We start from the raw sequence: 461373 nt of genomic DNA on the forward strand, positions 1-461373 counted from the left end.
GTGTCAGTGGAACTTTGGCAGCAGTGCGTGGAGCTTTTGCGCGATGAGCTGCCTGCCCAACAATTCAACACTTGGATCCGTCCACTACAGGTCGAAGCCGAAGGCGACGAGCTGCGTGTCTACGCACCGAATCGTTTTGTTCTCGACTGGGTCAATGAAAAGTACCTGGGCCGCGTCCTTGAACTGCTGGATGAGCATGGCAATGGCATGGCGCCGGCGCTTTCCTTATTAATAGGCAGCAAACGCAGTTCGGCACCGCGGGCAGCACCCAATGCTCCGTTGGCCGCTGCGGCGTCCCAAGCTCAGGCTGCTACCACACCGGTCAGCGCTCCAGCCCCTGCTCCGGCGGCGGCACCGACCAAGCGTTCGACACAAAAAGTCGCCGAGGTCAGTGAAGAGCCGTCCCGCGACAGCTTCGACCCAATGGCCGGCGCCAGTTCGCAACAGGCCCCGGTTCGTTCCGAACAACGCACGGTGCAGGTCGAAGGCGCGCTCAAGCACACCAGCTACCTGAACCGCACTTTCACCTTCGAGAACTTCGTCGAAGGCAAGTCCAACCAACTGGCCCGAGCTGCGGCTTGGCAGGTGGCGGACAACCCGAAGCACGGTTACAACCCGCTCTTCCTTTATGGTGGCGTCGGCTTGGGTAAAACCCACTTGATGCACGCTGTGGGTAACCACCTGTTAAAGAAGAATCCGAATGCCAAGGTCGTGTACCTGCATTCCGAGCGTTTCGTCGCGGACATGGTCAAGGCCTTGCAGCTGAATGCGATCAACGAGTTCAAGCGCTTCTACCGCTCGGTGGATGCGTTGCTGATCGATGACATTCAGTTCTTCGCCCGCAAGGAACGTTCCCAGGAAGAGTTTTTCCACACTTTCAACGCCCTGCTCGAAGGTGGCCAGCAGGTCATTCTCACCAGTGACCGCTATCCGAAAGAAATCGAAGGCCTTGAAGAACGCCTAAAATCCCGCTTTGGCTGGGGCCTGACGGTTGCCGTCGAGCCGCCGGAGTTGGAAACCCGCGTAGCGATCCTGATGAAAAAGGCCGACCAGGCCAAAGTCGATCTGCCACACGACGCGGCATTCTTCATCGCCCAGCGTATTCGCTCCAACGTCCGCGAGCTGGAAGGCGCGCTCAAACGCGTGATCGCCCACTCGCACTTCATGGGCCGCGACATCACCATCGAGCTGATCCGCGAATCCTTGAAAGACTTGTTGGCGCTGCAAGACAAACTGGTCTCTGTGGATAACATTCAGCGCACCGTCGCCGAGTATTACAAGATCAAAATCTCCGACCTGCTGTCCAAGCGTCGTTCACGCTCGGTAGCACGTCCGCGTCAGGTCGCCATGGCGTTGTCCAAGGAATTGACCAACCACAGCCTGCCGGAAATCGGCGATGTGTTTGGCGGCCGCGACCACACGACTGTTTTGCACGCCTGCCGCAAGATCAACGAGCTTAAGGAATCCGACGCGGACATCCGCGAGGACTATAAGAACCTGCTGCGTACACTGACCACTTGATGAACACCAGCGCAGCTTATTAAGGCAAGGGACTAGACCATGCATTTCACCATTCAACGCGAAGCCCTGTTGAAACCCCTGCAACTGGTCGCAGGCGTCGTCGAGCGCCGACAGACCTTGCCGGTACTCTCCAACGTGCTGCTGGTTGTCGAAGGCCAGCAACTGTCGCTGACCGGTACCGACCTGGAAGTCGAGCTGGTCGGTCGTGTGCAACTCGAAGAGCCTGCGGACCCGGGTTCCATCACTGTGCCTGCGCGCAAGCTGATGGACATCTGCAAGAGCTTGCCGAACGATGCGCTGATCGACATCAAGGTCGACGAGCAGAAACTCGTGGTGAAGGCTGGCCGTAGCCGCTTCACCCTGTCGACCCTGCCGGCCAACGACTTCCCGACGGTAGAAGAAGGCCCGGGTTCGCTGACCTGCAGCCTTGAGCAAAGCAAACTGCGTCGTCTGATCGAACGCACCAGCTTCGCCATGGCCCAGCAGGACGTGCGTTATTACCTCAACGGCATGCTGCTGGAAGTCTCGGCAGGTATCATTCGCGCCGTGGCGACCGACGGTCACCGCCTGGCCATGTGCTCGATGCAGGCCGATATCGGTCAGCCGGATCGTCATCAAGTGATCGTGCCACGCAAAGGTATTCTGGAACTGGCGCGTCTGCTGACCGAACCGGACGGCAACGTCAGCATTGTGCTGGGCCAGCACCACATCCGTGCCACCACTGGCGAGTTCACCTTCACCTCGAAACTGGTCGACGGTAAATTCCCTGACTACGAACGTGTTCTGCCTAAAGGCGGCGACAAGCTGGTGCTCGGCGATCGCCAGGCCCTGCGTGAAGCGTTCAGCCGTACCGCGATTCTGTCCAACGAGAAGTACCGCGGCATCCGTCTGCAACTGGCTAATGGTCAGCTGAAGATCCAGGCGAACAACCCGGAGCAGGAAGAAGCGGAAGAAGAAGTGGGCGTTGAGTACAACGGCGGCTCCCTGGAAATCGGCTTCAACGTGAGCTATTTGCTCGACGTATTGGGCGTGATGACCACCGAGCAGGTTCGTCTGATCCTGTCCGACTCCAACAGCAGTGCGCTGGTGCAGGAGTCCGACAACGACGACTCGGCCTACGTTGTCATGCCGATGCGTCTGTAATCATGCTCAGCAGAAGCTAGATGTCCTTAAGTCGCGTCTCGGTCACCGCGGTGCGCAATCTGCACCCGGTGACCTTCTCCCCCTCCCCCCGAATCAATATTCTTTACGGCGCCAACGGCAGCGGCAAAACCAGTGTTCTGGAAGCCATTCATCTGCTGGGGCTTGCCCGTTCGTTTCGTAGCAGCCGTCTGTTGCCCGTTATTCAGTACGAGCAATTGGCGTGTACGGTGTTTGGCCAGGTCGAACTGGCCGAGGGCGGGCACAGCGCATTGGGGATATCTCGCGACCGCCAAGGTGAGTTCCAGATTCGCATTGACGGGCAGAACGCCCGTAGCGCGGCGCAACTGGCGGAGATCCTGCCGTTACAGCTGATCAACCCGGACAGCTTCCGCTTGCTGGAAGGCGCACCGAAGATTCGCCGGCAGTTTCTCGATTGGGGTGTGTTCCACGTGGAACCGCGATTCATGTCCACGTGGCAGCGCTTGCAGAAGGCCTTGCGCCAGAGAAACTCTTGGCTGCGGCATGGTACACTTGACGCCGTTTCGCAAGCGGTTTGGGACAGGGAACTGTGCCAGGCCAGCGCTGAAATAGATGAATACCGCCGCGCTTACATCAAAGCCTTGAAACCAGTCTTTGAACAGACCTTGAGCGAACTGGTTGAGCTTGAGGGCTTAACCCTCAGCTATTACCGAGGTTGGGACAAAGACCGGGAGTTGAGTGCAGTGCTCGCCGGGTCCCTTCAGCGGGATCAGCAAATGGGTCATACCCAGGCCGGACCACAACGCGCTGATTTGCGTCTCAGATTGGGCGCACATAACGCCGCGGACATCTTGTCCCGTGGTCAGCAGAAGTTGGTGGTCTGCGCATTGCGGATTGCCCAGGGGCACTTGGTTAGTCAGGCCCGACGCGGTCAGTGTATTTATCTGGTGGATGACCTGCCGTCCGAACTGGACGAGCACCACCGTCGCGCGCTTTGCCGCTTGCTGGAAGACTTACGCTGCCAGGTCTTTATCACCTGTGTAGATCACGAATTATTGAGGGAAGGCTGGCAGACGGAAACGCCAGTCGCTCTGTTCCACGTGGAACAGGGCCGTATCACCCAGACCCACGACCATCGGGAGTGAAGGCATTGAGCGAAGAAAATACGTACGACTCAACGAGCATTAAAGTGCTGAAAGGCCTGGATGCCGTACGCAAACGTCCCGGTATGTACATTGGTGACACCGACGATGGCAGCGGTCTGCACCACATGGTGTTCGAGGTGGTCGATAACTCGATCGACGAAGCTTTGGCCGGCCACTGCGACGACATCAGCATCATCATCCACCCGGATGAATCCATCACCGTTCGCGACAACGGTCGTGGTATCCCGGTAGACGTGCACAAAGAAGAAGGCGTCTCGGCGGCCGAGGTCATCATGACCGTGCTGCACGCCGGTGGTAAGTTCGACGACAACTCCTACAAGGTCTCCGGCGGTCTGCACGGTGTAGGTGTCTCGGTTGTGAATGCCCTGTCCGAAGAACTGATTCTGACCGTTCGCCGCAGCGGCAAGATCTGGGAACAGACTTACGTCCACGGTGTTCCGCAAGAGCCGATGAAAATCGTTGGCGACAGCGAATCCACCGGTACCCAGATTCACTTCAAGCCTTCGGCTGACACCTTCAAGAACATCCACTTCAGCTGGGACATCCTGGCCAAGCGGATTCGCGAACTGTCCTTCCTCAACTCTGGTGTCGGCATCGTCCTCAAGGACGAGCGCAGCGGCAAGGAAGAGTTGTTCAAGTACGAAGGTGGTCTGCGTGCGTTCGTTGAATACCTGAATACCAACAAGACTGCGGTCAACCAGGTGTTCCATTTCAACATCCAGCGTGAAGACGGCATCGGCGTGGAAATCGCCTTGCAGTGGAACGACAGCTTCAACGAGAACCTGTTGTGCTTCACCAACAACATTCCACAGCGCGACGGCGGCACTCACCTGGTGGGTTTCCGTTCGGCACTGACGCGTAACCTGAACACCTACATCGAAGCTGAAGGTCTGGCGAAGAAGCACAAAGTCGCCACCACCGGTGACGATGCTCGCGAAGGTCTGACGGCGATTATTTCGGTGAAGGTGCCGGATCCGAAGTTCAGCTCCCAGACCAAAGACAAGCTGGTGTCTTCCGAAGTGAAGACCGCGGTCGAACAGGAAATGGGCAAGTACTTCTCCGACTTCCTGCTGGAAAACCCAAACGAAGCCAAATTGGTCGTCGGCAAGATGATCGATGCCGCGCGTGCCCGTGAAGCAGCACGTAAGGCTCGTGAGATGACCCGCCGCAAAGGCGCGCTGGACATCGCCGGCCTGCCGGGCAAACTGGCTGACTGCCAGGAAAAAGACCCTGCCCTCTCCGAACTGTATCTCGTGGAAGGTGACTCTGCTGGCGGCTCCGCCAAGCAGGGACGTAACCGCAAGACCCAGGCCATCCTGCCGCTGAAGGGCAAGATCCTGAACGTCGAGAAGGCGCGCTTCGACAAGATGATCTCTTCGCAAGAAGTGGGCACCTTGATCACCGCGCTAGGCTGCGGCATCGGTCGCGACGAGTACAACATCGAGAAACTGCGTTACCACAACATCATCATCATGACCGATGCTGACGTCGACGGTTCGCACATCCGCACCCTGCTGCTGACCTTCTTCTTCCGTCAGTTGCCGGAGCTGATCGAGCGTGGCTACATCTACATCGCTCAGCCACCGCTGTACAAGGTCAAGAAAGGCAAGCAAGAGCAATACATCAAAGACGACGACGCCATGGAAGAGTACATGACGCAGTCGGCCCTGGAAGATGCGAGCTTGCACTTGAACGAGGAAGCCCCGGGTATCTCCGGTGAGGCCCTCGAGCGTCTGGTGAATGACTTCCGTCTGGTGATGAAGACTCTCAAGCGCCTGTCGCGCCTGTACCCACAGGAACTGACCGAGCACTTCATCTACCTGCCGGCCGTCAGCATGGAGCAACTGTCCGATCACGCAGCGATGCAGAATTGGCTGGCTCAGTACGAAGTTCGCCTGCGTACCGTCGAGAAGTCCGGTCTGGTTTACAAAGCCAGCCTGCGTGAAGACCGTGAGCGTAACGTCTGGCTGCCAGAGGTCGAACTGATCTCCCACGGCCTGTCGAACTACGTCACCTTCAACCGCGACTTCTTCGGCAGCAACGATTACAAGACAGTCGTCTCCCTGGGCGCTCAACTGAGCACCTTGCTGGACGATGGCGCTTATATTCAACGCGGCGAGCGCAAGAAAGCCGTCACCGAGTTCAAGGAAGCCCTTGAATGGTTGATGGCCGAAAGCACCAAGCGTCATACCATCCAGCGATACAAAGGTCTGGGTGAGATGAACCCGGATCAGCTGTGGGAAACCACCATGGACCCAGGTTCGCGCCGCATGCTCAAAGTGACCATCGAAGACGCCATTGGCGCAGACCAGATCTTCAACACCCTGATGGGTGATGCGGTCGAACCTCGCCGTGACTTCATCGAAAGCAACGCTCTGGCGGTGTCCAACCTGGACTTCTGATCCGGCTGTAGGTTCACATTTTAGTTGATCATTTTCACAAATAGATGATCGACGGACTCAGATACAAAAAGGCCAATTCACTGAATTGGCCTTTTTTATTGTCGCGAAAATTCGATTTCTGCCCTGCTGCTTGTTGGCGCTGATTGAAAACACCCACCCTGCCGATTGACAATTGACCCAGGGCGGATTGCTGTTTTTTGTCCCAGCAATTGTGAATAAGCTTAGCAGCAGTGTCCCGGTTGAACGGTCATCAAGCCCCACCGCATAAAGGCATGCGGCAGGGTGTTTATGGTGCAGATCAAAACGGTTCATCGTCCTCGATACCATCTTCGTCCTTGCGCTTTCGTTCACGTGATTTGATCTTTGTTTGCGCGGCCAGCGTGCTGTGTTGCAGGCGGTAGGACTCGTTGCCCGTTTCGACGATGTGGCAATGGTGTGTCAACCGATCCAGCAACGCTGTGGTCATCTTGGCGTCGCCGAACACACTCGACCATTCCGAGAAGCTGAGGTTGGTCGTGATCACAATGCTGGTGTGCTCGTACAGCTTGGGCAGCAGGTGAAATAACAGCGCGCCGCCGCTCTGGCTGAAGGACAAATACCCCAGTTCATCGAGTATCACCAGGCCTGTCCGAAGCAGCCCTTGAGAGATTCGGCCACTCTTGCGGTCGTGCTTTTCACGCTCCAGCAGATTGACCAGATCCACTGTGGAAAAGAAGCGCACGAGTTTGTTATGGGTCGTGATTCCGGACACGGCCAGGGCGCTGGCCAAATGTGTTTTGCCGGTTCCGGGCCCGCCGATGAACACCACATTCTGCGCGGTCTCTGTGAACTCCAAGCTCGACAGATCTTTGACCAGACGGGCATCTGCGCTGGAGGCGCTAAAGTCGAAGCCAGCCAAGTCACGATGCATGGGTAGTTTGGCCATGCTCATCTGATGGTTAACCGAGCGTACGGCGCGATCTGCTTGTTCTTGTTGGAGCAGATGTTCGAGCAGCCATTTCGACGACGCCGTCGAGGCTTCTCCTTGAGAAGCCAGCTCTTCCCAAGCGCTGGCCATGCCATGCAGACGCAGCTCTTTGAGTTCCGTCAACCCGCTCCAGCTCCAAGACCTCTGCCACCGTCAGCCCGTTGTACTGCGGATGCACCAGCTCGCTCCAAAGTGCACGACATCGTTGGCCGAGCCAGGCATTCAATTCTTCGAAGGTGTGAAACATGCAGTCTTGAGCGTCGAGCCAGATGCGTCGTCTGCTGTCTTGCACGTTCTTTTCAACGATACCTTTTCCCCAGCCCGAGGCGACATTGCAGAAGTCCGGATCGAACAGGTAGTGCGCGCGCATCACGGAAAGCCGGGCATTGACCGTGCGGCCTTTGCCCTTGTTAACCTTGTCGACAGCCGTTTTCATGTTGTCGTAGATGCCGCGACGTGGCACCCCACCTAACGCACCGAACGAGCGCGTATGGGCATCGAACAGCATCTCGTGGCCATGGCTGGGATACGCAACCAACCAGAACGCGTGACTGGCGCACAGCTTCATGTGGGAGACCTGAATGCGTCGGAACAGGCCGCCGATCAGCAGACCTTCTTCGCTCCAGTCAAATTGAGAAATCTCACCAAGTGCAAACGTCAGCAGTACAAAGGCACGTAACGATTTGCCGGGTCAGTTTTCGGTCAGCGGCAACATGATTCCTTGCGAGTCGAAAAAGTGGCGTTTTGCTACTGTGCGCAAGAAGTTGCGCAGTACCCCCGTAAATAATGACTCCTAAAACCTCCAGATGCCTTACAGAGCGCGGCCTGTAGCCAAGTGCGCAACTTCTTGCGCAGTACTGCGCAAGAAGTTGCGCACTTTTCAAAGGAATTCATCAAGTTCGGTGCTCTCAAACACTCAAGATCAATATAAACCACTGATTTACATGTGTTTTATTCTATCTGGCACGTTCCTTGATAACAGGCAGGCACCCACCGGGCGATTTCGCCTCCGGGGCACCCTAAATTTATCCGCAAGGAGAGCATCCCATGGCAACACCAGCGTACATGTCGGTTACCGGCGAAAAACAAGGCCTGATCACTGCCGGCGCCTTCACCGCCGACTCCGTGGGCAACACCTACCAGGAAGGCCACGAAGACCAGGTTATGGTTCAGGCGTTCAGCCACGACGTGATCATCCCGCGTGACCCGCAATCCGGTCAGCCAACCGGTCAGCGCGTTCACAAGCCAGTTGTGATCACCAAGGTCTACGACAAGGCTTCGCCTCTGCTGCAAGCTGCTCTGACCTCCGGCGAGCGCATGAGCGAAATCGTTATCCAGTGGTACCGTACTTCTGCTCAAGGTACTCAAGAGCACTACTACACCACCAAGCTGGAAGACGCGATCATCGTCGCCATCAACAACAAGATGCACAACTGCCAGGATCCAGGCAACTCGCACTTCACCCACCTGGAAGAAGTGCAGTTCACCTACCGAAAAATCACCTGGACCCACGAAGTATCCGGTACTTCGGGTTCCGATGACTGGCGTGCTCCAGTCGTTTAATCTCGGCTGACCGTTACAAACATCGGCCAGCTCTGCTGGCCGATGCGATTTATGCCTTGCAGAGTTGATGTGCGGACTCTCTTTCTCACCTGACCAAGGAACAGTTAAATGCGTCAAAGGGATTTGAAGTTCACGTTTTCCGTGTTGTCAGGGCAGATGGAGTTCGAGGTCGTAGAGTTCACGCTGGAGGAGGCCATCTGTGAGCCTTTTCGACTCACGATCGAGTTGGCCAGCCACAACCCGAACATTGATTTCGGCAAGGTGCTCGATCAGCCCTCATTACTCACGATCTGGCAAGGCGGCAAGGCTGTGCGTCATGTCCACGGGCTGGTGTCCAGTTTCACTCAATGTAAAACCGGCTTCCGCCGGACACGTTATCGCGCGGTGGTTGAACCGCAACTCGCCCGACTGGCCTTGAGTTCCAACTGGCGTATTTTTCAGCAGAAAAACGTGCCGGACATCATCAAGTCAGTGTTGAGCGAGCACGGCATACTCGACTATCAGCAACACATCAACAGCGAACATTTGCCGCGCGAATACTGTACGCAGGTCGGCGACACGGACCTCTACCTGTTCGATCGGCTGTCCAGTGAAGAAGGCTTGTTCTATTTCTTCAAATGCAACGAAAGCACTCACACGCTGATCCAGGGTGACAAACTCTATGTACAGGAGCGTATTCAAGGTGCTCCGGTGCTGTACACCACTGAACCAGCAGCGGATGCCACGCAGCCCGTGCTCTATGCGTTCAGTTACACCGAAAATGTCCGCACGGCCAAGCAGACGCAACGCGATTACACCTTCAAACGCCCTACTTTCGACCAGCAGCAGAACTTCGCCGGCGATGACTTGCAACATCAGACTCCGAACTATGAACGCTACGATTATCCGGGTCGCTACAAGGCCGCTGCTGCCGGTAAACCCTTCACCCAGAATCGCTTGCTGGGGCGCCGTGGCGACGCGCGAATCGCCGTTGTCGAAGGCGACGATCCGCGTCTGATCCCGGGTTTCTCTTTCCAGCTCACCGGCCATCCCCGGGAAGATTTCAATCGTTGGTGGCGATCGCTGAGGATTACTCATAAGGGCATCCAGCACGCCAGTCAGGAGGAAGAATCCGCCGGTGCCGATGTCGGCGTGAGCTATGACTTTGTCGCCGAGATCGTTTCCGAAGAAACCGAATGGCGCACCCCGCCGCAGCCCAAACCGATTGTTGACGGGCCGCAGATTGCGACGGTGACCGGGCCAGACGGGGAAGAGATTTACACGGATGAATTTGGCCGGGTAAAAGTCCAGTTCCCATGGGACAGAGAAGGAAAAAACAACGAATTCAGTTCCTGCTGGGTGCGCGTGGCGCAGAACTGGGCGGGCGCGAACTGGGGCCATATGGCGATTCCGCGGATTGGCCAGGAGGTCATCGTCGATTACCTCGACGGCGATTGCGATCAGCCGATCATCACAGGCCGCACGTACCGGGCGACGAACATGCCGCCTTACCAACTGCCCAATCACAAAATTCTCAGCACCATCAAAAGCAAGGAATACAAGGGCACTCGGGCCAACGAACTGCGCATTGATGACACCACCAAGCAGATCAGTGCCGCGTTGATGAGTGATCACGGCAGCACCGCATTGCATCTGGGTTACCTGACGCATCCACGGCCGAGCGGCGGTGAACCGCGTGGCGAAGGTTTTGAGTTGCGCACCGATGAACACGGCGCGTTGCGAGCAGCCAAAGGCCTGCTGCTGAGTACCGAGGAGCAAATGAACGCCAGCGGCGGTCACCTCAATCGCGCCTCTGTCGTACAGGTACTGGAAGCGGCGTTGAAGCTAGCCAAGGACTTGGGCGATTACGCCCAGGACAACCAGGGTGTAGGCCATGACAAGGCGCCGCAGAAGACGCTCAGCGATGCGGTTCGCGACCTGGGCAACGGCGCGAACGACGAATCGGGCAAGGGCAATGGTGGCAATCCGGCGATTGCCGTGAGCGGTGAAGCCGGTATTGCCGCGGCGTCGCCCAAGAGCATCACGGTGGCGGCGGGTGAGCACATCGACACCATTGCCCAGCAGAATCAGCAACAGACCTCGGGGCAAAAGTTTGTGCTCAATGCCGGGACCGACCTGGGGATGTTTGCCCACAGCGGCGAAATGCGCCAGATCACCCATCAGGGCCCGATGCTGTTGCAGGCGCAGAAGAACAACATTCGCCTGGAAGCGGATCAGAGTGTGGAAGTCAGCGCGAGCAACCAGCATGTGCTGGTGTCGGCCAAAGAGCACATCACTCTGATGTGTGGCGGGGCCTACATCACCATCAAGGGCGGCAATATCGAACTGGGCATGCCCGGCAACCTGATCGTCAAAGCGGCCAAACACAGCCTGCTCGGCGCCACTAGCCTGGAAGCGGAACTGCCCAAATTCAAAGTCGGCGCTACCCAGCGACGCTTTATGCTCAAGCAGATTGACGGGACGTCGGCGATGCCCAACATGCCGTACAAAATCACCCTGTCCAATGGCGAAGTGGTCGAAGGAGTGACCGATGCTCAGGGCGCCACGCAGTTGTTGCAGAAAGATGTGATGAGCATTGCCAACGTGGCCATGCTAAAGCCGCCCTCCCCCGCAGCCGCGGGTGCAGCGGCAGGCGGTGCGGGGGCTGCTGCCAGTGTTGCCAGTGCCGATGATGAGGCGGAGGAAATTGTGCAGTTCTTTGAATTCAAGGATGACAAAGGTGGACCCGCGCCGCACCACTTCAAGGTGATGTCCGCCGGGGAAGTCGTGGCCGAGGGTTCCGGTGAGCGCACGCCGGAATTCCCTTCCGACATGGAGCTGGAACTGGAATCGTGGCCGGTGAAGGAGAAACAAAATGCCTGAAGTCCTGACAGCGCAGGTGCGCAAGCTCGCGGCCATCGGATACGGTGAAGCCTCGACGGACAACAACCCGCAGGAAGTCCGCGCTATTTGCTTTACGGTGACCAACCGCATGCGCGCGTGGGAGCTTGCCGACGTCGACAGCCTGCTCAAGGAGGCCGGCGCCGGCTACGTCGTCGCCACGAAGGGCAACAATGTCCGTTACAACCAATTGATGGCGGCTTCGGAAGCGGCCATCAATGCCGATCCGAACATGCGCTCGGCGGTAGAGAGTGCACGGGACGCGCTTGCCCAGCGTGGCAATGATCCCTCCAACGGGGCGTATTGGTGGGATGGTGTCGATATCAAGGAGTCGACCAACCCCCGACACTCTTCCGGGTTCCACTACGGCTCCCCCTCGCACAACATCTTTGGTGTTGCGCAAGTCTCGAAGCCGGAGAAAATCACCTATTGGACGCAGTTCAACAAAAAGACCAACACAATGGTAAATACCCGCGAGCGGGGTCGTTATACCTACAAATACCAATCCACTGCCGCCATCGGCAAAACGATCTTCTGGACCACCAATCCGGAGTACATCAAGGCATCCGGCGCCAAGGGGCATCGATGAGAAAAGTCACCCGTTGTCTGAGCCTGTTTCTCGGTGCGGGCCTGCCCTTTCTGGCGCAGGCAGCCCCGGTACAGTTCACCGATTACCGTGCTTTCTATCAGTCGTTGGGCGACAACCTGTTTGCAGGGCCCGGCACCGAACTCACCATGCCCTGCTCGGAATCGCCAAGGCATTGCCTGTGGGTCAACGCCATGCGCCCGGCGTTTGAACGTTTTGAAGATGCGCAATGGAGCGCTCCCGACGGGCTGAATCTCGAACCGCCCAAAGGCACGCCCGAGATTGTCTTCGATGGCGAAGCCCTGACGATTGGCAAACAACGTTGGCCACTGCGCGATGCGGTCAACTTCGCCTCGCCGCAGTGGCCCGTCGGTGACCCCATCGACCCGGAAAACCTCGCGACCGCCACGGCCTGGCGCCAAGGCACCTCAACGTGCCTGGAGATGCAGTACGTCAGCAGTGGCTACGGTGATCGATACACCCAAGTGTTGCTGGTACACGGTCAGCATTTGTACGCGTTACCGCCACTGTTCGCTTCTTGCTCGGCCATTCGCAAGGCGCCCGGCAATCAGTTCAGCTATCCGGAAAACGCCTACCTGGGGGCGGAGCTGGAAAACAATCCGACCGGGCTGAAAGTGGATTACCGGGTACCCAATGCCAAAAAACCAGTGGCGCAGTATCTGTTGCACTTCCCGAATCAGGGAGACCCCTTCGTATTTGAGGCGCAGCGCCAATAGGCATCAGCGGACAAATCCGTCATGACCTTGCCGCGTGCAAGGGTCATCATCCGAGGGGAACAAAATGAAGGTCAGAGACTCACTACGTCTGCTCGTCACGACACCGGCCCACCTGCGTCGGGGAGCAGCCGCCAACCCGGCCAGGCGCTCGACCCCACGCGTCGAGACCAATGGGGTATTTTTCAAGGAGGAAATGGGCGATGACTGATGCTACCCAGCCGAAAAAAATCTGTTCCAGCCAATCGATCACCATGCCCAGCGGTGGCGACATCCACCTGATTCCGCCGCCACCGAAGCCCTGTGTGACGATCCTCGTGCACGGCGTCAACGACCTGGCGGGTTGCTACGCACGTATTGAGCAGGGTCTGTGCGAGGGGCTGAACGAACGCCTCGATATGCCACGTACCTTCCCCAACGGCGCGAACAACCCGGGATACCTGTTGCCGGCCAGCTACACCGCTCCCGCCGATGATGACAGCGAAGCCAAGAATCCTGATGCCGTGTACTTCCGCCGCAAGGCCGGAGCATCCAGCAACGGCTGCCAGCCACGCAGCGTGGTGGTGCCGTTCTATTGGGGGTTTCGCGAGGAAGAGGCGTTCATTCAGAAAACCGAAGCGCACGGTCAGTGGCTGGACCGAGACGGCAACCGCCTGGACAAGGCCGGCACCAAGGAAGGCGGCCAGTTCGCCAACGCCACCACCAACCTGCCGGATATGTGGGGCAACGGTTTCAACGGCATGCTGCTCGGCTTCATCTCGCTGAACAAAATCGGCGGCACCATGACCCACCCGTTGTTTTCAGCCGCGGGTCGGCGCTACATGGTGCTGGCTGCCATGCGCCTGGCCATGTTGATCAAGATCATTCACAAACGTCATCCGAACGATACGATCAATGTGGTTGGCCACAGTCAGGGCACGCTGCTCACGCTGCTGGCCCATGCATTCCTCAAAGAAGACGGTGCCAAACCCGCCGATGGCGTGGTCATGCTCAACTCACCCTACAGCCTGTTTCAGCCCAATATGGATAAAGTCCAGAAATTGGGCGGTCAGCAAACGACCGGCGCGCGCATCGCCACGCTCAACGGCATCTTGCAATTCATCGCGGGCAGCCCTAATCCGGTGCCGGCCCTGTCGGGCGTCGCCCTGAAAAACAAGCAGGGTTACGGAGCGATTGGCGGGCCTGGCTGGACGGGCACGGCCGCGTGTCAAACCACGATCCGCGGAGAAAAGATCACCTTCAACGAGCGTGACAACCGCGGCTGCACCTTTCTCTATTTCACGCCTCAGGATCAGACGGTTGGCCTCAAGAACGTCCAGGGTATCGGCTGGCAGGGGATCGGCGAAGAGGTCGATGGCCAGCCTGCGCGCAAGATCCTTCCACAACGTTTCCACCAACGCGTATTTACCGTGCGCAAGCGCAACGGCGAGAAAGAACCCGTCGGCAAACACGTTCCTCCCTACGTCTACCTGTTGCGCCAGGACAGCGAGCAACCCTGGGAAGACACCGGCCTGGGCTTCATGGACCGAATACCCGTCGGCAGCCTGGACAAGGGCGCCAGCGTGGTCTTGACCGCGCCTCAATTGCCAGTGCCGGGCGACGTGAACTTTGCCAACGACGGCGTTATCACAGCCCCGGGAGAAGGCTCCAAAAGCGGGGTGTACCAGATGAAGGACAAACTGGACCCTGTCGATGCCTCGATCGGCGTGGCCAATGGCGGCTGGGAGCCGAAAAACCCACGCTACGCCCAGCAGGAGACCCTGGACGAAGCCCTGGCTTTCAAATATGGACAAGACATCCAAAGCGTCGAAAAGGCCCGCAACGAGGGCAAGGAAGCCTCGGAATGCGCCCATGTGTTTGTCGCTCGGGCTCAAGGTAACGGCAAGGTCCTCATCACTCGCGGGGAAACACCTTACGACGCGCGTATACGTCTGCAAGGCGAGAAATACTCGGAAGCTCTGTCTTTCCACTCATCCATTCCCAACAACCCTGAACACAGCCGACAAGTGCTGGCCTATGACGTGGCGATTGGTGCGGGTGAGAGCGTTGATGATGCGACCTTTTATGCGTATCTGTGTCGTGTTGCGGATTGGCGGCTGGATTGTGGGAGCACCCGCGCCAAAGGCAGGGCCCAGGCTGACGCGGAATTACAGAGTGACGGACCGGATGATGATGTGGAGGCGCTTTATCTTCAGGATGAAAACAAACCGCTGATCGACGCCACGGCGATCTATCGAAAGAGTGGCAAGCTGCCTGACGCTGTGAAGGATCAAATGCCCGCATTGGTGGCCACGCAGACCCGGACTGAACTAAAGAATGGCGAGCCCATTCGTTTTGGTGGTGTCCCTTGATGCGCGAGCTATTTACGTACCTGTCTTTCACCAGCCTTCTGCTGACCAGTCATCTGGCTCAATCGGCTGAACATTTATTGACGGCTAGCCGTTGCTTTGCCAGCCCGGCTTCGCCCGTGGCTTCCTATACTTCGGCCAAGGAGGCCGCCGCCATGCCTGCTGATACTCGTTACCGCGCCCCTGCCACTTCGCCTCGCCTGGAAACACTCGATGTGCTCAGCATCGGAATGAGCCTTGACGTTTACCGCCAAGGCCAGGCCTGGCAAGCCCTGCAAGCACAAAATGCCAAACAATCCGAAGCCCTGCACGTCGGCAGCATCCTGCCCATGGACCCGAAGAAGTACCCGGTAACCGCCGATGACAAGGATGCCGCCTCTGAGAAGAGGGAGGCAGATGCCTTGGAGTTGGGCTTGCGCGATTTCCTGGAGAAATGGCCCATTCCGACCGTGACCGTGGTTCGTGGCTGGAAACCCGATACACCGAATCTGCGCTTTACGCCTGAAAGAACCCAGAAAAGCCTGTCGGTGATGGTCAATGACCTGCGCGGCCCCGCCGGGTTGCACTGGCATCGCATTCGTAATGTGCAGGACGGGATTGTCTGCAGTGATACCCCCGAAGATTTACTGGAGACGTTGTTCCAGACCTTCGAGCACAATCCCGATCTGCCGGCACTGCTGGTCTACGCCAATGAAGGCTTCAACATGGCCTTGGCGTTGAGCGCGAAAGGTAATAAACCCATCGGTCTCGGCACCGGGCCACGACAACCCGGCGAACTCACCGACTCAATGGTCGCCTTGGTCGTCGGCCGTCCCGAGCGCGTCGAATGGCTGCGTTATTACGCCCAGTTCGCGAAGGTGAACGATAACAAGATCGACCCGGAATTCTCCGGTTGGGGCGCACGTAAACCAACGGTGGAGTTCCAACCGTCGGAGTTCATTCCTCAACCATGGACTCAACGCGCTTTCGAGCAATGGGACGCGCTGCCAGTGTTGGCCAAACTGCATCGACCAGTCACCGTGTCGCTGCTACGGCCAGACAACGGAGAACGCCTCAAGCGCGAAGCCTTGACCGTCAAACTGGCCGCAGGCTGGAAAAGCGCTACTGACGGGCTCCCTCAAAAACCGTCTCGAGTGTTTTTTGATGGTGGCTTGAACACCACACCTCTGGCTGAACTGCTGCCGGCGCTCACCGCCGCGCACAGTCCGCTAGACCTGCTCGATTCGCGCGAGAGCTACGATTTGACCCAGCGCTTGGGCGACACTGGCTCGGCGTCTCCGTTTGTCGGCCTCACCCTGGCAACGATGGCCAGTTATCTGAACGCGGACACCAGCGTGGTCATTCCGATGCGCCGCCCGGAGCAGGCAACGATCATTGCCGTGACCTCGCCAACGCCCGGCAAAAAGCCCTCAGGCAATGATCATTTCGGCGTCAACCTGATGCCTCAAACCGCCAGTACCGAGGAACCGCCAGCCGTGCCTTCAGCGCATTCGGCGCCAAAAATGCCGGTCATCGAGCAGGATCACACGCTGGAAGAATTCCTCGCCGACCAGAAACCGAAAACCAACTGGATGGACGATCTCTAAGAGGCCTGCTGACATGGACATCATTCGGCTCGGCGACTCCACCAGTCATGGTGGCACCGTTCTTGAAGCTTTCAACCAGACGGACCTGAACGGTAAACCCATGTCCGGTGTTGGCCATAAGGTGGTTTGCCCGCTGTGCAAAGGGGTTTTCCCTATTACGCAGGGCAGCGCCCTGCTGGATGTCGGCGGCATCGCGGTGGCGCTTCATGGGATGAAAACCGCGTGCGGCGCCAGCCTGATTGCCAGCAATCCCAAGGGTGAAGCTGCAAGTTAAAAACGTGGGGCGCTCTTTGCGCCAGCGGTGCTGCCCGGGAAGCAGGCTGGATCAACGGTTCTTGTTCATCCCCGACCAGAGCAGCGAGGGCAGCGTCCGTGAGTCCAGCAACGCGTCATCCGCCGTCACCAGACGCGGGAGAACATGCCAGGGATGGTTGGCACTGCGGTGATGATGCAGGTGCAGATTGATGTGATAAGGCCAAATGAAAAACCGCCCTGCGCACCCGACTTTCCAGGCATATGTCCATTCCCGCCAACCGGGGGTGACGTCAGGTCCGCCACTGTGCTCGGCAATGCTGCGGATTTTCTGCAGAAGGGTGCCCAGCGTGGCCAGTGGCACAAACCAGAAAAACACCATCAGCAAGAGCGTCTGGACGGATGTTTTCCAAGCAATGAAAGATAAAAGGACCAGCCAGATCACACCGGCAGCCAATGCCGGCCGGGTCATCTTCGGTGATGCTCCGCCCGCCGCCTTATAGGCGCGCAGGTTGCGCAGCGTGTTGATCAAGAAAAGATCCCCGAGTAATTGCCGCAGCAACAACTTCCCGCTCAGCGGGCGGAAATCCCAAGGCTGCCGGTGATACAGAAAACGCCGCTCCGGGTCGTTCGCGGTTCCGGTCTGTTGATGATGTTCGAGGTGCAGGGGCCGATAGAATTCCACCGGGACCATTCCTGGCACCCCGATCGCCAGGTTGATCAGAAAGTCGTTGAGCGTGCGATGACGAGTCAAGTGATAGTGCGTCGCGTCGTGGTACAGAATGAACAGCGCATGTTGGCGCGCGGCAATCACCACGAAGGCCACGCCATACAGTCGCCAGTCCCCCACGTACAGCGCAATGCGTAACGTCACGACGATGCACAGCCATTCCAGCAGGATCGCTGCCATGGTGCGCAGATCCACCTTCAGCCGCTTCAACATGACGGTGATCAGGCCCGCTACCCCGCCAATCGCAGCGCCATACACCACGTCGAGCAACACGTGCTGACCAGTCGTCAACACGGTAATCCCCAGCACCACGCTCCACAGACTGAAGAGCCATGCCGCACGGACGCGCAGATAACCGAGGACAACGCTGATGGCCACCGGCAATGCGATATGCCCGCTGGGCGAGGCGGCCAACGGTGAGTCGATCCGGTAAAACCAGTTGAGCCACTGCGACGTGCTGTCCGCACGCTCGATTATAGTCGGCCAGAACAAGTGGCTCAGCAGGCAGGTTCCGGAAGCCACGGCCGCCGCAAAAAAGGCCGGCAACAGCCATTCGCGCCGCCGCCCCAGCAGCACCAGCGCCGGCATGATCAATACATAGCTTAGGTACAGCGGCAAGGTGTAAGGCAGTCGAGCAATGTGCGCATCAAACCCCGTCGGTTGAATCACCCGTACCGCGCCCATCGGGAAGTGTGTGACGAGAAAGTACAGTGCGCCCGTCACGACGGTGTAGATCACCAGCCAACTGAAGGGCCGCGTCACGATCGAGGTATCAAGGTGGTGACTGACAAACGTGGATGACATGAATAAGGCGCCTGATGGGTCAGAACAAACTCAATTTTCCATACCGCCATGAACGGCGATTTCTGCTCGGTTATTCAAGGTTTGCACCGTCAGAAAATGGCAGCGACGAAAGGAAGTCTACGTTGCATTGACCCTTTCAACTCGCCAAACTCCAAACGTCTTGCTTGCGATGCCGAGGATCTCCATGCGTTTGAGCGCTACGTCCGTTGAATGCCGCGATCTGCATCCACATGAAATCGATCGGATGTTCGAGATTTATTCCGCATCCTACTGCGATACCTCCCGTCCGCGATTCGATCAGGATTTCCAGGACAAGACGCACTGCATCGTATTGCGTTGCGCAGATGAGACCATCGTCGGTTTCACCACCCTCAAACGGTATGAGCGCACCTGGTCAGGCCAACCGATCAGGGTGATTTTTTCCGGCGACACCATCATTGACCGCGAACACTGGGGCAGCCAGCAACTGGCATTCGCGTGGATGCGCCTGGCCGGTGAGATCTGGCAGGAGCAGCCGGACGTGCCGTTGTACTGGTTTCTGATCTGCAAGGGTCACCGCACCTACCGTTATCTGGGCGCCATGGCGTTGAATTACGCCCCCCGCGCCGGCGTGGTGACGGATCCTGCGGTGCAGGCGTTGGCGGATTATCTTGCAGTGGAACGTTTCGGCGAGGCCTATGATCCGGCAACGGGCGTGCTGTCTTTCAAAGTGCCTCAAGGTCGGTTGACGACGGAACTGGCACAAGTCCCTGCCCCTCACCTGCGTCTGGAAAACGTCGCCTATTTTCTGCAGAAAAATCCTCATTACGCGTCGGGCGATGAGCTGGTCTGTCTGTGTGAATTGCACCCCGACAACCTGCGGCCGATGGCGCTGCGTCTGTTTGCCGCGGCGCAACCATGCTGATCCGCCGAGCCAGCGCTGCAGACAATCGGCAACTGCTCGACTTTCAGGCACTGCGGGCCATGCAGGGCGGCTTGCCAATGCGTTTTGATCGAGGACCTGACTATTTTGCGCTGCACCATTGTCATGCCTTGGACCATCGCACCTGGCTCGCCGAGAACGAGGTCGGTGATCTGAAGGGCATTGCCAGCCTGGTGGTGCGCGAGGGTTATCTTCAGGGTGACATTCAGCCCGTGGCCTATCTGGGGGATCTGCGGCTGGTGCCTGATAGGCGTCTGTCGGTGTCGTGGATGGCCGAGGTCAAAGTCCGGCTCGAAGCACTGGCCGATGAAACGGGTGTCCAGCACGCCTATTGCTGTGTCATCCGCGACAACCGTCTCGCCACGCAGTCGCTGCTGGGCGGGCGCGCCAATCTGCTCAAGCTTGCGCACTGGCGGGGCTACAGCAACGTAGCCGTGTATGCCCAGCGTGGGTGGCGAAGCACTCCGCGAACGCTGGACAACGTGCGTATCGTACAAGCGCAGCCGTGCCACGCTGATGCGCTGCGCGCATTTCTCGACCGCGAATCGGCAGGTCAGCCCTTCGGCAGCGTTTTCAGTGAAGCGCAGTTTGCACGGCGCCTGGACACCTGGCCGGACTTCGGCCTCTCGTCATTTCTGCTTGCACTGGACGCCCAAGACAATCTGCTGGGCTGTGTCGCGCCTTGGGATGCCGGGCGGATCAAACGGGTGGTGCTTGAAACATTGCCCTTGGCGCACCAGGCCCTTCGCCTCGCGTTCAATACCTGCGCGCCGCTGTTGGGGCGCCCTGCCATTGCCGCGCCCGGCGAGGCATTGCGCGACGTTTACTTGACCCACTTGCACGTACGACAGCGCGACCCGCAGGTCTTTGCAGCACTGCTGGATGCGGCGTGGATGCGCGTTCGCGGTCAGTACGCGTTGATGCAATTGTGTCTGTATGACCATGACCCGCTCTGGATGGCCATGACGCGCTATCGCGTCGTGTCCATTCCAATGGACCTGTACACGGCACCCTGTGTGGGGAGTGCCGCAGCGTTGACGGCGCAAGACGCCGAGTGCATCCCGGGCTTTGAAATCTATCTCGTCTGAGCGCGTCCGTGCACGACAGCCAATAGCGTCAGCCAGAAGCGTGTGGCGTCAAAGCCACCGCTGCCCAGCACCGGTTGACCATGATCGAGCCGGGGCAGACAGATCTGCGGCATACCCTCAATGCGTTGATGATCGAGGTAAAACTGCCCGTCATGAGCCCAACCGGGTCGCCGGGCATTGAGGCGGGCATGATGGGTATCGAGGCGCGAACTGGGGGCAGCGCTCCAACTGACGACGTGCACGCACTGCACGGCGGCGGGCAGGTGTTTGAGCAGGTGGGTAATGCGCGGGTCGCGCAGACTGCTGATATCCCGCGCGCCATCGGCCACCCAAGGGGTTTTCGCCAGCACGCGGCGAACGCGATCGAACGGGTAGTTGATGCTCGACTGCCCTGCGCTACCAGCCAACACGTCATCCATGACCGTCGACGGACCTGTCGGCGGTTGCACCAGCGCCACGCCATCACATGCCTCGCTCAATGCCTTGTTCTGTGCCAATGCCGCGAGCGCGTCGAGACCACCCTTGCTGTGCGCCAATACGACAAATCGTTGCCCTTGCCTGAGTTCGGCCATCAGCACCTTACTGATATGCCGCCCCTGCGTCATGACGCCCCGAGATGAACGCACAGGCATGCGCAGAACCGGATAGCCCAGGCGCCGCAACGTCCGCGCACAATCCTGAAAACAGCCGGGCAACCATTCGGAAAACAGTCCCGCAACCAGTACCACCAACGTGCCTGGGGGAAGGCTGGGCATGGGCTTGTGCCAGGACGCGATAAATTGTTCCGTCCAGTTCAGCCGTGCCTCGGGCGCTGCGAATTCGGTTGCCGGAAAATGCAGTGGCCAGTCGTCAAACCCCTTCGGCGTCCAGGCTTGTGTTGTCGCCGAAAGTCGCTTCATAGTGTGCGCCCAGCATTTTCGTCCAGCGTTTGCCGCGCCGCTTCCAGCGCTTCACGGGTGTCGAGGTGGTTGGGATGAAACCCCGGAATGAACCAGGCCAGCCATCTCGGAAACACACGGGTCAGCGGACCGGGACTTACGAATAACCAGCCGAGCAAACGCAGCCACTCGCGCCCGTTGCGGCGTTGCCCGTCATTACCGGAAAGTCGATAAATGAAGTACATGACATCGACTGCAAAGTAGCCGGTCATGATCAGCATGACCCCGCATCGCATCAGGTATCGCCAGAGCGGATTGCTAACCACCACGCCCAGCACATCGTAGGCGACGGCCTTGTGTTCGGTTTCTTCGATCGCATGCCAGCGCCATAGCATGGCCATCTTTCCATCGGCACCTTTGAGGACCGCGGGATTGCGCAGGAGTTGATCGGAGAGAATCGCGGTGAAATGCTCCAGGCTGGCCGTCATGGCCAGACGCATCGCCGGTGAAAATTTGTTGCCCACCTCCTGACGGCGCAAGAGCAGTTGTTCGAGGGCATCGATAGGTGCGCCTTGTGCCGCGAGTAGCTGGTTATACGAACGATGCTCGCGAATATGCGACGCTTCCTGATAAACGAACGCGTCAACGGCTTCGGCCAGCGCCGGGTCATTTTCGATCGCTTTTCGAAAGTGCACGACACTGTCGATGAAGAGTTTTTCGCCGAGTGGAAACATGATCGACAGGCCATCGAAAAAGCGCGTCACGTGCGGCCAGTCACGATACCAATAGCGAGGAATCTGCTCATCGAGTGCAAAACGCAGGTTGCGCCGGGGGATGTGGGCGCCGCCGGATATTGCCGCCGAGCGTCTGGTTAAAAGGCGTTTTAGATACGACATAACGTTTTCTGCGGTTCCTCGTTGCCCCGACGCCTCAGCAATTGATCGTTGGCGAAGTGGTCAGGGCGGTATACTTTTTTGACTCGACCTTTCTCAAGGAGCCCATATGCGCAGTTCCAGTGACATTTCGCAAACGCGTCGTTTCGACGTGGGCAATCTGTGTGTTCTGGCGCTGCAGACGCTATTTTGGGGCACAACCCTGACGTGGCTTTCCCACACTGATGCGGGTTGGCTCAAATGGCTGGTGCTCGTTCCGTTCTGCCTGGTCATGCAAGGTGTCTTCTCGATGATGCACGAGTCCTTTCATGGCTTGGCGCACAGTCGCAAATCACTCAACTACTTCGTCATGTGGTGGGCTTCTACCCTTTTTGGCGCCTCGGCCACGCTGATCCATATCAACCATCTGGGGCATCATGTACGCAATCGCACACGCGCAGAGCTAGCCGACTTCGCGGTCGCGGATGAGTCGCTGTGGCGCAAGCGTATCGAGTACTATTTTGCGGTGCTCGGCGGTATCTGGCTGGCGGCGTTTGTCGGCAGCCTTTTATTGCCGGTGCTGCCGGCCCGCATCACGGACAAGTGGTCGCAAACCGCAGAGGTCAACACTTATGCCGCGGCCTTCAAGGATTTCTCCAGCGCCGACTTCAAACGCATCCGCCTGGAAGTCATTGCCGGCGTCGCCGCGTGGTTATCGATCGGACTCTTGCTGGGATGGACGTGGCATGTTGTGCTCATCGCCTACCTCGCTTTTGCATTTTCCTGGTCGTCGCTGCAGTGGGTGTACCACATGCGCACGCCGCTGGATGTCGTCGAGGGCGCCTATAACATGCGGGCCCCGCGTCTGGTGCGCTGGGCGTTTTTGAACTTCAACTACAACCTGACCCATCATCGCCACTCGGCCATGCATTGGCAGCAGATGCATGAAGCCTCCAACCTGAAAGAAACGCGGCCGCTCTGGTATGGCTGGCTGCAGGTTTTTCTGCCGCCCCAGCGGTTACCCGATGACTTGACGCAACTGGATAAGACTTACTTCTGATGAGCGCCCACATGGATGTCAAGCGCGCGCTATGGCAGACCTTTCTGGAACGCGCCAAGCCCACGCTCGATCAATGGCACGCGCAACTTGAGCAACCGCAATCGACGCAAGAGCGGGCATTGCAGCGACTGCTCGAAGCCAATCGTGATTGCGCATTCGGCCGCGCCCACCACTTTGCTCGGCTGCGTGACTCGACGCAGTTTCGCGACAACGTCCCGATCCACACTTACATGCAACTGCAGCTCTGGATCGAGCGCGCGCAAAATGAATCCGAAGCGATTCTGACCACCTCCCCGCCGCTGTTCTTCGAGCGTACGAGCGGAAACAGCGCGCTGCATAAAGCGATTCCCTATACGCGCGCCTTCCTCGCAGAAATGCACAGCGCGCTGACCGTGTGGCTCGCCGACATGCATCGTCAGGTGCCCGGAATCAGCCACGGATCAAGCTACTGGTCGATGTCGCCGCCCTTGCAAATGCCAGTGGCGGGACCCAATGGCATTTGCATCGGGTCGGCCAGTGATCTGGAGTATTTGCACGGCAGTCATCTGGCCGGTCTGGCAGGGACTTTGTTGATTCCCGAGTTCAGCGGTGCGTTGTCGCAATGGCGCCGACAGACCCTCCTCGCTTTGCTGGCCGATGCCGATCTGAGCTTTATCAGTGTGTGGAGCCCGACCTTCCTGACCAGCCTGTTGCAGCCACTGTTCGACGGCGAAACGCCCGAACATGCGCAGACGTTTGCATGGCTGGAGGCCGCGCTTCCCGCGTCGCGCCAGTCAGCATTGCGCCGAGCGAGATCCCAAGGAGTATGCACCGAATTATGGCCACGACTGGCCGCCGTCAGTTGTTGGATGGAGGGCCCCAGCCGCCACTACTTCATGCAATTGGCCGTGCGTTTTCCGCAAACGCAGTGGCTCCCGAAAAGTCTTTTTGCCACCGAAGGCGTCGTGAGCATTCCATTCGGCGACGGGCCTGGATGCCCGTTGGCGATCGGCAGCCATTATCTGGAATTTCTCTGCGAGGACGGCGTCCTGCGCCATGCTCATTCGTTACGCCTGGGGGAAACGGCGCAGGTCCTGCTGACCACCGGTGGCGGCTTGTACCGCTATGCATTGGGCGATCGGGTCCGCGTCGTCGGCATGTCGGGGGCCACGCCACGGGTCGAGTTCGTGGGACGTGCCACGGGAACCAGTGATCTGGTCGGAGAAAAACTCGATGAGCAAATCGTGCAGAACCTGTTCGACCGATGCCTGGCCACAAAAGGCGCCGTCTGCCTGATCCCCAATGCCTACGCGTCGCCACCGCATTACACGGCGCTGGTTGCGACATCCCGCCACCTTGATGCCAGTGCCTTGGTGCTGACGATCGAGGCGGCACTGTCCGACGCCTTTCATTACTGCCAGGCACGCCGACTCGGGCAACTGGGACCTGTGCAGGTGCGCCTGCTCGACGGCGGTGCTGATCAGCTCGCGCATGTATTGCAGCAGGCGGCGGAGTTGAGCGGCATCCGTGCGGGCGACTTCAAGCCGCGTTCACTTATCAATCGGCTGGAGACAGCCGAAGCCCTTCTCGCTCTTACGGAAAGCTCATGTCGGCACCTTTGAACAATCTTCTTGAGACGCCGGACGATGGCACCCTCGAACAATGGTATGTGGCGTGTGCACAGAAAGAACTGCGCAAAAACAAACCTTACCGGGCGAAGATTCTGGGCCTGAACCTGGTGCTTTTTCGCCAGCGTGACGGCCGGGCAGCGGCGTTGCTCGACCAGTGCGTGCACCGCGGAACGCGCTTATCGGCGGGCAAGATTGCCGACGATTGCCTGGTGTGCCCTTACCACGGCTGGCGCTACGACGCTCAGGGGCAAGTGATGCATATCCCCAGCGTCGGCGATCTGCCGTGTTCCTCGACTTCGCCTGCGTATCGATACCGCCAGCGTCACTTTGCGGTGCAAGAACAGGACGGACTGGTCTGGGTCTACACCGGCACGGGCAACCCGCAGAAAAAACCTGTGTTCAAGCTACCGGTCTACGGCGAAAAACCCTGGCAGTCCTATTTCATGATCAACACGTTCGAGGCCGATGTCGGCAGCCTCGTGCAGAACTTCATGGACGTACCGCACACTGTGTTTGTGCACGAAGGCATCTTCAGATCCAGCACTGGGCGAACAATGGAGGCCACGCTCGCGTGTAAAGCGCAGAGCATTGAAGTGACATATCACGATGACGGCGACAAGATCGGTTTCCTGAACTGGCTCAGTAATCCCGACGGCGAGCCATTGGTGCACACGGATCGTTTTTTCGCGCCCAACGTCACGCGCTGCGACTACCGCTGGGGCGACTGTTCGGCGTTCTTCATCATCAGCCAGATCACACCCATGGATTCACGACAGTCGCGCGTCTATACCTACATCGCCTACCGCTTCCGGTTACCCCGCTGGGTACTACGCCTGTTGCGTCCGTTCATTCATCTGTACACCCGTATCGTTATTCGTCAGGACGTGAAGATCATTCAGGCGCACCGGCAAGGTCTCGATAATGTAGCGAATTTCAAGCCGTCCAACGTGCAAGCCGATGCCGTGCATATCGGGGTCGATCAGCTACTGGCCGCCGTGAGACGGGGAGAAGCGTTACCTCCGGCACAACGCCGTGAATCCCGGATACGATTTGCGCTCTGAGGGAACCTGATCTATTGGCGCTGATGAGGAGTTGACCCAGCTGCCGAGAAATCGTTGACCTAGGTAGCCTTCAAGGCTATGGCCCTCTGTGCTGGGTATTTACTTATTTAAGTTGGGGCAGTCTTGCCCCAGCAGGTGGGGAAATTCCACATCAGCGCCTACAGGTGGCGAAGTTCGCTGACCACTTGCCGCTGTACCGGCAGGAGAAAATCCTTGGCCGCGCCGGGCTGGCGAGCATGCGCGTGACTTCCTCGGCTCCTGGAACGGCAAGTTGGTGTGCGACGACTTTGCTGGCTACAAAGCCGGGTTCGAGCAAGGCATGACCGAAATCGGCTGCATGGCTCACGCCCGCCGCAAGTTTTTCGATCTGCACGTGGCGAATACGCCAGGAAAAGGCAGCGCCGATAATCAAAACGCTACATGACTGGATGTTGGCCCAGCGCGATCTGGTGCCCAATGGATCTGCAACGGCAAAAGCCTTGGATTGTTGGCGCCGATGCCGAGTTGACCCAGTTACCGAGATTTCACTGACCCAGTCTGACTCCTCGTGAATCATTGTCTGTGCTCGATTGTTGCAGTTTTGGAGAGGGGGCAGTCTTGCGTCGGCAATTGGGTCAATCCGGGGTCAGCATCAACACGACAATCCTGTCGGACCGAGAGAGCATCTATCTTGTGAGTCCAGTAGGCTTTTCTCATCTTTTCTGTGATTTTCGCGCTTCACACTCACAGAAAAAATGATTTTCTCCCAGCGTTTGCTGGGCCTCCAGAATCATCTATTTTGTGAACCTACACCGGCAGAACCGCTAAAACAAAAAAGGCCAACGCTCAGCGTTGGCCTTTTTTATTGATCGTCGAAACGTCGTCATTCGCTAGCAGTCACTACGTTCTCCAGCCGATACCCATACCCGTAAATCGTCAGCAGTTGCCAACCGCGATCAGCCGTCAGGCCCAGCTTGTTGCGCAGGCGATAAATATGAGTATCTAACGGGCGAGAGGACACTATTTCTTCATGGGTCCAAAAGCGTTCATACAAATATTCACGGGACAAAGGTCGGCCCAGATTGGCGAACAGGCAGCGGGCAAGACGGTATTCCCGTTCGGTCAGGCTGATAGGGGTGGAGGCGCGGGTGACGGTTAATTCGGCATCGTCGAATTCTAGGTCATTGAATGTCAGTATTTCGGTGGCTGCCGTGCGTTGCAGTCCATGCCGACGAAGCACCGCGCTGACCCGAGCCATCAGCTCGTTGGGGCGAAACGGTTTGCTCACGTAATCGTCGGCTCCGGCGTTTAAGGCCTGGACGATATCGCTTTCGGTATCGCGACTGGTGAGCATGATCGCGGCCGGTGGTGCGTCCATGTGTTCACGGGTCCAGCGCAACAACGACAGGCCGCTGATATCGGGCAGTTGCCAGTCGAGGATCAGCAAGTCGAAGGTTTCCCGTCGAAGTTGTCGTAGCAAGTCCTCTCCCCGCTCGAAGCTGTGCAACGTCCACGCCTGCTCTCCCGTTACGGGGATCTGCCGCAGTGTCTGTTCTACACGGCGGAGTTCAGCGGGTTCGTCATCCAGTATTGCGACACGCATGCCGAGTGTTTCCTTCATCTCGTAAGTGCAAAGTTTAAGAAAATTCCCACGGGAGTTTAGGCTGATTGATTGAATCTGAACAATTGTGGTGAGTTGCGGCGAGTTTCCCAAGGACGGCTACGCTGATTTCGCTTCGCCGCGCTGACATTTACTCAGCACAACAACGTTGGGTTTAGCCCTCGGCCAATTCTGAACAAATATTGAGAATTACCTCGCAAGGCTCTCTAGCCGGTAGATTCGATCTCGCTGAGCGGCACAGGGGCATTGGGATGTGCCCCGACGCAGGGAGCGTCAACGCCAACCTGGCAGGACCGTCGATCGCCGGTTTTCGACGGTCTGCAGTTCAGGGGGAAATACACGGAGTGCCTGCTCGGCGCCGACACAGGGATGTGTCATCTCATGTCCGTTGCGCCTATGGCTATCTGCCAGAGCGTCCGGTCAGGTATCGTGCGTCAAGCGCGCGCGTTTACCCGGCATGATTTCCAAAAGAGCATAAAAAGCCAATCCATGAATCCCATGACCTTATTGCTCCCACGCCGTTCTGGTGTCTGTTTTTTACTGGTTGCCGGCCTGATGGGATTGCTCACCCAGATTGCATCGGCGCCTGCCGCTTCGGCAAAACCTCTGCCTTATATCGATGAAAACCAGCAATGCCGTGGTCAACCGCTGCCCGCGACTGTCGAGCATCTGACCGGCGAAGCCTGGAAGCTGGACGTCAAAGGCAAGCAGACGCCACTGCAGGAAGGTATGTCGATCGACGAGCAGGAAGGCGTCAAGACCTCACCCTCGGCGTTTGTCAGCCTGTCCCTGGGTGAAGGCTCGCGGGTGGTGCTACCTTCCAGCTCCCACATCACGCTGCACTTCAACGCCAAACGCCCTGAGGGCGCTGAAGCTGACGAGGTCCAGGTCATGGCTCGTCAGGGGGGGCGTATTCAGAAACAAGGCACGTTGACGCCAATCGACTTGTTACCCGCCCCGCGTCTGTTGGGGCAGTCCGGCCAAACGGATAATGTGCCTGTCTGGCAGTTGATCATGAAGCCCATTGAAGGGGCCACGGGTTATCGGGCGCAAGTTGCCACCGATGCAGCCTTTCTGGACATCAAGCAAGAGCAGTTTTCCAGCACGCCAGAGGTAAAGTTCAGCGGGTTGAAAGCGTTTTTCTACCATGTTCGCCTGTCGGCGTATGACGCTCAGGGGTTAGAGGGAGAGGCCGGGGTGTATGACATTTTCTATTACCCCAGGACCACGCATGTCCAATAGCACCCCGGACGACGAGCGATGAAGGGTCGGCCAAGGAAGGACGATCGCGAGCCGACCCAGGCTCAGCGGCTGTTTCGGCGAATGGTCCGCGAGTGGCTGTGGGTCAGTCTGATCCTGCTGCCCCTGACGGCGATGCTATCCATGACTCAGGGCCTGATCTTGAGCAATTTGCTGTACGACAATCTGCGCCGGCTGAGCCCGCTGCCGGTCGACCCGCGAATACTCATCGTCACGATCGACGACTACAGCTTGCAGCAGCTTGGCCAATGGCCGTGGTCGCGGGCCATGCATGCGCAGTTGCTTGATCGGCTCAGCGCCGCGCACGTCAAAGGTGTTCTGTTCGATGTGATCTTCAGCGAGCCCGATAGCCATCCCGGCAACGATCAGCTTCTGGCCCAGGCGGCCTGCCGGGCCGGAAATGTCTTCGTGCCGCTGTTGCGCGAAGGTGTCGCGCGTTATGGGCAGCCTTTGGGGGAAATTGAACCGGTGGCTTCGCTGAGCCATTGCGTCAAAGGCGTCGGCCACATCAATGCCGAAGCGGATACCGACGGGATCGTGCGCAGCGTGTATTTAAGCGAAGGACCGGCGCAAAAAGCACGCCCGCAACTGGCCTGGCTGCTGTACGAAGAGACGCTTGCCGACAAGGGAAATGTCCCGATGCCCGATACCCCTGCCCCGCCATCGGTGCAAGGCTGGCAGCGAGCCCACGAAATAAGGATTCCTCTCATCCATTCCGACGCGGGCTTTCCCAGCGTGCCCTACGTCAGCGTATTGCGCGGCGAAGTCCCGCCTGAGTTGCTGCGTGATCGCTTGATCCTGATCGGGTCGACCGCGCCTGGCCTGGGGGACCGTTATGTGACGCCGCAATCGGTCAGGATTGGCACCACACCGGGCATCGAGATTCAGGCGAACATCCTCAACGGGCTGTTGCAACAGCGCAACATCGTGGTTCTCGATCAGCGCCAGGCGGCGTTGCTATCAGTGGTGATTGTCGGTGAGTTGCTGGGCCTGCTGCTGGTGCGTCCGCGTCGTGCCCTGTGGCTGACCCTGGGGGCAATGGCGGCCGCTCTGCTGGGTTCGAGCTTGTTGTTGCGCCTTGGCTGGTGGTGGTCGCCGGCTGCGAGCCTGCTGGGTATGTTGCTGGGTTACCTGATCTGGAATTGGCGAAGGTTGAACGCGGTGCTCGCCTATTTCGGCTGGGAACTGGCGCGCCTGGATAGCGAGCCGAAAGTCTTTCCCGAACGTCGCCGCACCCAGGCTCCGGCCGGCGATGTGCTGCAAGGGCAAATCGTCGCGTTGGAGCAGGCCATGAGCCGAACCCGCGATACCCGACGTTTCATTTCCGATGGCCTTGAATACCTGCCGGTGGCGACGCTGATCAGCGATCCGAACGGGCGCATTCTACTGGCCAACCGTAAGGCTCGAGAGGTGTTTTGCCGTGGCCTGGTGGGTGAGGACATGCTCAAGCAACTGAGCGACCTGGGTTACCCGGTGCCGTCCGCCGGAACGCCTCCTGCGTTGTCGACCCTGGAGCCGCTGGAGTTTCGTGACACCCAGGCACGCAGCCTGCGTCTGGACCTGGAACCGCTGCTGCCGGCCGAAGGCGACTCTGTGATTGGCTGGTTACTGAGCCTTACTGACCTGAGCATCGAGCGAGATGCCGAGGAGCAGCGTGCCGTGTTGCTGCGCTTTTTATCCCATGACCTTAGGGCCCCCCACTCGGCGATTCTGGCCTTGCTCGACGTTCAGCGGCATCAGGTGTCCGGCGACACGCAAGTGTTCAGCCAGATCGAGTTACAGGTGCGCAAGGCGCTGAACCTCACCGAAGCTTTTGTGCAGTTGGCAAAGGCTGAGTCCGAGGCTTACCAGTTTCAGCCGAGCATGTTCGCGATGTTGCTGCTCGACACCTTCGACCAGGCTTCGAGCATCGCTCATCTGAAGAACATTCAATTGCAACATGACCTCGACGAAGACGCTGAAGCGCTGGTTCTGGCCGATCAGTCGCTACTGACACGGGCCCTGTTCAACCTCCTGGAAAACGCTATCAAGTACAGTCCGGCGGGTTCGCGGATTTCCGTGCGGGTGAGTTGTGCCGAGGGCTGGTTGATGTGCGAGATCGCCGATCAGGGCCGAGGGATTGCCGTCGAAGAACTTCCCGAGTTGTTCAGTCAGTATCGGCGTTTTACCTCGGCTCACGGCAGTGATGGCCTGGGGCTGGGTTTGTCCATGGTCAAGGCTGTGGTGGATCGTCACGGCGGGCGTATTTTCTGTCATAGCGTAGTGGGGCAAGGCACTACGTTCAGTGTCCAGTTACCGCTATTGAGCGAGTGAGCCAGATGCTTTCAACGGGCATAAAAAAACCGGCTATATCAGCCGGTTTTTTTAGTCCGAAATAAACTTATGCACCTTTTTCGACGTTTTATTTACTTAAGAAATATGTATGTAAATCATAAGCTTAAAAACTAAAAACGACGTTTTTCAACAAAACGGTACACAGGTTATCCACAGAATCTCAGACAGTCACTTGATCGGTGGCATTGGGTGCCGCCGGGGCTGCTGGCAGCGAGCCCATCTCGCGCTGCATCTGTTCGTTCCAGGCCTGCACCCGGTCATTCAGGTCGGCAATGGCTCGTGGCCCGCTGCCCTCGGCGTACATCGGCGCGCCGATGATCACGGTGATCACGCCTTGCTGTTTGGCCCAACCGGTTTTCGGCCAGAACTTGCCGGCATTGTGCGCAATCGGCAGCACGGGTAATGACGCATTGACCGCCAACGCGGTGCCACCACGGGAGAACTTGCCGATGGTGCCGTAGGGAACACGAGTCCCTTCCGGGAAGATCAGTACCCAGACATTGTCCTTGAGCAGCTCATCGCCCTTCTTCGCCACATGCTTGAGCGCCGCTTTTGGGTTGCCACGGTCGATGGCGATCGGCCGCAGCATGGCCATGGCCCAGCCGAAGAACGGAACGTAGAGCAGTTCGCGCTTGAGCACCTGGCTCAGAGGCGAGAAATAGGCCGAGAGAAAGAACGTCTCCCAAGTGCTCTGGTGGTTCGACTGAATCACGCAGGGCCTGTCAGGAACGTTCTCGGCACCTTTAACTTCGTAGCGAATACCCAGAAAGACTTTGCTCAGCCACAAGGCGCAGCGGCACCAATACACGTTGATAAAGCGATAGCGCGCCTTGAACGGCAGAAACGGTGCGATAAAAAAGCTCAGGCTGCACCAGAGCAAAGAGCTGGTGCCCAGCAGCAGGTAAAAGAGGAAAGATCTGATGGCCTGCAGTATCGACATGGCGACATTTACCGTTGCGGGCATTGCCCGCCTATTCAAGCGCACTCCCGATCAGTCCTTGGCCAGGATGTCAGAAGAGCCTTAGTTGTGGATAAGTTCTGCGGCAATCGCCGCCAGATCGTCAAAAATCAAGGTGCCCGCGGGTAGGGTCTTACCCAGGGTCTTTTCGCCTTTCCCGGTCTTTACCAAAACTGGCTGAGAGTCGACGGCTCTGGCGGCTTCCAGGTCACCGAGAGTATCGCCGACGAACCATAGATCCGTCAGCGAAACGTTGTAATGCGCGGCGATGGTTTTCAACATCCCGGGTTTTGGCTTGCGGCAATCGCAGCCATCATCTGGCCCGTGCGGGCAATAGACGATCAGCCCGACTTCGCCGCCCTGCTCCGCCACCAACTCGCGCAAGCGAGCGTGCATGGCATTCAGGGTGGCGATGTCGTAATAGCCGCGAGCGATGCCCGACTGGTTGGTAGCGACCGCTACCGTCCAGCCAGCCTTGCTCAACTGCGCGATGGCTTCGATCGAACCGGGGAGCGGAATCCACTCCTCCACCGACTTGATGTACGCGTCGGAGTCGTAATTGATCACTCCGTCCCGATCGAGAATCAGCAGTTTCAACAGCAGCCCCTCAGCCCAGCAGCGAAATGTCAGCGACGCCCAGGAACAACCCACGCAGACGCGCCAGCAGCGCATAGCGGTTGGCTCGCACCTTGGCGTCTTCAGCGTTGACCATCACGGCTTCGAAGAACGCATCCACCGGCTCGCGCAAGGCGGCCAGACGTGCCAGCGATTCGCTGTACTGACGGGCCGCCGCCATTGGCTGCACAGCCTGGTCAGCCTGCTGGATCGCCGAATACAGCGAGAACTCGTTGGCGTTGTCGAAGTACTTGGCTTCAACGACCGACGGAACGCTGCCTTCGATCTTGCTCAGCAAGTTCGAAACGCGTTTGTTCACGGCGGCCAGGGCTGCAGCTTCCGGCAGTTTGCGGAAGGCTTCCACAGCTTGTACGCGCTGATCGAAGTCCAGTGCCGAACCCGGCTTCAGGGCACGGACCGACAGGTAAGTCCCGACGTCAACGCCTTCGTCTTCATAACGGGCACGCAGACGGTCGAAGATGAATTCCAGCACCGAGTCATTCAGGCCGGCGGCCTTGATCTTGGTACCGAACGCATTCACGGCAAACGCCACGGCGTCGTTCAGATCGAGGTCGAGCTTCTTGTCGATCAGGATCCGCAGTACACCCAACGCAGCACGGCGCAGGGCATACGGGTCTTTGCTACCGGTCGGCAGCATGCCGATACCGAAAATGCCCACCAGCGTGTCGAGCTTGTCGGCGATAGCAACTGCCGCACCGGTCAGGGTGGTCGGCAGTTCAGCGCCGGCACCGCGCGGCATGTACTGCTCGTTCAGCGCCAAGGCGACTTCTTCAGGCTCGCCGTCGTTGAGGGCGTAGTAGTAACCAGCGACACCTTGCATCTCCGGGAACTCGCCGACCATCTCGGTCGCCAGGTCGCACTTGGACAGAAGGCCTGCACGGGAAGCCCACGCAGCGTTGCCACCAATGCGTTGAGCGATGAACGCAGCGAGTTTGGAAACGCGTTCGGCCTTGTCGTAGACGCTGCCGAGTTTTTCCTGGAACACCACGTTCTGCAGACGCAGGTTGAAGTCTTCGAGTTTTTGCTTCTTGTCTTGCTTGAAGAAGAACTCGGCGTCGGTCAGGCGTGGGCGAACCACTTTCTCGTTACCGGCGATGATCTGCTGTGGATCCTTGCTTTCGATGTTGGCCACGGTGATGAAACGAGGCAGCAACTTGCCGTCGGCATCCAGCAGGCAGAAGTACTTCTGGTTGTCCTGCATGGTGGTGATCAGGGCTTCTTGCGGCACGTCGAGGAAACGCTCTTCGAACGAGCACACCAGCGGCACCGGCCATTCAACCAGCGCGGTCACTTCGTCGAGCAAGGCTGGAGGAACGATCGCCGTACCTTCCTGCATTGTCGCCAGTTCTTCGGTGCGCTTGCTGATCAGCTCGCGACGCTCGTTGGCGTCGGCCAGTACATAGGCAGCACGCAGATCGCTCAGGTAGTTGGCCGGCGAGGTGATGCGCACGCTTTCCGGATGGTGGAAGCGGTGACCACGGGAATCGCGGCCGGCCTTTTGGGCGAGGATCGTGCAGTCGATGACATGGTCACCGAGCAGCATCACCAGCCATTGGGTCGGGCGAACGAATTCTTCCTTGCGAGCACCCCAGCGCATACGCTTGGGGATCGGCAGGTCGTTCAGGGAATCTTCGACGATGGTCGGCAGCAGGCTCGCGGTCGGCTTGCCGGCGATGCTTTGGCTGTAGCGCAGCTTCGGGCCGCTCTGATCGATTTCGCTCAGCTCGACGCCGCACTTCTTGGCGAAGCCCAGGGCCGCTTGAGTCGGGTTGCCTTCGGCATCGAACGCTGCCTGACGCGGTGGGCCGTCGAGGTTGATGCTGCGATCCGGCTGCTGGGTCGCCAGCGCGGTGATCAGCACGGCCAGACGACGTGGCGCGGCGTAGACGGTTTTGGTTTCGTAGTTCAGGCCGGCAGCTTGCAGGCCTTTGTCGATACCGGCCATAAACGCTTCAGCCAGGGTATTCAGGGCTTTGGGTGGCAGTTCTTCGGTGCCCAGTTCAACCAGGAAATCTTGAGCACTCATTGTGCAGCCTCCAGCTTAGCCAACACTTCATCACGCAGATCCGGGGTCGCCATCGGGAAGCCCAGCTTGGCGCGAGCCAGCAAGTAGGCTTGCGCAACGGAACGCGCCAGGGTGCGTACACGCAGAATGTATTGCTGACGCGCGGTCACCGAGATCGCCCGGCGCGCATCCAGCAGGTTGAAGGTGTGGGATGCCTTCAACACCATTTCATAGCTCGGCAACGGCAATGGCTGATCGAGTTCGATCAGGCGCTTGGCTTCGCTTTCATAGAAGTCGAACAACTCGAACAGCTTCTCGACGTTGGCGTGTTCGAAGTTGTAGGTCGACTGCTCCACTTCATTCTGGTGGAACACGTCGCCGTAGGTCACCTTGCCGAACGGACCGTCAGCCCAGACCAGGTCGTAGACCGAGTCCACGCCTTGCAGGTACATGGCCAGACGTTCCAGACCGTAAGTGATCTCCCCGGTCACCGGGTAGCATTCGATGCCGCCCGCTTGCTGGAAGTAAGTGAACTGCGTCACTTCCATACCGTTGAGCCAGACTTCCCAGCCCAGACCCCAGGCGCCCAGCGTTGGCGACTCCCAGTTGTCTTCGACGAAACGGATGTCGTGCACCAGCGGGTCGAGGCCCACGTGCTTGAGGGAGCCCAGGTACAGTTCCTGGAAGTTGTCCGGGTTCGGCTTCAGGACTACCTGGAACTGATAGTAGTGCTGCAAGCGGTTCGGGTTTTCGCCGTAGCGGCCGTCAGTCGGGCGACGACTGGGCTGCACATAAGCGGCGTTCCAGGTTTCCGGGCCGATGGCGCGCAGGAATGTGGCAGTGTGGAAAGTTCCGGCGCCTACTTCCATATCGTAGGGCTGAAGTACCACACAACCTTGCTCGGCCCAGTATTGCTGGAGGGCGAGGATCAAGTCTTGGAAGGTACGCACGGCTGGCGTAGGCTGGCTCACGAAATTCACCTGTTTCTTGGGCTGCGATTTAAAGAGCGGGAGTATACCCGATTCATTGCTGCGCACGCCCCCTGGAGCCTTATGCCACGCTGCTTTTGGTGTACCGAAGATCCGCTGTACATGGCTTATCACGATCAGGAGTGGGGCACGCCGCTACGCGATGCGCAGGGATTGTTCGAGTTGCTTTTGCTCGAAGGGTTCCAGGCCGGGCTTTCCTGGATCACCGTGTTGCGCAAACGAGAGCGTTATCGTGAGGTACTGTTCGGCTTCGACGTACAGCGTGTGGCACAGATGAGCGACGCAGAAATCGATGAATTGATGCTCGATCCGGGGATCATCCGCAATCGCCTCAAACTCGATGCGGCCCGGCGTAATGCCCAGGCCTGGCTGGCGCTGGAGGACCCGGTGGCGTTTCTCTGGTCGTTTGTCGGCGGCACGCCGGTGATCAATCATTTCAAGGATCGCAGTGAAGTACCGGCGGTGACACCGGCCGCCGTCGAGATGAGCAAAGGCCTGAAAAAAGCCGGCTTCACGTTCGTCGGCCCGACCATTTGTTACGCGTTGATGCAGGCTTCGGGCATGGTCATGGACCACACTCGCGATTGCGATCGCTACGCCACCTTGGCGAACGGCGGTTAGAATAGCCGCCTCGCGCACAGCACAAGATCAGGAGTGACCTGTGGATAAGTTGAAAGGCGCCTTGCTGGTAGGCGCTCTGCGGCTGTTTGCCCTGCTGCCGTGGCGGGCAGTGCAGGCAGTGGGTTCGGCAATTGGCTGGATCATGTGGAAAACCCCCAACCGTTCCCGCGACGTGGTACGGATCAACCTCGCCAAGTGCTTTCCGCAGATGGACCCGGCCGACCGCGAGCGTCTGGTGGGCCAGAGCCTGAAAGACATCGGCAAGTCCCTCACCGAAAGCGCCTGTGCATGGATCTGGCCCGCTCAGCGTTCCATTGATCTGGTGCGTGAAGTCGAAGGTCTCGATGTGCTCAAGGACGCCCTGGCCTCCGGCAAAGGCGTGGTCGGCATCACCAGCCACCTGGGCAACTGGGAAGTGTTGAACCACTTCTATTGCAACCAATGCAAACCGATCATTTTCTACCGTCCGCCCAAGCTCAAGGCGGTGGATGAGTTACTGCGCAAACAGCGGGTGCAATTGGGCAATCGGGTGGCCGCTTCCACCAAGGAAGGCATCCTCAGTGTCATCAAGGAAGTGCGCAAAGGTGGTGCAGTGGGCATTCCGGCCGACCCGGAACCGGCCGAATCCGCCGGGATCTTCGTGCCGTTCTTCGCCACCCAGGCCCTGACCAGCAAATTCGTACCGAACATGCTGGCCGGCGGCAAAGCGGTCGGCGTGTTCCTGCATGCCCTACGGCTGCCGGACGGTTCGGGTTACAAAGTGATCCTCGAAGCCGCGCCCGAGGCCATGTACAGCACCGACACCGAGACATCCTGCGCGGCCATGAGCCAGGTGGTGGAGCGTTACGTGCGGGCCTATCCGAGCCAGTACATGTGGAGCATGAAGCGTTTCAAGAAACGTCCGCCCGGTGAGGCTCGCTGGTACTGATGCTGGCACGATCTGTGGATAACCGTAGGAGCTGCCGATGGCTGCGATCTTTTGATCTTGCTTTCAGTTATCCACAACACGTTCATTCAAGGACGCACCAGATGTCCGAACAGCGCCAATCATTTCGCATCAAGATCAGTCACGAAAGCATCGGTGAGTGCCTGGGCCAGACCCGCAACCTGTCGACCACAGGCGTCTACGTCAAGCATCCGGCCTTGGCTGTATTGCCCAAAGGCACGGTGGTTTATGGTCAGGTGCAGGATTTACCCATAGGCGCGCCACAAGTGCGCATGGAAGTGGTGCTGGTGGATGCCGAAGGCATTGGCCTGCGTTACCTCTGATCAGTGCGCCTGACGCTCGAGCTTTTTCAGAAACACCGTCATTTCCTTCTCCGCCTGCTTGTCGCCATGGGCACGGGCGGCTTCCAGGCCCTGTTCCCAGGCCTGATGCGCCGCCGCGTAATCCGCCAGCGCCAGATGGGCCTTGCCCAGCAGTTTCCAGGCCGCCGAATACTTCGGATCGAACTCGATGCAGCGCTGGAAATGTTCTGCAGCCTTGGCGTTTTCCCCAAGATCCAGATAACCCTTGCCCAGGCCGAAGCGCAGCAATGAGTTATCCACACCCTTGGCGAGCATTTTTTCCAGGGATTCGATCACGGTGGATTCCTTATTGAGGTTATTCAGGGATGCCAGTTTGTTATTGAGATTGCTTTCGCGGGCAAGCCCGCTCCCACAGGAGTATCGGTCGTACACAAAATATGTGTTCGCTGCAAAACACTGTGGGAGCGGGCTTGCCCGCGAAGAGGCCCGTCCAGCCACTGCAAATGCCGGATCAGAAAAAGCTCAATCCCACATGGAACAACTTTTCCACATCCCGAATATGCTTTTTATCCACAAGGAACAAAATCACATGATCGCCGGCTTCGATCACCGTGTCGTCGTGGGCGATGATCACCTCTTCGTCGCGGATAATCGCGCCGATGGTGGTGCCCGGCGGCAGGCCGATGTTTTCGATGGCCCTGCCGATAACCTTGCTCGACTTCGCATCACCGTGAGCGATGGCCTCAATGGCTTCCGCCGCACCTCGACGCAATGAATGCACGCTGACGATATCACCGCGCCGCACGTGAGCCAGCAAGGTGCCGATGGTCGCCAGTTGCGGGCTGATGGCGATGTCGATGTCGCCGCCCTGGATCAGGTCGACGTAGGCCGGGTTGTTGATGATCGTCATCACCTTCTTCGCGCCCAGACGCTTGGCGAGCAGCGACGACATGATGTTGGCTTCGTCGTCGTTGGTCAGCGCCAGGAAGATGTCGGCGTCGGCGATGTTCTCTTCCATCAGCAAGTCGCGGTCGGAGGCACTGCCCTGCAACACCACGGTGCTGTCGAGGGTGTCCGAGAGATGGCGGCAGCGGGCCGGGTTCATCTCGATGATCTTCACCTGATAGCGGCTTTCGATGGCCTCGGCCAAACGCTCGCCAATCTGCCCGCCGCCAGCGATGACGATGCGTTTGTAGCTTTCATCGAGGCGGCGCATTTCGCTCATCACTGCGCGAATGTTCGCTTTGGCGGCGATGAAAAATACTTCGTCGTCGGCTTCGATCACCGTATCGCCCTGGGGCAGGATCGGCCGGTCACGACGGAAAATCGCCGCGACACGGGTTTCGACATTCGGCATGTGTTCGCGCAACTGCCGCAGTTGCTGACCTACCAATGGCCCGCCGTAGTAGGCCTTGACCGCCACCAGTTGCGCCTTGCCTTCGGCGAAGTCGATCACCTGCAACGCACCCGGATGCTGGATCAGGCGTTTGATGTAGTTGGTGACGACTTGCTCCGGACTGATCAGCACGTCGACCGGAATCGCTTCGTTATCGAACAGTTCGGCGCGGGTCAGGTACGCGGCTTCGCGGACCCGGGCGATCTTGGTCGGTGTATGGAACAGGGTATGGGCGACCTGACAGGCGACCATGTTGGTTTCGTCACTGTTGGTCACGGCCACCAACATGTCGGCGTCGTCGGCACCGGCCTGACGCAGTACGGTCGGCAGCGACCCACGGCCCTGTACGGTACGGATGTCCAGCCGATCGCCGAGGTCGCGCAGGCGTTCGCCGTCGGTGTCGACCACGGTGATGTCGTTGGCCTCGCTGGCCAAGTGTTCCGCCAGCGAACCGCCGACCTGCCCTGCGCCGAGGATGATGATTTTCATCCGGTCACTCCCTTAAACCCGGTTAACCGCGCGCGGCGGCAATCTTGATCAACTTGGCGTAGTAGAACCCGTCGTGGCCGCCTTCCTGGGCCAGCAATTGGCGGCCATGGGGCTGTTTGATGCCTGCCGCTGTGGCGAGGTCCAGTTCACGGGCGCCCGGCGTGCGGGCGAGGAACGCTTCGATGACTTCGGTGTTTTCGGTCGGCAGCGTGGAGCAGGTGGCGTAAAGCAGAATGCCGCCCACTTCCAGAGTTATCCACATGGCGTCGAGCAGCTCACCCTGAAGCACCGCCAGTGCGGCAATGTCGTCGGGTTGGCGGGTCAGTTTGATGTCTGGGTGACGGCGGATCACCCCGGTGGCCGAGCATGGCGCGTCCAGCAGAATGCGCTGGAATGGTTTGCCATCCCACCACGTCGCGGTGTCGCGACCGTCGGCGGCGATCAGTTCGGCGCTCAGGCCCAGGCGCGCGAGGTTTTCCCGCACCCGCACCAGACGCTTGGCTTCCAGATCCACGGCCACCACGCCGGCCAGTTTGGGCTCGGCCTCAAGGATGTGGCAGGTTTTGCCGCCCGGTGCGCAGCAGGCGTCCAGCACCCGTTGGCCCGGCGCCAGGTCCAGCAGATCGGCGGCCAGTTGCGCGGCTTCGTCCTGCACGCTGATCCAGCCTTCAGCGAACCCCGGCAAGCTGCGCACGTCGGCGGCGGTGTCGAGGATGATGCCGTCGCGACTGTAAACGCACGGCGCGGCAGCGATACCCGCTTCAGTCAACAAGCCGAGGTAGGCATCGCGAGTGTGATGGCGACGGTTGACCCGCAGAATCATCGGCGGGTGCGCATTGTTCGCCGCACAAATGGCTTCCCACTGCTGCGGCCAGAAAGCCTTCAGGGATTTTTGTAGCCAGCGCGGGTGGGCGGTGCGCACCACCGGGTCGTGTTCCAGCTCCGCCAGCAGCGCCTCGCTTTCCCGTTGGGCGCGGCGCAGCACGGCGTTGAGCAAGGCTTTGGCCCACGGTTTTTTCAGTTTGTCGGCGCAACCGACGGTTTCGCCGATGGCGGCGTGAGCCGGGACGCGGGTATAGAGCAGTTGATAAAGCCCCACCAGCAACAGCGCCTCGACATCGGCATCCGCTGCCTTGAATGGCTTTTGCAGCAATTTGGCCGCCAGCGCCGACAAGCGCGGCTGCCAGCGAGCCGTGCCGAACGCCAGGTCCTGGGTGAAACCGCGATCGCGGTCTTCAACCTTGTCCATTTGTGTCGGCAGAGAACTGTTGAGTGAGGCTTTTCCGTTAAGAACTGCAGCAAGTGCCTTGGCGGCGGCCAGACGTGGGTTCATTGAGCGTCTGCCGTTTGACCGAGGACGGTGCCGACGGCGAATTTCTCACGACGGCTGTTGAACAAGTCGCTGAAGTTCAGCGCCTTGCCGCCAGGCAATTGCAGACGGGTCAGGCACAGCGCCTGTTCACCGCAGGCGACGATCAAGCCGTCCTTGCTGGCGCCGAGGATTTCACCCGGGGCGCCCTTCCCTTCAGCCAGGCTTGCGGCCAGCACTTTCAGCGCTTCGCCGTTCAGCGTGCTGTGGCAGATCGGCCATGGATTGAAGGCGCGAACCAGACGCTCCAGCTCAACCGCCGGACGGTTCCAGTCGATGCGCGCTTCGTCCTTGTTCAATTTGTGAGCATAAGTGGCGAGGCTGTCGTCCTGCACTTCGCCTTCCAGAGTGCCCGCAGCCAGGCCGGCAATCGCCTGAATCACGGCCGGCGGGCCCATTTCTGCGAGGCGATCATGGAGGCTGCCGCCGGTGTCTTCGGCGCTGATCGGCGTGGTCACCTTGAGCAGCATCGGCCCGGTATCCAGACCCAGCTCCATACGCATTACGGTCACGCCACTTTCACTGTCGCCCGCTTCAACGGCGCGCTGGATCGGCGCCGCACCGCGCCAGCGAGGCAGCAAGGATGCGTGGCTGTTGATGCAGCCCAGACGCGGAATATCCAGCACCACTTGCGGCAGGATCAGGCCGTAGGCGACCACCACCAGCAAATCGGGTTTCAGCGCGGCCAATTCAGCCTGAGCGTCTTCGTTTCGCAGGGTCGGCGGTTGCAACACCGGAATGTTGTGCTCCAGAGCCAATTGCTTGACCGGGCTCGGCATCAGCTTCTGCCCACGGCCTGCCGGACGGTCCGGTTGGGTGTAGACCGCAACGATCTCATAAGGGCTGTCGAGCAGGGCCTTGAGGTGTTCGGCGGCGAATTCAGGGGTGCCGGCAAAGACAATGCGCAGTGGCTCAGTCATGGAAGCTCTCAATTGCAAAGCATCTTGAAAAGAAAAAGGCTTGCCGCGGCAAGCCTTTGAAAGAAGGGCATCAAGCGTTCTGGCGGTGGAGCTTTTCCAGTTTCTTCTTGATCCGGTCGCGTTTGAGCGTGGACAGGTAATCGACGAACAATTTGCCGTTGAGGTGGTCGCATTCATGCTGGATGCACACGGCGAGCAGGTCTTCGGCGATCAATTCATACGGTTGACCGTCGCGGTCCAGGGCCTTGATCTTGACCTTTTGCGGGCGATCGACGTTTTCGTAGAAGCCTGGCACCGAAAGGCAGCCTTCCTGGTACTGGCCCATCTCGTCGGTCAGGGTTTCGAACTCGGGGTTGATGAACACCCGTGGTTCGCTGCGGTCTTCGGAGAGGTCCATCACGACGATACGTTTGTGCACGTTGACCTGGGTCGCGGCGAGGCCGATGCCTGGCGCTTCATACATTGTTTCAAACATGTCATCGACCAACTGACGCACTTCGTCGTCCACTACGGCCACTGGTTTGGCGATAGTGCGCAGGCGCGAATCGGGGAATTCGAGGATGTCTAAAATGGCCATAAGCTCAATTGCTGCACGTGTGAGGTAAAGTCGGGTCGATGGCCTGGCGAGTCCGAGGATGCAGGCTACCGTTGTGAACGTAGCTTCCGGCTTTTCAATAATGAGCTGGAAGCGAGCCACGAGGGCTCTGACGTTTCACGCGAACGTACATAATAAAGGGATTCACCGCATGAGGAAATCACTACTCGCCTTGCTCCTTCTGGCCTCGGCCGGTTTTGCGCATGGGCAAGTGCAACTCAGGGAAGGTTTCCCACAGCAATACACCGTGGTGGCAGGGGACACACTCTGGGACATTTCCGGCAAATACCTGCGTGAGCCGTGGCAGTGGCCGCAGCTTTGGCAGGCCAATCCACAGATCGAAAACCCCAATCTCATCTACCCCGGCGATACGCTGTCGCTGGTCTACGTCAACGGTCAGCCACGCCTGACCCTCAATCGCGGCGCTTCCCGGGGCACCATCAAGCTTTCGCCACGCATTCGCAGTTCGCCGATGGCCGATGCCATTCCGAGCATTCCGCTGAAATCGATCAACAGCTTTCTGCTGAGCAATCGCATCGTCGACAAGGCCGAGGATTTCGACAAGGCGCCGTACATCGTTGCCGGCGATGCCGAACGGGTGCTCAGCGGCACCGGTGATCGAATATTCGCGCGCGGCCATTTCGACCCGGCACAACCGGTGTACGGCATCTTCCGCCAGGGCAAGGTCTACACCGACCCGCAGAGCAAGGAGTTTCTGGGGATCAACGCCGACGACATCGGCGGTGGCGAGATCATTGCCACTGAAGGCGATGTCGCTACCCTGGCCTTGCAACGTACCACCCAGGAAGTGCGACTTGGCGACCGGCTGTTCAGCGGCGAAGAACGCTCGATCAATTCGACCTTCATGCCCAGTGCGCCAACAACCGAAATCGACGGCTTGATCATCGATGTGCCACGCGGGGTTACCCAGATTGGTGCGTTGGACGTCGTCACGCTGAACAAAGGACAACGCGACGGCCTGGCCGAAGGCAATGTGCTGGCGGTAATGAAAACCGGTGAAACCGTGCGTGACCGGATTACCGGTCAACCATTGAAAATCCCCGATGAGCGGGCGGGTCTGCTGATGGTTTTCCGCACCTACGACAAGCTCAGCTACGGACTGGTCCTTAACGCATCGCGTTCTTTGGCGGTGATGGACAAGGTGCGAAATCCTTAAGCCTGCTCCACAAGTTACCAACAGAGTTATCCACAGCTTATTCCCGATTCGATGGGACTTTATAACGATCAAGGATGATCCATGTCGCTGTCTGCCTGTATGCCGGTTTCCCCTGCGGAACTGGAAGCCCGTTTACGCCTGCACCGTTTGCCGGAACTCGGTCCGGCACGTTTCAAGAAGTTGCTTGAGGCCTTTGGTTCTGCCTCCAAAGCCATCAGCGCACCGGCCAGCGCGTGGCGTGCACTGGGCCTGCCCCTCGCCTGCGCAGAAGCTCGGCGCTCCAGTGAAATCCGTGATGGCGCCAGTCACGCATTGGCCTGGTTAGCGCGTCCGGGCCAGCATTTACTGATGTGGGACCAACCAGACTACCCTGCGCTGCTGGCGCAAATCAGTGATGCGCCGCCGCTGTTATTCGTTGCAGGCGATCCTGGCATTCTGGAAAAACCGCAATTGGCGATGGTTGGCAGTCGTCGCGCTTCGCGACCGGGCATGGACACTGCTGCCGCGTTTTCCCGCAGTCTGGCCGGTGCCGGTTTTGTCATTAATAGCGGTCTGGCCCTGGGCATCGATGCCGCCGCGCATCAGGCGGCTCTGGACGTTGGCGGACAAACGGTCGGTGTGCTTGGCACGGGGCTTGAAAATTTTTATCCACAGCGCAATCGTCGACTGGCGGACGCCATGATCGCTTCCGGAAGCGCGGTACTTTCAGAGTTCCCGCTGGACGCTGGCCCTTCCCCCAGCAATTTTCCCCGGCGCAATCGAATCATCAGTGGTTTGTCCCTTGGGGTACTGGTGGTCGAGGCGAGCGTTGCCAGCGGTTCGTTGATCACGGCGAGGCTGGCGGCGGAACAGGGGCGCGAGGTGTATGCGATTCCTGGGTCGATCCACCACCCCGGCGCAAAGGGTTGTCATCAGTTGATCCGCGATGGTGCGGTGCTGGTGGAGACCATCGAGCATATCCTCGAAGCCTTGCGCGGCTGGCAACGGCTGCCGTTATCCACAGAAGCGCCGACGGTGACCCATCCGCTGCTCCTGTTGCTCCACGCGGCGCCCCATACCAGCGAAGCCTTGGCGATCACCAGTGGCTGGGCGTTGTCGAAAGTGCTGGCCGCGCTGACTGAACTGGAAATGGATGGCCGTGCGGTCTGCGAAAGCGGTCGATGGTTTGCGCGGGTAAACTAGGTTTTACATGGAAGATCGGTAAACTGCGCAGAGCCTTATTCCGGAGAGTCTTTCATGGTTAACAGTTGGCGTGTGCAACAAGCCGCACGAGAAATTCGCGCCGGGGCGGTCATTGCCTACCCAACCGAAGCTGTCTGGGGCTTGGGTTGCGACCCGTGGGATGAAGAGGCGGTGGATCGTTTGCTGCTGATCAAGGGACGGTCTGTGGATAAAGGCCTGATTCTGGTGGCCGACAACATTCGTCAGTTCGATTTTCTCTTCGAAGACTTCCCGGAATTGTGGATGGACCGCATGGCCAGCACCTGGCCGGGTCCCAACACCTGGCTGGTGCCCCATCAGAATCTGTTGCCCCAGTGGATTACCGGTGTGCATGAAACGGTAGCGTTGCGGGTTAGCGATCACCCATTGGTGCGGGATTTGTGTGCGCTGGTCGGGCCGCTGGTGTCGACCTCGGCTAACCCTCAGGGGCGGCCGGCGGCGCGGACGCGGATACGCGTGGAGCAGTATTTCCGTGGGCAGGTTGATTGGGTGTTGGGTGGCAATCTGGGTGGGCGCAAGAATCCGAGCGTGATTCGCGATCTGGCGACCGGCCACGTGGTGCGCCCGGATTAGACCGCAGCGCTGCCAATCGCGAGCAGGCTCGCTCCCACATTAGGTCTCCACTGGACATGGATCTTGTGTTCAACAAAGATCCACTGTGGGAGCGAGCCCTGCTCGCGAAGGCGTCCGTCAAGGCAACAAAACGGTCGAGCCCGTGGTGCGCCGCGCTGACAATTCGGTCTGCGCTTTCGCCGCTTCAGCCAATGGATAGCGCTGACTGATGTCCACCTTCAGCTTGCCGCTGATGATCATCTCGAACAGCGCATCGGCCATGCGTTGCAGGTTTTGCGCGTTGTTGGCGTAGGTCGCCAGGGTCGGCCGGGTCACGTACAGCGAGCCCTTCGCCGCGAGAATCCCCAGATTCACGCCATCGACTGCGCCTGAAGCATTGCCAAAACTCACCACCAGCCCCCGAGGCGCGACGCTGTCGAGCGACGTCAGCCAGGTATCTTTGCCTACACCGTCGTACACCACCGGGACTTTTTTACCGTCAGTCAATTCCAGCACCCGTTGTGCGACGTTTTCATGGCTGTAATCGATGGTCGCCCAGGCACCATTGGCTTTCGCCAGGGCGGCTTTCTCCGCTGAGCTGACCGTGCCGATCACCTTCACACCCAAGGCCTTGGCCCATTGGCAGGCCAGGGAACCGACGCCTCCGGCTGCTGCGTGGAACAGGATGGTTTCGCCACCCTTGAGTTCATACGTTTGACGCAGCAGATACTGCACGGTCAGGCCCTTGAGCATCACGCCGGCGGCCTGTTCGAAGCTGATGGCGTCCGGCAAGTGCACCAGGTTGTCTTGCGGCAATACATGAACATCGCTGTAGGCGCCCAACGGGCCGCTGCCGTAGGCCACGCGATCACCAACCTTGAAGCGGGTGACTTCGCTACCGACCGCTTCGACTACGCCCGCACCCTCTGCGCCCAGGCCCGATGGCAGGGCTGGCGGCGCATACAGGCCACTGCGGTAATAGGTGTCGATGAAGTTCAAGCCGATGGCCTTGTTGGTCACGCGTACCTGTTGCGGGCCGGGCTCGGCGGGTTGGTAGTCCACGTATTCGAGCACTTCGGGGCCGCCATGGGCGCGGAACTGGATACGCTTTGCCATTTGCACTCTCCTTAGGTCTTGGCTTCTAGAGTTGTAGCGTCAAGCGCCCTATCGAACTCCCAAGCTTGACCTTCGTCAACTGCGGCACGCTCGCCTGCGATGTTATGCTACGGGCCCATTTGCGCCGGCCCCCCGCTCCGATGGAGCGCCGCGTAGCTTTGCCCGATTCAAGGTGATGACATGACGACCCGCACCGAGGCCGTAAAAGCCTACCTGCTCGACCTGCAAGACCGCATTTGCGCTGCCCTGGAAGCTGAAGACGGCGGCGCGGACTTCGTCGAAGACGCCTGGACCCGCCCTGCCGGTGGTGGCGGTCGCACCCGGGTGATCGAAAACGGCGCGGTCATCGAAAAGGGCGGCGTCAACTTCTCCCACGTCTTTGGTAGCGGTCTCCCACCCTCCGCCAGTGCTCATCGGCCAGAACTGGCCGGCCGAGGCTTCGAAGCCTTGGGCGTGTCTTTGGTGATTCACCCGCACAACCCGCATGTACCGACGTCCCACGCCAATGTGCGTTTTTTCATCGCCGAAAAAGAAGGTGAAGAGCCGGTCTGGTGGTTCGGTGGCGGCTTTGACCTGACCCCTTATTACGGCAATGAAGAAGACTGCGTGCACTGGCACCGCGTCGCCGAACAGGCCTGCGCGCCGTTCGGCCCGGACGTCTACCCACGCTACAAGGCCTGGTGCGACAGCTATTTCCACATCAAGCATCGCCACGAGCCACGGGGCATCGGTGGCCTGTTTTTCGATGACTTGAACGAGTGGGATTTCGACACCAGCTTCGCCTTCATGCGTGCCATTGGCGATGCGTTCATCGACGCGTACCTACCGATCGTGCAACGCCGCAAAAACGATGCGTTCACCGCCAAACAGCGTGAATTCCAGGAATTTCGCCGTGGCCGTTACGTTGAGTTCAACCTGGTCTACGACCGTGGCACGCTGTTCGGCCTGCAATCGGGCGGGCGTACAGAATCGATCCTGATGTCGCTGCCACCGCAGGTGCGCTGGGCCTACGACTGGAAGGCCGAGCCGGGCAGTGAAGAAGCGCGCCTGACCGAGTACTTCCTGCAAGACCGCGATTGGTTGGCCAAGGCCTGAACGAGGAATTCTGATGGACCGTTACGTCGTATTCGGTAACCCGATTGGCCACAGCAAGTCGCCACTGATCCACCGTTTGTTCGCCGAGCAGACGGGGCAAAAACTGGACTACAGCACTTTGCTGGCGCCCCTGGATGATTTTTCCGGCTGTGCCCAGGCATTTTTCCGCGAAGGGCGTGGGGCGAATGTGACGGTGCCGTTCAAGGAAGACGCCTATCGTTTGGCGAACAGTTTGACCAAGCGGGCGCAGCGAGCCGGCGCGGTGAATACCCTGAGCAAGCTGGCCGATGGCAGTCTGCTGGGTGACAACACCGATGGCGCCGGTCTGGTGCGGGACCTGACGGTCAACGCCGGATTCAGCCTTGCGGGAAAACGCATCCTGCTGCTCGGGGCCGGCGGTGCGGTGCGCGGTGCGCTGGAGCCATTGCTGGCAGAGCAACCGGCGTCAGTGATCATCGCCAACCGTACGGTGGAAAAAGCCGAATTGCTGGCGGAGTTGTTCGCTGACCTGGGGCCGGTGTCGGCCAGTGGTTTCGATTGGCTGCAGGAACCGGTGGACCTGATTATCAACGCCACGTCCGCCAGTCTGTCAGGCGATGTACCGCCGATTGCCAGCAGTTTGATCGAACCGGGCAAGACGGTTTGCTACGACATGATGTACGGCAAAGACCCGACCTCGTTCTGCCGCTGGGCAAGCGAGCACGGCGCGGCGGTGGCGATGGATGGCTTGGGCATGTTGGCCGAGCAGGCGGCAGAAGCTTTCTATCTGTGGCGCGGTGTGCGCCCGGACACAGCGCCAGTGCTGGCCGAACTCCGCCGCCAGCTCGCGCTCTAGCTTTTGTGGCGAGGGAGCTTGCTCCCGCTCGGGTGCGAAGCGCCCGCAGATTTTAGGGCTGCTTCGCAACCCAGCGGGAGCAAGCTCCCTCGCCACAGGTTATGCCGTTGCCTCAACGCCGGTGTTTCAATCTTCGAACCGAATCGGGCATTTCTCCGCGCCTTCGAGCTTCCTCAATTCCTCCACCACCTGCGGTCGTGCCCGTCGCAGGGTCAGGCTGCGATTCTGGCGCAGCAGCCGTCGCGCCTCTTGATGCAGCATTTCCACCCCTGAATAATCGATGAAGTTGATCTGCTGCGCCTCGATCACTACCCGCGCGCCGTGCATCCGTTGCAAACGCACTTGCAGGTAATGGCTGGCGCCGAAAAAGATCGAACCGCCGACTCTCAGAATGTCTTCGTCGCCCTCACGCCAGTGTTGTACCCGTGGCTGCGAGGTGCGTTTGAGGTAGAAGAACAGCGAGGCGAGCACCCCGGCGTAGATCGCCGTTTGCAACTCCAGCAACAGCGTGGCGACACAGGTCAGGGCCATGACCAAAAACTCGGCACGGCTGACCCGCAACAAGGCGCGAATGCCGCGATGGTCCACCAGTCCCCAGGCGATCAACAAAATACTGCCGGCCATGGCCGGGATCGGAATGTGGGCGATCAACACTGCACCGAAGATAGCGAACAGTGCCACCCACAACGCCGAAAAAACGCCCGCCAGCGGTGAACAGGCACCGGCGTCGTAGCTCAGGCCTGAGCGGGTGAAGGAACCGGCTGACAGCGAACCGGAAAAAAACGCCCCGACCATGTTCGAGAAACCCTGGGCCCGGACTTCCTGATTGGCGTCGAGCAGCTGCTGAGAACGCGCCGACAAGGAGCGGGCAATCGACAGGCTCGTTACCAGCCCGAGCATGCCGACCGCCACCGCGCTGGGCAGCAGGCGCAACACCAGGTCCAGATCCAGCGGCAGCGGGCTGAAGGGCGGTAGCCGCCCGACAAATGCGCTGACCAACTTCACATGACCGAACATCGCTGGCCACAGCCATACCAGCAATCCGCTCAGGGCCAGAGCGATCAACAGCGTCGGCCAGCGTGGCAATAGCAGTTTCAGCGCGACGCCTATCACTACGGTTGCCAGGCCCAGCAGTAGCGAAGGCTTATCCACCTCGCTGAGATGATTGAACAACATCATCAAACTGTTCAGCGCCGTAGCCTGGTTGGGCACATCCAGCCCCAGCAGGTTTGGCAGTTGCCCAATGGCAATCACCACCGCCGCGCCGAGGGTGAAGCCCAGCACCACCGAGTGAGAGACGAAATTCACCAAGGCGCCGAAACGCAGCAAACCCAGTAACCACTGGAAAATGCCCGCAAGGAGGGTCAGAAGCAGGATCAGCGTGACATAGTCCTGCGACGCGGGAACGGCCAGAGGACTGACGCTGGCGTACAGGACGATGGAAATGGCCGCCGTAGGGCCGCAGATCAAATGCCACGACGAACCCCAGAGGCAAGCGATCAGCACCGGAATGATTGCCGCATACAAACCGTATTCCGGTGGGAGACCGGCGATCAGGGCGTAGGCAATCGATTGTGGCAGCGCGAGAATCGCGCCGCTCAGGCCCACGATCAGGTCACGTCCGACGCTGGCGCGGGTTTGCCGGGGCAACCAGGTCAGGAAGGGAAAGAGTGAATGGCGGCTGGGGAAGGCCATGGGTCCTCTCGGGCAGGGTTTTACGCAAGGGTATCAGGACCGACGCCTGTGGGAGCGAGCCTGCTCGCGATAGCGGCGTGTCATTCAACATTAATGTGACTGACAGGGCCTCATCGCGAGCAGGCTCGCTCCCACAGGGTTTAGAGCTTGGCTTTCACGGCCGGCAACGCATCCTTCCCGTCCACCGTCTTCACCCCGTCCAGCCACTTAGCCAGCACCGCCGGATTGGCCTTGATCCATGCCTTGGCCGCCTCGGCATTGCTGACCTTCTTGTTCACCACCTCGGCCATGATGCTGTTCTCCATTTCCTGGGTAAAACTCAGGTTGGTGAGCAACTTGCCGACGTTCGGGCAGGCCTGTGCATAACCTTTGCGGGTCAGTGTATAAACGCTGCCTGTGTCACCAAAGTATTTCTCGCCGCCCTTCAGATAATGCATTTTCAGCTGCACGTTCATCGGATGCGGTGTCCAGCCGAGGAAGGTCACGAACTTCTGTTTCTTCACCGCGCGGGACACTTCGGCCAGCATCGCCTGCTCGCTGGATTCGACCAGCTTCCATTGACCCATATCGAAGTCGTTCTTCTTGATGATCTCTTGCAGCGAAATGTTCGCCGGGGCGCCGGAGCCGATGCCATAGATCTTCTTGTCGACTTCTTTTGGGTGTAGCTCGGCGTACTTGTTCAAGTCGTTAAAGTTATGCACACCCGCGTCCCAAACGTAATCCGGGACCGCCAGCGTGAACTCGGTGCCGTCGAGGTTCTTCGCCAGTTGAGTCACGTCGCCGTTGGCCACGAACTTGTCGTAGAAGCCTTGTTGCGCCGGCATCCAGTTACCCAGGAACACGTCCACCTGGCCATCCTTCAGACCGCCAAAGGTGATTGGCACCGCCAGCGTGTCGACCTTGGCTTTGTAGCCCATGCCGTCCAGCAGAAACCCGGTGATGGCATTGGTTGCAGCGATGTCGCTCCAGCCAGGGTCGGCCATTTTCACCGTCTCGCAGCTTTGCTCGGCATAGGCCGAGGCACTGCCCAGAGCCAGAAGCCCGACCGTCAGTACTGTGGATAACCTTTGCATGGACTTCCCCTTAACATTATTGGTTTTGGCAGGGTTGTGGATAACGTGCTTTACGTTCCAGATCGTCGAGGTCGATGTGGTTGCGCATGTACTGCTGGCTGGCGTCCACCAGTGGCTGGTGATCCCAGCTCTTCAGCTTGCCGATGGTCAGGGCGTCGGCGACGAAACGCCGGCGTCGCTGACTGGCGAGCACCTGTTGGTGGATTGCCTGGATATCCCATTTGGCCCGCGCTTCGGCGAGAAAATCATCGAAAAGCTGCCGATATTGCGGCGAATGGCTGAGTTCTTCTTTTTCACGCGGGTCGTTATGTACGTCGAAGAGTAGGCAAGGGTCGTCTTCGCTGTAGATGAATTTGTAGGCGCCACGGCGAATCATCATCAATGGGCTGATGGTGCCTTCGGCCATGTACTCACCGAGAACTTCATCGTGACCGCCCTGCCCTTGCAGGTGCGAAACCAGCGAGCGACCGTCCAGCGGCAGCCCCGGCTCCAGTGAGCCGCCGGCCAATTCCACAAAGGTCGGCAGCAGGTCGGCGGTGGACACCGCCGCGCTGACCCGGCCAGCCCCAAATTGCCCTGGTGCACTGATTAGCAGCGGTACACGGGCAGCCATTTCGTACCAGTGCATTTTGTACCAGAGGCCGCGCTCGCCGAGCATGTCGCCGTGGTCACCGGAGAATACGATGATGGTGTCGCCGATCAGCCCGGTTTCCTCGAGTGTTTGCAGAAGTTTGCCGACGTTGCTGTCGATATAGCTGCACGCACCGAAATAGGCCCGGCGCGCATCGCGAATCTTATCCACAGGCAGCGGCTTGTCCCACAGGTCATAGACTTTGAGCAAGCGCTGGGAGTGAGGGTCGAGTTCATCCTGTGCGGGTGTTTCGGGCAAAGGGATGTCGGCGTCGTCGTACATATCCCAGAATGTTTTGGGAATCGTGTACGGATCGTGTGGGTGAGTCATCGACACGGTCAGGCAGAACGGCTGATCGCCATCCTCGCGGATGTGATCGAACAGGTATTGCTGGGCCTTGAACACCACCTCTTCGTCGAAATCCAGTTGATTGGTGCGCACGCAGGGCCCGGCTTGCAGGACCGACGACATGTTGTGGTACCAGGTCGGCCGCATGTCCGGCTCGTCCCAGTTCACGGCCCAACCGTAGTCGGCCGGGTAGATGTCGCTGGTCAGGCGTTCTTCATAGCCGTGCAACTGGTCCGGGCCGCAGAAATGCATCTTGCCTGACAGCGCGGTGCGATAACCGAGGCGCCGCAGGTAATGGGCATAGGTCGGAACATCGGCGGGGAAATCGGCCGCGTTGTCGTAGGCGCCGATCTTGCTCGGCAACTGACCGCTGACCAGGGTGAAACGTGACGGCGCGCAGAGCGGGCTGTTGCAGTACGCGGCGTCGAACACCACGCCTTCGGCGGCGAGGCGGCTGAGATTCGGCAGTTTGATGGGCGAAGGGCCGTAGAACGGCAACATTGGCGCGGCCATTTGATCGGCCATGATGAAAAGAATATTTTTGCGCTTCATGTGATCACGGCATTCCATAGTGGATATTTATGCGAGAGTGCTGTGATCGAGCATGGAGTCCATAATTCTTGTGGTAAAGCCCATGCCAGGCAATGACTAGGATAAGCACAGCTTATGTATGACGCCCTCGGTGATTTGTCCCTGGACCTGCTTCGCGCCTTCGAAGCCGCGGCCCGGCAACGCAGCTTCACCGCCGCCGCAGTGGAGCTTGGCACCACGCAACCGGCCATCAGTCAGCAGATCAAACGATTGGAAGAACAGCTCGCGACACGGTTGTTCGATCGCATCTATCGCGGTATCGAACTGACCGAGGCCGGGACGATTCTTTTCGAGCAGGTTCAGCTCGGTTTGCAGAATATCGATGCAGGATTGAACGCGATCAGTGCACAGCAACAACACGAAGTGTTGCAGGTGGCCACCGACTTCGCCTTCGCCGCCTACTGGCTGATGCCGCGCCTGCACCGCTTCCATGCCGCCAATCCCCAAGTGGACGTCAGCCTGGTCACCAGCGAACGCAGTCACAACATGCTGCGCACTGATATCGATGTAGCCGTGCTATTCGGCGATGGCCGGTTCAAGCAGGGCGAAAGCCACTGGTTGTTCAGCGAAGAAGTGTTCCCGGTGTGCAGCCCGCTGCTATTGAAGGACCGTCCCCTGCCCTTGCCGGCTCGGGCATTGCTGGAGTTTCCGCTGCTGCACCTGCGAGGCGAACACAGCAGCAACTGGTTTGACTGGAGCGGCGTGTTTCGCGAGTTGGGAATCACCTCGGCCCCAGTGCCGGGGCAACTGCGCTTCGACAACTACACCCTGCTGATTCAGGCGGCGATTGGCGGCCAAGGCGTTGCGATCGGATGGCGGCACCTTGTGGATAACTTGTTGGCGCAAGGTCTGTTGTGTCGCCCGATTGCCGACACGGTGATTTCCCGGCTGGGCTATTACGTGGTTCTGCCCCAGCGCAAACGGCGTGGGGCGTTGATTCAGCTGTTTGTAGATTGGTTGATGGCGGAACAGGCCAGCAGCGCGCAATCGCTCAATGGCCTTCCTTTGCCTTCGATTGCGGTATAAAGCGAAAAGATCGCAGCCTTCGGCAGCGCCCACAGGCGCGTAGGAGCTGCCGCAGGCTGCGATCTTTTTACGATTGCGAAGTCGCAACAAAACTCACATGCTGACCGACATGCAAGTTAAGCCATAACTCATCGGCAATCCCGACGGCAACGCGGTTCAATTGTTCCAGCGGTTCGGCCAGGCCGGTGCTGACGTGACTGAAATGCTCAAGGGTCAGCCCGGGTGCACCGCGTGGTGCATTCACCAGGGTCCAGTGCAATGGGCTGCTTTGCAGGGCCTCACGGATTTCTTCGGCGGCGTGGCGTTGCAATGGGTCTTCTATCTCCGGATCGTCCAGCACCTGGAAATCACCCACCAGAAACAGCCGGGTAATGCCCGCGGCCTGCATGCCGTCGATCAGTGCATCCACCGCCAGCACCTGCTCGACCGGGCCGGGCACAATGGTTTTTTCGATATGTTCACTGTTCATCGGCAACCCTGGCGCATCGAGCAGGCAGATCACCGCCGAACAGCCGGCCACGCTCTGCTTGACCCGCTTGGCATCGAACAGGTCGCCGGACTTGGTGCGCAATCCCGGGCGTGGCGCGAGTGCCGTCAGGTCATCGAGAATCGCGATCACTTCATGCTGGCGCCGCAGCATCTCAGCCATCAGCGCACTGCCCAGGCTACTCATGGCACCATAAAGCACTACCTTCACTACCGGGGTTTCGGCATTTTTCATGGCTGTGCTCCGAACTTCCTGCCTATATAACGTGTGACCTGCGGAGAGCGGTGTGGGTTCGACCAGGTTAAAAGGGGTTTCAGATGCAACAGATCAAGGGCTACCACGCCCATGTCTATTTCGACGCCAGCACCCTCCCGCAGGCACGGGCCTTGTGTGAGCAGGCAGAGCAATTGTTTCCACTGAAGATGGGTCGCGTGCACGAGCGCCCGGTCGGTCCCCATCCGGACTGGAGTTGCCAATTGTCTTTTGAGCCGCAATACATTGGCGAGGTGTTGCCGTGGCTGGCGCTTAACCGCAAGGGGTTGGTGGTATTCCTGCATCCGAACACAGGCGACGATCTGCTCGACCACACCGAGCATGCGATCTGGATGGGCGCGATCCGGCCGCTGAATCTGTCTGTGTTCTGATCAGAGTTGTTCCTCGGCCTCGCCGGGCAAATGTTCGTCCAGATGCAGCCAGGGCAAACGACTGTCGGTCCAGATATGCCGCTCGGCCGGCGCCTGCTCGGGATGGTCGAGGGTGGCGATGGTCACGTCGATGCTCTCGGGACTGAGCTTTGTCGTCAGCGCCAGTTGCGCCCCGCAGTTGGGGCAGAAATACCGCGTGCAAGTGGATGATGAGTCATATCGGGATGGCGTACCTGCCACCCAGGCAAATACTGAGGCGGGGACGGTGATCCAGGTGGTCACGATCCCGCCGCTGACCCGCCGGCAAATCGAGCAATGGCAGTGAGCGATATCCTGCAACGGTCCGCTGAATTGATAGCTAATTTGTCCGCAGTGGCAACCGCCGGTGTGAAGTTCGCCCATGTTTTTTCCTCCTGACCCCGTGTTTACGGGCTCTAAACTCGGCCGACGAGCGGTTGCACATTCGGTCAATGCTTTCATCCGCGAAAGCTGGCTGAAAGCTTCCCCTATTAGGATCGCCCCACTGCCGGCAACAGACCGGTTGGCCAATGCGAGTGTTTTATCGCCCGCCTGGCCCATTTAACAACAACAATGGTGATTCTGATGTCCACTCCTATCCGCCTTTTCGCTGCAACTCCGCCCGTACGTCTCGTGCTTCCCGTTCTGCGCTGACCATCCGGTTCGCCCATTTACTAGCCGCGCTACGCCTGGAGTATTCCTATGCTGACTTTCCTTGGCTTTGCCATGGTCATCACGTTCATGTTCCTGATCATGACCAAGCGCCTGTCCGCGCTGATCGCTCTGATCATCATCCCGATCATCTTCGCCCTGTTCGGCGGTTTCTCGCCGAAGATCGGCCCGATGATGCTCGAAGGCATCACCAAGCTCGCGCCGACCGGTGTGATGCTGATGTTCGCCATTCTCTACTTCGCCCTGATGATCGACTCCGGCCTGTTCGACCCGGCCGTGCGCAAGATCCTCAAACTGGTCAAGGGCGACCCGCTGAAGGTTTCGGTCGGTACCGCCGTACTGGCGCTGATCGTGTCCATGGACGGTGATGGTGCCACCACTTACATGATCTGCGTGGCCGCCATGCTGCCGCTCTACAGCCGTATCGGCATGAGCCCGCGGATCATGGCCGGCCTGATCATCCTCGCCGGTGGTGTGATGAACATGACGCCATGGGGTGGCCCGACCGCTCGTGCGGCCAGTGCGCTGCATGTGGACCCGTCCGCGATCTTCGTGCCGATGATTCCGGCGATGCTGGCTGGCGTGGTGGCGATTCTGGCGATTGCCTACGTCTACGGTAAACGCGAGCGTGCGCGTCTGGGTGAACTGCATCTGGTCGGTGATGAAATCGACCACAGCGAAATCAGCGTTTCGCAGTTCCCGGACGCCCGTCGTCCAAAGCTGATCTGGTTCAACGGCGCGCTGACCCTGGCGTTGATGGGCACCTTGATCGCCGGCCTGTTGCCGCTGCCGGTACTGTTCATGGTGGCGTTCAGTATCGCGATGATCGTCAACTATCCGTGCCTGCAACAGCAGAAGGATCGCGTTGCGGCCCACGCCGGTAGCGTGCTGGCGGTGGTCGGTTTGATCTTTGCCGCGGGCATCTTCACCGGTATCCTGACGGGCACTGGCATGGTCGACGCCATGTCGAAAAGCTTGCTGGCGGTCATCCCGGATTTCCTCGGCCCATACCTGGCCGTGATCACCGCGCTGGTGAGCATGCCGTTCACGTTCTTCATGTCGAACGATGCTTTTTATTACGGCGTATTACCGGTGCTTGCCGAAGCCGCCAGCCATTACGGTATTACCGCGGTGGAAATGGCACGTGCCTCGATCGTCGGTCAGCCCGTCCACTTGCTGAGCCCGCTGGTACCATCGACCTACCTGTTGGTGGCCCTGGCCGGTATCGAATTCGGTGACCATCAGCGGTTCACCTTGAAGTGGGCAGTGCTGGTTTGCCTGTGCATACTGGTCGCTGCTTTGCTGATGGGGATTTTCCCGCTGTTCAGCACTCTATAAGCCCAAGACTCACCATGAAGGGTCCAGGCTTTGCTGTTTGAAGCCCGGGCCCTTCGTGGTTTAACACATCCTCAAAGGAATACACATGGAATGGCTGACCAACCCTGAAATCTGGGTTGCCTTCTTCACCCTGACTGCCCTGGAGATCGTTCTGGGCATCGACAACATCATCATGATTTCGATCCTGGTCAGCCGCATGCCCAAGCACATGCAGGCACGCACCCGGATTTTCGGCCTGGCGCTGGCCATGGTCACGCGGATCCTGTTGCTGCTGTCGATTACCTGGGTCATGCGCCTCACCGCCGACCTGTTCGAAGTGTTTGGCCAGGGTATTTCCGGGCGTGACCTGATCCTGTTCTTCGGTGGTCTGTTCTTGCTGTGGAAGAGCTCGCAAGAGATGTACCACGCGCTGGAAGGTGAAGACGAAGGCGGCGACGAGCCTTCGGGCAAGGGCGGCAATTTCCTGTACACCATCATCCAGATCGCGATCATCGACATCGTGTTCTCGCTGGATTCGGTGATCACGGCGGTGGGCATGGTGTCCCACGTACCGGTCATGGTCGCGGCGATTATCGTTGCTGTGCTAGTGATGATGTGGGCTTCTGGCACCATCAGCGAGTTCATCGACAAGCACCCATCGCTGAAGATGCTGGCGCTGTCGTTCCTGCTGTTGGTCGGTACCGTGCTGATTGCCGAATCGCTCGACGTGCACTTGCCAAAAGGCTACGTCTACTTTGCCATGGCGTTCTCTCTGGCGGTAGAAGCGATCAACATCAAGATGCGCACCGCGATGGCGAGAAAGCGCAAACAGCAGGAGCCGGTGAAACTGCGCAAGGATGTTCCGGGTCAGTAACCCGAACACCCTGCGATGACAAAGGGGCCTTCGGGCCCCTTTGTCATGTCTGCATCAAACTGTTTTCATGACAGTTTTGTTTCAATCCCTTCTTTAGCTATGCGATGCTGGCGTCCAGACCGTTAGCCAACTACAGCTTAAGTACAGAACGTAGAAAAACGCGCGGCACCGTCAACTTGCCCCACTGGGGCGCTACCACCACAGGGGGCCCTTATGCTCACCCTGCTCAATTTGTTATCGGCCGTGGCCCTGTTGATCTGGGGCACGCACATCGTCCGAACCGGCATCCTGCGGGTTTATGGTTCCAACTTGCGCCATGTGATTGCCCAGAACATGTCCAGGCGCTGGCTGGCGTTTATCGCCGGGATCATGGTGACCGCCATGGTCCAGAGCAGCAACGCCACCGCCATGCTCGTCACCTCGTTTGTCGGTCAGGGCCTGATGGCGTTGACCCCGGCCCTGGCGACCATGCTCGGTGCCGACGTCGGTACCGCACTGATGGCGCGGGTATTGACCCTCGATCTGTCGTGGCTCTCGCCGCTGCTGATCTTCCTCGGGGTGATTTTCTTCCTGTCGCGCAAGCAGACCCGGGTCGGGCAGATGGGCCGGGTCAGTATCGGTCTGGGGCTGATCATTCTGGCGCTGCAACTGATCGTCGAGGCTGCCACGCCGATCACTCATGCTCAGGGCGTGAAGGTTATTTTTGCCTCACTGACCGGCGACATCCTGCTCGATGCGTTGGTCGGCGCGCTGTTCGCGATGATTTCCTACTCCAGCCTGGCCGCCGTCCTGCTGACCGCGACCCTCGCCGGTGCCAGCGTGATCAGTTTGCCAGTGGCCATTGGCCTGGTGATCGGCGCCAACATCGGCAGCGGCATTCTTGCTTTTCTCAGCACCAGCATGCAGAACGCGGCCGGCCGTCAGGTGGCGCTGGGCAGCCTGTTGTACAAACTGATCGGCCTGTTGCTGATCATTCCAGTGCTCGATCCGCTGGTGCACTGGATCGACAGTTTCGACTTCAGCGCTCAGGAAATGGTCATCGGCTTCCACCTGCTCTACAACACCGTGCGCTGCCTGATCCTGTTGCCCAGTGTCGGGCTGATGGCCAGGCTTTGTGCGTGGTTGCTGCCGGAGCGGCCGGACGTCAACGGCACGGCCAAACCACGGCATCTTGACCCGACGGCGTTGGTGACCCCCAGCCTGGCGCTGGCCAATGCTGCCCGGGAAACCCTGCGCATCGGCGATCTGATCGACAACATGCTCGAAGCCATGCTCGCCGTGCTGCGCGGCAAACAGACTGCCGTCACCCAGGAAATACGGCGCCTGACCGATGATGTCGAAGCGCTCTACAGCGCTATCAAACTCTATCTGGCGCAAATGCCCCGGGAAGATCTCAGCGAACAGGACAGCCGGCGCTGGGCGGAAATCATCGAGCTGGCGATCAACCTGAAACTTGCCAGCGACCTGATCGAACGCATGCTGCGCAAGGTTCAGCAACAGAAAACCTCGCAACGCCGGTCTTTTTCCGAGGTCGGTCTGGAGGAGTTGGCGGGGCTGCACAGCCAGCTGATTGCCAACCTGCGTCTGGGGTTGTCGGTGTTCCTCAGTGCCGACCCGGAAAGTGCCCGCCAGTTGCTGCGTGAGAAACGTCGCTTTCGTGCACAGGAACGCCGCCTGGCCCATGCTCACGTCAGCCGTTTGCAACGTAAGGTCGTGCAAAGTATCGAGACCAGTTCGCTGCACCTGGAGCTGATCGCCGACATGAGACGCTTGAATTCGCTGTTTTGCAGCAGTGCCTATGTGGTGTTGGGCACTTCGGATACTGGCGCTCTGGCGGTCGACGATATGGCTGACATCACTCATTCACCCTGAACGTCCACAGTTACTTGAAGTCTGTTGTACTTACGCTGGTCGTACGGAAACTCGTTATGCGTTGTCTGCTGTTCGCTTGTCTGTTGCTCGGCGCCCTGCCTTCATTTGCCCTGGATCGCTTTCAGGTCGAGGGCTATACGCTGCCCAACGGCCTGCAATTGGTCCTCAAACCGGGCACCGAGCGCGGGCATGTGGCGATTCGGCTGGTGGTCGGTGTCGGGCTGGATGATTTCAGCTGCGCCGACAAGGAGCTGCCGCACCTGCTCGAACACTTGCTGTTCAGCGGCATCGACGCCACCGGCGAAGGTGGTCTGGAAGAGCGCATGCAGGCCCTGGGTGGTGAGTGGAACGCTTACACCAGCAACGCCGACACCACGTTCGTCATCGAAGTACCGGCGAAAAACCAGCGTCAGGCCCTCGATCTGTTGTTGGCGCTGCTGACCCAGACCCGTATCGACGACAACGCTATCAACGTCGCCAAGCAGGTGGTCGAGCGCGAAGACGGTGGCCATTATTCGCACCTGCAACGCTGGCTGGATCGCCAGGACCTGGGCCACACCGCCAGCAATCAGTTGGCGGTGGAGCTGGGCCTCAAATGCCCCGAGCGTGCCGAAGTCGATCACCTGACCCGCAAGCAACTGGAGAAGGTGCGCAAGGCCTGGTACGCGCCCAATAACATGACCCTGATCGTGGTCGGCGAGCTCGACCGCCTGCTGCCGGCCTATCTGGAGCGGGCGTATGGCGCGCTCGTAGCCGTTGAGCCTGCCGATCACCTGCCCTTGCCGGCAATCCAGGCCAGCGCGGCCCACGAGCGCACTCTGAACCACGGTTTTGTCGGTGGCGGCGCCAAGTTGCACTGGCTGGTGCCGGAGCCGGTGCAGGAAGACCAGCACGACGAAACGTTCGATTTGCTCAAGGATTATCTGGACTGGGCGCTCTATCGCCAACTGCGTCTGGTCCATGGGTTGTCCTATGGGCCCTCGGCCGAGCGTGAGGTGTTTGGCGGAGTGGGCTTCATGAGCCTGAACGCCGACCTTGAACGTGGCGACGTGCCGGCAGCTGAACAGGTGCTGGATGAGCTCAAAGCCGACTTGCTCAAGAACGGTCTCGACGCCACCACCTTCGCCCGCCTCAAGCAGGCCGCCATCGCCCGTCAGGCCTGGGCCGTGCAAGGCAACAGTGCCCTGGCGGATTACTACTGGAGCGCCCTTGGGGACTACGAGGACGGCCATTTCACCAACCCGGCCAAGGCGCTGCAAGAAGTGACGCTGGCCGAGGCGAACAAGGCGATGCGTGAGTTGCTGATGCAGCCGGGGTATTTGCGGATCGAGAAGCCGTTGATGAGTTATGACCAGGTGATGTGGGCGATCGCCGGGGGATTTGGATTGATGGTGCTCGGAATATTGGGGTGGCGTGTTCACCGCAGAAAGCAATAATTTCCCTGTGGCGAGGGAGCTTGCTCCCGTTGGGCTGCGAAGCGGCCCTGAAAACGGCACCCCGGTTTATCAGACACACCGCATATAACCGATACTGCGACTGCTGCGCAGCCGAGCGGGAGCAAGCTCCCTCGCCACAGGGTTTTCGGTTCGGTCAACGTGACCGGAACCCTCGCCACACAGCCCCTCGGACGGTACCCTGTCGGGGTTTTTCCCCACGACTATTGTGAACCGCCGAATGCCGACTCTGACCCTGTACGTACAGCGCCTCCTGGAATTGATGAAGCGCTATCCCGGGGTCATTGCGCTTGGCGGTTTCATTTCCGGGGTCGGCAGTTTCATGCTGGTGGATCGCCAACAAGGTCTGGCGTCCTGGATCACCACCATCATGCTGGTCAGCTGGGTCTGGCTGATGCTGGAAAACAGCCTCACCAAGCTGTTCGCCAGGGTCTTCAAGCGCGAAATACCCCAGCCGCTGCTGCGCTACGCGACGCAGATGATCCATCAGGAAAGCCTGTTCTTCGTCCTGCCGTTCTTTTTCATCACCACCACCTGGAACAGCGGCCAGCTGTTCTTCACGGGGTTGTTGGGCATGGCGGCGCTGGTTTCGATCATCGACCCGCTCTACTACAAATGGCTGGCGCCGCGCCGTTGGGCGTTCCTGGCGCTGCACACCCTGACCTTGTTCGCCGCCCTGCTGACCGCCCTGCCCGTCATCCTGCACCTGACCACCGCCCAGAGCTTCAAACTGGCGCTGGGCATTGCCATGGTGCTGTCGTTCCCGAGCCTGGCGTCGATCTTCCCGATTCGGACCGTGCGCAACGCGTTGGCGATCCTCAGCATCACCGTCGGTATCGGCGCCGTCGGCTGGCTGCTGCGCTCCTGGGTTCCGCCGGCCACCCTGTGGATGACCGATGTGGCGATCAGCACCCAAATGCAGGACCGCACCCCTGGCAAGAGTCTGGAAGAAGTCAGCGCTGAACAGATTCGTGGCGACGGTTTGTACGCCTACACCGCGATCAACGCTCCGCGTGGTCTGGACGAGCGGATTTATCACGTCTGGATGTTCAACGGTAAAGAGGTCGACCGCATTCCTCTGGATATCCACGGTGGGCGCAAGGAAGGCTACCGTGCCTGGACTCATAAGCAGAACTTTCCCGGCAACCCCGCAGGCAAATGGCAGGTCCGGGTACTCACTGAAGACGGCCAGCTGATCGGCGTGCTGCGCTTTAAGGTCATGGACAGCACACCCACCAAAGAAAAGTAACGCGGTTCGTGCTATTAGTCTGGTCTGCGTAATCGCCGAACAAGCACGGAGCTTATGACCAGTAGCGCAACGCCCGGCAGTGCCCGGCTGGACACCTCGCATATCCCGGCTCTGCTGCGGGTCACGGGTGACTGGACGCTCGCCCATTACGCCGATCTCAAACGCCTGAGCGAGAAGCTCCACGGCCAATACGACGACAGCACCCCTGTCGATCTCAATGGTCTCGGCGCGCTTGATACGGCGGGTGCGTCATTGCTGGTGGAGCTGCTGGGTTCTGAGCGCTTGGGTAAATCTGCCGAACACCCCGATTGCACCCTTTCCTCCGCTGATCGCGCCTTGTTGCAGACGGTGTACTGCTCGCTGACCGATTTTTGCGTGCCGATCAAAGAGCCGGAAATCAGCGTCGGCATTCAACTGCTGACCCGCATCGGCCGGGCGGTCGACGCGGTCTGGCAGGACACCCTGCAGCTGCTGGGTTTCGTCGGCCTGATCCTGGAAACCATCGCGCGCGAGCTGTTTCGCCCCAAGCGCTGGCGCCTTACGCCGATGGTCGCCCACATCGAACAGACCGGTCTCGACGCTGCCCCCATCGTCGCTCTGCTGACCTTTCTGGTGGGCGCCGTGGTAGCGTTTCTCGGGGCGACAGTGCTGGCGAGTTTCGGCGCGAGTATCTTCACCGTCGATCTCGTCGCGTTTTCTTTTCTACGGGAGTTCGGTGTGTTGCTGACCGCGATCCTGATGGCCGGCCGCACTGCCAGTGCGTTCACCGCGCAGATCGGCTCGATGAAGGCCAACGAAGAAATCGACGCGATCCGCACCCTCGGCCTCGATCCGATGGAGCTGCTGGTGGTGCCGCGGGTATTGGCATTGCTGGTGGCGCTGCCGATGCTGACCTTTCTGGCGATGTTGTCGGGGATTGTCGGCGGTGGCGTGGTGTGTGCGCTGTCGCTGGATATCTCGCCGGCGATGTTCCTGTCGCTGCTGCAATCGGACATTGGCGTGCAGCACTTCCTGGTGGGGATCGTCAAAGCGCCGATTTTTGCGTTCCTGATCGCCGCCATCGGCTGCCTCGAAGGCTTCAAGGTCAGCGGCAGCGCCGAGTCTGTTGGCGCGCACACCACTTCCAGCGTGGTGCAATCAATCTTCGTGGTGATCGTGCTTGACGCCGTGGCTGCGCTGTTTTTCATGGAGATGGGCTGGTGAGTCGTCTACCCCGAGCGCCTTCCGAGGCGGTGATCGAAGTCCGTGGGCTGTGCAATCGTTTCGGCCGCCAGAGCGTGCACGAGAACCTCGACCTGGATTTGTACAAAGGCGAAATCCTCGCGGTGGTCGGAGGTTCCGGCAGTGGCAAATCGGTGCTGTTGCGCAGCATCGTCGGCTTGCGCCAACCCAGCGAGGGGCTGGTGAAGGTCTTCGGCAAGAACTTGCCGAGCCTGTCGGAGCACGAGCGCTCGCTGGTCGAACGGCGGTTCGGTGTGCTGTTCCAGAAAGGCGCCCTGTTCTCTTCGCTCACCGTGACCGAGAACGTCGCCCTGCCCCTGATCGAACACGCCGGCCTGAGCCGTGCCGACGCCGAGCACCTGGCGGCAGTGAAAATGGCGTTGGCCGGGCTGCCGTTGTCGGCGGCTGACAAGTACCCCGCGTCGCTGTCCGGTGGCATGATCAAGCGCGCTGCCCTGGCTCGGGCGCTGGCGCTGGACCCGGACATCCTGTTTCTCGACGAGCCCACCGCCGGTCTCGATCCGATTGGCGCGGCGGCGTTCGATCAGTTAATTCTGACCCTGCGCGATGCGTTGGGTTTGAGCGTGTTTCTGGTGACCCATGACCTCGACACGCTCTACACCATCACCGACCGGGTGGCGGTGCTGGCGCAGAAGAAAGTGCTGGTGGCGGATGCCATCGACAAGGTTGCGCAAGCCGACGACGCGTGGATTCACGAATACTTCCATGGCCCTCGCGGCCGCGCGGCGCTGACGGCCGCTAACCAGCTCAACGAGGTCTGACATGGAAACCCGAGCCCATCACGTATTGATCGGCCTGTTCACCGTCATAGTGGTGGCAGGCGCCCTGCTCTTCGGTCTGTGGCTGGCCAAGTCCAGCGTTGATACCGAATTCAAGGATTACGAAATCGTCTTCAACGAGGCGGTCAGCGGTTTGTCCAAGGGCAGCGCGGTGCAGTACAGCGGGATCAAGGTCGGCGACGTGGTGACGCTGCGTCTGGACCCGAACGATCCGCGCCGGGTGTTGGCACGGATTCGTCTGGGCGGTGACACCCCGATCAAGGTAGACACTCAGGCCAAACTGGCGCTGACCGGGATCACCGGGACTTCGATCATCCAGCTCAGCGGCGGTACACCACAAAGTCCGACTCTCAAGGGCAAGGACGGCAATTTGCCGACAATCGTTGCATCGCCCTCGCCCATTGCCCGATTGATGAACGACAGTAACGATCTGATGGCGGGCGTAAACGTGTTGATGCACAACGCCAATCAGTTGTTTTCCTCGGAGAACGTCGCGCTTATCAGCAGTACCCTGGAGCACCTGGAGCAAACCACCGGCACCATCGCCGATCAGCGCGGCGACATCCGTCAGGCGATGCAGCAACTGGCTTCGGTTGGCAAGCAGGCCAGCGCCACCCTGGAACAGACCACCGCGTTGATGCGCAACGCCAACGGCCTGCTCAACGATCAGGGCAAGCAGATGTTCGGCAGTGCCGAGCAAGCGATGAAGTCCTTGGAACAAAGCAGCGCGACTATCAACACATTGCTCTCCGCCAATCAGGATTCCCTCAACAGCGGCATGCAGGGCCTCAATGGCCTGGCGCCGGCGGTGCGCGAGCTGCGCGATACCTTGAGTTCGTTGCGGAGCATTTCCCAGCGGCTTGAAGCCAACCCCAGCGGTTACCTGCTGGGCAATGACAAGAACAAGGAGTTCACGCCATGAAGCTGGCTCATCTCGCCCTCCTCGCCGGTTTTGCGTTGGTCGCTTCCTGTTCGATTTTCCCCAAGGCCGAGCCGTCCGATGTCTACCGACTGCCGTCGGCACCGCGCGACGCATCGGCCCAACACGGCACGCCGCAGCACTGGTCGTTGCGGCTGGCCAAGCCTCAGACCAGCGAAGCCTTGAACAACCCGAAAATCGCCGTAATCCCTCAGGGTGACCTGATCAGCAGCTACAAGGCTTCACGCTGGAGCGATCCGGCACCGGTGCTGTTGCGCAATCGTCTGCTCGATGGTTTCCAGCGTGACGGTCGCGTGCCGTTGCTCAGCACTGATGACAGTAATTTCCAGGCAGATCTGGAACTGGGCGGCAACCTGCAAGCGTTCCAGACCGAGTACCAAGGCACGGCGGCGAGCGTGGTCGTGCGCCTGGATGCGTTGTTGGTGCGTGGGTATGACCAGCGAATCCTCGCCAGCCGGCGCTTTGAAGTGCGTCAGCCGTTGAGCGATGTGAAGGTGCCGGCGGTTGTCGCCGGGTTTGGCCTGGCCAGCGACCAGTTGACGGCGCAGGTGGTGGCCTGGACGGTGGAACAAGGTCAGAAGGTTGCGCCACCGCTGAGGCCTTGAAGACCTACACACTTCAATGTGGGAGCGAGCCTGCTCGCGATGGCGGTTTAACAGCCAACAGAATTGTTGAATGTGCCGACCTCATCGCGAGCAGGCTCGCTCCCACAGGGTTCTTGGTTTAGCCGAAGAACCAGTAGCAAACCCCGATGGCCCCCAGCACCCCCGCCAATTCCGCCAGCAACGCACAGCCCACCGCATGCCGTGCACGCTGAATGCCCACCGCGCCGAAGTACACCGCCAACACATAGAAGGTCGTTTCGGTGCTGCCCTGGACCGTCGCGGCGACTAGCGCCGGAAAGCTGTCTACCCCGGAGGTCTTCATGGTTTCGATCAGCATTGCCCTGGCGGCGCTGCCGGAGAAAGGTTTGACCATGGCCGTCGGCAGCGCGTCGACGAAGCGCGTGTCCCAACCGGCCCACGCCACCAGGTGACGAATCCCGTCCAGGCCGAAGTCCAGCGCTCCGGACGCCCGCAGGACCCCCACGGCGCAGAGCATCGCCACCAGATACGGCAGCAGGTTCTTGGCGACGTCGAAGCCTTCTTTCGCGCCTTCGACGAACGCTTCGTAGACCTTCACCTTGCGTAACGCGCCGATGATCAGAAACAGCATGATCAAGCCGAACAGCGTCACGTTGCCGAGGATCGATGACAGGCTCGCCAGCGCGGTTGCCGAGAGCGTTGCCAGCAGTGCCATGAAGCCACCGAGGGCGAGGGCACCGGGAATCAGATACGCCAGCACCACCGGGTCCCAGATGCGCAGTCGTTGCATGAACGCTACGGACAGAAAGCCGACGATGGTCGAGCAACTGGTGGCGAGCAGAATCGGCAGGAACACCAGCGTCGGATCGGGCGCACCTTGTTGGGCGCGGTACATGAAGATCGTCACTGGCAGCAGGGTCAGGGAGGAGGCGTTGAGCACCAGGAAGAGGATCTGCGCGTTGCTGGCGATCGTCGCACTGGGGTTGAGCTCTTGCAGCGCCTTCATGGCTTTGAGGCCGATCGGTGTGGCGGCATTGTCCAGGCCCAGGCCGTTGGCGGCGAAGTTCAGGGTGATCAAGCCGATGGCGGGATGACCGGCCGGCACTTCCGGCATCAGGCGCAGGAACAACGGGCCCAGCGCCTTGGCCAGCCACTCGACGATCCCGGCCTTCTCGGCAATCCGCAGAAAGCCCAGCCAAAGGGTGAGGGTGCCGAACAACAGGACCATGACCTCAACCGACAATTTGGCCATGGCGAAGATGCTTTCCACCATTGCCGCAAAGATCCCGGCATTGCCGCCGATCAGCCACTGCGCCAGCGCCGATACGGCTGCCACGATGAAGAAGCCAAGCCACAGGCCATTAAGCATCAGTCAAATCCCCCGGAAGATGCGGCGAATGATAGCGGGGCAGGCAGAAACGACAAACCCCGGATTTCTCCGGGGTTTGTTTGGGGCTCTTGTGGGAGCGCTGTGGCGAGGGGGCTTGCCCCCGTTGGGCCGCGCAGCGGACCCAAGACCTACGAGCGCTGCGCACTCGAATGGGGGCAAGCCCCCTCACCACACAAGCCCGGTCCCACAGGGTTATGCATTAGTTGCTGGAAATTTCGCCAACCGGCAGCTTTTCCTTGCTGCGCCAGTGCGGCAGGGAGTTCCAGTAGCGCTGGCCCTTGGCGTCGTCGTACATGCCTTCCCAGCGAGCGATGACCAATACGGCCAAGGCATTGCCGATCACGTTCAGCGCAGTACGGGCCATGTCCATGATGCGGTCGACACCGGCGATGAATGCCAGGCCTTCCAGCGGAATACCAACACTGCCCAGAGTGGCCAGCAGCACCACGAAGGACACACCCGGTACGCCGGCGATGCCTTTGGAGGTGACCATCAGCGTCAATACCAGCAGCAATTGCTGGCTGATGGACAGGTCGATGCCGTAGAGCTGGGCAATGAAGATCGCCGCGATGCTCTGGTACAGGGTCGAACCGTCGAGGTTGAACGAATAGCCGGTCGGCACCACGAAGCTGCAAATGGCTTTCGGCGCGCCGTAGGCTTCCATCTTCTCGATCACGCGCGGCAGCACGGTTTCGGAACTGGCGGTGGAGTAGGCCAGCACCAGCTCATCCTTGAAGATGCGCATCAGCTTGATCACCGAGAAGCCGAACAGGCGGGCGATCAGGCCCAACACTACAAAGGCGAAGAAGGCGACGGCGAAGTAAACCAGGACGACCAGTTTGGCCAGCGGCAGCAGGGAGGCGAAACCGAAGTTGGCCACGGTCACCGCGATCAGTGCGAACACGCCGATCGGGGCGTAGTTCATGATCATGTGGGTGACCTTGAACATGCTTTCCGACACGCCCTGGAACATCTTCACCAGCGGTTCGCGCAGGTCCGATTGCAGGCTCGACAGACCGAGACCGAACAACACGGAGAAGAAGATGATCGGCAGCATCTCGCCGCGGACCATGGCCCCAAAGATGTTCGACGGGATCAGGTTGAGGATGGTCTGAACGAACGCGTGTTCATGCTGAACCTCGGCGGCGGTGGCCTGGTACTTGGAAATATCCACGGTACCCAGGGTGCTCATGTCGATGCCGCTGCCCGGATGGACCACGTTGGCCAGCACCAGACCGACCAGAATGGCGATGGTGGTGACGATCTCGAAGTAAAGAATGGTCTTCAGACCGATACGCCCGAGTTTTTTCGCATCCCCTACGCCAGCGATGCCGACGATCAGCGAGGAAATCACGATCGGGATCACGATCATCTTGATCAGACGGATAAAGATATCGCCTGCCGGTTGCAGAATATTGGTGATCCACCAGGCTTTTTCGGCACTGAAATGGTTGAGTACTGCACCGATTGCTATCCCCAGAACCAGACCGATGAGGATCTGCCAGGCGAGGCTAAGCTTTGCCTTCTTCATATCTTTACCCTTACTTGCGTTTGACTCAGGCTGATGCACGAACTGAAACGCTCAATGGCGAAGAAGTTTTGCATCGGCCCCCGTATAAGGTCCCCGCGAGCGAGCATTTACAGCTCTCAGGCAGCGAAAAAGGCGCAACTATTCCGATGCCGGGAAGCGCCGTCTAATGCCGTAAGCGCCTACCCTATGCCGAATCGGCATGAGATCTTTTAACTCAAACCCGCGTCCCAACCGGTTCGAATACGACATTTGGGCGGGCATAAGTGCCGTGAGCCGGCCATTTCAGCGCAGGTTGATGTTTTTTGAACAGGCGGAAAACTGGGAAAAAGCCTACGTTTGGCTGCGAATTTTCTTCGCGTGAAAGTTTGGGCTTTCTCGATATACGGTCACGAAGAAACACCGCGAAACGGTTTTGCGGGGAATATGCAGTAAAGCGAGATGAGCTGACTGCTCTAGATCAACGTTTTGCACGTTGAAGCTCTCCGCAAGTCCGTCGAGCCACTCTGGCCCCGGCGAACTTGCGTCGCAGCTTTACCTGACCCGGCCCTTGCGCAGGCACTCCCTGTATCCGTAGGTCACTCCGACCCTGAAGCAGTCAGAACGTCCCGACCCCTTGGTCATGCGTCTACCGTCCTCGGGTAGCGCAGTGGAAAGAAGCGCCAAGGCCTCTTTCGTATTTCGTCTGTTGCGTTTCGCAGAACGGCCCCGACCCGGTACTTGTCGCGAGTGTCTTCGAAACGCTGATACTCAGCCTCGACCGCGACGGCCAAAGAAGAAAGAAGCAATAAACATCACCAGGAATACGACAAAGAGAATCTTGGCGATACCCGTGGCGGTGCCCGCGATACCACCGAAGCCCAGTACTGCGGCGATGATGGCAATGATCAGGAATGTGATTGCCCAGCTCAACATGGCGATTCTCCTTACACTTCTGTTTAAAGGTGTTGCTTGTGGTGCCTTTCCCGGCGCATCAGGCGCGCCAAGTTCATTTGCTTAAAACACCCAACGTTCCTGCGGGGACGTTTCATCCACAGGCCGGGCCTGGTCGACGCTCATCATTCGCATCGAGGCGCTGTCTGCCTGGTCGCTGCTGATGGCGCTGAAGTGGGTTTGGGGTGCGTGTGGAATCGACAGCTGCGGCGCCTCTGGCTGCTGGCTCTGCTCCCAACGCAAGAACTGCTGACCGACAATCAAAGTGATCAACAGCGCCAGCAGGGCAAACAAGCCTTGCTGGACATGCAGTGGCGAGATACGCAATTGGGCGGCACGTTGGTGATTCATCCTGAAGTCCTCCCACACGGGTGGTGATCTGGTGACGGGCACGGGTCCTTGCCCTGACTACTCAGACAATTGCAGCCTGCATGCCAGCTTTTTATCAGAATAAATATTATTAAAATCAATAGGTTAAATGATTTGTGGAAATCGTTTTGGACGCATCCTGCACGATGGCTCTTCTGAGGTCGTGCGTAATGCACGATGAGCTCACCGAAACTTTCAATATTTTTGGAATTGAGGGAAGGGCGCAGATGTCAGAAAGGGACGCAGGCAATCGCCGAAAAAATGATCAATTAATAAAAAACCAAATAAATCAGTTGGTTAGCTAGGTGCTGAGCAGATAGCTGCCCTGTTGTGGCTGGAATCGACCAGAATCAACCATGCAACTTGCCCGATTTTTCCGGGCCTAACCAAGATCATCAACCAAAGGAGCGTAGGAACATGGAATCAGCCACTGAGCATCAAGGCCGTATTCTGCTGGTGGATGATGAATCCGCCATCCTTCGAACCTTTCGCTATTGCCTCGAAGACGAAGGCTACAGCGTGGCCACCGCGACCAGCGCTGCCCAGGCCGAAGCCTTGTTGCAGCGTCAGGTTTTCGATTTGTGCTTCCTCGATTTGCGCCTTGGCGAAGATAACGGGCTCGATGTGCTGGCCCAGATGCGTATCCAGGCGCCCTGGATGCGGGTGGTGATCGTCACTGCCCACTCGGCCGTGGACACTGCCGTGGACTCGATTCAGGCCGGTGCCGCCGACTATCTGGTCAAACCTTGCAGTCCCGACCAGTTGCGTCTGGCCACCGCCAAGCAACTGGAAGTGCGGCAGCTCTCGGCGCGCCTGGAAGCCCTCGAAGGTGAGGTGCGTAAACCCAAGGAGGGTCTGGATTCACACAGCCCGGCCATGAAGGTGGTGCTTGAAACCGCACGCCAGGTCGCCAGTACGGACGCCAACATCCTTATTCTCGGCGAGTCAGGCACCGGTAAAGGTGAATTGTCACAGGCCATTCACGGCTGGAGCAAACGCCAGAAGAAATCTTGCGTCACCATCAACTGCCCGTCTCTTACGGCAGAGTTAATGGACAGTGAACTCTTCGGCCACAGCCGTGGGGCGTTCACCGGAGCCAGCGAAAGCACTCTGGGTCGTGTCAATCAGGCCGACGGAGGAACGTTGTTTCTCGACGAGATCGGCGATTTTCCTCTGACTTTGCAACCAAAGTTGCTGCGTTTCATTCAGGACAAGGAATACGAGCGCGTGGGCGATCCGGTGACCCGTCGTGCCGACGTGCGAATCCTTGCCGCCACCAACCTCAATCTGGAAGACATGGTCCGCGACGGCCGTTTTCGTGAAGACTTGCTCTATCGGCTGAATGTCATCACCTTGCACCTGCCGCCGCTTCGCGAACGCAGGGAAGACATTCTGACCTTGGCTGAGCGTTTCCTGGCGCGCTTCGTCAAGGAGTACTCGCGTCCGGCCCGGTGTTTCAGCGACGAGGCCCGTGAAGCGCTGCTCAGCTACCGATGGCCGGGTAATATCCGTGAGCTGCGCAACGTGGTGGAGCGCGCGAGCATAATTTGTCCGCAGGAACGAGTCGAACTCAGCCACCTGGGCATGGCCGAGACCCCGGTCAACAATGCGCCGCGAATTGGTGCTGCGTTAAGCCTGGATGAGTTGGAGAAAGCCCACATCGGCGCGGTCCTGGCCACGGCCGACACGCTGGATCAGGCGGCCAAGACTTTGGGTATCGATGCCTCGACCCTGTACCGCAAACGCAAGCAGTACAACCTGTGAGCCGTACCTGATGAAACTGGCGATGACGTTGCGCACTCGGCTGTTTCTGAGTATTTCCGCTCTGATCACGGTGGCGCTGCTCGGGCTCCTGCTCGGGCTGGTCAGTGTGATGCAGATGGCCGGGACTCAGGAGGCGCTGATCCGTGACAATTTCGTCAGACTGGACCTGGGGTTGAAACTGCGTCAGACCCTGGGCGACCAACTGATCATGATGCTTGGCGAGACCCCTGATCCTGCGGCGTTCGAGGCATCCAGGCAGCGTTCCCTCGAATTGCTTGACGAAGGCATTGCCCATGAGCCGCCCAGCGAGGGAGCCCAGTCCGGCTTCAAAAAGGCCAAGGCTGATTATCAGAGCTTATTGCAGGCCGTCGATCTTTCCCGCGCTCCGGTACAGGTACTCAGTGGCAGCGGGGATCTCACGGAAAAATTCAACGTGCTGCGCAACGGTTTGATCTCCGAACAGAAGCGCGCACTTGACAACATCAATGAGACCGAACGCCAGGCCCGGGAACGGGCGTTGCTGATTGCCGGCCTGCTTGGGCTGGTCGGGGTGGCGGTGCTGTTCATCGGGTTCATTACCGCCCATGGGATCGCCCAGCGTTTCGGGGCCCCGATCGAGGCCCTGGCGGCGGCGGCTGACAACATTGGCCAAGGCAATTTCGAAGTGACCCTGCCGATTTCCTCGGCGGTGGAAATGAGCCAGCTGACCCGACGTTTCGGGATCATGGCCGAGGCCCTGCGAGAGCATCAGGCGACCAATATCGACGAGCTGCTCGCCGGCCAGCAACGCTTGCAGGCGGTGCTCGACAGCATCGACGACGGGTTGTTGATGATCGATCGCCAAGGGCATCTCGAGCACCTCAATCCGGTGGCTCAGCGCCAGTTAGGCTGGGACACCGATCGTCTCGGCCAAGGGCTGGGCACGGCGCTTGAGCGTCCCGAACTGGATGAGCAACTGCAACTGGTGCTGCGCGGCGGCACTCTGGAGCGAGCGCCGGACGACTTGAGCATCGAGGTCGATGGTGAGTCACGAATGCTGACGTATAGCCTGACGCCGGTCAGCCATACCCAGGGTCATATTCTCGGCGCGGTGATGGTGCTGCATGACGTCACGGAACAGCGTGCCTTCGAACGGGTGCGCAGCGAGTTCGTTTTGCGTGCTTCTCATGAATTGCGCACGCCCGTCACCGGGATGCACATGGCATTCGGCCTGTTCCGCGAGCGGACGCATTTTGCCGAAGACTCCCGCGAAGCCGACCTGCTGGATACTGTGAATGAAGAAATGCAGCGCTTGATGCAGTTGATCAACGACCTGCTGAATTTCTCTCGCTATCAGAACGGCCTGCAAAAACTCACGCTGGCGCCATGCTCCATTGAGGATTTGCTGGATCAGGCCCAGGCACGTTTTTCCGGCCCGGCGCGGGAAAAAGGCATTGAGCTGCTGGTGGAAGTGCAAGGGCCGTTGCCGCGACTGCAAGCCGATCAGGCGCAACTGGAGCGGGTGCTCGACAACCTGATCGACAACGCCTTGCGCCATACCTCCCGCGACGGGCTGATACGTTTGCAGGCCCGGCGCCATGGTGAGCGGGTGATTATCAGTGTCGAGGACAACGGCGAAGGCATTGCCTACGGCCAACAGGGACGGATCTTCGAGCCCTTTGTTCAGGTCGGCCGCAAGAAGGGCGGCGCCGGGCTCGGGCTGGCACTGTGCAAGGAAATCGTGCAGCTGCACGGTGGGCGGATGGGTGTTTATTCGCGGCCGGGGCAGGGTTCGCAGTTCTACATGGCGCTGGCGGTATAAGCCTGAGCCATTTCAGGCTTCGTCATCCAGACGTCGCGCGGTCAGTCGGCGGCCACGGGTAATCAGTTCGATGAACTGCACAGCGCTCAAGGCATGTGCGAACAGCCAGCCCTGACCGAACTTCACTCCTTCGCTGCTCAGAAACACCGCTTGGGCTTCATGTTCGATGCCTTCTGCAATCACCTTGAGTTGCAGGGCCTGGGCCATGCGAATGATGTGCGGCGCCACGCCGCTACTGGCGGCGTCATGGCCCAGCGCGTCGATAAACGCCTTGTCGATTTTCAGGCAGTCCACCGGCAGGGTTTGCAGGTAGGCGAGGCTGCAATAGCCGGTACCAAAGTCATCGATCAGCACCTGATGCCCGACATCGCGCAAGGCTTGCAGGTTTTCTCTGGCCACCACGACATCCACCAGTCCGCGCTCGGTCACCTCGAAGGCAATCTGCCTGGCGGCTACCCGGTGCAAGGTCAGCAAGCGCGCGATGACCTCGCCGATACGCGGCACCATGACGTCGCAGGCCGCCAGGTTGACCGAGATGTACAGCTGCGGATTGGCGCGCAACAGTTGCCCGAGCTGTTCCAGCAGGCGCTGCAATACGAAGTCGGTCATCTGGCGGATCTGGCCGGTGTTCTCTGCCATCGGAATGAACAGATCGGGGCTGGTCAGCGTACCGTCCGGTCTTCGCCAGCGCAGCAAGGCTTCGGCGCCGACGCAGTTGCGGCTGTCGAGGTCGAAGATCGGTTGATACAGCACCTGCAACTCGCCTCGCCGTATGGCGCCTTGCAGTTCGGCATCCAGTGACTGACGCTGGCGCACCAGCAGAAACACCAGAATGCCTACAGAAGCACTCAGCGCGAGGCTGGCCGGCAGCAGCCACCACCATACCGCCGGTACATGCATCCCGGTGCGCGGAGTGATCAGTACCAGTTGGTACTCAGGGGTGTTGGTTGGCATTCGATAAATCAGGCGGGTAGGGGTGATTTGCAGTGCATCATGGCTTTTGGGGGGCCAGGGCTCTGTCGGGGGCCAGACCTGCGCGACACCGAGTACCGGAATGGCGCGGGTGTCGTGGTCGAGTACCACCAGCAGGCTGCTCCCCGGAGACAGATCAACCATGTCGGTCAAATGCCCGCGGGACGTCGCAACCCGGAAATTGCCACGCCCAAGCATCAGCGCGGCGCGGTTCTCATCGGGTTCGGTGGTGGTGTTTAGCCAATAGCTGTAGGTGGGGCCCTTGATGTCCGGCGGTCGGATCAGCGACAGCCCTTCCTGGCGGGGGCGGTTGGAGCAGATTCGCGAAGCGTCCATATAAGCAGCTTCGTAAACGAAGCGGTAATTGAAGCTGACTTGCTGCAAGGTAGCGATCATTTCGTCATCGCAGCCTCGCAGCGGTTGGGCTTCCAGGTCATCGAGACTTTCGCGCAGCTGCCCAAATAGCTGCTCCAGGCGGGCCAGGAAGCGCTCCCCCTGGGCATTCATTTCCTGGCTTTCGTTCTGCTCGACCTGATTCATCGCCACGAAAAGACTGCCGGTCATCAATAGCGTTGCGCTCAAGGCAGTAGCCAGCATCGCCAGAAACCAAGGGCGATAAAACCAGCTATGCAGTCTCTCTCGAGCAGCAGGCATCATGGAATATCCGAAGAATTACCAATGAGTTATAGCTGCTGATTGAGAAAAAGCCCTTACCGTCGGGCGGGCGTCATTATTTTGTCTGGTTCAACACCTGCAGCAGCGCCGCGGTTTGCGCGTCCGGCGTGCCGTCGAAACGGGACGGGCGGAAATGCAGTTGAAAGGCCGCCAGCACATTGCGTGTTGCGTCATCCAGTTCGCCGGTTTGCGGCGTGGCGTAGCCCAGGCGGGCAAGCTGTTCCTGAAACCAGCTGATGCTTGGCAGCTGTACGGCGAACTGCGCTTGCTGACGCGCCACGGCCTGCTCGTTCGGCCAGATTCCCAGGCCTTCGGCAGCCAGGCGCTTCCAGGGAAACAGCGGGCCGGGATCGAGCTTGCGCATGGGGGCGATGTCGCTATGGCCGATGATATGGCGGGGGGTGATGCCATGGCGTTTGCTGATGTCCTTGAGCAGGAAGATCATCGACTGAACCTGGGCTTCGCTGTAGGGATACCAGAGGCGCCCGGTCGGGGTGTCCTGGAAGCCTGGATTGACGATTTCGATGCCAATGGAACTGGAGTTCAGCCAGGTCCGGCCTTGCCATTCGCTTTCACCCGCGTGCCAGGCCCGAAGATTTTCATCCATCAGCTTATAAATGGTGGCGTGCTCGTCGTCGCCGATCAGGTAATGGCTGCTGACCTCGCCATGAGTCAGCAATTGCAGCGAGTTCTCCAGAGATGCGGAGGTGTAATGCATCACCACGAACTGAATACGGCTGTCGTGATTGGCTGAAGGGTGGCTGGTGTCAATCCGGGGGCCGCTGGCACAACCGGCTAATAGAAGCAGCGACGCGATAAGAGCAAGACATTTCATGGCGGGAGGCAATACACGCAAGACAATAATGCAACAGTGTAACGTATTGCCTTGCGGCGCCGACGGCAAAAGCGCTCTTTTAAACAAAATGGAACAATTGACCGTCAGCCAAGTTCTATCCGGTTGCGGCCAGTATTTTTCGCACGATATAGCGCCTGATCGGCTCTTTTAAGTACAAGATCGCTATGTTCGCCCGGTTTGAATGCGGTCAGCCCCATGGAGATGGTAATGGTGACTCGCTCACCCTTGAAGTGGAACGGGCAGGCTTCAATCGATGCGCGCAAGGTTTCCAGCAATTTCGCGCCGACCATCGGCGCCGTGGCAGGCATCAACAGCACAAACTCCTCACCGCCGAACCTGGCAATGAAGTCCGTTCCGCGCAGGCGCTTGCGTAGCACGCTGGCGATGATTTTCAGTACCTTGTCGCCCGCCAGATGGCCGTAGTTGTCGTTGATGCGTTTGAAATGGTCGAGGTCGAGCATCGCCAGCAACAGGGTGTTGCCGTGTTGTTGCCATTGACCGATTTCGTGGTCCAGTCGTTCGCTCCATGCCGCCCGATTCGGCAGGCCGGTCAATGGATCGATCAAAGCCTTCTGGCGCTGTTCTTCGAGATGCTCGCGGTAGCCCAGCGCTTCCTGCTCCATGTGGGCAACCCTTTCGGCCAGGCTTTGCAGGCGGGCTGCGACTTCCTGCTCGCGCTCGTCGCGCTGCTTCTGGTGCTGGTCCATGGTGCCGAGCAGGCCTTCGAGATGGTTTTCCAGCACCAGTTTTAGATCATCAAGGTCCGCCGCTTCCTGCATGCTGCTCTGCAAGCCGTCGACTTGCTCGCGAATCTGCGTGTCCATCTCCCGCGCGGCAGAGCGGTTGTCGGCGTGGCCTTCGCTCGCGGCTTGCAGGTTGCTCTGGAAAGACTCGAGGCGTTCGTTGAGTCGCTGCAAATACGCTTCGAATTCGTGCTGGCCGCTGTCGGTGATTGCCAGCATCAATGTTGCCAGATCGTCGAGGATGGGTAGCAGTTCGTACCAATTCAAACCGTTTTGAAGACGATTACGCATCGCCTCGGCTTGCGGTCGATGGCGCTCGGGTAGCGTCAGGTCGTCGAGGAGGCCCAGCAGCGTGTCTTCGATATGCTTGGCGACAGAGCTGTAGGACGGTTCCGGTGAGTCCGGCAGGGCATACAGAATGTCGTGTTCTGACGGTTCTGGATCGACGGCCTCAGGCGTCAGCTCATCTGGGTTGATTGCCAGCGGAGCTTGAGTGGCCGACACGGCGATAGATGGAGCCGGCTCTTGCGGCTGTTCGATGTTCGGCTGGGTTTGTGGCTCTGGAGCCTGGCTGTTCGTAGCCTCAGGCTCGAGGATGGGCGGCACAAACGCCACGACTTCAGCAGCAGGTGCCGCTGTTGGCGCCTGAATTTCCAGTGGCTCAGGGGATGCAGCAGTGGGCGAGGGGGCTTCTACGGCTGGCAACACCACTTGCGGCTTATCGGTGGCTGGCGCGAGATTGACCGTCGCTTGTGGGGGCTCGGCCAGCGGTGCTGCAACCGTTTCGAGCGTTTGCCGGGCAGGCAGTTGCAATTCGGGGGCGGCGATCTGTGGCGCGGTCTCATCCGCTTCCCGGCTACCGAACAGGCGCTGCAGCAAACCCGGGCGGCCAGCCTCTGTGGGGTTCTCCAGCAGGCTCAAGGCTTTGCCTTGCAGGCCACTCAGTTCGCTGAGCAATAAGGGTATTTCTCGGGCCTGACCTACGCGTCCGTCCAGTTGCTTGGCGAAACGCTTCAGTGGCCGGCTCACTTCCCGGGGCAACGGCAATGCTTGCAGCTGAGAGACCAGTGCCGTCAGTGCAGCGCTGACTTGATCGACCCGGGTTTCCCGGCGCTGCTCGGAGTCGAGCACGGCTTTTTCCAGGCGCGGCAGCAAGGCGGCCAGGCCGGCGTCCATGTCGTCGGTTCGTACGACTTCGCGCATTTCCTTCATGCATTGGTCAACGGCGCGATCGGTACCTTCCGCGGCCAGGGTGCTGCGCACCAGCCCGCGACGCAGCAGGTCGAGCCGGGCGTCCCATCGACGTTCGAGCTTTTCCTGTAGTTCGATGCTTTTGAGGTATTTCTCTTTCCAGCGCTGTGCTTCGTCGCTCATTCAGGCAGGACTCAACGCGGGGAGTGCATCGGCCGTGAGCGAGCCCGGCAGACGTATCTCTACCGCGACCGGCAGGTGATCGGAAATGGGTTGTGCCAGCACCTCGACCTTTTCAAGGGTCAGGGTGGGGCTCAGCAGAATATGGTCCAGGCAACGCTGTGGGCGCCAGCTGGGGAAGGTCGCTTCCAGTTGCGGCGCGAGCAGGCCTAAATCACGCAACGGGGAATGTTGCAGCAAGTCACTGGCATGGGTGTTCATATCGCCCATCAGCACCTGATGTTTATAACCGCCGATCAACTCGCGGATGTAAGCCAGTTGCATGCTACGGGCGCGAGCGCCCAGCGCCAGGTGCATCATCACCACCACAAGCGCCTCCGGACCTTCGCCGAAGCGCACCAGAATGGCCCCGCGACCCTTGGGCCCCGGCAGCGGATGATCTTCAATCGCCCACGGGCGCAGGCGGCTGAGTACGCCATTGCTGTGCTGGCCGAGATGACCGAGATTGCGATTGAGTTGCTGATACCAGTAGGGGAAGGCGCCGAGCTGCGCCAGATGTTCGACCTGATTGACGTAGCCTGATCGCAGGCTGCCGCCATCGACTTCCTGCAAGGCAACCAGGTCGAAGTCGCCCAGCAGATTACCGATTTTTTGCAGGTTGTCGGCACGCCCGGTATGCGGCAACAGATGCTGCCAGCCGCGGGTCAGATAGTGCCGATAACGCTCGGTACTGATGCCGACCTGGATATTGAAACTGAGCAAACGCAGACGGCTGTCCACGGGCAACCCCGTCGATTCCAGGTGATGCTCGTTGACCCGCGGGTCATGCAGGCCAACGATGCGTTCAGTTCCCCAGCGGCGCATGGCAGGTGCCGCGCTTAGTTGGCGACGGCCTTGGTTGCCGCTCGCTCTTTGGCGACCAGTTGGTCGGCCAGTTTCAGCGCTTGTTCGGCACCGCCGGCAGAGCCGATGTCAAAGCGATACTTGCCGTTGACGATCATGGTAGGCACGCCGGTGATTTCATATTTCTTTGCAAGCTCTTTGGCTTTGTTGATCTGGCCCTTGATGGCGAAGGAGTCGAAGGTGGCCAGGAATTTTTCCTTGTCTACACCTTGGGTCGCCAGGAATTCCGCCATGTCTTCTTTGTCAGTCAGCTTCTTGTGTTCTTTCTGAATTGCGTTGAACACGGCAGCGTGAACCTTGCTCTCGACACCCATGGCTTCAAGGGTCAGGAACATCTGGCCGTGTGCATCCCAAGGGCCGCCAAACATGGCCGGGATACGCACGAAATTCACGTCGGAAGGCAGCTTTTCAACCCATGGGTTAATGACGGGTTCGAAGGCATAGCAGTGCGGACAGCCGTACCAGAACAGCTCCACGACTTCGATCTTGCCAGGCTCGGCCACCGGGACCGGATTGCTCAGTTCGACATAGGGCGCTTCAGGTTTTTCGGCGGCTTGGGCGGTCATGCCGAACAGGCTGGCAGCGACGAGTGCGGCGCTGATGATCAGATTACGCATGCTTTACTCCTGGACAATTTGGGCGCCTCGCGCGACCTGTTTTCAAACAGATTCCGGCGGGCTTGAGTTCTGTAGTGTAACGGCAGCGGCCACAAAAAAGGGCAGCCAAAGCTACCCTTTTTATGTTTGCATCGACGGATTAATCGAGTGTTAACGTTGCAAGAGATGTACATCACTCACAACGCTCGATCACAGGCCTTAGTGCAAGCCTTGAATATAGCTGGAGACTGCAGCGATATCTTCGTCGCTCAGCTTTTTAGCAATGCTCTGCATCGGTTTGGTATCGCCGTCGTTGGTCCGGCCACCTTCTTCTTTTCTGAAGTCGGCCAGTTGCTTGCCGACGTACTGAGCATGCTGGCCGCCCAGGTGCGGGAAGCCCGCTGCTGCGTTGCCTGCGCCGTTTGGCGAGTGGCAACCGGTACAGGCTGGCAGCCCTTTGGCCAAATCGCCACCACGGAACAGTGCTTCACCGCGAGCCACGACTTTAGGATCGGCTGCGCCGACGCTGCCTTTCTGGCTGGCGAAGTAGGCGGCGATATCGGCCAGGTCCTGATCGCTCAGGTTGGTCAGCAGGCCAGTCATTTCCAGCACCGTACGTTTGCCGGACTTGATGTCGTGCAGCTGCTTGTTCAGATAACGCTCGCCCTGACCTGCCAGTTTCGGAAAGTTAGGTGCCATGCTATTGCCATCCGGGCCATGACAGGCGCCACATACTGCGGCTTTCGCCTGACCAGCAGCCGCATCACCTGCAGCATGGGCAATGCCGGAGATCCCCACGGTCAACAGCAGACTCACGATCAATTTGTTCATCAGCTAATCCAACTACGGCTAAGGGTTAAAGAGTTATGGACCGGGTTTACTCGCTCATCCACTGGATGATGGCTTGGTAATCCTCGGTACTGCAGTCCATGCACAAACCACGCGGCGGCATTGCCTTGAAACCCTGGGTCACGTGTTGCACCAGCGTCTCCATACCTTTCGCCAGCCTCGGCGTCCAGGCTTGCTGATCGCCCTTGCGGGGGGCCATGGGTAGTTGGCCGGAATGACAGGCACCACAAACACGGTTGTACACAGCTTCCGGATCCTGTGTAGCCTGAGCGCTGTAAAGCGGCATCAAGACACCGGCAGCTAGCAGCCATTTCGTCATAAAACGACCTTTTCAGGGTTGAGAGCGTGCTGCGTTCTAGTGCGCATTCAAGGTCAATCGCTCTCGTGAACTTCATCCTACGCTGGGACAAAGCGCACACAAAATCTGCGGCATTATATACTGGCGTCACTGAAACGGAAACGACACTGCTTGCCGCGTCCATTCCCGGCGCCGCCCACATCGGAAATCCCATGCAACTCAAGAACCCCATCCTCGGCCTGTGCCAACAGTCCACCTTTATGCTCAGCGCCGCCAAAGTCGACCAATGCCCCGACGACGAAGGCTTTGAAGTGGCCTTCGCCGGGCGTTCCAACGCCGGCAAGTCCAGCGCGTTGAACACCCTGACGCACGCCAGCCTCGCGCGGACCTCAAAAACGCCAGGTCGCACGCAGCTGTTGAACTTCTTCAAGCTAGACGATGAACGCCGTCTGGTCGACCTGCCGGGTTACGGTTATGCGAAAGTGCCGATCCCGTTGAAGATGCACTGGCAGCGTCACCTGGAGGCCTATCTGGGCGGTCGCGAGAGTTTGAAAGGTTTGATTCTGATGATGGACATCCGTCATCCAATGACCGATTTCGACTTGCTGATGCTCGATTGGGCCGTCGCCAGCGGCATGCCGATGCATATTCTGCTGACCAAGGCAGACAAGCTGACCTACGGCGCGGCGAAAAACACGCTGCTCAAGGTTCAGTCGGAAATTCGCAAGGGTTGGGGCGATACGGTCACTATCCAGCTGTTTTCGGCTCCCAAACGCATGGGCCTGGAAGACGCCTACACCGTGCTGGCAGGCTGGATGGAGTTGGCGGACAAAAGTGCCGAGGTTGCCGAGTAAAGCTCTCGAGACAAATCGGCAGGCAAAAAAAACCCCGGACTTCATATGGGGAGGGAGAAGTTCCGGGGTTCAAGTTCCAGACCGCTAGGGCGGGGTCCAGATATCTGCCAACACTTAACACAACATAGGAGCATCGAAGGGCTTCACCAGCCATTCAGTATCTCTGAGTGGCGGTTCACGGATTTAGTTCAGACTATTTTCAAAAACCATTGGAAATAATCGTCGTCATTTTCCGCTCTATAGCCCTTCGTCATGTGCTGCGGCACCAGGCCGCAGCACACATGTCTTTTCAGGCGGCTCAGTGCGCCTCATCCCAGTTGTTGCCTACGCCTACCTCGACCAGAAGCGGTACGTCCAGTTGTGCGGCGTTGCTCATGTGCACGCGAATCTCCTCCCGTACCTGGTCGATCAGGTCCTCACGCACCTCGAGCACCAATTCATCGTGTACCTGCAGGATGACTTTGGCGTCCAGGCCAGACGATGTCAGCCAGTTGTCCACCGCCACCATGGCTTTCTTGATGATGTCCGCCGCGGTGCCTTGCATCGGGGCGTTGATTGCCGTGCGCTCGGCAGCTTTGCGCAGGGCCTGGTTCTTGGCGTTGATTTCCGGCAAGTACAGACGACGACCGAAGATGGTTTCGACGAAACCTTGTTCGGCGGCCTGGGCGCGCGTGCGCTCCATGTATTCGAGTACCCCGGGATAACGGGCGAAGTAACGGTCGATGTACGCTTGGGACTGTTTGCGATCAACGCCGATCTGTTTGGCCAGGCCAAACGCGCTCATTCCATAGATCAGGCCGAAGTTGATGGCCTTGGCGCTACGACGCTGATCAGTGGTGACATCGGCCAACTCAACCCCGAAGACTTCGGCCGCCGTGGCTTTGTGTACGTCCAGGTCATTGCGGAAGGCGTGCAGCAAGCCTTCGTCCTTGGCCAGGTGAGCCATGATCCGCAGTTCGATCTGCGAGTAGTCCGCTGCCAGCAGCTTGTAGCCTTTGGGGGCGACGAACGCCTGACGAATCCGACGACCTTCGGCGGTGCGTATCGGAATGTTCTGCAGGTTCGGATCGCTGGATGACAAACGCCCGGTTGCCGCCACGGCTTGATGATACGAGGTATGAATCCGCCCGGTGCGCGGGTTGATCTGCTCTGGCAGCCGGTCGGTGTAGGTGCTTTTCAGCTTGCTCATCGAGCGGTACTGCATCAGTACTTTGGGCAGCGGGAAATCCTGCTCGGCCAGTTCCGCCAGCACGGCTTCGGCGGTGGAGGCCTGGCCTTTGGCGGTTTTGTTGAGGATTGGCAAGCCGAGTTTTTCGTACAGGATCACGCCCAGTTGCTTCGGCGACCCGAGGTTGAATTCTTCGCCGGCGATGGCAAACGCCTCACGCTCCAGAGCGACCATTTTCTCGCCCAGCTCCACGCTCTGGATGCCCAGCAGGTTGGCATCGACCAGCGCGCCCTGGCGTTCGATCCGTGCCAGTACCGGCACCAGCGGCATTTCGATTTCGCTCAGGACTTTGCTCAGGCTCGGAATGGCGTTGAGCTTTTCTTGCAATGTTTGGTGCAGGCGCAGAGTGATGTCGGCGTCTTCGGCGGCGTAAGGCCCGGCCAGCTCCAGGGATATCTGATCAAAGGTCAGCTGTTTGGCGCCCTTGCCGGCAATGTCCTGAAAACTGGTGGTGGTGTGACTCAGGTATTTGAGCGCCAGGCTGTCCATGTCGTGGCGGGTCGCGGTGGAATCCAGTACATAGGATTCGAGCATGGTGTCGAAGGCAATGCCCTGGACGGTAATGCCGCAAGCCTGATCGCCACCGATGGCGCAGTTGGCCAGGATGTTCATGTCGAACTTGGCGTGCTGGCCGACTTTGAGCTTGCCTGGGTCTTCCAGAATCGGTTTCAGTGCCCGCAACACGGTGTCGCGATCAAGCTGATCCGGCACGCCCATGTAGGAGTGGGTCAACGGGATGTAGGCCGCTTCGTTGGCTTGTACCGCGAAGGACAGGCCTACCAACTGCGCTTGCTGAGCGTCTATACCGGTAGTTTCGGTGTCGAAGGCAATCAGCTTGGCGTCGTTGAGTTTCTTCAGCCACAGGTCGAAATCCGCCTGGGTGAGGACCGTGGTGTATTTGGGTTCAGTCCCGGCGATGGTTTCTTCGGCGACTGGCGCGGTGACTTCCTGGCCGGAGCGCTTGGCGTCGCGCTGGTTCTCTTCGAACCAGCTCTTGAATTCCAGCAGTGTGTAGAGCTCGGCGAGCTTGTCGTGATCCGGCTTGCCCATTTGCAGGTCATCGAGGCCGATGTCCAGCGGCACGTCGATCTTGATCGTCGCCAGTTGATAGGAGAGAAACGCCATCTCCTTGTGCTCTTCAAGCTTGGCCGGCAGGGTTTTGGCGCCGCGAATCGGCAGGGTCGGGACGATGTCGAGCTGCGCATAGAGCTCGGTCAGGCCACCGTTCACGCCGACCAGCAGGCCGGAAGCGGTCTTGGGACCGATACCCGGAACGCCTGGAATGTTGTCGGACGAATCGCCCATCAGCGCCAGGTAATCGATGATCTGCTCGGGAGCGACGCCGAATTTCTCCTTCACGCCTTCCACGTCCAGCGCGCTACCGGTCATCGTATTGACCAAGGTAATGTGCCCGTCGACCAGTTGCGCCATGTCCTTGTCGCCGGTGGAGATCACCACCGGGCGGTCGGCGGCCGCGCTACTGCGGGCCAGGGTGCCAATCACGTCGTCCGCTTCAACGTTGTCCACGCACAGCAGCGGGAAGCCCAGGGCCTTGACGCTGGCGTGCAGCGGCTCGATCTGGACCCGCATGTCGTCGGGCATGCTTGGGCGATTGGCCTTGTATTCGGCGAACATAGCGTCGCGGAACGTCCCGCCCTTGGCGTCGAATACTACGGCGAACGGGCTGTCCGGGTACTGCTTGCGCAGACTCTTGAGCATGTTCAATACGCCTTTGACCGCACCGGTGGGCAGGCCTTTGGATGTGGTCAGCGGTGGCAACGCGTGAAAAGCGCGGTACAGGTAAGAAGAACCGTCCACCAGGACGAGGGGGGCTTGGCTCATGAGCAGGATCAACCTTTTCGGCGGGTCCGGCGCTAGAATAGCGGGACCGTTGACGACAAAGGGACAAGGTTATCATGCGCACACTAAATCGCTTGTTGCTGGCTGGCTTGTTTGCAATCACTCCATTGGCTGTCATGGCGGCGGATGACAAGCCCTCGGCGGACCCGGAAGTAACGATCCGCACGGAGGGCGATAAAACCATTCAGGAGTACCGCCAGAACGGTTTTGTGTACGCGATCAAGGTCACCCCGAAGGTCGGAAAACCGTACTTTCTGATACGCGCTGATGGCTCGGACGGAAACTACATTCGCTCGGATCAGCCGGATATGCTGATTCCTGCGTGGGAAATCTTTAAGTGGTAAGCCGTTCTTAACTTTAATCGGCGCTGGCTCAACCGCGGCGCCCGTACTGGCAGTTTTAACCATGTCTGTGTTCACCCCCCTGGCTCGGCCCGAGCTGGAAACCTTTCTCGCCTCTTACGGGCTTGGCCGTCTGCTTGATTTCCAGGGGATTGCCGCCGGTAGTGAAAACACCAATTTCTTTATCAGCCTGGAGCAGGGCGAGTTTGTCCTGACCCTGGTCGAGCGTGGTCCGGTGCAGGAGATGCCGTTCTTCATCGAACTGCTCGACGTGCTGCACGACGCCGACCTGCCGGTGCCTTATGCCCTGCGCACCACCGACGGCGTCGCCTTGCGCGAACTGGCCGGCAAGCCTGCGCTGTTGCAGCCACGTCTGGCGGGCAAGCACATCAAGGACGCCAACGCCCAGCATTGCGCTCAGGTCGGCGAGCTGCTGGCTCACCTGCACCTGGCGACCCAGGCCAACATGATCAAACGTAAAACCGATCGCGGCCTGGACTGGATGCTGGAAGAGGGCACCCAGTTTCTTTCGCACCTGAATGCCGAGCAAAGTGATTTGCTGCAACGGGCTCTGGATGAAATCACGCAGCAGAAGACGAAAATTCTGGCGTTGCCGCGGGCGAACATCCATGCAGACCTGTTCCGTGATAACGCGATGTTCGAAGGCACGCACCTGACCGGGTTAATCGATTTCTACAACGCCTGTTCGGGGCCGATGCTCTATGACGTGGCAATTGCCTTGAACGACTGGTGTTCGGACGAGCAAGGGCAGATTGATGGCGCTCGGGCGCGAGCATTGCTGGGGTCTTATGCCGCGCTGCGACCGTTCACCGCCGCCGAAGCCGAGCTGTGGCCGACCATGCTACGCGTGGCGTGCGTGCGGTTCTGGTTGTCGCGTTTGATCGCTGCGGAATCTTTCGCAGGGCAGGACGTGCTGATTCACGATCCGATGGAGTTTCAGCTGCGGTTGGCACAACGGCAGAAGGTCGGCACGCCGCTACCTTTCGCGCTTTAAAGTCAAAAGATCGCAGCCTTCGGCCGCTCCTACAGGGTACACAAAACCTGTAGGAGCGGCCGAAGGCTGCGATCTTTTTCTAGGGTTACAACGATTCCAGGCATCCCGCCAAATCATTCCCCAACTTTTCCAGCACCTGTTCATACCCGTGAGCGGTCGCTGGCGTGTACCCGCCCAACGCATCCAGTTCCGCGAGTTTCACCGGTAAACCGGCCACCAGGGTTTCTGCCAGACGTGGACGCAGCGGTGGTTCGCTGAACACGCAAGTCTTGCCGACTTCCTGCAACCGCGTGCGCATCGCCGCGACGTGCTGGGCACCGGGCTGCACTTCGGCTGCGACACTGAACACGCCGGTGTGCTTGAGGCCATAGGCGTCTTCGAAGTAGTCGAAGGCTTCGTGGAACACGAAGTAAGGCTTGTTCGCAATCCCTGCCAGACGAGCCTTCAGGCGCAGGTCCAAGGCGTCCAGGCGCTCATCGAAGGCTTTGAGGTTGCTCTGATAGCGCGCCGCGTTGGCCGGATCGACAGCACTCAGATCGGCGGCCATTTTGCTGGCGATTACTCGGGCGTTTATCGGTGACAACCACAAGTGCGCATCCAGGCTGCCAGGACGGTGATCGTGGTCATGCTCGTCGGCTTCTTCGGCGTGGGAATGGTTGTCTTCGGCGAAATGTCGCAGTTTCAGGCCAGGCAAATCCTGCACTGCGACGCTGGGAAGCGTACGACCTTTCAGCACGCGAGGCAGGAAACTTTCCATGTCCGGGCCGATCCAGTACACCAGATCCACCGATTGCACTTTCCGTACGTCGGATGGGCGCAAGGCATAGTTATGCGGCGAGGCGCCGGGCGGGAGCAAGACTTCCGGAACCTCAACACCGTCCTGCACCGCCGCGGCGATCAGCTGCAGGGGCTTGATGCTGGTGAGGACTTTGACTTCGGCTTGAGCTGAACCAATCAGCAGAAAACTTGCGACAAATGCGACAAAGATAGAAAAAAGTCGGGACACGATGACCACTCGAAGAGGCGAGAACGGGTAACATAATAACGTCTCTCACAACACTCGTCGCCGCTCATGCCTAAAACACCGATTGCCAGCCGTCCCCACGACCACTCTCATTGCGTGCATAGCGCATTGTCTGAGGCCGATGCCTTGTGCGCACGTCAGGGGCTGCGCCTGACCGCTTTGCGCCGGCGGGTGCTGGAACTGGTGTGGCAAAGCCACAAACCGCTGGGTGCCTATGACATTCTGGCGGTGCTCAGCGAGCAGGACGGCCGCCGCGCCGCGCCGCCGACCGTGTACCGCGCGCTGGATTTCCTGCTGGAAAACGGTCTGGTGCACCGCATCTCCTCGCTGAACGCCTTCGTTGGCTGCAATCACCCGGAACACGCCCACCAGGGCCAGTTCCTGATCTGCCGCGAATGCCATGCCGCCATCGAACTTGAACAGAAATCCATCAGCGACGCGATCATCGGTAGCGCCAAGGATGTCGGATTTGTCGTCGAGGCCCAGACCGTTGAAGTCATCGGTCTCTGCTCGGGTTGCCAGGGGGCTTGATGAGCAATGCGCTGATTCGCCTCGAAAAGGTGGCCGTCACCTTTGCCGGGCAAAACGTGCTGGATAACATCGAGCTGAGCGTCGAGCCGGGGCAGATCGTCACTCTGATCGGCCCCAATGGTGCCGGCAAAACCACATTGGTGCGCGCGGTACTCGGTCTGTTGAAACCGGACAGCGGCAGCGTCTGGCGCAAGCCGAAGTTGCGCGTCGGTTACATGCCGCAAAAACTCCATGTCGATCCGACCCTACCGCTTTCGGTGCTGCGCTTCTTGCGTCTGGTCCCTGGTGTGGACCGCGCTCGGGCCTTGGCGGCCCTCAAGGAAGTCGGCGCCGAACAGGTCATCGACAGCCCGGTGCAAAGTGTTTCCGGTGGTGAGATGCAACGGGTGCTGCTGGCGCGGGCGTTACTGCGTGAGCCGGAGTTGCTGGTGCTTGATGAGCCGGTGCAAGGCGTCGACGTGGCCGGTCAAGCCGAGCTTTACAGTCTGATCACACGACTGCGCGACCGTCATGGTTGCGGCGTATTGATGGTTTCTCACGATCTGCATCTGGTAATGAGCACCACCGACCAGGTGGTGTGCCTGAATCGCCACGTCTGCTGCTCCGGGCATCCCGAGCAGGTCAGTGGCGATCCGGCGTTTGTCGAGTTGTTCGGAAAGAACGCCCAAAGCCTGGCGATTTATCACCACCATCACGACCACGCCCACGACCTGCATGGCTCGGTGGTCAGCGCGACCCCCTCGGCCCCTACCCACGTTCATGGAGATAGCTGCAAGCATGGCTGATTTTCTGTTCTTCGCCCTGCTTGCAGGTCTGGCCCTGGCGCTGGTCGCGGGCCCGCTGGGTTCGTTCGTGGTCTGGCGGCGCATGGCCTATTTCGGCGACACCCTGTCGCACGCCGCACTGCTCGGCGTGGCGCTGGGTTTTCTGCTGGATGTCAGCCCGACCGTGGCCGTCACTGTAGGCTGCCTGTTGCTGGCGGTGTTGCTGGTGACGTTGCAACAACGTCAGCCACTGGCGTCTGACACGCTGTTGGGAATTCTCGCACCGAGCACACTCTCTCTGGGCCTGGTGGTACTAAGCTTCATGCATGAAGTGCGGATCGACCTGATGGCCTATCTGTTCGGCGACCTGCTGGCGATCAGCCCGACCGATCTGGCCTGGATCCTCGGCGGTAGCGCGGCGGTGCTGGTATTGCTGGTCACGCTGTGGCGACCCTTGCTGGCGATCACGGTGCACGAAGAACTCGCCAAGGTGGAAGGTTTGCCGGTGGCGGCGTTGCGCCTGGTCCTGATGTTGCTGATTGCTGTGGTGATCGCGGTGGCGATGAAAATTGTCGGCGTTCTGTTGATTACCTCGTTACTGATTATTCCGGCGGCTGCGGCACAGCGTCACGCCCGCTCGCCGGAGCAGATGGCGCTGGGCGCGAGCCTGCTGGGTATGCTCGCGGTGTGTGGCGGGCTGGCATTGTCCTGGTTCAAGGACACCCCGGCCGGCCCGTCGATTGTGGTGACGGCCGCCGCGCTGTTTCTGCTGAGTTTTGTCCTGCCCCGTCGAGGGGTGTAGACTTGCTCGTTTTTTGCGCAAATAGAGAGTCGCAGGAATGAAGCTGTTCGCCTCCCGTTATCTGCTCCTTGTCGCATTTTCGCTGCTGCTGGGCGCTTGCCAAAGCACGCCACCGGCGGCCACCGAGGCCCCTGATGCGCGGGCTGCAGCCATTGCACAATTGGAACAAAGCTTGGCCAGCAGCGAGCTGGCCACCGCCGAGGACCAATTGGCCGCCTTGCAGGCCGAGTCACCCAACGATCAATCCCTTGAGCAATACCAGCGGCAATTGGCCGAAGCATATTTGCTGCGCAGCCAGATCGTGTTGCAAAAAGGTGATGTGAATGCGGCGGCCACTGCCCTCAGCCGTGCCCGGGTGTTGATGCCCAAGGCGCCAGCACTGACCGGTGGCGTCAACAGCGCTATCGTTCATGCGCGCAAGGCTGAACTGGATAAAGCCGAAGCGGCCCTCAAGGCTGCCGAAGCCAAGCCGCAGGCCAAGGTCATCGACCCGACGGCTGAAAGCACGACGGTGGCGTTGAACCTCACCGATATGAGCAAGCTTCGTCGTCAACTGGATGCCATCGCCGCCGATGTGGTGAATTATCAGTGCGATGTGAGCATTCAGGCTCCTCGCACCCAGGATTACCCATGGCTGGCCACGCTGCTGACCAAGCGGGTGAAGAAGCTGGATTCGGGGTTTGATCTGAAACTGGAGAAGCAGATTCTGCGCAACATCCCGGCGCAGATGGTTTTGAGCCCTCGCAAGCCATAAAGAAAAGATCGCAGCCAGCGGCAGCTCCTACGGACCGTGTAGGCGCTGCCGCAGGCTGCGATCTTTTGCTTTTCTAAATGCATCAGGCCGGAATTGCCTTGGTCCCAGGTACCTTACCTTTGATCGCCTTATTGCCAAAACGCTGGTTGAAAGCGAAATAAATGCTAAGAACCTCTATACGGACAGGCTAAAATGCGCGCCCGGCTAACCGCTGATCCTTTTCTAACGCGCCCCACAAGGTTCGCTACGTGATCGAGTTTCAAAACGTCCACAAAACTTACCGCGTCGCCGGTAAGGATATTCCCGCCCTGCATCCGACCAGTCTGACGATTGAGAACGGTCAGGTCTTTGGCCTGATCGGCCATTCCGGTGCGGGAAAAAGTACCTTGCTGCGTCTGATCAATCGCCTGGAAAACTCCAGTGGCGGCAAGATCATCGTCGATGGCGAAGAAGTCACCGCGCTGGATGCCAATAGTCTGCGGCGCTTCCGTCAGCAGGTCGGGATGATTTTCCAGCACTTCAACCTGCTGGCGTCCAAGACCGTGGCTGACAATGTCGCGTTGCCGCTGACCCTCGCCGGTGAGCTGTCGCGCAGCGAGATTGACCAGCGTGTTGCGCAGTTGCTGGCGCGGGTTGGCCTGGCCGACCATGCGAAAAAATACCCGGCGCAACTGTCTGGCGGTCAGAAACAGCGTGTCGGCATCGCCCGCGCCCTGGCGACCAAGCCGAAAATCCTGCTGTGCGATGAAGCCACCAGTGCCCTGGACCCACAGACCACGGCGTCGGTTCTGCAATTGCTGGCCGAGATCAATCGCGAGTTGAAGCTGACCATCGTGCTGATCACCCACGAGATGGACGTGATTCGTCGGGTCTGCGATCAAGTGGCGGTGATGGATGCCGGCGAGATCGTCGAGCAAGGTTCGGTGGCCGAGGTGTTCCTGCATCCCAAGCACCCGACCACCAAGCGCTTCGTACAGGAAGACGAGCAGATCGACGAAAGCGAACAGCGCGACGACTTCGCTCACGTACCGGGGCGCATCGTGCGCCTGACCTTCCAGGGCGATGCGACCTACGCGCCGTTGCTGGGTACCGTCGCCCGGGAAACGGGCGTGGACTACAGCATCCTGGCCGGTCGTATCGATCGCATCAAAGAAGTCCCGTACGGGCAATTGACCCTGGCCGTCACCGGTGGCGACATGGAAGCGGCGTTTGCTCACTTCACCGCAGCTGATGTCCACATGGAGGTGCTGCGCTGATGGAAGTCCTGATGAGTTTCTTTTCCAATATCGACTGGTATGAAATCTGGCTGGCCACCGGCGACACCCTGCTGATGCTCGGCGGTTCGCTGCTATTCACGGTACTGCTGGGGTTGCCGCTGGGCGTGCTGCTGTTCCTGTGCAGCCCGCGTCAGTTGCTGGAAGCCAAAGGCGTTTACGCGATGCTGTCGCTGGTGGTGAACATTTTGCGTTCGCTGCCGTTCATCATTCTGCTGATCGTGATGATTCCGTTCACCGTGTTGATTACCGGCACTTCCCTCGGTGTCGCCGGTGCGATTCCACCGCTGGTGGTGGGCGCCACGCCGTTCTTCGCGCGACTGGTGGAAACCGCCCTGCGTGAAGTGGATCGCGGCATCATCGAGGCGACCCAGGCCATGGGCGCGACGACCCGTCAGATCATCACCAACGCCTTGCTGCCGGAGGCCCGCCCGGGCATCTTCGCGGCGATTACGGTGACAGCGATTACACTGGTGTCCTACACGGCGATGGCCGGTGTGGTCGGCGCTGGTGGTCTGGGCGACCTGGCGATCCGTTTTGGTTACCAGCGTTTCCAGACCGACGTGATGGTGGTCACCGTGGTGTTGCTGCTGGTGCTGGTTCAAGTGCTGCAAACCGTCGGCGACAAGCTGGTGGTTCATTTCTCCCGCAAATAACGTCACTAAGACATGAGCCGGCCATTCGCTGGCAGGCGCCGAAGACTGGCGTCTCACAAGGAGTTAGCTGAATGAAAAAACTACTCGTCGCGTTCGCTGCCGTTGCAGCCTTTTCCGCACACGCTGCCGACACACTGACCGTCGCGGCCACTCCGGTGCCGCACGCGGAAATCCTCGAATTCGTTAAGCCGGCCCTGGCCAAAGAAGGCGTGGACCTGAAGGTCAAAGTCTTCACCGACTACATCCAGCCGAACGTGCAGGTGGCCGAGAAGCGTCTGGACGCCAACTTCTTCCAGCACCAACCGTACCTGGATGAGTTCAACAAGGCCAAGGGCACCAACCTTATCAGCGTTGCCGGTGTGCACCTGGAGCCGCTGGGCGCTTACTCCAGCAAGTACAAAGCGCTGACCGAGCTGCCAGGCGGCGCCAACGTGGTGATCCCGAACGACGCCACCAACGGCGGTCGTGCGCTGTTGCTGCTGGCGAAGGCTGGCCTGATCAAGTTGAAGGATTCGAACAACATCCTGTCGACCGTCAAGGACATTACCGAGAACACCAAGGACCTGAAATTCCGTGAACTGGAAGCCGCGACCATCCCGCGTGTGCTGACTCAGGTCGACCTGGCGCTGATCAACACCAACTACGCGCTGGAAGCCAAGCTCGATCCGTCCAAGGATGCGCTGGTCATCGAAGGCAGCGACTCGCCGTATGTGAACATTCTCGTTGCCCGTCCAGACGACAAGGACAGCGCGGCGATGCAGAAACTGGTTGCTGCGCTGCACAGCCCGGAAGTGAAAGCCTTCATTCTTGAAAAGTACAAAGGCGCGGTATTGCCGGCGTTCTGATCAGCTGACGTAAACGAAAAAGGGGCGCAATCACTGCGCCCCTTTTTTGTGCCTGTGTCCCGTCCTGAATTGTCCCGTCCTGAATAGGGTTTACACCTCTAATCTATTTTCAGGACTAGACATTGAAACACCGTACCTGTGGGAGCGGGCTTGCCCGCGATGGCGTTGAACCAGTCGACATCAATGTTGAATGATGCTCCGTCATCGCGGGCAAGCCCGCTCCCACAGGGTTTTGTGGTGCTTATTGGCGGCTGAGCATCACCGGCAACTGCGCCACCAGTTTCTGATTGTTCAACGGTGCGCGAATAAACCCACGCTGCGCCCCGTCCGGCCCGATCACCGCCAGGTTGCCGCTGTGGTCGACGGTGTAGTTAGGCTTGCTGGTGTCCGCCGGAATGAACGGAATGCTCACCGCATTCGCCAGTTTCTGAATGTCTTCCACCGATGACGCGGTCAGCCCGATGAACTGCGGATCGAAGTAGCCCAGGTACTGCTTGAGTTGCTTGGGCGTGTCGCGGTTCGGGTCGACGCTGACCAGGATGACCTGCAACTTGTCCACCGCATCCGCCGGCAGTTCGCTCTTGATCTGTCGCAGCTGGGCGAGGGTGGTCGGGCAGATGTCCGGGCAAAAGGTGTAGCCGAAGAACAGCAAACTCCACTTGCCTTTCAGTTCGTTGACCGCCACTGGCTTGCCGTCCTGATCGGTCATCTTCACGTCCGGCAGATTACGGCTTTGGGGCAACAGGATGATCCCCGCATCGATCAGCGCCGTCGGGTCGCCCTGGTTTTTCCCGGTCAGCACTTTATTGACGGTCAGGCCCAGGATCAGCGCGATCAGGGCAACGAGGATGAAGACGGTTTTCTGGGTTCGAGTCATAGGATCAACAGTAAGTAGTGGTCTACGAGCAGCGCGATAAACAGCAGGAACAAGTAGTAAATAGAGTACTTGAACGTGTTGATCGCCGCATGCGGCCGAGTGCCACGGTACAGCACCACGGCCCATTGCAGAAACCTCGCGCCCAGTACGAGGGCACACATCAGGTAAAGCGCGCCGCTCATGTGGATCACGTAGGGCATCAGGCTGACGGCCAGCAACGCACAGGTATAAAGCAGGATGTGGACTTTGGTGTAGTGCTCGCCATGGGTCACCGGCAGCATCGGAATGTCAGCCTTGGCGTATTCCTCCTTGCGGTGAATCGCCAGCGCCCAGAAGTGCGGCGGGGTCCAGGCGAAGATGATCAGCACCAGCAGCAACGGTTCTGCGCCGACATGACCGGTGGCGGCGGTCCAGCCAAGCAGCGGCGGGGCCGCACCGGCGAGGCCGCCGATGACGATGTTCTGCGGCGTCGCGCGTTTCAGAAAACCGGTGTAAACCACGGCGTAACCGAGCAAGGACGCCAGCGTCAGCCACGCCGTCAACGGGTTGGTGAAGGCCAGCAGCAAGGCCTGGCCAAGTACCGCCAGCACCAGGGCGAAGGTCAGCGCCGCGCTCGGAGATACCCGACCTTCGGCCAAGGGCCGTTTGTGGGTCCGGGCCATGACCGCGTCGATGCGCCGGTCCACCACATGGTTGACCGCCGCTGCACCGCCGGCACACAAGGCGATCCCCAGGTTGCCGAACACCAGCACCGTCCATGGCACCCCGGCCCGGGTGGCGAGGAACATGCCGACCAGCGAGGTGATGAGCATCAGCACCACCACTTTCGGCTTGGTCAGCTCCAGGTAATCCCGCCAGATGGCCTGGCTGTGACGTTCGCCGATCAGGGTCGCCATGGCATCTCTCCTTTTATTGTGATGGGCCCGGCCGAATGTTTACGCGGGCTGAGATGCCAACGTACAGGGGGTTGATGCTTGACCCGAACCAGACTGGTTCGCGCGTGATAATTGACCAGCACCATCGTCAGCAACAGCGCAGCACCGCCGGCGTTGTGGGCGACGGCCACCGGCAGCGGCAGGTGGAACACCACGTTGCTGATGCCCAGGGTGATTTGTGCTGCCAGGGCGATCAGCACCATGGTGGCCAAGCGCGTCATGCCGACGACCTTCAATTGCCAGGCCAGGCCAAACAGAACGAGGGTGACCAGCAACGCGCCGATGCGGTGAGTCAGGTGAATCGCGGTGCGGGCATCGCTGTCCAGCTGCCCGCCCAGATAATTCGGGCCGATGTGTTGGGTCAGGTGAAAGCCGTTGGCGAAATCAGCCGGTGGCAACCATTGCCCGTGGCACGTCGGAAAGTCGATGCAGGCTACCGCCGCGTAATTGGAGCTGACCCAGCCGCCGAGGGCGATCTGCCCGATCACCAGCAGCAAGCCGGCGGTCGCCCAGTACTGCAAACGTCGAGGCACAGTCAGTGCCGGCAGCACGCCGGACAGGCGCAAGGTCAGCAGAAATAACAGGCTCAAGGTCGCAAAACCACCGAGCAAATGCCCGGTGACCACTTGCGGCCACAGCTTGAGCGTCACCGTCCACATGCCGAAGGCCGCTTGGGCAATCACCAATGCCAGCAGGAAAAGCGGCAATTTCACCGGCTGCCCCGGATGATGACGATGGACCCAGGCGCGGCCCGCCAGCACTGCGATCAGCAGCCCCAGGGTGCCGGCGAAGTAGCGGTGGACCATCTCGTTCCAGCCCTTGTGGGCTTCCACCGGGGTGTCGGGAAAATGCAGTTCGGCATGGGCCAGTTGGGCTTCGCTCTTCGGCACGCTGATAAAACCGTAGCAGCCGGGCCAGTCCGGGCAGCCGAGGCCGGCGTGGGTCAAGCGCGTGTAGGCGCCGAGCAACACCACAATCAGTGCCAGCAAGGTGGCAAACAGCGCGAGGCGAAATCCAGGTTTGGCCATGACGATGCCCTTATCCGATGTTCGACAGTTTCAGCAGGTGGCGCAGGTCGTTGAGCAGGTCCTTGCCCTTCACGGTCGGGTCGTAGCGCAGTACCAGATTGCCGTGAGGGTCGATGATCCACAGGTGCGGTGTGTCATTGCTCTGCGCGCCTTTGGTGTAGGTCGGCAGGTCCAGTGAATAGCGTTGCAACTGCGGGTACTCGCGTTGAAGTTTAGTCTCGTAATCGCTATTCAGCGGCTGCGCGGCGGCCAGCGCATGGCTGGCGCGAGGGGCATCGCGCCCGAGGCCGATCTGGATCTGCCGCGCCAGATAAACCAGCTGTTGGCAGTCCACCGAGCAGTCCTTGGGCGCCGTCACCAGCAATTGCCAGCGGTCTTCTTGCGCCTGTACGCCGATGTCGGCGCGGGTCTGGCCGTTGCCGATCAGTTCGCCGTGATAACTGCGGCCCTCTGGCACCCAGAACTGCAATTTGTACATGCCGGTGGCGAGGATCATCGGACCGATCACCCCCAATACGATCAGCAACAACTGCAAGCGCCCGCGCCGCCGATTGACCGGCGTTTTCGCCTCAGACATGCCGGGTGGATTCATGGCCACTCCCATTATTGTTCTCCTTTGCGTTGTGCCAGCCGAGATAGAGATAAAGGCCGAACAGTGCGATCGCCATGGCGAACCACTGCACGGCATAACCCAAATGTTTTTCCGGCCCCATGGCCACCACCGGCCAATCGGCCCGGTAAGTCGCGGGACCGCTTTGCGCGCGTAATTCGTAGGCGAAACCGTCACGCTCAAGCGCCGTCCACAGCCTGGCCGGCTCAACGGCGGTGATCAGCTGTGGCCAGGTCGTGGCGTTTGGGTCGGCATGCAATTGGAACGTTGCGCCGGGGGAGACGTAGACCCAGGCGTCGAGGCTCAATGCCTGAGTCGGTGTGGTGAATAGCGGCGGTGTGCGCCGATCCGGCCACGGCAGCCAGCCGCGATTGACCAGCAGCCAGAGCCCGGTTGCCTGATCCTGAAACGGTTGCAGCAGCTCGACTCCGACCTTGCCGTCGCGCTGACGGTTATCCAGCAGCAGGCTGTGCTCGGCATCGAACTGGCCGTGCAGGCGAACCCGGCGGAAGGCCGGATCTTCGGTGTGTTGCAGTTCGGTGCTGGCCATTGGTTCAGCCGCCCGGCGCTCGGCGTAGCTTTGCAGCAGCGCGCTCTTCTCCGCGCCCCGGCTCAACTGCCAGAACCCGAGCGACACCAGCAAGGGCAACAGCGCCGCCACCACGAGGGTCGGCACGAGGCCCGGCCGGAAGCGCTTCATGGCATCGCCAGAAAGTCGGTAGTCGCGATAGCTATACTCAAATGCATCGCCTGTCCCCCGGAGTGTCCCATGCTCAAAACAGCCATCGTCCTGATGCTGATTGCCACGGTTGTCAGCCTGTTCAGCGGCCTGTTTTTTCTGGTCAAGGACGACAGCCACTCCAATCGCCTGGTTATCGCCTTGAGTATTCGTGTTGCGCTGGCCGCCACCACTGTTGGCTTGATCGCCTGGGGCTTTTTCAGCGGCCAGTTGGTGTCTCACGTGCCTTGGTAGTCATGAGCGCCAAGGCTCAGAGCACGTAGACGAAAACGAACAACCCGATCCACACCACGTCCACGAAGTGCCAGTACCAGCTCGCCGCCTCGAAGCCGAATTGATGGTCGGCATCGAAGTGTCCGCGCATGATCCGCATCAGCATCACGAACAGAATGATGGTGCCGATGGTCACGTGGGCGCCGTGGAAACCGGTGAGCATGAAGAACGTCGCGCCGTAGATGCCGGAGCCCAGGGTCAGGCCCAGTTCGTGGTAGGCGTGCATGTATTCTTCGGCTTGAAAGCTGAGGAACGCACAACCGAGCAACACAGTCAGCGCCAGCCATATTTTCAGTGCGCCGCGATGGCCTTTCTTCAAGGCGTGGTGTGCGATGGTCACTGTGACGCTGGAACTCACCAGCAGCACTGTATTGAGCAGCGGCAGGCCCCAGGGGCTGATGACTTCCTTGGGTGGAGGAAAGAGTTTCGAGTCCGGGTTGTTCAGCAGCGGCCAGGTGAATTCGAACGTCGGCCACAGCATGTGGGCGATGCCTTTGGTGCCTTCACCGCCCAGTGCCGGGCCCGCGATGTTGCGCACATAAAACAGTGCACCGAAAAAGGCGATGAAGAACATCACCTCCGAGAAAATGAACCAACTCATACCCCAGCGGAACGAGCGATCGAGTTGTGCACTGTACAACCCCGCGCGACTTTCCTTGATCACCGCGCCGAACCAGCCGAACAGCATGTAGGCCAGCAGCAGTCCGCCGACGAAAAAGATCAACGGGCCGTGGGATTCCGGCCGCGCAGCCTTCAGATCGTTGAACCAGGTGCCCAGGCCGAACACCGTGACCAGCATGCCGACCGTGGCGATAATCGGCCATTTGCTCTGGGCTGGAACGTAATAATGTTCATGAGTTGCCATTTATTGTTCTCCTTATCGGGCACGCTTTAACGCCTAGCCGCCGGTGCTTGCTGCAACAGCCACGGGCGGATGACGTGCGGTGATATCGAACAGCGTGTAGGACAGCGTCAGGTGCTTCACATCCTTGGGCATGTCGCGGTCAATGATGAACCGTACCGGCATTTCGATTCGTTGGCCGGGCTGCAGCACCTGCTGGGTGAAGCAGAAACATTCGGTCTTGTGGAAGTACGCCGCGGCTGCGCTGGGCGCGATGCTCGGAACCGCCTGGGCGCTCATCGGTCGATCGGTCGGGTTATGAGCGATAAAAATCATCTCGTTCACCGCCCCCGGGTGAGCGGTCAGCTCATCCGTCTTGGGATAGAAATCCCAGGTCATGTCAGCGGCGTTGGTCGACAGAAACTGCACGCGAACCTGTCGCGAGGCGTCGACCGTTTGTTCGCCTTCATACTGCCCGGCGGTTTTGCCATTGATGCCGAACACCTTGCACATCACGTCGTAGATCGGCACCAGGGCAAAGCCGAAGACAAACATCGCCGCCACCACCAGCAACAGGCGGGTGACCAGTTTTTTCATCGAAATCGAATCAGCCATGATTTCCAACCTCCACCCACGATCCTGTGGGAGCGGGCTTGCCCGCGATATCGGTGCATCTGGCATCCTGCGTCGGTCGAGCGCGACCCCGGCTCATCGCAGGCAAGCCAGCTCCCACAAGACCGAGGCGTTTCATTTCACTTCCGGCGGTGTGGTGAAGGTGTGATACGGCGCCGGTGACGGGATGCTCCATTCCAGACCTTCGGCGCCATCCCACGGCTTGGCTGGTGCCGGCTCGCCGCCACGAATGGTTTTGATCACGATGAACAGGAAGAAGATCTGCGTGGCCCCAAACATGAACGCACCGATCGACGACACCATGTTGAAGTCGGCGAATTGCAGGTTGTAGTCCGGAATCCGCCGCGGCATGCCCGCCAGGCCCACGAAGTGCATCGGGAAGAACGCCATGTTCATGCCGATGAACGAGAGCCAGAAGTGCAATTTGCCGAGGGTTTCGTCGTACATGTGGCCGGTCCATTTCGGCAGCCAGAAGTAAGCCGAGGCGAAGATCCCGAAGATCGCCCCCGGCACCAGCACGTAGTGGAAATGCGCAACCACGAAGTAGGTGTCCTGGTACTGGAAGTCCGCCGGGGCGATGGCCAGCATCAACCCGGAGAACCCGCCAATGGAAAACAGGATGACGAACGCCACGGCGAACAGCATCGGTGTCTCGAAGGTCAGCGAGCCTTGCCACATGGTGCTGGCCCAGTTGAATACCTTGACCCCGGTGGGCACTGCGATCAGCAGCGTGGCGTACATGAAGAACAACTCGCCCACCAGCGGAATGCCGACCACGAACATGTGGTGCGCCCAGACGATGAATGACAGGAACGCAATACTGGCCGTGGCATAAACCATCGAGGTGTAGCCAAACAGCGGCTTGCGCGAAAAGGCCGGAATGATCGAGCTGACGGCACCGAAGGCCGGCAGGATCATGATGTACACCTCGGGGTGACCGAAGAACCAGAACACATGCTGGAACAGCACCGGGTCTCCGCCACCGGCGGCGCTGAAGAAACTGGTGCCGAAGTGGATGTCCATCAGCATCATGGTCACGCAGCCGGCCAGCACCGGCATCACCGCGATCAGCAGGAACGCGGTGATCAGCCAGGTCCAGACGAACAGCGGCATTTTCATCAACGTCATGCCGGGGGCGCGCAGGTTGAGGATGGTCGCGATCACGTTGATCGCCCCCATGATCGAACTGATCCCCATCAAGTGGATGGCGAAGATGAAGAACGTCACGCTTTCCGGCGCGTAGGTCGTCGACAGGGGGGCATAGAAGGTCCAGCCGAAGTTCGGACCGCCGCCGGGGCTGAACAGGGTCGACACTAGCAGTAGAAACGCTGCCGGCAACAGCCAGAAGCTGAAGTTGTTCATGCGCGGCAGGGCCATGTCCGGCGCGCCGATCATCAACGGGATCATCCAGTTGGCGAGGCCGACGAAGGCCGGCATTACGGCACCGAAGACCATCACCAGACCGTGCATGGTGGTCATCTGGTTGAAGAACTCCGGCTGGACGATTTGCAGTCCCGGCTGGAACAGTTCGGCACGGATTACCATGGCGAACGAGCCGCCCAGCAGGAACATGGTGAACGCAAACCACAGGTACAGCGTGCCGATGTCCTTGTGGTTGGTGGTCAGCACCCAGCGCATCAGGCCTTTGGCGGGGCCGTGGGCGTGGGCGGTGCCGGTATGAACATGGTCATCGACTACAACTGTCATGTCCTGTCTCCTGCAAGCGGATGGGCTGGGCGGGTCGGGGCGTCATGCCCCGAGCAGTTCCTTACGTACGCAATAGACCGGGTCATTTGCTTTCCGCCTGTTTCAGCTCCAGCACTTCTTTAGGGGTGACCATGTCGCCTTTGCTGTTGCCCCAGGCGTTACGCTCGTAGGTCACGACCGCTGCGATATCGACTTCCGAGAGCTGTTTGCCGAACGCCGCCATGGCGGTGCCGGGCTTGCCGTGGAAGACGAGGCTCAGGTGATCCTTGATCGGCCCTGTGGCGATTTTCGAACCCTTGAGTGCCGGGAACATCGGCGGCAGGCCTTGGCCTTCGGCCTGGTGACAGGCCACGCAGGTGGTGTGATAGACCTTGTCGCCGCGCTCCTTGAGTTCGTCGAGGGTCCATTCCTTGCTGGTCAGCTCTTTGAGCTGCGCGGCTTCCGCCTTGCGCTCGCCCAGCCAGGTTTCGTAATCGGCCTTGGTCTTGACCTCGACCACGATCGGCATGAAGCCGTGGTCCTTGCCGCACAGCTCGGCGCATTGACCACGGTAGATGCCGGGTTTGTCGATACGGGTCCAGGATTCATTGACGAAGCCCGGAATCGCATCGCGCTTGACCGCGAAGGCCGGCACCCACCAGGAGTGGATGACGTCGGCGGAGGTCACCAGAAAGCGCACCTTGGCACCGATCGGCAGTACCAGCGGCTTGTCGACCTCCAGCAGGTAATGTTCGCCCTTGGCTTCTTTGTTGTGGATCTGATCGGCGGGGGTGTTCAGGTTGCTGAAAAACTCGACGTCCTGACCCAGGTATTTGTAGTGCCACTTCCACTGATAACCGGTGACCTGGATATCGAGGTCCGACTCAGTGTTGTCGTACATCTTGATCAGCGTGATCGTTGCGGGAACCGCCATCGCCACCAGAATAAGCAGGGGCACGATGGTCCAGAGGATTTCAACGGTAGTGCTTTCATGAAACTTGGCGGCCACCTGCCCGGTCGAGCGGCGGTGGACCATCATCGACCAGAACATGGCGCCGAAGACGATGATGCCGATCACCACACAGATCCAGAAAATGGTCATGTGCAGATCGAATACTGCGTGACTGATCTCAGTCGCTCCAGGCGCCATATTGACAGTCCAGGCCGCTTGCGCCTGACTGAAAATCGACCACAACAGGAGGCCCATCCAGACATGTGGATGTCGCATCATTGCGGGTTCCCCTTATCGTTCTTGTTATCCCGTAGGCGTAACGCCTGCGGCAAGGGAGCGGCTTTTTCAGACCACGAACTTGAATCGCCGAGCCTTGCTGCATATGCAGTCGGGCGTCATCAGCTAACTCCATTCAAAACCGAGTATAGACAGCGACTGCCACCTCGCAACGCGATGGCGTAAATCAACTGAAACAGCCTGGGCTTGCGTTCCAGGTCACGAATGGAGAAGGATGTAGACGGGTGGTGGCAAATCGATATAACGCAGACGTCTCAAGGATGAAATAATTATGACAAATGCGTCTTAGCCTTTTTCGCAACCCAGCTAAGTTATGTCTTCCCTATTTCATTGCCTTTGTTTCCTGGAGTTTTCATGAACACCGCCGCATTGCGCGAGCAGATCCAAAAAGCCCAACAACATGAGGCCGAGACCGGCCTGCTGACTCGTCAGCTGGAAACCCAACTGCCGCACCTTCACTCCGCCATCCAATTGCCGGATGTCGACGCCAACGGCGTGATGACGCGTTTTGTGGCCGCGTATATAGAACAAGTGCCGGACCTGCTGGACGCAGCCAATGAAGTTGCCAGGGAAGCGGGTATCGAATCGCAGATCAAGCCGGTACTGAGGATCGCCGAGCAGTTTTTCCTTCAGCCGCCAGCGATCATGACCGGTCACGTCGGCCTGGACAGCCTGCTGGACGAAGCTTATCTGGCGCATCGGTTGGTCGAAGAGGTCAACGATCTGTACATCAAGCATTTTGGCCAGCCATTGATCCCCTTGGACATGACTGTCGCCAACCTGATTGCCCACCAACTGATCGGCGAAGAATTTGCCAATCAACTGGATGAGGCGGTGCATCACGCTGTGGACGAGATGCTTAACAATGAAAGTTTCGCGCTGGAGTCGGTGGAGGCCTACCGCGAGAAACTCAACAGCCCGGACACCGGCGCCGCGTGGAAGCGCTGGCCGTGCCTGTCGCGCCAATTGGGCGTGGAGCTGGAGCTGGATCAGCCAGCGGCTTGATTATTTAGAATCAACACCATCCCCTGTGGGAGCGAGCCTGCTCGCGATAGCGTTGTATCAGTCGACATCAATGTTGAATGACCCATTGCCATCGCGAGCAGGCTCGCTCCCACAGTGTTATCTATCCGGCTGAACCTACTCCGGTGGTCGTACGCAACCGTCCTTCAAGCCTGCGCTTCAACCCCCGCGCCTCAATCAGCAGCTTCGAACCCTTGGCCGCATTGGCCCGACCCCACTCCTCCAGCAACTCAAGGCACGAGTGATCGATGTAGCTCAGGTTATTGAGCGGCACATGCACCGTTGTGCCCGCCGGAATGGTCCCCAGCACTTGGGTCAATGCCGGCACCTTGAGGAAGGTCGCCGCCCCTACCAGTCGCAGCTCCATCTCGCCGTTCGCCGGCAGATCGATCAGGCTGATTTTCAGGCGCGAAGCCTTCCAGGCCAGTTTGGCCAGCGTCAGGCCAAAGCCGATCAGCACGCCGGTCAGCAGGTCGGTGAAGATGATTGCCAGTGCGGTCGCCGCATAAGTAAACATCGGCATCCGGCCATAACGACCCAGGCCGCGAAAGGCCTTGAGGTCCACCAGTTTGAAACCGGTATAAACCAGGACGCCTGCCAGGCTCGCCACCGGGATGCTTTGCAGCACGCTGGAAAGCAGCAGCACGAAAGCCAGTAACCACAGACCATGGAACACCGTCGACAGTCGGGTGGTGGCGCCGGCCTGCACGTTGGCCGAACTGCGTACGATCACTCCGGTCATCGGTAACGCACCGAGCAACCCGCAGAGCATGTTGCCCACACCTTGCGCCGACAATTCACGGTCGAAGTCCGAGCGCTGGCCGCTGTGCATGCGATCCACGGCGGCGGCCGAGAGCAGGGTTTCGGCGCTGGCGATAAAGGCCACGGCGAAGGCGGCGATCAGCAGAGTCGGGTCTGCCAGATTGAGCAGGTCCGCCGGGCGCAGCCAATCGATGGCTTCTGCCAGGTTGGCCGGGACCTCTACACGTTTGACCTGCAATGCGAGCACGAGGCTGGCGACCGTTGCCAGACCGACCCCAAGCAATGCTCCAGGAACGAAACGCAGGGAGTGCGGACGGAATTTTTCCCACAGCCACATCACGGCAATGGTCGACAGCCCGAGCAAGCCCGCTTGCCAGCCAAACGAAGGCAAAGCCTGAATCACCGCAGCGGGGAAGGCTGCCAGGTTATCCAGCCCCGACGGCTTGGGCACGGCGTCGAGCATCACATGCACCTGTGACAGCACGATCAGTACTCCGATCCCGGCGAGCATGCCATACACCACAGCCGGCGCCGTGACCCGAAACCAGCAACCCAGTTTCAAACGCCCGGCCACCAATTGCAGAAAACCGGCCAGCAGCAGGATCGGCCCAAGCATGGCAATACCATGCTGGCGCACCAGTTCGAACACCAATACCGCCAGACCCGCCGCCGGGCCGCTGACTTGCAGCGGCGACCCGGCAAGCCAACCGACCACCAGGCCACCGATGATACCGGTGATTAGGCCTTTGGACGGTGGCAGTCCCGAGGCGATGGCGATGCCCATGCACAAGGGCAGAGCGACCAGAAACACAACCACCGAAGCCAGTAGCTCCCGTGGCAAAACAGCTTTTAGTTGAGCAGCACGCATGGTGACTCTCCCGAAGTTTTCTTCAGGCATGGCAAAGCAGGCTGCAATATCAGCAGCCTCGGCTAAACCACACGGAGGATTTAGAAGCGCGCTTTAGGCGTCGCCACCGGAATCGGATGACTGCCATCGAGCGGCAGGAAACACCCCTGATCGGCGTCGTAAGCTTTAATTTCGCTGGTTTCGATGTTGTAGACCCAACCATGGATAAACAGCTGACCATTGGCCATGCGCGAGGCCACCGACGGGTGCGTGCGCAAATGCTGCAACTGAGCGATCACATTCTCCTCGGTGAGGATGTGCATGCTCTCGTTTTCATCAGTGCAATGGCAGTTGTCCTGGACCATGGTTTTCGCCACTTCCGCATGGCGCAGCCAGGCTTTGACCGTGGGCATTTTCTCCAGGCTCTGCGGGTTGAGCACCGCGCGCATGGCGCCACAGTCAGAATGCCCGCAGATGATGATGTGCTGCACGCCGAGGGCCAGCACTGCATATTCGATGGCGGTGGAAACACCGCCGTTCATTTGCCCGTAAGGCGGCACGACGTTGCCGACGTTACGGGTCACGAACAAGTCGCCGGGGGCGCTTTGGGTGATCAGTTCGGGAACGATGCGTGAATCGGCGCACGCGATGAACATCGCCCGAGGCCGTTGGGCCGTGGCGAGTTTTTTGAAGAGTTCTTCCTGCTGCGGAAAGATCTCGTGATGAAAATGTAAAAAACCGTCAACGATATGCTGCAGCGCTGCATCGGCGGTTTCCGCCTCGGGTTGGGCTGAAGCCGACACAGCCAACGGCTGTTTATCCTTGTCACTCATGATTCATCCTCTTTGGCGGAGTCAGGGAGTTTTCCCGTTTTGTCCGATGTGAAGCCAGTGGCTGTATAAAAAACATCCAGGTCGAAAAGCCAGACCCGTCAGTCACTCGATGAACAAGGTAGCCGTTGAAACTTAACTCAAACTGAATAAAACGCTCTAGAACGCGTGTTCCAGGTCACAAAAAACGTGACCAGCCTAAACGCGGTGTATCGTTTTCTCTACTCACCATAGGGCCAACTGTCGTTAAATCAACGACATCTGGCGACCCGGCGGACAAAAGGCTGTGCAATCCAGGTTGAAGCCTTCCCGACGATTGAGCCCCAGGCGCTTGATGGTTTTGGCGAAGCGTTGTGCCAACAGATCGGCAAACGGCCCTTCACCGCGCATTCTGGCGCCAAACCGGCTGTCGTAGAGCTCACCACCACGGCTTTGGCGGATCAGGCTCATCACATGAGCTGCGCGCTGGGGATAGTGGGCGGCCAGCCACTCTTCGAACAGTGGAGCCACTTCCAGAGGCAAGCGCAACATCATGTAAGCGGCACTCTGGGCACCCGCCGCATGAGCTTCGGTCAGCAGGCTTTCGAGTTCGCTGTCGTTGATCATCGGAATCATCGGTGAACACAAAACGCCCACGGTAATCCCGGCTTCGCGCATCACCCGGATCGCCCGCAGTCGCGCCTTGGGCGCTGCTGCACGGGGTTCGAGGATGCGTTTGAGTTCATCGTCCAGGGTGGTGAGGCTGATCATCACCGCCACCAGCCTTTGCTCGGCGAGTTCGGCCAGCAGGTCCAGATCGCGCAGAATCAGCGAACCCTTGGTGATGATGGTCACTGGGTGACGGTAGCGCAGCAGCACTTCGAGGGTCTTGCGGGTGATTCTGTGTTCACGCTCGATCGGTTGATAAGGGTCGGTGTTGGAGCCCAGGTTGATCGGTGCGCATTGATAGCCGCGTTTGGACAGTTGTTCTTCCAGCACATCGGCGGCGTTGGTCTTGGCGATCAGCTTGGTTTCGAAATCCAGCCCCGGCGACAGGTCCCAATAGGCGTGGCTTGGCCGCGCATAGCAATAGATGCAGCCATGCTCGCAGCCGCGGTAAGGATTGATCGAACGGTCGAAGGGCAAGTCCGGCGAATTATTGCGGGTAATGATGGATTTTGCCGTCTCGATGCGCACCTCGGTGCCTTGGGTGATCGGTGCTTCCTGATACCAGCCGTCATCCTCGGCCACCGAACGGTTCGGCGCGAAGCGGTTGTACGGGTTGGTGGCGGTGCCGCGACCGCGCGGGGGAAGAGGGGTAGACATGAAAACGCCTCGGTACTGTTTTTATATACAGTATAGGGGCGTCACTCATATGCCTAGTGCCACTGGGCGCTTGGTCGAACCCGGACGATATTCGTTACTTCCCCTATCGCGGATCGGCATATTCACGATTCTTTGACAGGTGGCTCACGGGACTTTGACCGCTCAAGGCTCAATCTGAGTGTCATCCAGCTGTCTCTTCCCATACGGTCGCCTGAGCATGTCCCAATTCCGCCTTTTTCCTGCGATTTGTCTGTCGTTGGTTGCGTTTTTTACTCTTTCACTGGCTTGGGCCGACGATACGCCACTGCCTCGGCCAGCGGATTGGGCTCAATCGGTGGAGGTTCAGTACAACCTCTATCAGATGTCCCCGACCCTCTATCGCAGCGCATTGCCAGACAGCGGGGCGGTGCCGCTGCTGGAAAAACTCAAGGTCGCCACCGTCATCAACTTCCTGCCTGAACCGGACTCAAGCTGGTTGTCCACGTCCGGAATCACCCAGATTCAGCTGCCCTACCGCACCAATCACGTGGACGACAGTGATGTGCTCAAGGCGCTTCGCACGATTCAGACCGCCGAAGCCAAAGGCCCTGTACTTATGCATTGCAAACACGGCTCGGACCGCACGGGCCTGATGGCGGCGATGTACCGGGTGGTGGTGCAGGGCTGGAGCAAGGAAGACGCGCTGAGTGAAATGACCCAGGGTGGTTTTGGCGATAGCACCCACTTCAAGGACGGCATTCGCTACATGATGCAGGCCGATGTAGACAAACTTCGTACGGCGCTGGCCAATGGTGATTGCAGCACCAGTCCGTTTGCCAGTTGCTCGATGAAGAACTGGTTCAAATCGGCTCATGTCGAGTAAGTAACACCTTCCACTGCATTGCGCAGTGGAAGGTGAGTCCCAGCACTCAGTGCTGTTCGTCAGGCTTTTTCTTCAGTTTCGGGTTCGGGAAAAACTGCACAGCCTGAACCTTGGCGTCCGGCACCTTGAGTGCCGAGGTGTTGACCCGGGTGCCCAATTCCTTGGGCACCGACAGGCCTTGTTCATTCAGCGTGTCGGAATAACCGCAGGCCACACACTCGCGATGTGGAACGGTATCTTCGTTCCACATCATCAACTTGTCGGGCTCGCTGCAGGCCGGGCAGACCGCCCCGGCGATAAAGCGTTTTTTGGTAATCACAGGTCCCTCACTCATGCTGCCGCGTCCTCACTCAGGCCGCTGTGGCGCAAGAGTGCGTCAATCGATGGCTCACGGCCACGGAAGTCGACGAACAGCACCATCGGTTCCTGAGATCCACCGCGCGCCAGGATCGCTTCGCGGAAGGCGCGACCGGTCTCGGCATTGAGCACGCCGTCTTCTTCGAACTTGGAGAAGGCATCGGCCGACAACACTTCAGCCCACTTGTAGCTGTAGTAACCCGCCGCGTAACCACCGGCAAAGATGTGGGCGAAGCTGTTGGGGAAACGGTTGTAGGCCGGTGGACGCATGACCGAAACCTCGTCGCGCACGCCTTCGAGCACTTGCAGCACGCTGCGACCGTCGCCATGGGTGGCGTGCAGTTCGAAGTCGAACAGCGAGAATTCCAACTGGCGGACCATCATCAGGCCGGACTGGAAGTTCTTCGCCGCGAGCATTTTTTCCAGCAGGTCTTGAGGCAGTGGCTCGCCGGTTTCGTAGTGACCGGAAATCAGCGCCAGGCCTTCCGGCTCCCAGCACCAGTTTTCCATGAACTGGCTTGGCAGCTCGACCGCATCCCAGGCCACGCCGTTGATGCCGGACACGCCGGCGTGCTCGACGCGGGTCAGCAGGTGATGCAGGCCATGACCGAATTCGTGGAACAGGGTGGTGACTTCGTCGTGGGTCAGCAGGGCTGGTTTACCGCTATCGGCCGGGGTGAAGTTGCACACCAGGTTTGCCACCGGGCTTTGCAGCGCGCCATTGATCGTGCGGCGATGATCGCGGGCGCCGTCCATCCAGGCACCGCCGCGCTTGTTGGCGCGGGCATACAGGTCGAAGAAGAAGCGGCCGACGTGCTGGCCGTTTTCCTTGATTTCGAAAAGGCGAACGTCCGGGTGCCAAGTGTCGAAGCCTTTCAGCTCGGCGATCTCGATGCCGTACAGGCGCTGGACGATGCTGAACAGTCCACCCAAGACCTTGTCGATCGGGAAGTACGCGCGAAGGGTTTCCTGGGCGACGCTGTAGCGCTGCTCGCGGAGTTTTTCACCGTAGAAACCGCTGTCCCAGCTTTGCAGATCCGGGCAACCTTGTTCGGCGGCGTAGGCCTTGAGCTGTTGCAGATCCAGGGCGGCGAAAGGCTTGCTGCGTTTTGCCAGGTCGCGCAGGAAACTCAGCACCTGATCGTTGGACTCGGCCATTTTGGTGGCCAGGCTCAACTCCGAAAAGCTGGCGAAGCCCAACAGTTTTGCCAGCTCCTGACGCAGGTCGAGGATTTCTTCCATGACCGGGCCGTTATCGTTCTGACCGGCATTCGGGCCTTGGTCCGACGCACGGGTGCAGTAGGCGGCGTAGACTTCTTCGCGCAGGGTGCGGTCCTGGGCGTAGGTCATTACCGCGTAGTAACTCGGGAATTCCAGGGTGATCAGCCAGCCGTCCAAGTCTTTGGCTTGCGCGGCGGCGGCCATTTGCGCTTTGGCCGACTCGGTCAGGCCGGCGAGGGCGGCTTCGTCGGTGATGTGTTTGGTCCAGGCCTGAGTGGCGTCGAGCAACTGGTTGGAGAAGTGACTGGCTAGCTCAGACAGTTTGCTCTGCACATCGGCATAACGCTTTTGCTCAGGTGTAGGCAGGTCGATACCCGACAGACGGAAGTCACGCAGGGCGTGCTCCAGGATCGTTTTTTGCGCCACGTCGAAACCGGCAGCCTCTGGGCTGTTGGCCAGCGCTTCATAGGCCTGAAACAGTTCACGGTTCTGACCCAGCTCGGTGGCGTAGGCACTCAGGGCCGGCAGGCAGGACTCGTAAGCCTCGCGCAACTCAGCACTGTTGCACACGGCATTGAGGTGGCTGACCGGGCTCCAGGCGGCGCCCAGACGGTCATTGAGTTCGTCCATCGCCAGCACCAGGCCGGCCCAGGTCGGTTGTTTGCCCTGGGTTTTGAGGATATCGACGATGGCGGCGCGGTTGTCAGCCAGAATCTTTTCAATGGCCGGTTGCACGTGTTCGGCACGGATCGCCGAGAACGGCGGCAGGTCGTAGGACTGCAGAAGAGGGTTGTTCACGCTCACGGTTGGCACCTTGGCTGGAAAACATGCGGGAAGAAACATGGCCCCATCTTAATTACAATCGACGCTCACCGCAGCTATCAGCAAAAGAGAGAGAGCCTATCGTGACCCTTCGCAAGTATCAGAACCACACGCCGCTGCTGGGCAAAGGCGCCTTTGTCGACGGCTCGGCGGTGGTGATCGGCGACGTTGAAATCGGCGAAGACAGCTCCGTCTGGCCGCTGACAGTGATCCGTGGCGACATGCATCGCATCAGAATCGGTGCGCGCACCAGCGTGCAGGATGGCTGCGTGCTGCACATCACTCACGCCGGTCCGTTCAATCCCGATGGCTTCCCATTGCTGATCGGCGACGATGTGACCATCGCACATAAAGTCATGCTGCATGGTTGTGCCGTGGGCAACCGGATTCTGATCGGCATGGGCAGCATCGTCATGGACGGCGCGGTGGTGGAGGACGATGTGATCATCGGTGCCGGCAGCCTGGTACCCCCGGGCAAGCGCCTGGAAAGCGGTTTTCTCTATGTCGGTAGCCCGGTGAAACAGATCCGACCGCTGACAGACAAGGAAAAAGCCTTTTTCACCTACAGCGCGGCGAACTACGTAAAGCTCAAGGACCTGCATCTGGCCGAAGGCTACGATCAGCTCTAAACCTCTTGATAACGGAAAGTGTCTCGCTATTGCTCAGGAATTTTCATGCATTACCAAACCGTACTGTTCGACCTCGATGGCACGCTGACCGACCCGCGTGAAGGCATCACCCGCTCCATCCAGTTCGCCCTGAGCAAACTGGGCATCGATGAGCCGGACCTGAGCAAGCTTGAGCACTTCATCGGCCCGCCGTTGTTGCAGGCGTTCATGCAGTTTTACGACTTCGACGAGCCCAAGGCCTGGGAAGCGGTGAACTTTTATCGTGAACGCTTCAAAGTCACCGGCCTGTATGAAAACCGCGTATTCGACGGGGTTATGCCGCTGCTCGAAACCCTCGGTAGGCAAGGGCGACAGCTGTACATAGCGACCTCCAAGCCATGGGTTTTCGCCCGGGAAATCGCCCGGCACTTCGACTTCGCCAAGCATTTCAAGGTGATTTACGGCAGCGAACTGGATGGCACGCGAACCAACAAGGTCGAGCTGATTGCGCACTTGATGAGCGAAGAGGGTCTGGACCCGGCCAATACCCTGATGATCGGCGACCGTAAGCATGACCTGATCGGTGCTCGCCGCAATGGGCTGGACGCGGCAGCGGTGGGTTATGGGTTTGGCAGCCGGGAAGAATTGAGCGCCGAAGCACCGGCGTATCACTTCGAGACGCTGGATGAGTTGCATCAGGCGTTTTTGCAGAGTTGATCAAAACCATTCGCGAGCAAGCCTGCTCCCACATTAGATCGGTGTGTGCCAGAGTCCTTTGGCCAAACACAATCCTCTGTGGGAGCGGGCTTGCCCGCGAAGAGGCCCGTTCAGCCACCGGAACTCGCTGATCCTGCCAACGCTTTCAATGCCGCCTTACGCTCCCCAACCGGCAACGCGCCCACCTTCTCCACCGCGGCATAAAACCTCACCCAATCCCCATCGACCTGCCTGAACAGTGCGGCAAACGCCGGCACCCATTGGTCATACAAACCAAACGGCAGTAATCGGGCGTTGTTCATCGGGGCGTTGATCCACGCGTCGTAGCGATTGTTGCCAGACCATTGGCTGCCGCGCAGGGTCCAGTACTCACGGCGCAATTGTTCGAACTCTGCCGCTTTTCGCTCACGCATTTGGTCGGCCGGCAGCGGCAGGGCGTAAAGCCGTTCAAGCCGGGTGCGGGTGTCCAGAATCAACTGGATGAACTGGTCGCGTTGGCGTACCAACGCTCCATTATCCGGTGGCATGTCTCGGGATTCGCGCCATTGGCGAGTGCCTTCCTGTTCGACGAACGTGGCGAAGGATTCGTTGAACTCGGTGTCGTCTTTCACATAAAAACGTTGGTGGGCGAGTTCGTGGAATATCAGCGTGGCCAACCGTTCGTCGCCCCAACCCATCATCGAGCTAATGATCGGGTCGTTGAACCAACCGAGCGTCGAATAAGCCTCGACGCCGCCAATCGACACGTCCATACCTTGCAGGCGTTGCAAGGCGGCCTCACCGCGGGCAGCGCTCTGACTGTAATACCCGCGATAGGCGACGCAGCCAGCGACGGGGAAACAATGGTTCTGCGGCTTCAGCGAAAACTCCGGCGTGGCGAAGACATTCCAGACTACAAACGGTCGGCCGATGTCGGCGTACAAACGGTAGCTCTGGTTGTCCGGCAGGTGCAGGTGTTGGCTGGCGAACATTCGGGCCTTTTGTGATTGGGCCAGATGCGCACGCAATTGCTGATCGCGGTCAGGATCGGCAATCACTCTGGCAACCGGCTCCCGAGCCCGCAGCAAGTGCAGCTGACCACTGGCCAATTGGCCGTAATAGCTGACGCTCGCGCAGCCATTGAGCAACAAAAGAAAAACACCCGGAAACAAAATGCGTAAAACGCGATCAAGTAACCCAAGGCTTGGACGCGGCCTGATCAAAATAAAAAATCCCTGGAAAGTCTGCCCGCAAGACTATCCCGCCTATTGGAGCTCCGCTATGCGCAAGTTGATGCTGACGGGAGGCCTGCTGATGCTGGCCGGTTGTGCCGGATTGCCCACCCCTGATCCTTCGCAGGCCTGGATCGATCTGGATCCACGGCAGGAAGACACCGCGCTGCAGGCGCTGGAAGTCGATAACAAGGCTTCCATCGACAAGCGCTATTTCGAGGTGCAACCCGGTAGCCATGAGCTGAAGGTTCGCTATTTGTTCGCGGTCCAGCCGACCAACATTGGCCCCGCCGCCGAGCCGTTGTGGCGTGACTGTCAGTTGAATGTGAAATTCAAGGACTTCAACGCCGGGCAGCGGTATCAGCTGCAAGCGGGGAATATCGGTTTTCGGCCGTGGGCAAAGCTCTACGATCAGCAGCGAAAAGTGATTGGGCAGGGCACACCGGCAGGCTGCCAACGTACCTGATCGGCGCTATGCTGAACGATCAGTCCTTGGGATATTCATCATGCGCAGGTTGTTGCTGTTGCTCGCTGCAGGCGCCTTTGTCGGCTGCGCGAGTCCGTTGCCGGCGGTCGATCCGCAGATGGCCTGGGTCGACTTCGCTACGCCAAGCCCCGGCGGTAAACTGCTGATGGCTGAACGGCTGGACAACCAACGGTTGCGCGATGGTCGTTACTTCCAGGTCACCCCGGGTAGCCATGAGCTGAGCGTGCGTTACGATTTTGAAGTGTATGGCGGTGGCTCGGGCTTGATGAACGCTCCGCTGGAGCGGTTGTGCTACCTGACCATCAACTACGACCATTTCGAGGCCGGCCAGCGTTACCTGCTGGAGGCGCGTTCCATGGCGTTCACCCCCAGCGCCCGGCTGTACAACGCCAAGCGGGAGATCGTCGCTGAAGATCGAGATACCTACTGCCTCATGTGAGACGAATCAGCGATCATTTTTTTGGTAGATGATTTTTTTGGTGCCGTATTCGCATGAGCCAACGACCATGTTCTGATCGTGAACTTCGTCGTTGGTGACGATTTCCAGGGTGTAGGACGAGACGTTGTTGGCCTGGATCTTGGCTTCGATCTCGGCCTTGAGTTCCTCACAGGATTTCGGTGCCGCGAGGGCCGAAGTGGCCAGCGAGCAACAGATAACCGCCAAGGCAAAACGTTTCATGGTTGAAGCTCCCTTGAGGCAGCGCGCACGGTGATGCGCTTAAGCTGCTGTCATTTATTCGACCACAGTTTTGCCAGTCAGGTTTTGTTTCAGGGCAAAAAAGACCGCAACCTGCGATAGGGAACCCGCGAAGGCTGCGATCTTTTACCCGCTAGCGTATCAACCCACTATCAGCTGACCAACGTCGCCTCCAGGCTGATTTTCGCATTCAGCACTTTGGATACCGGGCAGCCTTCTTTGGCCTTGTTGCTCAGTTCCTCGAATTGCGCCTGGGTCGCCCCGGGGATTTTCGCCTTGAGAATCAGTTTGACCGCTGTGATCGCAAAGCCACCGTCTACCTGGTCCAGAGTGACTTCGGCAGTGGTGTCGATGCTGTCGGCCTTAAGGCCGGCCTCACCGAGAATCATTGAAAACGCCATGGAGAAACAGCCCGCGTGAGCCGCGCCGATCAGCTCTTCCGGATTGGTGCCCTTACCTCCCTCGAAACGGGCTTTGAAGCCGTAGGGCGCTTCTTTGAGGACACCGGTTTGCGTGGAAATCGAGCCGATACCGGTCTTCAGATCACCTTCCCAATGAGCCGATGCTTTCTTTGTGATGGCCATGTCTGCCTCCTCAAGGTCCGGCGCGAAGCGTCGCGCCTTCGTGGTTTCGGTTACCAGGGTTCTGAGGATAGACCGTCAGGCAAAGTTCACCTCATCTGATCAGTCTTCTAATTACGCAGGAATTTTGTCTCTCCTATTGAAACTCGGGTATATGCCCTCATTGCAGAGAACACGCTTATAGACTCGGCAGGTTTTCGTTCGTGAAAAAACCTGCTTACCCATTGGAGAAGCAGGTTTATGAAACGATTGTCTGATATCAAGTTTTCGACCCTCGATCTGGTGCCCGTGCGGGAAAACGGCAGTGCGGCGCAGTCCTTGCGCAATTCCCTGGACCTGGCGCAGCACGTCGAAAAATTCGGCTACCACCGCTTCTGGGTTGCTGAACACCACAATATGGACGGGATCGCCAGTTCGGCGACCTCGGTTCTGCTGGGTTATCTGGCCGGCGGCACTTCGACCATTCGTGTCGGTTCGGGCGGCGTGATGCTGCCCAACCACGCGCCGCTGGTGATCGCCGAGCAGTTCGGCACCCTTGAAAGTCTGTATCCAGGCCGGATCGACCTGGGCCTGGGCCGCGCGCCCGGCTCCGATCAGATGACTGCCCGCGCCTTGCGTCGTGAGCGCTCCGGCAGTGCCGACGACTTCCCGGAGGACGTGGCCGAACTGATGCGCTACCTCGGCCCACGCACGCCGGATCAGCGGATCATTGCCATGCCGGGTACCGGCACCAACGTCCCGGTCTGGTTGCTGGGTTCGAGCCTGTTCAGTGCGCAGCTGGCCGGTGAGCGCGGTTTGCCCTACGCCTTCGCTTCACATTTCGCACCGCGCTTCATGCATGAGGCGATTCGCGTCTACCGCAACCACTTCAAGCCTTCAGCGGTTTTGGATAAGCCTTACGTGATGCTTGGTGTGCCGCTGGTGGCGGCAGACACCGATGAGCAGGCCGATTACCTGGCCACTTCGGTGTACCAACGGATTCTCGCGTTAATGCGTGGTCAGAGCCTGGTGCAACGCCCGCCCGTGAAGACCATGGACGGGCTGTGGCTGCCCCATGAGAAAGAAGCGGTCGGTGATTTCCTGGGACTGGCCATGGTCGGCAGCCCGCAGAAAATCCGCGCCAAGCTTGAGGTGCTGATTGAGCAGACCCAGGCGGATGAGCTGATTTTTACCTGTGACCTGTACGAACATGCCGATCGCGTGCACTCCTATGAACTGTTGGCGCAGGTCATGAAGGGCTGACACTTAAACGGTTCCCACAAAAAAGCCGACGCCATTGCGTCGGCTTTTTGTCATTGAGGGAAATCAGCCCTGCTTGTAAACGATTTCCTTGGAGCCCTTTTCACATTTTCCGACGACTTTCCCGCCGGCTGCAGCGCCTTTATCGACGATCTCCAGTGAGTAATTGGAAATGCCCTTGGCGTCCAGTTTCGCTGCGATTTCGGCTTTCAGCTCTTCGCACGGCTTGCCCTCGGCAAAGGCTGTTCCCGCAAGGCTCAACAAACCTACCGCTAAAATAAACTTCTTCATGGGTTGCACTCCCTGGTCGGATCAATAGGGTGAGCGCATCCAGCTATCCGCCGGATTCGCTCACCACTTAGCGCTTTGCCATTCCCTATGGCATTCGGCCAGCGCGCAAGTTCAGAAGACTAGCTCAAACTCAGCTACTGGCAATCCGGAACCCGACTTTGAGTGTCACCTGGAAGTGTGCAGCTTTGCCGTCCTTGATGTGCCCGCGGGTTTCGGTCACTTCAAACCATTCCATGTACTTGAGGCTTTTGTTGGCTTCGGCCAGGGCATTGTTGATGGCGTCTTCAATGCTACTGGTGGACGAACCGACCAGTTCGACTTTCTTGTAGGTATGGTGGTCAGTCATGGCGTTCTCCTTAAGGTGTGAAATACAGCCTAGCAGTGATTTTTCTTATTTCTTCTGTCGACCAATCTGCAGTGACGTTCAGATTTACTGCACTTTCTCGAACCTCTGAAGTCCCAACCAACACACGCTACTCATCAACAATGCAGGAGAGCCACCATGGCCAACACGTCGTTACGCAACGCCTCATTGCAAAGCATGGAAGCCGAGATCGAGAGTTTGCTGAAATCGTTGGAAAGCCTGAAGGACGACGCCTCGGAAGAGTCGCGTAAAACCCTCAAGACGCTGAAAAACAACGCTGAGAACGCGCTGAAACACTCGCGCCATCTGCTCGCCGATGCCTATGAAGAGGTCAAGGTCAAAACCCGTGAAACCGGAATCGCGACACGTGACTACGCTCAGGAACACCCTTGGACTACAGCCGGCGTCGCTGTCGGTGCGTTGGGCCTGCTCGCGGCCTACTTATTGTTCAAACGCGGTCATTAAGGTGTCTGGCGCAGTTCGTTTTTAAGCCACTGCGCCAACTGCCGGGCGCGCCCGTCCGCGGCGCGCTTGGGTAGCCACAACGCCAGTTGCGCCGGGGTTTCACAGAAGCCCCATGGCGCAACGAGGCGACCGGCCTTCAAGTCTTCGGCCACCAGCGGTTCAGGCGCAATGGCCACACCCAGCCCGGCCACTGCCGCTTCCAGCAAATAATACAAGTGCTCGAAACCCTGACCGTATTTCAGCGCCTTGGCGTCGAGGTCGCTTTGCTGCGCCCAGCTTGGCCAGGCTTGCGGCCGTGAGGTGGTGTGCAGCAAGGGTTCGGTCAACAGTGCGCTTGCCGGTGCGTTCTGCAGCCTTTCGTAACCGACGAATCGTGGGCTCATGACCGGGCCGATGCGTTCGCTGGCCAATTCGTAAACTTGCATGTCTGCTGGCCATGGCGGCTCGGCAAACACCAGTAAGGCATCCAGGCCAGGCCGTCGCGGGTCGAGATCGCCTTCCCCGGCCGACAGGTGCAAGCGCAGGTCCGGCAGGTCTGCATTGAGCCGCCCCAAACGCGGAATGAACCAGCGTGCCAGCAGGCTGCCCGAGCAACCGAGCACGAATGGCGCATCGGCGGTGCTTCGGGTCAGCTCGGCGCAAACGTTGCGTAAACGCTCGAAGGCTTCGCCGCTGGCATCGCGCAAACGCACGCCGGCATCTGTGAGTTTAAGGCCGCGTCCATCCTTGATGAACAGACTCACGCCGAGGTGTTCTTCCAGCACCTTGAGTTGCCGGCTGACCGCACCATGAGTGACGTGCAGCTGTTCTGCGGCCTGACTGACGCTGTTCAGGCGGGCAGCGGCCTCAAAGGCGCGAAGAGCGTTCAGCGGGGGGAGGTCATGGCTCATGGGATCTGTGAGTTTTCCTGACAGGTTGCGGCGATCTTATCGGTTTTCAGCGTGGGACGTCAGGGGTAGAGTGAACCCCATCGTCACCTCTCGAATACAACTGGAGCGACCCATGACCCAGACTAATCTGCGCAACGGCCCCGACGCCAACGGCCTGTTCGGCGCGTTCGGTGGCCGCTACGTCGCCGAAACCTTGATGCCGTTGATCCTCGATCTGGCCCGCGAATACGAAGCTGCCAAGGAAGATCCGGCATTCAAAGAAGAATTGGCCTACTTCCAGCGTGATTACGTCGGACGTCCAAGTCCACTGTATTTCGCCGAGCGTCTGACAGAGTTCTGCGGTGGCGCGAAGATTTATCTCAAGCGTGAAGAGTTGAACCACACTGGCGCGCACAAGATCAACAACTGCATCGGTCAGATTCTGCTGGCGCGGCGCATGGGCAAGAAACGCATCATTGCCGAGACCGGCGCCGGTATGCACGGCGTGGCGACCGCCACCGTGGCGGCGCGATTCGGCCTGGAGTGCGTGATCTACATGGGCACCACCGACATCGAACGTCAGCAGGCCAACGTGTTTCGCATGAAGTTGTTGGGCGCCGAAGTGATCCCGGTGGTTGCTGGCACCGGCACCCTCAAAGACGCGATGAACGAAGCCTTGCGTGACTGGGTGACCAACGTCGATAGCACCTTCTACCTGATCGGCACGGTGGCCGGCCCGCACCCGTATCCCGCCATGGTTCGCGACTTCCAGGCTGTGATCGGCAAGGAAACCCGCGAGCAGTTGCAAGCCCAGGAAGGGCGTCTACCCGACAGCCTGGTGGCGTGCATCGGCGGGGGTTCCAATGCCATGGGCCTGTTCCATCCGTTCCTCGATGACAAGAGCGTCGAGATCATCGGCGTCGAAGCCGCCGGTTATGGCATCGAAACCGGCAAGCACGCGGCCAGCCTGAACGGCGGCGTACCGGGCGTGCTGCACGGCAACCGTACGTTCCTGTTGCAGGACGACGACGGCCAGATCATCGACGCCCACTCGATTTCCGCCGGTCTCGACTATCCGGGCATCGGCCCGGAACACGCCTGGTTGCACGACATCGGCCGCGTCCAGTACACCTCGGTGACCGACGACGAAGCCCTCGACGCGTTCCACAAATGCTGTCGCCTGGAAGGGATTATTCCTGCACTGGAAAGCGCCCATGCCCTGGCCGAAGTGTTCAAACGCGCACCGACACTGCCGAAAGATCACCTGATGGTGGTCAACCTGTCCGGCCGTGGCGACAAAGATATGCAGACCGTGATGCACCATATGGAACACTCTCAACAAGAGCAATCCCAGCAGGAGAAACACTGATGAGCCGCCTGCAAACGCGTTTTGCCGAACTCAAGGAACAGAACCGCGCCGCCCTGGTGACCTTTGTGACCGCCGGCGACCCGAGTTACGACACGTCTCTGGCGATTCTCAAAGGCTTGCCGGGAGCGGGTGCCGACGTGATCGAGTTGGGCATGCCCTTCACCGATCCGATGGCCGATGGCCCGGCGATTCAACTGGCCAACATTCGTGCCTTGGGCGCCAAACAGAACCTGGCGAAAACCCTGCAAATGGTTCGCGAGTTCCGTGAAGGCAACAGTCAGACTCCGCTGGTGCTGATGGGCTACTTCAACCCGATTCACATGTACGGCGTGCCGCGTTTCATCGCTGAAGCCAAAGAGGCCGGTGTCGATGGTCTGATCGTGGTCGACATGCCGCCGGAGCATAACGCTGAGTTGTGCGCCCCGGCGCAGGCTGCGGGCCTGGACTTCATCCGTCTGACCACGCCGACCACCGACGATGTGCGTCTGCCGACCGTATTGAATGGTAGTTCCGGTTTTGTTTACTACGTGTCGGTGGCGGGTGTGACCGGTGCGGGCGCGGCGACTCTGGAACATGTCGAAGAAGCCGTCACCCGTCTGCGTCGCCATACCGATCTGCCGATCAGCATCGGCTTCGGTATTCGCACACCGGAACAGGCAGCGGCCATCGCGCGTCTGGCTGATGGTGTGGTGGTGGGGTCGGCGCTGATCGATCACATCGCCAACGCCTCGACCCCGGATCAGGCTGTGGAGGGCGTACTCAGCCTGTGTGCGGCCTTGTCCGACGGCGTGCGTAAAGCGCGGGTCAGCTAAAGGTAAAGTTCCTGATACAGGGGAATTAGCGCCTCGCGGCACAGACTAAACAGCAAGACCTAGGGCTTCAGGACTACGTTCTGAAGCCCTTTTTGCTGCATGTGCCGTGAGGAAAGACCTGATGAAAATGCCGAAACGTCTGATTGCCGGCCTGGGCGTGCTGATGCTCGGTGCGACCCCGTTGCTGCACGCCAGCGCCGATCAGCGTGACGATCACGACCGCGGCGACCCGCAGCAGGGTCATTACGATAACCGCAGTGACAATCGTGGCGACGAGCACCGTGGCCCGCAGGACAATCGTCGCGGCGGTCCGCCACGGGATTTCGGCCCGGTGCGTCAGACCATTCACGACAATCGTGGTTATTTTGTACGCGGTGCGCCGCCACCTCCAGGCATTCATCTGGTCCGTGGCTGGCCGTTGCCTCACGGGTATTACGGCGAGCGCCTGGATAACCGCGCGTTGGGCCGACTGCCGCATTACCCGGGTTACGAGTGGCGTCGTGCGGGCGGCGATATTGTGCTGATCGCCGTAGGCACCGGGATTGTTTATGAGATTCTGGATGGTGTTTTGTATTGACCCACAGCTAAGCAATCAGGCGACCACTGTGGCGAGGGAGCCTGCTCCCGCTGGGGCGCGAAGCGGCCCCAAAATCGACCAGGCACCCTATCGCGTCGGCTTCGCCGTCGAACGGGAGCAAGCTCCCTCGCCACAGAGGATTTTGCTCTCTCGGGGTCTTATGTCTCAGGGCAATTCCAACCCACCCGCAGCCTTGTGCAACTTCCTCAGATGTTCGCCAACCTGCTTCAGGTTGGCTTCGTTGGCGGCCATCTCGGCGGCACGGCTCGGATCGAGCAGCGCTCGCACTTCCTTGTCGAGGTCCCCGGTCAGCGCTTGCAGCTGTTTCTGGCGCAGGCTGCTCTCCGACTCCAGGCGCGTCCACTCGTTCGGCTGCGGCAAACCATAACCACCGGTGCCAAGCAATTCGGCCGGACGGCTGAGGAAGCCGCTATTGGCGAGAATCTGCTGCAAGGTCGCGTTGGCCTTATCCATACCGCCGTTGCTCAATTCTCGAGCGCCCAGGTACCGCTGTTTCACTTCGTCCTGGGCCAGCACCAGCTGCTGACGGAAACTGGCCTGCTCCAGCAGCAGCAATGCCGCGCTGGTGCGCAAGTCTGCCTGGTCAATCCATTTGCGGCGTTCTTCAGCTTTCAATGACAGCCAGTCTTCGACCTTTTCCTGCTTGATCGGCAAATGCTTTTTCAGCACTTCGAACATCGCTTGATAACGCTCGCGGAAGGAATCGAAGCGATAGCCCAGGCGTAACGCTTCGCGAGGATCATCCAGTACGCTGGTGTCCGCCAGTCCGCGGCCTTTGAGCACTTCAAGCAAACCGTTGGGCATGATGCTGTCCAGGCCGACCAGTTGCGCATTGTTGGTGCTGCTGCGCAGTAACTTCAGGCCTTCTACCGCGCAGTTGTTGGACAGGAAAAAATAGTTGCCGTCATAACTCCAGTGCATCTCCGCGGCGTGCTCCACCACGTCTTCGATCTCGCTTCGCGACAGGTTCAGCGGCACCGAGGCCAGGCTGCGCAGTTCAGTCTTGGTGTATTCGTCGATCACCTGAGCCAGGGGCAAGACAAACAGACGCGAAGGGTATTTACCCACCAGCCCATCCCAGCTCGATAGCTGTACGTCACCGACGAAGGCGCGGTAGGACAGCACCAAATGCTGATCCAGATCCAGTCGACAATCCGGCCCGCGCGGCCGACCCGGTGCGCAGATCACCAGTCGCAGCATGCTGTGGCCCCAGCGGCTGACCCAATTCTGGTTGGCTTCGGCCAGCAGATAGTCGACAGCGTAAACCCGCTCCGGATCGACCTGGCCCAGGGGCTGCTTGGCGAAGTCGTTACCCGCATTGAGGAAGGCGAATGATTGGGCGCATTTATCTTTGGCGGCAGGTGCCCAACCGAAATGTTCTTTGTAATAGCGGTACAGCGCAGGGCGACGGCAGGCATAGCTTGGGTCGAGGAGGAAGTACTCCATGTTGACCGCGACGAACTCCTTCGGGCTGCTCGTCTCGTAGATGTCCGGGCTGCGGGCAATCTGCCGGTTGTGCTGTTCACGTTCGCCGCGTCGGCCGACGTATTGCGGCCAGCCGGCGAGGTCGAGCAGGCGAGGGTCGTCGCTGAGGGTCCAGCGTCGTGCGGTCTGCCCGCGGCATTGATCCGGGATGCCGATCAGCCCGGAGCTGCTGTTGCGTTGCGTGCAGCGCTGGATGAGCGTGCGCTCGGCGTCTGGCCACAGGCGCGCGCGGTCATAGATGTGGGTGAGTTCGTGCAACACTGTGGCGAGTATCTCCCGGCGCACGGTGCCGTGGGGACGATACGTCTTTTGGGTCGCAGCGCTGCCGTCGGTGAGACTGGCGAGCAGGTTGCGATTCAGGTCGAGCTCGGACACAAGCGACGCCTGGCCGTAGGCATCGCTCGGCATGTCGTCGGTCCAGCCGACGTCGATACGCCGGTCCAGTTGCTCGATGAAGCGCGGCGGCAACGCCTGCATGGCTTCGTCGAGCAGCGCCTGACTGGCCTGCTGTTGCGCAGGGCTCAGACCGTCGGTCTTGAGTCGTAATTGCAGGCCGGCCTGAGCCGTGTTGCCAAGCAGCAACACGACCCCGGCCAGCAGCCAGGTGCCTAGCGACCTCACAGTGCGAGGATGGCTTCGGCGAGAACCTGATCACTGGCGTCGCGGGCTTCCGGTACGCGGGTGCGCAAGGTGTCGAAGGCCGCTTCCAGGTGTGCGCCACGGATTTCACCGTCGCTGGCGACGAAGCTGGCCGCATCGTCGTGGGCTTCACGGACGATCTTCGAATCGCGGATGGACGTGGTGGTATCGGAAGTGAAATCAAGCGTGCGCTGGGTGGCACGAATGATGATGTTACTGGTGGCAACCAAGGTGTGCGCCTGGGTCACATCGGCCAATAACAGCAAGCCAAGGGTGGCAGCAATCAGCGGGCTACGCATGGAATGACTCCGGAGGAACTGGGGATAACTATTGGACGAGAATTGCCTGCGCCAGTTCAAGGTCACTGGCATGAAGTTTTGGCTGGGTCCGGCGCAGATAGATCAAGGCCGATTCCAGTTGTGCTCCTCGCAGTTGGCCGTCACTGGCGATGAACGCTGCAGCGTCATCCCGGGCGGCGATCAGCAGTTTATGGTCGAAGGGGGCGGAGGTCACCATGCTGGTGGCGTAACCACTGGCTACGGTGCCTTGTGTAGACAGGTTGAAAGCGTCGAAAGCATGGGCCGAACCTGACCAGCAGGCCGCAAGAAAAACCGGAGTGATCAACAGATTTGAAAGAAAACGCATGAGGCTCGATAGCTGAAAGCGAGTCCCAAGGCTAGCGCAATGCCCGGGCTAGAGCCAGCGCCGAAACATTGGGACACCTGTGGGAGATTCTATGGTTGAGGGGAAGCCCTCAACCGGCTTTTGGTTGGTATTCGCTCTGCCCTTTCAGCAGAGCGAATACGATCCGAGCAAGCTTGCGAGCCAGTATCACCAGCGCCTGAGTGGTGCTGAAGCCTCGAGCTCTTTGCTCTTCGTAAAAGCCTTTCCAGGCGGGCGTACGGCTGGCCGACATGGCTGCATTGTGCAAAAGCCGGCGGGCTTCCGGGTCACCTCGCTTGGTCAGACTCCGACGACCATCCTTTTGTCCTGACTTCGACACGCGCAGATCCATTCCCAGGAAGGCAATAAAGGCATCCGCGTTTCTGAAGTCGCCCCGCTGAAACGCCGTGAGCAAGCGGGCTCCGGTCAAAAAACCAATGCCTTCAACTTTCACGCAACGCTTCAACTGACTGAGCAAGCCGGCTTCCTTCAGATGATCATTAATCGTCTTTTCGACCAGCGCCTCAAGCTGCTGCATGGATTTCACTTGCTCGGCGAAAGCTGTCTTCAACAGCGGCTCATTCGCCCAGCTTTGCACCAGGCCGACCCGCGCCTGAACCAAGGCTGCGCGACGACGGAAGAGGCTCAGGAGCTGGCGGTACAGCGGTGATGGCGGGGTCCACGGATGAAGATCATCACCTTCGTTCTTCAGATAGCGAGCGAGCAGCCTGGCATCCAGCGCATCGGTTTTGGCACGGATATTCACCCCTTTGCGGTAATGGCTGAGCTCATAGCCACCCACCATGTAAATCGTGCAGCCGGCCTCATAGGCCAGATCAGCGAACTCCAAGTGATAGATATTGGTCGATTCAATAGCTACCGCGACTGTCCCTGGCAAGGCCTTCAACCACGTCTTGATGGCTGCTTTGTTGTTGGGAATCTCTTCAAGCAGGTCAAGTTCGGCGTGATAGATCACCAGTTCGTTCTTGGCGACATCCACACCTACGATCGGCTGTGTGACAGAAACCGGCATTGCCATTGTATTTCCTCCGGGATATGGTTTTGAACACTTGAAGGGCTCACCCAGAGGCGCAGGCTTGTTCCTATCGTCGGTCTAGCCAGATGCATTCTTTATCGGCGCTTGGGTGAAAGGAGGAGGGGCGAAATCTCCCACGGATCTGTACTGCGTCAACAGTCAGAATCGGGCTTTGTCCCTCCTCCTCCCTTCAAGTCCTACCATACAAGCGGGCTTGCTCGCGAAAGCGGTGTGTCAGGCGACATCAATGTTGGATGTGCTGAGGCCTTCGCGAGCAAGCCCGCTCCCACATGGAATGCGTTTAACTGACCAGCATTAGGGCGCCCGCTTTAGAGCTGTCGCCTAGATCGTCAGGATGGCCTGGGCCAATTGTGCGTCGGTCGCATTCAGTTGAGGAGCCTGTTGGCGGATATGGTCGAGTGCACTTTCCAGCTTCACGCCACGGATGGCACCTTCACTGGCAACGAAGCTGGCGGCGTCGTCACGGGCAGCACGGACAATTTTGTCGTCGCGAAAGGAAGAGGAGACATCCGAAGTCGCGTCGGAGGAAGCCTTCAGTCCACCAACAATGGAATCGGTGGTCACGATAAAGCTGGTGGCGTGGGCATTGGCAGCTATGGCAAGCAGGGCGGCAGCGCTGAGCAGACGAAGGCGGGACATGGGGGATAACTCCTTTGGATGAACCGATTGAGAGGTGGCGCAGGATCAGACGCCTGTCGTCTTAAAGCGTTCGCCACGTTCTGTCTAAATATTAGGCCTGAGCACATCGGTTAGAACAGTCCCGTCTGTGAATGGCAAAGCCTGGCCCCAGAGCGGTTTATCCAATTCATTGAGCCGGTCGGCGTGGCTGATGCCCAGCTCCGAGAGCTGTTGATCGTTGAGTTGGCCCAGCAAACGCCGGGTTCGAGCTCTTTCCAGGCTGTCAGCTAGCGCTCTCAATAAGCGTCGAAGCCTGCCCAGGCGGGGCTTGGTTTGAGGTGTGACGACGGAAATATTTAGCAAGCTATTCATGGGGGGTAGTCCGTGTTGCCAGCTATTTGGGATTCAATGGTGACCCCGTGACGTCTGCGGACACAGACACATCTTGATGAAATTGTACTGGTTAAATTATTACAGTTCATGAACTGTACCTGTTGGTGGCTTTCTCTTCTGCACGACCCAATGAGAAGCCCCAAAACGACAAAACCCGTCGTGATTTCCCACGACGGGTTTTGTTTGTTCAATTCGGGTTGCTGGCGGTGGACCCGGTGGGTCAGAGCCAGCGACGCTAACTTAGCGCCAGAACGGCTTGCTCAGCTCTTCGTAGCGTTGTGCTTCGCTAATCCCGGCGTCAGCCAGCAGACGCGAATCCAGTCGAGCCAGTTGGTGGCGGCTGGTGATGCGGCGCTGCCACAGCATCAGGTTGGCGATAACGCGCAAAGGCAGGGAAGCCTGGGTTTTTGCAGCAGTGTCTTCGAAGAACAGTTCGGAACTGAGTGTACGTTCCATGGTTGACATCCTTCCGCTTGTGGCGGGATTAGGTAGTGGTTTGACTGGTGCCCATGATCCTCTCGTTTGGCCAGTCTCTGTAGATACAGTTCACCTGTATTGTGAGGGACCAGTTAACTGTTAAATGGCAGTGTACTGGTCGAAATTGAGGCAACTGTACCTATGAGCACTAATATGGTGCGTTTTTGGTCGTTCGGCCAGAAAGTGTAGGCAATTACGGTAGGAAAAGACCGATACAGCAGTACAGTTTTTGACAAAATTGGACGTTGCCACAGCGAACTGACGAAACTGTGTTTGCGTCAGCCGCTATCTGTATCAATTACACCGCCAGCATGCGCCCGGTTTCTTCCAGGTTTATGTGCCAACTCAGGGCATCGCGCAGGATGTGTGGGGTGTGCCCGCCGACGGCACAAGCGGCGGTGAAGTAATCATTCAAGGCTGGGCGATAGTCCGGGTGAACACAGTTGTCGATGATGACACGGGCGCGCTCTCGCGGCGCCAGGCCGCGCAGGTCGGCCAAGCCTGTCTCGGTCACGAGAATGTCGACGTCATGTTCTGTGTGGTCGACATGGCTGACCATGGGGACCACGCTGGAAATCGCACCGCCCTTGGCGATCGACTTGGTGACAAAGATCGCCAGGTGCGCATTGCGTGCGAAGTCGCCTGAGCCGCCGATACCGTTCATCATCCGCGTTCCGCAGACGTGGGTGGAGTTGACGTTGCCGTACAGGTCGAATTCCAGCGCAGTGTTGATGCCGATGATGCCCAGGCGCCGCACTACTTCGGGGTGATTGGAGATTTCCTGGGGGCGCAGCACCAGCTTGTCCTTATAGTGCTCCAGATTTCCGAATACATCGGCATTGCGCCGGCTCGACAGGGTGATCGAACTGCCCGAAGCAAAGCTCAACTTGCCGGCGTCGATCAGGTCGAAGGTCGAATCCTGCAGCACTTCGGAGTACATGGTCAGGTCTTCGAAGGGGGAGTCGATCAAGCCGCACATCACCGCGTTGGCAATGCTGCCGATACCGGCTTGCAGCGGGCCGAGTTTGTTGGTCATGCGACCGGCAGCCACTTCTTGCTTGAAGAAGTCGATCAGGTGGTCAGCGATGGCCTGGGTGTCGCTGTCTGGCGGCAACACCGTGGATGGCGAGTCGGACTGGTGGGTGATCACGATAGCGACGATCTTTTCCGGCGGTATCGCAATGGCGGTGCTGCCAATGCGATCGTCGACCTTCACCAGTGGAATAGGCGTGCGGGTCGGCCGGTAGGTGGGGATATAGATGTCGTGAAGGCCTTCAAGATTCGGGTTGTGCGCCAGATTGATCTCGACGATCACATGCTTGGCGAAAATCGCGAAGCTGGCCGAGTTGCCCACCGAGGTGGTCGGCACGATATGGCCCTGCTCGGTGATCGCCACGGCTTCGATCACCGCGATGTCCGGCAGCTTGAGTTGCTGGTTACGCAGTTGCTCTACGGTTTCCGACAGGTGCTGGTCGATGAACATGACCTCGCCGGCATTGATCGCCTTGCGCAGGGTGCTGTCCACCTGGAACGGCATGCGTCGCGACAGTACGCCGGCTTCAGTCAGCTGTTTGTCGAGGTCGTTACCCAGACTGGCGCCGGTCATCAGGCTGATTTTCAGCGGCGTGACCTTGGCGCGTTCGGCCAGTGCATGAGGCACGGCCTTGGCTTCGCCGGCTCGGGTAAAGCCGCTCATGCCGACGGTCATGCCGTCCTGAATCAGAGCGGCAGCGTCGGCGGCGCTCATCACCTTGTCCAACAATGAAGGCAAGCGAATACGGTCACGGTACATGATTGTTATCTCGGGCAACGGAAGCAGAGTGCGCAGTCTAGTGAATTTGATCGCTGCCAGACCCGCGACCAAGGTCGCATTCGAGGTGTCTATTACGGTGCTTTCAGGCAAAACACCTTTACAGTATCTGTAACGTCCACAAACAAAAACGCCCCGACGAGTCGGGGCGTTCAGGTTGCCGAAGGGCTTTACTCGACGGCTTTAACCATGTCTTCGATGACTTTCTTGGCGTCGCCGAAAACCATCATGGTCTTGTCCAGATAGAACAGCTCGTTGTCCAGACCAGCATAGCCGCTGGCCATCGAGCGCTTGTTGACGATGATGGTCTTGGCTTTGAACGCTTCGAGAATCGGCATGCCGGCGATCGGCGATTTCGGATCGTTCTTGGCCGCCGGGTTCACCACGTCGTTAGCGCCGAGCACCAGCACCACATCGGCCTGACCGAACTCGGAGTTGATGTCTTCCATCTCGAACACCTGGTCGTAAGGCACTTCGGCCTCGGCCAGCAACACGTTCATGTGGCCAGGCATGCGGCCGGCAACCGGGTGGATTGCGTACTTAACGGTCACGCCACGGTGGGTCAGCTTCTCGGTCAGCTCTTTTAACGCGTGCTGCGCGCGCGCTACCGCCAGGCCATAGCCTGGAACGATGATCACAGTATCGGCGTTGGTCAGCAGGAAGGTGGCGTCATCAGCCGAGCCGGATTTCACCGGGCGGGCTTCTTTCGAGCCTGCCGGGCCAGCGGCATCTGCTGTGTTGCCGAAACCGCCGAGCAACACATTGAAGAACGAACGGTTCATCGCCTTGCACATGATGTACGAGAGGATCGCACCAGACGAACCTACCAGCGAGCCGGCAATGATCAGCATCGAGTTGTTCAGCGAGAAGCCGATACCCGCTGCGGCCCAGCCAGAGTAGCTGTTGAGCATCGACACCACGACGGGCATGTCGGCGCCGCCGATCGGGATGATGATCAGCACACCCATCACGAAGGCCAGGGCCAGCATCAGAGCAAATGCGCTGAAGTTGCCGGTCAGCATGAAGGTGACGCCCAGAGCCAGCGTGGCCAGGCCCAGCAGCAGGTTCAGTTTGTGCTGACCGCTGAACTGTACCGGTGCGCCCTGAAACAGACGGAACTTGTACTTGCCCGACAGCTTTCCGAACGCGATCACCGAACCGGAGAAGGTGATTGCACCGATGGCCGCGCCGAGGAACAGCTCCAGACGGTTACCCGCCGGAATCGAATCCCCCAGCTGTTTAACGATGCCCAGGGACTGCGGCTCGACCACGGCTGCAATGGCGATGAATACCGCCGCCAGACCGATCATGCTGTGCATGAAGGCGACCAGTTCCGGCATTTTGGTCATTTCAACACGCTTGGCCATGATCGAGCCGGCGGTACCGCCGACCAACAGGCCGACGATGACGTAGCCGATGCCGGCAGTAGCGAGCTCTGCCCCTAGCTTATAAATGAGGCCGACCGTGGTGAGGATCGCCAGGGCCATGCCGAGCATGCCGTAGACATTGCCGCGCCGCGACGTGGTTGGGTGCGACAGGCCTTTGAGGGCCTGGATGAAGCAGATCGACGCGATCAGGTAGAGCGTCGTTACCAGATTCATGCTCATTACTTGGGCGCCTCTTCTTTTACGGCTTTCGGGGCTTTTTTCTTGAACATCTCAAGCATGCGGCGCGTTACCAGAAAACCACCGAACACGTTCACGGCCGCCAGAGCCACCGCCAGGGTGCCCATGGTCTTGCCCAGTGGCGTCACGGTCAAAGCCGCCGCCAGCATGGCGCCGACGATCACGATCGCCGAAATGGCGTTGGTCACCGCCATCAACGGCGTGTGCAGTGCAGGTGTAACGTTCCAGACCACGTGATAACCGACATAAATCGCCAGCACGAAGATGATCAGGTTGTAGATACCGGGGGAGATAAGCTCTTCCATCGTCTGAATCCCTGCTTAGGCGTTTTTGCGGATGACTTGGCCGTCGCGGCACATCAGGCACGCGGCGACGATGTCGTCTTCGAGGTTCACTTCGAACTGACCTTCTTTGTTGAAGACCAGCTTCAGGAAGTCCAGCAGGTTGCGCGCGTACAGCGCTGACGCGTCTGCCGCGACCGCGCCGGCCAGGTTGGTCGGGCCGACAATGGTCACGCCATTCTCGATCACTACCTGGTCCGCTACGGTCAGCGGGCAGTTGCCGCCCTGGGCTGCCGCGAGGTCGATGACCACGGAGCCTGGCTTCATCTGCGCCACGGTTTCGGCGCTCAACAGTGTCGGCGCCTTGCGGCCCGGGATCAGTGCGGTGGTGATGACAATGTCAGCCTGCTTGGCGCGTTCGTGCACGGCCAAGGCCTGGCGCTGCATCCAGCTGGCCGGCATTGGGCGCGCGTAACCGCCGACACCGACGGCGCATTCGCGCTCTTCATCGGTTTCGTACGGCACATCGACGAATTTCGCACCCAGAGATTCGATCTGTTCCTTCACGGCAGGACGCACGTCGGACGCTTCGATCACGGCACCCAGGCGTTTCGCCGTGGCAATCGCCTGCAAACCGGCTACGCCAGCGCCAAGAATCAGCACGCGCGCCGCTTTCACGGTACCCGCCGCCGTCATCAGCATTGGCATGAAGCGTGGATAGTAGTGAGCGGCCAGCAACACGGCCTTATAGCCGGCGATGTTCGCCTGGGAGGACAACACATCCAGGCTCTGAGCACGGGAGGTGCGCGGCGCGGCCTCCAGTGCGAAAGCGGTAATGCCGCACTCAGCCAGCTTGGCAATGGTTTCATTGCTGAACGGATTGAGCATGCCCACCACAACGGTGCCGCTTTTTATCAGCGTCAGTTCGCTGTCGCTGGGGGCGACCACCTTGAGAATCAGCTCTGCGCCAAATGCATCATTGGCACTGCCAATGGTCGCGCCTGCCGCTTCATAAGCACTGTCGACAACGCTGGCGTGAATACCGGCGCCGCTTTGCACAGTGACTTTATGACCCTGGCCGATCAGCTTCTTGATGGTTTCCGGGGTTGCAGCAACCCGTGTTTCACCCGTCTGGGTTTCGAGAGGAACACCAATGTGCACGTCAAATCTCCTGCGTGATCTTATTGAGTAAACCCAGGCACTTCGGATGGTGCGTCTGGGGCGGCCGATCAGCACGATCCCGCCAAATCAGGGCGGGGCGCGGCATTTTGCAGGCGAACTTTGTGCCCTTCAAGGGATTATGACGGGTGACGGAAAATTAACTACAAGTCACCCCGTGACCGAATGTCGCACTGTCCGGTTAAATCCCTTGCAGGCCGTGGCCTGTAAGGATTTTTGCCGAAATTCAAGAATTTACACATCGGCGCGGTGAATGAATCGCCATTGCTTACCAATAGAGGCTCAAAGCCACGTATTCAGTAGCTTGTGGGACGTTTGTGCTGTTTGTCGGTACAGTCTGTCAATATGCGACAAATACGTACATCTGTAGTGCTTTTGTTTTACTGACTACGGGGTCAATTAATGGGTGCAGCCTTTATCCTTCCAGGTTGTAGCTTTGTGCCTGACTCACCAGCCAATCGCGAAATGCCTTTAAAGAGGCTGATTCGACCTTTCGTTCGGGAATCATCAGGTAATAAGCCTTGATGCTCGATAAAGCTTGGGGATTGGCAATCACCAGGCGCCTCTCCGCCAATTCGCGCTGAATCAGGAACGGCGGAATCAAAGCGATCCCCATGTCATGCGTCGCCGCTTGGGCAAGCATGGAGAATAGCTCGTAACGCGGCCCTGTCATGTCTCGCGGGATATTCAGGTTTTGGGCGTTGAACCACTGACGCCAGGCATAAGGGCGTGTGGTTTGTTGCAGCAGGGGCAGTTCGGCGATTTCACTGGGGCTCAAGATCGCTTTTTTGCCCAGTAACGTGGGGCTGCACACTGGCATCGGATTTTCACCCATTAGCCTGTGGGATTCGGTGCCCGGCCAGTCGGCGTCGCCGAAATAGATCGCGGCATCGAAGTCGGTGTCGGCAAAAAGGAAGGGGCGCGTGCGGTTGGTGAGATTGACCGTCACTTCCGGGTGCTTGTGCTGAAAGTCTTTGAGTCGTGGCAGCAGCCATTGCGTGCCGAAGGTTGGAACCACCGCCAGCTCGATCACGTTGGCGCCTTGCTGGCCCATCACTGACAAGGTGTCCCGTTCAACCGCATCGAGTTGGGTGGCTACTCGGCGGCTGTAGGAAAGCCCCGCCTCTGTCAGCTTCACTCCGCGCCGCGAGCGTCGGAACAGTTCGACGTTGAGGAACTCCTCGAGGCTGGCGATCTGTCGGCAAATCGCTCCCTGAGTGAGAGAAAGCTCCTGGGCAGCCTTGGTAAAGCTCTCGTGGCGCGCTGCCGCTTCAAAGCTGATCAAGGCCGTTGTGCTGGGAATCTTCCTGCGCATGTACGTCAACCTCACTAATGCATCGCATAAAGGCTATTTGGCGATGTTTCGAAGTGAGAAATTAGCACAGCAGTATGCAAAATCCTCGTTTGTCGTGGCGCCGAACCCGGCCTAGGATCAACCCACGTTATTTGACCCGATTCGAGAGGACTCACTCATGGGCGGTAAAGCTAGCTTCAACTGGATCGATCCCCTGCTGCTGGATCAACAGCTCACTGAAGAAGAACGCATGATTCGCGACACCGCTCAGCAATTCGCTCAGCAGAAGCTCGCGCCGCGCGTTCTCGAAGCTTTCCGTCATGAGAAGACCGACCCGGCGATCTTCCGCGAGATGGGTGAAGTGGGTCTGTTGGGTGCGACCATTCCTGAGCAATACGGTGGCAGCGGCCTTAACTACGTCAGCTACGGTCTGATTGCCCGTGAGGTCGAGCGTGTCGACTCCGGCTATCGCTCGATGATGAGCGTGCAGTCCTCGCTGGTCATGGTGCCGATCAACGAATTCGGTACCGAAGCACAGAAGCAGAAATACCTGCCGAAGCTAGCCTCGGGTGAATGGATCGGTTGCTTCGGTCTGACCGAGCCTGACCACGGTTCCGACCCGGGCGCGATGATTACTCGTGCGCGCAAAGTTGAAGGCGGCTACAGCCTCACCGGCAGCAAGATGTGGATCACCAACAGCCCGATCGCCGATGTGTTCGTGGTCTGGGCCAAGGACGATGCGGGCGACATTCGTGGCTTTGTGCTGGAGAAGGGCTGGAAAGGCCTGAGCGCTCCGGCGATTCACGGCAAAGTTGGCCTGCGCGCATCCATCACCGGCGAGATCGTCATGGACAGCGTGTTTGTCCCTGAGGAGAACATCTTTCCGGATGTCCGGGGTTTGAAAGGTCCTTTTACCTGCCTTAACTCGGCGCGTTATGGCATCTCCTGGGGTGCACTGGGCGCTGCCGAGTTCTGCTGGCACACCGCTCGCCAATACACTCTGGATCGTCAGCAGTTTGGTCGTCCATTGGCCGCCACTCAGTTGATCCAGAAGAAACTGGCCGACATGCAGACCGAAATCACTCTGGCGCTGCAAGGTTGCCTGCGTCTGGGTCGTATGAAAGATGAGGGTACTGCTGCGGTCGAGATCACTTCGATGATGAAGCGCAACTCCTGTGGCAAGTCCCTCGACATTGCCCGCATGGCGCGCGACATGCTGGGTGGCAACGGTATCTCCGATGAGTTCGGTGTGGCTCGCCACTTGGTCAACCTGGAAGTGGTGAATACCTATGAAGGTACGCATGACGTCCACGCGCTGATCCTCGGTCGCGCGCAGACCGGCATCCAGGCGTTCTATTAATAGGAGAACGGCCATGGGCGCGCTTTCGCATCTACGGGTACTGGATTTATCGCGGGTTCTTGCCGGGCCTTGGGCCGGGCAGATCCTGGCGGACCTTGGCGCTGAAGTCATCAAGGTTGAGCGCCCGGGCAATGGTGATGACACGCGCGCCTGGGGACCTCCGTTCCTTAAAGACGCCTATGGCGAGAGCACCAGTGAGGCGGCCTATTACTTGTCCGCCAACCGCAACAAGCAATCGGTGACCATCGACTTCACGCAGCCAGAGGGGCAGCAGTTGGTGCGTGAGTTGGCGGCGAAGTCGGACATCCTCATCGAGAACTTCAAGGTTGGTGGTCTTGCAGCTTATGGATTGGACTACGAGTCGCTCAGGGTGGCCAATCCGAAGCTGATCTATTGCTCGATCACCGGGTTTGGTCAGACCGGTCCGTATGCCAAGCGTGCGGGTTATGACTTCATGATCCAGGGCTTGGGCGGCCTGATGAGTTTGACTGGTCGCCCCGAAGGAGATGAAGGCGCTGGTCCGGTGAAAGTCGGGGTGGCGTTGACAGATATTTTGACCGGGCTCTATTCAACGGTAGCGATCCTGGCTGCGCTGGCTCACCGGGATCATGGCGGTGGCGGTCAGCATATTGATATGGCGTTGCTGGATGTTCAGGTGGCTTGTCTGGCCAACCAGGCGATGAACTACCTGACTACAGGCAATGCGCCCAAGCGCTTGGGCAACGCTCATCCGAATATCGTGCCTTATCAGGACTTTCCTACGGCGGATGGCGACTTCATCCTCACGGTGGGTAATGACGGGCAGTTCCGCAAGTTTGCGGAAGTGGCTGGTCAGCCGCAGTGGGCGGATGATCCGCGTTTTGCGACCAACAAGTTGCGGGTGGCAAATCGAGGGGTGCTGATTCCGCTGATCCGTCAGGCGACAGTGTTCAAGACTACTGCCGAATGGGTGGCGCAGCTGGAGCAGGCGGGCGTGCCGTGTGGGCCGATTAATGATCTGGCTCAGGTGTTTGCCGATCCTCAGGTTCAGGCGCGTGGGTTGGCTATTGAGCTGCCTCATGCGTTGGCCGGGATGGTGCCGCAGGTTGCGAGCCCGATACGCCTGTCCGAGACGCCGGTGGAATACCGTAGCGCGCCTCCTTTATTAGGCGAGCACACGCTGGAGGTTCTGCAGCGGGTGTTGGGTCTGGATGTCGGCGTCGTTGCTGCACTCAAGGAGGCGGGAGTGCTTTGAGGAGCCTTTCTATATAGAGGGGCGTAGCTTTGCTCTCCTATAAGGTGCTTTTCGCAAGTCATTGATAGAAAAATCAAATTAACGGTTGACGGCAGATTCTGGACGTCTATAATTCGCCCCACTTCCGGCGCAGTCGAAACGGAAAACTCCTTGGTAAACAATGAGTTACGCAGTTTTCGGCAGCGGTTACGCTTCAGTTCATCGAGGCCAGAAGGAGTTGGTGAGGCAGTGTGTTGTCGCCTTATTGACGGTTCGATCTTCTCGGTCGAAAGCGGAGAAAAACAGGTGTTGACAGCAGCGACTAACGCTGTAGAATTCGCCTCCCGCTAACGAGAGATCGGAAGCGCAAGTGGTTGAAGTTGCAAAGGAAACTTTGAAAACTTCTGAAAATAACCGCTTGACAGCAACAGAGGCTGCTGTAGAATGCGCGCCTCGGTTGAGACGAAAGATCTTAACCAACCGCTCTTTAACAACTGAATCAAGCAATTCGTGTGGGTGCTTGTGGAGTCAGACTGATAGTCAACAAGATTATCAGCATCACAAGTTACTCCGCGAGAAATCAAAGATGTAACCAACGATTGCTGAGCCAAGTTTAGGGTTTCTTAAAAACCCAAAGATGTTTGAACTGAAGAGTTTGATCATGGCTCAGATTGAACGCTGGCGGCAGGCCTAACACATGCAAGTCGAGCGGCAGCACGGGTACTTGTACCTGGTGGCGAGCGGCGGACGGGTGAGTAATGCCTAGGAATCTGCCTGGTAGTGGGGGATAACGCTCGGAAACGGACGCTAATACCGCATACGTCCTACGGGAGAAAGCAGGGGACCTTCGGGCCTTGCGCTATCAGATGAGCCTAGGTCGGATTAGCTAGTTGGTGAGGTAATGGCTCACCAAGGCGACGATCCGTAACTGGTCTGAGAGGATGATCAGTCACACTGGAACTGAGACACGGTCCAGACTCCTACGGGAGGCAGCAGTGGGGAATATTGGACAATGGGCGAAAGCCTGATCCAGCCATGCCGCGTGTGTGAAGAAGGTCTTCGGATTGTAAAGCACTTTAAGTTGGGAGGAAGGGCAGTTACCTAATACGTAATTGTTTTGACGTTACCGACAGAATAAGCACCGGCTAACTCTGTGCCAGCAGCCGCGGTAATACAGAGGGTGCAAGCGTTAATCGGAATTACTGGGCGTAAAGCGCGCGTAGGTGGTTCGTTAAGTTGGATGTGAAATCCCCGGGCTCAACCTGGGAACTGCATTCAAAACTGTCGAGCTAGAGTATGGTAGAGGGTGGTGGAATTTCCTGTGTAGCGGTGAAATGCGTAGATATAGGAAGGAACACCAGTGGCGAAGGCGACCACCTGGACTGATACTGACACTGAGGTGCGAAAGCGTGGGGAGCAAACAGGATTAGATACCCTGGTAGTCCACGCCGTAAACGATGTCAACTAGCCGTTGGGAGCCTTGAGCTCTTAGTGGCGCAGCTAACGCATTAAGTTGACCGCCTGGGGAGTACGGCCGCAAGGTTAAAACTCAAATGAATTGACGGGGGCCCGCACAAGCGGTGGAGCATGTGGTTTAATTCGAAGCAACGCGAAGAACCTTACCAGGCCTTGACATCCAATGAACTTTCCAGAGATGGATTGGTGCCTTCGGGAACATTGAGACAGGTGCTGCATGGCTGTCGTCAGCTCGTGTCGTGAGATGTTGGGTTAAGTCCCGTAACGAGCGCAACCCTTGTCCTTAGTTACCAGCACGTAATGGTGGGCACTCTAAGGAGACTGCCGGTGACAAACCGGAGGAAGGTGGGGATGACGTCAAGTCATCATGGCCCTTACGGCCTGGGCTACACACGTGCTACAATGGTCGGTACAGAGGGTTGCCAAGCCGCGAGGTGGAGCTAATCCCATAAAACCGATCGTAGTCCGGATCGCAGTCTGCAACTCGACTGCGTGAAGTCGGAATCGCTAGTAATCGCGAATCAGAATGTCGCGGTGAATACGTTCCCGGGCCTTGTACACACCGCCCGTCACACCATGGGAGTGGGTTGCACCAGAAGTAGCTAGTCTAACCTTCGGGAGGACGGTTACCACGGTGTGATTCATGACTGGGGTGAAGTCGTAACAAGGTAGCCGTAGGGGAACCTGCGGCTGGATCACCTCCTTAATCGACGACATCAGCTGCTCCATAAGTTCCCACACGAATTGCTTGATTCATTGAAGAAGACGATAAGAAGCAGCCCGAAATTGGGTCTGTAGCTCAGTTGGTTAGAGCGCACCCCTGATAAGGGTGAGGTCGGCAGTTCGAATCTGCCCAGACCCACCAATTTTGCTTGTGTGGGAACGCCTGTAGAAATACGGGGCCATAGCTCAGCTGGGAGAGCGCCTGCCTTGCACGCAGGAGGTCAACGGTTCGATCCCGTTTGGCTCCACCACTACTGCTTCTGTTTGTTGAAAGCTTAGAAATGAGCATTCCATCGTGATGATGGTGAATGTTGATTTCTAGTCTTTGGCTAGATCGTTCTTTAAAAATTTGGGTATGTGATAGAAAGATAGACTGAACGTTACTTTCACTGGTAACGGATCAGGCTAAGGTAAAATTTGTGAGTTTAATCGCGAATTTTCGGCGAATGTCGTCTTCACAGTATAACCAGATTGCTTGGGGTTATATGGTCAAGTGAAGAAGCGCATACGGTGGATGCCTTGGCAGTCAGAGGCGATGAAAGACGTGGTAGCCTGCGAAAAGCTTCGGGGAGTCGGCAAACAGACTTTGATCCGGAGATGTCTGAATGGGGGAACCCACCTAACATAAGTTAGGTATCTTAAGCTGAATACATAGGCTTAAGAAGCGAACCAGGGGAACTGAAACATCTAAGTACCCTGAGGAAAAGAAATCAACCGAGATTCCCTTAGTAGTGGCGAGCGAACGGGGACTAGCCCTTAAGTGGCTTTGAGATTAGCGGAACGCTCTGGAAAGTGCGGCCATAGTGGGTGATAGCCCTGTACGCGAAAATCTCTTAGTCATGAAATCGAGTAGGACGGAGCACGAGAAACTTTGTCTGAATATGGGGGGACCATCCTCCAAGGCTAAATACTACTGACTGACCGATAGTGAACTAGTACCGTGAGGGAAAGGCGAAAAGAACCCCGGAGAGGGGAGTGAAATAGATCCTGAAACCGTATGCGTACAAGCAGTGGGAGCCCACTTTGTTGGGTGACTGCGTACCTTTTGTATAATGGGTCAGCGACTTATTTTCAGTGGCGAGCTTAACCGAATAGGGGAGGCGTAGCGAAAGCGAGTCTTAATAGGGCGTCTAGTCGCTGGGAATAGACCCGAAACCGGGCGATCTATCCATGGGCAGGTTGAAGGTTAGGTAACACTGACTGGAGGACCGAACCGACTACCGTTGAAAAGTTAGCGGATGACCTGTGGATCGGAGTGAAAGGCTAATCAAGCTCGGAGATAGCTGGTTCTCCTCGAAAGCTATTTAGGTAGCGCCTCATGTATCACTGTAGGGGGTAGAGCACTGTTTCGGCTAGGGGGTCATCCCGACTTACCAAACCGATGCAAACTCCGAATACCTACAAGTGCCGAGCATGGGAGACACACGGCGGGTGCTAACGTCCGTCGTGAAAAGGGAAACAACCCAGACCGTCAGCTAAGGTCCCAAAGTTATGGTTAAGTGGGAAACGATGTGGGAAGGCTTAGACAGCTAGGAGGTTGGCTTAGAAGCAGCCACCCTTTAAAGAAAGCGTAATAGCTCACTAGTCGAGTCGGCCTGCGCGGAAGATGTAACGGGGCTCAAACCATACACCGAAGCTACGGGTATCACTTAGGTGATGCGGTAGAGGAGCGTTCTGTAAGCCTGTGAAGGTGAGTTGAGAAGCTTGCTGGAGGTATCAGAAGTGCGAATGCTGACATGAGTAACGACAATGGGTGTGAAAAACACCCACGCCGAAAGACCAAGGTTTCCTGCGCAACGTTAATCGACGCAGGGTTAGTCGGTCCCTAAGGCGAGGCTGAAAAGCGTAGTCGATGGAAAACAGGTTAATATTCCTGTACTTCTGGTTATTGCGATGGAGGGACGGAGAAGGCTAGGCCAGCTTGGCGTTGGTTGTCCAAGTTTAAGGTGGTAGGCTGGAATCTTAGGTAAATCCGGGATTCCAAGGCCGAGAGCTGATGACGAGTGTTCTTTTAGAACACGAAGTGGTTGATGCCATGCTTCCAAGAAAAGCTTCTAAGCTTCAGGTAACCAGGAACCGTACCCCAAACCGACACAGGTGGTTGGGTAGAGAATACCAAGGCGCTTGAGAGAACTCGGGTGAAGGAACTAGGCAAAATGGCACCGTAACTTCGGGAGAAGGTGCGCCGGTGAGGGTGAAGGACTTGCTCCGTAAGCCCACGCCGGTCGAAGATACCAGGCCGCTGCGACTGTTTATTAAAAACACAGCACTCTGCAAACACGAAAGTGGACGTATAGGGTGTGACGCCTGCCCGGTGCCGGAAGGTTAATTGATGGGGTTAGCTAACGCGAAGCTCTTGATCGAAGCCCCGGTAAACGGCGGCCGTAACTATAACGGTCCTAAGGTAGCGAAATTCCTTGTCGGGTAAGTTCCGACCTGCACGAATGGCGTAACGATGGCGGCGCTGTCTCCACCCGAGACTCAGTGAAATTGAAATCGCTGTGAAGATGCAGTGTATCCGCGGCTAGACGGAAAGACCCCGTGAACCTTTACTATAGCTTTGCACTGGACTTTGAATTTGCTTGTGTAGGATAGGTGGGAGGCTTTGAAGCGTGGACGCCAGTTCGCGTGGAGCCATCCTTGAAATACCACCCTGGCAACTTTGAGGTTCTAACTCAGGTCCGTTATCCGGATCGAGGACAGTGTATGGTGGGTAGTTTGACTGGGGCGGTCTCCTCCTAAAGAGTAACGGAGGAGTACGAAGGTGCGCTCAGACCGGTCGGAAATCGGTCGTAGAGTATAAAGGCAAAAGCGCGCTTGACTGCGAGACAGACACGTCGAGCAGGTACGAAAGTAGGTCTTAGTGATCCGGTGGTTCTGTATGGAAGGGCCATCGCTCAACGGATAAAAGGTACTCCGGGGATAACAGGCTGATACCGCCCAAGAGTTCATATCGACGGCGGTGTTTGGCACCTCGATGTCGGCTCATCACATCCTGGGGCTGAAGCCGGTCCCAAGGGTATGGCTGTTCGCCATTTAAAGTGGTACGCGAGCTGGGTTTAGAACGTCGTGAGACAGTTCGGTCCCTATCTGCCGTGGACGTTTGAGATTTGAGAGGGGCTGCTCCTAGTACGAGAGGACCGGAGTGGACGAACCTCTGGTGTTCCGGTTGTCACGCCAGTGGCATTGCCGGGTAGCTATGTTCGGAATAGATAACCGCTGAAAGCATCTAAGCGGGAAACTAGCCTCAAGATGAGATCTCACTGGGACCTTGAGTCCCCTGAAGGGCCGTCGAAGACTACGACGTTGATAGGTTGGGTGTGTAAGCGCTGTGAGGCGTTGAGCTAACCAATACTAATTGCCCGTGAGGCTTGACCATATAACACCCAAGCAATTTGCTGACTCGAAAGAGCACCAGATTGCGGTGTGTGAAGACGCAATGAACCGAAAGTTCGAGAAACACACAAACTATCGCATACCCAATTTGCTGAAGCGTCGAAAGACGATTCGGTACCCGAATTTCTTGACGACCATAGAGCATTGGAACCACCTGATCCCATCCCGAACTCAGCAGTGAAACGATGCATCGCCGATGGTAGTGTGGGGTTTCCCCATGTGAGAGTAGGTCATCGTCAAGATTAAATTCCGAAACCCCTATCTGCGTATGCAGGTAGGGGTTTTGTTTTAGTAGAAGTCACCGATTTTGCTGGCACGTTACCGCTGTAACGGGCTGGTCACAGAATTTCTTGACGACCATAGAGCATTGGAACCACCTGATCCCATCCCGAACTCAGCAGTGAAACGATGCATCGCCGATGGTAGTGTGGGGTTTCCCCATGTGAGAGTAGGTCATCGTCAAGATTGAATTCCGAAACCCCTGTCTGCTTATGCAGACAGGGGTTTTGTCTTTCTGGGCTTATAGAAATTCAAGCCCGAAGCAGGTCAGATCCCAAGTCTGCGTGTCTCGCTACTCCGTCGAGCCAGTAACACCAGATATAGACCAACGCCCAGTAATCCGTCCTCTCTAGCACGCCGTTCGGCGGGTATCTGACGGGTTTCGTACAAATCCCTAAGTTTTCTCTCGTTCGTGCCGAAAGAGTGATGAGACATGCGTGCACCAAAGTAGAGCGGCTCCAGTATGCCGTCTGCGCTGTTACATGGAATGTTGCAACCCGGAACGCGTCCCCACTTTTGCATAAGAAGTCCCATGATATGAATCTCAAGTTCAGCCATAAAATTCTGCTGGCCGCTTCAGGCGTCGTGGTGCTGGCTTTTGCGTTGTTCACTTTGTACAACGACTATCTGCAGCGAAACACCATTCGGCAAAACCTCGAGTCCTCCGTTGAACAAGCCGGCGACCTGACCGCCAGCAGCGTACAAAACTGGATGAGCGGTCGCATACTGGTTCTGGAAAACCTCGCGCAGAACGTCGCTCATCAAGGCGCCAATGCCGATTTGCCGGGGCTGGTCGATCAACCCGCCCTCACCTCGAACTTCCAGTTCACCTACGTCGGGCAAGCCAATGGTGTGTTCACCCAGCGCCCTGACGCGAAGATGCCGGACGGCTATGATCCGCGTCAGCGCCCCTGGTACAAACAAGCCGTAGTCGCCGACAAAACCATGCTGACTCCGCCTTATATGGCCGCAGTCGGCGGGCTGGTGGTGACCATCGCCATGCCGGTGAAAAAGAATGGCGAACTGCTGGGCGTGGTCGGCGGTGACCTGAGCCTGGAAACCCTGGTGACGATCATCAACTCGGTGGATTTCGGTGGCATCGGTCACGCGTTCCTCGTCAGCGCCGACGGTCAGGTGATCGTCAGCCCGGACAAGGATCAGGTGATGAAGAACCTGAAAGACATCTATCCGGGTTCCAGCGTCCGCATCGAAAAGGGCAACCAGGAAGTCGAATTGAACAAGCAGGATCGCATCCTCTCATTCACGCCAGTGAGCGGTTTGCCGGGTGCCGAGTGGTACGTCGGTCTGTCGATCGACAAGGCCAAGGCCTACGCGCCACTGCGCCAGTTCCGCACCTCGGCGCTGATCGCGATGTTCATCGCCGTGACCGCCATTGCGGTGCTGCTCAGCTTGCTGATCAACGTGCTGATGCGTCCGCTGACCACGATGGGCCGTGCGATGCAGGACATCGCTCAGGGCGAGGGCGACCTGACCCGTCGTCTGGTTGTAGAAAGCAAAGATGAGTTCGGCGAGTTGGGCGGTTCCTTTAACCAGTTCGTGGAGCGGATTCACGCGTCGATTTCCGAGGTGTCCTCGGCGACCCGCCAGGTTCATGACCTGTCGCAACGGGTGATGGCGTCGTCCAACGCCTCGATCATCGGTTCCGACGAACAAAGCGCCCGCACCAATAGTGTGGCCGCAGCGATCAACCAGTTGGGCGCCGCCACTCAGGAAATCGCCCGCAACGCCGCCGATGCTTCGCAACATGCCAGCGGCGCGAGTGAGCAGGCCGATGACGGTCGTCAGGTGGTGGAGAAAACCATCCTGGCCATGACTGAGCTGTCGCAGAAAATCAGCCTGTCCTGCACGCAGATCGAAACGCTGAATGCGAGCACCGACAACATCGGCCACATTCTGGATGTGATCAAAGGCATCTCCCAGCAGACCAACTTGCTGGCGCTCAACGCGGCCATCGAGGCGGCCCGTGCCGGTGAGGCCGGTCGAGGTTTTGCGGTGGTGGCGGACGAGGTGCGTAACCTCGCTCATCGCACCCAGGAGTCGGCGGAAGAAATCCACAAGATGATCAGCTCGCTGCAGATCGGTTCTCGCGAAGCGGTGACTACGATGAACGCCAGTCAGGTGTCCAGCGAGCAGAGTGTCGAAGTGGCGAACCAGGCCGGCCTGCGACTGGTCAGCGTGACCCAGCGCATCGGCGAAATCGACGGGATGAACCAGTCGGTGGCCGCGGCGACCGAGGAGCAGACTGCCGTGGTGGAAACCCTCAACGTCGACGTCAACCAGATCAACCTGCTGAACCAGCAGAGCGTAGCTAACCTCAATGAAACATTGAAGGATTGCGATGCGCTGTCTCAGCAGGCCAGTCGGTTGAAGCAACTGGTTGATAGTTTCAAGATCTGATTGAGGTCAGTTCTACAGCGTTATCGTTCAATCGCGAGCAGGCTCGCTCCCACATGGGATTTTCAGTGATCACAACATTTGTGAACGACTGAGAACCCTGTGGGAGCGAGCCTGCTCGCGATAGCGGTGCACCAGTCACCGCTGAACCAAAGCCTTACACAAACAGCTTCAACACATTCCCCATCGCATCATCGGCAAACCCCTGAACGAAATCCTTGAACCCCGGCAGGGCCTCGGCGCCACCCTGAGCCGGTTCGGCGATGATGGTCCAGGTCGCCCGTGACTTGCCTGCGCCTAGGGATTCCACACTCATCGCCGCCCACAAATTGGCCACGCCCAGCGTGTTGTAGATGGTGGTCCAGGTCATGTTCAGCGCCTGGTCGTCCCGGGAGTTGAGCTGCTCGACCACCAGGTTGCCGTCCTTGAAGAATTTCTTGCGCAGCGATGACACACCTTCGCCCGTCATCTCGATGTGCGACAGCGCCGGAATGAATCGGTCGAAGCCGGCAAAGTTGCCGACCACCGTCCAGACTTGCGCTGCCTCGGTAGGTACTTCCACCGAAGACACGACGTGGCAGCCGTGAGGGTTTTTGATCAGGGTATCGGGTTGCAGAGTGTTCATGGTTTTTGCTCCGTGCTGGGTTAGGGTGAATCAGATGAAGTTGATTTCTTTGAGGTAGTCGCAGCCGCGGCGTAGCAGCGCCGGGGATTTTTCCGGGTAATGCGCGCCCATCTGCCGTACGCCGGCCTGGGCGTTGTCGTGGCCGATCATTGAGATGTCGCCGATGTCTTCCTCGAAGCCGTTGAGATAGAAACCCAGTACGCCAAACAGCGCGTTATCACTGTCGACCCGGCCCAGTTGTTGCTGCCAGTCGGCGACGCTGACCATGGAGAACTCCCGACCGGCCTCGCGAAAGGACGCCACGTAGGCGTCCCAGCTCAGGGGCTCGGGGTTGTGCAGGTTGAACACGGCTTTTTCGGCCTGGTAACGGCTGGCGTGGAAGGCGATGAAACGGGCGAGGAAGTCCACCGGCATCAGGTCGAAATTCAGCGCGAACTCCGGCACCTGACCGAGCTGGATCGAGCCCTTGAGCATCAGCATCAGACGATTTTTGTGGGGCTGGCAGACACCGGTGAGGCTGTTGAAACTGATGTTGCCAGGGCGATAAAGATTGACCCGCACCCCACGCTCCCGCGCCCGTTCGAGGATCCGCTCGCCGACCCATTTGGACAGGTTGTAGCCGTTCTTGATGTAGATCGGCGGCGTCTGCGCGGCAGGCAATTCCAGGACCCGGCCATCGTCGGAAATCGTGCTGGACGCCGAGAGCGTCGAGACGAAGTTGAAGATCTTCTTGCTGCGCCCTTCACACAAACGCAGGCACTCGAAAATCGGCTCGACGTTATCCCGCGCCAACGACTCGTAATCGAGGACGTGATTGACGTTGGCGGCGTTGTGCACCAGCGCGCCGAACTCGCGATCCAGGTGTTGGTAAACGTCTTCGCCAAGTCCCAGTTGCGGGCGAGTGATGTCCGCCGCGTAAACCTGCACCCGGCTAAGGTCCAGATGCTCCAGACGGTTTTCCCGCAACGCCTGAGCGAAGCGTTGCGCTGCCGACTGCCCGCCGCCATCGCGCACCAGGCATGCCACTTCGCTGGCGCCCCAGGCCAGCAGAGCTTCGACGATATGAACACCGACAAAGCTGTTGGCGCCGGTGACTATCACCTTGTGCACATCGCCCATTCGGCTGACCGGTAACGGCTCTATGTCCAGTTCACGAAAGGCATCGGTCAGGGCTTTTTCACTCAGCACCTCCTCTGTCCCGGAGCCGCGCACCAGGGTCGCCAGTTTCGCAATCGTCGGTAGTTCGATGAAGCGGTTGATCGAAATGCTGCGACCGAACTCCTCACGCAATCGCAGGAGCATGCGCGACAGCAGGATCGAGTGCCCGCCGAGGTTGAAGAAACTTTCGTCGGTGGAAATATCGCTGGCGGGCAGCTCCAGCAGCTCGGCCCAGATTTCCAGCAACTGCGCTTCATCGGCGCTGGTGGGCAAGCGCCGCTGGCTGTTTTCGCTCACGTTGACGGGCAATTCCAGCAGCGCTTTGCGGTCGACCTTGCCGTTGCTGGCGAACGGCATGGTTGCCAGTTCGGTCCAGGCGGTCGGCTGCATGTAGTCCGGCAGACACTGCATCGCGTGGGCTTTCAAGGCTTCGCGAGCGGCACCGGGTTGCTCTTCCTGAGGCTGCGCGAGAAACGCCAGAATCCGTCGATGAGGGTCGATGACCACCGCCATCTGGCGGTATAGCTGACTGTCGCGCAGGCAGCGTTCGATCTCTTCCGGCTCGACCCGAAAGCCGCGAATCTTCACCTGATTGTCTCGTCGTCCGCACAGTTCGATACCGTCGGCGGTCCATTTGGCCATATCGCCGGAGCGGTAGGCTCGCAAGCTTTGGCCGTTCGGCAGGCTCAGGTTTAGATAGCGTTCGGCAGTCTGCAGCGGGTTGTTCAGGTAACCCAGGCACACCCCTGGACCCACGATGTACAACTCACCGACGGTTTGCTCGGTCACCGGTTGGAAGTCTTCATCGAGAATCAGCACCTGACTGTTGGCAATCGGTGCGCCGAGGGTGCGGTTGCTGTCGCCGGTACGCAGTTGCCGCGCGGTGATCAGTACCGTGGCTTCGGTCGGGCCATAAAGGTTGTAGAGATTGCCTTGGCGGGTCAGTTGCTGGATCACGTAGGGTTCGCAAACATCACCCCCGGTCATCACATGATCGAGGACCTGCAACTGATCCAGCGGCAGGATACTCAACAGCGCCGGCGGCAAAAAGGCGTGGCTGAGTCGTTGGTGGCGGATCAGCTCGACCAGTTGCAACGGGTCGCGACGTTGGTCCTCGTTGGGCACGATCAGCTCGGCGCCCTGAAGCAGGGTCGGGAAAATATCGATCAGCGACGAATCAAAACTCAACGATGAAAACTGCAGCACCCGGCTCTGTTCGGTCAGCTGCACGTAGTCGGCGTACCACGCGGTGAAGTGCGCGAGGTTGGCCTGGCTGAGCAACACGCCTTTGGGATGGCCCGTGGTGCCCGAGGTATAGAGCGCCATGCATGGCGCGTCGAGATCGGGGCGTTGGTGCATCAAGGGGTGATCGAGGTTCACGTCGCCGATGTCGATACGGCTGATGTCCAGCCCCGGTATCGTCTCGCTGAGCGGGTGTTCTCCGTCATGCAGCAACAGCACTGCCCCGGCGTTTTCCAGAATGTACTGCTGACGTTGCAGCGGATGGCTTGGTTCCAGCGGCAGGTACACTGCGCCGCTGCCCAGGATTGCCAGAATCCCCGCATACAACGCGCTGCATTTTGGCAGGCAGATCCCGACCACCAAGGGGCCTTGATGCTGATTGAGCAACGGTTGCAAATGCTGTTGGATGGCGCGGCTGTGGGCGTGCAATTGCCGATAGCTCAGAACCGTGCCGGCGACGTTCAGCGCCGGCCGCTCTGCAGACTGAATGAAGCGCTGTTCAAGCCGCTCGATCATCGGGATCTGGCCGAGTTGCAGCAGCCAGGGTTCGGCCGTGGTGTTGAGCCGATGGACGTAGGCCAGGTGCTCCAGAAACAGCAGGTTTTCCACTTGCTCAAAGCGCGCGCAAGCCATCGGTTCGGCCTGCAGGAAATAGTCGACATCCCGGGAGAAACGGCTGACCAGCAGTGCCACGTGATCGACCAGCTCGGCCACTGCTCGCAGGCGCAATGCCTGGCCGTTGCCGGACGACTCTTCGGCGACCGGCACGCGAGTCAGCGGCGTCGAGTTGTACGTGTACAGCAAGTCCAATGCTGGCAGGCCTGAGGCGCCCGGCACGCCGACACCCAGCTGCAGCGTCAGGCGCGGTGCATCGCCGAAGTCCTGAAACGGCAGGCTCGCATCGTCGATCAGCAAATCAAACGTGCTTGGCGGCAGCTCCACCAGATTCGCCAGTCGCGCCAGTGAATGACCGTGCTGTTCGAGTTCCAGCGCCAGGTCGGTAAGGGCCTGGCTTTGCCCAATGAGCAAAATATCGAGACGTCTCATGATGTTCTCCTCGTTAAACCAGGTAATCGCTCAGGCTGCTTTGCACGCACGGTGAATCGAGCAGCGAACTGCTGCGGAAAAACCGCACGATGTTGGCGACCAGCGGGTGATGACGATTGATCGGGAAGGCCAGCCCCGACACTTCGCTCTTGAGTGCCCGCCGCGCCGTGTCGCTGATCTGCAAGGCGTCGATCAAGCGGAAGTCGAAGGACTTCTGGATGTCGTTGGTCAGGTAATGGCCGATGAATACCGGCAGGATGTGCGCGATGCACTGGCGATCGTCTTCGCTTGCGGTGTGCCAGTAGATGCGCACCAACCGCGCCCAGAACCCGGAGTGACGGCCCTCGTCGAGCAAGTGGTCGGCCATCAGGCCCTTGATCGATTGTTTGATCGTGTCGTCCTTGGCGAACGCCGCCACATCGCCGGTCACGGTGTTCTCGGCGATGGCCACGCAGATCAGCTCCACGGCGCTGCGCAGGTGCTCCGGTGCGAGCGCCACGGCTGCTGGAATGGCACGGCTCAGTTCGATTTCATCCGGCAGTCCGATCGGCTCGATGCCGGTCATGGCGACGGTCTGCTGCATGAAATCCATGGCCACCAGGGCGTGGTAATCCTCGTCCACCACCACGGTCATGGCGTCGTAGCGACAGGCGAACGGGAACGCCACGCTGAAGCGGTTTTTGGCGATGCTGCGGGCGGTCTTGTCGACGATCTCGGTTTCGAAAATCACCACGTCGTTGATGAACTTGTAGAGCGTCTGCACCAGGGCAAAGTCCCGTTGTTCCGGGCATTCACGCAGGAAGGTTTCGCTCAGCACCAGCGGTTGACGGCTCAACGGATAGATCAGCTTGTCGTCGTTCTCCAACATGCGCCGGGGACGGGTGCGAATGGTCGCGCGGCTCTCCCAGGCGTCGGCGAAGGATTGGTAGTCGGCGGCGTTCATGCGTTCACCTCCGCAACCGGTTCGCTCATGCTCAGGCGCAAGCCGTCCCACAGGGCGATGCGACTTTCCACGGCGGCGATGGCGCTGGCGTAGACGTCTTCTTCGCGCTGCGGATCGCCGTCGACCAGGCGGGCGAGGAGTTTCTCCGCCGCCGGGCCGTGGTCCTCGGAGTCGACTTCGATGTGCCGTTCCAGGTAGTAGCGGAAGGTCGGTGCCTGTTCGATACCGATGCCCCAGTCGTCGAGAATTCGCTGGAACATCTGCGGAATCACGCTCTCGCGGCCATGCAGGAACGCCGCCGCCACACTGTGCCCCGGCGCATGCAACGCCGTGTGCAAGGTGTGCCGCACGAACTGTGCGGCCGCCGGGTCGACGTCGACGCTTTGCAAGGCCACGTCGTAGCTCACGCCTTCTTTTTGCAGCGCCACGAAGCGTTCGACGGCGACCGTGCTTGCACCGACTTCGCGCATCGCATCCAGGTACAGCTCGAAATGACTGTAGTGACCTTGGGCGGGACGATCATCGGACTCTTCACCGAGCACGATCTCGTTGATCAGCCGCGCCGCCTGCGGATCTTGCGGCGGCAGCCAGGGTAGCTGAACGCAGGTCAATTCCTGTTGCAGGCGCTTGGTCAGCGACATGAAATCCCACACCGCAAACACATGGGTTTCCATGAAGCGTTGAAGGACCGATAACGAATGTATTTCAGAGAAGATCGGGTGCGCACTAAGTTCTGCTTTCTTCTGATTAAGACGGTCTTTAGTTGGTTTCATGAGCGAGCCTATAAGTGATCTGGAATGCCATTGAGGGTGGTGTTGATCAATAAGTGATGGTGGCTTGAAGTTTTCTATTGGCGAACGGGGGCCTCAATTGAATTGATGTTTTTAGGCGTGCGTAATTGCTAAAAAGTGCCTGGTTCACAGTGTTTATGGGCGGCGGAGAAAAACTAATACACGGGCAAAGTTTCCGGCAAGTTATTTTTTAATTAATTTAGAGTTTAACTTTTTTGAGTGCGACAAGTTTCAATAAGACTTTTGTATAAAGTTTTATTTGGGCGTAGTTGCTCCTTTCGGCTTATATAAGCCAAAATTTAAATAAAGAGTGAATGCCTCACTCAAAGCAACTGTCTACTTGGATCGTTAATGTGATCTGAGGGGGGGTGGAAGTTGGCTGGGAGTGACGCCGGTTCTTCCTTTCCCGTGGCAAGACTCCTTCCGTAGGTTCTTGTTGCGGGGGACTGCTCCGCGGGTGCGGTGCGTCGCCCGTCATTATTCGTTGGCAGCACAAGAGTGAGCGTAATTCACTGCGGTCGCTATCACTGACGCATGATCCGATCGGTGCAATTATCGGGCTTGAGGGTGACAGGGGCTTTGGGGGAGGGCAGGAAGTCGCTGCACAACGGTCTGGTGTGAGCGAAAGGAGGTTTTGTAAGCAGATTTGTTCGTCGAGCAACCCAGGTGCGGATCAGCCCGATATCGCGGCAAACGAAAGCGAGCCGCTCAATGGGCTCGCTCGGGGCTGTCGCTGCGGTTTTACTTTGAGGTTTTCCGGCGTTGCGCCTCAGGGCTTTCGAGGTAGCGCGTGATGACTTCGACGCCCCGGTTGAGGTGGTGTTCGAGCAGCGTCACCGAGTGCTCGACGTCCCCCTCTTCGGCGGCTCGCAATAGCGCGCGGTGATCTTCCTGGGACAGTTTGCCCAAGCCCATGGCTTCCAGGTTGAAGCGCAGGAAGCGCTCTTCTTCGTTCAGCCCGTCTTCGACCAGTCTCAGCAGTCGACGGTTGGGGGCCTTGTTGTAAAGCGCCATGTGAAACAGGCGATTGAGCCGGCCTATCTCGGTGTAATCGTGTTCCGTCTCCAGCTCGTCGATATAGCGGGCTGCCTGTTCGAAATCGGCGGCGTCGAGCAGGGGGATCGACCGACGCAGGGCTTCGGACTCCAGCAGGATTCGCAGCTCATAGGTTTCTGCCGCATCGCCCTGAACCAGCGGTGCGACCACCGCGCCTTTATGGGCGACCACGTTGAGCAGCGATTGCGCTTCGAGCTGGCGCAACGCTTCGCGCACTGGCATGCGGCTGACGCCGAACAGGTCGGCGAGGTCTTGCTGACGCAGGGCGGTGCCGCAGGGAATGCGGCCGTCGAGAATGGCTGCGCGCAGGGTTTCTTCGATCACCGAGCGTGCCAGATGAGCGGGAATCGGCCCGTTGACCTTGATGCTGCTGAGAGGGTTGGGCTTCTGTGTCACAACAAACGCACCCTGTTTGGCTGAAGATACTTGGATCCAAATGGACACTAGAGACTGCTTGAGGGGTTGTCAAACAGTCAAAAGATCGCAGCCTTCAGCAGCGCCTGCAAAGCTGCGATCTTTTTATTGCACCCGCAATGCAAAGTTTAGCGTGCCCGCAGTGATCTCACCGTGCCATTGTCTTTTAGTTGGCTACCCTTCACCATCAAGCAGATTTCCATCTGCCTGATCTGGATGCCTCGCATTGGCGGTACGTTTCGCGATCCCTCGGACTTTGCGCTGGCTATGCTGCGCACTGCTGCTGGCCGGCGTCATGCTGGGCGGGCTGCATGCCGACTGGGATTTTTCGCTGATCAGCCGTCGTGCGCAGGCATTGTACGGGCCTTTGGGTGAAGGGCAGCAGCGCATCGATGCCTGGCAGCAGTTGCTGGCCACGCAGAAGCAGATCGGCGAGCTGGAACAGCTCAACGTGGTCAACCGATTCGTCAACAAGCAGATGCGTTACGAAGAAGACATCGACTTGTGGCACGAGGTCGATTATTGGGAAACCCCGATCGAAGCCTTGTGGAAAGGCGCCGGCGATTGTGAAGACTACGCTATCGCCAAGTATTTCAGCCTGCGCCATCTCGGTGTCTCCAGTGACAAGCTGCGCATTACCTACGTCAAGGCTTTGCGCCTGAACCGCGCGCACATGGTCCTGACCTACTACTCAAACCCCGAGGCCATGCCTTTGGTACTCGACAGCCTGATCGATGCGATCAAGCCCGCCAGCCAGCGAACCGATTTGCTGCCGGTCTACTCTTTCAATGCCGAAGGGTTGTGGTTACCGGGTGCCAAGGGCAACAAAAAGGTCGGTGACACCAAACGCCTGTCCCGCTGGCAGGATGTGTTGAAGAAAATGCAGGCCGAAGGATTCCCGGTCGAGACGACTAACTAGGAGCACGCGCTCAGATGTCTTTGTTCAAACAGCTGTTGATCGCTATCTGTCTGTTCCTGGTGGTCGCCTTCACCGGCAGCTTCATGGTCAGTCTGGAAAGCTCGCGCACCCAGTACGTCAACCAGTTGCGCTCCCACGCCCAGGACGCCGCGACGGCGTTGGCGCTGTCTCTGACGCCGAACATCGACGACCCGGCGATGGTCGAGTTGCTGGTCAGTTCGATCTTCGACAGCGGTTATTACGCGAGCATCCGTGTGGTCGACCTGGCCAACGACAAGACCATTGTCGAGCGCAGCGGCATTCCGGCGGTCACCAACGTACCGGACTGGTTCGTCAAACTGATCGGCCTGGAACCGGCCGGTGGCGACGCCCTTGTCAGCCGTGGCTGGGAGCAGGCCGCGCGAGTCGAGGTGGTCAGCCATCCGATGTTCGCGTTGGCCAAACTGTGGCAAAGCGCGTTGGGCAGCCTTGGCTGGTTGTTGATCTGCGGCGCGGTGAGTGCGGTGCTGGGCGCGTTGTTGCTGCGCCGGCAATTGAAACCGCTGGATTACATGGTCAAGCAGTCCCACGCCATTGCTCGCCGGGAATTCCTCAGCCTGCCGGAACTGCCGCGTACCCCGGAACTGCGCCGGGTGGTGCAGGCCATGAACCAGATGGTCGAAAAGCTTAAGGCGCTGTTTCAGGAACAGGCCGAACGCAGCGAAAAGCTGCGGGCCGAATCCTATCAGGACAACCTGACCGGTCTGGCCAACCGGCGCTATTTCGAAATGCAATTGAACGCACGAGTGAGCAACCCGGAGCAGGCCAGCTCCGGTTATCTGTTGCTGTTGCGGGTGAAGGATCTGGCCGGGTTGAACCAGCGGCTGGGTGGTCAGCGTACCGATGAATTGCTCAAGGCTGTGGGCGAGCAATTGTCCCGCGAGTGCGCCAAGTACCCGGAAACCCAAAACCTCGTGACGCGGATTCGTGGCGGTGAATTCGCCGTGCTGGCGCCGGGGCTGGTGCGCGAAGAAGCGCTGCAACTGGCGAGTAACCTCGACAGTGCCTTGGCGAGCTTGCATGCGACGGGTGCCACGGACGTGGCTTCGGTGGCATCGATCGGGCTGGCGCCGTTTGCCCATGGCGACTCGCCGCAAGCGGTGATCGGTCTGGCGGATCAGGCGCTGGCCCAGGCGGAAAGTCAGGGCGAGCCGAGCTGGGCGTGTCTCGATCAGGGCGTGCCGGCCCGGGTTGGTGACGATCACCATGCCTGGCATACCTTGCTGGATGAGGCGTTGGATCAGCAGCGTTTCGAGCTGTACTTCCAGCCGGTGGTGGCCAGTCAGGACACACAGTGCGTGCTGCATTACAAAGTGCTGTCGCGCCTGCTCGACGAGCAGGGCCAGACCATTCCTGCCGGGCGGTTCCTGCCGTGGCTCGAGCGTTTCGGCTGGACCGCGCGGCTGGACCGTTTGATGCTGGAGCGGGTGCTTGAGCAGATGGCCGACCATCAAGAGTCGCTGGCGCTGAACCTGTCTTCGGCGACACTGGCGGATCCGCAGGCGCTGAACACAGTGTTCGACATCCTGCGTCAGCATTCGAGTTTCGGGGAGCGCCTGACCCTGGAAATCGGCGAAGAACAACTGCCCGAGCAGGCGGTGCTGGAACAACTGACGCGGCGTTTGCGCGAGCTTGGGTTCTCGCTGAGTCTGCAGCGTTTTGGTGGGCGCTTCAGCATGATCGGCAACCTGGCGCGGCTGGGGTTGGCGTATCTGAAGATCGACGGCAGTTACATCCGGGCGATTGACCAGGAGAGCGACAAGCGTCTGTTCATCGAGGCGATTCAGCGGGCGGCGCACAGCATTGATTTGCCGTTGATTGCCGAGAGGGTCGAGACCGAAGGGGAGTTGTCGGTGATTCGTGAGATGGGGTTGTATGGGGTTCAGGGGCAACTCTTTGGTGAGCCGAAGCCTTGGCGATGGCGCCCGCGCGGACACCGATTATTCTGGTAGCAAGATCCTAGGAGATTTCCTTCAAGTTGTAGCGGTTTTGGTGAACTTGTTCCGGCCGAAACTCAGGTCTAGTCTGGCTTTGTCACTGAATAATCGGTGACACGGACGTGCAAGTCCGACCAAACTGTTTAGGTAGCGTGCTGCCATTCCCCTCAATGAGCATTTCGATGTTCACTGCTTTATGGCGGCTGCGCGCAGGAGATCCTCGGATCTGCTGGGTGTCCTAAACAGTCCCGGTCTTGCACACCTGCGCACGGCCGCCACCCTATTCGCGTGCAAGCGAACGGTGACGGCTCCAACTTACTGTCTAGGATATTTCTTATGTTCAAAATCGCTGCCGACCTGGCGGATGATGTGGAAGGCTTACGGCGCTCAGTAGCCCTGGCGCTTACCCGAATGGCCGATGGCGTGCAATTGTTGGTGGAGCGGGCGCTGGATCACCTTGAATCGCCGGAAATGATGCAGGCTCGAGCCAAGGTTTAGCAGGTTAGAGCGGTGGTGAGTTGAAGATCGCCTTCGCGGGCAAGCCTCGCTCCTACAGAGTTGCGTTCGTTCACGCGATTGCGGCACGACACAAATCCTGTAGGAGCGAGGCTTGCCCGCGAAGGCGTCAGCACAAACAACAATGAAGGCGGGGCGTTAGATCAACCCCGTCTCATCATCATCGATCAACTGGCTCAACCCGCCCAGCGCCTGGCGGGCCTGGGTTCGGTCCATGAGTTTGGCTTGTGCGGCCGGCGGCAGGTCGGTGACGCGGATCACGCCTTTTTGGGTCAGCACCTGGATCAAGTCGTCGAGCACCCGGATCATTTCCAGGTCGCTCTGCTTGAGCTGTTTGAGGCTGGTCTCCACCACTTCGTTGGCATACCAGGCCTGGATTTCATGGTGGTCGGCCGGCAGCGTTTCCGTGGCCTCGGCGTAGGCCGTGGCTTCCACGCGCACTAACTGGCCTTGCGCATCGCGTTGCACGTAAAACATTGAGCATCCCTCGGAAATGGACCAGCGTCATGCTGTCAGCAGCATAGGCCAACGCAGGCGAGTATGCGGTGTGACGACGAAATCGTCACCCGTGAGGTGTGCGCATACATGACGGCCGCCCGGTTTGGGCGGCCGTCAGCCTGCTGATCAGCTGTTGTTGTGATCGATCTTGATGGTCGGGTCACTGCCGGCGATCAACGAGTTGATGCTGGCGCTGGACCAATTGTTACCTTCCAGTTTGATCGTCACGTCCGGGGTGGCCGCTGCTGCGTCGGCGCCGTTGAACTTGCCGGCGGAGCTGACCTGCAAGGACGACACGCCATCCACGGTGGTGATCTTCAGGAAGTTGTCGATGGTGCTGCCGCTTTCACCCTGCAACAGATCGCGCAGGTCGATGCGGTCGCCTTCGCTGGCCTTGAAGTCCTTGATCACGTCGCTGCCGGTGTCGCCAGCCTTCCAGATGAAGGTGTCGGCACCCGAACCACCAATCAGGATGTCGTTGCCTTGACCGCCGATCAACGAGTCATTGCCGCTGCCGCCGAGCAGGATGTCATTGCCCTTGCCGCCGTCGAGGAGGTCGTTGCCGCCCTGGCCGAAGAGAATGTCGTTGCCTGCGCCACCCAGCAGCGTGTCGTTACCGTCGTGGGCGCCAGACACGTCGAACGCGGTGTAGTGCTCGGTGATGTACTGGTGCACGTTGCTGGTGGTGACTTTGCTGACGTCGACGCCGGTCTGCTGGGCCACGAACGCCTGCATGGCCTGATAACCCTCGCCGGCGATGCCATTGAAGCTCACCAGATCGCCGAACAGAAGATCGTTGCCGTCACCGCCGCTGACCGTGTCGGCACCCGGCATTGTCGCTTCGGTATGGCCGATGATCGAGTTGGTCAGGTCTTTCGGGTCGATGTTGGTTTGTGGCGTTTGATTCGAGTCGTAGGGCTTGAGGTCGGTGAGGGTGACGTCTGTGTTCAGGCCGATCGCTTCCACCGTCGACACGTTGCTTAGCAATGCGAAGCCGCTGGTGGAGTTGTCGATGGCGGTGGAATCGGTGCTGCTGCCGGTGCCATCGCGATAGGACAGTTCGTACGTGCCGTTACCCTCGGCATGGAGGGTGCCCAGTTCAGAACTGCTCCAGCGCCCAGAGTTTTTCAGAGTCTGCAGCGTGACGTTGCCGGCGCTGTCGATGGTCAGGTAGTGAGTGCTGTCCAGATAGCTGGAATAGGTCTGCCCCAACTTGTAATTGGTGGTGGTGATGACGTCATCGAGCTTCACGTTGCCGTACAAGGTCGGGTTGGTCTGCTCACCGCTCTGGTAGTAGGTCGGCTTGCCGTCAGTGATGAAGTACGTGAGGTTCTTCGCACCGGTATTGGCAGTGGCGTCGGCACTCTGGAACCAGTTGGCCGTGGTTTTGAACACGTCCTCGTAGTTGGTGCCACCGCCGGACGACATCGAGTCCAGTACTGACTTGAGCAGGGTCAGTGCGTTCGGGTCATTCAGGTTCACCGACACCGACTTGTTGACCTGGGTATCGAAGTCCACCAGGAAAATCTTCACGGTCCCGGAGTTGCTGCCCAGGCTTTGCTTGAGGGTGTTGAACACCGCCGTCAGCGAATCCTTGGCCGCGCTGATCGAAGAGGCGCTCATGCTGCCCGAGCTGTCGACCATGAACGCGATATTGTAGTTAGTGCCCGGCACCACGGTCAGCCCGCCGATGTCGGCGACCATGATGTCGTTACCATCGGTGCCGGTGATGGTGTCGTCGGCCGCAGTGGCGGTGATGGCGTTGTAAACCGCCGGGTACACCGTGACCGGGATCTGCGCGGTGCTCGGTGCCGAACCGCCATGGGCTTCGGTGGACGTCGAGGTGACGGTCAGGGTGAATTGGCCGTTGTAGTACGACGGCGGTGTGACGGTCAGGGTGCCGAGGTTCCAGCCGGTGACGTTGGCTTCGCCGTTGGTCGCGCTGGCGGTGAAGGTGTGACCTGCGCCATCGGTGAGCACCGAGCCCGCCGGGATGCCGCTGATTTTCACACTCAGGCTTTCGGAGCCGTCAGTGTCGGTCAGTGCTGTCTTGATCGCGGACAAGTGAACGCTGGTGCCTTCGGCGCCTTCGTTGAGTTTGTAGCCGTCGTAGTAGCCTTCGCCATTGGTGCCGTGCAGGTCGGAAACGGTCACGCCAGAAGCGGCCAGATCCGCCACGCCGGTGTACAGCGGCACGCCGGCGCTGCTCAGGTCGACTGCGGCACCGCCGTTGATCGACAGGTTGACGTCATAGTTACCCGGGCCATGCTGGTTGTGGTGGTAGATGTCCAGGGTGTAGTAGCCGCTGGTGGTCGGGGTGAACGAGCCGTTCAGCTTGCCGCCTGCACCCCACGTGGCCGCGGCCACATTCTGGCCACCGATGGTCACCAACAGACTGTCGTCACCGGTACCGCTGAAGGTGTACGTCTTGCCGGCTTCGAGGTAGATCAGGCCGGACGTTTTCGAGGCCGTGCCGACGGCGACGCCGTCGGACTGCACGTTGGTCACGGCGGCGCTGCTGTTCGGGGTACCCGCGCTGTCGATGACCGATTTCAGCGTGCCGGAAGCCGCGCCGCTGCCATCGGTGCCGAGGCCCGACAGACCGGTCCAGACTTCCTTGATCAGGCCGGTGGACTTGACGCTGTTGTCCGCGACGCTCAGGGATGGCGCGTCGGCAACCGGTGTGATGTCGATTTTCACCGTGCCGGTGTTGCCCAGCAGCTGACCGTCGGTTGGCTGGAACTTGATTTGCGCGTAGTCCGCCTGGTTATTGCCCACACCGGTGCCGCCGTAGCCGTCAACGCCTGATTCGTTGGCATCTGGCGTGAAGCGCAGTTTGCCGGCGTCGATGTCGGCTTTAGTGAAGGTCTGGTTGGTCGCCACGTCTTTCCAGGTCGAACCGTCCAGGTACTGCAACTTGCCTTCGCCCGGCAACTGAGTGATTTTCACCCCCAGGTTGGCGGCCGAACTGTCGACATCGCTGACGCCGAAGGTCGACCAGCCGAGGATCAGTGGGGTGTCTTCGGTGCCAGTGACGTTAACCGGTGCGGCGGTCGGCGCATCGTTCACGGCCACCACGTTGACGGTGGTGGTCGCGGTGTTGGAGTAGTTGCTGCCATCGGTCACCGTCACGGTGATGATCCGCGGCACGGTGTTCGGATCTTCACTGCTGTTGGTGAAACTGATGTTTTTGATCTGCTGCATGTAGTCGGCCAGCGTCGCGTTGCCCGACAGGGTCAGGGTGACAGTGCCGTCCTGGCTGTTGGCGTTGATGCTGATGCCGTTGACGCTGTTGCCCAGGTTCAGCGCGTCGCCCGGCTGACGGTTGGTCAGCACGATGGTGGCGCCGGTCAGCATCGTGCTGTCCGGGTCGGTGATCTTCAGGTCGGTGTCGCCGATCGATACGCCCTGGCCGGCGGTGCCTTCGGTGAAGGTCACGTTGTAGTTGGCCCCGGTGGCACCGCTGGAGTTGTTGGCGTCCAGGTCGAGAACCGGCGCGGCATCGTTGTCGGTGATCGAGGTGCTGACGCTGCCGCTGGAAGCGCTGACCGCGAGGTTTTCGAAGTTACCGCCGGTGGCCGAGTCGATCTTGATCACGAAGTTCTCGGTGCCTTCGGTGAGCTTGTCGTCCAGCGTTGCGACGTTGAAGCTCGCGCTGCTGGCGCCAGCCGGGATTTTCACGGTGTACACGCCGGTGAAGTCCGAACCGTCGGCGGCGGTGCCGCTGTAGACGATTTTCAGGGTCACTTCGGTCTGTGCCGGGTGGGTCAGGCTGACGGTGTAGCTGGCGGTCTGGCCTTCGGTCACCGAGGTGCTGCCGCTGATGCTGACTTCGGTTTTGTCGATGGTGTCGGTGACAGTCGTGACCGCAGCGGTGTTGCTGGTGACCAGGTTCTCGAAGTTGCCACCGGTGGCGGTGGAGATGGTCGCCTGAACCGTGCCGGCGTCTTTGTAAACGTCATCGGACGGTGCCGCGACGGTCACGGTGCCGGTGGTTTTACCGGCGTCGATGGTGATCACGGAGCCGTTGCTCAACGTCACGGTGACCGGTGTGCCGGCGGCGTTGGTCAGGGTCGCGGTGTAAGTGATCTGGCCACCTTCGGCGACCGAGTTGGTGGCGCTCAGGCTGAGGGTGGTGGTGTCGACGGTGTCGGTCACGGTGGTGCTGACCGGCGTTTTGTCCGCCACCAGGTTCTCGTAGTTGCCGCCGCTGACGCTGGTGATCGAGTTGGTCAGCGGAGTATGGCCGGCCAACGCGTCGTTCGGCGCGGCGGTGGTCACGGTACCGGTGGTTTTACCGACGTCGATGGTGATCGTCTGGCCGTTGGCCAGGGACACGGTAACCGGGCTGCCAGTCACCGGTGCACCGACGGTCGCGGTGTAGGTGACGGTGCCGCCTTCCGCCGCCGAAGCGGTGGCGTTCAGGGTGACGGTCGAAGTGTCGATAGTGTCGGTGACGCTGGTGACTGCCGGGGCAGTGCTAGGAACCAGGTTCTCGAAGTTGCCACCGGTGGCGGTGGAGATGGTCGCCTGAACGGTGCCGGCGTCTTTGTAAACGTCATCGGATGGCGCCGGGACGGTCACGGTGCCGGTGGTTTTACCGGCGTCGATGGTGATCACGGAGCCGTTGCTCAAGGTCACGGTCACCGGAGTGCCGGCGGCGTTGGTCAGGGTCGCGGTGTAGGTGATCTGGCCACCTTCGGCGACCGAGTTGGTCGCGCTCAGGCTGAGATTGGTGGTGTCGACGGTGTCGGTCACGGTGGTGCTGACCGGCGTTTTGTCCGCCACCAGGTTCTCGTAGTTGCCGCCGCTGACGCTGGTGATCGAGTTGGTCAGCGGAGTATGGCCGGCCAACGCGTCGTTCGGCGCGGCGGTGGTCACGGTACCGGTGGTTTTACCGACCTCGATGGTGATCGTCTGGCCGTTGGCCAGGGACACGGTAACCGGGCTGCCAGTCACCGGTGCACCGACGGTCGCGGTGTAAGTGACGGTGCCGCCTTCCGCCGCCGAAGCGGTGGCGTTCAGGGTGACGGTCGAAGTGTCGATAGTGTCGGTGACGCTGGTGACTGCCGGGGCAGTGCTAGGGACCAGGTTCTCGAAGTTGCCACCGGTGGCGGTGGAGATGGTCGCCTGAACGGTGCCGGCGTCTTTGTAAACGTCATCGGATGGCGCCGCGACGGTCACGGTGCCGGTGGTTTTACCGGCATCGATGGTGATCACGGAGCCGTTGCTCAACGTCACGGTCACCGGAGTGCCGGCGGCGTTGGTCAGGGTCGCGGTGTAGGTGATCTGGCCACCTTCGGCCACTGAGTTGGTGGCGCTCAGGCTGAGATGGGTGGTGTCCGCTGTGTCGGTGATCGAGGTATCAGCCGACTTGCCATCGACTTCTAGCTTCTCGTAGTTACCGCCCTTGGCGTCGTCGATTTTGACGCTCAGGGAGCCACCACCGGTCAGGGCATCGTTCGGCGCGGTGAAGTTGACACTGGCACTGCTCGAGCCGACCGGAATGGTGATGGTCTGGCCGTTGGACAGGGTCACAACGACTGGCGAACCGGTTACTGGCGCGCTGACGGAGGCGGTGTAAACCACCGTGCCGCCTTCGGCGATGGTGGACGTTGCGGTCAGGTTCACCGTCGAAGTATCGATGGTGTCGGTGACGCTGGTGACTGCCGGGGCAGTGCTAGGAACCAGGTTCTCGAAGTTGCCACCGGTGGCGGTGGAGATGGTCGCCTGAACCGTGCCGGCGTCTTTGTAAACGTCATCGGACGGTGCCGCGACGGTCACGGTGCCGGTGGTTTTGCCGGCATCGATAGTGATCACGGCACCGTTGCTCAGCGTCACGGTCACCGGAGTGCCGGCGGCGTTGGTCAGGGTGGCGGTGTAAACGATGGAACCACCTTCGGCGACCGAGTTGGTGGCGCTCAGGCTGAGGTTGGTGGCGTCGACGGTGTCGGTCACGGTGGTGCTGACCGGCGTTTTGTCCGCCATCAGGTTCTCGTAGTTGCCGCCGCTGACGCTGGTGATCGAGTTGGTCAGCGGAGTATGGCCGGCCAACGCGTCGTTCGGCGCGGCGGTGGTCACGGTACCGGTGGTTTTACCGACGTCGATGGTGATCGTCTGGCCGTTGGCCAGGGACACGGTAACCGGGCTGCCAGTCACCGGTGCACCGACGGTCGCGGTGTAGGTGACGGTGCCGCCTTCCGCCGCCGAAGCGGTGGCGTTCAGGGTGACGGTCGAAGTGTCGATAGTGTCGGTGACGCTGGTGACTGCCGGGGCAGTGCTAGGAACCAGGTTCTCGAAGTTGCCACCGGTGGCGGTGGAGATGGTCGCCTGAACGGTGCCGGCGTCTTTGTAAACGTCATCGGACGGTGCCGCGACGGTCACGGTGCCGGTGGTTTTACCGGCGTCGATGGTGATCACGGAGCCGTTGCTCAAGGTCACGGTCACCGGAGTGCCGGCGGCGTTGGTCAGGGTGGCGGTGTAAACGATGGAGCCGCCTTCAGCCACCGAGTCGGTCGCGCTCAGGCTCAGAGTCGTGGTGTCCGAGGTATCAGTCACCGAGGTGTCGGCTGATTTGCCATCGACTTCCAGCTTCTCGTAGTTGCCGCCCTTGGCATCGTCGATTTTTACGCTCAGCGAACCGCCGCCCGACAAAGCGTCGTTTGGCGCGGTGAAGTTGACGCTGGCACTGCTCGAGCCGACCGGGATGGTGATGGTCTGGCCGTTGGACAAGGTCACAACGACTGGCGAACCGGTTACTGGCGCGCTGACGGAGGCGGTGTAAACCACCGTGCCGCCTTCGGCGATGGTGGACGTCGCGGTCAGGTTCACCGTCGAAGTATCGATGGTGTCGGTGACGCTGGTGACTGCCGGGGCAGTGCTAGGAACCAGGTTCTCGAAGTTGCCACCGGTGGCGGTGGAGATGGTCGCCTGAACCGTGCCGGCGTCTTTGTAAACGTCATCGGACGGTGCCGCGACGGTCACGGTGCCGGTGGTTTTGCCGGCATCGATAGTGATCACGGCACCGTTGCTCAGCGTCACGGTCACCGGAGTGCCGGCGGCGTTGGTCAGGGTGGCGGTGTAAACGATGGAACCACCTTCGGCGACCGAGTTGGTGGCGCTCAGGCTGAGATTGGTGGTGTCGACGGTGTCGGTCACGGTGGTGCTGACCGGCGTTTTGTCCGCCACCAGGTTCTCGTAGTTGCCGCCGCTGACACTGGTGATCGAGTTGGTCAGCGGAGTATGGCCGGCCAACGCGTCGTTCGGCGCGGCGGTGGTCACGGTACCGGTGGTTTTACCGACCTCGATGGTGATCGTCTGGCCGTTGGCCAGGGACACGGTAACCGGGCTGCCAGTCACCGGTGCACCGACGGTCGCGGTGTAGGTGACGGTGCCGCCTTCCGCCGCCGAAGCGGTGGCGTTCAGGGTGACGGTCGAAGTGTCGATAGTGTCGGTGACGCTGGTGACTGCCGGGGCAGTGCTAGGGACCAGGTTCTCGAAGTTGCCACCGGTGGCGGTGGAGATGGTCGCCTGAACGGTGCCGGCGTCTTTGTAGACGTCATCGGATGGTGCCGGGACGGTTACGGTGCCGGTGGTTTTACCCGCTTCAATGGTGATGACTGCGCCGTTGCTCAACGTCACGGTCACCGGAGTGCCGGCGGCGTTGGTCAGGGTCGCGGTGTAGGTGATCTGGCCACCTTCGGCCACTGAGTTGGTGGCGCTCAGGCTGAGATTGGTGGCGTCGACGGTGTCGGTGATCGAGGTGTCGGCTGATTTGCCATCGACTTCCAGCTTCTCGTAGTTACCGCCCTTGGCATCGTCGATTTTCACGCTCAGGGAACCGCCGCCGGCCAACGCATCGTTCGGCGCAGTGAAATTCACGCTGGCGCTGCTCGAGCCGACCGGAATGGTGATGGTCTGGCCGTTGGACAGGGTCACAACGACTGGCGAACCGGTTACTGGCGCGCTGACGGAGGCGGTGTACACCACCGTGCCGCCTTCGGCGACGGTGGACGTCGCCGTCAGGTTCACCGTCGAAGTATCGATGGTGTCGGTGACGCTGGTGACTGCCGGGGCAGTGCTAGGAACCAGGTTCTCGAAGTTGCCACCGGTGGCGGTGGAGATGGTCGCCTGAACGGTGCCAGCGTCTTTGTAGACGTCATCGGATGGCGCCGGGACGGTCACGCTGCCGGTGGTTTTACCGGCGTCGATGGTGATCACGGCACCGTTGCTCAGCGTCACGGTCACCGGAGTGCCGGCGGCGTTGGTCAGGGTCGCGGTGTAGGTGATCTGGCCACCTTCGGCGACCGAGTTGGTCGCGCTCAGGCTGAGAGTGGTGGTGTCCGCCGTGTCGGTGATCGAGGTATCAGCCGACTTGCCGTCGACTTCCAGCTTCTCGTAATTGCCGCCCTTGGCATCGTCGATTTTCACGCTCAGCGAACCGCCGCCGGCCAACGCATCGTTCGGCGCGGTGAAGTTGACGCTGGCACTGCTCGAACCGACCGGAATGGTGATGGTCTGGCCGTTGGACAGGGTCACAACGACTGGCGAGCCGGTGACTGGTGAAGTCACGGACGCGGTGTAAACCACCGTGCCGCCTTCGGCGATGGTGGACGTCGCGGTCAGGTTCACGGTCGAAGTGTCGATAGTGTCGGTGACGCTGGTGACTGCCGGGGCAGTGCTAGGAACCAGGTTCTCGAAGTTGCCACCGGTGGCGGTGGAGATGGTCGCCTGAACCGTGCCGGCGTCTTTGTAAACGTCATCGGACGGTGCCGCGACGGTCACGGTGCCGGTGGTTTTGCCGGCATCGATAGTGATCACGGCACCGTTCGACAAGGTCACGGTCACTGGTGTACCGGCCGCATTGCTCAGGGTGGCGGTGTAAACGATGGAGCCGCCTTCAGCCACCGAGTCGGTCGCGCTCAGGCTCAGAGTCGTGGTGTCCGAGGTATCGGTCACCGAGGTGTCGGCTGATTTGCCATCGACTTCCAGCTTCTCGTAGTTGCCGCCCTTGGCATCGTCGATTTTTACGCTCAGCGAACCGCCGCCCGACAAAGCGTCGTTTGGCGCGGTGAAGTTGACGCTGGCACTGCTCGAGCCGACCGGGATGGTGATGGTCTGGCCGTTGGACAAGGTCACAACGACTGGCGAACCGGTTACTGGCGCGCTGACGGAGGCGGTGTATACCACCGTGCCGCCTTCGGTCACAGTGCTGGTCGCGGTGAGGTTGACCGTCGAAGTGTCGACGGTGTCGGTGACGCTGGTGACTGCCGGGGCAGTGCTAGGAACCAGGTTCTCGAAGTTGCCACCGGTGGCGGTGGAGATGGTCGCCTGAACAGTGCCGACGTCTTTGTAAACGTCATCGGACGGTGCCGCGACGGTCACGGTGCCGGTGGTTTTGCCGGCATCGATAGTGATCACGGCACCGTTCGACAAGGTCACGGTCACTGGTGTACCGGCCGCATTGCTCAGGGTGGCGGTGTAAACGATGGAGCCGCCTTCAGCCACCGAGTCGGTCGCGCTCAGGCTCAGAGTCGTGGTGTCCGAGGTATCGGTCACCGAGGTGTCGGCTGATTTGCCATCGACTTCCAGCTTCTCGTAGTTGCCGCCCTTGGCATCGTCGATTTTTACGCTCAGCGAACCGCCGCCCGACAAAGCGTCGTTTGGCGCGGTGAAGTTGACGCTGGCACTGCTCGAGCCGACCGGGATGGTGATGGTCTGGCCGTTGGACAGGGTCACGACCACTGGCGAGCCGGTGACCGGTGCGCTGACGGATGCGGTGTACACCACCGTGCCGCCTTCGGCGACGGTGGACGTCGCGGTCAGGTTCACCGTCGAAGTGTCGACGGTGTCGGTGACTTCGGTAACTGCTGCCGCTGGATTGCTCGCTAGGTTTTCGAAGTTACCGCCGGCCGCGTCTTTGATCGTTGCTTCAACGGTACCGGCGTCTTTGTAGACGTCGTCTTTCGGTGCATCGACGGTCACGGAGCCGGTGGTTGCGCCGGCGGCGATGGTGATCACCGCGCCGTTCGACAGGGTCACGGTGACCGGCGTGCCGGCGGCATTGGTCAGGGTCGCGGTGTAAACGATGGAACCGCCTTCAGCCACGGAGTCGGTCGCACTCAGACTAAGAGTGGTGGTGTCCGAGGTATCGGTCACCGAGGTGTCCGCCGACTTGCCGTCGACTTCCAGCTTCTCGTAGTTACCGCCCGCAGCGCCGTCGATCTTGACGCTCAGTGAGCTGCCACCCGCCAGCGGGCTGTTTGGCGCGACGAAGTTCACGCTGCCAGTGGTTTCGCCGACCGGGATGGTGATGGTTTGGCCATTCGACAGGGTCACGACGACTGGCGAGCCGGTCACTGGCGCGGTAACGGAAGCCGTGTAAACCACGGTGCCGCCTTCGGCAACATTCGCGGTGGCAGTCAGCGAAACGGTGCTGGTATCGAGGGTATCGTTAACAGTGGTGACAGCGGGCGTATCGCTGGTGACCAGGTTCTCGAAATTGCCACCGGTCGCGTCTTTGATCGTCGCTTCGACGGTGCCGGCGTCTTTGTAGACGTCGTCCTTTGGTGCGTCGACGGTCACGGAGCCGCTGGTTGCGCCGGCTGCGATGGTGATCACGGCACCGTTCGACAGTGTCACGGTGACCGGAGTGCCGGCGGCGTTGGTCAGGGTGGCGGTGTAAACGATGGAGCCGCCTTCAGCCACCGAGTCGGTCGCGCTCAGGCTCAGAGTCGTGGTGTCCGAGGTATCGGTCACCGAGGTGTCGGCTGACTTGCCGTCGACTTCCAGTTTCTCGTAGTTACCGCCCTTGGCATCGTCGATTTTCACGCTCAGGGAACCGCCGCCGGCCAACGCATCGTTCGGCGCGGTGAAGTTGACGCTGGCACTGCTGGCGCCGACCGGGATGGTGATGGTCTGGCCGTTCGACAGGGTCACGACGACTGGCGAACCGGTGACTGGAGCGGACACGGACGCGGTATACACCACCGTGCCGCCTTCAGCCACAGCGCTGGTCGCGGTCAGGTTGACGGTCGAAGTGTCGATGGTGTCAGTCACATTGGTGACCGCCGCCGCTGGGTTGGTCGCCAGGTTTTCGAAGTTACCGCCGGCCGCGTCTTTGATCGTTGCTTCAACGGTACCGGCGTCTTTGTAGACGTCGTCCTTCGGTGCATCGACGGTCACGGAGCCGCTGGTGGCGCCGGCGGCGATGGTGATCACGGCACCGTTCGACAGTGTCACGGTGACCGGCGTGCCGGCGGCATTGGTCAGGGTGGCGGTGTAAACGATGGAGCCGCCTTCTGCCACGGAGTCGGTCGCGCTCAGGCTCAGAGTCGTGGTGTCCGCCGTGTCGGTGATCGAGGTGTCGGCTGACTTGCCATCGACTTCCAGCTTCTCGTAGTTGCCGCCCTTGGCATCGTCGATCTTGACGCTCAGGGAGTTGCCGCCAGCCAACGCATCGTTCGGCGCGGTGAAATTGACGCTGGCGCTGCTCGAACCGACCGGGATGGTGATGGTCTGGCCATTCGACAGGGTCACAACCACTGGCGAGCCGGTGACCGGTGCCGAGACGGATGCGGTGTACACCACGGTGCCGCCTTCGGCCACACTCGAAGTCGCGGTCAGGTTCACGGTCGAGGTGTCGATGGTGTCGGTCACATCGGTGACCGCCGCTGCCGGATTGGTGGCCAGATTTTCGAAGTTGCCGCCCGCAGCATCCTTGATGGTCACTTCGACTTGGCCGGCATCTTTGTAGACGTCGTCCTTCGGCGCGTCGACGGTCACGGAGCCGCTGGTGGCGCCGGCGGCGATGGTGATCACCGCGCCGTTCGACAGTGTCACGGTGACCGGGGTGCCGGCGGCGTTGGTCAGGGTGGCGGTGTAAACGATGGAACCGCCTTCAGCCACGGAGTCGGTCGCACTCAGACTAAGAGTGGTGGTGTCTGTCGTGTCAGTCACCGAGGTATCCGCCGACTTGCCGTCGACTTCCAGCTTCTCGTAGTTGCCGCCCTTGGCGTCGTCGATCTTGACGCTCAGGGAACCGCCGCCGGCCAACGCATCATTCGGCGCGGTGAAGTTGACGCTGGCACTGCTCGAGCCGACCGGAATGGTGATGGTCTGGCCGTTGGACAGGGTCACAACGACTGGCGAACCGGTGACTGGCGCGCTGACGGAGGCGGTGTAAACCACCGTGCCGCCTTCGGCGATGGTGGATGTCGCGTTCAGGGTGACGGTCGAAGTATCGATAGTGTCGGTGACGCTGGTGACTGCCGGGGCAGTGCTAGGGACCAGGTTCTCGAAGTTGCCACCGGTGGCGGTGGAGATGGTCGCCTGAACCGTGCCCGCGTCCTTGTAGACGTCATCGGATGGTGCCGGGACGGTCACGGTGCCGGTGGTTTTACCGGCATCGATGGTGATCACGGAGCCGTTGCTCAATGTCACGGTCACCGGAGTGCCGGCGGCGTTGGTCAGGGTCGCGGTGTAGGTGATCTGGCCACCTTCGGTCACCGAGTTGGTGGCGCTCAGGCTGAGATTAGTGGTGTCCGCTGTGTCGGTGATCGAGGTGTCGGCTGACTTGCCGTCGACTTCCAGCTTCTCGTAGTTACCGCCCTTGGCGTCGTCGATTTTGACGCTCAGGGAGCCACCACCGGTCAGGGCATCGTTCGGCGCGGTGAAGTTGACGCTGGCACTGCTCGAACCGACCGGGATGGTGATGGTCTGGCCGTTGGACAAGGTCACAACCACTGGCGAGCCGGTGACCGGTGCCGAGACGGATGCGGTGTAAACCACCGTGCCGCCTTCAGCCACAGTGCTGGTCGCGGTGAGGTTGACCGTCGAAGTGTCGATGGTGTCGGTCACATCGGTGACCGCCGCTGCCGGATTGGTCGCCAGGTTTTCAAAGTTGCCGCCGGCGGCGTCTTTGATGGTCACTTCGACTTGGCCGGCGTCTTTGTAGACGTCGTCCTTCGGTGCATCGACGGTCACGGAGCCGCTGGTGGCGCCGGCGGCGATGGTGATCACGGCACCGTTCGACAGTGTCACGGTGACCGGCGTGCCGGCGGCATTGGTCAGGGTGGCGGTGTAAACGATGGAGCCGCCTTCTGCCACGGAGTCGGTCGCGCTCAGGCTCAGAGTCGTGGTGTCCGAGGTATCGGTCACCGAGGTGTCGGCTGACTTGCCATCGACTTCCAGCTTCTCGTAGTTGCCGCCCTTGGCATCGTCAATCTTGACGCTCAGGGAGCCGTCACCGGCCAACGCATCGTTCGGCGCGGTGAAGTTGACGCTGGCACTGCTGGCGCCGACCGGGATGGTGATGGTCTGGCCATTCGACAGGGTTACGACCACCGGCGAACCGGTGACAGGCGAAGTCACGGACGCGGTGTACACCACGGTGCCGCCTTCGGCCACACTCGAAGTCGCGGTCAGGTTCACGGTCGAGGTGTCGATGGTGTCGGTCACATCGGTGACCGCCGCTGCCGGATTGGTGGCCAGATTTTCGAAGTTGCCGCCAGCAGCGTCCTTGATGGTCACTTCGACTTGGCCGGCGTCTTTATAGACGTCGTCTTTTGGCGCGTCGACGGTCACGGAGCCACTGGTGGCGCCGGCGGCGATGGTGATCACGGCACCGTTCGACAAGGTCACGGTGACCGGTGTGCCGGCGACGTTGGTCAGGGTGGCGGTGTAAACGATGGAGCCGCCCTCAGCCACGGAGTCAGTAGCGCTCAGGCTGAGGGTGGTGGTGTCTGCCGTGTCGGTAACCGAGGTGTCGGCTGACTTGCCATCGACTTCCAGCTTCTCGTAGTTACCGCCCTTGGCATCGTCGATTTTGACGCTCAGGGAGCCACCACCGGTCAGGGCATCGTTCGGCGCGACGAAGTTCACGCTGCCAGTGGTTTCGCCGACCGGGATGGTGATGGTCTGGCCATTCGACAGGGTCACGACCACTGGCGAGCCGGTCACTGGCGCGGTAACGGAAGCCGTGTAAACCACGGTGCCGCCTTCGGCAACATTCGCGGTGGCAGTCAGCGAAACGGTGCTGGTATCGAGGGTGTCGTTAACAGTGGTGACCGCGGGCGTATCGCTGGTGACCAGATTCTCGAAATTTCCACCGGTCGCGTCTTTGATCGTCGCTTCGACGGTGCCGGCATCTTTGTAGACGTCGTCCTTTGGTGCGTCGACGGTCACGGAGCCTGTGGTTTTACCCGCTTCAATGGTGATGACTGCGCCGTTCGACAAGGTCACAGTGACCGGAGTCCCAGCGGCGTTGGTCAAGGTGGCGGTGTAAACGATGGAACCGCCTTCAGCGACCGAGTCGGTTGCGCTCAAGCTGAGGGTGGTGGTGTCCTGGGTGTCAGTGATCGAGGTATTAGCCGACTTGCCATCGACTTCCAGCTTCTCGTAGTTGCCGCCCTTGGCATCGTCGATTTTCACGCTCAGGGAGTTGCCTCCAGCCAACGCATCGTTCGGCGCAGTGAAATTGACGCTGGCGCTGCTCGAACCGACCGGGATGGTGATGGTCTGGCCATTCGACAGGGTCACAACCACTGGCGAGCCGGTGACCGGTGCCGAGACGGATGCGGTGTAAACCACCGTGCCGCCTTCAGCCACAGTGCTGGTCGCGGTGAGGTTGACCGTCGAAGTGTCGATGGTGTCGGTCACATCGGTGACCGCCGCTGCCGGATTGGTCGCCAGATTTTCGAAGTTGCCGCCCGCAGCATCCTTGATGGTCACTTCGACTTGGCCGGCGTCTTTGTAGACGTCGTCTTTCGGCGCGTCGACGGTCACGGAGCCACTGGTGGCGCCGGCGGCGATGGTGATCACCGCGCCGTTGCTCAAGGTCACGGTGACCGGCGTGCCGGCGGCGTTGCTCAGCGTCGCGGTGTAGACGATGGAGCCGCCTTCAGCCACCGAATCGGTTGCGCTCAGGCTGAGGGTGGTGGTGTCCTGGGTATCGGTCACCGAGGTATCCGCCGACTTGCCGTCGACTTCCAGCTTCTCGTAGTTACCGCCCGCAGCGCCGTCGATCTTGACGCTCAGCGAACCGCCACCGGCCAACGCGTCGTTTGGCGCAACGAAGTTAATAGAACCGCTGCTGGCGCCGACCGGGATGGTGATGGTCTGGCCGTTGGACAGGGTCACAACCACTGGCGAACCGGTGACTGGAGCGGACACGGACGCGGTGTAAACCACGGTGCCGCCTTCGGCCACACTCGAAGTCGCGGTCAGGTTCACGGTCGAGGTGTCGATGGTGTCGGTCACATCGGTGACCGCAGCGGCCGGATTGGTCGCCAGGTTTTCAAAGTTGCCGCCGGCGGCGTCTTTGATCGTCACCTCGACTTGGCCGGCGTCTTTGTAGACGTCGTCCTTCGGTGCATCGACGGTCACGGAGCCGCTGGTGGCGCCGGCGGCGATGGTGATCACCGCGCCGTTCGACAAGGTCACAGTGACCGGAGTCCCAGCGGCGTTGGTCAGGGTGGCGGTGTAAACAATGGAGCCGCCTTCAGCGACCGAATCGGTCGCCGACAAGCTGAGAGTCGTGGTGTCCGCAGTATCGGTCACCGAGGTGTCCGCCGACTTGCCGTCGACTTCCAGCTTCTCGTAGTTACCGCCCTTGGCGTCGTCGATTTTGACGCTCAGGGAGCCGTCGCCGGCCAACGCATCGTTCGGCGCGGTGAAGTTGACGCTGGCACTGCTCGAGCCGACCGGGATGGTAATGGTCTGGCCGTTGGACAGGGTCACAACGACTGGCGAACCGGTGACTGGCGCGCTGACGGAGGCGGTGTACACCACCGTGCCGCCTTCAGCCACACTCGAAGTTGCCGTCAGATTGACCGTCGAGGTGTCGATGGTATCGGTGACGTCGGTAACCGCAGCGGCCGGATTGGTCGCCAGGTTTTCAAAGTTGCCGCCGGCGGCGTCTTTGATCGTCACCTCGACTTGGCCGGCGTCTTTGTAGACGTCGTCCTTCGGTGCATCGACGGTCACGGAGCCACTGGTGGCGCCGGCGGCGATGGTAATCACCGCGCCGTTCGACAAGGTCACAGTGACCGGAGTCCCAGCGGCGTTGGTCAGGGTGGCGGTGTAAACGATGGAACCGCCTTCAGCCACGGAGTCGGTCGCACTCAGACTCAGAGTCGTGGTGTCCGAGGTATCGGTCACCGAGGTGTCCGCCGACTTGCCGTCGACTTCCAGCTTCTCGTAGTTACCGCCCGCAGCGCCGTCGATCTTGACGCTCAGTGAGCTGCCACCCGCCAGCGGGCTGTTTGGCGCGACGAAGTTCACGCTGCCAGTGGTTTCGCCGACCGGGATGGTGATGGTCTGGCCATTCGACAGGGTCACAACGACTGGCGAGCCGGTCACTGGCGCGGACACGGACGCGGTGTACACCACGGTGCCGCCTTCAGCCACACTCGCAGTTGCGGTCAGATTGACGGTCGAAGTATCGACAGTGTCGGTGACGTTGGTAACCGCCGCTGCTGGGTTGGTCGCCAGGTTTTCAAAATTGCCACCCGCGGCGTCCTTGATGGTCACTTCGACTTGGCCGGCGTCTTTGTAGACGTCGTCCTTCGGTGCATCGACGGTCACGGAGCCAGAGGTGGCACCGGCGGCGATGGTGATCACGGAGCCGTTGCTCAATGTCACGGTCACCGGAGTGCCGGCGGCGTTGGTCAGGGTCGCGGTGTAGACGATGGAGCCGCCTTCTGCCACGGAGTCGGTCGCCGACAGGCTGAGAGTCGTGGTGTCCGCTGTGTCGGTCACCGAGGTGTCCGCCGACTTGCCGTCGACTTCCAGCTTCTCGTAGTTACCGCCCTTGGCATCGTCGATTTTGACGCTCAGGGAGCCACCACCGGTCAGGGCATCGTTAGGCGCAGTGAAATTCACGCTGGCGCTGCTCGATCCAACCGGAATGGTGATGGTCTGGCCATTCGACAGGGTTACGACCACTGGCGAACCGGTGACAGGCGAAGTCACGGACGCGGTGTACACCACCGTGCCGCCTTCAGCCACAGCGCTGGTCGCGGTAAGGTTGACGGTCGAAGTGTCGATGGTGTCAGTCACATTGGTGACCGCCGCCGCTGGGTTGGTCGCCAGGTTTTCGAAGTTACCGCCGGCCGCGTCTTTGATCGTTGCTTCAACGGTACCGGCGTCTTTGTAGACGTCGTCTTTCGGTGCATCGACGGTCACGGAGCCGGTGGTTGCGCCGGCGGCGATGGTGATCACGGCGCCATTGCTCAGCGTAACGTTCACTGGTGTGCCGGCCGCATTGGTCAGGGTCGCGGTGTAGACGATGGAGCCGCCTTCAGCCACGGAGTCGGTCGCACTCAGACTAAGAGTGGTGGTGTCCGCCGTGTCAGTCACCGAGGTGTCCGCCGACTTGCCATCGACTTCCAGCTTCTCGTAGTTACCGCCCGCAGCGCCGTCGATCTTGACGCTCAGTGAGCTGCCACCCGCCAGCGGGCTGTTTGGCGCGACGAAGTTCACGCTGCCAGTGGTTTCGCCGACCGGGATGGTGATGGTTTGGCCATTCGACAGGGTCACGACGACTGGCGAGCCGGTCACTGGCGCGGTAACGGAAGCCGTGTAAACCACGGTGCCGCCTTCGGCAACATTCGCGGTGGCAGTCAGCGAAACGGTGCTGGTATCGAGGGTGTCGTTAACAGTGGTGACCGCGGGCGTATCGCTGGTGACCAGATTCTCGAAATTTCCACCGGTCGCGTCTTTGATCGTCGCTTCGACGGTGCCGGCGTCTTTGTAGACGTCGTCCTTTGGTGCGTCGACAGTTACGGAGCCGCTGATTTTACCGGCCTCGATGGTGATCACGGCACCGTTCGACAAAGTCACAGTGACCGGAGTCCCAGCGGCGTTGGTCAGGGTCGCCGTGTAGGTAATCTGGCCGCCTTCATCCACAGCGCCGGTGGCGGTCAGCGACAGGCTGGTGGTGTCCTGGGTATCAGTGATCGAGGTGTCGGCTGACTTGCCATCGACTTCCAACTTCTCGTAATTGCCGCCCTTGGCATCGTCGATTTTCACGCTCAGGGAGTTGCCTCCAGCCAACGCATCGTTCGGCGCAGTGAAATTGACGCTGGCGCTGCTCGAACCGACCGGGATGGTGATGGTCTGGCCATTCGACAGGGTCACAACCACTGGCGAGCCGGTGACCGGTGCCGAGACGGATGCGGTGTAAACCACCGTGCCGCCTTCAGCCACAGTGCTGGTCGCGGTGAGGTTGACCGTCGAAGTGTCGATGGTGTCGGTCACATCGGTGACCGCCGCTGCCGGATTGGTCGCCAGATTTTCGAAGTTGCCGCCCGCAGCATCCTTGATGGTCACTTCGACTTGGCCGGCGTCTTTGTAGACGTCGTCTTTCGGCGCGTCGACGGTCACGGAGCCACTGGTGGCGCCGGCGGCGATGGTGATCACCGCGCCGTTGCTCAAGGTCACGGTGACCGGCGTGCCGGCGGCGTTGCTCAGCGTCGCGGTGTAGACGATGGAGCCGCCTTCAGCCACCGAATCGGTTGCGCTCAGGCTGAGAGTCGTGGTGTCCGCAGTATCGGTCACCGAGGTGTCGGCTGACTTGCCGTCGACTTCCAGCTTCTCGTAGTTACCGCCCTTGGCATCGTCGATTTTCACGCTCAGGGAGCCGCCACCGGTCAGGGCATCGTTCGGCGCGGTGAAGTTGACACTGGCACTGCTCGAGCCGACCGGGATGGTGATGGTCTGGCCGTTCGACAGGGTCACAACGACTGGCGAACCGGTGACTGGAGCGGACACGGACGCGGTGTAAACCACCGTGCCGCCTTCGGTCACAGTGCTGGTCGCGGTGAGGTTGACCGTCGAAGTGTCGACGGTGTCGGTGACTTCGGTAACTGCCGCCGCTGGATTGGTGGCCAGATTTTCGAAGTTTCCGCCTGCAGCGTCCTTAATGGTCACTTCGACTTGGCCGGCGTCTTTATAGACGTCGTCTTTCGGCGCGTCGACGGTCACGGAGCCACTGGTTGCGCCGGCGGCGATGGTGATCACCGCGCCGTTCGACAAGGTCACGGTGACCGGAGTCCCAGCGGCGTTGGTCAGGGTGGCGGTGTAAACAATGGAGCCGCCTTCTGCCACCGAATCGGTCGCACTCAGGCTGAGGGTGGTGGTGTCCGCTGTGTCAGTGATCGAGGTGTCCGCCGACTTGCCGTCGACTTCCAGTTTCTCGTAGTTACCGCCCTTGGCATCGTCGATTTTCACGCTCAGGGAACCGCCGCCGGCCAACGCATCGTTCGGCGCGGTGAAGTTGACGCTGGCACTGCTCGAGCCGACCGGGATGGTGATGGTCTGGCCGTTCGACAGGGTCACGACGACTGGCGAACCAGTGACTGGAGCGGACACGGACGCGGTATACACCACCGTGCCGCCTTCGGTCACAGTGCTGGTCGCGGTGAGGTTGACCGTCGAAGTGTCGACGGTGTCGGTGACTTCGGTAACTGCCGCCGCTGGATTGGTGGCCAGATTTTCGAAGTTTCCGCCCGCAGCGTCCTTAATGGTCACTTCAACTTGGCCGGCGTCTTTGTAGACGTCGTCTTTCGGCGCGTCGACGGTCACGGAGCCACTGGTGGCACCGGCGGCGATGGTGATGACGGCACCGTTCGACAAGGTCACGGTCACTGGTGTACCGGCCGCATTGCTCAGGGTCGCGGTGTAAACGATGGAACCGCCTTCAGCCACGGAGTCGGTCGCGCTCAGGCTCAGAGTCGTGGTGTCCGAGGTATCGGTCACCGAGGTGTCGGCTGACTTGCCATCGACTTCCAGCTTCTCGTAGTTGCCGCCCTTGGCATCGTCAATCTTGACGCTCAGGGAGCCGTCACCGGCCAACGCATCGTTCGGCGCGGTGAAGTTGACGCTGGCACTGCTGGCGCCGACCGGGATGGTGATGGTCTGGCCATTCGACAGGGTTACGACCACCGGCGAACCGGTGACAGGCGAAGTCACGGACGCGGTGTACACCACGGTGCCGCCTTCGGTCACAGTGCTGGTCGCGGTGAGGTTGACCGTCGAGGTGTCGACGGTGTCGGTGACTTCGGTAACTGCCGCCGCCGGATTGGTGGCCAGATTTTCGAAATTGCCACCGGTCGCGTCTTTGATCGTTGCTTCGACGGTACCGGCGTCTTTGTAGACGTCGTCTTTCGGCGCATCGACGGTCACGGAGCCTGTGGTTTTACCCGCTTCAATGGTGATGACTGCGCCGTTCGACAAGGTCACAGTGACCGGAGTCCCAGCGGCGTTGGTCAGGGTCGCCGTATAGGTGATCTGGCCGCCTTCATCCACAGCGCCGGTGGCGGTCAGCGACAGGCTGGTGGTGTCCTGGGTATCAGTGATCGAGGTGTCGGCTGATTTGCCATCGACTTCCAGCTTCTCGTAGTTGCCGCCCTTGGCATCGTCGATTTTTACGCTCAGGGAACCGCCGCCCGACAAAGCGTCGTTTGGCGCGGTGAAGTTGACGCTGGCGCTGCTCGAACCGACCGGGATGGTGATGGTCTGGCCGTTCGACAGGGTCACGACGACTGGCGAACCGGTGACTGGAGCGGACACGGACGCGGTGTACACCACGGTGCCGCCTTCAGCCACACTCGCAGTTGCGGTCAGATTGACGGTCGAAGTATCGACAGTGTCGGTGACGTTGGTAACCGCCGCTGCTGGGTTGGTCGCCAGGTTTTCAAAGTTGCCGCCGGCGGCGTCTTTGATGGTCACTTCGACTTGGCCGGCGTCTTTGTAGACGTCGTCCTTCGGTGCATCGACGGTCACGGAGCCACTGGTGGCGCCGGCGGCGATGGTGATCACCGCGCCGTTCGACAAGGTCACAGTGACCGGAGTCCCAGCGGCGTTGGTCAGGGTGGCGGTGTAAACAATGGAGCCGCCTTCTGCCACCGAATCGGTCGCACTCAGGCTGAGGGTGGTGGTGTCCGCTGTGTCAGTGATCGAGGTGTCCGCCGACTTGCCGTCGACTTCCAGTTTCTCGTAGTTACCGCCCTTGGCATCGTCGATTTTCACGCTCAGGGAACCGCCGCCGGCCAACGCATCGTTCGGCGCGGTGAAGTTGACGCTGGCACTGCTCGAGCCGACCGGGATGGTGATGGTCTGGCCGTTCGACAGGGTCACGACGACTGGCGAACCGGTGACTGGAGCGGACACGGACGCGGTATACACCACCGTGCCGCCTTCAGCCACAGCGCTGGTCGCGGTCAGGTTGACGGTCGAAGTGTCGATGGTGTCAGTCACATTGGTGACCGCCGCCGCTGGGTTGGTCGCCAGGTTTTCGAAGTTACCGCCGGCCGCGTCTTTGATCGTTGCTTCAACGGTACCGGCGTCTTTGTAGACGTCGTCCTTCGGTGCGTCGACGGTCACGGAGCCGCTGGTTGCGCCGGCTGCGATGGTGATCACGGCACCGTTCGACAGTGTCACGGTGACCGGAGTGCCGGCGGCGTTGGTCAGGGTGGCGGTGTAAACGATGGAGCCGCCTTCTGTCACGGAGTCAGTAGCGCTCAGGCTGAGGGTGGTGGTGTCCTGGGTGTCAGTGATCGAGGTATCAGCCGACTTGCCATCGACTTCCAGCTTCTCGTAGTTACCGCCCTTGGCATCGTCGATTTTCACGCTCAGGGAGCCGCCGCCGGCCAACGCATCGTTCGGCGCGGTGAAGTTGACGCTGGCACTGCTCGAGCCGACCGGAATGGTGATGGTCTGGCCGTTGGACAGGGTCACAACGACTGGCGAACCGGTGACTGGAGCGGACACGGACGCGGTGTACACCACGGTGCCGCCTTCGGCCACACTCGAAGTCGCGGTCAGGTTCACGGTCGAGGTGTCGATGGTGTCGGTCACATCGGTGACTGCTGCCGCCGGGTCAGTAACCAGGTTCTCAAAGTTGCCGCCCGCGGCGTCCTTGATGGTGACTTCAACCTTGCCGGCATCTTTATAGACATCATCGGCCGGGGCGGCGACGCTCACGCTGCCGGTGGTGGCGCCAGCGGCGATGGTGATCACCGCGCCGTTGCTCAAAGTCACGGTCACTGGTGTGCCGGCCGGATTGGTCAGGGTCGCGGTGTACAGAATCTGACCACCTTCGGCCACTTCGGTGGACGCCGACAGGCTCAGGCCGGTGTCGTCTTTCGAATCGGTAATGGTGGTGAGCGCCGGCTCGGTGCTCGGGGTCAGTTGTTCGAAGTTGCCGCCGGTGGTGCCGGTGATCGTAGTGCTGACGGTGCTGCCATTGTTGTAGACATCGTTGGCCGCGGTATCGACCGTCACGCTGCCGGTGGTCTTGCCCGCTTCGATGGTAATGACCGAGCCGTTGCTCAAGGTCACGGTCATCGGCGTGCCGGCCGGGTTGGTCAGGGTGGCGGTGTAGGTGATCTGGCCGCCTTCGACGACGGTACCGGTGGCGCTGAGGCTCAGGCCGGTGTTGTCGATCGAGTCGGTGATGGTGGTGACGGCCGGCGTGGTGCTCGGCACCAGGTTCTCGAAGTTGCCGCCGGTAGCGCCAGTGATCGTGGTGCTGATGGTGCTGCCGTTGTTGTAGACGTCATTGGCCGGGGTGTCGACGCTCACGGAACCGGTGGTTTTACCGGCTTCGATGGTGATGGTCGAACCGTTGGACAGGGTGACGGTGACCGGCGTCTGCGCCGGGTTGGTCAAGGTCGCGGTGTAGGTGATCTGGCCGCCTTCAGTGACGCTGCCGGTGGCGGTCAGGCTCAGGCCGGTGTTGTCGACCGAATCGGTAATGGTGGTGACCGCCGGGGTCGTGTTCGGCACCAGGTTCTCGAAGTTGCCGCCGGTAGTCCCGGTGATCGTGGTGCTGACGGTGCTGCCATTGTTGTAGACGTCGTTGGCCGGCGTCGGAACGTTCACGCTGCCGGTGGTGTTGCCAGCGGCGATGGTGATGGTCGAACCGTTGGACAGGGTGACGGTGACCGGCGTCTGCGCCGGGTTGGTCAAGGTCGCGGTGTAGGTGATCTGGCCGCCTTCAGTGACGGTCGAACCCGCTGTCAGTGTGACGGTGGTGGTGTCGACCGAATCGGTAATGGTGGTGACCGCCGGGGAAGGATTCGGCACCAGATTCTCGAAGTTGCCGCCGGTAGTCCCGGTGATCGTGGTGCTGACGGTGCTGCCATTGTTGTAGACGTCGTTGGCCGGCGTCGGAACGTTCACGCTGCCGGTGGTGTTGCCAGCGGCGATGGTGATGGTCGAACCGTTGGACAGGGTGACTGTGACTGGCGTCTGCGCCGGGTTGGTCAAGGTCGCGGTGTAGGTGATCTGGCCGCCTTCGTTGACGGTCGAACCGGCCGTCAGTGTGACGGTGGTGGTGTCGACGGTGTCGGTGACCTGGGTCACGGCCGGTGCAGTCGGCGGGGTGACCACGATACCGCTACCGCCCGTGGTGCCGGTGACGGTCACGTCGATCTGGGTCGAATCGTTATAAACAGTGTCGTTCGGTGCCAGCGGAACGTTGACGGTGCCGGTGGTTTGGCCGGCTGCGATCACGATCACCGAGCCGTTGGACAGGGTGATGGTCAGGTCGGTCAGCGGCGCCTGGGTCAGGGTCGCGGTATAAACCAGCACGCCACCGGCTTCGGTGATGGTCGGCGTGGCGCTCAGGCTCAGGGTCGATTCGAGCAGAGTGTTGGCGCTGGTGTTGGCCGTCTGGCTGCCGGTAATGTCTTGTGTTGCCGACGCGGCAGTGGCGAGGCCCGCTGTCTCGAAACCAATGGTCGGGGCAACCCGGGCCGCAGTTGCCTCCAGGTCCACGAAGCTGTGGCCACCACCGGCAGATCCACCCGTGCTCGCAGCAGTAGGGCCGGCTGCGGTGGCTTCAAGAGCAGTGGTCGGGTCGACGCCGGCGGCGATGGCTTGCTGTAATTCGTCAACCGATGGCGCGGCTTGTGCGGTGGCTTGCGCAAGGTCGGTGCTGGAGTCCGGATTGCTGCCGCTCCATTGAGTGTCGCGGCCCAGGTCCAGGGTCCGGCCGTCAGCCAGTTCGAGCGTGATGGCGCCAGCGGCACCAGTGTCTATCTGGTCGCCCACCAACAACCGGTCGCCTTCAACGAGTACGCGGCGGATGCCCTCTGGGGACACCGCGAAAACCTGACCAACAATGCTTTTGACGATGGCAACAACACTGCTCATTGAAGACTCTCCGGGTGTCACGTTCAGTTGACTTCCATGAACCGCTCGGGGGTGTTCACCGAGCGGGGCTGGACGTACTTTCTAAAATATTTGGTGCATAACGTTGATGCGAAATAGTCAATAATTTGACTATATTTTTTCGGAATTAACTTTATGCCAAACTATTGACCTTATGGGATCCATCCTAAACAATCGCCCCATTAATGTCACATTGATATTTAAGCGGCGACCTGTCCTACAGCGTGTGACCCAGTTCCGATTTTTAACTTTCCGACATACGGTCATTCCGGTTGCCATCATCCGATGCAGCGCCACGTTCTGCAGTGATTCAAGACAAGAAGTCCCGGGAAATTCCAACTATGCGTTTGCACCTGTTCAAGGTTCTACCCTTCGCCCTTGCCGCCAGCTTTGTTCAGGCGCAGACCCTTCCGCAGGCGATGCAGCAGGCACTGGACGTCCATCCGGAAATCCAGGCCGGGGTTAACAGTCGGCTGGCCGCGGATTATCAGTTAAAGGCGGCAAAAGGTGGATACTTGCCAAAGGTTGATCTGCTGGGCGGTTATGGTCGCGAAGGCACCGATAGCGTCAGCACCCGTGCCGCTGGCAACAGCAATCACTGGGAAACGCTGAACCGGAGTGAGTCAAGTTTACGTCTGTCGCAGATGGTTTTTGATGGTTTTGCGACGTCCAGCGAAGTGGGGCGTCAACAAGCCACCGTTAATTCCCGCGCTTATTCCTTGCTGGGCACGTCGGAACGCACTGCGCTGACCGTCGCTCAGGTCTATCTCGATGTGCTGACCCGCCGCGAATTCGTGCGTCTGGCCGAAGACAACCTGAAGAACCACGAACGGATTTTTGACCAGATCAAATTGCGCACCCAGCGTGGCGTGGGCAGCGGCGCCGACCTAGATCAGGCTGAAGCGCGCATGGCTCAGGCCCGCAACAACCTGATCACTGAGCAGACCAACCTGGCTGACGCCGAGACCAACTTCCTCAGCGCCGTCGGCCAGATGCCCGATCAACTGGAGCGGCCTGCCGATTTTATGGCGCTGTTGCCGGCCAACCTGAATGAAGCCCGGGCGCAGATGCTGGAAAACAGCCCGATCCTGCGTTCCGCCGAATCCGATATCGCTGCCGCCGAGAAACAGTACGAAGCCGCCAAGTCGAGCTTCTACCCACGCTTCGATGCCGAACTGGGGCGCACCGCCGACAACGATCTCGACGGTCAGAACGGTCACAGCAACGAATGGCAGGCCATGCTGCGCATGCGCTTCAATTTGTTTGCCGGTGGCAGCAACAAGGCTGATCTGGAATCCAAGTCTTATCTATCGAACCAGGCGCTGGATATTCGCAACAATGCCCTGCGTGTGTTGAACGAAGAGCTGGGCCTGGCCTGGAACGCCCTGAACAACGCCAACGCCCAAGTGCCGATCGCCCAGCAATATGTCGATCACAGCGCCAGTGTGCGCGGCGCGTATCAGAAGCAGTTCGGCCTCGGCGAGCGGACGTTGCTCGACTTGCTCGACAGTGAAAACGAGCTATTCAGCGCTTCCCGTCGGCTGGCCGAGATCAAAAACATTCAGTTATTTACTCAATACCGAATCAAGGCGACCATGGGCGAATTGCTCAAAAGCCAGGGCGTGGTCGCACCGTTGGCATCCGTCGTGCAAGACGACGTGAAGCCCAAGGTCCAGCTGCCTGGGATGAATTGAGTCCTGCCCCATTTCAATCGTTAGCCAAGAGTGTCGAGCGTGGAATCAGAAGTCAGTCGAGTTCAACTCATTCATGATCCACGCGCGCTGCACGACGATCCGTTACTGGACGGCCTGCTAGCCCTTTGCACCTTGCACCAGAAGCCGGCCAGCGCGACGATGCTGACCACTGGCCTGCCGTTACCCAAACAACGCCTGAGCGTCGAACTGCTGCCCCGCGCGGCTGCTCGCGCCGGGCTGCAAGGGCGGGTGTTGCAACGCAAACTGGAGCAGATTCCGGCGATTGCCATGCCGGCGCTGTTGCTGCTCAAGGAGGGGCGCAGTGCGGTGCTGCTCGGCTGGCACGGTGAAGATCAGGCCCGCTTGCTGCTCAGCGAAAGCGATGGCGGCGAAGTCTGTGTCAATCGTGAGCTGTTGGCCGACGACTACAGTGGCAAAGTCTTCTTCGCCCAACCCCAGCACAAATTCGACGTTAACCATGGCACGCTGATCCCGCGCGCGCGTTCGTGGTTTCGCGACACCCTCAAGCGTTCGCGCTGGCTTTACGCCGACGCCATCGCCGCCAGTTTACTGATCAACATCATTGCCATGGCCGCGCCGCTGTTCGTGATGAATGTCTACGACCGCGTGGTGCCGAACCAGGCCGAGTCGACCCTTTGGGTCCTGGCCATCGGCATCACCGGCGCTTATATATTCGACCTGATCCTCAAGAGCCTGCGCAGCCTGTGTCTGGACCTGGCCGGCAAGAAAACCGACCTGATCATCTCCGCGACGCTGTTCGAGCGCATCGTCGGCATGGCCATGAAGTTCCGCCCGGCGCGGGTCGGTAGCTTCGCCCAGAATATCCATGAGTTTCAGAGCCTGCGGGACTTTCTCGCGTCGCTGACCCTCACCAGCCTGATCGACCTGCCGTTTACGCTGCTGATCTTCCTGGTCATTGCGATCCTGGGTGGGCATCTGGTGTGGATTCCGGTGCTGGCGTTCCCGATTGCCTTGCTGATTGGTTATGCCTTGCAGAAGCCGCTGGTGGCGACCATGGAGCGAACCATGGCCCTGGGCGCCGAGCGCCAGTCGAGCCTGATCGAAACCCTCGCCGGCCTTGATGCGGTGAAGGTCAACAACGCCGAAAGCGAACGCCAGTATCAGTGGGAGCAGACCATCGGCACCCTCAGCCGCCTCGAGCTGCGGGTGAAAATGCTGTCCGGCCTGGCGATGAACATCACCTTGCTGATTCAGCAACTGGCCGGGGTGATCATGATTGTCTTCGGCGTGTACCAGATCATCGACGGCCACCTGAGCATGGGCGGTTTGATCGCGTGCTACATGCTCAGCGGTCGCGCCCTCAGCCCATTGGCCTCGCTGTCCGGGCTGCTGACCCGCTACCAGCAGGCTCGTGTGACCATGACCTCGGTCGATCAGATGATGGAGCTGCCTCAGGAGCGCAATTTCGACGAGCGCCCGCTGAGCCGCAAGGTGCTGCAAGGCGCCATTGAATGCCGTCAGCTGAGCTTCACCTATCCGAATCAGCAGAACCCCGCGCTGAAGAACATCAATCTGGTCATCAAGCCCGGCGAGAAGATCGGCATTATCGGCCGCAGCGGCTCGGGCAAAAGCTCCCTGGCCAAACTGCTGGTGGGCCTCTATCAGCCGGACGACGGCGCGTTGCTGGTGGATGGTGTGGATATCCGTCAGATCGACGTCAGCGAACTGCGCCACAACATTGGCTACGTGGCTCAGGACATCCAGTTGCTCGCTGGTACGTTACGCGACAACCTGGTGTCGGGCGCGCGCTACGTCGAAGACGAACTGGTGCTGCAAGCCGCGGAACTGGCTGGCGTCCACGAGTTCGCCCGTCTGCATCCGCAAGGCTATGAGCTGCAAGTCGGTGAGCGTGGGCAGAACCTGTCCGGTGGTCAGCGCCAGAATGTGGCCCTGGCTCGAGCACTGCTGCTCAACCCGCCGATTTTGCTGCTGGATGAACCCACTAGCGCCATGGACAACACCGGCGAAGAACGCCTCAAGCAACGCCTCACTGCCGTGGTTGAAAACAAGACCGTGGTGCTGGTGACACACCGGGCCTCGCTGTTGTCGCTGGTGGATCGCCTGTTGGTGATCGACCGTGGGCAGATACTCGCCGATGGTCCGAAAGCCGTCGTGATGGAAGCGTTGAAAAAGGGGCAGATCAGTGTTGCTTAAGTCCGGGATCAAAGAATCCATCCGACGCTACTTCAAAGGTTCCGCGTCGTTGCAAGGCCAGCCCCTTCCCGAGGTCAACAAAGCGCTGATCGAAGACGCCCCGCGCGTGGTGCGGTTGACCATCTGGGCGATCATCGGCTTCTTCGTGTTCCTGATGCTCTGGGCTAACTTTGCAGTGATCGACGAAGTCACCAAGGGCGACGGCAAGGCGATTCCGTCGTCGAAGATCCAGAAAATCCAGAACCTTGAGGGCGGCATCGTTTCCGAGCTGTTCGTCACCGAAGGACAAATCGTCGAGGCTGGCGCGCCGCTGATTCGTCTGGACGACACACGGTTCGCCTCCAACGTTGGTGAGACCGAGGCCGATCGGCTGTCGATGCTGTTGCGTGTGGAGCGCTTGAGTGCCGAGGTCGATGACCGCCCGTTGAATTTCCCCGCCGATGTGCTCAAAGCCGTACCCGGCCAGGCCGCCAGCGAACAGTCGTTGTACATCAGTCGTCGTCAGCAACTGCACGATGAGATCGGTGGCTTGCAGGAGCAGTTGATCCAGAAGCAGCAAGAGCTGCGCGAGTTCACCTCCAAACAGGCCCAGTACCGCAGCGGTCTGTCCTTGCAGCGTCAGGAAATCGCCATGTCCGAGCCGTTGGTGGCTCAGGGCGCGGTGTCCCCGGTTGAGGTTTTGCGACTCAAGCGTGCCGAGGTCGAAACCCGCGGCCAACTGGACGCCACCACCCTGGCGATCCCTCGCGCCGAATCGGCGATCAAGGAAGTGCAGCGCAAGATCGACGAGACTCGCGGCAAATTCCGCAGCGAAGCCCTGACCCAACTCAACGAAGCGCGCACCGATCTGAACAAGGCCCAGGCCACTGGCAAGGCGCTGGAAGACCGGGTCAGCCGGACGCTGGTGACATCGCCGGTGCGCGGTATCGTCAACAAGTTGCTGGTGAACACCATCGGCGGCGTGATCCAGCCGGGCAGCGACCTGGTGGAGATCGTGCCACTGGATGACACCCTGTTGGTGGAAGCCAAAATTCGCCCGCAAGACATCGCGTTCCTGCATCCGGGCCAGGACGCCACGGTGAAGTTCACGGCTTACGACTACACCATTTATGGTGGGCTCAAAGCCAAGCTGGAGCAGATCGGTGCCGACACCATCACCGACGAAGACAAGAAGACCACTTACTACATCATCAAGTTGCGTACCGAACGCAGCCACCTCGGGACGGATGAAAAGCCGTTGCTGATCATTCCGGGGATGGTGGCGTCGGTGGATATCATTACCGGCAAGAAGACTGTGCTCAGTTACTTGCTCAAGCCGATTATTCGGGCTCGGGCCGAGGCGTTGCACGAGCGGTAGTTTTTCGGTGCTGCTGATGGCCTCTTCGCGAGCAAGCCCGCTCCCACAATTGATCTTCAGTGGTCGCGGGTTTTGTGCGCGACAAAGAACCCATGTGGGAGCGGGCTTGCTCGCGAAGAGGCCAGTCCTGTCGCCACCTCATCCAGGGATGTTTGCTAGCATTGCGTCTGAATCAACTCAGATCAGACACGAGTGCTCAGCATGCAACTCCCGGACATGAACCTGTTGGTCGCCCTCGACGCTTTGCTCGATGAAGGCAGCGTGGTGGGCGCTGCGCGGCGGATGAACCTCAGCCCGGCGGCGATGAGCCGAACGCTGACGCGGATTCGCGAGGCCATCGGCGACCCGATTCTGGTGCGCGCCGGCCGTGGGCTGGTGCCGACGCCCAAGGCGCTGGAGTTGCGCGAGCAGGTGCGGGATCTGGTGGAACAGGCCGCATTGCTGTTCCGCTCCGCCGCCGACGTGGACTTGGGCAGTTTGCGCCGGCGGTTCAGCATTCGCGCCAATGATTTCTTTGTAGGCGTCTATGGCGGCAAGCTGTTCGACACGATGGAGCGCCAGGCCCCGCATTGTGAACTGCGCTTCGTCCCTGTAGGTGATGGCGACGACGAAGCCTTGCGCGAAGGACGCATCGATTTGAGCGTCAGCAACAATCGGCCGCTGATGCCGGAAGTGAAAGTGCAGAACCTGTTTTCCACTCACTTTGTCGGGCTGGTGCGTGAAGATCACCCGCTGTTCGATGAAGAAATCACCGCTGAACGGTACGCCGGTTTTTCTCATATCAGCATGTCGCGCCGGGGGATCGCCCGCGGGCCGATCGACACGGCGCTCAACGCCTTGGGGCTGGAGCGGCGGGTGGCGGTGATTGCGCCGAGCTTCCATGCGGCGATGTTCGCTTTGCCGGATTCCGACTTGATTCTGCCGGTACCCGAGGAAGCCTTGCTGAGCGTGCGGCGCCTGGGTTTGAAACTGCGCTCGTTTACCCTGCCGATCCCATTACCGACCCTGATGTTGACCCAGGCCTGGCATCCGCGTTTCGACAAGGACCCGGCGCATCGCTGGATGCGTGAAACCCTCAAGACCTGTTGCGACGAGACCTGGTTGGCCGCACAGCCAACCTAAAGTCGATCCAAATCCCTGTGGGAGCGAGCCTGCTCGCGATAGCAGTGGATCAGTCAACATCGATGTTGAATGTGGTGGCCCTATCGCGAGCAGGCTCGCTCCCACAGGGATCTGTGTTGTTTTCCGGAGTTAATTGCTGCATGAAACACACTTATAAGCTGCCAATAAGTCAATTTTCGTAAGCTTCCACGCTCCCTAAAATGCTTCGGTATTCCCCTCCCGGAGCTTGCAGTACATGACTTCTCTCGCGACCACGGCGCCTCTCGCTGCGGCCAAACCAGCGACCGCCATCACGCCTCCGGTCTTCGGCCCGCGCATCATCATCGGCCTGGTGGGCGTGTTGCTGGCGGTACTGGTGTCGGGTCTGAACGAGATGGTGACCAAGGTCGCCCTGGCCGACATTCGCGGTGCGTTGGCCATCGGTTATGACGAAGGCACCTGGCTGGTCGCCAGTTACACCGCGACCTCGGTGGCCGCCATGGCGTTTGCCCCTTGGTGTTCGGTGACGTTCTCGTTGCGGCGCTTCACCCTGTGCGCCATCAGTGCGTTCACGCTGTTGGGCGTGCTGTGCCCGTTTGCCCCGAATTACGAAAGCCTGCTGGTCTTGCGCACCTTGCAAGGTCTGGCCGGCGGCGCGTTGCCGCCGATGCTGATGACCGTAGCCCTGCGATTCCTGCCGGCCAACGTGAAACTCTACGGCCTGGCCGGTTATGCCCTGACGGCGACCTTCGGCCCCGGTCTCGGCACGCCATTGGCCGGGTTGTGGACCGAGTACGTCGGCTGGCAATGGACCTTCTGGCAAATCATCGTGCCGTGCCTGGTAGCGATGGCGGCAGTGGCTTACGGTTTGCCCCAGGATCCGCTACGGCTGGAACGCTTCAAACAGTTCAACTGGCGCGGTTTGCTGCTGGGGCTTCCGGCGATCTGCATGCTGGTGATCGGCATCCTGCAAGGTAATCGGCTGGACTGGTTCGAGTCGAGCCTGATCTGCGCGCTGCTCGGCGGCGGGATGCTGTTGCTGGTGCTGTTCCTGATCAACGAGTGGTCGCAACCGATTCCATTCTTCAAGTTGCAGATGCTCGGTATCCGCAACCTGTCGTTCGCGCTGTTGACCCTGGCCGGCGTGCTGGTGGTGTTGCTCGCGGTGATCATCATTCCTTCCAGTTACCTGGCTCAGGTCCAGGGTTATCGCCCGCTGCAGACCGCGCCGATCATGCTGCTGGCGGCGCTGCCACAGTTGATCGCACTGCCGTTGGTGGCGGCGCTGTGCAATCTGCGCTGGGTCGATTGCCGCTGGGTGCTGGGGATCGGCCTGGGCATGTTGGCGCTGTCTTGCATCGGCGGTTCGCAGCTGACGTCGGCGTGGATTCGCGATGACTTCTACGCGCTACAACTGCTGCAAATCTTCGGTCAGCCCATGGCCGTGCTGCCGCTGTTGATGCTCTCCACCGGCAGCATCAGCCCGATGGAAGGGCCGTTCGCTTCGGCCTGGTTCAATACCGTGAAAGGCCTGGCGGCGGTGATTGCCACCGGTGTGATCGAAGCGCTGACCACTGCAAGGCTGCATTTCCATTCGACCATGCTGGTGGACAACCTGGGTAATTCGCCTCTGGTTGACGGCACTAGCGCTGGTCTCGCTCACCGACTGCATCAACAAGCCGTGGTGCTGACGTCCTCCGATCTTTATCTGTGCATGGCCGGTATCGCCGTGATGCTGATCCTGATGATTTTCTGGCTGCCGACGCGGATCTATCCACCGCGCGCGCCGACTTGAACGCTTCACTGAAACAGAAGGTTTTTATGACAACTCAATCAAAGCAAAAAGTCGCTGTCGGCGTTGCCGCGGTGATGGCGGTCGGCGTGTTGATTTACCTGCTGGCGCCGGGCTTGTTCGGCAAGCGCACCCAGCAGAACACCAACGACGCTTTCGTCTCGGCGGACTTCACCCTGGTGGCACCGCGCGTGGCGGGGTTCATCAAGGAAGTGCTGGTGGAAGACAATCAGCAGGTAAAGGCAGGACAGCTACTGGCTTTGATCGACGATCGCGATCTGCGTGCTGCCGCAGAGGCTGCCGACGCTGAAACCCTGGTGGCCAGGGCGCAACTTCAGAACGCTCGTTCAACCCTTGAGCGCCAGACATCGGTGATCGCTCAGGCCCAGGCCACGGTGGTTTCGGCGAAAGCGGAAATGGCCTTCGCCGAGCATGAACTTAACCGCTACAACCACCTCGCCGGGGTAGGCGCTGGCACGGTGCAGAATGCTCAGCAAGCGCGCACGCGCATCGACCAGGCCTCCGCTCGCTTGGCCAATGCCACGGCAGTGCTCGCGGCGGAACGCAAGCAGGTAGAGATCCTGACCGCCCAGCGTGACGCGGCCGAAGGTGGGCTGAAACGAGCGCAAGCGGCGCTGGAAATGGCCAGCTATGAGTTGTCCTATACGCGCATCGTCGCGCCCCAGGACGGCATGGTCGGCGAGCGCGCGGTGCGGGTCGGCGCTTATGTCACACCGGGCAGCAAGATTCTGGCCGTGGTGCCGTTGGAGCGGGCCTATGTGGTCGCCAATTTTCAGGAAACCCAACTGACTGACGTACAGCCGGGGCAGAGCGTGCAAGTGCACGTCGACAGCCTCGGCGGCGAAGCCCTGCGCGGTCGCGTCGAGAGCATCGCACCGGCCACTGGCGTGACCTTCGCCTCGGTCAAACCGGACAACGCCACCGGCAACTTCACCAAGGTTGTGCAACGGATTGCGGTGAAAATCGTTCTGGAGCCGGGTCAGGCGTTGGCCGAGCGGTTGCGGGTGGGGATGTCGGTGGAGGCGAGGATTGATACGGCAAGCACTGGCGAACATGAGGTTGCGCAACGATGAAGATCTTCGTTGATAAGGCTGACGTCTTCGCGAGCAGGCTCGCTCCCACATTGGATCTAGGCAAAGCACGGATTTATGGCACAGAAAAAGCCCCCCTGTGGGAGCGAGCCTGCTCGCGAAGAGGCCGGTGGCCCCAACTTACCTTCGGCACTTTGCTGGTCATGAGTCTTTCGGCCTGCACCGTCGGCCCGGACTTCCAGAAGCCTCAGCCACAACAAGTGGCCGAATGGTCGAAACCGGTCAAAGCCGCCGCCAGTGAAGCGATAACAACCGACATGAACGAACGCTGGTGGGAGGTATTCCACGACCCAAAACTCTCGGCCCTGACCCAACGCGCCCTGACCGACAACCTCGACCTGAAACTCGCCAGCAGCCGCTTGCAGCAAAGCCGCGCCGCGTGTCAGGTGGTCACCGCCAATCGCTATCCCAACACCGCCGCCACTGGCAGCTACGGGCGTAAACGCAACAGCGGTGAAGGCCTGAACGATCCGTCGGGCAACAACGGCGACTCGGCGTACAACCTGTGGGATGCAGGCTTTTCCGCCTCCTGGGAACTGGATTTCTGGGGCCGGGTGCGCCGCGAAACCGAAGCCGCCGATGCCACCCTGGAAGTGGCGGAAAACGATCGTCGTGGCGTGCTGCTGTCGGTGCTCGCCGAAACCGCTCAGGACTACATTCAACTGCGCGGTGTGCAAAGCACCCGGGCCGTCACCGAGCAGAACCTCGACGTCGCCCGGCACAGTTTGAAACTCTCGCAACTGCGCCTGGCGGACGGGGTGGCGACGGACCTGGACGTTGCCGAAGCCGCTGCGCAAGTCGCGGCCATCGAATCACGTTTGCCGGCGCTGGAGCAGCGTCAGTCGCAACTGATCAACGCCCTGAGCCTGTTGATGGGCGAACCGCCGCAAGCGCTGTCCGCCGAGTTATCCACAGACGCTCCCGTGCCGCAAACCCCGCGTCAGGTCGCCATCGGCTTGCCGTCGCAATTGGCCGAGCGCCGCCCGGACATCCGTCAGGCCGAAGCCCGTTTGCATGCCGCTACCGCCAGCATCGGCGTGGCCAAGGGTGACTTCTATCCGCGGATCACCCTGTCGGGCAACATCGGTTCACAAGCCCTGCAACTGAGCGATTTCGGCTCCTGGGGCTCACGTTCGTTCGGCATCGGCCCGCAATTGAGCCTGCCGCTGTTCGATGGCGGCCGCCTGCGCGGCATGTTGCACCTGCGCGAAGCACAGCAACAGGAAGCGGCCCTGGCCTACCAGCAAACCGTGCTGCGGGCCTGGCATGAAATCGACGATCAACTCACCGCCTACAACGCCAGTCAGTTGCGTCGCGACAGCCTCGCCGAAGCCGTGCGTCAGAACCAGATCGCCCTGCGCACCGCGCAACAGCAATACGTCGAAGGGGTGGTGGATTTCGTCAATGTCCTCACCGTGCAAGGCGAATTGCTGGCGACCCAGCAGCAGTGGGTCGAGAGCTCGACCGGGGTGTCGTTGGCGATGGTTGGCTTGTATAAGGCGCTGGGTGGGGGATGGGAGTCGGTGTATCCGGTGGCGGAGACGGCGCAGCTCTGATCGGCGAGCACACTCTTTCAACCAATGATGGCCATCCGCTTGACGCGCACCCCGTCTGTCGTAGACTCCGCTCATCCGTCAGGGAGTTACGGTTATGCGGCGTTTTCGTATTTTGGTTATGGGATTGACCTTTGTAACGTGCGCAGTACAGGCGCAAACGCCTGCGCCAGACGATCCGTTGCTGGAAAGCAGCGCGGTCGGCGGTGATGCGTCGGCCAGCAGTGAAGCCCGTGGTGTGCTGCGAGCCCGGGATCAGGCAGTGCTCGCCAGTGAATTGTCGGGGCGGATTGTCGAGTTGCCGTTCAGTGAGGGCGAGTCGTTCAAGAAGGGCGATATCCTGGCGCGGTTTGACTGTTCGGCCTATCAGGCTCAGCTCAACGCGGCCCAGGCCGCCAACCGTGGCGCCGGTGAGGAGCTGGCCCATAACCGGCAACTGGCGGCGTTGAATTCGGTCGGGCGTTTTGAAGTGGCGCGGGCCGAGGCCAAGGTCAGCGAAACCCAGGCGCAATCTCAGGTTTATCAGGTTCAGGTCAAGCGTTGCAGCGTGGTCGCGCCGTTCGATGGTCAGGTCGTCGAACGCAAGGTCAAGCGCTACGAAAGCGTCGCTGCTGGCACACCGCTGCTGGACGTGGTCGATAACCGCACTCTGGAAATTCATCTGTTGGTGCCGTCGCGCTGGATGGGCAAACTCAAGCCCGGCCAGACGTTCAGTTTTGTCCCCGATGAAACCGGTCGGCCTCTGGATGCCACGGTCAAGCGCCTCGGTGCGCGGATCGATGAAGGCAGCCAGACCTTGCTGCTGGTGGCGACATTACCCAACGCCAGCGGTCTGTTGGCCGGCATGAGCGGAACGGCGCGTTTCGCGGAGCTCAAGTGAACGCCCCGGTAACGGGCGGCGCCGAGCAGGTGTTCGCAAGGTTTCTTGACCTCGAACGCCAGACCCGCGCTGCTCGCAATCCTTCGCAACTGGCTTACAGCCTGGTCAATGACGGCCAGGCGCTGTTCGGTTTCCGCCATGCCGCGCTGTTGATCGCCGGCAAGGTGCAGGCGGTGACCGGTGTCAGCGCCGTGGAACCGAATGCGCCGTTCGTGGCGTTTGTCGAGCAAGCGGTCGCGCAGTTGTTCAAGCTTGGCGTGCTGAAACAGGCTCGGGTGATCACACCCGATCTCCTTGGCCAATCCATTCAGGCCGACTGGCAAAGTCTGTCAGCCGCTCAGGTGTTCTGGTTGCCGCTGATCGATCATCGGGGCGAGGTGTTCGGTGGTCTGTGGCTGGCGCGGGATGTGCCGTGGAACCCTTCCGAGCAAGTGCTGCTGTCGCAACTGGGCGACACCTACAGCCACGCCTGGCTGGCGCTCCAGCCACGCAAACCCTGGCGGCTACGCTGGACGCGCAAGCGTCAGGTGGCGCTGGTCGCTGTGTTGTTGCTCGGGTTGCTGATTCCGGTGCGCCAATCGGTGCTGGCACCGGCCGAAGTCGTCCCGCTGGGCGGTCGGGTGGTGGCGGCGCCGCTGGACGGGGTGATCGCCGAGTTCCTGGTCAAACCCAACCAGACGGTGAAAACCGGCGACCTGCTGCTGCGCTTCGAAAGCACCACGCTCAAGGCTCAGGCCGATGTGGCCGAGCGCGCCCTGGGCGTTGCCGAAGCGGAACTCAAGGCCAATTCCCAACGCTCCTTCGCCGATGCCGAATCCAGTTCGAAAATCGATCTGCTGGCGGCCCGCGTCGAGCAAAAGCGCGCCGAGCGGGATTACGCCCGTGAACTGCTCAAACGCAGCGAGGTACGCGCCGAACGGGACGGCATCGCGGTGTTCGCCGACGCTGAGCGTTGGACCGGCAAACCGGTGCAAACCGGCGAGCGGCTGATGGAAATCGCCGACCCGAACCAGGCCGAGTTGCGCATCGAATTGGCCGTGGGCGATGCGATTTCCCTGGCGCCGGGAGCGCAAGTCGCGCTGTTTCTCGACAGCGATCCGTTGCAGCGGCATCTGGCCAAACTCGAACGTTCGGCCTACGAAGCGCAGCCCACCGCTGCCGGGCAACTGGCTTATCGACTGGATGCGACGTTCGACGCCGCACCGCCACGCATCGGCTTGCGTGGCACCGCGAAAGTCTTCGGCGACCGTGCGCCGCTGGCGTTGTACCTGTTGCGTCGACCGCTGGCCGGGTTACGTCAGAGCGTGGGTCTTTAGATGAGCCTGCCGAGCCTGCGGGCAGACCTGCAATTGTCGACGGCGGCCCCGGCCCTCGACGGTTCACCGTGCTGGACCCTGGCCGACCCGGTGCGAGGGCGTTATTTCAAACTTGGTGCGGCGGCGATGCGTCTGTTGCGCCATTGGTCTCTGGGCGATCCCGAGCAAGTGCTGCGTGCCGCCAACCGCGAGCCGGGGCTGGCGCTGGATGGCGCGGCGCTTGAGCAATTGCTGGAATTTTTGCGTGGCCACGACCTGATCAGCGCCCTCGATCCGCCGCAGCGCGCCAGTTACAGCTTGAAGGCCGCGGCTCAGCGCCAGAGCCTGTGGCAAATCCTGTTGCATCAATACCTGTTTTTCCGGATTCCGCTGTGGCGCCCGGACGCTTTTCTCAATCGCGTCTGGCCGTGGCTGGAGCGTTTCGGCCCACGCGCATTGCGCTACGGATTGCCCGCGACGCTGGGGCTTGGGGTGTTTCTGGTGTCGCGGGACTGGCAGCGATTCATCGCCACGTTTCCGCACCTGTTCAGCCTCGGCGGTGCGCTGGCGTTCGCAGTGGCGCTGTTTTTCGCCAAGCTGTGCCACGAGTTCGGCCACGCCTTCATGGCCAAGCGCGCCGGTTGTCGGGTGCAGAGCATGGGCGTGGCGTTCATGGTGCTGCTGCCGATGTTTTACACGGACGTCAGCGACGCCTGGCGCGTCAATGATCGACGTGCACGGTTGCTGATCGGTGCCGGCGGGGTGCTGGCGGAACTGGTGCTGGCGTGTATTGCGCTGCTTGCCTGGTCACTGCTGCCTGACGGCCCCGGACGTACGGCGGCGTTCATGCTCGCCAGTGCGACCTGGATCACCACACTGGTGATCAACCTCAACCCGTTCATGCGTTTCGACGGCTACTTCTTGCTCAGCGATTTCTGGGAAGTGGACAACCTTCAAGGGCGCGCCTTTGCCTTGTGCCGCTGGCGGCTGCGCGAGTTTTTGTTTGGTTACGCTGCCCCGGCGCCGGAGCCGTGGTCGCCGAAGATGCAGCGGCGTCTGCTGATCTGGGGGTATGGCGCGTGGCTGTGGCGCTCGGCGCTGTTTTTCGGGATTGCGCTGGCGGTCTATCACCTGTTCTTCAAGGTATTGGGGATCTTCCTGATGCTGGTGGAACTGGTCTGGTTCATCTTCCTGCCGATCCTGAACGAGTGGCGGCAATGGTGGAGCCGTCGCGAACAGGCGCATGCGCCTCGAGTGCTGCTCAGCGGTTTGACGTTGCTCGGGTTGTTGTTGCTGCTGGCGTTGCCGTGGCGCAGCGCGGTGGAGTTGCCGACGATGCTGGAGGCTGGACGCGCCAGTGCCCTGCACGCGCCGGTGGCGGCGCGGGTCAAAACAGTGAGTGTGCACGACGGCCAGGTCGTCGCTCAGGGTGAGGTGTTGATCGAACTGGAGTCGCCGGACCTGGACTCACGCCAGGCCATCGTCCGTCGCGAGATCCAGATTCAGCAGTTACAGATGCGTCGTCAGGCCGGTCGTAGCGAAACCGCGGCCGATGCTGGAATCGTCGAACAGCGCTTGGCTGAAGCCGTGGCCGAATACCGAGGCCTGGCCGCCCAGCGCGAGCGACTGCTGTTGCGCGCACCCCACGCCGGCAAAGTGCGCGATCTGCTGCCGCAGTTGGTGGTCGGTCGCTGGCTTTCGACCAAAGATCCTTTGGCGCGGGTGGTCGAAGACGGCGCGCGGTTGCGCGGTTATCTGGCCGAAGCCGAACTCTGGCGTGTTGCTCCGGGTGCCAGTGGGCGGTTCATCGCCGATGACCCGATGCACCCTGCGATCGCCGTGCAATTGACCGAAATCGATACCAACGGCGTGGCTTACGTCGATCAGGAAGCACTGACTTCCGATCACCATGGGCCGATTGCCGTACGCCGGGATCAGCATCAGCGCGCCGAGCCGGTACAGGCGCAGTACGGCGCGCGGTTGAGCATCCTCGAAAACACCCCGACACCGGTGCAACCCTTGCGCGGCATTGTGGTGTTGCAGGGCCGCGGCGAGTCGGTGCTGGGCGTTGCCTGGCGGCGCATGGCGGCTCTGGGGGTCAGGGAAAGCGGTTTCTAAGGGAGAACAGCGATGGCGAACAGCGTTTCAGTGGCACCGGACGGTTTGGTGGTCAGGCCTTCGCGGGCCAGCGATGGACCTTTTCTGCACAGCCTTTACCAAGCGGCGCGCCCGGATCTGCAGTGGATCGACGGTGAGCAGGAGGTGGTTGAACAGGTGGTTGCCCAGCAATTCAACGTGCAGGAACAAGGGCTGGGGGAGAATTTCCCCAACGCCATGCATTACGTGATCGAGAAGCTCGACACGGCCATCGGCGCGCTGACCACGGATTTCGGCCCCAATGAAATTCGCGTGCTGTACCTGGCGTTCATCCCCCAGGCCCGAGGCCGGGGTTACGGTCGGACGGTGCTGCAAGGCGTGCAAAAAGCCGCGCAACAAATCCGCTGCCCGGTGGCAACGGTGGTCTGGGCCAACAACCCCCATGCGCGCCAGCATTACCTGGCGCTGGGGTTTCAGGTTGAAGAGCGCAACCCGGCTGCGGAGCGGTTGGTGTGGTATCCGAAGGGTTGAATACATACCGCCCCTTGTGGGAGCGAGCCTGCTCGCGAAAGGACCATCACTTTCAAAATCATTATTGAATGACCCACCGCTATCGCGAGCAGGCTCGCTCCCACATTGAGATCCATGTTCAGTTGAACGCGATGTAGAAGTACCCCAGTTGCGGATCACGCCCCATCGCCGGTACTCGCGAGACAAAAATATTTTCCACCTGACCCAGCTCCGGCAACTCCAGCGCACACAAGCCATCGACAAAGTCAGTGGGTTGCAGGCTGTTGAGCTCGACACTGAACGGCATGCGCTCGCTTTTGGGCATCTGTGAGTGGGGCGTTTCTTTCAGGGCGTCGATATGGATCGGCAGTTCACTGCCATCGGGCAACCGCAGCGTCCCCGTCTTGCCCAGCAGAGCCTGAAAGTGTTGGCTTTGAACCTGTTGCAGCATGGCATCACTCCATCAAGCAAAAGTGGCCGGGGGATTTGCATCCCCCGGCCAGACCCTCAGTTACGCGAAGGGAACAAGCCGTTCAGGGCGATGCTGAAGTTGAGCACCAGGAACGGGTTCATCACCTCCATGGGCAAGCCGTTGCCGGCGGACGAGATTTCCCCCGTCACCGTGCTGGTTACGCCCTTGAGCGGCACGGCTGCGGCACCTTGTTGATCGGAGTAAATACTCGCCGAGCCGGGCCCACCGCCCGAAGCGCCGATGTAGGAGTTGGTCGCGGTCGGGTTGGTGACCGGGTTGCTCGCCGGGCTGGCCAGTTGCAGGGTGGTGGTGGCCGTGAGCCCGGACAAGGCGTGGGTGTGGTTGGGCAGGTTGTTGATGGTCGCGGTGACGTTCTCGGTGCCGGAGAATTCGCCGATGACACGCGGGGTCAGGCCCAGGCCGTTGCCCTGGGCCATCGGCAGACGGCCCTGCAGATTGGGTAACATGAAATTGGTGGTGCCATTGCCTCCATAGTAGGTTCCCAGCAGTGCGAAAACCGTGTTGTATTGCGAGATGCTCAGCGTCTGGCCGTTGCATAGGGCCCAGCCGTTGGGCGCGAAGTTAAAGGCGAAAGACTGGATAGTGCCGATGAATACTTCCATGGTTCCTCATCCCTCAGGTTAGTGTCTGAAGCGTCACGTTGCAGGCCCGGTTATCCGGGTAGATCGCAGTGATCAGCCGACTCCATTCATCTCCGTGGCTGGGTCACGCCACGCCAAAGCGTAGACGCTGATTGGAATGATTGCCGGACGTCGTCCGTCGCAAGGCCAGCATCGACGACGGCCCCGCGCCTGTCCTACAGTGCTCGGGACACTTTGGTATTCATTGGGTTGTAGCTCACCAGGTCGCAAGAAGGGGAGGCAATGGAGGCACGCAGAGAAACACCGCTGGGCGACACTCAGGACCCGCACGCGACGCCGGGGTCATGGGCGGTTGCCCGCCGCTTGCTTCGATGGGCGCGGGAGCACTGGTTGCTGCCGATCCTGGTATTGGCAACGCTGGTGCGTTTATACGACCTGACAGCGGCGGCGATCTGGGGCGACGAAGGTTCCAGCCTGTTGCTGAGCCAGTATTCGCTGGCCGGAATCTGGGAGCACGCGGCCCATGATGTGCATCCGCCGTTGTATTTCATGCTCCTGCACGGCTGGATCGAGTTGTTCGGCGACGGCATTTTTTCGATTCGCAGCCTGAGTGCGCTGCCGGGGATTGCCACCGTGGGGCTCGGCGTCTGGCTGGTGGACCTGCTCGCGACTCGCCGCGCCGCGTTGCTGGCCGGGGTTCTGCTGGCGCTGCTGCCCACGGCGGTGCGTTACAGCCAGGAAGTGCGGATGTATTCGCTGCTGGGGCTGTGGCTGATCGGTGCCACGATCGCCCTGATGTGCTGGATAAGACAGCCGCGACGCACGCGCTATCTGGTGATTTACACCTTGCTGATGAGTGCGGCGTTCTACACCCATTACTTCACCGCGCTGTGCGTGCTGTGTCATTGGCTGTATCTGGGCCTGATCCGCGTGCAGCCAGGGTATCGATTGCGGCACATTCAGCGCTCCGGCTGGTGGCTGGCCAATGTGGCCATTGTGCTGTTGTACCTGCCGTGGGTGCCCAGCCTGATCGATCTGATCCAGCACATGGATCAGCTCAAGGCCAATGGCGATGTGGGCTGGGAGACCCCCGTCACGCTCGGCTCATTGCCGTCGATGATCTGGTCGCTCCTGATCCAGGACGATGGCGAGAACCTGCCCACGCTGATTTTTATCGCGCTGCCACTGGCGCTGGCGGCCCTGGCGGGTGTGGCGCTGGCCCGGGACCGCAGTGTGTTCCGTGGCAGTGCGCTGGCGGTGATCTACTCCGTTGTCCCGTTGTTGCTGGTGTTTTCGGCGTCGTTCATCTCGCCGGTGTTCATCGAGCGTTACCTGACCGCTTATGCCTTGGGCCTGCCGATGTTTGTCGCGCTGGCCGTCGATCGCTTATACGCAGACTTCAAGGTATTGGCGCTGGCCGTGCTGCTGCTGTTTGTCGGCGTTGAGCTGGTGGGTCTGAAGAACAATGCCACGGTGGATACCAACGATCAGATCAGCGTCATGGTCAACTACGTGAACCAGCACTTCACCCCCGGCGACCGAATCGTCACCAGCGACATGCTCTGGTACCTCAGTTATGTCTATTACAACCGGACAGACGCCAAACCGTTGCTGTACACACCGCCCTTGGCCGATGGCAGGTCGAGCAGGCCGAACGCTTACGGTTTCGGCACGCTGGTAAGCAATGACATCTACCTGGATAGCCTCGGCGGCTTGGCCAAAGACACTGGTCGCGTGTGGCTGGTCGGTACCATCGACGGGCCGGATGAGTTCGCCTCCTTGCCCGCGGGTTGGCAAAGCGTCAGCGAAACCCGGGCGGGAGGCGCCTATGCGCGCTTGTATGTGTGGAAGTAATCCCGTGATGGAAGGCTTAAACGATTCATCTTTCAGGCCGTTATATAAATGGCGTTTTCCAGTCGATTTAGCTCCGATTTGATATCAAAACACCACTAGCTGTAAGGCAATTCATGGTCTACGCTCGTCATACAAAAGGACTTTTGGCGGGTGAATGGATGCAGCACTTTCACTTTATTTCCGGTTTGCCGCGCTCAGGCTCGACCCTGCTTTCTGCGATTCTTTTGCAGAACCCACGCTTTCATGCCGGCATGACCAGCCCCGTTGGCGCGCTATTTTCCGGTGTTCTGGAGCAATGCAGCGCCGGCAGCGAATTCGGTGCGGTGATCGATACCGATCTGCGTCGCCGCCTGTTGCGTGGCCTGTTCGATTCCTTCTACGCCGACAAGGCCGACAAACAGGTGGTGTTCGACACGAACCGCCTGTGGAGTTCGCGCCTGCCGGCGATCAGCGATCTGTTTCCTCAAGCCAAGATCATTGCCTGCGTGCGCAATGTCGCCTGGGTCATGGACAGCCTCGAGCGCTTGTACCGCGCCAATCCCTTCGAAAACACCAAGCTGTTCGGTGATGCAGTCGAACGCAACACGGTCTACAGCCGCTGCGAAACCCTGGCCCAGCGCAATCGGCTGGTGGGGTTTTCCTGGGCCGCCCTCAAGGAAGCCTATTACGGCGAACACGCCGACTCGTTGCTGATCATCGATTACGACCTGCTAAGCCAGGCGCCGGAGCGGGTGATGCGGTTGGTCTACGACTTCATCGGCGAACCCTGGTTCGAACATGATTTCGACCATTTGGCCTACGACGCGCCGGAGTTCGACCAGGCCCTCGGCCTCTCGGGGCTGCACAAGGTGAAGGCCAAGGTCCAGTTGCAATCCAGGCGCACAATCCTGCCGCCGGATTTGTTCAAGCAGTACGCCGAGTTGTCCTTTTGGCTCGATGGCTCCGCCAGCGCCGCCAATGTCATTCGTATGAAAGCCGACGCCGCGATCAGTTGATCGCGGCGTTTTCATTGATCCGTCAAAAAGTTCGAGTCCGGGTGAGCAGCATGTGGTGGAGCAAAGGCAAGTCGCGGGTTACCGAAGGCGCACGAGCGCTGGCCTCGCCAATGATTATGTCCCTGGAGCCGCGCATGCTGTTCGACGGCGCGGTGGCCGCCACGGTTGCCGACACCGCCCAGGCTGACAGCCATACCACCGCCGAGGCGATCAAGGCGCCGACTGCCGACCAGCCGGTCGCCAGCAAGGACACCCACGGCCAGGCCGATGCCACGCCCACACCGACCCCCGTTGCGGTGCCGGGGCAGAGCGTGGTGTTTGTCGATTCTCGGGTCAAGGACGCCAACAGCCTGCTTCAGGGCGTCGCGCCCGGCACTCAAGTGGTTCAGTTGGATGCGAGCAAGGACGGCTTGCAGCAGATTGCCGACTACCTCGATCACCATCAGGGCATCAGCTCGGTGCAGATCATTGCCCACGGCAACGCGGGCGATCTGTGGTTGGGCAATAGCTACCTGTCTGCCGACAACGTCGCGGCCCGCAGCGCCGTGCTGGCGGAAATCGGCAAGGACATGAACGTCGGCGGCGATATCCTGATCTACGGCTGCTACACCGCCGAAGGCGAGCGCGGCTTGAGTTTCGTCGACTCCCTGGCGCAACTGACCGGCCGTGATATCGCCGCTTCCAGCAACCGCACCGGGGTGGGTGGCGACTGGAATCTGGAAATCGCTACCGGCAACATCGAAAGCGCCAACGTGCTCTCGACCACGGCCATGAGTGACTATCAGTGGGGGCTGGCCACCTGGACCGCCACCAACAACGCCAACACGGGCGTCGGCTCACTGCGTGCGGCCCTCGCCTCGGCGCAGAACGGCGACATCGTCACCTTTAGCAGCAGCATGACGGTGCAGCTGACCTCCGAACTGCTGATCAACAAGAACATCACCGTTGATGGCGACTTGAACAACGACGGCGCGGCGGATGTGACTCTCGATGGTCAGTACAGGACCCGAGTGATTGAAGTGGCGTCTGGCAGCATCGTGACGCTCGATGGTCTGGTGATCACCCGGGGTCTGGTGTCGGGCACGGGCGGCAACGGTGGCTACGGTGCCTCGGGCGCGATGGCCGGGGGGATTTTCAACGCAGGGATTCTGACCCTGAGCAACGTTACCGTGACCTCCAACGCCGCTTCCGGTGGCGGTGGTGGCGGCGGTGTCACGGGCGCTTTTTACGGCGGTGGCGGTGGCGGTGGCGGCGGTTTGGGCGGCCAGGGCGGCGGGCATGGCGGTTCGGCAGGGCCGGGCACCGGCACGTTGGGCGGCCAGGCGGGCGGCGGTGGCGTCGGTGGTTACGGTGGCGGTTATGACGCCGTCCACATGGGCGGTCGCGGCGGTACCACCACTGGCGGTGCTGGCGGCATAGGCGTTGCCTATTACAGCAACGGCGGTAACGGTTCGACGGCCACCAATGGCACGATTTCCATTGGCGGTGGCGGCGGCGGGGCCGGTTGGGACAAGGTGGGTGGCGCCGGTGGCAACGCGGTGGGGGGGATCTACAACGCCAGCAGCGGCACCATCACCATCGTCGGCACGTCGACCATTAGCAACAACATTGGCGCCGGCGGTGGCGGCGGCGGCGGTGGTGGCTATGGCAGCAATGCCACCAATGGCGGCGCGGGCGGCCGGGGCGTCGGTGCGATCTGGAACAAAGGCACGCTGCTGATCACGGCCGCCAACTTCGCCGCCCTGGCCGGTAATGCCGCGGGCAGTGGTGCCGGTGGTGCCGCGCTGGGCGGAGGTACAACCGGCACCTCGCCGACCTCCGTCGCGACAATCTATAACGACGGTGGTGTACTCAATACCGCGTATTCGCCGCCGCCGACCGCGACCATTGTGGTCGCTGACACCACACTGAGCATCGGCGAAACGTCCTTGGTGACGATCACCTTTTCCGAGGCCGTGACCGGTTTCACCAATGCGGACCTGACCATCGCCAATGGCACCTTGAGTGCCGTAAGCAGCGGCGATGGCGGCATCACCTGGACGGCAACGTTCACGCCGTCCGCCAGTATTTCCGATACGACCAACGTCATCACCCTGGACAACACCGGGGTGATAAACGGCCTGGGCACCGCCGGCGTCGGCACCACCAACTCCAATAACTACACGGTCGACACGGTACGCCCGACCGCCAGCATCGTGTTTGCCGACACGGCACTGAAAGTCGGCGAAACCTCGCTGGTGACCATCACCTTCAACGAAGCGGTCACCGGTCTCACCAACGCCGACCTGACGATTGCCAACGGTACGCTCACAGCGGTGAGCAGCAGTGATGGCGGCATCACCTGGACGGGGACTTTCACCCCGACCGCCAGCATCACCGATTCGACCAACCTGGTCACCCTGGACAACACCGGGGTCAGTGACCTGGCGGGTAATGCCGGGAGCGGCACCACCGATTCGAACAACTACGCCATCGATACCGTGCGCCCGACCGCGACCCTGGTGGTGGCCGATACCAGCCTGAGTATTGGCGAAACGTCGCTGGTGACCATTACGTTCAGCGAAGCGGTCAGCGGGTTCACCAACGCCGACCTGACCATCGCCAACGGTACGCTCACGGCGGTGAGCAGCAGCGATGGCGGTATCACCTGGACGGCGACCTTCACCCCGACGGCCAGCGTCAATGACACGACCAACCTGATCACCCTGAACAACACCGGGGTCAGTGACCTGGCGGGCAACGCCGGTAGCGGCACCACCGATTCGAACAACTATGCGATCGATACGCTCCGTCCGACCGCGACCATCGTGGTGGCGGACAATGCGCTGAAAATCGGCGAAACCTCGCTGGTGACGATCACCTTCAGCGAGGCGGTGACCGGGCTCACCAATGCCGACCTGACCATCGCCAACGGTACACTCACTGCGGTGAGCAGCAGTGACGGCGGCATCACCTGGACGGCGACCTTCACCCCGAGCGCCAGCATCAGCGACACGACCAACCTGATCACCCTGGACAACACCGGGGTCAGCGATGCTGTCGGCAATGCCGGCAGCGGCACCACCGATTCCAACAACTATGCGATCGACACCGTGCGCCCGACAGCCACCATCGTGGTCGCGGACACGGCGCTGAAAATCGGCGAGACCTCGCTGGTGACCATCACCTTCTCCGAGGCGGTGAGCGGTTTTACCAACGCCGACCTGACCATCGCCAACGGTACGCTCACGGCGGTGAGCAGCAGCGATGGCGGTATCACCTGGACGGCGACCTTCACCCCGAGCGCCAGCATCAACGACACGACCAACCTGATCACCCTGGACAACACCGGAGTCAGCGACCTGGCGGGCAACGCCGGTAGCGGCACCACTGATTCGAACAACTACGCCATCGACACGGTGCGCCCGACCGCCACGATTGTGCTGGCTGATACAACCCTGACCGCGGGCGAAACGTCGCTGGTGACCATTACTTTCAGCGAAGCGGTGAGCGGTTTCACCAACGCCGACCTGACGATTGCCAACGGCACGTTAAGCGCGGTGAGCAGCAGCGATGGCGGCATCACCTGGACCGCGACATTTACTCCGACGGCCAGCGTCAATGACTCGACCAACCTGATCACCCTGAACAACACCGGGGTCAGCGATCTGGCGGGCAATGCCGGTAGCGGCACCACCGATTCGAACAACTACGCGATCGACACCGCTCCGCCGACCGCGACGATTGTGGTGGCGGACAACGCACTGAAAATCGGTGAAACCTCACTGGTGACCATCACCTTCGACCAGGCCGTTACCGGTTTCACCAACGCCGACCTGACGATTGCCAACGGCACGTTGACCTCGGTGAGCAGCAGTGACGGCGGCATAACATGGACCGCAACCTTCACCCCGACTGCCAGCATTACCGACGCGACCAACCTGATCACCCTGGACAACACCGGTGTGCAGGCTGCCGCCAGCGGTAACGTGGGCAGCGGCACGACCGACTCCAATAACTACGCCATCGACACGGTGCGCCCGACAGCCACCATCGTGGTCGCGGACACGGCGCTGAGAATCGGCGAAACCTCTCTGGTCACGATCACCTTCAGTGAAGCGGTCAGCGGTTTCACCAACGCCGACCTGACCATCGCCAATGGCACGTTGACTGCGGTCAGCAGCAGCGACGGCGGTATCACCTGGACCGCGACCTTCACACCTTCCGCGAGCATCAACGACACCACTAACCTGATTACCCTGGACAACACCGGGGTCAGCGACCTGGCGGGCAATGCCGGTAGCGGCACCACCGACTCCAACAACTACGCCATCGACACGGTGCGCCCGACCGCGACCATTGTGCTAGCCGACGCGACCCTGAGTGCAGGCGAAACGTCGCTGGTGACCATTACCTTCTCCGAGGCAGTAACGGGTTTCACCAACGCCGACCTGAGCATCGCCAACGGCACCTTGAGCGCGGTCAGCAGCAGCGATGGCGGTATCACCTGGACCGCGACCTTCACCCCGACCGTCGGTGTGAATGACTCGAGCAACGTCATCACCCTGGCCAATACGGGTGTCACCGATGTGGCCGGCAACACTGGCAGCGGCACCACCAACTCCGGCAACTACACCATCGATACCGTGCTGCCGACAGCCACCATCGTGGTGGCTGACAATGCACTGAAAATCGGTGAAACGTCGCTGGTGACCATCACCTTCAGCGAAGCAGTGACCGGTTTCACCAACGCCGACCTGACCATCGCCAACGGCACCTTGACCTCCGTCAGCAGTGGCGATGGTGGTATCACCTGGACCGCCACGTTCACCCCGACGGCCAGCATTACCGACGCAACCAACCTGATCACCCTGGATAACAGCGGTGTGCAAAATGGCTCGGGCAATGCCGGTAGCGGCACCACCGACTCCAACAACTACGCCATCGACACCGTGCGCCCGACAGCCACCATCGTGGTCGCGGACACGGCGCTGAGAATCGGCGAGACCTCTCTGGTCACGATCACCTTCAGTGAAGCGGTGAGCAGTTTCACCAACGCCGACCTGACCATTGCCAACGGCACGCTGAGCGCGGTGAGCAGCAGCGACGGCGGTATCACCTGGACCGCGACGTTCACGCCTTCCGCGAGCATCAACGACACCACCAACCTGATCACCCTGGACAACACCGGGGTCAACGACCTGGCAGGTAACGCCGGCAGCGGCACCACCGATTCCAATAACTACGCCATCGACACGGTGCGCCCGACCGCGACCATTGTGCTAGCCGACGCGACCCTGAGTGCAGGCGAAACGTCGCTGGTGACCATTACCTTCTCCGAGGCAGTAACGGGTTTCACCAACGCCGACCTGAGCATCGCCAACGGCACCTTGAGCGCGGTCAGCAGCAGCGACGGCGGTATTACCTGGACCGCGACCTTCACCCCGACCGTCGGTGTGAATGACTCGAGCAACGTCATCACCCTGAACAATACCGGTGTGACCGACGTGGCCGGAAACACCGGCAGCGGCACCACCAACTCCGGCAACTACACCATCGATACCGTGCTGCCGACGGCCACCATCGTGGTGGCTGACAATGCACTGAAAATCGGTGAAACGTCGCTGGTGACCATCACCTTCAGCGAAGCAGTGACCGGTTTCACCAACGCCGACCTGACGATTGCCAACGGCACCTTGACCTCCGTCAGCAGTGGCGATGGCGGTATCACCTGGACCGCAACCTTCACCCCGACCAGCGCCATCACCGATACCAGTAACGTCATCACCCTGGACAACAGCGGTGTGCAAAATGGCTCGGGCAACGCCGGCAGCGGCACCACTGATTCCAACAACTACGCAATCGACACCGTGCGACCAACGGCAACCATCGTGGTCGCGGACTCGGCACTGGCGGTAGGTCAAACATCGGTGGTGACCATCACGTTCTCCGAGGCAGTGACCGGCTTTACCACGGCCGACCTGACGGTGAGCAACGGTACTCTGAGCAGTCTGAGCACCAGCGATAACATCACCTGGACCGCCACCCTGACGCCGACGGCGAGCATCACCGATTCGACCAACCTGATTACCCTGGACAACACCGGGGTGGCCGATGCGGCCGGCAACGCTGGTAGCGGCACCACCGATTCCAACAACTACGCCATCGATAGCCAACGCCCGACGGCGACCATCGTGTTGAGCGATACGACCCTGAAACCGGGGGAAACCGCCCTGGTCACCATCACCTTCAGCGAAGCGGTGACGGGTTTCGACAACAGTGATTTGAGCGTCGCCAATGGTACGTTGAGTGCGGTGAGCAGCAGCGACGGAGGCATCACCTGGACCGGGACCTTCACCCCGACTGCCGGGATTACCGACGCCAGCAACGTCATCACTCTGAACAATACCGGCGTGACCGACGTAGCCGGCAATACCGGGGCGGGCACCACCAACTCGGGCAACTATGTGGTGGAAACCCAGGTGCCGACCGCCACCATTGTGGTCGCCGACAACGCCCTCAAGGTCGGTGAAACCTCATTGGTCACCATCACCTTCTCTGAGGCGGTCAGCGGTTTCACCAACGCCGACCTGAGCGTTGCCAACGGCACCCTCAGCAGCGTTTCGTCCAGCGATGGCGGCGTCACCTGGACCGCGACGTTCACGCCTACAGCCAGCGTGACGGACACCACTAACCTGATCACCCTGGACAACAGCGGTGTGATCAATGGGTCGGGCAACAGCGGCGTCGGCGTGACCGACTCCAACAACTACGCGATCGACACCGCTCGCCCGACCGCGACCATTGTGGTCGCGGACAATAAACTGGGTATCGGCGAGACCACCACGGTGACCTTTACCTTCAGCGAAGCAGTGTCCGGTTTCGACCTGTCGGACCTCAGCGTGGCCAATGGTGTGCTGTCCAACCTGGTCAGCAACAACGGCGGTTTGACCTGGACCGCCACGCTCACGCCGACCGCGAGCATCAACGATGCCACCAACCTGATCCTGCTCGACACCGGCAATGTGCTCGACGCCGCGGGCAATGCCGGCGCCAGCATCGCCATCTCCAACAACTACGCGCTCGATGCGACCCGCCCGACCGTCACCATCGTGGTTGCCAACCCGGTGCTGGGGATTGGCCAGACGACGCTGGTGACCTTCACGTTCAGCGAGGCGGTGAGCGATTTCGATTTGTCGGACCTGAGCGTCACCAACGGCGAACTGACCAACCTGGCCAGCAGCGACGGTGGCAAGACCTGGACCGGCACCTTCACGCCCACCGCGAACATCACCGACCCGAGCAACTTCATTGCACTGGACACCAGCAATGTGACGGACCTGGCGGGTAACTTGGGGGCCAGCGTCGCGGTATCCAACAACTACACGATCAACACCGTGCCGACGTTTGTGGTCTTACCGCCGGTTACCGTACCCGCTCAGCCCAACGTGCCATTGCAACCGATCATCTTCACCCCACCCACCGGCGATCTCGGCTCGCCGCTGACCTTTGCCCCGCTGTTTGAACAACGGGTGATCGGCAACGGCATTCGGCCTCTGGGCGACATTTTCATGAACCACGGGGCGCTGGCGCCAAGCTTTATCGCCCAGGTATTCAGCAGCAGCGACAACGGTGGTGATGGCTCGGGTCACGGCTTCCTGGGCTTTGGCGGGGGCGATGGCGGAGTTTTCGGCAGCAGCACGCTGTCGAGCCTGTTCAATCAGAACGCCGGTAGCGAGGGGGATTCGCTGAACACCTTTGGTAATCAGTCAATCAGGGCGGGGGATGCTTCCCAAGGGTTGCGCGGCGTGTTTGGCGCACCGACTCTTGGCCAGCAATTACAACAGCTCAAAGACACCGAGCAACGGCAGGTCGACAGCCTGGCCGCTGCTTTGCAACAGGTAGGCATCAGTGAAATGCAGGCCTGAAAAAACCATTAAAGCAGTGCGGCACTGGGGGCAATACAGGGATGAAAAGAAGTCAGAAGTTGTTCGGCGCCAGCTTGCTGGCGCTGGCGATCAGCGGATGTGCAGTCACCAGTCAACCGATCGAGCGCAGCGTCAGCCAACAGCGCGCCAAAAGCGATCTGCAAAGCATGTACAAGGGGCAGGAGCCCCTCAGCGGGCCGCTGACCCTGCACCAGGCCATGGCTCGCGCGGTGAAATACAACCTCGAAGGCCGGCTCAAGATCATGGAAGAGGCCCTGGCCAAGCGCCAACTCGACCTTGCCAGTTTCGACATGTTGCCGCGCATGGCACTGGACGCCGGATACGTGGGACGTAACAACGTCAACGCTTCCAGCAGTCAGAGCGTGGAAACCGGCACCCAGTCCCTGGAACCGTCGACCTCCCAGGACCGCGACCGTGACGTGGCGGACCTGACCATGGTCTGGAACGTGCTCGACTTCGGTGTCAGCTACATCAGCGCCAAGCAGCAAGGCGATCAGCGGCTGATCGTGCAGGAGCGTCGGCGCAAGGTGATCAACACCATCGTCCAGGACGTGCGCTCGGCCTATTGGCGAGCCATGGCCGCCGAACGTTTGCTCAAACAGATCGACAGCCTGATGGCCCGGGTCGAAACCGCCCGCCACAATAGCCAAAGCATGAGCGAGCAGCGCATTGGCGATCCGATTCAGGCATTGGGCTATCAGCGCTCGCTGATTGAAGCCACCCGGCAACTGGAAGAACAACGCCGCGCGCTGTCGCTGGCGAAAACCGAACTGGCGACCCTGATCAACCTGCCACTGAATACCGAGCTGACGCTGGCGACCCAGGACGATTATGTCATTCCGGAACTCAAGGTCGACCTCGCCAGCCTGGAACAGGAAGCCCTGACCAGTCGGCCGGAGTTGCGCGAGCAGGATTACCAGACCCGCATCAGCGCCGCCGAAACCCGCAAAGCCATGCTGCGCCTGTTGCCGGGCCTGGAGTTCTCCGCTGGCGGGCATTACGACAGCAACTCGTTTTTGGTCGAGCAAGGCTGGGCGGATTACGGGGTGAAAGTCACCTGGAACCTGTTCAACGTGATTTCCGCACCCGCCGCGATCGACGTCGCCAAGGCCGGTGAAGAAGTCGCTACGGCGCGCCGTCAGGCGATGTCCATCGCGGTGCTGGCCCAGCTCTACGTGGCCAACGCCAATTACCGCGAAGCATTGCGACAGTTCCAGACCAATCAGCAACTGTCGAACATCGACGGGCAAATCGTCGGCCAACTGCGCAATCGCTATCAGGCGGCCGGGCTGGGCGAACTGGACCTGATCCAGGGCGAACTGAACACATTGCAGGCGGATCTGCGTCGCGACCTGTCCTACGCCGACCTGCGCAACGCTTACGGACAAATCTTCGCCAGCGCCGGCCTCGATCCGCTGCCGGACGAAGTGCAATCGACCGAAGTCCAGTCCATCGCCACGGCGCTGGCCAATCGCGAAGAGGCGTGGGCGGCGGGCAACATCTCAGTACCGCCGGTGGCCCATGCCCCGGCCCGCTAACCTGCTGGCGCCGACGGCGAGCATCAGCCGCGCACAACGGGAGGCCCGCAACGGCCATCGCGGCACGGCGATTCTGCTGACCGGCTTACCGGCGGCGGGCAAGTCGACATTGGCCCAGGCACTGCACGCCGAGCTGTTCGAACACGGTGTGCAGAGTGTGGTGCTCGATGGCGACGGACTGCGGGTCGGGCTCAATCGCGATCTGGGGTTTGCCGACAGCGATCGCCTGGAAAACATCCGCCGCGCCAGCGAACTCGCGGCGCTGTTGGTCGAGAACGGGCAGATTGTCATCCTCGCGATGATTGCGCCCTTGGTGGAGTTGCGCGAAGTGTTCGCCCAACGGTTGGGCGAGGATTACCGCGAAGTCTGGTGCAGCGCCTCTTTGGCGGTGTGTGAACAGCGTGATCCAAAAGGTCATTACGCCCGGGCTCGACGGGGTGAGATGGCGGGGTTTACCGGTGTCTCCGCGCCTTACGAACCCCCGCCGTGCGCGTCGCTGGTGCTCGACACCGGCGCGCAATCGGTCGAGGCTTGTCTCGACCGATTGCTGACCTGGCTCGGCGAATGCGCGGTGCTGGCGAAACGATGAGCCGGCCGGCATTCTCCCGCTTGCCGGTGACGGTGGATTTGCCGTTGCTGTTGCAGGCGCTGGCGGCGATTGGCGAGGACGACTGGCATGGTCATTTCAACAGCGCTTATTACACTGGCGACTGGAGCGGCGTGGCGCTGATTTCCGCAGCCGATGCCTTGACTGAACTGTCGCCCGGTCGCGGCGAGACTCTTTTGCGTGCGCCCTGGCTGCAAGATGTTCGATGGCAGCAAGGGCTGCGGGATCTGCCGCTGGAGATTGTCTGCGCGCGCCTGTTGCGACTCGGCCCGGGCGGGCGCATCCACGAGCATCGCGACTATGACCTGGGCGAACCGGATGCCGACTTGCGCCTGCATATTCCGCTGCTCAGTCCCCCTCAAGTGGACTTCATGCTGGACGGTCGGCGCATGCCGATGACCGCTGGCGAGTGCTGGTATCTCGACCTGGCGCGGCCTCATCGCGTGGACAACCGCGATACCCAGGCACGGATTCATCTGGTGCTCGATTGCCGGCCCGGTGCCTGGCTGGAGCAGGCGATTATCGATGGGTTGGCAACCACGCCGTCGCCGCAAATCTCTGATGGAGCTTTTGCGCAGTTCAAGGCGTTGGTGGCCAGCGATCCGCAGTTATGCAAAACCTTGCAGGGTGTGCAGGACAACGAAGCCTTTATCGCCCGCACCCTGGCGCTGGCCACCGAGTGTGGCCTTGCGTTCACCCGTGAAGAACTGCGCGCGGCGATGCGCGACGGTCGCCGCCAATGGACTGAACAATGGAGCGCCTGAACCTGGAAGGCTGGTTGCCGATTCGCGTGTGGCCAGAGGCCGGGCAATGGCAAGTCGACTGGTGCTGGTTCGGTGACACGCGGCTGCATCAGCCGTTTTTTCGTGATGCGGTGGAAGCCGCGCTGCGGCTGCCGTTCAATCAGGCGTTTCGCCGGAGAACTGCATTGTCGGCCCTCGCTGACTGGCAGGTTTGCAGCCCCGGTCTGACGCCGAGCGCCTTTATCTTTCACGCCTCCCGCTGCGGCTCGACCTTGATCAGCCAGATGCTGGCGCAACTCGACAACCACATCGTCATCAGCGAGCCACCGCCGCTGGATGCGTTGCTGCGCAGTGATTTACCGGCCATCGAGCGGCGTGCCGCCATCAAAGGATTGCTGTCTGCCTACGGACAATGCCGGCTCGGTATGGAACAACGGCTGGTGATCAAACTCGACACCTGGAACATCGGTGAACTGCCGTTGCTGCGCGAGTGCTTTCCCGAAACACCTTGGTTGTTTGTTTATCGCGATCCGCTGGAAATCGCCGTCTCGCATCTGCGTCGCCCGGGCATGCACATGGTGCCGGGGATGATCGGGGCGAGTGTGCTGGATGACGAATTTCCGTTCGGCAGCCGCGAGGATTACATCGCCCGGCGGTTGGGGCGGTTACTGGCGTCGGGGTTGGCGCAATGCCAGGCATTTGGCGGCCTGGCGGTGAATTACAGCGAACTGCCGCAGGCCATGGCGGGGCGGTTGGCAGCGTTCTTTGCGTTGGATATCGAGCAGCGCAGGCAGGTGTTTGCGGCAGTGGGGCAACATGCCAAGCAGCCGTCGCAGGTGTTTGTTGGCGACAGCGATGACAAGCATCGTGAAGCCTCGGCGCTGTTGCGTGAACGAGTGGAGCATTGGGCGCGAGCGTCTTATGAAGCGCTAGTTGCCAAGTGATGTATCGACGGCACTGACGCCATCGCGAGCAGGCTCGCCCCCACATTGAATCTCAGTCGTACACATAGGTTGTGTTCAATGAAGATCAACTGTGGGAACGAGCCTGCTCGCGATGGCGGCGGTCAAATCACCACAAACCTGCCAGGCTAGGCCTTGGCCCGAGCCTGCACCTGCGATGCCTCCCGGTTATCCAGCGCTCGCTCTACGAGCAACTGCACGCCATCGGCCAAGCGGCTGAGCGCCAGGACTACCGAGCGCCGGGTCCCGTCCACATCGTCCGCCAGGTCGGAAGCAATGGCGCTGATGGACAGCAGGTCTTCGGAGGCGTTGGCCAGAAGGGCTTCGGTGTCGATGTCGGGAGAAACGGTAAAGAGGTTGCCTTTGCGGCGTTTGGCCGGTTTTTCGGTGGCCGGGGGAAAGTAGTGGGCGAAGGCGCGGTCGGCGGCTTCTTTGAGTTTTTCGGCTTCGATGGATTCATCGGACGGGGTGCCAGAGTTTTCTGGCGGATTGGGCGTTACTTTGAACATGGGATTACTCGCTTTGATTGCAAGGAGGCTGACCTGATGTTCGCTTGCACGCGAATTAGGGTGGCAGCTATGTGCGGGGTGCAAGACCGAGTAAGCGATCCCAAAAACCTCGGCAGACCCGAAGGTCTCCCGCACACAGCCGCCATAAAGCAATCACAACAGGCATAGAAATGCCTGATGACTAGCCCGAAGCAGTGTTGGGAAATGCTTTTACCCGGACTTGCACGTCCGTGTCACCGATTATTCAGTGACAAAGCCAGACTAGACTTGGGCTAGGGTTGGAACAAGTTCACCAACACCGCTACAACTTGAAGGAAATCTCCGACGGGGCTACCGGACGTTGGTGTCTGTGGGGAAGGTCAAAAGATCGCAGCCTTCGGCAGCTCCTACGGAGCCGGGTTGGCCGCCGTTTCGGGTTGAAACACCGTCTGTAGGAGCTGCCGAAGGCTGCGATCTTTTAGCGCCCTCAAGGCTTGGACGACAAATCCGCCATCCCCTTGAGCAACTCGATCGGCAGCGGGAAGACGATGGTCGAACTCTTGTCCCCGGCAATCGAGCTCAGCGTCTGCATGTAGCGCAACTGCATGGCCCCCGGCTGGCGTCCGAGCATTTCGGCCGCCTGCATGAGTTTTTCCGAAGCCTGCAATTCACCTTCGGCGTGGATCACTTTGGCCCGACGCTCCCGTTCGGCTTCGGCCTGTTTGGCAATGGCGCGGACCATCGATTCGTTGAGGTCCACGTGCTTGATCTCGACGGTGGCCACCTTGATGCCCCAGGCATCAGTTTGAGCATCGAGCACTTGCTGGACGTCGACGTTCAGCCGTTCCCGTTCGGCCAGCAATTCATCGAGTTCATGTTTACCGAGCACCGCCCGCAACGTGGTTTGGGCCAGTTGGCTGGTGGCCATGAGAAAGTCTTCGACCTGAATGATCGCCTTTTGCGGATCGAGCACGCGGAAATACAGCACCGCATTGACCTTGACCGAGACGTTGTCGCGGGTGATCACGTCTTGCGGCGGTATGTCGAGCACCACGGTCCGCAGGTCGACACGAACCATTTGTTGAACCGCCGGAATCAGCAGGATCAGCCCAGGGCCCTTGACCTGCCAGAAGCGTCCGAGCTGGAACACCACGCCGCGTTCGTATTCGCGCAGGATGCGGAAGGTCGACCCCGCCAGTGCAATCAGCAATAACAGGAGCGCGGCAAAACCCAGTTGCAAGCCCATAACTATTCTCCACCCGGCGCCGCGTCAGCCGCAGCCACTTTCAGCAATAGACCCTTGCGCGCCACCACCCGGACCTGTTGTCCCGGTTGCAGCGGTGTGGCGCTCATTACTTGCCATTGTTCGCCTTGCAGGTGCACCCAGCCGACATACGCATTGCCAGCCTGCAACGACGTTATCGGTGTCACGCTGCCCAGCAATTCGGCGTCGCCGCTGAAATTGCGGCGCGGTCGGGTTTTCAAGGCACGGATCAGCAGGAAAATCAGCAGCAGCGCGCTGATCAGCCCCAGGCCGATGATTAAGGGAACAGGCACTTCGGCATCGGTCAGAATCACCGCGCCGATCACGAACATCACAATGCCGCCCAAACCGACCACACCGAAATTGGGCAAGGCCGCTTCGGCGATCATAAACACGATGCCAAAGGTGATCAGCCAGATCCCGATGGGGTCGGGAACCAGCACTACGACGGTGTCCGCCGCGAAAACCGGTCCGCTCAAGGCCAGCAGCAGCGCAATTACACAGCAACGAATGTTCACTTGACCCTCCGGGAGAGTCATCCGTCCGCGAGCCGGTCGTGGCTCTGTGTACAAGTCTAGTTGAGCCTGCGGCTGTATGAATTTTGAGCAGTTGTCGACCGCGTCCGACGGGCGGATTTCCCGCCGGATCCCTCCAGCAGGCCTAGACTTTTAATGGAGAGAAAAAATTCTAACCATCGTCCGCCCTTCGCTGTTGCGGACACCGAGGTGCATCATGCGTATGGCAAGAACCGTGCAGAACAGCCTGGAAAAGGCGCACTGCGAATATGACATCGTTTCCCATCCGCACTCGGCCAGCAGCCTTGAAACGGCTCGGCTCGCAGGCATTCCCGCCGAACGGGTGGCCAAATCGGTGATCCTCGACGATCGCCACGGGCATTACTTGATGGCCGTGCTGCCCGCCAGCCGTCACCTGGACCTGAGCAAAGTACGTGGCAGCAGCGAATGGCAAGTCACCCGGGAAAGCAACCTGCCGCGCCTGTTCGACGATTGCGAACGCGGCGCCGTGCCCGCATTGGGCGAATCCTACGGGCTGGACATGGTCATCGACCCAATGCTGACCCGGCAGCAAGACATCTACCTCGAAGCCGGCAACCACAACAATCTGGTACACATGAGCGTGCCGGAATATTTGAAAATGGTGCCGCATGCCGAAGTGTGCGAGTTGAGTCAAACGGCATAGCATCGACATAACCGCCGTCATCGCGGGCAAGCCCGCTCCCACAGGGAAACGCAGTCAACTGTGGGAGCGAGCCTGCTCGCGATTGACCGCGCAGTGGTCACCCCATTCAGCCATCAAGAAGGAGCCCAACATGGAATCCCCTACCCACAGCCTCTCGTCCTTGTTCAAACAGCTCGGCCTGCCTGACGACGCCGAAAGCATTGATAAATTCATCGCTACCCATTCACCGCTCAAACCCGAACTGCACCTGGCGGACGCGTTCTTCTGGAGCGAGAGCCAGGCGGAGCTGCTGCGTGAGGAGATTCTGGATGATGCGGATTGGGCGGAGGTGGTGGATCAGTTGGATGTGCTATTGAGGAAGGGGCGGGGGGTGTAAAAAAATCTGGAGAAAAATGGCGAAATGTAAAAAAAACTGGTGAGTGGTAAAAAAATCTGAGCTTTAATCGCCAAAGTGAATTTTTTCCATGGAAGCTCGCCATGTCTGTTGTTGGATACGCCTACCTGCGCGATGCGCTGAATCTCAAGGCCTTCGCGCCCAAACGCACGGCGACGATCAAGCCAGTCACTCGTATCACATTGATCGGTGATTGCCTGGCTGTTCCCCAGTCTGTGGCACCCATTCAGGGCTCAATGCTTGAGCATATTCTTTTTGCTCTCAAGCACGAAGGCATCAATCTCTGCATTCTTACCCAGGCGCTTGAAACGGTTTCTGCTGAGCAACTACTGGATGAGTTGGCTAAAGCCCCGAATGGCGTGTTTATCCGCAAGGCCTGTTTCTTGTGGGAGAGCTTCACCGGCCAACAGCTTGAGTATTCGGTACCGGTGCGGGGCAGTGTTGTTACGCTATTTGATCCAAAACTCTACGTAACCGGCCCGGCCGTGCGTAATAGCCGCTGGCGCATTGATTTCAACGGCTTGGGTTCTCTGCGTTACTGCGCCACCGTGGAGCGAACGCCTGAACTCGAAACCCTGCTCAGTCTCGACATACTCGGCCGAGCCAAAGCTTTCATGGCGACGTTGCCCCCCGAAATGATGGACCGCGCCATCAACTGGGCTTACCTCCACGAAACTCGCGATTCCTTCGCCATCGAGAAAGAAGAACCCAGTGAAGAGAAATCTCGTCGTTTTGTTCAACTGCTGCGCCAGGCCCATGAAGGGCGCGAGCTGAGTGAAGACTATCTGGTTGAGCTGCAGAACAGCACCGTTTCCAACCCTTTCGACAAAGCTGTTCTGTTTCGCCACGAACAGAACCACCTGCATAACGGCTTGAGAGGCGCCGCCGGCGTCAGCTACGTCCCGCCCGCGCCGGACCTGTGCCGTGAACTGATGGAAGAACTGATGACCTTTTCCAATCAGTCTTCAAAACAGGTCGACCCATTGGTGGCGGCTGCAGTGACCGCATTTGGTTTCGTCTTCCTTCACCCGTTCATGGATGGCAATGGCCGGCTGTCACGTTTCCTGATCCACCAGACCCTTTGCCATTGCGGCGCGCTGGAAAATGGCCTTTTACTGCCTGTTTCCGTAGCGATGAAACACGAGGAGTCCAACTATCTGGCTGCCCTCAAGGATTTCTCACACCCCGCTCGCGATTTTTGGAATGTCACTTGGCTGGACGCTGATCAAATGGCTTTCGAATTCATTGGCCACCCATCCATTTATCGCTACTGGGACGCCACTCGTTGCGTCGAATTCACCCTGCAAATGGCCCGTCGTGCCTTGGAGGTTGAATTGCGGGAAGAGACCGAGTTTCTCGACCGGTACGACCGTGTAATCAAGGCGGTGAATCAACGTTTTGATGTGCGCGGGAGTGATCTGTCGAAGTTGGTGATGATGTGCCTGGACAATGACGGGAAGGTGTCAAAGCACCGGCGCAAGCAGTTTCAGTACAGCGTGCCGGAGGAGGTTTTTGAGTTTATTGAAGAAGAAGCCGGAAGGTTATTGACTGGTGTCTAGGCGTCAGACGTTCTTTACGGATTAGATTTGTTTCAAAACTTGACCAACTTTCCCCTCCAATGCCATATTGATAGTTAGCAAACTAACAGTGTGTGCAGCCCCTCGTGCCAAAGAACCTCGCCGCTCTCCAGATGACCATCAGCAGCTCCATAGTGGTGGCCGCCAGGCATTGGCGGAAGATCTGCCAGACCACGCTGGTCAACTATGGAATCTCCGAAGCCTGCGCCGTCCCGCTGTTGATGATCGGGCGTTTGGGCGAAGGTGTGCGGCAGGTGACGGTCGCGCAAGCGGCGGGGATGGAGAGTCCGTCTCTGGTGCGTTTGCTGGATCAGCTGTGCCATGCCGGTTACGTCTGCCGTACCGAAGACGTCCATGATCGCCGCGCCAAGTGCCTGAGCCTGACCGAGACCGGTCGCGAGCTGGTGCAGGCGGTCGAAGTCGAATTGGTGCGTTTGCGCCATGAAGTGCTCGAAGGGATCGCCCCGAGTGATCTGGAAGCGGCACTGCGGGTACTGAGAGCTTTCGAAGCGGCCAATCATCCAGCGGTGGCGCACCCTTGAGCGGATTTTTCACCGGCGTCCCCCCCGCGCGGGACTGGTTCTATGGTGTGCGCACGTTCGCCGCATCGATGATCGCGTTGTACATCGCCATGCTCATGCAAATGCCCCGTCCGTACTGGGCGATGGCTACGGTGTACATCGTTTCCAGCCCGTTCGTCGGCCCTACCAGCGCCAAGGCGTTGTACCGCGCCGTTGGCACTTTGCTCGGTGCGGCAGCGGCGGTTTTTTTCGTGCCGATGTTTGTGCAGAGCCCTTATGTGCTGGTGGTGGTCATCGCGCTGTGGACCGGGACTTTGCTGTTCCTGTCCCTGCACCTGCGCACCGCCAACAGCTACGCCTTGATGCTCGCCGGTTACACCTTGCCGCTGATCGCCCTGCCGGTGGTGGATAACCCGCTGGCGGTGTGGGATGTGGCCGAGGCGCGCACCGAAGAGATCTTTCTCGGCATCGCCGTTGCGGCGGTGGTCGGTGCCATGTTCTGGCCGCGACGGCTGGCGCCGGTGTTCAACGACTCGGTGAACAAATGGTTTGCCGATGCCTCGACCTACAGCCTGCGCTTCCTCAGCCGCAGCGTGCAGCCGGACGAAGTCAGCGCCCTGCGTTCATCGATGGTGGCGAGTTTCAACAGCCTGGAATTGATGATCGGTCAGTTGCCCCACGAGGGCGCGCGGCCGCAGACAGTGCGTAATACCAACGAACTGCGCGGGCGAATGATCCATCTGCTGCCGGTGATCGATGCCCTCGACGATGCGCTTTACGCCCTCGAGCGGCGCACGCCGGAGCTTGTGGATAAGTTCGCGCCACTGCTGATCGCGACCACCGAATGGCTCGACCACAAAGACGCTGACCTCGACCGCTGGCAGGCCCTGAAAAACCAACTCGAAGCGCTGCAACCGAGTGCCGAGGCGCTGGATGATCGCAAGCAGTTGTTGTTCTCCAACGCCCTGTATCGCCTCGGCGAATGGATCGATGTGTGGCAAGACTGCCGCAGCCTGCAATATGCCATTCAGTGCGAGAGCCAGGACAGTTGGCGCGCGGTGTATCGGCACTGGCGCCTCGGTCGGCTGTCGCCGTTTCTCGACCGTGGGCTGATGCTCTATTCAGCCGCGTCCACGGTCACTGCCATCATTGTCGCCTCGGTGCTGTGGATTCTGCTCGGCTGGACCGATGGCGGCAGCGCAGTGATCCTGGCGGCGGTGGCGTGCAGTTTTTTCGCTTCGATGGATGACCCGGCACCGCAGATCTACCGGTTCTTTTTCTGGACCGCGATGTCGGTGCTGTTTGCCAGCCTTTATCTGTTTCTGATCCTGCCGAACCTGCATGACTTCCCGATGCTGGTGCTGGCGTTCGCCATCCCGTTCATCTGCGTCGGCACCCTGACGGTGCAGCCGCGTTTCTACCTGGGGATGTTGCTGACCATCGTCAACACGTCGTCTTTCATCAGCATTCAGGGCGCCTACGACGCGGATTTTCTCAGCTTCGCCAACTCCAACCTGGCCGGTCCCATGGGTTTGCTGTTCGCGTTCATCTGGACCTTGATCGCCCGGCCATTCGGCGCGGAACTGGCGGCCAAGCGCCTGACCCGTTTCAGCTGGCGCGACATCGTCAGCCTGACCGAGCCGGCCACGCTGGCCGAACATCGGCACATGGGGGGGCAGATGCTCGATCGCCTGATGCAGCATTTGCCGCGTCTGGCCATGACCGGCCAGGACACCGGCATCGCCCTGCGGGAAGTGCGCGTGGCGCTGAATCTGCTGGACCTGCTTGCCTATTCGCCGCGAGTGCCCGGTGCGCCGCAAGTGCTGCTGCGCCAGGTGGTGGCCGAAGTCGGTGCGTACTTCAAGGCCTGTCTCAAGGCCGGTGAACGTCTGCCGGCTCCCAGTCCGTTGCTGATGACCCTCGACCGTACCCGCCGCGCCCTCGGCGGCCAAGGTGATGACGAAACCCGTCTGCATTTGCTGCACGCCTTGAGCGGCCTGCGTCTGGCGCTGTTGCCGGGGGTCGAATTTGTCGGCGCGGGTGAACTCAAGGAACCGCTTCCCCATGGCATCGATGGAGCGCCTTTATGATCGGTGATCTGGATATCAGCGGGGTGTTCCTGCCCACGCTGCTGGTGCTGATGGGCATTACCTACGTGTTGTTCCTGTTGGTGCACGGGGTGCTGACGCGCCTGCACTTTTACCGTCTGGTCTGGCACCGGGCATTGTTCAACGTGGCTCTCTACGCTGTGCTGCTTGGCGCTGTGGACTCACTCAGTCGATACCTGATGACATGAAAAAACCTTTTTTGACCCTCGGCCGTGTGGTCCTGACGCTGTTGATCGTGACCTTCGCCGTTGTCGTGGTCTGGCGCATGGTCATGTACTACATGTTCGCGCCCTGGACCCGGGACGGCCACATCCGCGCCGACATCGTGCAGATCGCCCCGGACGTGTCGGGGCTGATCCAGCAAGTGGAAGTGCGCGACAACCAATGGGTGAAACGCGGCCAGGTGCTGTTCAGCATCGATCAGGACCGTTTCAAACTGGCCCTGCGTCAGGCCAAAGCCGCTATCGCCGACCGCCAGGAAACCCTGGCCCAGGCTCAGCGCGAAGCCAAGCGTAACCGTGGCCTCGGCAATCTGGTCCCGGCCGAACAACTGGAGGAAAGCCAGTCCCGTGTGGCCCGCGCCGAAGTGGCGTTAATGGAAGCGCAGGTGACGGTGGACAGCGCCCAGCTCAACCTTGACCGCTCGCTGATCCGCAGCCCGGTGGATGGCTACGTCAACGACCGTGCGCCGCGCTCCCAGGAGTTCGTCACCGCCGGGCGACCGGTGTTGTCGGTGGTGGACAGCAACTCGTTCCACATCGATGGTTATTTCGAAGAAACCAAACTGGACGGCATTCATGTCGGCCAAAGGGTTGATATTCGCGTGGTTGGCGATCGCGCTCGGCTGCGCGGGCACGTTGAAAGCATTGTCGCCGGCATCGAAGACCGCGATCGCAGCAGCGGCAGCAACCTGTTGCCCAACGTCAATCCGGCGTTCAGCTGGGTGCGGCTGGCGCAGCGGATTCCGGTGCGGATTGCTTTCGACGAAGTGCCGGAGGATTTCCGCATGATTGCCGGGCGTACAGCCACGGTGTCGATCATCGACGATCAAACCGGGGAGCCGGCGAAATGAGCAGGGCCTCGGGTTTGGCGGTCGCCGGATTAGGCTTGCTGCTGTCGGCCTGTCAGGTGGTCGGGCCGGATTATCACCTGCCGGATGAGGCCGCCGTGCACCGTGAAGACTTTCAGGGCAACCTGGCGGTGAACGGCAAACATGTCGTCTCGGCACCGGTGCCCAGTGATTGGTGGCGGTTGTATCAGGATCCGCGTCTGGACCAATTGGTGCAGCAGGCCATGGCCTCCAACACCGATTTGCGGGTGGCGGCGGCGAATCTTTCGCGGGCTCGTGCTCAGGTCGACGAAGCGCAGGCGGCGGGGGGGTGGAGCGGCGGCGTGAAAGTCGGCGCCCAGCGTTTGCAGGAGTCCGGTGAGGCGTTCTTGCTGGCGGATAAAGTGCCGGTGGCCAACGTCGGCGATATCGGCATCACCACGTCCTATCAGTTCGACTTGTTCGGCACGTTACAGCGCGGCGTCGAAGCGGCCAAAGCCAATGCCGATGCGACTCAGGCGGCAGCGGACACCGCGCGCATCACGTTGGTGGCCGATGTGGTGCGGGCTTATACCCAGGTCTGTGCGGCCAACGAAGAGCGGGAGATTGCTCAGCATTCCCTCGATCTGCAAGCCCAGAGCACCACACTGACCCAGCGCCTGCGCGATGCCGGGCGCGGCGATGAAACCCAGGTCACCCGTTCGCAAACCCAATTCAAATCCTTGCGCGCCGAATTGCCGCGCTATGAAGCGGCGCGTCAGGCTGGACTGTTCCGCCTGTCGATGCTGCTGGCCAAACCCGTCGAACAATTGCCGGCGGGCACTCGTGACTGCGCCGATCTGCCGAAAATTGCCCAGTTGTTGCCGGTGGGCGACGGCGCCACGCTGCTCAAACGCCGGCCCGACGTGCGCCAGGCCGAGCGCCGATTGGCGGCGGCAACCGCTGGCATCGGCATTGCCACCGGCGAGTTGTACCCGGACATCAGCATCGGCGCGACCGTCGGTACCGTCGGCATTTTGGAAAACCTCGGCAAACCGGCGACCAATCGCTGGGGCTTCGGCCCGTTGCTGACCTGGACCGTACCGTCCAACGGCTCCCGCGCGCGAATCCGTGAGGCCGAGGCCGCGACCCAAGGCGCGCTGGCGCATTTCGATGGTGTGGTGCTCAACGCCATCCGCGAGACTCAGACTGGCCTGGCGCAGTATTCCGCGCAGCTTCAGCGCCGCGATGCGTTGGCTGACGCCGAGCAATCGGCGCAACTGGCGGCAGACCAGACCCACCGCTTCTTTCAGGCCGGTCGCGCGTCGTTCCTGGCGGATTTGCAAGCCACCCGCACCTACACCGATGTCCGGGCGCAACTGGCCTCGGCCAACACCCAAGTCGCCATGAGCCAGATCGATTTGTTCCTCGCTTTGGGCGGCGGCTGGGAAAGCGGACGAACGCAAGGCTCACAACCCGGCAAACCCTGAGGCCGTTGCTATGCTTTGAATTGATGGGGACGCGCGGCGAACCCGTCGAGCAAGGCTTGCGTTGGTCATGGGGATCTAATAATGAAAAACCCTTATGCTCCCGGCTTCTGGTGCGCCATTGCGGCATTGGTTTTGCTGTCGGCCACCTATTTCTACGGTGTCATGCTGGCCCACCAGCTCGACAAGGCGCTGATCTTCCTCGACAGCGTGGCGGCGCTGATCGCCGTGATGGCTATCGTGGTGGTCGCCTGGGCCTCGCTCCAGAACCAGCGCATCAAGAGACGACAACTCGAGCAAGGCAAAACCCTGGTACTGATCTGGGACACCAAGGTGGCTTTGCGCCGGGTAGAAACGGTGTTTGACCGGTATTTCTGGGGCAGTTACTGGCAACCGGGGCGCACCTTCCAGGAAGTCATGGGCGAACTCACCGGCACGCCGCTGGAAAAAAGCCTCGAAACCTTGAAGAAACAGTGCCTGGCGCTGGACAAGCAAGTACCCGACGAGGGGTGGCACTGGCTCAACAATGCCCGAGAACTGTCTGATGTCGCCAACGCCATGGCTCGCGAACGTTATCAGCTGGACTTCTGCGACCCGCGGGCGGAAGTGACCGGCGGGGCGGTGATCAATCGGGATTTTGAAGTGCTGGTGTATACGTGGACCGCGCGGTTGAAAAGCTTTGATCATCAGCTTGATGAGATCGAGGTTCAGTATTCCTGATCCGGTGTTGGCGAGACTGACGCCTTCGCGAGCAAGCCCGCTCCCACATGGGGGCGGTGTTTTAACGGCGTCGTTCCAGCGAGTAAACAAACGGCGCAACGATTTCGATGGAGCCGTTGTTCAGCATGTCGGCCGGTGGCTTGGGCAGCGGTTGGGCGCGGCGGATCATTTCCAGGGTGGCCCGGTCCAGATCGGCGTTGCCGGAGCGGCCCACCAGTTCGAACGACAACACGTTACCTTCGGCATCCACTACGAAGCGCAGACGGTTCAAGCCTTCCTTGCCCCGCTGCTGTGCACTGGCCGGGTACTTTTTGTACTTGGCCAGGTGCGCGAGCAGGGTGCCTTGCCAGCTGGCCTTGGCAGCTTGTTGCGCCGGTGATGGGCCGGGTGCCGGCTGAGCGGATTTCTCCGTCGGTGCCTGGGTCGGTTGCGCGTCGCTCGGTTTTTCCTCGGAAGGCTTTTCCTTCGGCGGCTCCGGCTTTTTCTCCACAGGCTTGGGCGGTTGAGGCTTCGGCTTGGGTTTGACCGGCTTGGGCACGGCAATCTCGGCCTTCGGCGCTTCAGCGAGTTTCGGCAGCGGCAGTTCTTCCACCGGGGCCGGTGGCTGCGGTGGCGTGATCACCTTTGGCGGTGCGGGCGGTGGCGGGGCTGGAAGCGGCGCCAGTTCGACCATCATCGCTTGCGGTGGCAGCTCGATCGGCGGGCGCGACGTCCAGTTCAGCGCCAGCGCAATGGCCAGTGCATGGATGCCCAGCACCACGGCCAGGCTCGCGCTGTAACGCGTCAGCTTTTGGCGCATGTTGATCATTTTTTGGCTGCCGTCTCGAGTCCGACCAGGCCGACCTTCAGGTAACCGGCGGCGCGCAGGGCATCCATCACGCTCATCAGGTCGCCGTAGTCCACGCCTTTGTCAGCCTGGAAGAAGATCGTCGTGTCTTTCTTGCCCCGGGTCTTGGCGTCGAGTGTGGCGCCGAGGGCTTCGGCCTTCACTTCGTCTTCGCCGAGGAACAGGCGCTGGTCAGCTTTCACGCTGAGGAACACGGGTTTTTCTGGCCGAGGCGCCGGTTTGGCGGTGGAGGCGGGCAGGTCGACCTTGATGTCCACGGTGGCCAGCGGCGCCGCCACCATGAAGATGATCAACAGCACCAGCATCACGTCGATGAACGGCGTGACATTGATTTCGTGGTTCTCGGCCAGATCGTCGTCTGCGCCTTCTTTCAAATGCAGGCCCATGGCCGATTACCCCACTTTCACCATGTGCGGTTGCGAGATGCGCTCGGGTGGCAGGTGGTCGAGGTCACGGCTGACCAGCAGCAGGACTTCTGCCGAGGCATCGGACACTTGCGCTTTGTAACCGGCGATGGAGCGGGCGAAGACGTTGTAGATGACCACCGCGGGAATCGCTGCTACCAGACCCAGCGCGGTCGCCAACAGGGCTTCGGCGATGCCGGGGGCCACGACGGCGAGGTTGGTGGTCTGGGTTTTGGCGATGCCGATGAAACTGTTCATGATGCCCCACACGGTGCCGAACAGGCCGACGAACGGTGCGGTGGAACCGATGGTGGCGAGCACGCCGGTGCCGCTGCTCATGTTGCGACCGCAGGCGGCAACCAGGCGCTCCAGACGAAAGCTCACACGTTCCTTGATGCCTTCTTTTTCGCGGCTGTTGGCCGACAGGCGCATTTCTTCCAGCGCGTCGTGGACCAGCAGGTTGGCGAGTGTGCCTTCCTTGGCCGCCGTCGCGCTGGCTTCTTTAAGGGTGGCGGCTTTTTTCAGGTGGGCGATTTCAACACGCAGACGACGCTTTGCGCCGATCAACTCGAAGCCCTTGGCGATCCAGATAGTCCAGGTGATGATCGAGGCGATGGCCAGGCCGATCATCACGATCTTCACGATAATGTCGGCGTTCTGGTACATGCCCCACGGCGACAGGTCATGGGCCATGCCCAGCGAGTTGTCGGCTTCGAGGACTTCCGGCACGTCAGCAGCGTCTACGGCCTGAGCCGGGTCGGTCGCGGCAGGTGCGGTTTGAACGGCTGGTGTCTGAGCGGCGGCAGGCTGTGTGGCTGGCGCTTGTGCATCGGCGAATGCGGCGGTCGGCGCCAGCGTCAGGCTGAGCAACAGGGCGGCCACCGCACTCCAGGCGCGAGGTCGTTTGGTTGGCGAAGCGGGGAATTGATTGCGTGTCATGCTGGCCGGACCTGAAAGGAAAAAAACGGTAGATGTTCTTCCAGGCCTCGTGAGGCCGAGAACAAAAGTGACCCGCATTATTGCAAGTAATTCTTGTTAACAAAAGTAATAGAGTATCTTTTTTTCCTTCATTGCTAGCCGCTCGTCCCTTGCCAGCGCTAGTCTGTGGCTTTCCGATAGGAGTTTTCTGATGTCCGCGCCTTCTGTTTTAATCGCCGGCTGCGGTGATGTCGGCAGTCGTCTGGCCACGCAATTGCTGAATTCAGGGTGGGAGGTTCACGGTTTGCGGCGTGACGTCTCACGCTTGCCCCAAGGGGTAATTGGCGTTGCCGGTGACTTGTTCAATAAAGACTGCCCGCCGACCTGGCCAATCGGCGCGGTGGATTACCTGGTGTATTGCGCGGCGGCTACCGATCACGATGAGGCCGGATACCGCGCCGCTTATATCCAGGGTTTGCAACACGTGCTGGAATGGCTGGGGGACTACGGGCAAGTGCCCAATCGGCTGCTATTCGTTTCCAGCAGCAGCGTTTACGGTCAGCAAGAGGGCGAGTGGGTCGACGAGAACTCGCCGACCGTGGCGGCTGGCTATTCAGGGCGTGTGATGCTGGAGGCCGAGCAAGTGGCGCGTGATAGCGGCATTCCGGCCAGCATCGTGCGCCTGACCGGCATTTATGGTCCGGGCCGAGAGTGGCTGCTGACCCAGGTCCGTCGCGGTTATCGCGTGGCGATCGATCCACCGTTGTACGCCAACCGCATTCACGTCGATGACGCTGCGGGGTTGCTGGCGTTTCTGCTTGAGGAGGATCGGCGTGGGGTGACGCTGGATGATGACTATATAGGCGTCGACGATGCGCCCGCGTCATTGGCGGAGGTGGTGGGCTGGTTGCGTGAGTATCTGGGTGTGACCGAATGGGCCGAGGATGCGAGTGTGCGTCGTGCCGGCAGCAAGCGCTGCAGCAATGCCCGGGCGAAGGCGTTGGGTTGGAAACCAAAATATCCGAGTTTCCGCGAAGGCTACGCTGCGATCCTCGAAGGTCGCTGCTGAAATCCGGTTACACACTACAACTGTGGGAGCGGGCTTGCCCGCGATGGCGGTGTAACAGTCAACCTGGATGTTGAATGTTATGGCCTCATCGCGGGCAAGCCCGCTCCCACAGGGTTATCTGTTGGCTTCAGATTCGGGTTACTGCTTTTCCAGCAACCATTTGCGATCACCCGGCGTAAACGAAGGCATCTCGTCCGCCAGTGCGGTATTCACGGTCTGGAAAATCTCCAATTCCTTGCCCTTGCGCGCAAAGATCCAGGTATTGCCCTGGCCGTTCACCTGCAGCCAGATGTTGTCGTGGCCGCCACTCATCGACGCGCAATCGCCTGCCAGGCACAGAGCATAACGATCGGTACCCGGAAGACCGGCAACCTGGCCATCGGCCTGGAACTGCACGGTGTTGCCTTCGCCGGGGCCGCTGAGGATTTTCCAGCTGCCGCCCATATAAGCCGAATACAGCGCCCGCTCGAAACTCGCGCCAATCGGTGCGCCGTCCGGCACCTGGACCGATGCGCGGTCGAAGACTTGCTCCGGCTCGTTGTCGTTGGCGGCCTGGCTCAGTTGCTTGCCGTCACGCTTCAGCTCGCTGGCGGAGCTGCCATAAAAGTCGATTTTCCAGGCGCCGGACTGTTCGCCCAGCAGCTTGCCTTCGACGTTTTCAAAACCATTGGTGTAGCGGGCCTGACCGGCCTTGGTGTTGACGTCCCATTCCAGGTTCGGGCCATAGGCCTGGAGCGCTTCACGCAGGGGGCCGCCTTTGGATGCAGCATCGATCGCCACCTGATTGATCCAGGTGCCGCTGATATCACGGTCGGCAGGGTTGCTGGCACATCCGCCCAAGAGTAGGGCGACCAGCGAGAGAACTAGCGCTTGGCGCATGGTGGAATCCTTTCAGAACCCTTTTTACAAGATCAGTCGGCGCAGCCTCTCAAGGCTGCGCCGCACGTTTACTCGATGACCAGAATGGCATCCATTTCAACCTGCGCACCCTTTGGCAGGGCCGCTACGCCGATGGCGGCGCGGGCCGGGTATGGCTGGTCGAAGTACTTGCCCATGATCTCGTTGACCTTGGCGAAGTGGCTCAGGTCGGTGAGGAAGATGTTCAGTTTGACGATGTCCTTGAACGAACCACCGGCCGCTTCAGCCACGGCTTTGAGGTTCTCGAACACCTGGACGGTCTGGGCTTCGAAGCCTTCGACCAGTTCCATGGTTTTTGGGTCCAGAGGAATCTGACCCGACATGTAAACGGTGTTGCCAGCCTTGATCGCCTGGGAGTAAGTACCGATGGCGGCCGGGGCCTTGTCGCTGTTGATAACGGTCTTGGTCATGTAAGACTCCTTGTGAAGGGTGGGCTACGCGCGCATGCGGGTGATGCGGATCACGCCGGTCAGGGCGCGCAGTTTCTTGATCACGCGGGCCAGGTGCACACGGTCGTGCACACTGACCACCAGTTGGACCACGCTGATACGACCGTCGCGTTCGTCCATGCTGATTTTTTCGATATTGCCGTCGGCCGCGTTGACGCTGCTGGCCAGCAGGGCGATCAGGCCGCGCTGGTGTTCCAGTTCGACGCGCAGCTCGACGTTGAATTCGCCGGTGACATCCTTGGCCCACGAGAGCTGGATGCATTTTTCCGGGTTGTGGCGGATTTCGCTGATGTTGCGGCAGTTGTCCAGGTGCACCACCATCCCTTTGCCGGCGGACAGATGGCCGACAATCGGGTCGCCCGGGATCGGCGTGCAACACTTGGCGTAACTGAGCACCAGACCTTCGGTGCCACGAATCGCCAGCGGACCTTCCGGGCTCGGCAGCTGTTCGCCTTCGCCGAGCAGACGACGGGCGACCACGTAAGCCATGCGATTACCCAGGCCGATGTCTTCGAGCAGGTCTTCGATCAGTTCGAGGCGGTATTCGTGGAGCATCAACTGCACGCGTTCGGCCGGAACTTTTTCCAGGGAACTGTCGAAACCGTTGAGCACCTTGTTCAGCAGGCGTTCGCCGAGGCTGATGGATTCGGAGCGGCGTTGCAGTTTCAGCGCATGGCGGATGTGGGTCCGCGCTTTGCCGGTGACCACGAAGTTGAGCCATGCCGGGTTCGGCCGCGCGCCAGGGGCGCTGACGATCTCGACCGTGGAGCCGCTTTGCAGCGGTTCGGACAGCGGCGCGAGACGACGGTTGATCCGGCAGGCAATGCAGCTGTTGCCCACGTCGGTGTGCACCGCGTAAGCGAAGTCGACCGCCGTGGAGCCTTTGGGCAGCTCCATGATCCGGCCTTTGGGCGTGAACACGTAGACCTCGTCCGGGAACAGGTCGATCTTCACGCTCTCGATGAATTCCAGCGAGTTGCCGGCCCGTTGCTGCATTTCCAGCACGCCTTTGACCCACTGGCGGGCGCGGGCGTGAGTGCCTTTGGGCTGCTCGTCACCGCTGGATTTGTACAGCCAATGGGCAGCGATGCCGTTGTTGGCCATCTCTTCCATTTCACGGGTGCGGATCTGGATTTCGATCGGTACACCGTGCATGCCGAACAGTGTGGTGTGCAGCGACTGATAGCCGTTGGCCTTGGGGATCGCGATGTAATCCTTGAAGCGACCCGGCAACGGTTTGTACAAATTGTGCACGGCACCCAGCACGCGGTAGCAGGTATCGACCTTGTCGACGATGATCCGGAACGCATACACGTCCATGATCTCGTTGAAGGCCCGACGCTTGCCGCGCATTTTCTTGTAGATGCCATAGAGGTGTTTCTGACGACCGCTGACCTCGCCCTGAATGCCGTCGATGGCCAGGCAGTGGCTGAGGGACTCTTCGATCTTGTTGACGATTTCCTTGCGGTTGCCCCGGGCGCGCTTGACCGCCTGGTTGATCCGCGCGGAACGCATCGGGTGCATGGCCTTGAAGCCGAGGTCTTCGAATTCTATGCGGATGGCGTGCATGCCCAGCCGGTTGGCGATGGGCGCATAGATTTCCAGGGTTTCCTTGGCAATCCGCCGGCGTTTTTCGCCGGACAGCACTTCCAGGGTGCGCATGTTGTGCAGGCGGTCGGCCAGCTTGACCAGGATCACGCGAATGTCGCGCGCCATGGCCATGGCCATTTTCTGGAAGTTTTCGGCTTGGGCTTCGGCTTTGGTTTCGAAGTTCATCTGGGTCAGTTTGCTGACCCCGTCGACCAGTTCGGCCACGGTTTCGCCGAACTGCGCTTGCAGCGCTTCCTTGGCAATACCGGTGTCTTCGATCACGTCATGCAGCATCGCAGCCATCAGGCTCTGATGGTCCATGTGCATGTCGGCAAGAATATTCGCAACCGCGAGTGGGTGCGTGACGTACGCCTCACCGCTACGGCGGCGTTGGCCGTCATGGGCTTGTTCGGCGTAGAAGTACGCTCGGCGGACCAGATTGACCTGGTCCTTGCCGAGGTAGGTCGATAAGCGATCGGCGAGGGCGTCTATGCTCGGCATGATAATTCCTGCCGTTTGCTATGACCCCGCGCCGTGCTACGTCGACCAGGCATGACCTTATACTGCCTCGTTGGACTCGTCCTCGAACGCTGCGAACAGCGGTTCGTCTTCGACGATTTCAGCGTTGGCGATGAACTCGTAGCTCATCAGGCCTTCAGCGATTTCACGCAGCGCTACAACAGTAGGCTTGTCGTTTTCCCACTGAACCAGGGGCTCTTTGCCACCGGTGGCCAGTTGACGGGCACGCTTGGTAGAGAGCATGACCAGCTCAAAGCGGTTTTCCACGTGTTCTAGGCAGTCTTCAACGGTTACGCGGGCCATGGTATTCCTCGGAGCGAATGCAATATGCGCGCTGCCCGGTTGGGCGAGCGGACTCAACAGTTTAAAAAATCACCAGCGATTAGGGAAGCGCTGATTTTTTGACCAGGCTCTTCAACGCGCTATAAGTGCCAATGTAAAGCCCTTGCAGCGGTTTTGGGAAGAGCTGTTTAGCCAAGCAATTCAGCCAATAACTTGCCATGACGCTGCTGCTGACGCTTCTGATGCAGCTGATTGGCGCGGAAAATCGCCTTCAGATCGTCCAGTGCGTGGGCAAAATCGTCGTTGATGATCAGGTAGTCATAGTCGACGTAGTGGCTCATCTCGCTGACGGCTTCGCGCATCCGGCCGTCAATGATCTCGTCGCTGTCCTGGCCTCGATTGGTCAGGCGCTGGTGCAAGGCCTCCAGGGACGGCGGTAGAATGAAAATCGAGCGGGCTTGCGGCATCAACTTGCGTACTTGCTCTGCACCCTGCCAGTCGATTTCCAGAATCAGGTCATGGCCCGCGTCCAGTGTCTGCTGCAGGTGGCTTTGCGAAGTGCCATAGAGATTGCCGAACACTTCGGCGCGCTCGAGGAAGTCACCATGCTCGCCCATCTTCACGAACGCTTCACGCGAGACGAAGTGATAGTTCACGCCGTTCACTTCACCTGGGCGCATGGCGCGAGTGGTGTGGGAGACCGAGACGCGGATCGCCGGATCAGTATCGGTCAGGGCTTTGACCAGGCTGCTCTTGCCCGCGCCCGAAGGCGCAGAAATGATGTATAGGGTGCCGGTGCTGTGGGTCATGTCGGGTTTGCCTTACTCAATATTCTGCACTTGTTCGCGCATCTGCTCGATCAACACTTTGAGGTTGACCGCCGCCTGTGTGCTGCGCGGGTCGAAGGCTTTGGAGCCCAGTGTGTTGGCTTCGCGGTTGAGCTCCTGCATCAGGAAGTCCAGGCGCCGACCGGCGGCGCCACCGGATTTGAGTACCCGACGAACTTCGATGATGTGAGTGCTCAGGCGATCCAGTTCTTCGGCGACGTCGCTCTTTTGCGCGAGCATGACCATTTCCTGTTCCAGTCGCTGCGGGTCGAGGTCGGCCTTCATGTCGGTGAAGCGGTCGAGGACTTTCTGGCGCTGAGTGGCAAGCATTTGCGGGACCAGTTCACGCAGGGTCACCACATCTTCCTCGATGGACGTCAGGCGCTCGTTGATCAACCGCGCCAGCTCTGCGCCTTCGCGCTCGCGGCCGGCCTTGAGTTCCTTCAGACCCAGGTTGAACAGCGCCAGGGCTTCGGCATTCAGCGCTTGCGGGTCGGCGGCATCGGCCACCAGCACGCCGGGCCAGGCCAGGACTTCCAGCGGGTTCAGCGCGGCCGGGTTCTTGATCAGGCTGGCGACCGTCTCGGCGGCAGCGACCAGTTGAGCGGCGCGTTCGCGATCCACCTGCAACGGTTTACCGGTGCTTTCTTCGGTAAAGCGCAGGGTGCATTCGAGCTTGCCCCGGGAAATTCCCTGGCGCAGGGCTTCGCGGACCGCGCCCTCGAGGTCGCGGAATGATTCCGGCAGGCGCAGATGGGGTTCCAGGTAGCGGCTGTTGACCGAGCGCAGCTCCCAGCTCAGGGTGCCCTGGACGCCGGCTTTCTCGACGCGGGCGAAGGCGGTCATGCTGTGCACCATGGAGGTACCTCGCAATGCAGGTCGTCGCGTAACCAGAGTTTCGCGGACCCGCTATCTGTGAATTAAAGCCGACAGGCAGCAAAGGCGCAGGATTGTAGCGCAGTGGGGCGGATGCGCCCAAACACACGCTGTGACAAAGAGCTGCAGGCCGTCGGCTACGCTCTATTCAGGGGCTTCAATCGTCGGGCGATTTTTTTAGAAGTGCCCAGTCGCGGCCCACGGCTCTATAATGCTCGGCAGTTTTCCGTCCCCCGTACAGGTAATCCCTATGAAACGTCCAAGTGGTCGCGCTGCCGATCAGCTCCGCTCGATCCGCATTACCCGCAACTACACCAAACACGCCGAGGGTTCTGTGCTGGTCGAGTTCGGTGATACCAAGGTCATCTGCACCGTCAGCGTCGAGAACGGCGTGCCGCGTTTCCTCAAAGGTCAGGGCCAGGGCTGGTTGACCGCTGAATACGGCATGCTGCCGCGCGCCACCGGCGAGCGTAACCAGCGTGAAGCGAGCCGTGGCAAGCAAGGTGGCCGCACTCTGGAAATCCAGCGGTTGATTGGCCGCTCCCTGCGCGCTGCGCTGGACATGTCCAAGCTGGGCGACATCACCCTGTACGTCGACTGCGACGTGATCCAGGCTGACGGCGGTACCCGCACCGCGTCCATCACTGGCGCCATGGTTGCACTGGTCGATGCCTTGAAAGTGATCAAGAAGCGTGGCGGCCTCAAAGGTGGCGACCCGCTCAAGCAAATGATCGCTGCCGTGTCGGTGGGCATGTACCAGGGCGAGCCTGTGCTTGACCTCGACTACCTGGAAGACTCGGCTGCCGAGACTGACCTTAACGTAGTGATGACCAGCACGGGTGGCTTCATCGAAGTTCAGGGCACTGCCGAAGGCGCGCCGTTCCAGCCGGAAGAGCTGAACGCGATGCTGGCACTGGCGAAGAAAGGCATGATCGAGATTTTCGAACTGCAGAAGGCTGCACTGGCCGACTGATTGTTTTGACGTCCGGCAAAGGAGAGCGCCATGAGTGATGAACAGCAGTTGCTTCCCACCCCGAGCCCCGAGGCTCGCCAGTGGGCGATGTTTTGTCACCTCTCGGCGTTTCTCGGAGTCTGGTTTCCGCTCGGTCACCTGATCGGGCCGCTGATACTCTGGCAGTGGAAGCGTGAAACCGATCCGTTCATTGACGCCCAGGGCAAAGAAGCGCTGAACTTTCAGATCACCGTGGCGCTGGTCTCGGGCATCTGTTACCTGCTGATGCTGGTGTTGATCGGCTTTGTGCTGCTGCCGTTGGTGCTGATCGGGGCGATGGTGCTGTGCTTCATTGCCGGGCTCAAGGCCAATGACGGGGTGCCTTACCGCTATCCCTTCACCTGGCGGTTGGTGACATAAATACACCGCTGATCCCCTGTGGGAGCGAGCAAGCCCGCTCCCACAGGGGATCAGCGCGCACAAAAAAGCCGACAGCGATGTCGGCTTTTTTGCATCTGCGAAAAGACGCTTAGATCGTCAGCGTCCAGTCGTAGTCCACGATCAGCGGCGCATGCTGCGAGAACCGTGGCTGACGCGGCAGGCGCGCACTGCGTACGAAGCGGCGCAGGCCCGGGGTCAGCAACTGGTAGTCGAAGCGCCAGCCCAGGTTGAGCATCTCGGCCTGTTCGTTGTCCGGCCACCAGCTGTACTGGTCGCCTTCACGGCTGACTTCCCGCAGGGCATCGACGTAACCCATGTTGCCGACAATCTCGTCCATCCAGGCACGCTCAGGCGCCAGGAAGCCCGGGGATTGCTGGCTGTCGCGCCAGTTCTTGATATCCAGCTTCTGTTGCGCCACGTACAGCGAGCCACAATAAATGTACTCGCGACGTTTGCGCCGCTGTTTATCCAGATAACGGGCGAAGTCGTCCATTAGCTTGAACTTCTGGTTCAAGTCTTCATCGCCGTTCTGCCCCGAAGGGAGCAGCAAGGTCGCGATGCTGACCTTGTCGAAATCGGCTTGCAGGTAACGCCCGTAGCGGTCGGCCGTCTCGAAGCCAAGACCGCTGATGACAGCCTTCGGTTGCAACCGCGAGTACAAAGCCACGCCACCTTGGGCGGGAACTTCGGCTTCGCAGGCATAAAGGAAGTAGCCATCCAGTTGGAAGGCTGGATCGTCCAGTTCAAAGGCGGAGGCACGGGTGTCCTGCAGGCAGATGACGTCGGCATTCTGTGCTTGCAGCCAACTGAGCAAACCACGCTCGACTGCAGCCTGAATACCATTGACGTTCACACTGATGATCCGCATAAGTGGCCCCAAAAATCGCGTGCGGGTATGATACACGGCGTCTACCTAATTAGCTAAATCCGTGGTATTTGGGGTTTTTTTCATGCAAGCGTATCAGCGCGACTTCATTCGTTTTGCCATTGATCGTGGCGTTTTGCGCTTCGGTGAGTTCACCCTGAAGTCTGGACGCACCAGTCCTTACTTCTTCAATGCCGGCCTGTTCAACTCGGGTTCCGCCCTGGCGCAGCTGGGGCGTTTCTATGCGGCAGCCATCGTCGAGAGCGGTATTTCGTTCGACGTGCTGTTCGGCCCGGCCTACAAAGGCATCCCGCTGGCGGCGACCACTGCGGTGGCGCTGGCCGAACATCATGGCCGTGATTTGCCATGGTGCTTCAACCGCAAGGAAGCCAAGGCCCATGGCGAAGGCGGCAGCCTGGTCGGCGCGCCATTGACCGGCGACGTGCTGATCATCGACGACGTGATCACCGCAGGCACCGCCATCCGTGAAGTGATGCAGATCATCGCTTCCCAGGACGGCGCCAAGGCCAAGGGCGTGCTGATCGCCCTGAACCGTCAGGAGCGTGGCAACGGCGAATTGTCGGCCATCCAGGAAGTGGAGCGCGATTTCGGTATTCCGGTGATCAGCATTGTTTCGCTGAACCAGGTGCTCGAGTTCCTGGCGGATGATCCGCAGCTCAAGCAGCATTTGCCGGCGGTTGAAGCCTATCGCGCCCAGTTCGGCGTCTGACCACAATTCCCCCTGTGGTATCGGGCTTGTGTGGCGAGGGAGCTTGCTCCCGCTGGGCTGCGTAGCAGATCCAAGGATTTTGTGAGTGCTGCGCACTCAAGCGGGAGCAAGCTCCCTCGCCACAAAAGGTGAATTACCACAGGAATTGCATACAAAAAAAGACCCCGCTCAGCTTGGCTGAGCGGGGTCTTTTTGTTTGTGTTGCTTAGTGACGCTTGCGGTTGCTGATCAAGGTACCCACACCCGTGTCGGTGAAGATTTCCAGCAGAATCGCATTCGGCACCCGACCATCGATGATCAACGAGCTGCCCACGCCGCCTTGTACCGCTTCCAGCGCGCAACGAATCTTCGGCAGCATGCCGCCGTAGATGGTGCCGTCGGCGATCAGCTCGTCGACTTGCTGGGTGCTCAGGCCGGTCAGGACCTTGCCGGTCTTGTCCATCAGACCGGCGATGTTGGTCAGCAGCATCAGCTTTTCAGCCTTCAGTGCCTCGGCCACTTTACCGGCCACCAGGTCGGCGTTGATGTTGTACGACTCGCCGTTGGCGCCGACGCCGATTGGCGCGATCACCGGGATGAAATCGCCTTTGACCAGCAGGTTCAGCAGGTCGGTGTTGATGCCGACCACTTCGCCCACCTGGCCAATATCAATGATTTCCGGCTGGGTCATTTCCGGCGTTTGACGGGTGACGGTGAGCTTTTTCGCACGAATCAGCTCGGCGTCTTTACCGGTCAGGCCGATGGCGCTGCCGCCATGACGGTTGATCAGGTTGACGATGTCCTTGTTCACCTGGCCGCCGAGGACCATCTCCACCACGTCCATGGTCTGTGCGTCAGTCACGCGCATACCATCGATGAAGTGGCTCTCGATCGACAGACGCTTGAGCAGGTCGCCGATTTGCGGGCCACCGCCGTGAACCACCACCGGGTTGATGCCGACGGCTTTCATCAGCACGATGTCGCGGGCGAAGCCGGTTTTCAGCTCCTCGCTTTCCATCGCGTTGCCGCCGTATTTGATCACCAGCGTCTTGCCGACATAGCGGCGAATGTAAGGCAGCGCTTCGGACAGGACCTTGGCGGTGTTGGCGGCGGCTTCGCGTTCGAGGGTCATTCAGGGCTCCGGGTGCTTCAGAAGATCAAAACGGTAGTTGGAGATCAGGTGCAACGCGTTTCAGCTGGACGTGGAACACATCCTTGATGCGCTGCAATTCAGCCTCGTCATCGGCCTCGAAGCGCAGCACCAGCACCGGTGTGGTGTTGGAGGCGCGAACCAGGCCCCAGCCTTTGGCATAGTCGACTCGCACGCCGTCAATGGTGGTCAGGTCGGCGCCTTCACCCCACTGCGCGTCGTGCAGTGCATCAATGATGCTGAATTTGCTCTCTTCGGTCACATGGATATTGATCTCTGGCGTAGAAATATCGTTCGGGAAGGTCGCAAACAGCTCCTCCGCGGTGGATTTTTCCTTGCTGAGGATCTCCAGCAGTCGCGCGGCGCTGTAAATGCCGTCGTCGAAGCCGAACCAGCGTTCCTTGAAGAAGATATGCCCGCTCATTTCGCCGGCCAACAGGGCGCCGGATTGTTTCATTTTCTTTTTGATCAGCGAGTGACCGGTTTTCCACATCAGCGGCCGACCGCCATATTCCTTGATCAGCGGGATCAGGCGGCGGGTGCATTTGACGTCGAAGATGATTTCCGCGTTCGGGTTGCGCGCCACGACGTCGCGGGCGAACAGCATCAGCAGGCGGTCCGGGTAGACGATGCTGCCGGTGTTGGTCACTACGCCGACGCGGTCGCCGTCGCCGTCGAAGGCCAGGCCGATGTCGGCCTTGGTTTCCTTGACCTTGGCGATCAGGTCCACGAGGTTTTCAGGCTTGCCCGGGTCCGGGTGGTGGTTCGGGAAGTTGCCGTCGACGTCGCAAAACAGCGGGATGACTTCGCAGTTCAGGGCTTCGATCAGCTGCGGGGCGATCACGCCGGCCGCGCCGTTGCCGCAGTCGACCACTACTTTCAGGCGGCGGGCGAGTTTGATGTCCTGGACGATTTCGGTGTTGTAGCGGTCGAGGATCTCGACCTTGGTGATGCTGCCCTTGCCGCTGCTCAGGTTGTTGGTCTTGAGGCGTTCGTGCAGGGCCTGGATCTGTTCGTTGGCCAGGGTGTCGCCGGCAATGACGATCTTGAAGCCGTTGTAGTTCGAGGGGTTGTGGCTGCCGGTGAGCATTACGCCGGATTTGCCGGCCAGTACGTTGGCGGCGTAGTACAGCGCAGGCGTTGGCACCAGGCCCACATCGCTGACGTGGCAACCGCTGTCGGCCAGACCCTGAATCAGTTGTTCCACCAGTTCCGGGCCGGACAGGCGACCGTCGCGGCCGACGGACACGTTGGGTTCGTCCTGGGCCAGGCTCTGGGAGCCGATGGCGCGACCAAGCCAATAAGCGGTTTCAGCGTTCAAGAATTCCGGGACGGTGCCGCGAATGTCGTAGGCACGGAAGATGCTGTCGGGGAACGTGGGTGCGACTTGGGCTGGGGTGCTCATTTCTGGAAATGCTCCATCTCTAAAGTGGCTGGACAAACCGGCGAAAAACTCGCGGGCTGGCTCAAACTGAAGGGTATGACGGCGTTTTCGGCAGAGAGTTCGTGGTGTGCAAAGGCCATGTCACCGGTGTTCGCGAGTGAATGGCCGGCCAATGCCTTGATTTTGGGCGGTAAACCTTTCAGGTGAGGTCTGCGCAATTTTTTCGTCCTTGAATACAAAATGCAGGATTCGGGCCGGGCAGGGTGCCCGGCCTTTGTGATCAGTGGCTGCCGGAGTGGCCGAAACCGCCGGTGCCGCGCTGGGTTTCGACGAACTCTTCGACCATTTCGAAGTGCGCTTGAACCACCGGCACCAGAACCAGCTGGGCAAGACGCTCGCCAACGACGATGTTGAAGTCGGCCTGGCCACGGTTCCAGCACGACACCATCAGCGGGCCCTGGTAATCGGAGTCGATCAGGCCAACCAGGTTGCCCAGCACGATGCCGTGCTTATGGCCCAGGCCTGAGCGCGGAAGAATCAAGGCCGCCAGGCCCGGATCGCCGATGTACACCGACAGGCCAGTAGGGATCAGCAGGGTTTCGCCCGGCTTGATGACGGTATCTTTTTCCAGCATGGCGCGCAGGTCGAGGCCGGCGGAGCCTGGCGTGGCGTACTGCGGCAGCGGGAATTCGGTGCCGATGCGTGGGTCGAGGATCTTGGCTTGCAAAGCGTGCATGTAAATTAAACCTGGTTCAGACGTTCGGCGATAAAAGTGATCAGCTGGCGGGCAATCTTGCCCTTGCTGGTCTGGGCAAAAACAGTGGCGTGCAGCTCCCGATCAATCACGCTGCAGGCGTTTTCTTCGCTGTTGAAGCCAATACTCGGGTTGGCGACGTCGTTGGCGACGATCAGATCGAGATTCTTGTCTTTCAACTTGCGTGCAGCGTAGTCGAGCAAGTGTTCGGTTTCGGCGGCGAAACCGACACTGAACGGACGGTCGGGACGGGTGGCGATGGTGGCCAGGATGTCTGGGTTGCGCACCATCTGTAGTAACAAGCCGTCGCCGCTCGTAGGGTCTTTCTTGAGTTTCTGTGGGGCGACGACCTCCGGGCGGTAGTCCGCGACTGCCGCAGAGGCGATGAACAGGTCGCAGGGGATCGCGGCTTCACAGGCTGCGAGCATGTCGCGGGCGCTGACTACGTCGATGCGCGTGACGCGATCCGGGGTCGGCAGGTGCACCGGGCCTGTGATCAGGGTCACGCGGGCGCCGGCTTCTACCGCGGCTTCGGCCAGGGCGAAGCCCATTTTCCCGGAGCTGTGGTTGGTGATGTAGCGCACCGGGTCGATGTTTTCCTGGGTCGGCCCCGCGGTGATCAGCACGTGCTTGCCAGTCAGTGCCTGATGCTGGAAGCAGTCTGCCGCGCACTGGGCGAGGTCGGTGGCTTCGAGCATGCGGCCCATGCCGACGTCGCCGCAGGCCTGGCTGCCGGAGGCCGGGCCGAAGACTTTGAGGTCGCGGTTTTCGAGGGTTCGCAGGTTCGCCTGGGTCGCCGGGTCGCGCCACATGGCCTGATTCATCGCCGGTGCAACGGCAACGACCGCGTCGGTGGCTAGCACCAGCGTGGTCAGCAGGTCGTCGGCAATGCCTTGGGCCAGGCGGGCAATCAGGTCCGCGGTGGCGGGGGCGATCAGCACCAGGTCGGCCCATTTGGCCAGTTCGATGTGGCCCATGGCGGCTTCGGCCGCCGGGTCCAGCAGGTCCAGATGGACCGGGTGCCCGGACAGCGCCTGCATGGTCAGCGGGGTAATGAATTCGCTCCCGCCACGGGTCATGACCACGCGCACTTCGGCGCCCTGGTCGATCAGGCGGCGAACCAGATCGGCGCTCTTGTAGGCAGCAATGCCGCCGCCGACGCCCAGAACGATGCGTTTCCGATACAGCCGCTGCATAGGTCTGCCTTTCATTTCGTTGATGACTGCGTTGCGATACCCCCTCCCCAGGGGTGAAATCGCCCGCAAAAAAGATGGGCTACGATATCACAGCGACCGCTATGGAACAGCGGCGCCCACAGACATGGAGGTGTTATGAGCATTCGCGATTGGCCGGCGGCGGAACGGCCGCGGGAGAGGTTGCTTGAGTTTGGCTCGGGGAGTCTTTCGGACGCAGAGCTGCTGGCTATTTTTTTAAGAACCGGCGTATCGGGTAAAAGCGCGGTGGATCTGGCGCGACACCTGTTGAATCAGTTTGGCAGTTTGCGCGCACTACTTGAGGCCGATCAGGCGGCGTTCAGCAGGCAGCTGGGTCTCGGGCCGGCAAAATTCGCTCAGTTGCAAGCGGCCCAGGAAATGGGCCGGCGGCATTTGGCCGAACGTGCGCGCCAGAAATCGGCGCTGGAAAATCCGCAGGCGGTTCGTGATTACCTGAAATCGATGTTGCGCCACGAGCCTCACGAGGTGTTCGGCTGTCTGTTTCTGGATTCCAGGCATCAAGTACTGACCTTTGAAGTGCTGTTTCGCGGCTCCATCGACAGCACCAGTGTTTATCCGAGGCAAGTGGTTAAGCGCGCCTTGGTCCACAACGCCGCAGCGTTGATCCTCTGCCACAACCATCCGTCGGGTAACACCAACCCCAGCCAGGCCGACCGCACGCTGACCAAGCGCCTGCAAGAGGCGCTGGACCTGATTGATGTGCGGGTACTCGACCATTTCATCGTCGGCGACGGCGATCCGCTGTCCATGGCCGAGTACGGGTGGATGTGAGCGAGGGATGCGGAACCAAGTGAGTCCATGTGGGAGCGAGCCTGCTCGCGATGGCGTTGTGTCAGTCAACCTGTTCAGTGACTGAAGGGACGCTAACGCGAGCAGGCTCGCTCCCACAGGTTTTGTGGCGACGCTGATTACTTGAGGTTGACCTTGGAGTAGTCCTGGCGACCAAACGGGCTGACTGCATAACCCTCGACGTCTTTACGCGTCAGCGCAAAGGCGGTCGGGTGAGCCAGCGGCAGCCACAATGCCTGTTGCTGGATCTGTGTCTGGGCCTGTTCGTAGAGCTTGGTGCGTACGCCTTGCTCGTCGGTGGTCTTGCCGGCGCTGATCAGCTTGTCCAGATCCTGATTGCAGTAGCGGGCGAAGTTGGTGCCGGATTTGACCGCCGCGCAGGAAAACTGCGGCGTGAGGAAGTTGTCCGGGTCACCGTTGTCGCCGGACCAGCCCATGAACAGAAGGTCGTGCTCGCCGGCCTTGGCACGGCGAATCAGCTCACCCCATTCGATTACGCGGATCTCGGCCTGGATGCCGATTTCCGCCAGGTCGGCCTGCAGCAATTGTGCGCCGAGGCTCGGATTGGGGTTCAGCAGGCTGCCGGAAGGGCGGGTCCAGATGGTGGTCTGGAAACCATTCTTGAGCCCGGCCTTGGCCATCAATGCGCGGGCCTTTTCGACGTCATGCGGGTAGCCCGGCAAGCCTTTGGCGTAGCTCCAGGTATTGGGCGGGTACGGGCCGTTGGCGGCTTCGGCGGTGTCTTCGAACACAGCCTTGATGTAGTTGGCCTTGTCGAATGCTAGGTTGATCGCCTGGCGCACTTCAGGCTTGTCCAGCGGCGGATGTTGGCTGTTGATGCCGACGAACGCGGTCATGAACGCGTCGGTCTTTTCCACTTTCAGGGCCGGCTCTTTCAATGCGGCTTGTACGTCCAGAGGCTTCGGCGACAGGGCGATCTGGCACTCGTTGCGGCGCAATTTCTGCAAGCGCACGTTGGCGTCCGGGGTGATGGCGAAGATCAGTGGGTCAACCGATGGCTTGCCTTGGAAGTAGTCGCGGTTGGCCTTGTAGCGAATCGAGGCGTCTTTCTGGAAGCGCGTGAAAATGAACGGCCCGCTGCCGATCGGCTGGCTGTTGAGCTTTTCCGGCGTGCCGGCCTTCATCAGTTGATCGGCGTATTCGGCCGAATAGATCGAGGCGAAACCCATGCTCAGGGTTGGCAGGAAAGTCGAGTCCGGGTGATCGAGGGTGAAGCGGATGGTGAGCGGGTCCAGTGCGTCAATCTTCTTGATCAGCGCGGGTAACTGCATCGACTGGGCGTGCGGGAAGCCGCTCTGGGCGACTTTGTGCCACGGGTTTGCCGGATCGAGCATGCGGTCGAAGCTGAACTTCACGTCTTCGGCGGTCAGGTCGCGCGTCGGGCTGAAGTATTCGGTGCGATGAAATTTCACCTGCGGGTGCAATTTGAAGACGTAGGTCAGGCCGTCGGGCGTGACTTCCCAACTGTCCGCGAGGCTGGGGACTACTTTGCCGCTGGCGGTGTCGAAGTCCACCAGGCGGTTCATCAGCACGTCGGCCGAGGCGTTGGTGGTGGTCAGCGAGTTGTATTGCACCACATCGAACCCTTCCGGGCTGGCCTCGGTGCAGACGCTCAGGGCGGCGGCATGGGCCAGGGGGCTCAGCAGAAGCGGGGCAAGCAGCAGCGGTAGGGCAGCGAGGCGCATGGTCGGATTCCTTTACAGATCGAAGGCCCATCTGCAAGTGCAGTCTGGAAAAGGCTTACCCTAGTGGGCTCTTTTGCAAATGACTATCCCCTTTTTCATTTTGAGGGGAGTATGGGTGATTGTTTTCGGTGAGTGACGGTTAAGAAAAACCCGGAATGGGCCCGTTGGCCGATTCTCTGCGACGAGCGGTCGTTATCGGGCACAGCCTTTGTCCAAGGCGTTCGGCGCCAGAAAAACAGGGTTTTTATCAACTCAATGCACACCGGTTGTTGTTGCTCTCTGGTCTTTCTGGTATAAAGCAGCGCTCTTTTCTAGGGGCCCGGTTCCTTCACTTGTAGGTGTAGCCGGTAAGACCTCTAAAGAAACGCGGCGCCTGGCGCCAAATGACTGAGAGATTAAGCGGCCAACCCATGCCGGGTTGGGCATGTGGTTTTAGAGGGCTGAGGCATGTCGAGAGTATGTCAAGTTACCGGTAAGGGTCCGGTGACTGGGAATAACATTTCCCACGCAAACAACAAAACCCGTCGTCGTTTCCTGCCGAACCTGCAGCATCACCGCTTCTGGGTTGAAGAAGAGAAACGTTTCGTGCGTCTGCGCGTATCTGCCAAAGGCATGCGTATCATCGACAAGCGTGGCATCACTGTCGTGCTGGCCGAAATTCGCAAAGCTGGCAAGATCTAAGGGAGCTAATCATGCGTGAATTGATTCGTTTGATTTCGAGCGCCGGTACTGGTCACTTCTACACTACCGACAAGAACAAGCGCACTACTCCGGACAAAATCGAGATCAAGAAATTTGATCCGGTTGTTCGTAAGCACGTGATCTACAAAGAAGGCAAAATCAAGTAATTGATTTTTCCCTCTTACGAAAAAGGCCCGTATCGCGAGATACGGGCCTTTTTTGTTGCCTGTGGATTTTGTGTTGTCTGTCAGGGCCCCATCGCGGGCAAGCCCGCTCCCACAGGTATTGTGATCGACACAGATCCCTGTGGGAGCGTGGCTTGCCCGCGATGAGGCCGGCCCAAACAGCACAAATCTTCAGACCTTCTGTTCAAACACCACATAAATCTTGCGGCACGGCTCCAGCACCTCCCAAGTGCCCCTGAAACCGGCCGGAATCACGAAGCGATCGCCCACGCGCAGGGTCTTGGCGTTGCCGTCGTTGTCGCGCAGTACTGAAACCCCCTGCACGATTTCGCAGTACTCGTGTTCGGTGTAGTTCACCCGCCATTGGCCGACTTCGCCTTCCCAAACACCTGCACTCATCTGGCCGCACGGGCTGTTGTAGTGGTTGTACACCGCTTGCTCGGGATCGCCCTTGAGGATTTTTGCCGGGTCTGGCCGATAGCGATCGGGCTGGGTGGTGGCTTGGCTGAAATCGACGATATCCTGAATGCTCATGCGGGTATTCCCCCGTGATTGCGGCCTGGAAAATTGAAAGTCTATGTTTATTAAAATGAACATCGTAAGGCCGTTTACCGGCCTTTTGTCAAATATATTGAAACTTCACCTGCCGCTGGTTTAGGGTAACGGTTGCCTTGAGCCGAAAAGCAGGCTGGCCGGGCAGAATTCCTGACAGCGCCCGCGAAGACCGCGGGGCGCTCGTATTCAATAAGAGGAGGACACTCGTATGACCACCCTGACTCGTGCCGATTGGGAGCAGCGGGCTCGCGATCTGAAGATCGAAGGCCGCGCCTACATCAATGGCGAATACACCGATGCAGTCTCCGGCGAGATGTTCGAGTGCATCAGCCCCGTCGATGGCCGTCTGCTGGGCAAGATTGCCAGCTGTGACGCCGCCGACGCCCAGCGTGCCGTGGAAAACGCCCGCGCCACTTTCAATTCCGGCGTCTGGTCGCGTCTGGCACCGACCAAACGCAAAGCCACCATGATTCGTTTTGCCGGCCTGCTGAAACAGCACGCCGAAGAATTGGCCCTGCTCGAAACCCTGGACATGGGCAAGCCGATCAGCGATTCCCTGTACATCGACGTTCCCGGCGCGGCGCAAGCCCTGAGCTGGAGCGGTGAAGCCATCGACAAGATCTACGACGAAGTCGCCGCCACCCCGCACGATCAGTTGGGTCTGGTGACTCGCGAGCCGGTCGGCGTGGTCGGCGCGATCGTGCCGTGGAACTTCCCGTTGATGATGGCCTGCTGGAAACTCGGCCCGGCGCTGTCCACCGGTAACTCGGTGATCCTCAAACCTTCCGAAAAATCGCCGCTGACGGCCATTCGCATCGCTGCATTGGCGGTTGAGGCTGGTATTCCGAAAGGTGTGCTGAACGTGTTGCCGGGATATGGTCACACCGTTGGCAAGGCCCTGGCCCTGCACAACGACGTCGACACCCTGGTGTTCACCGGCTCGACCAAGATCGCCAAGCAACTGCTGATCTACTCCGGCGAATCGAACATGAAGCGTGTCTGGCTCGAAGCCGGCGGCAAGAGCCCAAACATCGTGTTCGCCGATGCGCCAGACCTGCAAGCCGCCGCCGAATCGGCTGCCAGTGCCATCGCCTTCAACCAGGGCGAGGTCTGCACCGCCGGTTCGCGCCTGCTGGTCGAGCGTTCGATCAAGGACACATTCCTGCCGCTGGTGATCGAAGCCCTCAAGGCCTGGAAACCGGGCAATCCGCTGGATCCGGCGACCAATGTCGGAGCACTGGTGGATACCCAACAGATGAACACCGTGCTGTCCTACATCGAGTCCGGTCACACCGATGGCGCCAAACTGGTGGCTGGCGGCAAGCGCATTCTTCAGGAAACCGGTGGCACCTACGTCGAGCCGACGATTTTCGACGGTGTCAGCAACGCGATGAAAATTGCCCAGGAGGAGATCTTTGGCCCCGTGTTGTCGGTGATTACCTTCGATACCGCCGAAGAAGCCATTGCGATTGCCAACGACACCCCTTACGGCCTCGCGGCTGCGGTATGGACCACGGACATCTCTAAGGCCCACCTCACCGCCAAGGCCTTGCGCGCCGGTAGCGTGTGGGTCAACCAGTACGATGGTGGCGACATGACCGCGCCGTTCGGTGGTTTCAAACAGTCTGGCAACGGTCGTGACAAGTCGCTGCACGCGTTCGACAAGTACACCGAGCTGAAGGCGACCTGGATCAAGTTGTAATAGGTCGCGGGCCCCGGTTCATCGGGGCCCGCTGCAACATAGATCCCTTGTGGGGGCGAGCCTGCTCGCGATAGCGGTATGACAGTCGACGTCTATGTTGAATGTTGCTCCGTCATCGCGAGCAGGCTCGCTCCCACAGTGTTTTGCGCTGCACATAAAATATCCACAGGAGCGTGGAACATGCGTTGGGCGACTTATTTCGCCGTCTTGGCGTCTGTCTTGAGTGTCGGCCTGGCCCTGGGTGTCAGCATGCCGTTGGTATCGCTGCGCCTGGAAGGCTGGGGTTATGGCTCGTTTGCCATTGGTGTGATGGCGGCGATGCCGGCCATTGGCGTATTGCTGGGGGCGAAGATCTCCAGCCACCTCGCGGCCCGTCTCGGCACGGCCAATCTGATGCGCCTGTGCCTGTGGGCCGGGGCGGTATCCATCGGCTTGCTGGCGCTGTGGCCGAGCTACCCGATCTGGCTGGTGCTGCGGTTGATGATCGGGGTGATCCTGACCCTTGTCTTCATCCTCGGCGAAAGCTGGATCAATCAGCTGGTAGTGGAACAATGGCGCGGGCGACTGGTGGCGCTGTATGGCAGTAGCTATGCGCTGAGCCAGCTGGCCGGGCCGTTATTGTTGGGTGCGTTGGGCACCGAGCACGATTATGGCTTCTGGGTCGGCGTCGGTTTGCTGATGACTTCACCGCTCCTGCTGCTGGGCCGCAGCGGCGCACCCACCAGCGAAGCCTGCGGCGTGACCTTGAGCGACCTGCTGAATTTCTGCCGTGGCCTGCCGGCAATTGCCTGGGCGGTGTCGCTGTTCGCCGCGTTCGAAGCGATGATCCTGACCTTGTTGCCGGTCTATTGCCTGCGTCAGGGGTTCACCACGGAAATCGCCCTGGCGATGGTCAGCACCGTGGTGGTGGGTGATGCCTTGCTGCAATTGCCGATTGGCGCACTGGCTGATCGCTTGTCGAGGCGTGCATTGTTCACCGGCTGCGCGATGCTCTTGCTGCTGTCGAGTCTGGCGATTCCGTTGTTGATCGATACGCTGTTGATCTGGCCACTCTGGGTGTTGTTCGGTGCCAGTGCCGGCGGTTTGTTCACCTTGTCGCTGATTCTGATCGGCGAGCGTTACCGCGACGATGCCTTGGTGCGGGCCAATGCCCATATCGCACAGCTATGGGGGGTTGGTTGCCTGATCGGGCCGTTGGCGGCTGGTGCCGGGAGCCAGTGGATCAGCGGGCATGCCTTGCCGTTGCTGATGGCGGCGGGTGCGTTGGGGTTGGTGATTCTGGTGTCGCGGCAAGGGGCGTTTGGCACGGTTGCCGAACCGGCCTGAGCGCTGCACAAGCCCCCTCGCCACAGGGTCTAGAGCATCTTCTCCAGGCCGACCGTACTGCTGAGCCACGAATTGAAGTGTCGCCACCAACTCCCCGGCTCCTCGGTCAATGTGTGCTGTTTGCCGTCATCTTCGGTGACCCAGACCATCTGACCTTTTTCCAGCCGTGCCTGATAACTGAGGGCAGGCGCCATACCCTCCAGTGCCAGTTCGCGCACACGCCCGGCGAGTTCCGGGCTGTCCACCAGCACCCCGACTTCGGTGTTCCACAGCACCGAGCGCGGGTCGAAATTGAATGAGCCGATGAAGGCTTTCTGCCGGTCGAAGATGATCGCCTTGCTGTGCAGGCTGGAACCGGAACCGCGATAAGACTTGCTGTGAAAGAGATGCGGCGCACTGCCGCCTTCACCGGGCTGGCCGCGCAATTCGAATAACTGCACGCCATGCTCCAGCATCGTCTTGCGATACGGCGCGTACCCGCCATGCACCGCCGGTACGTCGGTGGCTTCCAGTGAGTTGGTCAGCATGCTTACCGACACCCCGGCATCGGCGCGCCCGGTCAGGTACACCAGCCCCGGTGGGCCAGGTACGAAGTAGGCCGAGATCATGATCAGCTCTTTGCTGACTCCATTGAGTTCGGGCGCCAACTGGGTGCTCAGCAGCAAGTGCGGATCAGGCTCGCCGTTGGACAGCACCTTGCTCGGTGCGTCCCACAGCGCCTGGTTCCAGGCCCAGATCAGCTCCCGACGCCAGACGTCCAGGCGCGGGTGAGTGGCGTAGGTCATCAACTGTTGATAGAGCGCGTGATTCTGTTTGCGCGTTTCCTCCAGGGACTCGTCCAGTCGGGTCCGGGTATTTTTCAGGTCCCTGGTTGTCGGCTTGCTCGAGAGAAACTGTTCGATCGGCTTGCTCAGGGCGCTGTTCCAGTACTGATCGAAGCTGTGTCCCAGCTGTTCTGCAACCGGGCCGACGCTGAGCATGTCGATGTCGGTGAAATTCAGCTTGGGCTCGGCATCGAAATACTCGTCCCCCAGGTTACGCCCGCCAACGATCGCCGCGCTGTTGTCCGCCAACCACAGTTTGTTGTGCATGCGTCGGTGTTGCAGCGACACGTTGAACAATCGGCCCATGGCTCGCGTGACGCCGGTGCTGCGACCCAGGTGCAGCGGGTTGAACACGCGGATCTGAATCTGTGGATGCGCGGCAAGGGTTGCGATGATCCGGTCCAGGCCATCGCTGGCGGTGTCGTCGAGCAAAATCCGCACCCGCACGCCACGGTCGACGGCTTTGAGCAACTCGCTTACCAGTATCCGTGTGCTGATGCCGTCATGGACGATGTAGTACTGCAAATCGAGGCTGCTTTGGGCGTTGCGAATCAGCTCGGCGCGAGCGGTGAAGGCCTCGGTGCTGTCGGAGAGCAAGCGAAAGCCCGATTGGCCCTGGTGGGGAGCGGCCTGGGCCTGGATCGAACGGCCGAACGCAGAAGTAGCCGCCGGCAGGGCCTGACTTGGTTCGCGAGGGATGTGGGCCGTCGCGCAGCCACCCAGGAACGAGGCGAGGAACAGAAGAGCAAGCAGGGGCTGTCTGATTCTCACGGGTAATGTTCCGGTGGCGGCCGTTGTTAGTATATGGACGCTGGTTCCCGAAGAAAGGTCAGTCGGTCTCCGCCAGCAGCTTGATCGCCGCGGCGCCGACCTTGCGCACGGCTTCTTCGATTTGCGGTGTGGGCTTGGCAGCGTAGTTCATACGCAGGCAATTGCGGTATTTGCCCGAGGCGGAAAAGATACTGCCGACGGCAATCTGTACGCCTTGATCATGCAGCGCACGATTGAGTTTCAGGGTGTCGAAACCCTCTGGCAGTTCGACCCACAGCATGAAGCTGCCTTGCGGACGACTGGCGCGGGTGCCTGTGGGGAAATAGCGGGTGACCCAATCGATCATCAAGTCGCGATTGCGCTGGTATTGCGTACGCATCCGCCGCAAATGCGGTTCGAAAAGCCCTGCCTTGAGAAACTCGGCAATCGCAATTTGCGGTTGCGGCGCAGTGGAGCCGGTGCTGATGTATTTCATGTGCAGCACTCGTTCCAGATAACGGCCCGGTGCGACCCAACCAATGCGCAGGCCTGGTGCCAGGGTCTTGGAAAATGAACTGCACAGCAGGACGCGGCCGTCTTCGTCGAAGGATTTGATCGTGCGCGGGCGTGGGTAGGTGTAGGCCAGTTCGCCATACACATCGTCCTCGATAATCGCCACGTCGAAGCGCTGTGCCAGCGTCAACAACGCACGTTTGCGCGACTCCGGCATGATGTAGCCCAACGGGTTATTGCAGTTGGGGGTCAACTGTATGACTTTGATCGGCCATTGCTCCAACGCCAGTTCCAAAGCATCGAGGCTGATGCCGGTGAGCGGGTCGGTGGGGATTTCCAGGGCTTTCATGCCCAGGCCCTTGAGCGTCTGCATGGCGCCGTGAAAGCTCGGTGAGTCCACGGCCACGATATCCCCCGGCTCGCAGATAGCGCGGATGCTGGTGGACAGCGCTTCGTGGCAACCGGTGGTGATCACCAGATCGTTGGCGCTCAACTGGCAACCGGAATCGAGCAGCAGGCGAGCGATCTGTTCGCGCAGTTCGAGGGTGCCGCAGATGTTGTCGTAATACAGGCCGGGCATGTCCTGTCGACGGCTGATTCGCGCCAGGTTGCGCAGCAGAGGCTTCATGGTCGGCGTGGTGATGTCCGGCATGCCACGGCCCAGTTGCACGACATCCTTGCGTGGCACCGCGCGGATCAGTTCCAGCACCTGATCCCATTGCGAAATATCCACCGGGCGTTGGGCGGGGCGACCAACCACTGGCAGCTCCGGTAGCTCGCGGCCCACGGGCACGAAGTAGCCGGATTTGGGTTTGGGCATCGCCAGGCCCACGTCTTCCAGCACGCGATAGGCCTGCTGCACCGTGCTCAGGCTGACCCCGTGTTCGACACTCAGCGCCCGCACCGACGGTAGCCGGTCGCCGGGGCGATAAAAGCCCTGTTCGATACGTGTGCCGAGCAACTCGGCAAGGTTGACGTATAGGGTCATAGCTCAGTCTCGGTATGGGGGACTCGGTTAACCAGTACAGATTTGGCAAAAATAAGTGATTCAGAGGCCGAAACGGAAAAACTGTATGGAATTAATACAGGCTCTTTGAATCTGTAATGCTTTTATCCGTCCGCGCATCATGAAAGCTCTGGCTACCCAAGTAAACAGGAGCGACGAAAAATGAACGGCTTGAGCGATGTGCGGCTGACGTTACACAGTCAGGAACTGGCGGCAGGGCAAAAGAACGGCGCACGCGAGGCAGTCATGCGCAACGCACCGTCCTTCCTGGGTCGCTGGGGTCTGTTCTGGCATCGTCTGCACACGCGCAAGGCATTGCTGGAGCTGACACCGGCGCAACTCAAGGATGTCGGATTGAGTCTGGAGCAGGCGCGGGAGGAGGGGCTTAAACCCTTTTGGCGGATCTGAGCATTGCTGCGCTCATTAAATCGATTCGCGAGCAAGCCCGCTCCCACACTAAACCGGGTTGTTGGATAGAACGCGGTCAAATGTGGGGCTTGCTCGCGAAGGCGTCGGCACGGGCACCGAAAATCCGTCAGGCCCACTCTTTAAGGCGATGCCAAAGCATCCCCAACGCCAGCAACGGCGAACGCAAATGCTGGCCGCCCGGGAAGGTGATGTGCGGCACTTTGGCAAACAGGTCAAACCCACCGCTCTGTTGGCCGCTGATGGCTTCAGCCAACAACTTGCCCGCCAGGTGTGTGGCGTTTACACCATGACCGGAATAGGCCTGGGCGTAATACACATTCGGCTGCTCCTTGAGCCGACCGATCTGTGGCAGGCGATTGGCGCCGATGCCGATCATCCCGCCCCATTGATAGTCGATCTTCACCCCGGCCAGTTGCGGGAACACCTCCAGCATCTTCGGCCGCATGTACGCGGCGATGTCCTTCGGGTCGCGTCCTGAATAATGGCAGGCGCCGCCGAACAGCAAACGTCGGTCCGCCGAGAGTCGGTAGTAATCCAGCGCCACCCGTTGATCGCAGACCGCCATGTTCTGCGGAAGCAGTGCGTGGGCCTGTCTTTCGCTCAAGGGTTCGGTGGCAATGATGTAACTGCCGGCCGGCAGCACCTTGCCGCTGAGCAGCTGGTTGAGATCGTTGAGGTAGGCGTTGCAGCCCAGCACCAGCGTCTTGGCGCGAACCGTGCCCTGGGCGGTATGGACCTTGACCTCGGGGCCGTAATCGATACGGGTCACCGCCGACTGTTCGAACAGCTTCGCGCCCAATTGCCGGGCGGCGGCGGCTTCGCCCAGTGCCAGGTTCAGTGGGTGCAGATGCCCGGAGCCCATGTCGATCAAGCCGCCGACGTAGCGGTCGGAACCCACCACACTGTGCATTTCGTTGGCTTGCAGCAGACGGGTTTCGTAACGGTAACCGAGGCTGCGCAGCTCGATGGCGTCTTCGGCGAAGCCTTCCAGGTCACGAGCTTTGTTGGCGAGGTCGCAGTAGCCCCAGGTCAGGTCGCAAGGGATCTGAAACTGCTCGATCCGCTGTCGGACGATTTCCACCGCCTCCAGCCCCATCAATTTCATCTGGCGCACACCCTCGACGCCAATCACGTTGGCGAACTGATCGAGGCCATGGCCGACGCCGCGAATCAATTGCCCGCCATTGCGTCCGCTGGCGCCCCAACCGATCTTGTGCGCTTCCAGCAGCACCACGTTGAAACCACGTTCGGCCAGTTCGAGCGCGGTGTTCAGCCCCGAAAACCCACCGCCCACTACACACACGTCCGCGACCCACTCACCTGTGAGCACCGGAAGATCGGGTTGCGGCAGGCTGCTGGCGGCGTAATAAGAGGCCGCGTGCCGGTGGCTCGGGGCAGGTTGCTGAACGGAGGCGTTCATGTGCGTCATCCAGAGGCGTGTGTTTGAAAAAGTTGACGGAGCATAAGCCGCCCCTTCGGACGCGGGCAACATTGGTCGGTTGGCGCTGTCTGGATCGGAGTTTTTACGTCAGAATCCCGGTCTATTCCGCATTCGGTCACGGCTTCGATGAGTTGCAACAGTCAGAAAATTCGTACGCTGCGCCAGCAGATCCCCACGTTCGAGTGCGTGCCCGGCTGTCATGACTGCTGTGGCCCGGTGACCACCTCGCCCGAAGAAATGTCCCGCCTGCCGCGCAAAACCCGGGCCGAGCAGGATGCAGCGATGGACGAGCTCAATTGCGTCCACCTGGGACCCAACGGCTGCACGGTGTATGACGAGCGACCGCTGATCTGTCGGCTGTTCGGTACCACCAATACGTTGCCATGCCCCAACGGGCGGCGGCCGGTGGAGCTGATTCATCCTCGGGTCGAGAAGCAGATTCATGAGTACATGGCCAGCACCCGGCAGGTGTTGGTTTAAAAACAGCGTTACTTCAGCGGGGACCGAGTTGCTTCAATCGCGAGCAGGCTCGCTCCCACAAGAACACCGCTGTACCTGTGGGAGCGAGCCTGCTCGCGATAGCGGTCGCTCAGACAACCCTTCCCTTGTGGCTGAACCTTCAATCCGGGATCGGCAGACTCAAGCTCTCTTTCACTTCTTCCATCACGATATAGCTCTTGGATTCCCGCACATGCGGCAGCTTGAGCAGAATGTCGCCCAGCAGTTTGCGGTACGAAGCCATCTCGGAGATCCGCGCTTTCACCAGATAGTCGAAGTCCCCTGACACCAAATGGCATTCCAAAACGTGGGGCAGTTTCAGCACCGCGCGTCGGAACTCTTCGAAAGTATCGCCGGATTTGTAGTCGAGGCTGATCTCGACGAACACCAGCAGGCTACCCTTGAGGTGTTGCGGGTTCAGGCGGGCGTTGTAGCTCATGATGATCCCTTCGCGCTCCAGTCGCCGTACCCGTTCAGTGCAGGGTGTGGTGGAGAGGCCGACCTTTTCCCCCAGTTCGGTGAACGAGATGCGCCCGTCCGCTTGCAGGATCCGCAGGATGTTGCGGTCGATCTTGTCCAGCTCACGTTTGGTCTGAGTGTTGGTTCGCATAGGGGATGCGCCTCCGTGAAAAGGGTTTTTGCCGAGAATTGTCGCCAAATATAAGCACTTATATAGTGAAAAGCACTGGCTAATCTTTTTTAAACTGCCCACATCTTCGGTCTGCACAATACACGTCAGCGGTAAGCCGCGATGAGGGATATGAAAATGCGCGTTCTGGTCTTGGGTAGCGGCGTCATCGGTACCGCCAGTGCCTATTATCTGGCACGGGCCGGCTTTGAAGTGGTGGTCGTGGACCGTCAGCCAGCAGCGGCCATGGAAACCAGTTTCGCCAACGCCGGGCAGGTTTCGCCGGGTTATGCCTCGCCTTGGGCCGCGCCGGGCGTGCCGCTCAAAGCCATCAAGTGGCTGTTGCAGCGTCACGCACCACTGGCGATCAAGGCCACCGCCGACATCGACCAATACCTGTGGATGGCGCAGATGCTGCGCAACTGCACCGCCAGCCGTTATGCGGTGAACAAGGAGCGCATGGTGCGTCTCTCCGAGTACAGCCGTGACTGCCTCGACGAATTGCGTGCCGAAACCGGCATTGCTTACGAAGGCCGCAGCCTCGGTACTACTCAGCTGTTCCGCACCCAGGCACAGCTCGATGGCGCCGCCAAAGACATCGCCGTGCTGAAAGAATCCGGCGTACCGTTCGAACTGCTCGACCGTGCCGGCATTGCCCGGGTCGAACCGGCCCTGGCCAGTGTCACCGACATCCTCGCCGGTGCCTTGCGCCTGCCGAACGACCAGACTGGCGACTGCCAGATCTTCACCACCCGCCTGGCCGAGATGGCCACGAAACTGGGTGTGGAATTCCGTTTCGGCCAGGACATTCAGCGCCTCGATTTCGCCGGTGATCGCATCAACGGCGTCTGGATCGACGGCAAGCTGGAAACCGCCGACCGTTACGTGCTGGCGCTGGGCAGCTACTCGCCGCAACTGCTCAAGCCGCTGGGCATCAGGGCTCCGGTGTATCCGCTCAAGGGTTACTCGTTGACCGTGCCAATCATCAACCCGGCGATGGCTCCGACGTCGACCATTCTCGACGAAACCTACAAGGTCGCGATCACCCGTTTCGACAACCGCATCCGCGTCGGCGGCATGGCGGAAATCGCCGGTTTTGACCTGTCGTTGAACCCGCGCCGGCGTGAAACCCTGGAGATGATCGTCAACGACCTTTATCCTCAGGGCGGCGATCTGGCCCAGGCGAGTTTCTGGACCGGCCTGCGTCCGACCACTCCGGACGGCACGCCGATTGTCGGCGCTACGCCGTTCAAGAACCTGTTCTTGAACACGGGGCATGGCACGCTCGGCTGGACCATGGCCTGTGGTTCCGGTCGTTTGCTGGCCGACCTGATGGCGAAAAGGACGCCGCAGATCAGCGCCGAAGGCCTCGATATTTCCCGTTATGGCAACAAACTTCAGGAGTCTGCAAAACATGTCAATCCAGCGCCAGCTCACCAATGAGCGTATGAGCCAGATCGTTGTCCACAACAGTACCGTGTATCTGGCAGGGCAGGTCGGCGATGACATGAGCGCCGGGATTGAACAGCAGACCCGTGAAACCCTCGCCAACATCGAGCGTTTGCTGGATCTGGCCGGAACCGACAAGAACCGTCTGCTGTCGGTGACGATTTACCTGAAAGACATAGACGCGCACTTCGAAGGCATGAACGCGGTGTGGGACCAGTGGCTGCCAAAAGGCGTTGCACCGGCCCGCGCGACGGTCGAATCGAAGCTGTGCGAACCGCAAATCCTGGTCGAGCTGTCGGTTGTTGCCGCGCTGCCATAACGCCAAGCCAGAAAGATCCCTCTCCCGGCGCTGTTGGCGGTTCACGCTGTCAGCCAGCGCCGGTTTTTTTTCAAATGACCGACTAGAAGTCTGCCGCCATGCGTCCTGCCCGTGCCCTGATCGACCTTCAAGCCCTGCGTCACAACTACCGGATCGCCCGTGAAGTCACGGGGGCCAAGGCCCTCGCCGTGATCAAGGCCGATGCCTATGGCCATGGCGCGGTGCGCTGCGCCCAGGCGCTGGAAGCCGAGGCGGACGGGTTCGCCGTGGCATGCATTGAAGAGGCTCTGGAACTGCGCGCCGCCGGCATTCGAGCGCCGGTATTGTTGCTGGAAGGTTTTTTTGAAGCCGAAGAACTGTCGCTGATCGTCGAACATGACTTCTGGTGCGTGGTGCATTCGCTGTGGCAGCTCGAAGCCATCGAAAAAGCCGCGCTGAGCAAACCGATCACGGTCTGGCTCAAGCTCGACTCGGGCATGCATCGCGTTGGCCTGCACCCGGCGGATTACCAGGCGGCCTATCAACGGCTGCTGGCCAGCGGCAAAGTGGCGAAGATCGTGCTGATGAGCCACTTCGCTCGCGCCGATGAGCTGCACTGCCAGACCAGCGCCGAGCAGGTCGCGGTGTTCGAGGCGGCGCGTCAGGGTTTGTCCGCCGAAATCAGTTTGCGTAACTCGCCGGCGGTGCTCGGTTGGCCACAGATTCCAAGTGATTGGGTGCGCCCGGGCATCATGCTCTACGGTGCGACGCCTTTCGAAGAGGCCAATGCCGTGGCGTCCCGCCTGCAACCGGTGATGACCCTGGAATCGAAAGTGATTTGCGTGCGTGAACTGCCGGCCGGCGAGCCGATTGGTTACGGCGCGAAATTCGTCACCCCCAAACCGATGCGCGTGGGCGTGGTGGCGATGGGTTATGCCGACGGCTATCCACGTCAGGCACCGACCGGCACGCCGGTGCTGGTGGCCGGGCAGCGTAGTCAGTTACTGGGCCGGGTATCGATGGACATGCTCTGTGTCGACCTGACCGACGTGCCGCAAGCCGGCCTCGGTTCGCCCGTCGAGTTGTGGGGCAAAAATATCCTCGCCAGTGACGTCGCGACGGCCGCAGGCACGATTCCTTACCAGATCTTCTGCAACCTGCGTCGGGTGCCGCTGCTCTATTCCGGGGGCTGAACAATAGCGTTCCCGACCGAAAGTCGTTTCGCCAAACAGGATTCCGGCCCAAGTGTTGTAAATACTGAACGCTGTCGCCATGATAACGCTCATTATTCCTGCAACCTGAATCCCTGGAGGCGCAAGCATTGGACGTCGGTGAACGACTGCAATCGATCCGTAAGCTCAAAGGTCTTTCCCAGCGTGAGCTCGCCAAACGTGCGGGCGTCACCAACAGCACCATTTCGATGATCGAGAAGAACAGCGTCAGCCCCTCGATCAGTTCACTGAGGAAGGTACTGGGCGGGATTCCCATGTCCATGGTCGAGTTCTTTTCCGAAGAAATCCTGGAGGAAAAACCGACTCAGATCGTCTACAAAGCCAACGAACTGATCGATATTTCCGATGGTGCAGTGACCATGAAACTCGTCGGCCGGGCTCACCCGAGCCGGGCTATTGCGTTCCTCAACGAAATCTACCCGCCAGGCGCCGACACCGGTGAAGAGATGCTCACCCATGAGGGCGAAGAAACCGGGATTCTGGTGGAAGGTCGGCTGGAACTGGTGGTCGGTCTCGAAACATTTGTGCTCGAAGCCGGCGATAGCTACTACTTTGAAAGTACCAAGCCGCACCGCTTCCGTAACCCGTTCGATGCCCCGGCGCGACTAATCAGCGCAGCCACGCCAGCGAATTTCTAAGAGAAGAGGCGTCCTGCCCGGATTGCGGAGACGCCCATGCTGTGTATCCGTCCCACGACAAGACCCCTCCGACTTTGGGGTTGTTTCAGTGTGACGGGCTTACCGCTATACTTGCGCCCGCCTGCGAACCGTGGCCGTAGGCGTGACTAGCCACCATTGAGGGTGTACGCGTGAACCTAATTATGAAAATGCTGGCCGTACCAGCAACCGTATTGGCCCTATGGGCAGTCAGCGCACAAGCAGCGACCAACGACGATATTGCTAAACGTCTTGAGCCCGTTGGCCAGGTTTGTGTGCAGGGTAAAGAGTGCAAGGGGATGGAAGTCGCTGCTTCGGTTGGTGGCGGTGCAGCGAAAACTCCCGACGAAATCATTGCCAAACACTGCAATGCTTGTCATGGCACCGGCCTGTTGGGCGCACCCAAAATCGGTGATGCCGCAGACTGGAAAAAACGCGCCGATAAAGAAGGCGGCACCGCTGCTGGCTTGGCGAAGGTAGCATTGAGCGGGCTCAATGCGATGCCGCCAAAAGGCACATGCAGTGACTGCGAACTGAAAGACCTTGAAGGCGCCATCCAGAAGATGTCTGGCCTGAAATAAGCACGTCTTCAACGAAAAGCCGCTTTCGAGCGGCTTTTTTGTGCCCGCGATTTGCTCTGCGACACTGTTCATTGCCGCAAAGACCCGGCAAGCTCGATCCAACCCCAATTCATGGAACGGGCGGGAGGAGCAGATGGTGCAGTTGTGTTCTATCGAGCAGGCGGTCGATGACGTCCTGGCGCGGTTGCCGGCGCACATCCACATGGGCCTGCCACTGGGGCTGGGCAAACCCAACCACTTTGTCAACGCGCTGTATCAACGCGTCGCGCAACTGCCCGAGCGGCAGCTGACGGTCTACACCGCCCTGTGCCTCGGACGCCCGCCACTGGGCGATGGCTTGCAAAAGCGCTTCCTCGAACCCTTCATCGAGCGGGTGTTCGGCGATTACCCGGAGCTGGATTTCCTCGCTGATCTGCATCGCGACAGCCTGCCGGGCAACATCCACGTTCATCAATTTTTCATGCAGCCGGGCAGCCTGCTTAACAGCGCAGCGGCCCAGCAGGATTACGTCAGCAGCAATTACAGCCACGCCGCACGGGATATCAACGCCGCCGGTTTGAACCTGGTGGCGCAACTGGTGGCCAGCCATGTCGAGCATCCCGATCGTCTGAGCCTGAGCTGCAACCCGGACATCACCCTCGACCTGTTGCCGATGATCGCCAAACGCCGGGCGGCGGGGGAGACGATCCTGATGGTGGGCCAGGTGCACAACGATTTGCCGTACATGCCCGGCGATGCGGAAATCGGCATCGACACCTTCGACCTGCTGATCGACGCGAAGGACAACACCACGCTGTTCTCCACACCGAACATGCCGGTGGGTTTTCAGGACCATTTCATTGGGCTGCACGCCAGCACGTTGGTGCGCGATGGCGGCACCTTGCAGATTGGCATCGGTGCCATGGGCGATGCCCTGACGGCGGCGTTGCTGGCGCGGCAGGCTGACAGTGACGGTTACAAGGCGCTGCTGACGGACCTGAATCTCAGCCAGTGGGCGCAACTGATTGAGCGCGAAGGGGGCATCGAACCGTTCGCCAAGGGCCTTTATGGTTGCAGCGAAATGTTCGTCAACGGCTTGCTGGTGTTGGCGGATGCCGGGATCGTGCGGCGCAAGGTTTTCCCGGACGTGCCGACCCAGCAGCAGGCGAATGACGGGACGCTGGACGAGGCCGCACAGACTGACGGCATCTCGGTGCATGGCGGGTTTTTTCTCGGGCCGCGCAGTTATTACGAGCGCCTGCGCGAGCTACCGCACAGTAAGCTGCTTGAATTCAACATGACCCGCATCAGCTACATCAACGAGCTCTACGGTCAGGAAGAACTCAAACGCTTGCAGCGCCTCGATGCGCGCTTCATCAACACCGTCTTCACCATGACCCTGCTCGGTGCCGGCGTGGCCGATCAGCTTGAAGACGGGCGAGTGCTGAGCGGTGTCGGCGGGCAGTACAACTTTGTAGCCCAGGGCCATGCGCTGGAAGGCGCGCGTTCGATCCTGCTCCTGCGCAGTTGGCGCGAGTCGGGCGGTGAAGTCAGTTCGAACATCGTCTGGGAATACGGCCACTGCACGATCCCGCGACACCTGCGGGACATCGTCGTCACCGAGTACGGCATTGCCGACCTGCGGGGCAAGGCCGACGCGGCGGTGATCGAGGCATTGCTGAATATCAGCGACTCACGTTTCCAGTTGGGGCTGATCGAGCAGGCGCAAAACATTGGCAAATTGCCGAAGCATTTCCGCCTCGATCCGCGTTTCGCCGACAACAGCCCACAGCGTTTGCAGGCCATCCAGGCACGGCATTCGAATTTGTTTCCGGAGTATCCACTGGGCTGCGATTTCACAGCTGAGGAGCGGGACTTATTGCGGGCGCTGAACTGGTTGAAGAGCAAGTTCAAGCTCCCGGAAATTCTGGAGCTGGGCAAGGCTGCGCTGGATGCACCAGAGCCTTCGGAATTTCCCGTGCATCTGGAGCGGATGCAGCTGACCCACCCCGAGGGATTGAAAGAGGACTTGTTTCAGCGGCTACTGCTCACTGGCCTGAAGGCCACCGTGCAGTAACTGCCAGCCGAAATCAACTGTGGGAGCGAGCCTGCTCGCGATGGCGGTGTAACAGCCAACAATGAAGTTGAATGTTATGACCTCATCGCGAGCAGGCTCGCTCCCACAGGGAATGTGCGGTGTAGCTTTAGTCGATAAAGGTCACGACACCGCCAGCCAGCGACTGAACGCGCGCCAACGATTCAACCCGATAACCCTGGGCATCCAATTCCGCACGACCACCCTGGAACGACTTCTCGATCACAATCCCCAAACCGGCCACGGTCGCGCCGGCCTGTTTGATGATCGAAATCAGCGCTTGCGACGCCTTACCGTTGGCCAAAAAGTCGTCGATGATCAGCACGCGATCGCTGCTGGTCAGGTGGCGCGGGGAGATCGCCACAGTGCTTTCGGTTTGCTTGGTGAACGAGTAAACGGTCGCCGACAGCAGGTTTTCAGTCAGGGTCAGGGACTGATGCTTGCGGGCGAAAATCACCGGCACGCCAAGGTTCAGGCCAGTCATGATCGCCGGGGCGATGCCCGAGGCTTCAATGGTGACGATCTTGGTGATGCCCGAGTCCTTGAACAGCGTGGCGAATTCGTCGCCGATCAGCTTCATCAGGGCCGGGTCGATCTGGTGGTTCAGAAAGGCGTCGACTTTCAGGACCTGGTCGGAAAGCACAATGCCTTCTTCGCGAATTTTCTTGTGCAGTGCTTCCATGAAGCTTTCCTCTTCGGCGCCTTGTGCGCCCCTAAGCTTTTATGAAAAGTGTTCGATTCTAGCGCTTTAACATTGCGCGTATATCCGCCAATGCGCTGTTGCCCCGAACGGCTTTGACTTCGGTCGGGGTGTCGTCGTTGCCTTCCCAGGCCAGATCGTCCGGCGGCAGTTCATCGAGGAAACGGCTGGGCGCACAGTCGATGATCTCGCCGTATTGCTTACGCTTGGCGGCGAAAGTGAAGGCCAACGTCTGACGCGCTCTGGTAATCCCGACGTAGGCCAGGCGGCGTTCCTCTTCGATGGTGTCAGCTTCGATGCTGGAGCGGTGCGGGAGGATTTCCTCCTCCATGCCCATGATGAACACGTAAGGGAATTCCAGACCCTTGGAGGCATGCAAGGTCATCATCTGCACACCTTCGGCGCCGTCTTCCTCTTCCTGCTGACGTTCCAGCATGTCGCGCAGCACGAGTTTGCCGATCGCGTCCTCGACGGTCATCTCGCCTTCTTCGTCTTTCTCCAGCGTGTTCTTCAGCGCCTCGATCAGGAACCAGACGTTACCCATGCGGTAGTCGGCGGCCTTGTCGCTGGAGCTGTTGGTGCGCAGCCAGTTTTCGTAGTCGATGTCCATGACCATACTGCGCAGGGCGGAGATCGGGTCTTCTCCGGCGCACTGCTCGCGGACCTTGTCCATGAAACGCTTGAACCGCGACAGGCGATCGGTGAAGCGCGTGTCCAGATGCTCGCCCAAGCCGATTTCGTCGGTGGCGGCGTACATCGAGATTTTTCGCTCGGTGGCGTAGTTGCCCAGCTTCTCAAGCGTGGTCGAACCGATCTCCCGGCGTGGGACGTTGATCACCCGCAGGAAGGCGTTGTCGTCGTCCGGGTTCACGATCAGACGGAAGTAGGCCATCAGGTCTTTCACTTCCTGACGTCCGAAAAAGCTGTTGCCGCCGGAAAGCCGGTAAGGCACCTGGTGATGCTGCAACTTCAGCTCGATCAGCTTGGCCTGGTAGTTGCCGCGATAGAGAATCGCGAAATCACTGTAAGGCCGGTCGGTGCGCAAGTGCAGGCTAAGGATTTCCACGGCCACGCGCTCGGCTTCGGCGTCTTCGTTGCGGCAACGGATCACGCGGATTTCGTCGCCATGGCCCATCTCACTCCACAGCTGCTTTTCGAATTCGTGCGGGTTGTTGGAAATCAGCACGTTGGCGCAGCGCAGGATGCGGCTGGTGGAGCGGTAGTTCTGCTCCAGCATCACCACTTTCAGGGACGGGTAATCGTCCTTGAGCAGCATCAGGTTTTCCGGACGGGCACCGCGCCAGGCATAGATCGACTGGTCGTCGTCGCCCACCACGGTGAACTGGTTACGCTTGCCGATCAGCAATTTCACCAGCAAATACTGGCTGGCGTTGGTGTCCTGGTATTCGTCCACCAACAGATAGCGGACCTTGTTCTGCCATTTTTCCAGGATGTCGTCGTGTTCCTGGAACAGTTTTACCGGCAACAGGATCAGGTCGTCGAAGTCCACCGCGTTGAACGCCTTGAGCGTACGCTGGTAGTGGGTATAGACGATGGCGGCGGTCTGTTCCTTGGGGTTGCGCGCGTTTTCCAGGGCTTCGGGCGGCAGGATCAGGTCGTTTTTCCAGGCGCCGATCATGTTCTTGATCTCGTCGACGCCGTCGTCGCCCGAGTATTCCTTCTGCATGATGTCGGTCATCAAGGCTTTGACGTCGGTCTCGTCGAAGATCGAGAAACCCGGTTTATAGCCCAGCCGCACGTGTTCCTTGCGGATGATGTTCAGGCCCAGGTTGTGGAAGGTACACACTGTCAGGCCACGGCCTTCGCCGCCTTTGAGCAGGGTGCCGACCCGTTCCTTCATCTCCCGCGCGGCCTTGTTGGTAAAGGTCATGGCGACGATGTACTGGGCGCGGATGCCGCAGCTCTGGATCAGGTGCGCAATTTTGCGCGTGATCACGCTGGTCTTGCCGGAGCCTGCGCCGGCGAGCACCAAAAGAGGGCCGCCGACGTAGCTCACGGCTTCTTGCTGCCGGGGATTGAGTCGGGACATACGAAATCAGGGAGTCGTTAGCGAAATGGGCCGGCATTTTAACAGGCTCAGCGAATTGTGCTGCTCTCTCCGACTTGTGACGCAACACACCATCTTCATTTGCCGGTTTAGCAACTTTCACGCAGGATGCGCGGTGAGTTTGCGTCTAATGTTCGTATTCAAGACACAAAACGTGTTTGATAACCGATGTCATTTTGTCATTGGATATCAGCGCGGCATAATGCCCGCCGCCTACATCATTGCAGAGTCTAGGGAGATAGCTTGTCTACGCCTGTCGAACCCTTGCGTTTGCTGCTACTGGCCGAAGAGCCGGCGTGGGCAGCGTTGTTGCGCGAGTGTCTGGCTCCGATGGGGAGTGCGGCGGTGCTGATCTGCGCGCCGAGCTGGGAGTCTGTCAGCAGCCTGTTCGATGACAACCGCTGCGCGGTGTTATTGACGATTCCTGCTCTCCAGCCGGCACCTGGCCGTTGCAGCCTGCCGACGGTGCTGCTGCTCGAACACGAGCCGCTGCTGCCGCCCGACGGTGTGAGCGACTGGCTGGTGCGCGATCTGCTGGACCCCGGCATGCTGCGTCGCTGCTTGCGTCATGTGCGTGAGCGCGGCGTGCTGGAAAACACGTTGCAGCGCCTGGCCGAACAAGACCCGTTGACCGGCATCGCCAACCGTCAGGGTTTCCAGACCTTGCTGGCGGCGCGTCTGGCGGAAAACGACGGCCGTGGCCTGGCCCTCGGTCACCTCGACCTCGACAACTTTCGCCATGCCAACGACGCCCTCGGCCATCAGGCCGGCGACCGGTTGATCTTGCAAGTGGTCGCGCGTCTGAAAAGCCAGCTGGAGGCCAGCGATCAATTGGCGCGGCTGGGCAGCGATGAATTCGCCCTGCTGATCGACACCCGCCGCGCCCCTCAGCGCGCCGAATGGATGGCCGAACGGATCATAGAAGTCCTGTCGGAGCCGTACTGGGTCGACGGCGAAAGCTTGTTGATCGGTTCCAGCCTCGGCGTTGCCCATGCTCGAGCCCAGGCCGGTGCCGACCCGCTGATGTGGCATGCGCACATCGCTATGCAGCAGGCCAAAAGCACCCAAGGTTGCACCTTTCACATCTTCAACGAACGGATCAATCGCAATGCCCGCAGCATCGCGGACCTCGAAAGCGAGCTGCGCCGGGCCTTGCGCCGCGATGAGCTGGAGCTGCATTACCAGCCTCGCCTGAACCTTGAAGACGGCCAGATTGTCGGCCTCGAAGCCTTGGTGCGCTGGCGTCATGGCGAACGCGGCTTGCTACCCCCTAGCGAATTCGTGCCGCTGGCCGAGCAAAGCGGCTTGATCGTGCCGCTGGGGTACTGGGTGATTTCCCGGGCCCTGCGGGACATGCAGGCGTTGCGCGAACGGGGGCTGCCGGCGCTGCACATGGCGATCAACCTGTCGTTCCGGCAGTTTCAGGACAGCCAACTGTTGTCGACCCTGAGCCGGCTGATTGCCGAGCGTGGCGTCGAGGCGCAATGGCTGGAATTTGAACTGACCGAAACCGCCGTGATGCGCCGCAGCGATCTGGTCAAGCAGACCATGGACGCTCTCGGGCGCCTCGGCGTGCGCTTCTCGCTGGACGATTTCGGCACAGGGTTCTCTTCGTTCGTGCACCTCAACAGCCTGCCGATTGCGTTGTTAAAGGTCGACAAGAGCTTTGTCGGTGGCATGGAAGAGCGGGAAGAGAATCGCAAACTGGTGCACGCGATGATCAACCTGGCGCACAACCTCAACCTCGAAGTGGTCGCCGAAGGTGTGGAAACGCCGGAGCAGCTGGATTTGTTGCGCGGGTTTGGTTGCGATCAGGTGCAGGGGTATCTGATCAGCAAGCCGTTGCCGTTGGCCGAGTTGGTGGAGTATCTGGCCTTTGGCAGCAGTCAGCAGCCGGTGCTGGAAATCGTGAGCTGACCACTACTTTTCAGTTGGCACAAAACCTGTGGGAGCGAGCTTGCTCGCGATAGCGGAGTATCAGTCGACATGGATTTTGACTGACCTGGCCTCATCGCGAGTAAGCTCGCTCCCACAGGGGATCTCACTCCGCCTGAACTGTCTCGAATTGCTGTGACCCCGGCTCGGACCGAATCATCCGCGTCATCTTCCACTCAAACGCCAGCGTCAGACTCACCGCCGCACACGCCAGCCCCAGCGCCAACCCCCACCAGACCCCCGTTGGCCCCCAGTTCAAATGGAAGGCCATCCACCAGGCGGCCGGTGCACCGATCAGCCAGTAGCAACCCAAACCCACCAGGAACGTGGTCTTGGCATCCTTGAGCCCGCGAATGCAGCCCATGGCGATGGTTTGCGTGCCGTCGAACAGCTCGAACCACGCCGCCACCGCCAGCAGGCTCACGGCCAGATTGATGACTTCGCGGAACGCCGGGTCGTTGTGGTCCAGGAACAAGCCGATCAACTGATTCGGCAGCAGCCAGAAGACCATCGCAAACCCCAGCATCGACGCGGCTCCAAAGGCGATCCCGACGCGGCCGGCCAGCCGCGCATCTCGCAATTGCCCGGCACCGTAATGCTGGCCTATGCGCATGGTGATCGCATAGGAAAGCCCTGCCGGCACCATGAACGCCACCGAGACGATTTGCAGGGCGATCTGGTGCGCTGCCAGTTGCGTACTGCCCATGGTGCCCATGCACAGCGCGGCGAAGGCAAACAGGCCGACTTCCACCGCATAAGTGCCGCCAATCGGCAGGCCCAGGCGCCACAATTCCTTCAAGTACTGACGATTGGGCCGCGACAGACCCTGGCGCAATGGATACGCGTCATAGGCCGGATGCCGACGAATGTGCAGCGCGAGCGCCAGCGCCATGAAGTTGGCCACGATCGCTGTGACCAGACCGATGCCCATCAGACCCATTTTCGGCAGACCGAACATGCCGGTGATCAATGCATAGTTGAGCAGGAAGTTGGCCACGGTGCCGGCGAGGCTGATGACCATCACCGGTGTCGCCCGACCGATGGCACTGGTGAAGCCGCGCAGCGCCATGAAGCTCAGGTAGCCGGGCAGGGCGAACGGCAGGATCAACAGAAACTGGCCGGCAGCCTGGACGTTGGTTTCGGTCTGACCGAACAGCAGCAACACCGGTTTCAGGTTCCACAGCAGCAAACCCGCCACCAGCGCCATCAACCATGCCAGCCACAACCCGGCCTGGGTCAGCCGCGCCGCGCCAATGATGTCGCCCGCGCCCTGACGAATCGCCACCAGGGTGCCGACGGCGGCGATCACGCCGATGCAGAAAATCGACACGAACGAATACGTCGCCGCGCCCAGACCACCGCCGGCGAGCGCCTCGGGGCTCAGGCGCGCCATCATCAAAGTGTCGGTGAGGACCATCAACATGTGCGCCAACTGCGAGGCAATCAACGGCCCCGCCAGCCGCAGGATGGCCCAGAGCTCAATACGCGCTGGATGCTGCATGATCATCACGCTCGATTGTCAGAGAGAACAGGAAGCGTCGATTCTCGGCGCTCTGCGGGGTTTGCACAAAGGGATAAAAAGGATGGGTAGCATGATTAAAACTCATGCTCGGGGCTTTCTGATAAGTTGAGGCAACTGCGCTATAGGAGCTTTCCCAATGTCCCGTCGTCTTCCTCCCTTGTATGCCCTTCGAGCATTCGAAGCGGCGGCGCGGCATAGCTCGTTTACCCGTGCCGCCGAAGAATTGTCGATCACGCAAAGTGCGGTCAGTCGGCACATTCGTACGCTCGAAGAGCATTTTTCCTGTCGGCTGTTTCATCGCAGCGGGCGCAACCTGCAACTGACCGAATCGGCGCGGTTGATCCTGCCCGGCATTCGCGAAGGCTTCACCGCCCTTGAACGGGCCTGCAATACCTTGCGCGCCGAGGACGACATCCTGCGCATGAAGGCCCCGTCGACCCTGACCATGCGCTGGCTGCTGGCGCGGCTCAGTCGATTTCGGCACCTGCGACCGGGGAACGAGGTGCAATTGACCAGCGCCTGGATGGATGTCGATACGGTGGACTTCAACCACGAACCCTTCGATTGCGCGGTCATCCTCAGTAACGGGCATTTTCCACCGGACTGGGAGACGACTTTGCTGTTCCCCGAAGAGCTGATTCCGGTGGGGGCGCCGAATCTTCTGAAGGATCAACCGTGGGACGTTGCGCGCCTGGCCAGCACCGAGCTGCTGCACCCGACGCCGGACCGCCGTGACTGGCGCAACTGGCTGGAACGCATGGGCCTGACCGATCAGGTTTCGCTCAAGGGCGGGCAGGTATTCGACACGCTGGAGCTGGGCATGATTGCTGCCGCCCGAGGTTACGGCGTGTCCATGGGGGATTTGCTGATGGTGGCGGAGGACGTTGCGCAAGGACGTCTGAGTTTGCCGTGGCCGACGGCCGTTGCCAGTGGTGAGCATTATTACCTGGTCTGGCCGAAAACCCGTCCGGGAGGTGAACGTTTGCGCCGGCTCAGCGACTTCCTGCAAGGGGAAGTCCGAGCCATGGAATTACCGGATGTCGAACGCTTGGGCTGAATCGATGGAGTCGCCGCAATGGCGGCCTTGAGCCATATCCCGGTTAATCACTCAAGTATTCAGCTCTGCCGCCGAAAATCTGCTCATGGAACCTTCGTGCAGGGTCCACGTTATTCCCACTATCAGAAATTTTGCCGAGTGTGCGATGGGATCAGAGTGATCCGGCCACTGGGTCAGGAGCTGTCATGTCTCAACCTCGTGCTCGGATCGCTTCACAGCTGGGTCTTGCGCTTGCCGTGATACTGGCAATTGTCATCAGCGGCAGTACCGTGTTTGCCCTGCGTTCGCTGGACGCTGCCAACCTCGCCACCCGCGAAGAGCACCTGGCCAGCGAGGCACGGCTGCTGGCCGATCAGCTGAGCACTTTCCACGGCACGTTGCGTGAAAGTACCCAGCGCCTCAGCGGCCTGTTCGAGAAGCGCTTCAGCGCCGGTTTGAGTGTTCATCCGGATGAGCCGGTGACTGTGGCGGGTGTGCAGGCCCCGGGCCTGCACCTGGGCAGTGAAGTGCTGAATAACAACTTCGCGGAAGTCGATGAGTTCAAGCAGATGACCGCCGGCGTCGCCACGCTGTTCGTGCGCAAAGGCGAAGACTTCATTCGGGTCAGCACGTCCTTGAGCAAACAGGACGGCACCCGGGCCATCGGCACGCTGCTGGATCACGCTCACCCGGCCTATGCACGTTTGATAGCCGGGCAGAGCTATGTGGGTCGCGCCTTGCTCTTTGAACGCTCCTACATGACTCAGTACACCCCCGTACGCGACAGCGGCGGTAAGGTGATTGCCGTGCTGTTCGTAGGATTCGATTACACCGACGCACAGAAGGCCCAGTTCGAAAACCTCAAACGCTTCCGCATCGGCCAGACTGGCTCCCTGGCGCTGCTTGATGAGCAGAACAAATGGCTGGTGCCGATCGCCGGTGTGCAAGCGCCGGATCAGGCGGTCCCAAACATCGTTGGTCTGACCAAGACGCCGGGCAAGGGTGATTTCTGGAGCGACACGTCGCAAGACTTCTACAGCGTTGCGGTGCCGTTCGAGGGCGGGCCCTGGTCGGTGGTGGCGAGTATGCCGAAAACCGAAATCCGCGCCGTGACGTGGAGCGTCGGTATTCAATTGGCCATCGGCAGTCTGCTGGCGATGTTGCTGGCGGTCGGAGCGGCAGTCTGGTTGTTGCGCAGCAAACTGGCGCCGCTGAGTGATCTGGTGCGTCAGGCCGAAGCCTTGGGCGCCGGTGATTTGAGTGTGCGCCTGAACGTGTCGAGCAATGACGAGATCGGTCAGTTGGCCCGTGCCTTCAACCAGATGAGCCAGGCACTGTCGGCCATGGTCGAGCATATCCGCAAGGCCTCGGAAGAGGTCAACAGCCGTGCTCAGGCGTTGTCCGGCTTATCAGGTGGTGCCTACGAAGGGATGGAGCAGCAGTCCGGCGAAATCACCAGCATGGCCGGCGCCGTGGAAGAATTCAGCGCCACCTCGTTGAACATCGCCGACAACATGGGCAACACCCAGCGTCTGGCGCAGGAAAACGCACAGCAAACCCAGATCGGTCGTACGTCGATGGACGAAGCTTCCTCATCCCTGGAGCAAATCGCCGGTGCACTGAACAGCACCGCGACGGTGATCAATACCTTGGGTCAGCGTTCTCAGGAAATCGGCGGCATTGTCGGGGTGATTACCGCGATCGCCGAACAAACCAACCTGCTGGCGCTCAACGCCGCCATCGAAGCCGCCCGCGCCGGTGAGCAGGGCCGTGGGTTTGCGGTGGTGGCCGATGAGGTGCGCAACCTGGCCTCACGCACCCGCCAGGCCACTGACGAAATTTCCGGGATGATTCAAAGCATCCAGCAGGAAACCGGCAATGCCATCAGCACCATGGAACAGGGCAACGTACTGATGCAGGAAGGCCTGTCGCGCAACGCCAACGTCGCTTCGGCCCTGGCGCGGATCGATGAACAAAGCCGCTCGGCCGGTCAGCAGTTCGCTGCGATCACCACAGCGACCCAGGAACAAAGCAGCACCGCGACCTTGCTCAGCAGCAATCTGCAAAGCATCGCTTTGGCGAACAGTGAACAGCGCGAAGTGGTGTCGAACCTGGCGGTGACCGCCAAAGAGCTGGAGAAGCTTGCGGCGGATCTGCGGCATGAGGTTGACCGGTTTCGCTGAGTCACTGCCGAAATCGCCATCGCGAGCAGGCTCGCTCCCACAGTTGATCTCGGGTGTTCACAAATCCCGTGTTCACCTCCGATCCAATGTGGGAGCGAGCCTGCTCGCGATGGCATCGACTCATTTTCCGATTTGCCAAATATGTGGATCAATTCCTCTTTAGTTGTCTTCCTTGGAATTTAGCACCAGTGTCTCGATTTTTATGCTTGCTGAAACGTTTCTTCAAGTCTATAAAATTGGCACAACTCCAAGAAAGGCTGCTGCCATGACCCCGCTCAAACTCTTCGTTGCCCTCAGCGCACTGTCCGCTGCCTCCCAAGCCATGGCCTGGGATTATGTTTTGCTCGACACCGACAAAGCCGCCCAGAACTGGCAGATCACCAGCCAGCAACTCGGCGTAAAAACCGACAAACCCTTCAGCGTCACCCTGCGCACCTTGCACGGCGGTCGGCAGGAAGGCGTCAGCATCGTCGACATCGATAACGGCACGATGAAACTTTCAGTAGTACCGACTCGCGGCATGAACGTCCTGCAGGCCTCCGTCGGCGATGTGCGCATGGGCTGGGATTCGCCGGTCAAGGAGGTGGTCAATCCATCCTTCATCGAACTCAACGGCCGTGGTGGCCTGGGCTGGCTGGAAGGCTTCAACGAACTGGTCACCCGCTGTGGCTACGAATGGGTCGGTCACCCTGGCATCGACAACGGCGAACTGCTGACCCTGCACGGTCGCGCCGCCAACATCCCTGCGAACAAAGTCACCCTGCACATCGATGAAAAACCGCCGTACGCCATCACTCTGCGCGGCGAGCTGAAAGAACAGGCGTTCAAGAAGGTCGACTTCTCCGTCGCGACCGAACTGGTCACCGAACCCGGCAGCGTAGCGTTCGCCCTCAACGACACCCTGACCAACAACGGCGACTATCCGAAGGAATACCAGGCGCTGTATCACAGCAACTTCAGTACCCCATTCCTGGAGCAGGGCGCTCGCTTCGCCGCGCCGGTGAAACAGGTGTCGCCATTCAACGACAAGGCCAAGGGCGATCTGCCCGACTGGCAAACCTACCGCGCACCGACCAAGGACTACGACGAAACGGTCTATAACGTGGTGCCATATGCCGATGCCAAGGGCGATACATTAACCGTGCTGCATAACAAGGCCGGCAGCCTGGGGGTTTCGGTCGGCTTCAATACTCAAACACTGCCCGTGTTCTCCCTGTGGAAAAACACCGATACCCAGGGGCAGGGCTATGTCACGGGACTGGAGCCGGGGACGAGTTTTTCTTACAACCGCCGGTATCAGCGGCCATTGAACCTGGTGCCGACAATTGGGCCGAAGGAACAGAAGCAGTTCGGGATCAGCTACAGCTTGTTGGCGGATAAGGCGGCTGTGGATAAGGCGTTGAAGCGTGTGAGCGAGATTCAGGGTGGGCGGGAGACAGAGGTGCGGCAGACGCCATTGGTTGATCTCACCAAGGGGTGATGCCTGCTAATTTGTGCTCGGCCGGTATTGCAGTGCCTCGGCCAAGTGCTCGCGGGTAATGCCATCGACTTGCTCAAGGTCGGCCAGGGTGCGCGCCACTTTGAGCAGTCGATGGGCTGACCTCAGCGACAAGGTCAGCCGTTCGCACGCCGTTTCCAGCCAGGTTTGGTCAGCTGTGACGGGAATCGCGCGAGCCCTCCCAAAATGCCCTACCGGGTTTTCAGTGCATTGGCCAGGCGCAGCGTGGCCGCTTCGATTTCATAAGCGGTCAGCGACGAGTAACCCAATAACCAGCCTTGTTTCTTCTCCTCGCCGGCGTACAACCGGCTGAGGCCGGAAAGTTGTACGCCCACGCTGGCTGCTTGGCGGATGGTTTTTTCTTCAGACCAGCCATCGTGCAGCAGGCAGGGAATTTGTAGCCCGCCAGGAGGGCGCAAGGCGGTAACGATGCCGTCCAAGTGCTTACCGATCGTGTCGAGCATGATGGAGCGGCGTCCGGCATACAGCTTGCGCATGGCTCGGACGTGGGCGTTGTAATGGCCGTCCTCCATAAAGCGCGCCAGGGTCAGTTGCAGGATTTGTGGTGTATGGCCGTCAATCATGCTGCGGGCGTAGGTGAAAGCCTTGATCAGCTCGTGGGGCAGTACCATGTAACCCATTCGCAAACCGGGGTAGAGGGTCTTGCTGAAGGTGCCGATATAGAGCGTACGCTGATACTTGTCCAGGCCCTGTACGCAGGCGGTCGGTTGCCCGTCGTAGTGAAACTCGCTGTCGTAATCATCTTCGATGATCCATTTGCCCTTCTCCGCTGCCCAGTTGATCAACTCAAGACGACGCTCCAGCGGCAAGGTCGCGCCGGTGGGGTATTGATGAGAAGGCGTGACATAAACGCAATTGGCGCCGCTGCGGTCGGCGTACAGCAGGTCGGTGCGTATGCCCAGTTCATCGACATCGATGGGAAGAACGTTGGTCTCGGCGGTTTCAAAGGCTTTCTTGGCGCCGTAGTAACCCGGGTTTTCCAGCAGGATCGGTTTGCCGGCGTCCACCAGCAACTGCGCACACAGAAAAAGAGCCTGGCGAGTGCTGCTCAATACCATGATCTGGTCTGAGGAGCATTTGGCCCCGCGCTCGAGGTTCAAGTAGGTGGCGATGGCCTTGCGCAGCGGCTCGGCGCCTTGCGGATCGCCGTGCAATAGCACGTTGGCGCGATAGTCCTTCATCACTTGGCGTTGCAGGCGCTCCCAGACATCGGTGGGGAAGGTGCGGGTTTCCGGCAGGCCGGTCGCGAATGCCTTGATTACCTGCTGATCGTTCACGCCGCCACTGTCGAAGATCATCCGCCCGCGCTGGCTCAATCCCGCCCCCGGTGCCGCCTGACTGCTTTTGACTTCCTGCGCCTTGATGCGTCGGCGCGCTGCGCCGCGCAATTCGGTGCCCAGCGTTTCACAGACATAACTGCCAGCCCCCTCGCGCCGCACGATAAAACCGTCGCGGTGCAGTTGCACGTAGGCGTTTTCAACGGTGTCGCGGGCAACCTCGAGTGACTTGGCCAGGACCCGGGTCGCGGGCAGCTTCAAGCCTGGGGCAAGGGCGCCATCGAGGATCAATGCACGCAGTGCGCGCTGAATCCGCTGATGCAGATTCAACAGCTGAAACTCAACATCGTTGAGGCGCATTTTCAGCGTTTCCAGCTCGAACGTCTTCGCCATGCGGTCTGCCTGATCTTAGTAAATTGGCCTGCAAAGGCAGGCCAGTCTATCCGTAGAATCCGCCCATCGTCACTGCCTTTGCGCTCGGTGATCGGTCGCTGCATTGAGCGACTTCATGAAGAATTTTGCCCGCGGGCTGAGGCAGGGATCGCTTTCAGTCACAGCAAGCGGTCTGGTAAGTGGTCTGGCCTTCTGCGAGAAAGTGCAGGGGAAAAACATGCCATTTCAACGTTATAAATCCGCCCTTATCCGGGACAGGCACCTCGTTTTGCAAGGAGCAAAGCCATCATGTCGTCTTCAGCATTGCCATCGCCCCTGCGTCTACGGGACCTTCTGCATCCGACTGTCGCCGGGCTGATTTCAGTCATCGTCAACTATGGCGGCACTTTCATCCTGGTCTTTCAGGCCGCCAAAGTGGCCGGGCTCAGCCCAGAGCTGACAGCGTCGTGGGTATGGTCGGTGTCGATTGGCGTGGGCATTACCGGGCTGTTTCTGAGTTGGGTGAGCCGAGAGCCGATCATTACCGCCTGGTCGACACCCGCGGCGGCTTTTCTGGTCGTCGCGCTGTCCACCACGCCTTACGCCGAGGCGGTGGGTGCGTACATTATTTCGGCCGCCGCCTTCGTGCTGCTGGGTTTGTCCGGTTGCTTCGAAAAACTCATCCGCCTGATTCCGTCGGGTGTGGCTGCGGGCCTGCTGGCCGGTATCTTGCTGCAGTTCGGAATCGGCGCGTTTGGTGGCATGAGTCTTGACCCCGTGTTGGTCGGGTTGCTGATTGCCGCTTACGTTGTGCTCAAGCGCTTCACCGCGCGCTACGCGGTGGTGGGCATTCTGGTGCTGGGGCTGGCGTTTCTTCTAACGCAGGGCCGTGTAGAACTGTCGGGGCTGGCGCTGCAATTCGCGGTACCGGTATTCACCCAGCCTGAGTTTTCGATCAATGCGCTGCTCAGTGTGGCACTGCCGCTGTTCCTGATCACGCTCACCGGCCAGTACATGCCGGGCATGCTGGTGCTGCGCAACGATGGCTTCAGCACCAGCGCTAATCCTATCCTGACTGTCACAGGGCTGGGCTCCTTGCTAATGGCGCCCTTCGGTTCTCACGCCTTCAATATCGCGGCCATCACGGCGGCCATCTGCACCGGCAAAGAAGCCTCGGAGGATCCGTCCAAGCGCTGGATCGCCGGGGTTGCTGCGGGACTGTTCTACATCCTCGTAGGGATTTTCGGGGTGACCCTTGCTGCGGTGTTCATGGCGTTACCGGCCACCTTCATTACGACGCTGGCCGGGCTGGCCCTGCTCGGCACTATCGGCGCGAGCCTGGCCAGCGCCATGGCTGACGTCAAAACCCGCGAAGCCTCGCTGATCACCTTTCTGGCGTCCGCCGCGAACATCACCTTGCTGGGGATTGGTGGGGCGTTCTGGGGGTTGCTGATCGGTTTGGCGGCCTACGCCTTGCTCAATGGCCGCTTACCGCGTCGCGAGACGATGGTCATTCCGGCTGCCGACGCTGTTGTGACGACCAAAGGAGTCATCCACTGATGTTTGATCAATTGGAACAAACCGTCACCCTGCACGAGCGTCATGGCCGTTACCCACAGGCCACCAGCGTCGAGGACTTTCGCCGCAACCTGGCAGCCGTGCAGCAGCGAATCGCCAATGCCTGTCAGCGGGTCGGACGTGATCCGGCGAGTGTGCGTCTGCTGCCGGTCAGCAAAACCTTTGACGAAGCTCATCTGCGTCTGGCCTACGCTGCCGGCTGCCGGCTACTGGGTGAGAACAAAGTGCAGGAAGCGCAGCGCAAATCGCAGGCCATGGCCGATCTGGCCGACTTGCAGTGGTCGGTTATCGGCCACCTGCAAACCAACAAGGCCAAGCAGGTGGCGCGTTTTGCCAGTGAGTTTCAGGCGCTGGACAGCTTGCGAGTGGCCGAGGCCCTGGATCGTCGCCTGCACATCGAAGGGCGCCAGCTGGATGTGTTCGTTCAGGTCAATACCTCCGGCGAAGCCAGCAAATATGGCTTGGCGCCCGAAGCCGTCGCGGACTTTTTGAACGCCCTGCCAGCGTTCCCGGCGTTACGGGTGCGTGGGTTGATGACACTGGCGTTGTTTTCGGCCGACGTGGTCCGTGTCCGCCCTTGCTTTGTACGGCTGCGCGAACTGCGCGAGCGCTTGCGCCAGCGCGCCCCGGCGGGCGGCGGGCTGGAGGAACTGTCCATGGGCATGTCCGGTGATTTCGAAGTCGCCATTGAAGAGGGGGCCACCGTGGTGCGTGTCGGTCAGGCCATCTTCGGCGCACGTGCCATGCCGGATGCCTACTACTGGCCGACCGCGGATGCCCGTCCGGGAAGTGATGAGTAGTCGCCGCTGACATTCCCCTTAACATCTTGATCCAGCTCTACAGGAAGCCAATCCGATGTACGACTCAACGCTGACCCTTAAAGCATTCGACGCCGAGCTGTGTGAGGCGATTCATAACGAAGAACATCGTCAGGAAGACCACGTCGAACTGATCGCTTCCGAAAATTACGCCAGCCCTCTGGTGATGAAAATCCAGAGCACCGTGCTCACCAATAAATACGCCGAAGGCTACCCAGGCAAGCGCTACTACAGCGGCTGCGAGTATGTCGATGTGGCCGAGCGTCTGGCCATCGAGCGGGTCAAGGCCCTGTTCAACTGCGACTACGCCAACGTGCAGCCGCATGCGGGTGCCCAGGCGAACGCTGCGGTATTCCTGGCATTGATCAATCCTGGCGATACGGTGATGGGTATGAACCTGGCCCAAGGTGGCCACCTGACCCACGGTAACCCTTCAAACTTCTCGGGCCGTCATTACAAGATCGTTCCTTATGGCCTTGACTCGCAGACGGGCTTTCTCGATTACGACGAGATGGAACGTATCGCCCTGGAAACCCGGCCGAAGATGCTGATCGGTGGTTTTTCCGCCTACTCCCGGTACAAAGACTGGGCGCGCATGCGGGCCATTGCCGACAAGGTCGGGGCCATTTTCTGGGTCGACATGGCCCACGTCGCAGGATTGGTCGCCGCGGGAGAATACCCGGACCCATTGCCGCACGCCCATGTGGTCACCAGCACCACGCACAAGACCCTTCGGGGCCCACGGGGTGGCTTGATTTTGTCCAAGGGGCAAGATGACGCATTCTACAAAAAGCTTGATTCTGCGGTATTCCCGGGTGTCCAGGGCGGCCCATTGATGCACCAGATCGCCGCCAAGGCCGTCGCTTTCAAGGAAGCACTGAGGCCCGAGTTCAAAACCTATCAGAGCCAAGTGGTGATCAACGCCCGGGCCATGGCGGCCGTGCTGCAAGAGCGGGGTTACAAGATCGTCTCCGGTGGCACCGATAACCACATGATGCTAATCGACCTGTCCGACAGGCCTTATACCGGCAAGGAAGCCGATACGGCCCTGAGCAATGCCTATATCACCGCTAACAAGAACTCGGTGCCCAACGACCCGCGCTCACCGTTCGTGACCTCCGGGTTGCGCATCGGTACCCCAGCCATCACCACCCGTGGTTTCGGCGTGATCGAATGTGAACAATTGGCGGGCTGGTTGTGCGACGTACTGGACGCCCTGGAAAGCGGCAACAGCGAGAAGGTGGGGCATCACGTGCGTGAACAGGTGGTGGAGCTCTGCCGCCGTCATCCTGTCTATCGTTAACCCTGTTACTCCGGGCTATTACCCGGCTGATGTCATCATCGGGCGAAAAACCAGACGCTTGGGACGACCGGGTGCACTCGATGCCAATCTCTCTAGCTGGATGCGGATGGCCGATATTGCAGTGCTTCGGCGACGTGGCTGCGACCGATAGCGTCTACTTGTTCCAGATCCGCCAGGGTACGGGCGACTTTCAGTAGGCGGTGAGCGGCACGAAGCGAAAGGGTTAGTCGCTCGCAGGCGCTTTCCAGCCAGCCTTCATCGGCTTTGGATAACGCGCAATGCTGGCGCAGCCCTGGCAGGTCGAGAAAGGCGTTGGCGCAGCCCTGACGCTGTTGCTGACGCTCCCGGGCTTGGGCGACCAGGGCAGAAGCGCTGGCCGTATCGTCACCGGTTTTGATCGGGTTCAGCGCCGTGCTTTCCCGGGCCACTGTTAGATGCAGATCGATGCGGTCCAGCAGCGGCCCCGACAGTTTGTTGCGATAGCGCTGAACCATGTCCGGCGTACAGGAGCAACGACCGCTCGGCTCGCCAAGATATCCACAGGGGCAGGGATTCATCGCGGCGACCAGCTGAAAGCGCGCCGGGAAGCGTACTCGGTCCTTGGCGCGGGAAATCACGATATGGCCGGATTCCAGTGGCTCTCTCAGTACTTCCAACACCTTGCGATCAAATTCCGGGAGTTCATCGAGGAACAGCACACCATGGTGGGCGAGGGTGATTTCGCCGGGTTGCGGTTTCGAGCCGCCGCCCACCAGCGCCGGGCCTGAAGCGGAGTGGTGTGGTTGTCGGAAGGGGCGTTGTGGCCAATGGCTCAGTGGCACACAACTGGCGACGGATTGAATCGCCGCGACTTCCAGCGCTTCACTCTCGGCCAATGGCGGCAACAGGCCGGGCAGACGACTCGCCAACAACGTTTTCCCCGTCCCCGGCGGTCCGCTGAACAGCAAGTTGTGAGCCCCTGCCGCTGCAATCAGCAACGCGCGTTTGGCCGCAAGTTGCCCCTGCACTTCATTCAAGTCTGGATAGGGCTTGTTGGCATAGAGCAAACCATTGGAAGCGTAGGGTGCGATGGGCGTGTGACCATTGAAATGCGCGACCGCTTCCAGCAAATGATCCACCGCAATCACTTTCAACCCCGAAGCCAGGCAGGCCTCCTCGGCATTCGCTCGCGGCACCACCAGCGTGCGCCCGGCCTTGCGCGCTGCCAGCGCCGCCGGCAACACCCCGCGAACCGCCCGCACCGCGCCCGACAGCGCCAGCTCTCCCAGGCACTCCACATCATCCAGCGTCAACGTCGGCACTTGCACACTGGCCGACAGAATTCCCAAGGCGATCGCCAGATCGAACCGCCCGCCATCCTTCGGCAAGTCTGCCGGGGCGAGATTCAATGTGATACGCCGTGCCGGAAACTGTAGCCCCGAGTTGATGATCGCGCTGCGCACTCGATCCTTGCTTTCCTTCACGGCGGCTTCGGGCAAACCGACCATCGTCAGCGACGGCAAGCCATTGGCCAAATGCACTTCTACGGTAACAGCGGGCGCATCCACGCCAATCTGGGCGCGGCTGTGGACGATGGATAGGGACATGGTCGTTCCTTGAGCTACATGGAAACCGCTTCCTGCGGTTTTTTGAAGGGTAGTCGGGGAGTCAGGGTTTAGCGTGGCAGTAGAGCTGCCAAACTTTCGCAGGATGTTGCTGGGGGCGGTGAGTTGATTCCAGTCAGTTAAGCCGTAACGCGACTCGTAGCAGCTGGCGGAGCCTGCGTTCGGCTGCGCAGCCGAACGCAGGCTCCGCCAGCTGCTACAACGGTATGTCGCGGCTGGTATTTGGGTGTAATCAACTGCGAGAGCTGTTTTTTGTAGGATCGGGCCTGGATAGATGAAGGACTTCGGTGAAAACGCATAGACACCCTTGTCGGATCGAAGTGGCTACTTATGATCACGGCTGATCAAGCCCTCAGGAGGGGGAAATGAGCAATTCTGGAATGCGGCCGATTCATCCTGGCGAAATCCTTGAAAAGGAGTTTCTTAAGCCAATGGGCATTACGGCGGCTGGTTTGGCTAGCTCGTTGACTGAGGTTGGAGATGAGGTGAGTGCCCTTGTGATGCAGGAGAGCGGTGTAGGCCCTGATCTTGCCGAGAGGCTTTCCATTTACCTGAACACCACGCCCGATTTCTGGCTAAACCTGCAATCGACCTACGATCTGCGTAAAGCCGAAATCGAGCGTGGTTGAGCTTCGGGTACTTAAAAAGACTGCAGCACCCGCGAAGCACGCTTCCACCACGGAGCATTGACCGTACTCCGTGGTCGTTCCTCATTCGGCAGCAGTTGCGGAACATCCTGCAACCGAATCCACGGCTGGTTATTCCAGTGCAGCAAACTCAACGACATCTGCGGCCAATTCAGCAGGCTCAGAATCGGGCGTTCGGTTGAGGTGAGTTGCTGAGCGTCTCTAAGGGTTGGCACTACGTCGTGGGTCAGCCATTCGCGCAGGCCTCGGTATTCGGGGCAGTAGTGGTAGACCAGCAATGCGTAGACGCCGGATTCGCTGATTAGCAGGGTGTTTTCGACGGTGCCGTGGATGAACATCTGCAAGTTCTGGTGTTGGTCGGGATCGAGTTTGCGTAGTGCTCGTTCGTCCAGGAATAGCCTGAGTAAGCGGCCGAGGTCGCGAGCGCTGAACCAGGGTTGGTTTTCTATGAGAAGGGCGTGGAGGTGGAGTTTGTGGCGGGTGAAGACGTGAGGGATTAGATAGTTTTCGTTCATGGTGCAGTTCTCAAGGTGCGATGAAGAAAACTGCCTCTGATCGTCGCCAAACGAAAAGGGTGGCAGCCATGCGGGGGTTGGCGAACCGGTAACGCACCAAACCGGCAGACCCGAAGGTCTCCCACGCATAGCCGCCATAATTCGAGATGAGAGCAAATTTCTCGGTCGAATGCGGTCGCGATGCGTTGTGGTTTTCCGGGTCGCCAAACCCAGAGCTGAACATTCAGCTGGGGATGAGCATAGAAACTGGAGGCCTTACGACGCAATCGGACGGCGGTGGTTTTGTTGTAGGAAGGTGCTTGGATTTTTGAGCGCTTAAAGATCAAAAGATCGCAGCCTTCGGCAGCTCCTACAGTTGAATCTGAAGGTCGTTCCGACCTTATCGCGAGCAGGCTCGCTCCCACAGTGGATTGGGTTTCACAGTGGGATCGGTGGGGTTATTCAGTCGGTGGATTGAGCTTCGCTTCCAGCTCCGCCACTTTCGCTTCCAGGCTCTCCAGCCGTGCGCGGGTTCGTGCCAGCACAACCATCTGGCTATCGAATTCTTCCCGGCTCACCAGATCCAGCTTGCTGAAGCCGCTCTGCAACAAAGCTTTGAACTGGCTTTCGATTTCGCTTTTTGGCAGTGGGGTGTCGCCGCTGAAGAGGCGGGAGGCGGTGCCGCTCAGGGCGTCGAGGAAGTCTTTGGGCGCGAGCATGGGAAATGTCCTGTCAACAATGGCGGGCAGTGTATCACGCAGTGTCTATAGTCAATCTCGGCGGCTGCGATGCACGCTTTTCGCGCATGCGGGTGGATGGCGCCGCACTGTTTTTGTGCGTAACCGTTGCGTCAATCGGCTGGAGGGACCTGCGGCAGCGGCCAAGGTATTGAAATCAATGGGTTTTGGATAGATGGCAAGCTTTCTGCTTAGTCGCTGGTGACCCATGCACTGATGCAGTCGCTGTGACGAATGCAGTGCGCCAAGCGGAACGGGGGAAGTTTCGTGCGGAGTGGTTAGCTGGCGTCGGACGGGCAGGTAAGGCCGACGATGCGTTACAAAGCCAGGCACTGCGCTTAGACTTGAGTCGGGTTTGTTTTCCTGGGGCAAGTCCACCAATTCGGGAGAGAGTTTTCATGAAGCTAGTCACTGCCATCATCAAGCCGTTCAAACTGGACGACGTGCGCGAGTCGCTGTCCGAGATCGGCGTGCAGGGCATTACCGTTACTGAGGTCAAAGGCTTCGGTCGGCAGAAGGGTCATACCGAGCTGTATCGCGGCGCGGAGTACGTGGTCGATTTTCTGCCCAAGGTGAAGATCGATGTCGCCATTGACGACAAGGATCTGGATCGGGTTATCGAGGCGATAACCAAGGCTGCCAACACCGGCAAGATCGGTGACGGCAAGATCTTCGTGGTCAATCTGGAACAGGCGATTCGCATCCGTACCGGCGAAACCGATACCGACGCAATCTAAGCCGCCACAAACCCAACGCCCCAGGAGAAAACAATATGACTCTGCGTAAAATCGCAGGGCTAGGAGCCCTGTTGTCCCTCGTAATGCCCGGCCTGGCCATGGCGGCAGACGAAGTGGCGGCCCCAGTCCTCAACTCCGGCGACACCGCCTGGATGATGACCTCGACAGCCCTGGTGCTGTTCATGACCATTCCCGGCCTCGCGCTGTTCTACGGCGGCATGGTTCGGTCGAAAAACCTTCTTTCCGTGATGATGCAGTGCTTCGCCATTACCGGTCTGATCAGCGTTCTGTGGGTCATTTATGGCTACAGCGTCGCGTTCGACACCACCGGCATGGAACAGGGCGTCATCAACTTCAACTCGTTCTTCGGGAGCCTGAACAAGGCCTTCCTCGCCGGTATCACGCCTGCGAGTCTGACCGGGCCTGCGGCGCTGTTCCCTGAGGCGGTGTTCGTCACCTTCCAGATGACCTTCGCCATCATTACCCCGGCGCTGATCGTCGGCGCCTTCGCCGAGCGGATGAAGTTCTCCGCCATGCTGATCTTCATGGGCATCTGGTTCACCCTGGTCTATGCGCCAATCGCGCACATGGTCTGGAGCGGCAACGGTGGCCTGTTGTGGGACTGGGGCGTTCTGGACTTCGCCGGCGGCACCGTGGTGCACATCAACGCGGGTGTGGCCGGTTTGATCGCTTGCCTGGTACTCGGCAAGCGTAAAGGCTTCCCGACCACTCCAATGGCGCCGCACAACCTCGGTTACACCTTGATGGGTGCTGCGATGTTGTGGGTCGGCTGGTTCGGCTTCAACGCCGGTTCCGCTGCGGCCGCCAACGGCACTGCCGGCATGGCGATGCTGGTCACTCAGATCGCCACCGCTGCTGCGGCGCTGGGCTGGATGTTTGCCGAGTGGATCACTCACGGCAAGCCAAGCGCACTGGGTATCGCTTCGGGTGTGGTGGCCGGTCTGGTTGCAATCACTCCGGCGGCTGGCACCGTGGGCCCGATGGGCGCTCTGGTGATCGGTCTGGCAGCAGGCGTGGTGTGCTTCTTCTGCGCCACTACCCTGAAACGCAAACTCGGTTATGACGATTCCCTGGACGCCTTCGGCGTACACGGTATCGGCGGTATCCTTGGCGCGATCCTGACGGGTGTGTTCGCGGCACCGTCCCTGGGTGGCTTCGGCACCGTCACCGACATCGCGGCTCAAGTCTGGATTCAGTGCAAAGGCGTCGGCTTCACGGTGATCTACACCGCGATCGTCACCTTCATCATCCTCAAGGTGCTGGACGCCGTCATGGGTCTGCGTGTCACCGAGGAAGAAGAGGCGGTTGGCATCGATCTGGCGCTCCACAACGAACGCGGCTACAACTTGTAAGCACGCCTATAAAAAAATGCCCGGCTTGCCGGGCATTTTTTTGTCTTGAATTTATCAGTGAAGGACGGGCTGAAAGGTTTTTTCATACGCGTTCAGGGGCGTTTACAACGGGCGTTTTTCTGCGGCCAATGGCTTACACGATTGAAGGAATATTAGGGCCTTTGTTTTTTCCCAGAGCGCGCTAGAATGCGCCCCGAACGTGCGGAGAACTGTATGTGGCAACAGACTCTGATTACCTTGCGGGCACGGCCCCGGGGCTTTCATCTGGTAACGGACGAGTTACTCGCCGGCTTGCCTGAACTCAAGGCGTGTCGGGTCGGTCTGTTGCATTTGTGGCTGCAGCATACCTCGGCGTCGTTGACCATCAACGAGAACGCCGATCCGGCGGTACGTCGCGACTTCGAACGATTTTTCAATCGTCTGATCCCACAAGGAACAGACGGCTATGAGCATAACGACGAAGGCCTGGACGACCTCCCGGCGCACTTCAAGGCCAGCGTGCTTGGCTGTCAGCTCAGTTTGCCGATCTCGGCAGGCCGACTGGCGTTGGGGACCTGGCAAGGTGTTTATCTGGGCGAGCACCGTGATCATGGCGGTGCCCGCAAAGTCCTCGCCACCGTGCACGGTGAAGAGGCATAAACCGCTGGTCACCAGCGGTGGTTGAATTTTTTCCAGCAGCCTTCGACAGATGGCAAAGCTGGGCTATAACTAATCTGCTTTTCGCAAGTCATGAGGTAGAACATGAGCGACGATGATCTGGAAAACGACGACCTCGAAGTAGGCGACGACGACGAAACCGAAGAAGGCCTTGAAGCGGCGGCAGAAGACGTCGCTGAAGACGACGGCGGTGATGCACCCGTTCCGACTGCCAAAGGCAAGGCCAAGGCTGCGGTATCGGTCGATGAGCTGCCGAGTGTCGAAGCCAAGAACAAGGAACGCGACGCCCTGGCCAAGGCCATGGAAGAGTTTCTGGCACGGGGTGGCAAGGTGCAGGAAGTGGAGGCCAATGTGGTCGCCGATCCTCCCAAGAAGCCTGATAACAAGTACGGCAGCCGGCCTATCTAAGCGCCTGCTTCCTGCTTGCTGAGAAAGCCCGCCGTCGCTGCGGGCTTTTTCATGGGTGAAACAAAAGTCTTGGACTCGGCGCGATCCAATGTGGGAGCGAGCCTGCTCGCGATGAGGCCGTCACATTCAATATTGATGTTGGCTGACACACCGCTATCGCGAGCAGGCTCGCTCCCACAGGGGGGTCTGTGTACTCAGGTCAGTGTTGGGCGTTCCACTGCGCCAACAACCCCGGCAACTCGGTCAAACTGCGAACCTCGGCATCCGGCGTCTTCTCGGCTTCCCACACCTTGCCCGCCGGGTTAAACCAGATTGCCCGCAACCCCGCCTGCTGGGCGCCGGCAATGTCATCGCCGGGATGATCGCCAATATGCACCGCGGTTTCGGCGGTCGCGCCGCCACGTTGCAGCGCTTCATGAAACAGTCGTGCATCCGGCTTGGCGATGCCGAGGTCTTCGGCGCACAGGGCAAATTTGAAGTAGTCCGCCAGCCCCAGCCGACGCACATCGGCATTGCCGTTGGTGACTACACCGAGGGCGTAGTGCTTGGCCAGAGTCTCCAGAGTCGGCTCGACGTCGGGGAATACTTCCAGCTGATGCCGGGCATGCAGAAACACTTCAAAACTTTGATCAGCCAGGTCTGAGGCCTGACCATGGTCGTAACCAGCCTCTTCCAGAGCATGAAAAAGCACGCGGCGCCGCAAGGCGCTGATGCGGTGCTTAAGGCTCGGTTCGTTGCTCAAAACCCGTTCGCGAATCAACCACAAATGCTCCACCGGCACCGCGCCCAGGTTCGGTGCATGCTCGGTCAGCCATTCACGCAATACGACTTCGGCGCTGGCGATCACCGGGGCGGTGTCCCACAGGGTGTCGTCGAGGTCGAAGGTGATCAATTGGATGGTCATGAATCATCGCCTTTAATGCGTTTGGCCCGTGGATGGGCGCTGTCGTAGACCGTCGCCAGGTGCTGGAAGTCCAGGTGGGTATAGATCTGGGTGGTCTTGATGTCCGAGTGGCCGAGCAATTCCTGCACCGCGCGCAAGTCCTGGGAGGACTCCAGCAAATGACTGGCGAAGGAATGTCGCAACATGTGCGGATGCAGGTTCTGCCCCAGCTCGCGCTCGCCGGCGGCCTTGACCCGCACCTGAATCGCCCGAGGGCCAAGGCGCCGACCTTGCTGGCTGACAAACACCGCGTCATCCGCCGGGTTGGTCATGGCTCGTAGCGGCAGCCACAACTCCAGCGCTTCGCGAGCCTTTTTGCCCACTGGCAACAGTCGAGTCTTGCTGCCCTTGCCGAGGACCTGGACCATGCCGTCAGCCAGATCCAGCTGATCAAGGTTGAGTCCGGTCAGCTCCGAAAGCCGCAAGCCGGAGGAATAGAACAGCTCCAGAATCGCCTGATCCCGACGCGCCAGAAAGTCATCCTCAACCGCGCCTTCCAGCAGTTGCAACGCGCGATCGGTGTCGAGGGTTTTCGGCAGGCGGCGTTCGCCCTTGGGCGGTGCCAGACCATTGGCCGGGTCGTGGTCGCACAGACCTTCGCGGTTCAGATAGTGATAGAGCCCGCGCACCGCCGAGAGCAGTCGCGCCAGGCTGCGGGACGACTGGCCTTGGGCATGCAAACGAGCGATCAGGCTGCGCAGACGCTGGATGTCCAGCGCGGCCCAGCTACCGATGTTTTGTTTGAGGCACCAGCCCAGCACTTTGTCGAGGTCGCGGCGGTAGGCATACAGCGTATGCGGCGACACCTGCCGCTCACTGCGCAGGTGTTCGCAGTAAGCGTCCAGTTGTCGTTCCATGGTTAGCGTACCGAGCGCAGGGAATTGTTGACCCGTGGCAGCACGCGGCCCATGACTTCGGCGATGTAACTCAGGAACAGCGTGCCCACCGAACTTTTGTAGTGCTGCGGATCGTGGCTGGCGATGGCCAGGACGCCGTGGATGCCCTGGTGGCTGATGGCGACGACGGCAGTGGAGCCGATCTGCTTGCGCTGTTCTTCGCCGAACAGGAAGTCCAGTTCGTGTTCACGCAGGCTGCCGCTGACGCTTTTGTCTTCCGAGAGCAAACCGCCGATGGCTGTTTGCGCGTCGGCATGTGTCACCCAGCGCCCCACCGGCATCGGGTTGTCGCCCAACAGGATCAGGCTGACAAAGGGCACCTGGAAGTCCTGGCGCAGGCTGTCTTCGACGCTGATCACCACGTCTTCCAGGCTGCTGGCGTCCATCAGCGCGAGAATCAGGCGACGGGTTTTATCGAAGAGACGGTCGTTGTCGCGGGCCACGTCCATCAAGTGCGAGAGGCGGTGACGCAACTCGATGTTGCGGTCGCGCAGAATCGTCATCTGGCGTTCGACCAGCGAAATTGTGTCGCCGCGCTGGTGCGGAATGCGCAGGGCCGGGAGCAGTTCTTCGTGCTCGATGAAGAAATCCGGATGAGCCTCCAGGTACGCGGCAATCGCCGCCGCCTCAAGGCTTTCGGAAGGGGATTCGTCGGGCTGTAGGGCGGGAACCTGAGGCTTGTCGGTCATGGATTTGGCTCACTCAAAGACGCACTTGTCCTTCGTATACGCGCACTGCCGGGCCGGTCATCATGACCGGTTGGCCAGGGCCTGCCCATTCAATGGACAAACGCCCGCCGGGCAGGTCGATCAATAGCGGCGAATCCATCCACCCCTGGCTGATCGCGGCCACTGCGGCGGCACAGGCACCGGTTCCGCATGCCTGGGTTTCCCCGGCCCCGCGTTCCCAGACGCGCAACTGCGCACGGCTCCGGTCGATGACCTGGAGAAAACCAACATTGACCCGCGCCGGGAAGCGCGGGTGATGTTCGATTTTCGGTCCCAGTTCATGCACCGGTGCGTTGTTGATGTCGCTGACCCGCAACACGGCATGGGGGTTGCCCATGGACACAGCGGCCAGTTCGACCGAGGTGCCGTCGACGTCGACCTGATAGCTCAGGGCCTGGCTCGGGGCTTCGAACGGAATCTCGGCCGGCACCAGGCGCGGAGCGCCCATGTTGACGCTGATCTGGCCATCGTTGCGGATGTCCAGTTCGATGATGCCGCTTTTGGTCTCGACGCGAATCAGCCGCTTGGCGGTCAGGCGCTTGTCGAGAACGAAGCGGGCGAAACAGCGCGCACCGTTGCCGCACTGTTCCACTTCGGAGCCGTCGGCGTTGAAGATCCGATAGCGGAAATCCACGTCCGGGTTGCTGGGGGCTTCGACGATCAGCAACTGGTCGAACCCGATGCCGGTGTGCCGATCGCCCCAAAGCTTTGCGTGCTTGGGCAGGATGTGCGCGTGCTGGCTGACCAGGTCGAGGACCATGAAGTCATTGCCCAGGCCGTGCATCTTGGTAAAACGCAGCAGCATGGTTTTACTCCGGCAGCAGGCTTTCGCCAGCAAACAACTCGGCTACCGTCTCACGGCGACGCACTTCAAATGCCTGATCACCGTCCACCAACACTTCAGCGGTACGGCCGCGGGTGTTGTAGTTGGAACTCATGACAAACCCGTAGGCACCGGCCGAATGCACGGCCAGCAGATCGCCTTCTTCCAGGGCCAGCTGACGATCCTTGGCCAGGAAGTCGCCGGTTTCGCAGATCGGGCCGACGATGTCGTAGGCGCGAGCGGCGCTGTTGCGCGGGCGCACGGCGGTGACGTCCATCCAGGCTTGATACAGCGCCGGGCGAATCAGGTCGTTCATGGCCGCGTCGACGATGGCGAAGTCTTTGTGTTCGGTGTGCTTGAGGTATTCGACCTGGGTCAGCAGCACGCCGGCGTTAGCGACGATGAAGCGGCCTGGTTCGAACACCAGCGCCAGGTCACGACCGTCGAGACGTTCGCGCACGGCTTTGATGTAGTCGGCAGCCAATGGCGGCTCTTCATCGCGATAACGCACACCCAAGCCACCACCGAGATCGATGTGGCGCAGATAGATGCCGCAATCGCCGAGGCGGTCGACCAGGCCCAGCAGACGGTCGAGGGCATCGATGAACGGCGGCAGGGTGGTCAGTTGCGAACCGATGTGGCAATCGACGCCGACCACTTCCAGGTTAGGCAGTTGCGCGGCACGGATGTACACGTCTTCGGCGTCGGCGATGGCGATGCCGAACTTGTTTTCTTTAAGACCGGTAGAAATGTACGGGTGAGTGCCGGCATCGACGTCCGGGTTGACGCGCAGCGAGATCGGCGCGCGAACGCCCAGCTCGGCTGCCACCACTTGCAGGCGTTCCAGCTCATCGGTGGATTCGACGTTGAAGCAATGCACGCCGACTTCCAGGGCGCGACGCATGTCGTCACGGGTCTTGCCGACACCGGAGAACACGATCTTGTCGGCGCTGCCGCCCGCGGCCAGTACGCGCTCCAGCTCGCCACGGGAAACGATGTCGAAACCGGCGCCAAGGCGGGCCAGGACATTCAGTACACCCAGGTTGGAGTTGGCCTTGACCGCAAAGCAGACCAGATGCGGCGTGCCGGCCAGCGCATCGGCGTAAGCCAGGTACTGGGATTCGATGTGGGCACGAGAGTAGACGTAGGTCGGTGTTCCAAAGCGTTCGGCGATGGCGGACAGGGCAACACCTTCCGCGAACAGCTCGCCGTCACGGTAGTTAAAAGCGTCCATGGCGTTCCCTTAGTAGACGTCGTGCTTGTGAGCTTTCGACGGAGTCTGCTGCGACGATTTGGCTTGCTCTGCAGGATCCTGATTTTCATCGGGCAGGTACAGCGGGCCTTTTTGACCACAGGCCGACACCAGGCAGGCAACCGCGACGAGCGCAGCAAGGGAAGAGATCAGGCGCTTCATGGCGAAATCCTTGAAAATGCGTTAATTGCGCCGGAGTATACCGGCCACCCGGCAGCTTGCCTATGCGACGCGGCTCCCGTCCGGCGGGCCTTCGCCCGATGCCGGTCAGTTATGTGCAATCCATCGACACAAGCGGGCTTGCTCGCGAATGCGGTCATTCATTCAATATTGATGTTGACTGACACGGCGCTTTCGCGAGCAAGTCGGATCGCCGCACCGCCGCTCCCACATTAGATTTTGGCGCTATCAGGTCCTGCGTCGATATTTCGTACCGCTAGCGAGCCCTTGGTGGTTATCCTTTGCAATCACCGGGGCTCGCCCGTATCTTGCGGCGCTTGAGCGTGAGTAGACACTTTTTGAGGTTCCCGCAATGAGTTTGACCGAAGCCCGTTTCCACGACCTGGTCGATGCAACCCAGCAGTCGCTGGAGGATATTTTCGACGAAAGTGACCTGGATATCGATCTGGAGAGCTCGGCCGGTGTGCTCACCGTCAAGTTCGAAAACGGCAGCCAATTGATTTTCAGTCGGCAGGAGCCATTGCGACAGTTGTGGCTGGCGGCGGTGTCCGGTGGCTTCCACTTCGATTACGACGAAGAGAGCAAGCGCTGGATGTGCGACAAGAGCGACGAACAACTGGGCGAGATGCTCGAGCGCATCGTCAAGCAGCAAGCCGACGTCGAACTCGATTTCGAAGGCCTGTGAAGTCATGACCCAGCCTGCGCCCGTTCGCCCGCCCAAACCGCTCTATAGCAACGTCAGCCCGGCAGTGCCTTCGCCGTGCAGCGGTGTGTGTCGGCTGGATGAGCAGAAGGTTTGCCTCGGGTGTTTTCGGCATGTCGAAGATATTCGCGAATGGCGCTCGGCCGACGATGAGCGGCGGCGGGTAATCTGCGCGCAGGCCTCGAATCGCAAGACCACCGCCAATCCCTTGTAGGAGCTGCCGAAGGCTGCGATCTTTTGGCGGCGCTGAAGATTGCCGAAGAGCAAGATCAAAAGATCGCAGCCTGCGGCAGCTCCTTGTACAGGGTTCGCGCAGGCTGTCCGGTGGCGGCTTGTATATTTATTGAGCTGTGATAGTGTCCAGAGACGCCTCAACCCATCGAGGTTCGTGAAAACCCCGCCTTTTTCTGGCGGGGTTTTGCTTTTTTCGTGCAGAAGAAAGGAGTCTGCCCTGATCATGACCGCACCTTCCATCACCCTTACCCGTCTGGACGTGCAACGTCTGGAGCGCCTGATCGACAGCCTGGATGACACGCTGCCGGGCGTTATCGCGCTGCAAACCGAACTGGATCGCGCCGATACCCTGGTCGGTCACGAAGATGTGCCTGCTGATGTCGTGACCATGAATTCCAAAGTGCATTGCCGTGAAGAAAGCAGCGGCAAGGACTACCACCTGACGTTGGTTTACCCCAAGGACGCCAACGCCGACGAAGGCAGGATCTCCATTCTGGCGCCGGTCGGCAGCGCACTGCTGGGTCTCAAGGTCGGTCAGCACATTGACTGGCCTGCTCCGGGTGGCAAGACCCTGAAACTGACCTTGCTGGCAGTCGAATCGCAGCCGGCCAATGGCGGCGACTTCCCGGAATAACCCCCCCCTCAGACCTGCTCGAGCGCCTCGTTCAATGCGTTCTCCAGGTCGGCCTTGTAACGCAGATACAGCTGGCTTGAACTCTGACCATCACCGAGCAAGCCCGACAGGTCCAGGTCGGTGATGTAGCAGCGATAGCGTTCGGTCTCGCGGCGCTGCTCGACGATTTCCCGGGCGACCACGCTGAACAGTTGGTCGCCATGTTCCAGCTCTGAAAATTCCCGCTGATTGCAATACAACGTGACCTGCACCTGTCCCGGTGCGGCTTTGCCGACGATCGCCTGCACGTCGTAGAACGGTTTGTTGACCGGGGTTTGCGGTGCCGGCCGGGCTTCGACCCGACGCGCCCGCGCGGTACCCGAAGGCAACAATTGGTAATACAAAGTGTCCAGGCTCAGTGGTTGGGCGGCGTCCATCGGCAGCAAGGCGTTGCGCCGGTACTGGATCGATTGCAGGAAACGTTGCAGCGGCACCAGCAGGCTTTGCTCGTCGTGATAGGGCAAGCGCTGCTGCCACAAGGCATTGAATTCATCCAGTACGTACAAATCAGCCTGGTGTTCGTTGTTGATTCGGTAGAACACCTGAACGCAGTCGGGTTGCCCCATGGGCAGGATCAGCGCCAGATCGTGGTCTTCCAGCGCCATCGGGTCCAGATGCAGGGGGCTGTAGCTCGCCAGTTCTTCGCTGAGGTAGGCAAGCAGCGCCGGCAGCGTGGCGAGGGCAACGTGATTGATCTGGCCGGGCACCAGCTCCAGCACGTGGTAATGCTGCTGGACCTGAATCAGGTAACGATGATTGAGTTTGCTCAGCAGCAGGTTCTGCGCGGTGTCGAGGATTTCTTCAACCCGTCGGGCGATGAATTGCGCGCGGTTGTGGCAGAAGCAACGCACCCGCAACTTGGGCTGCTCTGGCCCGCTTGGCAGGTTGTTGAGGTAATCGCGCAGGCAGTCGAGCAGAGCGTGGGGGCCGCCAAAGCGGCTGACCAGCACCTCATTCCAACTATTGAGCGTGACCTGATCCAGGGTCAGCACCAGGTTTTCCCGCACGCCGGCGTAGCTCAGGGAATCGGTGCGCTCGGTAGTCATCAGGATATTCAGGTCGCGATGGTGCTTGAGCGGATCGATGCCGACGTTCACCAGAATCAGTACTTCGCTCGGCACGCTGGCGCGCAGCAAAGGCTCCTCGGCGACGGTGGTCAGGGGCAGGGCGATGCTTTGTTGCAGGCTGCCGAGCAAGTTGAACAGTTCGAACTCGCTCAAGTCGCTGGTGCCGGGGTGCAGGGCCAGGCGGGTGCTGCTGTCGATCACGCCATTGCGGTGGCACCAGGTGAGCAGCTCCAGTAACTGACGGCTGCGTTTGATGGGCGCGAAATGCTCCCACTCGTGGGCGGCCAGGCTGCCGTTGTACAAACCCCATTGGGTTTGTCCCGGTTCTCTCTTGTTCGGGGCTTGCACCAGCGTCAGGGTGTCTTCGGCGAGATCGGGGGCGATGCCCGGGTTGATGAATTCGACCTTGTCGGCCTTGCGTTCGAAGGCCGCGTACAACCGCCGGCCCAGCACATTGAGGTCGCGTTTGTTGATCAGGCTGACAGTCTGTTCGTTGCGGGCAAACTGCGTCAGGAAGCGGTAGCTGTAATTCAGCTCGCTGACCAGGGCCCGCCGTTCGGCGCTGACCTGGCGGACTTTCCACTGGCTGCGGCTGTCGAGCAATGCCAACTGACGCTGATCCCAATGCCATTCGTGGGCCAGGCGTTCGAGCAGCGAACGCTGCCAGCTCTGGGTGCGTCCGCTGCTGCCGGTGAGCTTGCGATTGACCTTCAGGTACAGCGCGCGGCGTACCAGCTCCAGCCGTTCTGGTTCGCCCCGGGCCGTGAGGTATTCCTCGATGCGCCGGTAAACCACCATGTATGGGTCCAGCTCATCGAGATCCAGTTGATTGGCAAACACGGCCTGCTTGAAACGCAGGCTCAGGCAGTGGACCTTGGGGTGTTCGCTGGCGTAAACCTCGGTCAGCAGCAGTTTGAGCACCGATTTGTACGGTGACTCAATGCCTTTGAATAACTGCCAGAGCCCGGCACCAACGAATTCCCCGGGCGGGATACACGCCAGATGCCCCAGGTCCAGGGTTTCGTCGGCACGGATGAAACGCTTGGAAAGCAGCGTATGGGTGTAACGGTCATACGCCGCCTCTTCGTAAACCGGCACCAGCCACCAGATGGGTGTGCGCCCGGCCAGCCAGATTGCGGTGCGGTAGAACTCGTCCAGCAGCAGATAGTGCTGGGTGGTGCCGCAGTCTTCCGAACTCAATTGCGTATCGCGTTCGCCGAGCACGAAGCGGGCCGGGTCGATCAGGAAGAAATGCGCCTCGGCGCCCTGGCTGGCGGCCCATATCTCAAGCAACTGGCATTTCTTGCGCAGCTCAGCAAGCTCGCTTTCGCTCAAGTCCGGCCCGTGGCAGACCCATACATCCATGTCGCTCTGGTCAGCCTGGGCCAGAGTGCCGAGGCTGCCCATCAGGAACAGGCCGTGAATCGGTCGCGGCGGATTGCTGCCGTGGCGTGGCTTGTAGGAAAACGAGCGGGTCAGGCGTTGGGCTTCGGCGAGGGTGTTGGTGTCGGGTTCGTAATTCGACAACCCGGCTGGGGTGCTACCCGAAACGTAACCCGGCAATAGCGGATGATTGACGTGGAAAAACAGCGGCAACAAGGTCAGAACCGCTTGCTGGCGGGTCGACAACCCTTCCATGGCACGGGCCATGCGGCCCTCGTTGAGCTTCAGAAAACGGGCGCGCAGCTGGCTGAGAACCTTGCGGTCGATTCCCTCGTCCAGATCGGGGCGGATTTCATGGGTGCGGGTCATGTCAGCTCAATCCGGCTCGCGGGGCTCGGACGTGGGAGGGCTCAGGATGAGGGGCAGTTTAGCGCCTCGGCCCCGGGACTTTTAAGCTGATTTTGTTTTTCTGGCGTCAGATTTTTATCGTTTGGCGACGGCAGATAACAGGGCCGGTAATCAAGTGAGCCCGCGGAAATCCCGTGACAGAGGTTTCCGTGGGCAATGCAGTGGTACTCAGGCAGTTTCCCGCACGGACAGAATGGTTAGAACGGTTTGCACGTTTTGTGCAGCGTCACGACCCAGGCTGGTCAGGTAACCGCCATCGGGTTGGGTGATCAATTCTTTGTCGAACAGTCTTTGGGCGGCGGCAATGGCTTTCGGGGCAGCGGTCTGATGAATTTTCAAACCTTCCTGGGAACTGTCCAGGTTGAAGAGTGCGAGGATTTCCAGTTCGGCAACCAGCTCAGGGGTAAGCGACATAAGGACTCCAGACTTTCTAGGAATTGGACGACAGCGCCCCTAAGGTGATCCCACACGCGCAGCATGTCCAGTGCTCGTAACAGGGTTTTTCGCCTCGGGGGCGGTTTCCAGTGTAGTCAGGGTCTGGGGGAAGGCGGCACTGAATGGGTGACAATCTGTGTGGGAGCGGGCTTGCTCGCGAAAGCGGCGTGTCAGCCAACATCAATGCTGGATGTGACGGCCTATTCGCGAGCAAGTCCGCTCCCCCAGGTATTGCGCCAGGCAATCGCTTGTTTATTGTTTTTCCGGCGGCAACTCTGGCAGCGCGCGCAGCGCCGCTTCGTACCATTGGGTGTTGAACGCGCGGTCTTCTTCGAGGATCGCGTCGATTTCCACCGCCAGCACGTGGGCCATCAGGTTGAGGATTTCTTCACGCTCGTAACCCACCAGGGTCAGCTTGTTGAAGGTCGCCTTGGCCGCTGGCGGGTTATCGCTTTCGATCTGGTTCTCGATCGCTTCGATCAGCGTCGTTTCGGCGAACGCTTCTTCGTCGTTGTCGATGTCGTTTGGCTCGCTCATGGCAGGCTCCTCAAGGAAAGGCGGCCAGTTTACCTGCATTCAGCGCTGTGATGCTGCTGGCAAGAAGTGCCCGGGCGTTCTATAACTGGCGTTGCCAACCCCCTGCACGGCCTGGAGGCTATGTAATGCTCAAGCTTTATGGATTTTGCGTCAGCAACTACTACAACATGGTCAAGCTGGCGTTGCTGGAGAAGGGACTGCCGTTTGAAGAAGTGCCGTTTTACCCAGGCACCAGCCCCGAGGCGCTGACCATCAGCCCTCGCGGCAAGGTTCCGGTTCTGGGCGTCGAACAAGGTTTCATCAACGAAACCAGCGTGATTCTCGAGTACCTTGAGCAGAGTCAGAAAGGCACGCCGCTGCTGTCCAGCGAGCCCTTCGAGCGAGCGCAGGCGCTGGCTTTGGCCAAGGAAATCGAGTTGTACATCGAACTGCCGGCGCGCGCCTGCTACCCCGAAGCGTTTTTCGGCATGTCTGTGCCGGAGGCGATCAAGGACAAGACCAAGGCCGAGCTGCTGCTGGGGTTCGCCTCGCTGGGCAGGCACGGCAAGTTCGCCCCTTACGTAGCGGGCGACAGTCTCAGCATTGCGGATTTGTATTTCCTGTACAGCGTGCCGATGGCCTGTGCCGTGGCGCAGAAGCTGTTCGATATTGATCTGCTGGCCGAGATGCCGGCGGCCAGGGCGCTGCTGGAGCGTCTGGGGCAAAATCCGAACGTGCAGCGAATTGCGGCGGACAAGGACGCAGCAATGCCCGCGTTTCTGGAGATGATCGCGTCGAAGAAGTAAGTTTGTAGTGCTCTGAAGTCAGTCATCGCGGGCAAGCCCGCTCCCACAAGGATCTCCGGCCAGCCAAAATCTATGGCAGACAGGGAAACCTGTGGGAGCGGGCTTGCCCGCGAAGCTCTTAACGGCTGGCGAGCAGCGCCTGACCGCGAGCAACAGCCTTCTTGACCTGCGCCGGCGCAGTCCCGCCGATATGGTCACGGGCATTCACCGAACCTTCCAGGGTCAGCACGGCAAACACGTCCTGCTCGATCTGGTCGCTGAATTTGCGCAGTTCTTCCAGGCTCATTTCCGCCAGGTCCTTGCCGCTTTCCACGCCGTACTTCACCGCGTGGCCAACGATCTCGTGGCAGTCACGGAACGGCAGCCCGCGGCGTACCAGGTAGTCGGCCAGGTCGGTGGCCGTGGAGAAACCGCGCAGGGCTGCTTCGCGCATCATGGCGTGCTTGGGCTTGATCGCCGGGATCATGTCGGCAAAGGCCCGCAGCGAGTCGCGCAAAGTGTCGGCGGCGTCAAACAGCGGTTCCTTGTCTTCCTGGTTGTCCTTGTTGTAGGCCAGGGGCTGGCCTTTCATCAGGGTCAGCAGGCCCATCAGTGCGCCGAACACCCGGCCAGTCTTGCCGCGAACCAGCTCCGGCACGTCCGGGTTTTTCTTTTGCGGCATGATCGAGCTGCCGGTGCAGAAACGGTCCGGCAGATCGATGAACTGGAACTGCGCGCTGGTCCACAGCACCAGCTCTTCAGAGAACCGCGACAAGTGCATCATCGCGATGCTGGCGGCCGAGCAGAACTCGATGGCGAAGTCGCGATCGGACACGTTGTCCAGGGAGTTGCCGCCGACAGCGTCGAATCCCAGCAGTTGCGCGGTGTATTCGCGGTCGATCGGGTAGGTGGTACCGGCCAGTGCGGCGCTGCCCAGCGGCATGCGGTTGGTGCGCTTGCGGCAGTCCACCAGACGCTCGTAGTCGCGGCTGAGCATTTCGAACCAGGCCAGCATGTGGTGCCCGAAGGTCACCGGCTGTGCGGTTTGCAGGTGCGTGAAGCCTGGCATGATACTGCCGGCTTCGCGCTCGGCCTGCTCCAGCAAGCCTTGTTGCAGGCGGGTGATTTCGCCGAGGATCAGGTCGATCTCGTCACGCAGCCACAGGCGGATGTCGGTGGCGACCTGGTCGTTACGGCTGCGGCCGGTGTGCAGTTTTTTACCGGTCACGCCGATGCGGTCGGTCAGACGCGCCTCGATGTTCATGTGCACGTCTTCGAGGTCGATGCGCCAGTCGAACTGGCCGGCCTCGATTTCACCCTGGATGGTCTTGAGGCCATCGATGATGCTGTCGCGCTCGGCATCGGTCAGCACGCCGACCTTGGCCAGCATGGTGGCGTGGGCGATCGAGCCCATGATGTCGTGGCGATACAGGCGCTGGTCGAAGGTGACGGAGGCGGTGAAGCGGGCGACGAAGGCGTCGACGGGTTCACTGAAGCGGCCGCCCCAGGACTGATTGGTCTTGTCAGTGCTCATGAATTCGCTCGTATCGGCTTGAAGAAAGATGGCGTGGAATGCTGAGGCGGATAATAACAGGGTTGCCAATCCTGTCGCTGACACTGGTCGACACGTTTTTTTCTCATGGCGTGACCCATACTCGAAGCAAGCGATGCGCAAATTGCGCAACGATATTTCTCATTTGAGCAATATCGTCCCGGCAACCGTCTACAGTTGGACAGTAGGATCAGCGCACTTCTCGATGCTGCAGCTGACTATATAGAGAAGAGGGGTGTTCATATTGTGTATCAGCAAACCCTACGGCGATGCCTCGCCAATGCGGGCCTGGGCCGCTAGTCACCCGGCAGATGAAAATTTAGCCGGCGGTCTCGCGGCACTTTTTGGCCCTCGCGCTAGTCTTAGCGTGGATCGCGGTGACGGACGTCACTTCACCTGTCTACGCTATCTTTGTGCGAGACTCACGCAGGAATCCAGCGCAATATGAATGTCCTGATCGTTGATGACGAACCCTTGGCCCGCGAGCGCCTGAGCCGAATGGTCGGCGAACTCGAGGGATACAACGTCCTGGAGCCCAGCGCTACGAATGGCGAAGAGGCGTTGGCACTGATCGACAGCCACAAGCCGGATATCGTACTGCTCGATATTCGCATGCCGGGCCTCGATGGCCTGCAGGTGGCGGCACGATTGTGCGAACGTGAAACCCCGCCCTCCGTGGTGTTTTGCACAGGGCCCGATGAATTTGCCGTGGAAGCCCTACAGGCCAGCGCCGTGGGCTATCTGGTGAAGCCAGTGCGCACAGAACAGTTGCACGAAGCATTGAAGAAAGCCGAGCGTCCCAATCGCGTCCAGCTCGCGGCCTTGACTCGCCCGGCGGCCGAAACCGGCAACGGTCCGCGCAGTCACATCAGCGCCCGTACCCGTAAAGGCATCGAGCTGATCCCGTTGGGGCAGGTGGTCTACTTCATCGCCGACCACAAGTACGTGACCTTGCGCCATGAAGGCGGTGAAGTGCTGCTCGACGAGCCGCTCAAGGCCCTCGAAGACGAATTTGGCGACCGTTTCGTGCGGATCCACCGCAATGCACTGGTTGCCCGCGAACGCATCGAACGGCTGCAACGCACCCCCCTGGGACATTTCCAGCTGTTTCTCAAAGGCCTGAACGGCGACGCCTTGATCGTCAGCCGACGTCATGTGGCCGGCGTGCGCAAAATGATGCAACAACTGTAATCCGCCATTCGGGGCGGATTTCTACCCTGTTTCTGGGCATTGAAGGCCAGGGAGGCCATGCAGTTTCTGATACAAGTCAAAGTGGATTTGGCTGAGCTGTTATTATCCGCCGTATCTATTCAGTACGGATTGATCCATGTCCTCTCGCGAAATCCGCATCGCCACCCGCAAAAGTGCTCTCGCCCTGTGGCAGGCCGAATACGTCAAGGCTCGTCTGGAACAGGCCCATCCGGGCCTGCTCGTGACGCTGGTGCCCATGGTCAGTCGCGGCGACAAGCTGCTCGATTCGCCTCTGTCGAAAATCGGCGGCAAGGGCCTGTTCGTCAAGGAACTGGAAACCGCGCTGCTGGAAAACGAAGCCGACATCGCCGTGCATTCCATGAAAGACGTGCCGATGGACTTCCCCGAAGGCCTCGGTCTGTTCTGCATCTGCGAGCGCGAAGACCCGCGCGATGCGTTCGTTTCCAACACTTACTCCAGCCTGGATGAGTTGCCGCCGGGCAGCATTGTCGGGACCTCCAGCCTGCGCCGCCAGGCGCAACTGTTGACCCGTCGCCCGGACCTGGAAATCCGCTTCCTGCGCGGCAACGTCAACACTCGCCTGGCCAAGCTCGATGCCGGCGAATACGACGCCATCATCCTCGCCGCGGCGGGTTTGATTCGCCTGGGCTTCGAAGACCGCATCACGTCAGCCATCAGTGTCGAAGACAGTCTGCCGGCCGGTGGCCAGGGCGCGGTCGGTATCGAATGCCGTAGCGCCGACACTGACATTCATGCGCTGCTGGCGTCGCTGCATCACCCGGACACGGCCATCCGCGTTACCGCCGAACGTGCTCTCAACAAACATTTGAATGGCGGCTGCCAGGTACCGATCGCTTGCTACGCGGTGCTTGAAGGTGAGCAGATCTGGTTGCGTGGTTTGGTGGGCGATCCGAGCGGTGGCCTGTTGCTCAGCGCTGAAGCCCGTGCGCCACGGGTTGATGCCGAGGCTTTGGGTGTGCAAGTGGCTGAAGACTTGCTGAGCCAGGGCGCCGCCGACATTCTGAAAGCAGTCTATGGCGAGGCAGGTCACGAGTGACTGGCTGGCGCCTGTTGCTGACACGCCCTGCGGATGAGTCGGCGGCGCTTGCCGGTGTGCTGACCGAAGCGGGGGTTTTCAGTAGCAGCCTGCCGCTTTTGGACATCGAGCCGATTCCTGCCTCTGCCAAAATGCTCGAAGTGATTCAGAATCTGAATCGCTATTGCGCGGTGATCGTGGTCAGCAAACCGGCCGCCAGAATCGCTGTCGATCTGCTCAATCGGCACGGGCCGCAACCACCGGTTCTGAAGTGGTTCAGCGTGGGCGCGGCGACGGCGCAGATCCTCGAGGATAACGGGCTGGATGTGAACTTCCCGGTCGACGGCGATGACAGCGAAGCCTTGCTTGAACTTCCACAGTTGCGCGAGGCTATCGTCCGACCCGATGCACGGGTGCTGATCATGCGCGGGGAGGGTGGGCGCGAGTTGCTGGCTGAGCGTTTACGCGAGCTTGGTGCTAGTGTCGAGTATCTGGAGTTGTACCGACGCGGTTTGCCGCAGTACCCGCCAGCGACGCTGCCTGAGCGGATCGAAGCGGAACGCTTGAACGGGCTGGTGGTCAGCAGTGGACAGGGTTTTGAGCACCTGCACCGATTGGCCGGCGATGCCTGGCCACTCATGGCACGGTTGCCGTTGTTTGTTCCAAGCCCCAGGGTCGCCGAGCTGGCACGTGCCGCCGGGGCCCAAACAGTTGTGGATTGTCGTGGCGCCAGTGCCGCGGCCTTGCTGACGGCGTTACGGGAGCACCCCGTACCCGTTTTCTAATGCAAAGGATGGATACGTGAGCAAAACAGCCTTGCCTGAAGATGACGTCCAGCCGGTGCTCGATGCGCCGATTGAAGCACCGGTTGAAACCGGGCTACCTGCTACTGAGCCGCGCCGAGGCAATGGGCTGGCAATCGTCGCGCTGCTGTTGGGCGCTGCCGGTGTTGCCGTGGGCGGTTGGGGAGTCTGGCAGGTGCGTCACCTGCAAGCCAATAACCTGCAACAGTTGAGTCAGGTACAGGCGTTGAACGATCAGGCGCAGAGCCTGAAGCTCAACGAGCAGCGTCTGACCGCTCGCCTCGAACAAATGCCTGCCGCCGAAGAACTCGATGCGCGCAGTCGTTTGGTCATTCAGCTTCAAGGCGATCAGCAACGCTTGAATCAACGTTTGGAAACCGTCCTCGGCGCCAGCCGCAAGGATTGGCGTTTGGCCGAAGCCGAGCATTTGCTGCGTCTGGCCAGCCTGCGTCTGTCGGCGTTGCAGGACATCAGCAGCGCCCAGGCCCTGGTGCAGGGCGCCGATGAAATTCTCCGTGAACAGAACGACCCGGGGGCTTTTGCCGCTCGCGAGCAAGTGGCCAAAACCCTGGTGGCCCTGCGCAGTACCGAACAGCCGGATCGCACCGGGTTGTTCCTGCGTCTGGGTGCCTTGCGCGATCAGGTGATCAACCTCACCGAACTGGCGCCCGAGTACAAGGACCGTGGCGAATCCCTGCTGGGCCTGACGGCCGATGGCGACGGCGCCAGTCGCTGGGCGCAATGGTGGGATCAGATCTCGCGTTATATCCGCATCGACTTCAACGCCGACAAGAATGTCCGTCCGCTGCTGGCCGGGCAAAGTTTGAGTCAGGTGCGTCTGGCCCTGAGCCTGGCGCTGGAGCAGGCGCAGTGGGCCGCGCTCAATGGCCAGGCCGCGGTTTACACCCAGGCGCTGGCCGAGGCGCGGGACGTGCTCAAGGGCAACTTCAACCCGGACAACCCGCAGAGCAAAATCATGCTGGAGCAGGTGGGCGAATTGAGCAAGCAGCCGGTCATAGTGGTCACGCCAGATCTGACGGGCACGTTGAGCGCGGTTCAGGCCTACCTTGAGCGGCGCAATGTTAACGCCGAGGACTCGGTGAAACCTCTGGTCAAACCGACTGCGAACGCCGCGCAGGAGGCGACGCCATGAAGCGCCTCTATGTGATCGTGTTCGTGGTCATCGCCGCTGCCGCGGCGCTGGGGCTGGCGATTGCCGAGCATTCCGGTTACGTGCTGATTGCCTACAAAACCTTCCGTTACGAATCGAGCCTGTGGGCCACCCTGGCCCTGGTGGCCGTGCTGTGGCTGGTGTTCTGGGGCATCAAGGCGTTGATCGAGCTGGTGACGACTTCCGGTGGAGTGGTCAATCCATGGTCGCGACGCAATCGCAGTCGGCGGGTGCAAGTGGCGATCGAGCACGGCCAGCTGGATCTGGCCGAGGGCCGTTGGGCCAGTGCGCAGCGTCATCTGTATCGCGCAGCGGAAGCCGAACGGCAGCCGCTGCTCTATTACCTGGGGGCTGCCCGCGCCGCGAACGAACAAGGTCACTATGAGGAAAGCGACAACCTGCTGGAGCGCGCGCTGGAGCGCCAGCCCCAGGCCGAGTTGGCGATTGCCTTGAGCCATGCCCAATTGCAGACCGACCGCGGCGACACTGAAGGCGCCCTGGTGACCCTGCAAGCCATGCACGAGCGTCATCCTCACAACGTCCAGACCTTGCGCCAGTTGCAACGCCTGCATCAGCAGAGGGGCGATTGGTCGGCAGTGATTCGCTTGTTGCCGGAGTTACGCAAGGACAAGGTGCTGCCGACGGCCGAGCTGGCTGAACTGGAGCGCCGCGCCTGGGGTGAGAATCTTTCGCTGGCGGCGCACAAGGAAGAAGACGGAACGGTCGGCTTGCAATCGCTCAATCGCGCCTGGCAGCAGCTCACCGCCGCTCAGCGCCAGGAACCGCAATTGGTGCTGGCCTATGCCGAGCAATTGCGGCAACTGGGGGCGCTGGTCGAGGCCGAAGAAGTCCTGCGTGCGGCCCTCAAGCGCAAATACGACAGTCATCTGGCACGCCTGTACGGACTGGTTCGCGGCAGCGATCCGGCTAGGCAACTGCACACCGCCGAGGGTTGGCTCAAGGATCATCCGGCCGACCCGAGTCTGTTGTTGACGTTGGGCCGTCTGTGTCTGCAAAGCAGCCTTTGGGGCAAGGCCCGGGATTATCTGGAGAACAGCCTGCGTGTGCAGCGCAATCCTGAAGCCTGCGCCGAACTGGCCCGGTTGCTGGCGCAACTGGGTGACACCGAGCGCAGTAATCAGCTGTTCCAGGAGGGCTTGGGCCTGCTGGACGAGCGCTTGCTGTCGGCACCGCTGCCGCTGCCGGCTCACGCCTGAGACCTGTCGCCGGGCCTACGTAGGAGCTGCCGAAGGCTGCGATCTTTTGATCTTGTTATTAAGAGCGCAGTCGCTCCGAATCCAACACTGTTTTTGCGCTGTAGTCCTTCGCCGGCAAAGTCCTACAGCGGATTACATCTTATCCTCTCGACTCTGTCGGGAATTCCCTACACTTCTGGTGAAGTGTCCGTGCTGGCCTGCCTTGAAAGGCTGCCGTGCTTTCCTCTACCGTAACCGCTTGTCTCTACAGTTACGGAAAAGCCATGTCTTTGGCCTGCTCACGCTCCTTGTTTTTCATGGTTTTCATTGCAGGTGCCCTGGCCTTGGGCGTTTCCTATTACCTGGAATATTCGGTCGGCCTCAAGCCTTGCGGGTTGTGCCTGTTACAGCGGTTTTGCCTGGCGCTGCTCACGGGTATTTGTTTGACGGCTTCGGTGCAGGGGCCTGGCCGCTTCGGATCGTTCCTGTATTGGCTGCTGGGCCTGCTTTGCAGTCTGGCGGGTACCGCCACGGCGTGGCGGCAGGTCGTGTTGCAGAGTGATCCAGTGCATCAGTTATCGGCGTGCTCACCCAATCTGGCCGATCTATTCGCCAGTACGCCCTGGTTGTGTGTCGTGCAGCGAATGTTCAAGGGCACCGCCGACTGCGCGGAAATCTCCTGGACGCTGTTCGACCTGAGCATCCCGGAATGGAGCCTGCTGTTCTTCGTTGCGATGATGATCCTGGGCGGGTATCAGTTGCTGCGCCTTGTCTGGATCGCGTGTCAGCGACCGCTCGGCGGCGAGTCGTCGCACCGGGTACTGGCGGGCGATTAAACACTTGTATGAACTTTATCTCCTGCGTACCTTGAAGCCATAGGCGTGCGGGCATAATCTGGCCCGCACGTGTCATTGGAATTATGTTGCTCGTTGCTGTTCTGTCTGAGCCAAACCGGATATACCGAGTCTTGTTGCAGGTGTAGAACGGCATGACCCATTAGGGAAGAGAGATCGCCATGTTAGATAGTTGTCAGAATGCTCAGGAACGCTGGGGTGGGGTTCATAAGCTCATTGACCGCTGGCTACAGGAGCGTGAAGAGTTGGTAAAGGCGTTCCGCGACTTGCGAGATGCCAAACCGGCTTTCGCCGACAAGTCCTTGAACGGTCGGTTCTGCGAGATTCTTGTCGATTACGTTTCTGCCTGGCACTTCGAAGTAAGTGAGCATCTGGTCAATGAGGCCAAGGCCTTTGGTGACGATGGCGGTCTTGAGCTGGTTGAGCAGATCAACCCGCGTATCGACGTGAGCACCGAGATGGCTCTGTCCTTCAATGATCATTGTCACAAGGGTGACTGCAACGACACCGAGCGTTTCGCCGAAGCGCTGGAAAAGCTGGGTAGCCAACTGCGTGAACGCTTCGAACTGGAAGACTGCCTGATCGAAGTGCTGCATACCGCCCACAAGGAAGAGAGTTCGGTTCAGGCCTGAACCCTTCCTGACCAGAAACTGGAAACGGTGCGCAATGCGCACCGTTTTTCGTTTCTGGCATTCAGCTTGTCGCACCACGCAATTCGACTTCGAATACCAGCGGGGTGAACGGCGCGATCAAGTCGCCGGCACCGTCGGCGCCATACGCTTGCGCCGATGGAATCACCAGGCGCCATTTCGCGCCGACCGGCATGTTTTGCAAGGCAGTGCGCCAGCCCGTGATCACACTATCAAGACTGAACCACTGCGGCTGGCTGTTCTGGTCGAACACTGTGCCGTCAGGCAAGCGACCGATATACAGCACCTGCACTTTGCCGTTCGGACCTGCCTTGGCGCCGGTGCCCGGCGCCAGCTCTGTCAGCAATATTCCATCCGCCAGTTCGCGAACCCCTGGTTTGGCTTTTTCTTCAGTGAGAAAACGCCGTTCCTTTTCGAGGGCGACTTCGCTTTGCGCGACTGCGGGTTGCTCGGCAGTCTGTGCTTCGTGCTCGGCAAGAATCTGTTCGATCCGCTCGTCTTTCAGTGCCAGCGGTTTACCTTGATAGGCTTGCTGCAAACCGTCGAGCAGCGCCTGAAGTTGCAGATCCGGAACCTCCTGGCGCAAGCGTTCGCCAAGGCTCGCACCCAGGCTGTAAGCGAGATCGTGAGCGTCATTCGTGGAGGTTTTTTCGGCGGCCTGAACCATGGAAAAAAACACGCACAGCGATAAAAAAAGGTAGCGCGACATGGGCACTCTCCGACCTGAGATGCGCAGGATTATGCCAGTGTGAATGCGCTCGAAGGTGAACTGGTTTTGCGTAAGTGCAGAACATTTTTACTTCGTTGCAACGCAGCGCTTTCGATACTGTCAACATGCCCTAGCGGCGGTTGCAGCAGAGGTCTAGTATGAGCCGCATTCACGTCAGCCAGGAGGTAAACCATGTCGGCCACCAAGAAGCCAGTAAATACTCCGTTGCACTTACTCCAACAACTCTCGGGCAGCCTGCTCGAGCATTTGGAAAACGCTTGTTCCCAAGCCTTGGCTGATGCTGAAAAACTGCTCGCCAAACTGGAAAAGCAGCGCGGAAAAGCGCAGGAAAAACTGCACAAGTCTCGCACCAAATTGCAGGACGCTGCGGCGGCCGGCAAAGCCAAGGCACAAGCCAAGGCCAAAGAGGCGGTGAAAGAACTTGAGGACCTGCTCGACGCCCTCAAGAATCGTCAGTCCGAAACTCGCAGCTACATCCTGCAACTCAAACGCGACGCTCAAGAAAGCCTGAAACTGGCCCAGGGCGTCGGTCGTGTTCAAGAGGCTGTCGGCAAGGCGTTGTCCCTGCGTTCGGCCAAGCCTGCTGCGGCACCTGCGAAGAAAGCCGCTGCCAAACCGGCTGCTGCAAAAGCACCGGCCAAGCCTGTCGCCAAACCGGCTGCCAAAGCACCGGTAAAAGCCGCAGCAAAACCTGCGGCGAAAAAACCAGTCGCTGCCAGCGCTGCGAAACCAGCAGCTAAAACGGCGGCTGCCAAACCTGCCACCAAGCCAGCTGCTGCCAAAACAGCTGCTGCCAAAACAGCTGCTAAACCTGCTGCAAAAACCACCGCTGCCAAACCCGCCGTGGCGAAAACTGCAGCTGCAAAACCGGCCGCTAAACCTGCAGCAAAACCAGCAGCCAAAACTGCCGCCGTAAAACCAGCTGCCAAGCCTGCTGCAAAACCGGCGGCGAAACCCGCCGCTAAACCTGCTGCTGCCAAACCTGCCGTCGCTGCCAAGCCAGCCACTGCCGCCAAGCCAGCTGTAGCGAAACCAGCAGCCAAACCTGCCGCTGCCAAACCGGCTGTAAAACCTGCCGCCAAGCCAGCCGTGAAAAAACCAGTAGTTGCTGCGAAGCCGACTGCCGCACCTGCTGCCAAGCCAGCAACCCCGGCTCCGGCTGCGGCGGTCCCGGCAGCCACTACCTCGACAGCTTCGCCTGCGCCAACGCCAGCCGTGTCGTCGAGCACCAGCACCACCCCAACCAGCGCTTCCTAAGTGCCGGTTACCGCGACGCGCAGCTGATGCAGCGCGTCGCGGTCCAGGTTGGCGGCGCCTGTCGCCATACCTTCCAGCCAGGTCGAGAGATCGTTCGTCTCATCCTGCGGCCAGCCCTGCGCCAGTCGTTCCAGCCGCAACAACAGTTGCCGCTCGGCTTCCAGTTCCAGTGTTTTGACTTGCTCGCGCAACGTATTCAGTTCGGCGTCCTCCGCCGCGTCGGCTTTCCATTGCCTGCGCAACGCCCGTAGCGGTCGCACGACATCCGCGTCCCAAGGGGTGACCACATCGCGAAGCTGCTGCAATCGTTGTTCGTTACAGGCGACGCCCCGCTGTCCCAGCCACAATCCACAGAGCAGCAGGCACACGTTCACCCCCGCCGACTGCAATTGCAGGCAGGCGTCTTCAACGCCGGGACGGGCGTAAGTGTCGAGGGAAAAGCTCCACAGGTCAGAGGACATAGTGCTACTCGCGCCAGTTGCGAGCGAAGCTGGTAGACTCCGCCGCCATTATGATTCGACTTCAGAACCTGACTTTACAGCGTGGCCCGCAACGTCTGCTAGAAGACGCCGAGCTGACCCTGCACGCCGGCCACAAAGCCGGCCTCATCGGTGCCAACGGCGCCGGCAAATCGAGCCTGTTCGCCTTGCTTCGGGGCGAGCTGCACCCGGACTCGGGTGACTGCTTTCTGCCGGCCGACTGGCGCATCGCCCACATGCGCCAGGAGGTCGACACGCTCGAACGCCTGGCGGTCGACTACGTGCTCGATGGCGACCTGCGCCTGCGCCAGGTACAACATGACCTGGCGGCAGCCGAAGCGGCGCATGACGGTGCCGCTCAGGCCCGCCTGCACTCGGAACTCGACAGCGCCGACGGTTACACCGCCGATGCCCGGGCCCGCAAGCTGCTGGCCGGGCTTGGGTTTACCAATGAGCAAATGGATCGGCAAGTAGGAGATTTCTCCGGTGGCTGGCGGATGCGTCTGAATCTGGCGCAGGCTTTGATGTGCCCCTCGGACCTGTTGCTACTCGATGAGCCCACCAACCACTTGGATCTCGATGCCATCATCTGGCTCGAAGAATGGCTCAAAAGCTATCCCGGCACCTTATTGCTGATTTCCCACGACCGCGATTTCCTCGATGCCGTGGTCGATCACGTGGCCCACGTCGACCAACGCAAGATCACCCTGTATCGCGGTGGTTATACAGCGTTTGAGCGGGCCCGTGCCGAACGTCTGGCCCAGCAACAGCAGGCCTACGAGAAGCAACAGGCACAACGTGCGCACATGGAAAGCTACATCGCCCGCTTCAAGGCCCAGGCCACCAAGGCCCGTCAGGCCCAGAGCCGGATCAAGGCGCTGGAGCGGATGGAGGAACTGTCCGCCGCCCACGTCGATTCACCCTTCGACTTCGTCTTCCGCGAATCGCAGAAAATCTCCAGCCCGTTGATCGACCTGTCGGATGCGCGCCTGGGTTACGGCGACAAAACCGTGCTGGAGAAGGTCAAGCTGCAACTGACCCCCGGAGCGCGGATCGGTTTGCTCGGCCCTAACGGTGCGGGTAAATCGACCCTGATCAAAAACCTCTCCGGTGAACTCGAGCCATTGGCTGGCCGACTGACCCGGGGCGAGAACACCGTGGTCGGCTACTTCGCCCAGCATCAACTCGACTCCCTTGACTCCAAGGCCAGCCCGTTGCTGCATTTGCAGCGCCTGGCGCCAACCGAGCGTGAGCAAACCCTGCGCGATTTCCTTGGCGGTTTCGACTTCCGTGGGGCGCGCATCGATGAGCCGGTGCTGAATTTCTCCGGCGGTGAGAAGGCCCGTCTAGCCCTGGCGTTGATCGCCTGGGGGCGGCCGAACCTGTTGCTGCTCGACGAACCGACCAACCACCTGGACCTGGAAATGCGCCTGGCGCTGACCATGGCCTTGCAGGAATTCAGTGGCGCGGTACTGGTGGTCTCCCACGATCGTCATCTGCTCAAAAGCACCACCGACAATTTCTATCTGGTGGCCGACGGCAAGGTCGAGGAGTTCGACGGCGACCTGGAAGACTACACCCGTTGGCTGGTGGAATACCGTCAGCGCAATACGCCGGTCAGCAACACCCCGGTCAACCCGGACAAGACCGACAAGAAAGCTCAGCGCCAGGCCGCCGCCGCGTTGCGTCAGCAACTGGCACCGCACAAGCGCGAGGCCGACAAGCTCGAGGCCGAGCTGGGCAAGCTGCATGAGAAGCTGGCGAAGATCGACGCCAGCCTCGGTGACAGCGATATTTACGAGCCGGCGCGCAAGAACGAATTGCGTGATCTGCTGGCCGAACAGGCCAGGCTGAAGGTGCGTGAAGCCGAACTGGAAGAGGCCTGGATGGAAGCGCTCGAATTGCTCGAAAGCATGCAGGCGGAGCTGGAGGCGCTGTCTTGATGGAGGCCTTCAAGCTGCCGTTGCCGGCGATGTGGGTCGAGCCGATCTGGCTGGTCGTGCAAATCCTGCTGATCCTGCTGGCCGGTTATATCGCCCAGCGCGTCGTCGCTAAATGCCTGACTCGCCTGGGCGAGCGCTACCCGTTTCCGCCGCAGTTTTTGCTGCCGCTGCGTGGCGGTTTGCGCTGGCTGATCATGGGCAGTGCGCTGATTTTTGTGCTGGAACGCCTTGGGGTGTCGGCAACGGTGCTCTGGACGGCATTATCCGGTTTCGTTGCGGTGGCCGCCGTGGCGTTTTTCGCCATGTGGAGTGTGCTCTCCAACCTGTTGTGCGCGATCCTGATCTTCACCGTCGGCCCATTCCGTATCGGCGATGTGGTCGAGTTGGTGGACACTACCGACAAGCCCGGCGTCAAAGGCCGGGTGGTGGCGATCAATCTGCTCTACACCACGTTGATCGAAGCCGAAGAGCTCGGTACCGGCAGCGCCATGGTGCAAGTGCCCAACAGCCTGTTCTTCCAGCGCTCGGTTCGACGCTGGCGCGGTACTGATGCATTCCCTTCGAACGGGTTCGAAAAGTAAGCCTTCTGTTGCCTGATACACCGCTTTCGCGAGCAAGCCCGCTCTCACCCTCAGTCTAATTCCTGCGCAAGACACAAGCGGGCTTGCTCGCGAAGGGGTCCTACTGCCGTAAACGCTGTTCGGCAGCCGCCACGTCCTATAAAAAATCGGTAGTCATCGGCCCAAAGGCGCATTAGCTTAGACGTCTGTCACGGGTCTGAGTCGAGGTGTGCAATGGTGCTTCAAACATGGCTGGCGTTTTTTGCCGCCTGCTGGGTGATCAGTCTTTCCCCCGGTGCCGGCGCCATTGCGTCGATGTCCAGCGGTTTGCGCTACGGTTTCTGGCGCGGTTACTGGAATGCCCTGGGCCTGCAACTGGGCCTGGCGTTGCAGATTGTGATCGTCGCTGCCGGTGTCGGCGCAATCCTCGCGGCCTCCGCCACTGCCTTTTACGTGATCAAATGGTTCGGCGTGGCCTACCTGGTCTACCTCGCGGTCAAACAATGGCGCGCGCTGCCTGGCGAGATGAGCGACGACGCTGCCATTCGGCAGATCGGCAAGCCGATGGCGCTGGTGTTCCGCGGTTTTCTGGTGAACGTCAGCAATCCCAAGGCCTTGGTGTTCATGCTTGCGGTGCTGCCGCAATTCATCGACCCCCACGAGCCGTTGGTAGCCCAGTACCTGATCCTCGGCGTGACCATGATCTGTGTCGATCTGATCGTCATGGCCGGCTACACCGGGCTGGCGGCCAAGGTCCTGCGTTTGTTGCGCACGCCCAAGCAGCAGAAGCGCATGAGCCGTACCTTTGCCGGACTGTTCATCGGCGCGGCGGCGTTCATGGCGACCCTGCGCAAAGCGGCGGTATAAAACCTCAGGCACAAAAAAGGCGACCTATCGAGGTCGCCTTTTTTATGGTGGCTGGGAGCTTTTTGTGGCCAGCCTGAGATCAGTGCAGAATCACCGGTGCCGTATCCCGCGGCAGGTTGTTGCGCAGTGGCGCTTGCCCTGGTTGCTCGTAGCCACCGCCACCGAGCTGTTGGCTCAGTTGCGCGGCTACGTCTTCACCCAGCGCCTTGGACACGTCACGCACCACCCGTGGGCGGTTCAGGGAAACCCGAATGTCCCGGCCATTCACCAGTTTGGTGTCCTGACCTTCGCCCATCGCCGTGAAGGCCGAGGTGATCTCAAAGGTCTTGGTGTTGATCAGGCTGAAGTCTGCCACCAGCGTCAGCCCCAGCACCGCCGAATAGCTGTCGGTGTTGGCCAGCTCGTTCATGTCGCGGGTGAAGTCGATGTCGGACACGGTGCCGAACAGCACGTAGTCGGCACCCTTGAAACTACCGGCCTTGATGCGCTTGATCACGTCATATACGTCACCTTTGGACGATGCTGTGTAAGGCGTGCCCTGCACCAGCTGAAACATGCCGGTGCGCAGAATCTCGCCCTTGATGTCGCCGGTGAATTTGCGTAACTCACCTTGCTCGATGTAGCTGCTGGTTGCTTCGTACTCTTCGTAACTGGACGAACCACTGGCGCCGTAATAGCTCTGGCTGTGGTTGCTCTGGGCCGAAATAGTGTGGACGTATTGCTCCACCCGTTCCTGATAGGCCAGGTCAGCCACTGCGACTTTCGGGGCCGCTTGCACGCTGAACGCGCAAGCCAGGGCCATCATGCCAATCCATGTGCGCATCGATTAACGCTCCGTGGTTTTGCGGATCTCTTTTTCGTCCATCCACTCGGCCAGACCGCTCTCAACGTCGATCAATTGCAGGCTGAATTTGTAGAAGACGTCCTTGTAGTCGCTGCTGCGCTTGACGATCGAGCTGATCGAACCTTCAAGACGGTATTGGGCGGCGATCATGTTGCCAGTCTTGGCCACAGTGCTCTTCTTGTACAGGCCGCTCTGGTTTTGCAGCTTGAGCTGGTCGACCTGGCTCTGCATGGCGGTGTTGTCGCTGGCAAAACGGGCCACGCCGGTTTTCATCAGCTGGGTCTTGATGCTGGTGGTGATTTCGCGGGTATCGATGTACTCGCTGGTCTTGTTCTTCACGTCGTAGACCTGAACCACCGGACGGCCTTGCAGAATGCCGGACTGGGCCAGGGAGCGGGTCATGGATTCGGCGATCATCTGCAAGTCGGTGGAGCCGAACTCGTTGGTCACGGTTTCCACAGCCTTGGTGTCGCCGTAGCTGATGTTTTTACTGCCCAGCGTCGGCGAAGTGTTGGCGCAACCACTGGCCAGGAGGGCGATGACGGCGATGAATGAAAAGCGTGCAAACATGGGAATGCTCTCTAGAACTGAACGAATAGGGTGTCGGGCTTAAGGCGTTTTGATTTCGAGACGGAAATCCACGGCTTTGGCGGTTGGCGCAATGGCCTGAATGAAACTGGTCTGCTCGCCGTACATCATCTGGCTTTTCCAGGTCTCTTCTTCTGCAACCGGGAAACCTTCAGGGCCGAGCCAGGCAAAACGGTAGTAGAAGGTCTTGTTGTTGTAGCTGGTGTTGCTCAGCTGCACATTGACCGTCATGAAGCCGTTTTCCCGGGCCACGCGCATGGCGCCGACCACGATGTTCTTGAGCTTGCCCATGGCCACGACCTTGCTGGCAGCGCTGCCTGGTTCCGGTGGTGGCGGGGTGGCGCAGCCGGCCAGCAAGGCCAGGGCGACGACAGCGATGAATTTGAAGCGCATGCAAAGACTCCGTTCTTAAGGTTGTTTGAGGCTGGCCACGGCGGTCGGGTTGGCGCTCGGGATCACGTGAGTGGCCAGGCCGCTGGCGAATACCTGATTGCCCACGGCGCGAAGGCTGATGACCTGATAGCGCTGATCCACAGTGACCTTGACCACTGAGCCGCCCACGGCGCTCGGCAGGGTGACTTGGTGCTCGCCTTTCTTCAAGCGCAGACGCACTACTTGAGTGTTGTCCGGCAGGGTGCGCCACGTACGGGTATCGGCACCTTCGAGCACGGCTGAAGAGATACCGACTGCAAGACCCGCCAGCGGGTTGGTTTCGTTGATCTGCTTCTGTGCCACGCCACGGGTGATCGCCCGCACGGTGGTGCGCAGGATGATCCCCGGCATGTCGTCACGCAATGCGCGGCGGGACATGGCGGTGGTGCTGTTGAGTTGAGTCAGGTTCAGTTGCTGACCGTCCACGCCGATCTGGGCAAAGGTGGCGGTGGAGGTATCCGGTTTGATGATCGGGAACGACAGCGGCGTGATCACCACGTTGTTGCTGATCGGCAACGGCAGCGGAATGCGGATGGAGTCGCGGGACGGCGCCAGACCGCTTTGCACGACGATCAGGATGTCGCTGTCCTCGTCCTTGGCGGGTTTGTCGAGATTCACCAGCGCCTGTTCCAGCAGCGGCGTGTTCGGGCGCAGCTCGGCGGCCTTGCGATAGCCCGGTGCGGCCAGATCTTTCTCGCCCAGGGCTTCATAGACGAAACCGGCCAGGTAATGGCTGAACGCACTCTGGTAGCTGTTTTTCAGGCTGACCACGTCCGGCGCGTCGAGGCTGGCCACCGGATAACCCTGAAGATCCTTGTACTGGGTTTTGACGCCTTCTTTCTCGGCCTGCTCTTCGCTCTTGAGGTATTCCTTGTCGCGCAAGTCGGCGATCACCGCTTCACGTTCGTGGGTCTTCTTGATTGCGGTGCGCGCGCCGTCGAAGTCATTCACCGCCAGCAGGTTGAGGGCCATCTGCGTGGTCAGCATGACTTTTTCGTAGTCGTAGCCTTCGTAGCGACGGACCTTGTCGTTGACCAGAAAACTGCCGAACTGGGCCAGGTACTTGTCAGTGTCGAGCTTGACCGAGTCTTCCCACTTGCCCACCACCTGATCGGCGCTGGTCCAGGCGTTCTGGCTGCCGGACAAATCGCCCTTGGCGCGCAGCAGTTCACCCTTCTCGAAGTAATAGAGCAGGTCTTTGTCGGCGCCGGTGTTGTTCTTTTCCAGCAGGGTCAAGGCGGCATCGACGTTGCCGGCAGCCAGTTGCTGGTTGGTCTGTGCCAGTTCGGAGTCGTAGTTACGAAAAGCCGAGCAGCCGGAGAGCAAGGTGACAGCACTGAGCGCGATCGAGGTAAGGGCGCGGGAGGCCATAGGGGGTACTTCTTCCCTGAGTTAAGCAGCCGCGCGTGCTGGTCGGGCTGTTGGGACCTATCGGCAGGGCTGTTGGCGTCCTGCCAATTCCTCATAAAAAGAGGAGCTTAAATGCCATATCGAAATAACGAAGGCGCGGCATTATAAACAGGGATGCTGGCTATGTAATGGCTTTTTAATCACATGTTTTCACAACTGTGCCATTGCTTATTTCTGGCCTGATACCGGCGCTGGCGAGGTTTGCACATAAGTCCTTCCGACGACGAATGTCACGGTGTTTATTGTGCGCAGGTTGATGACTTGAAAGTCGCGGTCGATACGCAGGGTAACCGGTGCGGTGCCGGGCGCGTTCGGCGCGTTGAACAGGTGTTCACCTTTTTTCAGCCGCAGACGCGCGACCAGGGTTTTGTCCGGCAGGGTGCGCCACGTGCGGGTGTCGGCCTCCTCGAATGGGTCTTCGCGGGTGACCACCAGCGATGCTTTGGCCGGGTTGCGTTCGTTTTCCTCGGCCTGGCCGATAGCCGCCATGTTGGCGCGGAACATGGCCCGCGAGATGATGGCGGGCATGTCATCACGCAAGGTGCGCAAAGCCATGTCGGTGACGCTGTTGAGTGCGGTCAGCGGCCGTTTGCGACCATCGACGATGATGTGGTCGAACGCTGGCGTGATGGTGTCCTGGATCATCACCGGGAAAGAAATCGGGGCAACGATCACCAGGTTTTCGTTCAGCCGTACCGGAATCGGCACGCGCACCGAGCTGCGTGCCGGCGCCAGGCCGCTTTGGACGATGATTAACACATCACTTTCATCGGCTTTTGCCGGCGGCTTGTCGAGATTGCGCAGCGCCTGCTCGAGAAACGGCAGGTTCGGGCGCAATTCAATTGCCTGGCGATAGCCCGGCGCGGCGAGATCGCGTTCGCCGAGGGCTTCGTAGGTGAAGCCAGCCAGGTAATGACTGAAGGCACTCTGATAGCCGTTCTTCAGTTCGATGACGGCCGGCGCATCGAGCGTGGTCACCGGGTAGCCCTGCAGATCCTTGTAGCGCACGGCAATGCCCTGGGCCTTGGCCTGCTCCTCGAGCTCTTCGTACTGCCGCTCGCGCTGACGGGCAATCAGCGCTTCGCGTTCGTGGGTTTTCTTGATGTCGGCGCGGGCGCCGTCGAAGTCATTCGCAGCTAATTGGTTGAGGGCCATTTGCGTGGTCAACATGACTTTTTCGTAGTCGTAACCTTCATAGCGACGCAGTTTGTCATTGACCAGCAGGGTGCCCATTTCATTGCCAAACCGTGTGAGCAGTTTCATGGCGCCGGAGGGCACCGCTTCTTCGCGCTGGAACACCATCTGGTCGGCGCTGCGCCAGGCTTTCTGGCTCTGCGGCAGCGCACTGGCGACACTAAGGATGGCGCCTTTCTCGAAGTAATAGAGCAGATCCTTGTCTTCCCAGGGATTGTGCAACTCCACCAGGTCCAGCGCACCCTGGAGGTTACCCACCAATAGTTGGTCGTTGGTCTGTTGCATTTCCTGATCATAATTTCGGTACGCGGCACATCCACTCAGTTGCAGGGCGAGACTCAGCAGCAGCGAGAAAAACAGGCAGGAGCGCATGGACGATGATTCTTCCCTGATCGGATACCGCGAAGAGATAGCAATTTGCCGCTGAATGTACACGCCGTTGCGCGGGAAATACCAACAAAGCTTGAGCGAAACTCATTGGAAGTGAACAATGTGTTACTTCGTATTTCCATTTGAGATTTATTCATGACTGGCTCCTCTCGTTTTCTGGCGTGGCTCATGCTGCCGATGATCGCGTTCTGCAGCTTCAATGCGCTGGCCGAAACCGCAGAGGGTGCGCCCAAGGCCCTGCATTTGCTCGATTACATCGCCGCCGATTACCCGGCGGCGGTCGAGGGTGGCAAGGTTATTGATGAGGCTGAATATCTCGAACAGCAGGCGTTTCTGGGGTCGCTGCAAGGGTTGATCGCCGATTTGCCGGCCAAACCCGAACGTGCCGAACTGGAGCAGGGCGTCAACGGCCTGCGCACCGCGATCGCCGCTCGCAAGGACAGCGCGGACGTCGCCCGTCAGGCGCGGCAACTGGGGGCAAAGCTGGCAGTGACCTATGAAGTCAGCCAGGCCCCGGTCATCACCCCGGACCCGACCCGCGGCGCGCCGCTGTATGCCCAGCAATGCTCGGTGTGCCATGGCGATGCGGGCGCCGGTGACGGCCCGGCGGGCGTCGGCATGACACCACCGCCGACCAATCTGCGCGATGCCGCGCGACTGGACCGTCTGAGCCTCTACGCGATCTACAACACGCTGGGCATGGGCGTCGAAGGCACCGACATGCCGGCCTTCGCCGATCAGCTGGATGATCGTCAGCGTTGGGACCTGGCGACCTATATCGCTAGCTTCAGCGCCGATCCGGCCGCGGCAAAATCCGAGAAAACCTACAACATCGCTGACCTGGCACGTCAGACGCCAGCCGAAGTGCAGGCCGCCGAAGGTCCGCAATCGGCCGCGACCTTCCGGGCGCAACGGGCGCAACCGCCGCAGGTCAAGCGTGGCCCGGGGCAACTGCTGGAATACACGGCTGCCACGTTGGACAAGAGCATCGCCGCCTACCGTGCCGGCGATCACGACCAGGCCTACGACCTGTCGGTGGCGGCGTACCTGGAAGGCTTCGAACTGGTCGAAAGCTCCCTGGACAACGTCGACGCCAATGTGCGCAAAGACACTGAGAAGTCCCTGATGGCTTACCGTCAGTCGTTGCAGGACGGCTTGCCGGTGGCCCAGGCCGAGCAGCGTCTGGAGGTGGCCAAGGCCAAGTTGAAAGAGTCCGCTGGCCTGCTCGGTAGCGATGGCTTGAGCTGGTCGCTGAGCTATATTTCCGGTCTGTTGATTCTGTTGCGCGAAGGTCTGGAAGCGATTCTGGTGCTCGCGGCGATCCTTGCGTTCCTGCGCAATACCGGCCAGCAATCGGCGGTGCGCAGCGTCAATATCGGTTGGGGCCTGGCGCTGCTGGCCGGGCTGGCGACCTGGGCGGTGGCGGCGTATGTGATCGACGTCAGCGGGGCCCAGCGTGAGCTGCTGGAAGGTGCCACGGCGCTGTTTGCCAGCGTCATGGTGCTCTGGCTCGGCGTGTGGATGCACGACCGTCGCCACGCAGCGGCCTGGCAGGATTACATCAAGAGCAGTCTGGTCAGTGGTGGCGGACGTTTCGGGTTTGCGATCCTGGCGTTCTTCTCGGTGTATCGCGAGCTGTTCGAAGTGATCCTGTTTTACGAAACCCTGTGGTTGCAGGCCGGGCCTGCTGGGCATAACGCCGTACTGGCTGGCGGGGCGACGGCGCTGGTTATGCTGGTCGGTCTGGCCTGGGTGATTCTGCGCGGCTCGGCGAAACTTCCGCTGGCGTTGTTCTTCGGCATCAATGCCGGGCTGCTGTGCGCGTTGTCGGTGGTGTTTGCCGGCCATGGCGTGAAGGCGTTGCAGGAAGCCGGGATCTTCGGCACGCGGCCGGTACCGTTTTTTGACTTCGACTGGCTGGGGATCCACGCTGATGCGTATTCGCTGAGTGCTCAGGCCGTGGCGATCATTGCGATCATCGTGCTGTACAGCCGTAGCCGGATGGCCGAGAAGCGGCGTCTGCCGGTTTCTTAAAAGCATTCGCTGCGCTCACAATCGCGAGCAGGCTCGCTCCCACAGGATTGCGTATAACCTGTGGGAGCGAGCCTGCTCGCGATTTTTTTGGAAGAGGAAAACACTATGCGCGTATGGATCGATGCCGACGCCTGCCCAAGGGCAGCCAAGGATCTGGTGGTGAAATTCGCCCTCAAGCGTCAGTTCGAAGTGGTGATGGTGGCCGGGCAGCCGCAGATCAAGCCGGGCCTCGCTCTGGTGAAGCTGATCGTGGTGCCCAGCGGCCCGGATGCCGCCGACGATTATCTGGTGGAACACGCGGTGCCGGGGGAGTTGGTGATTTGCAGCGATGTACCGCTGGCGGACCGGCTGGTGAAGAAGGGTGTTGCGGCGCTGGATCCACGGGGCAAGGAGTTCGATGCGCAGAACATGGGCGATCGACTGGCGGTGCGTAACCTGTTCACCGACCTGCGCGAGCAGGGTCAGATGAGCGGCGGACCGGCGCCGTTCGGCGACCGCGAGAAGCAGGCGTTCGCCAATGCGCTGGACCGGATACTCACGCGGTTGTCCCGCAGGTCTTAAGCAAGACGGTGGTCCCTGTGGGAGCGAGCCTGCTCGCGATGGGGTCGGCACGCTCAACATTGATGTTGACGGTTAGACCGCTATCGCGAGCAGGCTCGCTCCCACATTAAACAGTGTTACTCGTCGTTTTCGTGGGTCAGTTCCAGTACGCGGTCGACCAGTTTGTTGATGCCGGAAGCCGCCTCGCTGATCGATTGCGCCAGCATATAGGCCGGGGTACTCACCAGCTTGCGTGCTTTATCTTCGATGATATCGGTTACCGCGCACTCGGCATGGGTGGCGCCCATTTTGTTCACCGCGGCGGCGGTATCGGCGTCGTTACCGATGGTGCAGGTCACGCCCGGGCCGTAGATTTTTGCCGCCAGGGCCGGCGAGATGCAGATCAGCCCCACCGGTTTGCCAGCCTCGGCGAACGCTTCGGTCAACGCCAGGACGTCAGGTTGAACGCTGCATCCGGCGCCTTCGACGGCAAAGCTCGACAGGTTCTTGGCCGCCCCGAAACCGCCGGGAACGATCAGCGCATCGAAATCTTCGACGTCCGCTTCACGGATATCCTTGATGTTGCCCCGGGCGATACGCGCCGATTCCACCAGCACGTTGCGCGATTCGGGCATTTCTTCGCCGGTCAGGTGGTTGATCACATGCAACTGCGCGATATCGGGTGCGAAACACTGCACCTGGGCACCGCGCTGGTCCAGCCGCAGCAGGGTGATCACGCTTTCGTGGATCTCGGCGCCGTCGTACACGCCACAGCCGGAAAGGATCACTGCAATTTTTTTGCTCATGGGCTTTTCTCCAGGTTCATGGCGTTAAATGTCCACTAATTTGTCACTCGTTGCCATAGGGTTAATTCGCGGCTACACCTAATCTCTGCTGAACGATTCCGATCAGGTCGCGTCATGAACTTCATTCTGTATGCGGTGCCGTTTTTCTTTGTGCTGATTGCGGTCGAATTGCTGGCCGACCGTTGGCGCGGGGTGAGCAATTACCGCGTGGCAGACGCGATCAACAGCCTCAGTACCGGCGTGCTGTCGACCACCACGGGCCTGTTGACCAAGGGCGTCGGGCTGGTGACTTATGCCTTCGCCCTGGAGCACCTGGCCGTGATCGAACTGTCGGCCGACAGTGCCTGGGTCTGGGTGTTCGCTTTCGTCTTCTATGACTTCTGCTACTACTGGCTGCATCGCATGGGCCACGAGCGCAACATCCTCTGGGCTGCCCATTCGGTGCATCACCAGAGCGAGGACTACAACCTCTCCACCGCCTTGCGCCAGACCAGCACCGGGTTTCTGCTGAGCTGGATTTTCTACCTGCCCCTGGCCGTGCTCGGCGTGCCGCTGCTGGTGTTTGTCAGCGTTGCGGCGCTGAACCTGCTGTACCAATTCTGGGTGCATACCCGGCACATTCCCAAGCTCGGCTGGTTCGAGTGGTTCTTCGTCACGCCGTCCAATCATCGGGCTCACCATGCACAGAACGCCCTCTACATGGATCGTAACTATGGCGGGGTGTTCATTATTTGGGACCGTCTGTTCGGCTCGTTCCAGGAAGAGGACGACAACGAACCGGTGATTTTCGGCGTGACCACGCCGCTGGCGAGCTGGAATCCGTTGTGGGCGAACGTGCAGTTCTATGCGCAGTTGTGGGATGACGCCCGGCGAGCCGAGCGCGGGTGGGACAAGCTGCGGATCTGGTTCATGCGCACCGGGTGGCGGCCGGCGGATGTGGCGGCCAAATACCCGATGAACAAGCCGGACCTGGCTCGGTTCCGCAAATTCGAGGTGCCGCTGGATGGGCGCCAGCAGTGGTATGTGGCGCTGCAATTCTGCGTTTACATCGCCTTGGGCAGTTACTTGATGAATTTGGAGCAGAGCCTGCCGACCGCAGCCCTGGTGTTGGGCTGGGGCGCCGTGGCGTTGGGGTTGTTTGTGTTGGGCGCGGCCCTGGAGAATCGCCCGCAGGCACTGAAACTGGAGCTGTTGCGGCTGGCGTCGAACCTGCCGCTGGTATGGCTGGCACCGATGGTCGGGCTATGGCCGGGCGGTGTGGTGGGAAGCGCGGCGGGCTGGGTGGTGCTGCTCAGTTACAGCCTGCTCAGCGGCATCGGTCTCTACTGTTGTAGAAACCGTGTCACTCGATGGGCGTCGTAGGTTCGCTGGACTTGGCCTGTTCGGCTTTCAGCGCCTGCTCGTCGGCGTAGACCTTCTTCGCCAGACGGGCATTCTTGAAGCGCCGCCGCAGCCATAGGAAAAAGCCCAGGACCAGCAGGGCGCCCAGCACCCACAGCTCGTACTTCTTGACGCTGCCCAGCATGCCTTCGAGCACCGCGCCGAAGTGATACGCGGCAGCGGCCAGTGCGGCGGCCCAGATCGCCGCGCCAATCCCGTTGAGTAGCAAATAGCGTCCTGGCGGATAGCCCGACAGACCGATCGCCACCGGCATCACGGTGCGCAAGCCATAGACAAAGCGGAAGCTCAGCACCCAGATGTCCGGGTGCTTGCGGATATGTTCCAGTGCCCGATCGCCCATCAGTTGCCAGCGCGGTTTGCGTGCCAGCAATTTGCGCCCGTGCTTGCGCCCCAGGAAGTACCACAGCTGATCGCCGGCATAACTGCCGAAGAACGCCACGACCACCACCAGATTGATGTCCATGTATCCGCGGAACGCGAGGAAGCCTGCGAGTACCAGAATGGTTTCGCCTTCGAAAAACGTGCCGAGGAATAGGGCAAAGTAGCCGAAGTCATGCAGAAATTGTTGGAGCATTGTCTGGGTGCTGGCGAAATGAACGCGCAGCCTAACCCTTCGTGCACATTCATGAAAGTGTCCAAATGTGTCTCGACGTGAACATTTCCTACAAGGACAATGGAATGCGGCTCTAGGGGTGCACATAACTGTCATGCGTTCGTCATAATGGCCGCTTATAACTGTCACGCTCGCCCGCCAGCGCGGGCTCAGGAGTCTGCCGTGAGCTTTACCCCCGCCAACCGTTTGTTTCCTGCAACCCGCCTGCGTCGCAATCGCCGTGATGATTTTTCGCGTCGACTGGTCCGTGAAAACGTTCTGACCGTCGACGATCTGATCCTGCCGGTGTTTGTGCTGGACGGTGAAAACCGTCGCGAAGCGGTGGCCTCGATGCCGGGCGTCGAACGCCTGACCATCGATCTGTTGCTCGAAGAGGCCGCCAAGTGGGTCGAGCTGGGGATTCCGGCATTGGCACTGTTCCCGGTGACGCCACCGGAGCTCAAATCCCTGGACGCCGCCGAAGCCTGGAACCCCAACGGCATCGCCCAGCGTGCTACTCGTGCCTTGCGCGCGCGGTTCCCTGAACTGGGTGTGATCACCGACGTCGCCCTGGACCCGTTCACCACCCACGGTCAGGACGGCATTCTCGACGAAGAAGGCTACGTGCAGAACGACATCACCGTCGACGCGCTGGTCAAACAGGCCCTGTCCCACGCCGAAGCCGGTGCCCAGGTGGTGGCCCCGTCGGACATGATGGACGGCCGCATTCAGGGGATTCGCGAAGCGCTGGAGCTGGCCGGCCACGTCAATGTGCGGATCATGGCCTATTCGGCCAAGTACGCCAGTGCCTATTACGGCCCATTCCGCGATGCGGTGGGTTCGGCGCTGAACCTGGGCAAGGCCAACAAGGCCTCCTATCAAATGGACCCGGCCAACAGCAACGAAGCCCTGCACGAAGTGGCGGCGGACTTGTCAGAAGGCGCGGACATGGTCATGGTCAAGCCAGGCATGCCGTATCTGGACATCCTTTACCGGGTCAAGGAAACGTTCAAAGTGCCGACCTTTGTCTATCAGGTCAGCGGTGAATACGCCATGCACATGGCGGCGATCCAGAATGGCTGGTTGAGCGAAGGGGTTATTCTCGAATCCCTGACCGCTTTTAAACGTGCAGGCGCTGATGGCATCCTGACTTACTTTGCCGTCCGTGCCGCTCAATTGTTACGAGAGCAAAAATAGCCCTCCCAGGAACATTCGATGAATACCGAAGGACTCACTGAAGTTGCCGTAAAAGACGCTCAACCTGTGGTGGAGCAAATCGCCGAAACCCCGCCGGAGCTGGAGCCAGCTCCACCGGCGGTGGTGGCCGAGCCGGTTGTTGCGGCGCCAGCGATTGCCATTCCCGGTCTGGATGACAGCAGCCTGTACATCCATCGCGAGCTCTCGCAACTGCAGTTCAACATCCGCGTGCTGGAACAGGCGCTGGATGAGTCCTACCCATTGCTGGAGCGGCTGAAGTTTCTGTTGATCTTCTCCAGCAACCTGGACGAGTTCTTCGAGATTCGTGTGGCCGGCCTGAAGAAACAAATTACCTTTGCCCGCGAACAGGCCGGTGCCGATGGCCTGCAACCGCATCAGGCCCTGGCCCGTATCAGCGAGTTGGTGCACGGTCACGTCGACCGTCAATACGCGATCCTCAACGACATTCTGTTGCCGGAACTGGAAAAACATCAGGTCCGCTTCATTCGTCGCCGCTACTGGACCACCAAGCTCAAGACCTGGGTTCGCCGTTATTTCCGCGACGAGATCGCGCCGATCATCACCCCGATCGGCCTCGACCCGACGCACCCGTTCCCGTTGCTGGTGAACAAGAGCCTGAACTTCATCGTCGAGCTCGAAGGCATCGACGCCTTCGGTCGCGATTCCGGTCTGGCGATTATTCCTGCACCACGTCTGCTGCCGCGGATCATCAAGGTGCCGGAAGAAGTCGGTGGCCCAGGCGACAACTACGTGTTCCTGTCGTCGATGATCCACGCCCACGCCGATGACCTGTTCCAGGGCATGAAGGTCAAGGGCTGCTACCAGTTCCGCCTGACCCGCAACGCCGACCTCGCGGTCGATACCGAAGACGTGGAAGACCTGGCACGCGCGCTGCGCGGCGAGTTGTTCTCCCGTCGCTACGGTGACGCGGTGCGGCTGGAAGTGGCTGACACCTGCCCGAAACACCTGTCCGATTACCTGCTCAAGCAGTTCAACCTGCAGGAGACCGAGCTGTATCAGGTCAACGGTCCGGTCAACCTGACCCGGCTGTTCAGCATCACCGGCCTGGACAGTCACCCGGAGCTGCAATACACGCCGTTTACTCCGCAGATCCCGAAACTGCTGCAAAACAGCGAGAACATTTTCAGCGTGATCAGCAAGCAGGACATCCTGCTGCTGCACCCGTTCGAGTCGTTCACCCCGGTGGTCGACTTGCTGCGCCAGGCGGCCAAGGATCCGCACGTGTTGGCGGTTCGCCAGACGTTGTATCGCAGCGGCGCCAACTCGGAAATCGTCGATGCGCTGGTGGACGCGGCGCGTAACGGCAAGGAAGTGACGGCGGTCATCGAATTGCGCGCGCGGTTCGACGAAGAATCCAACCTGCAACTGGCCAGCCGTCTGCAAGCGGCCGGTGCGGTGGTGATTTATGGCGTGGTGGGCTTCAAGACCCACGCCAAAATGATGCTGATTCTGCGCCGCGAGGCTGGCGAGATTGTCCGTTACGCTCACTTGGGTACCGGCAACTACCACGCGGCCAACGCCCGTCTGTACACCGACTACAGCCTGCTGACCTCCGACGATGCCTTGTGCGAAGACGTCGGCAAACTGTTCAGCCAGTTGATTGGCATGGGTAAAACCCTGCGCATGAAGAAACTGCTGCACGCGCCGTTCACGTTGAAGAAGGGCATGCTCGACATGATTGCCCGGGAGACTCAGTTCGCTCTGGACGGCAAACCGGCGCACATCATTGCCAAGTTCAACTCGCTGACCGATCCGAAGGTCATCCGCGCGTTGTACAAGGCCAGTCAGTCCGGGGTGCGTATCGATCTGGTGGTGCGCGGCATGTGCTGCCTGCGACCGGGCATCGCCGGGGTCTCGCACAACATCCATGTGCGCTCGATCATCGGCCGCTTCCTGGAACACACCCGGGTCTTCTACTTCCTCAACGGCGGCGAAGAGCAGATGTTCCTGTCCAGTGCCGACTGGATGGAGCGCAACCTCGACAAGCGCGTCGAGACTTGCTTCCCGGTTGAAGGCAAGAAGCTGATTTTGCGGGTCAAGAAAGAGCTGGAGCTTTATCTCACCGATAACACTCACAGCTGGAGCCTGCAGTCGGACGGTCGCTACGTGCGCAATACGCCGACCGGCAACCAGAACCCGCGCAGTGCCCAGGCAACGTTGCTTGAGCGCTTGGGCAGCCCGATTCTGGCTGTTCGTTAACGTAGATTCGGTTGATACAAAAAAGGGCGATCCGCATGGATCGCCCTTTTTTACCCCGCCCGAGCGGTGAATGACTTGTGGCGAGGGAGCTTGCTCCCGTTGGACTGCGCAGCAGTCCCTCTTTTTGGGGCCGCTTCGCAGCCCAGCGGGAGCAAGCTCCCTCGCCACAGAGTTTAGCGGACGTTCAGCACGAAGCTGACGCGGGTCAGCCATTCCGCTTCGAGGGCGAAGTCGGCCTGGGTCAGCTGGTTGTCGTCCAGCCAGTGTTCCGGGAACAACACGTCCAGGCTATGGCCGTTGGCGCGCAATACGACCTGAGGCATTTCCTGGGTGCCGCGGATGTGGTGGAACAGGATCGCAAAGCGCAGCAGCACGCACAGACGAATCAGCTTGATGCCGTCGTCGCCGAATTCGGCGAACTTGTCCTTGGGAATGTTGCGTCGGTGGCCCCGCACCAGAAGCGCGAGCATTTGCTGGTCTTCGCGGGAGAATCCGGCCAGGTCCGAGTGCTCGATCAGGTAGGCGCCGTGCTTGTGGTACTGATAGTGTGCGATGTCCAGGCCCACCTCATGGACCTTGGCCGCCCAGCTCAGCAGCTCGCGCCAGACGCCGTCATCCAGCTCCCAATCCTCAGCCACTTGATCGAAGGCATGCAGCGCCTTGCGTTCGACTCGTGCCGCTTGTTCGAGGTCGACGTGGTAACGCTCCATCAACGAGCTGAGCGTGCGTTCACGGACGTCTTCGTGATGATGACGGCCCAGCAGATCATAGAGCACGCCTTCGCGCAGGGCGCCTTCACAGTGGTCCATGCGTTGCAGCTCGAGGGCATCGAAGATCGCTTCGAGAATCGCCAGACCAGCGGGGAAGATCGCCCGGCGGTCGGGCTTGATGCCTTCGAAGTCGATTTTCTCGACATCGCCGAGTTTGATCAGCTTGCGCTTGAGCCAGGCCAGGCCTTCGGCATTCACCTCGCCAGTGCCATGCCCGCCGGCCTTCAGCGCCAGGCCAATGGCGCGAATGGTGCCCGAGGAGCCGATGGCTTCATCCCAGGTCAGGCGGTGCAGGGCGTGTTCGATGCTCATGATCTCCAGCCGCGCCGCGGTGTACGCCTGGGCGTAGCGGGCCGGGGTGATCTTGCCGTCCTTGAAATAACGTTGGGTGTAGCTGACGCAACCCATTTGCAGGCTTTCACGCAGCAATGGTTCGAAGCGCTGGCCGATGATGAATTCGGTACTGCCGCCGCCGATGTCGGCCACCAGGCGTTTGCCCGGGGTATCGGCGAGGGTGTGGGAGACGCCGAGGTAAATCAGGCGCGCTTCTTCACGGCCGGAGATGACTTCTACCGGATGGCCGAGGATTTCTTCGGCGCGGTGGATGAATTCGCCGCGGTTACGGGCTTCGCGCAGGGCGTTGGTGCCGACGATCCGCACGGTGCCGGGTGGCATACCGTTGATCAGTTGGGCAAAACGCTTCAGGCAATCGAGCCCGCGCTGCATCGATTCTTCGCTGAGTTGACGTTCTTCGTCGATGCCGGCGGCCAGCTGGACCTTCTCCCCGAGACGCTCGAGAATCCGGATTTCGCCGTTCTGGGCCTTGGCCACGACCATGTGAAAGCTGTTGGAGCCCAGGTCGATGGCGGCGATCAGGGACAGATTCTTGACTTGGGGTAGCGGCATGGTCAGGGGTCTCGGTCGATAACCCCGACATCGTGCCACGATCAAACGCTCGCGCCAACGCGCAGGTGACCGCTTTGCGGTCAATCGCGAGCAGGCTCGCTCCCACAGGATCCCATGTTGCCTTCAATCTTGCGGCTGACACAGAGCCAATGTGGGAGCGAGCCTGCTCGCGATGACGTTCTCAAAGACGCTGCGTATCCCTCAGCCCGCCGCCTCGACGGTCCCAATGAAATTCGCCAACTCCGCCGTCTGCGGGTTGGCAAACAGAATCTTCGGATCCCCCACCTCATGCACTTTGCCCTGGTGCATGAACACCAACTTGTCCCCAACCTCGCGGGCAAAGCGCATTTCATGAGTGACCATGATCAGCGTCATGCCTTCCTTGGCCAGTTGCCGGACCACGCTCAACACTTCGTTGACCAGTTCCGGGTCCAGGGCCGAGGTAATTTCATCGCACAACAAGACTTTCGGCGACATGGCCAGCGCCCGGGCGATTGCCACGCGCTGTTGCTGGCCGCCGGAGAGTCGATCCGGGAAGGCGTCGAATTTCTCCCCCAGCCCGACCCGCTCCAGCATCTCTCGCGCCAGTTCGGCGGCTCTGGCTTTTGGCACTTTCTGCACCACTTGCGGCGCGAGCATGACGTTCTCGCCGACGGTCAGGTGCGGGAACAGGTTGAACTGCTGGAACACCATCCCGACTTTCTGCCGCAGGCTGCGCAGGTCGGCGCGGGCGGCGTCGAGGTATTCGCCGTCGACTTCGATCACGCCGTCATTGATCGACTCCAGGCCATTGAGGGTGCGCAACAAGGTGGACTTGCCCGAGCCACTGCGGCCGATGATCGCCACGACCTGGCCTTCTTCGACACTCAGGTCGATGCCTTTGAGCACATGGTGGTCGCCGTAATATTTATGCAGGGCGGAAATTCTAAGCAGAGGCATGCAGTCTCCTTTCCAGGTAGCGCGCACTGAGGGACAAGGGGTAGCAGAGCAGGAAGTAACCGAGGGCGACGAGGCCGTAAACCATGAACGGCTCGAAGGTCGCGTTGGCGAGCATGCCGCCGGTTTTGGTCAGTTCGGTGAAGCCGATGATCGAGGTGACGGCGGTGCCTTTGACCACTTGCACCGAAAAGCCCACGGTCGGCGCCACGGCGATGCGCAATGCTTGCGGCAGGATCACGTAACGCAGTTGCTCCAGCGGGTTGAGCGCCAGGCTCGACGAGGCTTCCCACTGGCCGTTGGGGATCGAGTCGACGCAACCGCGCCAGATCTCCGCCAGGTAAGCACTGGTGAACAGCGTCAACGCAATCGCCGCCGCCATCCACGGTGAAATTTCCACGCCGGCCAATGCCACACCGAAGAACACCAGAAACAGCTGCATCAACAACGGCGTGCCCTGGAACAGTTCGATGTAGGTGCGGGCGAAGTGGCTGGGCAGGGATTTTTTTGAAATCCGCATCACCATGATCAGCAGGCCGATCACCCCGCCGCCGATAAACGCCACCAGCGACAAGGCCAAGGTCCATTGCAGGCCCGTGAGCAGGTTGCGCAGGATGTCCCAGAAGGTAAAGTCGCTCATTGACTGGTCCTTACGCTGCTTCTTGATATAAACCGGCGGCCGATCCAGTTCAGCAATTGGCGGATCAGCAGCGCCATGCACAGGTAGATCAGTGTGGTCAGGGCATAGGTTTCAAAGGCGCGAAAGTTGCGCGATTGAATGAAGTTGGCGGCGAAGCTCAACTCTTCGGTGGCGATCTGCGAACAGACCGCCGAGCCGAGCATGACGATGATGATCTGGCTGCTCAGGGCCGGCCAGACCTTGCCCAGCGCCGGCAGCAGAACCACGTGGCGGAAGGCTTCGAGGCGAGTCATCGCCAAGGCGGCCGCGGCTTCCAGCTGCCCACGGGGGATCGCCTGAATGCCGGCGCGGATGATCTCGGTCGAATAGGCGCCCAGGTTGATCACCATCGCCAGCACCGCCGCCTGCCATTCGGAAATCTGCAGGCCCAGCGACGGTAAACCGAAGAAGATGAAAAACAACTGCACCAGGAAGGGCGTGTTGCGGATCAACTCGACGTAGACCCCGAAAATGCCGGCAAACGGGCGGATGTTCCACGCCCGCACCAGCGCCCCGACGATGCCTACGCTCACCCCGAGTAACGCGCCGATGGCCGTCAGTTCAAGGGTGAACAGCGCACCGCGTAGCAGCAGATCGGTGTTTTCCACCACCGGCAAGAAATCGAACTGATAAGCCATAAGTCGTCTCCCGCGCGAACGATCAGAGATCGGCCGGCAGCGGCTCTTTCAGCCAGTTTTGCGCGTTCTTTTCCAGCGCACCGTCAGCCTTGGCCGTGGTGAGGATGTCGTTGACCTTGCCCAGCAGCGCCGGCTCGTTCTTGTTCACGCCAACGTAAACCGGCGAGTCCTTGAGCTTCACTTTCAGGGCTGGCACGCGTTTCGGGTTTTTCTCGCTGATCGCCACCATCACCACGTTGCCGCTGGCGATAAGGTCGACTTGCCCCGCGAGGTAGGCGGCGATGGTCGAGTTGTTGTCTTCGAAGCGTTTGATGGTTGCGCCTTCGGGGGCGACTTTGGTCAGCTCGATGTCTTCGATGGCGCCACGGGTGACGCTGATGGTTTTGCCCTTGAGATCGTCCAGACCCTTGATGGCGGCGTCTGGCGGGCCGAACACGGCGAGGTAGAACGGCGCATAGGCACGGGAGAAGTCGATGACTTTCTCGCGCTCAGGGTTCTTGCCGAGGCTGGAAATCACCAGGTCGACCTTGCCGGTGGTCAGGAACGGGATGCGGTTGGTGCTGTTGACCGGGGTCAGTTCGAGTTTGACCTTGAGCTGGTCGGCCAGCAGTTTGGCGGTGTCGATATCGAGGCCGCGAGGTTTCATGTCCGGGCCGACCGAGCCGAACGGCGGGAAGTCCTGGGGCACGGCAACTTTGAGGGTGCCGCGTTTGACCACATCCTCCAGACCGTCGGCGTGGGCGGGTGCCTGGCTCAGCATCAGGCTGGCAAACAGGGCGGCGAGAAGGGCGCTATAACGCTGAGTCATGGCAAATCTCCGGATCGGCGGGAAGTGATTTCTGCGGATCGACAGAGCACGGGTCATGCCAAGATTCGTTTTTGAGGGCCGCAGGCCACGGTTTTGCTGGTGTCTATCGGTCTTACTGGTCTGAACAGTCAGGTGGCATTTCGCACCCTGATGGCGCACCCGTGAAAATACTCGAACCCCCATGGGGCACGACTTGCCGGACGTCGCGAATAGCTTTACAACTAGCCGTTCATTGGCCTGGCTCATCCAAAACAATCATGAACTCGATCTCTCGCGCGGTGCCCGAAGTGGCGCTGCAAGCCATCCGCAAACTGATCACCGAGCAAGGCTTCGGGGCGGGGGATGCGTTGCCCTCGCAACGGGACCTAGCGGTGCAATTGGGGGTCAGTCGGGCGTCGCTCCGCGAGGCGTTGTCGTCCCTGAGTGCGCTGGGCGTGATCAGTATCCAGCCGGGCAAGGGCGTGTTCGTGCAGTCACCGGTCGATTTGCCCCGGGGTGATGCGACGCCGGGCTGGCCGTTCGCGGCCCAGGCATCGCCGTTGGACATCTTCCAGTTGCGCTACGCGCTGGAAGGTTTTGCCGCCGGGTTGGCAGCCGTGACCCTGAGCACCGATGAGCTCGATGCCCTGGAAGACAATGTCGCTGCCATGCGCAACGAACTGCGTGCCGCCGACTTCGATGCGGCGGCGCGACTGGACTTCGAGTTTCACCGGCGCATCCTCCTGGCCAGCGGCAATCAGGCGATGCTGAGCATCCTGACGGCCAGCGCCGACATCTTCCTGGAGAGCCAGAAGCTACCGTTCATCCGGGCCGAACGGGCCATGGAAACCTGGCAGGAACACCGTAAAATCCTCCGTGCGCTGGCTCGCCGGGCCTCAGGTGCCGCGCAGAAGGCCATGCAGGAACACGTACGCAACGCCGCCCTGCGCACCGGAATTGCCTTCGTCGCTCCCGCCACCTCGTGACTTGAGCTATACCCAAATTCATGGGGCACCATAGCGAGACTCAATCATCTGCGGCTTCCTGAACGGGGGAAGGGCAGCTATGATGGGCCACGTTTTTTTGCTTACAACCTGGAGACTTCCATGAGCAGCGATCTTATCAAACACGTTAGCGACGCTAGCTTCGAGGCTGACGTACTCAAGGCCGAAGGCGCTGTACTGGTCGACTACTGGGCTGAATGGTGCGGCCCTTGCAAAATGATCGCTCCTGTTCTGGACGAAATCGCTGAAACCTACAAAGGCAAGCTGACCGTTGCCAAACTGAACATCGACGAGAACCAGGAAACTCCGGCCAAGCACGGCGTGCGTGGTATCCCGACGCTGATGCTGTTCAAGAACGGCAACGTCGAAGCCACCAAGGTTGGCGCGCTGTCGAAGTCGCAACTGGCGGCCTTCCTCGACGCCAACATCTAAGCGTTGTTATAAAGCGTCATGAAAAGGCCCCGCATATTGCGGGGCCTTTTCGTTATTGAGGGCTAGACGCTCCGAAACTCAGGTGGTACATTCGGCCCCGCACTGGTTTCTCCACTGCCCCCTGCTAGCCGTCGCCGACGCACTCCTTTTCGAATAAGTACGCGATCCTGTCGCCTTCTCTGCGGCGCGGCCTCATTAAGCCAAAAGCTTAATTTCCCCCCTCCATAAATGATTACGTCATTCCTATATGAATCTGACTGAACTCAAGCAAAAGCCGATTACCGAACTGCTCGAATTGGCCGAACAGATGGGCATAGAAAATATGGCCCGTTCGCGCAAGCAGGACGTGATTTTCTCCCTGCTCAAAAAGCACGCTAAAAGCGGCGAGGAAATCTCCGGTGATGGCGTGCTGGAGATTCTCCAGGACGGCTTCGGCTTCCTGCGCTCCGCTGACGCTTCCTATCTTGCCGGCCCGGACGATATCTACGTCTCGCCGAGCCAGATCCGCCGCTTCAACTTGCGCACCGGTGACACCATCGTTGGCAAGATCCGTCCTCCAAAGGAAGGCGAGCGGTATTTCGCGCTGCTCAAGGTCGACACGATCAACTACGATCGTCCCGAGAACGCGAAAAACAAGATTCTCTTCGAGAACCTGACCCCGCTGTTCCCGACCGTGCGCATGAAAATGGAAGCCGGCAACGGTTCCACCGAAGACTTGACCGGTCGTGTCATCGACCTGTGCGCCCCGATCGGCAAAGGCCAGCGCGGCCTGATCGTTGCTCCGCCGAAAGCCGGTAAAACGATCATGCTGCAGAACATTGCGGCGAACATCGCACGTAACAATCCTGAAGTTCATCTGATCGTATTGCTGATCGACGAACGTCCGGAAGAAGTGACCGAGATGCAGCGCACCGTGCGCGGCGAAGTGGTTGCCTCGACATTCGACGAGCCGCCAACCCGCCACGTGCAGGTTGCCGAAATGGTCATCGAGAAGGCCAAGCGCCTGGTCGAGCACAAGAAGGACGTGGTGATCCTGCTCGACTCCATCACCCGTCTGGCACGTGCCTATAACACCGTGATCCCGAGCTCCGGCAAGGTGCTGACTGGTGGTGTCGATGCTCACGCCCTGGAGAAACCGAAACGTTTCTTCGGCGCTGCACGGAACATCGAAGAAGGCGGTTCGCTGACCATCATCGCTACCGCGCTGGTTGAAACCGGCTCGAAGATGGACGAAGTGATCTACGAGGAATTCAAAGGCACCGGCAACATGGAACTGCCTCTGGATCGCAAGATCGCCGAAAAGCGTGTGTTCCCGGCCATCAACATCAACCGTTCCGGTACTCGCCGCGAAGAGTTGCTGACGGCCGACGACGAACTGCAGCGTATGTGGATCCTGCGCAAGCTGTTGCACCCGATGGACGAAGTCTCTGCCATCGAGTTCCTGGTCGACAAGCTGAAACAGACCAAGACCAACGATGAGTTCTTCCTGTCGATGAAACGCAAGTAAATCGAACAGGCCAAAAAGCCGGGGAAACCCGGCTTTTTGCTATCTGATTTTTGATCAACGGCAGTTCGTGGTTCTGAACTGAGGGGTTCGGCGCTAAACTGCCACCCCCGAACGCCACGGCCAAAACGAGGCTCACGCATGCAGTATCGCGACTTGCGCGACTTTATCAGCGGCCTGGAAAAGCGCGGCGAACTCAAGCGCATCCAGGTTCCGGTGTCCCCAGTGCTCGAAATGACCGAGGTCTGCGACCGCACATTGCGCGCCAAAGGCCCGGCCCTGCTTTTCGAAAACCCGACCGGTTATGACATCCCTGTGCTCGGCAACCTGTTTGGCACGCCTGAGCGCGTGGCGCTGGGCATGGGTGCAGAAGCGGTCAGCGAGCTGCGCGAAATTGGCAAGCTGCTGGCGTTCCTCAAGGAACCCGAGCCGCCGAAAGGTTTGAAGGACGCCTGGTCCAAGCTGCCGATCTTCCGCAAGATCATCTCGATGGCGCCGAAAGTGGTCAAAGACGCGGTCTGCCAGGAAGTGGTCATTGAAGGCGATGATGTCGATCTGGCGATGCTGCCGGTGCAGACCTGCTGGCCAGGCGACGTCGGTCCGCTGATCACCTGGGGCCTGACCGTCACCAAAGGTCCGAACAAGGATCGGCAGAACCTCGGCATCTACCGTCAGCAAGTGATCGGCCGCAACAAGGTGATCATGCGCTGGTTGAGCCACCGTGGCGGCGCGCTGGATTATCGCGAGTGGTGCGAGAAACACCCCGGCCAGCCGTTCCCGGTTTCCGTCGCACTGGGCGCTGACCCGGCAACCATTCTTGGCGCCGTGACGCCGGTGCCGGACAGTCTCTCCGAATACGCCTTCGCTGGTCTGCTGCGCGGCAATCGCACCGAACTGGTGAAATGCCGCGGCAATGACCTGCAAGTGCCGGCTACCGCCGAAATCATCCTCGAAGGCGTGATCCATCCGGGTGAAATGGCCGATGAAGGTCCATACGGCGACCACACCGGCTACTACAACGAAGTCGACAGCTTCCCGGTGTTCACCGTCGAGCGCATCACCCACCGGATCAAACCGATCTACCACAGCACCTACACCGGCCGTCCGCCGGATGAGCCGGCGATTCTCGGCGTGGCGCTGAACGAAGTGTTCGTGCCGATCCTGCAAAAGCAGTTCCCGGAGATCACTGATTTCTACCTGCCGCCTGAAGGCTGCTCATACCGCATGGCCATCGTGACCATGAAGAAGTCATATCCCGGTCATGCCAAGCGGGTAATGCTCGGTGTCTGGTCGTTTTTGCGACAGTTCATGTACACCAAGTTCGTTATCGTCACCGACGACGATATCAACGCACGGGACTGGAACGACGTGATCTGGGCCATTACCACGCGCATGGACCCCAAGCGCGACACGGTGATGATCGACAACACGCCGATCGACTACCTGGACTTCGCCTCGCCGGTCTCCGGCCTGGGTTCGAAGATGGGGCTCGATGCCACGCATAAATGGCCGGGCGAAACCACTCGCGAGTGGGGCCGGGTCATCGTCAAGGATGAAGCCGTTACCCAACGGATCGATGCCATCTGGAATCAGTTAGGAATAGATTGATGCGTGTAACTTTGCAGCCCTCCGGAGCAGTGCTACAGATTCTGCCCGGCGAGCGGATTCTCGATGGCGCGCGGCGCCTGGGCTATGAATGCCCGCAAAGCTGTCGCAACGGCAATTGCCATGTGTGCGGCGCATTGTTGGTGGAAGGGCGGGTCGAACAGGCCGGTGATGTGCGCGACCATGGTGAGTTCTACACTTGCATTGCAGAGCCGCTGGAAGACTGCATCGTGCTGTGGGATGGCGTGCTCGCGCTGGGAGAACTGCCGGTGCGTAGCGTGTCGTGTCAGGTCATTGAGTGCAGAGACGTCGGCGGCGATACCTGGCGCGTGCGTCTACGGGCGCCAGCGGGCAAGCCGCCGCGCTATCACGCCGGCCAGTACCTGATGATCGAGCGTGAGAATGGCGAGAAGTCGGCCTTCTCCCTGGCCTCTGCGCCGCATTCGGGACGTGATCTGGAAATTCATGTGCTGGCGCGCGAAAGCAGTGCGTTGAGCCTGATCGCGCAGCTGCAACGCAACGCCATGGTTCGGATCGAAATGCCGTTCGGCGATACCCATCTGGCGGAACTACCTGACGGTCCACTGGTATTGATTGCTGCCGGTACCGGCATGGGCCAGATCCATAGCCTGATCGAACATTGCCGGGCCACGGGTTTCAAGCATCCGGTGCATCTGTATTGGGGCGTGCGTCGTCCCGAAGATTTTTATGAAATCGAACATTGGGATGAATGGCTGAAATTACCCAATCTGTTCCTGCATAAAGTCGTCAGCGATCAATGTGGCTGGGAAGGGCGCTGCGGGATGCTGCATGAAGCCGTGTGTGAGGATTTCTCTGATCTGAAAGCCTTGCACGTCTATGCCAGCGGCTCTCCGGCCATGGTTTACGGCACGCTGGATGCGTTGGTCGAAGCGGGGATGGATGCCCATCAAATGCGCGCGGATGTATTTGCTTACGCCCCGCGATCGTAGGTGGGCGAGTCGTTCTAGAAGCGCACGCCGGTCGTCACCATGACGGCATTGAAGCCGAGCAACGCCAGCTCGGCTGTCAACGGTCCGTAGTGCGCACCGACTGAAGGAATGATCACCGGCGCGACCCCGAAGTGATTCAGGGGGATCTTGTCCTGATACTTGCCGCTGTAACCTTGCAACAGACCGCCACTGAGTTTTATGTACACGGGATAGTCGGCGCTCTCGTAGCGTTTTCCCGCATACACATAATATGAACGCTGGCTGAACGAGTTGCGAAAAGTTGCGCCACCAAACAACCAACCGGACGCTTGCTCGCGCTCAAGGCCGATGAGGTCCTGATTGTTATTGTGGTCGGGGTCGTGGGAGTAGTGTTTGGTATAGACGCTGGTCTGCAAATACCAGGAGCCCGTGTCTTTCTCAGAGGTATCCTCCGCTAGCGAGTGCTGCGCCGTGAGCATCAGAAGTAGCGCGTAAATCCATGGTTTTTTCATTGTTCAGGCCTTTGAGGCAGTTTGGCTTGCGCCTTTGGTGGCCGTTATACGCGACGTTAGCTGCAGTGGGCAGGCGGGAAATCCGAAGGGTCTGTAGGAAGTTTCTCCTAAGTGGTTTTTATCGTAGACGCGCCGAATGCTTATGTATATTTCGTTCTGGTATTTAAGAATTCTCCTAAATGATATTAGGGTATATAGCCAAGCCCTCCAGCTTCAGCATTGGAACTTTTAGGGGGTTATGCAAGATCATAGGTCTCTTAGCACTTTTCGTTTTGGTATTACTGCTATATGTTCTATAGCGTGAAGGTTGCTTATATTTTGTAATAATTGCAGGACCGAAATTCCATCGCCATGAGTGCCATTGAATCTGCTTTTTTGAATCTGGCTTACCCTCCGCGACTCGATCTGGGGCCGCAGCTTACGCACGAACAATTGCTCAGCTCGATGCAATCGACCATGGCCCGCCACAAGGGTGGGCCGGTCTGGCTTTTCGCTTACGGTTCGCTGATCTGGCGCCCTGAATGTCCGGCGGTTGAGCGCGTGCGCGGTCGCGTACATGGCTACCATCGCGGTTTGTACCTGTGGTCCCACGAACATCGCGGCACGCCGGAAGTGCCGGGGCTGGTGTTTGGTCTGGATCGCGGCGGCTCTTGCAGCGGGTTCGCCTATCGCTTGCCCGAAGAACAACTCGAAGCTTCGCTTTATGCGCTCTGGCAGCGTGAAATGCCATTCCCGTCCTATCGCCCACACTGGCTCAACTGCCGTCTTGAAGACGGAAGCCAGGTTCAGGCATTGGGATTCGTTCTGGAGCGGCACCTGCCCAGCTATGCCGGCAACTTGCCAGATCATGTGCTGAGTCAGGTGTTCGAAAACGCTTGCGGGCGTTACGGCACCACTCGCGAGTATGTCGAGCAGACCGCCCACGCCCTGCGTAGCCACGCCATGCCAGACCGGAATCTGGAGGCGCGGCTCAAGCGCTGTAAATCAAAGGCCGATCAGGCGAGCGCTTCGCGACTCTGACTGGCGACGTTTTTGTGGCCCAGGGTGGGTGCCAGGAACGCCATCGCCAGCAGGCAGGCAACGACCAACAGAATGAAGCCGCCATCCCAGCCAAAATAGTCCACCGTGTAGCCCATCATGGCACTGGCCGCGACTGAACCACCCAAGTAACCGAACAGACCGGTAAAGCCCGCGGCCGTACCCGCCGCCTTCTTCGGCACCAGCTCCAGCGCTTGCAGGCCGACCAGCATCACCGGTCCGTAGATCAGGAAGCCGATCGCGAACAGCGAGATCATATCGATCATCGGGTTGCCCGGCGGATTCAGCCAATACACGATCGTCGCAACGGTCACCAACGCCATGAACACCATGCCGGTCAGGCCACGGTTACCCCGGAAGATCTTGTCCGACATCCAGCCACACAGCAGCGTGCCCGGAATGCCTGCCCACTCGTACAGGAAATACGCCCACGACGTTTTGTCGAAGTCGAAGTGCTTGACCTCTTTGAGGTAGGTCGGCGCCCAATCCAGAATGCCGTAGCGCAGCAAGTAGACGAAGACGTTGGCCAGGGCGATGAACCAGAGCATTTTGTTGCGCAGCACGTATTTGACGAAGATGTCTTTGGCGCTGAATTCTTCTTCGTGACTGGCGTCGTAGCCTTCCGGGTAATCGTTCTTGTACTTCTCGATCGGCGGCAGGCCAGTCGATTGCGGCGTATCGCGCATCACAATGAAGGCGAATACGGCGACCAGTAAGGCCACGGCAGCCGGCACGTAGAACTTGCTGTGCCAGTCGTTGAACCAGCCCATGCCGAGTATCGCCAGCGGGCCGATCAAACCGCCGCCGACGTTATGCGCGGTGTTCCAGACCGAAACCACACCACCGCGCTCTTTCTGCGACCACCAGTGCACCATGGTTCGCCCGCTCGGCGGCCAGCCCATGCCTTGCGCCCAGCCGTTGATGAACAACAGGATGAACATCATGGTCACGCTGGACGTCGCCCACGGTGCGAAACCGAAAACGAACATCACCCCGGCGGACACCACCAGGCCAAAGGGTAAGAAGTAACGGGGGTTGGAGCGGTCGGACACGATGCCCATCAGAAACTTGGAAAGACCATAGGCGATCGCAATCGCCGACATGGCTACACCCAGTTGACCTTTTGTATAGCCCTGGGCGATCAGATCCGGGAACGCCAGGGTGAAGTTCTTGCGCAGCAGGTAGTAACCCGCATAGCCAATGAAAATCCCGGCGAAGATCTGCCAGCGAAGGCGCCGGTAGGTGCTGTCTATTTTTTCTTCAGGCAATGGAGCCTGATGTGCGGCAGGACGAAAGAAAGCAAACATTCAAGAGCTCCAGATTTCTTGTTTTGACTGCGGATGCGAATGTTACAGTTTCGTTACCGAAAATAGCATCGGTTCGTATCGGCAAAACAGCGGAAATGTTGGAGGTGGTATGTTCCTTTATGAACATGTCGCTCAGGTATAAGTGCAGGTCGTTGTAGGGATGGTGGACCCGAGTCGCGAGGCTGCGACTCGGTCAGGTAAACAATCAGCGAACCTGCACCACCACTTTCCCGACCGCCTTGCGCTGACCAAGATCATTGATGGCCTGCGCCGCATTGCTCAGCGGATACACCTGCGACACCAGCGGCTTCAACTTGCCTTCGGCAAACCAGCCAAACAATTGCTGGAAGTTCGCCGCGTTGTCCTGGGGCTGGCGTTGGGCGAAGGAGCCCCAGAACACGCCGACCACCGCTGCGCCCTTGAGCAGCGCCAGGTTTACTGGCAATTCCGGAATGCGTCCGCTGGCGAAACCGATCACCAGCAGGCGGCCGTTCCAGGCGATGGCGCGGATGGCCTGGTCGAACAGGTCGCCGCCCACCGGATCGTAAATCACGTCGGCGCCCTGGCCGTCGGTCAGGCGTTTGATCTCGTCCTTGAGGCTGGTTTCGCTGTAGTTGATCAACTCATCGGCACCGGCGGCCTTGGCCACCGCGAGTTTTTCCGCGCTGCTGGCGGCGGCGATCACCCGGGCACCCATGGCTTTGCCGATTTCCACGGCGGCGAGGCCGACACCGCCGGAAGCGCCGAGCACCAGCAAAGTTTCGCCAGGTTGCAGGTTGCCCCGTTGCTTGAGGGCGTGCATCGAAGTGCCGTAGGTCATGCTGAATGCGGCGGCGGTGTTGAAGTCCATCGATGGCGGGATCGGCAGCACGTTGTAGCCCGGCACCGCGACCTGCTCGGCGAAACTGCCCCATCCTGTCAGGGCCATGACCCGGTCACCGACCTTGAGGTGGCTGACCTTTTCGCCCACCGCGCTGACCACGCCGGCCGCTTCGCCGCCCGGTGAAAACGGGAAGGGCGGTTTGAACTGGTATTTGCCCTCGATGATCAGCGTGTCCGGGAAGTTCACCCCGGCGGCGTGCACGTCCAGCAGGATTTCGTTCTTCTTCGCGACAGGACTGGCGACGTCTTCCAGCACCAGCGATTCGGCAGGGCCGAAGGCTTTGCACAGCACGGCTTTCATCAGGGCTATTCCTTTGGGAGTGATGGCCGATAAGTGTAGGTGTGTGAGTCAACGGGTCAACGAGCATGCCCGACCCTGATAGTCAGCCATAAGCTTGTGCTTGAGCGGCGGGTCGTTATGCTAGGCCGCAAACCGGATAAGGAGCGAATTGTGAAAGCGTGGATCATGTTGATGCTGGCCCTGTCTCTGCCTGTGGCAGCGATGGCCGAAGAAGCCAAAGAAGGTGAAGCCCCGAAGGTCAACTACATCACCCTGAGCCCGCCGTTCGTGGGCAACTATGGGTTGGACGGCACGCAGAAGCTCAAGGTCTACAAGGCCGATGTGGCATTGCGGGTGACCGGCGAAGAGGCGACCAAAGCGGTGAAGGCCAACGAGCCATTGATCCGTAATCAGCTGGTGGCGTTGTTTACGCAGCAGACCACCGAAACCATGAACAATGTCGAAGCCAAGGAAAAGCTGCGTCAGGAAGCCTTGAAGCAGACCCAGCAAGTGATGAGCGATGAAACCGGTAAGCCGGTGGTTGAGGATTTGTTGTTCAACAACCTCATTATCCAGTAAGACTTTTGTTGTCTGGGCTGGCCCCTTCGCGAGCGAGCCCGCTCCCACAGGAACTGCGCAAATCCTGTGGGGGGACGACCGGTCCGTCAGGACGTCAGGCTCCTGCGAAACCGCATCAGCGCAATGGTAAAAAACAGCAGGCCAATGGCGCTCAACGCCAGCAAGTCCGGCCAGACCACGCTGATGCCGGCATCGCGAAACAGTATCGCGGCGCTGAGGCTGACGAAGTGCGTCGATGGCGAGCCTTGCATCACCCATTGCAACCATTGCGGCATGCTGTCGAGCGGTGTACTGCCGCCAGAAAGCAGCAACATCGGGATAATCACCGGAATCGCCAACAGGCCGAACTGCGGTGTCGAGCGGGCGAGGGTCGCGAGAAATATCCCCAGCGCTGTGCTGGCGAACAGATAAACCGCCGTCACCAGTAAGAACAAAGTCATGGAGCCGGCCAGCGGCACACCGAGGGCGCCTTTGACAATCACCTCCAACGAGATCCAGGTGCACAGCACCACCACCAGCATGTTGCTCCAGATTTTTGCCAGCATGATCTCCAGCGCCGTCAGTGGCAGCACCAGCAAATGGTCGAGAGTGCCGTGTTCGCGCTCACGCAGCAGCGCTGTGCCGGTCAGGATGATGGCGAGGATGGTGATGTTGTTGACGATCTGAATCACCGCCAGGAACCAGCCACCCTCCAGGTTGGTATTGAACAGTGCTCGCGTCGTCAGCCGCACGGGTGTCGTGCTCGCCGCATCGGCCTGGCCACTGTAAGTCAGCAGCTCACGCTGGAAAATCCGTCCGATGTAGCCCGCGCCCATGAACGCCTGGCTCATGGCGGTGGCGTCGACGTTGACCTGCAACGCCGGCTGGCGGCCGGCCAACAGATCCGTCTGGAAATTGGCCGGAACATTGATCACGAAGGTGTATCGCCCGCTGTCGAGCACTTCGTCCATTTGCCCATAGGGCAGCGACACCGGCGGCTGGAATTCCGGGGGTTGCAGGGCTTGGGCCAATTGTCGTGACAGGTGGCTGTGATCTTCATCGACCATGGCCACGCTGGCATTGTGCACGCCGATCACGGAGCCCGCGGCCGGCATGTAGATCGCCACTGTGAAGGCGTAGAACAGGAACAGCAGCAACACACTGTCGTGTCGCAGGCTTGTGAGTTCCTTGAGACCAAGACGCAGGATATGCGCAAGCTTATGCATCAGACCTCCTGCTTTTTCAGCATGGCCAGGCTAAGCCCGGTGAACCCGAGAAAGAACCCGAACAGTGCCAGGCATTGCGGCCATAACTGTCGGATATCCAGCGCCTTGGTAAAGGTGCCGACGGCGATGTCGAGGAAGTAGCCCGCCGGAAACAACATCCCCATGACGGCGGCCGCGCCATCAAGGGACGAGCGCGGCACGATCAAACCGGAAAACTGAATGGTCGGCAGACTGGTGATGATCATGGTGCCGAGGATGGCGGCGATCTGGGTTCGGGTGAACGCCGAAATCAACAGACCCATGCTGGTGGTCGCCAGCACGTAGAGCAGCCCGCCGAAGGCCAGGGTCAGTGCGCTGCCCTTGAAGGGCACGCCGAACAGCCAGCGGTTCATGGCCGTCAGGACGGCGAGGTTGATCAGGCTGACGGCCAGATACGGCGCTTGTTTGCCTAGCAGGAACTCCAGGCGGGTCAGCGGTGTGGCGTAGAAGTTGGTGATCGAGCCCAATTCTTTCTCCCGCACGATGCCCAGCGCAGTCAGCATGGCCGGGATGAACGCCAGGATCAGCGCCATCACCCCGGGACCGATGGCGTTGACGCTGATGACGTCCTGGTTGTAGCGGAAGCGGGTTTCCAGTTCGGCCGCTGCTTGCCGGTTTGGCGCTGGGCTGGACTGCTCGGCCAATTGCTCCAGATTGGCCAGGTGTACCGCTTCCACATAGTTGCGGCTGGTTTCGGCGCGAAACGGCATGCCGCCATCGAGCCAGGCCGCCACAGCGGGTTGGCGACCGGCGAACAGGTCTCGGCCGAACCCTGGCGGGATCTCCAGCGCCAGTTTGATTTCCGAGCGCTGCAGTCGTCGATGCAACTGCGCCGCATCGCTTATGGGGGGTTGCTCATCGAAGTAGCGGGAGCCGCGGAAGGCCTCCAGATAAGCCCGGCTTTGCGGGGTCTGGTCCTGGTCGTAGACCGCGAAGGCGAGTTTTTCCACATCCAGGGAAATGCCGTAGCCGAAGATCACCATCATGAGCATCGCCCCGAGCAGGGCGAAGGCCATGCGCACTTTATCGCGCAGCAGTTCCTTGCCTTCACGACTCGCCAGTGCCCGCAGCCGTCCAAAACTGAAGCCGTGATCTTTCATCGGTGTGGTCGGTGCGATTGTCGCGTCGATGGATGCTGGTGGCGCCGCCGTTGCGTTCGGGCCCTGGGCCTGTTCCAGGCAGGTGACAAATGCGGCCTCCAGTGTCTGGCCGTTGAACTGCTGTTGCAGGGCTGCCGGGGTGTCGCAGGCCAGTACCTTGCCGGCATGCATCAGTGAAATGCGGTCGCAGCGCTGGGCTTCGTTCATGAAATGGGTGGACAGGAAAATCGTCACGCCCTGTTCGCGGGACAGTTCGATCAGCAGTCGCCAAAAATCGTCCCGGGCCGCCGGGTCGACGCCAGAGGTCGGTTCGTCGAGGATCAGCACTTCCGGGCGATGCAGTACCGCCACCGCCAGGGATAACCGTTGGCGCAGGCCAAGCGGCAGTGCACCGGATGATTGATGAGCGACGCTGCCCAGGTTGAAGCGCTGGATCAGCTCGTCGATGCGCTGCGCGCTGTCGGCCTTGGGCAAATCGAACAGTCGCGCGTGCAAGTCCAGGTTCTGCCGCACGCTGAGTTCGCCATACAGCGAGAAGCTCTGGGACATGAAGCCGACGCGTTTGCGGGTGGCCAGATCCTTGGCGTTCACCGGATTGCCCAGCAGCGTGGCGCTGCCTTCGCTGGCAGGAATCAGCCCGGTGAGCACTTTCATGGTGGTGGTTTTGCCGCAGCCGTTGGAGCCCAGAAACCCGAAGATCTCGCCGCGGCCGATGGCGAAGCTGACCTTGTCCACAGCCGTGAAATCGCCGAAGCGCAGGGTCAGGTCATGGGCTTGGATGGCGATGTCGGCAGTGGCATTGGTTCGAGGAGGGATTGCCAGCGGCTGGTTGTCATGGCCAGTGACGCCCTGAAAATGGGTGAAGGCCTCGTCGAGCTTGCCGCTGGGGGTAGCCGCTCCCAAGTCGCGGCTCAAACCGGCGGCGATCAGTTTGCCGCCATCGAGCATCAGGCAGTGTTCGAACTGCTCGGCCTCTTCCATATACGCGGTAGCGACCAGTAGCGTCAGTTGCGGGCGTTGGCGCCTAACGTCATCAATCAACTCCCAGAAGCGCCGCCGGGACAAGGGATCGACGCCAGTGGTCGGTTCATCGAGGATCAACAGGTCCGGTTCATGGATCAGCGCACAACAGAGGCCGAGCTTCTGTTTCATTCCGCCCGATAGCTTGCCGGCCGGGCGCTCGGCAAAGCGCAGTAGATCAGTGGCCAGCAGCAGGCTATGCATGCGCTGATCGCATTCGGCCCCGGACAGCCCGAACAGTGTGGCGAAGAAGTGAATGTTCTCGCGGATCGAGAGATCAGGGTACAGGTTGCCGCCCAAACCTTGAGGCATGAACGCGATTCGCGAGTAGAGGCTGTTGCGGTGGCGCCGGTCCTGGATCGAGCCACCGAGCACTTCCAGTTGGCCGTCTTGTAACGTCTTCACGCCGGCGATCAATCCCAGCAGGCTGGATTTACCGGCGCCATCCGGACCAATCAACCCGCATCGGATACCGGCGGGCAGGCTGAACGTGATGTCGGTCAGCGCCTGCTGTTGGCCATAACGGTGCTGAAGGCGCGTGGCGTTCAGTGCCAGGCCGGTCATTGAAGATTGGCCGGCCAGTCAATGGGAGCGGTGCGCACGTAGCCACTACCGGGCATCCCCGGTTTGGCCTGGGGCACGGCGCTGGGTTGGGTCAGGCGTAGCTTGACCCGAAACACCAGTTTCTGACGCTCGTCGCGGGTTTCGACTTCTTTGGGCGTGAACTGCGATTTGGCCGCCACGAAACTGATTTTCGCCGGCAACGGCTGGCCGGGCAGGGCGTCCAGCAGAATCCGCGCATCATCGCCGACCGCCAGGCGTCCGGCCACGGATGCCGCAAGATAGAGGTTCATGTACTGGTCGTTCGGGTCGATCAGCAGCAGTACCCGCCCACCGGCGCCGAGCACTTCACCGGGTTCGGCCATGCGAAGCTGAATCACTCCGTCGATGGGGGCCCGTAAGCTGCTGTCGTCAATTTCGCTGGTTAACTGAGCGACTTGTGCCTGAGCCGCGCCAATGGCTGCGCCAACGGCGGACACCTGAGCGCGGGCCGCGGTGACGGCCGCGTTACCGGTGTCGAAGCGCGACTGCTGTTGGTCGATGATCTGGCCACTGGCGAACCCGCGCTTGAACAATTCCTGGGAGCGTTTGAGCTCTTGATGGGCAAGCAGTTGCTCGCTCTGGCGCAGTTGCACATTGGCCTGGGCGGCGGAGAGGTTTTCCCGGGCGCGTATCACTTCGGCTTCAGCCTGACGGCGTTGAGCTTCAAGGGTTCGGGTGTCCATGCGGGCCAGCAGTTGGCCTTTGGTCACCTTGTCGCCTTCGTCCACCAGTACTTCAGCCAGCCGGCCGGGTGTCTTGCTGGCGATCTGCACTTCAGTGGCTTCAAGCCGGCCATTGCCGACATACAGCCCTGCAGGCAGCCGGTTCAGCGTCGACTTCCAATAACCAAATCCCCCAGCGGCCAGTAGCAAAGCCCCCAGTAGAAAAGCGAAAAAAAGCGAGGAACGGCTGTGCGTCGACATGTCTGCATCCTGCGTCTGTAGCGTCGTAGTCTGACAGGCAAGCGCCTGGGCGACTTGATGTCAGTCAACTGAGGGCCAAACCTGACCGATCGGTAAGGTAAACCAGAGTGACAGGCGGTTCTGCTTTATTTAGCGCAGACCAAGCACCGCAGCCCATTGCTCGGCCGTCACCGGCATCACCGACAGTCGCGAACCTTTCTGTACCAGTGGCATCTGCGCCAGCGCCGCTTGCTGCTTCAGATAGTCCAGCTTCAGAACGCTGGGAAACGTTTTGACGTGAGCAACATCGATCGCGCTCCAGGCGTTTTTCTCCTGGGTGGCTTTCGGGTCGAAGTAATGACTCTCCGGCTCCAGTGCCGTCGGGTCCGGGTACGCCGCCTCGACAATCTTGCCGATCCCGGCAATCCCTGGCTCAGGGCAGCTGGAATGGTAGAAAAAGAACTCATCCCCCACCGCCATGGTTCGCAGAAAATTCCGCGCCTGATAGTTACGAACCCCGTCCCAGCGCGCTCGGCCAAGCTTCTCCAGATCTTGGATAGAGAACTCGTCCGGCTCGGATTTCATCAGCCAATAGGCCATGTTTTTTGCTCCTTGCGAGGTAGTGGCAAACTTGTCGGGCAATTTTATGACAAACCGACAGTCGGTTGACGCCAGCGTTTGCGTGTGGGTTCACGTTGTCGCAAAATGCCGGCCTTCTAAGCTTGACGCTGCTGCACGGCCTACAACGGAAACCGCTGCTGTCATCGTGTTGATATGCCTTTGGGGGGCAATCGATGAAACGCAAACCGGATTTACTATGGATATTGGTTATTTTGTTCGGTTTGGGCGTCGTGACCACCGGCTATGCCCAAAGCCTGTGGGCCAACAAGGCCGATGCTCCCGTCGAGATCGCGCAGCAACAGCCGTCGGCCTTCAAGCGCTGAACTGGTCTTTTGGACGCCGCTGATTTCAGTGGCGTCTAGCCCGCGAGATACCACGCCTTGTCCGTGACCGTTCCCTGCAGCGGCACATCCCAGCTCGCCTGAGCCAATCGTTGAACCTTCTGACATTCATGGGCCAGGCCCAATAGCGTCGGCTTGCGCCAATTTTTACGGCGCGCCAGGTACGCCAGGCTCCGATCGTAGAAACCACCGCCCATTCCCAGGCGCCCGCCGACATCGTCAAACCCCACCAGCGGCAACAACACCAGATCCAGCGCCCAGACCTTGCGTTGTCGGGCGATGTTGTGCCGTGGTTCGGGGATACGGAAGCGGTTGGGTTTGAGCTTTTCGCCGGGACGAATCCGCTGGAACACCATTTTGGTTCGCGGCCAGGCACTGAGCACCGGCAGATACGTCGCCTTGCCCCGACGTTGCGCGGCACGCATCAGCAGGCGCGGATCGATTTCACCGTCGGTGGGCAAGTACAGAGATATGTGTTTGGCGCGGCGGAACAGCGGGTGCTGGGCCAATTGCTTATACAGCCCGCGAGCGGCCTGGCGCTGCTGACTGGGAGTCAGTGCGCGGCGGGCCTTGCGCAGCATGCGTCGAAGTTGCGGGCGGGGCAGCAGCGCAGGTTCGGTCATGGATTCGGGCTTCGGATGTGCGAGTACTAAAGCGTACCCGTAAAAAAGCCGATGCCGGTATGAAAACCGGCATCGGACTGAAATCAGGCTCCCCGGATGAACCGCTGTCGACTTAGCCCTTGAACCCGAAAGTTCAAGGTGGAAGATGCAGTAGGCTTTAAGGCTTTCCGTCTAGCGGACATGCACACCAGCCCAACGTGCAACCTCCAGGGGTAGTGCGAATCGGCTCAGGGACGTCGTCAACTGGCAAGCACCCCAGGGAGTGATGCGAGTATACCCCAAGCGGTCTCGCGTTTCAGCCCTTGGTGATATCCGGATCGGTCGACAGCACCAGATCGACGCGGTCCAGCAGGTCGCGAACCTGCTCTCGGGTCGAGCTGCTGGCCTGCACATCCGGGCGTTCTTCCTTGTGCAGGAGATCGTGCGTAATGTTCAGCGCGGCCATCACCGCGATGCGGTCGGCGCCGATGACTTTGCCGCTGCTGCGGATTTCGCGCATCTTGCCGTCCAGGTAACGGGCGGCGCTGATCAGGTTGCTGCGCTCTTCCTGGGGGCAGATGATCGAATATTCTTTGTCGAGGATCTGCACGGTAACGCTATTGCTTGAACTCATGAGTCTTGCTCCAGGGCCTTGAGGCGCGAAATCATCGATTCGACCTTACGCCGGGCGATTTCATTTTTTTCAATGAGGTGCGCGCGTTCCTCGCGCCAGGTCTTTTCCTGAGCTAATAGGAGTCCATTCTGACTCTTTAGTTGCTCGACTCGAGTAATTAGCAGTTCGAGTCTGGCCATCAGCGCTTGCAGGTCGGTGTCTTCCATTGGGTCCACTGGGGTCTGATGGATGGTAGCGGGCGGACAGCCTTTAATAGTCTTGGCGAGTCTGTCGATGTAGGATACAAGGCCTTCATTCTAGACATAGCGCCGTCTGGCGCCTAGCTGCCCATGCCCATTCAGAATTCTCCGTACCAAGCCTTTGCCACCCTGCTGAGCACCAGCGGCCATCCCGTCTCGCCTGCCGAACTGCACGGCCTGTTGCTCGGCCGCAGTTGCGCCGGTGCCGGTTTCGATGCCGACAGCTGGCTGGCCGACGCCGCCGAGCTGCTCGAAGGCGAGCCGCAAGACAACGTTCGCAACGCCTTGATCGGCCTGCAAGAGATGGTCAAGGGCGAGCTGACCAGCGACGACATGACCGTGGTTCTGCTGCTGCCGACCGACGACGCGCCGCTCACCGAGCGTGCGGCCGCGCTGGGCCAGTGGTGCCAGGGCTTCCTCACCGGCTTCGGTCTGACCCGTCGCGAATATGCCCTGAGCACTGAAGCCACCGAAGTGCTGCAGGATCTGGCCGCCATCGCCCAGGTGCAAGACGCCCTGGAAGAGTCCGACGACGGCGAAAGCGACTACATGGAAGTCATGGAGTACCTGCGCGTCGCGCCGCTGTTGCTGTTCACCGAAACCAAGAAAACCGACGAAGCGGCTGCCAAACCGTCGTTGCATTAATCGCGTGCCAGGGAAAGCCATCTGCCCATGATTCATATCCCGAAATCGGAATACAGCCGTCGCCGCAAGGCCCTGATGGCGCAGATGGAACCCAACAGCATCGCCATTCTGCCCGCTGCCGCGGTTGCCATCCGCAACCGCGACGTCGAGCACGTCTACCGTCAGGACAGTGACTTCCAGTACCTCAGCGGGTTTCCCGAGCCTCAGGCCGTTATCGTGCTAATGCCGGGTCGCGAACATGGCCAATACGTGCTGTTTTGCCGTGAGCGTAATCCCGAGCGTGAATTGTGGGACGGTTTGCGCGCCGGTCAGGAAGGCGCGATCCGCGATTTCGGCGCTGACGACGCTTTCCCGATCTCCGACATCGACGACATCCTGCCGGGCCTGATCGAAGGCCGTGACCGGGTGTATACGGCCATGGGCAGCAACCCGGAGTTCGATCGACACCTTATGGACTGGATCAACGTGATCCGCTCCAAGGCGAACCTCGGCGCCCAGCCGCCGAACGAGTTCGTTGCCCTGGATCATCTGCTTCATGACATGCGCCTGTATAAATCGGCGGCAGAAGTGAAGGTGATGCGCGAAGCCGCGCGGATTTCCGCTCAAGCCCATATTCGTGCGATGCAGGCCAGCCGCGCCGGTTTGCATGAATTCAGCCTCGAAGCCGAGTTGGATTACGAATTCCGCAAGGGTGGGGCGAAGATGCCGGCCTACGGTTCGATCGTCGCCGCTGGGCGCAACAGCTGCATCCTGCATTACCAGCAGAATGACGCGGTGCTCAAGGACGGCGATCTGGTGCTGATCGACGCCGGTTGCGAGATCGACTGCTACGCCAGCGATATCACCCGCACCTGGCCGGTCAACGGCAAGTATTCACCGGAACAGAAGGCGATCTACGAGTTGGTGCTGGCTTCCCAGGAAGCGGCGTTTGCCGAAATCGCGCCGAACAAACACTGGAATCAGGCGCACGAAGCCACGGTCCGGGTGATTACCGCCGGGTTGGTGAAATTGGGCCTGTTGCAGGGCGATGTCGACGAACTGATCGCCAGCGAAGCCTACAAGGCGTTTTACATGCACCGCGCCGGCCACTGGCTGGGCATGGATGTGCATGACGTTGGCGAGTACAAGGTCGGCGGTGAATGGCGCGTGCTGGAAGTCGGCATGGCGCTGACGGTGGAGCCGGGCATCTACATTGCTGCGGACAACCAGAACGTGGCGAAGAAATGGCGCGGCATTGGCGTGCGTATCGAGGACGACGTGGTGGTCACCAAAACCGGTTGTGAAATCCTGACTGATGGCGTGCCGAAAACGGTCGCCGAGATCGAGGCCTTGATGGCCGCTGCACGGACACAAGCGGCATGAATCGAGTCAATCTGGCAATCATCGGCGGTGGCCTGGTTGGCGCCAGTCTGGCGTTGGCGTTGCAGGCCGGGGCCAAGGCCCGTGGCTGGAAGATCATGCTGATCGAACCGTTTGCCCCCGGCGACACGTACCAGCCAAGCTATGACGCCCGTTCTTCGGCGCTGTCCTTTGGCGCCCGGCAGATTTATCAACGGTTGGGTGTGTGGCAGGAAATCTCCCGCCGCGCCGAGCCGATCAAACAGATTCATGTCTCCGACCGTGGGCGTTTCTCCACCGCACGACTGTCGGCAATGGAAGAGGGCGTTCCGGCGCTGGGTTATGTGGTGGAAAACGCCTGGCTCGGCCAATGCCTCTGGCAAGGTCTGGACAAGGACGTGATCAGTTGGCGTTGCCCGGCGGAAGTCACCGGCATGGAACCGCTGACCGATGGCTATCGCCTGACCCTCAACGATGAAACCCTGCTGGAGTGCGACCTCGCGGTGCTGGCCGATGGCGGGCGTTCGGGGCTGCGTGAACAACTGGGGATCGGTATCAAAAAACGCCCTTACAACCAGAGCGCGCTGATCGCCAACATCACCCCGAGCGAAGCCCACAACGGCATGGCCTTCGAGCGTTTTACCGACGATGGCCCGATGGCCTTGCTGCCGCTGCCGGACAATCGCTGCGCCTTGGTCTGGACCCGTCTGGGCATGGACGCGCAACGGCTGGCGGCCCTCGATGAGCGCAGCTTTCTCAGCGAGTTGCAGGGCGTCTTCGGTTATCGCCTGGGCACCCTGAAACAGGTCGGCGCACGGAATTTGTATCCGCTGTCGCTGATCGAAGCCGAGGAACAAGTCCGCCCGCATCTGGCGATCCTCGGCAACGCCGCTCACAGCCTGCATCCGATTGCCGGACAAGGCTTCAACCTGTCCCTGCGCGATGCCCAGGCCTTGGCCGACACCTTGTTGGGCAGCGAGACAGCGCCCGGCGACTTCGCCACCTTGCAGGCCTACCGTGAGCGCCAGCGTCTGGACCAGAACCTGACCGTGGGTTTCTCCGATCAGGTCACCCGGTTGTTCGGCAGTACCCAGCCGCTGGTTTCCCTGGGCCGCAACATCGGCCTGCTCGGCCTCGATCTGCTGCCGCCGGCCAAGCGCTGGTTCGCCCGGCAGGCCATGGGCCTGGGTACGCGTCCCGATGTTTGAGTGGCTGGCGAACCCAGTCGATATTCACGACGGCGCAGGCACCTTGGTGGCGTGCGTCGAGAAAACCCTTTACGTGCGGCTCAAGCCGCAAGCGAGACAGGCCTAAAGCATGGAAATGCGCGCAGATCTGCTGATTGTCGGGGCCGGAATGGTCGGCAGTGCCCTGGCGCTGGCGTTACAGAACAGTGGGCTCGAAGTCCTGCTGCTGGACGGTAGCCCCCTGAGCGTCAAACCCTTCGATGGGCAAGCGCCGTTCGAACCGCGAGTAAGCGCCCTGTCGGCGGCCAGCCAACGCATACTCGAACGCCTGGGCGTCTGGGACGGCATCGCCAATCGACGCAGCAGCCCCTACACCGACATGCACGTCTGGGACGGCAGCGGCACTGGGCAGATCCATTTCTCGGCGACCAGCGTACATGCCGACGTGCTCGGGCATATCATCGAGAACCGCGTGGTCCAGGACGCCTTGCTCGATCGACTGCACGACTGCGATCTCGGGATGCTGGCCAATGCGCGTCTGGAGCAGATGCGCCGCTCCGGTGACGACTGGCTGCTGACCCTGGCCGATGGCCGTACCTTGCGGGCGCCGTTGGTGATCGCGGCGGATGGCGCCAACTCGGCGGTGCGGCGCCTGACCGGCGTCGCGACCCGCGAGTGGGATTACCTGCACCACGCGATCGTCACCAGTGTGCGCAGTTCCAAACCTCATCAAATGACCGCCTGGCAGCGTTTCACCGACAACGGCCCGCTGGCGTTTTTGCCACTGGAACGGGACGGCCAGCAGGATTGGTGCTCGATCGTCTGGTCGACCACGCCGAGCGAAGCCGAACGCCTGATGGCGCTGGACGACGAAGGCTTCTGCAAGGCGCTGGAGCGGGCCTTTGAAGGCTGCCTCGGCACGGTACTCAGCGTCGACCCGCGCCTGTGCGTGCCGCTGCGTCAGCGTCATGCCAAGCGTTACGTGGCCGAAGGCCTGGCGCTGATCGGTGACGCGGCCCACACCATCCATCCGTTGGCCGGGCAGGGCGTGAACCTCGGTTTCCTCGATGCCGCGGTGCTGGCCGAAGTGCTGCTGCAAGCGGCCGCGCGCGGTGAGCGGTTGGCGGATGTGAAAGTGCTCAGTCGCTACGAGCGTCGGCGCATGCCCCACAACCTGGCGTTGATGGCGGCGATGGAAGGGTTCGAGCGCTTGTTCCAGGCCGATCCGTTGCCGGTGCGCTGGTTGCGCAATGCCGGGTTGAAGATGGTCGATCAGATGCCCGAGGCCAAGGCGTTGTTCGTGCGCGAAGCGCTTGGGTTGATCGGGGATTTGCCGGCGCTTGCCAAGGCTTGAGATCTTCGCTGCGGTAACTGGCCCCATCGCGGGCAAGCCCGCTCCCACAGGATCTTCAGGGCTCACACATCATGCATTAACACCTGAATACCTGTGGGAGCGGGCTTGCCCGCGATGGCGGCAGATCAGACACCTCATGTCCCTAGCTGTGCAACATCTGGTAACGCCTCCACCCACTGTTCGATTGAGAAGCGAAATGTGAGTCCTTATCATTTGGCATCACTTCCCCTTTCGAGAGACCGCTTCCATGTTGGCACCCAAGCGTCTACTGACCGCACTGGCCCTGACCCTGATTGGCAGCGCCGCCGCCCAGGCCGCCGACGAGGTGGTGGTTTACTCCTCGCGTATCGATGAACTGATCAAACCGGTCTTCGATGCCTACACCCAAAAGACCGGCGTGCAGGTGAAGTTCATCACCGACAAGGAAGCGCCGCTGATGCAGCGGATCAAGGCCGAGGGCGAAAACGCCACCGCCGACCTGCTGCTGACCGTCGATGCCGGCAACCTCTGGCAGGCCGAGCAGATGGGCATTCTCCAGCCGTTCACGTCCACGGTGATCGACGCCAACATCCCGCTGCAATACCGCGCTTCTTCCCATGCCTGGACCGGTCTGAGCCTGCGGGCACGGACCATCGCCTACTCCACCGACCGGGTAAAACCCGGTGAGCTGACCACCTACGAAGCGCTGGCCGACAAACAGTGGGAAGGCCGCCTGTGCCTGCGCACGGCGAAGAAGGTCTACAACCAGTCCCTGACCGCCACCATGATCGAAGTCCATGGCGCCGAGAAAACCGAGAAAATCCTCAAGGGCTGGGTCAACAACCTGTCCACCGACGTGTTCTCCGACGACATCGCGGTACTGGAAGCGATCAACGCCGGTCAGTGCGACGTCGGCATCGTCAACACTTACTACTACGGCCGCCTGCACAAACAGAAGCCAGACCTGCCGGTGAAGCTGTTCTGGCCGAATCAGGGCGACCGGGGCGTACACGTGAACCTGTCGGGCATTGGCCTGACCAAGCACGCGCCGCACCCGGAAGCCGCCAAGGCTTTGGTGGAGTGGATGACCACGCCTGAAGCGCAAAAGATTTTCGCTGACGTGAACCAGGAGTTCCCGGCCAACCCTGCCGTTCAGCCTTCAGCGGAAGTCGCGAGTTGGGGCAAGTTCGTGGCCGACACCTTGCCGGTGGAAATCGCCGGCAAGCGCCAGGCTGAAGCGATTCGGATGATGGATCGGGTCGGCTGGAACTGAGTCTGTTGTTTTAAAGATCAAAAGATCGCAGCCTTCGGCCGCTCCTACATTGGGATGATGTACACCCGGTAGGAGCTGCCGCAGGCTGCGATCTTTTTGCGTATTCCCTACACTTCGTTGATTTACCCGAGAGCTTTTCCTTGGCCCACCCCGCCCAACGCCGCTGGTATCCCCTGGTCTTCGCCATCGCTGCGCTGGTCCTGCTGCCCCTGAGCGTCCTGCTTCTCTCCTGGCAAACCATCGATCAGCAGATCTGGTCCCACCTGTGGGACACCCAGATGCCGCGACTGCTGGGCAATACCCTCACTTTGGTACTCGGCGTTGGCTTCGGTGTAACACTGCTGGGCGTCAGCCTGGCCTGGCTCACCAGCCTCTGTGAGTTCCCGGGGCGGCGGTGGCTGGACTGGGCGTTGATGCTGCCATTCGCGATTCCTGCTTACGTGCTGGCCTTCGTCTTCGTCGGCCTGCTGGATTTCGCCGGCCCGGTGCAAACCCTGCTGCGCGAATGGTTCGGCAGTGGTTTGAGGCTGCCGCGAGTGCGCTCCACCGGCGGAGTGGTTCTGGTGCTGGTGCTGGTCTTCTATCCCTATGTTTACCTGTTGGCGCGCACCGCGTTTCTGGCCCAGGGCAAGGGGTTGATGGAAGCGGCGCGAGTCCTTGGGCAATCCCCGTGGCAGGCGTTCTGGCGAGTTGCGTTGCCGATGGCACGTCCGGCCATCGGCGCGGGGGTGGCGTTGGCGCTGATGGAAACCCTGGCGGATTTCGGTGCGGTGTCGGTGTTCAACTTCGATACGTTCACCACCGCCATCTACAAGACCTGGTACGGATTTTTCAGTCTCTCCACCGCCGCGCAACTGGCCAGTCTGTTGCTGTTGGTGGTGATGGTCGTGCTGTATGGCGAGCGTCGCGCCCGTGGGGCCAATCGGGCGAGTAACGAGCGGCCGCGGGTCAAGGCGTTGTATCACCTGCGCGGAGTCAAGGCACTGGCGGCCATGAGCTGGTGTGGTCTGGTGTTCGCCTGCGCCTTCGTCATTCCCGTGCTGCAACTGGTGGTGTGGTTCTGGCAACGCGGGCGCTTCGATCTGGATGAGCGTTATGCCGGATTGATCGTCCATACCCTTTACCTGGGCGGCGTGGCGGCGCTGATCACCGTCAGTGTCGCACTGGTGCTGGCCTTTGCCCGTCGATTGGCGCCGACCCGGGCGATCCGTTCCGGCATCAGCCTGGCCAACCTTGGCTATGCCTTGCCGGGCTCGGTGTTGGCGGTATCGATCATGCTGGCGTTCAGTTACCTGGATCGCGAACTGGTGGTTCCGTTGTCGGGCTGGCTTGGCGGCGCGGGCAAGCCGTTGCTGCTGGGCAGCCTGTCGGCGTTGTTGCTGGCCTATCTGGTGCGATTCATCGCCGTGGCTTATGGCCCGCTGGAAAGCAGCCTGGCGCGAATACGACCCTCTTTGCCCGAAGCAGCACGTAGCCTTGGCGTCAGTGGGCCAAGACTGTTTTTCAAAGTGTATCTGCCGCTGCTGCTGCCGGGCACGTTGAGCGCGGCGTTGCTGGTGTTCGTCGACGTGCTCAAGGAAATGCCCGCAACCCTGCTGATGCGCCCGTTTGGCTGGGACACGCTGGCGGTGCGGATCTTTGAAATGACCAGCGAAGGTGAGTGGGCCAGGGCCTCGTTGCCGGCACTGACCCTGGTTTTGGTCGGGCTGTTGCCGGTCATCGGATTGATCCGGCGTTCGGCGCATCGAAACAGCTAGGTGCCAGTCCTACACCTTGCGGCTACAATGCGCGGCATTCGGTGCGGTCCGTCTTTGAGACCGGTTCGCTGAAATCGGCTGAAAGCCTTTATTTCAAGGCGTTTCACCCCGTACAGCGTCTGTCCGCACCTTCGCCACGCCCGGAAGGAGAAACCCATGGGACAGCGCACGCCTCTGTATGACCTTCATCTCGCCCTCGGCGCGAAGATGGTCGATTTTGGCGGTTGGGATATGCCTCTGCATTACGGCTCGCAGGTCGAGGAACACCATCAGGTGCGCCGCGATTGCGGGGTATTCGATGTATCCCACATGACCGTGATCGATGTCGACGGCCCCCAGGCCAAGGCCTGGCTGCAATATTTGCTGGCCAATGACGTCGAACGCCTGCACAGCCCCGGCCGTGCCTTGTACAGCGCCATGCTCAACGAGCACGGCGGTATCGTCGACGACATGATCGTCTATCGCCTCGATGACGGCTATCGGCTGGTGGTCAACGCCTCCACCCGCAACCAGGACCTGGCCTGGATGCAGGCTCATCTCGGCGACTTCGATGTGCAGCTCAACGAGCGCTCCGAGTTGGCGATGCTGGCCATTCAAGGGCCTCACGCCCGGCACAAGATTGCCGAACTGGTGACGCAGTCCCGTAGCACGTTGATCCAGCAACTCAAATATTTCGAGGGGCAGACCGACGGTGACTGGTTCATTGCGCGCACCGGTTACACCGGTGAGGATGGTCTGGAAATCGTGCTGCCGGCCGATCAGGCGCCGGGGTTCTTCAACGATCTGGTGGGCGCGGGCATATCCCCGATCGGTCTCGGCGCGCGGGATACCTTGCGGGTCGAAGCCGGCATGAATCTGTACGGTCAGGACATTCATCAAGAGGTTTCGCCGTTGGCCTCCAACATGGCCTGGAGCATTGCCTGGGAGCCGGCCACGCGCCAGTTCATCGGTCGTACTGCTCTGGAAGCCGAACAGGCCAGTGGCGTGCAGCACAAACTGGTCGGTCTGGTCCTTGAGGAACGTGGGGTTTTGCGTGCTCATCAGGTGGTTCGCATCGCCGATGTTGGCGAAGGGGAGATCACCAGTGGTAGTTTCTCTCCTACGCTTAGCAAGTCGATTGCACTGGCGCGCGTGCCGGTGGCCACCGCCGACCGCGCTGAAGTGGAAATCCGTGGCAAGTGGTACCCGGTCCGAGTGGTCAAACCGACCTTCGTACGCCACGGCAAAACCTTGATCTAACTTTTTTTGGCGGGCAATGACCGCTGACATTTTTCTTGAGGACACAGAACATGAGCGAAATCCCTGTCGACCTGCGTTTTGCCGAAAGTCACGAATGGGCCCGTCTAGACCATGATGGCGGCGTGAAAGTGGGTATTTCAGACCATGCTCAGGAAGCCTTGGGTGATGTAGTGTTCGTTGAGCTACCGGAAATCGGCAAAGTGTTCGCTGCCGGTGAGGCTGCGGGTGTCGTCGAGTCGGTCAAGGCCGCGTCGGATATCTACTCGCCAGTCTCCGGCACAGTCATTGCCGTTAATGAAGAGCTGGCCAACAGCCCGGAACTGGTCAACAGCGCGCCCTATGACAGCTGGTTCTTCAAACTGGAGCCAAGCGATACCTCTGAGCTGAACAACCTGCTCGACGCGATGGCCTACAAGGCCGCTATCGGCGAGTAATTCATGTGGGAGCGAGCCTGCTCGCGAAAGCGGTGTGTCAGCAAACATTTATGCCAACTGACACGCCCACTTCGCGAGCAGGCTCGCTCCCACAGGTTCTACGGCTTTAGAACGGCTTTCACCGCTGCCACCGAACGCTCGACATCCGCTTTATCCATGGTCGTGAACATCGGTAGCGAGACGATCAGTCGTCCGACCCGTTCGGCTACCGGGAACATGCCTTCCTTGAACCCGCGTTCGCGGTAAAGACTCAGCAGGTGGATCGGCGGGTAGTGATAGCCGATACCAACCCCCAGTGCCTGCATCTGCTCCATGAACGTGGCCCGTGCCGGTTTGCCATCCTGGCGTTCCGGGAGCACCAGCTGGAACAAATGCCAATTGCTGTTCTCGAAGTCCGCAGGGGGCAGTTGAGCCCCGTATTGCGCTTCGAAGTCCTCGCCAAAGCAGGCGAAGTAATGTTTGGCCAGCTCACGACGATGAGCGGTGATCGCCTCGATGTGGGCAAACTGCCCCAGGCCAATGGCCGCCGCGACATCGGTCATGTTGAACTTGCCGCCCAGCACATCAACGTCCAGCCCATCGAAACCGCTGCGGGTGACGCCCTGCAAGCGGTACTTTTCCGCCAACCGCACTTCCTCGGCATTGTTCAGCACCAGGCAACCGCCCTCTGAGCAGGTGACGTTCTTGTTCGCCTGGAAACTGAAGGACACGAAATCGCCAGTCGCACCGATTCGCTGCCCGTTCCAGCTCGAACCCAATGCTTGGGCCGCGTCTTCCACTACTCGCAAACCGTGCTTTTTTGCCAGCGCGTAAAGGCGCGTCATGTCCACGGGCAGTCCCGCGAGAAACACCGGGATGATGGCTTTGGTGCGCGGGGTAATCGCCGCTTCAAGCTGAGCCAGGTCGATATTGCGGGTGACCGGGTCGATGTCGGCAAACACGGGCGTAGCGCCAACTTCCAGAATCACGTTGGCGGTGGCCACCCAGGAAATCGGCGTGGTGATCACTTCATCGCCCGGCCCGACTCCGGCAATACGCAACGCGATCTCCATGGTACAGGTGCCGGAATTGAACGTACGCACCAGGCGCCCGCCAAAATATTCCGAGAGTTGCGCTTCAAAAGCCTGCACCTTGGGGCCGCTGGTAATCCAGCCCGAGCGCAGCACATCGCCGACAGCGGCAATCGTGGCTTCATCGATGGTGGGTTTGGAGAAGGGCAGGAAAGACAGTTGGCTCATAAATGCAGATACCTGATCAGCGAACGTTTGTAGGCGCCGAGCATGATGATCCGGATTGACCAACGGCGCCACGCCATCCGTGCGGGTATCGACTGCTATGCTGGTTTGACCGTATCGCATCGACGCTGAGCGCCAGTCAAGAGAGAGCCCGTCATGTCCCAGTTGCCGTCCTTGAGTCAGTTACGCGACCCCAATGCTTTCCTGCGCCGCCACCTCGGGCCCGATGCCGCCGAGCAGCAGGCGATGCTCGACAGTCTCGGCCTTGGCAGCCGCGTCGAGTTGATCGAGCAGACGGTGCCGCCGGGAATTCGCCTCAACCGACCGCTGGACCTGCCGCCCGCCCTCGATGAAGAAGCCGCGCTAGCCAAATTGCGCAGCTACGCCGAACAGAACCAGGTCTGGACCAGCCTGATCGGCATGGGTTATCACGGCACTCTCACACCGGCCGTCATCCTGCGCAACGTGCTGGAAAATCCCGGTTGGTACACCGCTTACACGCCCTATCAACCGGAGATCGCCCAAGGCCGGCTCGAAGCGTTGCTGAACTTCCAGCAGCTGACCATCGACCTGACCGGTCTGGAACTGGCCAACGCCTCGCTGCTGGATGAAGCCACGGCGGCGGCCGAGGCCATGGCCTTGGCCAAACGCGTGGCCAAATCCAGAAGCAACCTGTTTTTCGTCGATGAGAATTGCCATCCCCAGACCATTTCCGTGGTGCAGACCCGTGCCGAAGGCTTCGGTTTCGACCTGATCATCGACGCTGTGGATAACTTGAAGCAGCATCAGGTGTTCGGCGCGCTGCTGCAATATCCCGACACCCATGGTGAAGTACGCGATCTGCGTCCATTGATCGATCATCTGCATGCCCAGCAAGCCCTGGCCTGTGTGGCGACCGATCTGCTGAGCCTGCTGTTGCTGACTCCGCCGGGAGAGTTGGGCGCCGATGTGGTGTTCGGTTCATCACAGCGCTTCGGTGTGCCCATGGGCTACGGCGGCCCGCACGCGGCGTTTTTTGCCAGTCGCGATGAATACAAACGGGCGATTCCCGGGCGGATCATCGGCGTGTCGAAAGATGCTCGCGGCAACGTGGCATTGCGCATGGCCCTGCAAACCCGCGAGCAACATATTCGCCGGGAGAAGGCCAACTCCAACATTTGCACCGCCCAGGTACTGCTGGCCAATATCGCCAGTTTCTACGCGGTCTACCACGGCCCGGAAGGGCTCAAACGGATTGCCCAGCGCGTCCATCGACTGACCTGCATCCTCGCCGCCGGCCTGGAACGTCACGGGATCACTCGTCTCAACCAGCACTTCTTCGACACCCTGACCCTGGAGGTCGGTGGTACTCAGACCGCGATCATCGAAAGTGCCCAGGCGGCGCACATCAACTTGCGCACTCTCGGTCGTGGGCTGTTGGGCCTGAGCCTCGACGAAACCTGTGACGAAGCCACCGTGGCGAAGCTGTTCGATGTATTTCTCGGTGCCGACCATGGGCTCAATGTCGACGAACTGGATGCTGAAGTCCTGTTGTCCGGCATCCCTGCGGAGTTGCAGCGCCGTACGCCTTGTCTGCGTCATCCGGTGTTCAACGCTCATCACAGCGAAACCGAAATGCTGCGTTACCTCAAGCAGCTGGAAAACAAAGACCTGGCGCTCAATCAGTCAATGATCCCGTTGGGCTCCTGCACCATGAAGCTCAATGCCACCAGCGAGATGATCCCGATCACCTGGCCGCAGTTCGCCAACCTGCACCCGTTCGTACCGAAAGAGCAGGTGGTGGGTTATTCGTTGATGATCGAGGAACTGGAGCGTTGGCTCTGCGCAATCACCGGTTTCGATGCGATCTGCATGCAACCCAACTCGGGCGCTCAAGGCGAGTACGCCGGGTTGCTGGCGATCCGCAAATATCACGAGAGCCGCCATCAAGGCGCGCGGGATATCTGCCTGATCCCGTCCTCGGCCCACGGCACCAACCCGGCCTCGGCGCAAATGGCCGGGATGCGGGTGGTAATCGTCGAGTGCGACGAGGCGGGTAACGTCGATCTGGATGATCTGAAGGAAAAGGCCACGCAGGCGGGGGACAAACTCGCCTGCCTGATGGCGACATATCCTTCGACCCACGGGGTCTACGAGGAAGGCATCAGCCAGATCTGTGAAGTTATCCACAGCCATGGCGGTCAGGTGTACATGGATGGCGCCAACCTTAATGCGCAGGTCGGGTTGGCGCGGCCGGCAGACATCGGTGCCGACGTGTCGCACATGAACCTGCACAAAACTTTCTGCATTCCCCACGGCGGTGGCGGACCGGGGATGGGCCCGATTGGCGTCCGGGCGCACCTGGCGCCGTTCGTCGCCAATCACCCGGTGGTGCCGATCGATGGCCCGCTGCCGGAGAACGGTGCGGTGAGCGCGGCCCCCTGGGGCAGTGCAAGCATTCTGCCCATCAGCTGGATGTACATTGCCATGATGGGGCCGCAACTGGCGGATGCGAGTGAGGTGGCGATCCTCGCCGCGAATTACCTGGCGCAGCATTTGTCCGGGGCGTTCCCGGTGCTCTACACCGGGCGCAACGATCGAGTGGCCCATGAATGTATTCTCGACTTGCGGCCGCTCAAGGCGCTGACCGGGATCAGCGAAGAAGACGTTGCCAAGCGCCTGATGGATTACGGCTTCCATGCGCCGACCATGTCGTTCCCGGTGCCGGGGACGTTGATGGTCGAGCCTACCGAGAGTGAATCGAAGGCGGAGCTGGACCGTTTTATCGGCGCGATGCTGAGCATTCGCGCGGAAATCAACGAGGTGCAGAATGGCAACTGGCCGGCGGAGGACAACCCGCTGAAGCGTTCGCCGCATACCTTGGCCGACATCACCGGGGTTTGGGAGCGGCCGTACAGCATCGAGCAGGCGGTGACGCCGGATGCTCACACCAAGGCCCATAAGTACTGGCCGGTGGTGAACCGTGTGGACAATGTCTACGGCGACCGCAATCTGTTTTGCGCGTGTGTGCCGGTGGACGAATATCGCTGAAGTCACGGAACACACAAACCCAATGTGGGAGCGAGCCTGCTCGCGATAGCGGCGTAACAGTCACTGATGGTTTCGACTGATCCACTGCTATCGCGAGCAGGCTCGCTCCCACAGGGATTTGCATCAGGCAAAAAAATGCCGCTCATCCAGAGCGGCATTTTGTTGAGCAACGAACCTTATTTCGAGGCGATGGCATTCTTCGCCAGGATGGCGTTCGCCAGTTCCATGTCCGTGGCTTGCAGGCCAGGGTTTTCAGCGCGGACTTTCTGCATGGCGGCTTCCAGATAGGGGCCGCGAATGGCGCCGTCACTGGCGACAAAGCTACCGGCGTCGTCCTGGGCGGCGACGACCAGTTTGTGATCCCTGGAGGTCAGGTAGGACGTACCGGTGGTGGCACCGGAAGTAAGGACGTTACGCAAAAAGCTGTCATCAGCCATCGCCGAACCGACTTGAAGGGACAACACGGCGAAGGTAGCGACAGCAAGTTTGAGACGCATAAAAGGTGACTCCACTGGGTTTTAACTGCGGCCTTTGATTGCCCATGACCCAATCGAGTTCCGTGACGTTAGTCGGCCCGCTCCACCAGTAAAATTGCCCCTTGCTGCCCGACCACCCGAACACGGCTGCCGGATGCGGTGTCGGGCCCCCGGGCCATCCACACGCCGTCGGCGACCTTGATCTTGCCGCGGCCGTCGACAATCGCTTCGGTGACCACGAACACCTTGCCGATCAGCTCTTGCCCTCGCAGGTTCAGGTTCGGCTGATCGCTGGCCCGCACCACACTGCGTTGACGTCTCCACCAGTACAGGGCGGTGAGGATTGAAAAGACGGCAAACAGCAGCACCTGCAATTCCCAGGGCAAGCCCGGTATCAAGAACGTCAGCACGCCGACGGCGGCGGCTGCCATGCCGATCCACAGCAGATAACCGCCGGCACCGAACACTTCGAGGATCAATAGCAGCGTGCCCAGGGCCAACCAGCTCCAGAACGAAAACAGTTCCATGGGCAGCGACCTCAGCCTTTCTTGCCGTCGAAGGTGGCTTTGACGATTTCGCCAATGCCACCGACGGCGCCGATCATCGAACCGGCTTCGAGCGGCATCAGGATCACTTTGCTGTTGTTGGCCGAAGCCAGTTTGCCCAAGGCATCGATGTACTTCTGCGCAACGAAGTAATTGACCGCTTGCACGTTACCGCCGGCGATGGCTTCGGACACCACTTTGGTGGCTTGGGCTTCGGCCTCGGCCTGACGCTCCCGGGCCTCGGCTTCGAGGAACGCCGCCTGACGGCTACCCTCGGCTTCGAGAATCTGCGCCTGCTTCTTGCCTTCGGCGGTGAGGATCGCCGAGGCGCGCAAACCTTCGGCTTCCAGAATCTGTGCGCGTTTGATTCGCTCGGCTTTCATCTGGCCGGACATGGCGGCCATCAGGTCGGCGGGAGGGCTGATGTCCTTGATCTCGATCCGGGTGATCTTGATGCCCCACGGCGCCGTGGCCTCATCGACGGTGCGCAGCAGCTTTTCGTTGATGTTGTCGCGCTGGCTGAGCATCGCGTCCAGCTCCATGGACCCGAGCACGGTGCGGATATTGGTTTGCAGCAGATTGCGGACGGCATGTTCGAGGTTGTTCACCTCGTAGGCAGCCTGGGCGGTATTGACCACCTGGAAGAAGCACACGGCGTCGATCTGCACGGTGGCGTTGTCGGCGGTGATGACTTCCTGGGGCGGAATGTCCAGCACGCTTTCCATCACGTTGATCTTGCGGCCGATGCGGTCCATCACCGGAATGATGATGCTCAGGCCTGGCTTGAGGGTGTTGGTGTAGCGGCCGAAACGTTCGACCGTCCATTCAAACCCCTGGGGCACCACTTTGAAGCCCATGAAAAGAATGGCCACGGCCAGCGCGACGAAGAGAATCAGTGCAATGCCCATAACGGTCCCTGTCCAGTCTGGTTGAGTTGCGATGACCAGAGTGTAGGGCAAAAGATTTGAATGCGACTTGGAGAGGCCAAATGCCGGTAAGTCTAGAAATTTGAGCGACGAAAATCCTGTGGGAGCGTGGCTTGCCCGCGAAGAACGATGACGCGTAATACCTGAAAAAACGCGGTGTATTCTTCGCGGGCAAGCCACGCTCCCACAGGTTATGCGTCCTGACTTGCCGGCATTAGGGGCTGTCTATTTCTGCTCACTCTGCGGCGTCACTCGCAACACCTCTTCGAGCGTGGTCAAACCCGCCGCCACTTTCTGCGCCCCCGACAAGCGCAAACTGCGCATGCCTTCCTTGAAGGCCTGGCGCCGGACCGCGAGCAAATCGGTGTCGGGGTTGATCAGCGCTTTGATGCCGTCCGTCAGCTGCATGATTTCGTAAACCCCGGCGCGACCGCGATAGCCGGTTTCGCGGCATTCCAGGCAACCGATGGCGCGTTGGGCATTGCCTGGCAATGGTGCTTGCCAGGGTCGGGTCAGGGTTTGCCAGTCGTCCTCACCCAAGGTCAGCGGCGCCTTGCAGTGAGGGCATAACGTGCGAACCAGGCGCTGGGCCATGACCCCTAGCACCGTGGCCTTGATCAGGTAATGCGGCACGCCGAGTTCCAGCAGGCGGCTGATGGCGCTCGGGGCATCGTTGGTGTGCAACGTCGACAGCACCAAGTGGCCGGTGAGTGCGGCCTGAATCGCCATCTCGGCGGTTTCGAGGTCGCGGATCTCGCCGATCATGATGATGTCCGGGTCTTGCCGCATCAGCGCGCGCACGCCGGCGGCAAAGGTCAGGTCGATGTTGTGCTGGACCTGCATCTGATTGAACGCCGGCTCGACCATTTCGATCGGGTCTTCGATGGTGCACAGGTTGACCTCTGGCGTCGCCAGTTTCTTCAGGGTGGTGTACAGCGTGGTGGTTTTGCCTGAACCGGTGGGCCCGGTCACCAGAATGATGCCGTTGGGCTGGCGGATCATGTCCTGCCAGCGGCGCAGGTCATCGGCGGAAAAGCCCAACTGATCGAAATCCTTGAGCAGCACTTCCGGGTCGAAGATCCGCATGACCATTTTTTCGCCGAATGCTGTCGGCAGTGTCGACAGCCGCAGTTCGACTTCGCCGCCGTCCGGGGTTTTGGTCTTGACCCGACCGTCCTGGGGTTTGCGCTTTTCCGCGACGTTCATTCGCCCCAGGCTTTTCAGGCGACTGACGATGGCCATGGTCACCTGCGGCGGGAATTGATAGACGTTGTGCAGCACGCCGTCGATGCGAAAGCGCACCGTCCCTTGCTCGCGCCGGGGTTCGATGTGGATATCGCTGGCCCGCTGCTGGAACGCGTACTGGAACAGCCAATCGACGATATTGACGATGTGCGCATCGTTGGCGTCCGGCTCCTGGTCGCTGGCGCCGAGGTTGAGCAACTGTTCGAAGTTGCCCAGGGTGCTGGTCTGCTGATCAGCGTTGGTGGCGCCGCTGACCGATTTGGCCAGGCGGAAAAACTCCACGCTGAAGCGCTGGATGTCCACCGGGTTGGCCACCACGCGCTTGATCGGCAGCTTCAACACGTGGGTCAGATCGGCTTCCCAGCCGCTGACGAAGGGTTGGGCGCTGGCCACGGTGACGGCGTCGCGGTCGATGGACACTGCCAGAATCTTGTGGCGTTGGGCGAAGGCATAGGACATCAGCGGCGTAATGGCCGCGACGTTGATTTTCAGTGGGTCGATGCGCAAGTAAGGCTGGCCGGCCTGCTGAGACAGCCACAGCGTCAGGCTTTCCAGGTCGAGATGTTTGCCGGGACGACTGAGGTCGTCCAGGTGTTGGCTGGCGATGAACTCCAGCGGGTGCTGCTGAGCATTTGTGGCGTGACGGCGGCGGGCGTTGAGTGCGTGTTCGGCCGAGTCCTGGCTGATGAAGCCTTGGGCGACCAGTTCACGCAGCAAATCGTTAAGGTCCAGCCAGCGGTCCTGAGTGGCAAGTTGAACGGACATGCGGGCTCCTTATGAACAACCGTTCGCAAAGGATAGCTGCGCTCCCGCAGACCGTTGGGCCACTACCGGACCAAGGCGTGTCGGTTTTTTTCAGGTTTTTTTTAACCAGCTGCCTGAACCGGCTCATCCCACGCAGAGTCAGCGGCTTGCAGATTCACTGAGCAGACGCTGATCAGGTTACGTAATTTTTCCGCGATCACCTGAGCACGGTGCCAGCTCAGGCCATCCATGACGATGTCGACCGACAGCAGATCGTCCATGCGCTGCACGTTGACCCGCTGCGGCGTCAGAAACTGCAAGGCGAACAGGTTGAGCGCCCGGCACAGCAGATCCGGCTCGGCCTCGGCCAGCAGTTGGTAATGAACCCGGCAGTGGGCGTTGCTGACGTTCCAGACATCGGCGCGGACGGGAAGGGTGTTCACGGCTTCAAGAGGCGGCATGATCGGGCTCCAAAATTACTGGAGGAATTTTTACATTCGGTGCGGGGTATTTCTTATCTATGATGGAGACTATTGACGGTTCTTCGAATCGTTCAATTCGATTTTATACAAACTATGGGTTTTTCTATGCACAGCGAGCTGGATGGCTATGACCGCAAGATTCTCGCGTTGCTGCAGGAGGACGCTTCGCTCTCCAGCGCGCAGATCGCCGAACAGGTGGGGCTCTCGCAGTCGCCATGCTGGCGGCGGATTCAGCGGATGAAGGAGGAGGGAATCATTCGCGGTCAGGTGACGTTGCTTGACCGCAAGAAAATCGGCCTTAACACGCAGATCTTCGCCGAGATCAAACTCAACGCTCACGGACGTTCGAACTTCACCGAATTCACCGAGGCGATTCGCGGTTTTCCCGAAGTGCTGGAGTGTTATGTGCTGATGGGGTCGGTGGATTTCTTGCTGCGGATCGTCACGGCAGACATCGAGGCTTATGAGCGCTTCTTCTTCGAGAAGTTGTCGATGGTGCCGGGGATTCAGGAGGTCAACTCGATCGTGGCCTTGTCGGAAATCAAGTCCACGACGAGTTTGCCGGTCTGAAGCTTTTGCGGTGAATGTGCTGGCCTCATCGCGAGCAGGCTCGCTCCCACACTTGATCTTCAGCGAACACAAAATATGTGTACGACAGATAACTCAAGTGGGAGCGAGCCTGCTCGCGATGGCGGTATTACAGACGCAGCAAAGTCTTCCAGGCACGATTCTGATACACCGCGATCGCCTGCTGCTTGCGCGCATCCAGCGACTCATCGGTGATCGGCTCGTTAGCTAGCAGGGCAAGCTGTTTCAGCTCACCGTACAGGCGATCCATTTCCGGGATGTCCAGCACGCTACGGGCGTGGTGCAGCCAGGCCTGGATACGCTCGATGCGCGGCAGTTGCTCGGCCAGGTCCTCCGGCTGTTGCTGGTAACGCTGCAATTGCAGCGAGTTGGCTTCTTCGCCCAGAAGGCGTGGCAGCCAGCTGCCCAGTTGCGCGGCGCCCTGGCGATTGCCACGGGTGTTGCGATCGGCAGCCCAGGTACGGGCCAGCAACCAACGCGAAGTGTTCAGCGAGAACAGGCCCCAACGCGGGTCTTCCAGCTCTTCGAGGAACTGCTCCGGCGCGGCTTTGCGCACGTCTTCGTCGTCCAGGCCGGCTTGTACCAGCGGGCGCCAGTCTTCCAGCAAGGCATCCAGCGCGACCCGCAGATCGTGAGTCGACTGACGCGGCGCGGCCTGACCGAGGCTGCTGATCAGCGCGCGCATTTCAGCGAGGTTCTCGACCCAGTCCTGCAGCAGGCGCCAGTGGCCATTGAAGCGATATTGCTCGGCCAGGCGCTGGCTGCTGCCCAGTAAATGCCAGCACAGGGCGGCGAACGCATCGTCCAGCGGCATTTCGGCGGTGATCTGCGGCGCCGGCAAGCTCAGCGAGTAGCTGTTGGCGTCGAACAGGCGATAACCGCGTTCGGCCTTGCTGATGTCGCATGGCATCAGCGGCAGGGTCGCGGCCAGTTCGGCGGCCAGTTCCAGCAGCGCGGCCGGCTCGCCTTCGCGCAGTTCCAGTTCCAGTTCGCAGATTTCTTCTTTCTGCTTGCCGACCACCACGTGGCCCAGGTCCAGCGCGGCTTCGATGACCACTTTGGTCTTGCCACGGCCCCAGGCGATTTCCGCGCGTTCGCGAACGAAATCGGTGGTGAAGATGGCTTTCAGGGTTTTCTTGTCCAGCTCGGCCAGCTCTTCGGGCCAGCATTCGCCGTCGAGTTTCTTCACGTCGAGCTTGGCTTTGGGTAGATCCCAGTCGTATTCGTGACGCTCGGACAGGCCGGCGACGCTCTGGCCACGGGTTTTGAGGGTCTGAATCACTTCTTCGCCATCGCGGCGCAGGCGCAGGGCAACCTTGGCGCGGGCCAGATCGCGCTCGGGCGTGTCGAAGTACTGGTTCATCAGTTCACGGCGTTCCCAGCCACTTTTGTTGCGTTTTTTCAGTAACGGGTGCTCGCGCAAGGCGGCGAGGGTTTCGCGGCTGACGCGGAGTTTGATTTCGGTTTCTTTCTGCATGGCCGGAAAATCCAGGATCGGGAGCGCAGCCGGGGGAATGTGTGGCTGCCAAGGTCGTGCAGTGTACAGGACTCACCCGAGATAGGGTCTGTAGCGGTTTATTCCTGTCGCCGGATGGTTCTATGATGGACTTCAATTCGGGAGTGTTGGGAGTCAGCGATGCCTTTGCCGTCCATGAAAGATCAGTTCGCTGCGCTGATTGCCGCGCCGTCCGTCAGCTGTACCCAACCCAGCCTGGATCAAACCAATCGGCCGGTCATCGACTTGTTGGCGACATGGCTCGGGGACTTGGGTTTTGCCTGCGATATCCAGCAGGTCAGCCCCGGCAAATTCAACCTGCTGGCCAGTTTCGGTTCTGGCCCCGGCGGCCTGGTGCTGGCTGGTCACAGCGATACGGTGCCGTACGACGCGGCGCTGTGGCAGACCGACCCGCTGAAACTGACGGAAGTGGACGGCCGTTGGGTCGGCCTGGGCAGTTGCGACATGAAGGGTTTTTTCGCCCTGGCCATCGAAGCGGTCAAACCCTTGCTCGACCAACCGTTCAAGCAACCCTTGCTGATCCTCGCCACCTGCGATGAAGAAAGCTCGATGTCCGGGGCTCGCGCCTTGGCCGCAGCCGGGCGTCCACTGGGCCGGGCGGCGGTGATCGGCGAGCCGACCGGGCTGAAGCCGATCCGTCTGCACAAAGGCGTGATGATGGAGCGTATCGACATCCTCGGTCAGAGCGGTCACTCCTCGGACCCGAGCCTGGGCCATAGCGCCCTCGAAGCCATGCACGATGCCATCGGTGAACTGCGCGGCTTGCGTCTGGCGTGGCAGCGGGAATTTCGTAATCCGCAGTTCAGCGTGCCGCAGCCGACGATGAATTTCGGCTGTATTCACGGTGGCGATAACCCCAACCGCATCTGCGGCCAGTGCTCCCTGGAGTTTGACCTGCGTCCGCTGCCGGGCATGGATCCCGGCGCCCTGCGCGCGGCGATCCTGGAGAAGCTCAACCCCATTGCCGCGCGGCACCAGGTGAAGATCGATTACGCGCCGCTGTTCCCCGAAGTGCCGCCGTTCGAGCAGGCCGAGGACTGTGAATTGGTCCGGGTCGCGGAAAAGCTCACCGGTCATCGCGCCGAAGCAGTGGCGTTCGGCACGGAAGCACCTTATCTTCAGCGTCTTGGCTGTGAAACACTGGTCTTGGGGCCCGGCGATATCGCCTGCGCCCACCAACCGGGGGAATACCTCGAGATGTCACGTTTGCAGCCTACCGTGCATCTATTACGTCAACTGATCGAACATTACTGCCTGACGCCGGGCAAAACGGCGATGTCAGTCAGTTGAGCGCATATACAAGTGGGAGCGGGCTTGCTCGCGAATAGGGAGTGTCAGTTGATATTAATGTGCCTGATACGCCGCCTTCGCGAGCAAGCCCGCTCCCGCAGGTTCTGTGTTTTGACTGGCTAACCGTATAAATTGCCGATGTCCCAACCCGTATTCATGAGGAGAGCGCGCGTGTCGCCAAGCCTGTTCCGACGATAACCATCAGCCCGCTGTGCGTTTATTGCGTTACTCTTTTTTCGGCTGCTATTTATTACAGGCCCAGGTTCATGCCCGAATACGTCAATTGGCTTCGTCACGCTTCGCCTTACATCAACGCCCACCGCGATTGCACCTTCGTCGTCATGCTGCCTGGCGACGGCGTGGAGCACCCGAACTTCGGCAACATCGTCCACGACCTGGTGCTGCTGCACAGCCTGGGGGTGCGTCTGGTGCTGGTTCACGGTTCCCGTCCGCAAATTGAAACCCGCCTCGCTGCTCGCGGCCTGACCCCGCATTACCATCACGGCATGCGCATCACCGATGCGGCGACGCTGGAGTGCGTGATCGATGCGGTTGGCCAACTGCGCATCGCCATCGAAGCGCGGTTGTCCATGGACATGGCCTCGTCGCCGATGCAGGGTTCGCGCCTGCGGGTTGCCAGCGGCAATCTGGTCACCGCACGGCCGATCGGTGTGCTCGAAGGTGTCGACTACCACCACACCGGCGAAGTGCGCCGGGTCGACCGCAAGGGCATCAATCGCCTGCTGGACGAACGCTCCATCGTGCTGTTGTCGCCGTTGGGTTACTCGCCGACCGGTGAGATCTTCAACCTCGCTTGCGAAGACGTCGCTACTCGCGCGGCCATCGACCTTGGGGCAGACAAGCTGCTGTTGTTTGGCGCGGATCTCGGTCTGATCGACGAAAATGGTCGTCTGGTGCGCGAACTGCGTCCGCAACAGGTGCCGGCGCATTTGCAGCGTCTGGGCAGCAACTATCAGGCCGAGCTGCTGGACGCGGCCGCTGAGGCGTGCCGGGGCGGTGTGGCGCGCAGTCATATCGTCAGCTATGCCGAAGACGGCGCGCTGCTGACCGAACTGTTCACCCGTGACGGTGGCGGTACGCTGGTGGCTCAGGAGCAATTCGAAGTTGTGCGCGAGGCTGCTATCGAGGATGTCGGCGGTTTGCTGGACTTGATCAGCCCGCTGGAAGAGCAGGGCATTCTGGTGCGTCGTTCCCGCGAGGTGCTGGAGCGTGAGATCGAGCAATTCAGCGTGGTCGAACGTGAAGGCATGATCATCGCCTGCGCGGCGCTGTATCAGATTGCCGATTCGGATGCGGGGGAGTTGGCGTGTCTGGCGGTGAACCCGGAGTACCGCCATGGCGGTCGCGGCGATGAATTGCTGGAACGCATCGAAACCCGCGCCCGGGCTCAGGGGCTGAAAACCTTGTTCGTGCTGACCACCCGGACCGCCCACTGGTTTCGTGAGCGGGGTTTCGTGCCGAGCAGCGTCGAACGGCTACCGTCGGCGCGGGCGTCGCTTTACAACTACCAGCGTAATTCGAAGATCTTCGAAAAAGCGCTCTGACGAAATGGCCGTCGGTGTCTCGGCTTTTGTGGCGAGGGAGCTTGCTCCCGCTGGGTTGCGAAGCAGCCCCAAAACCAGTGAACGCGTTATGACTGATTCACCGCGTTGTCGGGTTTGGGAGTCCTCCGGCCTCCAGCGGGAGCAAGCTCCCTCGCCACGGGGTTACTCGGCGACAAACTTCGCGCTGACATACGGCGAATAATCCGGCAGCACCGTTTCTACCTTTCCTTGCTCCTTCAAGAACTTCGCCGTCTCGCCAATCGCCTGGGCCGTGCCACCGTCCAACAGCGCGGTGATCCGTTGTGCCTTGGCATCCGGGAAGGCGGAACCAGCCAGCAGTTCCGGCACATCGAGGGCATTGGCACCGGTCAGTTTGGCGATTTTCTGCACCGGTACCGAATCGACGTGAGATTCGCTGCCTGGGCGGAGAAAGAAAATACTAGCGATATACAAACTGTAACAAATTGACTAGATAGTGCGCGTTTAGCCATGATGGCGTCGCCTTTTCGAAAGTGATTGACGTATAGGGGATGCGGCAACGCTAATCGATCTAAAAAAAGGCCAATAAATACCATTTAGGAATTAGCTTGTGAGTCGATACCTTGTGATCCGGCTCGAATCATTGGTAGCGAGCTATATTCCTAAAGGGTATGAAAAAGAATTGAATAATTCTTTTTGGGTTTATGAGGAAATCATTACCCTGCAGGGACCAAATTACTGCGGTTAGACCTTGGTCGTAGACACACATGGTGCAATTGACTTGGCAGTCACGGTCCGGTGCTAATCGCGCATCTGTGGATCTGGGGCGTTAGACCCGAGACCAAAGAACACAAAAATTAGAACGAGGAGCGATACATGAAGAAGTCCACCTTGGCCCTGGCTGTGGCCGTAGGGGTTTTGGCGCAGCAGGCAGGCGCCGCCGGTTTCATCGAAGACAGCAAGGCCACATTGGGGCTGCGTAACTTCTACATCAACACCGATAACCGCGATTCTGCTGCCAGCACCGCTGCGGGCGTTCAGAACAAAAACGAAGAATGGGGCCAAGGCTTCGATCTGCGTTTCACCTCGGGCTACACCCAAGGCACCGTTGGCTTCGGTATTGACGCTATCGGCCTGCTGGGCGTGCGCCTGGACTCGGGTGGCGGCACTAACGGTGCTACTTCGACTTCTTACGGCGGCACTGTTTTCCCAAGCAAGTCCAACGGCGAAGCGGTTGATAACTTCTCCAGCCTGGGCCTGACTGCCAAAGCCAAGATATCCCAGACTGAACTGAAGTTGGGCACCCTGCAGCCAAAACTGCCGGTGATTGTGACCAACGACGGTCGCATGCTGCCGCAAACCTTCCAGGGCGGTCAGATCACCTCGAACGAAATCAAAGACCTGACACTGGTCGGCGGTCAGATCGAGCACGCCAAGGGCCGTAACTCCAGCAACAACGAAGAACTGTCGATTGCTGGTGCGAACGCTCACACTGCTGCCGGTCGTGACAGCAACAAGTTCATCTACGGTGGCGGTGACTACAAAATCACCAAAGACCTGACTGCCCAGTACTACTACGGCAACCTGGAAGACTTCTACAAGCAGCACTTCCTGGGTCTGGTGCACAACTGGTCCATCGGTCCGGGCGTACTGAAAAGTGACCTGCGTTACTTCAACAGCAAAGACGATGGTGCCAACGGTCACAACTCCAGCTACTACACAAGCGGCTACTACCCGGACAGCACCCCTAAAACCAAGGGTAAAGTCGACAACAACCTGTACAGCGGCTTGTTCCTGTATACGGTTGAAGGTCACACCTTTGGTGGCGGCTACCAGGTCAGCAGCGGCAACAGCGACTTCCCATGGTTGAACCAGGGTGACGGTTCGTCGGCCTACCTGACCACCGACATGCAGATCCAGAAATTCGCCCGTGCCGGCGAACGTACCTGGCAAGCTCGCTACTCCTATGACTTCGCCAAGGTCGGCCTGCCGGGCGCTACCGCCGGTATCGTTTACCTGAAAGGCGATGACATTGATAACGCTTCTGGCGACAACCTCAGCGAGTGGGAACGCGACCTGACCCTGTCCTATGTCGTTCCGGAAGGCAAGCTGAAAAACCTGGGCTTCACCTGGAAAAACGCCATGTGGCGCAACGACGTCCCAGGTCAGCGCGACCAGGACGAAAACCGTCTGATCGTCAGCTACTCGATCCCGCTGTTGTAATAGCGCTCGCGTAACCGACGTAAAAAAGCCCCGCCCGGCATCACGCCGGGCGGGGCTTTTGCGTTTTCAAGGCGGGCTCACCCCCGTAAACCCTCCTTGAAGTTCCCCTTTTTTGCAGCAACTCAAGGCCTTCTCGAACCTTGTGATCGATGTTCGTCCCGATGGCCGTTCAGGTCCAGTGAACAGATCTTTAATATTCTTTCCAGGTCTAAATAAATCGATATTTATTCTTTTTAATTAATATTGAACGCAGGCACAGTTGAGCTCAACAAGCACTCACCAGGAGCAGCACCATGAGCCTCAGACTTGGCGATATCGCCCCCGATTTCGAACAGGATTCCAGCGCCGGCACCATCCGTTTCCATGAATGGCTGAGCGATAGTTGGGGCGTGCTGTTTTCCCATCCGGCGGACTTCACGCCGGTGTGCACCACCGAGTTGGGCTTTACCGCCAGGCTCAAGGATGAATTCGCCCAGCGCGGCGTCAAAGCCATTGCTCTGTCGGTAGACCCGGTGGACTCGCACCACAAGTGGATCGAGGACATCAACGAAACCCAGAGTGCCATCGTTAACTTCCCGATCCTCGCCGATGCGGACCGTAAAGTGTCCGACCTCTACGACCTGATCCACCCGAACGCCAACGACACCCTGACCGTGCGTTCGCTGTTCGTGATCGACCCGAACAAGAAGATTCGGCTGACCATCACTTACCCGGCGAGCACCGGCCGTAACTTCAATGAGATTCTGCGGGTGATCGATTCGCTGCAGCTCACCGACAACTACAAGGTGGCCACTCCGGCGAACTGGCAGGACGGTGATGAGGTCGTGATCGTGCCGTCGCTCAAGGACGAAGATGAAATCCAGCGACGTTTTCCCAAGGGGTATCGGGCGGTGAAGCCTTACCTGCGCCTGACACCGCAACCTAATCGTTAGCGATCTGTTCAAGGCATACACCAAAGCAGGGGATTTCGGGCCGTTTCGACGGCCTGTTTTTTGGCTGGAAAAGACAATTGGCATATTCATTTAGGGAATAATCAAATGAATAAATATGATTTATAGATATATAAATCGCCTGCTAAGGTCACTCCATCGACGCGAGATCGCAAGCCGCGTATCGCCAACACCGCTCAAGGAATTGTCTGAATGCTGGTCGTCTCACTCGGTGGCAGTCCCAGCCCACGCTCCCGTTCCGGGGTGCTGCTGGAACGCTCCCAACGCTGGTTGCAAGCGCAAGGTGTGGAAGTGGTGAGTTATCAGGTACGGGACTTCCCGGCCGAAGACTTGCTGCATGCCCGCTTCGACAGCCCGAAGGTGATCGACCTGTTGCAACAGATTGATAACGCCGATGGATTGCTCATCGCTACACCGGTTTACAAGGCGTCGTTCTCCGGTGCGCTGAAAACCGTACTCGATCTGCTGCCCGAACGCGCCCTGAGCCACAAGGTGGTTCTGCCGATGGCCACCGGCGGCAGCATCGCCCACATGCTGGCGGTGGATTACGCGCTCAAGCCGGTGTTGTCGGCGTTGAAGGCCCAGGAAATGCTCCACGGGATTTTCGCCGTAGACAGTCAGATCGCTTACGGCGAAGGCAGTGCCCAGGCGCAGTTGGCACCGGAGCTTGCACAACGACTGAATGAATCGCTGGAGCTGTTTTTCAGCGCCATGGCCCGACGGCCGAAACCGCTCGATCCGAACCTGTTGAACGAACGTTTGTTGAGTGCTCGCTGGAGCATTTAAGCCGGCACTTAAGCCACACCTGAATTTGAAGTACTCACCTTACTCAGCCGCTAACGGCCAAGCAGGTGCAGCCAAAACCCAACTGCAAAAAGGAGAGCGCTATGCGCACTGTCATTTTGCGTCGTGGTCTGGTCGCTCTGTTTGCTGCGGCTGTGTCCTTCGGCGTCATTACTCAAGCTCAAGCCGAGACGTTGCGAATCGGCTATCAGAAATACGGCACTCTGGTGCTGCTCAAAGCTAAAGGCACCCTGGAAAAACGCCTCGCCGCCCAAGGCGTGGACGTGCAATGGACTGAATTCCCCGGAGGCCCGCAACTGCTCGAAGGCCTGAACGTCGGCTCCATCGACTTTGGGGTCACCGGCGAAACGCCGCCCGTGTTCGCCCAGGCGGCCGGCGCCGATCTGCTCTACGTCGCCTACGAGCCGCCAGCGCCGCACAGCGAAGCGATCCTGGTGCCGAAGGACTCGCCGATCAAATCGGTGCAGGAGCTCAAGGGCAAGAAAGTCGTGCTCAACAAAGGCTCCAACGTGCACTACCTGCTGGTGCGCGCACTTGAAGACGCCGGCCTCAAATACACCGACATCCAGACCGTGTTCCTGCCTCCAGCCGATGCCCGTGCCGCGTTCGAGCGTGGCAGTGTCGATGCCTGGGTGATCTGGGACCCGTACCAGGCCGCCGCCGAACAACAACTGCAAGCGCGCACCCTGCGCGATGGCAAAGGCATTGTCGACAACCATCAGTTCTATCTGGCGACCAAGCCTTACGCGCAGAAAAATCCTGAAGTGATCAAAACCCTGGTGGAAGAAGTGCGCGCGGTCGGCGAATGGTCCAAGGCCAATCCCATCGAGGTAACCCAACAGGTTTCGCCACTGCTCGGCCTGCCGACGGACATCACCCTGACTTCGGTGAAACGCCAAGGCTACGGCGCGCTGTTCCTGACCCCAGAGGTGGTCGCCGCCCAGCAGAAAATCGCCGACAGCTTCTACCAACTCAAGCTGATTCCGAAACAGCTGAGCATCAAAGACGTGATCTGGACGCCACCGGCGGCCGTGGCCAAAGCGCAGTAATTCGATTCCCCAAGGAGACCACTCCATGAGCCTCAATATCTTCTGGTTCCTGCCTACCCACGGCGACGGCCATTACCTTGGCACCGCCGAAGGCGCTCGCGCCGTCGACCACGGTTATCTGCAACAGGTCGCGCAAGCGGCGGATCGTCTGGGCTTCGGCGGGGTGCTGATTCCCACGGGGCGCTCCTGCGAAGACTCGTGGCTGGTGGCCGCGTCGCTGATCCCGGTGACCCAGCGTTTGAAATTTCTTGTTGCCCTGCGCCCCGGGATCATTTCCCCGACGGTGGCGGCACGTCAGGCCGCGACACTGGATCGCTTGTCTGGCGGTCGTGCGCTGTTCAACCTGGTTACCGGTGGCGATCCGGAAGAATTGGCCGGCGACGGTTTGTTCCTCAGTCACGAAGAACGCTATCAGGCCTCGGTGGAATTCACCCGTATCTGGCGCCGGGTACTGGAAGGCGAAACCGTCGATTACGACGGTCAGCACATCAGCGTGAAGGGCGCCAAGTTGCTCTATCCGCCGATTCAGCAACCGCGCCCGCCGCTGTATTTCGGTGGCTCGTCGGAAGCGGCGCAAGACCTTGCGGCGGAGCAGGTCGAAATGGTCCTGACCTGGGGTGAGCCACCGGCCGCCGTGGCAGAAAAGATTGAGCAGGTTCGCGCCAAAGCCGCGAAGCTCGGCCGCACCGTGCGCTTCGGCATTCGCCTGCATGTGATCGTTCGCGAAACCAACGCCGAGGCGTGGCAGGCCGCGGATCGACTGATCTCTCATCTGGACGACGATACCATCGCCCGTGCCCAGGCTTCTCTGGCGCGTTTCGATTCGGTCGGCCAGCAGCGCATGGCGGCATTGCATGGTGGCAGTCGCGACAATCTGGAAGTCAGCCCTAACCTGTGGGCCGGCGTCGGTCTGGTGCGCGGCGGTGCCGGCACGGCGCTGGTCGGCGATGGCCCGACCGTGGCCGCTCGGGTGAAGGAATACGCCGATCTGGGCATCGACACGTTCATCTTCTCCGGTTATCCACACCTGGAAGAATCCTACCGGGTGGCTGAGTTGCTGTTCCCGCACCTGGACATCGAGCGTCCGGAACTGCCGAAAAGCGCCGGTTACGTCAGCCCGTTCGGCGAGATGGTGGCCAACGACATTCTTCCCAAAGCCGCGTCCCAGAGCTGAGGCGCCGCCATGAAGAAAATTATCCACAGCCTCGCGCCCTGGGCGTTGCCGCTCTTGCTGCTGGCGGTATGGCAGTTGTCGGTGTCGGCGGGCTGGTTGTCGACGCGGATTCTGCCGGCGCCGATCGCAGTGATCGAAGCGGGTGTGAGCCTGTTCCGCAGCGGTGAAATCTGGACTCACCTAGCCATCAGCGGCTGGCGCGCGGCGCTCGGTTTCGCCATTGGCGGCGGCATCGGTCTGGCCCTGGGTTTCATCACCGGCCTGTCGAAATGGGGCGAACGCCTGCTCGACAGTTCGGTGCAGATGATCCGCAACGTGCCGCACCTGGCGCTGATTCCGCTGGTGATCCTGTGGTTCGGCATCGACGAGTCGGCGAAGATTTTCCTGGTGGCGTTGGGCACATTGTTCCCGATCTACCTCAATACGTATCACGGCATCCGCAACGTCGATCCGGCGCTGGTGGAGATGGCGCGCAGTTATGGCTTGTCCGGTTTCAGTCTGTTTCGCCAGGTGATCCTGCCGGGGGCATTGCCTTCGATTCTGGTCGGCGTGCGTTTTGCCCTGGGCTTCATGTGGCTGACCCTGATCGTCGCCGAAACCATCTCCGCCAGCTCCGGTATCGGCTACCTGGCGATGAATGCCCGGGAGTTCTTGCAGACCGACGTCGTGGTGCTGGCGATTCTTTTGTACGCGGTGCTCGGCAAGCTGGCCGACCTTGCGGCGCGCGGACTTGAACGTGTGTGGCTGCGCTGGCATCCGGCCTATCAGGTTGCCAAGGGAGGTGCCGCATGACGGCTCAACAACCTCCACGCCTGCTGCGCGGAATTCCGCTGGCAGTACGCAAGCTGCAAAAGACCTTCGGTTCGCGGCAAGTGCTGCGTGAAATCGACCTGCACATTCCGGCCGGGCAGTTTGTGGCGGTGGTCGGGCGTAGCGGCTGCGGCAAAAGCACCTTGCTGCGCTTGCTCGCCGGTCTCGACAAACCCACGGGGGGCGAGTTGCTTGCAGGCGCAGCGCCGCTGAGTGAAGCCCGGGAAGACACCCGACTGATGTTCCAGGAAGCACGTCTGCTGCCGTGGAAAAAGGTCATCGACAACGTCGGTCTCGGGCTCAAGGGCAACTGGCGGCCGCAAGCATTGGACGCGCTGGAAGCGGTCGGCCTGGCGGATCGCGCCAACGAGTGGCCGGCAGCGTTGTCCGGTGGGCAGAAGCAGCGTGTGGCCCTGGCTCGCGCGCTGATCCATCAACCGCGCTTGCTGCTGCTCGACGAGCCCCTGGGCGCACTGGATGCCTTGACCCGAATCGAGATGCAGCAACTGATCGAACGGCTCTGGCAACAGCATGGCTTCACCGTGTTGCTGGTGACCCACGACGTCAGCGAAGCGGTGGCGATCGCCGATCGGGTCATCCTGATTGAAGAGGGCGAAGTCGGCCTCGACCTGACGGTGGAACTGCCGCGCCCTCGGGTTCGTGGTTCCCATCGGCTGGCGGCGCTGGAAACCGAAGTGCTCAATCGCGTGCTGTCCTTGCCTGGCCAACCGCCGGAACCGGAACCTGTTTCACCACTGCCTGCGCAATTGCGCTGGGCTCAATAACTTAAAGATTCATCCAACGACAGGAATCAACATCATGACTATCAAAGCCATCAACGTTCGTAACCAGTTCAAAGGCTCGATCAAGGAAATCGTGCTGGGTGACGTGTTGTCGGAAATCGACGTTCAGACAGCCTCCGGCATCGTCACTTCGGTGATCACCACCCGTTCGGTGAAAGAGCTGGAACTGGTGGTCGGCAGTGAAGTGATCGCGTTTGTGAAATCCACCGAGGTGTCGATCGCCAAGTTGTAAGTGCGTGCGCAAACAACAACCCCGGAGGGTGTGAGCCCTGATCGTTCCCACGCAGAGCGTGGGAACGATCAAAGCACTTCGCGCTTGGGCAGATAGGGTGGCAAATACAACCCAAGATAAGCATCAAACACCCGCATCCCTTCCTCAGCCATTCGCGGCGTGATCTGCCCATGCTGCTGTACCGAGCGTGCATACACCCGGTCTCCCAGCTCCATGGCGAGCGCAAACACATCGACATCACTTGGCAGCTTCGGCAGTTCGAAGTGGTGATCGAACAGCTTGTGCATCAGGTCGCCGAGCTCGATGTCGTGCTGGCGGTCAGCCTGGGTGACTTCGGTCAGGCCGTGCTGGGCGAGGATCAGTTGGCGGGCGGCGGCGTCTTCGTCGTAGATGGCGAGCATACGTTGTTCCACCAGTCGCGACAGGTCGCGCCAGCCGTTGAGGGCGCTGTGGTCGATGGGGGCTTGCAGGCAGGCACGGAACGCGGCGTGGACGTCGGCGGTCAGGGCTTCAAGCAGGGCCGGAACGCTGGCGAAGAAATGGTAGACGGAGGAGGGCGGGATCTCCGCGCGCTCGGCGACGCTGTAGATCGACAGACTGGCCACCCCCTCGGCGGCCAGCAGCGTGCGGGCGGCATCGAGTATCGAGTCGATCCGGGCCTGACTGCGGGCGCGGGGTTTGCGAATGGTGGCGGTGCGCGTCATTGAAGTCTCCTGCGGGGCAGCGGGCATTGTACGAGCAGGGTTTGATGTTGTCTGCCAGGACGCCTTCGCGAGCAAGCCCGCTCCCACAGGGAACTGCTGTGGACGCAATATCTGTGTGCATCACACGACACTGTGGGAGCGGGCTTGCCCGCGATCCGCCGCAGGCGGCCATAAAAAAACGCCGCAGGCTGTGAGGCCAACGGCGTTGTTTTTTACTGCACCCACTTACACGGTATGCAGGTACCAGTTGTACTCAAGGTCGGAGATGGAGTGTTCGAACTCCTCCAGCTCGCTCTCTTTACAGGCCACGAAGATATCGATGTATTTCGGATCGATGTACTTGGCCATGACTTCGCTGTCGTCCAGCTCGCGCAATGCATCACGCAGGTTGTTTGGCAGGCTTTGCTCGTTCTGCTCGTAGGAGTTGCCTTCCACGGGTGCGCCCGGTTCGATCTTGTTGGTCAGGCCGTGGTGCACGCCCGCCAAAACCGAAGCCATCAACAGATACGGGTTGGCATCGGCGCCGGCCACACGGTGTTCGATGCGCACGGCATCGGAGGAACCGGTCGGTACGCGGATCGCCACGGTGCGGTTATCCAGGCCCCAGCATGGCGAATTCGGCACGTAGAACTGTGCGCCGAAACGACGGTACGAGTTGACGTTCGGGCAGAGGAAAGCCATCTGCGCCGGCAGGGTCTCGAGCACACCGCCGATCGCGTGACGCAGTGCGGCGTTCTGCTCGGGATCCTCGCTGGCAAAAATGTTTTTGCCATCTTTATCAAGAATCGAGATATGGACGTGCAGACCGTTACCCGCCTGGCCTGGGTAAGGCTTGGCCATGAAGGTGGTGTCCATCTCATGGTCGTAGGCGATGTTTTTGATCAGGCGCTTGAGCAACACCGCGTAGTCGCAGGCCTTGATCGGGTCGGCCACGTGGTGCAGGTTCACTTCGAACTGCGCCGGAGCACTTTCCTTGACGATCGCGTCGGCAGGGATGCCTTGCTCTTTCGCACCTTCCAGAATGTCCTGGAGGCAGTCGACGTACTCGTCGAGGTCGTCGATCAGGTAGACCTGGGTCGAGTGCGGGCGTTTACCGGAGATCGGCGAGCGCGGAGGTTGCGGGCGGCCGTTCACGTTTTCCTGGTCGATCAGGTAGAACTCCAGTTCGAACGCAGCGCAGATGGTCAAGCCCATCTCGTCAAACTTGGCAACGACTTGACGCAGGACTTCGCGAGGATCGGCGAAGAATGGCTCACCTTCGAGTTCGTGCATGGTCATTAACAGTTGCGCGGTCGGGCGCTTCTGCCAGGGCTCATTGCACAGGGTGTCGGGGATTGGATAGCAGATTCGGTCAGCATCGCCGATGTCCAGGCCCAGGCCGGTGCTTTCCACCGTCGAGCCATTGATATCCAGAGCAAATAGAGAGGCCGGCAGGTTGATGCCTTTCTCGTAAACCTTGTGGAGGCTGGTGCGTTCGATGCGCTTGCCGCGCACCACACCATTCATATCCGCAATCAGAAGGTCAACGTACAGAACCTCAGGATGTTCCTTAAGGAACGCGTTCGCTTCGTTAAGCTGAACGGCACGCGGGGGTACCGACATGATGCAACACCTTTGTTGTTAAAAATATCAATCATTGATCTCTTCGGATTCCAGTCAACCCGAACGGCATGCCGAAGTCAAGCGAGGCCTTTTTTGCCCTAAAAAAGCGCTCGTTGGGCTTTTTTGAGGCACTTTGGAGCGTTTTTTTGCCTTCTGACGTCTTGGTCCCCGCGAGCTTGAGCGGGCCGTGTTGTATTTTTTACGGGGGTGTTGTGTAAAAAAATGAACAAGGCTAAGCTCGATTCAAACCCATAACAGCAATAATACCGGGGTGCTTCATGTCTCGCCTGCCGTTAATCGGCGTCACCGCCTGCTCAAAGCAGATCGGTCTGCATGCTTATCACATCAGTGGCGACAAATACGTACGCGCCGTGGCTTCAGCTGCCAAGGGCCTGCCGTTGGTCCTTCCATCCCTGGCGGATCGACTGGCGCCGTCCGATATTCTGGACGCTCTGGACGGCATTCTCTTTACAGGCTCTCCTTCTAATATAGAACCGTTTCACTATAACGGCCCGACCAGCGCGCCAGGCACTGCTCATGATTCTGCACGCGATGCCACTACTCTCCCGCTGATCCGCGCCGCTGTCGAGGCCGGCGTTCCCGTGCTCGGCATCTGCCGCGGCTTCCAGGAAATGAATGTGGCGTTCGGCGGCAGCCTGCATCAGAAGGTTCATGAGGTCGGTCCCTTCATGGATCACCGTGAAGACGACAGCCTGCCGCTGGAAGGGCAGTACGCCCCCAGTCACCCGGTGCACGTCCAGCCGGGCGGTGTACTGGCGGGCCTGGGCCTGTCTCGCGAGATTCAAGTCAATTCGATTCATGGTCAGGGCATTGAACGACTGGCGCCGGGACTTCGCGTGGAAGCCGTAGCGCCCGACGGGTTGATCGAAGCCGTCTCTGTGATCGAAGGCAAGGCATTTGCTTTGGGCGTGCAATGGCATCCTGAATGGCAGGTAAGCTTGAATCCTGACTACCTTGCGATTTTCCAGGCATTTGGCGATGCCTGCCGCAAGCGCGCACGACAACGCGACGCCGATGCGTCAAATAACGCCTGACTTATAAAAGTCAGGAAACTCAGCCTAAGAGGCATTTATGAGTAACAACCTCGACCAGCTCACCGATTGGTTGAAAGACCACAAGATCACAGAAGTCGAATGCATGATTGGCGACCTGACCGGCATCACCCGGGGCAAGATCTCGCCGACCAACAAGTTCATTGCCGAAAAAGGCATGCGCCTGCCCGAAAGCGTTCTGTTGCAGACGGTGACCGGCGACTATGTCGAAGACGATATCTATTACGAACTGCTCGACCCGGCCGACATCGACATGATCTGCCGTCCCGACCAGAACGCCGTGTTCCTGGTGCCCTGGGCCATCGAGCCCACCGCCCAGGTGATCCACGACACCTACGACAAGCAGGGTAACCCGATCGAGCTGTCGCCGCGCAACGTGCTCAAGAAGGTGCTGAAACTCTACGCCGACCACGGCTGGCAGCCGATCGTGGCGCCGGAAATGGAGTTCTACCTCACCAAGCGCAGTGATGACCCGGACTACCCGCTGCAACCGCCGATTGGCCGTTCCGGTCGTCCGGAAACCGGTCGCCAGTCTTTCTCCATTGAAGCGGCGAACGAATTCGACCCGTTGTTCGAAGACGTCTACGACTGGTGCGAACTGCAGGAGCTGGACCTCGACACGCTGATCCACGAGGACGGCACGGCACAGATGGAAATCAACTTCCGTCATGGCGATGCCCTGTCCCTGGCCGACCAGATTCTGGTGTTCAAGCGCACCATGCGCGAAGCCGCGCTCAAGCACAACGTGGCTGCGACCTTCATGGCCAAGCCCATGACCGGCGAGCCGGGCAGTGCCATGCACTTGCACCAGAGCGTCATCGACATCGAGACCGGCAAGAACGTCTTCTCCAATGAAGACGGGACCATGAGCCAGCTGTTTCTCAATCACATCGGCGGTTTGCAGAAGTTCATCCCTGAGCTGCTGCCGTTGTTCGCACCCAACGTCAACTCGTTCCGCCGTTTCCTGCCGGATACCTCGGCGCCGGTGAACGTGGAGTGGGGGGAAGAGAACCGCACGGTGGGCCTGCGGGTTCCGGATGCCGGGCCGCAGAACCGTCGGGTGGAAAACCGTCTTCCGGGTGCCGATGCCAACCCTTACCTGGCCATCGCCGCCAGCCTGTTGTGCGGCCTTATCGGCATGCTCGAAGGGCATAACCCGAGTGCCCCGGTGGTGGGGCGTGGTTACGAACGGCGCAACCTGCGCCTGCCATTGACCATCGAAGATGCCCTGGACCGCATGGAAAACAGCAAGACCATCGAAAAGTACCTGGGCAAGAAATTCATCACGGGCTACGTCGCGGTCAAGCGGGCCGAGCATGAAAACTTCAAGCGTGTGATCAGTTCGTGGGAGCGGGAATTCCTGCTCTTCGCCGTCTGATGCACCGGGCGCGACGGATCCTCGTCGCGTCGTCACTGCAATCCAAGGAGAATTCGCATGACCAGCAACAACCCGAAAACCCGTGAGTGGCAAACCCTGAGCAGCGATCACCACCTGGCCCCGTTCAGCGACTTCAAGCAGCTGAAAGAGAAAGGCCCGCGGATCATCACTAATGCCAAAGGCGTTTACCTCTGGGACAGCGAAGGCAACAAGATCCTCGACGGCATGGCTGGCCTGTGGTGTGTTGCGATCGGCTATGGTCGCGATGAGTTGGCCGATGCGGCCAGCAAACAGATGCGCGAACTGCCTTATTACAACCTGTTCTTCCAGACCGCTCACCCGCCGGTGCTGGAGTTGGCCAAGGTCATCGCCGATATAGCGCCTGAAGGCATGAACCACGTGTTCTTCACCGGCTCCGGCTCCGAAGGCAACGACACCATGCTGCGTATGGTCCGTCACTACTGGGCGATCAAGGGCCAGCCGAAGAAGAAAGTCATCATCAGTCGCAAGAACGGCTATCACGGTTCCACCGTGGCCGGCGCGAGCCTGGGCGGCATGACCTATATGCACGAACAGGGCGACTTGCCGATTCCGGGTATCGTCCACATCGCCCAGCCGTACTGGTTCGGCGAAGGCGGTGACATGACGCCGAACGAGTTCGGTATCTGGGCGGCCAATCAGTTGGAAGAGAAAATCCTGGAGGTCGGCGTCGACAACGTCGGTGCCTTTATTGCCGAGCCGATCCAGGGCGCTGGCGGCGTGATCATTCCGCCAGACAGCTACTGGCCGCGCATCAAGGAAATCCTCGCCAAGTACGACATTCTGTTCGTGGCCGACGAAGTCATCTGCGGTTTCGGCCGTACCGGCGAGTGGTTCGGCAGCGATTACTACGACCTCAAACCCGACATGATGACCATCGCCAAGGGCCTGACATCCGGCTACATCCCGATGGGTGGCCTGATCGTGCGTGACGAAGTGGTCGACGTGCTCAATGAGGGGGGCGATTTCAACCACGGTTTCACCTATTCCGGGCACCCGGTGGCCGCTGCGGTGGCGCTGGAAAACATCCGCATCCTGCGCGAAGAGAAAATTGTCGAGCGCGTGCGTGCAGAAACGGCACCTTATTTGCAAAAGCGTCTACGGGAACTGAGCGATCACCCGTTGGTGGGGGAAGTTCGTGGGGTCGGTCTGTTGGGGGCCATCGAACTGGTTCAGGACAAGGCCACCCGCAAACGTTACGAAGGCAAGGGCGTTGGCATGATTTGCCGCACCTTCTGCTTCGACAACGGCCTGATCATGCGCGCGGTGGGCGACACCATGATCATTGCTCCGCCACTGGTGATTACACCGGCTGAAATCGATGAGCTGGTAACAAAAGCACGCAAGTGCCTGGACCTGACCCTGAGTGCGTTACAGGGCTAAGTGCTAGGCTCTGAGCGAGGTGTGAAGTGAGCACTTCGCTCAGTGCAAACAAAGGACGGGGCTCTCCTTGAAAGCCTGCCTTGGATCTTGCCAGACTAACGGTTGTTCGGATGCCCGGTAACAGGCTGCTGAGCAGGTGGTTAAAAAGAAAAACTGGAGCATTACCCATGAAGGCATTAGGTATGAAGATAGCTGGCAAGACCCTCCTCGCCATGTCCCTGATGGGCGTGATGGCGGGTGCAGTACAGGCCGATGACAAGGTACTGCACGTGTACAACTGGTCCGATTACATCGCACCGGATACCGTCAAGAAGTTCGAGGCCGAGTCGGGTATCAAAGTCGTCTACGACGTGTTCGACAGTAACGAAACCCTCGAAGCCAAGCTATTGGCAGGCAAGTCCGGCTACGACATCGTCGTGCCGTCGAACAACTTCCTGGCCAAGCAGATCAAGGCCGGCGTTTACCAGAAGCTGGACAAGTCCAAGCTGCCTAACTGGAAAAACCTGAACCCGGACCTCCTTAAAGCGGTAACGGTGAGCGACCCGGGCAACGAACACGGGTTCCCTTACATGTGGGGTTCGATCGGTATCGGTTTCAACGCCGAGAAGGTTAAGGCTGCACTGGGTGCCGATGCGCCAACCAACTCCTGGGACTTGCTGTTCAAACCTGAAAACGCTGCCAAGTTGAAGTCGTGCGGTATCAGTTTCCTCGATTCGCCAACCGAGATGATTCCGGCGGCGCTGCATTACCTGGGCTATCCGACCGACACCCAGGACAAGAAACAACTGGCTGAAGCCGAAGCATTGTTCCTGAAGATTCGTCCTTCGGTGAGCTACTTCCACTCGTCCAAGTACATCTCCGACCTGGCCAACGGCAACATCTGCGTCGCCGTGGGTTACTCGGGTGACATGTACCAGGCCAAGGCTCGCGCCGCTGAAGCCGGTGACAAGGTGAAAGTCAGCTACAACATTCCGAAAGAAGGTGCCGGCAGTTTCTACGACATGGTCGCCATCCCTAAAGATGCCGAGAACGTCGAAGGCGCCTACAAGTTCATGACCTTCCTGCAGAAGCCGGAAATCATGGCAGAAATCACCGACGCCGTACGTTTCCCGAACGGTAACGCGGCGTCGACTCCACTGGTCGATAAAGAAATCACCAGCGATCCAGGCATCTACCCGCCAGCGGAAGTCCTGGCCAAGCTGTACGCGATTGCCGACTTGCCGGCCGCCACCCAGCGGATCCTGACTCGCAGCTGGACCAAGATCAAATCCGGTAAATAAGCCGATTTGAGGCAACTACCTGTTGCCGTCGTCGCGCGATGGCGGCAACAGGAATAATTAAATGACAGAAAGTTTTGCTGGAACGGTTTTTCGAGGGTAAGTTGCGCGCCGGTTTTGTTGCCAGGCAGCCATGGCTGTCATGTAGCGCGGGGCAACTTGGGCCCAACTAATTTTAGAGGACCTCCACTTGCCTATTTTTTCTTTGTTGCGCAATGCCCTGCTGGTCGGCGCCGGGCTGACGCTTGCCGTCAGTGTTCAGGCCGCTGGCACGGTGCATATTTATAATTGGTCGGACTACATCGGTGCGACCACCCTGGCCGACTTCGAGAAAGAAACCGGCATCAAGCCGGTATATGACGTCTTCGATTCCAACGAAACCCTGGAAGGCAAGTTGCTGGCCGGGCGCACCGGTTACGACGTGGTCGTGCCGTCCAACCACTTCCTTGGCAAGCAGATCAAGGCGGGCGCTTTCCAGAAGCTCGATAAATCGAAGCTGACTAACTATTCCAACCTCGACCCGGTGCTGCTCAAGCGCCTGGAGCAGAACGACCCGGGCAACCAGTACGCCGTGCCGTATCTGTGGGGCACCAACGGCATCGGCTACAACGTCGACAAGGTCAAGGCGGTGCTGGGCCTCGACAAGATCGATTCCTGGGATGTGGTGTTCGAGCCGCAGAACATCAAGAAACTGCACAGCTGTGGCGTGGCGTTCCTCGACTCCGCCGATGAAATGATGCCGACGGTCCTCAACTACATGGGCCTGAACGCCAACAGCACCAATCCTGAAGACTACAAAAAGGCCGAAGCCAAGTTGCTGGCGGTACGGCCTTACGTGACGTACTTCCACTCGTCCAAATACATCGCAGACCTGGCCAATGGTGACATCTGCGTGGCGATCGGCTTCTCCGGCGATATGTTCCAGGCCAAGGCCCGCGCGGCTGAAGCCGGCAAAGGCATGAACATCGCCTACGCGATTCCGAAAGAGGGCGGTGCGCTCTGGTTCGACATGCTGGCGATCCCCAAGGATGCCACCAACGCCAAAGAAGCCCATGCCTTCATCAACTATTTGCTCAAACCCGAGGTGATCGCCCAGGTCAGCGATTCCGTAGGCTACGCCAACCCGAACCCCGGGTCGGACAAACTGATGGAACAGTCCATACGCACCGACGCATCGGTCTATCCACCGCAAGCGGTCCTCGACAAGACGTACGTATCCATCGAGTTGCCACCGAACATTCAACGTTTGATGACGCGCAGCTGGACCAAGGTCAAGTCGGGCAAATAGCTTCAAACTATCCAGGTTCGCCACGTTGAGCGAACTGCAAATTCTGTTGGGAGTTTCGTAAATGGCAGTTGCCTCCGGCGCCTATAAGAAAGCCCTCGAGGGCGACCAGACACCTAAACAGGTGTTGGTCAAAATCGACCGGGTCACCAAAAAGTTCGACGAGACGATTGCCGTGGACGACGTGTCCCTGGAAATCAAGAAAGGCGAAATCTTCGCCTTGCTCGGCGGCTCGGGTTCGGGCAAGTCCACCTTGCTGCGGATGCTGGCAGGTTTCGAACGGCCCACGGAGGGGCGCATTTACCTCGACGGCGTCGACATCACGGAGATGCCGCCGTACGAACGGCCGATCAACATGATGTTCCAGTCCTATGCCTTGTTCCCGCACATGACGGTGGCGCAGAACATCGCCTTCGGCCTCAAGCAGGACAAGATCCCGTCGGCTGAAGTCGATGCTCGTGTGGCCGAGATGCTCAAGCTGGTGCAGATGAGCGAGTATGCCAAGCGCAAACCCCATCAGTTGTCCGGTGGCCAGCGTCAGCGTGTGGCGCTGGCGCGTTCTTTGGCCAAGCGACCGAAGCTGTTGCTGCTCGACGAACCGATGGGCGCGCTGGACAAGAAGCTGCGTTCGCAAATGCAACTGGAGCTGGTCGAGATCATCGAACGCGTCGGCGTAACCTGCGTGATGGTGACCCACGATCAGGAAGAGGCCATGACCATGGCCGAGCGAATCGCGATCATGCACCTGGGCTGGATCGCCCAGATCGGCAGCCCGATCGACATCTACGAAACCCCGACCAGCCGTCTGGTCTGCGAGTTCATCGGCAACGTCAACATCTTCGAAGGCGAAGTGGTGGACGACGCCGAGGGCCATGCGCTGATCACCTGCAAGGACCTGGATCGCAACATCTACGTGGGCCACGGCATCAGCACCTCGGTGCAGGACAAGTCCGTCACCTACGCGATCCGTCCGGAAAAACTGCTGGTGACGGCCGACATGCCGACCTGTGAACACAACTGGTCCAGCGGCAAGGTGCACGACATCGCCTACCTGGGCGGCCACTCGGTGTTCTACGTCGAACTGCCGAGCGGTAAACTGGTGCAGTCCTTCGTCGCCAACGCCGAGCGCCGTGGCCAGCGGCCGACCTGGGGTGATCAGGTTTACGTGTGGTGGGAAGACGACAGCGGCGTGGTACTTCGCTCATGAACATGCGCAAACTCAAACGCCGCCTCAATCGAATAATTCCCGGTGGCCGTCAGCTGGTCATCGGGGTTCCGTTCATCTGGCTGTTCCTGTTCTTCATGTTGCCGTTCTTCATCGTCCTGAAGATCAGCTTCGCCGAAGCAGACGTGGCCATACCGCCGTACACCGAGATCTATAGCTTCATCGACCAGAAGCTCCAGGTGCTGCTTAACCTGGGCAACTACGCGATGCTCGGTGACGATGAGTTGTACATCGCCGCTTACCTCGGCTCGCTGAAGATGGCGCTGGTCAGCACCATCCTCTGCCTGCTGATCGGCTACCCGATGGCCTACGCCATCGCCAGTGCGCGCAAAGAGCTGCAAACGGTGCTGGTGCTGCTGATCATGATGCCGACCTGGACCGCGATCCTGATCCGCGTGTATGCGTGGATGGGCATCCTAAGCAACAACGGCCTGCTCAATGGTTTCCTGATGAGCATGGGCTGGATCGACGAACCGCTGCAGATCCTCAACACCAACCTGGCCGTGTACATCGGCGTGGTGTATTCGTACCTGCCCTTCATGATCCTGCCGCTCTACGCCAACCTGGTCAAACACGACACCAGCCTGCTGGAAGCCGCATCGGACCTCGGCTCGAGCACCTTCAACAGTTTCTGGAAGATCACCGTGCCGCTGTCGAAAAACGGCATCATCGCCGGCTGCATGTTGGTGTTCATCCCGGTGGTGGGGGAGTTCGTGATCCCGGAACTGCTCGGCGGTCCGGAAACCCTGATGATCGGTAAAGTGCTCTGGCAAGAGTTCTTCAACAACCGTGACTGGCCGGTGGCGTCTGCCCTGGCGGTGGTGATGCTGGCGATCCTGATTGTGCCGATCATCCTGTTCAACCGCAGTCAGGCCAAGGAAATGGAGGGTAAAGAATGAAGCGCTTCCGTTTCTCGAACCTGATGCTGGTGCTGGGTTTGCTGTTCATCTACGCGCCGATGCTGATTCTGGTGCTCTACTCGTTCAACGCCTCGAAACTGGTGACGGTGTGGGGCGGCTGGTCGATCAAGTGGTACGTGGGGTTGCTGGACAACACCCAATTGATGGGCTCGGTGGTGCGCTCGCTGGAAATCGCCTGCTACACGGCGATTGCAGCGGTGGCACTGGGGACGCTGGCGGCCTTCGTGCTGACCCGCATCACCCACTTCAAGGGCCGCACGCTGTTCGGTGGCCTGGTGACCGCGCCGTTGGTGATGCCCGAAGTGATCACCGGCCTGTCGTTGTTGCTGCTGTTCGTGGCCATGGCGCAGATGATCGGCTGGCCGCAGGAGCGAGGCATCGTCACCATCTGGATCGCTCACACCACGTTCTGCGCAGCCTATGTGGCGGTGGTGGTGTCGGCGCGCTTGCGTGAGCTGGACCTGTCCATCGAAGAAGCGGCCATGGACCTCGGTGCGCGGCCGTGGAAGGTGTTCTTCCTGATCACCATCCCGATGATCGCACCGTCCCTGGCGGCGGGGGGCATGATGTCGTTCGCGTTGTCCCTGGATGATCTGGTGCTGGCGAGCTTCGTGTCGGGCCCGGGTTCCACGACCCTGCCGATGGAAGTGTTCTCGGCGGTGCGCCTGGGCGTGAAGCCCGAGATCAACGCCGTGGCCAGTCTGATTCTGCTGGCGGTGTCGCTGGTGACCTTCCTGGTCTGGTTCTTCAGCCGCCGTGCCGAAGAGATTCGCAAGCGTGCGATCCAGCAGGCTATCGAGGAAGGCGCCGCCGACTCCTGGAAACAACCGGACGTGCGCCGAGCGCCGGCGCCGGAAGCGGCTTGAGCTAGATGTTGGGTTGACCACCGTTACGTGGCCAACCCAAATCCCTGTGGGAGCGAGCCTGCTCGCGATGAAGCCCGCCGGGACAACAAAAAATCTACTGCGCGACCCGCGCGGGCAACAGCCTCAACGTGCTGCGGGTATTGGCCGTCACTTCTTCATCATTGAAATTCGCCTGGTAATAAACCCCTTCGATATACGCCTCGGCCTGGTCGGCATAGTGGCTGTCGAACGGTACGCCGCTCTGGCCGACCGGGTTGATGGTCAGGCTGTGGGCCGGGTCGGCGAAGTCGATCAGGCGCCGGGTCGACGGGCCGTAGGTCACGGGCCACGGCGCCGGGCCGATCTTGGCCGAGAGGTTGTTCGGCACTTCGTGGGTGCCGGGTGCCGCGAACGGGCCAACGTTGAAGATCCGGTCCAGCGGCTTTTGCATCCCCAGCGGATGGCCGTGGGTCAGGGTGTGCGCCTTGCCCCACTGCCATTGCGTGACATCGGCGCCCAGGGTGGTCTTGAGGTGAGCCATGCTCGCTTGCCAGGCCACCTTGACCGTATCGGCGCGGGTTTCCTTGCCGGGGGTGTTGCGGTTGTCCCACCACGGTGAATCGGCGGAGGCCGCCAGACGTGGTAGCGCGGCATCGATCACCCGGGTCGGGAGCAATGTTTCGAAGAAGTCATTGCCCAGTTCATCGCGCATCGCTGCGTCGGCGAGGTTGAACAAGAACTGGTTGAACAGCGTGGCGCTGATGGAGTCCAGCGGGTAGTCGCCGCTCCACTGCGCCAGTTGCTCCACCAGTTTGAGCTCGGCGGGGTCGCTCACCACTTCACGCAGCACCGGCAACAATGGCGCCAGCAAACGCGGACCGTAGGCGGTGGTGGTGCCCAGTTGCAGCTTCTGGTTGGCTTTGTTGTCCCACTTCACGTTTTTGTCGCTGAGCTGACGATTGAGCTGCTGACCGCGATCGGCGAGGTTGTAGTAACCGGGAATCTCCATGCCGGTCGGCGATACCGGCTGGAAATTGGCCGAGACGATGTAGCCCCGCGCCGGATTCTCTTCCTGTGGGTTGGCGCTGAACGGATAAAAGCCTTCCTTGTCCGCCTGAGGGGTACTGCCGTCGAGGATGAAACCGGGCTTCACCCCGGCCGGACGCTTGGGCAGCAGCGCCGAGGCCCACCAACCGATGTCGCCCTTGGCGTTGGCGTAGACGATGTTCAGCCCCGGTGCCTGAACCTTGGCCGATGCGGCGCGGGCCTTGGCCAGGGTGTCGGCGCGGTTGAGCTGATAGAAGCCGTCGAGGATCGGATTCGGGGTCTCGAGGAAGGCCCACCACATGGCAACCGGTGTCTTGCCGGCGGCAGTGCCGAGTGCATCGTTGATGATCGGACCGTGGGGCGATTGACGCAGGGTCAGCGTGACCGGTGACTGGCCTTTCACCGCGATCTGTTGTTCGGTGTTGACCATGTCGACCCACTGGCCGCGATACCAGACCTGGTTCGGGTTGTCCGGGTTGACCTTCTCTGCGATCAGGTCCAGATCGTCGTTCTGGAACATCGTCAGGCTCCAGCCGAAGTCCAGGTTGTGGCCGAGAAATGCAAACGGCACCAGCGCCTGATGGTAACCATAAAGCTCGAAACCCGGCGCTGACAGGTGCGCTTCGTACCACACCGACGGCACCGAGAAGCGAATGTGCGGGTCACCGGCCAGCAGAGGCTTGCCGCTTTTGCTGCGGTTGCCGGAAATCACCCAGGCATTGCTGCCTTCGAACTGTGGCAGGCCATTGTCGGCCAGCGCCTGCTCACTCAAACGGGCGAGGGCGTTCAGGTCCTTCCAGTCATTGGCGGTGAGGGCCGGCGCAGGGTTGGCGTGCTCTTTGGCCAGCACGCCCTTGGGCTGCCAGTCGAGATCGAAGATGTTCAGGTATTCGACGCCCAGTTGGTCACGCACGTAAGTCAGCAAGGGTTCGGTGCGAAACGCCGCGGCAAAGCTGTAGGCCATGTAGCCGGCGATGCTGATGCTGTCTTCGGCGGTGAAAGGGCGCTTGGGGATCCCCAGCACGTCGAACTCTGCCGGCGCAGCGTGGTTGTCCTGATATTGATTGATGCCGTCCAGATAAGCTTGCAGGGCCTTCCACGCCGGCGACTGACGATCCAGCGCGGCCACGTAGCTTTCAGCTCGTTCGCGGATGCGCAGGCTGCGAAACAGTTTGTCGGTGTCGAGCAGTTTCGGGCCGAGGACTTCGGCCAGCTCCCCACGGGCCAGACGCCGCACGGCTTCCATCTGGAACAATCGGTCCTGGGCTTGCACGTAGCCGAGGGCGCGATAGAGGTCGGTTTCGTTTTCGGCGCGGATATGCGGCACGCCGCGCTCGTCGTAGCGCACGGTCACCGAACCTTGCAGGTGCTGCAATTGCACCTGGCCCTGGCGCGTCGGTTGCTTGCTGTACACATACCAGCCGCCCCCGGCGACGAGCACGACGATCAGCAAGGCAAGTACGGTCAGGACGCGTTTCATGGTGACTCCTTGTTCGGTCGGGATTGCCGCCCGCGTGGGCTGCAAACGTGTAGCACAGACCTCCTGTGCCGGGCATCGCGGTCCTGGAAAAGCCAGGAATGCCTTACTTCACCTGCGCAGGCCACGGGCAGTAGCAACCCACCGCCAGCGTATGGGTGGCGTTCACCGCCCGGCCTTCGTTCAGCGCTTGCAGGATGGGCTCGATAAAACTGTTACTCGAATTGCAGGTCAGGCCTTCGCTGTACGGACCGAAATACGCCAGCTGGCCGCTGCGGTCCCAAATCGCTACTGCCGGGCTGGCAGGGATTTGTTCGGAGCCTGGCAGGACGGTGATGGTTTTAAGGCGGCTCAAGGTGCCGGGCAACTGAGCATGACTGCCGGGCTTTTGTACCGCATAGAACTCGACGCCCTGCGGTGCATAGTGCTCAACCAGTTCGGTCAGGTGTTGTTGGTTGCCGACATTGCACGGGCAGGCCGGGTCCCAGAAGTGCACCAGGCGGATGGCGCCGGGGCCGGCAAGTTCGTCCGGCAAGTGCAACGGGTCGCCGGAGAATACCGCCGTGTGCGAACTGAAGGCTCGCAAGTAGCGCCCCTGAAACCAGTCATAGGCGGCCCACAGCCCGCCGGCACACACAAGGGCGAGCAGGCTGGCAAGCAGTGTGGTGCGGTAGGCCGGGCGCATGGGTTTCAATCCTCGAAGGTCGGCTAGCTTGCCATGCTTGCCGCGACAGATGAATATCGCAGGCCCATAAAGTCCGTTTAGCGCTTTGGAATAGCCCATGCCTGCCACTTTCGACCCCGATCATTTGCGTGCCAGCCTGCGGCCATTGGCCGAGTGGCAGCCGCTGTCGACGGAGGCCATGGCCTATCAGCGTTTTTATGGGCTGGACTTTGCGCCGCGAGCCCTGCGCAGTGGCCTGGGGCGTTTCGAGGTCGATGGCTATGAAGTGGTCAGCCAGCTCTGGTGGCCCGAGCGGGCAAAGGCGACGCTGTTTTTGTTTCACGGTTTCTACGATCACACCGGGCTCTACGGGCATGTGATCGAGTGGGCGCTGGACCAGGGTTTTGCGGTGATCGCCTGTGATCTGCCGGGGCATGGGCTGTCCAGTGGCGAACGGGCGAGCATCAAGGACTTCGCCGAGTATCAGGATACTCTGCAAGGGCTGTTGGCCGAGGCGCAGTCGCTGGGCCTTCCGCAGCCCTGGCACTTGTGCGGGCAAAGCACCGGCGGGGCGATCGTGATCGACCATGTGCTCAATCAGGGGGCGAACAGCCCGGCCCAAGGGCAGGTGATTCTGCTGTCGCCACTGGTGCGGCCGCGAGCCTGGGGCTGGTCGAAGCTCAGTTATTACCTGCTCAAGCCGTTCGTCAATGGCATCGCCCGGCGCTTCAGCGAGAACTCCAACGACCCTGACTTCCTGGCGTTCCTGCAAGCCGATCCGTTGCAGCCGCTGCGTCTGCCAACGGCCTGGGTCGGTGCGCTGGGACGGTGGATCAAGCGTATCGAAGCGGCACCGAAGAGCCCGCGGCGGCCGCTGATTGTGCAGGGGCAGGCGGACATGACGGTGGATTGGGAGCACAACCTTGAGGTATTGCGAGGCAAGTTCGATCGGCCTCAGGTGCTGATGCTGCCTGAGGCGCGGCATCATTTGGCGAATGAGTCGCCGGGGTTGCGGCAGGAGTATTTCGGTTTTTTGAGCAAGCGGATCGAGGGGCGGAATCTTTAGCGGCCATTGCGACCCTATCGCGAGCAGGCTCGCTCCCACATTAGACCGTGTCTGCCTGGGCAACCCGGTCAACTGTGGGAGCGAGCCTGCTTGCGATAGCGATCTACCAGTCGCTGCAGATTATTGGGCCAGACTCGACGTGCTCTGCCCCACCGCCAACCCCGCACGAATCGCCGCCAGTGCCGCTTGATAGTAAGCCTTGCCTTCAGTGGACTCGGCGAAGGTCGAAAACTCTTCCAGTTCGTCATCCGACAGGTCGCGATAGACATACAGCAGCGTGTTGTTCAGGTCGGCGCCGATCTGCTCCATCAGGCGCTGGCGCTGGCCGTTCAACATGCCCTGAGCCTGACCACCGCCGAGCAGGCCGGGGATCATCGAACTCAGGCTGTCGGCTGCCACGCCAGCGATCGCGAGGCTGACTTCCGCGCCGGCCTCGCGGGCGGGCAGGGCCTGGGCGAGGTGGCCGATGATCAGCTGGCGAGTATCGCTGGCCTGCATTTTCGGCAAGCCCTTGGCGTTTTTCGCCAATTGATCGCGACGGGTCGCCAGCAACTCGGCGGCGACGACTTTCTTGCCCAGGGGCGATTGGAAGAAGGTCAGCGCAGGTTTCGGGTCGGCGAGCTTCTTGCGCAGCTGCGCTTCGGCACGCTGGTCCATGGATTTGGGGGCGAAACGCTGATTGCTGTTGTTGACCAGGGCCTGAAACACCGCTGGCGGCAGGCTGTTCTGGTAACGCTGCTGAGCGGCCGAGAGCGCATCGTTGAAATGCGCGCGTTGTTCTGGCCAACCGGCGACCTTGTACAACTGGTCGTGGCCGTCCGCCCAGGCGGGCAAAACGCAGAACATCAGCAGTGAGAAAAGCAAGCGACGCATAGGGGCTCCTGTCAGCAGCCGACTATTCTCCGTGCGGCATTCGTACTTGTCGAGAATTCGTATCAGGTTGAGTGCCTTATCCGACCAATCCTCCGCTGCGCGGCTCTGTCGGATTTGCGGGCACAGGAATACTATGCGCGCCATGCACATACCCTCTGATCACCCGCTGCTGTTACGTATCGTCGACGACCTGGCTGCACGCGGCTGGTCGCGGCAGAATATTTTCCTGCCTCTGGATCTGACCCGGGCACTGGCGGCCGAGTGCCGCAAGCGTGCCGCCGAGGGCGAGCTCGCACCGGCCGCCGTGGGGCGCGGGCCGTTTTCGGAGATCCGTGAGGGCATTCGCGGCGACCATATCCAGTGGATCGAGCCCGGTCAGGTCGAGGCTTGCGACCGCTATCTGGGGTTGATGGACAGCCTGCGCGAGGCGATGAATCGCGGCTTGTTTCTGGGGCTGGAAGATTTCGAAAGCCATTTCGCCTTGTACCCGCCTGGTGCTTTCTACCTCAAGCATGTCGACCGTTTCCGCGACGACGACCGGCGCATGGTCTCGGCGGTGATCTACCTCAATGACGCCTGGCTGCCCGAGCATGGCGGTCAGTTGCGCATGTACCTGGATGAGGGCGTCGAACACGATGTGGTGCCCACCGGCGGATGCCTGGTGGTGTTCCTGTCGGGCGAAGTCCCCCACGAAGTCTTGCCCGCGACCCGAGAGCGCCTGTCGTTGACGGGCTGGTTCCGCCGTCGTGGCAACGAGCTGTTCTGATCATGCAAAAGATTCTGGTAAGCCGCTGTTTGCTCGGTCACCGCGTCCGTTATGACGGCGGGGCCAGCGGGCCGTTCGATCTGTTGGAGCAGTGGATTGCCGAAGGCCGGGTGGTGCCGTTGTGCCCGGAAGTTGCCGGTGGTTTACCGACGCCAAGGGCCGCGGCGGAAATTCCGGGCGGGCAGGGCGGTGAAGTGCTTGATGGCTGTGCATCGGTCATCACCACCGAGGGCAAGGATGTCAGTGCCGAGTTTCTTTCGGGGGCTTATCAAGCGCTGGAACTGGTGCGGCAGCACGGCATCCGGATTGCCGTACTCAAGGCCAACAGCCCGTCCTGCGGGAATCTGTTGGCCTATGACGGGACGTTCAGTGGCGTGAAGGTCAGCGGTGAAGGTGTCACAGCGGCCTTGCTCAAGCGCCATGGCGTTCAGGTTTTCAGCGAGTTGGAGTTGGCCGAAGCGGCGACAGCCCTGGCAACCCTGAACTAGCGCCTTGCCCAAAACCCATGTGGGAGCGAGCCTGCTCGCGATAGCGGTTTTACATTTAGCATCAATGTTGACGTTATGACCCCATCGCGAGCAGGCTCGCTCCCACAGGTTTCTCCGCGATTTCAGGGTTTCGGCACACCCGTATCCGCCCCAAACCATTTCTGCTCCAGCGCCTCCAGCCGGCCATCGGCCTTGATCCGCTGCAATGCGTTTTCCAGGCTGACGTGAAACGCCGGGTTACCCTTCTGAAACGGAATCGCCAGGCTCACAGCAGGGGCGGCTTTCGGCTTTTCCTCCGTCAGCGACTGCACCAACAGGATTGAACGCGGTTGCTCGTCTTTCTGTGCGATCAATTGCGCATCGGTGTGAATGTAAGGTTCGCTGAAGTCGAAACGATCCTTCAGGTCCGGAGTCAGTGCTATGTGATTGATGGCGACGTCGTACTTGCCGCTTTCGACGCCGGTCAACAGATCGTCGGAATCGGTGACGACGAAGTCGGCCCGTACATCCAGCTCATTGGCCAGCAGTTGACCCAGCTCGACCTCGAACCCGGCCAGTTTGTCGCCTTCCTTGAAATTGAAGGGCGGTGTATTAGCCTCAAGGGCAATGCGCAATTCGCCGCGGTCGTTTACATCGTCAATCAGTTCGGCATGAGCCAAGGGGCTCAAAAGGGGTAGCAGGCAGATCAGGCCAGGCAAAAAACGCATGGTCACTCCTTTGAATTCATTTATCGCGACGCGCTGTTCAGGCTCGCTTTGCTATGGTTATCGAGTGCCTTCGACAACGAATGGCCGTTAAGTTATTCACGGCCGAGCGAATTTTACGGAAAAACTGGAGAAGAGAATGAAAAGCTTTATGTCACGTGCAGCGTTGGCTGGTGTGCTGCTGGGTATTTCGGTGCTGGCCAGTGCCGCCACCCCGGCTCCGAAGGGGGCAGAAGTATTCATCGTTTCTCCCGAGGACGGGGCCACTGTTGCGCAGACCTTCATTGTCAAGTTCGGCACCAAGGATGTTGCGCTCGCGCCGGCCGGTGATGTCACCAAGAACACCGGCCACCATCACCTGCTGATCGACGTCGACAAGATGCCGGCCGCCGGTCAGCCGATTCCGAACGATGCCAATCACATGCATTTCGGCAAAGCGCAGACCCAGGCTGAACTCAAACTGGCCCCGGGCAAGCACACCTTGCAGCTTGAACTGGGCGACAGCGGTCACATGCCGTTCGATCCGCCGATCGTTTCGAAGAAAATCACCGTGACGGTGAAGTGATTTTTCCACCGGCATGAAAAAGGGAGACCCTCGGGTCAATGCCTGTCAGTTAAGCGCAATCCATGTGGGAGCGTCTTAACTGACGGGCATTGGGCCCTTGGGTCTCCCTTTTTTGTCGCTCAAGTCGCTATCAGAACAATACACGGCAACGAATGGTGCCGTTGATGTGCTGCAGCTTCTCTTGCGCCAGGTCCGAGTACTCGGCATCGACGTCGATCACGACGTAACCGACTTTCTCGTTGGTCTGCAGGAACTGACCGGAAATGTTGATGCCGTTTTCGGCGAAGACCTTGTTGATCTCGCTCATCACACCCGGAATGTTCTCGTGGATGTGCAGCAGGCGGTGCTTGCCAGGGTGAGCCGGCAGGGCCACTTCCGGGAAGTTCACCGACGATACCGACGTACCGTTGTCGCTGTACTTGACCAGTTTTTCCGCCACTTCCAGACCGATGTTGGCCTGCGCTTCAGCGGTGGAACCACCGATGTGCGGGGTCAGGATCACGTTGTCCAGGCCACGCAGCGGGCTTTCGAACTCTTCTTCGTTGGAGCGCGGCTCCACCGGGAATACGTCGATGGCCGCGCCGATCAGGTGCTTGTCCTTGATCGCGTCCGCCAGGGCGTCCAGTTCAACAACAGTGCCGCGCGCGGCGTTGATCAGAATGCCGCCTTTCTTGATGGCGCGGATTTCCTTCTCGCCGATCATCCACTGGGTGGCAGCGGTTTCCGGAACGTGCAGGGTGACGATGTCAGACATGCCCAGCAGCTCGGTCAGGCTGGCAACTTGCGTTGCGTTGCCCAATGGCAGCTTGGTCACGGTGTCGTAGAAATACACCTGCATGCCCAGGCCTTCAGCCAGAACAGACAGTTGAGTACCGATCGAGCCGTAACCGACGATACCCAGCTTCTTGCCGCGGATTTCGAAGGAGTTGGCTGCGCTCTTGATCCAGCCGCCACGGTGGCAGGAAGCGTTCTTCTCTGGGATGCCGCGCAGCAACAGGATCGCCTCGGCCAGTACCAGCTCGGCAACGGAGCGAGTGTTGGAGTACGGCGCGTTGAATACCGCGATACCGCGTTCGCGAGCCGCGTTGAGGTCGACCTGGTTGGTGCCGATGCAGAAACAGCCGACAGCCACCAGTTTCTTCGCGTGATCGAAGATTTCTTCGGTCAGTTGAGTGCGGGAGCGAATGCCGATGAAGTGAGCATCAGCGATCTTTTCCTTCAGCTGGGCTTCCGGCAGAGAACCTGTGAGGTACTCGATGCTGGTGTAGCCCGCCGCCTTGAGGACGTCGACAGCCGATTGGTGGACGCCTTCGAGAAGAAGGAACTTGATCTTGCTCTTATCGAGAGAAGTCTTGCTCATCTGCGTAAACCTGTGTCCCGGAGAAAAAATGGCAGGAAGTGGTCAACAGAGGCTGACCCGGACGGCAAGAAAGCCGTCACCGCAGAACAGCCTTTGGGCACTATCCTGCGGGGTCGGTATGCTAGCATATGCACCCCGCTAAACACTCATTCCTGCGACGTGAAGCGTTCTCAGGATGACCATGAAATGTTCGAGAGTTCTGTCGATGACCAATCCTGCCCTGATTGATGAGCTGAAGACCCTGGTTGAGCCTGGCAAGGTGCTGACCGATGCCGACTCCCTGAATGCTTACGGTAAGGATTGGACCAAGCATTTCGCCCCGGCCCCGACGGCCATTGTGTTCCCCAAGACCACTGAGCAGGTCCAGGCCATTGTCCGTTGGGCCAATGAGCACAAGGTTGCGCTGGTACCGTCCGGCGGTCGTACCGGGCTTTCCGCGGCTGCGGTGGCGGCCAATGGCGAAGTGGTCGTGTCCTTCGACTACATGAACCAGATCCTCGACGTGAACCTGACCGACCGCACGGCCGTATGTCAGCCGGGCGTAGTCACCGAGCAATTGCAGAACAAGGCCGAAGAGCACGGTTTGTACTATCCGGTGGACTTCGCTTCGGCAGGTTCCAGCCAGATTGGCGGCAATATCGGCACCAATGCCGGCGGGATCAAGGTGATTCGCTACGGCATGACCCGCAACTGGGTGGCCGGCATGAAAGTCGTCACTGGCAAGGGTGATCTGCTGGAGCTGAACAAGGACCTGATCAAGAACGCCACCGGCTACGACTTGCGTCAACTGTTCATCGGCGCCGAAGGCACCCTTGGCTTTGTGGTCGAGGCCACCATGCGTCTGGACCGTGCGCCGAAAAACCTCACCGCGATGGTCCTCGGCACCGCCGATTTCGATTCGATCATGCCGGTATTGCACGCGTTCCAGAGCAAACTGGACCTGACCGCGTTCGAATTCTTCTCTGACAAGGCCCTGGCCAAGGTCATGGCGCGCGGCGATGTGCCGGCGCCATTCGAATCCGACTGCCCGTTCTATGCGCTGCTGGAATTCGAAGCGACCACCGAAGAAGTGGCCAACCACGCCCTGGAAACCTTCGAGCACTGCGTCGAGCAGGGCTGGGTGCTGGACGGCGTGATGAGCCAGAGCGAAACCCAGTTGCAGAACCTCTGGAAGTTGCGCGAGTACATCTCCGAAACCATTTCCCACTGGACGCCGTACAAAAACGACATTTCGGTCACTGTGTCGAAAGTTCCGGGGTTCCTGAAGGAAATCGACGCGATCGTCGGCGAACACTACCCGGATTTCGAAATCGTCTGGTTCGGCCACATCGGCGATGGCAACCTGCACTTGAACATCCTCAAGCCGGATAACCTGAGCAAGGACGAGTTCTTCGCCAAATGCGCCACCGTCAACAAGTGGGTGTTCGAAACCGTCGAGAAGTACAACGGTTCGATTTCCGCCGAGCACGGCGTGGGCATGACCAAGCGTGACTACTTGACCTATAGCCGTTCCCCGGTTGAGATCGAGTACATGAAAGCCGTCAAAGCGGTATTCGACCCGAACGGCATCATGAACCCGGGCAAGATTTTCGCTGTTTGATTCTTCGAATTTAAGCGCACGAAGCAGGAGTCGGTAATGAGCTATCAGCACCAGTATGTCGACGGTACGCGAATTCATTTCCCGCTGGGGAAGGTGGTGTGCATCGGCCGCAACTACGCCGAACACGCCAAGGAACTGGACAACCCGGTGCCTACCGAGCCACTGCTGTTCATCAAGCCCGGCAGTTGCGTGGTGCCGCTGGAAGACGGTTTCAGCATTCCGACCGAGCGTGGCTCGGTGCATTACGAGGCAGAAATCGCCGTGTTGATCGGCAAACCGTTGTCGACCAAGCCAAGCCGTGAAGAAGTGCTGGATGCCATCTCCGGATTCGCCCCGGCCCTGGACCTGACCCTGCGCGACAAACAGGCTGAGCTGAAAGCCAAGGGCCTGTCGTGGGAAATCGCCAAGTCCTTCGACGGTGCGGCGGTGATTGCACCGTTCGTGGCCGGCAGCACCTTTGCCGACCTGACCGACATCGCCATTCGCCTGACCATCAATGGCGAGGTCCGCCAGGATGGCAACAGCAAGGACATGCTCAATCCGATCATACCGATGATCCAGTACATGGCCGGCTGCTTCTCGCTGCAGGCCGGTGATGTGATCCTCACTGGCACGCCGGTGGGCGTTGGCCCGCTGAATGTCGGCGACGAACTGGTGCTCGAATTGCCGGGCGTCAGCCGTTTCACCAGCAGCGTCCGCTAGCACCAACACCGCAAAACCCTGTGGGAGCGAGCCTGCTCGCGATGAGTCCATAACATTCAACATCTATGTTGACTGTTACACCGCCATCGCGAGCAGGCTCGCTCCCACATTTGTTTTGTGATCGGCCATAGAAGGGCGATCCCGCCATTTCCCGTTTTTTTCACATCGTATCTGGATAATTCCGGGGCTTCTGGCGTCTGAGCCTGCCTCAATGTGCTATTACCTATAGCCTGATTTTCTGGAACGCATCCCTGCATGACCACCCAACCGCTGCCCAAGCTGAAAACTGCCCGCCGCTCGCGCTTTGTCATGCGTTGGTATTCCTGGCTTTTACTGGCGGCGGTCGCTGCATATGGCCTTGCGTTTGCGATGCATTGGGATGATCGCGGCGTACTCTGGGTGAAGGAGCGCTTCGAAAGCCCGGCCGAACGTCAGGAGAGTGTCTGGCTGCCGGATTACCGGGCGGTGATCGACGCCAAACTGCTGCCGGGCATGGAGACGGACGAAGCCTCGGATGTGTCTTATGACCCGCAGACCAAAACTCTGTTTGCGGTGATGGGCAAGCACCCGTTCCTGGTCGAGCTGACGTTGCAGGGCGACGTATTGCGCAAGATGCCGCTGGTAGGCTGGAGCAACCCGGAAGGGGTGACGGTAATGGGCAACGGTCTGCTGGCGATTACCGATGAGCGCGAACACTTGCTCTCCATCGTCAAGGTCGATGCCGATACCCGCGAGCTGAACATCGCCAATTTCCCGAAATACGACCTCGGCCCGTCGAAAGACCAGAATAAAGCCTTCGAAGCCGTCGTCTGGGATGCACACAACCAGCAACTGCTGTTGGGTGAAGAACGTCCGCCGGCGTTGTTCAGCTGGAAAAGCGACGGCAGCCAGACCCTCAAGGGCGACAAGCAAAAACTGCCCAGCGATGCACTGGATATCCGCAATTTGTCGGCCTTGGCCATCGACTCGCGCACCGGCCATACCCTGGTGCTGTCCGCCGACTCTCACTTGTTGCTGGAATTGGACGAGAAAGGCGAGCAGGTCAGTTTCATGACCTTGCTCGGTGGTTTCAACGGCCTGAAAAAAACCATTCCCCGCGCCGAAGGCGTGACCATTGACGAGGCGGGCACGCTCTACATGGTGAGCGAGCCGAACCTGTTCTACCGCTTCGAAAAACAACGCTGACCCTGTAGGAGCTGCCGCAGGCTGCGATGATCTTGATCTTTAGTCATGTCAGCACCGCCAGAAGATCAAAAGATCGCAGCCTTCGGCAGCTCCTGCGAGTTCGATGGTTGTGGTCGAAGGCCAGTGGCCATTAAGCTTGAATTCATACAGCCGTGGTATTTCATCCGCCCGTCCTGTTTTCGAGCTGCCTGAATGCGCCGACTTGTCCGTCCCAAGCCCCTGATACTGATTCTGTCGGTCATTGCACTGAGTGTGCTGGTTGCCGTCGGCCAGTACCTGCGCCTGTTCGAGCGCACCTGGTTCAATGTGCAGGCGCTGTGGCAGCCGATGAATGCCCAGTCCATTGGTCTGGATCAGTATCAGGTCGCGATCGAGGCGCGAGTCATTGACGGTCTGGACGACGATGTTTCAGCGCTGACCTTCGATCCCGTGCGCAAAAGCCTGTTCACCGTCACCAACAAAAACGCCGAGCTGATCGAATTGTCCCTGGAGGGCAAAATCCTGCGGCGTGTGGCGCTGGTCGGGTTTGGCGATCCGGAAGCGGTGGAGTTCATCAGCGCTGACACTTACGTGATCACCGACGAGCGCCAGCAACGGCTGATAAAGATTCATCTGGAGAAGGGCACGACGTTCCTGGATGCGGCGGATGCCGAACAGATGACCCTCGGTGTGCACATGGGCGGCAACAAGGGGTTCGAAGGGCTGGCCTATGATTCGGTGGGCAAGCGCCTGTTCGTCGCCAAGGAGCGCGACCCGATGCTGATCTACGAAGTGCAGGGCTTTCCCCATTACAACCCGGAGAAATCCTACGCGGTGCACGTGGTGAACAACCCCAGGCGCGATGCCGGAATGTTCGTGAGAGACCTGTCGAGCCTGCAATACGACGAGCGCAGCGGCCATCTGCTGGCGCTGTCCGATGAGTCGCGACTGATTCTGGAACTGGATGTGGATGGGCGACCGCTGAGCACGCTGTCACTGAGCAAGGGGCGTCAGGGATTGCACAAGCCTGTGCCGCAAGCGGAAGGCATCGCCATGGATGACGACGGCACCCTGTACCTCGTCAGCGAGCCGAACCTGTTCTACGTCTTCAAAAAACCGGCACAACCCTGACAAACACCCCAAAACACCGTGGGAGCGGGCTTGCCCGCGATAGCGGCCTTTCAGTCAGCATCAATGTTGAATGTGACGGCCCCATCGCGGGCAAGCCCGCTCCCACAGGTATTTCATCTGCCCGCAGATATGTGGGCAATTTCGCTTACTGGGCGCGCAGGGTTTTCACACCTTCACTCGTTCCCAGCAGCAGCAAGTCGGCCGGGCGGGCAGCGAACAAACCGTTGGTGACCACGCCGACGATGGCGTTGATCTGTGTTTCCAGCTCCACCGGGTTGGTGATCTGCATGTTGAACACGTCGAGGATGATGTTGCCGTTGTCGGTCAGCACACCTTCACGGTAGACCGGGTCGCCGCCGAGCTTCACCAGTTCGCGGGCCACATGGCTGCGGGCCATCGGGATCACTTCCACCGGCAGCGGGAACGCACCGAGGACCGGCACCAGTTTGCTGGCGTCGGCGATGCAGATAAAGGTCTTGGCCACGGCCGCCACGATCTTCTCGCGGGTCAGGGCTGCGCCGCCGCCTTTGATCAGGTTCAGGTGTTCGTCGCTTTCGTCGGCGCCGTCGACATAAAACTCCAGATCGCTGACGGTATTGAGTTCATACACCGGAATGCCGTGGCCCTTGAGGCGAGCGGCGGTGGCTTCGGAGCTGGCAACTGCGCCGTCAAACGCGCCTTTGTGCTTGGCCAGGGCGTCGATGAAACAGTTGGCGGTGGAGCCGGTGCCGACGCCGACGATGCTCTTGTCGTCGAGTTTCGGAAGGATGAAGTCGACGGCGGCCTGGGCCACTGCCTGTTTGAGTTGATCCTGGGTCATGCGGGCTCCGAAGTGCCGAAGAGGGGACGAAAGGCCGACATTATAGGCCTCGCGATGGGGAAGGTCATTGCCCGATTGGCGGGTCAAAAGATCGCACCTGTAGGAGCTGCCGCAGGCTGCGATCTTTTCCGTTGGCCTTAAAACCACCTGTTTAGTGTGGTCGCCCGCCCAATAGCCGGGTTAGACTCCTTGGTCCTGCCCAACCCGCTCAGTGATGCTTTCCGATGCTCGAACAGTACGTCAAAAAGATCCTCACCTCGCGCGTTTATGACGTTGCCGTAGAAACCCCATTACAGACTGCCCGCCAGCTCTCCGAGCGGCTGGGCAATGAAATCTGGCTCAAGCGTGAAGACCTGCAACCGGTGTTCTCGTTCAAGATTCGCGGCGCTTATAACAAGCTGACGCAGTTGAGCGATGAAGAGCGCGCGCGCGGCGTGGTCACCGCTTCGGCCGGCAACCATGCGCAAGGCCTGGCCCTGGCCGCCAAGGTATTGGGCGTGAAAGCGACCATCGTGATGCCCAAGACCACCCCGGAGATCAAGGTCGAAGGCGTGCGTTCGCGCGGCGGCAAAGTGTTGCTGCACGGGGATTCGTTCCCCGAAGCCCTGGCCTACTCGCTGAAACTGGTCGATGAAAAAGGCTACGTCTACATTCACCCTTACGACGATCCCCACACCATTGCCGGGCAGGGCACGGTGGCCATGGAGATTCTGCGCCAGCACCCGGGGCGTCTGGATGCGATTTTCGTTCCTGTGGGCGGCGGCGGGCTGATTGCCGGGATCGCGGCGTACGTGAAATACCTGCGCCCGGACATCAAAATCATCGGCGTCGAGCCGGATGACTCCAACTGCCTGCAAGCCGCCATGGCGGCCGGCGAGCGCGTGGTGCTGCCGACCGTGGGCCTGTTTGCCGACGGCGTCGCGGTGGCGCAGATCGGCCAGCACACTTTCGATATCTGCAAAGACTACGTTGATGAAGTGTTAACTGTCAGCACCGACGAGATCTGTGCCGCAATCAAGGATATCTACGACGATACCCGCTCGATTACCGAGCCTGCCGGTGCACTGGGCGTGGCCGGGATCAAGAAATACGTTGAGCAGCACAGCGTCACCGGCCACACCTTCGTGGCCATCGATTCCGGCGCCAACGTCAACTTCGACCGCCTTCGCCATGTCGCCGAACGCGCCGAGCTGGGCGAGGGCCGCGAAGCGATCATCGCCGTGACCATCCCCGAGAAACCGGGCAGTTTCAAGGCGTTCTGCGAAGCGATCGGCAAACGGCAGATCACCGAATTCAACTACCGCTATAACACCGGCAGCGAAGCGCACATCTTTGTCGGCGTGCAGACCCATCCGGAAAGCGATCCGCGAAGTGCGCTGCTCGCCAGCCTCACCGAGCAGGGTTTCCCGGTGCTCGACCTGACCGACAACGAGCTGGCCAAGTTGCACATCCGCCATATGGTTGGCGGGCGTGCTGTGCATGTGGTCGATGAAGTGGTGCTGCGCTTCGAGTTTCCGGAGCGTCCGGGCGCGTTGTTCAACTTCCTCAACAAGCTCGGCGGGCGCTGGAACATTTCGATGTTCCACTACCGTAACCACGGCGCCGCGGATGGCCGTGTGGTCGCGGGCCTGCAAGTGCCGCACGACGAGCGTCATCTGGTACCCGCTGCACTGGAAGAAATCGGCTACCCGTACTGGGACGAAAGCGACAACCCGGCCTATCAGCTTTTTCTCGGCTGAACGGCTACGCTGACGAGCAGGCCATAAGGAAATCGAACAATGGAAACGTTAACCACCCTCAAAATCGCTCATACCGTGGCGACAGTGCTGCTGTTGATCAGCGCACCGGGGCTGGCGATCTGGGTCTGGCGCACACGCCGTAACGGTGATGCGACGGCTCATGTTCGTACCTTGCAACGGCCGCAGGTGTTCATCTGGCTATTGATGGGGCTGGCGTTGCTGAGCATGCCGTTCACCGGGTGGTGGATGGTGCATCTGGTGGGCTGGCCGTTGGGGCAGACCTGGCTGCTGGCGTCCAGTGTGCTCTACACCGTGGCTGTACTGGGCTGGTTCTGGCTGCTGGTGCGGCTCAATCGGCTGCGCACGGCGCCGGCGGGGGGGAGTGGGAAGTTTACGTTTGCGTTGGCGTTGTTCAGCTTTGTCTGCTTTATCGCCATTGCGGGGTTGATGGGGGCCAAGCCGGTTTAAGGCTTCAGACCGAGTCGACCCAATCGCGGGCAAGCCCGCTCCCACAAGGTTTTGCTGTGTGACATAGATGGCAGTCACAGCAAAGGTCCCTGTGGGAGCGGGCTTGCCCGCGAAGGCGATATCAATCGCGCAGAGTAATCACTGGCCAACCCCGCTTCTCGGCCTCGGCGCGCAGATTCACGTCCGGGTCGACGGCGATCGGGTTCGCCACCCGCTCCAGCAGCGCCAGGTCATTCATCGAATCGCTGTAGAAATAGCTGTCTTCCAGGTTATGGCCAGTCTCTTCCAGCCAACGAAGTAGCCGGGTCACCTTGCCTTCACGGAAGCACGGGACATCGGTGCTGCGCCCGCTGTAACGGCCGTCGATCATTTCGCATTCGGTGGCGATCAGGGTTTCAACGCCTAAGCGCGTGGCAATCGGCCCGGTCACAAAGCGGTTGGTGGCGGTGATGATCACCAGCTTGTCGCCAGCCTCGCGGTGTTGGGCCAACAGATCGAGGCCCTTGGCCAGCACGATCGGTTCGATGCAGTCGCGCATGTAGTCCAGGTGCCATTGACCCAGGGTGGCCATGTCGGTGCGACCGAGGACTTCCAGGCAGAAGTTCAGGTACGCGTCATTATCCAGCTTGCCGGCCAGGTAGTCCTGATAGAACTCGTCGTTGCGTGCCTTGTAGGCGACGGCGTCGAGGAAGCCGCGTTCGCACAGATAATCGCCCCAGGCGTGGTCACTGTCACCGCCCAGAAGCGTGTTGTCCAAGTCGAATAAAGCCAGCCGCATTGAAGTTACTCGCTGAAAAGTCTGTAGAAAGGTGTCCAGAATACGGACTTTTCACAAGAGTGCACATAAGGTAGGTCGGCGCGTTGCTGCTTTCACAACCTTTGTGGAACAATGCGACGACATGCGTTTGCGAGGTTGTTGCCGTGATCGACCCCGATGGTTTCCGCCCCAATGTCGGGATCATTCTGACGAATGATGCTGGCCAGGTGCTATGGGCTCGCCGTATCAATCAAGATGCCTGGCAGTTTCCACAGGGCGGGATCAACCCCCAGGAGACGCCGGAAGACGCCTTGTACCGCGAGTTGAACGAAGAAGTGGGCCTGGAGCGCGAAGATGTTGAAATTCTCGCCTGCACCCGGGGCTGGTTGCGTTATCGTTTGCCGCAACGCTTGGTCAGAACGCACAGCCAACCGCTGTGCATCGGCCAGAAACAGAAATGGTTTCTCCTGCGCCTGATCTCCAACGAGCAGCGGGTGCGGATGGATTTGACCGGTAAACCGGAATTCGATGGCTGGCGCTGGGTCAGTTATTGGTATCCGTTGGGCCAGGTGGTGACATTCAAGCGCGAGGTGTATCGACGCGCTCTCAAAGAGCTTGCCCCGCGCCTTTTAGCGCGCGACTGACGACGGAGTTCGACCCCGAGCCATGCTCAATACGCTGCGCAAGATCGTCCAGGAAGTTAACTCCGCCAAGGATCTCAAGGCGGCGTTGGGGATTATTGTGTTGCGCGTCAAAGAGGCCATGGGCAGCCAGGTCTGCTCGGTCTACCTGCTTGATCCAGAGACCAACCGCTTCGTGCTGATGGCCACCGAGGGCTTGAACAAGCGCTCGATCGGCAAAGTCAGCATGGCACCCAACGAAGGTCTGGTCGGCCTGGTCGGCACGCGTGAAGAACCCCTGAACCTCGAAAACGCCGCGGATCACCCGCGCTACCGTTACTTCGCCGAGACCGGTGAAGAGCGCTACGCGTCGTTCCTCGGGGCGCCGATCATTCACCACCGTCGTGTCGTCGGCGTGTTGGTCATTCAGCAAAAGGAACGCCGCCAGTTCGATGAAGGTGAAGAAGCCTTCCTCGTGACCATGAGCGCGCAGCTCGCCGGTGTTATCGCTCACGCCGAGGCCACCGGTTCGATCCGCGGCCTGGGTCGTCAGGGCAAAGGCATCCAGGAAGCAAAGTTCATTGGCGTACCGGGTTCGCCGGGCGCGGCGGTCGGTACCGCGGTCGTCATGCTGCCACCGGCCGATCTGGACGTGGTGCCGGACAAGACCATCAGCGACATTGATGCAGAGCTTGCGCTGTTCAAGACCGCCATTGAAGGCGTGCGCGCCGACATGCGCGCCTTGTCCGCCAAGTTGGCGACCCAGCTGCGGCCGGAAGAGCGAGCGCTGTTCGACGTTTACCTGATGATGCTTGACGATGCCTCGCTCGGTAGTGAAATCACTACCGTGATCAAGACCGGTCAGTGGGCTCAGGGCGCGTTGCGTCAGGTGGTCACCGAACACGTCAACCGTTTCGAATTGATGGACGACGCCTACCTGCGTGAGCGCGCCTCGGACGTCAAAGACCTCGGCCGTCGCTTGCTCGCCTACTTGCAGGAAGAGCGGCAGCAGACGCTGGTCTACCCCGATAACACCATTCTGGTCAGCGAAGAACTGACGCCGGCGATGCTCGGCGAGGTGCCGGAAGGCAAGCTGGTCGGTCTGGTGTCGGTACTCGGCTCCGGTAACTCCCACGTGGCGATCCTGGCGCGCGCCATGGGTATCCCGACGGTGATGGGCCTGGTCGACCTGCCGTATTCCAAGGTCGACGGCATCCAGATGATCGTCGACGGCTACCACGGCGAGGTTTATACCAACCCCAGTGACGTGCTGCGCAAGCAGTTCGCCGACGTGGTCGAGGAAGAGAAGCAACTGGCCCTCGGGCTGGATGCATTGCGTGACCTGCCGTGCGTAACGGTCGACGGCCACCGCATGCCGCTGTGGGTCAACACCGGCCTGCTGGCGGACGTGGCGCGGGCGCAAAAACGCGGTGCCGAGGGGGTAGGCCTGTACCGCACCGAAGTGCCGTTCATGATCAACCAGCGCTTCCCGAGCGAAAAGGAACAGCTGGCGATCTATCGCGAGCAGCTCGCCGCGTTCCATCCGCAACCGGTGACCATGCGCAGCCTGGACATCGGCGGCGACAAGGCGCTGTCATACTTCCCGATCAAGGAAGACAACCCGTTCCTCGGCTGGCGCGGCATCCGCGTGACCCTTGACCACCCGGAAATCTTCCTGGTGCAGACCCGCGCCATGCTCAAGGCCAGTGAAGGCCTGAACAACCTGCGCATTCTGCTGCCGATGATTTCCGGCACTCACGAACTGGAAGAAGCCCTGCACCTGATCCATCGGGCCTGGGGCGAAGTCCGCGACGAAGGCACCGACGTGCCGATGCCGCCGGTTGGCGTGATGATCGAGATTCCGGCGGCGGTGTATCAGACCAAGGAACTGGCGCGGCAAGTGGACTTCCTGTCGGTCGGCTCCAATGACCTGACCCAGTACCTGCTGGCCGTGGACCGCAACAACCCACGGGTGGCCGACCTATACGACTACCTGCATCCGGCCGTGTTGCAAGCCTTGCAGAACGTGGTGCGCGACGCTCATGCCGAAGGCAAGCCTGTGAGTATCTGCGGTGAAATGGCCGGTGACCCGGCAGCGGCGGTGCTGTTGATGGCGATGGGCTTCGACAGCTTGTCGATGAACGCCACCAACTTGCCGAAAGTGAAGTGGATGCTGCGTCAGATCAATCTGAGCAAGGCCAAGGAGTTGCTGGCGGAGCTGATGACCATCGACAACCCGCAAGTTATCCACAGCTCGCTGCAACTGGCGCTGAAGAACCTTGGGTTGGCGCGGATGATTAATCCGGCTTCGGTCAAAACCCTCTAAAACGCTGAGGGCCTGTGGTGAGGGAGCTTGCTCCCGCTGGAGGCCGAAGGACTCCCGATTCAGGCAACCGTGTTCTTTCATTGAGACACGGTTGTCTGGTTTCGCGGCTGCTGCGCAACCGAGCGGGAGCAAGCTCCCTCGCCACAGTTTATCGCTCGACCTTCAAATCCTGACCTCAACTTCCCCCAAATGCCCCCCATACGGCCCGAAGCTCCGCTCGACCATATGCCGCACTCCATCCGCCTGCACGATCAACGCCGTGCTCGCCCGTGTCCCGTAAGTCGGACTCTTGATAAACACGCTCGACAACAACGTCTCGGTGGCCTGCCCCACGCCGGTGTCCGGCAGCTCGGCAAGCGGCGCCGTCTGCGGATCGCTCAGCAAGGCCAATAGTGCCTGCGGCTGCGGATCGTCCAGCACCTCGCTCAACGCTGCCTTGGCCTTGAGCACTTTTGGCCATGACGTATCCAGCCCTGCGTTCGATAACCCATAAACCCCAGGCTTGAGCCTGACCGCTTCGGTCTCCCGGGCATTGAAGTGCCACAACTCGCTGGCGTTACCGATTAACAGATTAAACCCGGCGTATTCAGGCGAACGTCGGATAACGTCGTTTAAATAGTCTTCAAGCGACATATCCCCACTGAGAAACTGCGCCACCAGTTCACCCCGCGACTTGCGCGCCGTTGGCTGAAGGGGATCACGAATGTTGGTCAGTGCCGCGAAGCGCCTGTTGGCGCCGACACCGAGCCACGTACCGCCGGCCTCAAGGTCGCGACCGGCATACACATGTGGGGCATGCGGCCATTGCGCCAGGGGCAGGCTGGGCCGGGCATAGAATTCGTCGCGGTTGGCCGCCACGATCAGCGGCTGGGCATGACCCGGCCGCCAGGCAAAAACAATCAGGCACATAAGGTGGTCCTTGTGTGTTTTTTGCTCACTCTACGCAGACATCGCTCATCGATCCATCGCCATCCACAGTGGAGCCCGAGGCCATGCATCCGTTACCATGCCGCTCCTGATTTGGGATGCTTGGGGATGTGGCCATGGAATTTCTGCTCTATCTGGCGCTGGGCGCCTGTGCGGGCGTGCTGGCCGGGCTGTTCGGGGTAGGCGGCGGGATCATCATCGTCCCGGTGCTGGTGTTCAGTTTCACTTTGCAGGGATTCGATCCGTCGATCCTGACACATCTGGCTGTCGGCACCTCTCTGGCGACGATCATCTTTACGTCGGTCAATGCGGTTCGCGAGCATCATCGCCGTGGCGCCGTGCGTTGGCCGATTTTTGCCTGGATGACCCTCGGCATTCTGATCGGTGCCGGTTTCGGCGCGCTGACCGCCGAAGCGATCTCCGGGCCGAATTTGCAGAAGATCATTGGCGTATTCGCGCTGATCATCGCTGTTCAACTCGCTTTGGACTTCAAACCCAAGGCCAGCCGAACGGTGCCCGGCAAAGTCGGCCTGACCGTGGCCGGCAGCGTCATTGGCTGGGCCTCGGCGATATTCGGGATTGGCGGCGGCTCGTTGACCGTGCCGTTCCTGACCTGGCGCAGCGTGCCGATGCAGCAAGCGGTGGCCACTTCGTCGGCCTGTGGCCTGCCCATCGCCTTGGCAAGTGCATTAAGTTTCATGATTCTGGGCTGGCACGATCCACTGCTGCCGGCCCATAGTCTCGGTTTTGTGTATTTGCCGGCACTGCTGGGGATCGCCTTGACCAGCATGGTCTTCGCCCGCATCGGTGCTCGACTGGCCCACAAGCTGTCGGCGCGCTTGCTGAAAAGACTGTTTGCCGCTTTGCTGTTTTGCGTCGGCTTGAGCTTCTTGCTCTGACGTGTAACGCAATCCTGGCTTAATCCTGGCGTGACAGCGTCGCCCGGGAATTTGAAGGTTTCAACTCTAACGAGGAGTCGCAATGCTGCCTTACCCGCAGATCGACCCGGTGGCCCTGGCCATCGGTCCGCTGAAAATCCACTGGTACGGCCTGATGTACCTGGTCGGCATCGGCGGCGCGTGGCTGCTGGCGTCCCGTCGGCTGAACCGCTTCGACCCGACCTGGACCAAGGAGAAACTCTCCGACATGGTGTTCTGGATGTCGATGGGCGTCATCGTCGGTGGCCGCTTGGGTTATGTGCTGTTCTACGATCTGCATGCCTATCTGGCCAACCCGACGCTGATCTTCGAAGTATGGAAGGGTGGCATGTCGTTCCACGGTGGCTTCATCGGCGTGATGCTCGCGGCGTTGTGGTTCGGTAGAAAGAACGGCAAGTCGTTCTTCCAGCTGATGGACTTCGTCGCGCCGATGGTGCCGATCGGCCTGGGTGCCGGGCGCATCGGTAACTTCATCAACGCCGAGTTGTGGGGCAAGCCGACTGACGTGCCGTGGGCGATGGTCTTCCCGCCGTTCAGCGATCCGGCGCAGTTGGCGCGTCACCCGTCGCAGCTGTACCAGTTCGCCCTCGAAGGCGTGGCGCTGTTCGCCATCCTCTGGCTGTTCTCGCGCAAGCCGCGGCCGACCATGGCGGTGTCCGGGATGTTCGCGCTGTTCTATGGCATCTTCCGTTTCATCGTCGAATTCGTTCGCGTACCGGACGCGCAACTGGGCTATCTGGCCTGGAACTGGCTGACCATGGGCCAGGTGCTGTGCGTACCGATGATCGTCGGCGGTCTGTTCCTGATCTGGCTGGCTTATCGACGCGCCCCGGCGGCTCCGGTTGCTCCAGCTGTTTAAGACGCCGCGCTATACATTCGAACCCTGGGGCTTCGGTCCCGGGTTCAAGGACACAGGTAATTCATGAAGCAATATCTCGAACTGGTCGCCCACGTCATCAGGAACGGCACCAAACAGGCCAACCGCACCGGCGTGAACACCATCAGCTTTCCGGGTGCGATGCTGCGCTTCGATTTGCAGGAAGGTTTCCCGGCGATCACCACCCGCAAGATGGCCTTCAAATCCGCCATCGGCGAGATGTGCGGTTTTCTGCGCGGGGTGAACAACGCTGCTGAATTCCGTGCGCTGGGCTGCAAGGTCTGGGACCAGAACGCCAACGAAAACGCCCAGTGGCTGGCCAACCCGTTCCGTCAGGGCGAAGATGACCTCGGCGAGATCTACGGCGTGCAATGGCGCAAATGGCCGGCGTACAAACAGATCCCGATCAGTAATCAGGCCGCCATCGAGCAGACCCTGAGCCAGGGTTATCGTCAGATCGCCGAAGGCGAAGAGGACGGTCAGGCTTATGTGGTGCTGTACAAGGCGATCGACCAGATTCGCCAGTGCGTCGACACCATCATCAAGGATCCGGGCAGCCGTCGCATCCTGTTCCACGGCTGGAACGTCGCCCAGCTCGACGAAATGGCCCTGCCGCCGTGCCACTTGCTGTACCAGTTCCACCCGAATGTCGAGACCAAGGAAATCTCCCTGACCCTCTACATCCGCTCCAACGACCTGGGCCTGGGCACGCCGTTCAACCTCACCGAAGGCGCCGCGTTGCTGAGCCTGATCGGTCGCCTGACCGGTTACACGCCGCGTTGGTTCACCTATTTCATCGGTGATGCCCACGTCTACGAAAACCACCTGGATATGCTCAACGAACAGCTCAAGCGTGAGCCGTTCCCGATGCCGAAACTGGTGATTTCTGACCGCGTGCCGGAGTTTGCCAAGACCGGTGTTTATCAGCCGGAATGGCTGGAGTTGATCGAGCCGAGTGATTTCTCGCTCGAAGGCTATGAGCACCACGCGCCGATGACCGCGCCGATGGCGGTATAAGGTTTAGCGCAAACCTTGTGGGAGCGAGCCTGCTCGCGATGAGGCCGTCACATTCAGCATTATTGTTGACTGTCAGGCCGGCATCGCGAGCAGGCTCGCTCCCACATTTGATTTGTGGTGTTCTCAATGCCCATGACTTCTCCCGACATGGGAATGCTCCACCTCCGTCGCCACCACCCCGCCGCTCACTTCCAACCGCTGCAAAATCCCGCACTGATCGATATCCGGCCCTTCGCTGCAGCGTTGGCGCAGGTCGAGCAGTTGTGTCTGCAAGGCCAGCAAGCCGTCGATTCGTGCCTTCACATGGTGGATGTGTTCGTCGATCAGCGCGTTGACGTTTTCGCATTGATCCTGCGGGCTGTCGCGCAGGGCCAGCAGGCTGCGGATTTCCTCGAGGGTCATGTCCAGGGTGCGGCAATTGCGGATGAAGGTCAGGCGCTCGACGTGGGCCTGGGTGTAGACGCGGTAATTTCCGTCGCTGCGGGCCGGCTCCGGTAGCAGGTTTTCGCGCTCGTAGTAGCGGATGGTTTCCACGGCGCAGTCGGTGAGTTTCGCCAGTTCTCCTATTTTCATCGCGACAATCTCCAAAAGGATGCTTGACCCTATAGTGGCTACAGGGTCTTTACTTGGCAACAGGCACCTTCATGGACGCGACCAATGAGCGATTCTCTTCACACCCACAAACCCGAGGCTGATCACGATCACGATCACGATCACGATCACGATCACAGCCACAAGCTGCAGCCTGTGCAGAAACATGACCATGGCGGCCACGGCGATTCCTGCTGTTCCTCCAAAGTCGCGGCGCCATCGCTGATCAAGTTGAGCGAGACGCCGACCGCCGGCGCGCGGCTGAGCAATTTCCGCATCGAGGCCATGGACTGCCCGACCGAGCAGACGCTGATCCAGAACAAACTCGGGAAGCTTTCGGGCGTGCAGCAACTGGAATTCAACCTGATCAACCGCGTGCTGGGCGTGACCCACGACCTGCCGGGCACCGCGCCCATAATCGACGCCATCAAATCCCTCGGCATGCACGCCGAGCCACTGGAACAAGGCGTCGAAGCGCCAACTCCTGTGCCACAGAAAAAACCTTGGTGGCCATTGGCGCTGTCCGGCGTTGGTGCGCTGGCGGCTGAAGTTATCCACTTCACTAACGCTGCGCCCAATTGGGTGGTGGCGGTTATCGCGCTGATCTCGATCCTCAGCGGTGGCCTCAGCACTTACAAAAAGGGCTGGATTGCCCTGAAAAATCTCAACCTGAACATCAACGCGCTGATGAGCATCGCGGTGACCGGCGCGATTTTGATCGGTCAATGGCCGGAAGCGGCGATGGTGATGTTCCTGTTCACCGTGGCCGAGTTGATCGAAGCCAGGTCTCTGGACCGGGCACGCAACGCCATCGGCGGGCTGATGCAGATGACCCCCGAGCAAGCCACGGTACAGCAGGCCGACGGCAGTTGGGTCGCTCAACCGGTGAAAAACATCGAATTGGGTGTACGGGTGCGAGTGCGTCCCGGCGAACGAATCGGTCTGGACGGCGAAGTGGTGGCCGGCAGCTCGACCATCGATCAGGCGCCCATCACCGGCGAAAGCCTGCCGGTAGAGAAAACCGTCGGCGACAAGGTGTTCGCCGGCACCATCAACCAGTCCGGTTCGCTGGAATATACCGTGACTGCTGCGGCCAACCATTCGACCTTGGCGCGGATCATCCACGCCGTGGAACAGGCCCAAGGGGCGCGGGCACCGACCCAGCGTTTCGTCGACAGCTTCTCGAAAATCTACACACCGGCGGTGTTCATACTGGCCCTGGCCGTGGCAGTGATCCCGCCGCTGTTCATGGATGCGCTGTGGTTCGACTGGATCTACCGGGCGCTGGTGTTGCTGGTAGTCGCCTGCCCGTGCGCACTGGTGATTTCCACCCCGGTGACCATCGTCAGCGGCCTCGCGGCAGCGGCGCGCAAAGGGATTCTGGTCAAGGGCGGCGTCTACCTGGAGCACGGCCACAAACTCGATTACCTGGCCCTCGACAAGACTGGCACCCTCACTCACGGCAAACCGGTGCAGACTGACTACCTGTCCCTCGACCCGACCGCTGATGAAACTGCCCCGGCTATTGCGGCGGCGCTGGCCGGTCGTTCGGATCACCCGGTATCGCTGGCCATCGTCAATGCGGCTGTGGATAAACAACTTGCGCCGCTGACTGTGGATAACTTCGAAGCCCTGGCGGGGCGTGGTGTGCGTGGGGAGATCAACGGTGAGCTCTACCACTTGGGCAACCACCGCCTGGTGGAAGATTTGGGCCTGTGTTCTCCGGCGCTGGAAGAAAAGCTGTTTGCTCTGGAGAAACAGGGCAAGTCGGTGGTGCTGCTGCTCGACCAGTCCGGCCCGCTGGCGCTGTTTGCCGTGGCCGACACCGTGAAAGAGTCCAGCCGCGAGGCCATCCGGCAACTGCACGATCTGGGCATCAAAACCCTGATGCTCACCGGCGACAACGTCCACACCGCCCAGGCAATCGCTGCTCAAGTCGGTATCGATCAGGCGAAAGGCGACTTGTTGCCAACCGACAAGCTACAGGCCATCGAAGCGCTTTATGCACAGGGCCATAACGTCGGCATGGTCGGCGACGGCATCAATGATGCTCCGGCTCTGGCGCGTGCCGAAATCGGTTTCGCCATGGCGGCTGCTGGTACCGATACCGCCATCGAAACCGCCGATGTTGCCCTGATGGACGACGATCTGCGCAAAATCCCGGCCTTCATCCGCCTGTCGCAGCAGACCTCGAATATCCTCAAACAGAACATCGCCTTGGCATTGGTCATCAAGGCGATCTTTCTTGGGGTAACCTTCGCCGGGCTCGCCACCATGTGGATGGCGGTGTTCGCCGACATGGGCGTGAGCCTGTTGGTGGTGTTCAACGGTTTGCGCCTGTTGCGCAAATAGACGATTTGCTGAGGCTCCGGCTTAAGCATTGCGGTGACTGGTCTGGCGCCTTCGCGGGCTTGCTCGCGAAGGCGCCCGCCTGAACAACACATCACCCGGGCTCTACAACTGCTGCGCCAACACCTCAACCTGTTCCTGCCGCTCCGCCTGATTCAACTTCGAATGAGGATTGAGCGACGACCACTGCGGATGCGCCCGAGCCTTGTTCAGCGCTTCCGGCAGTTTGCCTTCGCGCCAGGTCTTGTCCTGCGGTGTAGCGACCTGAATGCTGTCCATCGCCGCATGCCCGCGCTGGTTCAGGGCTTGCAGCAATTGCCGCTGGCGCAAGGCCAACAGCCGCAGCACGCTGTCGTCGACGGTCAGTTCTCGCTGGCCTTTGATCTTGCCCAGCAGGCGGCTGCCGTAACTGCGCGCGGTTTGCAGGGCGCCACCGGCAATCGCTCCGGCCAGCGCCGCCGCGCCGAGGGTCAGGCCGCCCACCAGCAAGTCGACCCCGGCCCCGGCCGCTGCACCGGCCGCGATGCCGCCGCCAACCCGCACACCGAGCTGTTTCAGGGTTTCCGGGTTGAACAAGTCATCGCCCCAGCGGCCATCAAGCAGCGGCAGGTCACTGGCTGCCGCGTCTTGTGGGCGGAAGGCGTAGAGCTTGAGCAAGGCCTCGACGCAGCGTTGTTCGCGCTGACGCACCGCTTTGCGCAGTTCGCCGATCGCTTGCTGTTCCTGCTCCGCCTCGCTGACCACACTGCGGCGGCAGGCGGCGCAATCGATCAATAAGTCGGCAATCAGCTGCGCTGCACTCTGCTGACGGGCCAGGCGTTGGGCCTGTTGATCGGCGATCAAGCGTTCCAGCTGTTCACGAGAGTTTTCCAGCAGCAGCGCGAGGCTTTCATAGAGTCGGCGTTCGCCATCTTCCGGCGGCGCGACACTGTCGAACCGCACCAATGCGTGCAAGCCCAATCGCGCCAGGGCTTCACGCCAGTCAGGTTCGCGATGCTGGGCGCTGCTGACAAAGTTCAGCACCGGCAGCAGCGGTTTGCCGCAACTGGCCAGTACTTCCAGTTCGTCGCGGTACTTGGCCAGCACCGGCTCCCGGGCGTCGATCACGTAGAGGCCGGCATCCGAGGCGAGCAGTTGCCGCAGCACCTTGGCTTCCTGTTCGAAGCGCTGCCGAGCTTCGCTGCTCTCAAGGAATCGTGCCAGCCGTGCCGGGCCGTCGAGGCGTTCACCGGGCCGCTCCAGGCGCTCGAGGTAGTCGAGCAGGGCGATGGCATCTTCCAGGCCCGGCGTGTCGAACAGATCGAGCAACGGCTCGCCGTCGACCGACAATCGCGCGCCTTCGACATGGCGCGTGGTGCTGGGGCGATGGGACACTTCGCCGAAACCGGCATCCCGCGTCAGTGTTCGCAGCAACGAGGTTTTGCCGACGTTGGTGTGGCCGACCACGGCGAGTTTCAACGGCTGTTTCCAGGCATCAGTCATGACCCGTCTCCAGCCAGTTCAACGGTGCGCAATCGGCGAATGGCAGGTCCAGTTGTTGTAGCGCCACATGCCAGTCGCCCAGGCGTTCGGCATCCAGCGCTTCGCCGGGGGGCGCTTGCAGCAACCACACGCGGGTGGCGGTGGCGCTGCGGGCCAGTTCGGCAATCAGCGCCAGGCTGCCACGGTCCGGCGAACGCCGGGGATCGCAGGCGATAGCCAGGCGAGCCGGGGGAAAGCGACTCAGCTGTTCGAGCAGTTTGTGCCGGGACTCGCGGCTGTCGAGGACGCCGGCATTGTTGACGCTTTTCGGCAGCTGCGGCGGCCAGGGACGTTGATCGTCCAGCTCGATGGCCACCAACAGCGCGCCATCGCTTTGCAGATCGCTGGCCGCGTTTTCAACCCGATGAAGTTGCTCAGGCGCGGCGTCGTTGATGCCCAGCCGTTCGCTGGTGGGCATCAGCCGTTCGCGCAGTTGGGCGTAGCCGGGCAGGTTCAAATCCAGACGCAAGGCCGCTTGCCCGGTTTTCCAACGCCACAGGCAGAACAGTGCGAGGAGCAGGCGCGGCAAAACGCCGTACACCAGCAGCACGCCCACCAGCCACGCCGCCCAGGCCTGGCGAGCGCTTTCGATGTTCAGCGCGGCATCGCCGCTGGCGCGAATCATCTCCACGCTGGGCACACTGAAACCGAGCAAGGCTGGCAAGGCGCCGAGGGCCTGGGTCATGGCGACGAAGGTGTCGCCGCCGAGAATGGTGGTTTCCCAGACGAAGCCGTAGCGCCGGGTCGCCATCAGCGTCAGCACCATCACCAAGGCGCTGAGCATCGCCAGCAACCACAGTCCGTTGACCAGCACACCCAACGCCCAACGATTGAGTTTCTGCCGTTGCAGCAACAGCAGCAGCGCCGGTGCCAGTTGCGCGGCGTTGGCATCGCGGGCGAATTTTTCACTGAGCCACAGCCACACGCGTCCGAGGGCGGCACCGTGTTCGCCGGCGAACACCAGACCCAGGGCCCAGCTCAGCAACAGAATCAGGTTCAGCCCGAGCAGGCTGCCCAACGCCCAGAACACATTGACCGGGGTCTGACCGTCACCCAGCGCGGCAAACGCCAGGCCGGCGCCGCTGATCACCGCCAGCACGGCCAGCACGATCAGCGCCAGTCGCGCGCCTTGCAGCCAGTGTTTGAGGGCGCGTGTCTGTCCGTCGCGTTCGGCCAGCCACAGGGCGCGGCGTTGAATGCGCGTCGGCAGGTCGCCGCCAGCGCTACGGGCGATTCGGTTGGCTTCCAGATCATCCAGGGGGCCGGCGTGTTCTTCACGCAGGCGGATGGTTTCGCTCAGCCAGAGGTTTTGCAGGGGAGTCAGTTCAGTCACGCGGCATTCCGTCGCTTAATTGAGCGATGAGCATAACCGCTGTGACGCTTATCGGGGTAAGTGAGGCTCTGGTATCCTCGCCGGCATGACTAAATCACTCCCCCTCAGCCTGATCGCAGCCCTCGGTGAAAACCGTGTGATCGGCGTCGACAACAGCATGCCCTGGCACTTGCCGGGGGACTTCAAATACTTCAAGGCCACCACCCTCGGCAAGCCGATCATCATGGGTCGCAAGACCTGGGATTCCCTCGGTCGTCCGCTGCCGGGCCGGTTGAACATCGTGGTCAGCCGTCAGGCGGATCTGCAGCTGGAAGGCGCGGAGGTGTATCCGTCGCTGGAGGCAGCGGTGGTTCGGGCGCAGCAATGGGCGAACGAGCAGGGCGTCGATGAGGTGATGTTGATTGGCGGCGCGCAGTTGTATGCGCAAGGGTTGGCACAGGCTGATCGGCTATACCTGACCCGCGTGGCGCTGAGCCCGGAAGGGGATGCGTGGTTTCCGGAGTTTGATTTGAACCAGTGGAAACTGGTGTCGAATGTTCCGAATCCGGCGGAGGGTGACAAGCCTGCCTACAACTTCGAAGTTTGGGAAAAGGTTTAAAAGCATCGCGAGCAGGCTCGCTCCCACATTGGTTCTGTGGTGAAACACACACCGTGTGAACACCATAGATCCCTTGTGGGAGCGAGCCTGCTCGCGAAGAGGCCCGCCCAGTCGCTGAAAGACTTAAGCGTGAGCCAACTCCGAATGCTCATCCGTCTCCAGCAACGCTTTATCCGTCTGCTGCATGATCTGGCTGGTAATCGCCCCAGCGGTGATCGACCCACTCACGTTCAACGCCGTACGCCCCATATCGATCAGCGGCTCAACCGAAATCAGCAACGCCACCAGTGACACCGGCAAACCCATGGCCGGCAGCACGATCAACGCGGCGAAGGTCGCGCCACCACCGACCCCGGCCACGCCGGCCGAACTCAGCGTCACAATCGCCACCAATGTCGCGATCCACAGTGGGTCCAGCGGGTTGATGCCCACGGTCGGCGCGACCATCACCGCCAACATTGCCGGGTACAGACCGGCACAGCCGTTCTGGCCAATGGTCGCGCCAAACGAGGCGGCGAAACTGGCGATGGACTGTGGAATACCCAAACGGCTGGTCTGGGCTTCGATGCTCAGCGGAATGGTGGCGGCGCTGGAGCGGCTGGTGAAGGCAAACGTCAGCACCGGCCAGATCTTGCGGAAAAACCGCAGCGGGTTGATTCCGGCGGCCGATACCAGCAGGCCATGGACCACAAACATCAAACCCAGGCCTATGTAGGACACCACCACGAAACTGCCGAGCTTGATAATGTCTTGCAGGTTGGAGCCAGCGACCACTTTGGTCATCAGCGCCAATACGCCGTATGGGGTCAGCTTCATCACCAGGCGCACCAGACGCATCACCCAGGCTTGCAGGGTGTCGATGGCGTTGATCACTTTCTGACCTTTCTCGACATCATCCTTGAGCAATTGCAGCGCCGCGACCCCAAGGAATGCGGCGAAGATCACCACGCTGATGATCGACGTCGGTTTGGCGCGAGCCAGGTCGGCGAACGGGTTCTGCGGGATGAACGACAACAACAGTTGCGGCACATTCAGGTCGGCGACCTTGCCCGCATAGTCGGTCTGGATGGTTTGCAGGCGAGCCATTTCCTGAGTACCGGCGACCAGGCCTTCGGCGGTGAGGCCGAACAGGTTGGTCAGGCCGATGCCAATCAGCGCCGCGATGGCGGTGGTGAACAGCAGCGTGCCGATGGTCAGGAAGCTGATCTTGCCCAGCGACGAAGCGTTGTGCAGACGGGCCACGGCGCTGATGATCGAGGCGAACACCAGCGGGATCACGATCATTTGCAGCAACTGCACGTAACCGTTGCCCACCAGATCGAACCAGCCGATCGAGGCTTTCAGTACCGGGTTACCCGCACCAAAAATCGTGTGCAGGGCGACACCAAACGCCACGCCCAGTACCAGCGCCAGCAGCACCTTTTTGGCCAGGCTCCAGGTGGTGTGACGGGTTTGCGCCAGGCCAAAGAGCAAGGCGAGGAACACCAGCAGATTGAGGATCAGCGGCAGATTCATAGAGGCTCCATAGACTTGTGCCAGCCACCTTCGTGTGTGACTGCGAACCGGTAAGCCTAACAGCTTGATATGTAATGAATTAATATCAAAAACAGCGGTCGACTGTCGTTTTTGGAATAAGCCGATGGCGCGATGAGGAATGCCGCTGGCGGAATCAGGATGCAAGCGGTCGCGGGCAGGCGAGGACTGTCACACTTATTTGTTAGCGTCGATTTCTTTGAAACGGGGAGAAACGCCGATGAAGCTTGCACCGAAATTTCTTGCTACTGCACTTGGATTGAGTTTGAGCCTTGGCCTTGCCGGCCAGGCGTTCGCTACTGACCTGAAGCACTGGCCAGCCGATCAGGCCAAGGCGCTGGACGCGATGATCGCAGCCAATGCCAACAAGGGTAACTTTGCGGTGTTCGACATGGACAACACCAGTTACCGCTACGACCTCGAAGAGTCGTTGCTGCCGTTCATGGAAAACAAGGGCCTGATCACTCGCGAGAGCCTCGATCCCTCCCTGAAACTGATGCCGTTCAAGGACACCGCCGACCATAAGGAAAGCCTGTTCAGCTACTACTATCGCCTCTGCGAAATCGACGACATGGTTTGCTATCCATGGGTCGCCCAAGTGTTCTCCGGCTTCACGCTTCAGGAGCTCAAGGGCAACGTCGATGAGCTGATGGCGTCTGGCAAACCGGTACCGAGCACTTATTACGACGGCGACGTGGTCAAGACCATCGACGTCAACCCGCCGAAAATCTTCACCGGCCAGAAAGAGCTCTACAACAAGCTGATGGAGAACGGCATCGAGGTCTATGTGATGACCGCCGCCTCCGAAGAGCTGGTGCGCATGGTCGCTGCCGACCCGAAGTACGGCTACAACGTCAAACCGCAGAACGTGATCGGCGTGACCACGCTGCTCAAGGACCGCAAGACTGGCGAGCTGACCACGGCGCGTAAGCAGATTACTGCCGGCAAGTATGATGAGAAGGCTAACCTGGGCCTGGAACTGACCCCGTACCTGTGGACCCCGGCCACCTGGATGGCCGGCAAGCAGGCGGCCATCCTGACTTACATCGATGAATGGAAGAAACCGGTTCTTGTCGGCGGCGATACCCCGAGCAGCGACGGTTACATGCTGTTCCACAGCGTCGACGTGTCCAAGGGCGGCATCCATTTGTGGGTCAACCGCAAAGACAAGTACATGACCCAGATTAACGGCATGATGGCCAAGCACGCGGCAGCCCAGGCGAAAGAAGGGTTGGCGGTGACGGCAGACAAGAACTGGGTGATCGTCAAGCCTGAAGAGATCCAATAACACCGAATCGCGGCCAAGCTCACTCTCAAAGGCAACATAGAACCCATGTGGGAGCGGGTTGCCTGCAAGTTTGTGGATGGCAGTTGCCCGAGTCGATCGCAAAAAAATGCCCCGCACTTGGCGGGGCATTTTTTGTTCGGCGGTTAAGTATTACAGCCCGTCGAGCATCGCTTTGTTACGTACCGCACCCTTGTCGGCGCTGGTGGCCAACAGGGCATAGGCTTTCAGTGCAGTGGTCACTTTACGTGGACGCTTTTCCACTGGCTTCCAGCCTTTCTTGTCTTGCTCGACCCGGCGCGCGGCCAGTTCTTCGTCGCTGACCAACAGGTTGATCGAGCGGTTCGGAATGTCGATCAGTACCTTGTCGCCATCCTGCACCAGACCAATCGCGCCGCCGGCAGCGGCTTCTGGCGAAGCGTGGCCGATGGACAGGCCCGAGGTCCCGCCGGAGAAGCGGCCATCGGTGAGCAGGGCGCAGGCTTTGCCCAGGCCTTTGGATTTCAGGTAAGACGTCGGGTACAGCATTTCCTGCATGCCCGGGCCGCCTTTCGGGCCTTCGTAACGAATGATCACGATATCGCCGGCCTTCACTTCGTCGGCGAGGATGCCGCGTACGGCGCTGTCCTGGCTTTCGAAGATCTTCGCGTTGCCTTCGAAGACGTGGATCGACTCGTCGACACCGGCGGTTTTCACCACGCAGCCGTCCAGCGCGATGTTGCCGTACAGAACGGCCAGGCCGCCTTCTTTCGAGTAAGCGTGTTCGACACTGCGGATGCAGCCGTTTTCACGGTCGTCGTCCAGGGTTTCCCAACGGGTCGACTGGCTGAACGCGGTTTGCGTCGGGATACCCGCCGGGCCGGCCTTGAAGAAGTGATGCACCGCTTCGTCGTTGGTCTGGGTGATGTCCCACTTGGCGATACCTTCGGCCATGCTCTTGCTGTGCACGGTCGGCAGGTCGGTGTGCAGCAGGCCGCCACGGGCCAGGGAACCGAGGATGCTGAAGATCCCGCCGGCACGGTGCACGTCTTCCATGTGGTATTTCTGGATGTTCGGCGCGACCTTGCACAGTTGCGGTACATGGCGGGAGAGGCGGTCGATGTCGCGCAGGTCGAAATCGATCTCGGCTTCCTGGGCCGCGGCCAGCAAGTGCAGGATGGTGTTGGTGGAACCGCCCATGGCGATGTCCAGGGTCATGGCGTTTTCGAACGCCTTGAAGTTGGCGATGTTGCGCGGCAACACCGACTCATCGTTCTCGCCGTAGTAACGCTTGCACAACTCGACGATGGTGCGGCCGGCTTGCAGGAACAGCTGTTCGCGGTCGCTGTGGGTGGCCAGGGTCGAACCGTTGCCCGGCAATGCCAGACCCAGGGCTTCAACCAGGCAGTTCATCGAGTTGGCGGTGAACATGCCGGAGCAGGAGCCGCAAGTTGGGCAGGCACTACGCTCGTACTCGGCGACTTTCTCGTCGGATGCGCTGGAGTCGGCGGCGATTACCATGGCATCGACCAGGTCGAGACCGTGGCTGGCCAGTTTGGTCTTGCCGGCTTCCATCGGACCGCCGGAAACGAAGATCACCGGAATGTTCAGGCGCAAGGCGGCCATCAGCATGCCGGGGGTGATCTTGTCGCAGTTGGAGATGCAGACGATGGCGTCGGCGCAGTGGGCGTTGACCATGTATTCGACGGAGTCGGCAATGATCTCGCGGCTCGGCAGCGAATAGAGCATGCCGTCGTGGCCCATGGCGATGCCGTCATCCACGGCGATGGTGTTGAATTCTTTGGCTACGCCGCCGGCCCGTTCGATTTCGCGAGCGACCAGTTGGCCCAGATCCTTGAGGTGCACGTGGCCCGGTACGAACTGGGTAAAGGAGTTGGCAATGGCGATGATCGGCTTCTTGAAGTCGTCATCTTTCATCCCCGTGGCGCGCCACAGTGCGCGAGCACCGGCCATATTGCGGCCGTGGGTGGATGTTTTCGAGCGGTAATCAGGCATGGAGCACTCCGGGCGGCTAATCAGGTATCAAAAGGGAAGTGAGCTTCTATTGACGTCTGGAACACTCAGAAATGGCCGTGTGTCCGGAAGTTGCCGATGACTTTGCGGGATCGCCGCGCGCTTCAGCTTGAGCTCATAAACCCGCCGGGGGATGACTGGCGATGAATCTCGCGATTCTACACCGCTGGCGTCAGGAGGGAATGCCGGAAAGCGTTGATCCAGCGCTGACGGGGCGTGTGGGGTGACGATCGGCGAGGTTATTCGACGCTTGGGCTGGCTTGCGGGCTTTTGGCTCGGCGATTGATACGACTGTTGAGCGCCAGCGCCACGCTGCTCAAGATGATGAAGCTGTATCCAAGGGTGGATTGCAGGTTGGCCGGGCTCAAGCTGATGAGCGCACTGATCAACCCGCCGCAGATGAAAATCACTGTGCTGCCGGCCGATGCCGAGGTTCCCGCATTTTCGGGGAACAGGCTCATGGCTTTGGAGGTGGCGGCCGGTCTGGCGATGGTGGTGCCGGCGGTACAGATGAGCATCGGTACCAGGACGGTGATCGGGGACAGCGCAAAGTGGCTTGAGAGGTAAAGCATGATCAGGCCGGACAACAGGATCAGGCTCAGCCCGCTGATGATTTGATGACCGGGACTGATGCGTTTACCCAGCAGCGTCGCAACCATGCCGCCGACGATGTAGGCACCGCCGTATACCAGCAGGATCAGCGAGAAGTCATAGGTCGATAGCTGGAGCTGATCCATGAAAATCAGCGGTGAAATGACGATGAAGGAAAAATGGCAGGCGAATGCAAAGGCTGAAATCAGCCAGTAGGACAGGAAGTCGAAATCGCACAAGACCCAGCGGTAGGGCTGGAAGATATTCGGTCGCGCTCCGGTTGCCGCGGGCCGAGTGTTTTCGAGAAAAAAACAGGCTTTGAGCAGCACTATTCCAGCCAGCACGGTAAACCCCCAGAAGCTGCCTTTCCAGCCCAGCGTGGCTTGCAGGAGCGTGCCGGCCAACGGTGAGACCGAGATGAAAACGCCGGTGGCGGTGACCATCAGGATCCGCAACCGGTCACGTTCCTCACCCTCGAACAGATCCTGAACCAGTGCCTGTGACAACACGAAACACCCGCAGCCGAGCGCCTGAATGACACGGAACAGCAGGAAGTAGACATAGTCCTTGGCCAGTGTGCAGCCCACCGCACCCAGCATCGAAACGGTTATTCCGGCGAGCAACAGTCCTTTGCGCCCGATTACATCCGACAGCGGCCCGATCAGCAGTTGGGAGGCCGCTATACCGACGGCAAACAGACTGATCGAGAGCGCAATATCAGCGGGTGTGCTGCGAAAGTGTTCGGCAAGCGCAGGGAACGAGGGCAGCAGGACATCCAGCGGGAACACGCCAAGCAGCACCATTGCCAACAACAGGCTGACCGCCCCTCGATGCTGTTTGACGGTCGCCGCAGAGTGCCCTTTATCCATCGATAAGTCCTGCCTTCATGAACAGATGCTGGTTGTAAGACAGGTCGAAGAAGCCGGCCTGTTTCAACGCCTGAAGCGTCGCGTCAGCACCGGATCGCGTCCTTTGAAGGGTGGCTTGGGGGGTAGTCTGTCCGCCGAGAATTTCCGTGAGGGTGGTCTCGCCGATACCCGCGCTGTGCAGGCTTTCCCGCAGCCATCGTTCATCGGCCTCGAAGAAAATCCGGATGATGTCCAGCAGCAGTCTGGCGGCGAACATGCGTTGACGGTTGTTCAGCGTCAGCCACAGGTAATGGAACACTTCAGAGAAATAGCGACTGTGGCGCGCCTCGTCCGCCAGATGGTCCCTGAGCATTGCCCGGACGCTGGAAACCAGATCGTCGCGGCAGACGTCGAGCAGTTCCTTGGCAATGATCGTCTCCGACACGAACCCGACGAGAAACCAGGCCAGCGCCCTGTGTGTTTCAGGCGCGTGGTCGAGCAGGGTGTTCAATCGGGTTATGCGGTGGGGCATGACCGGGCGCAGGCTGATCCCGTAGAACCTGGCAATTTGTTCGGCCAGGCTATTGGAAAACAGGGCGTGATAACCCTCGTCGGTATAAAGCTGAAGCGCGGCGGTCTTCATCCGTGAGGGGATGTGGACCTTCAGTTCCCCGTGGATGATGGTTTCCACGGATCGGTTGACGATGCGGTGTTCGAGCAAGGTGGTGTAGTCGAGGAAGTACACCAGATGATTGGCCGACAGCCGATGGGTGACAGTTTGACCCAATGCTTCGATAGCCGGGTGATTCAGGTAAGCCAGAAACCCCGGGGGAAACCAGTGGCGTGTTTCCAGTTGCTGCTCCAGGTCTGGCGGTAATAGATAGTCGTGCTCGCTGGTGCGCACCGAGGCGCGGTTATTCCAGTCGCCGAGGGTGAAACGAAGCGCCCGGGAAACGGGGGGATCTATTGGAGCAACGATGGGGGCGGTCATTGTTGCGGCTCCCGACTGCTCAGCAGATCTTTCAATTCCTTGCACATCACTTGCCCGTCGCTCTGCCCGCAACCGACAAAAAACAGCGGTTGCTCCGCACTGTCTTCAAGCCCAAGCAAGGCCTCGACCTGATCATCGGCCAGCGCCCCCGTCAGCCAGGTGTTCAACCCCAGCGCAGTGGCCACCAACTGGAACGTCTGAGAAATATGCCCGGCCTCCACGAAGGCCATTCGGTAGGCTCGCGAGTGTTCATATTTCCACCACAACTTGTCGAAGCGAGCGGTGATGAACAGGCCCATTGGCAGGTTGTTGATGAAGTGCTGCCCACACAGCAGCTGCCCCAGCGGCGATTCAGGTGCCGGGTTAACGAAGCTCAGTGCATGCTCGGTGGGATGATAGGCGTAGAGTCCGGGTTTCAGGCCGTTGACGTTATGTACATGAAGAAAGCCTTCGCAGGCATTCAGTCCGCCACCGGATGGGCTGCTGCGCCGGGCATCGAGGCCTTCGACAAGGGTTTCGTCGACATCGTTTTCGCGCTCATGCAAGTAGCCCAGGGACAGGTAAAGCAGCGTGCCGATAGCATCCAGTGAAACAGCAGCATCGATGAAGGTGCGGCAGGTTTTTCGGCCGATCAGGACGTTGGCAAGAGACCCTTCCGGCAGGCAGGAAGGTTTTGGCAGGGCAATCAGCTCCCGCGCCTGGCGTTCTGTGGGTCGGTTGCCCGGTGCAGGAGCGGCCAGCACGTCGGTGCAATGGTCCAGGTAGTGTCTCGACCATTCATGAATATCCTGAGGGACATGTTCGCAGGGAATGTTTTTGGTGCCGATATGGAAGATCTTCGATAGTTCATCCCAACCCCATTCAACAGCGCCTTGTATTGATGTTGTCAGTATTCCTGCGTTTAGGAGTTGAGTGTCAACTATATTGCTGTCGTTATACAGTTTGGGGTTGTTGATAAGTTGCGTAAGTCTGTTCGAGTATTCAGGGCTTAGTTCAAATTGTTTGTGGTTTTTGTAATCCCAGACTATTTGGCCGGGCGTGCGAGGAAGTATGAATAAATATGGGTTTATCTGCATGATGGGCGGTTCGCTCTGGGCTGTGCCAAAGAAAACGCTGGGTAGCCGGCACTCCCCAGCGTCTCATTTACTTAGCGGGCTTTTGGCGCAACCAGAAAAGCCAGATTAGCGATCTTGTTAGCTTCCAGAGTAATTGCTTTCATGTTTTGACTCCTTGTCATTGATAGTGAGTGTCACTTTGCGGTGACAACTCAATCATAGGCTGTAATGAACGCTTATCAAGGGGATATTAAGTAGGAATGTTCCAGTAATTTTGTCGGAGCGATCTTACGGTTGGAACAGGTTTGTAAGTTATGTTCTTTCAAATAAAAGATGCAGGGAAACGTCCTGCAAGTCTGTAGGGCTGCAGAGTAAGAAGTTGGGGTTGAAGAGTCGGTGCTGCGTTGGAACGGCTGACGGAGAGCCTGTGGGCTCCCCGTCAAACCAGCGTACTCAGCTGTTTGGCAGCAGACGGCAGGTGATGCTCTTGATGTAACGAGTCTCGGCAATCGCCGGGTGTACCGGGTGATCCGGGCCTTGACCGCCACGCTCCAGCATCTGGATGTTGCGGTCCAGGTGACGGGCGCTGGTCAGCAGGATGTTCTGCAGATCGTCTTCCGGCAGGTGCATCGAGCACGAGGCGCTGACCAGAATGCCGTCCTTGCTGAGCAGGCGCATGGCTTGCTCGTTCAGACGACGGTAGGCGCCTTCACCGTTTTTCATGTCTTTCTTGCGTTTGATGAAAGCAGGAGGGTCGGCCACGATGACGTCGAAACGTTCTTCGCTGGCTTTCAGCTCTTTCAGGGCTTCGAACACGTCGCCTTCGATGCAGGTCATTTTTTCAGCGAAACCGTTCAGTGCGGCGTTGCGCTCCACGCCGTCGAGGGCGAAGGCCGAAGCATCGACGCAGAACACTTCACTGGCGCCGAAGGCGGCCGCTTGCACGCCCCAGCCGCCGATGTAGCTGTACAAGTCCAGCACGCGCTTGCCTTTGGCATAAGGTGCCAGACGCGCGCGGTTCATGCGGTGGTCGTAGAACCAGCCGGTTTTCTGTCCCTGGATGACTGGCGCTTCGAACTTCACGCCGTTCTCTTCCAGCGCCACCCATTCCGGCACCAGGCCGAACACGGTTTCGACATAGCGATTGAGGCCTTCAGCGTCACGGGCAGCGGAGTCGTTCTTGAACAGAATGCCGCTTGGCTTGAGCACTTGGGTCAGTGCCGCGATCACGTCATCTTTGTGCGCTTCCATGGTCGCCGAGGCGATCTGGACCACCAGAATGTCGCCGAAACGGTCGACCACCAGGCCTGGCAGCAGGTCGGAGTCGCCATAGACCAAACGATAGAACGGCTTGTCGAACAGGCGATCGCGCAGGGACAGGGCAACGTTCAGGCGATGCACCAGCAGCGACTTGTCCAGCGGCAACTTGATGTCGCGCGACAGCAGGCGCGCGCAGATCAGGTTGTTCGGGCTCATGGCAACGATGCCCAGCGGCTTGCCGCCGGCGGCTTCGAGAATCGCCTGATCGCCCGCCTTGAAACCGTGCAAAGGAGTAGCGGCTACATCGATTTCGTTGCTGTAAACCCACAAGTGGCCGTTTCGCAGGCGTCGGTCGGCGTTGGCTTTGAGGCGCAGGCTAGGCAGGGACATGACGTCGCTCCGGAAAAAAGAGCGGGAGTATAGCGTGTTGCGCAAGGGCTCGGCTTGGCGGATGGACATGCGGTGAGGGGGCCTGCAACTTGTGGGAGCGAGCCTGCTCGCGATGACGGCGGTACATTCAGCATCAATGTTGGCTAATCCGACGCTATCGCGAGCAGGCTCGCTCCCACAGGGAGTGCATTTGTTCTGGGCAATAAATGAAATTTCGGCGACATAGCTGCGGATGTGTCTGATCCTTCTTTTTAAGGGTTAGAATTCCCGCCTGACCCGGAGTGCGTACTGATGTCCCAAGAACTGACGACCGAACAGATTCAACAGTCCCTGCAAGGCATCAGCGTGCCGGCCCAGCCGCAGATCATGGTGGATCTGCAGATGGAGCAGTACATGCCCGACCCGGACCTGGAGGTGATCGCCAAGCTGATCTCCCAGGACCCAGGTCTTTCCGGCGCCTTGCTGAAGATCGTCAACTCGCCGTACTACGGTTTGAGTAACAAGATCACCGCGATCCAGCGGGCAGTGAACCTGTTGGGCAGCCGTTCGATCATCAACCTGATCAATGCGCAATCGATCAAGGGTGAGCTGAACGACGACGCCATCGTCACCCTCAACCGTTTCTGGGACACAGCACAGGACGTGGCGATGACGTGCCTGACCCTGGCCAAGCGTGTCGGCGTCCAGGCTGGTGATGAGGCCTATGCGCTGGGGCTGTTCCACGATTGCGGCATCCCGTTGATGCTCAAGAAATTCCCCGACTACATGAAAGTGCTGGAACAGGCCTATGGCAACGCCAGCGCCGAATGTCGCGTGGTGGATACCGAGAACAAGCAATACAACACCAACCACGCCGTGGTCGGGTATTACACCGCCAAATCCTGGCGCCTGCCCGAACATGTCACCCAGGCCATTGCCAATCATCACAACGCCCTGGCCATTTTCAGCGATGAGTCGTCCCGCAATACGCCGCTGAAAAATCTGCTGGCGCTCCTGAAGATGGCCGAACACATTTGCGCCTCCTTCCGGGTACTGGGTAACCAGTCCGAAGACCATGAATGGAACCTCGTCGGGCCCCTGGTGCTCGATTACATCGGTTTATCGGAATACGATTTCGAAACCCAGAAACAAGAGATTCGCGACCTCGCCACTCGCTGAGTGTCGAACCTCGCCTGATTCGAGAGCCCCATGCCTGAATTGCCGGAAGTCGAAACCACCCGTCGCGGAATTGCACCGCATCTGGAAGGCCAGCGCGTCAGCCGGGTGATCGTTCGCGAGCGCCGTCTGCGCTGGCCGATCCCCGAAGACCTGGATGTGCGGCTGTCCGGGCAGCGCATCGTGCTGGTGGAGCGGCGCGCCAAGTACCTGTTGATCAATGCCGAAGTCGGCACGTTGATCAGCCATTTGGGCATGTCGGGGAATCTGCGACTGGTGGAAGCCGGCATGCCGGCGGCCAAGCATGAGCATGTGGACATCGAACTGGAATCGGGCCTGGCCCTGCGTTACACCGACCCGCGACGGTTTGGGGCGATGCTCTGGAGTCTCGACCCACTCAACCATGAACTGCTGATTCGACTCGGGCCGGAGCCGTTGACCGACCTGTTTGACGGCGAGCGACTGTTCCAGCAATCCCGCGGGCGTTCCATGGCGGTCAAACCGTTCATCATGGACAACGCGGTGGTGGTCGGCGTCGGCAATATCTACGCGACCGAAGCGTTGTTTGCGGCCGGCATCGACCCGCGCCGTGAAGCCAAGAGCATTTCACGGGCGCGCTATTTGAAGCTGGCGATCGAGATCAAGCGCATCCTGGCCCTGGCCATCGAACGGGGCGGTACCACGTTGCGGGACTTTATCGGCGGCGACGGTCAGCCAGGTTACTTCCAGCAGGAACTGTTTGTGTATGGCCGTGGCGGTGAACACTGCAAGGTCTGTGGCACCGGGCTGCGGGAAGTCAAGCTGGGGCAGCGCGCCAGCGTCTTTTGCCCGCGTTGTCAGAGCTGATATCGGCTACGGTCTATAGTCAGTGTTCTCACTGCCTAGCCGAAGGACCGTGCCATGAATCTGTTTCGAACCCTTGTCGTTGCGCTGTTACTGAGCGTCGGTGCGCCCGCGCTGGCGGCTGAGAACGGCAGCGGCGACCCGCGTTACACCATCCAGAACCCACCGGCCTACGCCATGCTTGGTGATTTACTGATTGCCCGACCGTTATTGGTGGTGGCGACGGTGATCGGTGCCGGGGCGTTTGTGGTGTCGTTGCCGTTTACCGCGCTGGGTGGTGGCATTGGCGATGCGGGGCAGGCGTTGGTGGTCGACCCGGCGAAAGCTGCGTTTGTGCGGTGTCTGGGGTGCATCGGGGAAGGGTTTGAGCAGCGGGAGTGAAGCAGAATCAAAAGATCGCAGCCTTCGGCAGCTCCTGCTGGTGTACGCATTCCAGGGTAGGAGCTGCCGAAGGCTGCGATCTTTTCAGGCTTTCAAGCCTTGCCGGTAATCTTCCGGTACTTCTCCATCAACTGTTCTTCAGTTTCCGGATGGGCCTCGTCCAGCGGGATGCAATCCACCGGGCAGACTTGCTGGCACTGCGGTTCGTCGTAGTGGCCGACACATTGTGTGCACAGGTTCGGGTCGATCACGTAGATCTCTTCGCCCTGGGAGATGGCGGCGTTCGGGCACTCGGGTTCGCAGACGTCGCAGTTGATGCAATCGTCGGTGATGATCAGGGACATGCTAACTCCAGCCGGGGCGGCAGGCCCGGGCGCAATAAACCAATGCGCACAATTGTGCCGCATTGGCGCCCGCAGTGCACGCGGGCGCGATCAAGTGCAGCGATCGAAGATTGCGGTAGCCGCAAAAGATCGCAGCCTGCGGCAGCTCCTACTTTTTAAAGCGCAGGGTGAGGGCGTCGGCCACCGCCGGGTGGACGAACTTGGTGATATCGCCGCCCAGGGCTGCGATTTCACGGACCAGCGTCGAGGAAATGAACGAATAACGCTCGGACGGGGTGAGAAACAGGCTTTCCACATCCGGTGCCAGTTGGCGGTTCATGTTGGCCAGCTGGAATTCGTATTCGAAGTCCGACACCGCGCGCAAACCGCGCAGGAACACGTTGGCGTTCTGCTCTTTGGCGAAGTGCGCGAGCAGCGTCGAGAAGCCGACGACTTCAACGTTCGGTAAATGTTTGGTGACCTCGCGGGCCAGCTCTACACGTTGTTCCAGGGGAAACAGCGGGTTTTTCTTCGGGCTGGCGGCGACAGCGATGATCACGTGATCGAACAGGCGCGCGGCGCGTTCGACCAGATCGCCATGGCCCTTGGTAATAGGGTCGAAGGTACCTGGGTACAACACTCGGTTCATCGCGTCGTCCTGGCGGGAGTCCGTTGGGGAGTCGGATGGTATCGCAGCCTTCCCGGTCGGCCAAGTCGCCTGTTGGGTAAGAAAGCACTATAGACGATGGGAATATTCCGCGTTTTCATGGGTTTTTCAAACGTTCGGCCAGTGAATTCGCCAGTTGCGCCGTCAGCCCGTAGACCGATAATTGTGGGTTTGCGCCAATGCTGGTGGGGAATAGCGAGCCATCGTGAATCGACAGATTGCGCAGTTGGTGATGTCGGCCGAGGCTGTCGGTCACGGCGTTTTTCGGGTCTTCGCCCATGGCACAACCGCCCATCACATGAGCACTGCCCAGGCGCGTGCGATACAACTCAAGGCTCAGGCCATCTATCAGCGTGCGCGCTTCGGCGAGGGTTTTCACGTAGCGCGCGTCGGCGTGCATCGGCATCACGGCGTTGGCGCCACCGGCAAACTGGATCTCGGCCATGCTGTGGAACGCCCGGCGCAACCCATCCCAGGCGTAGGGTGAAACCTGATAGTCGAGCACTGGCGTGCCGTCACCGCGCAATTCGACACTGCCGCCAGGGCTGTCTGGGTGAAAACCGTCCCGCAGCAACGCCAGCATGGCGTGGGTGTGCGGCAGGTTTTCCATGTGCCGGGCGTTTTCCGTGCCGAAGCCGCCGAGCAGGGTGCTGGCCAGCGCCGGGTGCAGTGGTGGAACTTCCAGTTTGTAGGACATTTTGCCGGTGGCGCCGTCCTGCCATTGGAAATGGTCGGAATAGATCGACTGCGGTGCACCGTAGAACGGGTTGATCACCTCGTCGAACAGCCCGGCGGACATGTTCACCAAGTGCAGAAAGGTCCGTTTACCCAGGCGCTCATGAGGATCCGGCGCCTCGGAGCGCAACAGCAGTGCCGGGCTGTTGATCCCGCCGCCGGCCAGTACGTAATGCCGTGCCTTGACCTTAATCGTGCGTCCGGTTGGCGCAACACAACGCTCATCCATCGCCACACAGTGCAGGCCTGTGACCTTGCCGTCGTTAATCGACAGTTTTTCGGCGCGGGCCAGATAGAGCAGCTCGCCGCCTTTTTCCAGGGTCGCCGGGATGGTCGTGACCAGCATCGATTGCTTGGCGTTGGTCGGGCAACCCATGCCGCAGTAGCCGATATTCCAGCAGCCACGCACATTGCGCGGAATCACATGCCAGACGTAGCCGAGTTTTTCGCAACCTTTGCGGATGACATCGTTGTTGGCGTTGGGCGGCACCCTCCACGGGGCGACGCCCAGGCGTTGTTCCATGTGCTCGAACCAGGGCGCCATCTCGGCCGGCGTGTGGCCTTTGACGTCATGCTCTTTGGCCCAGTGTTCCAGCGTCGGGTCCGGGGTGCGAAAGCTCGAGGTCCAGTTGATCAACGTGGTGCCGCCCACCGCCCGACCCTGGAGGATGGTGATCGCACCGTCCTTGCTCATGCGCCCGATGCCTTCCTGATAGAGGCTGGTGTAGGCCTGGTCTTCGAGCATCTTGAAGTCACTGCTGGTTTTGAGTGGACCTTCTTCGATCAGCAACACCTTGTAGCCGGCGGCGCTGAGGATTTCGGCGGTGGTCCCGCCGCCGGCACCGCTGCCGATGATCGCCACGTCCGCGTCGAGGGTCAGGTCCTGGGTCAGTTGCGAACCGTTGTAGGTTTTCCAGCCACGGGCCAGGCCTTCGCGGAACGGATCGGGTACGGGCATGTTCGGGTTCTCTTATTATTTTGGATTCTGTGGTGAGGCAGCAGACGCTATCGCGAGCAGGCTCGCTCCCACATGGATCGCGTAACCCCTGTGGGAGCGAGCCTGCTCGCGATAGGGTCGCCACGATTTCAAACGGTTGGCGGCCCCGGATATCCGCAATGCACCCACGACTCCGCCCGGCTGTACCACGCCATCATCACCATTTGCAGCAATGAGCTATGCCCCATGCGCAACAGGCTTAACGAACTGTTTTCCCAACGATCAAGAAAGTGCCGGATCTGTTCGCTGCTGGCGTTTTCCCAACTGCCCCATACCCCGGTCAGTGGGCCACGGGTGATGCTCATCCCCAACACATCAAACAATTGCCCGGTCAGTTTGAGCATTTCCGGCGACAGGTGATTCAGTCCGTTATCAAGGCCGTGCAGGGTCTCGGCGACGGCAGTCGGCACTTTCTCGACGATCATTGCGCCGTCGAGCATCACCGGGATCAGTGCCCGCAGAAACAGCAGGTCACTGCTGCGCAGAATCGCGAAGCCGCTGGCCGGGGTGCTCGACGAGCAGCCGCTGAGGCTCGCGCCTAATCCGGCCGTGGCCAGAAAGGCGCTGGCGCCGAGGCTGAGTTCAAGCAGGCCGCGCCGCGACAGCGCGGGTGTATCGGACAGGCTTGGGCTCATTATTGTTATTACCCGGCGGTGATGATCGTTAGCGGATGAATAGCTTCTGGATCAGTTTCTGAATGAATTTACCGTACGGCGGATAGATCAGCTTCGCTGCGTTGAAACGCTGTTTGATCAGTACGCCCTTGGCCTTGCTGAAGGTCAGGAAACCCTCGTGGCCGTGGTAGTGGCCCATGCCCGAGGCACCGATGCCGCCGAACGGCATGTCGTCCTGAGCAACGTGCAGCAAGGTGTCATTGAGGCAGACGCCGCCGGAATGGGTTTCGTGAAGGACGCGGTTTTGCTCGCGCTTGTCGTAGCCGAAGTAATACAGCGCCAGCGGACGAGGCCGTTGGTTGATGTAGGCAAACGCTTCGTCGAGATCCTTGTACGGCACGATCGGCAGCAATGGGCCGAAGATTTCGTCCTGCATCACCGTCATGTCGTCGCTGACGTTGAGCAGCAGGCTATGACTCATGCGTCGGCCCTGGCCCTGATCGAACAGCGGAATCAGCAGCGCGCCCTTGCTGGTGGCGTCGCTGAGGTAGCCGTTGAGCCGCGCCAGTTGTCGGTCATTGATGATGGCGGTGTAGTCCGGATTGTCGGCCAGGGTCGGATAAAAACCGCGAACCGCCTGACGATAGGCTTCGACGAAAGAGCCTACGCGGTCTTCCGGCACCAGCGCATAGTCCGGGGCGACACAGGTTTGCCCGGCGTTGAGGGTCTTGCCGAAAGCGATACGTTCGGCGGCGTCCTTGAGCGGTACATCGCGGGAAACGATGGCCGGGGACTTGCCGCCCAGTTCGAGGGTCACCGGTGTCAGGTTTTCGGCGGCGGCGCGCATCACGTGTTTGCCGATGCTGGTGGCGCCCGTGAACAGTAGGTGATCGAAGCGCAGCCGGGAGAACGCCACGCCGACATCGGCCTCGCCCAGCACCACACAGACCAGGTCTTGAGGGAATATCCGACCCAGCAATTCCTGGAGCAGCAAACCGGTGGCGGGGGTCGATTCGCTGAGTTTGAGCATCACCCGGTTGCCCGCCGACAACGCACCCACCAGCGGCCCGATGGCCAGGTAAAGCGGGTAGTTCCACGGCACGATCACCCCAACCACGCCCAGAGGCTGATAAACGACTTTGGCCGACGCCGGCTGAAAGGCAAGGCCGACTTTGCGCCGCGAGGCTTTCATCCAGCCTTTGAGGTGTTGGCTGGCGTAGTGAATGCCGTGCAGGCTGGGCATCAATTCGGCGAGCAGGGTTTCATCGGCGCTGCGGTGGCTGAAGTCCTGGCTGATGGCGTCGATCAGGGCCTGGCGTTCATCGCTCAACAGGTTCCGCAACGCTTTTAGCCATTGCTGGCGCTGAGCCGGCGGCGGCATCGGGTTGCCTGCATACGCTGCGCGTTGAGCATCGAACAGGGCTTGGAGCTCGTCCAGGGGCTGCTGCAGGTTCTTCAGGTAGGCAATGTCAGCAGGCATGGTAGGCTCCGGATTTATTGTAATAAGGATTTTTTAGAGTTCATGCTCTAGAAAGTCAAATGACATCCTGGCGCAGCTTTGTTTTATCCACCCACGGATAGGTCGTAAGATGCCCGTCACCGCACTCTGAATTAAAGCTCAAGCCATGGCCCCTCGGATCAAAACCAGCGAGCGCATCGTGCAGAACAGCCTGGAGCTGTTCAATCAGCAGGGCGAGCGCAGCATCAGCACCAACCACATTGCTGCCCACATGGAGATTTCTCCGGGCAACCTGTACTACCACTTCCCTAACAAGCAGGCGATCATCGCTGTGCTGTTCAGTGAGTACGAAAGCCTGGTGGACAGCTTCCTGCGCCCGCCCCAGGGCCGCGCCGCGACGGTCGAAGACAAGCGCTTCTACCTCAAGGAATTGCTCGCCGCCATGTGGCGCTACCGGTTTTTGCATCGCGACCTCGAGCACTTGCTCGACAGCGATCCCGAACTCGCCGCCCGTTATCGGCGCTTTTCCCAGCGCTGCCTGATTCAGGGCACCGCCATTTACGAAGGGTTCGTCGCGGCTGGCATCCTGAATATGGATAAGGTCCAGATCGAATCCCTGACCCTCAATGCCTGGATCATCCTCACGTCCTGGGTGCGCTTCTTGTGCACCACACGGGAAAACTCCAACCATCTGAGCGAACAGGCCATTAAACGAGGCGTGTATCAGGTGTTGGTGCTTGAGGCCGGGTTCGTCACCGATCAATCGCGCGATGCGGTGAATGCGCTGTTCGACGAATTTTACGTGCCGCTGGCCCAGGCCCTGGAAGAAGTGCATTAGGATTCAAGACCGACAACATCACAGGAGCCCGTTATGCCCATTGCGCAACTGATCAGCCCGCAAGCGTTGGACCTGAAAAAGGAGGCGCCGGGGCTGGTAATTCTGGATTGTCGTTTTGCCCTCGAAGACCCGGACTACGGTCAGCGCAGCTATTGCGAAGGTCATATCGCCGGGTCGAGTTTTGCCGATCTTGAGCGTGATTTGAGCGGGACAGTGGTCAAGGGTGTGACCGGGCGTCATCCGTTGCCTGAGCCCGAAAACCTGATCGAGCGTCTGCAGGCCTGGGGCATCAACGCCGACAGCGAGGTGGTTTTGTATGATGACGGTCCCGGCGCCTACGCGGCGCGGGCCTGGTGGTTGCTGGCCTGGCTGGGCAAGCGCGATGGCGTGTTCATACTCGATGGCGGGCTGAAAGCCTGGCATGCCGCCGGATTGCCCTTGAGTCTTGATGCGCCGTCGATCACCCGCGGTACCTTCACCGGGACGCCGGATGCTTCGCTGTTGCTCAGCGCCGAACAGCTGCAGCAACGTCTCGGCCAGCCAGCGTTGACCTTGCTCGACGCCCGCGCCCTGCCGCGCTTCAAGGGCGAAGTGGAGCCGATCGATCCGATAGCCGGACACATCCCCGGCGCGCAATGTGCCGCGTTCACCGACAACCTGGGCAGTGACGGGCGTTTCCTGCCGGCCGATCAGCTCAAGCAACGGTTTGCTGCGAAGCTAGGTGTTCGTTCGCCGACGGAACTGGTCGCGTATTGCGGTTCTGGCGTGACGGCCTGCCACAACCTGTTCGCCCTGTGCCTGGCGGGTTATCCGTTGGGGTCGCTGTATGCCGGGTCGTGGAGTGAGTGGATCAACGATCCCGCACGAGGCGTCGCCACCGGCGAATGATCACCACAATCCCCTGTGGGAGCGTGCTTGCTCGCGATGGGGCCATAACATTCAACGACGGTGGTGACTGTCCCGCCGCCATCGCGAGCAAGCTCGCTCCCACAGGGATAATGGGTGTTTGTGAGGCCTCATTAAACCTCAAGCACCTGCTGCGCACTGCAATACGCCCCCCGGTCCTACACCGTAAACCTGCTTGAACTGCCGACTCAGATGGCTCTGGTCGGCAAAACCTGGCTGATTCACCCTGACCGGAGTCCATGGTTCAGGTGCGCCCCGTGGCGGCCAGCCATTGGGGAATGCGCCGTTCCAGGTAGTAACCCGGTTGCCTGAACGTGCCCTCGACGAAACCGACATGCCCACCCTTGGCCTGCAACTCGAATTGAGTGCTGGCGGACAATTCGTCGGCTTGCGGCAGGCTATGAGGAAACACAAACGGGTCATCGGCCGCCTGGATAATCAGGGTCGGCGTGCGAATCTCTCCAAGGAAATAACGACTTGAGGCGCGGCGATAGTAATCCGCGGCATCGGCGAAACCGTTCAGCGGTGCGGTGACCCGGCCATCGAAATCCCAGAAGGTGCGCAAGTTCTCCAGCGAGCCCAGGGCTGCCAACGCCGCCAGGCCATCCTCATGTCCGTCATGCTGGAATTTGCGCTGCTTGTTCTTGATGTAGGCGACCATCTCACGCATGAAATGCGCTTGATAGAATTTGGAAAAACCCTGGCTGATACGATCGGCACACTGATCGAGGCGAAACGGCACCGACACTGCCACCGCGCCGAGCACACCGCTGTTGCTGCCGGTTTCGCCCAGATGCTTGAGCAATACGTTACCGCCCATGGAATAACCGACCGCATACAGCGGCGCGAGGGGGCGCTGGGTTCGCAAGTGTTTGATGGTTTCCGCCAGGTCTTCACTGGCCCCGGAATGGTAGCTGCGCGGCAACAGATTGGGCTCGCCGGAGCAGCCTCGCCAGTTCAGCGCGACGCTGGCCCACCCCCGGGCGCCCAGCGCCTTTTGCATGCCGGCCACATAAGGCGAATTCGACGAACCGGTCAGGCCGTGCAATACCAGCACCAGCGGCGCATTCGCGCTGTGGGGGGCGTGCCAGTCCAGGTCAAGGAAGTCGCCGTCTTCAAGCCACAATCGTTCCCGCTCGCGCTCGATATGCGTGGTTTTGCGCCATAGCGGTCCCCACAAGGTTTGTAAGTGCGGATTGCCCAGGCCGTAGGCGGGCGTGAAGGCGGGGGTGAAACGTTCTGGCAGATGGGACACGATTGCTCTCGATGCTGCGGTGCGTACCCGCAGCGTTAGCTGACTGAGCTTCGCACCGTTTTCTCAGGCCGGACTAGCCGGCGATCCCTGCCATACGTTGCCACAACGCGTAATACACTCGTCCGGATTTCTGCTCCCGATGCAGGCGCCAGTTTCCCGGCAAGCCAAGTATCGACGGTGCTGTTTCGCTTTCAGTGTAGACCCACGCATCGTCGGCCAGCCAATGACGCTCTTCGAGCAGAGTGCAAACGACTGGCAAAAGATTCTGATTGAACGGAGGGTCGAGAAATACCAGATCGAACGCCGTGGCCGGTTGGGTTTCCAGATAACGCAAGGCGTCGGCAGTCTGTACCTGACCGGTGGTGCAGCGCAGGGTGCCCAGATGTTCTTTCAGGCTGGACACCGCGATGTTGCTGGCGTCCAGCGCCTGGCCCATGGCCGCGCCACGGGACAAGGCTTCCAGAAACAACGCGCCACTGCCGGTAAACGGATCGAGCACCTTGGCCCCGGCGACGTAAGGCGCGAGCCAGTTGAACAGGGTTTCACGCACCCGGTCCGGGGTCGGCCGCAGGCCCGGAGCATCCGGGAAACTCAGGCGCCGGCTACGCCATTCGCCGCCGATGATGCGCAGTTGATTCACACCGTTATGGACGTTGTGAACAGGTTTTTTTGGACTGGCCATTAATGCTCCGGAACCCCGAGCGGTTGCTCGGCAGGTTTATCAGTAGGGGCCGGTAACGGCTTTTGTGGCACGGTCGGGCCAGCGCTGACGATGACCAGTTTGTCCGTGCTCAGGTGTTTGTTCAGGGCGGTTTTGATTTGCTCGACGGTCAGGCTCTGGGACTGCTGCATGAAGTCCTCCAGGTAGCTCAACGGCAAGTTGTAGAAGCCCATGGCGCCGAGCTGACCGACGATATCGGCGTTGCTGGCGGTGGACAGCGGGAAGCTGCCGGCCAGTTCGCGCTTGGCGTCATCGAGTTCTTTTTCGGTGGGGCCGGTTTTAAGGTAGTCGGCGAGCACGTCCTGCACCAGTTTCAGCGTGCCTTCGCTCATCTCGGCGCGGGTTTGCAGATTGATCATGAACGGGCCGCGAACCTGCATCGGGCTGAAACCCGAATACACGCCGTAGGCCAGGCCGCGCTTCTCGCGCACTTCGCTCATCAACCGGGTGCCGAAACCACCGCCGCCAAGGATCTGATTGCCCATGGACAACGCCGCGTAATCCGGATCGTCACGGTCGATACCCAGTTGCGCGATCATCAGGTTGGTCTGCTTGGACGGAAACTCGATGTGACCGATGCTGGGCTTGGGGTCGGTCGGTTGTTCGATTTTCTCCAGGGCCGGGCCTTTGGGCAGGTCGGCGGATACTTGTGCGGCAACCGCCTCGGCCTCGGCGCGCGACAGGTCGCCCACCAGCGCAATCACTACGTTGCCAGCGGCGTAGGCTTTCTGATGGAAGGCCCGCAACTGCGCCAGGGTGATCGGTGGAATGCTCTTCGCCGTGCCGTCGCTGGAGTGCGCGTACGGGTGAGCGCCATACAAGCGATTCATCAGCTCCAGGCTGGCGAGTTTGCCGGGGTTCTGTTTCTGGTATTCGAAGCCGGCGAGCATCTGGTTTTTGATGCGGGCAAACGAATCGGCGGGGAAGGTCGGTTTGCCGACGACTTCAGCGAACAGCTTCAAGGCAGGCTCGCGTTTGTCCACAGCACTCAGGCTGCGCAAGGAAGCAAGCGCCATGTCTTTGTACGCGCCGTTGCCGAAGTCGGCGCCCAGGCCTTCGAAGCCCTGGGCGATAGCGCTGACATCTTTGCCGGCCACACCTTCGTTGAGCATGGCGTTGGTCAGCAGTGCCAGGCCGGGTGCATCGCCGTCCTGGCTGCTGCCGGCGGCGAAGATCAGGCGCATGTCGAACATCGGCAGCTCACGGGCTTCGACGAACAGCACCTTGGCGCCTTCGGCGGTGTTCCAGGTCTGCACGTTCAGCGAGCGATGGCTTGGGGCCTTGCCGTCGAGTTCGGCCAGCGATTGCAGCTTCTGGCTGGCCTTGGCTTTGTCGAGGGCTTCGCTGGCGTTGGACTCGTCGGGTTTTGACAAATAAAAGGCGGCAGACCCGATCAGTGCGACAGCGATCAGGCCGATCAGGGCCAGACGCGATTTTTTACGCTCACTCATGAGTCGTCTCCTGTGGCAGTACATGGGCGACGCTGAGACGTTCGCGGGTGAAATACAGCTTGGCGGCCTTCTGGATGTCTTGCGGGGTCACGCTTTCCAGGTCGGCGAGTTCGGTGTCCATCAGTTTCCAGGACAGCCCGACGGTTTCCAGTTGGCCGATGGCGGTGGCCTGACTGGTGATCGAGTCACGCTCGTAGACCAGACCGGCAATGACCTGTGCTCGCACGCGCTCCAGCTCTTCGGTGGACGGCGCAGTGGTTTTCAGCTGTTCGAGCAGTTTCCACAACCCGGCTTCAGCCTGGGCCATGGTTTTCTTCTTCTGGGTGTTCGGCGTGGCCGACAACGTGAACAGACTGTCGCCACGGGTGTAGGCGTCGTAGCTCGACGAACCGCCGGACACCAGTTCTTCGCCGCGCTCCAGTTGCGTCGGGATGCGGCCGCTGTAGCCGCCGTCGAGCAGGGCGGAAATCAAGCGCAGGGCGTTGACCGACTGTTTGTCTGCGGCGGTGGCGATGCTCGGCACGTTGAAGGCCAGCATCAGGCTCGGCAATTGGGTTTGTACATGCAGGGTTATCTTGCGTTCGCCAGGCTCAGCCAGCTCCAGCGGAATTTTCGCCGGTGGCACGTCGCGCTTGGCGATCGGGCCGAAGTAGCGCTGGGCGAGGGTTTTGACTTCGTCCGGGGTTACATCACCGACCACCACCAGGGTGGCGTTGTTCGGCACATACCAGGACTGGTACCAGTGGCGCAGTTCTTCGACCTTCATGCGGTCGAGGTCCGTCATCCAGCCGATGGTCGGCGTGTGATAGCCGCTGGCGGGGTAGGCCATGGCCATGAAGCGTTCGTAGGCCTTGGACATCGGCTTGTCGTCGGTGCGCAAGCGACGTTCTTCTTTGATCACCTCGATCTCGCGGGCGAACTCGTCGGCCGGCAGGCGCAGGTTGGCCATGCGGTCGGCTTCCAGTTCGAAGGCCACGCCCAGACGGTCGCGGGCCAGCACCTGGTAATACGCGGTAAAGTCGTCGCTGGTGAAGGCGTTCTCTTCGGCACCGAGGTCGCGCAGGATCAGCGAGGCTTCGCCGGGGCCGACTTTCTCGCTGCCCTTGAACATCATGTGTTCCAGCGCGTGGGACAACCCGGTCTGGCCCGGGGTCTCATAGCTGGAGCCGACCTTGTACCAGATCTGGGAAACGACGACCGGCGCACGATGGTCTTCGCGCACGACAACCTTCAGGCCGTTGTCGAGGGTGAATTCGTGGGTCGGTTGTGGATCGGCAGCCAGGGCCGAGAGGGGCAGACAAACTGTGCTGAGCAGCAGGCCTGCAGCGCGGCGGGCTAGAGCATTCATTCGTTTTTAAACCTGTTGGGCTGCCCGCTTGGTCTTAGCGTCGGCGGGCGAGAGGGTGCTAGGATACTGATCCGTTTTACTGGCGGCCACGCCTATCAAGCCTTGGTGTTTGATCAGGTTGTATGGGTTTGCGGCAGAAGACTGAGGTTTATCAACTAAACTCTGCTTTTTCGCCGATTTTGCCGCTTCAGTCCTTCGTGAAATCGTTTCTGTGAGGTGCCGTTCGCACCTCGACAAAATGTTGCGCGTGAACAAGCTGGATGAATCGCAGTCTGTTCTGCATCGAATTATTTATTGCCGAGGCGCCCTTTGGCGCGTCGCTACCGTGAGATAGCCGTCCTCCATGTTTGGTTCCAACGACGACAAGAAGACCCCAGCTGCGGCTGGCGAGAAGAAAAGCCTGTTCGGATGGCTGCGCAAAAAGCCGCAGGAGCCCGTTGTCGAACAGCCACAGCCACTTTCTGAGTCAGCACCAGCGCCGGTTATAGAGCAAAAGCCTGCGCCGATTGCCGAGCCGGCGCTACAACCTGCGGCCGAGCGTGCAACTGAAACCGAAGTCGCGGCCCCATTGCCGCTGACGCCAGTGGCCGCGCCGTGGCTGACATTGCCGGTAGCGGAAGAACCGGTGGCGTTGGTCGAAGATGAGCAAGCGCCTCACATCACGCCACCGATTCCGGCCCCGACCGCGTTTGCTCCTGAGCCGGTTCCGGCGCCAGTGGTTGAACCGGCAGGCGTTGCGCCCGTGTTCGTAACCGAACCTGCGCCGGTTGTTCCAGAACCTGTAGTACCAGCATTTGTCGCTCCAGTTGCTCAAGCGCCAGAGCCAGAGCCAGCACCAGCACCAGCCATCGCTCCTGTTGTCGCCATACCGGTTGCGCCCGTCGAAATCCCGGCCGAGCCTGTGCGTACCGAAGAGACCAAGGCCGGTTTCTTCGCCCGTCTCAAGCAAGGCCTGTCCAAGACCAGCGCCAGCATTGGCGAGGGCATGGCCAGCCTGTTCCTCGGCAAGAAAATCATCGACGACGAGCTGCTCGAAGACATCGAAACCCGTCTGCTGACCGCCGATGTCGGCGTCGAAGCGACGTCGGTGATCATTCAGCGCCTGACTCAGAAAGTCGCCCGCAAAGAACTGGCCGATGCTGATGCGCTGTACAAATCCCTGCAAGCCGAGCTGGCAGCGATGCTCAAACCCGTCGAACAGCCGCTGAAAATCACCTCACAGAACAAGCCATTCGTGATTCTGGTGGTGGGCGTCAACGGCGCCGGCAAGACCACCACCATCGGCAAACTGGCGAAAAAGCTGCAACTGGAAGGCAAGAAAGTCATGCTCGCCGCCGGTGACACCTTCCGCGCCGCCGCGGTCGAGCAATTGCAGGTCTGGGGCGAGCGCAACAAGATTCCGGTCATCGCCCAGCATACCGGCGCCGACTCCGCTTCGGTGATCTTCGACGCCGTGCAGGCCGCCAAGGCCCGGGGCATTGACGTGCTGATCGCCGACACCGCTGGTCGCCTGCACACCAAAGACAACTTGATGGAAGAACTGAAAAAGGTTCGCCGGGTGATCGGCAAGCTCGATGCCGACGCACCCCATGAGGTGCTGTTGGTGCTCGACGCCGGTACCGGCCAGAACGCCATCAACCAGGCCAAGCAATTCAACCAGACCGTCGAACTGACCGGCCTGGCGCTGACCAAGCTCGACGGCACCGCCAAGGGCGGGGTGATTTTCGCCCTGGCCAAGCAGTTTGGCTTGCCGATTCGCTATATCGGCGTCGGTGAAGGCATCGACGATTTGCGTACTTTTGAAGCAGAACCCTTTGTCCAGGCATTGTTTGCCGAGCGGGAGCGTTCATGATTCGTTTCGAACAGGTCGGTAAACGCTATCCGAACGGTCACGTCGGCTTGCATGAGCTGAGCTTTCGAGTCCGTCGGGGTGAATTTTTGTTTGTCACCGGCCATTCCGGCGCCGGTAAAAGCACCTTGTTGCGGCTGCTGCTGGCCATGGAGCGTCCGACCACCGGCAAATTGCTGCTGGCAGGGCAAGACCTGGGCACCATCAGCAACGCGCAGATTCCGTTCCTGCGTCGGCAGATCGGCGTGGTGTTCCAGAACCACCAATTGCTGTTCGATCGCACGGTGTTCAACAACGTCGCGTTGCCGTTGCAGATCCTTGGCCTGTCCAAGGCCGAAGTTGCCAAGCGTGTGGACTCAGCCCTGGAACGCGTGGCGCTCTCGGACAAAACCGATCTCTACCCCGGCGACCTGTCCACCGGCCAGCAACAGCGCGTCGGCATCGCTCGCGCCATCGTTCACCGCCCGGCCTTGCTGCTGGCGGATGAACCGACCGGTAACCTCGACCCGCGTCTGGCGGCGGAAATCATGGGTGTGTTCGAAGACATCAACCGTCTGGGCACCAGCGTGCTGATCGCCAGTCACGACCTGGCGCTGATAGCTCGCATGCGTCACCGCATGCTGACCCTGCAGCGTGGCCGATTGATCGGCGACGGGGAGGCTGGCGTATGAGTGCAACACGTAGCCCCAAGGTTTCCGAGCGCGTGGCCCCGAAGGCCGCCGATCCGCAACCGCAGAAGAAAAAGCGCGACGATGACGACGGCCCGGATTTCGCCACGCTGTTCCGCGCCTGGATCGAAAGCCACCGCGCCAGTCTGCTGGACAGCTTGCGCCGCTTGGGCAAACACCCGATCGGCAGCTTTTTCACCTGCATGGTGATGGCAGTTGCCCTGAGTTTGCCGATGGGTCTGTCACTTCTGCTAAGTAACGTCGAGCGTCTCGGCGGTTCCTGGCAGCGTGCGGCGCAGATTTCCCTGTACCTGCAACTCGATGCCGGCCCTGAACAGGGCGAGTCGTTGCGTGAGCAGATCAAGGGCATGCCGGGCGTGGCCGACGCCGAATACGTGGGTCGTGATCAGGCACTGGAAGAGTTCCAGCAGCAGTCCGGACTGGGCGAAGCGCTCAAGGAGCTCCCGGAAAACCCGCTGCCGGGCGTGGTCCTGGTGACCCCGAACGAGGTCGACAAGCCCGCGCTTGAAGCATTGAGACAAAAACTTTCCGAATTGCCGAAGGTACAACAGGCGCAACTTGATCTAGTCTGGGTCGAGCGTCTGGCAGCCATCCTCAAGCTGGGCGACCGTTTTGTCTTCGGTCTGACCGTGCTTTTGGTTTCTGCATTACTTTTGGTGATAGGCAATACCATTCGTCTTCATATTGAAAACCGCCGCACAGAGATAGAAGTGATTAAACTCGTCGGCGGCACTGACAGCTATGTGCGCAGGCCCTTTCTGTATATGGGGGCGCTTTATGGCTTTGGTGCGGGGATTCTGTCCTGGGGTGTATTGGCGTTCGGCCTGAACTGGCTGAACGACGCGGTGGTTGGACTGGCCGGTTTGTACGGCAGTGATTTTGCGCTGGCCGGAGTGCCAGTTGCCGACGGTCTATCGCTCTTGCTTGGCGCGGTGCTGTTGGGGTATATCGGTGCATGGATTGCAGTCGCACGTCACCTGCGGGAGCTTGCGCCAAAGTAATATCATTTTGCTCGTATTGACCTTTCAGCGTTTATGGGAACTTGTCTTTTGGTTTCCGGTCAATTTTCGCAGTGCTGAACTGCACGAGTTATGTAAGTCGGAGGTTTTTTCGTATGACCAATTCTTTGCAGCCTGCATATGCTCTGGTCCCGGGTGCGAACCTGGAGGCCTATGTGCACACGGTGAACAGCATTCCATTGCTGACACCGGAGCAGGAGCGTGAACTGGCCGAGAGTCTCTATTATGAGCAGGATTTGGGGGCGGCTCGGCAGATGGTGCTCGCCCACCTGCGTTTTGTCGTACACATTGCCCGTAGCTATTCCGGCTACGGCCTGGCCCAGGCTGACCTGATCCAGGAAGGCAACGTCGGCCTGATGAAAGCGGTCAAGCGTTTCAACCCGGAAATGGGCGTACGCCTGGTGTCCTTTGCGGTGCATTGGATCAAGGCGGAAATCCACGAGTTCATCCTGCGCAACTGGCGGATCGTGAAAGTCGCGACCACCAAGGCTCAGCGCAAGTTGTTCTTCAACCTGCGCAGCCAGAAGAAGCGTCTGGCCTGGCTGAACAACGAGGAAGTCCATCGCGTGGCGGAAAGCCTCGGCGTAGAGCCGCGGGAAGTACGCGAGATGGAAAGTCGCCTGACCGGCCATGACATGGCGTTCGATCCGGCCGCGGAAGCGGACGACGACAGTGCTTTCCAATCGCCGGCCAATTATCTGGAAGACCACCGGTACGACCCGGCCCGTCAACTGGAAGATGCCGACTGGAGCGACAACTCCAACCACAACCTGCACGAAGCGCTTGAAGTGCTGGACGACCGCAGCCGCGACATCCTCTACCAGCGCTGGCTGGCAGAGGAAAAGGCCACGCTGCACGACCTGGCGCAGAAGTACAACGTGTCGGCCGAGCGTATTCGTCAGCTCGAGAAGAGCGCGATGAACAAGCTCAAGTTGTCGATCGCCGCGTAACCTGCGCGAACGCAATAAAAAACGCCCCGATCATTGATCGGGGCGTTTTTGTTTCTGTGCCACACCACAAAACTAATGTGGGAGCGGGCTTGCTCGCGAATGCGGTATATCAGTCAACATTGATGTCGACTGGCACGACGCCTTCGCGAGCAAGCCCGCTCCCACAAGGGATTTGCGGCGTTATTGAGACCAAGGCGCCCGGCGCGAATCGTTCAGGTCGACCAGATAACTGTCACCACCCAACTGACTCATCTGCTGGCGAATCCACCCGGCTCGCCTTGCAACGTAAGAGGTCGGATGGCTGGCGCTCCACACCCGCGGGTTCGGCAGTACTGCGGCCAGTAAACTCGCCTGCTGCCGGGACAGTGAACGAGCGCCCACACCAAAGTGATGCCGAGCCGCGGCTTCGGCGCCAAACACGCCTTCATCCCACTCGACGCTGTTGAGGTACACCTCAAGAATCCGCTGCTTGGGCCAGAACACTTCGATCAGCCCGGTAAACCAGGCCTCCAGGCCTTTGCGCAACCAACTGCGCCCGGACCACAAAAACAGGTTCTTCGAAACCTGCTGGCTTAGCGTGCTGGCACCCCGAATCGAACCGCCCAGCTCGTTATGAGCCAGTGCCGCCTGAATCGCCCCGAAGTCAAAACCCCAATGCTCCGGGAATTTCTGATCCTCACCGGCAATCACCGCGACTTTCAGGTCGTCGGAGATTTCATCCCAGGGTTTCCAGGTACGTTGCAAGTCGATAGGTTCACCGTCGAACCAGGATTCAATCTTGCGTTCGACCATCAGTGCCGTTCCCGGTGGTGGCACCACCCGAAACAGCAGCACCAGCAATACGCTGCCGCCCGCGAACCAGAGCAGGACCTTCGTGAAACGACGGAAAATTAATTGCAGCATAGAGATGGCTTGGCCGAACCCGTTGAGCCGGCCATTATACAGACCCTGTTGATCGAGTCTGACTGGAGTTCTTCATGTTGCGTGGCTTCCTGATGCTGGCTGCCTTTTTCGGCTTCACCGGTGTTGCCCTGGGGGCATTCGCCGCCCACGGCCTGAAAAGCCGTCTGACGCCGGAGTATTTGGCGATATTCCATACAGGCGTCACCTATCAACTGGTGCACACCCTGGCGTTACTGGGTGTGGCGCTGTTGGCTACGCAGGTTCCCGGTCGGCTGATCACTTGGGCTGGTGCGTCCTTTGCCATCGGTATTGTGTTGTTTTCCGGCAGTCTGTACCTGTTGACGATGACAGGCGTCAGCAAGCTCGGGATCGTCACCCCCTTCGGTGGTCTGGCATTCCTGGTGGGCTGGTTTTGCCTGGGGCTTGCCGCCTGGCGGTTGAGCTGACCTTGTAGGAGCTGCCGCAGGATAGTATTACAAGACGAATGGCTTGGGTCGGCCTGACTGATCGGGCTAGAATGCCAGCCCCTAAAAATGATGGCGGCATTCGGCATGCGCATTCAATTGAACGGCGAATCCCTTGAATTGCCCGACGGCGAAACCGTTGCGGCCCTGCTGACCCGTCTGGAACTGACCGGGCGCCGGGTGGCGGTCGAACTCAATCTGGATATCGTCCCGCGCAGCCAGCACGCAGAAACCACGTTGAACGACGGTGACTCGGTCGAAGTCGTGCACGCCATCGGCGGCGGCTAGCCGCCCGGCCCAAGCGGCCACAGAATTATTCTGCAAGAACCTCACCCCAACAGAGGATTTCCCATGAGCATCGTTCGTAGCGACAAGCCCTTCGTTCTGGCCGGTCGTACTTACCAGTCGCGTTTGCTGGTAGGCACCGGCAAGTACCGTGACATGGAAGAAACTCGCATGGCCATCGAAGCCTCGGGTGCCGAGATCGTCACGTTCGCCGTGCGCCGCACTAACCTCGGCCAGAACCCGGGTGAACCGAACCTGCTCGAAGTCCTGTCGCCGGATCGCTTCACCTTCCTGCCGAACACTGCCGGTTGCTACGACGCCATCGAAGCCGTGCGCACCTGCCGCCTGGCCCGTGAGCTGCTCGACGGCCACAACCTGGTGAAGCTGGAAGTGCTGGCGGATCAGAAAACCCTGTTCCCCAACGTGATCGAAACCCTCAAGGCCGCCGAAGTGCTGGTCAAGGAAGGCTTCGACGTGATGGTCTACACCAGCGATGACCCGATCATCGCCCGGCAACTGGCGGAAATCGGCTGCATCGCGGTCATGCCACTGGCCGGTTTGATCGGTTCGGGTCTGGGGATCTGCAACCCTTACAACCTGCAGATCATCCTCGAAGAAGCGAAAATCCCGGTGTTGGTGGATGCCGGTGTCGGTACCGCTTCCGACGCCACCATCGCCATGGAGCTGGGCTGTGACGCGGTGCTGATGAACTCGGCTATCGCCCACGCCCAACAGCCGATCATGATGGCCGAAGCCATGAAACACGCCATCGTGGCGGGCCGTCTGGCCTACCTCGCCGGCCGCATGCCGAAAAAACTCTATGCCAGCGCCTCCTCGCCGCTGGATGGTCTGATCAAGTAAGAGCCATTGATGACTGAATCGAACGACACGCCTATCCAGACGGAAGAAGGCGACGAGCGCCAACACCGCCGCATCAAGAGTTTCGTGATGCGCGCCGGGCGCATGACCGAAGGCCAGCAACGCGGTCTGGATCAGGGCACGCCACTGTTCGTGCTGCCATTGGCCGATGCGCCGGTGGACTTCGACCAAGTGTTCGGTCGCTCGGCACCGCGCTCGCTGGAAATCGGTTTCGGCATGGGCCACTCGCTGCTGGAAATGGCCGTGGCTTCGCCGGAACAGGACTTCATTGGTGTGGAAGTGCACCGTCCGGGTGTCGGCGCGCTGCTCAATGGCGTGCTGACTCAGGGGCTGACCAACCTGCGCGTCTACGATTGCGATGCGATCGAAGTGCTCAACCGTTGCATCGCCGACAACAGCCTCGATCGACTGATGCTGTTTTTCCCAGATCCATGGCACAAAAGCCGTCACCACAAGCGTCGTATCGTTCAGGCATCGTTCGCTGAACTGGTGCGCAGCAAGTTGAAGGTTGGCGGTGTGCTACACATGGCCACCGACTGGGAACCGTACGCCGAGTACATGCTGGAAGTAATGAACGTCGCACCGGGCTATCGCAACCTCGCCGAAGACGGCAAATGCGTCCCACGTCCGGCCGAACGCCCGATCACCAAGTTCGAACGCCGCGGCGAACGTCTTGGGCATGGCGTGTGGGATCTGAAGTTCGAAAAACAGTCCTAACCGGCCAATGATCGTTCCCACGCTCCGCGTGGGAATACCTCAATGGACGCTCTTGGGACGCGGAGCGTCCCTGGCTGCATTCCCACGCAGAGCGTGGGAACGATCATCAGCGCTCAGCGGCGGTCTGCTACGACGCCAATCAACACCAGCACCACCAACAACACCGGCGCCAGGCTGTAGTTGTTGAACTGGCTCAGGCCTTTGATGATCCATGGCGTGGCATAGATCAGCGCCACGCCGCTGCCGACCATGCACAGCAGGGCCATCAGCGGGACGCGCAAGGCGCCGGCGATGCTGCCCAGGCGTTGGTCGACCCAGCCTTTGATGTCGGCGCCAAACAGCACCAGCAGGCAGCCTACCAGTGCCAGAGAGATTTCCGACAGGTTGCTACGGCTCCAGCGGGACACGGTGGCGAGCAGGTCGAGTATCAAATCCATTCGTTTTCCCTTAAGGCTGAAAATCAGCTCAGAAAATTCTGCAGCAAATCATTGAGAAAGAGTTGCCCGCGCAGCGTGGCCGCCAGACGTGACGGTTCGACCTGCAACAAGCCACTTTGTTCGGCTTCGCGGCGGCCTTCGGCGAGGCTTTCCAGAGGTAGCCCGGTGCGTTCGGGATACAACCGCGCTTCGACGCCCTCGGTCAGGCGCAAGGCGTTCATCAGAAACTCGAACGGCAACTCTTCGTTGGTCAGGGCTTTCTCGCCGGCCTGGAAGCTTTTGGCCGGGTTCAAATAATCCTTCGGCAAGCGAGTCTTCCAGGTGCGCACAATGCGCCCGTCCGGATGGCTGAGCTTGCCATGGGCGCCGGCGCCGATGCCGATGAAGTCGCCGAAACTCCAGTAATTGAGGTTATGCCGCGCCGGACGGCCGGGCTGGGCATAGGCCGAGACTTCGTATTGCGCGTAACCGTGTTCGGCCAACAGCGCCTGACCGGCCTCTTGAATATCCCACAGGGTGTCATCTTCCGGGAGTGTCGGCGGCTGGTTCCAGAACACCGTGTTCGGTTCCAGTGTCAGCTGATACCAGGACAGGTGGGTCGGCTTCAGGGCAATAGCCTGGCGCAGGTCGCTCAGGGCATCGTCCAGGGACTGATCGGGCAAACCGTGCATCAGGTCCAGGTTGAAGTTGTCGAAACCGGCCTGACGGGCCATGCCGGCGGCACGTACGGCCTCATCGCCGTTGTGAATCCGCCCCAGGGCCTTGAGTTTTTCTTCCTGAAAGCTCTGGATGCCGATCGACAGGCGATTGATGCCCAACGCCCGGTAGGCGCGGAATTTCTCCTGCTCGAACGTCCCCGGGTTGGCTTCCAGGGTGATTTCGATGTCGCTGGCGAACGGAATACGTTGCTCGACGCCCTTGAGCAAGCGACCCAGCGCCTCGGCACTGAACAGGCTCGGCGTACCGCCACCAAAGAAGATCGAACTCAGCTCACGGCCATAAACCGCATGCAGGTCCTGATCGAGGTCGGCCAGCAAGGCGTCCACATATTCTTCTTCCGGCAGCACGGGGCTGGCGGTGTGGGAGTTGAAGTCGCAATAAGGGCATTTGCGTACGCACCACGGGATGTGGATGTACAGCGCCAAGGGCGGCAGCACAGGCAAAGCGGCCCGAGGCGATTGTGCGGCGCCACCGAAAATCAGCGGCGAAGCGGACGATTCATGGATCATTTCAGGCCCAGACGCTGGCGCAGCAGATCCATTGCACGGGCGCGGTGGCTGATGAGGTTCTTGTCACTCGGGCTCAATTCGGCGCTGGAGCATTCGCGCTCCGGCACCCAGAACAGCGGATCGTAGCCAAAACCGTGCTCGCCGCTGGCCTGGGTCAGGATGCGCCCATGCCACAGGCCTTCGCAGAGGATCGGCAACGGATCGTCGGCATGACGCACCAGCGCCAATACGCAGACGAATTGCGCGCCGCGCTCGGCTTGCGGCACGTCTTTCATGACGTCGAGCAGTTTGGCGTTGTTCGCCGCATCGCCTTTACCGTCAGCGTAACGGGCCGAATAGATACCCGGCGCACCGCCGAGGAAATCCACCGCCAGCCCCGAATCGTCGGCCAAGGCCGGCAGGCCGGAAATGCGCGAGGCATTGCGGGCCTTGAGAATGGCGTTCTCGACGAACGACAGACCGGTTTCTTCAGGCTCGACGCTGCTGAACTCGCCGATCGAGCGCAAGTGCACCGATTCGCCGAGCATGGCCTGGAGTTCCTTGAGTTTGCCGGCGTTATGGCTGGCCAGTACGAGTTGCGTGAAGTTCATCATTCGCCGGGGAAAAGCTCTTGGTTGAAAGTGATGGTGTTGATTTTGTCACCGGTCTGCACCTTGATTTCAAAGGTGCGGATTTCCTGCTGTGGCACCGGGTACTGGGCGATGTAGTAGACCGCGCCTGTTTCGGTGATCTGTTTGAACTTCAACGGGACGCTTTGGCTGGTCAGGTCTTTGACCGTGCCGCTGACCTGAGCTGTTTGCGGTTTGCCATCCTTGAGTACCGAGATGTTGATGACGCCCTGGTTCTTGCTGCGGGTCAGCTCGGCGGCTTTGGCGATGTCCGGTGTCAGGAAAGTCGAGTTGAAGGTGTTGTAGTGCACCGTCACGTCGCCAAAGGTTTCCTGGCGCTCACCCTTGATGGCGTCGGCGGCCATGGCGGTGACGCTCAGGCAGGCAGTAAGTAAAAACAGCGCTAGACGACCCATGATCATTCTCCTCGAGGTGTCGTGATTCAGACCGCAACCTTGTGGTCTTGCAGCCCGGGGCTGCTGACTCGGTAGATACCGATTTCACCTAACAGATTAGGCCATAGCTTACTGGCCCACCCGTGCCGATGCTGTTGATCCACGGCAAGCCGATCAATGACCTTGGCTTCACGTTCGCGACACAGCGCTTCAAAGTCTTCGAAAGTGCAGAAGTGGATGTTCGGCGTGTTGTACCAGGTGTACGGCAGAAACTCCGAAACCGGCATCCGGCCCTTGCTCGCCAGGTACCAGCGGCAGCGCCAGTGACCGAAGTTGGGGAAGGTGATGATGCACTGGCGACCGACCCGCAGCATTTCGTCGAGGATCTTGTCCGGGTAATGCACGGCTTGCAGGGCCTGGGTCATGACCACGATGTCGAAGCTGTTGCTGGCGAAGTTACCCAGGCCCTTGTCCAGGTCCTGCTCGATGACGTTGATGCCCTTGGCCACGCATTCGGCAATGTTGTCCGGGTCGTTTTCCAGGCCATAGCCGGTGACCTGCTTGTTATCGCGCAGCCAGGTCAGCAGCTCGCCGTCACCGCAGCCGAGGTCGAGCACGCGGCTGCCGGCGGGGATCCATTCCTGGATGATTTCCAGATCGGCTCTCATGTCTTCCTCAAAGCGCTATACGGTTCATGTAATTGCTGAAGGCCTGCAAGTAACGCGGGATCGGAATCAGGAAGGCGTCGTGGCCTTGCGGAGCATCGATCTCCAGGTAGCAAACGTCTTTCCTGGCCGCCATCAGCGCGTCCACCAGCTCCCGTGAGCGGGCAGGGGAGAAGCGCCAGTCGGTGGTGAACGACATCACACAGAACCTGGCCTGGGCATTGGCGAAGGTTTTCGCCAGGTCATCGTCGAAATTCGCCGCCGGGTCGAAGTAATCCAGGGCCTTGGTCATCAGCAGGTAGGTGTTGGCGTCGAAACGCCCGGAAAACTCCTCGCCCTGATACCGCAGGTAGCTTTCGACCTGGAACTCGACGCTGTGGAAGTCGTAGTTGAGCTTTTCGCTCTTCAGGCCGCGACCGAATTTCTCGCCCATGGAGTCGTCGGACAGGTAGGTGATGTGCCCAACCATCCGTGCCAGCATCAGCCCGCGCTTGGGGATCACGCCCGCCTCCTGGAACGAACCGCCGTGGAATTCCGGGTCGGTGAGGATCGCCTGGCGTGCGACTTCGTTGAACGCGATGTTCTGTGCCGACAGTTTCGGCGCCGAGGCGATGGCCAGGCAGTGCCGCACGCGGTCCGGGTAGGTAATGGTCCACTGCAAGGCCTGCATGCCGCCGAGGCTGCCACCAATCACCGCTGCCCATTGGCGGATGCCTAGCCTGTCGGCGAGGCGCGCCTGGCTGTGCACCCAGTCTTCCACGGTCAGCACCGGGAAATCGGCGCCGAACGGTTTGCCGGTTTCCGGATTGATGCTGCTGGGGCCGGTAGAACCATTGCAGCCGCCGAGGTTGTTCAGGCTGACCACGAAGAACTTGTTGGTGTCGATCGGTTTGCCGGGGCCGATGCAGCTGTCCCACCAACCGGGTTTGCGGTCGTCGGGGCTGTGGAAGCCGGCGGCGTGATGGTGGCCGGACAAGGCGTGGCAGATCAGCACGGCGTTGCTCGCCGTAGCATTGAGCGTGCCGTAGGTTTCGTAGATCAGGTCATAAGCTGGCAGCGAACGGCCACAGGCCAGGGCCAGGGGTTCACTGAAGTGCGCCAGTTGCGGCGTCACCAGACCAACAGAATCGGGGGGGAAGGCAGCTGGCATCGACCCTGCTCTCGTTGAAATGAGGCGTAAGTCTAAAGACCGCTGTGGCTAGCGGCAAGCAAAGGCCGGGCCTGATTTTTTGCCGGTGTACCTGTGGCGAGGGAGCTTGCTCCCGTTGGGGCGCGAAGCGGCCCCCGTAGGAGCTGTCGAGTGCAACGAGGCTGCGATCTTTCCTCTACCAATTGAATCCAAAGCAAAGATCAGATCAAAAGATCGCAGCCTTCGGCAGCTCCTACAGGGCGCAGCCCAGCGGGGATAAATCTCCTGGCCACATTGAAGTCAGGCCGGACGCACCAGATACGGCAACTCAGGCAGCGTCTTCGGCGAACAAATCCGCACCCGCTTCTGCCGGTTCAGCTCCCCGCTGATCAAGCTCACCTGACTCTTGGAAACCCCGAACGCCTTGGCCAGAAACGCCATCAGATACGCATTGGCCTTGCCCTCGACCGGCGGCGCCGTCAGGCGGATCTTCAGGCGATCGCCATGCAGCCCGCAGAAGTCATCGCTGCGGGCCGCCGGTTGCAGGTGGCATTCCAGAATCAGGTCATCACCGTCCCAGCGAAAGTAGCTCACCGGGTCAGATCAGCAGACGCAGGATTTGCGGCATCATGGTCAAGGCCGCGAGGTTGTTGATCACCAGCATGTCGATCAGCTTGAGCACCATGAACGCCAGGATCGGTGAGATATCCAGGCCGCCGAGGTTTGGCACAATCTTGCGGAACGGCGCCAGGGCCGGCTCGCAGATCTGGTTCACCAGTTCGGCGCCCGGATTATGGCTACCCGGTGCGACCCAGGACAGAATCACGCTGATGATCAGGGCATAGAAGAAGATATTCAGGAACAGCGCAGTCACGCCGATCAGCGACCAGATCAGCAATTGCAGCGGGTTGCCGATGGTGCCGAAGGTCAGCAACAGGGTCAGGGCCATCAACGCCAGCTGCACGAGGATTGCCAGCACCAGCGAGGACATGTCCAGGCCGAACAGGCTCGGGATGATCCGGCGCAGCGGCTTGAGCAGCGGCTGGGTCGCTTTTACGGCGAACTGGCACAGTGGGTTGTAGAAGTTTGCGCGCACCAGTTGCAGCACGAAACGCAACAGCACGATCAGCAGGTACAGACTGCCGAGGGTTTGCAGCACGTAAATCGCCGCAGTGTTCAATCCAATCATGTAAGGCTCCTTATTTGCCCAGTTGTTCGGCCATTTCGGCCGAGCGGTGCGCGGCGGCGCCAAGTGCTTTTTCTACCAGAGCTTCGAAGCCGCCGGCCTGGAACGACTTGATCGCCGCTTCGGTGGTGCCCGCAGGCGACGTCACGCGGCGACGCAGTTCAGCGGCGTCTACATCACTGGTGACCGCCATCTGTGCAGCGCCCAACGCGGTTTGCAGGGTCAGTTGTGCAGCGGTTTCGGGTGGCAGACCGAGCTTCACGCCAGCGGCGGTCATGGCTTCGATCAGCAGGAAGAAATACGCAGGGCCCGAGCCGGAAACGGCAGTGACCGCGTCCAGTTGCTGTTCTTCATCCAGCCACAAGGCAATGCCGACCGCCGCCAGCAGCTCTTGCGCCTGCTGGCGTTGCCCGGCGCTCACTTCGGCCGTGGCGTACAAACCGCTCACGCCCTGGCGCAGCAGCGCCGGGGTGTTGGGCATGCAGCGCACGATGGGCTGGGCGCCAAGCCAGTTGTTCATGCTGGCGCAGGTGATGCCGGCCGCAATCGAGACCACCAGTTGATTCGGCTTGAGGCTTGGGCGAATGGCTTCGCAAACGGCTTTCATCGCCTGGGGTTTGATCGCCAGTACAACCACGTCCGCGCCCTGAATGGCTTCGGCATTGTCGGCAAACACTTCGATGCCGTGCTCGGCGTGTACGCGGGCACGGGTTTCTTCACCCGGATCGCTGGCGCGGATCTGCGCGGCGTCCAGACCTTTGGCGCGCAGGCCGCCGATCAGGCTGGCGGCCATGTTGCCGGCTCCGATAAAGGCAATACGAGTCTTGCTCATGTCAGGTCCTTAGATAGAGGGGTGTCAGCCACGTTATGGCTTGCTGTAGTCGCGGGCGCCAAACAGGGCCGTTCCGATACGGACCCAAGTGGCGCCCATGGCGATGGCCGACTCGAGGTCGTGGCTCATGCCCATGGAAAGCGTGTCGAGTGGCAGGTTCAGGCTGGCTTGCAGGCTCTGCACGGCAGCAAAAGCGGCATCCTGGGCGGCGCGATCTTCAGTCGGCTCGGGGATTGCCATCAGACCGCGCAATTTCAGGCGGGGCAGGGCACCGATGGCATTGGCCAGGACGGGCAGGTCGGCCGGGGTGCAGCCGGATTTGCTCGCTTCACCGCTGACGTTGACCTGGATACAGATGTTCAAGGGAGGCAAATCGGCAGGGCGTTGTTCGGACAGGCGTTGTGCGATTTTCAAGCGATCCACGGAATGCACCCAGTCGAAATGCTCGGCGATAGCGCGAGTCTTGTTCGATTGAATGGGGCCGATGAAGTGCCAGATCAAGGGCAGGTCGGCCAATTCGAGCTGTTTGCTCAAGGCTTCCTGCAAATAGTTTTCGCCAAAGTCACGGATCCCGGCGGCATAGGCTTCGCGCAAGGCCTCGGCGGGCTTGGTCTTGCTCACGGCCAGCAGCTGGATGCTGTGTTCGTCCCGCTTTGCGGCAAGGGCGGCAGCGTGGATGCGTGAACTAACCTGAGCGATGTTGTCTGCTATCGTGGACATCAAGAGGCGCCAGCGGTCTGAAGGATCGCGGCATTCTACTGGAATTGAGGAGCGCTATGGATATCACTGAGCTGCTGGCTTTCAGCGCTAAACAGGGCGCGTCCGACCTGCACCTGTCCGCCGGCCTGCCACCGATGATTCGTGTCGACGGCGATGTGAGGCGCATCAACCTGCCGGCGCTGGACCACAAGGCGGTGCATGATCTGATCTACGACATCATGAACGACCTCCAGCGGGTGGACTTCGAGAAGCATCTTGAAACCGACTTTTCCTTCGAAGTGCCCGGCGTGGCGCGTTTTCGGGTCAATGCCTTCAACCAGAATCGCGGTGCGGGCGCGGTATTCCGGACCATTCCGTCCAAGGTCCTGAGCATGGACGACCTGGGCATGGGGGAAGTGTTTCGCAAGATTACCGACGCGCCCCGGGGCCTGGTGCTGGTGACCGGCCCGACCGGTTCGGGCAAGTCCACCACGCTGGCAGCGATGATCGATTACCTGAACAGCCATCGCCATCACCACATCCTCACCATCGAAGACCCCATCGAGTTCGTCCACGAATCGCGTAAATGCCTGATCAATCAGCGCGAAGTCCATCGCGATACCCGCAGCTTCGCCACTGCCCTGCGCTCTGCCCTGCGCGAAGACCCGGACGTGATTCTGGTGGGGGAGATGCGTGATCTGGAGACTATCCGCTTGGCGTTGACTGCCGCCGAGACCGGCCACCTGGTGTTTGGCACACTGCACACCACGTCGGCGGCGAAAACCATCGACCGGGTGGTGGACGTGTTTCCGGGCGACGAGAAATCGATGGTGCGTTCGATGCTCTCCGAGTCATTGCTGGCGGTGGTGTCCCAGACATTGATCAAGAAAATCGGCGGCGGGCGGATTGCCGCCCACGAAATCATGCTCGGCACCGCGGCGATTCGTAACCTGATCCGCGAAGACAAGGTGGCGCAGATGTACTCGTCGATTCAGACCGGAGGGTCGCTGGGGATGCAGACGCTGGATATGTGCCTGAAAGAACTGGTGACCAAGGGCGTGATCAGCCGCGAACATGCGCGGGAGAAGGCGCGGTCGCCGGATAATTTCTGACAGGAAGTTGATCGTTCCCACGCAGAGCGTGGGAACGATCAGTGTCGGATCAACGCTGAACAACCCGCAACGCGTTCTGTTCTTTGGGCAGAACCCGCTTGGCAACCACATAGTGGTTTTCCCAGTACGGTTTATTCAGGGTGTCGATGCTCACCGACTTACCACGGCGTGGTGCGTGGATGAAGCGGTCGTTGCCCAGGTAGATGGCAACGTGATTGACCCGGCGGCTCTTGATGTTGAAGAAAATCAGGTCACCTGGCTTCAGATCGTTACGATCGACTTTCTCGCCGCGACCGCTGGCCATGGCGTTGGAGGTACGTGGCAGGTCAAACGTGGCGTCATTGAACGCGTATTTCACCAGACCACTGCAATCGAACCCTTTACTTGGGCTACTGCCGCCCCAACGATAAGGTGTACCGAGAACGTTGACCGCGCGGCTCAACACGTTGCTGCTTTCTTTGGTCGCCATCGACGGGACCAGCTTGCGGTCGGCGCTGCTCAGTTGGGTGGAGCGTTTTACTGTCTGTTTGTTTTTGCTCGAAGGAGCAGAAACATGGGATTTTGGGGTGTAACCATTAACGTTAGGAAGACGTTGCTCACGATTGGTGGCGTGGGCGGCCAGGGGCAATAATAGGCAAATGGTTAGCCATGTCTTGAAAAATGGACGCATTAGGCAAGGCTCGTATGGGTTGGCGCGCAACTTTATAACAGCTTTTTTGGCCCTTCCGAGGCCGTTGGTCGATTCAACCTTGGGGTCAACGGAACCAAATAAGCGAAAAAAGGACGCAATTATCTGACACAAGTCAGGCGGTACAGGGCTTTGACGGAAGTGAAGGTAGCATTTGCCGTATGTCGGCCGCCTGTAAAAAAGTCACAAAGAATTCAAGAATATTTCTCTATCGTGTGAATCGAGGTCTTCCATGAGCACCTATCGACAACCCGTTTCACAACAAGATACGCACAGCAAAGTGATTGGTTACCTGCTGTGGATTTTCGGTTTTACCGGGGCTCACCGCTTCTATTACGGCAAGCCGGTGACCGGGACGATCTGGTTCCTTACCCTCGGTTTGCTGGGTATTGGCTGGTTGATTGACGTGTTCCTGATCCCGGCCATGGATCGTGAAGCGGACCTGCGCTTTACCGCCGGCCCCATCGAATACAACGTTGCGTGGATTCTGCTGACGTTTCTGGGGGTATTCGGTGTGCACCGGATGTATCAGGGGAAGTGGATCAGCGGGTTGCTGTACCTGGTGACGGGCGGGTTGTTCTTTCTGGGGGTGTTGTATGACTTCTGGACGTTGAATGACCAGGTTTCTGTGCGCAATGCCCAGAATAGAGGCGCCTTTCAGTAAGTCATCGCGGGCAAGCCCGCTCCGACAGTGGATGTGTATTGTCCGCAAATCTTGCGGCCAACCGATAACCCTGTGGGAGCGGGCTTGCCCGCGATTGGAGCCGCGCGGTTTTAAGCCTGGTGACTGATCCGCCCATCCACCAGGGTATAACGCACCACGCTCGGCAGGCTATGGCCAATGAACGGGCAGTTTTCGCCCTTCGACAGCCAGGTCTCACCGGCCACGGTCGAGGCCGCAGGGTCGAACAGCACGATATCTGCCGGCCCACCCACCGCCAGCTTGCCCGCCGGCAAGCGCAACGCTTCGGCAGGACCGGCGCTCAGGCGTGCAAGCAGGGTCGGCAGGTCGAGCAAACCGTCTTCCACCAAGGTCATCGCCAGCGGCAGCAGCAGTTCAACACTGCTGATGCCTGGCTCGGTGGCGCCGAACGGTGCCAGTTTGGCGTCCCGCTCGTGGGGCTGGTGATGGCTGGAGATGGCTGACACCACACCGGACTTCACCGCTGCCCGCAGGCCGTCGCGGTCCGCACGGGTGCGCAGCGGCGGCTGGACGTGGTAGAGGCTGCTGAAGTCGATCAGCGCTTCGTCGGTGAGGATCAACTGATACAACGCCACGTCTGCGGTGACCTTCAGGCCACGGGCCTGGGCCTGGGCGATCAGCGCCACGCCACGCGCGCTGGTGAGCTGGCTGAAGTGCGCACGCACGCCGCTTTGCTCGACCAGCAGCAGATCCCGGGCCAGGGCCACGGTTTCGGCGGTTTCCGGAATGCCCGGCAAGCCGAGGAAACTGGCGGTCGGGCCTTCGTGAGCCAGGCCGCCTTCGGCCAGATCATGGTCCTGCGAGTTGAAAATCACCGTCAGGTCGAACGTCGCCGCGTATTCCAGCGCCCGGCACAGGGTGCGGGTGTTGCGGAAGCTCTCCAGGCCGTTGCCGAAGGCCACGCAGCCGGCATCGCGCAAGGCGACCAGCTCTGCCAGCTGTTCGCCGTCCAGGCCTTTGCTCAGGGCGCCGATCGGGAACACTTTGGTGTTGCCGGCCTCGCGGGCGCGGTCGAGGATCAATTCAGCCACGGCCGAGGTGTCCAGCACCGGCCTGGTTTTTGGCGGGCAGCACAGGCTGGTGACGCCACCGGCGGCGGCGGCACGGGTTTCGCTGGCGATCGAGCCTTTGCGGCTGTAGCCCGGCTCGCGCAGGGCGACGTTCAGGTCAACCAGGCCGGGGGCGGCAACCAGACCTTTGGCGTCGATGGTGTCTACTGCAACAAAACCGGCCGGAGCGGCGCCAAGGGCGACGATCTTGCAGGCTTCAACGTGGATATCAGTCACTTGATCCAGGCCGCTGACCGGATCGATAACGCGTGCGCCGAGAATGCTGAGCTTCACTGGGCGTTCTCCTGCTCGAATTGGCGCTGGGCAGTTTGCCCGCTCATGGCCATGGACAACACGGCCATACGAATCGCGATGCCGTAAGTCACCTGGTTGAGGATCACCGAGTGCGGACCGTCGGCCACCGCTGACTCAATCTCCACCCCACGGTTGATCGGCCCTGGGTGCATGACGATGCAATCCGGTTTGGCCCCGGCCAGGCGCGCGGTGGTCAGGCCGAACAGGCGGTAGAATTCGCCTTCGCTCGGCAGCAGGCCACCCGTCATGCGTTCACGCTGCAAGCGCAGCATGATCACCACGTCGACGTCTTTCAGGCCTTCGGTCATGTCGGTGTAGACCTTCACGCCATATTGCTCGATGCCGATCGGCAGCAGCGTCTTCGGCGCGATCACGCGGATGTCCGGGCAACCGAGGGTTTTCAGGGCCAGCATGTTCGAGCGCGCCACCCGCGAGTGCAGGATGTCGCCGACGATGGCCACCGAGAGGTTTTCGAAGCCGCCCTTGTGCCGACGGATGGTGAGCATGTCGAGCATGCCCTGGGTCGGGTGGGCGTGACGGCCGTCGCCGCCGTTGATGATCGCCACTTGCGGGCAGACATGCTCGGCGATGAAGTGCGCCGCACCGGAATCACCGTGACGCACGACGAACATGTCGGCGGCCATGGCTTCCAGGTTGCGCAGGGTGTCGAGCAGGGTTTCGCCCTTGCTCGCCGACGACGTGGACACGTTCAGGGTGATCACGTCGGCCGACAGCCGCTGAGCCGCCAGTTCGAAGGTGGTGCGGGTGCGGGTGGAGTTTTCGAAGAACACATTGCACACGGTCTTGCCGCGCAGCAACGGGACTTTCTTCACCGCCCGGGCGCCGACTTCGAGGAACGAGTCGGCGGTGTCGAGGATTTCCGTCAACAGCTCGCGGCGCAAACCGTCGAGCGAGAGGAAGTGGCGCAGCTGACCCTGATCATTGAGCTGCAGCGGGCGCTTGGTTTCTAGAGGCGTCATCGCGAGGGGGACTCTCAATAGGGCGAATTAAAGGGCGAGGTCTTGAAGTTCGAGCTTGAGCTCCGGGCCGGACAGCTTCACCCGTTCGTGGGCCGCCAGCGTCAGGGTCGCGCCGACCACGTTCGGGCGGATCGGCAGCTCACCGGCGTCCAGGTCCAGCAGGCATACCAGCGTCACGCTGGCCGGGCGGCCGTAGTCGAAGAGTTCGTTCATCGCGGCGCGGATGGTGCGACCGCTCATCAGCACGTCGTCGATCAACACCAGGTGCTGGCCTTCGATCTCGAACGGCAGCGCCGAAGGGCGTACTTGCGGGTGCAGACCGTTCTGGCTGAAGTCGTCGCGGTAGAAGGACACGTCCAGGGTGCCCAGGGGCGAGTCGCTGCCCAGTTTATCGAGCAACGCCTGAGCGACCCAGACGCCACCGGTCCGAATGCCGATGTAACGTGGTTCGCTGATGCCACGGTTTTCCAGATAAGCCTTGAGACGGATCGCCATCTGGCTGATCAGTTCGGCGGGATTGGGCAGGCTCATGGTTTGCTCCTTCTTTGTCCCGAGCCGGGTTCTTCTTGAATGGTGGCTCGGGTTGTCGCTAAGGGAGACGCCGCAGCGGCTCTTCAGAATCAGGTGCTTGAGGATTCAAACAGTGCGGTGTTTTCGTCGAGCCAGCCTTGCAGCAGCAGGGCGGCGGCGATGGCATCGACGGGGTTGTCGCGGTAACTGCCCTTCTGGCCGCCACGGACCAGGCGTTCGCCCTTGGCCTCGAAGGTGGTCAGGCGTTCATCGTGAGTATAGAAGGGCAGGTTGTAGCGGCCGTTCAGGCGGCGGGCGAACTTTTCGGCCCGCAGGCACATGTCGCTGGGTGTGCCGTCCATGTTCAGCGGCAGGCCGACCACCACGGCGTCGGGTTTCCACTCTTTGATCAGGGCTTCGACCTGATTCCAGTCGGGAATGCCGTTTTGCGCCTTCAAGGTGCACAGCTCGCGGGCCTGGCCGGTAATCACCTGGCCGACCGCAACGCCGATCTGTTTGGTACCGTAGTCGAAACCCAGAATCAGCCGCAGGGCCATCAGGCGTGCCCCGCCTGGCTGGTGAGCAGGCTGAGGTTGACTCCCAGATGCCTGGCGGCCGCTTCGAGGCGCAATTCACTGCTGGTGTTGAACAGGATGTCGGCATTGAACGGGCAGGTCAGCCAAGCGTTGTCGGCCAGTTCGGCTTCCAGTTGCCCGGCTTCCCAACCGGCGTAGCCGAGGGTGATCAGGCTTTTCGCGGGGCCGACGCCGTCGGCGATGGCGAACAGCACGTCCTGGGAGGTCGACAGCGACAGTTCGCCTTCCAGATCAACGGTCGCCTGAAAAGATTTACCCGATGGGTGCAGGACAAAACCACGATCGGTTTGCACCGGGCCACCCATAAAGATCGGCACATGCTGGCAGAGCAATGGAGGTTCGATATCGGGGCGCAATTGCTCGAGGATATCGGCCAGGTTCAGGTCCTGCGGACGGTTGACCACCAGCCCCATGGCACCATTGGCCGTGTGCTCGACGATGTAGGTCAAGGTGTGCGCAAAGTTCGGGTCGGCCATGTGAGGCATGGCGATCAGGAAGTGATGCTTGAGGTAGCTGGGGCTGACGTTCTTCATGAGCGCTAGTGTGGCGTTGGAGGGGCGAACTGACAAGCTGAGGATGTCGCAATTTGGCAGTCGGCACAGACCAAATGTGGGAGCGAGCCTGCTCGCGATGACGGCGGTACATTCAAAATCGAGGTGTCAGACAGACCGCCATCGCGAGCAGGCTCGCTCCCACAGAGATTTATGGGGTGTCAGTTGCTGAACAACTGGTCCCCACGCGCAAACTTCCAGGTGCGGATGATTTCCAGGCGGTCGATGTCTGACAGATCCCCGGTAAACGGTGCAAACGGTGCCGCGAGCCTTACGATGCGCTGCGCCGCCTGGTCCAGCAGCGGCTGGCCGGACGATTCCAGCACCAACACTTCATACAGCGAGCCGTCGCGGTTGATCGAGACCATCAGGCGCAAATTGCCGTAAATCTGTTTGCGCCGGGCCTCGTCGGGGTAGTTGAGGTTGCCGATGCGCTCGACCTTCTTGCGCCATTCGTCCTTGTACCAGGCACCTTTGTCGCGCATGGTCGACGCGGCGCTCAGGCGGTGGATGCGCGGGCGCTTGGCGTACAGCTGTTGTTCGTTGGCCAGTTCCGCTTCCAGGCTGGCGATGTCGCTGGACAGCTGCGAGCTGTCGAAGGTCGGCGCCTCGACCTTGGGCTTGGTCTCGGTCTTGACCTCTTCCTGCTTGGTCGCGGCTTTTTTCGGCTTCGGCGCGACAGTCGTCACGGCGGCCTTGGGCGCGGCTTCCTGCACTTGAGGCTTGGCGGTTGGCGGTGGAGTGACCGTCTGCACCTTGTTGTCCTGGAAGGGCGCGACCTCGGTGGTCTTGGGTATCGCCTTTTTATCCAGGGTGCCACTGCCTTGCTGATTCTCTTGGGCGAGGAAATCGGCTTTCTTGGGCTTGGTTTCGCTTTTGAAGGTGGCGAGGGTGATTTCCAGGGTTTTGCTGATTTGCTTGGGTTCAACCATGGTGAACCCGACGCCCAACAGCAAGGCCAGGTGAATCAGCGCCGCGAGAAACAGGGTAAAACCGAGGCGATCGGCCGGGCGCACGCCACGATGGGCGAGTTCAGCGGGCAGATCGGACGGGAGTGTCATGACAAGAAAACCAACATCGCGTTTTTTACAGGCCGGGGATGATAACGCAATGTTGGTTGTTTCTTGGCTGTTCTCTATCAACGAGCCTTGAGCTTCTGATCGATGGCATCCATCAGCAAGCCGCCGATGTCGGTGCCGAACGCGTTATCGATCTCGCGAATGCAGGTCGGGCTGGTGACGTTGATTTCAGTCAGGTGCTCACCGATCACGTCGAGACCGACGAACAGCAGGCCTTTCTCGCGCAGGGTCGGGCCGACTTGTGCGGCGATCCAGCGATCCTTGTCGGTCAACGGTCGGGCTTCGCCACGGCCGCCGGCGGCGAGGTTGCCACGGGTTTCGCCTGCGGCCGGAATCCGTGCCAGGCAGTAATCCACAGGCTCGCCGTCGATCATCAGGATGCGCTTGTCGCCATCGACGATCGCTGGCAGGTAGCCCTGGATCATGATCTGTTGCTTGCCATGCAGGGTCAGGGTTTCGAGGATCACCGACAGGTTCGGGTGGCCAGCGGTGTGACGGAAGATCGACGAACCGCCCATGCCGTCCAACGGCTTGAGGATCACGTCGCCGTGATGGTCGGCGAATTCACGCAACACATCCGGGCGACGGCTGACGATGGTCGGCGGCGTGCACTGCGGGAACAGTGTGGCGAACAGCTTCTCGTTGCAGTCACGCAGGCTTTGCGGTTTGTTGACCACCAGCACGCCGGCGCGCTCGGCCTGCTCCAGCAGGTAAGTTGAGTAGACGAACTCCATGTCGAACGGCGGATCCTTGCGCATCAGGATCACGTCCAGGTCGCTCAGCAGTGCGTCGGATTCGGCGCCCAGCTCGAACCACTTTTCCGGGTTGGCGAACACCTTCAGCGGACGCATCCGCGCGCGAGCTTCGCCTTCGGCCTGATACAAATCACGCTGTTCCATATAGAACAGTTCCCAGCCACGCTTTTGCGCGGCCAGCAGCATGGCCAGCGAGCTATCCTTTTTATAGGAGATGCTGGCGATAGGATCCATGACAATCCCGACGCGAACGCTCATGGGGTTTTCCTCGAAATTGGGGTGGAAAGTGCGATGAAAAAGTGGCGTCAGAGTGGCGCCGAGTGGGTTCCCGGTCAAGGAAAAACCACTGCAAAGGCCACCCGATAGATTGGATGGGGAGACTGTGCTAAAAAGGCTGCCATGTCGTGCCGGCCCTTGAACATCAAGGGTTTCGAGCTGCCGATGAGCGGCAAACGGACAAATTGATTCACAAAGGCGACGGTAGAGCCACTATGGAACAGCATTCCAGCGCCTTGAAGGTCATGGTGATCGACGATTCGAAAACGATTCGTCGCACCGCCGAAACGCTGTTGAAAAATGTGGGCTGTGAAGTCATCACTGCAATCGATGGTTTCGATGCCCTGGCCAAGATTGCCGACAATCACCCCGGCATCATCTTTGTCGACATCATGATGCCGCGTCTGGATGGTTATCAGACCTGCGCTTTAATCAAGAACAACAGTGCGTTCAAGTCCACGCCAGTGATTATGCTGTCGTCCAAGGACGGGTTGTTCGACAAGGCCAAAGGCCGGATCGTCGGTTCCGACCAGTTTTTGACCAAGCCTTTCAGCAAGGAAGAACTGCTGAACGCGATTCAGGCCCACGTACCGGGCTTCGCCGCCGTTTCGCCGCAGTAGGACACGCACAGTGACGCTCGGCCATGGGGCCTGGTGTCGACAAGAATGGGGAAGACCATGGCACGTATTCTGATCGTCGATGACTCGCCGACTGAAATGTACAAACTGACCGGCATGCTCGAAAAGCACGGTCATGAGGTGTTGAAAGCCGAAAACGGCGCCGACGGCGTGGCCCTGGCCCGTCAGGAAAAACCCGACGCGGTGCTGATGGACATCGTCATGCCCGGCCTCAACGGTTTCCAGGCAACCCGTCAGCTGACCAAAGACCCGGAAACCGGGCACATTCCGGTGATCATCATCACCACCAAGGATCAGGAAACCGACAAAGTCTGGGGTACGCGCCAAGGCGCCAAGGACTACCTGACCAAACCGGTCGACGAAGACACCCTGATCAAAACCCTGAACAACGTGCTGGCCGGTTGATCGTCCGGTCATGACCGAGTCGCTGACGGCTTTCGAACTGCTGCTTCAGATTGACCAGCGCTGTCGTCTGCTGGCGGCAGACCTGCCGTCCCAGCCGACCCGACAAGACAGTTGGAGCGGCATCGGCTTTCGCTTGGGCGAGCATTGGTACGTTGCGCCCATGGGCGAAGTCAGCGAAGTCCTGCACGAACCGCGGGTTACCCAATTGCCGGGGGTCAAACCCTGGGTCAAGGGTGTGGCGAACCTGCGCGGGCGACTGCTGCCGATCATGGATTTGTGTGGCTTCTTTTATGGTTATGGGCTCGGTCATGAGCTATCGGCCCTGCGCAAGCAGCGGCGGATAT

406 protein-coding genes, 2 tRNA genes, 4 rRNA genes, 1 other RNA gene and 9 pseudogenes (1 of these 422 only partly in view) are annotated in these 461373 nt (G+C 60.1%); 224 read left to right on the forward strand and 198 right to left on the reverse strand.

The annotated features are described in order from the left end of the window. The 4 genes from dnaA to gyrB are packed head-to-tail and all read left to right on the forward strand — an operon-like array spanning position 1 to position 6211. Positions 1–1521: a chromosomal replication initiator protein DnaA gene (gene dnaA / locus QMK51_RS00005; RefSeq protein WP_258698328.1), complete on the forward strand. Its 1521-nt coding sequence runs from the start codon at positions 1–3 to the stop codon at positions 1519–1521. Between the two features lie 39 nt (positions 1522–1560). Beyond that, on the forward strand, positions 1561–2664 hold the full coding sequence (dnaN, locus tag QMK51_RS00010; RefSeq protein ID WP_007903001.1) for a DNA polymerase III subunit beta: 1104 nt from the start codon (positions 1561–1563) through the stop codon (positions 2662–2664). Positions 2665–2684: 20 nt separating this feature from the next. Next, positions 2685–3788: a DNA replication/repair protein RecF gene (gene recF / locus QMK51_RS00015; RefSeq protein WP_008007898.1), complete on the forward strand. Its 1104-nt coding sequence runs from the start codon at positions 2685–2687 to the stop codon at positions 3786–3788. Between the two features lie 5 nt (positions 3789–3793). Next, positions 3794–6211, forward strand: coding sequence for a DNA topoisomerase (ATP-hydrolyzing) subunit B (gyrB, locus tag QMK51_RS00020; RefSeq protein WP_258698329.1), 2418 nt, complete (start codon positions 3794–3796; stop codon positions 6209–6211). Between the two features lie 57 nt (positions 6212–6268). Here gyrB and QMK51_RS00025 read toward each other — a convergent pair whose 3' ends face one another. The 3 genes and pseudogenes from QMK51_RS00025 to istA all read right to left on the reverse strand — a co-directional run. Further along, positions 6269–6523 (reverse strand): hypothetical protein, encoded by a 255-nt coding sequence (locus QMK51_RS00025; RefSeq protein ID WP_320392797.1) that lies wholly within the window; start codon positions 6521–6523, stop codon positions 6269–6271. Continuing rightward, positions 6510–7268, reverse strand: coding sequence for an IS21-like element helper ATPase IstB (gene istB / locus QMK51_RS00030; RefSeq protein ID WP_320394583.1), 759 nt, complete (start codon positions 7266–7268; stop codon positions 6510–6512). Before istB ends, QMK51_RS00025 begins: the two co-directional genes overlap by 14 nt. Before the next feature lie 28 nt (positions 7269–7296). Next, a pseudogene (gene istA, locus QMK51_RS00035) lies at positions 7297–7866 on the reverse strand (IS21 family transposase); the annotation flags it as partial. A 359-nt stretch (positions 7867–8225) separates the two neighbouring features. Here istA and QMK51_RS00040 point away from each other — a divergent pair. The 8 genes from QMK51_RS00040 (at position 8226) to QMK51_RS00075 (ending at position 17149) form a co-directional block, all read left to right on the forward strand. Then, positions 8226–8741 carry an Hcp family type VI secretion system effector gene (locus QMK51_RS00040; RefSeq protein ID WP_047601845.1) on the forward strand — a complete coding sequence of 172 codons (516 nt, stop codon included), beginning with the start codon at positions 8226–8228 and terminating at the stop codon, positions 8739–8741. 108 nt (positions 8742–8849) lie between these two features. Further along, on the forward strand, positions 8850–11603 hold the full coding sequence (locus tag QMK51_RS00045; RefSeq protein WP_258698330.1) for a type VI secretion system Vgr family protein: 2754 nt from the start codon (positions 8850–8852) through the stop codon (positions 11601–11603). Beyond that, complete coding sequence (locus tag QMK51_RS00050; RefSeq protein WP_320392798.1) at positions 11596–12210, forward strand: hypothetical protein; 615 nt, start codon at positions 11596–11598, stop codon at positions 12208–12210. Before QMK51_RS00045 ends, QMK51_RS00050 begins: the two co-directional genes overlap by 8 nt. After that, on the forward strand, positions 12207–12944 hold the full coding sequence (locus tag QMK51_RS00055; protein WP_320392799.1) for a hypothetical protein: 738 nt from the start codon (positions 12207–12209) through the stop codon (positions 12942–12944). The genes QMK51_RS00050 and QMK51_RS00055 overlap by 4 nt, the downstream gene beginning before the upstream one ends. 64 nt (positions 12945–13008) lie before the next feature. Continuing rightward, positions 13009–13152 carry a hypothetical protein gene (locus QMK51_RS00060; RefSeq protein ID WP_258698333.1) on the forward strand — a complete coding sequence of 48 codons (144 nt, stop codon included), beginning with the start codon at positions 13009–13011 and terminating at the stop codon, positions 13150–13152. Further along, positions 13145–15292 carry a DUF3274 domain-containing protein gene (locus tag QMK51_RS00065; protein ID WP_320392800.1) on the forward strand — a complete coding sequence of 716 codons (2148 nt, stop codon included), beginning with the start codon at positions 13145–13147 and terminating at the stop codon, positions 15290–15292. Before QMK51_RS00060 ends, QMK51_RS00065 begins: the two co-directional genes overlap by 8 nt. Next, positions 15292–16875, forward strand: coding sequence for a DUF2875 family protein (locus QMK51_RS00070; protein WP_320392801.1), 1584 nt, complete (start codon positions 15292–15294; stop codon positions 16873–16875). The genes QMK51_RS00065 and QMK51_RS00070 overlap by 1 nt, the downstream gene beginning before the upstream one ends. A 13-nt stretch (positions 16876–16888) precedes the next feature. Beyond that, complete coding sequence (locus tag QMK51_RS00075) at positions 16889–17149, forward strand: PAAR domain-containing protein (RefSeq protein ID WP_054048120.1); 261 nt, start codon at positions 16889–16891, stop codon at positions 17147–17149. 51 nt (positions 17150–17200) lie between these two features. On the opposite strand, the gene QMK51_RS00080 is transcribed toward QMK51_RS00075, so the two are convergent. Next, positions 17201–18661, reverse strand: a complete 1461-nt coding sequence (locus tag QMK51_RS00080; RefSeq protein WP_258698336.1) for a fatty acid desaturase — start codon at positions 18659–18661, stop codon at positions 17201–17203. Between the two features lie 244 nt (positions 18662–18905). On the opposite strand from QMK51_RS00080, the gene QMK51_RS00085 reads away from it, so the two are divergent. Both QMK51_RS00085 and QMK51_RS00090 read left to right on the forward strand, forming a co-directional pair. After that, positions 18906–19565, forward strand: a complete 660-nt coding sequence (locus QMK51_RS00085; RefSeq protein WP_320394584.1) for a hypothetical protein — start codon at positions 18906–18908, stop codon at positions 19563–19565. Further along, entirely contained in the window at positions 19559–20671 is a 1113-nt protein-coding gene (locus tag QMK51_RS00090) for a hypothetical protein (RefSeq protein ID WP_320392802.1), read from the forward strand. Before QMK51_RS00085 ends, QMK51_RS00090 begins: the two co-directional genes overlap by 7 nt. Here QMK51_RS00090 and QMK51_RS00095 read toward each other — a convergent pair. Beyond that, positions 20659–21426 (reverse strand): hypothetical protein, encoded by a 768-nt coding sequence (locus QMK51_RS00095; RefSeq protein WP_320392803.1) that lies wholly within the window; start codon positions 21424–21426, stop codon positions 20659–20661. The genes QMK51_RS00090 and QMK51_RS00095 overlap by 13 nt on opposite strands. 140 nt (positions 21427–21566) lie before the next feature. Next, positions 21567–22445 carry a metal-dependent hydrolase gene (locus tag QMK51_RS00100; RefSeq protein WP_320392804.1) on the reverse strand — a complete coding sequence of 293 codons (879 nt, stop codon included), beginning with the start codon at positions 22443–22445 and terminating at the stop codon, positions 21567–21569. A 106-nt stretch (positions 22446–22551) separates the two neighbouring features. Here QMK51_RS00100 and QMK51_RS00105 point away from each other — a divergent pair, with 106 nt between their 5' ends. From QMK51_RS00105 to QMK51_RS00120, 4 genes and pseudogenes are all read left to right on the forward strand, one after another. Beyond that, on the forward strand, positions 22552–23481 hold the full coding sequence (locus tag QMK51_RS00105) for a fatty acid desaturase (protein WP_320392805.1): 930 nt from the start codon (positions 22552–22554) through the stop codon (positions 23479–23481). Further along, positions 23481–25082, forward strand: a complete 1602-nt coding sequence (locus QMK51_RS00110; protein ID WP_320392806.1) for a GH3 auxin-responsive promoter family protein — start codon at positions 23481–23483, stop codon at positions 25080–25082. The genes QMK51_RS00105 and QMK51_RS00110 overlap by 1 nt, the downstream gene beginning before the upstream one ends. Next, on the forward strand, positions 25067–26152 hold the full coding sequence (locus tag QMK51_RS00115; protein ID WP_258698342.1) for an aromatic ring-hydroxylating oxygenase subunit alpha: 1086 nt from the start codon (positions 25067–25069) through the stop codon (positions 26150–26152). The genes QMK51_RS00110 and QMK51_RS00115 overlap by 16 nt, the downstream gene beginning before the upstream one ends. A 217-nt stretch (positions 26153–26369) precedes the next feature. Beyond that, positions 26370–26637: pseudogene (locus tag QMK51_RS00120) on the forward strand (IS66 family transposase); the annotation flags it as partial. 377 nt (positions 26638–27014) lie between these two features. Here QMK51_RS00120 and QMK51_RS00125 read toward each other — a convergent pair. Next, positions 27015–27734, reverse strand: a complete 720-nt coding sequence (locus tag QMK51_RS00125) for a response regulator transcription factor (RefSeq protein ID WP_320392807.1) — start codon at positions 27732–27734, stop codon at positions 27015–27017. Positions 27735–28250: 516 nt separating this feature from the next. Here QMK51_RS00125 and QMK51_RS00130 point away from each other — a divergent pair. Beyond that, a complete protein-coding gene (locus tag QMK51_RS00130; protein ID WP_413817550.1) occupies positions 28251–28994 on the forward strand; it encodes a hypothetical protein in 744 nt (247 codons plus the stop codon). 18 nt (positions 28995–29012) lie between these two features. After that, entirely contained in the window at positions 29013–31325 is a 2313-nt protein-coding gene (locus QMK51_RS00135; protein ID WP_320392808.1) for a CHASE2 domain-containing protein, read from the forward strand. A gap of 181 nt (positions 31326–31506) precedes the next feature. Here QMK51_RS00135 and QMK51_RS00140 read toward each other — a convergent pair whose 3' ends face one another. The 4 genes from QMK51_RS00140 to glyQ all read right to left on the reverse strand — a co-directional run bounded on the left by QMK51_RS00140 (position 31507) and on the right by glyQ (position 35916). Further along, positions 31507–32286, reverse strand: coding sequence for a lysophospholipid acyltransferase family protein (locus tag QMK51_RS00140; protein WP_258698346.1), 780 nt, complete (start codon positions 32284–32286; stop codon positions 31507–31509). Positions 32287–32367: 81 nt separating this feature from the next. Beyond that, entirely contained in the window at positions 32368–32907 is a 540-nt protein-coding gene (gene gmhB / locus QMK51_RS00145) for a D-glycero-beta-D-manno-heptose 1,7-bisphosphate 7-phosphatase (protein ID WP_320394586.1), read from the reverse strand. 4 nt (positions 32908–32911) lie between these two features. Beyond that, positions 32912–34966, reverse strand: coding sequence for a glycine--tRNA ligase subunit beta (gene glyS, locus QMK51_RS00150; protein WP_320392809.1), 2055 nt, complete (start codon positions 34964–34966; stop codon positions 32912–32914). Continuing rightward, positions 34963–35916, reverse strand: a complete 954-nt coding sequence (gene glyQ / locus QMK51_RS00155; RefSeq protein ID WP_003213601.1) for a glycine--tRNA ligase subunit alpha — start codon at positions 35914–35916, stop codon at positions 34963–34965. The genes glyS and glyQ overlap by 4 nt, the downstream gene beginning before the upstream one ends. A gap of 81 nt (positions 35917–35997) precedes the next feature. Between glyQ and tag the strand changes: the two genes are divergently transcribed. The 3 genes from tag to QMK51_RS00170 all read left to right on the forward strand — a co-directional run bounded on the left by tag (position 35998) and on the right by QMK51_RS00170 (position 37824). Further along, entirely contained in the window at positions 35998–36555 is a 558-nt protein-coding gene (gene tag / locus QMK51_RS00160) for a DNA-3-methyladenine glycosylase I (protein WP_320392810.1), read from the forward strand. A gap of 40 nt (positions 36556–36595) precedes the next feature. Next, positions 36596–37483, forward strand: coding sequence for a lysophospholipid acyltransferase (locus QMK51_RS00165; protein WP_320392811.1), 888 nt, complete (start codon positions 36596–36598; stop codon positions 37481–37483). Between the two features lie 101 nt (positions 37484–37584). Further along, entirely contained in the window at positions 37585–37824 is a 240-nt protein-coding gene (locus QMK51_RS00170; protein ID WP_258698350.1) for a PilZ domain-containing protein, read from the forward strand. Here the strand turns inward: QMK51_RS00170 and QMK51_RS00175 are convergent, their stop codons facing one another. From QMK51_RS00175 to def, 5 genes are all read right to left on the reverse strand, one after another. Next, positions 37825–38118, reverse strand: a complete 294-nt coding sequence (locus QMK51_RS00175) for a tetratricopeptide repeat protein (protein ID WP_320394587.1) — start codon at positions 38116–38118, stop codon at positions 37825–37827. A gap of 196 nt (positions 38119–38314) precedes the next feature. Continuing rightward, entirely contained in the window at positions 38315–39688 is a 1374-nt protein-coding gene (gene trkA / locus QMK51_RS00180) for a Trk system potassium transporter TrkA (protein ID WP_320392812.1), read from the reverse strand. A 22-nt stretch (positions 39689–39710) separates the two neighbouring features. Further along, positions 39711–41021 (reverse strand): 16S rRNA (cytosine(967)-C(5))-methyltransferase RsmB, encoded by a 1311-nt coding sequence (gene rsmB, locus QMK51_RS00185; protein WP_258698352.1) that lies wholly within the window; start codon positions 41019–41021, stop codon positions 39711–39713. Continuing rightward, positions 41018–41977, reverse strand: coding sequence for a methionyl-tRNA formyltransferase (fmt, locus tag QMK51_RS00190; protein ID WP_320392813.1), 960 nt, complete (start codon positions 41975–41977; stop codon positions 41018–41020). Before fmt ends, rsmB begins: the two co-directional genes overlap by 4 nt. A 70-nt stretch (positions 41978–42047) precedes the next feature. Continuing rightward, entirely contained in the window at positions 42048–42554 is a 507-nt protein-coding gene (def, locus tag QMK51_RS00195; RefSeq protein WP_258698354.1) for a peptide deformylase, read from the reverse strand. Between the two features lie 169 nt (positions 42555–42723). On the opposite strand from def, the gene QMK51_RS00200 reads away from it, so the two are divergent. From QMK51_RS00200 to QMK51_RS00210, 3 genes are all read left to right on the forward strand, one after another. Further along, positions 42724–43749 carry a LysM peptidoglycan-binding domain-containing protein gene (locus tag QMK51_RS00200; protein ID WP_258698355.1) on the forward strand — a complete coding sequence of 342 codons (1026 nt, stop codon included), beginning with the start codon at positions 42724–42726 and terminating at the stop codon, positions 43747–43749. Between the two features lie 81 nt (positions 43750–43830). Then, positions 43831–44931, forward strand: a complete 1101-nt coding sequence (gene dprA, locus QMK51_RS00205; RefSeq protein WP_320392814.1) for a DNA-processing protein DprA — start codon at positions 43831–43833, stop codon at positions 44929–44931. A gap of 54 nt (positions 44932–44985) precedes the next feature. Next, the gene (locus QMK51_RS00210) at positions 44986–45543 is read left to right on the forward strand and encodes an L-threonylcarbamoyladenylate synthase (protein WP_223489481.1); all 558 of its coding nucleotides are present in this window, start codon (positions 44986–44988) and stop codon (positions 45541–45543) included. Positions 45544–45660: 117 nt separating this feature from the next. Here QMK51_RS00210 and QMK51_RS00215 read toward each other — a convergent pair whose 3' ends face one another. Beyond that, on the reverse strand, positions 45661–46638 hold the full coding sequence (locus tag QMK51_RS00215; RefSeq protein WP_320392815.1) for an NADPH:quinone reductase: 978 nt from the start codon (positions 46636–46638) through the stop codon (positions 45661–45663). A 180-nt stretch (positions 46639–46818) separates the two neighbouring features. Between QMK51_RS00215 and hemF the strand changes: the two genes are divergently transcribed. Continuing rightward, on the forward strand, positions 46819–47733 hold the full coding sequence (gene hemF / locus QMK51_RS00220) for an oxygen-dependent coproporphyrinogen oxidase (RefSeq protein ID WP_258698358.1): 915 nt from the start codon (positions 46819–46821) through the stop codon (positions 47731–47733). Between the two features lie 13 nt (positions 47734–47746). Then, positions 47747–48568 carry a shikimate dehydrogenase gene (gene aroE, locus QMK51_RS00225; RefSeq protein WP_320392816.1) on the forward strand — a complete coding sequence of 274 codons (822 nt, stop codon included), beginning with the start codon at positions 47747–47749 and terminating at the stop codon, positions 48566–48568. A 126-nt stretch (positions 48569–48694) separates the two neighbouring features. Here the strand turns inward: aroE and QMK51_RS00230 are convergent, their stop codons facing one another. From QMK51_RS00230 to betC, 3 genes are all read right to left on the reverse strand, one after another. Then, positions 48695–50263, reverse strand: coding sequence for a SulP family inorganic anion transporter (locus QMK51_RS00230; RefSeq protein ID WP_320392817.1), 1569 nt, complete (start codon positions 50261–50263; stop codon positions 48695–48697). 140 nt (positions 50264–50403) lie between these two features. Beyond that, positions 50404–51336: a choline ABC transporter substrate-binding protein gene (gene choX, locus QMK51_RS00235; RefSeq protein WP_320392818.1), complete on the reverse strand. Its 933-nt coding sequence runs from the start codon at positions 51334–51336 to the stop codon at positions 50404–50406. 16 nt (positions 51337–51352) lie between these two features. After that, positions 51353–52867 carry a choline-sulfatase gene (betC, locus tag QMK51_RS00240; protein ID WP_320392819.1) on the reverse strand — a complete coding sequence of 505 codons (1515 nt, stop codon included), beginning with the start codon at positions 52865–52867 and terminating at the stop codon, positions 51353–51355. A 114-nt stretch (positions 52868–52981) separates the two neighbouring features. Between betC and QMK51_RS00245 the strand changes: the two genes are divergently transcribed. Continuing rightward, positions 52982–53932 (forward strand): choline sulfate utilization transcriptional regulator, encoded by a 951-nt coding sequence (locus QMK51_RS00245; RefSeq protein ID WP_320392820.1) that lies wholly within the window; start codon positions 52982–52984, stop codon positions 53930–53932. A gap of 67 nt (positions 53933–53999) precedes the next feature. Here QMK51_RS00245 and QMK51_RS00250 read toward each other — a convergent pair whose 3' ends face one another. Then, positions 54000–54653 carry an NAD(P)-dependent oxidoreductase gene (locus QMK51_RS00250; protein ID WP_258698363.1) on the reverse strand — a complete coding sequence of 218 codons (654 nt, stop codon included), beginning with the start codon at positions 54651–54653 and terminating at the stop codon, positions 54000–54002. Between the two features lie 83 nt (positions 54654–54736). Between QMK51_RS00250 and QMK51_RS00255 the strand changes: the two genes are divergently transcribed. Continuing rightward, a complete protein-coding gene (locus tag QMK51_RS00255; RefSeq protein ID WP_320392821.1) occupies positions 54737–55063 on the forward strand; it encodes a DOPA 4,5-dioxygenase family protein in 327 nt (108 codons plus the stop codon). On the opposite strand, the gene QMK51_RS00260 is transcribed toward QMK51_RS00255, so the two are convergent. After that, positions 55064–55465, reverse strand: coding sequence for a GFA family protein (locus QMK51_RS00260; RefSeq protein WP_320392822.1), 402 nt, complete (start codon positions 55463–55465; stop codon positions 55064–55066). It abuts the gene before it with no gap. 318 nt (positions 55466–55783) lie between these two features. On the opposite strand from QMK51_RS00260, the gene QMK51_RS00265 reads away from it, so the two are divergent. From QMK51_RS00265 to QMK51_RS00305, 9 genes are all read left to right on the forward strand, one after another. Continuing rightward, positions 55784–57091 carry a CitMHS family transporter gene (locus QMK51_RS00265; RefSeq protein WP_018927294.1) on the forward strand — a complete coding sequence of 436 codons (1308 nt, stop codon included), beginning with the start codon at positions 55784–55786 and terminating at the stop codon, positions 57089–57091. Positions 57092–57176: 85 nt separating this feature from the next. After that, positions 57177–57944 carry a TerC family protein gene (locus QMK51_RS00270; protein WP_320392823.1) on the forward strand — a complete coding sequence of 256 codons (768 nt, stop codon included), beginning with the start codon at positions 57177–57179 and terminating at the stop codon, positions 57942–57944. A gap of 213 nt (positions 57945–58157) precedes the next feature. Beyond that, complete coding sequence (locus QMK51_RS00275) at positions 58158–59816, forward strand: Na/Pi cotransporter family protein (protein WP_320392824.1); 1659 nt, start codon at positions 58158–58160, stop codon at positions 59814–59816. 56 nt (positions 59817–59872) lie between these two features. Then, entirely contained in the window at positions 59873–61252 is a 1380-nt protein-coding gene (locus QMK51_RS00280) for a M16 family metallopeptidase (protein ID WP_320392825.1), read from the forward strand. 238 nt (positions 61253–61490) lie between these two features. Next, positions 61491–62519: a DUF5924 family protein gene (locus QMK51_RS00285; protein ID WP_320392826.1), complete on the forward strand. Its 1029-nt coding sequence runs from the start codon at positions 61491–61493 to the stop codon at positions 62517–62519. Positions 62520–62573: 54 nt separating this feature from the next. Next, positions 62574–63722 carry an ABC transporter permease gene (locus QMK51_RS00290; protein ID WP_320392827.1) on the forward strand — a complete coding sequence of 383 codons (1149 nt, stop codon included), beginning with the start codon at positions 62574–62576 and terminating at the stop codon, positions 63720–63722. Beyond that, on the forward strand, positions 63719–64522 hold the full coding sequence (locus QMK51_RS00295) for an ABC transporter ATP-binding protein (RefSeq protein ID WP_320392828.1): 804 nt from the start codon (positions 63719–63721) through the stop codon (positions 64520–64522). The genes QMK51_RS00290 and QMK51_RS00295 overlap by 4 nt, the downstream gene beginning before the upstream one ends. A gap of 1 nt (position 64523) precedes the next feature. Next, positions 64524–65462: an MlaD family protein gene (locus QMK51_RS00300; protein WP_320392829.1), complete on the forward strand. Its 939-nt coding sequence runs from the start codon at positions 64524–64526 to the stop codon at positions 65460–65462. Then, the gene (locus tag QMK51_RS00305; protein WP_320392830.1) at positions 65459–66085 is read left to right on the forward strand and encodes an ABC-type transport auxiliary lipoprotein family protein; all 627 of its coding nucleotides are present in this window, start codon (positions 65459–65461) and stop codon (positions 66083–66085) included. Before QMK51_RS00300 ends, QMK51_RS00305 begins: the two co-directional genes overlap by 4 nt. A 118-nt stretch (positions 66086–66203) precedes the next feature. Here the strand turns inward: QMK51_RS00305 and QMK51_RS00310 are convergent, their stop codons facing one another. The 4 genes from QMK51_RS00310 to QMK51_RS00325 all read right to left on the reverse strand — a co-directional run bounded on the left by QMK51_RS00310 (position 66204) and on the right by QMK51_RS00325 (position 70266). Then, a complete protein-coding gene (locus QMK51_RS00310; RefSeq protein WP_320392831.1) occupies positions 66204–67433 on the reverse strand; it encodes a nucleoside recognition domain-containing protein in 1230 nt (409 codons plus the stop codon). A 220-nt stretch (positions 67434–67653) separates the two neighbouring features. Then, entirely contained in the window at positions 67654–68985 is a 1332-nt protein-coding gene (gltP, locus tag QMK51_RS00315) for a glutamate/aspartate:proton symporter GltP (protein ID WP_320392832.1), read from the reverse strand. A 747-nt stretch (positions 68986–69732) separates the two neighbouring features. Then, positions 69733–69897, reverse strand: a complete 165-nt coding sequence (locus QMK51_RS00320; RefSeq protein WP_003177151.1) for a DUF1328 domain-containing protein — start codon at positions 69895–69897, stop codon at positions 69733–69735. 81 nt (positions 69898–69978) lie between these two features. After that, positions 69979–70266, reverse strand: coding sequence for a hypothetical protein (locus QMK51_RS00325; RefSeq protein WP_320392833.1), 288 nt, complete (start codon positions 70264–70266; stop codon positions 69979–69981). Positions 70267–70701: 435 nt separating this feature from the next. Here QMK51_RS00325 and algB point away from each other — a divergent pair, with 435 nt between their 5' ends. Further along, positions 70702–72048 carry a sigma-54-dependent response regulator transcription factor AlgB gene (algB, locus tag QMK51_RS00330; RefSeq protein WP_320392834.1) on the forward strand — a complete coding sequence of 449 codons (1347 nt, stop codon included), beginning with the start codon at positions 70702–70704 and terminating at the stop codon, positions 72046–72048. A gap of 10 nt (positions 72049–72058) precedes the next feature. Further along, positions 72059–73849, forward strand: coding sequence for a KinB sensor domain-containing domain (locus tag QMK51_RS00335; RefSeq protein WP_320392835.1), 1791 nt, complete (start codon positions 72059–72061; stop codon positions 73847–73849). A gap of 12 nt (positions 73850–73861) precedes the next feature. On the opposite strand, the gene QMK51_RS00340 is transcribed toward QMK51_RS00335, so the two are convergent. The 7 genes from QMK51_RS00340 to QMK51_RS00370 form a co-directional block, all read right to left on the reverse strand. Beyond that, complete coding sequence (locus QMK51_RS00340; protein WP_320392836.1) at positions 73862–75478, reverse strand: EAL domain-containing protein; 1617 nt, start codon at positions 75476–75478, stop codon at positions 73862–73864. A 73-nt stretch (positions 75479–75551) separates the two neighbouring features. Beyond that, entirely contained in the window at positions 75552–76331 is a 780-nt protein-coding gene (locus tag QMK51_RS00345) for an N-acetylmuramoyl-L-alanine amidase (RefSeq protein ID WP_320392837.1), read from the reverse strand. Between the two features lie 104 nt (positions 76332–76435). Next, positions 76436–78469, reverse strand: a complete 2034-nt coding sequence (locus QMK51_RS00350) for a diguanylate cyclase (RefSeq protein WP_320392838.1) — start codon at positions 78467–78469, stop codon at positions 76436–76438. Further along, complete coding sequence (locus QMK51_RS00355) at positions 78470–79330, reverse strand: endonuclease/exonuclease/phosphatase family protein (RefSeq protein WP_258698382.1); 861 nt, start codon at positions 79328–79330, stop codon at positions 78470–78472. It abuts the gene before it with no gap. Positions 79331–79344: 14 nt separating this feature from the next. Next, positions 79345–79986, reverse strand: a complete 642-nt coding sequence (locus QMK51_RS00360) for a thiol:disulfide interchange protein DsbA/DsbL (RefSeq protein ID WP_320392839.1) — start codon at positions 79984–79986, stop codon at positions 79345–79347. 198 nt (positions 79987–80184) lie between these two features. Beyond that, positions 80185–80796: a c-type cytochrome gene (locus tag QMK51_RS00365; protein WP_258698384.1), complete on the reverse strand. Its 612-nt coding sequence runs from the start codon at positions 80794–80796 to the stop codon at positions 80185–80187. A 46-nt stretch (positions 80797–80842) separates the two neighbouring features. Further along, on the reverse strand, positions 80843–81133 hold the full coding sequence (locus QMK51_RS00370) for a c-type cytochrome (RefSeq protein ID WP_258698385.1): 291 nt from the start codon (positions 81131–81133) through the stop codon (positions 80843–80845). 191 nt (positions 81134–81324) lie between these two features. Between QMK51_RS00370 and yihA the strand changes: the two genes are divergently transcribed. Further along, entirely contained in the window at positions 81325–81966 is a 642-nt protein-coding gene (gene yihA / locus QMK51_RS00375; protein WP_320392840.1) for a ribosome biogenesis GTP-binding protein YihA/YsxC, read from the forward strand. Between the two features lie 298 nt (positions 81967–82264). On the opposite strand, the gene polA is transcribed toward yihA, so the two are convergent. Further along, a complete protein-coding gene (gene polA, locus QMK51_RS00380; protein WP_258698387.1) occupies positions 82265–85036 on the reverse strand; it encodes a DNA polymerase I in 2772 nt (923 codons plus the stop codon). 74 nt (positions 85037–85110) lie between these two features. Between polA and QMK51_RS00385 the strand changes: the two genes are divergently transcribed. Together QMK51_RS00385 and QMK51_RS00390 are read left to right on the forward strand one after the other, a co-directional pair. Next, a complete protein-coding gene (locus QMK51_RS00385) occupies positions 85111–85398 on the forward strand; it encodes a DUF2782 domain-containing protein (RefSeq protein ID WP_105342669.1) in 288 nt (95 codons plus the stop codon). Between the two features lie 61 nt (positions 85399–85459). After that, positions 85460–86410: a homoserine kinase gene (locus QMK51_RS00390; RefSeq protein WP_320392841.1), complete on the forward strand. Its 951-nt coding sequence runs from the start codon at positions 85460–85462 to the stop codon at positions 86408–86410. A gap of 85 nt (positions 86411–86495) precedes the next feature. On the opposite strand, the gene znuA is transcribed toward QMK51_RS00390, so the two are convergent. Next, complete coding sequence (znuA, locus tag QMK51_RS00395) at positions 86496–87416, reverse strand: zinc ABC transporter substrate-binding protein ZnuA (RefSeq protein ID WP_320392842.1); 921 nt, start codon at positions 87414–87416, stop codon at positions 86496–86498. A 66-nt stretch (positions 87417–87482) separates the two neighbouring features. On the opposite strand from znuA, the gene zur reads away from it, so the two are divergent. The 7 genes from zur (at position 87483) to QMK51_RS00430 (ending at position 93060) form a co-directional block, all read left to right on the forward strand. After that, positions 87483–87965, forward strand: a complete 483-nt coding sequence (zur, locus tag QMK51_RS00400) for a zinc uptake transcriptional repressor Zur (RefSeq protein WP_258698390.1) — start codon at positions 87483–87485, stop codon at positions 87963–87965. Continuing rightward, positions 87965–88750: a zinc ABC transporter ATP-binding protein ZnuC gene (gene znuC, locus QMK51_RS00405; RefSeq protein ID WP_320392843.1), complete on the forward strand. Its 786-nt coding sequence runs from the start codon at positions 87965–87967 to the stop codon at positions 88748–88750. The genes zur and znuC overlap by 1 nt, the downstream gene beginning before the upstream one ends. After that, on the forward strand, positions 88743–89531 hold the full coding sequence (znuB, locus tag QMK51_RS00410) for a zinc ABC transporter permease subunit ZnuB (RefSeq protein ID WP_320392844.1): 789 nt from the start codon (positions 88743–88745) through the stop codon (positions 89529–89531). Before znuC ends, znuB begins: the two co-directional genes overlap by 8 nt. 37 nt (positions 89532–89568) lie before the next feature. After that, entirely contained in the window at positions 89569–90285 is a 717-nt protein-coding gene (locus QMK51_RS00415; protein ID WP_320392845.1) for a PA5502 family lipoprotein, read from the forward strand. Positions 90286–90533: 248 nt separating this feature from the next. After that, positions 90534–91541 (forward strand): methionine ABC transporter ATP-binding protein, encoded by a 1008-nt coding sequence (locus QMK51_RS00420; protein WP_258698394.1) that lies wholly within the window; start codon positions 90534–90536, stop codon positions 91539–91541. Next, positions 91541–92215 (forward strand): methionine ABC transporter permease, encoded by a 675-nt coding sequence (locus QMK51_RS00425; protein WP_018927268.1) that lies wholly within the window; start codon positions 91541–91543, stop codon positions 92213–92215. Before QMK51_RS00420 ends, QMK51_RS00425 begins: the two co-directional genes overlap by 1 nt. Before the next feature lie 71 nt (positions 92216–92286). After that, positions 92287–93060 carry a MetQ/NlpA family ABC transporter substrate-binding protein gene (locus QMK51_RS00430; protein ID WP_320392846.1) on the forward strand — a complete coding sequence of 258 codons (774 nt, stop codon included), beginning with the start codon at positions 92287–92289 and terminating at the stop codon, positions 93058–93060. A 241-nt stretch (positions 93061–93301) separates the two neighbouring features. On the opposite strand, the gene QMK51_RS00435 is transcribed toward QMK51_RS00430, so the two are convergent. From QMK51_RS00435 to QMK51_RS00455, 5 genes are read right to left on the reverse strand one after another with little or no spacing between them, the layout of a single operon-like run. Next, positions 93302–93937: an SCO family protein gene (locus QMK51_RS00435; protein ID WP_258698396.1), complete on the reverse strand. Its 636-nt coding sequence runs from the start codon at positions 93935–93937 to the stop codon at positions 93302–93304. After that, on the reverse strand, positions 93934–94833 hold the full coding sequence (cyoE, locus tag QMK51_RS00440; protein WP_258698397.1) for a heme o synthase: 900 nt from the start codon (positions 94831–94833) through the stop codon (positions 93934–93936). The genes QMK51_RS00435 and cyoE overlap by 4 nt, the downstream gene beginning before the upstream one ends. Beyond that, a complete protein-coding gene (locus QMK51_RS00445) occupies positions 94821–95900 on the reverse strand; it encodes a COX15/CtaA family protein (protein WP_258698398.1) in 1080 nt (359 codons plus the stop codon). Before QMK51_RS00445 ends, cyoE begins: the two co-directional genes overlap by 13 nt. Positions 95901–95910: 10 nt before the next feature. Next, on the reverse strand, positions 95911–96504 hold the full coding sequence (locus tag QMK51_RS00450) for a hypothetical protein (protein WP_320392847.1): 594 nt from the start codon (positions 96502–96504) through the stop codon (positions 95911–95913). After that, positions 96470–97210 carry an SURF1 family protein gene (locus QMK51_RS00455; protein WP_320392848.1) on the reverse strand — a complete coding sequence of 247 codons (741 nt, stop codon included), beginning with the start codon at positions 97208–97210 and terminating at the stop codon, positions 96470–96472. The genes QMK51_RS00450 and QMK51_RS00455 overlap by 35 nt, the downstream gene beginning before the upstream one ends. A 69-nt stretch (positions 97211–97279) precedes the next feature. Between QMK51_RS00455 and QMK51_RS00460 the strand changes: the two genes are divergently transcribed. Next, entirely contained in the window at positions 97280–97483 is a 204-nt protein-coding gene (locus QMK51_RS00460) for a twin transmembrane helix small protein (protein WP_320392849.1), read from the forward strand. Between the two features lie 16 nt (positions 97484–97499). On the opposite strand, the gene QMK51_RS00465 is transcribed toward QMK51_RS00460, so the two are convergent. From QMK51_RS00465 to coxB, 4 genes are all read right to left on the reverse strand, one after another. Further along, positions 97500–98387, reverse strand: coding sequence for a cytochrome c oxidase subunit 3 (locus tag QMK51_RS00465; protein ID WP_320392850.1), 888 nt, complete (start codon positions 98385–98387; stop codon positions 97500–97502). Between the two features lie 33 nt (positions 98388–98420). After that, complete coding sequence (locus QMK51_RS00470) at positions 98421–98978, reverse strand: cytochrome c oxidase assembly protein (protein ID WP_258698402.1); 558 nt, start codon at positions 98976–98978, stop codon at positions 98421–98423. 132 nt (positions 98979–99110) lie between these two features. Next, positions 99111–100703 (reverse strand): cytochrome c oxidase subunit I, encoded by a 1593-nt coding sequence (gene ctaD, locus QMK51_RS00475; protein ID WP_320392851.1) that lies wholly within the window; start codon positions 100701–100703, stop codon positions 99111–99113. Positions 100704–100785: 82 nt separating this feature from the next. Further along, positions 100786–101913 (reverse strand): cytochrome c oxidase subunit II, encoded by a 1128-nt coding sequence (coxB, locus tag QMK51_RS00480; RefSeq protein WP_320392852.1) that lies wholly within the window; start codon positions 101911–101913, stop codon positions 100786–100788. A gap of 372 nt (positions 101914–102285) precedes the next feature. Between coxB and QMK51_RS00485 the strand changes: the two genes are divergently transcribed. Continuing rightward, positions 102286–102936: a hypothetical protein gene (locus QMK51_RS00485; protein WP_320392853.1), complete on the forward strand. Its 651-nt coding sequence runs from the start codon at positions 102286–102288 to the stop codon at positions 102934–102936. A gap of 121 nt (positions 102937–103057) precedes the next feature. Here the strand turns inward: QMK51_RS00485 and QMK51_RS00490 are convergent, their stop codons facing one another. The 3 genes from QMK51_RS00490 to QMK51_RS00500 all read right to left on the reverse strand — a co-directional run bounded on the left by QMK51_RS00490 (position 103058) and on the right by QMK51_RS00500 (position 106698). After that, a complete protein-coding gene (locus QMK51_RS00490) occupies positions 103058–104584 on the reverse strand; it encodes a SulP family inorganic anion transporter (RefSeq protein ID WP_320392854.1) in 1527 nt (508 codons plus the stop codon). An 80-nt stretch (positions 104585–104664) separates the two neighbouring features. Continuing rightward, complete coding sequence (locus QMK51_RS00495) at positions 104665–105396, reverse strand: carbonic anhydrase (protein WP_038980324.1); 732 nt, start codon at positions 105394–105396, stop codon at positions 104665–104667. 243 nt (positions 105397–105639) lie between these two features. Then, positions 105640–106698: a PA0069 family radical SAM protein gene (locus tag QMK51_RS00500; RefSeq protein ID WP_320392855.1), complete on the reverse strand. Its 1059-nt coding sequence runs from the start codon at positions 106696–106698 to the stop codon at positions 105640–105642. Between the two features lie 217 nt (positions 106699–106915). Between QMK51_RS00500 and QMK51_RS00505 the strand changes: the two genes are divergently transcribed. Then, a complete protein-coding gene (locus tag QMK51_RS00505; protein ID WP_320392856.1) occupies positions 106916–107560 on the forward strand; it encodes a dual specificity protein phosphatase family protein in 645 nt (214 codons plus the stop codon). 46 nt (positions 107561–107606) lie between these two features. On the opposite strand, the gene QMK51_RS00510 is transcribed toward QMK51_RS00505, so the two are convergent. Both QMK51_RS00510 and prlC read right to left on the reverse strand, forming a co-directional pair. Then, entirely contained in the window at positions 107607–107894 is a 288-nt protein-coding gene (locus tag QMK51_RS00510; protein WP_018927249.1) for a YheV family putative zinc ribbon protein, read from the reverse strand. Beyond that, positions 107891–109942 carry an oligopeptidase A gene (gene prlC, locus QMK51_RS00515; protein ID WP_320392857.1) on the reverse strand — a complete coding sequence of 684 codons (2052 nt, stop codon included), beginning with the start codon at positions 109940–109942 and terminating at the stop codon, positions 107891–107893. The genes QMK51_RS00510 and prlC overlap by 4 nt, the downstream gene beginning before the upstream one ends. Before the next feature lie 101 nt (positions 109943–110043). Between prlC and QMK51_RS00520 the strand changes: the two genes are divergently transcribed. Together QMK51_RS00520 and QMK51_RS00525 are read left to right on the forward strand one after the other, a co-directional pair. Then, on the forward strand, positions 110044–110589 hold the full coding sequence (locus QMK51_RS00520) for a gamma carbonic anhydrase family protein (protein ID WP_007902790.1): 546 nt from the start codon (positions 110044–110046) through the stop codon (positions 110587–110589). Positions 110590–110634: 45 nt separating this feature from the next. Further along, positions 110635–111285 carry an HAD family hydrolase gene (locus tag QMK51_RS00525; protein WP_320392858.1) on the forward strand — a complete coding sequence of 217 codons (651 nt, stop codon included), beginning with the start codon at positions 110635–110637 and terminating at the stop codon, positions 111283–111285. 110 nt (positions 111286–111395) lie between these two features. On the opposite strand, the gene QMK51_RS00530 is transcribed toward QMK51_RS00525, so the two are convergent. Next, positions 111396–112487 (reverse strand): aminopeptidase, encoded by a 1092-nt coding sequence (locus QMK51_RS00530; protein ID WP_320392859.1) that lies wholly within the window; start codon positions 112485–112487, stop codon positions 111396–111398. A 58-nt stretch (positions 112488–112545) separates the two neighbouring features. Between QMK51_RS00530 and QMK51_RS00535 the strand changes: the two genes are divergently transcribed. Both QMK51_RS00535 and QMK51_RS00540 read left to right on the forward strand, forming a co-directional pair. Next, on the forward strand, positions 112546–112962 hold the full coding sequence (locus tag QMK51_RS00535; RefSeq protein WP_320392860.1) for a hypothetical protein: 417 nt from the start codon (positions 112546–112548) through the stop codon (positions 112960–112962). Between the two features lie 40 nt (positions 112963–113002). Beyond that, complete coding sequence (locus tag QMK51_RS00540) at positions 113003–113422, forward strand: hypothetical protein (RefSeq protein WP_320392861.1); 420 nt, start codon at positions 113003–113005, stop codon at positions 113420–113422. Positions 113423–113428: 6 nt separating this feature from the next. Here QMK51_RS00540 and QMK51_RS00545 read toward each other — a convergent pair whose 3' ends face one another. After that, a complete protein-coding gene (locus QMK51_RS00545; protein ID WP_223489673.1) occupies positions 113429–113662 on the reverse strand; it encodes a DUF1161 domain-containing protein in 234 nt (77 codons plus the stop codon). A 170-nt stretch (positions 113663–113832) separates the two neighbouring features. Beyond that, positions 113833–114264 carry an OsmC family protein gene (locus tag QMK51_RS00550; RefSeq protein ID WP_320392862.1) on the reverse strand — a complete coding sequence of 144 codons (432 nt, stop codon included), beginning with the start codon at positions 114262–114264 and terminating at the stop codon, positions 113833–113835. A gap of 237 nt (positions 114265–114501) precedes the next feature. Here QMK51_RS00550 and QMK51_RS00555 point away from each other — a divergent pair, with 237 nt between their 5' ends. Next, positions 114502–115503 (forward strand): LLM class flavin-dependent oxidoreductase, encoded by a 1002-nt coding sequence (locus QMK51_RS00555; protein ID WP_320392863.1) that lies wholly within the window; start codon positions 114502–114504, stop codon positions 115501–115503. 63 nt (positions 115504–115566) lie between these two features. On the opposite strand, the gene QMK51_RS00560 is transcribed toward QMK51_RS00555, so the two are convergent. Next, positions 115567–115791 (reverse strand): DUF1161 domain-containing protein, encoded by a 225-nt coding sequence (locus QMK51_RS00560; protein WP_320392864.1) that lies wholly within the window; start codon positions 115789–115791, stop codon positions 115567–115569. 130 nt (positions 115792–115921) lie between these two features. Continuing rightward, positions 115922–116137 (reverse strand): dodecin, encoded by a 216-nt coding sequence (locus QMK51_RS00565; protein WP_007940746.1) that lies wholly within the window; start codon positions 116135–116137, stop codon positions 115922–115924. Between the two features lie 156 nt (positions 116138–116293). Here QMK51_RS00565 and QMK51_RS00570 point away from each other — a divergent pair, with 156 nt between their 5' ends. Then, positions 116294–116620: a DUF883 family protein gene (locus tag QMK51_RS00570; protein ID WP_320392865.1), complete on the forward strand. Its 327-nt coding sequence runs from the start codon at positions 116294–116296 to the stop codon at positions 116618–116620. Here the strand turns inward: QMK51_RS00570 and QMK51_RS00575 are convergent. Next, positions 116617–117510: a LysR family transcriptional regulator gene (locus QMK51_RS00575; protein ID WP_320392866.1), complete on the reverse strand. Its 894-nt coding sequence runs from the start codon at positions 117508–117510 to the stop codon at positions 116617–116619. The genes QMK51_RS00570 and QMK51_RS00575 overlap by 4 nt on opposite strands. A gap of 112 nt (positions 117511–117622) precedes the next feature. On the opposite strand from QMK51_RS00575, the gene trpB reads away from it, so the two are divergent. The 3 genes from trpB to QMK51_RS00590 all read left to right on the forward strand — a co-directional run bounded on the left by trpB (position 117623) and on the right by QMK51_RS00590 (position 120247). Further along, positions 117623–118858, forward strand: coding sequence for a tryptophan synthase subunit beta (gene trpB, locus QMK51_RS00580; protein ID WP_258698418.1), 1236 nt, complete (start codon positions 117623–117625; stop codon positions 118856–118858). Next, the gene (trpA, locus tag QMK51_RS00585) at positions 118858–119670 is read left to right on the forward strand and encodes a tryptophan synthase subunit alpha (RefSeq protein ID WP_320392867.1); all 813 of its coding nucleotides are present in this window, start codon (positions 118858–118860) and stop codon (positions 119668–119670) included. The genes trpB and trpA overlap by 1 nt, the downstream gene beginning before the upstream one ends. A 121-nt stretch (positions 119671–119791) precedes the next feature. Continuing rightward, positions 119792–120247: an anti-virulence regulator CigR family protein gene (locus QMK51_RS00590; RefSeq protein WP_320392868.1), complete on the forward strand. Its 456-nt coding sequence runs from the start codon at positions 119792–119794 to the stop codon at positions 120245–120247. 165 nt (positions 120248–120412) lie between these two features. Here the strand turns inward: QMK51_RS00590 and QMK51_RS00595 are convergent, their stop codons facing one another. The 12 genes and pseudogenes from QMK51_RS00595 to QMK51_RS00650 form a co-directional block, all read right to left on the reverse strand. Next, complete coding sequence (locus QMK51_RS00595) at positions 120413–122374, reverse strand: DUF4105 domain-containing protein (protein ID WP_320392869.1); 1962 nt, start codon at positions 122372–122374, stop codon at positions 120413–120415. After that, on the reverse strand, positions 122371–122691 hold the full coding sequence (locus tag QMK51_RS00600) for a DUF2388 domain-containing protein (protein WP_258698422.1): 321 nt from the start codon (positions 122689–122691) through the stop codon (positions 122371–122373). Before QMK51_RS00600 ends, QMK51_RS00595 begins: the two co-directional genes overlap by 4 nt. Positions 122692–122719: 28 nt before the next feature. Then, entirely contained in the window at positions 122720–123037 is a 318-nt protein-coding gene (locus QMK51_RS00605) for a DUF2388 domain-containing protein (protein WP_258698423.1), read from the reverse strand. Between the two features lie 109 nt (positions 123038–123146). After that, positions 123147–124094 carry an IS110 family transposase gene (locus tag QMK51_RS00610; RefSeq protein WP_320390752.1) on the reverse strand — a complete coding sequence of 316 codons (948 nt, stop codon included), beginning with the start codon at positions 124092–124094 and terminating at the stop codon, positions 123147–123149. A 339-nt stretch (positions 124095–124433) separates the two neighbouring features. Further along, entirely contained in the window at positions 124434–124751 is a 318-nt protein-coding gene (locus QMK51_RS00615; protein WP_320392870.1) for a DUF2388 domain-containing protein, read from the reverse strand. Positions 124752–124898: 147 nt separating this feature from the next. Then, positions 124899–125102 (reverse strand): annotated as a pseudogene (locus QMK51_RS00620) (DUF1127 domain-containing protein); the annotation flags it as partial. Between the two features lie 261 nt (positions 125103–125363). Then, positions 125364–125579: a DUF1127 domain-containing protein gene (locus QMK51_RS00625; RefSeq protein WP_008018491.1), complete on the reverse strand. Its 216-nt coding sequence runs from the start codon at positions 125577–125579 to the stop codon at positions 125364–125366. Positions 125580–125898: 319 nt separating this feature from the next. Next, complete coding sequence (locus QMK51_RS00630) at positions 125899–127392, reverse strand: acetyl-CoA hydrolase/transferase family protein (RefSeq protein WP_320392871.1); 1494 nt, start codon at positions 127390–127392, stop codon at positions 125899–125901. Between the two features lie 188 nt (positions 127393–127580). Further along, positions 127581–129017: an NAD(P)(+) transhydrogenase (Re/Si-specific) subunit beta gene (locus tag QMK51_RS00635; protein ID WP_320392872.1), complete on the reverse strand. Its 1437-nt coding sequence runs from the start codon at positions 129015–129017 to the stop codon at positions 127581–127583. Further along, complete coding sequence (locus QMK51_RS00640) at positions 129017–129340, reverse strand: NAD(P) transhydrogenase subunit alpha (protein ID WP_003187010.1); 324 nt, start codon at positions 129338–129340, stop codon at positions 129017–129019. Before QMK51_RS00640 ends, QMK51_RS00635 begins: the two co-directional genes overlap by 1 nt. A gap of 15 nt (positions 129341–129355) precedes the next feature. Next, entirely contained in the window at positions 129356–130477 is a 1122-nt protein-coding gene (locus QMK51_RS00645) for a Re/Si-specific NAD(P)(+) transhydrogenase subunit alpha (protein ID WP_320392873.1), read from the reverse strand. Positions 130478–130910: 433 nt separating this feature from the next. Continuing rightward, a complete protein-coding gene (locus QMK51_RS00650; RefSeq protein ID WP_320392874.1) occupies positions 130911–131810 on the reverse strand; it encodes a LysR family transcriptional regulator in 900 nt (299 codons plus the stop codon). A gap of 157 nt (positions 131811–131967) precedes the next feature. On the opposite strand from QMK51_RS00650, the gene QMK51_RS00655 reads away from it, so the two are divergent. The 9 genes from QMK51_RS00655 to QMK51_RS00695 all read left to right on the forward strand — a co-directional run bounded on the left by QMK51_RS00655 (position 131968) and on the right by QMK51_RS00695 (position 142654). Beyond that, positions 131968–133149 (forward strand): acyl-CoA dehydrogenase, encoded by a 1182-nt coding sequence (locus QMK51_RS00655; protein WP_258698428.1) that lies wholly within the window; start codon positions 131968–131970, stop codon positions 133147–133149. Positions 133150–133162: 13 nt separating this feature from the next. After that, on the forward strand, positions 133163–134383 hold the full coding sequence (locus QMK51_RS00660) for a CaiB/BaiF CoA-transferase family protein (RefSeq protein WP_320392875.1): 1221 nt from the start codon (positions 133163–133165) through the stop codon (positions 134381–134383). Between the two features lie 622 nt (positions 134384–135005). Further along, a 16S ribosomal RNA gene (locus QMK51_RS00665) occupies positions 135006–136544 on the forward strand. Positions 136545–136626: 82 nt separating this feature from the next. Continuing rightward, positions 136627–136703 (forward strand) — tRNA-Ile (locus QMK51_RS00670). 33 nt (positions 136704–136736) lie between these two features. Continuing rightward, a tRNA-Ala gene (locus tag QMK51_RS00675) sits at positions 136737–136812 on the forward strand. 236 nt (positions 136813–137048) lie between these two features. Next, a 23S ribosomal RNA gene (locus QMK51_RS00680) occupies positions 137049–139940 on the forward strand. A gap of 143 nt (positions 139941–140083) precedes the next feature. Beyond that, positions 140084–140199 (forward strand): 5S ribosomal RNA (rrf, locus tag QMK51_RS00685). A gap of 107 nt (positions 140200–140306) precedes the next feature. Continuing rightward, positions 140307–140422, forward strand: a 5S ribosomal RNA gene (gene rrf / locus QMK51_RS00690). Together the 16S, 23S and 5S rRNA genes with 2 tRNA genes alongside form the textbook arrangement of a ribosomal RNA operon. A gap of 351 nt (positions 140423–140773) precedes the next feature. Beyond that, positions 140774–142654, forward strand: coding sequence for a methyl-accepting chemotaxis protein (locus tag QMK51_RS00695; RefSeq protein WP_320392876.1), 1881 nt, complete (start codon positions 140774–140776; stop codon positions 142652–142654). A 154-nt stretch (positions 142655–142808) separates the two neighbouring features. On the opposite strand, the gene QMK51_RS00700 is transcribed toward QMK51_RS00695, so the two are convergent. The 5 genes from QMK51_RS00700 to QMK51_RS00720 all read right to left on the reverse strand — a co-directional run bounded on the left by QMK51_RS00700 (position 142809) and on the right by QMK51_RS00720 (position 149909). Further along, on the reverse strand, positions 142809–143276 hold the full coding sequence (locus tag QMK51_RS00700; protein ID WP_258698431.1) for an SRPBCC family protein: 468 nt from the start codon (positions 143274–143276) through the stop codon (positions 142809–142811). 30 nt (positions 143277–143306) lie between these two features. Beyond that, on the reverse strand, positions 143307–146723 hold the full coding sequence (locus QMK51_RS00705) for a non-ribosomal peptide synthetase (RefSeq protein WP_320392877.1): 3417 nt from the start codon (positions 146721–146723) through the stop codon (positions 143307–143309). 13 nt (positions 146724–146736) lie between these two features. After that, complete coding sequence (locus QMK51_RS00710; RefSeq protein WP_320392878.1) at positions 146737–147666, reverse strand: diiron oxygenase; 930 nt, start codon at positions 147664–147666, stop codon at positions 146737–146739. Then, positions 147663–148439, reverse strand: a complete 777-nt coding sequence (locus tag QMK51_RS00715; RefSeq protein ID WP_258698434.1) for a DUF3050 domain-containing protein — start codon at positions 148437–148439, stop codon at positions 147663–147665. The genes QMK51_RS00710 and QMK51_RS00715 overlap by 4 nt, the downstream gene beginning before the upstream one ends. Positions 148440–149198: 759 nt before the next feature. Beyond that, complete coding sequence (locus QMK51_RS00720; protein WP_258698435.1) at positions 149199–149909, reverse strand: GntR family transcriptional regulator; 711 nt, start codon at positions 149907–149909, stop codon at positions 149199–149201. 244 nt (positions 149910–150153) lie between these two features. Here QMK51_RS00720 and lapG point away from each other — a divergent pair, with 244 nt between their 5' ends. From lapG to QMK51_RS00735, 3 genes and pseudogenes are all read left to right on the forward strand, one after another. Further along, complete coding sequence (gene lapG / locus QMK51_RS00725; protein WP_258698436.1) at positions 150154–150846, forward strand: cysteine protease LapG; 693 nt, start codon at positions 150154–150156, stop codon at positions 150844–150846. Between the two features lie 14 nt (positions 150847–150860). Then, positions 150861–152837 carry a cyclic di-GMP receptor LapD gene (lapD, locus tag QMK51_RS00730; RefSeq protein ID WP_320392879.1) on the forward strand — a complete coding sequence of 659 codons (1977 nt, stop codon included), beginning with the start codon at positions 150861–150863 and terminating at the stop codon, positions 152835–152837. Positions 152838–153167: 330 nt separating this feature from the next. Continuing rightward, positions 153168–153320 (forward strand): annotated as a pseudogene (locus QMK51_RS00735) (DUF6124 family protein); the annotation flags it as partial. A 156-nt stretch (positions 153321–153476) separates the two neighbouring features. Here the strand turns inward: QMK51_RS00735 and QMK51_RS00740 are convergent. Together QMK51_RS00740 and QMK51_RS00745 are read right to left on the reverse strand one after the other, a co-directional pair. Then, the gene (locus tag QMK51_RS00740) at positions 153477–153815 is read right to left on the reverse strand and encodes a tryptophan synthase subunit beta (RefSeq protein ID WP_320392880.1); all 339 of its coding nucleotides are present in this window, start codon (positions 153813–153815) and stop codon (positions 153477–153479) included. A gap of 147 nt (positions 153816–153962) precedes the next feature. After that, on the reverse strand, positions 153963–177995 hold the full coding sequence (locus tag QMK51_RS00745; protein ID WP_320392881.1) for an immunoglobulin-like domain-containing protein: 24033 nt from the start codon (positions 177993–177995) through the stop codon (positions 153963–153965). Between the two features lie 359 nt (positions 177996–178354). Between QMK51_RS00745 and QMK51_RS00750 the strand changes: the two genes are divergently transcribed. The 11 genes from QMK51_RS00750 (at position 178355) to QMK51_RS00800 (ending at position 193621) form a co-directional block, all read left to right on the forward strand. Beyond that, a complete protein-coding gene (locus QMK51_RS00750) occupies positions 178355–179707 on the forward strand; it encodes a TolC family outer membrane protein (protein WP_320392882.1) in 1353 nt (450 codons plus the stop codon). Between the two features lie 39 nt (positions 179708–179746). Then, entirely contained in the window at positions 179747–181903 is a 2157-nt protein-coding gene (locus QMK51_RS00755) for a type I secretion system permease/ATPase (protein WP_320392883.1), read from the forward strand. Next, a complete protein-coding gene (locus QMK51_RS00760; protein WP_320392884.1) occupies positions 181893–183260 on the forward strand; it encodes an HlyD family type I secretion periplasmic adaptor subunit in 1368 nt (455 codons plus the stop codon). The genes QMK51_RS00755 and QMK51_RS00760 overlap by 11 nt, the downstream gene beginning before the upstream one ends. Before the next feature lie 201 nt (positions 183261–183461). After that, positions 183462–184382: a LysR family transcriptional regulator gene (locus tag QMK51_RS00765; RefSeq protein WP_320392885.1), complete on the forward strand. Its 921-nt coding sequence runs from the start codon at positions 183462–183464 to the stop codon at positions 184380–184382. Between the two features lie 235 nt (positions 184383–184617). Beyond that, the gene (locus tag QMK51_RS00770; RefSeq protein ID WP_320392886.1) at positions 184618–186156 is read left to right on the forward strand and encodes an MFS transporter; all 1539 of its coding nucleotides are present in this window, start codon (positions 184618–184620) and stop codon (positions 186154–186156) included. 26 nt (positions 186157–186182) lie between these two features. Further along, a complete protein-coding gene (locus tag QMK51_RS00775) occupies positions 186183–187247 on the forward strand; it encodes an HlyD family secretion protein (protein WP_320392887.1) in 1065 nt (354 codons plus the stop codon). Further along, a complete protein-coding gene (locus tag QMK51_RS00780) occupies positions 187244–188821 on the forward strand; it encodes an efflux transporter outer membrane subunit (protein WP_320392888.1) in 1578 nt (525 codons plus the stop codon). Before QMK51_RS00775 ends, QMK51_RS00780 begins: the two co-directional genes overlap by 4 nt. A gap of 94 nt (positions 188822–188915) precedes the next feature. Then, entirely contained in the window at positions 188916–189698 is a 783-nt protein-coding gene (locus QMK51_RS00785; RefSeq protein WP_320392889.1) for an efflux RND transporter periplasmic adaptor subunit, read from the forward strand. Then, positions 189695–191014 (forward strand): efflux RND transporter periplasmic adaptor subunit, encoded by a 1320-nt coding sequence (locus tag QMK51_RS00790; RefSeq protein WP_258698448.1) that lies wholly within the window; start codon positions 189695–189697, stop codon positions 191012–191014. The genes QMK51_RS00785 and QMK51_RS00790 overlap by 4 nt, the downstream gene beginning before the upstream one ends. Next, on the forward strand, positions 191015–193111 hold the full coding sequence (locus tag QMK51_RS00795) for a biotin/lipoyl-binding protein (RefSeq protein ID WP_320392890.1): 2097 nt from the start codon (positions 191015–191017) through the stop codon (positions 193109–193111). A gap of 12 nt (positions 193112–193123) precedes the next feature. Beyond that, positions 193124–193621, forward strand: coding sequence for a GNAT family N-acetyltransferase (locus QMK51_RS00800; protein ID WP_320392891.1), 498 nt, complete (start codon positions 193124–193126; stop codon positions 193619–193621). Positions 193622–193739: 118 nt separating this feature from the next. Here QMK51_RS00800 and QMK51_RS00805 read toward each other — a convergent pair whose 3' ends face one another. Together QMK51_RS00805 and QMK51_RS00810 are read right to left on the reverse strand one after the other, a co-directional pair. Further along, complete coding sequence (locus tag QMK51_RS00805) at positions 193740–194051, reverse strand: DUF6916 family protein (protein WP_320392892.1); 312 nt, start codon at positions 194049–194051, stop codon at positions 193740–193742. 56 nt (positions 194052–194107) lie between these two features. Further along, positions 194108–194695 carry a phage tail protein gene (locus QMK51_RS00810; RefSeq protein WP_258698452.1) on the reverse strand — a complete coding sequence of 196 codons (588 nt, stop codon included), beginning with the start codon at positions 194693–194695 and terminating at the stop codon, positions 194108–194110. 261 nt (positions 194696–194956) lie between these two features. On the opposite strand from QMK51_RS00810, the gene QMK51_RS00815 reads away from it, so the two are divergent. The 7 genes from QMK51_RS00815 (at position 194957) to QMK51_RS00845 (ending at position 209283) form a co-directional block, all read left to right on the forward strand. After that, entirely contained in the window at positions 194957–196528 is a 1572-nt protein-coding gene (locus QMK51_RS00815) for a glycosyltransferase family 39 protein (RefSeq protein WP_320392893.1), read from the forward strand. A gap of 158 nt (positions 196529–196686) precedes the next feature. Further along, positions 196687–197523 carry a sulfotransferase family protein gene (locus tag QMK51_RS00820; RefSeq protein WP_258698454.1) on the forward strand — a complete coding sequence of 279 codons (837 nt, stop codon included), beginning with the start codon at positions 196687–196689 and terminating at the stop codon, positions 197521–197523. 50 nt (positions 197524–197573) lie between these two features. After that, complete coding sequence (locus QMK51_RS00825; RefSeq protein WP_320392894.1) at positions 197574–205430, forward strand: Ig-like domain-containing protein; 7857 nt, start codon at positions 197574–197576, stop codon at positions 205428–205430. A gap of 41 nt (positions 205431–205471) precedes the next feature. Further along, positions 205472–206989 carry a TolC family protein gene (locus QMK51_RS00830; RefSeq protein ID WP_320392895.1) on the forward strand — a complete coding sequence of 506 codons (1518 nt, stop codon included), beginning with the start codon at positions 205472–205474 and terminating at the stop codon, positions 206987–206989. Beyond that, positions 206973–207578, forward strand: coding sequence for an adenylyl-sulfate kinase (gene cysC / locus QMK51_RS00835; protein ID WP_258698457.1), 606 nt, complete (start codon positions 206973–206975; stop codon positions 207576–207578). The genes QMK51_RS00830 and cysC overlap by 17 nt, the downstream gene beginning before the upstream one ends. Next, positions 207575–208360, forward strand: a complete 786-nt coding sequence (locus tag QMK51_RS00840) for an aspartyl/asparaginyl beta-hydroxylase domain-containing protein (protein WP_320392896.1) — start codon at positions 207575–207577, stop codon at positions 208358–208360. The genes cysC and QMK51_RS00840 overlap by 4 nt, the downstream gene beginning before the upstream one ends. Continuing rightward, positions 208348–209283 (forward strand): sulfotransferase family protein, encoded by a 936-nt coding sequence (locus QMK51_RS00845; protein ID WP_320392897.1) that lies wholly within the window; start codon positions 208348–208350, stop codon positions 209281–209283. Before QMK51_RS00840 ends, QMK51_RS00845 begins: the two co-directional genes overlap by 13 nt. A gap of 146 nt (positions 209284–209429) precedes the next feature. Here the strand turns inward: QMK51_RS00845 and QMK51_RS00850 are convergent, their stop codons facing one another. From QMK51_RS00850 to QMK51_RS00860, 3 genes are all read right to left on the reverse strand, one after another. Next, positions 209430–209810: a DUF6124 family protein gene (locus QMK51_RS00850; RefSeq protein WP_320392898.1), complete on the reverse strand. Its 381-nt coding sequence runs from the start codon at positions 209808–209810 to the stop codon at positions 209430–209432. Positions 209811–210276: 466 nt separating this feature from the next. Continuing rightward, complete coding sequence (locus QMK51_RS00855; protein ID WP_320392899.1) at positions 210277–211035, reverse strand: slipin family protein; 759 nt, start codon at positions 211033–211035, stop codon at positions 210277–210279. A 2-nt stretch (positions 211036–211037) separates the two neighbouring features. Further along, positions 211038–211571, reverse strand: coding sequence for an NfeD family protein (locus tag QMK51_RS00860; RefSeq protein ID WP_258698462.1), 534 nt, complete (start codon positions 211569–211571; stop codon positions 211038–211040). A 214-nt stretch (positions 211572–211785) separates the two neighbouring features. Here QMK51_RS00860 and QMK51_RS00865 point away from each other — a divergent pair, with 214 nt between their 5' ends. From QMK51_RS00865 to QMK51_RS00905, 9 genes are all read left to right on the forward strand, one after another. Next, positions 211786–212253, forward strand: coding sequence for an aminoacyl-tRNA deacylase (locus tag QMK51_RS00865; RefSeq protein WP_258698463.1), 468 nt, complete (start codon positions 211786–211788; stop codon positions 212251–212253). A 130-nt stretch (positions 212254–212383) separates the two neighbouring features. Further along, a complete protein-coding gene (locus QMK51_RS00870) occupies positions 212384–212629 on the forward strand; it encodes a DUF2789 domain-containing protein (protein WP_258698464.1) in 246 nt (81 codons plus the stop codon). A gap of 101 nt (positions 212630–212730) precedes the next feature. After that, entirely contained in the window at positions 212731–214206 is a 1476-nt protein-coding gene (locus QMK51_RS00875; protein ID WP_320392900.1) for a Fic family protein, read from the forward strand. A 131-nt stretch (positions 214207–214337) separates the two neighbouring features. Further along, positions 214338–214766 carry a MarR family winged helix-turn-helix transcriptional regulator gene (locus tag QMK51_RS00880; RefSeq protein WP_320394466.1) on the forward strand — a complete coding sequence of 143 codons (429 nt, stop codon included), beginning with the start codon at positions 214338–214340 and terminating at the stop codon, positions 214764–214766. Further along, positions 214763–216835, forward strand: coding sequence for an FUSC family protein (locus QMK51_RS00885; protein WP_320392901.1), 2073 nt, complete (start codon positions 214763–214765; stop codon positions 216833–216835). The genes QMK51_RS00880 and QMK51_RS00885 overlap by 4 nt, the downstream gene beginning before the upstream one ends. Further along, a complete protein-coding gene (locus QMK51_RS00890; RefSeq protein WP_018929385.1) occupies positions 216832–217041 on the forward strand; it encodes a DUF1656 domain-containing protein in 210 nt (69 codons plus the stop codon). Before QMK51_RS00885 ends, QMK51_RS00890 begins: the two co-directional genes overlap by 4 nt. Further along, positions 217038–217925, forward strand: a complete 888-nt coding sequence (locus QMK51_RS00895) for an HlyD family secretion protein (protein ID WP_320392902.1) — start codon at positions 217038–217040, stop codon at positions 217923–217925. Before QMK51_RS00890 ends, QMK51_RS00895 begins: the two co-directional genes overlap by 4 nt. Continuing rightward, a complete protein-coding gene (locus tag QMK51_RS00900; RefSeq protein ID WP_320392903.1) occupies positions 217922–219370 on the forward strand; it encodes an efflux transporter outer membrane subunit in 1449 nt (482 codons plus the stop codon). Before QMK51_RS00895 ends, QMK51_RS00900 begins: the two co-directional genes overlap by 4 nt. A gap of 81 nt (positions 219371–219451) precedes the next feature. Further along, on the forward strand, positions 219452–220087 hold the full coding sequence (locus QMK51_RS00905) for an NADH:ubiquinone oxidoreductase subunit N (RefSeq protein WP_258698469.1): 636 nt from the start codon (positions 219452–219454) through the stop codon (positions 220085–220087). A gap of 61 nt (positions 220088–220148) precedes the next feature. Here the strand turns inward: QMK51_RS00905 and QMK51_RS00910 are convergent, their stop codons facing one another. Genes QMK51_RS00910 through exbB form a run of 3 tightly spaced genes read right to left on the reverse strand, consistent with a single transcriptional unit; the run spans position 220149 to position 222277 of the window. Next, positions 220149–220895, reverse strand: coding sequence for an energy transducer TonB (locus QMK51_RS00910; RefSeq protein WP_320392904.1), 747 nt, complete (start codon positions 220893–220895; stop codon positions 220149–220151). Further along, positions 220892–221320: a TonB system transport protein ExbD gene (exbD, locus tag QMK51_RS00915; protein ID WP_258698471.1), complete on the reverse strand. Its 429-nt coding sequence runs from the start codon at positions 221318–221320 to the stop codon at positions 220892–220894. The genes QMK51_RS00910 and exbD overlap by 4 nt, the downstream gene beginning before the upstream one ends. A gap of 6 nt (positions 221321–221326) precedes the next feature. Continuing rightward, positions 221327–222277 (reverse strand): tonB-system energizer ExbB, encoded by a 951-nt coding sequence (exbB, locus tag QMK51_RS00920; protein WP_320392905.1) that lies wholly within the window; start codon positions 222275–222277, stop codon positions 221327–221329. Positions 222278–222467: 190 nt separating this feature from the next. On the opposite strand from exbB, the gene QMK51_RS00925 reads away from it, so the two are divergent. Beyond that, complete coding sequence (locus tag QMK51_RS00925) at positions 222468–223325, forward strand: SDR family oxidoreductase (protein ID WP_320392906.1); 858 nt, start codon at positions 222468–222470, stop codon at positions 223323–223325. 138 nt (positions 223326–223463) lie between these two features. On the opposite strand, the gene QMK51_RS00930 is transcribed toward QMK51_RS00925, so the two are convergent. From QMK51_RS00930 to QMK51_RS00955, 6 genes are all read right to left on the reverse strand, one after another. Beyond that, the gene (locus tag QMK51_RS00930) at positions 223464–224204 is read right to left on the reverse strand and encodes a hypothetical protein (RefSeq protein ID WP_258698474.1); all 741 of its coding nucleotides are present in this window, start codon (positions 224202–224204) and stop codon (positions 223464–223466) included. A 68-nt stretch (positions 224205–224272) separates the two neighbouring features. Then, a complete protein-coding gene (locus QMK51_RS00935) occupies positions 224273–224653 on the reverse strand; it encodes a RidA family protein (protein ID WP_253546077.1) in 381 nt (126 codons plus the stop codon). Positions 224654–224677: 24 nt separating this feature from the next. Beyond that, entirely contained in the window at positions 224678–226783 is a 2106-nt protein-coding gene (spoT, locus tag QMK51_RS00940; protein WP_007934594.1) for a bifunctional GTP diphosphokinase/guanosine-3',5'-bis pyrophosphate 3'-pyrophosphohydrolase, read from the reverse strand. 57 nt (positions 226784–226840) lie between these two features. Further along, on the reverse strand, positions 226841–227104 hold the full coding sequence (gene rpoZ / locus QMK51_RS00945) for a DNA-directed RNA polymerase subunit omega (RefSeq protein WP_003177259.1): 264 nt from the start codon (positions 227102–227104) through the stop codon (positions 226841–226843). Between the two features lie 167 nt (positions 227105–227271). Further along, positions 227272–227892 (reverse strand): guanylate kinase, encoded by a 621-nt coding sequence (gene gmk / locus QMK51_RS00950; RefSeq protein ID WP_258698475.1) that lies wholly within the window; start codon positions 227890–227892, stop codon positions 227272–227274. A gap of 12 nt (positions 227893–227904) precedes the next feature. Next, positions 227905–228768, reverse strand: a complete 864-nt coding sequence (locus tag QMK51_RS00955) for a YicC/YloC family endoribonuclease (protein WP_258698476.1) — start codon at positions 228766–228768, stop codon at positions 227905–227907. A gap of 268 nt (positions 228769–229036) precedes the next feature. Between QMK51_RS00955 and rph the strand changes: the two genes are divergently transcribed. Next, positions 229037–229759, forward strand: a complete 723-nt coding sequence (rph, locus tag QMK51_RS00960) for a ribonuclease PH (protein ID WP_258698477.1) — start codon at positions 229037–229039, stop codon at positions 229757–229759. A gap of 30 nt (positions 229760–229789) precedes the next feature. Next, positions 229790–230158 carry a DUF4870 domain-containing protein gene (locus QMK51_RS00965; RefSeq protein WP_320392907.1) on the forward strand — a complete coding sequence of 123 codons (369 nt, stop codon included), beginning with the start codon at positions 229790–229792 and terminating at the stop codon, positions 230156–230158. Positions 230159–230267: 109 nt separating this feature from the next. Here QMK51_RS00965 and QMK51_RS00970 read toward each other — a convergent pair whose 3' ends face one another. Further along, on the reverse strand, positions 230268–231047 hold the full coding sequence (locus QMK51_RS00970) for an exodeoxyribonuclease III (RefSeq protein WP_007934608.1): 780 nt from the start codon (positions 231045–231047) through the stop codon (positions 230268–230270). An 82-nt stretch (positions 231048–231129) separates the two neighbouring features. On the opposite strand from QMK51_RS00970, the gene pyrE reads away from it, so the two are divergent. Further along, complete coding sequence (pyrE, locus tag QMK51_RS00975) at positions 231130–231774, forward strand: orotate phosphoribosyltransferase (RefSeq protein ID WP_258698479.1); 645 nt, start codon at positions 231130–231132, stop codon at positions 231772–231774. Positions 231775–231979: 205 nt separating this feature from the next. On the opposite strand, the gene argB is transcribed toward pyrE, so the two are convergent. The 4 genes and pseudogenes from argB to coaBC form a co-directional block, all read right to left on the reverse strand. Further along, positions 231980–232885, reverse strand: a complete 906-nt coding sequence (argB, locus tag QMK51_RS00980) for an acetylglutamate kinase (protein WP_071552791.1) — start codon at positions 232883–232885, stop codon at positions 231980–231982. Positions 232886–232910: 25 nt separating this feature from the next. Continuing rightward, positions 232911–234314: pseudogene (locus QMK51_RS00985) on the reverse strand (phosphomannomutase/phosphoglucomutase); the annotation flags it as partial. 253 nt (positions 234315–234567) lie between these two features. Further along, positions 234568–235023, reverse strand: a complete 456-nt coding sequence (dut, locus tag QMK51_RS00990) for a dUTP diphosphatase (protein WP_258698480.1) — start codon at positions 235021–235023, stop codon at positions 234568–234570. A 5-nt stretch (positions 235024–235028) separates the two neighbouring features. Then, entirely contained in the window at positions 235029–236237 is a 1209-nt protein-coding gene (gene coaBC / locus QMK51_RS00995) for a bifunctional phosphopantothenoylcysteine decarboxylase/phosphopantothenate--cysteine ligase CoaBC (RefSeq protein WP_320394468.1), read from the reverse strand. Between the two features lie 135 nt (positions 236238–236372). Here coaBC and radC point away from each other — a divergent pair, with 135 nt between their 5' ends. Beyond that, positions 236373–237047 (forward strand): RadC family protein, encoded by a 675-nt coding sequence (radC, locus tag QMK51_RS01000; RefSeq protein ID WP_258698481.1) that lies wholly within the window; start codon positions 236373–236375, stop codon positions 237045–237047. Positions 237048–237184: 137 nt separating this feature from the next. Here radC and QMK51_RS01005 read toward each other — a convergent pair whose 3' ends face one another. Beyond that, complete coding sequence (locus QMK51_RS01005) at positions 237185–238771, reverse strand: ABC transporter substrate-binding protein (protein WP_258698482.1); 1587 nt, start codon at positions 238769–238771, stop codon at positions 237185–237187. Between the two features lie 447 nt (positions 238772–239218). Here QMK51_RS01005 and rpmB point away from each other — a divergent pair, with 447 nt between their 5' ends. Further along, positions 239219–239452, forward strand: a complete 234-nt coding sequence (rpmB, locus tag QMK51_RS01010; protein WP_007894701.1) for a 50S ribosomal protein L28 — start codon at positions 239219–239221, stop codon at positions 239450–239452. Positions 239453–239463: 11 nt separating this feature from the next. After that, the gene (gene rpmG, locus QMK51_RS01015) at positions 239464–239619 is read left to right on the forward strand and encodes a 50S ribosomal protein L33 (protein WP_007894709.1); all 156 of its coding nucleotides are present in this window, start codon (positions 239464–239466) and stop codon (positions 239617–239619) included. Positions 239620–239808: 189 nt separating this feature from the next. On the opposite strand, the gene QMK51_RS01020 is transcribed toward rpmG, so the two are convergent. Beyond that, positions 239809–240171, reverse strand: a complete 363-nt coding sequence (locus tag QMK51_RS01020) for a cupin domain-containing protein (RefSeq protein ID WP_258698483.1) — start codon at positions 240169–240171, stop codon at positions 239809–239811. Positions 240172–240400: 229 nt separating this feature from the next. On the opposite strand from QMK51_RS01020, the gene QMK51_RS01025 reads away from it, so the two are divergent. Further along, positions 240401–241894, forward strand: coding sequence for an aldehyde dehydrogenase (locus QMK51_RS01025; RefSeq protein WP_320392908.1), 1494 nt, complete (start codon positions 240401–240403; stop codon positions 241892–241894). Positions 241895–242074: 180 nt separating this feature from the next. Continuing rightward, positions 242075–243220 carry an MFS transporter gene (locus QMK51_RS01030; RefSeq protein WP_258698485.1) on the forward strand — a complete coding sequence of 382 codons (1146 nt, stop codon included), beginning with the start codon at positions 242075–242077 and terminating at the stop codon, positions 243218–243220. 29 nt (positions 243221–243249) lie between these two features. Here QMK51_RS01030 and QMK51_RS01035 read toward each other — a convergent pair whose 3' ends face one another. Both QMK51_RS01035 and QMK51_RS01040 read right to left on the reverse strand, forming a co-directional pair. After that, positions 243250–244815 carry a phospholipase D family protein gene (locus QMK51_RS01035; RefSeq protein WP_320392909.1) on the reverse strand — a complete coding sequence of 522 codons (1566 nt, stop codon included), beginning with the start codon at positions 244813–244815 and terminating at the stop codon, positions 243250–243252. Positions 244816–244873: 58 nt separating this feature from the next. Continuing rightward, positions 244874–246295, reverse strand: coding sequence for a PLP-dependent aminotransferase family protein (locus tag QMK51_RS01040; RefSeq protein ID WP_258698487.1), 1422 nt, complete (start codon positions 246293–246295; stop codon positions 244874–244876). 180 nt (positions 246296–246475) lie between these two features. On the opposite strand from QMK51_RS01040, the gene QMK51_RS01045 reads away from it, so the two are divergent. Continuing rightward, positions 246476–246721: a DUF1127 domain-containing protein gene (locus QMK51_RS01045; RefSeq protein WP_258698488.1), complete on the forward strand. Its 246-nt coding sequence runs from the start codon at positions 246476–246478 to the stop codon at positions 246719–246721. 127 nt (positions 246722–246848) lie between these two features. On the opposite strand, the gene QMK51_RS01050 is transcribed toward QMK51_RS01045, so the two are convergent. Next, positions 246849–248162, reverse strand: coding sequence for an FAD-binding oxidoreductase (locus QMK51_RS01050; protein WP_320392910.1), 1314 nt, complete (start codon positions 248160–248162; stop codon positions 246849–246851). 147 nt (positions 248163–248309) lie between these two features. On the opposite strand from QMK51_RS01050, the gene QMK51_RS01055 reads away from it, so the two are divergent. Next, complete coding sequence (locus QMK51_RS01055) at positions 248310–248663, forward strand: YkgJ family cysteine cluster protein (RefSeq protein ID WP_320392911.1); 354 nt, start codon at positions 248310–248312, stop codon at positions 248661–248663. A 139-nt stretch (positions 248664–248802) separates the two neighbouring features. Here QMK51_RS01055 and QMK51_RS01060 read toward each other — a convergent pair whose 3' ends face one another. Continuing rightward, a complete protein-coding gene (locus QMK51_RS01060; RefSeq protein WP_123403812.1) occupies positions 248803–249291 on the reverse strand; it encodes an Lrp/AsnC ligand binding domain-containing protein in 489 nt (162 codons plus the stop codon). 156 nt (positions 249292–249447) lie between these two features. Between QMK51_RS01060 and dadA the strand changes: the two genes are divergently transcribed. The 6 genes from dadA (at position 249448) to QMK51_RS01090 (ending at position 255581) form a co-directional block, all read left to right on the forward strand. After that, a complete protein-coding gene (gene dadA, locus QMK51_RS01065) occupies positions 249448–250752 on the forward strand; it encodes a D-amino acid dehydrogenase (RefSeq protein ID WP_320392912.1) in 1305 nt (434 codons plus the stop codon). After that, on the forward strand, positions 250724–251077 hold the full coding sequence (locus QMK51_RS01070; RefSeq protein ID WP_123357430.1) for a RidA family protein: 354 nt from the start codon (positions 250724–250726) through the stop codon (positions 251075–251077). The genes dadA and QMK51_RS01070 overlap by 29 nt, the downstream gene beginning before the upstream one ends. A 98-nt stretch (positions 251078–251175) precedes the next feature. Beyond that, positions 251176–252249, forward strand: coding sequence for an alanine racemase (gene alr, locus QMK51_RS01075; RefSeq protein WP_320392913.1), 1074 nt, complete (start codon positions 251176–251178; stop codon positions 252247–252249). Positions 252250–252377: 128 nt separating this feature from the next. Beyond that, a complete protein-coding gene (locus tag QMK51_RS01080; protein ID WP_223490423.1) occupies positions 252378–252926 on the forward strand; it encodes a cupin domain-containing protein in 549 nt (182 codons plus the stop codon). A 182-nt stretch (positions 252927–253108) separates the two neighbouring features. Continuing rightward, on the forward strand, positions 253109–253525 hold the full coding sequence (locus QMK51_RS01085) for a c-type cytochrome (protein WP_258698494.1): 417 nt from the start codon (positions 253109–253111) through the stop codon (positions 253523–253525). Positions 253526–253658: 133 nt separating this feature from the next. Then, positions 253659–255581, forward strand: coding sequence for an acetyl-CoA hydrolase/transferase C-terminal domain-containing protein (locus QMK51_RS01090; RefSeq protein ID WP_320392914.1), 1923 nt, complete (start codon positions 253659–253661; stop codon positions 255579–255581). A 127-nt stretch (positions 255582–255708) separates the two neighbouring features. On the opposite strand, the gene QMK51_RS01095 is transcribed toward QMK51_RS01090, so the two are convergent. Both QMK51_RS01095 and rep read right to left on the reverse strand, forming a co-directional pair. Beyond that, positions 255709–256281, reverse strand: a complete 573-nt coding sequence (locus QMK51_RS01095) for a xanthine phosphoribosyltransferase (protein ID WP_223490427.1) — start codon at positions 256279–256281, stop codon at positions 255709–255711. Between the two features lie 58 nt (positions 256282–256339). Then, entirely contained in the window at positions 256340–258349 is a 2010-nt protein-coding gene (rep, locus tag QMK51_RS01100) for a DNA helicase Rep (RefSeq protein WP_095052389.1), read from the reverse strand. A 261-nt stretch (positions 258350–258610) separates the two neighbouring features. On the opposite strand from rep, the gene QMK51_RS01105 reads away from it, so the two are divergent. After that, positions 258611–260284, forward strand: coding sequence for a putative bifunctional diguanylate cyclase/phosphodiesterase (locus QMK51_RS01105; RefSeq protein WP_258698496.1), 1674 nt, complete (start codon positions 258611–258613; stop codon positions 260282–260284). A gap of 124 nt (positions 260285–260408) precedes the next feature. Here QMK51_RS01105 and QMK51_RS01110 read toward each other — a convergent pair whose 3' ends face one another. Beyond that, entirely contained in the window at positions 260409–261803 is a 1395-nt protein-coding gene (locus QMK51_RS01110; RefSeq protein WP_320392915.1) for a NorM family multidrug efflux MATE transporter, read from the reverse strand. Between the two features lie 157 nt (positions 261804–261960). Here QMK51_RS01110 and QMK51_RS01115 point away from each other — a divergent pair, with 157 nt between their 5' ends. From QMK51_RS01115 to QMK51_RS01125, 3 genes are all read left to right on the forward strand, one after another. Then, the gene (locus tag QMK51_RS01115; RefSeq protein ID WP_258698498.1) at positions 261961–262881 is read left to right on the forward strand and encodes a LysR substrate-binding domain-containing protein; all 921 of its coding nucleotides are present in this window, start codon (positions 261961–261963) and stop codon (positions 262879–262881) included. A 185-nt stretch (positions 262882–263066) separates the two neighbouring features. After that, a complete protein-coding gene (locus QMK51_RS01120; protein ID WP_320392916.1) occupies positions 263067–265043 on the forward strand; it encodes a methyl-accepting chemotaxis protein in 1977 nt (658 codons plus the stop codon). Between the two features lie 265 nt (positions 265044–265308). Continuing rightward, positions 265309–266523: an aldose 1-epimerase family protein gene (locus QMK51_RS01125; RefSeq protein ID WP_008076137.1), complete on the forward strand. Its 1215-nt coding sequence runs from the start codon at positions 265309–265311 to the stop codon at positions 266521–266523. A gap of 6 nt (positions 266524–266529) precedes the next feature. On the opposite strand, the pseudogene QMK51_RS01130 reads toward QMK51_RS01125, so the two are convergent. Next, positions 266530–266700 (reverse strand): annotated as a pseudogene (locus QMK51_RS01130) (magnesium chelatase); the annotation flags it as partial. 32 nt (positions 266701–266732) lie between these two features. Continuing rightward, complete coding sequence (locus tag QMK51_RS01135) at positions 266733–268232, reverse strand: PLP-dependent aminotransferase family protein (protein WP_320392917.1); 1500 nt, start codon at positions 268230–268232, stop codon at positions 266733–266735. 288 nt (positions 268233–268520) lie between these two features. On the opposite strand from QMK51_RS01135, the gene QMK51_RS01140 reads away from it, so the two are divergent. The 3 genes from QMK51_RS01140 to glyA are packed head-to-tail and all read left to right on the forward strand — an operon-like array spanning position 268521 to position 271910. Then, entirely contained in the window at positions 268521–269771 is a 1251-nt protein-coding gene (locus tag QMK51_RS01140; RefSeq protein ID WP_320392918.1) for a benzoate/H(+) symporter BenE family transporter, read from the forward strand. Beyond that, positions 269771–270589 carry a YggS family pyridoxal phosphate-dependent enzyme gene (locus QMK51_RS01145; RefSeq protein ID WP_320392919.1) on the forward strand — a complete coding sequence of 273 codons (819 nt, stop codon included), beginning with the start codon at positions 269771–269773 and terminating at the stop codon, positions 270587–270589. The genes QMK51_RS01140 and QMK51_RS01145 overlap by 1 nt, the downstream gene beginning before the upstream one ends. Positions 270590–270644: 55 nt before the next feature. Beyond that, positions 270645–271910 (forward strand): serine hydroxymethyltransferase, encoded by a 1266-nt coding sequence (glyA, locus tag QMK51_RS01150; RefSeq protein WP_320392920.1) that lies wholly within the window; start codon positions 270645–270647, stop codon positions 271908–271910. A 92-nt stretch (positions 271911–272002) separates the two neighbouring features. Here the strand turns inward: glyA and QMK51_RS01155 are convergent, their stop codons facing one another. After that, positions 272003–273496: a YifB family Mg chelatase-like AAA ATPase gene (locus tag QMK51_RS01155; RefSeq protein ID WP_320392921.1), complete on the reverse strand. Its 1494-nt coding sequence runs from the start codon at positions 273494–273496 to the stop codon at positions 272003–272005. A gap of 383 nt (positions 273497–273879) precedes the next feature. On the opposite strand from QMK51_RS01155, the gene QMK51_RS01160 reads away from it, so the two are divergent. Continuing rightward, complete coding sequence (locus QMK51_RS01160) at positions 273880–274143, forward strand: HigA family addiction module antitoxin (protein WP_320392922.1); 264 nt, start codon at positions 273880–273882, stop codon at positions 274141–274143. Between the two features lie 11 nt (positions 274144–274154). Here the strand turns inward: QMK51_RS01160 and QMK51_RS01165 are convergent, their stop codons facing one another. Together QMK51_RS01165 and QMK51_RS01170 are read right to left on the reverse strand one after the other, a co-directional pair. Next, entirely contained in the window at positions 274155–274676 is a 522-nt protein-coding gene (locus QMK51_RS01165) for a Bro-N domain-containing protein (RefSeq protein WP_320392923.1), read from the reverse strand. Between the two features lie 437 nt (positions 274677–275113). Beyond that, complete coding sequence (locus QMK51_RS01170) at positions 275114–275374, reverse strand: accessory factor UbiK family protein (RefSeq protein WP_008007559.1); 261 nt, start codon at positions 275372–275374, stop codon at positions 275114–275116. Positions 275375–275790: 416 nt separating this feature from the next. Between QMK51_RS01170 and glnK the strand changes: the two genes are divergently transcribed. From glnK to sutA, 4 genes are all read left to right on the forward strand, one after another. After that, positions 275791–276129, forward strand: a complete 339-nt coding sequence (gene glnK / locus QMK51_RS01175; RefSeq protein WP_002555808.1) for a P-II family nitrogen regulator — start codon at positions 275791–275793, stop codon at positions 276127–276129. A gap of 35 nt (positions 276130–276164) precedes the next feature. Then, on the forward strand, positions 276165–277502 hold the full coding sequence (locus tag QMK51_RS01180) for an ammonium transporter (protein WP_320392924.1): 1338 nt from the start codon (positions 276165–276167) through the stop codon (positions 277500–277502). A gap of 213 nt (positions 277503–277715) precedes the next feature. Next, positions 277716–278141 carry a secondary thiamine-phosphate synthase enzyme YjbQ gene (locus QMK51_RS01185; RefSeq protein WP_008015517.1) on the forward strand — a complete coding sequence of 142 codons (426 nt, stop codon included), beginning with the start codon at positions 277716–277718 and terminating at the stop codon, positions 278139–278141. Between the two features lie 102 nt (positions 278142–278243). Then, positions 278244–278567, forward strand: a complete 324-nt coding sequence (gene sutA, locus QMK51_RS01190; protein WP_007980816.1) for a transcriptional regulator SutA — start codon at positions 278244–278246, stop codon at positions 278565–278567. A gap of 199 nt (positions 278568–278766) precedes the next feature. On the opposite strand, the gene QMK51_RS01195 is transcribed toward sutA, so the two are convergent. Genes QMK51_RS01195 through lptM form a run of 6 tightly spaced genes read right to left on the reverse strand, consistent with a single transcriptional unit; the run spans position 278767 to position 283371 of the window. Then, entirely contained in the window at positions 278767–279471 is a 705-nt protein-coding gene (locus QMK51_RS01195) for an HAD family hydrolase (RefSeq protein ID WP_320392925.1), read from the reverse strand. Next, positions 279468–280367 carry a tyrosine recombinase XerC gene (xerC, locus tag QMK51_RS01200; RefSeq protein WP_258698516.1) on the reverse strand — a complete coding sequence of 300 codons (900 nt, stop codon included), beginning with the start codon at positions 280365–280367 and terminating at the stop codon, positions 279468–279470. Before xerC ends, QMK51_RS01195 begins: the two co-directional genes overlap by 4 nt. Positions 280368–280369: 2 nt before the next feature. After that, entirely contained in the window at positions 280370–281095 is a 726-nt protein-coding gene (locus QMK51_RS01205) for a DUF484 family protein (RefSeq protein ID WP_320392926.1), read from the reverse strand. 13 nt (positions 281096–281108) lie between these two features. Then, positions 281109–281939 carry a diaminopimelate epimerase gene (gene dapF / locus QMK51_RS01210; RefSeq protein ID WP_258698518.1) on the reverse strand — a complete coding sequence of 277 codons (831 nt, stop codon included), beginning with the start codon at positions 281937–281939 and terminating at the stop codon, positions 281109–281111. A 4-nt stretch (positions 281940–281943) separates the two neighbouring features. Continuing rightward, positions 281944–283191 carry a diaminopimelate decarboxylase gene (gene lysA / locus QMK51_RS01215; RefSeq protein ID WP_320392927.1) on the reverse strand — a complete coding sequence of 416 codons (1248 nt, stop codon included), beginning with the start codon at positions 283189–283191 and terminating at the stop codon, positions 281944–281946. A gap of 9 nt (positions 283192–283200) precedes the next feature. Further along, complete coding sequence (gene lptM / locus QMK51_RS01220) at positions 283201–283371, reverse strand: LPS translocon maturation chaperone LptM (RefSeq protein WP_074871901.1); 171 nt, start codon at positions 283369–283371, stop codon at positions 283201–283203. A 370-nt stretch (positions 283372–283741) separates the two neighbouring features. Between lptM and cyaY the strand changes: the two genes are divergently transcribed. The 3 genes from cyaY (at position 283742) to rnk (ending at position 284960) form a co-directional block, all read left to right on the forward strand. Further along, the gene (gene cyaY, locus QMK51_RS01225) at positions 283742–284074 is read left to right on the forward strand and encodes an iron donor protein CyaY (protein ID WP_258698520.1); all 333 of its coding nucleotides are present in this window, start codon (positions 283742–283744) and stop codon (positions 284072–284074) included. 4 nt (positions 284075–284078) lie between these two features. Beyond that, positions 284079–284306 (forward strand): DUF1289 domain-containing protein, encoded by a 228-nt coding sequence (locus tag QMK51_RS01230; RefSeq protein ID WP_258698521.1) that lies wholly within the window; start codon positions 284079–284081, stop codon positions 284304–284306. 243 nt (positions 284307–284549) lie between these two features. After that, the gene (rnk, locus tag QMK51_RS01235) at positions 284550–284960 is read left to right on the forward strand and encodes a nucleoside diphosphate kinase regulator (RefSeq protein WP_320392928.1); all 411 of its coding nucleotides are present in this window, start codon (positions 284550–284552) and stop codon (positions 284958–284960) included. An 8-nt stretch (positions 284961–284968) separates the two neighbouring features. On the opposite strand, the gene QMK51_RS01240 is transcribed toward rnk, so the two are convergent. From QMK51_RS01240 to QMK51_RS01250, 3 genes are all read right to left on the reverse strand, one after another. Further along, positions 284969–287818 carry a class I adenylate cyclase gene (locus tag QMK51_RS01240; RefSeq protein WP_320392929.1) on the reverse strand — a complete coding sequence of 950 codons (2850 nt, stop codon included), beginning with the start codon at positions 287816–287818 and terminating at the stop codon, positions 284969–284971. Between the two features lie 207 nt (positions 287819–288025). Continuing rightward, positions 288026–288271, reverse strand: coding sequence for a TIGR02647 family protein (locus tag QMK51_RS01245; protein ID WP_007894898.1), 246 nt, complete (start codon positions 288269–288271; stop codon positions 288026–288028). Positions 288272–288544: 273 nt separating this feature from the next. Beyond that, positions 288545–288829 (reverse strand): hypothetical protein, encoded by a 285-nt coding sequence (locus tag QMK51_RS01250; protein WP_258698524.1) that lies wholly within the window; start codon positions 288827–288829, stop codon positions 288545–288547. A gap of 125 nt (positions 288830–288954) precedes the next feature. Between QMK51_RS01250 and QMK51_RS01255 the strand changes: the two genes are divergently transcribed. Beyond that, positions 288955–289614: a glutathione S-transferase gene (locus tag QMK51_RS01255; RefSeq protein WP_320392930.1), complete on the forward strand. Its 660-nt coding sequence runs from the start codon at positions 288955–288957 to the stop codon at positions 289612–289614. A 118-nt stretch (positions 289615–289732) separates the two neighbouring features. On the opposite strand, the gene argH is transcribed toward QMK51_RS01255, so the two are convergent. Then, a complete protein-coding gene (gene argH / locus QMK51_RS01260) occupies positions 289733–291127 on the reverse strand; it encodes an argininosuccinate lyase (RefSeq protein WP_258698526.1) in 1395 nt (464 codons plus the stop codon). A 462-nt stretch (positions 291128–291589) separates the two neighbouring features. Here argH and QMK51_RS01265 point away from each other — a divergent pair, with 462 nt between their 5' ends. The 7 genes from QMK51_RS01265 to rsd all read left to right on the forward strand — a co-directional run bounded on the left by QMK51_RS01265 (position 291590) and on the right by rsd (position 298049). Further along, a complete protein-coding gene (locus QMK51_RS01265) occupies positions 291590–292336 on the forward strand; it encodes a LytTR family DNA-binding domain-containing protein (protein WP_320392931.1) in 747 nt (248 codons plus the stop codon). A 136-nt stretch (positions 292337–292472) separates the two neighbouring features. Beyond that, positions 292473–293414: a hydroxymethylbilane synthase gene (hemC, locus tag QMK51_RS01270; RefSeq protein WP_320392932.1), complete on the forward strand. Its 942-nt coding sequence runs from the start codon at positions 292473–292475 to the stop codon at positions 293412–293414. Further along, entirely contained in the window at positions 293411–294178 is a 768-nt protein-coding gene (locus QMK51_RS01275; RefSeq protein ID WP_320392933.1) for a uroporphyrinogen-III synthase, read from the forward strand. The genes hemC and QMK51_RS01275 overlap by 4 nt, the downstream gene beginning before the upstream one ends. 16 nt (positions 294179–294194) lie before the next feature. After that, positions 294195–295349 (forward strand): uroporphyrinogen-III C-methyltransferase, encoded by a 1155-nt coding sequence (locus QMK51_RS01280; protein WP_320392934.1) that lies wholly within the window; start codon positions 294195–294197, stop codon positions 295347–295349. Then, positions 295346–296584 carry a heme biosynthesis protein HemY gene (locus QMK51_RS01285; protein ID WP_320392935.1) on the forward strand — a complete coding sequence of 413 codons (1239 nt, stop codon included), beginning with the start codon at positions 295346–295348 and terminating at the stop codon, positions 296582–296584. The genes QMK51_RS01280 and QMK51_RS01285 overlap by 4 nt, the downstream gene beginning before the upstream one ends. Before the next feature lie 263 nt (positions 296585–296847). Next, positions 296848–297399, forward strand: a complete 552-nt coding sequence (locus QMK51_RS01290) for a disulfide bond formation protein B (RefSeq protein ID WP_320392936.1) — start codon at positions 296848–296850, stop codon at positions 297397–297399. A gap of 179 nt (positions 297400–297578) precedes the next feature. Beyond that, on the forward strand, positions 297579–298049 hold the full coding sequence (gene rsd, locus QMK51_RS01295) for a sigma D regulator (RefSeq protein ID WP_258698533.1): 471 nt from the start codon (positions 297579–297581) through the stop codon (positions 298047–298049). Between the two features lie 61 nt (positions 298050–298110). Here rsd and QMK51_RS01300 read toward each other — a convergent pair whose 3' ends face one another. After that, positions 298111–298776 carry an FKBP-type peptidyl-prolyl cis-trans isomerase gene (locus QMK51_RS01300; protein WP_320392937.1) on the reverse strand — a complete coding sequence of 222 codons (666 nt, stop codon included), beginning with the start codon at positions 298774–298776 and terminating at the stop codon, positions 298111–298113. A 192-nt stretch (positions 298777–298968) separates the two neighbouring features. Here QMK51_RS01300 and QMK51_RS01305 point away from each other — a divergent pair, with 192 nt between their 5' ends. Further along, complete coding sequence (locus QMK51_RS01305) at positions 298969–300054, forward strand: AlgP family protein (protein WP_320392938.1); 1086 nt, start codon at positions 298969–298971, stop codon at positions 300052–300054. Here the strand turns inward: QMK51_RS01305 and QMK51_RS01310 are convergent. Further along, positions 300051–300515 (reverse strand): TIGR02444 family protein, encoded by a 465-nt coding sequence (locus tag QMK51_RS01310; RefSeq protein WP_320392939.1) that lies wholly within the window; start codon positions 300513–300515, stop codon positions 300051–300053. The genes QMK51_RS01305 and QMK51_RS01310 overlap by 4 nt on opposite strands. Before the next feature lie 50 nt (positions 300516–300565). Between QMK51_RS01310 and QMK51_RS01315 the strand changes: the two genes are divergently transcribed. The 3 genes from QMK51_RS01315 (at position 300566) to QMK51_RS01325 (ending at position 303903) form a co-directional block, all read left to right on the forward strand. Beyond that, positions 300566–302476, forward strand: coding sequence for an ATP-binding cassette domain-containing protein (locus QMK51_RS01315; protein ID WP_320392940.1), 1911 nt, complete (start codon positions 300566–300568; stop codon positions 302474–302476). After that, positions 302476–303057: a mechanosensitive ion channel family protein gene (locus tag QMK51_RS01320; protein ID WP_258698538.1), complete on the forward strand. Its 582-nt coding sequence runs from the start codon at positions 302476–302478 to the stop codon at positions 303055–303057. Before QMK51_RS01315 ends, QMK51_RS01320 begins: the two co-directional genes overlap by 1 nt. A gap of 213 nt (positions 303058–303270) precedes the next feature. Further along, positions 303271–303903, forward strand: a complete 633-nt coding sequence (locus QMK51_RS01325; protein WP_258698539.1) for a LysE family transporter — start codon at positions 303271–303273, stop codon at positions 303901–303903. A gap of 79 nt (positions 303904–303982) precedes the next feature. On the opposite strand, the gene QMK51_RS01330 is transcribed toward QMK51_RS01325, so the two are convergent. From QMK51_RS01330 to QMK51_RS01350, 5 genes are all read right to left on the reverse strand, one after another. Next, positions 303983–304726, reverse strand: coding sequence for a penicillin-binding protein activator LpoB (locus QMK51_RS01330; protein WP_258698540.1), 744 nt, complete (start codon positions 304724–304726; stop codon positions 303983–303985). A gap of 3 nt (positions 304727–304729) precedes the next feature. Further along, positions 304730–305317 carry a penicillin-binding protein activator LpoB gene (lpoB, locus tag QMK51_RS01335; RefSeq protein WP_105340689.1) on the reverse strand — a complete coding sequence of 196 codons (588 nt, stop codon included), beginning with the start codon at positions 305315–305317 and terminating at the stop codon, positions 304730–304732. 39 nt (positions 305318–305356) lie between these two features. Further along, positions 305357–305728: a YcfL family protein gene (locus QMK51_RS01340; protein WP_320392941.1), complete on the reverse strand. Its 372-nt coding sequence runs from the start codon at positions 305726–305728 to the stop codon at positions 305357–305359. Positions 305729–305743: 15 nt separating this feature from the next. Beyond that, entirely contained in the window at positions 305744–307138 is a 1395-nt protein-coding gene (locus QMK51_RS01345) for a hypothetical protein (RefSeq protein ID WP_320392942.1), read from the reverse strand. A 207-nt stretch (positions 307139–307345) separates the two neighbouring features. Further along, positions 307346–308743: a hypothetical protein gene (locus QMK51_RS01350; RefSeq protein WP_320392943.1), complete on the reverse strand. Its 1398-nt coding sequence runs from the start codon at positions 308741–308743 to the stop codon at positions 307346–307348. Positions 308744–308896: 153 nt separating this feature from the next. Here QMK51_RS01350 and QMK51_RS01355 point away from each other — a divergent pair, with 153 nt between their 5' ends. Both QMK51_RS01355 and QMK51_RS01360 read left to right on the forward strand, forming a co-directional pair. Then, positions 308897–310795, forward strand: coding sequence for an FTR1 family protein (locus QMK51_RS01355; RefSeq protein ID WP_320392944.1), 1899 nt, complete (start codon positions 308897–308899; stop codon positions 310793–310795). Positions 310796–310900: 105 nt separating this feature from the next. Further along, positions 310901–311356, forward strand: a complete 456-nt coding sequence (locus QMK51_RS01360) for a YaiI/YqxD family protein (protein ID WP_258698544.1) — start codon at positions 310901–310903, stop codon at positions 311354–311356. Positions 311357–311472: 116 nt separating this feature from the next. On the opposite strand, the gene elbB is transcribed toward QMK51_RS01360, so the two are convergent. Beyond that, on the reverse strand, positions 311473–312141 hold the full coding sequence (gene elbB / locus QMK51_RS01365; RefSeq protein WP_258698545.1) for an isoprenoid biosynthesis glyoxalase ElbB: 669 nt from the start codon (positions 312139–312141) through the stop codon (positions 311473–311475). 114 nt (positions 312142–312255) lie between these two features. On the opposite strand from elbB, the gene QMK51_RS01370 reads away from it, so the two are divergent. Next, positions 312256–313503, forward strand: coding sequence for a sterol desaturase family protein (locus tag QMK51_RS01370; protein WP_320392945.1), 1248 nt, complete (start codon positions 312256–312258; stop codon positions 313501–313503). Here QMK51_RS01370 and QMK51_RS01375 read toward each other — a convergent pair. Beyond that, positions 313484–314116 carry a DedA family protein gene (locus QMK51_RS01375; RefSeq protein WP_320392946.1) on the reverse strand — a complete coding sequence of 211 codons (633 nt, stop codon included), beginning with the start codon at positions 314114–314116 and terminating at the stop codon, positions 313484–313486. The genes QMK51_RS01370 and QMK51_RS01375 overlap by 20 nt on opposite strands. Positions 314117–314317: 201 nt before the next feature. Here QMK51_RS01375 and hemB point away from each other — a divergent pair, with 201 nt between their 5' ends. Together hemB and ppk1 are read left to right on the forward strand one after the other, a co-directional pair. Further along, complete coding sequence (hemB, locus tag QMK51_RS01380; RefSeq protein ID WP_320392947.1) at positions 314318–315331, forward strand: porphobilinogen synthase; 1014 nt, start codon at positions 314318–314320, stop codon at positions 315329–315331. 18 nt (positions 315332–315349) lie between these two features. Continuing rightward, positions 315350–317572, forward strand: coding sequence for a polyphosphate kinase 1 (gene ppk1, locus QMK51_RS01385; protein ID WP_018927564.1), 2223 nt, complete (start codon positions 315350–315352; stop codon positions 317570–317572). Between the two features lie 173 nt (positions 317573–317745). Here the strand turns inward: ppk1 and ppx are convergent, their stop codons facing one another. The 5 genes from ppx to QMK51_RS01410 form a co-directional block, all read right to left on the reverse strand. Further along, a complete protein-coding gene (gene ppx / locus QMK51_RS01390) occupies positions 317746–319248 on the reverse strand; it encodes an exopolyphosphatase (protein ID WP_320392948.1) in 1503 nt (500 codons plus the stop codon). A gap of 201 nt (positions 319249–319449) precedes the next feature. Continuing rightward, positions 319450–320187, reverse strand: coding sequence for an amino acid ABC transporter ATP-binding protein (locus QMK51_RS01395; RefSeq protein WP_320392949.1), 738 nt, complete (start codon positions 320185–320187; stop codon positions 319450–319452). Beyond that, complete coding sequence (locus QMK51_RS01400; RefSeq protein ID WP_320392950.1) at positions 320174–320824, reverse strand: amino acid ABC transporter permease; 651 nt, start codon at positions 320822–320824, stop codon at positions 320174–320176. The genes QMK51_RS01395 and QMK51_RS01400 overlap by 14 nt, the downstream gene beginning before the upstream one ends. Beyond that, positions 320821–321501 carry an amino acid ABC transporter permease gene (locus tag QMK51_RS01405; protein ID WP_258698553.1) on the reverse strand — a complete coding sequence of 227 codons (681 nt, stop codon included), beginning with the start codon at positions 321499–321501 and terminating at the stop codon, positions 320821–320823. Before QMK51_RS01405 ends, QMK51_RS01400 begins: the two co-directional genes overlap by 4 nt. 22 nt (positions 321502–321523) lie before the next feature. Then, a complete protein-coding gene (locus QMK51_RS01410; protein ID WP_320392951.1) occupies positions 321524–322309 on the reverse strand; it encodes a transporter substrate-binding domain-containing protein in 786 nt (261 codons plus the stop codon). 257 nt (positions 322310–322566) lie between these two features. Here QMK51_RS01410 and QMK51_RS01415 point away from each other — a divergent pair, with 257 nt between their 5' ends. The 5 genes from QMK51_RS01415 (at position 322567) to QMK51_RS01435 (ending at position 327804) form a co-directional block, all read left to right on the forward strand. Continuing rightward, complete coding sequence (locus QMK51_RS01415) at positions 322567–323274, forward strand: FadR/GntR family transcriptional regulator (RefSeq protein ID WP_258698555.1); 708 nt, start codon at positions 322567–322569, stop codon at positions 323272–323274. A gap of 120 nt (positions 323275–323394) precedes the next feature. Further along, positions 323395–323724: a thioredoxin TrxA gene (gene trxA / locus QMK51_RS01420; RefSeq protein WP_003206727.1), complete on the forward strand. Its 330-nt coding sequence runs from the start codon at positions 323395–323397 to the stop codon at positions 323722–323724. A 247-nt stretch (positions 323725–323971) separates the two neighbouring features. Then, the gene (rho, locus tag QMK51_RS01425; protein WP_007899384.1) at positions 323972–325231 is read left to right on the forward strand and encodes a transcription termination factor Rho; all 1260 of its coding nucleotides are present in this window, start codon (positions 323972–323974) and stop codon (positions 325229–325231) included. A 138-nt stretch (positions 325232–325369) separates the two neighbouring features. Next, positions 325370–326836 (forward strand): 4-hydroxy-3-polyprenylbenzoate decarboxylase, encoded by a 1467-nt coding sequence (gene ubiD, locus QMK51_RS01430; protein WP_258698556.1) that lies wholly within the window; start codon positions 325370–325372, stop codon positions 326834–326836. Then, complete coding sequence (locus tag QMK51_RS01435; protein ID WP_320392952.1) at positions 326836–327804, forward strand: CDP-6-deoxy-delta-3,4-glucoseen reductase; 969 nt, start codon at positions 326836–326838, stop codon at positions 327802–327804. The genes ubiD and QMK51_RS01435 overlap by 1 nt, the downstream gene beginning before the upstream one ends. A 14-nt stretch (positions 327805–327818) precedes the next feature. On the opposite strand, the gene QMK51_RS01440 is transcribed toward QMK51_RS01435, so the two are convergent. Further along, positions 327819–328295: a sn-glycerol-3-phosphate transporter gene (locus tag QMK51_RS01440; protein ID WP_320392953.1), complete on the reverse strand. Its 477-nt coding sequence runs from the start codon at positions 328293–328295 to the stop codon at positions 327819–327821. Between the two features lie 351 nt (positions 328296–328646). Between QMK51_RS01440 and QMK51_RS01445 the strand changes: the two genes are divergently transcribed. Continuing rightward, positions 328647–329315 (forward strand): gamma-glutamylcyclotransferase, encoded by a 669-nt coding sequence (locus QMK51_RS01445; RefSeq protein ID WP_320392954.1) that lies wholly within the window; start codon positions 328647–328649, stop codon positions 329313–329315. Here the strand turns inward: QMK51_RS01445 and glpT are convergent. After that, positions 329291–330640 carry a glycerol-3-phosphate transporter gene (glpT, locus tag QMK51_RS01450; protein ID WP_320392955.1) on the reverse strand — a complete coding sequence of 450 codons (1350 nt, stop codon included), beginning with the start codon at positions 330638–330640 and terminating at the stop codon, positions 329291–329293. The two genes, QMK51_RS01445 and glpT, sit on opposite strands and share 25 nt — an antisense overlap. Before the next feature lie 205 nt (positions 330641–330845). After that, entirely contained in the window at positions 330846–331823 is a 978-nt protein-coding gene (locus QMK51_RS01455; protein ID WP_320392956.1) for an NADPH:quinone oxidoreductase family protein, read from the reverse strand. Between the two features lie 150 nt (positions 331824–331973). On the opposite strand from QMK51_RS01455, the gene QMK51_RS01460 reads away from it, so the two are divergent. Then, positions 331974–332381 carry a flagellar basal body-associated protein FliL gene (locus tag QMK51_RS01460; RefSeq protein ID WP_258698560.1) on the forward strand — a complete coding sequence of 136 codons (408 nt, stop codon included), beginning with the start codon at positions 331974–331976 and terminating at the stop codon, positions 332379–332381. 86 nt (positions 332382–332467) lie between these two features. On the opposite strand, the gene QMK51_RS01465 is transcribed toward QMK51_RS01460, so the two are convergent. From QMK51_RS01465 to QMK51_RS01480, 4 genes are all read right to left on the reverse strand, one after another. Beyond that, positions 332468–333586 carry an ABC transporter permease gene (locus tag QMK51_RS01465; protein ID WP_320392957.1) on the reverse strand — a complete coding sequence of 373 codons (1119 nt, stop codon included), beginning with the start codon at positions 333584–333586 and terminating at the stop codon, positions 332468–332470. After that, the gene (rbbA, locus tag QMK51_RS01470) at positions 333586–336309 is read right to left on the reverse strand and encodes a ribosome-associated ATPase/putative transporter RbbA (RefSeq protein WP_320392958.1); all 2724 of its coding nucleotides are present in this window, start codon (positions 336307–336309) and stop codon (positions 333586–333588) included. The genes QMK51_RS01465 and rbbA overlap by 1 nt, the downstream gene beginning before the upstream one ends. Then, on the reverse strand, positions 336306–337271 hold the full coding sequence (locus QMK51_RS01475; protein ID WP_258698563.1) for an HlyD family secretion protein: 966 nt from the start codon (positions 337269–337271) through the stop codon (positions 336306–336308). The genes rbbA and QMK51_RS01475 overlap by 4 nt, the downstream gene beginning before the upstream one ends. A 129-nt stretch (positions 337272–337400) precedes the next feature. Further along, complete coding sequence (locus QMK51_RS01480) at positions 337401–337850, reverse strand: EVE domain-containing protein (RefSeq protein ID WP_320392959.1); 450 nt, start codon at positions 337848–337850, stop codon at positions 337401–337403. A 194-nt stretch (positions 337851–338044) separates the two neighbouring features. On the opposite strand from QMK51_RS01480, the gene QMK51_RS01485 reads away from it, so the two are divergent. After that, on the forward strand, positions 338045–338194 hold the full coding sequence (locus QMK51_RS01485; RefSeq protein WP_320392960.1) for a hypothetical protein: 150 nt from the start codon (positions 338045–338047) through the stop codon (positions 338192–338194). A gap of 35 nt (positions 338195–338229) precedes the next feature. On the opposite strand, the gene QMK51_RS01490 is transcribed toward QMK51_RS01485, so the two are convergent. From QMK51_RS01490 to QMK51_RS01505, 4 genes are all read right to left on the reverse strand, one after another. After that, on the reverse strand, positions 338230–338835 hold the full coding sequence (locus QMK51_RS01490) for a 5-formyltetrahydrofolate cyclo-ligase (RefSeq protein ID WP_320392961.1): 606 nt from the start codon (positions 338833–338835) through the stop codon (positions 338230–338232). Positions 338836–338920: 85 nt separating this feature from the next. Next, positions 338921–339100: non-coding RNA, 6S RNA (gene ssrS / locus QMK51_RS01495), on the reverse strand. A gap of 30 nt (positions 339101–339130) precedes the next feature. Then, complete coding sequence (locus QMK51_RS01500; protein WP_320392962.1) at positions 339131–339448, reverse strand: cell division protein ZapA; 318 nt, start codon at positions 339446–339448, stop codon at positions 339131–339133. Continuing rightward, positions 339445–339654 carry a TIGR02449 family protein gene (locus QMK51_RS01505; protein WP_007982902.1) on the reverse strand — a complete coding sequence of 70 codons (210 nt, stop codon included), beginning with the start codon at positions 339652–339654 and terminating at the stop codon, positions 339445–339447. The genes QMK51_RS01500 and QMK51_RS01505 overlap by 4 nt, the downstream gene beginning before the upstream one ends. A gap of 123 nt (positions 339655–339777) precedes the next feature. Between QMK51_RS01505 and QMK51_RS01510 the strand changes: the two genes are divergently transcribed. From QMK51_RS01510 to gcvH, 9 genes and pseudogenes are all read left to right on the forward strand, one after another. Further along, positions 339778–340332 (forward strand): YecA family protein, encoded by a 555-nt coding sequence (locus QMK51_RS01510; protein ID WP_320392963.1) that lies wholly within the window; start codon positions 339778–339780, stop codon positions 340330–340332. A 27-nt stretch (positions 340333–340359) separates the two neighbouring features. Further along, the gene (gene pepP / locus QMK51_RS01515) at positions 340360–341694 is read left to right on the forward strand and encodes a Xaa-Pro aminopeptidase (RefSeq protein ID WP_258698568.1); all 1335 of its coding nucleotides are present in this window, start codon (positions 340360–340362) and stop codon (positions 341692–341694) included. Continuing rightward, entirely contained in the window at positions 341691–342878 is a 1188-nt protein-coding gene (gene ubiH, locus QMK51_RS01520) for a 2-octaprenyl-6-methoxyphenyl hydroxylase (protein ID WP_320392964.1), read from the forward strand. Before pepP ends, ubiH begins: the two co-directional genes overlap by 4 nt. Positions 342879–342894: 16 nt before the next feature. Further along, positions 342895–342984: pseudogene (locus QMK51_RS01525) on the forward strand (tetrameric acyl-CoA thioesterase); the annotation flags it as partial. A 9-nt stretch (positions 342985–342993) separates the two neighbouring features. Continuing rightward, positions 342994–344211: a 2-octaprenyl-3-methyl-6-methoxy-1,4-benzoquinol hydroxylase gene (locus tag QMK51_RS01530; protein ID WP_320394469.1), complete on the forward strand. Its 1218-nt coding sequence runs from the start codon at positions 342994–342996 to the stop codon at positions 344209–344211. A gap of 247 nt (positions 344212–344458) precedes the next feature. Next, positions 344459–345463: an extracellular solute-binding protein gene (locus QMK51_RS01535; protein WP_320392965.1), complete on the forward strand. Its 1005-nt coding sequence runs from the start codon at positions 344459–344461 to the stop codon at positions 345461–345463. A 140-nt stretch (positions 345464–345603) separates the two neighbouring features. After that, the gene (locus QMK51_RS01540) at positions 345604–347220 is read left to right on the forward strand and encodes an iron ABC transporter permease (RefSeq protein ID WP_320392966.1); all 1617 of its coding nucleotides are present in this window, start codon (positions 345604–345606) and stop codon (positions 347218–347220) included. 156 nt (positions 347221–347376) lie between these two features. Continuing rightward, a complete protein-coding gene (gene gcvT / locus QMK51_RS01545) occupies positions 347377–348459 on the forward strand; it encodes a glycine cleavage system aminomethyltransferase GcvT (RefSeq protein WP_258698573.1) in 1083 nt (360 codons plus the stop codon). 50 nt (positions 348460–348509) lie between these two features. Continuing rightward, entirely contained in the window at positions 348510–348893 is a 384-nt protein-coding gene (gene gcvH / locus QMK51_RS01550; RefSeq protein ID WP_320392967.1) for a glycine cleavage system protein GcvH, read from the forward strand. A gap of 98 nt (positions 348894–348991) precedes the next feature. Here the strand turns inward: gcvH and QMK51_RS01555 are convergent, their stop codons facing one another. Beyond that, positions 348992–350131: a DegT/DnrJ/EryC1/StrS aminotransferase family protein gene (locus QMK51_RS01555; protein WP_320392968.1), complete on the reverse strand. Its 1140-nt coding sequence runs from the start codon at positions 350129–350131 to the stop codon at positions 348992–348994. A gap of 153 nt (positions 350132–350284) precedes the next feature. Between QMK51_RS01555 and gcvP the strand changes: the two genes are divergently transcribed. Beyond that, on the forward strand, positions 350285–353158 hold the full coding sequence (gene gcvP / locus QMK51_RS01560) for an aminomethyl-transferring glycine dehydrogenase (RefSeq protein ID WP_320392969.1): 2874 nt from the start codon (positions 350285–350287) through the stop codon (positions 353156–353158). A gap of 176 nt (positions 353159–353334) precedes the next feature. Here gcvP and QMK51_RS01565 read toward each other — a convergent pair whose 3' ends face one another. The 5 genes from QMK51_RS01565 to QMK51_RS01585 all read right to left on the reverse strand — a co-directional run bounded on the left by QMK51_RS01565 (position 353335) and on the right by QMK51_RS01585 (position 357555). Beyond that, on the reverse strand, positions 353335–353655 hold the full coding sequence (locus QMK51_RS01565) for a DUF2388 domain-containing protein (protein ID WP_320392970.1): 321 nt from the start codon (positions 353653–353655) through the stop codon (positions 353335–353337). Positions 353656–353723: 68 nt separating this feature from the next. Beyond that, entirely contained in the window at positions 353724–354161 is a 438-nt protein-coding gene (locus QMK51_RS01570) for an NfeD family protein (RefSeq protein ID WP_320392971.1), read from the reverse strand. Between the two features lie 11 nt (positions 354162–354172). Beyond that, a complete protein-coding gene (locus tag QMK51_RS01575; protein ID WP_258698578.1) occupies positions 354173–355087 on the reverse strand; it encodes an SPFH domain-containing protein in 915 nt (304 codons plus the stop codon). A 243-nt stretch (positions 355088–355330) separates the two neighbouring features. Next, positions 355331–357115, reverse strand: coding sequence for a GspE/PulE family protein (locus QMK51_RS01580; protein WP_320392972.1), 1785 nt, complete (start codon positions 357113–357115; stop codon positions 355331–355333). 101 nt (positions 357116–357216) lie between these two features. Next, positions 357217–357555 carry a hypothetical protein gene (locus tag QMK51_RS01585; protein WP_320392973.1) on the reverse strand — a complete coding sequence of 113 codons (339 nt, stop codon included), beginning with the start codon at positions 357553–357555 and terminating at the stop codon, positions 357217–357219. Positions 357556–357681: 126 nt separating this feature from the next. Between QMK51_RS01585 and QMK51_RS01590 the strand changes: the two genes are divergently transcribed. Further along, on the forward strand, positions 357682–358146 hold the full coding sequence (locus QMK51_RS01590) for an Lrp/AsnC family transcriptional regulator (RefSeq protein WP_046045137.1): 465 nt from the start codon (positions 357682–357684) through the stop codon (positions 358144–358146). A 127-nt stretch (positions 358147–358273) separates the two neighbouring features. Here the strand turns inward: QMK51_RS01590 and QMK51_RS01595 are convergent, their stop codons facing one another. Continuing rightward, on the reverse strand, positions 358274–359641 hold the full coding sequence (locus QMK51_RS01595) for an inorganic triphosphatase (protein ID WP_258698581.1): 1368 nt from the start codon (positions 359639–359641) through the stop codon (positions 358274–358276). Positions 359642–359800: 159 nt separating this feature from the next. Here QMK51_RS01595 and argE point away from each other — a divergent pair, with 159 nt between their 5' ends. Further along, complete coding sequence (gene argE / locus QMK51_RS01600) at positions 359801–360970, forward strand: acetylornithine deacetylase (RefSeq protein ID WP_320392974.1); 1170 nt, start codon at positions 359801–359803, stop codon at positions 360968–360970. Between the two features lie 266 nt (positions 360971–361236). Beyond that, complete coding sequence (gene argA, locus QMK51_RS01605) at positions 361237–362535, forward strand: amino-acid N-acetyltransferase (RefSeq protein ID WP_007899457.1); 1299 nt, start codon at positions 361237–361239, stop codon at positions 362533–362535. Between the two features lie 162 nt (positions 362536–362697). Here argA and tauA read toward each other — a convergent pair. Beyond that, a pseudogene (tauA, locus tag QMK51_RS01610) lies at positions 362698–362937 on the reverse strand (taurine ABC transporter substrate-binding protein); the annotation flags it as partial. A gap of 453 nt (positions 362938–363390) precedes the next feature. Between tauA and QMK51_RS01615 the strand changes: the two are divergent. From QMK51_RS01615 to QMK51_RS01650, 8 genes are all read left to right on the forward strand, one after another. After that, positions 363391–364737: an OprD family porin gene (locus QMK51_RS01615; protein ID WP_258698583.1), complete on the forward strand. Its 1347-nt coding sequence runs from the start codon at positions 363391–363393 to the stop codon at positions 364735–364737. A gap of 293 nt (positions 364738–365030) precedes the next feature. Beyond that, positions 365031–365669: a peroxiredoxin gene (locus tag QMK51_RS01620; protein WP_320392975.1), complete on the forward strand. Its 639-nt coding sequence runs from the start codon at positions 365031–365033 to the stop codon at positions 365667–365669. Positions 365670–365879: 210 nt separating this feature from the next. Then, positions 365880–366473 carry an NADPH-dependent FMN reductase gene (gene ssuE, locus QMK51_RS01625; RefSeq protein WP_258698585.1) on the forward strand — a complete coding sequence of 198 codons (594 nt, stop codon included), beginning with the start codon at positions 365880–365882 and terminating at the stop codon, positions 366471–366473. Positions 366474–366574: 101 nt separating this feature from the next. Next, positions 366575–367540, forward strand: coding sequence for a sulfonate ABC transporter substrate-binding protein (locus QMK51_RS01630; protein WP_320392976.1), 966 nt, complete (start codon positions 366575–366577; stop codon positions 367538–367540). 25 nt (positions 367541–367565) lie between these two features. Next, a complete protein-coding gene (gene ssuD / locus QMK51_RS01635; RefSeq protein ID WP_007939251.1) occupies positions 367566–368714 on the forward strand; it encodes an FMNH2-dependent alkanesulfonate monooxygenase in 1149 nt (382 codons plus the stop codon). Between the two features lie 9 nt (positions 368715–368723). After that, on the forward strand, positions 368724–369506 hold the full coding sequence (ssuC, locus tag QMK51_RS01640; protein WP_258698588.1) for an aliphatic sulfonate ABC transporter permease SsuC: 783 nt from the start codon (positions 368724–368726) through the stop codon (positions 369504–369506). Further along, complete coding sequence (ssuB, locus tag QMK51_RS01645) at positions 369503–370309, forward strand: aliphatic sulfonates ABC transporter ATP-binding protein (protein ID WP_320392977.1); 807 nt, start codon at positions 369503–369505, stop codon at positions 370307–370309. The genes ssuC and ssuB overlap by 4 nt, the downstream gene beginning before the upstream one ends. A gap of 34 nt (positions 370310–370343) precedes the next feature. Then, positions 370344–370559 carry a TOBE domain-containing protein gene (locus QMK51_RS01650; protein WP_003229256.1) on the forward strand — a complete coding sequence of 72 codons (216 nt, stop codon included), beginning with the start codon at positions 370344–370346 and terminating at the stop codon, positions 370557–370559. 68 nt (positions 370560–370627) lie between these two features. Here the strand turns inward: QMK51_RS01650 and QMK51_RS01655 are convergent, their stop codons facing one another. Together QMK51_RS01655 and QMK51_RS01660 are read right to left on the reverse strand one after the other, a co-directional pair. After that, a complete protein-coding gene (locus QMK51_RS01655; RefSeq protein WP_320392978.1) occupies positions 370628–371263 on the reverse strand; it encodes a TetR/AcrR family transcriptional regulator in 636 nt (211 codons plus the stop codon). A gap of 225 nt (positions 371264–371488) precedes the next feature. Further along, entirely contained in the window at positions 371489–372865 is a 1377-nt protein-coding gene (locus tag QMK51_RS01660; protein WP_320392979.1) for a glutamine synthetase family protein, read from the reverse strand. Between the two features lie 278 nt (positions 372866–373143). On the opposite strand from QMK51_RS01660, the gene QMK51_RS01665 reads away from it, so the two are divergent. The 8 genes from QMK51_RS01665 (at position 373144) to QMK51_RS01700 (ending at position 382311) form a co-directional block, all read left to right on the forward strand. After that, positions 373144–373920: a gamma-glutamyl-gamma-aminobutyrate hydrolase family protein gene (locus QMK51_RS01665; RefSeq protein WP_320392980.1), complete on the forward strand. Its 777-nt coding sequence runs from the start codon at positions 373144–373146 to the stop codon at positions 373918–373920. Positions 373921–373957: 37 nt separating this feature from the next. Then, positions 373958–375316, forward strand: a complete 1359-nt coding sequence (locus tag QMK51_RS01670) for a glutamine synthetase family protein (RefSeq protein WP_320392981.1) — start codon at positions 373958–373960, stop codon at positions 375314–375316. Positions 375317–375373: 57 nt separating this feature from the next. Beyond that, complete coding sequence (locus QMK51_RS01675; protein WP_320392982.1) at positions 375374–376738, forward strand: aspartate aminotransferase family protein; 1365 nt, start codon at positions 375374–375376, stop codon at positions 376736–376738. A gap of 182 nt (positions 376739–376920) precedes the next feature. Further along, entirely contained in the window at positions 376921–378018 is a 1098-nt protein-coding gene (locus QMK51_RS01680) for a polyamine ABC transporter substrate-binding protein (RefSeq protein ID WP_320394470.1), read from the forward strand. A 187-nt stretch (positions 378019–378205) separates the two neighbouring features. After that, positions 378206–379303 (forward strand): polyamine ABC transporter substrate-binding protein, encoded by a 1098-nt coding sequence (locus QMK51_RS01685; RefSeq protein ID WP_320392983.1) that lies wholly within the window; start codon positions 378206–378208, stop codon positions 379301–379303. A gap of 61 nt (positions 379304–379364) precedes the next feature. After that, positions 379365–380507, forward strand: coding sequence for an ABC transporter ATP-binding protein (locus QMK51_RS01690; RefSeq protein ID WP_320392984.1), 1143 nt, complete (start codon positions 379365–379367; stop codon positions 380505–380507). 35 nt (positions 380508–380542) lie between these two features. Next, positions 380543–381424, forward strand: a complete 882-nt coding sequence (locus tag QMK51_RS01695) for an ABC transporter permease subunit (RefSeq protein WP_258700642.1) — start codon at positions 380543–380545, stop codon at positions 381422–381424. Then, complete coding sequence (locus QMK51_RS01700) at positions 381421–382311, forward strand: ABC transporter permease subunit (protein WP_320392985.1); 891 nt, start codon at positions 381421–381423, stop codon at positions 382309–382311. Before QMK51_RS01695 ends, QMK51_RS01700 begins: the two co-directional genes overlap by 4 nt. A gap of 94 nt (positions 382312–382405) precedes the next feature. Here QMK51_RS01700 and QMK51_RS01705 read toward each other — a convergent pair whose 3' ends face one another. Next, positions 382406–384817, reverse strand: coding sequence for a penicillin acylase family protein (locus QMK51_RS01705; protein ID WP_320392986.1), 2412 nt, complete (start codon positions 384815–384817; stop codon positions 382406–382408). A gap of 103 nt (positions 384818–384920) precedes the next feature. Continuing rightward, positions 384921–385499, reverse strand: coding sequence for a DUF6436 domain-containing protein (locus tag QMK51_RS01710; protein WP_320392987.1), 579 nt, complete (start codon positions 385497–385499; stop codon positions 384921–384923). A 97-nt stretch (positions 385500–385596) separates the two neighbouring features. Between QMK51_RS01710 and QMK51_RS01715 the strand changes: the two genes are divergently transcribed. Then, positions 385597–386544 carry an alpha/beta hydrolase gene (locus QMK51_RS01715; RefSeq protein WP_320392988.1) on the forward strand — a complete coding sequence of 316 codons (948 nt, stop codon included), beginning with the start codon at positions 385597–385599 and terminating at the stop codon, positions 386542–386544. A gap of 120 nt (positions 386545–386664) precedes the next feature. On the opposite strand, the gene QMK51_RS01720 is transcribed toward QMK51_RS01715, so the two are convergent. Next, positions 386665–387417: a DUF2059 domain-containing protein gene (locus QMK51_RS01720; protein WP_320392989.1), complete on the reverse strand. Its 753-nt coding sequence runs from the start codon at positions 387415–387417 to the stop codon at positions 386665–386667. 133 nt (positions 387418–387550) lie between these two features. Between QMK51_RS01720 and QMK51_RS01725 the strand changes: the two genes are divergently transcribed. Both QMK51_RS01725 and QMK51_RS01730 read left to right on the forward strand, forming a co-directional pair. Beyond that, complete coding sequence (locus QMK51_RS01725) at positions 387551–388183, forward strand: 2OG-Fe(II) oxygenase (RefSeq protein WP_320392990.1); 633 nt, start codon at positions 387551–387553, stop codon at positions 388181–388183. A 2-nt stretch (positions 388184–388185) separates the two neighbouring features. Then, positions 388186–388671, forward strand: a complete 486-nt coding sequence (locus QMK51_RS01730; RefSeq protein ID WP_320392991.1) for a DUF523 domain-containing protein — start codon at positions 388186–388188, stop codon at positions 388669–388671. Between the two features lie 122 nt (positions 388672–388793). Here QMK51_RS01730 and QMK51_RS01735 read toward each other — a convergent pair whose 3' ends face one another. Then, entirely contained in the window at positions 388794–389378 is a 585-nt protein-coding gene (locus tag QMK51_RS01735; RefSeq protein ID WP_320392992.1) for a transporter substrate-binding domain-containing protein, read from the reverse strand. Positions 389379–389514: 136 nt separating this feature from the next. On the opposite strand from QMK51_RS01735, the gene QMK51_RS01740 reads away from it, so the two are divergent. Then, entirely contained in the window at positions 389515–389940 is a 426-nt protein-coding gene (locus QMK51_RS01740; protein ID WP_320392993.1) for a DUF4399 domain-containing protein, read from the forward strand. 130 nt (positions 389941–390070) lie between these two features. Here QMK51_RS01740 and serA read toward each other — a convergent pair whose 3' ends face one another. Continuing rightward, complete coding sequence (serA, locus tag QMK51_RS01745) at positions 390071–391300, reverse strand: phosphoglycerate dehydrogenase (protein WP_223488214.1); 1230 nt, start codon at positions 391298–391300, stop codon at positions 390071–390073. 205 nt (positions 391301–391505) lie between these two features. Here serA and QMK51_RS01750 point away from each other — a divergent pair, with 205 nt between their 5' ends. The 4 genes from QMK51_RS01750 (at position 391506) to QMK51_RS01765 (ending at position 395897) form a co-directional block, all read left to right on the forward strand. After that, complete coding sequence (locus QMK51_RS01750) at positions 391506–392900, forward strand: FAD-binding oxidoreductase (RefSeq protein ID WP_032835036.1); 1395 nt, start codon at positions 391506–391508, stop codon at positions 392898–392900. A gap of 36 nt (positions 392901–392936) precedes the next feature. After that, on the forward strand, positions 392937–393602 hold the full coding sequence (locus QMK51_RS01755) for a fumarylacetoacetate hydrolase family protein (RefSeq protein ID WP_320392994.1): 666 nt from the start codon (positions 392937–392939) through the stop codon (positions 393600–393602). 255 nt (positions 393603–393857) lie between these two features. Beyond that, positions 393858–394787 (forward strand): SdiA-regulated domain-containing protein, encoded by a 930-nt coding sequence (locus QMK51_RS01760; RefSeq protein WP_320392995.1) that lies wholly within the window; start codon positions 393858–393860, stop codon positions 394785–394787. Between the two features lie 192 nt (positions 394788–394979). Beyond that, positions 394980–395897, forward strand: a complete 918-nt coding sequence (locus QMK51_RS01765; RefSeq protein ID WP_320392996.1) for an SdiA-regulated domain-containing protein — start codon at positions 394980–394982, stop codon at positions 395895–395897. A 145-nt stretch (positions 395898–396042) separates the two neighbouring features. On the opposite strand, the gene rpiA is transcribed toward QMK51_RS01765, so the two are convergent. Continuing rightward, the gene (rpiA, locus tag QMK51_RS01770) at positions 396043–396717 is read right to left on the reverse strand and encodes a ribose-5-phosphate isomerase RpiA (RefSeq protein WP_111448403.1); all 675 of its coding nucleotides are present in this window, start codon (positions 396715–396717) and stop codon (positions 396043–396045) included. Between the two features lie 224 nt (positions 396718–396941). Between rpiA and ilvA the strand changes: the two genes are divergently transcribed. Together ilvA and QMK51_RS01780 are read left to right on the forward strand one after the other, a co-directional pair. After that, a complete protein-coding gene (ilvA, locus tag QMK51_RS01775; protein ID WP_258698608.1) occupies positions 396942–398456 on the forward strand; it encodes a threonine ammonia-lyase, biosynthetic in 1515 nt (504 codons plus the stop codon). A 39-nt stretch (positions 398457–398495) separates the two neighbouring features. Continuing rightward, positions 398496–398924 (forward strand): DUF2269 domain-containing protein, encoded by a 429-nt coding sequence (locus QMK51_RS01780; RefSeq protein WP_320392997.1) that lies wholly within the window; start codon positions 398496–398498, stop codon positions 398922–398924. A gap of 121 nt (positions 398925–399045) precedes the next feature. Here QMK51_RS01780 and QMK51_RS01785 read toward each other — a convergent pair whose 3' ends face one another. Beyond that, positions 399046–399702, reverse strand: a complete 657-nt coding sequence (locus QMK51_RS01785) for an HAD family hydrolase (RefSeq protein ID WP_320392998.1) — start codon at positions 399700–399702, stop codon at positions 399046–399048. Positions 399703–399845: 143 nt separating this feature from the next. Between QMK51_RS01785 and QMK51_RS01790 the strand changes: the two genes are divergently transcribed. Both QMK51_RS01790 and ptsP read left to right on the forward strand, forming a co-directional pair. After that, complete coding sequence (locus QMK51_RS01790) at positions 399846–400325, forward strand: RNA pyrophosphohydrolase (protein ID WP_007897732.1); 480 nt, start codon at positions 399846–399848, stop codon at positions 400323–400325. Between the two features lie 22 nt (positions 400326–400347). After that, positions 400348–402627, forward strand: a complete 2280-nt coding sequence (gene ptsP / locus QMK51_RS01795; protein WP_258698611.1) for a phosphoenolpyruvate--protein phosphotransferase — start codon at positions 400348–400350, stop codon at positions 402625–402627. Between the two features lie 162 nt (positions 402628–402789). Here ptsP and QMK51_RS01800 read toward each other — a convergent pair whose 3' ends face one another. Then, positions 402790–403536: an NRDE family protein gene (locus tag QMK51_RS01800; protein WP_320392999.1), complete on the reverse strand. Its 747-nt coding sequence runs from the start codon at positions 403534–403536 to the stop codon at positions 402790–402792. A 134-nt stretch (positions 403537–403670) separates the two neighbouring features. Here QMK51_RS01800 and QMK51_RS01805 point away from each other — a divergent pair, with 134 nt between their 5' ends. The 3 genes from QMK51_RS01805 to QMK51_RS01815 all read left to right on the forward strand — a co-directional run bounded on the left by QMK51_RS01805 (position 403671) and on the right by QMK51_RS01815 (position 406386). Beyond that, entirely contained in the window at positions 403671–404453 is a 783-nt protein-coding gene (locus QMK51_RS01805) for a sulfite exporter TauE/SafE family protein (RefSeq protein ID WP_320393000.1), read from the forward strand. A gap of 82 nt (positions 404454–404535) precedes the next feature. Next, the gene (lgt, locus tag QMK51_RS01810; protein WP_320393001.1) at positions 404536–405351 is read left to right on the forward strand and encodes a prolipoprotein diacylglyceryl transferase; all 816 of its coding nucleotides are present in this window, start codon (positions 404536–404538) and stop codon (positions 405349–405351) included. 63 nt (positions 405352–405414) lie between these two features. Further along, positions 405415–406386, forward strand: a complete 972-nt coding sequence (locus tag QMK51_RS01815; RefSeq protein WP_320393002.1) for a thymidylate synthase — start codon at positions 405415–405417, stop codon at positions 406384–406386. Positions 406387–406509: 123 nt separating this feature from the next. On the opposite strand, the gene cadR is transcribed toward QMK51_RS01815, so the two are convergent. Further along, positions 406510–406959: a Cd(II)/Pb(II)-responsive transcriptional regulator gene (gene cadR / locus QMK51_RS01820; protein ID WP_258698615.1), complete on the reverse strand. Its 450-nt coding sequence runs from the start codon at positions 406957–406959 to the stop codon at positions 406510–406512. Positions 406960–407043: 84 nt separating this feature from the next. Between cadR and QMK51_RS01825 the strand changes: the two genes are divergently transcribed. After that, entirely contained in the window at positions 407044–409329 is a 2286-nt protein-coding gene (locus tag QMK51_RS01825; RefSeq protein ID WP_320393003.1) for a heavy metal translocating P-type ATPase, read from the forward strand. Positions 409330–409431: 102 nt separating this feature from the next. Here the strand turns inward: QMK51_RS01825 and QMK51_RS01830 are convergent, their stop codons facing one another. Then, positions 409432–410808, reverse strand: a complete 1377-nt coding sequence (locus QMK51_RS01830; RefSeq protein ID WP_320393004.1) for a GTPase/DUF3482 domain-containing protein — start codon at positions 410806–410808, stop codon at positions 409432–409434. Next, complete coding sequence (locus QMK51_RS01835) at positions 410801–412180, reverse strand: DUF2868 domain-containing protein (protein ID WP_320393005.1); 1380 nt, start codon at positions 412178–412180, stop codon at positions 410801–410803. Before QMK51_RS01835 ends, QMK51_RS01830 begins: the two co-directional genes overlap by 8 nt. Positions 412181–412265: 85 nt before the next feature. Between QMK51_RS01835 and QMK51_RS01840 the strand changes: the two genes are divergently transcribed. Next, positions 412266–412778: a dihydrofolate reductase gene (locus QMK51_RS01840; RefSeq protein WP_320393006.1), complete on the forward strand. Its 513-nt coding sequence runs from the start codon at positions 412266–412268 to the stop codon at positions 412776–412778. Positions 412779–412901: 123 nt separating this feature from the next. On the opposite strand, the gene QMK51_RS01845 is transcribed toward QMK51_RS01840, so the two are convergent. Further along, a complete protein-coding gene (locus QMK51_RS01845) occupies positions 412902–414293 on the reverse strand; it encodes an L-cystine transporter (protein ID WP_320393007.1) in 1392 nt (463 codons plus the stop codon). Between the two features lie 238 nt (positions 414294–414531). Between QMK51_RS01845 and QMK51_RS01850 the strand changes: the two genes are divergently transcribed. Further along, positions 414532–415599, forward strand: coding sequence for a haloacid dehalogenase-like hydrolase (locus QMK51_RS01850; protein ID WP_320393008.1), 1068 nt, complete (start codon positions 414532–414534; stop codon positions 415597–415599). 150 nt (positions 415600–415749) lie between these two features. Here QMK51_RS01850 and ilvD read toward each other — a convergent pair whose 3' ends face one another. The 5 genes from ilvD to QMK51_RS01875 all read right to left on the reverse strand — a co-directional run bounded on the left by ilvD (position 415750) and on the right by QMK51_RS01875 (position 422744). Further along, entirely contained in the window at positions 415750–417591 is a 1842-nt protein-coding gene (gene ilvD / locus QMK51_RS01855) for a dihydroxy-acid dehydratase (protein WP_258698622.1), read from the reverse strand. A 257-nt stretch (positions 417592–417848) separates the two neighbouring features. Next, positions 417849–419069, reverse strand: coding sequence for an MFS transporter (locus QMK51_RS01860; protein WP_320393009.1), 1221 nt, complete (start codon positions 419067–419069; stop codon positions 417849–417851). Continuing rightward, positions 419062–420039, reverse strand: coding sequence for a diiron oxygenase (locus QMK51_RS01865; protein ID WP_320393010.1), 978 nt, complete (start codon positions 420037–420039; stop codon positions 419062–419064). Before QMK51_RS01865 ends, QMK51_RS01860 begins: the two co-directional genes overlap by 8 nt. Continuing rightward, positions 420036–421115 (reverse strand): SagB family peptide dehydrogenase, encoded by a 1080-nt coding sequence (locus QMK51_RS01870; RefSeq protein ID WP_320393011.1) that lies wholly within the window; start codon positions 421113–421115, stop codon positions 420036–420038. The genes QMK51_RS01865 and QMK51_RS01870 overlap by 4 nt, the downstream gene beginning before the upstream one ends. 432 nt (positions 421116–421547) lie before the next feature. Further along, positions 421548–422744: a class I SAM-dependent rRNA methyltransferase gene (locus QMK51_RS01875; RefSeq protein WP_017341306.1), complete on the reverse strand. Its 1197-nt coding sequence runs from the start codon at positions 422742–422744 to the stop codon at positions 421548–421550. Positions 422745–423089: 345 nt separating this feature from the next. Here QMK51_RS01875 and QMK51_RS01880 point away from each other — a divergent pair, with 345 nt between their 5' ends. Genes QMK51_RS01880 through QMK51_RS01890 form a run of 3 tightly spaced genes read left to right on the forward strand, consistent with a single transcriptional unit; the run spans position 423090 to position 425123 of the window. After that, the gene (locus QMK51_RS01880) at positions 423090–423902 is read left to right on the forward strand and encodes an HDOD domain-containing protein (protein ID WP_258700643.1); all 813 of its coding nucleotides are present in this window, start codon (positions 423090–423092) and stop codon (positions 423900–423902) included. Positions 423903–423932: 30 nt separating this feature from the next. Continuing rightward, positions 423933–424745: a bifunctional DNA-formamidopyrimidine glycosylase/DNA-(apurinic or apyrimidinic site) lyase gene (mutM, locus tag QMK51_RS01885; protein ID WP_052964970.1), complete on the forward strand. Its 813-nt coding sequence runs from the start codon at positions 423933–423935 to the stop codon at positions 424743–424745. Between the two features lie 54 nt (positions 424746–424799). Continuing rightward, positions 424800–425123: a multidrug transporter gene (locus QMK51_RS01890; RefSeq protein ID WP_008007378.1), complete on the forward strand. Its 324-nt coding sequence runs from the start codon at positions 424800–424802 to the stop codon at positions 425121–425123. A 92-nt stretch (positions 425124–425215) separates the two neighbouring features. On the opposite strand, the gene QMK51_RS01895 is transcribed toward QMK51_RS01890, so the two are convergent. The 5 genes from QMK51_RS01895 to QMK51_RS01915 all read right to left on the reverse strand — a co-directional run bounded on the left by QMK51_RS01895 (position 425216) and on the right by QMK51_RS01915 (position 429939). Then, entirely contained in the window at positions 425216–425467 is a 252-nt protein-coding gene (locus QMK51_RS01895) for a YfhL family 4Fe-4S dicluster ferredoxin (RefSeq protein WP_003195146.1), read from the reverse strand. Between the two features lie 148 nt (positions 425468–425615). After that, on the reverse strand, positions 425616–426095 hold the full coding sequence (gene coaD / locus QMK51_RS01900; protein ID WP_040071510.1) for a pantetheine-phosphate adenylyltransferase: 480 nt from the start codon (positions 426093–426095) through the stop codon (positions 425616–425618). Between the two features lie 115 nt (positions 426096–426210). Then, positions 426211–427806, reverse strand: a complete 1596-nt coding sequence (locus tag QMK51_RS01905) for a GMC family oxidoreductase (protein WP_320393012.1) — start codon at positions 427804–427806, stop codon at positions 426211–426213. Between the two features lie 128 nt (positions 427807–427934). Beyond that, a complete protein-coding gene (locus QMK51_RS01910) occupies positions 427935–428480 on the reverse strand; it encodes a twin-arginine translocation pathway signal protein (protein WP_320393013.1) in 546 nt (181 codons plus the stop codon). A 28-nt stretch (positions 428481–428508) separates the two neighbouring features. Next, positions 428509–429939, reverse strand: a complete 1431-nt coding sequence (locus QMK51_RS01915; protein WP_320393014.1) for a coniferyl aldehyde dehydrogenase — start codon at positions 429937–429939, stop codon at positions 428509–428511. Between the two features lie 145 nt (positions 429940–430084). Here QMK51_RS01915 and QMK51_RS01920 point away from each other — a divergent pair, with 145 nt between their 5' ends. Then, a complete protein-coding gene (locus QMK51_RS01920) occupies positions 430085–430756 on the forward strand; it encodes a TetR/AcrR family transcriptional regulator (RefSeq protein WP_018928685.1) in 672 nt (223 codons plus the stop codon). A gap of 33 nt (positions 430757–430789) precedes the next feature. Continuing rightward, complete coding sequence (locus QMK51_RS01925; protein ID WP_258698632.1) at positions 430790–431644, forward strand: sulfurtransferase; 855 nt, start codon at positions 430790–430792, stop codon at positions 431642–431644. A gap of 138 nt (positions 431645–431782) precedes the next feature. Here the strand turns inward: QMK51_RS01925 and QMK51_RS01930 are convergent. From QMK51_RS01930 to QMK51_RS01950, 5 genes and pseudogenes are all read right to left on the reverse strand, one after another. After that, positions 431783–431881: pseudogene (locus QMK51_RS01930) on the reverse strand (AraC family transcriptional regulator); the annotation flags it as partial. Between the two features lie 25 nt (positions 431882–431906). Next, positions 431907–432917 carry a hydrolase gene (locus QMK51_RS01935; RefSeq protein ID WP_320393015.1) on the reverse strand — a complete coding sequence of 337 codons (1011 nt, stop codon included), beginning with the start codon at positions 432915–432917 and terminating at the stop codon, positions 431907–431909. Between the two features lie 73 nt (positions 432918–432990). Next, positions 432991–433599, reverse strand: coding sequence for a 16S rRNA (guanine(966)-N(2))-methyltransferase RsmD (rsmD, locus tag QMK51_RS01940; protein ID WP_258698634.1), 609 nt, complete (start codon positions 433597–433599; stop codon positions 432991–432993). Then, positions 433599–435089: a pitrilysin family protein gene (locus tag QMK51_RS01945; RefSeq protein ID WP_320393016.1), complete on the reverse strand. Its 1491-nt coding sequence runs from the start codon at positions 435087–435089 to the stop codon at positions 433599–433601. The genes rsmD and QMK51_RS01945 overlap by 1 nt, the downstream gene beginning before the upstream one ends. After that, positions 435082–436437, reverse strand: a complete 1356-nt coding sequence (locus QMK51_RS01950; RefSeq protein WP_320393017.1) for a pitrilysin family protein — start codon at positions 436435–436437, stop codon at positions 435082–435084. Before QMK51_RS01950 ends, QMK51_RS01945 begins: the two co-directional genes overlap by 8 nt. Before the next feature lie 343 nt (positions 436438–436780). Here QMK51_RS01950 and ftsY point away from each other — a divergent pair, with 343 nt between their 5' ends. The 4 genes from ftsY to rpoH all read left to right on the forward strand — a co-directional run bounded on the left by ftsY (position 436781) and on the right by rpoH (position 440944). Then, positions 436781–438289: a signal recognition particle-docking protein FtsY gene (gene ftsY / locus QMK51_RS01955; protein WP_320393018.1), complete on the forward strand. Its 1509-nt coding sequence runs from the start codon at positions 436781–436783 to the stop codon at positions 438287–438289. After that, entirely contained in the window at positions 438286–438957 is a 672-nt protein-coding gene (ftsE, locus tag QMK51_RS01960; RefSeq protein ID WP_105340799.1) for a cell division ATP-binding protein FtsE, read from the forward strand. Before ftsY ends, ftsE begins: the two co-directional genes overlap by 4 nt. Further along, positions 438954–439976: a permease-like cell division protein FtsX gene (gene ftsX, locus QMK51_RS01965; protein WP_258698638.1), complete on the forward strand. Its 1023-nt coding sequence runs from the start codon at positions 438954–438956 to the stop codon at positions 439974–439976. The genes ftsE and ftsX overlap by 4 nt, the downstream gene beginning before the upstream one ends. A 113-nt stretch (positions 439977–440089) precedes the next feature. After that, on the forward strand, positions 440090–440944 hold the full coding sequence (rpoH, locus tag QMK51_RS01970) for an RNA polymerase sigma factor RpoH (RefSeq protein WP_007897890.1): 855 nt from the start codon (positions 440090–440092) through the stop codon (positions 440942–440944). A gap of 180 nt (positions 440945–441124) precedes the next feature. Here rpoH and mtgA read toward each other — a convergent pair whose 3' ends face one another. Then, positions 441125–441847: a monofunctional biosynthetic peptidoglycan transglycosylase gene (gene mtgA / locus QMK51_RS01975; protein ID WP_258698639.1), complete on the reverse strand. Its 723-nt coding sequence runs from the start codon at positions 441845–441847 to the stop codon at positions 441125–441127. 74 nt (positions 441848–441921) lie between these two features. Between mtgA and QMK51_RS01980 the strand changes: the two genes are divergently transcribed. From QMK51_RS01980 to trmB, 4 genes are all read left to right on the forward strand, one after another. After that, on the forward strand, positions 441922–442293 hold the full coding sequence (locus tag QMK51_RS01980) for a DUF423 domain-containing protein (protein ID WP_258698640.1): 372 nt from the start codon (positions 441922–441924) through the stop codon (positions 442291–442293). A gap of 105 nt (positions 442294–442398) precedes the next feature. After that, positions 442399–442599: a sulfur carrier protein ThiS gene (gene thiS / locus QMK51_RS01985; protein WP_007897898.1), complete on the forward strand. Its 201-nt coding sequence runs from the start codon at positions 442399–442401 to the stop codon at positions 442597–442599. A 63-nt stretch (positions 442600–442662) separates the two neighbouring features. Continuing rightward, the gene (locus QMK51_RS01990; RefSeq protein ID WP_320393019.1) at positions 442663–443457 is read left to right on the forward strand and encodes a thiazole synthase; all 795 of its coding nucleotides are present in this window, start codon (positions 442663–442665) and stop codon (positions 443455–443457) included. Positions 443458–443466: 9 nt separating this feature from the next. Next, a complete protein-coding gene (trmB, locus tag QMK51_RS01995) occupies positions 443467–444192 on the forward strand; it encodes a tRNA (guanosine(46)-N7)-methyltransferase TrmB (protein WP_258698642.1) in 726 nt (241 codons plus the stop codon). A 113-nt stretch (positions 444193–444305) separates the two neighbouring features. Here the strand turns inward: trmB and QMK51_RS02000 are convergent, their stop codons facing one another. The 10 genes from QMK51_RS02000 to QMK51_RS02045 form a co-directional block, all read right to left on the reverse strand. Then, a complete protein-coding gene (locus QMK51_RS02000) occupies positions 444306–444629 on the reverse strand; it encodes a DUF3392 domain-containing protein (RefSeq protein ID WP_084322429.1) in 324 nt (107 codons plus the stop codon). Between the two features lie 23 nt (positions 444630–444652). Beyond that, entirely contained in the window at positions 444653–445858 is a 1206-nt protein-coding gene (gene hemW, locus QMK51_RS02005; RefSeq protein WP_320393020.1) for a radical SAM family heme chaperone HemW, read from the reverse strand. Then, positions 445855–446451, reverse strand: a complete 597-nt coding sequence (gene rdgB, locus QMK51_RS02010; RefSeq protein WP_320393021.1) for an RdgB/HAM1 family non-canonical purine NTP pyrophosphatase — start codon at positions 446449–446451, stop codon at positions 445855–445857. Before rdgB ends, hemW begins: the two co-directional genes overlap by 4 nt. Then, positions 446448–446882 carry a DUF4426 domain-containing protein gene (locus tag QMK51_RS02015; RefSeq protein ID WP_320393022.1) on the reverse strand — a complete coding sequence of 145 codons (435 nt, stop codon included), beginning with the start codon at positions 446880–446882 and terminating at the stop codon, positions 446448–446450. Before QMK51_RS02015 ends, rdgB begins: the two co-directional genes overlap by 4 nt. A gap of 26 nt (positions 446883–446908) precedes the next feature. Continuing rightward, positions 446909–447529, reverse strand: a complete 621-nt coding sequence (gene metW, locus QMK51_RS02020; protein WP_027926558.1) for a methionine biosynthesis protein MetW — start codon at positions 447527–447529, stop codon at positions 446909–446911. A gap of 7 nt (positions 447530–447536) precedes the next feature. Continuing rightward, entirely contained in the window at positions 447537–448676 is a 1140-nt protein-coding gene (gene metX / locus QMK51_RS02025; protein ID WP_320393023.1) for a homoserine O-succinyltransferase MetX, read from the reverse strand. Positions 448677–448955: 279 nt separating this feature from the next. Continuing rightward, positions 448956–449249 (reverse strand): DUF167 domain-containing protein, encoded by a 294-nt coding sequence (locus tag QMK51_RS02030; RefSeq protein WP_258698646.1) that lies wholly within the window; start codon positions 449247–449249, stop codon positions 448956–448958. A 4-nt stretch (positions 449250–449253) separates the two neighbouring features. Then, complete coding sequence (locus QMK51_RS02035; protein ID WP_258698647.1) at positions 449254–449844, reverse strand: YggT family protein; 591 nt, start codon at positions 449842–449844, stop codon at positions 449254–449256. 10 nt (positions 449845–449854) lie between these two features. Then, positions 449855–450673, reverse strand: a complete 819-nt coding sequence (proC, locus tag QMK51_RS02040; protein WP_258698648.1) for a pyrroline-5-carboxylate reductase — start codon at positions 450671–450673, stop codon at positions 449855–449857. A 33-nt stretch (positions 450674–450706) separates the two neighbouring features. Next, positions 450707–451393 (reverse strand): YggS family pyridoxal phosphate-dependent enzyme, encoded by a 687-nt coding sequence (locus QMK51_RS02045; RefSeq protein WP_258698649.1) that lies wholly within the window; start codon positions 451391–451393, stop codon positions 450707–450709. Positions 451394–451449: 56 nt separating this feature from the next. Between QMK51_RS02045 and QMK51_RS02050 the strand changes: the two genes are divergently transcribed. Beyond that, positions 451450–452484, forward strand: a complete 1035-nt coding sequence (locus QMK51_RS02050) for a type IV pilus twitching motility protein PilT (RefSeq protein WP_320393024.1) — start codon at positions 451450–451452, stop codon at positions 452482–452484. A gap of 49 nt (positions 452485–452533) precedes the next feature. Here QMK51_RS02050 and QMK51_RS02055 read toward each other — a convergent pair whose 3' ends face one another. Next, on the reverse strand, positions 452534–453154 hold the full coding sequence (locus tag QMK51_RS02055; protein ID WP_320393025.1) for a C40 family peptidase: 621 nt from the start codon (positions 453152–453154) through the stop codon (positions 452534–452536). A 250-nt stretch (positions 453155–453404) separates the two neighbouring features. On the opposite strand from QMK51_RS02055, the gene QMK51_RS02060 reads away from it, so the two are divergent. Further along, the gene (locus QMK51_RS02060) at positions 453405–453836 is read left to right on the forward strand and encodes a TM2 domain-containing protein (protein ID WP_320393026.1); all 432 of its coding nucleotides are present in this window, start codon (positions 453405–453407) and stop codon (positions 453834–453836) included. A gap of 110 nt (positions 453837–453946) precedes the next feature. Here the strand turns inward: QMK51_RS02060 and QMK51_RS02065 are convergent, their stop codons facing one another. The 7 genes from QMK51_RS02065 to gshB all read right to left on the reverse strand — a co-directional run bounded on the left by QMK51_RS02065 (position 453947) and on the right by gshB (position 459968). Beyond that, positions 453947–455218, reverse strand: a complete 1272-nt coding sequence (locus tag QMK51_RS02065; protein WP_258698653.1) for a dihydroorotase — start codon at positions 455216–455218, stop codon at positions 453947–453949. Further along, entirely contained in the window at positions 455215–456219 is a 1005-nt protein-coding gene (locus QMK51_RS02070) for an aspartate carbamoyltransferase catalytic subunit (protein WP_007897943.1), read from the reverse strand. The genes QMK51_RS02065 and QMK51_RS02070 overlap by 4 nt, the downstream gene beginning before the upstream one ends. Before the next feature lie 27 nt (positions 456220–456246). Continuing rightward, positions 456247–456750: a bifunctional pyr operon transcriptional regulator/uracil phosphoribosyltransferase PyrR gene (gene pyrR, locus QMK51_RS02075; RefSeq protein WP_258698654.1), complete on the reverse strand. Its 504-nt coding sequence runs from the start codon at positions 456748–456750 to the stop codon at positions 456247–456249. Between the two features lie 89 nt (positions 456751–456839). Further along, complete coding sequence (gene ruvX, locus QMK51_RS02080; RefSeq protein ID WP_018928712.1) at positions 456840–457286, reverse strand: Holliday junction resolvase RuvX; 447 nt, start codon at positions 457284–457286, stop codon at positions 456840–456842. Further along, positions 457286–457858 carry a YqgE/AlgH family protein gene (locus tag QMK51_RS02085; RefSeq protein WP_258698655.1) on the reverse strand — a complete coding sequence of 191 codons (573 nt, stop codon included), beginning with the start codon at positions 457856–457858 and terminating at the stop codon, positions 457286–457288. The genes ruvX and QMK51_RS02085 overlap by 1 nt, the downstream gene beginning before the upstream one ends. 179 nt (positions 457859–458037) lie before the next feature. After that, the gene (locus QMK51_RS02090; protein WP_320393027.1) at positions 458038–458937 is read right to left on the reverse strand and encodes an energy transducer TonB; all 900 of its coding nucleotides are present in this window, start codon (positions 458935–458937) and stop codon (positions 458038–458040) included. 77 nt (positions 458938–459014) lie between these two features. Further along, positions 459015–459968, reverse strand: coding sequence for a glutathione synthase (gene gshB / locus QMK51_RS02095; protein WP_258698657.1), 954 nt, complete (start codon positions 459966–459968; stop codon positions 459015–459017). A gap of 233 nt (positions 459969–460201) precedes the next feature. On the opposite strand from gshB, the gene pilG reads away from it, so the two are divergent. The 3 genes in view from pilG to QMK51_RS02110 are tightly spaced (at most 57 nt apart) and all read left to right on the forward strand, a layout consistent with a single transcriptional unit that may run on beyond the window. After that, entirely contained in the window at positions 460202–460606 is a 405-nt protein-coding gene (pilG, locus tag QMK51_RS02100; RefSeq protein ID WP_038980984.1) for a twitching motility response regulator PilG, read from the forward strand. 57 nt (positions 460607–460663) lie between these two features. Next, positions 460664–461029, forward strand: a complete 366-nt coding sequence (gene pilH, locus QMK51_RS02105) for a twitching motility response regulator PilH (RefSeq protein WP_007897961.1) — start codon at positions 460664–460666, stop codon at positions 461027–461029. 10 nt (positions 461030–461039) lie between these two features. Further along, a protein-coding gene (locus QMK51_RS02110; protein WP_320393028.1) for a chemotaxis protein CheW crosses the window boundary here: on the forward strand, positions 461040–461373 show its 5' portion. 221 nt of this gene lie beyond the right edge of the window; 334 of the gene's 555 nt are visible here — the first part of the coding sequence; the start codon lies at positions 461040–461042; its stop codon lies off the right edge, out of view.

The sequence above is a fragment of the Pseudomonas sp. P9_31 genome (assembly GCF_034008235.1).
In the GTDB taxonomy this organism is placed as follows: Bacteria; Pseudomonadota; Gammaproteobacteria; order Pseudomonadales; family Pseudomonadaceae; genus Aquipseudomonas.

Excerpts from the sequence above, each read along its gene's own strand:
- dnaN (WP_007903001.1), top strand. The coding sequence starts at position 1,561 with ATGCATTTCACCATTCAACGCGAAGCCCTGTTGAAACCCCTGCAACTG.
- recF (WP_008007898.1), top strand. The coding sequence starts at position 2,685 with ATGTCCTTAAGTCGCGTCTCGGTCACCGCGGTGCGCAATCTGCACCCG.
- QMK51_RS00025 (WP_320392797.1), bottom strand. The coding sequence starts at position 6,523 with ATGAACCGTTTTGATCTGCACCATAAACACCCTGCCGCATGCCTTTAT.
- istB (WP_320394583.1), bottom strand. The coding sequence starts at position 7,268 with ATGGCCAGCGCTTGGGAAGAGCTGGCTTCTCAAGGAGAAGCCTCGACG.
- QMK51_RS00040 (WP_047601845.1), top strand. The coding sequence starts at position 8,226 with ATGGCAACACCAGCGTACATGTCGGTTACCGGCGAAAAACAAGGCCTG.
- QMK51_RS00045 (WP_258698330.1), top strand. The coding sequence starts at position 8,850 with ATGCGTCAAAGGGATTTGAAGTTCACGTTTTCCGTGTTGTCAGGGCAG.
- QMK51_RS00050 (WP_320392798.1), top strand. The coding sequence starts at position 11,596 with ATGCCTGAAGTCCTGACAGCGCAGGTGCGCAAGCTCGCGGCCATCGGA.
- QMK51_RS00055 (WP_320392799.1), top strand. The coding sequence starts at position 12,207 with ATGAGAAAAGTCACCCGTTGTCTGAGCCTGTTTCTCGGTGCGGGCCTG.
- QMK51_RS00060 (WP_258698333.1), top strand. The coding sequence starts at position 13,009 with ATGAAGGTCAGAGACTCACTACGTCTGCTCGTCACGACACCGGCCCAC.
- QMK51_RS00065 (WP_320392800.1), top strand. The coding sequence starts at position 13,145 with ATGACTGATGCTACCCAGCCGAAAAAAATCTGTTCCAGCCAATCGATC.
- QMK51_RS00070 (WP_320392801.1), top strand. The coding sequence starts at position 15,292 with ATGCGCGAGCTATTTACGTACCTGTCTTTCACCAGCCTTCTGCTGACC.
- QMK51_RS00075 (WP_054048120.1), top strand. The coding sequence starts at position 16,889 with ATGGACATCATTCGGCTCGGCGACTCCACCAGTCATGGTGGCACCGTT.
- QMK51_RS00080 (WP_258698336.1), bottom strand. The coding sequence starts at position 18,661 with ATGTCATCCACGTTTGTCAGTCACCACCTTGATACCTCGATCGTGACG.
- QMK51_RS00085 (WP_320394584.1), top strand. The coding sequence starts at position 18,906 with ATGTTCGAGATTTATTCCGCATCCTACTGCGATACCTCCCGTCCGCGA.
- QMK51_RS00090 (WP_320392802.1), top strand. The coding sequence starts at position 19,559 with ATGCTGATCCGCCGAGCCAGCGCTGCAGACAATCGGCAACTGCTCGAC.
- QMK51_RS00095 (WP_320392803.1), bottom strand. The coding sequence starts at position 21,426 with ATGCCCAGCCTTCCCCCAGGCACGTTGGTGGTACTGGTTGCGGGACTG.
- QMK51_RS00100 (WP_320392804.1), bottom strand. The coding sequence starts at position 22,445 with ATGTCGTATCTAAAACGCCTTTTAACCAGACGCTCGGCGGCAATATCC.
- QMK51_RS00105 (WP_320392805.1), top strand. The coding sequence starts at position 22,552 with ATGCGCAGTTCCAGTGACATTTCGCAAACGCGTCGTTTCGACGTGGGC.
- QMK51_RS00110 (WP_320392806.1), top strand. The coding sequence starts at position 23,481 with ATGAGCGCCCACATGGATGTCAAGCGCGCGCTATGGCAGACCTTTCTG.
- QMK51_RS00115 (WP_258698342.1), top strand. The coding sequence starts at position 25,067 with ATGTCGGCACCTTTGAACAATCTTCTTGAGACGCCGGACGATGGCACC.
- QMK51_RS00125 (WP_320392807.1), bottom strand. The coding sequence starts at position 27,734 with ATGCGTGTCGCAATACTGGATGACGAACCCGCTGAACTCCGCCGTGTA.
- QMK51_RS00130 (WP_413817550.1), top strand. The coding sequence starts at position 28,251 with ATGACCTTATTGCTCCCACGCCGTTCTGGTGTCTGTTTTTTACTGGTT.
- QMK51_RS00135 (WP_320392808.1), top strand. The coding sequence starts at position 29,013 with ATGAAGGGTCGGCCAAGGAAGGACGATCGCGAGCCGACCCAGGCTCAG.
- QMK51_RS00140 (WP_258698346.1), bottom strand. The coding sequence starts at position 32,286 with ATGTCGATACTGCAGGCCATCAGATCTTTCCTCTTTTACCTGCTGCTG.
- glyS (WP_320392809.1), bottom strand. The coding sequence starts at position 34,966 with ATGAGTGCTCAAGATTTCCTGGTTGAACTGGGCACCGAAGAACTGCCA.
- tag (WP_320392810.1), top strand. The coding sequence starts at position 35,998 with ATGCCACGCTGCTTTTGGTGTACCGAAGATCCGCTGTACATGGCTTAT.
- QMK51_RS00170 (WP_258698350.1), top strand. The coding sequence starts at position 37,585 with ATGTCCGAACAGCGCCAATCATTTCGCATCAAGATCAGTCACGAAAGC.
- QMK51_RS00175 (WP_320394587.1), bottom strand. The coding sequence starts at position 38,118 with ATGCTCGCCAAGGGTGTGGATAACTCATTGCTGCGCTTCGGCCTGGGC.
- trkA (WP_320392812.1), bottom strand. The coding sequence starts at position 39,688 with ATGAAAATCATCATCCTCGGCGCAGGGCAGGTCGGCGGTTCGCTGGCG.
- rsmB (WP_258698352.1), bottom strand. The coding sequence starts at position 41,021 with ATGAACCCACGTCTGGCCGCCGCCAAGGCACTTGCTGCAGTTCTTAAC.
- fmt (WP_320392813.1), bottom strand. The coding sequence starts at position 41,977 with ATGACTGAGCCACTGCGCATTGTCTTTGCCGGCACCCCTGAATTCGCC.
- def (WP_258698354.1), bottom strand. The coding sequence starts at position 42,554 with ATGGCCATTTTAGACATCCTCGAATTCCCCGATTCGCGCCTGCGCACT.
- QMK51_RS00200 (WP_258698355.1), top strand. The coding sequence starts at position 42,724 with ATGAGGAAATCACTACTCGCCTTGCTCCTTCTGGCCTCGGCCGGTTTT.
- dprA (WP_320392814.1), top strand. The coding sequence starts at position 43,831 with ATGTCGCTGTCTGCCTGTATGCCGGTTTCCCCTGCGGAACTGGAAGCC.
- QMK51_RS00210 (WP_223489481.1), top strand. The coding sequence starts at position 44,986 with ATGGTTAACAGTTGGCGTGTGCAACAAGCCGCACGAGAAATTCGCGCC.
- QMK51_RS00215 (WP_320392815.1), bottom strand. The coding sequence starts at position 46,638 with ATGGCAAAGCGTATCCAGTTCCGCGCCCATGGCGGCCCCGAAGTGCTC.
- hemF (WP_258698358.1), top strand. The coding sequence starts at position 46,819 with ATGACGACCCGCACCGAGGCCGTAAAAGCCTACCTGCTCGACCTGCAA.
- aroE (WP_320392816.1), top strand. The coding sequence starts at position 47,747 with ATGGACCGTTACGTCGTATTCGGTAACCCGATTGGCCACAGCAAGTCG.
- QMK51_RS00230 (WP_320392817.1), bottom strand. The coding sequence starts at position 50,263 with ATGGCCTTCCCCAGCCGCCATTCACTCTTTCCCTTCCTGACCTGGTTG.
- choX (WP_320392818.1), bottom strand. The coding sequence starts at position 51,336 with ATGCAAAGGTTATCCACAGTACTGACGGTCGGGCTTCTGGCTCTGGGC.
- betC (WP_320392819.1), bottom strand. The coding sequence starts at position 52,867 with ATGAAGCGCAAAAATATTCTTTTCATCATGGCCGATCAAATGGCCGCG.
- QMK51_RS00245 (WP_320392820.1), top strand. The coding sequence starts at position 52,982 with ATGTATGACGCCCTCGGTGATTTGTCCCTGGACCTGCTTCGCGCCTTC.
- QMK51_RS00250 (WP_258698363.1), bottom strand. The coding sequence starts at position 54,653 with ATGAAAAATGCCGAAACCCCGGTAGTGAAGGTAGTGCTTTATGGTGCC.
- QMK51_RS00255 (WP_320392821.1), top strand. The coding sequence starts at position 54,737 with ATGCAACAGATCAAGGGCTACCACGCCCATGTCTATTTCGACGCCAGC.
- QMK51_RS00260 (WP_320392822.1), bottom strand. The coding sequence starts at position 55,465 with ATGGGCGAACTTCACACCGGCGGTTGCCACTGCGGACAAATTAGCTAT.
- QMK51_RS00265 (WP_018927294.1), top strand. The coding sequence starts at position 55,784 with ATGCTGACTTTCCTTGGCTTTGCCATGGTCATCACGTTCATGTTCCTG.
- QMK51_RS00270 (WP_320392823.1), top strand. The coding sequence starts at position 57,177 with ATGGAATGGCTGACCAACCCTGAAATCTGGGTTGCCTTCTTCACCCTG.
- QMK51_RS00275 (WP_320392824.1), top strand. The coding sequence starts at position 58,158 with ATGCTCACCCTGCTCAATTTGTTATCGGCCGTGGCCCTGTTGATCTGG.
- QMK51_RS00280 (WP_320392825.1), top strand. The coding sequence starts at position 59,873 with ATGCGTTGTCTGCTGTTCGCTTGTCTGTTGCTCGGCGCCCTGCCTTCA.
- QMK51_RS00285 (WP_320392826.1), top strand. The coding sequence starts at position 61,491 with ATGCCGACTCTGACCCTGTACGTACAGCGCCTCCTGGAATTGATGAAG.
- QMK51_RS00290 (WP_320392827.1), top strand. The coding sequence starts at position 62,574 with ATGACCAGTAGCGCAACGCCCGGCAGTGCCCGGCTGGACACCTCGCAT.
- QMK51_RS00300 (WP_320392829.1), top strand. The coding sequence starts at position 64,524 with ATGGAAACCCGAGCCCATCACGTATTGATCGGCCTGTTCACCGTCATA.
- QMK51_RS00305 (WP_320392830.1), top strand. The coding sequence starts at position 65,459 with ATGAAGCTGGCTCATCTCGCCCTCCTCGCCGGTTTTGCGTTGGTCGCT.
- QMK51_RS00310 (WP_320392831.1), bottom strand. The coding sequence starts at position 67,433 with ATGCTTAATGGCCTGTGGCTTGGCTTCTTCATCGTGGCAGCCGTATCG.
- gltP (WP_320392832.1), bottom strand. The coding sequence starts at position 68,985 with ATGAAGAAGGCAAAGCTTAGCCTCGCCTGGCAGATCCTCATCGGTCTG.
- QMK51_RS00320 (WP_003177151.1), bottom strand. The coding sequence starts at position 69,897 with ATGTTGAGCTGGGCAATCACATTCCTGATCATTGCCATCATCGCCGCA.
- QMK51_RS00325 (WP_320392833.1), bottom strand. The coding sequence starts at position 70,266 with ATGAATCACCAACGTGCCGCCCAATTGCGTATCTCGCCACTGCATGTC.
- algB (WP_320392834.1), top strand. The coding sequence starts at position 70,702 with ATGGAATCAGCCACTGAGCATCAAGGCCGTATTCTGCTGGTGGATGAT.
- QMK51_RS00335 (WP_320392835.1), top strand. The coding sequence starts at position 72,059 with ATGAAACTGGCGATGACGTTGCGCACTCGGCTGTTTCTGAGTATTTCC.
- QMK51_RS00340 (WP_320392836.1), bottom strand. The coding sequence starts at position 75,478 with ATGATGCCTGCTGCTCGAGAGAGACTGCATAGCTGGTTTTATCGCCCT.
- QMK51_RS00345 (WP_320392837.1), bottom strand. The coding sequence starts at position 76,331 with ATGAAATGTCTTGCTCTTATCGCGTCGCTGCTTCTATTAGCCGGTTGT.
- QMK51_RS00350 (WP_320392838.1), bottom strand. The coding sequence starts at position 78,469 with ATGAGCGACGAAGCACAGCGCTGGAAAGAGAAATACCTCAAAAGCATC.
- QMK51_RS00355 (WP_258698382.1), bottom strand. The coding sequence starts at position 79,330 with ATGCGCCGCTGGGGAACTGAACGCATCGTTGGCCTGCATGACCCGCGG.
- QMK51_RS00360 (WP_320392839.1), bottom strand. The coding sequence starts at position 79,986 with ATGCGTAATCTGATCATCAGCGCCGCACTCGTCGCTGCCAGCCTGTTC.
- QMK51_RS00365 (WP_258698384.1), bottom strand. The coding sequence starts at position 80,796 with ATGAACAAATTGATCGTGAGTCTGCTGTTGACCGTGGGGATCTCCGGC.
- QMK51_RS00370 (WP_258698385.1), bottom strand. The coding sequence starts at position 81,133 with ATGACGAAATGGCTGCTAGCTGCCGGTGTCTTGATGCCGCTTTACAGC.
- yihA (WP_320392840.1), top strand. The coding sequence starts at position 81,325 with ATGCAACTCAAGAACCCCATCCTCGGCCTGTGCCAACAGTCCACCTTT.
- polA (WP_258698387.1), bottom strand. The coding sequence starts at position 85,036 with ATGAGCCAAGCCCCCCTCGTCCTGGTGGACGGTTCTTCTTACCTGTAC.
- QMK51_RS00385 (WP_105342669.1), top strand. The coding sequence starts at position 85,111 with ATGCGCACACTAAATCGCTTGTTGCTGGCTGGCTTGTTTGCAATCACT.
- QMK51_RS00390 (WP_320392841.1), top strand. The coding sequence starts at position 85,460 with ATGTCTGTGTTCACCCCCCTGGCTCGGCCCGAGCTGGAAACCTTTCTC.
- zur (WP_258698390.1), top strand. The coding sequence starts at position 87,483 with ATGCCTAAAACACCGATTGCCAGCCGTCCCCACGACCACTCTCATTGC.
- znuC (WP_320392843.1), top strand. The coding sequence starts at position 87,965 with ATGAGCAATGCGCTGATTCGCCTCGAAAAGGTGGCCGTCACCTTTGCC.
- znuB (WP_320392844.1), top strand. The coding sequence starts at position 88,743 with ATGGCTGATTTTCTGTTCTTCGCCCTGCTTGCAGGTCTGGCCCTGGCG.
- QMK51_RS00415 (WP_320392845.1), top strand. The coding sequence starts at position 89,569 with ATGAAGCTGTTCGCCTCCCGTTATCTGCTCCTTGTCGCATTTTCGCTG.
- QMK51_RS00425 (WP_018927268.1), top strand. The coding sequence starts at position 91,541 with ATGGAAGTCCTGATGAGTTTCTTTTCCAATATCGACTGGTATGAAATC.
- QMK51_RS00430 (WP_320392846.1), top strand. The coding sequence starts at position 92,287 with ATGAAAAAACTACTCGTCGCGTTCGCTGCCGTTGCAGCCTTTTCCGCA.
- QMK51_RS00435 (WP_258698396.1), bottom strand. The coding sequence starts at position 93,937 with ATGACTCGAACCCAGAAAACCGTCTTCATCCTCGTTGCCCTGATCGCG.
- cyoE (WP_258698397.1), bottom strand. The coding sequence starts at position 94,833 with ATGGCGACCCTGATCGGCGAACGTCACAGCCAGGCCATCTGGCGGGAT.
- QMK51_RS00445 (WP_258698398.1), bottom strand. The coding sequence starts at position 95,900 with ATGGCCAAACCTGGATTTCGCCTCGCGCTGTTTGCCACCTTGCTGGCA.
- QMK51_RS00450 (WP_320392847.1), bottom strand. The coding sequence starts at position 96,504 with ATGGGAGTGGCCATGAATCCACCCGGCATGTCTGAGGCGAAAACGCCG.
- QMK51_RS00455 (WP_320392848.1), bottom strand. The coding sequence starts at position 97,210 with ATGAAGCGCTTCCGGCCGGGCCTCGTGCCGACCCTCGTGGTGGCGGCG.
- QMK51_RS00460 (WP_320392849.1), top strand. The coding sequence starts at position 97,280 with ATGCTCAAAACAGCCATCGTCCTGATGCTGATTGCCACGGTTGTCAGC.
- QMK51_RS00465 (WP_320392850.1), bottom strand. The coding sequence starts at position 98,387 with ATGGCAACTCATGAACATTATTACGTTCCAGCCCAGAGCAAATGGCCG.
- QMK51_RS00470 (WP_258698402.1), bottom strand. The coding sequence starts at position 98,978 with ATGGCTGATTCGATTTCGATGAAAAAACTGGTCACCCGCCTGTTGCTG.
- ctaD (WP_320392851.1), bottom strand. The coding sequence starts at position 100,703 with ATGACAGTTGTAGTCGATGACCATGTTCATACCGGCACCGCCCACGCC.
- coxB (WP_320392852.1), bottom strand. The coding sequence starts at position 101,913 with ATGATGCGACATCCACATGTCTGGATGGGCCTCCTGTTGTGGTCGATT.
- QMK51_RS00485 (WP_320392853.1), top strand. The coding sequence starts at position 102,286 with ATGAACACCGCCGCATTGCGCGAGCAGATCCAAAAAGCCCAACAACAT.
- QMK51_RS00490 (WP_320392854.1), bottom strand. The coding sequence starts at position 104,584 with ATGCGTGCTGCTCAACTAAAAGCTGTTTTGCCACGGGAGCTACTGGCT.
- QMK51_RS00495 (WP_038980324.1), bottom strand. The coding sequence starts at position 105,396 with ATGAGTGACAAGGATAAACAGCCGTTGGCTGTGTCGGCTTCAGCCCAA.
- QMK51_RS00500 (WP_320392855.1), bottom strand. The coding sequence starts at position 106,698 with ATGTCTACCCCTCTTCCCCCGCGCGGTCGCGGCACCGCCACCAACCCG.
- QMK51_RS00505 (WP_320392856.1), top strand. The coding sequence starts at position 106,916 with ATGTCCCAATTCCGCCTTTTTCCTGCGATTTGTCTGTCGTTGGTTGCG.
- QMK51_RS00510 (WP_018927249.1), bottom strand. The coding sequence starts at position 107,894 with ATGAGTGAGGGACCTGTGATTACCAAAAAACGCTTTATCGCCGGGGCG.
- QMK51_RS00525 (WP_320392858.1), top strand. The coding sequence starts at position 110,635 with ATGCATTACCAAACCGTACTGTTCGACCTCGATGGCACGCTGACCGAC.
- QMK51_RS00535 (WP_320392860.1), top strand. The coding sequence starts at position 112,546 with ATGCGCAAGTTGATGCTGACGGGAGGCCTGCTGATGCTGGCCGGTTGT.
- QMK51_RS00540 (WP_320392861.1), top strand. The coding sequence starts at position 113,003 with ATGCGCAGGTTGTTGCTGTTGCTCGCTGCAGGCGCCTTTGTCGGCTGC.
- QMK51_RS00545 (WP_223489673.1), bottom strand. The coding sequence starts at position 113,662 with ATGAAACGTTTTGCCTTGGCGGTTATCTGTTGCTCGCTGGCCACTTCG.
- QMK51_RS00550 (WP_320392862.1), bottom strand. The coding sequence starts at position 114,264 with ATGGCCATCACAAAGAAAGCATCGGCTCATTGGGAAGGTGATCTGAAG.
- QMK51_RS00555 (WP_320392863.1), top strand. The coding sequence starts at position 114,502 with ATGAAACGATTGTCTGATATCAAGTTTTCGACCCTCGATCTGGTGCCC.
- QMK51_RS00560 (WP_320392864.1), bottom strand. The coding sequence starts at position 115,791 with ATGAAGAAGTTTATTTTAGCGGTAGGTTTGTTGAGCCTTGCGGGAACA.
- QMK51_RS00565 (WP_007940746.1), bottom strand. The coding sequence starts at position 116,137 with ATGACTGACCACCATACCTACAAGAAAGTCGAACTGGTCGGTTCGTCC.
- QMK51_RS00570 (WP_320392865.1), top strand. The coding sequence starts at position 116,294 with ATGGCCAACACGTCGTTACGCAACGCCTCATTGCAAAGCATGGAAGCC.
- QMK51_RS00575 (WP_320392866.1), bottom strand. The coding sequence starts at position 117,510 with ATGAGCCATGACCTCCCCCCGCTGAACGCTCTTCGCGCCTTTGAGGCC.
- trpB (WP_258698418.1), top strand. The coding sequence starts at position 117,623 with ATGACCCAGACTAATCTGCGCAACGGCCCCGACGCCAACGGCCTGTTC.
- trpA (WP_320392867.1), top strand. The coding sequence starts at position 118,858 with ATGAGCCGCCTGCAAACGCGTTTTGCCGAACTCAAGGAACAGAACCGC.
- QMK51_RS00590 (WP_320392868.1), top strand. The coding sequence starts at position 119,792 with ATGAAAATGCCGAAACGTCTGATTGCCGGCCTGGGCGTGCTGATGCTC.
- QMK51_RS00600 (WP_258698422.1), bottom strand. The coding sequence starts at position 122,691 with ATGCGTAGCCCGCTGATTGCTGCCACCCTTGGCTTGCTGTTATTGGCC.
- QMK51_RS00605 (WP_258698423.1), bottom strand. The coding sequence starts at position 123,037 with ATGCGTTTTCTTTCAAATCTGTTGATCACTCCGGTTTTTCTTGCGGCC.
- QMK51_RS00610 (WP_320390752.1), bottom strand. The coding sequence starts at position 124,094 with ATGGCAATGCCGGTTTCTGTCACACAGCCGATCGTAGGTGTGGATGTC.
- QMK51_RS00615 (WP_320392870.1), bottom strand. The coding sequence starts at position 124,751 with ATGTCCCGCCTTCGTCTGCTCAGCGCTGCCGCCCTGCTTGCCATAGCT.
- QMK51_RS00625 (WP_008018491.1), bottom strand. The coding sequence starts at position 125,579 with ATGGAACGTACACTCAGTTCCGAACTGTTCTTCGAAGACACTGCTGCA.
- QMK51_RS00630 (WP_320392871.1), bottom strand. The coding sequence starts at position 127,392 with ATGTACCGTGACCGTATTCGCTTGCCTTCATTGTTGGACAAGGTGATG.
- QMK51_RS00635 (WP_320392872.1), bottom strand. The coding sequence starts at position 129,017 with ATGAGCATGAATCTGGTAACGACGCTCTACCTGATCGCGTCGATCTGC.
- QMK51_RS00640 (WP_003187010.1), bottom strand. The coding sequence starts at position 129,340 with ATGGAAGAGCTTATCTCCCCCGGTATCTACAACCTGATCATCTTCGTG.
- QMK51_RS00650 (WP_320392874.1), bottom strand. The coding sequence starts at position 131,810 with ATGCGCAGGAAGATTCCCAGCACAACGGCCTTGATCAGCTTTGAAGCG.
- QMK51_RS00655 (WP_258698428.1), top strand. The coding sequence starts at position 131,968 with ATGGGCGGTAAAGCTAGCTTCAACTGGATCGATCCCCTGCTGCTGGAT.
- QMK51_RS00660 (WP_320392875.1), top strand. The coding sequence starts at position 133,163 with ATGGGCGCGCTTTCGCATCTACGGGTACTGGATTTATCGCGGGTTCTT.
- QMK51_RS00695 (WP_320392876.1), top strand. The coding sequence starts at position 140,774 with ATGAATCTCAAGTTCAGCCATAAAATTCTGCTGGCCGCTTCAGGCGTC.
- QMK51_RS00700 (WP_258698431.1), bottom strand. The coding sequence starts at position 143,276 with ATGAACACTCTGCAACCCGATACCCTGATCAAAAACCCTCACGGCTGC.
- QMK51_RS00705 (WP_320392877.1), bottom strand. The coding sequence starts at position 146,723 with ATGAGACGTCTCGATATTTTGCTCATTGGGCAAAGCCAGGCCCTTACC.
- QMK51_RS00710 (WP_320392878.1), bottom strand. The coding sequence starts at position 147,666 with ATGAACGCCGCCGACTACCAATCCTTCGCCGACGCCTGGGAGAGCCGC.
- QMK51_RS00715 (WP_258698434.1), bottom strand. The coding sequence starts at position 148,439 with ATGAAACCAACTAAAGACCGTCTTAATCAGAAGAAAGCAGAACTTAGT.
- lapD (WP_320392879.1), top strand. The coding sequence starts at position 150,861 with ATGTCTTTGTTCAAACAGCTGTTGATCGCTATCTGTCTGTTCCTGGTG.
- QMK51_RS00740 (WP_320392880.1), bottom strand. The coding sequence starts at position 153,815 with ATGTTTTACGTGCAACGCGATGCGCAAGGCCAGTTAGTGCGCGTGGAA.
- QMK51_RS00745 (WP_320392881.1), bottom strand. The coding sequence starts at position 177,995 with ATGAGCAGTGTTGTTGCCATCGTCAAAAGCATTGTTGGTCAGGTTTTC.
- QMK51_RS00750 (WP_320392882.1), top strand. The coding sequence starts at position 178,355 with ATGCGTTTGCACCTGTTCAAGGTTCTACCCTTCGCCCTTGCCGCCAGC.
- QMK51_RS00765 (WP_320392885.1), top strand. The coding sequence starts at position 183,462 with ATGCAACTCCCGGACATGAACCTGTTGGTCGCCCTCGACGCTTTGCTC.
- QMK51_RS00770 (WP_320392886.1), top strand. The coding sequence starts at position 184,618 with ATGACTTCTCTCGCGACCACGGCGCCTCTCGCTGCGGCCAAACCAGCG.
- QMK51_RS00775 (WP_320392887.1), top strand. The coding sequence starts at position 186,183 with ATGACAACTCAATCAAAGCAAAAAGTCGCTGTCGGCGTTGCCGCGGTG.
- QMK51_RS00780 (WP_320392888.1), top strand. The coding sequence starts at position 187,244 with ATGAAGATCTTCGTTGATAAGGCTGACGTCTTCGCGAGCAGGCTCGCT.
- QMK51_RS00785 (WP_320392889.1), top strand. The coding sequence starts at position 188,916 with ATGCGGCGTTTTCGTATTTTGGTTATGGGATTGACCTTTGTAACGTGC.
- QMK51_RS00795 (WP_320392890.1), top strand. The coding sequence starts at position 191,015 with ATGAGCCTGCCGAGCCTGCGGGCAGACCTGCAATTGTCGACGGCGGCC.
- QMK51_RS00800 (WP_320392891.1), top strand. The coding sequence starts at position 193,124 with ATGGCGAACAGCGTTTCAGTGGCACCGGACGGTTTGGTGGTCAGGCCT.
- QMK51_RS00805 (WP_320392892.1), bottom strand. The coding sequence starts at position 194,051 with ATGCTGCAACAGGTTCAAAGCCAACACTTTCAGGCTCTGCTGGGCAAG.
- QMK51_RS00810 (WP_258698452.1), bottom strand. The coding sequence starts at position 194,695 with ATGGAAGTATTCATCGGCACTATCCAGTCTTTCGCCTTTAACTTCGCG.
- QMK51_RS00815 (WP_320392893.1), top strand. The coding sequence starts at position 194,957 with ATGGAGGCACGCAGAGAAACACCGCTGGGCGACACTCAGGACCCGCAC.
- QMK51_RS00820 (WP_258698454.1), top strand. The coding sequence starts at position 196,687 with ATGCAGCACTTTCACTTTATTTCCGGTTTGCCGCGCTCAGGCTCGACC.
- QMK51_RS00825 (WP_320392894.1), top strand. The coding sequence starts at position 197,574 with ATGTGGTGGAGCAAAGGCAAGTCGCGGGTTACCGAAGGCGCACGAGCG.
- QMK51_RS00830 (WP_320392895.1), top strand. The coding sequence starts at position 205,472 with ATGAAAAGAAGTCAGAAGTTGTTCGGCGCCAGCTTGCTGGCGCTGGCG.
- cysC (WP_258698457.1), top strand. The coding sequence starts at position 206,973 with ATGCCCCGGCCCGCTAACCTGCTGGCGCCGACGGCGAGCATCAGCCGC.
- QMK51_RS00840 (WP_320392896.1), top strand. The coding sequence starts at position 207,575 with ATGAGCCGGCCGGCATTCTCCCGCTTGCCGGTGACGGTGGATTTGCCG.
- QMK51_RS00845 (WP_320392897.1), top strand. The coding sequence starts at position 208,348 with ATGGAGCGCCTGAACCTGGAAGGCTGGTTGCCGATTCGCGTGTGGCCA.
- QMK51_RS00850 (WP_320392898.1), bottom strand. The coding sequence starts at position 209,810 with ATGTTCAAAGTAACGCCCAATCCGCCAGAAAACTCTGGCACCCCGTCC.
- QMK51_RS00855 (WP_320392899.1), bottom strand. The coding sequence starts at position 211,035 with ATGGGCTTGCAACTGGGTTTTGCCGCGCTCCTGTTATTGCTGATTGCA.
- QMK51_RS00865 (WP_258698463.1), top strand. The coding sequence starts at position 211,786 with ATGCGTATGGCAAGAACCGTGCAGAACAGCCTGGAAAAGGCGCACTGC.
- QMK51_RS00870 (WP_258698464.1), top strand. The coding sequence starts at position 212,384 with ATGGAATCCCCTACCCACAGCCTCTCGTCCTTGTTCAAACAGCTCGGC.
- QMK51_RS00875 (WP_320392900.1), top strand. The coding sequence starts at position 212,731 with ATGTCTGTTGTTGGATACGCCTACCTGCGCGATGCGCTGAATCTCAAG.
- QMK51_RS00880 (WP_320394466.1), top strand. The coding sequence starts at position 214,338 with ATGACCATCAGCAGCTCCATAGTGGTGGCCGCCAGGCATTGGCGGAAG.
- QMK51_RS00890 (WP_018929385.1), top strand. The coding sequence starts at position 216,832 with ATGATCGGTGATCTGGATATCAGCGGGGTGTTCCTGCCCACGCTGCTG.
- QMK51_RS00895 (WP_320392902.1), top strand. The coding sequence starts at position 217,038 with ATGAAAAAACCTTTTTTGACCCTCGGCCGTGTGGTCCTGACGCTGTTG.
- QMK51_RS00900 (WP_320392903.1), top strand. The coding sequence starts at position 217,922 with ATGAGCAGGGCCTCGGGTTTGGCGGTCGCCGGATTAGGCTTGCTGCTG.
- QMK51_RS00905 (WP_258698469.1), top strand. The coding sequence starts at position 219,452 with ATGAAAAACCCTTATGCTCCCGGCTTCTGGTGCGCCATTGCGGCATTG.
- QMK51_RS00910 (WP_320392904.1), bottom strand. The coding sequence starts at position 220,895 with ATGATCAACATGCGCCAAAAGCTGACGCGTTACAGCGCGAGCCTGGCC.
- exbD (WP_258698471.1), bottom strand. The coding sequence starts at position 221,320 with ATGGGCCTGCATTTGAAAGAAGGCGCAGACGACGATCTGGCCGAGAAC.
- exbB (WP_320392905.1), bottom strand. The coding sequence starts at position 222,277 with ATGACACGCAATCAATTCCCCGCTTCGCCAACCAAACGACCTCGCGCC.
- QMK51_RS00925 (WP_320392906.1), top strand. The coding sequence starts at position 222,468 with ATGTCCGCGCCTTCTGTTTTAATCGCCGGCTGCGGTGATGTCGGCAGT.
- QMK51_RS00930 (WP_258698474.1), bottom strand. The coding sequence starts at position 224,204 with ATGCGCCAAGCGCTAGTTCTCTCGCTGGTCGCCCTACTCTTGGGCGGA.
- QMK51_RS00935 (WP_253546077.1), bottom strand. The coding sequence starts at position 224,653 with ATGACCAAGACCGTTATCAACAGCGACAAGGCCCCGGCCGCCATCGGT.
- spoT (WP_007934594.1), bottom strand. The coding sequence starts at position 226,783 with ATGCCGAGCATAGACGCCCTCGCCGATCGCTTATCGACCTACCTCGGC.
- rpoZ (WP_003177259.1), bottom strand. The coding sequence starts at position 227,104 with ATGGCCCGCGTAACCGTTGAAGACTGCCTAGAACACGTGGAAAACCGC.
- gmk (WP_258698475.1), bottom strand. The coding sequence starts at position 227,892 with ATGACCCACAGCACCGGCACCCTATACATCATTTCTGCGCCTTCGGGC.
- QMK51_RS00955 (WP_258698476.1), bottom strand. The coding sequence starts at position 228,768 with ATGGTGCACAGCATGACCGCCTTCGCCCGCGTCGAGAAAGCCGGCGTC.
- rph (WP_258698477.1), top strand. The coding sequence starts at position 229,037 with ATGAAACGTCCAAGTGGTCGCGCTGCCGATCAGCTCCGCTCGATCCGC.
- QMK51_RS00965 (WP_320392907.1), top strand. The coding sequence starts at position 229,790 with ATGAGTGATGAACAGCAGTTGCTTCCCACCCCGAGCCCCGAGGCTCGC.
- QMK51_RS00970 (WP_007934608.1), bottom strand. The coding sequence starts at position 231,047 with ATGCGGATCATCAGTGTGAACGTCAATGGTATTCAGGCTGCAGTCGAG.
- pyrE (WP_258698479.1), top strand. The coding sequence starts at position 231,130 with ATGCAAGCGTATCAGCGCGACTTCATTCGTTTTGCCATTGATCGTGGC.
- argB (WP_071552791.1), bottom strand. The coding sequence starts at position 232,885 with ATGACCCTCGAACGCGAAGCCGCCGCCAACACCGCCAAGGTCCTGTCC.
- dut (WP_258698480.1), bottom strand. The coding sequence starts at position 235,023 with ATGCACGCTTTGCAAGCCAAGATCCTCGACCCACGCATCGGCACCGAA.
- coaBC (WP_320394468.1), bottom strand. The coding sequence starts at position 236,237 with ATGCAGCGGCTGTATCGGAAACGCATCGTTCTGGGCGTCGGCGGCGGC.
- radC (WP_258698481.1), top strand. The coding sequence starts at position 236,373 with ATGAGCATTCGCGATTGGCCGGCGGCGGAACGGCCGCGGGAGAGGTTG.
- QMK51_RS01005 (WP_258698482.1), bottom strand. The coding sequence starts at position 238,771 with ATGCGCCTCGCTGCCCTACCGCTGCTGCTTGCCCCGCTTCTGCTGAGC.
- rpmB (WP_007894701.1), top strand. The coding sequence starts at position 239,219 with ATGTCGAGAGTATGTCAAGTTACCGGTAAGGGTCCGGTGACTGGGAAT.
- rpmG (WP_007894709.1), top strand. The coding sequence starts at position 239,464 with ATGCGTGAATTGATTCGTTTGATTTCGAGCGCCGGTACTGGTCACTTC.
- QMK51_RS01020 (WP_258698483.1), bottom strand. The coding sequence starts at position 240,171 with ATGAGCATTCAGGATATCGTCGATTTCAGCCAAGCCACCACCCAGCCC.
- QMK51_RS01025 (WP_320392908.1), top strand. The coding sequence starts at position 240,401 with ATGACCACCCTGACTCGTGCCGATTGGGAGCAGCGGGCTCGCGATCTG.
- QMK51_RS01030 (WP_258698485.1), top strand. The coding sequence starts at position 242,075 with ATGCGTTGGGCGACTTATTTCGCCGTCTTGGCGTCTGTCTTGAGTGTC.
- QMK51_RS01040 (WP_258698487.1), bottom strand. The coding sequence starts at position 246,295 with ATGACCCTATACGTCAACCTTGCCGAGTTGCTCGGCACACGTATCGAA.
- QMK51_RS01045 (WP_258698488.1), top strand. The coding sequence starts at position 246,476 with ATGAACGGCTTGAGCGATGTGCGGCTGACGTTACACAGTCAGGAACTG.
- QMK51_RS01050 (WP_320392910.1), bottom strand. The coding sequence starts at position 248,162 with ATGAACGCCTCCGTTCAGCAACCTGCCCCGAGCCACCGGCACGCGGCC.
- QMK51_RS01055 (WP_320392911.1), top strand. The coding sequence starts at position 248,310 with ATGAGTTGCAACAGTCAGAAAATTCGTACGCTGCGCCAGCAGATCCCC.
- QMK51_RS01060 (WP_123403812.1), bottom strand. The coding sequence starts at position 249,291 with ATGCGAACCAACACTCAGACCAAACGTGAGCTGGACAAGATCGACCGC.
- dadA (WP_320392912.1), top strand. The coding sequence starts at position 249,448 with ATGCGCGTTCTGGTCTTGGGTAGCGGCGTCATCGGTACCGCCAGTGCC.
- QMK51_RS01070 (WP_123357430.1), top strand. The coding sequence starts at position 250,724 with ATGTCAATCCAGCGCCAGCTCACCAATGAGCGTATGAGCCAGATCGTT.
- alr (WP_320392913.1), top strand. The coding sequence starts at position 251,176 with ATGCGTCCTGCCCGTGCCCTGATCGACCTTCAAGCCCTGCGTCACAAC.
- QMK51_RS01085 (WP_258698494.1), top strand. The coding sequence starts at position 253,109 with ATGAAAATGCTGGCCGTACCAGCAACCGTATTGGCCCTATGGGCAGTC.
- QMK51_RS01090 (WP_320392914.1), top strand. The coding sequence starts at position 253,659 with ATGGTGCAGTTGTGTTCTATCGAGCAGGCGGTCGATGACGTCCTGGCG.
- QMK51_RS01095 (WP_223490427.1), bottom strand. The coding sequence starts at position 256,281 with ATGGAAGCACTGCACAAGAAAATTCGCGAAGAAGGCATTGTGCTTTCC.
- rep (WP_095052389.1), bottom strand. The coding sequence starts at position 258,349 with ATGTCCCGACTCAATCCCCGGCAGCAAGAAGCCGTGAGCTACGTCGGC.
- QMK51_RS01110 (WP_320392915.1), bottom strand. The coding sequence starts at position 261,803 with ATGCAGCATCCAGCGCGTATTGAGCTCTGGGCCATCCTGCGGCTGGCG.
- QMK51_RS01115 (WP_258698498.1), top strand. The coding sequence starts at position 261,961 with ATGTCCCGTCGTCTTCCTCCCTTGTATGCCCTTCGAGCATTCGAAGCG.
- QMK51_RS01120 (WP_320392916.1), top strand. The coding sequence starts at position 263,067 with ATGTCTCAACCTCGTGCTCGGATCGCTTCACAGCTGGGTCTTGCGCTT.
- QMK51_RS01125 (WP_008076137.1), top strand. The coding sequence starts at position 265,309 with ATGACCCCGCTCAAACTCTTCGTTGCCCTCAGCGCACTGTCCGCTGCC.
- QMK51_RS01135 (WP_320392917.1), bottom strand. The coding sequence starts at position 268,232 with ATGGCGAAGACGTTCGAGCTGGAAACGCTGAAAATGCGCCTCAACGAT.
- QMK51_RS01140 (WP_320392918.1), top strand. The coding sequence starts at position 268,521 with ATGTCGTCTTCAGCATTGCCATCGCCCCTGCGTCTACGGGACCTTCTG.
- QMK51_RS01145 (WP_320392919.1), top strand. The coding sequence starts at position 269,771 with ATGTTTGATCAATTGGAACAAACCGTCACCCTGCACGAGCGTCATGGC.
- glyA (WP_320392920.1), top strand. The coding sequence starts at position 270,645 with ATGTACGACTCAACGCTGACCCTTAAAGCATTCGACGCCGAGCTGTGT.
- QMK51_RS01155 (WP_320392921.1), bottom strand. The coding sequence starts at position 273,496 with ATGTCCCTATCCATCGTCCACAGCCGCGCCCAGATTGGCGTGGATGCG.
- QMK51_RS01160 (WP_320392922.1), top strand. The coding sequence starts at position 273,880 with ATGAGCAATTCTGGAATGCGGCCGATTCATCCTGGCGAAATCCTTGAA.
- QMK51_RS01165 (WP_320392923.1), bottom strand. The coding sequence starts at position 274,676 with ATGAACGAAAACTATCTAATCCCTCACGTCTTCACCCGCCACAAACTC.
- QMK51_RS01170 (WP_008007559.1), bottom strand. The coding sequence starts at position 275,374 with ATGCTCGCGCCCAAAGACTTCCTCGACGCCCTGAGCGGCACCGCCTCC.
- glnK (WP_002555808.1), top strand. The coding sequence starts at position 275,791 with ATGAAGCTAGTCACTGCCATCATCAAGCCGTTCAAACTGGACGACGTG.
- QMK51_RS01180 (WP_320392924.1), top strand. The coding sequence starts at position 276,165 with ATGACTCTGCGTAAAATCGCAGGGCTAGGAGCCCTGTTGTCCCTCGTA.
- QMK51_RS01185 (WP_008015517.1), top strand. The coding sequence starts at position 277,716 with ATGTGGCAACAGACTCTGATTACCTTGCGGGCACGGCCCCGGGGCTTT.
- sutA (WP_007980816.1), top strand. The coding sequence starts at position 278,244 with ATGAGCGACGATGATCTGGAAAACGACGACCTCGAAGTAGGCGACGAC.
- QMK51_RS01195 (WP_320392925.1), bottom strand. The coding sequence starts at position 279,471 with ATGACCATCCAATTGATCACCTTCGACCTCGACGACACCCTGTGGGAC.
- xerC (WP_258698516.1), bottom strand. The coding sequence starts at position 280,367 with ATGGAACGACAACTGGACGCTTACTGCGAACACCTGCGCAGTGAGCGG.
- QMK51_RS01205 (WP_320392926.1), bottom strand. The coding sequence starts at position 281,095 with ATGACCGACAAGCCTCAGGTTCCCGCCCTACAGCCCGACGAATCCCCT.
- dapF (WP_258698518.1), bottom strand. The coding sequence starts at position 281,939 with ATGCTGCTGCGTTTTACCAAGATGCACGGCCTGGGCAATGACTTCATG.
- lysA (WP_320392927.1), bottom strand. The coding sequence starts at position 283,191 with ATGGACGCTTTTAACTACCGTGACGGCGAGCTGTTCGCGGAAGGTGTT.
- lptM (WP_074871901.1), bottom strand. The coding sequence starts at position 283,371 with ATGAAGCGCCTGATCTCTTCCCTTGCTGCGCTCGTCGCGGTTGCCTGC.
- cyaY (WP_258698520.1), top strand. The coding sequence starts at position 283,742 with ATGAGTTTGACCGAAGCCCGTTTCCACGACCTGGTCGATGCAACCCAG.
- QMK51_RS01230 (WP_258698521.1), top strand. The coding sequence starts at position 284,079 with ATGACCCAGCCTGCGCCCGTTCGCCCGCCCAAACCGCTCTATAGCAAC.
- rnk (WP_320392928.1), top strand. The coding sequence starts at position 284,550 with ATGACCGCACCTTCCATCACCCTTACCCGTCTGGACGTGCAACGTCTG.
- QMK51_RS01240 (WP_320392929.1), bottom strand. The coding sequence starts at position 287,818 with ATGACCCGCACCCATGAAATCCGCCCCGATCTGGACGAGGGAATCGAC.
- QMK51_RS01245 (WP_007894898.1), bottom strand. The coding sequence starts at position 288,271 with ATGTCGCTTACCCCTGAGCTGGTTGCCGAACTGGAAATCCTCGCACTC.
- QMK51_RS01250 (WP_258698524.1), bottom strand. The coding sequence starts at position 288,829 with ATGAGCGAGCCAAACGACATCGACAACGACGAAGAAGCGTTCGCCGAA.
- QMK51_RS01255 (WP_320392930.1), top strand. The coding sequence starts at position 288,955 with ATGCTCAAGCTTTATGGATTTTGCGTCAGCAACTACTACAACATGGTC.
- argH (WP_258698526.1), bottom strand. The coding sequence starts at position 291,127 with ATGAGCACTGACAAGACCAATCAGTCCTGGGGCGGCCGCTTCAGTGAA.
- QMK51_RS01265 (WP_320392931.1), top strand. The coding sequence starts at position 291,590 with ATGAATGTCCTGATCGTTGATGACGAACCCTTGGCCCGCGAGCGCCTG.
- hemC (WP_320392932.1), top strand. The coding sequence starts at position 292,473 with ATGTCCTCTCGCGAAATCCGCATCGCCACCCGCAAAAGTGCTCTCGCC.
- QMK51_RS01285 (WP_320392935.1), top strand. The coding sequence starts at position 295,346 with ATGAAGCGCCTCTATGTGATCGTGTTCGTGGTCATCGCCGCTGCCGCG.
- QMK51_RS01290 (WP_320392936.1), top strand. The coding sequence starts at position 296,848 with ATGTCTTTGGCCTGCTCACGCTCCTTGTTTTTCATGGTTTTCATTGCA.
- rsd (WP_258698533.1), top strand. The coding sequence starts at position 297,579 with ATGTTAGATAGTTGTCAGAATGCTCAGGAACGCTGGGGTGGGGTTCAT.
- QMK51_RS01300 (WP_320392937.1), bottom strand. The coding sequence starts at position 298,776 with ATGTCGCGCTACCTTTTTTTATCGCTGTGCGTGTTTTTTTCCATGGTT.
- QMK51_RS01305 (WP_320392938.1), top strand. The coding sequence starts at position 298,969 with ATGTCGGCCACCAAGAAGCCAGTAAATACTCCGTTGCACTTACTCCAA.
- QMK51_RS01310 (WP_320392939.1), bottom strand. The coding sequence starts at position 300,515 with ATGTCCTCTGACCTGTGGAGCTTTTCCCTCGACACTTACGCCCGTCCC.
- QMK51_RS01315 (WP_320392940.1), top strand. The coding sequence starts at position 300,566 with ATGATTCGACTTCAGAACCTGACTTTACAGCGTGGCCCGCAACGTCTG.
- QMK51_RS01320 (WP_258698538.1), top strand. The coding sequence starts at position 302,476 with ATGGAGGCCTTCAAGCTGCCGTTGCCGGCGATGTGGGTCGAGCCGATC.
- QMK51_RS01325 (WP_258698539.1), top strand. The coding sequence starts at position 303,271 with ATGGTGCTTCAAACATGGCTGGCGTTTTTTGCCGCCTGCTGGGTGATC.
- QMK51_RS01330 (WP_258698540.1), bottom strand. The coding sequence starts at position 304,726 with ATGCGCACATGGATTGGCATGATGGCCCTGGCTTGCGCGTTCAGCGTG.
- lpoB (WP_105340689.1), bottom strand. The coding sequence starts at position 305,317 with ATGTTTGCACGCTTTTCATTCATCGCCGTCATCGCCCTCCTGGCCAGT.
- QMK51_RS01340 (WP_320392941.1), bottom strand. The coding sequence starts at position 305,728 with ATGCGCTTCAAATTCATCGCTGTCGTCGCCCTGGCCTTGCTGGCCGGC.
- QMK51_RS01345 (WP_320392942.1), bottom strand. The coding sequence starts at position 307,138 with ATGGCCTCCCGCGCCCTTACCTCGATCGCGCTCAGTGCTGTCACCTTG.
- QMK51_RS01350 (WP_320392943.1), bottom strand. The coding sequence starts at position 308,743 with ATGCGCTCCTGCCTGTTTTTCTCGCTGCTGCTGAGTCTCGCCCTGCAA.
- QMK51_RS01355 (WP_320392944.1), top strand. The coding sequence starts at position 308,897 with ATGACTGGCTCCTCTCGTTTTCTGGCGTGGCTCATGCTGCCGATGATC.
- QMK51_RS01360 (WP_258698544.1), top strand. The coding sequence starts at position 310,901 with ATGCGCGTATGGATCGATGCCGACGCCTGCCCAAGGGCAGCCAAGGAT.
- elbB (WP_258698545.1), bottom strand. The coding sequence starts at position 312,141 with ATGAGCAAAAAAATTGCAGTGATCCTTTCCGGCTGTGGCGTGTACGAC.
- QMK51_RS01370 (WP_320392945.1), top strand. The coding sequence starts at position 312,256 with ATGAACTTCATTCTGTATGCGGTGCCGTTTTTCTTTGTGCTGATTGCG.
- QMK51_RS01375 (WP_320392946.1), bottom strand. The coding sequence starts at position 314,116 with ATGCTCCAACAATTTCTGCATGACTTCGGCTACTTTGCCCTATTCCTC.
- ppk1 (WP_018927564.1), top strand. The coding sequence starts at position 315,350 with ATGAATACCGAAGGACTCACTGAAGTTGCCGTAAAAGACGCTCAACCT.
- ppx (WP_320392948.1), bottom strand. The coding sequence starts at position 319,248 with ATGCCGCTACCCCAAGTCAAGAATCTGTCCCTGATCGCCGCCATCGAC.
- QMK51_RS01395 (WP_320392949.1), bottom strand. The coding sequence starts at position 320,187 with ATGCCTCTGCTTAGAATTTCCGCCCTGCATAAATATTACGGCGACCAC.
- QMK51_RS01400 (WP_320392950.1), bottom strand. The coding sequence starts at position 320,824 with ATGAGCGACTTTACCTTCTGGGACATCCTGCGCAACCTGCTCACGGGC.
- QMK51_RS01405 (WP_258698553.1), bottom strand. The coding sequence starts at position 321,501 with ATGGCTTATCAGTTCGATTTCTTGCCGGTGGTGGAAAACACCGATCTG.
- QMK51_RS01410 (WP_320392951.1), bottom strand. The coding sequence starts at position 322,309 with ATGACTCAGCGTTATAGCGCCCTTCTCGCCGCCCTGTTTGCCAGCCTG.
- QMK51_RS01415 (WP_258698555.1), top strand. The coding sequence starts at position 322,567 with ATGAACTCGATCTCTCGCGCGGTGCCCGAAGTGGCGCTGCAAGCCATC.
- trxA (WP_003206727.1), top strand. The coding sequence starts at position 323,395 with ATGAGCAGCGATCTTATCAAACACGTTAGCGACGCTAGCTTCGAGGCT.
- rho (WP_007899384.1), top strand. The coding sequence starts at position 323,972 with ATGAATCTGACTGAACTCAAGCAAAAGCCGATTACCGAACTGCTCGAA.
- ubiD (WP_258698556.1), top strand. The coding sequence starts at position 325,370 with ATGCAGTATCGCGACTTGCGCGACTTTATCAGCGGCCTGGAAAAGCGC.
- QMK51_RS01435 (WP_320392952.1), top strand. The coding sequence starts at position 326,836 with ATGCGTGTAACTTTGCAGCCCTCCGGAGCAGTGCTACAGATTCTGCCC.
- QMK51_RS01440 (WP_320392953.1), bottom strand. The coding sequence starts at position 328,295 with ATGAAAAAACCATGGATTTACGCGCTACTTCTGATGCTCACGGCGCAG.
- QMK51_RS01445 (WP_320392954.1), top strand. The coding sequence starts at position 328,647 with ATGAGTGCCATTGAATCTGCTTTTTTGAATCTGGCTTACCCTCCGCGA.
- glpT (WP_320392955.1), bottom strand. The coding sequence starts at position 330,640 with ATGTTTGCTTTCTTTCGTCCTGCCGCACATCAGGCTCCATTGCCTGAA.
- QMK51_RS01455 (WP_320392956.1), bottom strand. The coding sequence starts at position 331,823 with ATGAAAGCCGTGCTGTGCAAAGCCTTCGGCCCTGCCGAATCGCTGGTG.
- QMK51_RS01465 (WP_320392957.1), bottom strand. The coding sequence starts at position 333,586 with ATGCATAAGCTTGCGCATATCCTGCGTCTTGGTCTCAAGGAACTCACA.
- rbbA (WP_320392958.1), bottom strand. The coding sequence starts at position 336,309 with ATGACCGGCCTGGCACTGAACGCCACGCGCCTTCAGCACCGTTATGGC.
- QMK51_RS01475 (WP_258698563.1), bottom strand. The coding sequence starts at position 337,271 with ATGTCGACGCACAGCCGTTCCTCGCTTTTTTTCGCTTTTCTACTGGGG.
- QMK51_RS01480 (WP_320392959.1), bottom strand. The coding sequence starts at position 337,850 with ATGGCCTATTGGCTGATGAAATCCGAGCCGGACGAGTTCTCTATCCAA.
- QMK51_RS01485 (WP_320392960.1), top strand. The coding sequence starts at position 338,045 with ATGAAACGCAAACCGGATTTACTATGGATATTGGTTATTTTGTTCGGT.
- QMK51_RS01490 (WP_320392961.1), bottom strand. The coding sequence starts at position 338,835 with ATGACCGAACCTGCGCTGCTGCCCCGCCCGCAACTTCGACGCATGCTG.
- QMK51_RS01500 (WP_320392962.1), bottom strand. The coding sequence starts at position 339,448 with ATGAGTTCAAGCAATAGCGTTACCGTGCAGATCCTCGACAAAGAATAT.
- QMK51_RS01505 (WP_007982902.1), bottom strand. The coding sequence starts at position 339,654 with ATGGAAGACACCGACCTGCAAGCGCTGATGGCCAGACTCGAACTGCTA.
- QMK51_RS01510 (WP_320392963.1), top strand. The coding sequence starts at position 339,778 with ATGCCCATTCAGAATTCTCCGTACCAAGCCTTTGCCACCCTGCTGAGC.
- pepP (WP_258698568.1), top strand. The coding sequence starts at position 340,360 with ATGATTCATATCCCGAAATCGGAATACAGCCGTCGCCGCAAGGCCCTG.
- ubiH (WP_320392964.1), top strand. The coding sequence starts at position 341,691 with ATGAATCGAGTCAATCTGGCAATCATCGGCGGTGGCCTGGTTGGCGCC.
- QMK51_RS01530 (WP_320394469.1), top strand. The coding sequence starts at position 342,994 with ATGCGCGCAGATCTGCTGATTGTCGGGGCCGGAATGGTCGGCAGTGCC.
- QMK51_RS01535 (WP_320392965.1), top strand. The coding sequence starts at position 344,459 with ATGTTGGCACCCAAGCGTCTACTGACCGCACTGGCCCTGACCCTGATT.
- gcvT (WP_258698573.1), top strand. The coding sequence starts at position 347,377 with ATGGGACAGCGCACGCCTCTGTATGACCTTCATCTCGCCCTCGGCGCG.
- gcvH (WP_320392967.1), top strand. The coding sequence starts at position 348,510 with ATGAGCGAAATCCCTGTCGACCTGCGTTTTGCCGAAAGTCACGAATGG.
- QMK51_RS01555 (WP_320392968.1), bottom strand. The coding sequence starts at position 350,131 with ATGAGCCAACTGTCTTTCCTGCCCTTCTCCAAACCCACCATCGATGAA.
- gcvP (WP_320392969.1), top strand. The coding sequence starts at position 350,285 with ATGTCCCAGTTGCCGTCCTTGAGTCAGTTACGCGACCCCAATGCTTTC.
- QMK51_RS01565 (WP_320392970.1), bottom strand. The coding sequence starts at position 353,655 with ATGCGTCTCAAACTTGCTGTCGCTACCTTCGCCGTGTTGTCCCTTCAA.
- QMK51_RS01570 (WP_320392971.1), bottom strand. The coding sequence starts at position 354,161 with ATGGAACTGTTTTCGTTCTGGAGCTGGTTGGCCCTGGGCACGCTGCTA.
- QMK51_RS01575 (WP_258698578.1), bottom strand. The coding sequence starts at position 355,087 with ATGGGCATTGCACTGATTCTCTTCGTCGCGCTGGCCGTGGCCATTCTT.
- QMK51_RS01580 (WP_320392972.1), bottom strand. The coding sequence starts at position 357,115 with ATGTCCGTTCAACTTGCCACTCAGGACCGCTGGCTGGACCTTAACGAT.
- QMK51_RS01585 (WP_320392973.1), bottom strand. The coding sequence starts at position 357,555 with ATGCCGCCTCTTGAAGCCGTGAACACCCTTCCCGTCCGCGCCGATGTC.
- QMK51_RS01590 (WP_046045137.1), top strand. The coding sequence starts at position 357,682 with ATGCACAGCGAGCTGGATGGCTATGACCGCAAGATTCTCGCGTTGCTG.
- QMK51_RS01595 (WP_258698581.1), bottom strand. The coding sequence starts at position 359,641 with ATGCAGAAAGAAACCGAAATCAAACTCCGCGTCAGCCGCGAAACCCTC.
- argE (WP_320392974.1), top strand. The coding sequence starts at position 359,801 with ATGCCTTTGCCGTCCATGAAAGATCAGTTCGCTGCGCTGATTGCCGCG.
- argA (WP_007899457.1), top strand. The coding sequence starts at position 361,237 with ATGCCCGAATACGTCAATTGGCTTCGTCACGCTTCGCCTTACATCAAC.
- QMK51_RS01615 (WP_258698583.1), top strand. The coding sequence starts at position 363,391 with ATGAAGAAGTCCACCTTGGCCCTGGCTGTGGCCGTAGGGGTTTTGGCG.
- QMK51_RS01620 (WP_320392975.1), top strand. The coding sequence starts at position 365,031 with ATGAGCCTCAGACTTGGCGATATCGCCCCCGATTTCGAACAGGATTCC.
- ssuE (WP_258698585.1), top strand. The coding sequence starts at position 365,880 with ATGCTGGTCGTCTCACTCGGTGGCAGTCCCAGCCCACGCTCCCGTTCC.
- QMK51_RS01630 (WP_320392976.1), top strand. The coding sequence starts at position 366,575 with ATGCGCACTGTCATTTTGCGTCGTGGTCTGGTCGCTCTGTTTGCTGCG.
- ssuD (WP_007939251.1), top strand. The coding sequence starts at position 367,566 with ATGAGCCTCAATATCTTCTGGTTCCTGCCTACCCACGGCGACGGCCAT.
- ssuC (WP_258698588.1), top strand. The coding sequence starts at position 368,724 with ATGAAGAAAATTATCCACAGCCTCGCGCCCTGGGCGTTGCCGCTCTTG.
- ssuB (WP_320392977.1), top strand. The coding sequence starts at position 369,503 with ATGACGGCTCAACAACCTCCACGCCTGCTGCGCGGAATTCCGCTGGCA.
- QMK51_RS01650 (WP_003229256.1), top strand. The coding sequence starts at position 370,344 with ATGACTATCAAAGCCATCAACGTTCGTAACCAGTTCAAAGGCTCGATC.
- QMK51_RS01655 (WP_320392978.1), bottom strand. The coding sequence starts at position 371,263 with ATGACGCGCACCGCCACCATTCGCAAACCCCGCGCCCGCAGTCAGGCC.
- QMK51_RS01660 (WP_320392979.1), bottom strand. The coding sequence starts at position 372,865 with ATGTCGGTACCCCCGCGTGCCGTTCAGCTTAACGAAGCGAACGCGTTC.
- QMK51_RS01665 (WP_320392980.1), top strand. The coding sequence starts at position 373,144 with ATGTCTCGCCTGCCGTTAATCGGCGTCACCGCCTGCTCAAAGCAGATC.
- QMK51_RS01670 (WP_320392981.1), top strand. The coding sequence starts at position 373,958 with ATGAGTAACAACCTCGACCAGCTCACCGATTGGTTGAAAGACCACAAG.
- QMK51_RS01675 (WP_320392982.1), top strand. The coding sequence starts at position 375,374 with ATGACCAGCAACAACCCGAAAACCCGTGAGTGGCAAACCCTGAGCAGC.
- QMK51_RS01680 (WP_320394470.1), top strand. The coding sequence starts at position 376,921 with ATGAAGATAGCTGGCAAGACCCTCCTCGCCATGTCCCTGATGGGCGTG.
- QMK51_RS01690 (WP_320392984.1), top strand. The coding sequence starts at position 379,365 with ATGGCAGTTGCCTCCGGCGCCTATAAGAAAGCCCTCGAGGGCGACCAG.
- QMK51_RS01700 (WP_320392985.1), top strand. The coding sequence starts at position 381,421 with ATGAAGCGCTTCCGTTTCTCGAACCTGATGCTGGTGCTGGGTTTGCTG.
- QMK51_RS01705 (WP_320392986.1), bottom strand. The coding sequence starts at position 384,817 with ATGAAACGCGTCCTGACCGTACTTGCCTTGCTGATCGTCGTGCTCGTC.
- QMK51_RS01710 (WP_320392987.1), bottom strand. The coding sequence starts at position 385,499 with ATGCGCCCGGCCTACCGCACCACACTGCTTGCCAGCCTGCTCGCCCTT.
- QMK51_RS01715 (WP_320392988.1), top strand. The coding sequence starts at position 385,597 with ATGCCTGCCACTTTCGACCCCGATCATTTGCGTGCCAGCCTGCGGCCA.
- QMK51_RS01720 (WP_320392989.1), bottom strand. The coding sequence starts at position 387,417 with ATGCGTCGCTTGCTTTTCTCACTGCTGATGTTCTGCGTTTTGCCCGCC.
- QMK51_RS01725 (WP_320392990.1), top strand. The coding sequence starts at position 387,551 with ATGCGCGCCATGCACATACCCTCTGATCACCCGCTGCTGTTACGTATC.
- QMK51_RS01730 (WP_320392991.1), top strand. The coding sequence starts at position 388,186 with ATGCAAAAGATTCTGGTAAGCCGCTGTTTGCTCGGTCACCGCGTCCGT.
- QMK51_RS01735 (WP_320392992.1), bottom strand. The coding sequence starts at position 389,378 with ATGCGTTTTTTGCCTGGCCTGATCTGCCTGCTACCCCTTTTGAGCCCC.
- QMK51_RS01740 (WP_320392993.1), top strand. The coding sequence starts at position 389,515 with ATGAAAAGCTTTATGTCACGTGCAGCGTTGGCTGGTGTGCTGCTGGGT.
- serA (WP_223488214.1), bottom strand. The coding sequence starts at position 391,300 with ATGAGCAAGACTTCTCTCGATAAGAGCAAGATCAAGTTCCTTCTTCTC.
- QMK51_RS01750 (WP_032835036.1), top strand. The coding sequence starts at position 391,506 with ATGACCAATCCTGCCCTGATTGATGAGCTGAAGACCCTGGTTGAGCCT.
- QMK51_RS01755 (WP_320392994.1), top strand. The coding sequence starts at position 392,937 with ATGAGCTATCAGCACCAGTATGTCGACGGTACGCGAATTCATTTCCCG.
- QMK51_RS01760 (WP_320392995.1), top strand. The coding sequence starts at position 393,858 with ATGACCACCCAACCGCTGCCCAAGCTGAAAACTGCCCGCCGCTCGCGC.
- QMK51_RS01765 (WP_320392996.1), top strand. The coding sequence starts at position 394,980 with ATGCGCCGACTTGTCCGTCCCAAGCCCCTGATACTGATTCTGTCGGTC.
- rpiA (WP_111448403.1), bottom strand. The coding sequence starts at position 396,717 with ATGACCCAGGATCAACTCAAACAGGCAGTGGCCCAGGCCGCCGTCGAC.
- ilvA (WP_258698608.1), top strand. The coding sequence starts at position 396,942 with ATGCTCGAACAGTACGTCAAAAAGATCCTCACCTCGCGCGTTTATGAC.
- QMK51_RS01780 (WP_320392997.1), top strand. The coding sequence starts at position 398,496 with ATGGAAACGTTAACCACCCTCAAAATCGCTCATACCGTGGCGACAGTG.
- QMK51_RS01785 (WP_320392998.1), bottom strand. The coding sequence starts at position 399,702 with ATGCGGCTGGCTTTATTCGACTTGGACAACACGCTTCTGGGCGGTGAC.
- ptsP (WP_258698611.1), top strand. The coding sequence starts at position 400,348 with ATGCTCAATACGCTGCGCAAGATCGTCCAGGAAGTTAACTCCGCCAAG.
- QMK51_RS01800 (WP_320392999.1), bottom strand. The coding sequence starts at position 403,536 with ATGTGCCTGATTGTTTTTGCCTGGCGGCCGGGTCATGCCCAGCCGCTG.
- QMK51_RS01805 (WP_320393000.1), top strand. The coding sequence starts at position 403,671 with ATGGAATTTCTGCTCTATCTGGCGCTGGGCGCCTGTGCGGGCGTGCTG.
- lgt (WP_320393001.1), top strand. The coding sequence starts at position 404,536 with ATGCTGCCTTACCCGCAGATCGACCCGGTGGCCCTGGCCATCGGTCCG.
- QMK51_RS01815 (WP_320393002.1), top strand. The coding sequence starts at position 405,415 with ATGAAGCAATATCTCGAACTGGTCGCCCACGTCATCAGGAACGGCACC.
- cadR (WP_258698615.1), bottom strand. The coding sequence starts at position 406,959 with ATGAAAATAGGAGAACTGGCGAAACTCACCGACTGCGCCGTGGAAACC.
- QMK51_RS01825 (WP_320393003.1), top strand. The coding sequence starts at position 407,044 with ATGAGCGATTCTCTTCACACCCACAAACCCGAGGCTGATCACGATCAC.
- QMK51_RS01830 (WP_320393004.1), bottom strand. The coding sequence starts at position 410,808 with ATGACTGATGCCTGGAAACAGCCGTTGAAACTCGCCGTGGTCGGCCAC.
- QMK51_RS01840 (WP_320393006.1), top strand. The coding sequence starts at position 412,266 with ATGACTAAATCACTCCCCCTCAGCCTGATCGCAGCCCTCGGTGAAAAC.
- QMK51_RS01845 (WP_320393007.1), bottom strand. The coding sequence starts at position 414,293 with ATGAATCTGCCGCTGATCCTCAATCTGCTGGTGTTCCTCGCCTTGCTC.
- QMK51_RS01850 (WP_320393008.1), top strand. The coding sequence starts at position 414,532 with ATGAAGCTTGCACCGAAATTTCTTGCTACTGCACTTGGATTGAGTTTG.
- ilvD (WP_258698622.1), bottom strand. The coding sequence starts at position 417,591 with ATGCCTGATTACCGCTCGAAAACATCCACCCACGGCCGCAATATGGCC.
- QMK51_RS01860 (WP_320393009.1), bottom strand. The coding sequence starts at position 419,069 with ATGGATAAAGGGCACTCTGCGGCGACCGTCAAACAGCATCGAGGGGCG.
- QMK51_RS01865 (WP_320393010.1), bottom strand. The coding sequence starts at position 420,039 with ATGACCGCCCCCATCGTTGCTCCAATAGATCCCCCCGTTTCCCGGGCG.
- QMK51_RS01870 (WP_320393011.1), bottom strand. The coding sequence starts at position 421,115 with ATGCAGATAAACCCATATTTATTCATACTTCCTCGCACGCCCGGCCAA.
- QMK51_RS01875 (WP_017341306.1), bottom strand. The coding sequence starts at position 422,744 with ATGTCCCTGCCTAGCCTGCGCCTCAAAGCCAACGCCGACCGACGCCTG.
- mutM (WP_052964970.1), top strand. The coding sequence starts at position 423,933 with ATGCCTGAATTGCCGGAAGTCGAAACCACCCGTCGCGGAATTGCACCG.
- QMK51_RS01890 (WP_008007378.1), top strand. The coding sequence starts at position 424,800 with ATGAATCTGTTTCGAACCCTTGTCGTTGCGCTGTTACTGAGCGTCGGT.
- QMK51_RS01895 (WP_003195146.1), bottom strand. The coding sequence starts at position 425,467 with ATGTCCCTGATCATCACCGACGATTGCATCAACTGCGACGTCTGCGAA.
- coaD (WP_040071510.1), bottom strand. The coding sequence starts at position 426,095 with ATGAACCGAGTGTTGTACCCAGGTACCTTCGACCCTATTACCAAGGGC.
- QMK51_RS01905 (WP_320393012.1), bottom strand. The coding sequence starts at position 427,806 with ATGCCCGTACCCGATCCGTTCCGCGAAGGCCTGGCCCGTGGCTGGAAA.
- QMK51_RS01910 (WP_320393013.1), bottom strand. The coding sequence starts at position 428,480 with ATGAGCCCAAGCCTGTCCGATACACCCGCGCTGTCGCGGCGCGGCCTG.
- QMK51_RS01915 (WP_320393014.1), bottom strand. The coding sequence starts at position 429,939 with ATGCCTGCTGACATTGCCTACCTGAAGAACCTGCAGCAGCCCCTGGAC.
- QMK51_RS01920 (WP_018928685.1), top strand. The coding sequence starts at position 430,085 with ATGGCCCCTCGGATCAAAACCAGCGAGCGCATCGTGCAGAACAGCCTG.
- QMK51_RS01925 (WP_258698632.1), top strand. The coding sequence starts at position 430,790 with ATGCCCATTGCGCAACTGATCAGCCCGCAAGCGTTGGACCTGAAAAAG.
- rsmD (WP_258698634.1), bottom strand. The coding sequence starts at position 433,599 with ATGGCCAGTCCAAAAAAACCTGTTCACAACGTCCATAACGGTGTGAAT.
- QMK51_RS01945 (WP_320393016.1), bottom strand. The coding sequence starts at position 435,089 with ATGAGTGAGCGTAAAAAATCGCGTCTGGCCCTGATCGGCCTGATCGCT.
- QMK51_RS01950 (WP_320393017.1), bottom strand. The coding sequence starts at position 436,437 with ATGAATGCTCTAGCCCGCCGCGCTGCAGGCCTGCTGCTCAGCACAGTT.
- ftsY (WP_320393018.1), top strand. The coding sequence starts at position 436,781 with ATGTTTGGTTCCAACGACGACAAGAAGACCCCAGCTGCGGCTGGCGAG.
- ftsE (WP_105340799.1), top strand. The coding sequence starts at position 438,286 with ATGATTCGTTTCGAACAGGTCGGTAAACGCTATCCGAACGGTCACGTC.
- ftsX (WP_258698638.1), top strand. The coding sequence starts at position 438,954 with ATGAGTGCAACACGTAGCCCCAAGGTTTCCGAGCGCGTGGCCCCGAAG.
- rpoH (WP_007897890.1), top strand. The coding sequence starts at position 440,090 with ATGACCAATTCTTTGCAGCCTGCATATGCTCTGGTCCCGGGTGCGAAC.
- mtgA (WP_258698639.1), bottom strand. The coding sequence starts at position 441,847 with ATGCTGCAATTAATTTTCCGTCGTTTCACGAAGGTCCTGCTCTGGTTC.
- QMK51_RS01980 (WP_258698640.1), top strand. The coding sequence starts at position 441,922 with ATGTTGCGTGGCTTCCTGATGCTGGCTGCCTTTTTCGGCTTCACCGGT.
- thiS (WP_007897898.1), top strand. The coding sequence starts at position 442,399 with ATGCGCATTCAATTGAACGGCGAATCCCTTGAATTGCCCGACGGCGAA.
- QMK51_RS01990 (WP_320393019.1), top strand. The coding sequence starts at position 442,663 with ATGAGCATCGTTCGTAGCGACAAGCCCTTCGTTCTGGCCGGTCGTACT.
- trmB (WP_258698642.1), top strand. The coding sequence starts at position 443,467 with ATGACTGAATCGAACGACACGCCTATCCAGACGGAAGAAGGCGACGAG.
- QMK51_RS02000 (WP_084322429.1), bottom strand. The coding sequence starts at position 444,629 with ATGGATTTGATACTCGACCTGCTCGCCACCGTGTCCCGCTGGAGCCGT.
- hemW (WP_320393020.1), bottom strand. The coding sequence starts at position 445,858 with ATGATCCATGAATCGTCCGCTTCGCCGCTGATTTTCGGTGGCGCCGCA.
- rdgB (WP_320393021.1), bottom strand. The coding sequence starts at position 446,451 with ATGATGAACTTCACGCAACTCGTACTGGCCAGCCATAACGCCGGCAAA.
- QMK51_RS02015 (WP_320393022.1), bottom strand. The coding sequence starts at position 446,882 with ATGGGTCGTCTAGCGCTGTTTTTACTTACTGCCTGCCTGAGCGTCACC.
- metW (WP_027926558.1), bottom strand. The coding sequence starts at position 447,529 with ATGAGAGCCGATCTGGAAATCATCCAGGAATGGATCCCCGCCGGCAGC.
- metX (WP_320393023.1), bottom strand. The coding sequence starts at position 448,676 with ATGCCAGCTGCCTTCCCCCCCGATTCTGTTGGTCTGGTGACGCCGCAA.
- QMK51_RS02035 (WP_258698647.1), bottom strand. The coding sequence starts at position 449,844 with ATGATTGGATTGAACACTGCGGCGATTTACGTGCTGCAAACCCTCGGC.
- proC (WP_258698648.1), bottom strand. The coding sequence starts at position 450,673 with ATGAGCAAGACTCGTATTGCCTTTATCGGAGCCGGCAACATGGCCGCC.
- QMK51_RS02045 (WP_258698649.1), bottom strand. The coding sequence starts at position 451,393 with ATGTCCACGATAGCAGACAACATCGCTCAGGTTAGTTCACGCATCCAC.
- QMK51_RS02050 (WP_320393024.1), top strand. The coding sequence starts at position 451,450 with ATGGATATCACTGAGCTGCTGGCTTTCAGCGCTAAACAGGGCGCGTCC.
- QMK51_RS02055 (WP_320393025.1), bottom strand. The coding sequence starts at position 453,154 with ATGCGTCCATTTTTCAAGACATGGCTAACCATTTGCCTATTATTGCCC.
- QMK51_RS02060 (WP_320393026.1), top strand. The coding sequence starts at position 453,405 with ATGAGCACCTATCGACAACCCGTTTCACAACAAGATACGCACAGCAAA.
- QMK51_RS02070 (WP_007897943.1), bottom strand. The coding sequence starts at position 456,219 with ATGACGCCTCTAGAAACCAAGCGCCCGCTGCAGCTCAATGATCAGGGT.
- pyrR (WP_258698654.1), bottom strand. The coding sequence starts at position 456,750 with ATGAGCCTGCCCAATCCCGCCGAACTGATCAGCCAGATGGCGATCCGT.
- ruvX (WP_018928712.1), bottom strand. The coding sequence starts at position 457,286 with ATGGCCCTGCGGCTGATTCTGGGTTTCGACTACGGTACCAAACAGATC.
- QMK51_RS02085 (WP_258698655.1), bottom strand. The coding sequence starts at position 457,858 with ATGAAGAACGTCAGCCCCAGCTACCTCAAGCATCACTTCCTGATCGCC.
- QMK51_RS02090 (WP_320393027.1), bottom strand. The coding sequence starts at position 458,937 with ATGACACTCCCGTCCGATCTGCCCGCTGAACTCGCCCATCGTGGCGTG.
- gshB (WP_258698657.1), bottom strand. The coding sequence starts at position 459,968 with ATGAGCGTTCGCGTCGGGATTGTCATGGATCCTATCGCCAGCATCTCC.
- pilG (WP_038980984.1), top strand. The coding sequence starts at position 460,202 with ATGGAACAGCATTCCAGCGCCTTGAAGGTCATGGTGATCGACGATTCG.
- pilH (WP_007897961.1), top strand. The coding sequence starts at position 460,664 with ATGGCACGTATTCTGATCGTCGATGACTCGCCGACTGAAATGTACAAA.